The sequence below is a fragment of the Streptomyces sp. NEAU-sy36 genome (genome assembly GCF_013423905.1).
GTDB lineage: Bacteria > Actinomycetota > Actinomycetes > Streptomycetales > Streptomycetaceae > Streptomyces > Streptomyces misionensis.
On the sequence record NZ_CP058977.1, the window covers coordinates 1,392,746 to 1,848,615 of the forward strand.

The 455,870-nt window shown below is 72.7% G+C and carries 420 protein-coding genes, 2 tRNA genes, 1 other RNA gene, 4 pseudogenes and 3 riboswitches (1 of these 430 cut by a window edge); of the genes and pseudogenes, 226 read left to right on the forward strand and 201 right to left on the reverse strand.

All coding sequences use genetic code 11. From position 1 onward, the window contains the following. Positions 1–18: 18 nt before the first annotated feature. The 3 genes from HZZ00_RS06270 to HZZ00_RS06280 form a co-directional block, all read right to left on the reverse strand. Entirely contained in the window at positions 19–630 is a 612-nt protein-coding gene (locus HZZ00_RS06270) for a DUF4383 domain-containing protein (protein ID WP_180331272.1), read from the reverse strand. Positions 631–737: 107 nt separating this feature from the next. Then, complete coding sequence (locus HZZ00_RS06275) at positions 738–2,168, reverse strand: hypothetical protein (protein WP_180331273.1); 1,431 nt, start codon at positions 2,166–2,168, stop codon at positions 738–740. 71 nt (positions 2,169–2,239) lie between these two features. Beyond that, positions 2,240–3,007, reverse strand: coding sequence for a DUF4097 family beta strand repeat-containing protein (locus tag HZZ00_RS06280; RefSeq protein ID WP_180331274.1), 768 nt, complete (start codon positions 3,005–3,007; stop codon positions 2,240–2,242). Positions 3,008–3,195: 188 nt separating this feature from the next. Here HZZ00_RS06280 and HZZ00_RS06285 point away from each other — a divergent pair. After that, a tRNA-Val gene (locus tag HZZ00_RS06285) sits at positions 3,196–3,267 on the forward strand. A gap of 47 nt (positions 3,268–3,314) precedes the next feature. Here the strand turns inward: HZZ00_RS06285 and HZZ00_RS06290 are convergent. The 3 genes from HZZ00_RS06290 to helR form a co-directional block, all read right to left on the reverse strand. Continuing rightward, positions 3,315–4,058: a lysoplasmalogenase family protein gene (locus HZZ00_RS06290; RefSeq protein WP_180331275.1), complete on the reverse strand. Its 744-nt coding sequence runs from the start codon at positions 4,056–4,058 to the stop codon at positions 3,315–3,317. A 54-nt stretch (positions 4,059–4,112) separates the two neighbouring features. Then, positions 4,113–4,457 carry a hypothetical protein gene (locus tag HZZ00_RS06295; RefSeq protein ID WP_070027607.1) on the reverse strand — a complete coding sequence of 115 codons (345 nt, stop codon included), beginning with the start codon at positions 4,455–4,457 and terminating at the stop codon, positions 4,113–4,115. Between the two features lie 68 nt (positions 4,458–4,525). Continuing rightward, entirely contained in the window at positions 4,526–6,670 is a 2,145-nt protein-coding gene (helR, locus tag HZZ00_RS06300) for an RNA polymerase recycling motor ATPase HelR (RefSeq protein ID WP_180331276.1), read from the reverse strand. Between the two features lie 487 nt (positions 6,671–7,157). Here helR and HZZ00_RS06305 point away from each other — a divergent pair, with 487 nt between their 5' ends. The 3 genes from HZZ00_RS06305 to HZZ00_RS06315 all read left to right on the forward strand — a co-directional run bounded on the left by HZZ00_RS06305 (position 7,158) and on the right by HZZ00_RS06315 (position 8,902). Beyond that, positions 7,158–7,412 (forward strand): DUF2277 domain-containing protein, encoded by a 255-nt coding sequence (locus HZZ00_RS06305; protein ID WP_180331277.1) that lies wholly within the window; start codon positions 7,158–7,160, stop codon positions 7,410–7,412. Positions 7,413–7,690: 278 nt separating this feature from the next. Beyond that, on the forward strand, positions 7,691–8,149 hold the full coding sequence (locus HZZ00_RS06310; protein ID WP_180331278.1) for a DoxX family protein: 459 nt from the start codon (positions 7,691–7,693) through the stop codon (positions 8,147–8,149). A gap of 138 nt (positions 8,150–8,287) precedes the next feature. Beyond that, a complete protein-coding gene (locus tag HZZ00_RS06315) occupies positions 8,288–8,902 on the forward strand; it encodes a DedA family protein (protein WP_070027603.1) in 615 nt (204 codons plus the stop codon). 67 nt (positions 8,903–8,969) lie between these two features. Here the strand turns inward: HZZ00_RS06315 and HZZ00_RS06320 are convergent, their stop codons facing one another. Next, positions 8,970–9,614 (reverse strand): HNH endonuclease family protein, encoded by a 645-nt coding sequence (locus tag HZZ00_RS06320; protein WP_180331279.1) that lies wholly within the window; start codon positions 9,612–9,614, stop codon positions 8,970–8,972. A gap of 378 nt (positions 9,615–9,992) precedes the next feature. Between HZZ00_RS06320 and HZZ00_RS06325 the strand changes: the two genes are divergently transcribed. Together HZZ00_RS06325 and HZZ00_RS06330 are read left to right on the forward strand one after the other, a co-directional pair. Next, a complete protein-coding gene (locus tag HZZ00_RS06325) occupies positions 9,993–10,574 on the forward strand; it encodes a TMEM165/GDT1 family protein (protein ID WP_180331280.1) in 582 nt (193 codons plus the stop codon). 172 nt (positions 10,575–10,746) lie between these two features. Continuing rightward, a complete protein-coding gene (locus HZZ00_RS06330) occupies positions 10,747–11,415 on the forward strand; it encodes an HAD-IA family hydrolase (protein ID WP_180331281.1) in 669 nt (222 codons plus the stop codon). Positions 11,416–11,432: 17 nt separating this feature from the next. Here the strand turns inward: HZZ00_RS06330 and HZZ00_RS06335 are convergent, their stop codons facing one another. Further along, positions 11,433–12,386, reverse strand: coding sequence for a peptidoglycan-binding domain-containing protein (locus HZZ00_RS06335; protein WP_257585681.1), 954 nt, complete (start codon positions 12,384–12,386; stop codon positions 11,433–11,435). Positions 12,387–12,570: 184 nt separating this feature from the next. On the opposite strand from HZZ00_RS06335, the gene HZZ00_RS06340 reads away from it, so the two are divergent. After that, positions 12,571–14,610, forward strand: a complete 2,040-nt coding sequence (locus HZZ00_RS06340) for an MDR family MFS transporter (RefSeq protein ID WP_180331283.1) — start codon at positions 12,571–12,573, stop codon at positions 14,608–14,610. Here HZZ00_RS06340 and HZZ00_RS06345 read toward each other — a convergent pair. Further along, entirely contained in the window at positions 14,603–15,100 is a 498-nt protein-coding gene (locus tag HZZ00_RS06345; protein WP_374028517.1) for a GNAT family N-acetyltransferase, read from the reverse strand. The two genes, HZZ00_RS06340 and HZZ00_RS06345, sit on opposite strands and share 8 nt — an antisense overlap. A gap of 138 nt (positions 15,101–15,238) precedes the next feature. Between HZZ00_RS06345 and HZZ00_RS06350 the strand changes: the two genes are divergently transcribed. Both HZZ00_RS06350 and HZZ00_RS38220 read left to right on the forward strand, forming a co-directional pair. Beyond that, complete coding sequence (locus tag HZZ00_RS06350) at positions 15,239–15,814, forward strand: hypothetical protein (RefSeq protein WP_257585682.1); 576 nt, start codon at positions 15,239–15,241, stop codon at positions 15,812–15,814. 22 nt (positions 15,815–15,836) lie between these two features. Beyond that, on the forward strand, positions 15,837–16,580 hold the full coding sequence (locus HZZ00_RS38220; protein ID WP_257585683.1) for a hypothetical protein: 744 nt from the start codon (positions 15,837–15,839) through the stop codon (positions 16,578–16,580). 97 nt (positions 16,581–16,677) lie between these two features. On the opposite strand, the gene HZZ00_RS06360 is transcribed toward HZZ00_RS38220, so the two are convergent. Then, positions 16,678–17,100, reverse strand: coding sequence for a DUF1992 domain-containing protein (locus HZZ00_RS06360; RefSeq protein ID WP_180331285.1), 423 nt, complete (start codon positions 17,098–17,100; stop codon positions 16,678–16,680). Between the two features lie 96 nt (positions 17,101–17,196). Between HZZ00_RS06360 and HZZ00_RS06365 the strand changes: the two genes are divergently transcribed. Continuing rightward, a complete protein-coding gene (locus HZZ00_RS06365) occupies positions 17,197–17,589 on the forward strand; it encodes an FHA domain-containing protein (protein ID WP_180331286.1) in 393 nt (130 codons plus the stop codon). Between the two features lie 10 nt (positions 17,590–17,599). On the opposite strand, the gene HZZ00_RS06370 is transcribed toward HZZ00_RS06365, so the two are convergent. Both HZZ00_RS06370 and HZZ00_RS06375 read right to left on the reverse strand, forming a co-directional pair. Further along, positions 17,600–18,271, reverse strand: coding sequence for an O-methyltransferase (locus HZZ00_RS06370; protein ID WP_180331287.1), 672 nt, complete (start codon positions 18,269–18,271; stop codon positions 17,600–17,602). 95 nt (positions 18,272–18,366) lie between these two features. Further along, positions 18,367–19,152, reverse strand: coding sequence for a TetR/AcrR family transcriptional regulator (locus HZZ00_RS06375; RefSeq protein ID WP_180331288.1), 786 nt, complete (start codon positions 19,150–19,152; stop codon positions 18,367–18,369). Between the two features lie 181 nt (positions 19,153–19,333). Here HZZ00_RS06375 and HZZ00_RS06380 point away from each other — a divergent pair, with 181 nt between their 5' ends. Further along, the gene (locus HZZ00_RS06380; RefSeq protein WP_180331289.1) at positions 19,334–21,046 is read left to right on the forward strand and encodes an MFS transporter; all 1,713 of its coding nucleotides are present in this window, start codon (positions 19,334–19,336) and stop codon (positions 21,044–21,046) included. A 95-nt stretch (positions 21,047–21,141) separates the two neighbouring features. Here HZZ00_RS06380 and proP read toward each other — a convergent pair whose 3' ends face one another. Continuing rightward, positions 21,142–22,515 (reverse strand): glycine betaine/L-proline transporter ProP, encoded by a 1,374-nt coding sequence (proP, locus tag HZZ00_RS06385; protein ID WP_180331290.1) that lies wholly within the window; start codon positions 22,513–22,515, stop codon positions 21,142–21,144. A gap of 393 nt (positions 22,516–22,908) precedes the next feature. Here proP and HZZ00_RS06390 point away from each other — a divergent pair, with 393 nt between their 5' ends. After that, on the forward strand, positions 22,909–24,948 hold the full coding sequence (locus HZZ00_RS06390; protein WP_180331291.1) for a bifunctional glycosyltransferase 87/phosphatase PAP2 family protein: 2,040 nt from the start codon (positions 22,909–22,911) through the stop codon (positions 24,946–24,948). A gap of 150 nt (positions 24,949–25,098) precedes the next feature. On the opposite strand, the gene HZZ00_RS06395 is transcribed toward HZZ00_RS06390, so the two are convergent. Beyond that, a complete protein-coding gene (locus HZZ00_RS06395; RefSeq protein ID WP_180331292.1) occupies positions 25,099–25,797 on the reverse strand; it encodes a YoaK family protein in 699 nt (232 codons plus the stop codon). A 45-nt stretch (positions 25,798–25,842) separates the two neighbouring features. Here HZZ00_RS06395 and HZZ00_RS06400 point away from each other — a divergent pair, with 45 nt between their 5' ends. Next, entirely contained in the window at positions 25,843–26,652 is an 810-nt protein-coding gene (locus HZZ00_RS06400; RefSeq protein ID WP_180331293.1) for a hypothetical protein, read from the forward strand. Here HZZ00_RS06400 and HZZ00_RS06405 read toward each other — a convergent pair. From HZZ00_RS06405 to HZZ00_RS06430, 6 genes are all read right to left on the reverse strand, one after another. Then, positions 26,598–27,011: a lytic transglycosylase domain-containing protein gene (locus HZZ00_RS06405; protein WP_180331294.1), complete on the reverse strand. Its 414-nt coding sequence runs from the start codon at positions 27,009–27,011 to the stop codon at positions 26,598–26,600. The two genes, HZZ00_RS06400 and HZZ00_RS06405, sit on opposite strands and share 55 nt — an antisense overlap. Positions 27,012–27,354: 343 nt before the next feature. Continuing rightward, positions 27,355–28,194: an ECF transporter S component gene (locus HZZ00_RS06410; protein ID WP_180331295.1), complete on the reverse strand. Its 840-nt coding sequence runs from the start codon at positions 28,192–28,194 to the stop codon at positions 27,355–27,357. Then, positions 28,191–29,900, reverse strand: coding sequence for an ABC transporter ATP-binding protein (locus HZZ00_RS06415; RefSeq protein WP_180331296.1), 1,710 nt, complete (start codon positions 29,898–29,900; stop codon positions 28,191–28,193). Before HZZ00_RS06415 ends, HZZ00_RS06410 begins: the two co-directional genes overlap by 4 nt. Then, positions 29,897–30,946 (reverse strand): CbiQ family ECF transporter T component, encoded by a 1,050-nt coding sequence (locus tag HZZ00_RS06420; RefSeq protein WP_374028518.1) that lies wholly within the window; start codon positions 30,944–30,946, stop codon positions 29,897–29,899. The genes HZZ00_RS06415 and HZZ00_RS06420 overlap by 4 nt, the downstream gene beginning before the upstream one ends. Positions 30,947–31,140: 194 nt before the next feature. Beyond that, positions 31,141–31,800: an SCO2322 family protein gene (locus HZZ00_RS06425; protein WP_180331297.1), complete on the reverse strand. Its 660-nt coding sequence runs from the start codon at positions 31,798–31,800 to the stop codon at positions 31,141–31,143. Further along, on the reverse strand, positions 31,797–33,008 hold the full coding sequence (locus HZZ00_RS06430) for a prenyltransferase/squalene oxidase repeat-containing protein (RefSeq protein WP_180331298.1): 1,212 nt from the start codon (positions 33,006–33,008) through the stop codon (positions 31,797–31,799). Before HZZ00_RS06430 ends, HZZ00_RS06425 begins: the two co-directional genes overlap by 4 nt. A gap of 116 nt (positions 33,009–33,124) precedes the next feature. Further along, positions 33,125–33,257: riboswitch (cobalamin riboswitch) on the reverse strand. Positions 33,258–33,316: 59 nt separating this feature from the next. Here HZZ00_RS06430 and HZZ00_RS06435 point away from each other — a divergent pair. From HZZ00_RS06435 to HZZ00_RS06455, 5 genes are all read left to right on the forward strand, one after another. After that, positions 33,317–33,988, forward strand: coding sequence for a phosphotransferase (locus tag HZZ00_RS06435; RefSeq protein WP_180331299.1), 672 nt, complete (start codon positions 33,317–33,319; stop codon positions 33,986–33,988). 199 nt (positions 33,989–34,187) lie between these two features. Continuing rightward, a complete protein-coding gene (locus HZZ00_RS06440; RefSeq protein ID WP_306856151.1) occupies positions 34,188–34,739 on the forward strand; it encodes a toxin in 552 nt (183 codons plus the stop codon). Then, complete coding sequence (locus HZZ00_RS06445; RefSeq protein ID WP_180331300.1) at positions 34,736–35,872, forward strand: MAB_1171c family putative transporter; 1,137 nt, start codon at positions 34,736–34,738, stop codon at positions 35,870–35,872. Before HZZ00_RS06440 ends, HZZ00_RS06445 begins: the two co-directional genes overlap by 4 nt. 16 nt (positions 35,873–35,888) lie before the next feature. Then, a complete protein-coding gene (locus HZZ00_RS06450) occupies positions 35,889–37,070 on the forward strand; it encodes an MAB_1171c family putative transporter (protein WP_180331301.1) in 1,182 nt (393 codons plus the stop codon). Positions 37,071–37,111: 41 nt separating this feature from the next. Beyond that, positions 37,112–38,509 carry an NAD(P)/FAD-dependent oxidoreductase gene (locus HZZ00_RS06455; protein ID WP_180331302.1) on the forward strand — a complete coding sequence of 466 codons (1,398 nt, stop codon included), beginning with the start codon at positions 37,112–37,114 and terminating at the stop codon, positions 38,507–38,509. A gap of 21 nt (positions 38,510–38,530) precedes the next feature. Here HZZ00_RS06455 and HZZ00_RS06460 read toward each other — a convergent pair whose 3' ends face one another. Continuing rightward, positions 38,531–38,980 (reverse strand): nuclear transport factor 2 family protein, encoded by a 450-nt coding sequence (locus tag HZZ00_RS06460; RefSeq protein ID WP_180331303.1) that lies wholly within the window; start codon positions 38,978–38,980, stop codon positions 38,531–38,533. Between the two features lie 227 nt (positions 38,981–39,207). After that, positions 39,208–39,639: a hypothetical protein gene (locus HZZ00_RS06465; RefSeq protein ID WP_180331304.1), complete on the reverse strand. Its 432-nt coding sequence runs from the start codon at positions 39,637–39,639 to the stop codon at positions 39,208–39,210. A gap of 156 nt (positions 39,640–39,795) precedes the next feature. On the opposite strand from HZZ00_RS06465, the pseudogene HZZ00_RS38225 reads away from it, so the two are divergent. Next, positions 39,796–40,023, forward strand: a pseudogene (locus HZZ00_RS38225) (aldehyde dehydrogenase); the annotation flags it as partial. Positions 40,024–40,116: 93 nt separating this feature from the next. On the opposite strand, the gene HZZ00_RS06470 reads toward HZZ00_RS38225, so the two are convergent. Beyond that, positions 40,117–40,740 (reverse strand): TetR family transcriptional regulator, encoded by a 624-nt coding sequence (locus tag HZZ00_RS06470; RefSeq protein ID WP_180331305.1) that lies wholly within the window; start codon positions 40,738–40,740, stop codon positions 40,117–40,119. Positions 40,741–40,961: 221 nt separating this feature from the next. Here HZZ00_RS06470 and HZZ00_RS06475 point away from each other — a divergent pair, with 221 nt between their 5' ends. The 4 genes from HZZ00_RS06475 (at position 40,962) to HZZ00_RS06490 (ending at position 44,969) form a co-directional block, all read left to right on the forward strand. After that, positions 40,962–42,473 (forward strand): glycosyltransferase family 4 protein, encoded by a 1,512-nt coding sequence (locus HZZ00_RS06475; RefSeq protein WP_180331306.1) that lies wholly within the window; start codon positions 40,962–40,964, stop codon positions 42,471–42,473. After that, positions 42,467–43,213 (forward strand): class I SAM-dependent methyltransferase, encoded by a 747-nt coding sequence (locus HZZ00_RS06480; protein WP_180331307.1) that lies wholly within the window; start codon positions 42,467–42,469, stop codon positions 43,211–43,213. Before HZZ00_RS06475 ends, HZZ00_RS06480 begins: the two co-directional genes overlap by 7 nt. Continuing rightward, positions 43,210–44,280: a prenyltransferase gene (locus tag HZZ00_RS06485; RefSeq protein WP_180331308.1), complete on the forward strand. Its 1,071-nt coding sequence runs from the start codon at positions 43,210–43,212 to the stop codon at positions 44,278–44,280. Before HZZ00_RS06480 ends, HZZ00_RS06485 begins: the two co-directional genes overlap by 4 nt. Before the next feature lie 107 nt (positions 44,281–44,387). Then, positions 44,388–44,969 carry a hypothetical protein gene (locus tag HZZ00_RS06490; protein ID WP_180331309.1) on the forward strand — a complete coding sequence of 194 codons (582 nt, stop codon included), beginning with the start codon at positions 44,388–44,390 and terminating at the stop codon, positions 44,967–44,969. An 85-nt stretch (positions 44,970–45,054) separates the two neighbouring features. On the opposite strand, the gene HZZ00_RS06495 is transcribed toward HZZ00_RS06490, so the two are convergent. The 4 genes from HZZ00_RS06495 to HZZ00_RS06510 all read right to left on the reverse strand — a co-directional run bounded on the left by HZZ00_RS06495 (position 45,055) and on the right by HZZ00_RS06510 (position 49,344). Further along, positions 45,055–45,846: a DUF5336 domain-containing protein gene (locus HZZ00_RS06495; RefSeq protein WP_180331310.1), complete on the reverse strand. Its 792-nt coding sequence runs from the start codon at positions 45,844–45,846 to the stop codon at positions 45,055–45,057. An 82-nt stretch (positions 45,847–45,928) separates the two neighbouring features. Next, positions 45,929–46,825: an N-acetylmuramoyl-L-alanine amidase gene (locus tag HZZ00_RS06500; protein WP_180331311.1), complete on the reverse strand. Its 897-nt coding sequence runs from the start codon at positions 46,823–46,825 to the stop codon at positions 45,929–45,931. 22 nt (positions 46,826–46,847) lie between these two features. Continuing rightward, positions 46,848–47,498, reverse strand: coding sequence for a class I SAM-dependent methyltransferase (locus HZZ00_RS06505; RefSeq protein WP_070027573.1), 651 nt, complete (start codon positions 47,496–47,498; stop codon positions 46,848–46,850). Positions 47,499–47,598: 100 nt separating this feature from the next. Continuing rightward, complete coding sequence (locus HZZ00_RS06510) at positions 47,599–49,344, reverse strand: MFS transporter (protein WP_180331312.1); 1,746 nt, start codon at positions 49,342–49,344, stop codon at positions 47,599–47,601. Positions 49,345–49,586: 242 nt separating this feature from the next. On the opposite strand from HZZ00_RS06510, the gene HZZ00_RS06515 reads away from it, so the two are divergent. Next, complete coding sequence (locus HZZ00_RS06515) at positions 49,587–51,017, forward strand: MFS transporter (protein WP_180331313.1); 1,431 nt, start codon at positions 49,587–49,589, stop codon at positions 51,015–51,017. A gap of 7 nt (positions 51,018–51,024) precedes the next feature. On the opposite strand, the gene HZZ00_RS06520 is transcribed toward HZZ00_RS06515, so the two are convergent. From HZZ00_RS06520 to HZZ00_RS06540, 5 genes are all read right to left on the reverse strand, one after another. Further along, complete coding sequence (locus HZZ00_RS06520) at positions 51,025–51,642, reverse strand: response regulator transcription factor (protein ID WP_180331314.1); 618 nt, start codon at positions 51,640–51,642, stop codon at positions 51,025–51,027. Between the two features lie 262 nt (positions 51,643–51,904). Continuing rightward, positions 51,905–52,306, reverse strand: coding sequence for a GNAT family N-acetyltransferase (locus tag HZZ00_RS06525; RefSeq protein ID WP_180331315.1), 402 nt, complete (start codon positions 52,304–52,306; stop codon positions 51,905–51,907). A gap of 11 nt (positions 52,307–52,317) precedes the next feature. Beyond that, positions 52,318–53,559 carry a sensor histidine kinase gene (locus HZZ00_RS06530; RefSeq protein ID WP_180331316.1) on the reverse strand — a complete coding sequence of 414 codons (1,242 nt, stop codon included), beginning with the start codon at positions 53,557–53,559 and terminating at the stop codon, positions 52,318–52,320. 17 nt (positions 53,560–53,576) lie between these two features. Then, positions 53,577–54,293: an ABC transporter permease gene (locus HZZ00_RS06535; protein WP_180331317.1), complete on the reverse strand. Its 717-nt coding sequence runs from the start codon at positions 54,291–54,293 to the stop codon at positions 53,577–53,579. Beyond that, positions 54,293–55,258, reverse strand: coding sequence for an ABC transporter ATP-binding protein (locus tag HZZ00_RS06540; RefSeq protein ID WP_180331318.1), 966 nt, complete (start codon positions 55,256–55,258; stop codon positions 54,293–54,295). The genes HZZ00_RS06535 and HZZ00_RS06540 overlap by 1 nt, the downstream gene beginning before the upstream one ends. A gap of 236 nt (positions 55,259–55,494) precedes the next feature. Here HZZ00_RS06540 and HZZ00_RS06545 point away from each other — a divergent pair, with 236 nt between their 5' ends. Next, positions 55,495–56,355 (forward strand): MaoC/PaaZ C-terminal domain-containing protein, encoded by an 861-nt coding sequence (locus tag HZZ00_RS06545; RefSeq protein ID WP_180331319.1) that lies wholly within the window; start codon positions 55,495–55,497, stop codon positions 56,353–56,355. 76 nt (positions 56,356–56,431) lie between these two features. Here the strand turns inward: HZZ00_RS06545 and HZZ00_RS06550 are convergent, their stop codons facing one another. Both HZZ00_RS06550 and HZZ00_RS06555 read right to left on the reverse strand, forming a co-directional pair. Continuing rightward, positions 56,432–56,587: a hypothetical protein gene (locus HZZ00_RS06550; RefSeq protein WP_180331320.1), complete on the reverse strand. Its 156-nt coding sequence runs from the start codon at positions 56,585–56,587 to the stop codon at positions 56,432–56,434. Between the two features lie 96 nt (positions 56,588–56,683). Beyond that, positions 56,684–57,958, reverse strand: a complete 1,275-nt coding sequence (locus HZZ00_RS06555; protein ID WP_180331321.1) for a hypothetical protein — start codon at positions 57,956–57,958, stop codon at positions 56,684–56,686. A gap of 186 nt (positions 57,959–58,144) precedes the next feature. Here HZZ00_RS06555 and HZZ00_RS06560 point away from each other — a divergent pair, with 186 nt between their 5' ends. Genes HZZ00_RS06560 through HZZ00_RS06570 form a run of 3 tightly spaced genes read left to right on the forward strand, consistent with a single transcriptional unit; the run spans position 58,145 to position 61,025 of the window. Beyond that, the gene (locus tag HZZ00_RS06560) at positions 58,145–58,984 is read left to right on the forward strand and encodes a Nif3-like dinuclear metal center hexameric protein (protein WP_070027567.1); all 840 of its coding nucleotides are present in this window, start codon (positions 58,145–58,147) and stop codon (positions 58,982–58,984) included. A 13-nt stretch (positions 58,985–58,997) separates the two neighbouring features. Continuing rightward, complete coding sequence (locus HZZ00_RS06565; RefSeq protein WP_180333408.1) at positions 58,998–59,741, forward strand: zinc ribbon domain-containing protein; 744 nt, start codon at positions 58,998–59,000, stop codon at positions 59,739–59,741. 12 nt (positions 59,742–59,753) lie between these two features. Beyond that, positions 59,754–61,025 (forward strand): bifunctional RNase H/acid phosphatase, encoded by a 1,272-nt coding sequence (locus HZZ00_RS06570; RefSeq protein WP_180331322.1) that lies wholly within the window; start codon positions 59,754–59,756, stop codon positions 61,023–61,025. Here the strand turns inward: HZZ00_RS06570 and eda are convergent. Beyond that, positions 61,000–61,632, reverse strand: a complete 633-nt coding sequence (eda, locus tag HZZ00_RS06575; RefSeq protein WP_180331323.1) for a bifunctional 4-hydroxy-2-oxoglutarate aldolase/2-dehydro-3-deoxy-phosphogluconate aldolase — start codon at positions 61,630–61,632, stop codon at positions 61,000–61,002. The genes HZZ00_RS06570 and eda overlap by 26 nt on opposite strands. Before the next feature lie 79 nt (positions 61,633–61,711). Beyond that, positions 61,712–62,494 carry a peroxide stress protein YaaA gene (gene yaaA, locus HZZ00_RS06580; protein ID WP_180333409.1) on the reverse strand — a complete coding sequence of 261 codons (783 nt, stop codon included), beginning with the start codon at positions 62,492–62,494 and terminating at the stop codon, positions 61,712–61,714. 259 nt (positions 62,495–62,753) lie between these two features. Here yaaA and HZZ00_RS06585 point away from each other — a divergent pair, with 259 nt between their 5' ends. Next, entirely contained in the window at positions 62,754–64,187 is a 1,434-nt protein-coding gene (locus HZZ00_RS06585; protein WP_180331324.1) for an RNB domain-containing ribonuclease, read from the forward strand. On the opposite strand, the gene HZZ00_RS06590 is transcribed toward HZZ00_RS06585, so the two are convergent. Further along, a complete protein-coding gene (locus HZZ00_RS06590) occupies positions 64,174–64,740 on the reverse strand; it encodes a hypothetical protein (protein ID WP_180331325.1) in 567 nt (188 codons plus the stop codon). The genes HZZ00_RS06585 and HZZ00_RS06590 overlap by 14 nt on opposite strands. A 184-nt stretch (positions 64,741–64,924) precedes the next feature. Between HZZ00_RS06590 and rnpB the strand changes: the two genes are divergently transcribed. Then, positions 64,925–65,326: RNase P RNA component class A (rnpB, locus tag HZZ00_RS06595), an RNA gene on the forward strand. 116 nt (positions 65,327–65,442) lie between these two features. Here rnpB and HZZ00_RS06600 read toward each other — a convergent pair. The 3 genes from HZZ00_RS06600 to HZZ00_RS38230 all read right to left on the reverse strand — a co-directional run bounded on the left by HZZ00_RS06600 (position 65,443) and on the right by HZZ00_RS38230 (position 69,713). Next, positions 65,443–67,332 (reverse strand): DUF2075 domain-containing protein, encoded by a 1,890-nt coding sequence (locus HZZ00_RS06600; RefSeq protein WP_180331326.1) that lies wholly within the window; start codon positions 67,330–67,332, stop codon positions 65,443–65,445. 111 nt (positions 67,333–67,443) lie between these two features. Beyond that, positions 67,444–69,414 carry a DUF2075 domain-containing protein gene (locus HZZ00_RS06605; RefSeq protein ID WP_180331327.1) on the reverse strand — a complete coding sequence of 657 codons (1,971 nt, stop codon included), beginning with the start codon at positions 69,412–69,414 and terminating at the stop codon, positions 67,444–67,446. 170 nt (positions 69,415–69,584) lie between these two features. Then, positions 69,585–69,713 carry a DUF6408 family protein gene (locus tag HZZ00_RS38230; protein WP_257585688.1) on the reverse strand — a complete coding sequence of 43 codons (129 nt, stop codon included), beginning with the start codon at positions 69,711–69,713 and terminating at the stop codon, positions 69,585–69,587. 469 nt (positions 69,714–70,182) lie between these two features. Between HZZ00_RS38230 and HZZ00_RS06610 the strand changes: the two genes are divergently transcribed. The 3 genes from HZZ00_RS06610 to HZZ00_RS06620 are packed head-to-tail and all read left to right on the forward strand — an operon-like array spanning position 70,183 to position 73,427. Then, positions 70,183–70,800: a toxin-antitoxin system, toxin component gene (locus tag HZZ00_RS06610; protein WP_180331328.1), complete on the forward strand. Its 618-nt coding sequence runs from the start codon at positions 70,183–70,185 to the stop codon at positions 70,798–70,800. A 40-nt stretch (positions 70,801–70,840) separates the two neighbouring features. After that, the gene (locus HZZ00_RS06615) at positions 70,841–72,031 is read left to right on the forward strand and encodes an MAB_1171c family putative transporter (RefSeq protein WP_180331329.1); all 1,191 of its coding nucleotides are present in this window, start codon (positions 70,841–70,843) and stop codon (positions 72,029–72,031) included. Between the two features lie 52 nt (positions 72,032–72,083). Further along, on the forward strand, positions 72,084–73,427 hold the full coding sequence (locus HZZ00_RS06620; RefSeq protein ID WP_180333410.1) for an NAD(P)/FAD-dependent oxidoreductase: 1,344 nt from the start codon (positions 72,084–72,086) through the stop codon (positions 73,425–73,427). Positions 73,428–73,432: 5 nt separating this feature from the next. On the opposite strand, the gene HZZ00_RS06625 is transcribed toward HZZ00_RS06620, so the two are convergent. Together HZZ00_RS06625 and HZZ00_RS06630 are read right to left on the reverse strand one after the other, a co-directional pair. Continuing rightward, positions 73,433–73,774: a MazG-like family protein gene (locus HZZ00_RS06625; protein ID WP_180331330.1), complete on the reverse strand. Its 342-nt coding sequence runs from the start codon at positions 73,772–73,774 to the stop codon at positions 73,433–73,435. A gap of 107 nt (positions 73,775–73,881) precedes the next feature. Further along, positions 73,882–74,445, reverse strand: coding sequence for a DoxX family membrane protein (locus tag HZZ00_RS06630; RefSeq protein WP_180331331.1), 564 nt, complete (start codon positions 74,443–74,445; stop codon positions 73,882–73,884). Between the two features lie 132 nt (positions 74,446–74,577). Between HZZ00_RS06630 and HZZ00_RS06635 the strand changes: the two genes are divergently transcribed. Both HZZ00_RS06635 and HZZ00_RS06640 read left to right on the forward strand, forming a co-directional pair. Then, positions 74,578–74,904 carry a nuclear transport factor 2 family protein gene (locus HZZ00_RS06635; RefSeq protein WP_180331332.1) on the forward strand — a complete coding sequence of 109 codons (327 nt, stop codon included), beginning with the start codon at positions 74,578–74,580 and terminating at the stop codon, positions 74,902–74,904. Between the two features lie 77 nt (positions 74,905–74,981). Further along, on the forward strand, positions 74,982–76,280 hold the full coding sequence (locus HZZ00_RS06640; RefSeq protein ID WP_180331333.1) for a D-alanyl-D-alanine carboxypeptidase family protein: 1,299 nt from the start codon (positions 74,982–74,984) through the stop codon (positions 76,278–76,280). A 170-nt stretch (positions 76,281–76,450) separates the two neighbouring features. On the opposite strand, the gene HZZ00_RS06645 is transcribed toward HZZ00_RS06640, so the two are convergent. Then, complete coding sequence (locus HZZ00_RS06645; RefSeq protein ID WP_180331334.1) at positions 76,451–77,209, reverse strand: SDR family oxidoreductase; 759 nt, start codon at positions 77,207–77,209, stop codon at positions 76,451–76,453. A 157-nt stretch (positions 77,210–77,366) separates the two neighbouring features. Between HZZ00_RS06645 and HZZ00_RS06650 the strand changes: the two genes are divergently transcribed. From HZZ00_RS06650 to HZZ00_RS06665, 4 genes are all read left to right on the forward strand, one after another. Beyond that, a complete protein-coding gene (locus tag HZZ00_RS06650; RefSeq protein WP_180331335.1) occupies positions 77,367–78,668 on the forward strand; it encodes a multidrug effflux MFS transporter in 1,302 nt (433 codons plus the stop codon). Then, complete coding sequence (locus tag HZZ00_RS06655) at positions 78,608–79,789, forward strand: serine hydrolase (RefSeq protein ID WP_265536718.1); 1,182 nt, start codon at positions 78,608–78,610, stop codon at positions 79,787–79,789. Before HZZ00_RS06650 ends, HZZ00_RS06655 begins: the two co-directional genes overlap by 61 nt. 49 nt (positions 79,790–79,838) lie before the next feature. Further along, positions 79,839–80,822, forward strand: coding sequence for a small ribosomal subunit Rsm22 family protein (locus HZZ00_RS06660; RefSeq protein WP_180331336.1), 984 nt, complete (start codon positions 79,839–79,841; stop codon positions 80,820–80,822). A gap of 202 nt (positions 80,823–81,024) precedes the next feature. After that, on the forward strand, positions 81,025–81,759 hold the full coding sequence (locus HZZ00_RS06665; protein ID WP_180331337.1) for a bifunctional DNA primase/polymerase: 735 nt from the start codon (positions 81,025–81,027) through the stop codon (positions 81,757–81,759). 5 nt (positions 81,760–81,764) lie between these two features. On the opposite strand, the gene HZZ00_RS06670 is transcribed toward HZZ00_RS06665, so the two are convergent. Genes HZZ00_RS06670 through efeO form a run of 4 tightly spaced genes read right to left on the reverse strand, consistent with a single transcriptional unit; the run spans position 81,765 to position 85,989 of the window. Then, entirely contained in the window at positions 81,765–82,757 is a 993-nt protein-coding gene (locus HZZ00_RS06670) for a hypothetical protein (protein ID WP_180331338.1), read from the reverse strand. Beyond that, positions 82,711–83,589: an iron uptake transporter permease EfeU gene (gene efeU / locus HZZ00_RS06675; protein WP_180331339.1), complete on the reverse strand. Its 879-nt coding sequence runs from the start codon at positions 83,587–83,589 to the stop codon at positions 82,711–82,713. The genes HZZ00_RS06670 and efeU overlap by 47 nt, the downstream gene beginning before the upstream one ends. Before the next feature lie 3 nt (positions 83,590–83,592). Further along, positions 83,593–84,840 (reverse strand): iron uptake transporter deferrochelatase/peroxidase subunit, encoded by a 1,248-nt coding sequence (gene efeB / locus HZZ00_RS06680; RefSeq protein ID WP_180331340.1) that lies wholly within the window; start codon positions 84,838–84,840, stop codon positions 83,593–83,595. Between the two features lie 12 nt (positions 84,841–84,852). Then, complete coding sequence (efeO, locus tag HZZ00_RS06685; protein ID WP_180331341.1) at positions 84,853–85,989, reverse strand: iron uptake system protein EfeO; 1,137 nt, start codon at positions 85,987–85,989, stop codon at positions 84,853–84,855. 111 nt (positions 85,990–86,100) lie between these two features. Between efeO and HZZ00_RS06690 the strand changes: the two genes are divergently transcribed. Both HZZ00_RS06690 and HZZ00_RS06695 read left to right on the forward strand, forming a co-directional pair. Continuing rightward, a complete protein-coding gene (locus HZZ00_RS06690; RefSeq protein ID WP_257585690.1) occupies positions 86,101–86,967 on the forward strand; it encodes a hypothetical protein in 867 nt (288 codons plus the stop codon). Further along, positions 86,960–87,604, forward strand: coding sequence for a PhzF family phenazine biosynthesis protein (locus HZZ00_RS06695; RefSeq protein WP_180331342.1), 645 nt, complete (start codon positions 86,960–86,962; stop codon positions 87,602–87,604). Before HZZ00_RS06690 ends, HZZ00_RS06695 begins: the two co-directional genes overlap by 8 nt. Positions 87,605–87,706: 102 nt before the next feature. Here the strand turns inward: HZZ00_RS06695 and HZZ00_RS06700 are convergent, their stop codons facing one another. Then, a complete protein-coding gene (locus HZZ00_RS06700; RefSeq protein WP_180331343.1) occupies positions 87,707–88,354 on the reverse strand; it encodes a heme oxygenase (biliverdin-producing) in 648 nt (215 codons plus the stop codon). Positions 88,355–88,501: 147 nt separating this feature from the next. Then, positions 88,502–89,359 (reverse strand): type I methionyl aminopeptidase, encoded by an 858-nt coding sequence (gene map / locus HZZ00_RS06705; RefSeq protein ID WP_180331344.1) that lies wholly within the window; start codon positions 89,357–89,359, stop codon positions 88,502–88,504. Between the two features lie 60 nt (positions 89,360–89,419). Between map and HZZ00_RS06710 the strand changes: the two genes are divergently transcribed. Continuing rightward, positions 89,420–89,650: a hypothetical protein gene (locus HZZ00_RS06710; protein WP_180331345.1), complete on the forward strand. Its 231-nt coding sequence runs from the start codon at positions 89,420–89,422 to the stop codon at positions 89,648–89,650. Here the strand turns inward: HZZ00_RS06710 and HZZ00_RS06715 are convergent, their stop codons facing one another. Next, a complete protein-coding gene (locus HZZ00_RS06715) occupies positions 89,651–90,928 on the reverse strand; it encodes an MFS transporter (protein WP_180331346.1) in 1,278 nt (425 codons plus the stop codon). A 116-nt stretch (positions 90,929–91,044) separates the two neighbouring features. On the opposite strand from HZZ00_RS06715, the gene npdG reads away from it, so the two are divergent. Further along, the gene (npdG, locus tag HZZ00_RS06720; RefSeq protein WP_180331347.1) at positions 91,045–91,749 is read left to right on the forward strand and encodes an NADPH-dependent F420 reductase; all 705 of its coding nucleotides are present in this window, start codon (positions 91,045–91,047) and stop codon (positions 91,747–91,749) included. Between the two features lie 48 nt (positions 91,750–91,797). Continuing rightward, positions 91,798–92,037, forward strand: a complete 240-nt coding sequence (locus HZZ00_RS06725; RefSeq protein WP_180331348.1) for a hypothetical protein — start codon at positions 91,798–91,800, stop codon at positions 92,035–92,037. Here HZZ00_RS06725 and HZZ00_RS06730 read toward each other — a convergent pair. Continuing rightward, a complete protein-coding gene (locus tag HZZ00_RS06730; RefSeq protein WP_180331349.1) occupies positions 92,027–92,827 on the reverse strand; it encodes a site-2 protease family protein in 801 nt (266 codons plus the stop codon). The two genes, HZZ00_RS06725 and HZZ00_RS06730, sit on opposite strands and share 11 nt — an antisense overlap. Before the next feature lie 103 nt (positions 92,828–92,930). Here HZZ00_RS06730 and HZZ00_RS06735 point away from each other — a divergent pair, with 103 nt between their 5' ends. Both HZZ00_RS06735 and HZZ00_RS06740 read left to right on the forward strand, forming a co-directional pair. Next, positions 92,931–93,377 carry a DUF6578 domain-containing protein gene (locus HZZ00_RS06735; protein WP_180331350.1) on the forward strand — a complete coding sequence of 149 codons (447 nt, stop codon included), beginning with the start codon at positions 92,931–92,933 and terminating at the stop codon, positions 93,375–93,377. A 34-nt stretch (positions 93,378–93,411) separates the two neighbouring features. Then, positions 93,412–97,653 carry a BTAD domain-containing putative transcriptional regulator gene (locus HZZ00_RS06740; protein WP_180331351.1) on the forward strand — a complete coding sequence of 1,414 codons (4,242 nt, stop codon included), beginning with the start codon at positions 93,412–93,414 and terminating at the stop codon, positions 97,651–97,653. A 13-nt stretch (positions 97,654–97,666) separates the two neighbouring features. On the opposite strand, the gene HZZ00_RS06745 is transcribed toward HZZ00_RS06740, so the two are convergent. The 3 genes from HZZ00_RS06745 to panB form a co-directional block, all read right to left on the reverse strand. Further along, on the reverse strand, positions 97,667–98,488 hold the full coding sequence (locus HZZ00_RS06745; RefSeq protein WP_180331352.1) for an ABC transporter permease: 822 nt from the start codon (positions 98,486–98,488) through the stop codon (positions 97,667–97,669). After that, positions 98,485–99,510 (reverse strand): ATP-binding cassette domain-containing protein, encoded by a 1,026-nt coding sequence (locus tag HZZ00_RS06750; RefSeq protein WP_180331353.1) that lies wholly within the window; start codon positions 99,508–99,510, stop codon positions 98,485–98,487. Before HZZ00_RS06750 ends, HZZ00_RS06745 begins: the two co-directional genes overlap by 4 nt. Before the next feature lie 152 nt (positions 99,511–99,662). Further along, positions 99,663–100,529: a 3-methyl-2-oxobutanoate hydroxymethyltransferase gene (gene panB, locus HZZ00_RS06755; RefSeq protein ID WP_180331354.1), complete on the reverse strand. Its 867-nt coding sequence runs from the start codon at positions 100,527–100,529 to the stop codon at positions 99,663–99,665. Between the two features lie 227 nt (positions 100,530–100,756). Here panB and HZZ00_RS06760 point away from each other — a divergent pair, with 227 nt between their 5' ends. The 4 genes from HZZ00_RS06760 (at position 100,757) to HZZ00_RS06775 (ending at position 105,615) form a co-directional block, all read left to right on the forward strand. After that, positions 100,757–102,343 carry an MFS transporter gene (locus tag HZZ00_RS06760; protein ID WP_180331355.1) on the forward strand — a complete coding sequence of 529 codons (1,587 nt, stop codon included), beginning with the start codon at positions 100,757–100,759 and terminating at the stop codon, positions 102,341–102,343. Positions 102,344–102,446: 103 nt separating this feature from the next. Further along, on the forward strand, positions 102,447–103,082 hold the full coding sequence (locus HZZ00_RS06765; RefSeq protein WP_070027530.1) for a TetR/AcrR family transcriptional regulator: 636 nt from the start codon (positions 102,447–102,449) through the stop codon (positions 103,080–103,082). Positions 103,083–103,341: 259 nt separating this feature from the next. After that, positions 103,342–104,310 carry an endonuclease/exonuclease/phosphatase family protein gene (locus HZZ00_RS06770; protein WP_374028545.1) on the forward strand — a complete coding sequence of 323 codons (969 nt, stop codon included), beginning with the start codon at positions 103,342–103,344 and terminating at the stop codon, positions 104,308–104,310. A gap of 90 nt (positions 104,311–104,400) precedes the next feature. After that, complete coding sequence (locus HZZ00_RS06775; protein ID WP_180331357.1) at positions 104,401–105,615, forward strand: MFS transporter; 1,215 nt, start codon at positions 104,401–104,403, stop codon at positions 105,613–105,615. A gap of 67 nt (positions 105,616–105,682) precedes the next feature. On the opposite strand, the gene HZZ00_RS06780 is transcribed toward HZZ00_RS06775, so the two are convergent. The 3 genes from HZZ00_RS06780 to HZZ00_RS06790 all read right to left on the reverse strand — a co-directional run bounded on the left by HZZ00_RS06780 (position 105,683) and on the right by HZZ00_RS06790 (position 107,041). Further along, positions 105,683–106,162, reverse strand: a complete 480-nt coding sequence (locus HZZ00_RS06780; RefSeq protein ID WP_180331358.1) for an RICIN domain-containing protein — start codon at positions 106,160–106,162, stop codon at positions 105,683–105,685. 175 nt (positions 106,163–106,337) lie between these two features. Then, positions 106,338–106,823 carry an ATP-binding protein gene (locus tag HZZ00_RS06785; protein WP_219013996.1) on the reverse strand — a complete coding sequence of 162 codons (486 nt, stop codon included), beginning with the start codon at positions 106,821–106,823 and terminating at the stop codon, positions 106,338–106,340. Continuing rightward, positions 106,820–107,041, reverse strand: coding sequence for a hypothetical protein (locus HZZ00_RS06790; protein WP_180331359.1), 222 nt, complete (start codon positions 107,039–107,041; stop codon positions 106,820–106,822). The genes HZZ00_RS06785 and HZZ00_RS06790 overlap by 4 nt, the downstream gene beginning before the upstream one ends. A gap of 133 nt (positions 107,042–107,174) precedes the next feature. Between HZZ00_RS06790 and HZZ00_RS06795 the strand changes: the two genes are divergently transcribed. From HZZ00_RS06795 to HZZ00_RS06825, 7 genes are all read left to right on the forward strand, one after another. After that, complete coding sequence (locus HZZ00_RS06795) at positions 107,175–108,038, forward strand: helix-turn-helix transcriptional regulator (RefSeq protein WP_257585691.1); 864 nt, start codon at positions 107,175–107,177, stop codon at positions 108,036–108,038. Then, on the forward strand, positions 108,010–108,291 hold the full coding sequence (locus tag HZZ00_RS06800; RefSeq protein ID WP_180331360.1) for a DUF397 domain-containing protein: 282 nt from the start codon (positions 108,010–108,012) through the stop codon (positions 108,289–108,291). The genes HZZ00_RS06795 and HZZ00_RS06800 overlap by 29 nt, the downstream gene beginning before the upstream one ends. After that, the gene (locus HZZ00_RS06805) at positions 108,291–108,782 is read left to right on the forward strand and encodes a hypothetical protein (RefSeq protein ID WP_180331361.1); all 492 of its coding nucleotides are present in this window, start codon (positions 108,291–108,293) and stop codon (positions 108,780–108,782) included. Before HZZ00_RS06800 ends, HZZ00_RS06805 begins: the two co-directional genes overlap by 1 nt. A 33-nt stretch (positions 108,783–108,815) precedes the next feature. Then, the gene (locus HZZ00_RS06810) at positions 108,816–109,310 is read left to right on the forward strand and encodes an anthrone oxygenase family protein (protein WP_180331362.1); all 495 of its coding nucleotides are present in this window, start codon (positions 108,816–108,818) and stop codon (positions 109,308–109,310) included. 124 nt (positions 109,311–109,434) lie between these two features. Next, on the forward strand, positions 109,435–109,857 hold the full coding sequence (locus tag HZZ00_RS06815; protein ID WP_180331363.1) for a hypothetical protein: 423 nt from the start codon (positions 109,435–109,437) through the stop codon (positions 109,855–109,857). A 102-nt stretch (positions 109,858–109,959) separates the two neighbouring features. Continuing rightward, entirely contained in the window at positions 109,960–110,715 is a 756-nt protein-coding gene (locus HZZ00_RS06820) for a hypothetical protein (protein WP_180331364.1), read from the forward strand. Positions 110,716–110,742: 27 nt separating this feature from the next. Beyond that, positions 110,743–111,231: a hypothetical protein gene (locus HZZ00_RS06825; RefSeq protein ID WP_180331365.1), complete on the forward strand. Its 489-nt coding sequence runs from the start codon at positions 110,743–110,745 to the stop codon at positions 111,229–111,231. Positions 111,232–111,401: 170 nt separating this feature from the next. On the opposite strand, the gene HZZ00_RS06830 is transcribed toward HZZ00_RS06825, so the two are convergent. The 3 genes from HZZ00_RS06830 to HZZ00_RS06840 form a co-directional block, all read right to left on the reverse strand. Beyond that, positions 111,402–113,357: a protease pro-enzyme activation domain-containing protein gene (locus tag HZZ00_RS06830; RefSeq protein ID WP_180331366.1), complete on the reverse strand. Its 1,956-nt coding sequence runs from the start codon at positions 113,355–113,357 to the stop codon at positions 111,402–111,404. A 238-nt stretch (positions 113,358–113,595) separates the two neighbouring features. Further along, positions 113,596–114,231, reverse strand: a complete 636-nt coding sequence (locus tag HZZ00_RS06835) for a DUF305 domain-containing protein (RefSeq protein ID WP_180331367.1) — start codon at positions 114,229–114,231, stop codon at positions 113,596–113,598. Next, positions 114,228–114,932: a DUF3105 domain-containing protein gene (locus HZZ00_RS06840; protein ID WP_180331368.1), complete on the reverse strand. Its 705-nt coding sequence runs from the start codon at positions 114,930–114,932 to the stop codon at positions 114,228–114,230. Before HZZ00_RS06840 ends, HZZ00_RS06835 begins: the two co-directional genes overlap by 4 nt. Positions 114,933–115,075: 143 nt before the next feature. On the opposite strand from HZZ00_RS06840, the gene HZZ00_RS06845 reads away from it, so the two are divergent. Beyond that, the gene (locus HZZ00_RS06845; protein WP_180331369.1) at positions 115,076–115,528 is read left to right on the forward strand and encodes an Rrf2 family transcriptional regulator; all 453 of its coding nucleotides are present in this window, start codon (positions 115,076–115,078) and stop codon (positions 115,526–115,528) included. Between the two features lie 81 nt (positions 115,529–115,609). Here the strand turns inward: HZZ00_RS06845 and HZZ00_RS06850 are convergent, their stop codons facing one another. Then, a complete protein-coding gene (locus HZZ00_RS06850) occupies positions 115,610–116,797 on the reverse strand; it encodes a globin domain-containing protein (RefSeq protein WP_180331370.1) in 1,188 nt (395 codons plus the stop codon). A 267-nt stretch (positions 116,798–117,064) separates the two neighbouring features. Between HZZ00_RS06850 and HZZ00_RS06855 the strand changes: the two genes are divergently transcribed. Next, on the forward strand, positions 117,065–118,426 hold the full coding sequence (locus HZZ00_RS06855; RefSeq protein WP_180331371.1) for a glutamine synthetase family protein: 1,362 nt from the start codon (positions 117,065–117,067) through the stop codon (positions 118,424–118,426). Positions 118,427–118,501: 75 nt separating this feature from the next. Here the strand turns inward: HZZ00_RS06855 and HZZ00_RS06860 are convergent, their stop codons facing one another. The 3 genes from HZZ00_RS06860 to HZZ00_RS06870 form a co-directional block, all read right to left on the reverse strand. Further along, positions 118,502–118,777 carry a tyrosine-type recombinase/integrase gene (locus tag HZZ00_RS06860; protein ID WP_257585694.1) on the reverse strand — a complete coding sequence of 92 codons (276 nt, stop codon included), beginning with the start codon at positions 118,775–118,777 and terminating at the stop codon, positions 118,502–118,504. A gap of 65 nt (positions 118,778–118,842) precedes the next feature. After that, complete coding sequence (locus tag HZZ00_RS06865; protein ID WP_180331372.1) at positions 118,843–119,289, reverse strand: GntR family transcriptional regulator; 447 nt, start codon at positions 119,287–119,289, stop codon at positions 118,843–118,845. Between the two features lie 332 nt (positions 119,290–119,621). Further along, positions 119,622–119,984, reverse strand: coding sequence for a hypothetical protein (locus HZZ00_RS06870; protein WP_180331373.1), 363 nt, complete (start codon positions 119,982–119,984; stop codon positions 119,622–119,624). A 329-nt stretch (positions 119,985–120,313) separates the two neighbouring features. Between HZZ00_RS06870 and HZZ00_RS06875 the strand changes: the two genes are divergently transcribed. Together HZZ00_RS06875 and HZZ00_RS39155 are read left to right on the forward strand one after the other, a co-directional pair. Continuing rightward, complete coding sequence (locus tag HZZ00_RS06875) at positions 120,314–120,946, forward strand: hypothetical protein (RefSeq protein WP_180331374.1); 633 nt, start codon at positions 120,314–120,316, stop codon at positions 120,944–120,946. A gap of 715 nt (positions 120,947–121,661) precedes the next feature. Beyond that, positions 121,662–121,748: pseudogene (locus tag HZZ00_RS39155) on the forward strand (glutamine synthetase); the annotation flags it as partial. 311 nt (positions 121,749–122,059) lie between these two features. On the opposite strand, the gene HZZ00_RS06880 reads toward HZZ00_RS39155, so the two are convergent. Beyond that, positions 122,060–123,439 (reverse strand): serine/threonine-protein kinase, encoded by a 1,380-nt coding sequence (locus HZZ00_RS06880; protein ID WP_257585696.1) that lies wholly within the window; start codon positions 123,437–123,439, stop codon positions 122,060–122,062. Positions 123,440–123,941: 502 nt separating this feature from the next. After that, positions 123,942–124,313: a hypothetical protein gene (locus HZZ00_RS39020; protein WP_306856152.1), complete on the reverse strand. Its 372-nt coding sequence runs from the start codon at positions 124,311–124,313 to the stop codon at positions 123,942–123,944. 343 nt (positions 124,314–124,656) lie between these two features. Here HZZ00_RS39020 and HZZ00_RS06890 point away from each other — a divergent pair, with 343 nt between their 5' ends. Next, complete coding sequence (locus HZZ00_RS06890; protein ID WP_180331375.1) at positions 124,657–125,286, forward strand: response regulator; 630 nt, start codon at positions 124,657–124,659, stop codon at positions 125,284–125,286. Between the two features lie 56 nt (positions 125,287–125,342). Here the strand turns inward: HZZ00_RS06890 and HZZ00_RS06895 are convergent, their stop codons facing one another. Beyond that, positions 125,343–126,272 carry an alkaline phosphatase family protein gene (locus HZZ00_RS06895; RefSeq protein ID WP_180331376.1) on the reverse strand — a complete coding sequence of 310 codons (930 nt, stop codon included), beginning with the start codon at positions 126,270–126,272 and terminating at the stop codon, positions 125,343–125,345. 81 nt (positions 126,273–126,353) lie between these two features. Here HZZ00_RS06895 and HZZ00_RS06900 point away from each other — a divergent pair, with 81 nt between their 5' ends. The 3 genes from HZZ00_RS06900 to HZZ00_RS06910 all read left to right on the forward strand — a co-directional run bounded on the left by HZZ00_RS06900 (position 126,354) and on the right by HZZ00_RS06910 (position 131,864). After that, positions 126,354–127,256, forward strand: a complete 903-nt coding sequence (locus HZZ00_RS06900; protein WP_180331377.1) for a DUF72 domain-containing protein — start codon at positions 126,354–126,356, stop codon at positions 127,254–127,256. A 136-nt stretch (positions 127,257–127,392) separates the two neighbouring features. Beyond that, positions 127,393–128,157 (forward strand): hypothetical protein, encoded by a 765-nt coding sequence (locus HZZ00_RS06905; RefSeq protein WP_180331378.1) that lies wholly within the window; start codon positions 127,393–127,395, stop codon positions 128,155–128,157. A 707-nt stretch (positions 128,158–128,864) separates the two neighbouring features. Beyond that, positions 128,865–131,864 carry a bifunctional [glutamine synthetase] adenylyltransferase/[glutamine synthetase]-adenylyl-L-tyrosine phosphorylase gene (locus tag HZZ00_RS06910; RefSeq protein WP_180331379.1) on the forward strand — a complete coding sequence of 1,000 codons (3,000 nt, stop codon included), beginning with the start codon at positions 128,865–128,867 and terminating at the stop codon, positions 131,862–131,864. Positions 131,865–131,878: 14 nt separating this feature from the next. Here the strand turns inward: HZZ00_RS06910 and HZZ00_RS06915 are convergent, their stop codons facing one another. Both HZZ00_RS06915 and HZZ00_RS06920 read right to left on the reverse strand, forming a co-directional pair. Then, positions 131,879–132,733, reverse strand: coding sequence for a phosphatase PAP2 family protein (locus tag HZZ00_RS06915; protein WP_180331380.1), 855 nt, complete (start codon positions 132,731–132,733; stop codon positions 131,879–131,881). A 106-nt stretch (positions 132,734–132,839) separates the two neighbouring features. After that, a complete protein-coding gene (locus HZZ00_RS06920; protein ID WP_070027499.1) occupies positions 132,840–133,874 on the reverse strand; it encodes a LacI family DNA-binding transcriptional regulator in 1,035 nt (344 codons plus the stop codon). Positions 133,875–134,251: 377 nt separating this feature from the next. Between HZZ00_RS06920 and HZZ00_RS06925 the strand changes: the two genes are divergently transcribed. The 6 genes from HZZ00_RS06925 (at position 134,252) to pulA (ending at position 146,545) form a co-directional block, all read left to right on the forward strand. Then, positions 134,252–135,523, forward strand: a complete 1,272-nt coding sequence (locus HZZ00_RS06925; protein ID WP_180331382.1) for an extracellular solute-binding protein — start codon at positions 134,252–134,254, stop codon at positions 135,521–135,523. A gap of 101 nt (positions 135,524–135,624) precedes the next feature. Beyond that, positions 135,625–136,629 carry a carbohydrate ABC transporter permease gene (locus HZZ00_RS06930; RefSeq protein ID WP_146468601.1) on the forward strand — a complete coding sequence of 335 codons (1,005 nt, stop codon included), beginning with the start codon at positions 135,625–135,627 and terminating at the stop codon, positions 136,627–136,629. 19 nt (positions 136,630–136,648) lie between these two features. Next, positions 136,649–137,554 carry a sugar ABC transporter permease gene (locus tag HZZ00_RS06935; RefSeq protein WP_180331383.1) on the forward strand — a complete coding sequence of 302 codons (906 nt, stop codon included), beginning with the start codon at positions 136,649–136,651 and terminating at the stop codon, positions 137,552–137,554. A 198-nt stretch (positions 137,555–137,752) separates the two neighbouring features. Further along, the gene (locus HZZ00_RS06940; protein WP_180331384.1) at positions 137,753–139,435 is read left to right on the forward strand and encodes a glycoside hydrolase family 13 protein; all 1,683 of its coding nucleotides are present in this window, start codon (positions 137,753–137,755) and stop codon (positions 139,433–139,435) included. Positions 139,436–139,569: 134 nt separating this feature from the next. Next, complete coding sequence (locus tag HZZ00_RS06945; protein ID WP_180331385.1) at positions 139,570–140,943, forward strand: alpha-amylase family protein; 1,374 nt, start codon at positions 139,570–139,572, stop codon at positions 140,941–140,943. A 193-nt stretch (positions 140,944–141,136) separates the two neighbouring features. Beyond that, positions 141,137–146,545 carry a pullulanase-type alpha-1,6-glucosidase gene (gene pulA, locus HZZ00_RS06950; protein WP_180331386.1) on the forward strand — a complete coding sequence of 1,803 codons (5,409 nt, stop codon included), beginning with the start codon at positions 141,137–141,139 and terminating at the stop codon, positions 146,543–146,545. On the opposite strand, the gene HZZ00_RS06955 is transcribed toward pulA, so the two are convergent. The 11 genes from HZZ00_RS06955 to glnII form a co-directional block, all read right to left on the reverse strand. After that, positions 146,542–147,240 carry a TetR/AcrR family transcriptional regulator gene (locus HZZ00_RS06955; RefSeq protein WP_180331387.1) on the reverse strand — a complete coding sequence of 233 codons (699 nt, stop codon included), beginning with the start codon at positions 147,238–147,240 and terminating at the stop codon, positions 146,542–146,544. The two genes, pulA and HZZ00_RS06955, sit on opposite strands and share 4 nt — an antisense overlap. Positions 147,241–147,308: 68 nt before the next feature. Next, positions 147,309–148,358, reverse strand: a complete 1,050-nt coding sequence (locus HZZ00_RS06960; protein WP_180331388.1) for a PDR/VanB family oxidoreductase — start codon at positions 148,356–148,358, stop codon at positions 147,309–147,311. Beyond that, entirely contained in the window at positions 148,358–149,272 is a 915-nt protein-coding gene (locus tag HZZ00_RS06965; RefSeq protein WP_180331389.1) for a metal-dependent hydrolase, read from the reverse strand. Before HZZ00_RS06965 ends, HZZ00_RS06960 begins: the two co-directional genes overlap by 1 nt. A gap of 78 nt (positions 149,273–149,350) precedes the next feature. After that, positions 149,351–151,267, reverse strand: coding sequence for a hypothetical protein (locus HZZ00_RS06970; protein ID WP_180331390.1), 1,917 nt, complete (start codon positions 151,265–151,267; stop codon positions 149,351–149,353). A gap of 49 nt (positions 151,268–151,316) precedes the next feature. Then, positions 151,317–151,823 (reverse strand): tetratricopeptide repeat protein, encoded by a 507-nt coding sequence (locus HZZ00_RS06975; RefSeq protein WP_257585697.1) that lies wholly within the window; start codon positions 151,821–151,823, stop codon positions 151,317–151,319. A 48-nt stretch (positions 151,824–151,871) separates the two neighbouring features. Continuing rightward, positions 151,872–152,531: a response regulator transcription factor gene (locus HZZ00_RS06980; protein WP_074992116.1), complete on the reverse strand. Its 660-nt coding sequence runs from the start codon at positions 152,529–152,531 to the stop codon at positions 151,872–151,874. Further along, a complete protein-coding gene (locus HZZ00_RS06985; RefSeq protein ID WP_180331392.1) occupies positions 152,516–153,775 on the reverse strand; it encodes a sensor domain-containing protein in 1,260 nt (419 codons plus the stop codon). Before HZZ00_RS06985 ends, HZZ00_RS06980 begins: the two co-directional genes overlap by 16 nt. 31 nt (positions 153,776–153,806) lie before the next feature. Further along, positions 153,807–154,847: an NAD-dependent epimerase/dehydratase family protein gene (locus tag HZZ00_RS06990; RefSeq protein WP_180331393.1), complete on the reverse strand. Its 1,041-nt coding sequence runs from the start codon at positions 154,845–154,847 to the stop codon at positions 153,807–153,809. A gap of 62 nt (positions 154,848–154,909) precedes the next feature. Beyond that, positions 154,910–155,485: a winged helix-turn-helix domain-containing protein gene (locus HZZ00_RS06995; protein ID WP_180331394.1), complete on the reverse strand. Its 576-nt coding sequence runs from the start codon at positions 155,483–155,485 to the stop codon at positions 154,910–154,912. 119 nt (positions 155,486–155,604) lie between these two features. Then, the gene (locus HZZ00_RS38235) at positions 155,605–155,727 is read right to left on the reverse strand and encodes a hypothetical protein (protein ID WP_257585698.1); all 123 of its coding nucleotides are present in this window, start codon (positions 155,725–155,727) and stop codon (positions 155,605–155,607) included. 321 nt (positions 155,728–156,048) lie between these two features. Then, on the reverse strand, positions 156,049–157,080 hold the full coding sequence (gene glnII, locus HZZ00_RS07000) for a glutamine synthetase (RefSeq protein ID WP_180331395.1): 1,032 nt from the start codon (positions 157,078–157,080) through the stop codon (positions 156,049–156,051). Positions 157,081–157,273: 193 nt separating this feature from the next. Here glnII and HZZ00_RS07005 point away from each other — a divergent pair, with 193 nt between their 5' ends. Further along, positions 157,274–158,134, forward strand: coding sequence for an alpha/beta fold hydrolase (locus HZZ00_RS07005; RefSeq protein ID WP_180331396.1), 861 nt, complete (start codon positions 157,274–157,276; stop codon positions 158,132–158,134). 48 nt (positions 158,135–158,182) lie between these two features. On the opposite strand, the gene HZZ00_RS07010 is transcribed toward HZZ00_RS07005, so the two are convergent. After that, on the reverse strand, positions 158,183–158,557 hold the full coding sequence (locus HZZ00_RS07010; protein WP_074992110.1) for an arsenate reductase family protein: 375 nt from the start codon (positions 158,555–158,557) through the stop codon (positions 158,183–158,185). A 164-nt stretch (positions 158,558–158,721) separates the two neighbouring features. Between HZZ00_RS07010 and HZZ00_RS07015 the strand changes: the two genes are divergently transcribed. Then, a complete protein-coding gene (locus tag HZZ00_RS07015; RefSeq protein WP_070027640.1) occupies positions 158,722–159,036 on the forward strand; it encodes a hypothetical protein in 315 nt (104 codons plus the stop codon). Here the strand turns inward: HZZ00_RS07015 and HZZ00_RS07020 are convergent. The 4 genes from HZZ00_RS07020 to HZZ00_RS07035 all read right to left on the reverse strand — a co-directional run bounded on the left by HZZ00_RS07020 (position 159,024) and on the right by HZZ00_RS07035 (position 161,852). Beyond that, complete coding sequence (locus HZZ00_RS07020) at positions 159,024–159,785, reverse strand: alpha/beta hydrolase (protein ID WP_257585701.1); 762 nt, start codon at positions 159,783–159,785, stop codon at positions 159,024–159,026. The two genes, HZZ00_RS07015 and HZZ00_RS07020, sit on opposite strands and share 13 nt — an antisense overlap. Before the next feature lie 71 nt (positions 159,786–159,856). Beyond that, positions 159,857–160,441 carry a hypothetical protein gene (locus HZZ00_RS07025; protein ID WP_180331398.1) on the reverse strand — a complete coding sequence of 195 codons (585 nt, stop codon included), beginning with the start codon at positions 160,439–160,441 and terminating at the stop codon, positions 159,857–159,859. A gap of 56 nt (positions 160,442–160,497) precedes the next feature. Continuing rightward, positions 160,498–161,424, reverse strand: coding sequence for a zinc metalloprotease HtpX (gene htpX, locus HZZ00_RS07030; RefSeq protein WP_180331399.1), 927 nt, complete (start codon positions 161,422–161,424; stop codon positions 160,498–160,500). A 170-nt stretch (positions 161,425–161,594) separates the two neighbouring features. Then, positions 161,595–161,852, reverse strand: a complete 258-nt coding sequence (locus tag HZZ00_RS07035; RefSeq protein ID WP_070022013.1) for a hypothetical protein — start codon at positions 161,850–161,852, stop codon at positions 161,595–161,597. 328 nt (positions 161,853–162,180) lie between these two features. Here HZZ00_RS07035 and HZZ00_RS07040 point away from each other — a divergent pair, with 328 nt between their 5' ends. Then, the gene (locus tag HZZ00_RS07040; protein WP_180331400.1) at positions 162,181–162,435 is read left to right on the forward strand and encodes a hypothetical protein; all 255 of its coding nucleotides are present in this window, start codon (positions 162,181–162,183) and stop codon (positions 162,433–162,435) included. A gap of 76 nt (positions 162,436–162,511) precedes the next feature. On the opposite strand, the gene glnA is transcribed toward HZZ00_RS07040, so the two are convergent. Continuing rightward, on the reverse strand, positions 162,512–163,921 hold the full coding sequence (gene glnA / locus HZZ00_RS07045; RefSeq protein WP_070022015.1) for a type I glutamate--ammonia ligase: 1,410 nt from the start codon (positions 163,919–163,921) through the stop codon (positions 162,512–162,514). A 211-nt stretch (positions 163,922–164,132) separates the two neighbouring features. Here glnA and HZZ00_RS07050 point away from each other — a divergent pair, with 211 nt between their 5' ends. Next, positions 164,133–164,600: an RDD family protein gene (locus HZZ00_RS07050; protein WP_070022017.1), complete on the forward strand. Its 468-nt coding sequence runs from the start codon at positions 164,133–164,135 to the stop codon at positions 164,598–164,600. 85 nt (positions 164,601–164,685) lie between these two features. Here the strand turns inward: HZZ00_RS07050 and HZZ00_RS07055 are convergent, their stop codons facing one another. The 4 genes from HZZ00_RS07055 to lipB form a co-directional block, all read right to left on the reverse strand. After that, positions 164,686–165,387, reverse strand: coding sequence for a DUF4191 domain-containing protein (locus tag HZZ00_RS07055; RefSeq protein WP_180331401.1), 702 nt, complete (start codon positions 165,385–165,387; stop codon positions 164,686–164,688). A gap of 74 nt (positions 165,388–165,461) precedes the next feature. Further along, positions 165,462–165,659, reverse strand: coding sequence for a hypothetical protein (locus HZZ00_RS07060; protein WP_070022020.1), 198 nt, complete (start codon positions 165,657–165,659; stop codon positions 165,462–165,464). A gap of 242 nt (positions 165,660–165,901) precedes the next feature. After that, on the reverse strand, positions 165,902–166,867 hold the full coding sequence (gene lipA, locus HZZ00_RS07065; protein WP_180331402.1) for a lipoyl synthase: 966 nt from the start codon (positions 166,865–166,867) through the stop codon (positions 165,902–165,904). Between the two features lie 116 nt (positions 166,868–166,983). Continuing rightward, entirely contained in the window at positions 166,984–167,781 is a 798-nt protein-coding gene (gene lipB / locus HZZ00_RS07070) for a lipoyl(octanoyl) transferase LipB (RefSeq protein WP_180331403.1), read from the reverse strand. 229 nt (positions 167,782–168,010) lie between these two features. Between lipB and HZZ00_RS07075 the strand changes: the two genes are divergently transcribed. Further along, on the forward strand, positions 168,011–169,486 hold the full coding sequence (locus HZZ00_RS07075; RefSeq protein WP_180331404.1) for a regulator: 1,476 nt from the start codon (positions 168,011–168,013) through the stop codon (positions 169,484–169,486). 12 nt (positions 169,487–169,498) lie between these two features. On the opposite strand, the gene HZZ00_RS07080 is transcribed toward HZZ00_RS07075, so the two are convergent. After that, positions 169,499–170,863: an NAD(P)/FAD-dependent oxidoreductase gene (locus HZZ00_RS07080; RefSeq protein WP_180331405.1), complete on the reverse strand. Its 1,365-nt coding sequence runs from the start codon at positions 170,861–170,863 to the stop codon at positions 169,499–169,501. A 277-nt stretch (positions 170,864–171,140) separates the two neighbouring features. On the opposite strand from HZZ00_RS07080, the gene HZZ00_RS07085 reads away from it, so the two are divergent. Then, a complete protein-coding gene (locus tag HZZ00_RS07085) occupies positions 171,141–171,629 on the forward strand; it encodes a GNAT family N-acetyltransferase (protein WP_180331406.1) in 489 nt (162 codons plus the stop codon). Positions 171,630–171,645: 16 nt separating this feature from the next. On the opposite strand, the gene HZZ00_RS07090 is transcribed toward HZZ00_RS07085, so the two are convergent. Beyond that, positions 171,646–172,827 carry a MarP family serine protease gene (locus HZZ00_RS07090; RefSeq protein WP_180331407.1) on the reverse strand — a complete coding sequence of 394 codons (1,182 nt, stop codon included), beginning with the start codon at positions 172,825–172,827 and terminating at the stop codon, positions 171,646–171,648. A 364-nt stretch (positions 172,828–173,191) separates the two neighbouring features. On the opposite strand from HZZ00_RS07090, the gene HZZ00_RS07095 reads away from it, so the two are divergent. Then, entirely contained in the window at positions 173,192–173,926 is a 735-nt protein-coding gene (locus HZZ00_RS07095) for a peptidoglycan recognition protein (RefSeq protein WP_180333416.1), read from the forward strand. Here the strand turns inward: HZZ00_RS07095 and HZZ00_RS07100 are convergent. From HZZ00_RS07100 to HZZ00_RS07135, 8 genes are all read right to left on the reverse strand, one after another. Then, a complete protein-coding gene (locus HZZ00_RS07100; protein WP_180331408.1) occupies positions 173,916–174,434 on the reverse strand; it encodes a DUF4240 domain-containing protein in 519 nt (172 codons plus the stop codon). The genes HZZ00_RS07095 and HZZ00_RS07100 overlap by 11 nt on opposite strands. A gap of 54 nt (positions 174,435–174,488) precedes the next feature. Then, positions 174,489–175,472, reverse strand: a complete 984-nt coding sequence (locus tag HZZ00_RS07105) for a YafY family protein (RefSeq protein ID WP_180331409.1) — start codon at positions 175,470–175,472, stop codon at positions 174,489–174,491. A gap of 83 nt (positions 175,473–175,555) precedes the next feature. Further along, the gene (gene aceE, locus HZZ00_RS07110) at positions 175,556–178,258 is read right to left on the reverse strand and encodes a pyruvate dehydrogenase (acetyl-transferring), homodimeric type (RefSeq protein ID WP_180331410.1); all 2,703 of its coding nucleotides are present in this window, start codon (positions 178,256–178,258) and stop codon (positions 175,556–175,558) included. Between the two features lie 303 nt (positions 178,259–178,561). Further along, on the reverse strand, positions 178,562–179,185 hold the full coding sequence (locus HZZ00_RS07115; RefSeq protein WP_180331411.1) for a GntR family transcriptional regulator: 624 nt from the start codon (positions 179,183–179,185) through the stop codon (positions 178,562–178,564). A gap of 209 nt (positions 179,186–179,394) precedes the next feature. Further along, positions 179,395–181,206, reverse strand: coding sequence for a 2-oxoglutarate dehydrogenase, E2 component, dihydrolipoamide succinyltransferase (sucB, locus tag HZZ00_RS07120; protein WP_180331412.1), 1,812 nt, complete (start codon positions 181,204–181,206; stop codon positions 179,395–179,397). 60 nt (positions 181,207–181,266) lie between these two features. Then, positions 181,267–182,655 carry a dihydrolipoyl dehydrogenase gene (lpdA, locus tag HZZ00_RS07125; protein ID WP_180331413.1) on the reverse strand — a complete coding sequence of 463 codons (1,389 nt, stop codon included), beginning with the start codon at positions 182,653–182,655 and terminating at the stop codon, positions 181,267–181,269. A gap of 313 nt (positions 182,656–182,968) precedes the next feature. Further along, on the reverse strand, positions 182,969–184,510 hold the full coding sequence (locus HZZ00_RS07130; protein ID WP_180331414.1) for a leucyl aminopeptidase: 1,542 nt from the start codon (positions 184,508–184,510) through the stop codon (positions 182,969–182,971). A gap of 215 nt (positions 184,511–184,725) precedes the next feature. Then, the gene (locus HZZ00_RS07135) at positions 184,726–185,511 is read right to left on the reverse strand and encodes an adenosylcobinamide-GDP ribazoletransferase (protein ID WP_074992100.1); all 786 of its coding nucleotides are present in this window, start codon (positions 185,509–185,511) and stop codon (positions 184,726–184,728) included. A 63-nt stretch (positions 185,512–185,574) separates the two neighbouring features. Between HZZ00_RS07135 and HZZ00_RS07140 the strand changes: the two genes are divergently transcribed. Further along, the gene (locus HZZ00_RS07140; protein ID WP_180331415.1) at positions 185,575–186,342 is read left to right on the forward strand and encodes a hypothetical protein; all 768 of its coding nucleotides are present in this window, start codon (positions 185,575–185,577) and stop codon (positions 186,340–186,342) included. A gap of 44 nt (positions 186,343–186,386) precedes the next feature. Here the strand turns inward: HZZ00_RS07140 and HZZ00_RS07145 are convergent, their stop codons facing one another. The 3 genes from HZZ00_RS07145 to cobT all read right to left on the reverse strand — a co-directional run bounded on the left by HZZ00_RS07145 (position 186,387) and on the right by cobT (position 190,161). Then, positions 186,387–187,115: a hypothetical protein gene (locus HZZ00_RS07145; RefSeq protein WP_257585703.1), complete on the reverse strand. Its 729-nt coding sequence runs from the start codon at positions 187,113–187,115 to the stop codon at positions 186,387–186,389. Positions 187,116–187,139: 24 nt separating this feature from the next. Then, a complete protein-coding gene (locus HZZ00_RS07150; RefSeq protein WP_257585705.1) occupies positions 187,140–188,936 on the reverse strand; it encodes a phosphatidylglycerol lysyltransferase domain-containing protein in 1,797 nt (598 codons plus the stop codon). 91 nt (positions 188,937–189,027) lie between these two features. Next, on the reverse strand, positions 189,028–190,161 hold the full coding sequence (cobT, locus tag HZZ00_RS07155; protein ID WP_180331416.1) for a nicotinate-nucleotide--dimethylbenzimidazole phosphoribosyltransferase: 1,134 nt from the start codon (positions 190,159–190,161) through the stop codon (positions 189,028–189,030). 125 nt (positions 190,162–190,286) lie between these two features. Between cobT and HZZ00_RS07160 the strand changes: the two genes are divergently transcribed. Beyond that, on the forward strand, positions 190,287–190,868 hold the full coding sequence (locus HZZ00_RS07160) for a class I SAM-dependent methyltransferase (protein ID WP_180331417.1): 582 nt from the start codon (positions 190,287–190,289) through the stop codon (positions 190,866–190,868). Here HZZ00_RS07160 and HZZ00_RS07165 read toward each other — a convergent pair. After that, positions 190,769–191,971, reverse strand: a complete 1,203-nt coding sequence (locus tag HZZ00_RS07165) for a bifunctional adenosylcobinamide kinase/adenosylcobinamide-phosphate guanylyltransferase (protein WP_180331418.1) — start codon at positions 191,969–191,971, stop codon at positions 190,769–190,771. The genes HZZ00_RS07160 and HZZ00_RS07165 overlap by 100 nt on opposite strands. A gap of 80 nt (positions 191,972–192,051) precedes the next feature. Between HZZ00_RS07165 and HZZ00_RS07170 the strand changes: the two genes are divergently transcribed. Next, positions 192,052–192,264 carry a hypothetical protein gene (locus tag HZZ00_RS07170; RefSeq protein ID WP_070028659.1) on the forward strand — a complete coding sequence of 71 codons (213 nt, stop codon included), beginning with the start codon at positions 192,052–192,054 and terminating at the stop codon, positions 192,262–192,264. 55 nt (positions 192,265–192,319) lie between these two features. Here the strand turns inward: HZZ00_RS07170 and HZZ00_RS07175 are convergent, their stop codons facing one another. The 3 genes from HZZ00_RS07175 to HZZ00_RS07185 form a co-directional block, all read right to left on the reverse strand. Then, positions 192,320–193,390 (reverse strand): S1C family serine protease, encoded by a 1,071-nt coding sequence (locus HZZ00_RS07175; RefSeq protein WP_180331419.1) that lies wholly within the window; start codon positions 193,388–193,390, stop codon positions 192,320–192,322. A gap of 56 nt (positions 193,391–193,446) precedes the next feature. After that, positions 193,447–194,148, reverse strand: a complete 702-nt coding sequence (locus HZZ00_RS07180) for a bifunctional 2-polyprenyl-6-hydroxyphenol methylase/3-demethylubiquinol 3-O-methyltransferase UbiG (RefSeq protein ID WP_180333418.1) — start codon at positions 194,146–194,148, stop codon at positions 193,447–193,449. An 83-nt stretch (positions 194,149–194,231) separates the two neighbouring features. Further along, on the reverse strand, positions 194,232–194,855 hold the full coding sequence (locus HZZ00_RS07185; protein ID WP_180331420.1) for a DUF3043 domain-containing protein: 624 nt from the start codon (positions 194,853–194,855) through the stop codon (positions 194,232–194,234). A gap of 278 nt (positions 194,856–195,133) precedes the next feature. Between HZZ00_RS07185 and HZZ00_RS07190 the strand changes: the two genes are divergently transcribed. The 5 genes from HZZ00_RS07190 to HZZ00_RS07210 all read left to right on the forward strand — a co-directional run bounded on the left by HZZ00_RS07190 (position 195,134) and on the right by HZZ00_RS07210 (position 201,570). Then, positions 195,134–195,931 (forward strand): PspA/IM30 family protein, encoded by a 798-nt coding sequence (locus HZZ00_RS07190; RefSeq protein WP_180331421.1) that lies wholly within the window; start codon positions 195,134–195,136, stop codon positions 195,929–195,931. A gap of 50 nt (positions 195,932–195,981) precedes the next feature. Beyond that, positions 195,982–196,260 (forward strand): hypothetical protein, encoded by a 279-nt coding sequence (locus HZZ00_RS07195; protein WP_070028655.1) that lies wholly within the window; start codon positions 195,982–195,984, stop codon positions 196,258–196,260. 75 nt (positions 196,261–196,335) lie between these two features. Continuing rightward, a complete protein-coding gene (locus HZZ00_RS07200) occupies positions 196,336–197,604 on the forward strand; it encodes a sensor histidine kinase (protein ID WP_180331422.1) in 1,269 nt (422 codons plus the stop codon). Continuing rightward, positions 197,601–198,281, forward strand: coding sequence for a response regulator transcription factor (locus tag HZZ00_RS07205; protein WP_180331423.1), 681 nt, complete (start codon positions 197,601–197,603; stop codon positions 198,279–198,281). The genes HZZ00_RS07200 and HZZ00_RS07205 overlap by 4 nt, the downstream gene beginning before the upstream one ends. A 187-nt stretch (positions 198,282–198,468) precedes the next feature. Beyond that, entirely contained in the window at positions 198,469–201,570 is a 3,102-nt protein-coding gene (locus tag HZZ00_RS07210) for an efflux RND transporter permease subunit (protein WP_180331424.1), read from the forward strand. Positions 201,571–201,661: 91 nt separating this feature from the next. Here HZZ00_RS07210 and nadA read toward each other — a convergent pair whose 3' ends face one another. Beyond that, positions 201,662–202,846 (reverse strand): quinolinate synthase NadA, encoded by a 1,185-nt coding sequence (nadA, locus tag HZZ00_RS07215; RefSeq protein ID WP_180331425.1) that lies wholly within the window; start codon positions 202,844–202,846, stop codon positions 201,662–201,664. A gap of 287 nt (positions 202,847–203,133) precedes the next feature. On the opposite strand from nadA, the gene HZZ00_RS07220 reads away from it, so the two are divergent. Next, positions 203,134–203,490: an iron-sulfur cluster assembly accessory protein gene (locus HZZ00_RS07220; protein WP_046421274.1), complete on the forward strand. Its 357-nt coding sequence runs from the start codon at positions 203,134–203,136 to the stop codon at positions 203,488–203,490. Positions 203,491–203,557: 67 nt separating this feature from the next. Here HZZ00_RS07220 and HZZ00_RS07225 read toward each other — a convergent pair whose 3' ends face one another. Both HZZ00_RS07225 and HZZ00_RS07230 read right to left on the reverse strand, forming a co-directional pair. After that, positions 203,558–204,961: a hypothetical protein gene (locus HZZ00_RS07225; protein WP_257585708.1), complete on the reverse strand. Its 1,404-nt coding sequence runs from the start codon at positions 204,959–204,961 to the stop codon at positions 203,558–203,560. Positions 204,962–205,073: 112 nt separating this feature from the next. After that, positions 205,074–205,295: a hypothetical protein gene (locus HZZ00_RS07230; protein ID WP_180331426.1), complete on the reverse strand. Its 222-nt coding sequence runs from the start codon at positions 205,293–205,295 to the stop codon at positions 205,074–205,076. Positions 205,296–205,435: 140 nt separating this feature from the next. Between HZZ00_RS07230 and HZZ00_RS07235 the strand changes: the two genes are divergently transcribed. Then, positions 205,436–206,410 carry a carbohydrate kinase family protein gene (locus HZZ00_RS07235; RefSeq protein WP_180331427.1) on the forward strand — a complete coding sequence of 325 codons (975 nt, stop codon included), beginning with the start codon at positions 205,436–205,438 and terminating at the stop codon, positions 206,408–206,410. Between the two features lie 54 nt (positions 206,411–206,464). Here HZZ00_RS07235 and HZZ00_RS07240 read toward each other — a convergent pair whose 3' ends face one another. Further along, on the reverse strand, positions 206,465–207,841 hold the full coding sequence (locus HZZ00_RS07240) for a cysteine desulfurase/sulfurtransferase TusA family protein (protein ID WP_180331428.1): 1,377 nt from the start codon (positions 207,839–207,841) through the stop codon (positions 206,465–206,467). Between the two features lie 320 nt (positions 207,842–208,161). On the opposite strand from HZZ00_RS07240, the gene coxB reads away from it, so the two are divergent. The 4 genes from coxB (at position 208,162) to HZZ00_RS07260 (ending at position 212,696) form a co-directional block, all read left to right on the forward strand. Then, positions 208,162–209,121 carry a cytochrome c oxidase subunit II gene (gene coxB / locus HZZ00_RS07245; protein ID WP_070028645.1) on the forward strand — a complete coding sequence of 320 codons (960 nt, stop codon included), beginning with the start codon at positions 208,162–208,164 and terminating at the stop codon, positions 209,119–209,121. Then, the gene (gene ctaD, locus HZZ00_RS07250; protein WP_070028644.1) at positions 209,118–210,854 is read left to right on the forward strand and encodes a cytochrome c oxidase subunit I; all 1,737 of its coding nucleotides are present in this window, start codon (positions 209,118–209,120) and stop codon (positions 210,852–210,854) included. The genes coxB and ctaD overlap by 4 nt, the downstream gene beginning before the upstream one ends. Next, on the forward strand, positions 210,851–211,249 hold the full coding sequence (locus HZZ00_RS07255) for a cytochrome c oxidase subunit 4 (RefSeq protein ID WP_046421283.1): 399 nt from the start codon (positions 210,851–210,853) through the stop codon (positions 211,247–211,249). The genes ctaD and HZZ00_RS07255 overlap by 4 nt, the downstream gene beginning before the upstream one ends. Positions 211,250–211,439: 190 nt before the next feature. After that, positions 211,440–212,696 carry an Ig-like domain-containing protein gene (locus HZZ00_RS07260; protein WP_180331429.1) on the forward strand — a complete coding sequence of 419 codons (1,257 nt, stop codon included), beginning with the start codon at positions 211,440–211,442 and terminating at the stop codon, positions 212,694–212,696. 80 nt (positions 212,697–212,776) lie between these two features. Here the strand turns inward: HZZ00_RS07260 and HZZ00_RS07265 are convergent, their stop codons facing one another. Continuing rightward, positions 212,777–213,178: a response regulator transcription factor gene (locus HZZ00_RS07265; protein ID WP_180331430.1), complete on the reverse strand. Its 402-nt coding sequence runs from the start codon at positions 213,176–213,178 to the stop codon at positions 212,777–212,779. Positions 213,179–213,341: 163 nt separating this feature from the next. Here HZZ00_RS07265 and HZZ00_RS07270 point away from each other — a divergent pair, with 163 nt between their 5' ends. The 6 genes from HZZ00_RS07270 to HZZ00_RS07295 all read left to right on the forward strand — a co-directional run bounded on the left by HZZ00_RS07270 (position 213,342) and on the right by HZZ00_RS07295 (position 220,407). Beyond that, positions 213,342–213,962: a heme-copper oxidase subunit III gene (locus HZZ00_RS07270; protein WP_070028641.1), complete on the forward strand. Its 621-nt coding sequence runs from the start codon at positions 213,342–213,344 to the stop codon at positions 213,960–213,962. A gap of 63 nt (positions 213,963–214,025) precedes the next feature. After that, positions 214,026–214,838 carry a c-type cytochrome gene (locus HZZ00_RS07275; protein WP_070028640.1) on the forward strand — a complete coding sequence of 271 codons (813 nt, stop codon included), beginning with the start codon at positions 214,026–214,028 and terminating at the stop codon, positions 214,836–214,838. Beyond that, positions 214,835–215,893 carry a ubiquinol-cytochrome c reductase iron-sulfur subunit gene (locus tag HZZ00_RS07280; protein WP_180331431.1) on the forward strand — a complete coding sequence of 353 codons (1,059 nt, stop codon included), beginning with the start codon at positions 214,835–214,837 and terminating at the stop codon, positions 215,891–215,893. The genes HZZ00_RS07275 and HZZ00_RS07280 overlap by 4 nt, the downstream gene beginning before the upstream one ends. Further along, positions 215,890–217,527: a cytochrome bc complex cytochrome b subunit gene (locus tag HZZ00_RS07285; protein ID WP_180331432.1), complete on the forward strand. Its 1,638-nt coding sequence runs from the start codon at positions 215,890–215,892 to the stop codon at positions 217,525–217,527. The genes HZZ00_RS07280 and HZZ00_RS07285 overlap by 4 nt, the downstream gene beginning before the upstream one ends. Positions 217,528–217,645: 118 nt before the next feature. Then, complete coding sequence (gene trpD, locus HZZ00_RS07290) at positions 217,646–218,710, forward strand: anthranilate phosphoribosyltransferase (protein ID WP_180331433.1); 1,065 nt, start codon at positions 217,646–217,648, stop codon at positions 218,708–218,710. A 74-nt stretch (positions 218,711–218,784) separates the two neighbouring features. Beyond that, positions 218,785–218,901, forward strand: a riboswitch (SAM riboswitch). A gap of 144 nt (positions 218,902–219,045) precedes the next feature. Then, complete coding sequence (locus HZZ00_RS07295; protein WP_180331434.1) at positions 219,046–220,407, forward strand: aminotransferase class V-fold PLP-dependent enzyme; 1,362 nt, start codon at positions 219,046–219,048, stop codon at positions 220,405–220,407. Positions 220,408–220,436: 29 nt separating this feature from the next. Here the strand turns inward: HZZ00_RS07295 and HZZ00_RS07300 are convergent, their stop codons facing one another. Then, entirely contained in the window at positions 220,437–220,718 is a 282-nt protein-coding gene (locus HZZ00_RS07300; RefSeq protein WP_070028636.1) for an Lrp/AsnC family transcriptional regulator, read from the reverse strand. Continuing rightward, on the reverse strand, positions 220,715–221,500 hold the full coding sequence (locus HZZ00_RS07305; protein ID WP_180331435.1) for a rhomboid family intramembrane serine protease: 786 nt from the start codon (positions 221,498–221,500) through the stop codon (positions 220,715–220,717). The genes HZZ00_RS07300 and HZZ00_RS07305 overlap by 4 nt, the downstream gene beginning before the upstream one ends. 152 nt (positions 221,501–221,652) lie before the next feature. On the opposite strand from HZZ00_RS07305, the gene HZZ00_RS07310 reads away from it, so the two are divergent. The 5 genes from HZZ00_RS07310 (at position 221,653) to HZZ00_RS07330 (ending at position 227,053) form a co-directional block, all read left to right on the forward strand. Next, positions 221,653–221,892, forward strand: coding sequence for a hypothetical protein (locus HZZ00_RS07310; protein WP_070028634.1), 240 nt, complete (start codon positions 221,653–221,655; stop codon positions 221,890–221,892). A 50-nt stretch (positions 221,893–221,942) separates the two neighbouring features. Continuing rightward, entirely contained in the window at positions 221,943–223,286 is a 1,344-nt protein-coding gene (locus tag HZZ00_RS07315) for an NYN domain-containing protein (protein ID WP_180331436.1), read from the forward strand. Positions 223,287–223,498: 212 nt separating this feature from the next. Beyond that, a complete protein-coding gene (locus HZZ00_RS07320; RefSeq protein WP_180331437.1) occupies positions 223,499–224,533 on the forward strand; it encodes a C40 family peptidase in 1,035 nt (344 codons plus the stop codon). Between the two features lie 240 nt (positions 224,534–224,773). Next, a complete protein-coding gene (locus HZZ00_RS07325; protein WP_180331438.1) occupies positions 224,774–225,835 on the forward strand; it encodes a C40 family peptidase in 1,062 nt (353 codons plus the stop codon). A 30-nt stretch (positions 225,836–225,865) separates the two neighbouring features. Then, positions 225,866–227,053 carry a hypothetical protein gene (locus tag HZZ00_RS07330; RefSeq protein WP_180331439.1) on the forward strand — a complete coding sequence of 396 codons (1,188 nt, stop codon included), beginning with the start codon at positions 225,866–225,868 and terminating at the stop codon, positions 227,051–227,053. Here the strand turns inward: HZZ00_RS07330 and HZZ00_RS07335 are convergent. Continuing rightward, on the reverse strand, positions 227,010–227,567 hold the full coding sequence (locus tag HZZ00_RS07335; RefSeq protein WP_180331440.1) for a PadR family transcriptional regulator: 558 nt from the start codon (positions 227,565–227,567) through the stop codon (positions 227,010–227,012). The genes HZZ00_RS07330 and HZZ00_RS07335 overlap by 44 nt on opposite strands. 96 nt (positions 227,568–227,663) lie before the next feature. Between HZZ00_RS07335 and HZZ00_RS07340 the strand changes: the two genes are divergently transcribed. Then, positions 227,664–228,977 (forward strand): MATE family efflux transporter, encoded by a 1,314-nt coding sequence (locus HZZ00_RS07340; protein ID WP_180331441.1) that lies wholly within the window; start codon positions 227,664–227,666, stop codon positions 228,975–228,977. 6 nt (positions 228,978–228,983) lie between these two features. Here HZZ00_RS07340 and HZZ00_RS07345 read toward each other — a convergent pair whose 3' ends face one another. Further along, positions 228,984–230,210, reverse strand: a complete 1,227-nt coding sequence (locus HZZ00_RS07345; protein ID WP_180331442.1) for a glycosyltransferase family 87 protein — start codon at positions 230,208–230,210, stop codon at positions 228,984–228,986. 131 nt (positions 230,211–230,341) lie between these two features. On the opposite strand from HZZ00_RS07345, the gene HZZ00_RS07350 reads away from it, so the two are divergent. Next, complete coding sequence (locus HZZ00_RS07350; protein ID WP_180331443.1) at positions 230,342–231,484, forward strand: glycosyltransferase family 4 protein; 1,143 nt, start codon at positions 230,342–230,344, stop codon at positions 231,482–231,484. 31 nt (positions 231,485–231,515) lie between these two features. On the opposite strand, the gene HZZ00_RS07355 is transcribed toward HZZ00_RS07350, so the two are convergent. After that, entirely contained in the window at positions 231,516–233,312 is a 1,797-nt protein-coding gene (locus HZZ00_RS07355) for a long-chain fatty acid--CoA ligase (RefSeq protein WP_180331444.1), read from the reverse strand. Positions 233,313–233,609: 297 nt separating this feature from the next. Between HZZ00_RS07355 and HZZ00_RS07360 the strand changes: the two genes are divergently transcribed. The 6 genes from HZZ00_RS07360 to HZZ00_RS07385 all read left to right on the forward strand — a co-directional run bounded on the left by HZZ00_RS07360 (position 233,610) and on the right by HZZ00_RS07385 (position 238,670). Further along, the gene (locus HZZ00_RS07360; RefSeq protein WP_180331445.1) at positions 233,610–234,407 is read left to right on the forward strand and encodes a metallophosphoesterase; all 798 of its coding nucleotides are present in this window, start codon (positions 233,610–233,612) and stop codon (positions 234,405–234,407) included. 125 nt (positions 234,408–234,532) lie between these two features. Then, the gene (locus tag HZZ00_RS07365) at positions 234,533–234,970 is read left to right on the forward strand and encodes an SRPBCC family protein (protein ID WP_070028626.1); all 438 of its coding nucleotides are present in this window, start codon (positions 234,533–234,535) and stop codon (positions 234,968–234,970) included. A gap of 106 nt (positions 234,971–235,076) precedes the next feature. Next, the gene (locus tag HZZ00_RS07370; RefSeq protein WP_180331446.1) at positions 235,077–236,249 is read left to right on the forward strand and encodes an ArsA family ATPase; all 1,173 of its coding nucleotides are present in this window, start codon (positions 235,077–235,079) and stop codon (positions 236,247–236,249) included. A gap of 57 nt (positions 236,250–236,306) precedes the next feature. Beyond that, entirely contained in the window at positions 236,307–236,798 is a 492-nt protein-coding gene (locus HZZ00_RS07375) for a DUF5304 domain-containing protein (RefSeq protein ID WP_180331447.1), read from the forward strand. A gap of 67 nt (positions 236,799–236,865) precedes the next feature. Next, the gene (locus tag HZZ00_RS07380; RefSeq protein WP_070028623.1) at positions 236,866–237,819 is read left to right on the forward strand and encodes an ROK family glucokinase; all 954 of its coding nucleotides are present in this window, start codon (positions 236,866–236,868) and stop codon (positions 237,817–237,819) included. Between the two features lie 107 nt (positions 237,820–237,926). Then, on the forward strand, positions 237,927–238,670 hold the full coding sequence (locus tag HZZ00_RS07385; RefSeq protein WP_180331448.1) for an endonuclease/exonuclease/phosphatase family protein: 744 nt from the start codon (positions 237,927–237,929) through the stop codon (positions 238,668–238,670). Positions 238,671–238,685: 15 nt separating this feature from the next. On the opposite strand, the gene HZZ00_RS07390 is transcribed toward HZZ00_RS07385, so the two are convergent. Next, a complete protein-coding gene (locus HZZ00_RS07390) occupies positions 238,686–239,285 on the reverse strand; it encodes a hypothetical protein (protein ID WP_180331449.1) in 600 nt (199 codons plus the stop codon). After that, positions 239,278–240,057, reverse strand: coding sequence for a carboxylesterase (locus HZZ00_RS07395; protein ID WP_180331450.1), 780 nt, complete (start codon positions 240,055–240,057; stop codon positions 239,278–239,280). Before HZZ00_RS07395 ends, HZZ00_RS07390 begins: the two co-directional genes overlap by 8 nt. A gap of 184 nt (positions 240,058–240,241) precedes the next feature. Between HZZ00_RS07395 and HZZ00_RS07400 the strand changes: the two genes are divergently transcribed. From HZZ00_RS07400 to HZZ00_RS07415, 4 genes are all read left to right on the forward strand, one after another. After that, the gene (locus HZZ00_RS07400) at positions 240,242–240,988 is read left to right on the forward strand and encodes a 1-acyl-sn-glycerol-3-phosphate acyltransferase (protein WP_180333420.1); all 747 of its coding nucleotides are present in this window, start codon (positions 240,242–240,244) and stop codon (positions 240,986–240,988) included. Between the two features lie 46 nt (positions 240,989–241,034). Continuing rightward, positions 241,035–242,249 (forward strand): MacS family sensor histidine kinase, encoded by a 1,215-nt coding sequence (macS, locus tag HZZ00_RS07405; RefSeq protein WP_180331451.1) that lies wholly within the window; start codon positions 241,035–241,037, stop codon positions 242,247–242,249. Beyond that, positions 242,246–242,923, forward strand: coding sequence for a response regulator transcription factor (locus HZZ00_RS07410; RefSeq protein WP_180331452.1), 678 nt, complete (start codon positions 242,246–242,248; stop codon positions 242,921–242,923). Before macS ends, HZZ00_RS07410 begins: the two co-directional genes overlap by 4 nt. Before the next feature lie 111 nt (positions 242,924–243,034). Beyond that, positions 243,035–244,063 (forward strand): 6-phosphofructokinase, encoded by a 1,029-nt coding sequence (locus HZZ00_RS07415; RefSeq protein WP_070028617.1) that lies wholly within the window; start codon positions 243,035–243,037, stop codon positions 244,061–244,063. 63 nt (positions 244,064–244,126) lie between these two features. On the opposite strand, the gene HZZ00_RS07420 is transcribed toward HZZ00_RS07415, so the two are convergent. Continuing rightward, positions 244,127–245,986: an anthranilate synthase family protein gene (locus tag HZZ00_RS07420; protein ID WP_180331453.1), complete on the reverse strand. Its 1,860-nt coding sequence runs from the start codon at positions 245,984–245,986 to the stop codon at positions 244,127–244,129. Between the two features lie 99 nt (positions 245,987–246,085). Next, a complete protein-coding gene (locus HZZ00_RS39160) occupies positions 246,086–246,142 on the reverse strand; it encodes a trp operon leader peptide (RefSeq protein ID WP_146468532.1) in 57 nt (18 codons plus the stop codon). Between the two features lie 105 nt (positions 246,143–246,247). Here HZZ00_RS39160 and HZZ00_RS07430 point away from each other — a divergent pair, with 105 nt between their 5' ends. Together HZZ00_RS07430 and HZZ00_RS07435 are read left to right on the forward strand one after the other, a co-directional pair. Next, positions 246,248–247,603, forward strand: a complete 1,356-nt coding sequence (locus HZZ00_RS07430; RefSeq protein ID WP_070028615.1) for a class II 3-deoxy-7-phosphoheptulonate synthase — start codon at positions 246,248–246,250, stop codon at positions 247,601–247,603. A 152-nt stretch (positions 247,604–247,755) separates the two neighbouring features. Further along, complete coding sequence (locus HZZ00_RS07435; protein ID WP_180331454.1) at positions 247,756–247,983, forward strand: bacterioferritin-associated ferredoxin; 228 nt, start codon at positions 247,756–247,758, stop codon at positions 247,981–247,983. 2 nt (positions 247,984–247,985) lie between these two features. Here the strand turns inward: HZZ00_RS07435 and bfr are convergent, their stop codons facing one another. Beyond that, positions 247,986–248,501 carry a bacterioferritin gene (bfr, locus tag HZZ00_RS07440; protein ID WP_180331455.1) on the reverse strand — a complete coding sequence of 172 codons (516 nt, stop codon included), beginning with the start codon at positions 248,499–248,501 and terminating at the stop codon, positions 247,986–247,988. Between the two features lie 176 nt (positions 248,502–248,677). Here bfr and HZZ00_RS07445 point away from each other — a divergent pair, with 176 nt between their 5' ends. Then, the gene (locus HZZ00_RS07445) at positions 248,678–249,310 is read left to right on the forward strand and encodes a sulfite oxidase-like oxidoreductase (protein ID WP_074992076.1); all 633 of its coding nucleotides are present in this window, start codon (positions 248,678–248,680) and stop codon (positions 249,308–249,310) included. Between the two features lie 15 nt (positions 249,311–249,325). Here HZZ00_RS07445 and HZZ00_RS07450 read toward each other — a convergent pair whose 3' ends face one another. From HZZ00_RS07450 to thiO, 5 genes are all read right to left on the reverse strand, one after another. Further along, positions 249,326–250,204: a deoxyribonuclease IV gene (locus HZZ00_RS07450; RefSeq protein ID WP_180331456.1), complete on the reverse strand. Its 879-nt coding sequence runs from the start codon at positions 250,202–250,204 to the stop codon at positions 249,326–249,328. A gap of 57 nt (positions 250,205–250,261) precedes the next feature. Continuing rightward, on the reverse strand, positions 250,262–252,175 hold the full coding sequence (pknB, locus tag HZZ00_RS07455; RefSeq protein ID WP_180331457.1) for a Stk1 family PASTA domain-containing Ser/Thr kinase: 1,914 nt from the start codon (positions 252,173–252,175) through the stop codon (positions 250,262–250,264). Between the two features lie 135 nt (positions 252,176–252,310). Further along, a complete protein-coding gene (locus HZZ00_RS07460; protein ID WP_180331458.1) occupies positions 252,311–253,105 on the reverse strand; it encodes a thiazole synthase in 795 nt (264 codons plus the stop codon). 3 nt (positions 253,106–253,108) lie between these two features. Continuing rightward, entirely contained in the window at positions 253,109–253,324 is a 216-nt protein-coding gene (gene thiS / locus HZZ00_RS07465; RefSeq protein ID WP_180331459.1) for a sulfur carrier protein ThiS, read from the reverse strand. Beyond that, entirely contained in the window at positions 253,321–254,490 is a 1,170-nt protein-coding gene (gene thiO, locus HZZ00_RS07470) for a glycine oxidase ThiO (protein WP_180331460.1), read from the reverse strand. The genes thiS and thiO overlap by 4 nt, the downstream gene beginning before the upstream one ends. Beyond that, a riboswitch (TPP riboswitch) is annotated at positions 254,488–254,599 on the reverse strand. It overlaps the preceding gene by 3 nt. A 53-nt stretch (positions 254,600–254,652) precedes the next feature. Between thiO and HZZ00_RS07475 the strand changes: the two genes are divergently transcribed. The 6 genes from HZZ00_RS07475 to HZZ00_RS07500 all read left to right on the forward strand — a co-directional run bounded on the left by HZZ00_RS07475 (position 254,653) and on the right by HZZ00_RS07500 (position 259,502). Then, complete coding sequence (locus HZZ00_RS07475; protein WP_180331461.1) at positions 254,653–255,003, forward strand: hypothetical protein; 351 nt, start codon at positions 254,653–254,655, stop codon at positions 255,001–255,003. A gap of 32 nt (positions 255,004–255,035) precedes the next feature. After that, positions 255,036–256,268, forward strand: coding sequence for an NAD(P)/FAD-dependent oxidoreductase (locus HZZ00_RS07480; RefSeq protein ID WP_180331462.1), 1,233 nt, complete (start codon positions 255,036–255,038; stop codon positions 256,266–256,268). A 120-nt stretch (positions 256,269–256,388) separates the two neighbouring features. Beyond that, the gene (locus HZZ00_RS07485) at positions 256,389–256,754 is read left to right on the forward strand and encodes a helix-turn-helix domain-containing protein (protein WP_180331463.1); all 366 of its coding nucleotides are present in this window, start codon (positions 256,389–256,391) and stop codon (positions 256,752–256,754) included. A gap of 92 nt (positions 256,755–256,846) precedes the next feature. Next, positions 256,847–257,494 (forward strand): thiamine phosphate synthase, encoded by a 648-nt coding sequence (gene thiE / locus HZZ00_RS07490; RefSeq protein ID WP_074992073.1) that lies wholly within the window; start codon positions 256,847–256,849, stop codon positions 257,492–257,494. 119 nt (positions 257,495–257,613) lie between these two features. Next, complete coding sequence (gene metF, locus HZZ00_RS07495) at positions 257,614–258,537, forward strand: methylenetetrahydrofolate reductase [NAD(P)H] (RefSeq protein WP_070028604.1); 924 nt, start codon at positions 257,614–257,616, stop codon at positions 258,535–258,537. A gap of 56 nt (positions 258,538–258,593) precedes the next feature. Beyond that, positions 258,594–259,502 (forward strand): hypothetical protein, encoded by a 909-nt coding sequence (locus HZZ00_RS07500; RefSeq protein ID WP_180331464.1) that lies wholly within the window; start codon positions 258,594–258,596, stop codon positions 259,500–259,502. An 86-nt stretch (positions 259,503–259,588) separates the two neighbouring features. On the opposite strand, the gene HZZ00_RS07505 is transcribed toward HZZ00_RS07500, so the two are convergent. The 5 genes from HZZ00_RS07505 to HZZ00_RS07525 all read right to left on the reverse strand — a co-directional run bounded on the left by HZZ00_RS07505 (position 259,589) and on the right by HZZ00_RS07525 (position 265,957). Next, positions 259,589–261,124 carry an NAD(P)/FAD-dependent oxidoreductase gene (locus HZZ00_RS07505; protein WP_180331465.1) on the reverse strand — a complete coding sequence of 512 codons (1,536 nt, stop codon included), beginning with the start codon at positions 261,122–261,124 and terminating at the stop codon, positions 259,589–259,591. Between the two features lie 428 nt (positions 261,125–261,552). Beyond that, positions 261,553–262,155 carry a DUF4126 domain-containing protein gene (locus HZZ00_RS07510; RefSeq protein WP_180331466.1) on the reverse strand — a complete coding sequence of 201 codons (603 nt, stop codon included), beginning with the start codon at positions 262,153–262,155 and terminating at the stop codon, positions 261,553–261,555. Positions 262,156–262,441: 286 nt separating this feature from the next. Continuing rightward, complete coding sequence (locus tag HZZ00_RS07515; RefSeq protein WP_180331467.1) at positions 262,442–263,071, reverse strand: TetR/AcrR family transcriptional regulator; 630 nt, start codon at positions 263,069–263,071, stop codon at positions 262,442–262,444. Between the two features lie 47 nt (positions 263,072–263,118). Then, entirely contained in the window at positions 263,119–265,203 is a 2,085-nt protein-coding gene (locus HZZ00_RS07520) for a YhgE/Pip domain-containing protein (RefSeq protein WP_180331468.1), read from the reverse strand. Further along, positions 265,190–265,957, reverse strand: coding sequence for an ATP-binding cassette domain-containing protein (locus HZZ00_RS07525; RefSeq protein ID WP_180331469.1), 768 nt, complete (start codon positions 265,955–265,957; stop codon positions 265,190–265,192). The genes HZZ00_RS07520 and HZZ00_RS07525 overlap by 14 nt, the downstream gene beginning before the upstream one ends. A 166-nt stretch (positions 265,958–266,123) precedes the next feature. Here HZZ00_RS07525 and HZZ00_RS07530 point away from each other — a divergent pair, with 166 nt between their 5' ends. From HZZ00_RS07530 to HZZ00_RS07540, 3 genes are all read left to right on the forward strand, one after another. Continuing rightward, positions 266,124–266,687: an SAV_6107 family HEPN domain-containing protein gene (locus tag HZZ00_RS07530; RefSeq protein WP_180331470.1), complete on the forward strand. Its 564-nt coding sequence runs from the start codon at positions 266,124–266,126 to the stop codon at positions 266,685–266,687. A 134-nt stretch (positions 266,688–266,821) separates the two neighbouring features. Next, positions 266,822–267,649 carry a bifunctional 2-polyprenyl-6-hydroxyphenol methylase/3-demethylubiquinol 3-O-methyltransferase UbiG gene (locus HZZ00_RS07535; RefSeq protein WP_180331471.1) on the forward strand — a complete coding sequence of 276 codons (828 nt, stop codon included), beginning with the start codon at positions 266,822–266,824 and terminating at the stop codon, positions 267,647–267,649. A 289-nt stretch (positions 267,650–267,938) separates the two neighbouring features. Beyond that, on the forward strand, positions 267,939–268,325 hold the full coding sequence (locus HZZ00_RS07540) for a DUF3040 domain-containing protein (RefSeq protein WP_070028597.1): 387 nt from the start codon (positions 267,939–267,941) through the stop codon (positions 268,323–268,325). A gap of 509 nt (positions 268,326–268,834) precedes the next feature. On the opposite strand, the gene HZZ00_RS07545 is transcribed toward HZZ00_RS07540, so the two are convergent. From HZZ00_RS07545 to HZZ00_RS07560, 4 genes are all read right to left on the reverse strand, one after another. Next, positions 268,835–271,204, reverse strand: coding sequence for a DUF3488 and transglutaminase-like domain-containing protein (locus HZZ00_RS07545; protein WP_180331472.1), 2,370 nt, complete (start codon positions 271,202–271,204; stop codon positions 268,835–268,837). Between the two features lie 247 nt (positions 271,205–271,451). Beyond that, a complete protein-coding gene (locus HZZ00_RS07550; protein ID WP_180331473.1) occupies positions 271,452–272,810 on the reverse strand; it encodes a DUF58 domain-containing protein in 1,359 nt (452 codons plus the stop codon). Then, the gene (locus tag HZZ00_RS07555) at positions 272,810–273,841 is read right to left on the reverse strand and encodes a MoxR family ATPase (protein ID WP_180331474.1); all 1,032 of its coding nucleotides are present in this window, start codon (positions 273,839–273,841) and stop codon (positions 272,810–272,812) included. The genes HZZ00_RS07550 and HZZ00_RS07555 overlap by 1 nt, the downstream gene beginning before the upstream one ends. 242 nt (positions 273,842–274,083) lie before the next feature. Continuing rightward, positions 274,084–274,632 (reverse strand): carbonic anhydrase, encoded by a 549-nt coding sequence (locus HZZ00_RS07560; RefSeq protein WP_180331475.1) that lies wholly within the window; start codon positions 274,630–274,632, stop codon positions 274,084–274,086. A 416-nt stretch (positions 274,633–275,048) separates the two neighbouring features. Here HZZ00_RS07560 and rsmH point away from each other — a divergent pair, with 416 nt between their 5' ends. The 16 genes from rsmH to HZZ00_RS07640 all read left to right on the forward strand — a co-directional run bounded on the left by rsmH (position 275,049) and on the right by HZZ00_RS07640 (position 292,744). Continuing rightward, positions 275,049–276,005, forward strand: a complete 957-nt coding sequence (gene rsmH / locus HZZ00_RS07565; RefSeq protein WP_180331476.1) for a 16S rRNA (cytosine(1402)-N(4))-methyltransferase RsmH — start codon at positions 275,049–275,051, stop codon at positions 276,003–276,005. A 42-nt stretch (positions 276,006–276,047) separates the two neighbouring features. Beyond that, positions 276,048–276,602 carry a septum formation initiator family protein gene (locus HZZ00_RS07570; protein WP_180331477.1) on the forward strand — a complete coding sequence of 185 codons (555 nt, stop codon included), beginning with the start codon at positions 276,048–276,050 and terminating at the stop codon, positions 276,600–276,602. A 5-nt stretch (positions 276,603–276,607) separates the two neighbouring features. Further along, complete coding sequence (locus HZZ00_RS07575; RefSeq protein WP_306856153.1) at positions 276,608–278,560, forward strand: penicillin-binding protein 2; 1,953 nt, start codon at positions 276,608–276,610, stop codon at positions 278,558–278,560. Positions 278,561–278,722: 162 nt separating this feature from the next. Further along, complete coding sequence (locus HZZ00_RS07580; protein ID WP_180331479.1) at positions 278,723–280,243, forward strand: UDP-N-acetylmuramoyl-L-alanyl-D-glutamate--2,6-diaminopimelate ligase; 1,521 nt, start codon at positions 278,723–278,725, stop codon at positions 280,241–280,243. A 4-nt stretch (positions 280,244–280,247) separates the two neighbouring features. Beyond that, complete coding sequence (gene murF, locus HZZ00_RS07585) at positions 280,248–281,654, forward strand: UDP-N-acetylmuramoyl-tripeptide--D-alanyl-D-alanine ligase (RefSeq protein ID WP_180331480.1); 1,407 nt, start codon at positions 280,248–280,250, stop codon at positions 281,652–281,654. After that, a complete protein-coding gene (gene mraY / locus HZZ00_RS07590; protein WP_146468455.1) occupies positions 281,651–282,724 on the forward strand; it encodes a phospho-N-acetylmuramoyl-pentapeptide-transferase in 1,074 nt (357 codons plus the stop codon). Before murF ends, mraY begins: the two co-directional genes overlap by 4 nt. Then, complete coding sequence (murD, locus tag HZZ00_RS07595) at positions 282,706–284,142, forward strand: UDP-N-acetylmuramoyl-L-alanine--D-glutamate ligase (protein ID WP_180331481.1); 1,437 nt, start codon at positions 282,706–282,708, stop codon at positions 284,140–284,142. Before mraY ends, murD begins: the two co-directional genes overlap by 19 nt. 69 nt (positions 284,143–284,211) lie before the next feature. Then, the gene (ftsW, locus tag HZZ00_RS07600; RefSeq protein WP_180331482.1) at positions 284,212–285,573 is read left to right on the forward strand and encodes a putative lipid II flippase FtsW; all 1,362 of its coding nucleotides are present in this window, start codon (positions 284,212–284,214) and stop codon (positions 285,571–285,573) included. A gap of 6 nt (positions 285,574–285,579) precedes the next feature. After that, positions 285,580–286,668, forward strand: a complete 1,089-nt coding sequence (gene murG / locus HZZ00_RS07605; RefSeq protein ID WP_070028585.1) for an undecaprenyldiphospho-muramoylpentapeptide beta-N-acetylglucosaminyltransferase — start codon at positions 285,580–285,582, stop codon at positions 286,666–286,668. 26 nt (positions 286,669–286,694) lie between these two features. Beyond that, positions 286,695–287,489: a cell division protein FtsQ/DivIB gene (locus HZZ00_RS07610; protein WP_180331483.1), complete on the forward strand. Its 795-nt coding sequence runs from the start codon at positions 286,695–286,697 to the stop codon at positions 287,487–287,489. Positions 287,490–287,768: 279 nt separating this feature from the next. Continuing rightward, a complete protein-coding gene (gene ftsZ, locus HZZ00_RS07615) occupies positions 287,769–288,977 on the forward strand; it encodes a cell division protein FtsZ (RefSeq protein ID WP_180331484.1) in 1,209 nt (402 codons plus the stop codon). Next, entirely contained in the window at positions 288,974–289,705 is a 732-nt protein-coding gene (pgeF, locus tag HZZ00_RS07620; protein ID WP_180331485.1) for a peptidoglycan editing factor PgeF, read from the forward strand. Before ftsZ ends, pgeF begins: the two co-directional genes overlap by 4 nt. A 6-nt stretch (positions 289,706–289,711) precedes the next feature. Next, positions 289,712–290,431, forward strand: coding sequence for a YggS family pyridoxal phosphate-dependent enzyme (locus tag HZZ00_RS07625; RefSeq protein ID WP_180331486.1), 720 nt, complete (start codon positions 289,712–289,714; stop codon positions 290,429–290,431). Between the two features lie 127 nt (positions 290,432–290,558). Beyond that, positions 290,559–291,200, forward strand: a complete 642-nt coding sequence (locus HZZ00_RS07630; RefSeq protein ID WP_070028581.1) for a cell division protein SepF — start codon at positions 290,559–290,561, stop codon at positions 291,198–291,200. Positions 291,201–291,259: 59 nt separating this feature from the next. Next, positions 291,260–291,550: a YggT family protein gene (locus HZZ00_RS07635; RefSeq protein ID WP_180331487.1), complete on the forward strand. Its 291-nt coding sequence runs from the start codon at positions 291,260–291,262 to the stop codon at positions 291,548–291,550. 54 nt (positions 291,551–291,604) lie between these two features. Continuing rightward, a complete protein-coding gene (locus tag HZZ00_RS07640; RefSeq protein ID WP_167381401.1) occupies positions 291,605–292,744 on the forward strand; it encodes a DivIVA domain-containing protein in 1,140 nt (379 codons plus the stop codon). Positions 292,745–292,924: 180 nt separating this feature from the next. Here HZZ00_RS07640 and ileS read toward each other — a convergent pair whose 3' ends face one another. Further along, positions 292,925–296,068: an isoleucine--tRNA ligase gene (ileS, locus tag HZZ00_RS07645; protein ID WP_180331488.1), complete on the reverse strand. Its 3,144-nt coding sequence runs from the start codon at positions 296,066–296,068 to the stop codon at positions 292,925–292,927. A 603-nt stretch (positions 296,069–296,671) separates the two neighbouring features. On the opposite strand from ileS, the gene HZZ00_RS07650 reads away from it, so the two are divergent. The 6 genes from HZZ00_RS07650 (at position 296,672) to HZZ00_RS07675 (ending at position 302,555) form a co-directional block, all read left to right on the forward strand. Beyond that, positions 296,672–297,766, forward strand: a complete 1,095-nt coding sequence (locus HZZ00_RS07650) for a TraR/DksA family transcriptional regulator (protein WP_180331489.1) — start codon at positions 296,672–296,674, stop codon at positions 297,764–297,766. Between the two features lie 67 nt (positions 297,767–297,833). Next, complete coding sequence (lspA, locus tag HZZ00_RS07655; protein ID WP_070028577.1) at positions 297,834–298,403, forward strand: signal peptidase II; 570 nt, start codon at positions 297,834–297,836, stop codon at positions 298,401–298,403. A gap of 85 nt (positions 298,404–298,488) precedes the next feature. Further along, positions 298,489–299,433 (forward strand): RluA family pseudouridine synthase, encoded by a 945-nt coding sequence (locus HZZ00_RS07660; RefSeq protein WP_180331490.1) that lies wholly within the window; start codon positions 298,489–298,491, stop codon positions 299,431–299,433. After that, on the forward strand, positions 299,430–299,909 hold the full coding sequence (locus tag HZZ00_RS07665) for a GNAT family N-acetyltransferase (RefSeq protein WP_180331491.1): 480 nt from the start codon (positions 299,430–299,432) through the stop codon (positions 299,907–299,909). Before HZZ00_RS07660 ends, HZZ00_RS07665 begins: the two co-directional genes overlap by 4 nt. A gap of 142 nt (positions 299,910–300,051) precedes the next feature. Continuing rightward, the gene (locus HZZ00_RS07670; protein ID WP_180331492.1) at positions 300,052–301,638 is read left to right on the forward strand and encodes a Na+/H+ antiporter; all 1,587 of its coding nucleotides are present in this window, start codon (positions 300,052–300,054) and stop codon (positions 301,636–301,638) included. Between the two features lie 176 nt (positions 301,639–301,814). Beyond that, positions 301,815–302,555, forward strand: a complete 741-nt coding sequence (locus HZZ00_RS07675) for an SDR family NAD(P)-dependent oxidoreductase (protein ID WP_180331493.1) — start codon at positions 301,815–301,817, stop codon at positions 302,553–302,555. A gap of 12 nt (positions 302,556–302,567) precedes the next feature. Here HZZ00_RS07675 and HZZ00_RS07680 read toward each other — a convergent pair whose 3' ends face one another. Continuing rightward, on the reverse strand, positions 302,568–303,674 hold the full coding sequence (locus tag HZZ00_RS07680) for a mechanosensitive ion channel family protein (RefSeq protein WP_180331494.1): 1,107 nt from the start codon (positions 303,672–303,674) through the stop codon (positions 302,568–302,570). Positions 303,675–303,795: 121 nt separating this feature from the next. Here HZZ00_RS07680 and HZZ00_RS07685 point away from each other — a divergent pair, with 121 nt between their 5' ends. Beyond that, positions 303,796–304,374: a dienelactone hydrolase family protein gene (locus tag HZZ00_RS07685; protein WP_180331495.1), complete on the forward strand. Its 579-nt coding sequence runs from the start codon at positions 303,796–303,798 to the stop codon at positions 304,372–304,374. 18 nt (positions 304,375–304,392) lie between these two features. On the opposite strand, the gene HZZ00_RS07690 is transcribed toward HZZ00_RS07685, so the two are convergent. From HZZ00_RS07690 to HZZ00_RS07705, 4 genes are all read right to left on the reverse strand, one after another. Continuing rightward, positions 304,393–306,063, reverse strand: a complete 1,671-nt coding sequence (locus HZZ00_RS07690; RefSeq protein ID WP_180331496.1) for an alkaline phosphatase — start codon at positions 306,061–306,063, stop codon at positions 304,393–304,395. Positions 306,064–306,156: 93 nt separating this feature from the next. Next, on the reverse strand, positions 306,157–306,966 hold the full coding sequence (locus HZZ00_RS07695) for a thioredoxin domain-containing protein (RefSeq protein WP_180331497.1): 810 nt from the start codon (positions 306,964–306,966) through the stop codon (positions 306,157–306,159). A 76-nt stretch (positions 306,967–307,042) separates the two neighbouring features. Then, positions 307,043–307,726, reverse strand: coding sequence for a hypothetical protein (locus tag HZZ00_RS07700; RefSeq protein WP_180331498.1), 684 nt, complete (start codon positions 307,724–307,726; stop codon positions 307,043–307,045). Positions 307,727–307,815: 89 nt separating this feature from the next. Further along, positions 307,816–309,141, reverse strand: coding sequence for a DUF2252 domain-containing protein (locus HZZ00_RS07705; protein WP_180331499.1), 1,326 nt, complete (start codon positions 309,139–309,141; stop codon positions 307,816–307,818). A 223-nt stretch (positions 309,142–309,364) separates the two neighbouring features. On the opposite strand from HZZ00_RS07705, the gene dnaE reads away from it, so the two are divergent. After that, a complete protein-coding gene (dnaE, locus tag HZZ00_RS07710) occupies positions 309,365–312,904 on the forward strand; it encodes a DNA polymerase III subunit alpha (RefSeq protein ID WP_180331500.1) in 3,540 nt (1,179 codons plus the stop codon). Positions 312,905–312,982: 78 nt separating this feature from the next. On the opposite strand, the gene HZZ00_RS07715 is transcribed toward dnaE, so the two are convergent. Then, positions 312,983–313,165, reverse strand: a complete 183-nt coding sequence (locus HZZ00_RS07715; RefSeq protein WP_070028566.1) for a hypothetical protein — start codon at positions 313,163–313,165, stop codon at positions 312,983–312,985. Between the two features lie 225 nt (positions 313,166–313,390). Here HZZ00_RS07715 and HZZ00_RS07720 point away from each other — a divergent pair, with 225 nt between their 5' ends. From HZZ00_RS07720 to HZZ00_RS07735, 4 genes are all read left to right on the forward strand, one after another. Beyond that, entirely contained in the window at positions 313,391–314,608 is a 1,218-nt protein-coding gene (locus HZZ00_RS07720; protein WP_180331501.1) for an NYN domain-containing protein, read from the forward strand. 73 nt (positions 314,609–314,681) lie between these two features. Continuing rightward, positions 314,682–315,695: an ABC transporter ATP-binding protein gene (locus HZZ00_RS07725; protein WP_180331502.1), complete on the forward strand. Its 1,014-nt coding sequence runs from the start codon at positions 314,682–314,684 to the stop codon at positions 315,693–315,695. Positions 315,696–315,768: 73 nt separating this feature from the next. After that, positions 315,769–316,590 (forward strand): ABC transporter permease, encoded by an 822-nt coding sequence (locus HZZ00_RS07730; RefSeq protein ID WP_180331503.1) that lies wholly within the window; start codon positions 315,769–315,771, stop codon positions 316,588–316,590. Positions 316,591–316,624: 34 nt separating this feature from the next. After that, positions 316,625–317,287 carry an AAA family ATPase gene (locus HZZ00_RS07735; protein WP_180331504.1) on the forward strand — a complete coding sequence of 221 codons (663 nt, stop codon included), beginning with the start codon at positions 316,625–316,627 and terminating at the stop codon, positions 317,285–317,287. Here HZZ00_RS07735 and ybaK read toward each other — a convergent pair. From ybaK to HZZ00_RS07755, 4 genes are all read right to left on the reverse strand, one after another. After that, on the reverse strand, positions 317,271–317,774 hold the full coding sequence (gene ybaK / locus HZZ00_RS07740; RefSeq protein ID WP_180331505.1) for a Cys-tRNA(Pro) deacylase: 504 nt from the start codon (positions 317,772–317,774) through the stop codon (positions 317,271–317,273). The two genes, HZZ00_RS07735 and ybaK, sit on opposite strands and share 17 nt — an antisense overlap. Positions 317,775–317,802: 28 nt before the next feature. Beyond that, complete coding sequence (locus HZZ00_RS07745) at positions 317,803–318,543, reverse strand: LON peptidase substrate-binding domain-containing protein (protein WP_180331506.1); 741 nt, start codon at positions 318,541–318,543, stop codon at positions 317,803–317,805. A gap of 11 nt (positions 318,544–318,554) precedes the next feature. After that, a complete protein-coding gene (locus tag HZZ00_RS07750) occupies positions 318,555–319,640 on the reverse strand; it encodes a hypothetical protein (protein ID WP_257585712.1) in 1,086 nt (361 codons plus the stop codon). Positions 319,641–319,816: 176 nt separating this feature from the next. Beyond that, positions 319,817–321,394, reverse strand: coding sequence for an oxidoreductase (locus tag HZZ00_RS07755; protein ID WP_180331508.1), 1,578 nt, complete (start codon positions 321,392–321,394; stop codon positions 319,817–319,819). A 231-nt stretch (positions 321,395–321,625) separates the two neighbouring features. Here HZZ00_RS07755 and hisD point away from each other — a divergent pair, with 231 nt between their 5' ends. The 10 genes from hisD (at position 321,626) to HZZ00_RS07805 (ending at position 329,343) form a co-directional block, all read left to right on the forward strand. Next, a complete protein-coding gene (gene hisD, locus HZZ00_RS07760) occupies positions 321,626–322,951 on the forward strand; it encodes a histidinol dehydrogenase (RefSeq protein ID WP_180331509.1) in 1,326 nt (441 codons plus the stop codon). Continuing rightward, entirely contained in the window at positions 322,948–324,060 is a 1,113-nt protein-coding gene (locus HZZ00_RS07765; RefSeq protein WP_180331510.1) for a histidinol-phosphate transaminase, read from the forward strand. Before hisD ends, HZZ00_RS07765 begins: the two co-directional genes overlap by 4 nt. Then, positions 324,057–324,650, forward strand: coding sequence for an imidazoleglycerol-phosphate dehydratase HisB (gene hisB / locus HZZ00_RS07770; protein ID WP_146468424.1), 594 nt, complete (start codon positions 324,057–324,059; stop codon positions 324,648–324,650). Before HZZ00_RS07765 ends, hisB begins: the two co-directional genes overlap by 4 nt. Positions 324,651–324,653: 3 nt before the next feature. Beyond that, positions 324,654–324,818, forward strand: coding sequence for a hypothetical protein (locus tag HZZ00_RS07775; RefSeq protein ID WP_167381400.1), 165 nt, complete (start codon positions 324,654–324,656; stop codon positions 324,816–324,818). Further along, the gene (gene hisH, locus HZZ00_RS07780) at positions 324,809–325,459 is read left to right on the forward strand and encodes an imidazole glycerol phosphate synthase subunit HisH (protein ID WP_180331511.1); all 651 of its coding nucleotides are present in this window, start codon (positions 324,809–324,811) and stop codon (positions 325,457–325,459) included. Before HZZ00_RS07775 ends, hisH begins: the two co-directional genes overlap by 10 nt. A 3-nt stretch (positions 325,460–325,462) precedes the next feature. Further along, complete coding sequence (gene priA, locus HZZ00_RS07785; RefSeq protein ID WP_070028554.1) at positions 325,463–326,188, forward strand: bifunctional 1-(5-phosphoribosyl)-5-((5-phosphoribosylamino)methylideneamino)imidazole-4-carboxamide isomerase/phosphoribosylanthranilate isomerase PriA; 726 nt, start codon at positions 325,463–325,465, stop codon at positions 326,186–326,188. After that, positions 326,185–326,580 carry a RidA family protein gene (locus HZZ00_RS07790; protein ID WP_180331512.1) on the forward strand — a complete coding sequence of 132 codons (396 nt, stop codon included), beginning with the start codon at positions 326,185–326,187 and terminating at the stop codon, positions 326,578–326,580. The genes priA and HZZ00_RS07790 overlap by 4 nt, the downstream gene beginning before the upstream one ends. Positions 326,581–326,586: 6 nt before the next feature. After that, positions 326,587–327,342: an imidazole glycerol phosphate synthase subunit HisF gene (gene hisF, locus HZZ00_RS07795; protein ID WP_180331513.1), complete on the forward strand. Its 756-nt coding sequence runs from the start codon at positions 326,587–326,589 to the stop codon at positions 327,340–327,342. 122 nt (positions 327,343–327,464) lie between these two features. Beyond that, on the forward strand, positions 327,465–328,055 hold the full coding sequence (locus tag HZZ00_RS07800; RefSeq protein WP_180331514.1) for a transcriptional regulator: 591 nt from the start codon (positions 327,465–327,467) through the stop codon (positions 328,053–328,055). A gap of 79 nt (positions 328,056–328,134) precedes the next feature. Continuing rightward, entirely contained in the window at positions 328,135–329,343 is a 1,209-nt protein-coding gene (locus HZZ00_RS07805) for an MFS transporter (protein ID WP_257585928.1), read from the forward strand. 3 nt (positions 329,344–329,346) lie between these two features. Here HZZ00_RS07805 and HZZ00_RS07810 read toward each other — a convergent pair whose 3' ends face one another. After that, entirely contained in the window at positions 329,347–329,745 is a 399-nt protein-coding gene (locus tag HZZ00_RS07810; RefSeq protein ID WP_180331516.1) for a VOC family protein, read from the reverse strand. Positions 329,746–329,759: 14 nt separating this feature from the next. Further along, complete coding sequence (locus tag HZZ00_RS07815) at positions 329,760–330,395, reverse strand: TIGR03085 family metal-binding protein (RefSeq protein ID WP_180331517.1); 636 nt, start codon at positions 330,393–330,395, stop codon at positions 329,760–329,762. 82 nt (positions 330,396–330,477) lie between these two features. Between HZZ00_RS07815 and hisI the strand changes: the two genes are divergently transcribed. Beyond that, positions 330,478–330,876, forward strand: coding sequence for a phosphoribosyl-AMP cyclohydrolase (gene hisI / locus HZZ00_RS07820; protein WP_180331518.1), 399 nt, complete (start codon positions 330,478–330,480; stop codon positions 330,874–330,876). A gap of 11 nt (positions 330,877–330,887) precedes the next feature. Further along, positions 330,888–332,360, forward strand: coding sequence for an anthranilate synthase component I (locus HZZ00_RS07825; RefSeq protein WP_180331519.1), 1,473 nt, complete (start codon positions 330,888–330,890; stop codon positions 332,358–332,360). 79 nt (positions 332,361–332,439) lie between these two features. Here HZZ00_RS07825 and HZZ00_RS07830 read toward each other — a convergent pair whose 3' ends face one another. Further along, the gene (locus HZZ00_RS07830; RefSeq protein ID WP_180331520.1) at positions 332,440–333,651 is read right to left on the reverse strand and encodes a peptidase S8; all 1,212 of its coding nucleotides are present in this window, start codon (positions 333,649–333,651) and stop codon (positions 332,440–332,442) included. A gap of 247 nt (positions 333,652–333,898) precedes the next feature. On the opposite strand from HZZ00_RS07830, the gene HZZ00_RS07835 reads away from it, so the two are divergent. From HZZ00_RS07835 to lgt, 9 genes and pseudogenes are all read left to right on the forward strand, one after another. Next, a complete protein-coding gene (locus tag HZZ00_RS07835) occupies positions 333,899–334,537 on the forward strand; it encodes a TIGR02234 family membrane protein (protein ID WP_180331521.1) in 639 nt (212 codons plus the stop codon). Positions 334,538–334,703: 166 nt separating this feature from the next. Further along, positions 334,704–334,967 (forward strand): HGxxPAAW family protein, encoded by a 264-nt coding sequence (locus tag HZZ00_RS07840; protein WP_180331522.1) that lies wholly within the window; start codon positions 334,704–334,706, stop codon positions 334,965–334,967. A 319-nt stretch (positions 334,968–335,286) separates the two neighbouring features. Continuing rightward, a complete protein-coding gene (locus HZZ00_RS07845; RefSeq protein ID WP_257585929.1) occupies positions 335,287–335,682 on the forward strand; it encodes a DUF2752 domain-containing protein in 396 nt (131 codons plus the stop codon). A gap of 137 nt (positions 335,683–335,819) precedes the next feature. Continuing rightward, positions 335,820–336,629 (forward strand): indole-3-glycerol phosphate synthase TrpC, encoded by an 810-nt coding sequence (gene trpC, locus HZZ00_RS07850; protein WP_180331524.1) that lies wholly within the window; start codon positions 335,820–335,822, stop codon positions 336,627–336,629. A 21-nt stretch (positions 336,630–336,650) separates the two neighbouring features. After that, positions 336,651–336,887 carry a tryptophan biosynthesis modulator TrpM gene (gene trpM, locus HZZ00_RS39165; RefSeq protein WP_374028519.1) on the forward strand — a complete coding sequence of 79 codons (237 nt, stop codon included), beginning with the start codon at positions 336,651–336,653 and terminating at the stop codon, positions 336,885–336,887. 71 nt (positions 336,888–336,958) lie between these two features. Next, positions 336,959–338,242, forward strand: a complete 1,284-nt coding sequence (trpB, locus tag HZZ00_RS07855; protein WP_074992048.1) for a tryptophan synthase subunit beta — start codon at positions 336,959–336,961, stop codon at positions 338,240–338,242. Then, entirely contained in the window at positions 338,239–339,057 is an 819-nt protein-coding gene (gene trpA / locus HZZ00_RS07860) for a tryptophan synthase subunit alpha (protein ID WP_180331525.1), read from the forward strand. Before trpB ends, trpA begins: the two co-directional genes overlap by 4 nt. Positions 339,058–339,155: 98 nt before the next feature. After that, the gene (locus tag HZZ00_RS07865; protein ID WP_180331526.1) at positions 339,156–339,932 is read left to right on the forward strand and encodes a thioredoxin domain-containing protein; all 777 of its coding nucleotides are present in this window, start codon (positions 339,156–339,158) and stop codon (positions 339,930–339,932) included. 82 nt (positions 339,933–340,014) lie between these two features. Then, positions 340,015–340,731: pseudogene (gene lgt, locus HZZ00_RS07870) on the forward strand (prolipoprotein diacylglyceryl transferase); the annotation flags it as partial. Between the two features lie 38 nt (positions 340,732–340,769). On the opposite strand, the gene HZZ00_RS39170 reads toward lgt, so the two are convergent. Genes HZZ00_RS39170 through HZZ00_RS39175 form a run of 8 tightly spaced genes read right to left on the reverse strand, consistent with a single transcriptional unit; the run spans position 340,770 to position 349,223 of the window. After that, positions 340,770–341,036, reverse strand: a complete 267-nt coding sequence (locus HZZ00_RS39170; protein ID WP_374028546.1) for a pentapeptide repeat-containing protein — start codon at positions 341,034–341,036, stop codon at positions 340,770–340,772. 52 nt (positions 341,037–341,088) lie between these two features. Beyond that, the gene (locus tag HZZ00_RS07875; protein ID WP_180331528.1) at positions 341,089–341,898 is read right to left on the reverse strand and encodes a CoA ester lyase; all 810 of its coding nucleotides are present in this window, start codon (positions 341,896–341,898) and stop codon (positions 341,089–341,091) included. Then, the gene (locus HZZ00_RS07880) at positions 341,895–343,124 is read right to left on the reverse strand and encodes a CaiB/BaiF CoA-transferase family protein (protein ID WP_180331529.1); all 1,230 of its coding nucleotides are present in this window, start codon (positions 343,122–343,124) and stop codon (positions 341,895–341,897) included. Before HZZ00_RS07880 ends, HZZ00_RS07875 begins: the two co-directional genes overlap by 4 nt. Next, positions 343,121–344,014, reverse strand: a complete 894-nt coding sequence (locus HZZ00_RS07885; protein ID WP_180331530.1) for a ribokinase — start codon at positions 344,012–344,014, stop codon at positions 343,121–343,123. The genes HZZ00_RS07880 and HZZ00_RS07885 overlap by 4 nt, the downstream gene beginning before the upstream one ends. After that, complete coding sequence (locus tag HZZ00_RS07890) at positions 344,011–345,372, reverse strand: ADP-ribosylglycohydrolase family protein (RefSeq protein WP_180331531.1); 1,362 nt, start codon at positions 345,370–345,372, stop codon at positions 344,011–344,013. Before HZZ00_RS07890 ends, HZZ00_RS07885 begins: the two co-directional genes overlap by 4 nt. Next, positions 345,360–346,559 (reverse strand): ADP-ribosylglycohydrolase family protein, encoded by a 1,200-nt coding sequence (locus HZZ00_RS07895; RefSeq protein ID WP_180331532.1) that lies wholly within the window; start codon positions 346,557–346,559, stop codon positions 345,360–345,362. Before HZZ00_RS07895 ends, HZZ00_RS07890 begins: the two co-directional genes overlap by 13 nt. A 7-nt stretch (positions 346,560–346,566) precedes the next feature. Further along, a complete protein-coding gene (locus tag HZZ00_RS07900) occupies positions 346,567–347,661 on the reverse strand; it encodes an ADP-ribosylglycohydrolase family protein (RefSeq protein ID WP_180333421.1) in 1,095 nt (364 codons plus the stop codon). Between the two features lie 20 nt (positions 347,662–347,681). After that, complete coding sequence (locus tag HZZ00_RS39175; RefSeq protein ID WP_180331533.1) at positions 347,682–349,223, reverse strand: ADP-ribosylglycohydrolase family protein; 1,542 nt, start codon at positions 349,221–349,223, stop codon at positions 347,682–347,684. A gap of 273 nt (positions 349,224–349,496) precedes the next feature. Here HZZ00_RS39175 and HZZ00_RS07910 point away from each other — a divergent pair, with 273 nt between their 5' ends. The 3 genes from HZZ00_RS07910 (at position 349,497) to HZZ00_RS07920 (ending at position 356,723) form a co-directional block, all read left to right on the forward strand. Further along, complete coding sequence (locus HZZ00_RS07910) at positions 349,497–350,228, forward strand: VIT1/CCC1 transporter family protein (RefSeq protein WP_070028535.1); 732 nt, start codon at positions 349,497–349,499, stop codon at positions 350,226–350,228. A 527-nt stretch (positions 350,229–350,755) separates the two neighbouring features. Next, positions 350,756–355,267 (forward strand): glutamate synthase large subunit, encoded by a 4,512-nt coding sequence (gene gltB / locus HZZ00_RS07915; protein ID WP_180333422.1) that lies wholly within the window; start codon positions 350,756–350,758, stop codon positions 355,265–355,267. Continuing rightward, positions 355,260–356,723, forward strand: coding sequence for a glutamate synthase subunit beta (locus tag HZZ00_RS07920; protein ID WP_180331534.1), 1,464 nt, complete (start codon positions 355,260–355,262; stop codon positions 356,721–356,723). Before gltB ends, HZZ00_RS07920 begins: the two co-directional genes overlap by 8 nt. A 115-nt stretch (positions 356,724–356,838) precedes the next feature. Here the strand turns inward: HZZ00_RS07920 and HZZ00_RS07925 are convergent, their stop codons facing one another. From HZZ00_RS07925 to HZZ00_RS07935, 3 genes are all read right to left on the reverse strand, one after another. Then, entirely contained in the window at positions 356,839–357,705 is an 867-nt protein-coding gene (locus tag HZZ00_RS07925) for a rhomboid family intramembrane serine protease (RefSeq protein ID WP_180331535.1), read from the reverse strand. Between the two features lie 161 nt (positions 357,706–357,866). Then, positions 357,867–358,748, reverse strand: a complete 882-nt coding sequence (locus HZZ00_RS07930) for a hypothetical protein (protein WP_180331536.1) — start codon at positions 358,746–358,748, stop codon at positions 357,867–357,869. 71 nt (positions 358,749–358,819) lie between these two features. Continuing rightward, the gene (locus tag HZZ00_RS07935; protein ID WP_180331537.1) at positions 358,820–360,583 is read right to left on the reverse strand and encodes a beta-galactosidase family protein; all 1,764 of its coding nucleotides are present in this window, start codon (positions 360,581–360,583) and stop codon (positions 358,820–358,822) included. Positions 360,584–360,680: 97 nt separating this feature from the next. Here HZZ00_RS07935 and HZZ00_RS07940 point away from each other — a divergent pair, with 97 nt between their 5' ends. From HZZ00_RS07940 to HZZ00_RS07955, 4 genes are all read left to right on the forward strand, one after another. Beyond that, on the forward strand, positions 360,681–361,562 hold the full coding sequence (locus HZZ00_RS07940) for an AraC family transcriptional regulator (protein ID WP_180331538.1): 882 nt from the start codon (positions 360,681–360,683) through the stop codon (positions 361,560–361,562). A gap of 124 nt (positions 361,563–361,686) precedes the next feature. After that, positions 361,687–362,019: a chorismate mutase gene (locus HZZ00_RS07945; RefSeq protein ID WP_070028528.1), complete on the forward strand. Its 333-nt coding sequence runs from the start codon at positions 361,687–361,689 to the stop codon at positions 362,017–362,019. 96 nt (positions 362,020–362,115) lie between these two features. After that, the gene (gene pepN / locus HZZ00_RS07950; RefSeq protein ID WP_180331539.1) at positions 362,116–364,608 is read left to right on the forward strand and encodes an aminopeptidase N; all 2,493 of its coding nucleotides are present in this window, start codon (positions 362,116–362,118) and stop codon (positions 364,606–364,608) included. A 107-nt stretch (positions 364,609–364,715) separates the two neighbouring features. Beyond that, positions 364,716–365,540: an NAD(P)H-binding protein gene (locus HZZ00_RS07955; protein ID WP_180331540.1), complete on the forward strand. Its 825-nt coding sequence runs from the start codon at positions 364,716–364,718 to the stop codon at positions 365,538–365,540. Here HZZ00_RS07955 and HZZ00_RS07960 read toward each other — a convergent pair. Next, complete coding sequence (locus HZZ00_RS07960) at positions 365,497–366,078, reverse strand: GNAT family N-acetyltransferase (RefSeq protein WP_180331541.1); 582 nt, start codon at positions 366,076–366,078, stop codon at positions 365,497–365,499. The genes HZZ00_RS07955 and HZZ00_RS07960 overlap by 44 nt on opposite strands. 181 nt (positions 366,079–366,259) lie before the next feature. On the opposite strand from HZZ00_RS07960, the gene HZZ00_RS07965 reads away from it, so the two are divergent. The 3 genes from HZZ00_RS07965 (at position 366,260) to pyk (ending at position 370,645) form a co-directional block, all read left to right on the forward strand. Beyond that, positions 366,260–367,618, forward strand: a complete 1,359-nt coding sequence (locus tag HZZ00_RS07965) for a pyridoxal-dependent decarboxylase (protein ID WP_180331542.1) — start codon at positions 366,260–366,262, stop codon at positions 367,616–367,618. Further along, positions 367,615–369,051, forward strand: a complete 1,437-nt coding sequence (locus tag HZZ00_RS07970; protein ID WP_180331543.1) for a lysine N(6)-hydroxylase/L-ornithine N(5)-oxygenase family protein — start codon at positions 367,615–367,617, stop codon at positions 369,049–369,051. Before HZZ00_RS07965 ends, HZZ00_RS07970 begins: the two co-directional genes overlap by 4 nt. A 154-nt stretch (positions 369,052–369,205) precedes the next feature. Then, a complete protein-coding gene (gene pyk, locus HZZ00_RS07975; protein WP_180331544.1) occupies positions 369,206–370,645 on the forward strand; it encodes a pyruvate kinase in 1,440 nt (479 codons plus the stop codon). A gap of 92 nt (positions 370,646–370,737) precedes the next feature. Here the strand turns inward: pyk and HZZ00_RS07980 are convergent. Continuing rightward, a tRNA-Leu gene (locus tag HZZ00_RS07980) sits at positions 370,738–370,812 on the reverse strand. A 100-nt stretch (positions 370,813–370,912) separates the two neighbouring features. On the opposite strand from HZZ00_RS07980, the gene HZZ00_RS07985 reads away from it, so the two are divergent. Then, positions 370,913–371,569 (forward strand): ANTAR domain-containing response regulator, encoded by a 657-nt coding sequence (locus HZZ00_RS07985; RefSeq protein WP_070028521.1) that lies wholly within the window; start codon positions 370,913–370,915, stop codon positions 371,567–371,569. Positions 371,570–371,641: 72 nt separating this feature from the next. On the opposite strand, the gene HZZ00_RS07990 is transcribed toward HZZ00_RS07985, so the two are convergent. The 7 genes from HZZ00_RS07990 to HZZ00_RS08020 all read right to left on the reverse strand — a co-directional run bounded on the left by HZZ00_RS07990 (position 371,642) and on the right by HZZ00_RS08020 (position 380,659). After that, positions 371,642–372,358, reverse strand: coding sequence for an ABC transporter ATP-binding protein (locus HZZ00_RS07990; RefSeq protein WP_070028520.1), 717 nt, complete (start codon positions 372,356–372,358; stop codon positions 371,642–371,644). Then, positions 372,355–373,197, reverse strand: a complete 843-nt coding sequence (locus HZZ00_RS07995; protein WP_180331545.1) for an ABC transporter ATP-binding protein — start codon at positions 373,195–373,197, stop codon at positions 372,355–372,357. Before HZZ00_RS07995 ends, HZZ00_RS07990 begins: the two co-directional genes overlap by 4 nt. Before the next feature lie 6 nt (positions 373,198–373,203). Then, on the reverse strand, positions 373,204–374,979 hold the full coding sequence (locus HZZ00_RS08000) for a branched-chain amino acid ABC transporter permease (RefSeq protein WP_180333423.1): 1,776 nt from the start codon (positions 374,977–374,979) through the stop codon (positions 373,204–373,206). Positions 374,980–374,984: 5 nt separating this feature from the next. Next, entirely contained in the window at positions 374,985–375,914 is a 930-nt protein-coding gene (locus HZZ00_RS08005; protein WP_070028518.1) for a branched-chain amino acid ABC transporter permease, read from the reverse strand. Positions 375,915–376,021: 107 nt separating this feature from the next. Then, the gene (locus HZZ00_RS08010; RefSeq protein ID WP_180331546.1) at positions 376,022–377,245 is read right to left on the reverse strand and encodes a branched-chain amino acid ABC transporter substrate-binding protein; all 1,224 of its coding nucleotides are present in this window, start codon (positions 377,243–377,245) and stop codon (positions 376,022–376,024) included. A gap of 575 nt (positions 377,246–377,820) precedes the next feature. After that, complete coding sequence (locus HZZ00_RS08015) at positions 377,821–378,309, reverse strand: PaaI family thioesterase (protein ID WP_180331547.1); 489 nt, start codon at positions 378,307–378,309, stop codon at positions 377,821–377,823. 46 nt (positions 378,310–378,355) lie between these two features. Beyond that, on the reverse strand, positions 378,356–380,659 hold the full coding sequence (locus tag HZZ00_RS08020; protein ID WP_180331548.1) for an FdhF/YdeP family oxidoreductase: 2,304 nt from the start codon (positions 380,657–380,659) through the stop codon (positions 378,356–378,358). Between the two features lie 196 nt (positions 380,660–380,855). Here HZZ00_RS08020 and polA point away from each other — a divergent pair, with 196 nt between their 5' ends. From polA to HZZ00_RS08035, 3 genes are all read left to right on the forward strand, one after another. Next, positions 380,856–383,582 carry a DNA polymerase I gene (gene polA / locus HZZ00_RS08025; RefSeq protein ID WP_180331549.1) on the forward strand — a complete coding sequence of 909 codons (2,727 nt, stop codon included), beginning with the start codon at positions 380,856–380,858 and terminating at the stop codon, positions 383,580–383,582. 267 nt (positions 383,583–383,849) lie between these two features. Further along, on the forward strand, positions 383,850–384,248 hold the full coding sequence (locus tag HZZ00_RS08030; RefSeq protein WP_180331550.1) for a hypothetical protein: 399 nt from the start codon (positions 383,850–383,852) through the stop codon (positions 384,246–384,248). 282 nt (positions 384,249–384,530) lie between these two features. Continuing rightward, complete coding sequence (locus tag HZZ00_RS08035) at positions 384,531–386,309, forward strand: lytic transglycosylase domain-containing protein (RefSeq protein ID WP_180331551.1); 1,779 nt, start codon at positions 384,531–384,533, stop codon at positions 386,307–386,309. A 142-nt stretch (positions 386,310–386,451) separates the two neighbouring features. On the opposite strand, the gene hrpB is transcribed toward HZZ00_RS08035, so the two are convergent. Further along, positions 386,452–388,971, reverse strand: coding sequence for an ATP-dependent helicase HrpB (gene hrpB / locus HZZ00_RS08040; RefSeq protein WP_180331552.1), 2,520 nt, complete (start codon positions 388,969–388,971; stop codon positions 386,452–386,454). Positions 388,972–389,031: 60 nt separating this feature from the next. Continuing rightward, positions 389,032–389,877: a class I SAM-dependent methyltransferase gene (locus HZZ00_RS08045; RefSeq protein ID WP_180333424.1), complete on the reverse strand. Its 846-nt coding sequence runs from the start codon at positions 389,875–389,877 to the stop codon at positions 389,032–389,034. Between the two features lie 362 nt (positions 389,878–390,239). Between HZZ00_RS08045 and rpsA the strand changes: the two genes are divergently transcribed. Then, complete coding sequence (gene rpsA / locus HZZ00_RS08050) at positions 390,240–391,730, forward strand: 30S ribosomal protein S1 (protein WP_180331553.1); 1,491 nt, start codon at positions 390,240–390,242, stop codon at positions 391,728–391,730. Positions 391,731–391,848: 118 nt separating this feature from the next. Here rpsA and HZZ00_RS08055 read toward each other — a convergent pair whose 3' ends face one another. After that, positions 391,849–392,811 carry a nitrous oxide reductase family maturation protein NosD gene (locus tag HZZ00_RS08055; RefSeq protein WP_180331554.1) on the reverse strand — a complete coding sequence of 321 codons (963 nt, stop codon included), beginning with the start codon at positions 392,809–392,811 and terminating at the stop codon, positions 391,849–391,851. A gap of 229 nt (positions 392,812–393,040) precedes the next feature. Here HZZ00_RS08055 and HZZ00_RS08060 point away from each other — a divergent pair, with 229 nt between their 5' ends. The 3 genes from HZZ00_RS08060 to HZZ00_RS08070 are packed head-to-tail and all read left to right on the forward strand — an operon-like array spanning position 393,041 to position 395,085. Then, positions 393,041–393,979 carry a proteasome assembly chaperone family protein gene (locus tag HZZ00_RS08060; RefSeq protein WP_070028509.1) on the forward strand — a complete coding sequence of 313 codons (939 nt, stop codon included), beginning with the start codon at positions 393,041–393,043 and terminating at the stop codon, positions 393,977–393,979. A 49-nt stretch (positions 393,980–394,028) separates the two neighbouring features. Continuing rightward, complete coding sequence (coaE, locus tag HZZ00_RS08065; protein WP_180331555.1) at positions 394,029–394,655, forward strand: dephospho-CoA kinase; 627 nt, start codon at positions 394,029–394,031, stop codon at positions 394,653–394,655. Between the two features lie 49 nt (positions 394,656–394,704). Next, the gene (locus tag HZZ00_RS08070) at positions 394,705–395,085 is read left to right on the forward strand and encodes a M48 family metallopeptidase (protein ID WP_180331556.1); all 381 of its coding nucleotides are present in this window, start codon (positions 394,705–394,707) and stop codon (positions 395,083–395,085) included. Positions 395,086–395,101: 16 nt separating this feature from the next. Here the strand turns inward: HZZ00_RS08070 and HZZ00_RS08075 are convergent, their stop codons facing one another. Then, positions 395,102–395,425, reverse strand: a complete 324-nt coding sequence (locus tag HZZ00_RS08075) for a DUF6343 family protein (RefSeq protein ID WP_180331557.1) — start codon at positions 395,423–395,425, stop codon at positions 395,102–395,104. Positions 395,426–395,610: 185 nt separating this feature from the next. On the opposite strand from HZZ00_RS08075, the gene HZZ00_RS08080 reads away from it, so the two are divergent. Continuing rightward, positions 395,611–396,294, forward strand: a complete 684-nt coding sequence (locus HZZ00_RS08080) for a bifunctional 2-polyprenyl-6-hydroxyphenol methylase/3-demethylubiquinol 3-O-methyltransferase UbiG (RefSeq protein WP_180331558.1) — start codon at positions 395,611–395,613, stop codon at positions 396,292–396,294. A gap of 76 nt (positions 396,295–396,370) precedes the next feature. On the opposite strand, the gene HZZ00_RS08085 is transcribed toward HZZ00_RS08080, so the two are convergent. Further along, positions 396,371–396,943 (reverse strand): RNA-binding S4 domain-containing protein, encoded by a 573-nt coding sequence (locus tag HZZ00_RS08085; protein ID WP_257585714.1) that lies wholly within the window; start codon positions 396,941–396,943, stop codon positions 396,371–396,373. Positions 396,944–397,106: 163 nt separating this feature from the next. Here HZZ00_RS08085 and HZZ00_RS08090 point away from each other — a divergent pair, with 163 nt between their 5' ends. Beyond that, positions 397,107–397,808, forward strand: a complete 702-nt coding sequence (locus tag HZZ00_RS08090) for a uracil-DNA glycosylase (protein WP_180331559.1) — start codon at positions 397,107–397,109, stop codon at positions 397,806–397,808. A gap of 75 nt (positions 397,809–397,883) precedes the next feature. On the opposite strand, the gene HZZ00_RS08095 is transcribed toward HZZ00_RS08090, so the two are convergent. Both HZZ00_RS08095 and HZZ00_RS08100 read right to left on the reverse strand, forming a co-directional pair. Next, positions 397,884–398,336 (reverse strand): GNAT family N-acetyltransferase, encoded by a 453-nt coding sequence (locus tag HZZ00_RS08095; RefSeq protein WP_180331560.1) that lies wholly within the window; start codon positions 398,334–398,336, stop codon positions 397,884–397,886. After that, entirely contained in the window at positions 398,333–398,761 is a 429-nt protein-coding gene (locus HZZ00_RS08100) for a RidA family protein (protein WP_180331561.1), read from the reverse strand. Before HZZ00_RS08100 ends, HZZ00_RS08095 begins: the two co-directional genes overlap by 4 nt. 141 nt (positions 398,762–398,902) lie before the next feature. Here HZZ00_RS08100 and HZZ00_RS08105 point away from each other — a divergent pair, with 141 nt between their 5' ends. From HZZ00_RS08105 to HZZ00_RS08115, 3 genes are all read left to right on the forward strand, one after another. Beyond that, positions 398,903–399,676: a nucleotidyltransferase domain-containing protein gene (locus HZZ00_RS08105; protein ID WP_180331562.1), complete on the forward strand. Its 774-nt coding sequence runs from the start codon at positions 398,903–398,905 to the stop codon at positions 399,674–399,676. Between the two features lie 92 nt (positions 399,677–399,768). Continuing rightward, positions 399,769–400,413 (forward strand): DUF899 domain-containing protein, encoded by a 645-nt coding sequence (locus HZZ00_RS08110; protein ID WP_180331563.1) that lies wholly within the window; start codon positions 399,769–399,771, stop codon positions 400,411–400,413. A 179-nt stretch (positions 400,414–400,592) separates the two neighbouring features. After that, on the forward strand, positions 400,593–400,775 hold the full coding sequence (locus HZZ00_RS08115) for a hypothetical protein (protein WP_180331564.1): 183 nt from the start codon (positions 400,593–400,595) through the stop codon (positions 400,773–400,775). Here the strand turns inward: HZZ00_RS08115 and HZZ00_RS08120 are convergent. Beyond that, a complete protein-coding gene (locus HZZ00_RS08120; protein WP_180333426.1) occupies positions 400,765–401,157 on the reverse strand; it encodes a hypothetical protein in 393 nt (130 codons plus the stop codon). The genes HZZ00_RS08115 and HZZ00_RS08120 overlap by 11 nt on opposite strands. 314 nt (positions 401,158–401,471) lie before the next feature. Continuing rightward, positions 401,472–402,059, reverse strand: a pseudogene (locus tag HZZ00_RS08125) (ATP-binding protein); the annotation flags it as partial. Between the two features lie 217 nt (positions 402,060–402,276). On the opposite strand from HZZ00_RS08125, the gene HZZ00_RS08130 reads away from it, so the two are divergent. The 3 genes from HZZ00_RS08130 to HZZ00_RS08140 all read left to right on the forward strand — a co-directional run bounded on the left by HZZ00_RS08130 (position 402,277) and on the right by HZZ00_RS08140 (position 404,292). Beyond that, positions 402,277–403,137 (forward strand): helix-turn-helix transcriptional regulator, encoded by an 861-nt coding sequence (locus tag HZZ00_RS08130; RefSeq protein ID WP_180331566.1) that lies wholly within the window; start codon positions 402,277–402,279, stop codon positions 403,135–403,137. Further along, entirely contained in the window at positions 403,138–403,392 is a 255-nt protein-coding gene (locus HZZ00_RS08135) for a DUF397 domain-containing protein (protein WP_070028498.1), read from the forward strand. It begins immediately after the preceding gene. Positions 403,393–403,482: 90 nt separating this feature from the next. Continuing rightward, positions 403,483–404,292: an SAM-dependent methyltransferase gene (locus tag HZZ00_RS08140; protein WP_180331567.1), complete on the forward strand. Its 810-nt coding sequence runs from the start codon at positions 403,483–403,485 to the stop codon at positions 404,290–404,292. 126 nt (positions 404,293–404,418) lie between these two features. On the opposite strand, the gene HZZ00_RS08145 is transcribed toward HZZ00_RS08140, so the two are convergent. Both HZZ00_RS08145 and HZZ00_RS08150 read right to left on the reverse strand, forming a co-directional pair. After that, positions 404,419–405,906, reverse strand: a complete 1,488-nt coding sequence (locus tag HZZ00_RS08145) for a glutamate synthase subunit beta (RefSeq protein WP_180331568.1) — start codon at positions 405,904–405,906, stop codon at positions 404,419–404,421. Between the two features lie 185 nt (positions 405,907–406,091). Further along, complete coding sequence (locus tag HZZ00_RS08150; RefSeq protein ID WP_180331569.1) at positions 406,092–406,838, reverse strand: DUF2293 domain-containing protein; 747 nt, start codon at positions 406,836–406,838, stop codon at positions 406,092–406,094. A gap of 67 nt (positions 406,839–406,905) precedes the next feature. On the opposite strand from HZZ00_RS08150, the gene HZZ00_RS08155 reads away from it, so the two are divergent. After that, positions 406,906–407,538, forward strand: a complete 633-nt coding sequence (locus HZZ00_RS08155) for a uridine kinase (RefSeq protein WP_180331570.1) — start codon at positions 406,906–406,908, stop codon at positions 407,536–407,538. Between the two features lie 49 nt (positions 407,539–407,587). Here HZZ00_RS08155 and corA read toward each other — a convergent pair whose 3' ends face one another. Continuing rightward, positions 407,588–408,715 carry a magnesium/cobalt transporter CorA gene (gene corA, locus HZZ00_RS08160; RefSeq protein ID WP_180331571.1) on the reverse strand — a complete coding sequence of 376 codons (1,128 nt, stop codon included), beginning with the start codon at positions 408,713–408,715 and terminating at the stop codon, positions 407,588–407,590. Positions 408,716–408,917: 202 nt separating this feature from the next. On the opposite strand from corA, the gene HZZ00_RS08165 reads away from it, so the two are divergent. Then, positions 408,918–409,712 carry a class I SAM-dependent methyltransferase gene (locus HZZ00_RS08165; RefSeq protein ID WP_180331572.1) on the forward strand — a complete coding sequence of 265 codons (795 nt, stop codon included), beginning with the start codon at positions 408,918–408,920 and terminating at the stop codon, positions 409,710–409,712. Between the two features lie 298 nt (positions 409,713–410,010). Here the strand turns inward: HZZ00_RS08165 and HZZ00_RS08170 are convergent, their stop codons facing one another. The 4 genes from HZZ00_RS08170 to HZZ00_RS08185 form a co-directional block, all read right to left on the reverse strand. Then, positions 410,011–411,009 (reverse strand): carbohydrate kinase family protein, encoded by a 999-nt coding sequence (locus HZZ00_RS08170; protein WP_180331573.1) that lies wholly within the window; start codon positions 411,007–411,009, stop codon positions 410,011–410,013. Continuing rightward, a complete protein-coding gene (locus HZZ00_RS08175) occupies positions 410,994–411,902 on the reverse strand; it encodes a pseudouridine-5'-phosphate glycosidase (RefSeq protein WP_180331574.1) in 909 nt (302 codons plus the stop codon). The genes HZZ00_RS08170 and HZZ00_RS08175 overlap by 16 nt, the downstream gene beginning before the upstream one ends. Before the next feature lie 154 nt (positions 411,903–412,056). Then, positions 412,057–412,611 carry a methylated-DNA--[protein]-cysteine S-methyltransferase gene (locus tag HZZ00_RS08180; protein WP_180331575.1) on the reverse strand — a complete coding sequence of 185 codons (555 nt, stop codon included), beginning with the start codon at positions 412,609–412,611 and terminating at the stop codon, positions 412,057–412,059. A gap of 45 nt (positions 412,612–412,656) precedes the next feature. Continuing rightward, positions 412,657–413,526, reverse strand: a complete 870-nt coding sequence (locus HZZ00_RS08185; RefSeq protein WP_180331576.1) for a glycerophosphodiester phosphodiesterase family protein — start codon at positions 413,524–413,526, stop codon at positions 412,657–412,659. Positions 413,527–413,803: 277 nt separating this feature from the next. Here HZZ00_RS08185 and HZZ00_RS08190 point away from each other — a divergent pair, with 277 nt between their 5' ends. The 6 genes from HZZ00_RS08190 to HZZ00_RS08215 all read left to right on the forward strand — a co-directional run bounded on the left by HZZ00_RS08190 (position 413,804) and on the right by HZZ00_RS08215 (position 421,948). Then, the gene (locus HZZ00_RS08190; RefSeq protein ID WP_180331577.1) at positions 413,804–414,670 is read left to right on the forward strand and encodes an MHYT domain-containing protein; all 867 of its coding nucleotides are present in this window, start codon (positions 413,804–413,806) and stop codon (positions 414,668–414,670) included. A gap of 40 nt (positions 414,671–414,710) precedes the next feature. After that, positions 414,711–416,852 (forward strand): excinuclease ABC subunit UvrB, encoded by a 2,142-nt coding sequence (gene uvrB / locus HZZ00_RS08195; RefSeq protein ID WP_180331578.1) that lies wholly within the window; start codon positions 414,711–414,713, stop codon positions 416,850–416,852. A gap of 154 nt (positions 416,853–417,006) precedes the next feature. Beyond that, positions 417,007–417,585 (forward strand): TerD family protein, encoded by a 579-nt coding sequence (locus tag HZZ00_RS08200; protein WP_180331579.1) that lies wholly within the window; start codon positions 417,007–417,009, stop codon positions 417,583–417,585. Between the two features lie 55 nt (positions 417,586–417,640). Continuing rightward, positions 417,641–419,485 (forward strand): TerD family protein, encoded by a 1,845-nt coding sequence (locus HZZ00_RS08205; RefSeq protein ID WP_180331580.1) that lies wholly within the window; start codon positions 417,641–417,643, stop codon positions 419,483–419,485. A 224-nt stretch (positions 419,486–419,709) separates the two neighbouring features. Continuing rightward, positions 419,710–420,711: a TerC family protein gene (locus tag HZZ00_RS08210; RefSeq protein WP_180331581.1), complete on the forward strand. Its 1,002-nt coding sequence runs from the start codon at positions 419,710–419,712 to the stop codon at positions 420,709–420,711. 136 nt (positions 420,712–420,847) lie between these two features. Continuing rightward, a complete protein-coding gene (locus tag HZZ00_RS08215; protein ID WP_180331582.1) occupies positions 420,848–421,948 on the forward strand; it encodes a calcium:proton antiporter in 1,101 nt (366 codons plus the stop codon). Between the two features lie 82 nt (positions 421,949–422,030). Here HZZ00_RS08215 and HZZ00_RS08220 read toward each other — a convergent pair whose 3' ends face one another. Beyond that, positions 422,031–423,335 (reverse strand): MFS transporter, encoded by a 1,305-nt coding sequence (locus HZZ00_RS08220; RefSeq protein ID WP_257585715.1) that lies wholly within the window; start codon positions 423,333–423,335, stop codon positions 422,031–422,033. A 174-nt stretch (positions 423,336–423,509) separates the two neighbouring features. On the opposite strand from HZZ00_RS08220, the gene aroQ reads away from it, so the two are divergent. Beyond that, positions 423,510–423,971 carry a type II 3-dehydroquinate dehydratase gene (aroQ, locus tag HZZ00_RS08225; RefSeq protein WP_180331583.1) on the forward strand — a complete coding sequence of 154 codons (462 nt, stop codon included), beginning with the start codon at positions 423,510–423,512 and terminating at the stop codon, positions 423,969–423,971. 12 nt (positions 423,972–423,983) lie between these two features. Here the strand turns inward: aroQ and HZZ00_RS08230 are convergent, their stop codons facing one another. The 4 genes from HZZ00_RS08230 to HZZ00_RS08245 form a co-directional block, all read right to left on the reverse strand. Then, positions 423,984–424,712 (reverse strand): amino acid ABC transporter ATP-binding protein, encoded by a 729-nt coding sequence (locus HZZ00_RS08230; protein WP_219014077.1) that lies wholly within the window; start codon positions 424,710–424,712, stop codon positions 423,984–423,986. 20 nt (positions 424,713–424,732) lie between these two features. Beyond that, a complete protein-coding gene (locus HZZ00_RS08235) occupies positions 424,733–425,644 on the reverse strand; it encodes an amino acid ABC transporter permease (RefSeq protein ID WP_070028481.1) in 912 nt (303 codons plus the stop codon). Then, positions 425,641–426,525, reverse strand: coding sequence for an ABC transporter substrate-binding protein (locus HZZ00_RS08240; RefSeq protein ID WP_180331584.1), 885 nt, complete (start codon positions 426,523–426,525; stop codon positions 425,641–425,643). Before HZZ00_RS08240 ends, HZZ00_RS08235 begins: the two co-directional genes overlap by 4 nt. A gap of 456 nt (positions 426,526–426,981) precedes the next feature. Then, complete coding sequence (locus HZZ00_RS08245; protein WP_180331585.1) at positions 426,982–427,362, reverse strand: helix-turn-helix domain-containing protein; 381 nt, start codon at positions 427,360–427,362, stop codon at positions 426,982–426,984. A 90-nt stretch (positions 427,363–427,452) separates the two neighbouring features. Here HZZ00_RS08245 and HZZ00_RS08250 point away from each other — a divergent pair, with 90 nt between their 5' ends. Further along, the gene (locus HZZ00_RS08250; RefSeq protein ID WP_180331586.1) at positions 427,453–428,382 is read left to right on the forward strand and encodes an NADP-dependent oxidoreductase; all 930 of its coding nucleotides are present in this window, start codon (positions 427,453–427,455) and stop codon (positions 428,380–428,382) included. On the opposite strand, the gene HZZ00_RS08255 is transcribed toward HZZ00_RS08250, so the two are convergent. Continuing rightward, a complete protein-coding gene (locus tag HZZ00_RS08255) occupies positions 428,372–429,334 on the reverse strand; it encodes a DMT family transporter (RefSeq protein ID WP_180331587.1) in 963 nt (320 codons plus the stop codon). The two genes, HZZ00_RS08250 and HZZ00_RS08255, sit on opposite strands and share 11 nt — an antisense overlap. An 80-nt stretch (positions 429,335–429,414) precedes the next feature. Here HZZ00_RS08255 and HZZ00_RS08260 point away from each other — a divergent pair, with 80 nt between their 5' ends. Next, the gene (locus tag HZZ00_RS08260) at positions 429,415–430,320 is read left to right on the forward strand and encodes a LysR family transcriptional regulator (RefSeq protein ID WP_180331588.1); all 906 of its coding nucleotides are present in this window, start codon (positions 429,415–429,417) and stop codon (positions 430,318–430,320) included. A 99-nt stretch (positions 430,321–430,419) separates the two neighbouring features. On the opposite strand, the gene HZZ00_RS08265 is transcribed toward HZZ00_RS08260, so the two are convergent. Both HZZ00_RS08265 and HZZ00_RS08270 read right to left on the reverse strand, forming a co-directional pair. Next, entirely contained in the window at positions 430,420–431,076 is a 657-nt protein-coding gene (locus HZZ00_RS08265; RefSeq protein WP_180331589.1) for an MBL fold metallo-hydrolase, read from the reverse strand. Positions 431,077–431,136: 60 nt separating this feature from the next. Next, a complete protein-coding gene (locus HZZ00_RS08270) occupies positions 431,137–431,823 on the reverse strand; it encodes a maleylpyruvate isomerase family mycothiol-dependent enzyme (RefSeq protein ID WP_180331590.1) in 687 nt (228 codons plus the stop codon). Between the two features lie 222 nt (positions 431,824–432,045). Between HZZ00_RS08270 and uvrA the strand changes: the two genes are divergently transcribed. After that, positions 432,046–435,081, forward strand: coding sequence for an excinuclease ABC subunit UvrA (gene uvrA, locus HZZ00_RS08275; protein WP_180331591.1), 3,036 nt, complete (start codon positions 432,046–432,048; stop codon positions 435,079–435,081). A 159-nt stretch (positions 435,082–435,240) separates the two neighbouring features. Here the strand turns inward: uvrA and HZZ00_RS08280 are convergent, their stop codons facing one another. After that, positions 435,241–436,149 (reverse strand): carbohydrate kinase, encoded by a 909-nt coding sequence (locus HZZ00_RS08280; protein ID WP_180331592.1) that lies wholly within the window; start codon positions 436,147–436,149, stop codon positions 435,241–435,243. Continuing rightward, entirely contained in the window at positions 436,146–437,267 is a 1,122-nt protein-coding gene (locus tag HZZ00_RS08285; RefSeq protein ID WP_180331593.1) for a LacI family DNA-binding transcriptional regulator, read from the reverse strand. The genes HZZ00_RS08280 and HZZ00_RS08285 overlap by 4 nt, the downstream gene beginning before the upstream one ends. Before the next feature lie 259 nt (positions 437,268–437,526). Here HZZ00_RS08285 and HZZ00_RS08290 point away from each other — a divergent pair, with 259 nt between their 5' ends. Next, positions 437,527–437,955 (forward strand): Rieske (2Fe-2S) protein, encoded by a 429-nt coding sequence (locus tag HZZ00_RS08290; RefSeq protein ID WP_180331594.1) that lies wholly within the window; start codon positions 437,527–437,529, stop codon positions 437,953–437,955. Positions 437,956–438,009: 54 nt separating this feature from the next. Here the strand turns inward: HZZ00_RS08290 and HZZ00_RS08295 are convergent, their stop codons facing one another. Next, positions 438,010–438,960 (reverse strand): hypothetical protein, encoded by a 951-nt coding sequence (locus HZZ00_RS08295; RefSeq protein ID WP_180331595.1) that lies wholly within the window; start codon positions 438,958–438,960, stop codon positions 438,010–438,012. Between the two features lie 347 nt (positions 438,961–439,307). Here HZZ00_RS08295 and uvrC point away from each other — a divergent pair, with 347 nt between their 5' ends. From uvrC to HZZ00_RS08350, 11 genes are all read left to right on the forward strand, one after another. Next, positions 439,308–441,536 (forward strand): excinuclease ABC subunit UvrC, encoded by a 2,229-nt coding sequence (gene uvrC / locus HZZ00_RS08300; protein WP_180331596.1) that lies wholly within the window; start codon positions 439,308–439,310, stop codon positions 441,534–441,536. Continuing rightward, positions 441,533–442,576 carry an RNase adapter RapZ gene (gene rapZ / locus HZZ00_RS08305; protein WP_180331597.1) on the forward strand — a complete coding sequence of 348 codons (1,044 nt, stop codon included), beginning with the start codon at positions 441,533–441,535 and terminating at the stop codon, positions 442,574–442,576. Before uvrC ends, rapZ begins: the two co-directional genes overlap by 4 nt. Beyond that, positions 442,573–443,664 carry a uridine diphosphate-N-acetylglucosamine-binding protein YvcK gene (gene yvcK, locus HZZ00_RS08310; RefSeq protein WP_070028467.1) on the forward strand — a complete coding sequence of 364 codons (1,092 nt, stop codon included), beginning with the start codon at positions 442,573–442,575 and terminating at the stop codon, positions 443,662–443,664. The genes rapZ and yvcK overlap by 4 nt, the downstream gene beginning before the upstream one ends. Then, on the forward strand, positions 443,655–444,644 hold the full coding sequence (whiA, locus tag HZZ00_RS08315; RefSeq protein WP_014672011.1) for a DNA-binding protein WhiA: 990 nt from the start codon (positions 443,655–443,657) through the stop codon (positions 444,642–444,644). The genes yvcK and whiA overlap by 10 nt, the downstream gene beginning before the upstream one ends. Before the next feature lie 404 nt (positions 444,645–445,048). Beyond that, positions 445,049–446,056 carry a type I glyceraldehyde-3-phosphate dehydrogenase gene (gene gap / locus HZZ00_RS08320; protein WP_180331598.1) on the forward strand — a complete coding sequence of 336 codons (1,008 nt, stop codon included), beginning with the start codon at positions 445,049–445,051 and terminating at the stop codon, positions 446,054–446,056. Between the two features lie 144 nt (positions 446,057–446,200). Then, positions 446,201–447,412 carry a phosphoglycerate kinase gene (gene pgk, locus HZZ00_RS08325; protein ID WP_074991998.1) on the forward strand — a complete coding sequence of 404 codons (1,212 nt, stop codon included), beginning with the start codon at positions 446,201–446,203 and terminating at the stop codon, positions 447,410–447,412. A 6-nt stretch (positions 447,413–447,418) separates the two neighbouring features. Then, positions 447,419–448,195: a triose-phosphate isomerase gene (gene tpiA, locus HZZ00_RS08330; protein WP_180331599.1), complete on the forward strand. Its 777-nt coding sequence runs from the start codon at positions 447,419–447,421 to the stop codon at positions 448,193–448,195. Between the two features lie 119 nt (positions 448,196–448,314). Next, positions 448,315–448,551 carry a preprotein translocase subunit SecG gene (gene secG, locus HZZ00_RS08335; RefSeq protein ID WP_071828679.1) on the forward strand — a complete coding sequence of 79 codons (237 nt, stop codon included), beginning with the start codon at positions 448,315–448,317 and terminating at the stop codon, positions 448,549–448,551. Positions 448,552–448,810: 259 nt separating this feature from the next. Beyond that, complete coding sequence (locus tag HZZ00_RS08340; protein ID WP_004002138.1) at positions 448,811–449,098, forward strand: RNA polymerase-binding protein RbpA; 288 nt, start codon at positions 448,811–448,813, stop codon at positions 449,096–449,098. Positions 449,099–449,591: 493 nt separating this feature from the next. Then, on the forward strand, positions 449,592–451,247 hold the full coding sequence (gene pgi, locus HZZ00_RS08345) for a glucose-6-phosphate isomerase (protein WP_180331600.1): 1,656 nt from the start codon (positions 449,592–449,594) through the stop codon (positions 451,245–451,247). Positions 451,248–451,370: 123 nt separating this feature from the next. Next, entirely contained in the window at positions 451,371–452,150 is a 780-nt protein-coding gene (locus HZZ00_RS08350) for a hypothetical protein (RefSeq protein ID WP_180331601.1), read from the forward strand. 67 nt (positions 452,151–452,217) lie between these two features. On the opposite strand, the gene pgl is transcribed toward HZZ00_RS08350, so the two are convergent. The 4 genes in view from pgl to tal are tightly spaced (at most 1 nt apart) and all read right to left on the reverse strand, a layout consistent with a single transcriptional unit that may run on beyond the window. Beyond that, positions 452,218–453,000, reverse strand: a complete 783-nt coding sequence (gene pgl / locus HZZ00_RS08355) for a 6-phosphogluconolactonase (protein ID WP_180331602.1) — start codon at positions 452,998–453,000, stop codon at positions 452,218–452,220. Continuing rightward, a complete protein-coding gene (gene opcA, locus HZZ00_RS08360) occupies positions 452,997–454,136 on the reverse strand; it encodes a glucose-6-phosphate dehydrogenase assembly protein OpcA (RefSeq protein WP_180331603.1) in 1,140 nt (379 codons plus the stop codon). Before opcA ends, pgl begins: the two co-directional genes overlap by 4 nt. Beyond that, positions 454,133–455,671 carry a glucose-6-phosphate dehydrogenase gene (zwf, locus tag HZZ00_RS08365; RefSeq protein WP_180331604.1) on the reverse strand — a complete coding sequence of 513 codons (1,539 nt, stop codon included), beginning with the start codon at positions 455,669–455,671 and terminating at the stop codon, positions 454,133–454,135. Before zwf ends, opcA begins: the two co-directional genes overlap by 4 nt. A 1-nt stretch (position 455,672) precedes the next feature. Then, a protein-coding gene (gene tal / locus HZZ00_RS08370; RefSeq protein WP_180331605.1) for a transaldolase crosses the window boundary here: on the reverse strand, positions 455,673–455,870 show its 3' end. Its footprint extends 921 nt past the window's final position; 198 of the gene's 1,119 nt are visible here — the last part of the coding sequence; its start codon lies off the right edge, out of view; its stop codon occupies positions 455,673–455,675.

The following is a 455,870-nucleotide window of genomic DNA, read 5'->3' on the forward strand; positions in this document are numbered from 1 at the left end:
CACGCGCCGCGGCGCGGGCTACACCGACCCGCGCGGATCGTTCCCCGTGTCCCGCGCGTCCTTCGCGCCGGGCCACGGCATGGTCACCGGCGGCGTACCGGTCTCGTGCTCCCGCCCCGGGGGCTCACCGCCCTCCGAGTGCCGGGCCCGCCAGTACGGATTGTCGTGCGGCAGCGCGTGACCGACCCGGCCGTACATGCCGAAGGTCATCAGCAGCAGCCCCACCACGAAGCTGAACAGCACGTTCGGGATCCGGAACGCGAGGAAGTTCTGCGGCGTGTCCAGCAGGGCCAGGAACAGGAACCCGTTCAGCAGGAACAGGATGCCCAGCACCATGTTCAGCGTGGACGCGATGTTCCCGCCGATCACCATGCCGACCAGCAGCAGCGCCCCGATGCAGATCGACAGCACGCTCAGGGTGCCGTTGGTGTTCAGCCCGGCGACCGTGGCGCCGCCGATGTCGAAGAAGCCGATGTGGTTGATCAGGCCCAGAATGCCGAAGACGACGAGGAACGCGCCGATCAGCCCCGCGCCGATCCGGTACACCAGGTTCAGCCGGTGATCGGTCGGCAGATGCTGGTCGAACTGGATCCGCCGCTTCGGCCTCGTGTGCACTGCGTGTGTGGCCATATCCGCCCCCTTAGGCGCTAGCGGAGGCCATCCATCCCAAAACGGTCCATATCAATATCCGCCCGATCCGGGTACCCCGGCAACACGTCGCCCCACCGCCGGCCCCCTCAGTGCGCGAGACCCCCGCGCTCTTCGCGGATCCGGGCCACCACCGAGGCGACCGCCTGCCGCACCGCGTCCGCCTCGGTGAGGAAGTGCCAGTAGTCCGGATGCCGGCCGCCCTCCAGCGTGCCGATCGCCCGCTCCAGCCGGGCCACCGCCTCGTCCAGCGGCCGGGCATGACGCGGATCCGGCGTCGTACGGCCCGACATCGCCAGCCGCTGCGCGTCCCGGATCGCGAACCGGGTCTTCTCGATCTCCGCCTGCGGATCCTTCTGCACCGCGTTCAGCCTGGTCAGCCGGTCACCGGCGGCCGAGACGGCGTCATCGGTCGCATTCAGCAGCGCCCGCACTGTCGACAGCAGCGAGGTGGCGTCCGCCCAGCGCTGGGCGTCCCGCGCCGACTGCGCCTCCCGCAGCTTCCGCTCCGCCTGCCCCACGTTCTCCACCGCCTGCGCCGGCACCTGCTGGAGGTCCTGCCAGCACGCGGCCGAGAACCGCCGGCGCAACTCGCTGAGCACCGGCTCGACCTGCCCCGCACGCGTGGTCAGCGCCTGGGCCCGGGTCCGCAGCGACACCAGCCGGTGATCGATCTCGGCCGCCTGCTCCGGCAGCCGCTCCGCCTCGGCCCGGATCGCCCCGGCCTCCCGCTGCACCCGCTCGGCCCGCTCCACCGTCTGCCGCACCCCGTGCCGGCCCGCGCCCTCGTTCAGCTTGGTCAGCTCCGGCGCCAGCGCGGCCAGCCGCCCCGCCAGGTCGTCGGCGCGCAGCCCCTGCTCCCGGACGCCGTCCAACGCGTTGCTCGCCGCCAGCAGCGCCTGCCGCGCCCGCTCCACGGCCGGCGCCACCCGCGCCAGCTGCGTCTCCGCCGACCCCAGCAGCGGACCGAGCGAGGCACCGAACCGGTCCAGCTCCTGCTTGACCCGCACCAGCTCGTCCCGCGCCGCCGTCAGCTCACCGCGCGCCCGCGCCGCCGCCCCGGCCTCCAGATCCGCCCGGTCCAGGTCATGCGCGTCCACCGCCTGGATGTACCGCCGGCTGGCCTCGTCGATCCGCGCGCCCAGCGACTCGAAGTCCGAGACCGCACGCCGCGCCGCGGGCGTGTCGTCCACCGCCGTGATGGTCTCGACGGAGATCCGCAGGTCCCGCTGCGCGGTGTCCAGCTCGTAGAACGCGGCCGCCGCCGCGTCCTTCGCCGCCTGCGCCTCGGCCCGCTGACTCTCCGCCCGGCCGCCGAACCAGCGCCGGGTACCGCCCCCGGCGAACGCCCCCGGCAACGCGAGCGCGACCAGCACCGGCAGACCCATCAGTGCGAGCGTGTCCCGCAGGGCCGCGGCCCCGCGCGCACCCGCCCCGCCCGGCCGCCGTGTGCGCCGGGTCCGTGCGAGGGACGACGGAGGGTACGGCTGTGTCACTGGCGTGCCCGGTCTCGCCGTCACATCCCTCTCCCGTGCTGTGGTCCGCTGGGGGTGCCATTCTCCCACCCGGTACGGACGAAAACACGGGCCGGTCAGTTCGCGGTGCGCACCGTGACCTTCCCGTTGGCGGAGCCCGCGGTCACCCGGTGCGCGCTGGCGGAGTCCCGGGGCACGGACACATGCACGCCCCCGTTGTGGGACGTCGCCTTGACGTGGTAGGCGGCGCGGGGCAGCACGACCGTCAGACTCCCGTTGTCGCTGCCGGTGTCCACGCTGTCCGGTACGCGGCTGAGCCTGAGGTCCACCGAGCCGTTGTCCACGCGGGCCCGCACCCGGGTGGAGGCGACGTCCGCGTGCACCGGGCCGTTGCCGGAGCTCAGGTCCAGCGGGCCGGTCGTGTCGGTGATGCGCACGCCGCCGTTGGCGGTACGGACGGCGAGCGGGTCGGCGAACCCGCGCGCCCGCACGTCCCCGTTGCCGTCCACCACCCGGACCCCGATGCCCGCGGGCACCTCGACCCGGTACCGGGCGGAGCAGTCGGCGACGAGCCCCGAGCAGTGCATCCGCAGCACCAGCCGGTCGTCCTTGAACGCCCAGCTCACCCTCGGCTTGCCGCCGACGAGCACGGACCCGTCGAACCACCGCGTCACCGCGACGTTCCGCCCCTCGCCCCGGCCGCCGACGATCTCCAGCCCCGAGTCGTCCGAATCGACGGTGAGCGTGTGGCCCCGCACGGCGAAGGACCGGTGCTCCGGATGCCTGTCCTTCCCGGCCGACGCCCCGCACCCGCTCACCGCCAGCACCACTGCCCCGGCCAGCGCACCCCCGGCCACGGCCCGCATCCGCACCCTGCGACTCATCACGAACTCCCCCCGAATCAGGTCTCCCACGACCGTAGAACCCCCCACCGCCCCGGCCCATCCGGGACGCTCCCGGAGACGGGGTGGGGATAACCCCCGGTCGCCCCTGGTTTCCGTTCGTTCGGGTTTGCCGTGCACCGCCCGCGGCAAGGTAGGCTGTCGACTCGACCTGGGCGACGCCCGGGCGCGGGTGCGTAGCTCAGTGGTAGAGCGCCTGCCTTACAAGCAGGATGTCGGCGGTTCGAAACCGTCCGCGCCCACCGCGGAAGCAGAGCCCCCGGCCGTATACGGCCGGGGGCTTTTCTGTTCAGGCGGGTCGGGGGGCCGGTCGCCGGGGGGTGAAGGCGGTGGCCAGGAGGGCCAGCGCCGAGGTGTAGGTCAGCATGACCAGGACGCCTCGGCCGGGGAAGTCGAGGCCGGCGGCGCCGAGGCCCACCAGGGAGTCGGAGGCGACGAAGACGAGGCCGCCCCACAGGGCCCGCGGGCCGAGGACCCGGGCGGTCAGGGCCATGGTGAGCAGGGCCAGGGCGTAGACGGCGACCGCGCAGCCCAGGGCCGGGCCGAGCGCGGGGGCGAGGGCGGCGACGGCGCCGACCCAGACGGCGAGGTGCGCGGCGCAGACGAGGCGGCGGGGCCGCAGGTGGCCGAGGGCGCCGGCCCGGAGGAACGCCGAGATCCAGCAGAGCTGGGCGCCCAGGAAGAACGCGAGGCCGGCGGCGAAGGCGGCGGTGCCGGGCAGCAGCAGGGCCACGTCCCCGGCGGTGGCGAGGAGGAGGCCGGCCAGGACCGGGGCGTGCCGGGTGCCGGTGCGGCGCCACAGGTGCAGGGCGAGGACGGGGGCCAGCAGGGGTTTCGCGATCCACTCCAGGACCGGCCACCCCGCCGCCACGCCGGCGATGTCCGAGGCGGCCAGGGCGGCGAAGAGCAGGATCAGCGGCGGTACCGCCGCTCCCGCGGGCCGCCCGCCCGGCGCCACCGGTGCCGGCCCGGTGGAACTCCCCTGGTCCGGCGGGGTGTCGACCGCCTCGCTCGATATCCGTCCCTCGGTCATGGCGATCAGGGTGGGGCTGTCGGGGGCAGTGGTCAACTGGTTGGACCAGATCGGTTACGACTGTTCCCCGGCCGGTTCCTCGTGGGCGTGCTTCAGTTCGCTGCGGGCCTGCATGCGCTGGTCGGCCGCGACCTCGGCCCAGAAGCGGTGGGTGCTGATGAAGACGGCGAGTTCGTGCTCGCGGCGGCGGAGCTTCTCCACCTCGGCCTGTTCGTCGGCCGTCCAGCCCGGGGAGGCGGGGCGCTCCACCTTGCGCCAGCCGTTGTCGTCGCTGAAGCCGTCCATCGGCTCGACCGACCAGGGAAGCCGCCTGAGCAGGGCCGACAGCTCGGCCCGGACCTGATGCAGCTCCTCCTGACCGGCGAGGAGGTCACTGGGGAATTCATAGGTCGTAGCCACACGGCAATGCTACGCCTGTTCGATTTACCGTCGCGAGTTCGGCCGTGAGGTTCAGCCGAACGGGCGTTTCAGGCTGTGGTGAGGACGACCAGTTGCCGGGTCGCCCGGGTCATGGCCACATAGCGGTCCACCGCGCCCTCGATTCCCTCGCCGAACCGCTGCGGGTCGACCACGACGACCAGGTCGAACTCCAGCCCCTTCGCGAGTCCGGGGGAGAGGGAGCGGACCCGGGACGTCCGGGGGCGGAAGGCGGGGGCGCCGATCACGCAGGCGGTGCCCTCCGGGTGGCCGGCCTGCCAGGTGTCGAGGATCGTGGCCAGGTCCGAGGCGGGGCCGCGGAGCACCGGCAGCCCGTTGCCGCGGATCGAGGTCGGCACGTTGGCGTCCGGGAGCGCGGCCCGGACGACCGGCTCGGCCTCCGCCATGATCTCCCGTGGCGTGCGGTAGTTGACCGTCAGGGCGGTCAGCTCGATCCGGTCGAAGCCGACCCGCTCCAGCCGTTCCCGCCAGGACTCCGTGAACCCGTGCCGGGCCTGCGCGCGGTCCCCGACGATGGTGAAGCTGCGCGACGGGCACCTCGACAGCAGCATCTGCCACTCCGCGTCGGTCAGCTCCTGCGCCTCGTCCACCACGATGTGCGCGAACGGCCCCGCCAGCGCGTCCGGTTCGAGGGCGGGCACGGCCGACTCGTCGACCAGCGCGTCCCGCAGGTCCTGTCCGCGCAGCATGGTCACCGCGCCCTCGCCGTCGTCGTCCGCCGCCAGCACGTTGTCGATCACGGCGGCCATGCGGGCGCGCTGCGCGGCGACGGCCGCCTTGCGCCGCCGTTCGCGCACCGCCGCCCGGGGGTCGCCGAGCCGTTGCCGCGCCGCGTCCAGGAACGGCAGGTCGGACACCGTCCACGCCCGGGGGTCCGTGCGCCGCAGCCGTCGTACCTCCTCGGGGGTGAGCCAGGGCGCGCACAGCCGCAGGTACGCGGGCACCGTCCACAGGTCTCCGACCAGGTCGGCCGCCTCCAGCAGGGGCCAGGCGCGGTCGAAGGCGGCGCGTAGTTCCCGGTCGCCTTCCAGCGACCGGCGCAGCGTCTGCGCGGGGACCTCGCCGTCGTGTCCGCCGGCCAGGACGTCGAGCAGTTCCTCCCAGACCTGCTCGCGCGCCTCGTTGTGCGGGGTGCCCGGTTCCGCCGCGTCGAACGCCGTCTCCCAGTCGGCGGCGGTCACGTCGAGGTCGCCCCAGTCGGTGGTGAGCGTCAGCGGCTCGGTGGGCGGCTCCTCGTAGAAGCGCACGGCCCGCTCGATCGCCCCGACCAGCCGCGCGGACGACTTCAGCCGGGCCGTCTCCGGGTCGGGTTCGGGCCGTGCCGTGGCGCCCTCGGCGACGAGGTCGCGCAGGACGCAGGTGCGCACGCCGTCCTCGCCGAGGCTCGGCAGGACGTCGGAGACGTAGGCGAGGTAGGGGCGGTGCGGGCCGACGAACAGCACCCCGCCGCGCCGGTGGCCGAGGCGCGGGTCGGAGTGGAGGAGGTAGGCGGAGCGGTGCAGGGCGACGACCGTCTTGCCGGTGCCGGGGCCGCCGTCGACGACGAGCGCGCCGCGCGAGCCGGCCCGGATGATGGCGTCCTGGTCGGCCTGGATGGTGCCGAGCACGTCGCGCATCCGGGGCGAGCGGTTGCCGCCGAGGCTCGCGATGAACGCGGACTGGTCGTCCAGCGCGGCGTGCCCGGCGAGGGCGTCCGGGACGAAGACCTCGTCCCAGTAGTCGGCGACGCGGCCCTGCGTCCAGCGGTACCGGCGGCGGCTGGCCAGCCCCATGGGGTTGCCGTGGGTGGCGCCGAAGAACGGCCGCGCGGCCGGGGTGCGCCAGTCGAGCAGCAGCCGGCGGCCGGTGCTGTCCGTGAGTCCGAGCCGGCCGATGTACACCGGCTCGTCGGGGTGGTCCGCGTCGACCATGCGGCCCAGGCAGAGGTCGAGGCCGAAGCGGCGCAGGGTGCGCAGCCGGGCGGTCAGGCGGTGGATCTCGGCGTCGCGGTCCAGTGCCTGGCGGCCCAGGCCGCCGGGGGACCTGCGTTCCTTGTCGAGCTGGTCCTCGACCTCGGCGATCGTCTGCTCCAGGCACTCGGCGATCGCCGTGAAGTGGTGCTCGTCGGCGCTGATCAGGGCGGGGTCGGCTTTGGCGGAGAGGCGGGCGGGGAGGGCGAAGGCGGAGGTGGGCAAGGGGCTCCGATCGGGAGGGCGCGGGTGGTGGGTGGTGGGTGGTCGGGGGAGGGGGTGGGGTCGCCGGTCGAGGGGCGGGTCGTGGGGTGGGGGCCCGCCCCGTGCGGTGGGGCGGGCGTGTTCGGGTGGCGGGGCGCCCGGTGCGGCGGGGCGGGTGGCGGCGCGGGGCCGGGTTCGTTCGCGGGGCCGGTCACCCGGCGGGCGCGCGGACCCCGGCGCCGTCCTCGCGCGGCCGCACCGCGGGGCGCGCCGGTGGCCGGACGTCTCCGCGTGATCCGTACGCCGACGGCACGACGCGCACTCTCAGGGCCCCCGTTCCGGCGGATTTCCAGGTCAGACGGGCGATTCTGCGGCATGTGGGGGGCCTTGCCGCAAGGCCCCCCGTGCGCTATACGTTGAGAGTGGCAAGGAGTCCTTGGGGCTTCCTTGCCTTTGCTTTTGTCTCCCACCTCTCTCGCCCCGCGCGTCTGCGCGTGACACTGAGGGCATGTGCCGGAGCATCAAGACCCTGCGTCCGCCCGTGCTGCCCGGCGAGGCCACGGAGGAGGACATCCGCGCCGCCGCGTTGCAGTACGTGCGCAAGATCTCGGGTTTCCGCACGCCCGCCGCCCACAACCGCGAGGTCTTCGACGCCGCCGTGGACGCCGTCGCGCGCGCCACGGCCGAACTGTTGGACGGGCTTGAGGTGCGGGGGCGGGGCGCCCGCAAGGAATCGTTCACACGGACGGGGGGCCGCTCGTAACGCGGCGCCCGTAACGTCCGGCACGCGGTGCCACGCGCCCACGCGCCAAGGGCGAATCCGGCCACGTTCCGGAGGGCCGGCGCGAGGGCGCGGGTGGCCCTGCGTGCAGTCGGGCCAGGGACGGGGCTCGCTACCTGGAGTGGAACTTTGGCCAGAACTTGAAGTTGCAAGTATTACTTAAGGACACCTAACCTAGGCCTCTCGTTCGGTACCGCCGCCCCCACCGGCCCGTCCGTCCCCGACGGGCTCGCTCGACACCGAAAGGGAGTAACTCCCCCATGCTCTCCGCTCGCCTCCATTCCGCGCAGCCCTATGCCCTCGGGCTCTTCCGCGTCGTCGTCGGCCTGCTCTTCACCACGCACGGCGCCGCCTCGCTCTTCGGCGTCCTCGGTGGCGCCATGGGCACCCACGGCGGCACCATCGCGGCCGGCACCTGGCCGGGCTGGTACGCGGCCGTGATCCAGCTGGTCGCCGGCGCCCTGGTGCTGATCGGCCTCGGCACCAGAGGGGCCGCGCTCGTCGCCTCCGGCTCGATGGCCTTCGCGTACTTCGACATCCACCAGCAGCACGCGCTGTGGCCCATCCAGAACGGCGGCGAGCCCGCGGTCATGTTCTGCTGGGCGTTCCTGCTGCTGGTCTTCACCGGTTCCGGCGCCTTCGGCGTCGACCGGCTCCTGGTCCGGCGCACGGCGGACCGGGGCGAGGCCGTCGCGGAGCAGGCTCCGATGGCCGCCTGATCACCGCACCCGCACGGCACCCCGCCCGCCTGGGCACGGGGTGCCGTGCGACCTGTTCGACGCGGCCCCCCGCGCACCTCCTGTCACACCCGCGGCGTACGCTGTACGGCTGTTATCGGGGGAGTGTCAGGAGACGACGTGTTCGAGAGTGTGGGGTCGCTGGCGGCCGGGCCCTGGATCTATACCGCGGTGGCCGTGTCCGTGCTGCTGGACGTGTTCCTGCCGGTGCTGCCGAGCGGTGTGCTCGTCATCACGGCGGGCACCGCGGCGGCCGCGGGCTCGGGCGCGGCGACCGGTCAGGTCCCGCACGGCGTGCCGGGCATACCGGCCCTCATACTCTGCGCCGCCACCGCCTCGCTCCTCGGCGACCTGGTGGCCTACCGGCTGGCCTGGCGGGGCGGGGAACGCCTCGACCGGGCGATAGCCCGCTCCCGGCGGCTGACCACCGCGCAGGAGCGTCTCGGCGACGCGCTGGCCCGGGGCGGCGGCGCGCTGGTCGTGCTCGCCCGCTTCGCCCCCGCGGGGCGCTCGGTCGTCTCCTTCTGCGCCGGCGCCGCACACCGCCGGGCCCGTGACTTCCTGCCCTGGTCCGCGCTGGCCGGCCTGTCCTGGGCCGCCTACAGCGTGGCCCTCGGCTACTACGGCGCCCGCTGGCTCGGCGCCACCTGGCTGGCGACCGGGGTGTCCCTGGCCGCGCTGTTCGGGGCGGGCGCGGCGGCGGGCTTCCTGATGCGGCGGCGCCCCGCCTCCTGAGGACGCGACGACCGGGCGGGGCCCGGCCGGAACACCCCGGCCGGGCCCCGCCGTCTGCCCGCGTCGCTCAGCAGCTCGACAGGTAGTTCTGCAGCGCGCTCTTCTCGGCCGGGTCGACCGAGAGGTCGTAGTAGTACTTCACCTGGACCCAGGCGCGCACGTAGGTGCAGACGTAGGCGGAGCGGGACGGGACCCAGGTGGCCGGGTCCTGGTCGCCCTTGGACTGGTTGACGTTGTCGGTGACGGCGAGCAGCTGGGGGCGGGTGACGTCGTTGGCGAACGCCTGCCGCTGGGCCGTCGTCCACTTGCCCGCGCCCGAGTCCCAGGCCTCGGCGAGCGGCACGAGGTGGTCGATGTCGACGTCGGAGGCGGCGGTCCAGGTCGCGCCGTCGTACGGCGAGTACCAGCTGCCGCTGGTGGACTTGCAGGCGGAGTCGGTGACGACGTTGGTGCCGTCCCGCTTGAGGATCCACTCGCGGGTGTCGCAGGTGCCCTCGATGGTGATCCAGGTCGGGAACTTGTCGCGGCTGTAGCCGGTGCGGTCCTCGGTGGCGACGGTCAGCTGGGAGAGGTAGCCGCGGGCGGTGGAGGCGCTCACCGGGGTGGGCAGGGCGGCGGAGGCGGTGGGGGAGTTGAACAGCGCGGCGGTGGCGATCAGGCCGGTGAGCCCGGCGAGCAGGCTAAGGCGTCGACGCGCGTAGAACCTGGGCATGAAAGAACTCCCTTGTGGGGGTGGGGTGTTGGGCCACGAGTCAGGGAATGCTCGCGGTGTGGTCTTGCCGGAGGGTGAGCGCCCGGTAAGAAGTTAGTGACGTGATCATGTCAACGCAAGGTTCAACGGCGGACTTTGCCGTCCCGTATCATCGGAGGCGCAGAAGGGGAGTAGCTCTTCGCCGGACCGTCGACATACTGCTCAGCCAGCCTGAGCCGGCGCCCGGAGGCGGCCCTTCGGGGTGCCGCCCAGCGAGACCTTCGGCAAGCAGTGCATGCCCGCGTCCACCGGCGCGGGCGCCGAGTGTGCTGCCGTGCCGAGGTGCCTCGTGTGACGTACCGCACTCTCGGCGGGGTGGCCCCGACCGATTGAGGAACCTTGATCAGCATCACCGTGACGGCGCTCGTCTTCGGCGTCATCTTCCTCGCCGAACTGCCGGACAAGACCGCGCTCGCAGGTCTCGTCCTCGGCACCCGCTACCGGGCGAGCTACGTCTTCGCGGGCGTCGCCGCCGCCTTCCTGGTCCATGTGGTGCTCGCCGTCGCCGCCGGCAGCGTGCTCACCCTGCTGCCCCAGCGCCTCGTGCACGCGATCACCGGGCTGCTCTTCCTCGGCGGCGCCGCGATGCTGCTGCTGAGCAAGGGCGAGGAGGAGGAAGAGGTCAAGAAGCCCGCCGACCAGACCTTCTGGAAGGTCGCGGGCACCGGCTTCATGCTCATCCTGGTCGCCGAGTTCGGCGACCTCACCCAGATCATGACCGCCAACCTCGCCGCCCGCTACGACGACCCGATCTCCGTCGGGCTCGGCGCGGTGCTCGGCCTGTGGGCCGTCGCCGGACTCGGCATCGTGGGCGGAAAGGCCCTGATGAGGAAGGTTCCGCTGCGGCTGATCACGCAGATCGCGGCGCTGCTGATGCTGGCCCTCGGTGCCTGGAGCCTGTACGAGGCGGTCGCGGGCTGAGCCGAACGCCCGGTGAACGCCCGCCGTGGGGTGGTGGCGGGAAGGGCCCCGGTTTTGTACCGTGGAGGAACAAAGTGGCTCCCGCCCGTTTTCCCTGACCGGCGGGCGGGGCCGCCTTGTCCTCCCCCGCGGCCCCCGCGCAGGGGGTCTTTCGTCCCTGGAGTCACCGCCGATGACGGCCACCGCAAAGCCCACCGTCCTGACCGCCCGCGCCCTGCTGCTCGACATGGACGGCACCCTCGTCGACTCGGACGCCGTCGTGGAGCGCATCTGGCGGCGCTGGGCCGCACGGCACGGGCTGGACGGCGACGAGGTGCTGAGCGTCGTGCACGGCAGGCAGGGGCACGCCTCCATGGCCGTACTGCTGCCCGACCGGCCGCGGGAGGAGAACCTCGCGGACAACGCGCGCATGCTCGCGGAGGAGACCGCCGACATGGACGGCGTGGTCGAGATCCCCGGTGCCTCCGCCTTCCTGGCCGCGCTGCGGGACCTCCCGCACGCGCTGGTGACCTCGGCGGACGTCGCCCTGTCCACCGCCCGGATGAACGCCGCCGGGCTGCCGCTGCCCGAGGTCCGGATCACCGCCGAGTCGGTCGGCGCGAGCAAGCCCGACCCCGAGGGTTTCCTCAAGGGCGCCGCCGAGCTGGGCGTCGCGGCGGCCGACTGCGTCGTCTTCGAGGACTCCGGCGCGGGCATCGCGGCGGGACGCGCGGCCGGCATGACCGTGGTCGGCGTCGGCCCCCGCGCGGGCGCCCACGGTCCCGACGCGGTCGTCCCCGACCTCACCCGGGTCCGGGTGGAGGGCCTGCCGGACGGCACGATCCGGCTGCACCTGGGCTGATCCGCCTCTGACCCGCCTCAGCGCCCCGACGTCTCCCCTTCCAGGGCGGCCCGGGTCGCCGGCCCGTACACGCCCGCGGGATCGCCCTGGACGCCCCGGGCCAGCTGGTAAGTGCGCACGCCGTTCTCCACGGAGCGGGTGAAGACGCCGTCGAAGGCGCCCTCGTAGAGGTTCAACTGCCACAGCCGGAACTGGAGGTCCGCGACCTGGGGCCCGACGTCCCCGCGCCGCAGCGCCGGGGCACCGGCCGGGGTGGTGGGCGGGGCGGTCGGCGCCGAGGGGGTGGGGGAGGCCGCCCCGGACGGCGTACGGCGCGCGGTCGGCGTCGGTGACGGCGCGGAGGGCGACGTCGGCGAGGACGTGGTACTCGGCGGGGCCGGCGGCAGCGGCGAGCGCGCGGCCGACCGGGAGGGCGCGGGAGCGCCGTGGACCGGTGCGCCCGACGGGTCCGGCGGGGGGAGGCCCGGGACGCTCTCCCTGATGTCCGGGGCCGCGTCGTCCCGGGACGGCGAGTGGTACGAGAACAGCGCGAGACCCACCGCCGCGACGGCCACCGCCCCCGCGCCCGCGGCGGCGACCAGCGCCGTACGGCGCAGCCGGTGCCGCCCGCCCGCCGGCCCCGGCGGCCCGGGCCGCTCGGGCGCCGGGGGCTCCGCCCCGTCCGGAGCCGCCGGGGACGCGAAGAGCCGCACCTCCGGCCCGGCCGGTCCGGCCGCCGGGCGCGGCGGTAGCGCGGCCTCGACGGGCGGCACCGGCCGGGCCGCGTCCGGGGCGTCCGGCCCCACCTCCACGTACGGGCGTATCCGCAGCAGGTCGAAGTCCTCCGCCGCGGCCGCCTCCGCCTCGCGCGTCTCGCGCAGCGCCTCGGCCGCGCGCTCGGCGCAGTCGCAGGACGGGACGCCCGCCGCGCTCCTCGGCCCGCCGCACTCCGGGCAGGGCGTGCCCCGCTCCCCCCTCGCGTCCCCGGTCACGTTCGCCCCCTCCCCTCGGAACCCCCGGTGTCCCCCCAGCCCCGTGAGCCCCGCCTTCCTCCGAAGCTTCAGAGCGTATGCCCATCTTCTCCACAACCCCAGGAGTCGACAGGCCATAAATGGTGACACCGACCAGGATGGAAGAGGCGCACTCCAGCCTCAGGCCCGGCTCCGGGAGGTCTCCATGGCCCTGGACACGCACGATGCGGTGAAGGACGTGAGCGGTGACGACCACGTGGCGCGGGGCGTGTTCGTCTCGATCGGCGCCCTGCTGCTCGGGCTGCTGCTCGCCGCCCTCGACCAGACCATCGTGTCGACCGCACTGCCCACCATCGTCAGCGACCTCGGCGGCCTCGAACACCTGTCCTGGGTAGTGACCGCCTATCTGCTGGCCTCCACCGCCGCGACCCCGCTGTGGGGCAAGCTCGGGGACCAGTACGGGCGCAAGAAGCTGTTCCAGACCGCCATCGTGATCTTCCTGGTCGGCTCGGCCCTGTGCGGCATGGCGCGGAACATGCCCCAGCTGATCGGCTTCCGGGCGCTGCAGGGCCTGGGCGGCGGCGGGCTGATGGTGCTGTCGATGGCGATCGTCGGCGACATCGTGCCGCCTCGCGACCGGGGCCGCTACCAGGGCCTGTTCGGCGCCGTGTTCGGCGCGACCAGCGTGCTCGGCCCGTTGCTGGGCGGGCTGTTCACCGAGCATCTGAGCTGGCGCTGGGTGTTCTACGTCAACCTGCCCGTCGGCGTCGTCGCGCTCGCCGTGATCGCCGGTGCCCTGCGCATCCCGGCGCGCAGCTCCCGCCACGTCATCGACTACCTGGGCACCTTCCTGATCGCCGCGGTCGCCACCTGCCTCGTCCTCGTGGCCTCCCTCGGCGGCAGCACCTGGGCCTGGGGCTCGCCGCAGATCATCGGCCTCGCGGTGCTCGGTGTGCTGCTCGCGCTCGCGTTCGTGGCCGTGGAGCGCCGGGCCGCCGAACCGGTGCTGCCGCTCGACCTGTTCCGCATCCGCACCTTCACCCTCGCCGCCGTCATCAGCTTCATCGTCGGCTTCGCCATGTTCGGCGCCATGACCTATCTGCCGACCTTCCTCCAGGTGGTGCACGGCGTCTCCCCGACCATGTCCGGGGTGTACATGCTGCCGATGGTCGCCGGCCTGCTGCTGTCCTCCACCGTCTCCGGGCAGATCGTCAGCCGCACCGGCCGCTGGAAGGTGTTCCCGGTCGCCGGCACCGCCGTCACCACCCTCGGCCTGCTCCTGCTGCACCGCCTCGACGAGCACAGCCCGACCGCCGAGATGAGCGCCTACTTCTTCGTCTTCGGCCTCGGACTCGGCCTCGTGATGCAGGTCCTGGTGCTCATCGTGCAGAACGCCGTCTCCTACGAGGACCTGGGCGTCGCCACCTCCGGCGCCACCTTCTTCCGCTCCATCGGCGCCTCCTTCGGCGTCGCCATCTTCGGCACGGTCTTCGCGAGCCGGCTCGGCGACCAGCTCGCCGCCGCCTTCCGGGGCGTCCACCTGCCGCCCGGGGTGAACGCCGACGCGCTCAAGGCCGACCCGCGCGGCATCGTCGCCCTGCCGCCCGCCCTGCGCCCCGCCGCACTCGGCGCCTACGCCTCGTCCATCACCGACGTCTTCCTCTACGCCGCCCCCGTCGCCCTCCTCGGCTTCCTGCTGGCCTGGTTCCTGAAGGAGGACCGGCTGCGCGGCTCGGTCACCGCGCCGGACGCCTCCGAGACCCTCGCGCCCAACCCCGTCGAGCGGTCCTCCTACGACGAGGTCTGCCGCGCCCTGTCCGCGCTGGGCACCCGCGAGGGCCGCCGCGAGGTCTACCGGGACATCACCGAGCGGGCCGGGTACGACCTGCTGCCCGCCGCCAGCTGGCTGCTGCTGCGCATCCGCAGGCACGGCTCCGTGGAGCCGGGCGTGCTCGCCGAGCGCAGCCCCGTCCCGCTGGAGGCCGTGCTCGACGCCGCCCGGCAGGTCGAGGAGCGGCGGCTCGCCGAACGCCGGGGCCTGGACCTGTATCTGACCGCGTCCGGGCGCGAGGCCGCCGAGCGGCTCGCCGTCGCCCGCGAGGAGTCGCTGGCCGAACTGCTCGGCGACTGGTGGCAGCCCGGCCGCAGCACCGATCTGACGAGACTGGTCAAGGAGCTGTCCGCCGAACTGTGCGGCGCGGACAGCGAACGCCCGCACACGGCCGAGCGGACCGGGCTCAGCTGACCAGCTCCTTGCGGAACCAGTGCTCCGCGTACCGGTCCTGGTTGTGCGGGCCGGTCTCGGTGTAGCCGAGACGGGCGTACAGGGCGCGGGCCTCGACCAGATCGTCGCGGGTGTCCAGGATCAGCCGCCGGGCGCCGAGCGCGCGGGCGGCCTCCTCGGCGGCCGCCACCAGCAGCGGGGCCCCGCCCCGGCCGCGCAGGTCCGCGCGCACGAACACCCGGGTCAGCTCCGCGGTCTCGGCGTCGAGCAGCCGTACGCCCGCGGACCCGGCCGCGGTGCCGCCGTACCAGCCCACCAGCAACCGCCCCGTGGGCGGCGCGAGTTCGGCGCCGGTGGCGGCCGCGATCTCCCGCTCCAGCTCGGCCGGATCGGTGCGGCGGCCCTCGTACCGCAGATACCAGCGGTCGCTGACCTCGGTGTAGTACGCGCGCCAGAGCGCGGCCGCGACCGGCGAACCGGGCTCCTGCGGGCTGATCGTCCACGTCGTCATGCGGGTCATTGTGGGGCGCCGGGCCCGGCCGGTCCGAGCGGTTTTCCGGGCCGGGCCGCACGGCCGCCGTTTGTCGGCGGGGTTCCGGGTGACCCGGGAGGAGAGCCGGCCGGCGGGGCCGGTCCGACGGAGGAACCAATGTCCACAGGCTTGATCATCTTGCTGGTCGTGATCGTGGCGCTGGTGGTCGTTGCCGCGCTCGTCACCGTGCTGCTCGGCCACCGCAAGGGCGGCGGAGCCGGCCTGAAGCGGCGCTTCGGGCCCGAGTACGAGCGGGCCGTGGCCGCCCACGGCGGGGACACCAAGGCCGCCGAACAGGAGCTGAACGAACGCGTCGAGCGCCACGGCGACCTGCGTGAACGGCCGCTCGCCCCGGACGAGCGGGAGCAGTACGAGGCCCGCTGGACCAGCGTCCAGGAGCACTTCGTGGAGTCGCCGCGGCAGGCGGTGGCCGAGGCCGACCGGCTGCTCGGCGAGGTCGCCGCCGTGCGCGGCTACCCCGACGGCGGCCGCTACGACGAACAGCTGGCCGCGCTGTCCGTACACCACGCGGACCATGTCGACGGCTACCGCCGGATCCACCGGATGGCCCGCGCGCAGACGGGCGGCGCCGACACCGAGGAGATGCGCTCCGCCCTGGTCGGGGCCCACGCCCTCTTCGACGACCTGACCCGCGCCGGCAGCGGCGCAACGCCCGGCCGCCACCGGGCCTGACCCAGCAGAAGGGACGAGCACCATGCCGGACAGGATGCGAGGACCGGGCGACGAGCGGCAGCCCACCGGCCGCTACGCCCGCCCGCCGGACGACGAGTGGATGCCGGAGGCCGAGAACACCGAGCGGCCCGAGACGGGCGAGCGCCCGCTCAGAAGGCCCGGCCCGGCCGAACGGCTGCCCGGGGAGCCGGGCGGCGCGACGCCGCCCCCGCCCGGACCGGCGGCGGCCCGGGGACACGGCACGGAAGGGCTGCGCCCCGGCACCGAGGACCTGGGCACGGAGCGGGACCGCTCCCTGCGGGCGGGCGGCGAGTCCGACCTCGGCACGTCCGCGCCGAACGCGGCCCCGATGCCCGACGACGGGCTCGGCGCGCCCGCTCCCGGGGGCCTCAGCGGCCGGGAGGCGCGCACCAGCGAGGGCACCGCGCCGGACGCCTGGCCGGCCGCGCCGGGGGCCGCCGAGTCACCCTCGGGGACGGGCGCCCCGCTGCTGCCGCACGAGGAGCACGAACACTGGGAGCAGCGGATACGGGAGGTCACGGCCGCGTTCGTGGACCGGCCCCGGGCGGCCGTGGAGGAGGCTGACCGGGCCGTGGAGGAGATCGCCGCCCGGTTCACCGAGGCCGTCACCCGGCGCCGCCGTACCCTGCGCATGTCCTGGGAGGACTCCGACGAGCGCGGCTCGGCCGCCGAGACCGACACGGAGCAGCTGCGGCTGGCCCTGCGCGACTACCGCGACCTGGCCGAACGGCTGCTGCGCGGCTGACGACGGGAGCGGGCCGGGCCGGTGTCCCGGCCCGCCCCGGAGCGTTCCGGACGGGCGGACCGGTCGCGGCCGGCCGGCCGGTCGGTGCCGCGCCGGGTCACGCCTCCGGCTCCCGCACGTCCGTCCGCAGCCGCCGCCACTCGCGTACGACCTCCTCGACGTCGTACGGCTTCCTGCCCAGCGGGGGACCCGGCGGCGGCTTGAACATCATGTCGCGGATCTTGACGTTGACGTCCTCGATGATCTTCCGGGCGATCCGCTCCGAGGGCGCCGCGTACGCCGCCGCCAGCGCGTCCTCCGCCTCCTTGCGCAGGGCCAGCGCGGGCGGCAGCACCGCCAGCCCCTCGCGCGCCATCTTCCGCTTGACCCACCACAGTTCGTCGTAGGTGGAGTCGACCTCGGCGGGCAGCGGCTCACCCGCTCCGGGCAGCCTCTCGAACTCGCCGCGCGCCTGTGCGTCCCGGATCTGCTTGTCGACCCAGGACTCGAACGGCACGCCGGGCGGCTTGCGCTCCGTCATGGCCCCATTGTGCCGGACGGGGCCCGGCGGGGCGTTTTATCATGCGGCGGCGCCCGGTGACCGCCGGGCGCGCGACGATGTTCAGGGGGAACGCAGGTGCTCGAACTCACCATGGCCACCGTCTCGGCGGCCGACGCGGGGGCCACCGCCGGGATGACGATGGCACAGGCGCCGAGCGAGCCGGGCGCCGTGCTGCGGGTCGGCCGGGACGCGGCCGTGTGCCGGCTGGTCGTGCCCGAGGACTGGCTGTTCGTCTCCCGCGTCCACCTGGAGTTCTCCTGCGGACCCGACGGCACCTGGCGGCTGACCTGGCTGCGCGGCTCGCAGCCCGACCCGGCCGCCGAGGTCCGGCTGACCACCGGGGGGACCACCCGGCCCCTGGGCTACGGCGCGACCGTGCCGCTGCCGCGCGGTGCGTCCGGCGAGGTCGTCGTGCAGGACCGCGCCGCCGCGCGCAGCGTCGACGTCGGCTTCCACCACGAGGCGTGAGCCGGCCGGCTCAGCCCAGCACCCGGGCGAGCGCGAAGCCGTCGTAACCCTTGGCGCCGACCGTCTGAATCGCGGTCCCGCTGAGCCGCGGGTGGGAGGCGATCAGCTCGATCGCGGTCCGGGTGCCGACCACGTCCGGCTCGGTGCTGTCCGCGTTCGCGACCCGGCCGCCGCGCACCACGTTGTCCAGCACGATCAGGCTGCCCGCGCGGGTGAGCCGCAGCGCCCACTCCACGTAGTGGCCGTTGTTGACCTTGTCGGCGTCGATGAAGACCAGGTCGAAGGGGGCCGGGTTCTCGTCGGCGAGCTTGGGCAGAGACTCCAGGGCCGGGCCCACCCGTACCTCGGCGATCCGCTCCAGGCCCGCGCGGGCGATGTTGCGGGTGGCCACCTCGGCGTGCCTGGCGTTGTACTCCAGCGAGACCAGCCTGCCGTCCTCGGGCAGGGCGCGGGCCAGCCAGATCGTGCTGTAGCCGCCCAGCGTGCCGATCTCCAGCACCGTGCGCGCGCCCTGCACCTGGGCGAGCAGCTGGAGCAGCTTGCCCTGGGCGGCGGTGACCGCGATGGCGGGCAGCCCGGCGGACTCGCTCTCCCGCAGGGCGGCCCGCAGCGCCTCGTCGTCGGGCGAGAGGTTGCTGATGAAGTAGTCGTCGACGTCGTCCCAGAGCTGCTGACCGCTCATCGCCTGCCGCCTTTCCCGGATGCCTGCTGCCCCTCCGATCATCTCAGCCGAGGGGCGGGGAGGGGGAGACCGGCCGGGAACACGCCCGGCCGCGGTCAGCGGGCGTCGTCAGCGGGTGGCGCGTCCGGCAGATAGCTCGCCAGACCGCGCAGGATGATCTCCAGACCGGTGTCGAACCTCTCGTCGGAGGAGCCGGACACCATCAGCCCGGACAGGGCGCGCAGGTTCGGGAAGTCCTCCGCGGGCAGGGACGCGAAGTAGTCCCGCATCCGGTCGGCCATCTCGTGCCAGTCGGGGCGGGCCAGGGAGGCGTCCTCGCCGTCCTCGCGGGCGGCCCGGTCCTGCCACATGCCCTCCTCCAGGACGAACCCGTCGATGTAGGTGGAGATGAGGTCGCCGGCCTCCGCCGCGATGCGGTCGGGCAGCCCGGCGGCGCGGAAGATCGCGAGCAACCCCTCGACGTGCGGAAGCAGTTCGGCGGTGAAGGGGACGTGGGCCATGGAGATCCGGGCCATGTCCCGGTGCGACAGCAGGCGCCGGCGCCCGGCGTGCGCGAAGTCCCGCAGCTGCTCCCGCCACCGCTCCGGGTCCGGCTCCGGCAGCTCGAAGCCGTCGAAGAGCCGGGTGTACATCAGCTCCAGCAGGTCGTCCTTGGAGCTGACGTGGGCGTACAGGGCGGAGACGGTCACGCCCAGTTCGGCCGCGACCCGGCGCATCGACAGCCCGTCGAGCCCCTGGTCGTCCAGGACGGTGAAGGCGGCCTCGACGACCCGCTCGCGGGACAGCGGGAGGCGCGCGGGGGCGGCCGGGGTGCGAGCGGGGCGCCTGCGGTCCCAGGGGGACGGAGGGGGTGCGGGGGTGTCCGGGGCCGCGTTGCTCATGGTCCCGAGTCTAGGCGCGGGGAGAACGGTGTTCTCCGGTGAGGCGCGGCGCCTGCCCGCCGGGCGCAGACGCGATATAGCTTGTCCGTCGACCGAGCTTGCGCTATATCTTGATGAACAGCGTTCATCAGATGAACGGCGTTCTGTACGATGAACGTCGTTCTCTCACCGAGGAGTCCCCATGTCCGTCACAGGTGTCGCGTCCGACGAGACGCCCACCCAAGCGCAGGCGCCCTACCGGTGGCGCTGGGCCGCGCTCTTCGTGATCCTCGCGGCGGAGGTGATGGATCTCCTCGACGCCGTCGTCACGAACATCGCCGGCCCCGCCATGCGGGCCGACCTGGGCGGCGGCGCCTCCACGCTCCAGTGGCTCGCCGCCGCGTACACCCTCTCGATGGCCGTCGGGCTCGTCACCGGCGGCCGGCTCGGCGACATCCACGGGCGCCGCCGGATGTTCCTGGTGGGCGCCGCCGGCTTCACCCTGGGCTCACTGCTGTGCGCGGTGTCCGTGTCGCCGGGGATGCTGATCACCGCGCGCGTCGCCCAGGGACTGTTCGGCGCGGTGATGCTTCCCCAGGGCCTCGGCATGATCAAGGAGATGTTCCCGCCGAAGGAGTCGCAGAAGGCCTTCGGCATGTTCGGCCCGGTCATGGGGCTGTCCGCGGTGGGCGGACCGATCCTCGCGGGCTGGCTCGTCGACGCCGACTACTTCGGCACCGGCTGGCGCATGATCTTCCTGATCAACCTGCCGCTGGGCGCCGCCGCCCTCCTCGGCGCCCTGCGCTACCTGCCCCGGGGCAGGTCCGGCAGCCGGCCGGACCTGGACATCCCCGGCATGCTCCTGGTCTCGGTGGCCGCGCTGCTCCTCATCTTCCCGCTGGTCCAGGGCCGCGAGTACGGCTGGCCCGTGTGGACCTTCGTGATGATGGCCGCCTCGCTGGCCGTCTTCGCCGCCTTCGCCGCGCACGAGTCGCGCCGCAGCAGGGCCGGCCTCGACCCGCTGGTCGTCCCGAGCCTGTTCCGCAAGCGCGGCTTCAGCGGCGGCATGGCCCTCGGGCTGGTCTTCTTCTCGACCATGCAGGGCTTCATGCTGGTCTTCAACCTCTACACGCAGATCGGCCTCGGCTACTCGCCGCTCAAGGCCGGCATGGTGATGGTGCCCTGGTCGGGCGGCATGATCGTCGGCTTCGGGCTCGCCCAGGGCGTCGCCCGGTTCGGACGCGCCGTGCTCCAGGCGGGCGCGCTGGTGATGGCGCTCGGCGTGTTCGGGGTGTGGCTGACCCTCGACCGGGCGGGCAGTGGCGTCGGCCCCTGGCAGCCGCTGCCCGCCCTGCTGGTCACCGGCATCGGGATGGGCCTGCTCATGGCGCCGTTCTTCGACATCGTGCTCGCGGGTGTCGAGCAGCACGAGACGGGCTCGGCGTCCGGCACGATGACCGCGATGCAGCAGCTCGGCGGCGCCTTCGGCGTGGCCCTGCTCGGCACCGTCTTCTTCGGCCTGCTGGGCGGCGGCATCGCCACCGCCGTCGACCACCAGTCGGACGGCCTGCGGCACCGGCTCGCCGCGGTGCGGGTGGCGCCCGCAGCCCGGGACCGGGTCGTCGCCGACCTGCGCGCCTGCGCCTCGGACCGCGCCGTGGCCAAGGACCCGGCCGCGACCCCCGCGTCCTGTGCGCGCCTGGAGAAGGACGCACGGGCCGCCGCGGCCTCGCCCGAGGCCGGCGCCGAGGTCCCCGCCGCCCTGGCGGCCACCACGACCTCGGCCTTCCACAGCGGGTTCGGCACGGTCATGAAGACAGTGCTGTGGATCGTCGACGGCATGCTCGCGCTGACCTTCCTGCTCGCCTTCCTGCTGCCACGCCACGCACGTCCGCAGGAGGCCGCGGGCCACTGAGCCCGGCCGCGCAGGCACCGGAGGACGGGAACGGCCGGACAGCCCCCAAGGAGGCTGCCCGGCCGTTCCCGGTCCCCGGCAGGAGGCGCCGGCGGCTACCGCTTCTCGACCGCGGGGGCGGAGCCCGGCAGCGGGCGGCCCGCCGACTCCGACATCCGCCACACCGCGAAGCCGCCCACGACGGCCGCGGCCATCATGTAGTAGGCGGGCATCATCATGTTGCCCGTCGCCCCGATCAGCGCCGTCACCACCAGCGGCGTCGTCCCGCCGAACAGCGACACGGACACGTTGAAGCCGATGGACAGGGACCCGTAGCGCACCCGCGTCGGGAAGAGCGCGGGCAGCGCGGCCGGCATGGCGGCCGTGAAGCAGACCAGCAGCAGGCCCAGCGCGCCCATGCCGAGCGCGACGGCGAGCAGGCTGCCCTGGCGGATCAGGAGCAGGGCGGGGACGGACAGGAAGAGGAAGCCCGCGCACCCGGCGGCGATCACCGGCCGGCGGCCCACCCGGTCGGTCAGCGCACCGGCGAACGGCTGCACGATCATCATCAGCGCCATCACGCCGAGCACCACCAGCAGCCCGTGCGTCTCGTCGTACTTCAGCTCACTGGTCAGATAGCTCGGCATGTACGACAGCAGCATGTAGTCGGTGACGTTGAAGACCAGCACCAGGCCCATGCAGAGCACCAGCGTCTTCCACTGGCCCGTCACCATCTGCCGCAGCGGCACCTTCGGCCGGGACTTCTCCGCCTTCTCGACCTCCGCCGCGAACGCCGGGGTCTCCTCCAGGCGCATCCGCAGGTACAGGCCGATGATGCCCATCGGGCCCGCGATCAGGAACGGGACGCGCCAGCCCCAGGAGAGCAGGTCGCCGGACGACAGCAGCGCCGTCATCAGCGTGACCAGGCCCGCGCCGCCGATGTAGCCCGCCAGCGTGCCGAACTCCAGCCAGCTGCCGAAGAAGCCGCGCTTCTTGTCGGGGGCGTACTCGGCGATGAAGGTGGACGCGCCCGCGTACTCGCCGCCGGTGGAGAAGCCCTGCACCAGGCGGGCGGCCAGAAGCAGCAGCGGTGCGCCGACCCCGATCGAGGCGTACGAGGGGATCAGACCGATCGCGAACGTGCCGGCCGCCATCATGATCATGGTGAGCGCGAGGACCTTCTGCCGGCCCACGCGGTCGCCGAGCGGGCCGAAGACCATGCCGCCGAGCGGGCGGACCAGGAACGCCGCCGCGAAGGCGCCGAACGTCGACAGCAGCTGCGCGGTCGGGTTGCCGGACGGGAAGAAGACCTTGCCCAGGGTGACGGCGATGTAGCTGTAGACACCGAAGTCGAACCATTCCATGGCGTTGCCCAGCGCGGCCGCCTTGACGGCACGCTTGACCAGCGCGGGATCGGTGACGGTGACATCGCGCAAGGCGGCGGTCTCGCGGCCCTTGACGTGCGGGGTGACGGCTGTGACGGTCGCCAAAACGGGGCTCGCCTACCTTTCGACGGGGACAGGGACCCGACCCGGACGGCGGCGGTGACGTGCGACGGGCCGAAAATCGACCATAGGCACTGATTCGGCTGTTACGTCCCGTACGCGCCCGTGCGCACAGGGCAGCCAAAGGGTGCCTGTACAGGCACGTCTGCCCGCTCGCGCTCCGGCGTACCGGCCGCCGGCTGTGATGCTTATCGCGCCCCGGCGGCGGAACCGGAGGCCCCGGGGACTATCGTCATCCGGACAAAAGGGCGGGGAACGCCAGGTGACCCGGGGGTTGCCTGCGTCCCTGTTCAGGGGGTCCGCGAGCCTCGTAGAGTTTCGCGGAGTGATCCGGCGTGCACGGCGCCGGGGACGAACGGGGCGGGAGGCCGACGAGGCGTGGCGAACGTGGAGCACAGCGGGGGACCGGGGGACGGTCTCGGCACGGCTGACGCGGAGGGACGGCTGCGCGCGGCGCGGTTCGCGCTGTGGGCGGTGGCCGCGGTCCTCGCGGTCCGGCAGGTGGCCACCGTCCTGACCAGCCCGAGCGGCAAACGCCTCACCGACCTGGAGACCTGGGTCGGCCCGAACGGCGTCCTGCACGTCAAGGGCTCCCTCTACGACTCCACGCAGTTCACCGGCACCCCCTTCGCCGGGCTCGTGCTCAAGCCGCTCACCCGCGCCGCCGAGGCCGCGCTCGGCTGGGGCTGGACCTTCGGCAGTCTGCTGCTGGTCGTCGCGCTCGGTCTGATCGCCGCCCGCGCCCTGCCCCGGCCGGTCGGCCGGCGCACCTCCCTGCTGGCCGCGCCGGTCGCGATCAGCCTGCTCATGGTCTCGCTGCCGGTCCGCAACGCCCTGTGGCTCGGCCAGACCAGCATCCTGCCGGTGCTGCTGGTGCTGGCCGGCTGCTTCGCCGTGCGCGGGCAGCGGGCCGGCGGGGTGTGCATAGGCCTGGCTGCGGCCCTCCAGCCCACCGTGCTGCTCTTCGTCCCCCTGCTCTGGTTCACCGACCGCCGCCGGGCCGCGCTGACCGGCACCGGCACCTTCGCCGCGCTGACCGCGCTCGCCTGGGCGGCGCTGCCGCACGACTCGGTCACCTACTGGCTGCGCCACCCGGCCGGGGTGGGCCTCGGCGGCAAGGCCGACGCCCTCGGCAACCAGTCCCTGCACGGCGCCCTGCTCCGCCTCGGCCTCACCGGCCCCCTGGAGATCACGCTCTTCCTGCTGCTCGGCGCGGCCGTCGCGGTCCTCGCCCTGCGCCGCGCGGTGCGCTACGCGCACGACGGGCAGCTGCTGCTCGCCGTGGCCGTCACCGGCTGCGCCGCCGTGGCCGTGTCGCCCACCACCTGGCAGCACCAGCTGCTGTGGCTGCTGCTCGCGGTGGTCGGACGGGTCGGGCGCCGGGCCTCCGACCGCACCGTCTGGCCGGTGGCGGTGGTGCTGGTGACCACCCTGCCGGCGAAGATGATGCTGCCGAACACCCCGGCGCTGTACGCCCTGCGCGACGACCTGGTGCTGGTCGCGGCACTGGCCGCCGCCGTCGCCGTACCGTTCCTGTCCCGCACCTCGCCGTACTACCAGACCCCGGTGCCCACCGAGTACGCGCCCGCGGTTTCCGCCCGCTGGAAGCATGTGCCGCTGGTGCCGTTCCTGCGCCGGGTCCTGACCCGCCCCAACCTGCTCCTGGAACTGCTGCTGATCCGGGTCGTGTACGCCGCCTACGCGAAGGTCCGGCTGGCCGCGGGCGCCGGCGGGGACGACCGGGGCCGGGACGCCGCCGAGCACCACGGCCGGATCGTCGTCGACATCGAGCGGTTCCTGCACATAGACATCGAGCACTGGCTCAACCACACGGTCGCGGGGATCGGCTGGCTGCGGGGCTTCTTCGACTTCTACTACGAGTCGTTCCACTTCGTGCTGCCGCTCGCCGTGCTCGCGGTCCTCTACTGGCGCCGCCCGGTGGACTACCGCTGGGCCCGCACCTCCCTCGGCTTCGCCACCTTCCTCGCCCTGATCGGCTTCTGGCTCTTCCCGCTGGCCCCGCCGCGGCTGATGCCGGGGCTCGGCTTCATCGACACCGTGCACGGCACCCAGGACCTCGCCCACCCCGACTACGGGGCGATGACCGCGCTCACCAACCAGTACGCGGCGATGCCGTCCCTGCACTTCGGCTGGTCCCTGTGGTGCGGCGTGGTGATCGTGATCCTGGCGCCCAAGTGGTGGATGAAGGCCCTCGGCCTCCTGCACCCCTTCTTCACCGTCTCGGCCATCCTCGCCACCGCCAACCACTGGGTGCTGGACGCGGTGGGCGGCGCGGTGGTGGTCACCGCCGGCTTCGGGCTGTCGTACCTGGTACAGGGGCCGCGGGTGCGCACCGTACTCCAGGCCGCCCGCGCCGGGGAGCCGAAGAGGGGAGCGGTGGCCGTCGCCGAGGGCTGACGGCCGGGCCAGACGGCGCGCGGATGCGCCAGGGCGACCGGGTGGGCCTCTTCCACGCCTCCGCTTCTACGCCTCCGCCAACCACGACCCGGCCCTCCGGCGTGGCTCAACGGGGTCGAGGAGCTGCGGCCGGCCGACGGCCGGGCGGCGCTACTCGCGGCCGGAGGCGGTCATCGCCGGCACCGCCGACCCCACGGCCGCGAGCAGCAGCGGCAGGCCCAGGCCGTGATGCAGCACCAGCCAGGCGCCCAGGACGGCGCCGGCGAGCATGGCGAGCACCGAGGCGGTGCGGCGCGGGGAGCGGTGCCCGGTGCCGTTGCCGAGGCGGGAGTCGGCAGCCAGCCCGGTCAGGGTCCCGGTCAGTACCGTGGTGGTCAGATCGGCGATCCCGAGCCTGCGGACGGTGGCGTTGCGCAGGCCCATCGCGAGGGCGGTGAGGGCGATGAGCGCGTAGGCGGCGCCCGCGTCGCGCGGCCAGGCGAAGGCCACCGCCGCGGACAGTCCCACCAGGGTCGCCTCGGCCGCCAGGCTCAGCCGCGCCCAGCGGCGCCGGGACCCGCTTTCGAACCGGGCCGCCACCCGGCCGCCCACCACCGCGCCGAGCAGGAAACAGCCCAGCGAGGTCGCGGTGTGCGGCACCGAGAACCCGGGTGCCCCCGCCGCCGCGAACCCCAGCACCACCACGTTGCCGGTCATGTTCGCCGTGAAGACCCGGCCGAGCCCCAGATAGCCGACGGCGTCGATCAGACCGCTCACCACCGTCAGCGCGAGCAGGACGACGACCAGCCGCACCCCGCGCGCCTCCGGGTCCGGCTCGGCCCCCGGCCCCGCGGTCTTCGGCGTCGTCATCGTTCCTCCGGTTCGCCGGACGGACAGGGTGAGGACCACTCCACCATGGGAGCGGGGGCGAACGGCATGGGCGCGGAGGGCGTGTCCGCCTGGCGTGCGGGACATGGCACGGGGAACGCACGGAACAGGAACGCGACGGACGAGCCGGCGCGCCGCGGGGGTCCGGCGGGCGGCGGCCGGACTCGCCGCACTGCTGTTCGCGAGTGCCGGACCGCGGCGGCACCCGCCGCCCTCGCGGCCGGCGCACCCGGCGGGGCCGGCAAGGGGCGGCTGCTCTCCGTCGTCCCGGTCGCCGCGCGCGACCGGGCGGAGGTCGTCCGCGAACTCGCTGACCAGCACATCGGCACCGGCCCGGTCCGCCACGGCGTGCGCGCCTACCGGCTGGCACCGGCCCGGGCGGTGCAGGCGGGGGACGTGCCGGGCTTCCGGCTGAAGGCGCTCGCCCCGGTCTCCGGGCCCTACTACCTGCTCGGCACCCAGGTGCCCGCCATGACCGACGGCCGGGTCAACGACATCAGCGCGGTGTTCTACCAAGGAGCTGGTGACGGCGACTTCCACCGCGGCCTCGGCCATCCCGCGGGCGGCTTCGCCGACGTGCTGCGGGCCGACGACGGCGCCTGTGCCTGGAAGCTCGGCAATGCCCGGGCATGCGAACGCACCCTCGCCGCGCGGGGGGCGAGGGTGCGGTTGCTCGACCTGGGCGCCGTCGACCGCCAGGGTCGGGACGGGCCGCGCCGGCCGGGGTGGCGCGCGGTTCGGTGCCGGAGCGCGGTGAGCGGTCCGGTGGCCGTGGGACCGGCTCAGTACCAGCCGTTCGCCTGCCAGAAGGACCAGGCCTTGACCGGGCTGCCGTAGCGGGAGTTCATGTAGTCCAGGCCCCACTTGATCTGGGTGGCCGGGTTGGTCTTCCAGTCGGGGCCCGCGGAGGCCATCTTCGACCCCGGCAGGGCCTGGACCAGGCCGTAGGCGCCGGAGGAGCTGTTGGTGGCGGTCGGGTTCCAGCCGCTCTCCCGCTCGACGATCTTGCTGAACGCGTTGAACTGCGCGGCGTCCGGGATCATCTTGTGCGCGATCGCCTGGGCGGAGGAGGCGGAGGCAGGGGCGGCCTGGGCGGGAGCCGCGGACAGCGCCATGCCGGTGGTGGCGGCGGCCACGGCGGCGACGGTGAGGGCCTTCTTCGGGGAGGCGATGCGACGGATCACGGAAACGGACACGGAGAACCTCTTGCGTCGGGGACAAGGAATCGCCGCGCACGAGCCCCGGGGGGCGGGCCGCGTTTTCGCGACCGGCATGCGTCGGCGCCGCGACCCGAGGGCCCGTGGCGCCTGGCGACGCCGACCAGATAAGCAGCCCGGACAACCGCCCGCAATCACCGCATTTACTAGTTGAGGCCGGATGGGTGCGCCCTGTCCGCTATGTGGCGCATGCCGCAAACCGCAGGTCAGAGGGGGTGCGGTCCGATGTCCCTGCGCCGAACGGAGGTACGGCCGTCATTCGTAGGTGAACTGCGTCATGTGGGGTGCTTCACCGACCCGTTCACCGTACGCACGCGACCCATCACCCCCCGGAGCCGTCGAAGGTGACCGGGGTCTCGAAGGCGGCCCGGCGCGTGGCCCGGCGCAGCGCGCGCAGCACCGCCGGGCCGAGCGCGAAGGTCAGCACCACCGTGCACAGGGCCCGGCCCAGGTCCCAGCCGAGGGAGGTGGCCAGGCAGTAGGCGACGAAGCGGGCCAGATTGGCGGCGACCGAGTCGCCCGGGTGGAAGGAGATGCCCGACGCGGTGGCGCCCATGAAGGGCCAGCCGGCCAGGTTCATGACGGTGCCGTAGGCGAGGGAGGCGAGGAAGCCGTATCCGGCCAGGAGCAGCAGTTCGCCCCTGCCGCGCAGCCGTACCGGGCCCGGCAGCAGGCCCGCGCCCAGCGCGAACCAGCCCATCGACAGCATCTGGAACGGCAGCCAGGGGCCGACCCCGCCGGTCAGCAGCGCGGACGCGAACATCGTCACCGAGCCCAGCGCGAACCCGAAGCCGGGGCCGAGGACACGGCCGCTGAGCACCAGCAGGAAGAACATCGGCTCGATCCCGGCCGTGCCCGCGCCGATCGGCCGCAGCGCGGCACCGGTCGCAGCCAGCACGCCGAGCGTCGCGACCGCCTTGGGGCCGAGGTCCGACTCCGAGATGGTCGCCGCGACCACCGCCACCAGCAGGATCAGCAGGCCAGCGAAGAGCCAGGGTGCGTCCTGGGCGTGCGCGCTGAGCCGGGAGGCGGGCGGGGCGAGGAAGGGCCAGCCGAAGGCGATCACACCGACCGCGGTGACCAGGACCAGGGCGGCGACGGACCGGGGGCCGAGGCGGACGGCGCGGACCCGGGGGACCCGGGCCTCGGGGGAGGGGCTCATCCCAGCGCCTCCCGCACCTCGGCCACGGTCAGCCACCGCTGGGGGGCCAGGATCTTCGTCACCTGCGGGGCGAAGGACGGCGACGACACCACGATCTCCGCCGTGGGGCCGTCCGCGATCACCTCGCCCTCGGCCAGCAGCACCACCCGGTGCGCGACCTCCGCGGCCAGTTCCACGTCGTGCGTGGCCAGCACGATCGCGTGCCCCTCGGCGGCGAGGCCGCGCAGCGTGGTCACCAGCCGGGCCTTCGCCGCGTAGTCCAGCCCGCGGGTGGGCTCGTCCAGCAGGAGCAGCGGCGGACGGGCGGCCAGCACGACGGCCAGCGCCAGCGCGAGGCACTGTCCCTCGGAGAGGTCGCGGGGGTGGGTGTCGTCGGCGATGCCCGGCAGCAGCCGGGACAGCAGGGCGCGGCAGGTGCCGGGGTCCGCGCCCGCGTCCTGGTCGGCGGCGGCGCATTCGGCCGCCACCGTGTCGGCGTACAGCAGGTCCCGCGGTTCCTGCGGGACCAGGCCGACGTGCCGGATCAGCTCGCGGGGCGCGGTGCGGTGCGGGGCGGCGCCGCCGACGGTGACCGTGCCGGAGGTGGGTTCGAGCAGGCCGACGAGGGTGTTGAGGAGGGTGGACTTGCCGGCGCCGTTGCGGCCCATGAGGGCGATGGTCTCGCCGGGGGAGACGGTGAGCGAGAGCCGGTCGAGGGCGGTGACATGGGCGCGGCGGACGGTGAGGGAGGCGGCCGACGCCATCGGGGCGGGCCCGGCCGCGGGGGTGGCCTTGGTGCGGCGGCCGAACAGGCGGCCCGCGCCCCGGCCGGGCCGGGCGGACACCGCCCGCGCGGGCGGGCGGGGTGCCGCCGTGCTCGCCGCCGGCCCGGCGGTACGGCCGTCCGCGGCCGTGGACAGCCGCTCCCGCAGCTCCCCCGCCCTGCGGCGGGCGTCCCGGACGGTCAGCGGGAGGGGGGACCAGCCGGCCAGCCGGCCGAGGGCCACCACCGGGGGGTGGACCGGCGAGACGGACATGACGTCGGCCGGGGTACCGGTGACGGGGGGCCGGCCGGGAGCGGGGAGGAGGACGACCCGGTCGGCGTAGTGGACGACGCGTTCGAGGCGGTGTTCGGCCATGAGGACCGTGGTGCCCAGGTCGTGCACCAGGCGCTGGAGCACGGCGAGCACCTCCTCCGCGGCGGCCGGGTCCAGCGCGGACGTCGGCTCGTCCAGGACGAGCACCCGGGGGTGCGGGGTGAGGACGGAGCCGATGGCGACGCGCTGGCGCTGACCGCCGGAGAGGGTGGCGATCGGGCGGTCCCGCAGGCCGGCCAGGCCCAGCAGGTCGAGGGTCTCCTCCACCCGGCGCCGCATCACCTCGGGCGCGAGGCCCAACGACTCCATGCCGTAGGCGAGTTCGTCCTCCACGGTGTCCGTGACGAAGTGGGCGAGCGGGTCCTGGCCCACCGTGCCGACGACATCGGCGAGTTCGCGCGGTTTGTGGGCGCGGGTGTCGCGGCCGGCGACGGTGACCCGGCCGCGCAGGGTGCCGCCGGTGAAGTGCGGGACCAGGCCGCTGACCGCGCCGAGCACCGTCGACTTGCCGACCCCGGACGGGCCGACGAGCAGCACGAGTTCGCCCTCCGGCACCTCGAAGTCGACGCCCCGGACGGTGGGTTCGGCGGCGCCGTCGTACGTCACGCTGACATCCTCGAAGCGGATCACGAGTGCTCCCTGGGGACGGCGAAGGCGGGCAGCAGGGCGAGGAGGACCGCGGCGGCGGGCCACAGGGGCAGGGTCGGCGCGGACAGCGGGACCACGCCCGGGTGCAGCGCCTCCGGGGCGCGGGCCGAGGCGAGGGTGAGCAGCGCGGCGACGGCGACGCCGGAGCCGGTGACCAGCCAGGCGCGGGCGTCCCAGCGGTCGGGGCGGTACCGGGTGCGCAGCGAGCGGCGGCCGCCCAGGCGCAGTCCCGCCAGGGCGGCGGCGACCCCGGCGAGCAGCAGCGGGATGCCGTACCCGCCGCCCTCGGCGGTGAGCAGCCCGTAGGTGCCGGCGCAGACGCCGAGCAGCCCGCCGAGGGTGAGCGCGGCGGTGGTGCGGCGCACCCGGGCGGGGACCTCGGCGGCGCGGCCGTAGCCGCGCGCCTCCATCGCGGCGGCGAGGGCGACCGAGCGCTCCAACGCGCCCTCCAGGACCGGGAGTCCGACCTGGAGCAGGCCCCGGATGCCGCGGTCCGGGCGGCCGCGCAGCCGGCGGGCGGCGCGCAGCCGCTGCACGTCGGCGATCAGATGCGGGGCGAAGGTGAGCGCGACGACGACGGCGACGCCGGTCTCGTACAGGGCGCCGGGGAGGGACTTCAGCAGGCGCGAAGGGCTCGCGAGGGCGTTCGCGGCGCCCACGCAGATCAGCAGGGTGGCCAGTTTCAGGCCGTCGTAGGTCGCGAAGACGAGGGCCTCCGCGGTGACCTCGCCGCCCAGGCGGATGCCCTGCGCCCAGTGCGGGAGGGGGATCTCCGGGAGGGTGAGCAGGGTGTGGGTGCCGGGGATCGGGGAGCCGAGCGCCGCCGCGAAGAGGAGGCGGATGAGGAGGACGGCGAGGGCGAGCCGGGCGAACGCGGTGTAGGAGCGGGCCCAGGGGGCCGCGGAGCGGTGCGTGGCGACGACGTACGCCGACGCGGCGATGAGCAGGGCGAGGAGCAGGGGGTTGGTGGTGCGGGTGGCGGCGGTGCCCAGGGATATGGCCCAGAGCCACCAGGCGCCGGGGTGCACGGTGGCACCGCCGGGCCGCCGGGACCGCGAGGGCCCCGGAGCGGGCGGAACCGCGCGAGCGGCCGCGGACGGTCCGGACCCGGACCCGGCCGGGCCCCGGCCGGACGCGGCGGCCGGGGCGAGGCGGTCGCCGTCGCCCGGCGTCCGCCCGCGGGGAACCGCGCGGCCGGCCGGGGCCCGGCCCTTCGGCGGAGTCATCCGCGTCGCCGTCGCGACTGCCACACCGCCGCGCCCGCGAGCAGCACGACGACACCCGCGCCGATCGGCAGCCCCAGGGACGGGCCGCCGGACGGGGAGGCCGGCTTCTCGGCGGCGGCCGAACCGGCGGAGCCCGCGGAGCCGTTCGCGGTGACCTGCTCGCCGCACCCCTTGCGGGGATACCCGGAGATCGCGCACAGCAGCGCGTTGGTGTCGTACCGCAGCGGCTCGGCCACGGCGGCCAGCGCCTGCGCGGCGGACGCCGACGGCGCCACGCGGGCGCAGGCCGTGCGGCGGGCCGGCGGGGTCTCGCCGGAAGGCGCGTCGGCCTCGACGCCGAAGTCGATGACCAGCGCCACCCGCTTCGTGCCCGCCTTCGCGGGCGTGGCGGCGCAGATGGTGCCGAAGTCCGCCGTGCCGCGCGGCTCGCTCGCGTCCGCGGAGTCCGCGCTCACGGAGAACCGGAAGCCCTCCACGGCGCCGTCGTCGGGGCGGGCGAGCGAGGGGCCCTGGGTGGCGTACGTCCAGTGGTCGCCGGAGCGCTCCCAGAAGGACCAGTAGCGGTAGCCGGCGGCCTGGGCCTGCCCGGCCCCCGCGCCCAGCAGCAGCGCCAGGGCGGCCAGCAGCACCGGCACGGCACGGCGGACGGCGGTCACGACCGCTGCTTCTTCCGGGTGCTGAGCAGGAAGCCGATGCCGATGCCCGCGACGAGGCAGATGCCGACGCTCCACCAGACGCCCGCGTGCGAGGTGCCGTCGGCGGCCTTGGTCCGGTTCTCGGTGTGGCCCGCCACCACCGGGACCGGTCCGAGGGCGGCGAGGGAGGTCACCAGACTGGTGCCGCCGAAGTCGCCGGGCTGGGCGCCGACCGCGTGCGCGGCGAGGATCAGCTGGGCGTACGCGGCCGGGCCGGTCTGCGTGGCCCAGGGGCCCGCGTTCTTCTCCAGCCAGGCGTACGCCTTCTTGGCCGGCTCCGTCCGCCCGTCCGCGGCGAGCGCCACGACGGTGTCGGCGGTGTTGCCGTAGTCGGGCTGGTCCTCGGCGCCGGGCAGCGTGGACGTGAGGTGACCGCTGCCGGCGACGGCCGCGGACAGGTACGCGCCGCCGTTGTCGGCGACCTGGGCCGGGGCGGGGTGGCCGGACCCGGCACAGGCGTCCTGCGCGGGGGGCTTGCCCTCCTCGGCCACGAAACCCTTGCCGAGCGCGCCGAGCACACCGGCCGCGGTGGCGTCCGCGTTGGCGGCCAGCCTGCCCTTCTTGTCGGGCTGGTAGGCGAGCGCGCCGCCGCCGTCCTGGTCGCACGGGATGGACCAGCCGGCCAGCGCGTCGTAGGGCGACTTGCCGGACTTCTCGACGTGCGCGGGGTCGGTGCCGGTCGCGGCCAGCGCGCCGATGACGACGGAGGTGGAGTTGGCGTCGCTGGGGCTGCCGGGGTTGTAGCCCCAGCCGCCGTCCTCGTTCTGCGCGGACTTCAGCCAGCCGACCGCCTTGGTGACGGCCGCGTCGTGGCCGCCGACGGCGTGCAGCGCCTGTACGGCGGCGGCCGTGCTGTTGGTGTCCACCGTGGTCTTGGCGTCACAGGCCTTGGCGGGGTCGGCGCGGAACGCGGCGAAGGCGCCGTTCGCGCACTGCTGGCCGGTGAGCCAGTCGACGGCGCCGGCGGCCGGCCGGTAGCCGAGCGTGTGCAGGGCGGTCAGGGCCAGGGACTGGCGCCAGACGCCGTCGTAGGTGGGGTCCGACTTGCCGTAGAGCCCGGCGGGGACCGAGACCTTCGGGGAAGGGGACGGGCCGGCGGCCACGGCGGGTGCGGCGGCTGCCAGCACGCCTATGGCGGCGAGAGCCGCGGCGTTGCGGCGGACGTTCATGGTCGGCGACTGCCTCTCCCTGCGGGGAGCCGGGCAGCGCACGGGAGGGCCCCGGGCGGCTCGACTCCGTAAACCTCGACGGTGCTGTGCGCGGCGGCGGCCGGCGCACACGAGCCGGTCAACGTGCCCCCCGGGGCGTTCCGGCTCGCCGCTCCGCGGGGAAACGGCTCACGGTTGCGGGTCAGCGCCGGAATTGCACCGGCTTTCCCCCGTACGGGTGTGATGACGACCCCGCCACTTTACCGGCAGCCCCACGGCCCCCGGGGAGCGGCCGCCGGCACGAGGCCCCGGTGATTAGGGTCACGGTCATGACAACCACCGGAAGACTGCTGGGCTCCGGCCGCTCGGCGGACGTCTACGAGATCGACGCCGACTGGGTGCTGCGCCGTGACCGCGAGGGCCGGGGGGACGCGGCGGCCGAGGGCGCCGTGATGACGTACGTACGGCGGCACGGCTATCCGGCACCCCGCGTCCGGCCCACCGGCTCGTGCACCGACCTGGTCCTGGAGCGGCTGTCCGACCCCACCCTGCTCGGTGCCCTGACGCGGGGCCGGGCGGAGCCGGCGGAGGCGGGGGCGCTGCTCGCCCGGCTGCTGCGCCGGCTGCACGCCGTGCCGGGCCGGGACCCGCGCGACCCGGACGCGCGGGTGCTGCACCTGGACCTGCACCCCGACAACGTGATGCTCACCCCGGACGGGCCCCGGGTCATCGACTGGTCCAACGCCGAGGACGGGCACCCGGGACTGGACTGGGGCATGTCCGCGGTGATCCTCGCCCAGGTCGCCGTGGCCCCCGGCGCCCTCGCGGCGCCCGCCCGCGCGATGCTGACCGCCCTGCTGGCCGACCCCTCCGGACTGACGGAGGAGGGGTTGGCGCAGGCGCTGCGGCGGCGCGCGGACAACCCGACGATGAGCGCGGCGGAGACCGGGCTGCTGGGGGAGGCGGGGAGGCTGGTGCGCGAGGTCGGGCGACTGGCCTGATCGTACTTTCCGGTTGGCTGAAAAAACCGAGGGCCGCGACGCCCGAGGCGTTCGTTTCGGCCAGTCGGCAGCGTGGGCGGCAGCCCGTTTCTGACGTACATCCCTTTCGTGACGTACGTGCCCGATCGGTGAAGCTGGCTGAAGCGGCGCGGAGTTGGCATATTGCGGTCAGACGTGACCGCTTGCAGCCTCCGGGGGAATGGTGCGAACAACCAGGAAGATGCGCCGGTTCGCCAACGAGCTGATCGATCCCCTCCGAGTGCCGATCCCCGCCGACCCCGGCGACCTGCTGGACGCGCTGGTCGAGTCCGCCACCCGCTGGCGCGGCCGGCCCATCGCCGTCCACTTGGCCAACTTCCCGCCGCAGACCTCCGCGACCGGGCTGTGGATCGACCGCGGCACCCGCGACGACATCGTCATCGAGGCCGACGCCCCGCCCTGGATGAAGCTGGTGATCCTGGGCCACGAGCTGTGGCACATGGCCGACGACGACCCGGCGCACCGCGCCGCGCACACCGACGGCGCCCTCGCACCGGCGGGCGCCGACGACGCGCCGCCCACCGCCGCCCGCACCCGCTTCCTGGAGGCCGCCGAGCAGCGGGCCGACCTGTTCGGCATGCTGATCGGCGACCGGCTGCGCCCCTGGCTGAAAGCCTCCCCCGATTCCGTCTACGCGGCGCACACCTCCGGCCACGACGACCTCGCCGGACGCATCGGCGCGGCCCTCAACTACCGCGGGGCCGGAAGGTGAGCGACCTGATCAACTACGTCAGCTGCGGGCTGCTGTGGCTGGGCCTGCTGACCAAGGCGCCCGACCTGGCGCGGCGCTGGCGGGACCCCTTCCTGCTCACCCTCAGCACCGTGCTGGCCCTCTCCTCGCTGTGCTTCCTGCTCGGCGCCCCCGACACGGTCGGCTTCGTCAACGACGTCAGCGGCGTGCCCAACCTGGCCGCCCCGCTGACGTACGGCACCATCACCGCCTACGGCGCCGCCTCCCTCGCGCTCGTCACGCGCTGGCGCGGCGGCCCCGGCACCGCCCGTGCGATCCGCCGCTGGACCCTCGGCTACACCGCCGTACTCGCGGGCATCGCCGCCCTGTTCGTCCTCGGTGACGCCGCCGTGGAGCGCCGCACGGACTTCGACACGTACTACGCCACCACGCCCTACATCGGCGAGATGATCGTCCTGTATCTCGCCGCGCACCTGACCGCCGCCCTGGTCACCGCCCACCGTTCGCTGTCCTGGGCCCGGCGGCTGCGCGGTTCGCTGCGGGCCGGTCTGGTGACCATGGGGACGGGCACGGTGGCGGGGTGCGGCTACAGCGCCGCCAAACTCGTGGCCGTGGGCGGCCGCTGGAGCGGACACGACTGGTCCGCGCTCGGCACGACCTTCGCGTCGGCCTGCGCCGGGCTCAGCGCGGCGCTCACCGTCGTCGGCATCGTGATCCCGCTCCTCGCGCCCTTCCTGGCCGAGCGGGTGTGCTGCTGGCGGACGTACGCGCGGCTCGGCCCGCTGGAGCGGGCGCTCACCGGACTGCTCACCCGCGAGGCCCTGCGCGTGCCGCGCCCCCGGTGGCCCTCCGCCACCCGCTGGCTGACCTGGCGGCAGAGCTCCATCTACAACGGGCTGCACTATCTGGGGCGTCACCTGGACGAGGGGCTGTACCGGCAGACCTACGCCGACCGGCTGCGCGCGGGCGGCGACCCGGACGAGGCCCAGGCCGCCGCATGGGCCGCGGCCATCGCCGCCGCCACCCGGGCGCCGCACGAGCGGCCGGCGCAAGCGGCCGTACCGCTCGCCGACCGCCCCGACCTCCCGGCGCTGCTGCGCATCTCCGACGCGCTCGCCGACGGCACGGGCGACCGCGCCCTGGCCGTGGCCTGAAGGGAGCCGTCGCGCCATGAGCCTGATCGTCTACACGGTGGCGAGCCTGTTCACCGCGACCGCCCTGCTGGTCTTCCGCAGGCCGCGGCTCGCCCTGCGGGACCCGCTGACCGCCTCCACCTGCGTGTCGATCTTCCTCGGCGGGCTGTGCTTCTTCTGCTCGGCCCCCGTCACCCTCGGCGCGGTGAACCACCTCACCCGCATCCCCAACTTCGGCGCCCCGATGACCTACAGCGTCATCTCCGCCTACAGCGCCTCGCTGCTGATCCTGCTGATCAACTGGCGCGGCGGACCGGCCGAGCGGGTACGGCGCCAGGCGGTGCGGGTGATCACCGTGTACAGCCTGGTGATCGCCGCCGTGATCACCCTGTTCGCGCTGGCCGACGCGCCGGCCGAGCGGCTGCGGGACCTGGACACCTACTACGCGAACACCCCGTACATGCGCGAGATGATCGTGCTGTACCTCCTCGGACACGGTGCCTGCGCGCTGATCACCATCTATGTGTGCCTGCGCTGGTCGCGGGAGGTCACCGGCATCCTCCGGGTCGGGCTGCGGCTGATCATGGCGGGCCTGGCCGTGGACGTCACCGGCTTCGAGGGCGCCAAGCTGACGGCGGTGGCGGCCCGGTGGGCCGGACACGACCTGGACCGGCTGTCCACCGGTCTCGCCCCGCGCGCCGCCGCCCTGGGCGCCCTGCTGTGCGCCGCCGGCTTCGTGCTGCCCCGGCTGCTGCCCGCGGCCCTCGCCCAGTGGCACAGCGTCTGGGACTACCGGGCGCTCGGCCCCCTGTGGGCGGAGCTGCGCAGCGTGCCGACCGCCCCCAAACCCGCGCCGCCGCGCTGGCTGCTGCCCCGCGGCCGGCTGTACTACCGCGAGCTGCGCATCCTCGACGCGCTGCTCGCCCTCCAGTCCCGCTGCGACGGCCGGGTGCGCGAGACGGCGTACCGGCGGGCCCGGGCCCAGGGCAGCCCGCCCGGCGAGGCGCACTTCATCGCCGCCGCCGCCATGGTGGTGGACGCCGCCCGGCAGGCCCGGCGGCCCCGCCCGGCCGAGAGCGCCGGACCGGAGGGCACCGACCGGCTGCACACGGCCCTCTTCTCGGACACCCGGGAACTCGTGCGGCTCGCCCGGGCGTTGGCCGGATCATCCGTCGTCGAGGCGGCTCGGCAGGGCGCGGCACGGACCGCGGGCGGCTGAGGCCGCCCGGAGCGGACGTCCGAGCGGAGGGAAGAGGAAGCGTGAACGCACGAAGAGCCGTTGTCATCGGGGCCGGACCGGCCGGTCTGCTGGCCGCCGCGGCGCTGTCGCCGGCCGTGGAGGAGGTCGTGGTACTCGACCGCGACGAGCTGCCCGACGGGCCCGAGCACCGCACCGGGGTGCCGCAGTCCCGGCACGCCCATCTGCTGATGCCCGGCGGCATGGACGCGATGGAGGAGCTGCTGCCCCGGGCCGGCCTGCGCGCCGAGCTGCTGGCGGCGGGCGCCCGGGAGACGGCGCTGAGCCGCGACATGGTGGCGCTCACCCCGGTGGGCTGGTTCCGGCGCTGGCGGCACCGTTCGCACGTCACGATCACCTCCAGCCGGCCGCTGCTGGAGTGGGTGGTGCGCCGGGCGGTGCTGCGCTGCGGCGAGAACGTGCGGGTGCGGCACGCGCGGGTGACCGGGCTGCGCGGCAGCGCCCGCCGGGTGACCGGGGTGCGGCTGGCCGGCCCGGACGGCGGGCCCACGCAGGACCTGGACGCGGACTGGGTGGTGGAGGCCGGCGGCCGCGGCACCCGCCTGCTGACCTGGCTCGACACCCTCGGCGTGCACGGCATCCGCGAGCGCGGCGTCGACAGCGGCCTGGCCAACGCCACTCGGGTCTACCGCGTCCCGGACGGGGCCCGCGACTGGCCGATGACCCTGATCCAGGCCGACCCGTGGAGCGGGCGGCCCGGCCGCAGCGCCATGATCGTGCCCATCGAGGACGACCGGTGGATGGTGAGCCTCGGCGGGATGCGGGGCAGCGAGCCCCCGAAGGACCCCGAGGGCTTCGTCGGGTACGCGCTCGACCTTCCGAGCCCCCTGGTGGGCCGGCTGATCCGGGCCGCCGAGCCCCTCGGCCCGGTGCACGTCAGCCGCAGCACCAGCAACGCCCGCCGGTACCTGGAGGACGCGCCCGTGTGGCCGGAGGGCTTCGTGGCGCTCGGGGACGCGGCGGCCACGTTCAACCCGATCTACGGGCAGGGCATGTCGGTCGCGGCGCACGGCGCCCTGGCCCTCGCCCGGGCACTGCGCGAGGACGGCATCGGCACGCCCGGACTGGCCCGCAGGGTCCAGCGCGCGGTGGGCCGGGCCGCCGACGGCGCCTGGACGATGGCCGTCAGCACCGACGTCCTCTACCCCGGCGTGGAGGGCGGCCGGGCGACCCCGGGGGACCGGGTGGCCGCCGCCTACTCCCAGCGGCTGACGCGGGCGGCCACCGGGTCCTACGCCGCGGCCGCCGCGCTGTGGGACGTCACCACCCTGCGCACCCCGCCGTCCCGCCTGTTCCGCCCGGACGCCCTGCTGCACAGCCTCGCGGGGCCGCCGCTGCCCGCCCTCGCCGGGCCGCCGCTGACCGCCGCCGAACGGGCCTTCCTGGCCGGCATCGGCTGACCCGGGCCGTCCCGCGCGGCCTCAGCGGAGCGCGGGGGTGGGGCCGCCGAAGGGCAGGCGCAGCACCCGGGAGGCCAGCAGCCAGCCGTCGCCGGTTCGCCGGAAGGTGTCCTCGTAGTGCCCGACCTGGACCGGCGGCCCGGCGGGCACGAGGCCGCCGGCGTAGCCGTCGACGCGGTGCGTCGAGAAGTACGAGACCGCCGTCGCCGTGTCCTCCGTGACCACCGTGACCAGGATGTTGGACATCAGACGGCGCGAGAGCCGGTCGGCGGGGCGGGCGCCGAAGTACTCCCCGAGCGCCGCCCGTCCCCGCACCCGGCGCCCGTCCCCGGGCGGCGGCCACTCCCAGCTGCCGTCCTCGGTGAACAGCTCGGCCACCGAGGCGGGTTCGCCGAGGTCGAGGCGGTGCACGAAATCGACGATCAGGCGCTCGCAGGCGCGTTCGGCGAGCAGCCGCCGCAGGGGGTCCATGGGGCTGTTGTGTACCAGCCCGAGGCCCGTCGCGGCCACCCGCGGTGCACACCGCCGCGCACGTCACCGGATCGCTCTCCGGCACCGGCTCCGCCACCATGTGCTCGGCCGGCTGCCAGGAGGCGAGCGGATTGGCGAGCAGGGCGAGGAGACCGGCTAGGCGTTGTCACCCATTGAAATACTGGTGGCCCCTCAAGCCAGCCAGAGGCAACGGTTGGGACAGTGGGTCAGGTGTTGAGGCAGCCGGTCTTTATAAAGGAGACCTGGTTCCGATGCTGGGGGAATACGATCGTCAGGTTCCCCTTGTAGCACTGCGTACCAGGCTTGTCGTCCGTGGTCGTGCTGTACTTGAATTCCTTTGTGCCGACGATTCGGGGGCCAGGGCTGACGTTCTTGGGAAGGATGTAGTCCTTCCCTCGGTAGAACGCCACGTAGGGCGTGAGGATGGCCTGGCCTGTGCACTTCAGGTAGACAGTGCCACGCACCTTGTTCTTGACGTTGTCATCGACGGTAATCTTCGCCTGGCAATTGGGTGCCCACTTCGTGAGCTTCACGTAGCCGGAAGACTTTGTTGCGGCCTGCGCGTTGGGGATGGTGGACACCAGGATGCCGATGGCGGCAGCTCCGGTGACGATCGAAGTGATGAGTTTGCGACCCATTTGAAACCCCCCAAATTGGTTCGTGATCTCATTCGAATGGTTCCACGGTTGCCGGGAGTGAGCAAGCGAAATAAATCTTATTTGAGGATTATCTGAGGTTTCGTGGTATGTCTTCCGTAGGGGTGATTCCGGTCGGGTGGCCCTTTGGGTCTGGTCGAGTCAGCTCCGCGGATATCCGCCGAGAACGGCTCGCCGTACTCCTGGAACGTTCTCGCCCAGGAACCCGCCGCCATGACGGTGCGGGACGCGGCGCTGCGGGGGCGGGCGGGAGCACGTGTACGAGGAGCGGCGGGCCGGGGTCCTCGGTCCGCCGCTGGTACGCCGGGAGCCGGTCGGCGTGGTGGCCGCCGTGGTGCGTGGAACGTCCCACAGTTCGTCGCCGCCACGCTCACCCGGACACCGACGCCGTCGAACCCGCGCTCACGGCGACCGAGACCCGTCGGTGGAGGCCGTCCCGATCACCTCCGGGCCCCGTCGTCAGCGGTCCGCCGCGGCCGGCTCCGGCAGGTCGATCAGCCGGCAGACCGTCTCGATGTCGAGCCGCACCTGGGCGATGGAGGCCCGCCCGGACAGCCAGGTGATCAGGGCCGAGTGCCAGGTGTGCTCGATGACACGGACCACCGAGAGCTGCCGGTCGGTGGGGTTTTCGAGCCCCATGGCCTCCAGGATGATCGCCGTCGTCTGGCGGGAGACCTGGTCCACCTCCGGGCTGACGCTGCGGTCCGCGAAGGTCAGGGCGCGGACCATGGCGTCGGCCAGCTGCGGCTCGCGCTGGAGCGCGCGGAAGGCCCGCATCAGCGTCCGGGCCACCCGCTCGGCGGGCGCCTCGCCCGCGGGCGGCCTGCGGCGCAGGGTGCCGTGCATGCGCTCCAGCTGGTCCTGCATGGTGGCCACCAGGAGGTGCACCTTGGACGGGAAGTAGCGGTACAGCGTGCCGAGGGCCACCTGGGAGCACTCGGCCACCTCGCGCATCTGCACCGCGTCGAAGCCGCCCCGGCCGGCCAGCCGCGCGCTCGCGCGCAGGATGCGGCGGCGGCGGTCCTCCTGCCGTGCGGTGAGGGGTGGCGAGGCGGGACGCGAGGTACTGGCTTGCGCAGGCATGGGTCCCCGTTCCGTGACAATCGGTGAGGGCGCCGACAGGGCATGTGATCAGGCAGCATGGCGGAGCCGCGCGCCGTGGCGCGAATCACCTGATCCACTGCTCACAGCACCCCTACCTGCCGGTAGATTCAGAGCCTCTTGAACGATCAAGTCTGAAACTTGTTCTAGATTAGCGTCCCGTCGTAGTCTCGCGGGACAGTGCTGGCAGAAGGGGGCACGGAGTGACCGCTGAGGCCCGGGAAGCGGGTGCCCGCGAGGACTCGGCCGCCGACGGCGGGAAACCGCTCGACATCGCGCTCCTCACCTACAAGGGGAACCCGTTCTGCGGCGGGCAGGGCGTCTATGTACGGCACCTCTCGCGCGAACTGGCCCGCCTCGGACACCGCGTCGAGGTCATCGGCTCCCAGCCCTATCCGGTGCTCGACGAGGGATACCCGGCGCTCACCCTGACCGAGCTGCCCAGCCTCGACCTCTACCGCCAGCCCGACCCCTTCCGCACCCCGGGCCGCGACGAGTACCGGGACTGGATCGACGCCCTCGAAGTCGGCACGATGTGGACCGGCGGTTTCCCCGAACCGCTGACCTTCTCGCTGCGCGCCCGCCGCCATCTGCGGGCCCGGCGCGGCGAGTTCGACGTCGTCCACGACAACCAGACCCTCGGCTACGGCCTGCTCGGCGACATCGGCGCGCCCCTGGTCACCACGATCCACCACCCCATCACCGTCGACCGGCAGCTGGAGCTGGACGCGGCCGAGGGCTGGCAGCGCCGGTACTCGGTGCGCCGCTGGTACGCCTTCACCCGGATGCAGAAGCGCGTCGCCCGCCGGCTGCCCTCGGTGCTCACCGTCTCCGGCAGTTCCCGGCAGGAGATCGTGGACCACCTCGGGGTGCGGCAAGACCGCGTGCACGTGGTCCACATCGGCGCCGACACCGACCTGTTCGCGCCGGATCCGGCCGTCCCGCAGGTGCCCGGACGCATTGTCACCACCTCCAGCGCCGACGTCCCGCTCAAGGGGCTGGTGTTCCTGGTCGAGGCGCTGGCCAAGGTGCGCACCGAGCATCCGGCCGCCCACCTCGTCGTCGTCGGCAAGCGCCCCACCGAGGGCCCGGTCGCCCAAGCGGTCGAGCGGTACGGCCTCGACGGCGCCGTGGAGTTCGTCAAGGGCATCTCCGACGCCGAACTGGTCGACCTGATCCGGTCCGCCGAGGTCGCCTGCGTGCCCTCGCTGTACGAGGGGTTCTCGCTGCCCGCCGCCGAGGCGATGGCGACCGGCACACCGCTGGTCGCGACCACCGGGGGCGCGATCCCCGAGGTGGCGGGACGGGACGGCGAGACGTGCCTGGCCGTGCCGCCCGGCGACGCGGGGGCGCTGGCCGCCGCGCTCGGCCGGCTGCTCGGCGACCGCGAGCTGCGGCTGCGGCTCGGCGACGCGGGCCGCGAACGGGTGCTGGCCAACTTCACGTGGGCGCGCGCGGCCCAGGGCACGGTCGCCCGGTACCGGGAGGCCATCGCCCGCTCCGCGCACCGGGCGCGCGCCGACCGCCCCGCGCGCTCCCCGGGCGCTGCCGGGCGCCCCGGGCCCGTGCAGGACCGTTCCGCGCCCGGCGCACCCGCCGTGGCCCCCGGGCCCCCCGCGTCCGGTGGCGACGGCTCCGCGACCCAGACTCCCGGCCGCTCCGCGGCCCCGGCAAACCCCGCAGGCGTCTCTTCCGAAAGCAGGGCCACGTGCTGACCGTCGACTTCTCCCGGTTCCCGCTCGCCCCCGGCGACCGTGTCCTGGACCTCGGCTGCGGGGCCGGCCGGCACGCGTTCGAGTGCTACCGGCGCGGCGCCCGGGTCGTGGCCCTGGACCGCAGCGCCGAGGAGATCCGCGAGGTCGCCAAGTGGTTCGCGGCGATGGAGCAGGAGGGCGAGGCCCCCGAGGGCGCCACCGCCACCGCCATGGAGGGCGACGCGCTCGCACTGCCCTTCCCCGACGAGTCCTTCGACGTCGTGATCATCTCCGAGGTGATGGAGCACATCCCCGACGACAAGGGCGTGCTCGCCGAGATGGTGCGCGTGCTCAAACCGGGCGGCCGGATCGCGATCACCGTGCCCCGCTACGGCCCGGAGAAGGTCTGCTGGGCGCTGTCCGACGCCTACCACGAGGTCGAGGGCGGCCACATCCGCATCTACAAGGCCGACGAACTGGTGGCCAAGGTCCGCGAGGCCGGCCTCAAGCCCTACGGCAGCCACCACGCGCACGCCCTGCACGCCCCCTACTGGTGGCTGAAGTGCGCCTTCGGCGTCGACAACGACAAGGCGCTGCCGGTGCGCGCGTACCACAAGCTCCTGGTCTGGGACATCATGAAGAAGCCGCTGGCCACCCGGCTGGCCGAGCGGACGCTCAACCCGGTGATGGGCAAGAGCTTCGTGGTCTACGCGACCAAGCCGCACCTGCCCCGGCTCGCCGAGGAGGCGGCCGCCCAGTGACCACCCCCCGGACAGAACACCTCGTCCTGCCCGGGGTCCTCACCGCCGAGCAGGCCGCCGTGACCGTACGCGGCATCCTGGCCGGTCAGCGGGAGGACGGCGCGATCCCGTGGTTCCGGGGTCACCACCTGGACCCGTGGGACCACACCGAGGCCGCCATGGCCCTGGACGCGGCCGGCGAGCACGAGGCCGCCGAGCGTGCCTACCTCTGGCTCGCCCGGCACCAGAACCAGGACGGCTCCTGGTACGCGGCCTACGCCGACGGCGCCCACGACGAGGTCACCGACCGCGCCCGCGAGTCCAACTTCGTGGCGTACATAGCCGTCGGGGTCTGGCACCACTACCTCTCCACCGGCGACGACACCTTCCTGGACCGCATGTGGCCGTGCGTGTACGCGGCCGTGGAGTGGGTGCTCGCCCTCCAGCAGCCCGGCGGGCAGATCGGCTGGCGGCGCGAGGACGACGGCACGCCGACCGCCGACGCCCTGCTGACCGGCAGCTCCTCCGTGCACCACGCGCTGCGCTGCGCCCTCGCCATCGCCGAGCAGCGCGAAGAGGCGCAGCCCGACTGGGAGTTGGCGGTGGGCGCGCTGCGGCACGCGATCCGCCGGCATCCGGAGCGCTTCCTGGACAAGGACCGCTACTCGATGGACTGGTACTACCCGGTCCTCGGCGGCGCCCTGACCGGAGCGGAGGCCGAGGCGCGGATAGCCCGGGACTGGGACCGGTTCGTCGTGCCCGGCCTCGGCGTGCGCTGTGTCGTGCCCAACCCGTGGGTGACCGGCGGCGAGTCCAGCGAACTGGCGCTCGCGCTCTGGGCGGTGGGCGAGTCCGACCGGGCGCTGGAGATCCTGAAGTCCATCCAGCACCTGCGGGACCCGGAGTCCGGCCTGTACTGGACCGGCTACGTCTTCGAGGACGACGTCGTCTGGCCGCGGGAACTGACCACCTGGACGGCGGGTTCCCTGCTGCTCGCGGTCGCCGCGCTGGGCGGACACGAGGCCACCTGCGCGGTGTTCGGCGGCGACCGCCTCCCGTCCGGCCTGGACCCGGACTGCTGCCGCTGACCGCGGCGGCGGCCCGGGGCCGCGTCCCCCGAGTGGCGTAACCGCCCGCGCGGAGTGACGCTGGCGTAGGAAGCCCCCTACTCGGAAAGACACGCCGGGAGGACCCCGTGCCTGTACCGATACGGCGCCTCTGCGTGGCGCTGACCCTGTGCTGTGCGCTGGTAGCCGGCGCCACGGCCTGCGGAAACACCAACGCCGGCTCCCATGCCGGCACCAAGACCGTCACCGCCGCGGCGCTCGACCAGCGGGCGGCCGAGCCCAGTCCCACCACGCCCGCCGAGCGGCAGAAGTTCGCCAAGACCCGGTTCGTGGCCAACGCGGGTCTCGCGGCCGGAGCCACCTACCAGTGGATCGTGAAGCCGTGGAAGGCCGGCAAGTTCAAGAAGGGCGCGCACGGCCGCAAGACGGCCCTGGTGAAGGCCGGTGTCGCCGGTCTGTTCGCCTACAACCGGCTCAAGGCCGCCGAGCACAACGCCAAGGGCGACCCCACGCTGTCCAAGGCGCTCGCCCCGCTGAGCAAGAGCATCGAGAACCTGCGCGACCTGCCGGCCAAGCTGCGCGGTGGCGACACCAACGCGGCGAACAGCTTCAACGACGTCATCAACAACGTGAAGGACGCGGGCAAGAGCGCGGGCGCCCCGGTCCAGAACAAGGTGCCGAGCGCGAGCCAGCTCCGCAGCGGTTCCTGAGTGGCCCGCGTGGCCGAGGAGTTGAACCGTCTGTACGACAACGGCCCCCCGCCTGCAAGGGCGGGGGGCCGTCACGCTTCGGGGCTCAGCCGCGCTGGATGCCCGAGGTGTCCTGGAGCACGCCGCGGCGGCCGTCCTGGGTCTGCGCGACCAGCGCGGCACCGCGCTGCTCGACCGCCAAGTACCAGGTGCCCGGCGCCAGTTCGGCGACGGGTGTGGGCGAGCCGTCCTCCGCGAACAGCGGCCGGGTCACCGGCACCGCGAACCAGAACGGCGAGAAGTCCGCCGGCGCGGGCTGCGGTGCGGCAGCCTGCGCGGCGGCCGGCTGCGGCTGCCCGAACGGCTGCCCCTGCTGCTGCGGCTGGGCGCCGTACGGCTGCTGCTGGGCGCCCGGGTACCCGTAACCCGCGGGCGGCTGCGCGCCGTACGGCTGCGGGGCGACCGGCTTGGGGGCCGGGATCAGCGCGCCCTGGAGGGGCGGGAGCAGCGGGGTGGCGACGGCGGCGGCGGCGAGGACCAGGGCCGCGACGAAGCCGAGCACCAGGCCGGCGCCCGCGTCGATGTGGTCCGGCACGTCCACCAGCGTCCAGAACAGGGTCCACGCGGCGAGAACCGTGAATCCCGTGCCCACCATGCCGAGGTCGAGGCCCAGCACCTTGCGCTGCTGCGGCATGCAGCGGTTGAGGACGATCAGCGCGGCACCGATGACGGCCCCCATGTACGTGCCGAGGCCCGTCCCCAGGTTGTCCCACACGCTCTGGCTGTCCGAGAAGCCGGAGGCCGAGTAGGAGTAGAGATTGAGGAACGACGCGATGAACAGCAACACCGCTGCTCCGATCACCACGCCGTCGCCTCTAGTGAGGGAGCGGATGTTCACTTCAGGTCCTTCGTGAGTCGTCTCGTCGTCGCTAGACACTACCGTCCGCGAGATCCGGCTGTCCGGCTGGTCACGGCCCTGGTCAGGACTCGCCCAGGAAACTCACGATTCCCTCAGAGATCCCCTGCGCGGCCTTCTGTCGCCAGCTGCCGCTGGTCAGCAGTGCCGCGTCCTTGGTATCGCGCATGTTGCCGCATTCGATGAACACCTTGGGAACCGTTGACAGATTGAGACCGCCGAGATCGGTGCGGGTGTCCAGCGCGGTGCCGTGGCCGATGTAGTTGGACGGCGGCTCGCCGGTCACCCGCAGGAAGCTCCCCGCGATCCGCTTGCCGAGATCGCGGGAGGGCGCCACGATCGGCCGGGTGTCGGCGGCGCCCGCGTGCACCGCCCCCGGCAGGATCACGTGGAAGCCCCGGTCGCCCGCCGGCGCCCCGTCCGCGTGGATCGAGATCGCCGCGTCCGCGTGCGCCTTGTTGCCGATCGCGGCCCGCTCGGTCACGCACGGCCCCCAGTCCGGGCCCTTGTCGTCATGGGTCAGCCGCACGGTGGCACCCTGCCGCTCCAGCAGCGCCCGCAGCCGGTGCGCCACGTCGAGCGTGAACGACGCCTCGGCGTAACCGTCGTCGGTGGCGGTCCCGGTGGTGTCGCACTCCTTGCGGTTGCTGCCGATGTCCACCTGGCGGTTGATCTCGGCCGGGTGCCGGAAGTTGTCCGGGTTGTGCCCCGGGTCGATGACGACGACCTTGCCCTCAAGCGGTGCGGCGGCCTTGCCGTCGGCGCCGGACGACGCGGACGCGGAGGGGGAGGGCGAGGGCGAGGGGGCGGCGTCGGCGTGCCCGCCACCGCCGCCCGCCGTCTCGTACGCCAGCCAGCCGGCCAGCGCGCCGGCCGCCAGCGCGGCGAGCGTCACGACGAGCGGACCGCGCCGGCGGCGGCGCTGCTGCGGGGGTTCGAACTCCGGGCCTGTGTATGACACGTCAGCGACTCTAACCGGGGCCTCAGATCCCCGCCCCCGTGCGCCGCAGCACCCGCAGCGAGCCGTTCACCGCCACCTCGGTGAACGCGCCGGAGCCGAGCGCCCGCAGGTACACCCGGTAGGGCGCCTGCCCGGTGAACTCGTCCGCGGGCTCGGGGAACACGTCGTGGATGGCCAGCAGGCCGCCCTCGGCCACGTGCGGCGCCCATCCCTCGTAGTCGGCGCCCGCGTGCTCGTCGGTGTGCCCGCCGTCGATGAACACGAACCCCAGCGGGGTGCCCCACACGCTCGCGACCTGCGGCGACCGTCCCACCAGGGCGATCACGTGGTCCTCCAGGCCCGCCTTGAACAGCGTCCGCCGGAAGGTGGGCAGCGTGTCCATCAGACCGACCTCGGGGTCCACGGTCTGCGGGTCGTGGTACTCCCACCCCGGCTGCTGCTCCTCGCTGCCCCGGTGGTGGTCCACGGTCAGCGCGGTCACCCCCGCCGACCGGGCCGCGTCCGCGAGCAGCACGGTGGACCGCCCGCAGTACGTGCCCACCTCCAGCAACGGCAGTCCCAGCGCGCCGGCCTCGACCGCCGCCGCGTACAGGGCGAGCCCTTCGTCCACGGGCATGAACCCCTTGGCCGCCTCGAACGCGGCGAGGATCTCGGGCTTGGGGACGGTGGCCATGGGGACGCCTTCCAGTTCAGGGACACGGCAGCATGCGGGCCCCCATGCTGCCGCACCCGGTCGCGCTGGGGCGCACGGGGGCGCCCCCACACGGCGCGTGCTACACGCTCACCGCCTCACCCGGCAGGGAGAGGTCCACCTCGACGGCCCGCTCCTCGCCGGAGTGCGTGGCGGCGGAGGCCAGCGGCCCGTATCCGGCCGCCCGCGCGGCGAGGACGTACGCCCCCTGCCCGGGCACGGCCAGCTCGTAGGCGCCGTCGTCGGCGGAGACCGCCGAACCCGCCTGCCGGCCGCGCCGGTCGATGAGCGTCACCTTGGCCCGGGCCACCGGGACCCCGGCCGGGTCCAGCACCCGCCCCCGGAAGCCCCGCAGCGCTTCCTCGGCCCGCTCCAGCGCGGCGTCCTCCTCGCTGCTCGCGCGCAGCTGCACGTGCTGCTGCGCCGCGCGGCCGGTCCTCGGCAGGCACAGCGCCATCACCAGGCCGACCGCCACCGCGCCCGTGGCGATGAGGAAGGACACCCGGAACCCGCGCATCGTGGGGATGGCGACGCCCCCGACCGTGTGCGCCGTGTTGGCCAGCACCATCCCGATGACGGCGCTGGACACGGAGGTGCCGATGGACCGCATCAGCGTGTTGAGGCCGTTGGCCGCGCCGGTCTCCGACGCGGGAACCGCGCCGACGATCAGGGCGGGCAGGGAGGAGTAGGCGAGGCCGATGCCCGCGCCGAGGATCACGGAGGTGAGGATCGTCTCCCAGGGCGCCTTCATCAGGCCGAGCCCGCCGCCGTAGCCGACGGCGATGACCACCAGGCCGATGATGAGGGTGGTCCGGGGCCCGTAGCGGGCGGAGAGGCGGGCGTAGACCGGCGCGGTGAACATCATCGTCAGGCCCAGCGGGGCCACGCACAGACCGGCGACGACCATGGACCGGCCGAGGCCGTAGCCGGTGGCCTCGGGGAGCTGGAGCAGCTGGGGCAGGACCAGCGAGACGACGTAGAACGCGACCCCGACCATGATCGACGCCAGGTTGGTGAAGAGCACGGCGGGCCGGGCGGTGGTGCGCAGATCGACCAGCGGCGCCGCGGCACGCAGCTCGTACAGGCCCCACAGGACGAGCACGACGACCGCGGCGAGGAACAGGCCGAGGGTGGTGCCGGAGGCCCAGCCCCAGTCGCTGCCCTTGGTGATGGGCAGCAGGAACAGCACCAGACCGGCGGACAGGCCGAGCGCGCCGGGCAGGTCGAAGGAGCCCCGTGCGCGCATCGGGGACTCGGGCACGACGAGCAGGGTCAGGGCGATGGCGAGCACGCCGAGGCCGGCGGCGCCGTAGAACAGCGCGTGCCAGTCGGTGTGCTGGGCGACCAGGGCGGCGGCGGGCAGGGCGAGGCCGCCGCCCACGCCTATGGAGGAGCTCATCAGGGCCATGGCGGAGCCGAGCCGTTCGCGCGGCAGCATGTCCCGCATGAGGCCGATGCCGAGGGGGATCGCGCCCATCGCGAAGCCCTGGAGGGTACGGCCCACGATCATGGTGAGCAGCTGGCTGGTGAGCGCGCTGACCAGGGCGCCGATCACCATCACGGCGAGGCTGGCGATCAGCATGCGCCGCTTGCCGTACAGGTCGCCGAGCCGGCCCATGATCGGGGTGGCGACGGCGCCGGACAGCAGGGTCGAGGTGAGCACCCAGGTGGCGTTGCTGGGCGCGGTGTGCAGCAGTTGCGGCAGGTCTTTGATGACCGGCACGAGCAGGGTCTGCATCACCGCGACCACGATGCCCGCGAAGGCGAGCACCGGGACGACGGCCCCGCTCGCCTTGCCCCGCGGTTCCTCGGTCGTCGTGTGGGTCATTGAGTGCGGCCTCCCGTAGACATAAGTGCCGGGTAAACCTCGTATGCACGCGCAACTATTCCGTTGCTTCGGGCTTCTAATGTTTATTTGACCATCCTATTGGTTTCTGACGTTGCGTCAGGCGCGGTTCGAGCCGGTCCGGCAGCCGCGGGGGCCGGTCGGGGTGGTCCGCGGCGTAGTCCGCGCGGAGTAGGTCCCGTGGTCCGAAATGCCGATGCAAGGACCGCAAGCGGCCTGAGACCATGACACCCATGCTGGAGACCGCCGACACCCCACCCCTCATATCCCGCCGTACGACATCCCCCACCTGGCTGGTGGTGGCGCTGGCCTGCGCCGGACAGTTCCTGGTGGTGCTGGACGTCTCCGTGGTGAACGTCGCCCTGCCGTCGATGCGCGCGGACCTCGGCCTCAGCCCGTCCGGACTGCAATGGGTGGTGAACGCGTACGCGATCGCCTTCGCCGGTTTCATGCTGCTCGGCGGCCGGGCCGGCGACCTCTACGGCCGCAAGCGGATGTTCCTCGTCGGCCTCGGCCTGTTCACCCTCGCCTCGCTGGGCGGCGGCCTCGCCCAGGAGGGCTGGCAGCTGCTGCTCGCCCGCGCCGCGCAGGGCCTCGGCGCGGCGGTCCTCGCGCCCTCCACGCTCACCCTGCTGACGGCCGCGGTGCCGGAGGGCGCCGCCCGGGCACGGGCCATCGCGACCTGGGCCGCGGTCGGAGCGGGCGGCGGCGCCGCGGGCGGACTCGTCGGCGGGGTGCTGGTGGACGCGCTGTCTTGGCGCTGGGTGCTGCTGATCAACGTGCCGGTGGGCGCGGTGGTGCTGGCCGGCTCGGCGCGCTGGCTCACCGAGAGCCGGGCCGGGGACGGACGGCGCCTGGACCTGCCGGGCGCGCTGCTGGTCACGGCGGGCCTCGGCACGCTGGCGTACGGCATCTCGCGCACCCAGGAGGCGGGCTGGACGTCCGCGGCCACCCTCGTTCCGCTGGCCGCCGGGGTGCTGCTGATCGCGCTGTTCCTGCTGACCGAGGCGCGCACCGCGGCCCCGCTGATGCCGCTCGGACTGCTGCGGCGGCGCGCGGTGGCGTCGGCGAACGCGGCGATGCTGGTGTCCGGTTCGGCGATGTTCTGCATGTGGTACTTCATGACCCTGTACGCGCAGAACGTGCTCGGCTACTCCCCGCTGGAGGCAGGCGCCGCGCTGGTGCCCAGCTCGCTCGCGGTGGTCGTCGGCTCCAAGCTGGCGCCGCGCCTGATGCGGACGGCGGGCCCCCGCGGCGTGGCGGTGCTGGGCACGCTGGTGGCGGTGGCCGGGTTCGGCTGGCAGTCGACGATGAGCGCCCACGAGCCGTACGTCACCGCCATCATGTGCCCCGGCATCCTGATGATGTTCGGCGGCGGCCTGGCGACGACACCGCTGGCCGCGCTGGCCACCTCGGGCGCGGCGAGCGGCGAGGCGGGCGTCGTCTCCGGACTGATCAACACCTCCCGGACCATGGGCGGTTCGCTGGGCCTCGCGGTGATGTCGACGGTCGCCGCGACCGGCACCGGGGCGGGCACCGACCCACAGTCCCTGACCGAGGGCTACGCCCTGGCCTTCCGCGCCTGTGCGGCCGTCCTGCTGGCCGGGGCGCTGCTGATGCTGCTGTGGCTGCCGCGCCGCCTCGCGCACACGTGACGGCGGCTCACAACCACCCCTGCTGCCGGGCCTCCCGCACCGCTTCCGCGCGGTTGCGGGTGCCGGTCTTGCCGATGGCGGACGACAGGTAGTTGCGCACGGTCGACTCGGACAACCGCAGCCGGCCGGCGATGTCCGCGACGGTCGCCCCGTCCACGGACGCGGTCAGCACCTCCCGCTCCCGGGCCGTGAGCGGATTGGGCCCGGCGCTGAGCGCCGCCGCGGCCAGTGCCGGATCCACCACGGTCTCCCCGGCGAGCACCCGCCGGATGGCCGCGGCCAGCTCCTCCACCGGCCCGTCCTTGACCAGGAACCCCGCCGCTCCGGCCTCCATGGCCCGGCGCAGGTACCCCGGCCGCCCGAACGTCGTCAGGATCAGCACCCGGCACCACGGCGCCCGCTCCCGCAGCTCCTGTGCCGCGTCCAGCCCGCTCCTGCCCGGCAGTTCGATGTCGAGCAGCGCCACATCGGGCCGCCGGTCGAGCACACAGGGGACGATCGCGTCCCCGGCGGCCACCTGGGCGACGACCTCGATGTCCTCCTCCATCCCGAGCAGCAGCGCGAGCGCGCCGCGCATCATCCCCTGGTCCTCGGCAAGCAGAACCCGAACGGGCACCTGGTCCATGCGCCCAGCGTACGGGGGCCTCGGTTCCGGTCCGCCGGGCCGGCCGGGGGAAGGCCCGCAGACCGGGCGGCAGAGCGTGCAGGGACGGCTCGGCCGCCGGCCGCGCGGCCCGCGACTGCACCAGCACCCGCCGCAGCGGCACCGGGTACGGCGGCTGCGGCGCCCCGTTCCCGCTCCACGAGCCGTCCGTCCGCGAGCGGCTCGTCCGTCGCGTCGTTGTGCGCCCAGCAGCGGAACACAGCGGGTGCCCCCGCCGAAGCGCTCACCTCGGGGAGCCCGGCGCGTGCCTCATCACGCGGTCCGGGTCCGCGACGAAGCCGAGGGGCTCGTAGAAGGGGACGACGTCGGGGGCGGCGACGAGCACCGTGGTGCGGATCTCCCGTGCGGTGGCCCAGGCCATCAGGGCGTCGACCATGCGGCGGCCCAGACCCGCGCCCTGGTGGTCCGGGTGGACGGCGACATCGACGACGACGCCGTACACGGCCCCGTCGCCGATCAGCCGCGCCATGCCCACGGCGCGGCCCGCGTGCCGGGCGACGACCCCGAAGCCGGTGGCGTCGAGGGCCCGCCGGCAGACCGCCTCGTCGGGGGACGCCCAGCCCACCGCCGTGCGGAGCGCGCGGTACTCCGCCACACTCGGCAATGCCGCCTCCACCTGGTACATGGCCGCGCATGCTACCCCGCGGCCGGTCGGCCCGTGACGGTCGTCGGCCGTGACTCCGCGGCGGCAGCCGGGAGTTCGGCGGTCACGGTGAAGCCCCCGCGTGGGGACGCGCCCGAGGTCAGGGTGCCGCCGGCCGTGGCGAGGCGTTCGGACAGCCCCTTCAGGCCGGTTCCGGTACCGGGGGCGGAGGGCCTCGCGGGGCCGTCGTCCGCGACGGTGAGGCGGGCGTGTCCGGCGGCGCCGCTCACCGTGATCTCGCAGCGGCTCGCGGCGCTGTGGCGGACGACGTTGGTGACCGCCTCCCGCACCACCCAGCCCAGCAGCGCCTCGGTCCCCGGGGCGAGCGGCGCGCCGGTCCGGCGCACCACCGGCTCCACCCCGGCCGCGGACAACGCCGAGCGCGCCCGGTCGAGTTCCGTCGTCAGACCGCCCTCGCGGTAACCGGTCACCGCCTCACGGATCTCGGTCAGCGCCTGCCGGCCCACCGACTCGATGTCCGTGATCTGGCCCAGCGCCGCGTCCAGGTCGCGGGGGGCCAGCCGGCGGGCCGCCTCCGACTTCACGACGATCACCGACAGCGTGTGGCCCAGCAGATCGTGCAGGTCGCGGGAGAAGCGCAGCCGCTCCTCCTCCACCGCGCGCCGCGCCAGTTCCTCCCGGGCGGCCCGCAACTCCCGTACCGCCTCGGAGAGTCCGAGGATCGCCGCGGTCACCATGACGGAGATGAACGTGGCGTACCCGATGGTCGACGCATCGCCCCAGCCGCCCCGGACGTAGGCGACCGCCCCGGCGTACACCGCGAGCAGCACCCCCGCACGGCCCAGCAGGGGGCCGCGCAGCGCGGCGCCCGCGGCCAGGCCGAGCAGCGGGAAGAACGACAGCCAGTCACCGCCGTACCCGAGCGCCAGCCCCGTGGTGAGGACGGCCATCAGCAGCAGGGCCAGCCGGGTGCGCGGCGCCTCGCGGCGGGCGCGGTCGAAGGAACGGAACGTCACGTAGATGTAGAGGGAGTTGAAGGCGACCAGGCCGAGGCCGCCGACCAGGGGGTTCGGCGTGGTGCCCTGGAGGAGGTTGGAGAGGGCCCCCAGTCCCAAGAGGAGCCAGGGCAGGAGGGTGAAGCCCGTCGCCGGCGGACCCGCGGGTTCCGTGTCCGCCCGCGCGCAGTCCTTGCGGGCCGCCCGGCGCGCGGCCCCGGCGGACGCGCGCCCCTCCCGCGGCCGTCTCCGCTCCGCCGCTTCCCGCCACCACGTCATCCCTCGTCCCCCCCCGATCAGATCGTGCCCGCCGTACGGCGGTACGACAGCACGGCGTACGTGCCGAACAGCAGCAGCCAGGCCGTCAGCACGATGATGGCAGCGGCCCCCGGGGCGTGGCCCCGCGCGACCGCGTCGCCCAGCTCGGCGAACCGGTTGGTGGGGGTGTACGCCGACACCGCGCGCAGCCAGCCGGGGAACAGCGCGACCGGGAACCACAGGCCGCCCAGCACCGCGAGCCCCAGATTGCACACCATGTTGGCCACCCCGGTCGCGGGCCCGGTCAGCCGGTAGCCGTTGCCGAGACCCAGCAGCGTGAACGGGATCGAACCCGCCCACAGCAGCAGCGCGATCAGCACCCACTGCCAGAGCGCCAGCCGCACCCCATTGACCAGACCGCCCGCCGCGAGGACGGCCACGATCGCGGGCAGCACCGTCACCACACCGGTCAGCGCGCGCCCGCACACCACCTCGCGCGGGGTCATCGGCGTCACCCGCAGCTGGCGCAGCCAGCCCACCGCGCGGTCCTCGGCGACCGCGCCGCCCGTGTTCAGCGCGGAGCCGACGGCGCCGTACGCCGCCATGCCGACCATCGCGGCGGTGCGCCAGGCCCGGTCGGCGGCGCCGACGTTGGTGAACAGCAGGTACATCATGACCGGCATCCCGATGCCGCCGATGACGAAGCCGAGGTCGCGCAGGGTGCGGCGGATCTCCAGACGGACGTAGGCGAGCATCACGAAGCCTTCGCGGTGGGGGAGTGGTCGAGGGGTGCGGACGTGCCGTGCCCGGCGGTGCGGTCGTCGCGGGCCGGCGAGGTGAGCGCCAGGAACGCGTCGTCCAGCGACGCGGGCGCGACCTCCAGCCCCCGTATCGCCCCCAGTTCCGCGAGCGCGACCACCGTCGCGTCGGAGTCGTCGGTGCGCAGCCGGGCCCGGTCGCCGTGCACCTCCAGGGAGCGGACGCCGGGCAGCAGGGCGAGCCCGTCCGGGTCGCGGCCCGCGAGGGACACCGTGACCAGGCCCCCGCCCGCCGCGCGCCGCAGCTCCTCGCCCGTGCCGTCGGCGACGATCCGGCCCCGGTCCATGACCACGATCCGGTCGGCGAAGTCGTCCGCCTCCTCCAGGTAGTGGGTGGAGAAGACGACGGTGTGGCCGCGCCGGGCGTAGCCGCGCATCGCCTCCCAGAACACGTGCCGCGCCTCCACGTCCAGCGCCGCCGTCGGCTCGTCCAGCACCAGCAGCGACGGATCGCCGGCCAGCGCCACCGCGAACCGCACCCGCTGCACCTGCCCGCCCGACAGCCGGTCCACCCGGCGCCCGGCCAGCGCGGCGATCCCGGCCAGCTCCAGCGCCCGGGGCACCGGCATCGGCGCCGGATAGCGGGAGGCCACGAAGCCGACCAGCTCCCCCACGGTGACCCGGGGCACCGGCCGGGCGTCCTGGAGCATCGCGCCCACCCGTCCGGCCCGCACCGCCCGCTCCGGCTCGGTGCCGAACAGCTCCACCCGGCCGGCGTCCGGCGGGTACAGCCCCAGCAGCAGGCCGATCGTGGTCGACTTGCCGGCCCCGTTGCGGCCCAGCAGGGCCACGGTCTCGCCGCGCCCGATCCGCAGGTCCACCCCGTCCACGGCGCGCACGGACCCGTATGCCCGGACCGCCCCCGTGAAGGACACGGCGGTGTCCTCGTCCTTCTCCGTCATGGCTATGACGGTACGAGCAGGACCCGGCCGCCCGGCAGATGCGGATGTACGGACCCGGGCAGTACGAATGTCACGGCCCGGCGCGACTGGCGCACCGTCAGCGGCCTTCTCGGGTACGGAGGGCTCGGCTATACAGGGGGCGCCGGACCGGAACGCGTTCCCCGTCCCGTGGACGACCCCGGTGCGGCCGACGGTGCGGACGGCCGTGCCGACGTCCCGACACCCCCAGGAGCCCCATGCCCATCGACGCGGCCAAGGCCCTCGCCGCCGAACCCCGCTCCGAACCGATCACCTGGACCGCCAAGGACGTGCTGCTCTACCACCTGGGCATCGGCGCCGGCACCCCCGCCACCGACCCGGACGAGCTGCGCTACACCCTGGAGTCCCGGCTGCACGTGCTGCCGAGCTTCGCCACCGTGGCGGGCGCCGGGGCGCCCGGGGTGATCGGCGGGCTGTCCATGCCGGGCGTCAACGTCGACCTGGCCAAGGTCCTGCACGGCGGGCAGACCCTGCGCCTGCACCGGCCCGTCCCGGTGGCCGGCACCGCCACCGCCACCTCCCGCATCGTCGCCGTGTACGACAAGGGCAAGGCCGCCGTCCTCGTCCTGCGCACCGAAGTGACCGACGAGCAGGGGCCGTTGTGGACGAGCGACGCCCGGATCTTCGTGCGCGGGGAGGGCGGCTGGGGCGGCGAGCGGGGCCCCTCGGCCCGCACCCGGGAGCCGGCCGGACCGCCGGACCGGGTGGTCGAGCGACCCGTCCGCCCGGACCAGGCCCTGCTCTACCGCCTGTCCGGCGACTGCAACCCGCTGCACGCCGACCCCGAGTTCGCACGGCTCGCCGGGTTCGACCGGCCCATCCTGCACGGTCTGTGCACCTACGGCATGACGCTCAAGGCCGTGGTCGACACGCTGCTCGACGGCGACGTGGGGCGGGTGCGGTCGTACGCCGCCCGGTTCGCCGGCGTGGTCTTCCCCGGCGAGACGCTGCGCATCCGCATGTGGCGCGAGGAGGCGGGCCGGGTGCGGGTCGCGGTGGGCGTCGCCGGGCGGGGCGACGCGCCCGTGCTCGCCGACACCGTCGTGGAGCACTCCTGACGCCGGACCGACGAGGGGAGCGACGGAAAGAGGGGGCACCGGCCGGTGCCCCCTCTTCCCTTCCCGCTGTCCGGCCTCAGGCGGCCGCCTCGGTGGTCGCCTCGGCGGTCCTGCGGTGCCGGCCGTGGGGAGCCGTGTCGCTCTCCCTGGCCGCGACCTCACCGCGATGCCGGCCGTGGCCGGCGTTCTCAGAGTCGGCAGACAGCTGCTTGGTCGTGCTGGTGTCGCTCATCGGACGTATTCACCCCGTCAACATCATCTTTCGTACAGCCGGGCGAGTTTAACCGGCCCACCGCCGGGCGAATCCAGGCGTACACGCCAACCGGCACTAGTTCGTTACAAGACGTTCCAGAGGCGCTTGCTGCAACGGCACCGGGCGGGGTGAAGCGGGCTCCCCGGAAGCCGCCACCGGTTCCGAAGAGCCCGGTTCCGCCGCCCGCCGGGACACCGCGCCGGGCGTTCGGGCGACCGCGTCGTCCGGGTCCGGGCCGGTCCGCCCCGGGCCCGCCGGCTGGCCCGCCTCCCCCGGCCGCTCGGCCGCCGCGCCCGCCGCGCCCGCCGGTCGTTCCGCGCGCGGCTCGCGCTCGGGCATCCGCAGCTCCGCCACCCCGCACGGCGTCTCCCGGGTGGCGTACGGCAGCCGCAGCACCCCGTCCGGGGTCCACAGCCCGGCCCCGGTCAGCCACCCCTTGGGCGCGGGCAGGTGCCGCACCCGGCGCTCGGCCGGCCGCCACAGGCCCACCCAGGTGCCCACCGGGCCGTCGATGCGCAGCGCCACCGCACAGCCCTCCGGCTCCAGCACCTGCCCCGGCTGGATCGCGAACGGCACCGCCGTACACTCCGGCAACCGCAGCGACGTGGGGAAACGCACCGGCAGGGTGGAGCCGAGGATGCCCCAGCCCAATCGTTCCTGCCCCGGCGAGGGGGCGTCCGAGGAGATCAGCAGCAGCCCGCTGTCGAGGTCGGCCAGCAGCAGCCGGTCGTCGCTGTCCGGCGCGATCTGGAGCAGCGGCGAGACCTCGCCCCGCTCCAGGTCCACCACGACCGTCTTGGTGCGGCCCTCCAGCTCCCGGTCCAGCGCCAGCAGCCGCCCGGCGCGGTCCAGCCAGACCCCGCCCGAGCAGCGACCCGGCACCTCGGCGAGCCGCGCCGGACCGGACGACCCGCCCGCCACCTGCCACACCGCGCTGGAGCGCGCGCCGACCGAGACGGCGTACGCCCGCGCCCCGCCCGGCGCCGGGGGCAGCAGGGTGAGCCGGGTGCCGGGCACCGCGCACTCCATCGCGCCCAGCGGCAGCTCCCCGGTGCCGGGCCCGGTCGGGTACAGCAGCGCGAAGAGGTGCCGCCGCGCCGCCCGCCGGTGGATCAGGACCCGGCCGTCGCCCAGCGGCTGCAACTCGGTGCCGGGCTCCTCCGGCTGGTTCCCGGGCAGCGGCACCGCGTACGGCTCCGGGCCGTCCAGCGTCCAGCGCTCCGGGAACCAGGAGTCACCGCTGCGCGCGAGCCGGGCGGCGTACGCACCGTCCGCCGTGAGCACGCAACCGCGACCCGGCGAGCGGTCGTCCTCGCCGACGGACCGGGATTCGATGGCACAGACCGTCATTCTTCGGTCACCTCCGGCGACGAAGCTAGTTTTCCGCGCACGGTCGTGCGGGGGGCCGCCCGCCGCTTCACACATACGGGTGGCGCAAAAGCGATTCCTCCGAGGAAGCGGCGGCGTCTGTGCTGCGCGGGGCCGGGACCGGCGGATGCGGTTCAGCCCCGCCGAACAGCCAGGTAGCCTTTTCCCGTGCCCCGTCTGTCTGAAGTCATCGCCGCGCTGGAGAACCTGTGGCCCGCCGAGCGGGCCGAGTCCTGGGACGCGGTCGGCACGGTCGTGGGCGACCCCGACCAGGAGGTCACCCGGGTCCTGTTCGCCGTCGACCCCGTGCGGGAGATCGTCGACGAGGCGGTACGGCTCGGCGCCGACCTGCTCGTCACCCACCACCCGCTCTATCTGCGGGGCACGACCACGGTCGCGGCCTCGCACTTCAAGGGTCGGGTCGTCCACACGCTGATCAAGAACGACATCGCGCTGCACGTCGCCCACACCAACGCCGACACCGCCGACCCGGGCGTCTCCGACGCCCTCGCGGGCGCGCTCGACCTGCGGGTCGTGCGCCCCCTGGTCCCGGACCCCACCGATCCGAACGGCCGTCGGGGCCTCGGCCGGGTGTGCGCCCTCGACCACCCGCTCACCCTGCGGGAGCTGGCCGCACGCGCCGCCGAGCGGCTGCCCGCCACCGCGCAGGGCATCCGGGTGGCCGGCGACCCCGACGCCGTCATCCGCACCGTCGCCGTCAGCGGCGGCTCGGGCGACAGCCTCTTCGACCAGGTCAGGGCGGCCGAAGTGGACGCCTTCCTCACCGCCGACCTGCGCCACCACCCGGCCTCCGAGGCCGTCGCGCACAGTCCGCTCGCGCTGCTCGACGCCGCGCACTGGGCCACCGAGTGGCCCTGGTGCGAACTGGCCGCGAGCCAGCTCGACGAGATCTCCGACCGCCACGGCTGGGACCTCCGCGTCCACGTCTCCAAGACGGTCACCGACCCCTGGACCGCCCACGCGGCGTCCTCCGTCACCACTAGCTAATGGGAGCCCCCAACTGAACGCCGCGCCCGCAGACCAGATCCGACTCCTCGACGTCCAGGCCCTCGACGTCCGCCTGCAGCAGCTCGCGCACAAGCGGAGGTCCCTGCCCGAGCACGCCGAGATCGAGTCGCTGACCAAGGACCTCACCCAGCTGCGCGACCTGCTCGTGGCCGCGCAGACCGAGGAGAGCGACTGCGCCCGCGAGCAGACCAAGGCCGAGCAGGACGTCGACCAGGTGCGCCAGCGCGCCACCCGCGACCAGCAGCGCCTCGACTCCGGCGCCGTCACCTCGCCCAAGGACCTCGCCAACCTCCAGCACGAGATCGCCTCGCTCGCCAAGCGGCAGGGCGACCTGGAGGACGTGGTCCTGGAGGTCATGGAGCGCCGCGAGTCCGCGCAGGAGCGGGTGAACGAGCTGACCGAGCGGGTCGCCTCCGTCCAGTCGAAGATCGACGACGCGAGCGGGCGCCGGGACGCCGCGTTCGAGGAGATCGACCGCGAGGCCGCGGCGGTGACCAAGGAGCGCGAGGTCGTGGCGGCCTCCGTCCCCGCGGACCTGCTGGCTCTGTACGACAAGCTGCGCGCGCAGCAGGGCGGCATCGGCGCGGCGAAGCTGTACGCGCGCACCTGCCAGGGCTGCCGCCAGGAGCTGGCCATCACCGAGCTGAACGAGGTCCGGGCGGCCGCCCCCGACACGGTGGTGCGCTGCGAGAACTGCCGCCGGATCCTGGTGCGCACGGCCGAGTCGGGTCTGTAAGGGGCGCACGGCGTGCGGGAGTTCATCGTCGAGGCGGACGGCGGTTCACGGGGCAACCCGGGGCCCGCGGGCTACGGCGCGGTGGTCCGCGACGCGGCGACGGGCCGGACGCTGTTGGAGGCGGCCGAGTACCTCGGCCTCGCCACCAACAACGTCGCCGAGTACCGGGGCCTGCTGGCCGGCCTGCGCGCCGCCCACACCCTGGACCCCACCGCGCGGGTGCACGTGCGGATGGACTCCAAGCTGGTCGTCGAGCAGATGACGGGCCGCTGGAAGATCAAGCACCCGGCGATGAAGCCACTGGCGACGCAGGCGCGCGGGGTGTTCCCGGCGGACCAGGTCACCTACGAGTGGATCCCGCGCGCCGAGAACAAGCACGCCGACCGCCTGGCCAACGAGGCGATGGACGCGGGCGCGCGCGGCGAGCAGTGGTCGGCGACGACGTCGACGGCGGAGCTGGACGCGGCTGACGTGGATGTACGCGCGGTGGAAAGAGGGGCGGCCGACGTGGCTGCGCATGCGGGTGCGGGTGCCGGTGCCGGTGCGGCGGGTGGGGCCGAGGTGTCGGGAGCCGTGCGTCCGGCGGAGCCGGCCGGGACCGCGGCGCAGGCCCGCACCCCCGGCGCCACCGCCCGCGGCTGGTCCGCCGCCCCCGACCTCGGCGCCCCCGCCACCCTCGTCCTGCTCCGGCACGGCGAGACCCCCCTCACCCCGCAGAAGCGCTTCTCCGGCAGCGGCGGCACCAACCCGCCCCTCTCGGACACCGGCCGGGAGCAGGCCCACCGGGCGGCCGAGGCGCTGGCCGCGCGCGGCACCATCGAGACCGTCCTCGCCTCTCCGCTCGCCCGCACCCGGGAGACCGCCGAGATCGTCGCCGCCCGGCTGAACCTGGACGTCCACATCGAGGACGGCCTGCGGGAAACGGACTTCGGTGCCTGGGAGGGCCTGACCTTCGGCGAGGTCCGCGACCGCTACCCGGACGACCTGAACGCCTGGCTCGCCGACACGGAGGCGCGCCCCACCGGCGGCGGCGAGAGCTTCGCCGAGACCGCCGCCCGTATCGAGGCCACCCGCGACCGGCTGGTCACCGCGCACGCGGGCCACACCGTCCTGCTGGTCACTCACGTCACCCCGATCAAGACCTTCGTCCGCCTCGCCCTCGGCGCCCCGCCCGAGTCCCTGTTCCGCATGGAGCTGTCGGCGGCCTCCCTGTCCGCGGTGGCGTACTACGCGGACGGCAACGCGAGCGTCCGCCTCTTCAACGACACGTCCCACCTGCGCTGAGCCCGGCCGCGCCGCGCGCCAGCGCCTCGATCCGGGCCCAGTCCCGCTCGGCCACCGCATCCGCCGGGACCATCCAACTCCCGCCCACACAGCCGACGTTGGGCAGCGCCAGATACTCCGGCGCGGTCGCCGGGCCGATCCCGCCCGTCGGGCAGAACCGGGCCTGCGGCAGCGGCCCCGCGAGCGACCTCAGATACTCCGTGCCGCCCGCCGCCCGCGCCGGGAAGAATTTCATGTCCCGCACCCCGCGCTCCAGCAGCGCGACCACCTCCGAGGCGGTCGACACCCCGGGCAGGAACGGCACCCCGGATCCCCGCATGGCGTCCAGCAGCGCCTGCGTCCACCCCGGACTCACCAGGAACCGCGCCCCGGCCGCGACACACGCGTCCACCTGCTCCGGTGTGATCACCGTGCCCGCGCCGACCACCGCCTGCGGCACCTCGTCGGCGATCGCCCGGATCGCGTCCAGCGCGGCGGGGGTACGCAGCGTCACCTCGATCGCGGGCAGCCCCCCGGCCACCAGGGCCCGGGCCAGCGGTACGGCGACGGAGGCGTCCGGCAGCACCACCACGGGCACGACCGGCGAGAGGTCCAGCACGGAGATCATGCCCTCATCGTGCCGAGCCGCTGCACCACCCGCAATCACCGTTGCGCATCGTGCAACGCCATCTCGGTCATGGCCGCCCCTAGTGGACCTCCTCCACCAGCACGTCCAGCGCCCACGCCTTCCCCGCCCGCTCCGGCGCCTGCGCCTCCACCGCGTACCCCAGCTCCCGCAGCGCCGTCACCAGCTCGGCGGGGTCCGCCGGCGTCACCCCGGACGACAGCAGCGCCCGCACGATCCGCCCCTTCGTCGCCTTGTTGAAGTGGCTGACCACCTTCCGCGTCGGCGCGTGCAGCACTCGTACCGTCGCCGTCCGCTCCGCGACCTCGCCCTTCGGCTTCCAGGCCGCCGCGTACGCCGCCGAGCGCAGGTCCAGCACCAGTCCGTCCCCGGCCGCCGCCGGCAGCACCTCGGCCATCGGCGCCCGCCAGTGCCCGGCCAGCGCCCCGAGCCCGGGCAGCTTGATCCCCATCGAGCAGCGGTAGGAGGGGATACGGTCGGTCACCCGCACCGCGCCCCACAGCCCGGAGAACACCAGCAGCGAGCGCGCCGCCCGCCGCTTCGCCGCCGCGTCCAGGGAAGCCAGGCCGAGGGCGTCGTACAGGACACCGGTGTAGATCTCCCCGGCGGGACGGGCGCCGGCCGTGCGCAGGGCCGCGTTCTTGGCGACCTCGCCGCGCAGCCCCTCACTGAGCCCCAGCACCTCGCGCGCCTTCTCCTCGTCGCCCGCGCACAACGCGACCAGCTCCCCGAGCACGGCCTCCCGCGCGGCGGTCAGCCCCGGCAGGGACAGCGACTCCAACCGCAACGGGGCACCCTTGCCCGAGTCGGCCTTACCTTCCGAGGGCGGCAGCAGGACCAGCAACACGTACTCCTTCTCTTGCGCTCGCGGCCAGCGTACGGGCTCGTCGGCGGGGTACGGCCGGGGAAGGGAGCGCGGGGCTCCCCGCCCGTGCACGGACGCTGCGTGCCCCGTAAGGGATGCTCTCCACCCCGTACGGGACGCCGCGTGCTTCCGTAAGGGATGCTCCCCGCCCCCGTACGGGACGCCGCGTGCCCCGCAAGGGATGCCGGCCGCCCCCGCACGGAGTGCCGCCCGCGTCCCCCCGCCCTACGCTCGACACATGCCCCCGCGCAAGATCCGCGTGACCGGCGCCCCCGAGGCACCCCTGAGGGCCGCGCTCGCCGCCCTGCGCACCGGCATGGGCATCCCCGAGGACTTCCCGCCGGAGGCCAGGGCCGAGGCCGAGCGCGCCGCGAAGGCCCCGCCCCCGCCGTCGTACGACGCCACGGACATCCCCTTCTTCACCCTCGACCCGCCCGGCTCCCCGGACCTCGACCAGGCCGCCCACCTGTCCCGGCAGGGCACCGGCTACCGGGTGCGGTACGCCATCGCCGACGTCGCCCACTTCGTCGCACCCGGCGGCGCCCTGGACGCGGAGGCGCACCGGCGGGTGAACACCCTGTACTTCCCGGACGAGCGGGTGCCGCTGCACCCCGCCGTGCTCAGCGAGGACGCGGCCGGCCTGCTGCCCGGCCGCACCCGGCCCGCCGTGCTGTGGACGCTCGACCTGGACGAGCTGGGCCGGACCATCGCCGTCGACGTGCGCCGGGCCCTGGTCCGCAGCCGCGCCCGGCTCGACTACGCGGCCGTGCAGCGGATGATCGACACGGGCACCGCCGAGGAGCCGGTCGCCCTGCTCGCGGAGATCGGCCGGGCCCGGGAGCGGCAGGAGGCCGAGCGCGGCGGCATCTCCCTGTCCGTGCCCGAGCAGCGGATCACCGAACGGGACCACACCTACGCGCTGTCGTACCGCGCGTCACTGCCCGCCGAGGGCTGGAACGCCCAGCTCTCCCTGCTCACCGGCATGGCCGCCGCCGATCTGATGCTCGCCCTGGGCACCGGCATCCTGCGCACCCTGCCCGCCGCCCCGGACGGCGCGGTCGCCCGGCTGCGCCGTACCGCGCGGGCCCTCGGCATCGACTGGCCGCACCATGTGCCGTACGCGGCCGTGATCAGCGCCCTCGACCCGCGCGAACCCCATCACGCGGCCTTCCTTCAGGAGTGCACCACCCTGCTGCGCGGCGCCGGCTACACGGTCTTCCGCGACGGCGCCCTGCCCGCGATCACCACGCACGCGGCCGTCGCCGCCCCCTACGCCCACTGCACCGCCCCCCTGCGGCGCCTCGCCGACCGCTACGCCCTGGAACTCTGCCTGAGCGCGGTGTCCGACCGGCCCACGCCCGACTGGGTCCTCGCCGCGCTCGACGCCCTGCCCCACCGGATGGCCGACGGCGCGCAGCGCGCGGCCACGGTGGAGCACGAGGCAATCGGCATCGTGGCGGCGGCCCTGCTGAAGGACCGGGTCGGCGAGGTCTTCGACGCCTGCGTGGTGGACGTGGACGAGCGCCGTCCGGGCACCGGCACCGTCCAGCTGGCCTCCCCGGCGGTCATCGGCCGGGTCGAGGGCCCTGGCCTGCCCCTCGGCGAACCCCTGCGGGTCCGCCTGGCCCAGGCCGCCCCCGGCAGGGCGAAACCCCTGTTCACGCCCGCGTGAGGGCCTGGACGAGCGCGCCGGGATCGTCGGCGTACAGCCGCACCACGCGCACTTCCTCGCGACGGCCGAGCAACGTCACGTACGGGACCGGTTCGGCGAGTTCGAGGGTGACCGAGGTCTGGGAGCCGACGGGCAGATCGAGTTCCCCCGCCGCGTACGCGTGGGTCATCCGGGTCTCCCGCCGCACGGCCCCGATCGCGCCCAGCGGTATCCGCACGTCCGCCCGGACCCCGTACCGCACCCGCAGCGCGTCCCCGGTCAGCACGTGCGGGCGCACCACACCGGCCGCGTGCAGGCCGAGGACGAGCAGCACGGTGTAGCTGTCCAGCACCAGCATCACGTGGTGCGCGGCGGGCCAGTCGCGCAGCATCGCGGCCACGCCGACCGTCTCGATCACGCACACGAACGCCAGCCCCAGCAGGGTCGAGCCCTGCCCCCGCGCGTATCCGAACGCCCGCCCGCCGGCGGTCCCCTGACTGCGCCGCCCCACCCACAGCGCGAGGCTCCCGAAGACCCGGGCCTCGTGCAGCACCAGCCGGTGCACCGTCCTCATCCGTCCTCCCCTCCGGTCCCCATACGTAGCGCACCCCGCACGGCCTCGGCCCGAGCCGGGGGGCGATTCGGCGCGAAGCGCACGAAGAACGGCGTGATCACCGACGCCCGGCCCCGGCCCGGCCCCGGCGCACCGCCGGTCCACGGCCCCGTGCGCGGACCGGTACCATGGTCGGCACGGCAGACGAGCCGGGCGGGCGGCCGCGTGAAGTCCCCCAGGGGGCTTCCCGAGGAACGTCCGGGCTCCACAGGGCAGGGTGGTGGCTAACGGCCACCCGGGGTGACCCGCGGGACAGTGCCACAGAAAGCAGACCGCCGGGGACCTCGGTCCTCGGTAAGGGTGAAACGGTGGTGTAAGAGACCACCAGTGCCCAGGGTGACCTGGGCAGCTAGGTAAACCCCACCCGGAGCAAGGTCAAAAGGAAACACCCCGGTGTTTCTGCGCGGACGACCGAGGGCTGCCCGCCCGAGTCCGCGGGTAGACCGCACGAGGCCGGTGGCAACACCGGCCCTAGATGGATGGCCGTCGCCCCGGGCCCCGCGAGGGACCCGGGGAACAGAACCCGGCGTACAGCCCGACTCGTCTGCCAGTAACCGTTATGCCAGTGATTCGGCTGCGGTATCCAAGTGGGGTCAGAGGGCGCGGACGAGTCGCGCCTCGGCCATGCGCATTCCCGTCCTGAAGCAGTGGCGGACGCGGATGTCAGCCGGACAGGGACAGCGGTGCGGACGTGGCCGACGCGACGAGTTCCCGCAGTTTCGCGCGCGTTTCAGGGTCTGTCGAGTAGATCACCGTGCCGGTCATGCCGCGCGTCAGGAGCACCTTGTACGTGTTGCGGATCAGTCGGGCGACATCCGCGTCCGGCGTGGACTTTTTGAATGCGGGGTCCTTCGAGGCAGAGCGGTCGATGATCCAGTGGTCGCCGCGCCACACCAGGTCGGGACCGATGATGACCCCGCTCCAGTCGTACTCGAAACCCTGGGCGGTGTAGACGCAACCGACCTGCCCGAAGCCCGCCGGGTCGGTGGCCCAGAGAGCCGACGGTGGAGCCCCCAGGACCGACCGCTCGCCGTACACGTTCCAGGGGCGCGCCCAGTCCCCGATCACAACGTCTGCGGGGAGCGACTGCCCCGGAGGCACCTTTGTCGTCCACTTCCAGCAGTACCCGGCGGACATCCGGGCCCCGTAGCCCTCGGCGCGGCGTGCGTCGAGGAAATCTTCCATTTCCTGCGGAGTTTCCGCGACCAGGAGCCTCACCTTTCCGTCAGGCTCCCATGGCACGGGCCCGTCACCCTCGAGGCCCAGCAGGCGGAGCACCCAGCGCAGGTAGGCGTCGCTGCCGCCGCAACGGAACTGGCTGTCCAGGGGTACCACCGTGCACCGTAGTGCCTTCGACTCGGCAGCTGCCTTTATTTCCTCGATCGTTCCCATCTCGCCGGGACGTACGACCTGGTGTTGGTCGAGCAGGAAGACCGGAACGCGGGCGGCGTCGATCAACTCGTCGATCTGCCGCTTGCCGGTACGGTGCTGGGCCCGGGTGTAACGATTCGCCGACGTCTCACGAATGCGGTGTGCCTCGTCGCAGATCAGGACATCGAGACCATTCCGTTCGGCTGTCATGAAGCTGTTGAAGTACTTGAAGAGGTCCTGGACTTCGCGTTTGCGGGCACCCGCCACCTTGCGCATGGTTTTTGTGAAGGACTGCGACCCGGTCGCGTGCAGTGCCGACACCCCGCGTCGATACAGCTCGCCCAAGAGCGACAGGGCGATGACGCTCTTGCCCGTCCCCGGACCGCCCGTGACGATCACCACTTCCTTGTGATCGGCTTGCTTGGCCTTGCGGACGGCCGTCAGGACGGTTTCATACGCGACTCGCTGATCGTCCAGCAGCACGAACTGCTCGCGTTCGCGCACCTCCTGCGCTGCCAGGGCGATCAACTGCCTGGACGGCTTCACCTTGCCCGAGAGCAGGGCGTCTGCCGCACCCGCACCGGAGACAGGAGCCAGCTTCGAACGTAGATGGTCGATGAAGGCCCCTCGCCGCTCCGCGGTGAAGAGCATTCCTCGTTCGCTCTGCCCGGCCTCGTACAGGCCACTGATGCCGAACTCGGTCGCGTTGTGGAGGAAGGCCGCGCCCGATATCCGGTCCGGGTTGTCGGCGAGCGCTCCATTGAACGCGACGAGGTAGTCGCAGTATCCGCGTACCTGCTCGATCGGATTCAGCACGGGTCGGGCGTACGCATCAACACGGCACCGCAGCGGGTCATCGTCTTCGGGCTGTGCCTGACTCCACTGCTTGAGTTCGACAACGACGTACGACGGCTCTCCCGTCCGCGGATGCACCCCCGCGAGTACAACGTCGGCTCGTTTACTGGTCAGGGGGAGGTCGTACTCCAGCAGCATCTCCACGTCGCCGAGCCCCGCGTCACGCAGCACGTTGGTGAGAGCGGGGATACTGCGTTCCCAGGCCCGCACTTCGGAGGGGCCCGGCCGGTAACCGTGGCGATGCACGAACTGCTCGGTCATGCGCAGAAACAGCGAACCGGCCAGAATCTCGGCAGCGACCGCGGTGGCGGAGTCGCGGAACAGCAAGGATTTCCCCCCAGGCAGCACGAAGTCACTCGCGCGGGTGGGGGCATGTCCTTCGGACTCCGCGGCTGCGGAGCGGAAGCCCGGCGGGCCGCAACGACACTCCGATCAAGTTTACTGGCGGGGTCTCCGGTAGGAAGGGGGTACGGCGGCCCCCTCGGCTGTGAGGGGCCTCGTGGGAGAGCCGAGGATCTGTTGCCGGCTGATGGTGCCCGGGATGAGACGACGCAACGCGCTCTGGGTACGGGCGTCCGGTGAGTACACCACGGTGCCGGCCACGCCTCGGGTGAGCAGGACGTGGTAGGCGTTCCGGATGCACCGTTTGACGATGTCTTCGGGGGCGCCTCGGAAGGCGGGGTCCTTCGAGGCCGACGGGTCCACGACGAAGCGGCCGCCCCGCCACAGGAGATCGGGGCCGATGATGACCGCATTCCAGTCGTACTCGAACGTCTGGGCGGTGTAGACGCAGCCGATTTGGTCGATACCGCGACGGTCTGTCGCCCACAGACTGGCCGGTGGAGCGTCCGGCACACGGTGCTGTGGCTTGACATTCCAGGGTCTGCGCCAGTCGTCGATCTGGACATCGGGTACCAGGGTGCCGTCTTCTGGATTGCTCCACGGCCAGCAATAGCCCGCGGTGATCCGTGCCGTAGCGCCCTCCAGGTGCCGTTCCCGAACGAACTCTTCCAGGTCGCTGGGGGAGTCGGCCACCAGTAGCTGCATCCGGCCGTCTGGTCTCCACGGCGCCGCATCCAGGTCGGTGAACCCTAGAAGCTGCTGCACCCATCCCTGGTAACGCTTACTGCCTCCCGCTCGGAAAGTCCGCTCGAGTTCCGTCACCGTGACCTCGCATCCCTGGCTCTCGGCATACTCACGTAGATACGCGGCGTTGCCGACCTCGTCGGGGCGTATGGATTGGTGATCGTCGAGAAGGAAGACCGGGATCCTGGCTGCGGTGAGCAGTTCGTCCACTTGAGGCCGGTCCTCCTCGCGGCTCTCCTGAGTCGTCCATCTGTCGGTGGAAGACCGGCGCATGCGATGTGCCTCATCGCAGATGATGACTTCCTCGCTGTCGGGCTCGACGTCCTGGAAGCTGTTGAAGTAGCGGTACATCTTCAAGCCTGCTGCACGCTTCCTGCTCACCTCGCCCCGGCGAGCGGTGTTCAGAAGAGTCTCACGCAGGGTTTCCGTGTACGCGTGTGAGCCGCTCGCCAGCACGGCGAGGTGGCATCGCAGGCCAAGTGCTCGTTGCATCTCCAGCGCCACGGCACTCTTTCCGCTCCCCGGGCCGCCTCGGAAGACGAAGACGCGCTTGCGTCCCGAGTTCCCGTTCAGGACTTCACGTTCCACGTGACGGAGGATGAGGTCGAAGGCCACCTGCTGCTCGTCGAGCAGGGTCAGTCCGCCACCCGTGACGGACCGTTGGCGTGCGATGTCGGTGACCTTTCGCAGCGGGTCCCGCTTCGCCTCGACCAGTATCCGGGCGGCCTCGCTTCCCGAGCCCTCGGTGAAACAGGAGGTGAGCATGCGACGGAAGAGATCGAGGTCGTCGAGGGTGTACAGAGTGCCATGTTGCGTCTCGGGCAGATCGAAGAGTGCGGATACGTGCTCATCCCTGGCGTTGTGCAGGAACGCGGCCCCCGTGAGGCAGTCGTCATTCTCCCGAAGCGGAGGGAGATAGCGCGTCATGTACTCGCAGTAGCGCTGTATCTGCCGTGTGGGATGCGGCTTGTACTCGCCGTAGCCGAGGTCGACAACGGTGGGGCACTCCGGGTGCACAGTCGCGTCGCGTACCTGTTTGAGTTCCAGAGCGACATAGGACGGTGTGCCTGTGCCCGGACGCTGACCGCAAAGGACCAGGTCAACCGCGCTGTCGGTGTGCGGTAGACCGAACTCGACGAGTACCTGGACCTCGCCTCGACCGCACTGCAGGAGTTCGTCGATGACGATGGGAATGCTGTTGTTCCACGATGCGATGTCCCCAGGGCTCGGGACCGTTCCTTTGACCTCGCGGTGCTCGGAGATGAGCCGGTCGGTCAGGGGAAGGTTTGGTACGCCAGGCTGCGGCGAGAGCAGATGACGCATTTCGGATGCCGAGCTGCCAAAAAGCACGGAGGGGTCCCCCAGGGCACGAAGCGAATCGTGCGGGTGGGGGCGTGTCCGAAACCGGAAGCCCGTCGGGCCGCGACAACAGGCAGGAAGGGTAACCCGATGAACGACGGCGGGTCTCCCCGGGACCCGCCGCTCTGCTCGTATCAGACGAGCAGATGCGCCGTCGCCGCCAAAGCCCTCAGCACAAGTTCCGAGAGAACTCCGGCGGTGACACCGATAAGTACCTCACGGAACCAGGTGCGGCGCGGGGGCTTGTACTCGACAGGGGTCATGCTGAGCATCTCCTTGGAGGAGTCGGGATCCCGGATTCGGTGGGGAAGCCCACCGGGCGTCCGTCCTCACCTAAGGGGTGAGACCACTGTCATCCGTTCATCCCGCGACCCGCGGTTCGTACACCCTCCGGGGAGGGGTATGCGGCGCACGGCCACGCTATCGCACAACCGGGCGTGGTCGCCGCTGGGTTATCGAGCCAGGCAGCGATTGGAGCGGTTGCATCCGTGCAGGCCGGCGCCCGCCTCGCCGGACAGCTTGCCGCGCCGGCCGACGAGGATTCAGCCGCCGCCGGCCCTGGCCGCAAACCGCCGTTGAGCCCGCACACCCCCTCCGGTAGGGTGCCGTGCGCACGCCAACTGGAGTCGTTGCACATTCTGGGAGTACGCCGGTGGAGTCCGTCCCGTCTCTTCCGACGGCGCTTCGGGGTCAGGGCGGGGGAGGGCTCCTCCGTCGTTGCCGAGGAGTGCGGTGAGCGCCGGGACCAGGGCGATGCGCAGGCTCGGTTCGCGGTTGTTCGCCGCGCTCGACGTGCCCGGCGGTGACGACACCCTCCTGCCCGCCGTCGGCAGGGCCGTCACACAGGTGCGGGGGCGGCCCGTGCGGCTGCACGCCGTGGCGTTTCCGCCCGAACTGGCCAGCGGACTGTGGATCGACCGCGCCGGCCAGGACGTGATCGCGTACGAGCGGAACACCGACCTCGACCACCAGCTGGTCATCATCGGGCACGAGGTCTGGCACATGTTCGAGGGGCACTGCGGGTCCCTGACGGCGCACGGCCCGGCCGCCTCCCGCGCGCTCGGCGACGGGATGCCGGACGCCCTGCGCGACCTGGTCGCCGGCGTCTGCGACGAAGGTGGCGACGGTTCGGCCGCGACGCCCGGGGAGCGGATGGACCTCGGGTTCCACATCGCCCTGCGGGCCGACGACCCGGCCGTGGTCCGCCAGGAGGAGGAGGCCGAGTTCTTCGGGTACCGGTTCGCCACCGGAGTGCGCGAGGCGCTGGCCGAGGCGCGGTCGCTCGCCGACCCCGAGCGGCTGGAGGGCCGTATCCGGGTGTCGCTGGTGCATCGCATCCGCGGCTGCTGACCCCGGACACGACCGAGCCGCCCGAGGAGCCCCCACCGCCGTGAGCCACGGACCGGACAACACCGTCTTCTACCTCTGCGGCACGCTGCTGCTGCTGATCTGTCTGCTGAAGGTGCCCGCGCTGCTGCGCCACCGCCGCGACCTGCTGCTCGGCTCCGTGGTCCTGCTGCTCTTCGACGGCGCGCTGGTCTTCTTCTTCGCCGCGCCGGACTCGATCGCCGAGATCAACCGGGTCACCGGCGTGCCCAACTTCGCGGCGCCGCTGGCCTATTCCGCGCTGGCCGTCTTCGGCGGCGCCAGCCTGCTGCTGATCATCAACTGGCGGCCGGCGCCCGCCGAGCGGACCCGGCGCGCCTCGCGGGTGTGCGTCCTCGTCTACGGCCTGGTCGTCGTCGCCATCAACGTCCTGTTCTGGGCGGGGCGTGCCCCGGTGGAGCAACTCACCCTGTTCGACGGCTACTACGCGAGCACCCCGTTCATCCGCGAGATGATCCTGACCTACCTCGTGGCCCAGGGCGTGGGCACGATGGCCACCAGCGTCCTGTGCTGGCGCTGGTCCAAGCAGGTCCACGGCTCGCTGCGGGCCGGACTGCGCATCCTGGCGCCCGGCTATCTGCTGCACGTGTGCTACGACGTCGTCAAGCTCGTGGCCATCGGCGGCCGTTGGGCCGGGCACCGGTGGGACTTCCTCATCGACCAAGTGGCCCCGCAGACCGCCGCCCCCTCCGCCGCCTTCGTGGTCTGCGGCTTCGGGCTGCCCCTCGCCGGGCCGCCGCTCGCGCAATCGGCGCGCTCGCTGCGGCAGTTGCGCCGGCTGACGCCCCTGTGGGAGGAACTGCGGGACGTGCCCACGCCCGGCGCGGTCCGCACCTCCCTGCCCTGGTGGTCCTCTCCCGCGGTACGGCTCACCCGCCGCAGGACCAGCATCTACGACGCGCTCCTCGCGCTCGCCCCGCACTACGACCCGGCCGTGCGCGAGCGGGCGCTGCGCGCCGCACTCGACCGCGGCGACGACGCGGCCACCGCCGAGGCGACGGCGGAGGCGGCCATGGTCATCGCGGCCCGCGCCCGCCGGTCCCGGGCGGGTGCCGTCCCCGAGCGGCCCGCGGACCCGCCGCCCCGGCAGCCGCGTGATCTGATCCCCCTGTCCCGGGCCCTGTCCTCGCCCGTCCTGTCCGCCCTCCGCGAGCGCTCCCGCGCCGCCCAGGCAGAAAGCAGCCACCGTGACTGAGCCCCGTCAGCAGCCCACCCGCGCCGTCGTCATCGGAGGCAGTCTCGCCGGCATGCTCGCCGCGGCCGCCGTGAAGGACGCCGTCGACGCCGTCGAGATCATCGAGGCGCACGAGCTGCCCGCCGGGCCCGAGCCCCGTACCGGTGTGCCGCAGGCCGCGCACGTCCACCCCCTGCTGTCCGGCGGCGCGGACGCCATCGACGCCCTGCTGCCCGGCACCGTCGAGCAGTTGGTGGCGGCGGGCGCCAACCGGGTGCCCATGACGACGAACATGGTCTACCTCTCGGCCGAGGGCTGGTACCGGCGGTGGCGCAGGACCACCCAGTACCTGATCGCCGCCGACCGCGATCTGACCGACCACGTGGTGCGCCGGCAGGTACTCGCGGACCCCCGGGTCGGGGCGCGTGCCGGCTGCCGGGTCGTCGGGCTGCTCGGCGGCCGCGGACGGGTCACCGGGGTGCGGCTGCGCGCCGCCGACGGCACCGAGACCGAACTCGCCGCGGACCTCGTCGTCGACGCCTCGGGCCGGTCCACCCGCACCCCGCGCTGGCTGGCCGGACTCGGCGTCACCGGGCTGGCCGAGGACCGCATCGAGTCCGGACTGGCGTACGCCAGCAGGATCTACCGCGCCCCGGTCGCCACCGACGGCTGGCCGGTGGTCAACGTGCTGGCCGACCCGCGGCGTCCGGGCGGCGCGGGATCCATCGTGCCCATCGAGGGCGACCGCTGGCACGTGAGCCTCTACGGGCCGCCGGGTGCCCGGCCCACCGCGGACGCCGACGCGTTCGAGGCGTACGCGCGCGGTCTGCGCCACCCCCTGATCGCGGAGTTGCTGGCCCGCGCCGAGCCGCTCACCGACGTCACCGTCACCCACACCACGACGAACCGGCGCCACTACTACGAGCGTCTGCGGGACTGGCCCGAGGGGCTGGTCGCGCTGGGCGACTCGGTGGCCGCGTTCAATCCGATCTACGGGCAGGGCATGTCGGTGGCGGCCCAAGGCGCCCTCGCGCTGCGGCGGTTGGCGGCCGGCGGACTCACGGACGGACTGGCCCGGCGGGCCCAGCGCGCCATCGCCCGGCCCGTCGACACCGCTTGGTCCCTCGCCGTCGGGCAGGACGTGCACTACCCCACCACCGAGGGCAAGCGGCCGAACCTCGGCGACCGGCTGCTGCACCGCTACGTGAGCCGGCTGTCGTACACGGCCATCGGCAGCTTCCGCGTCGCCACGGCCCTCACCGAGGTGCTCACCCTCCAGGCCCCGCCGACCGTCCTGGTCCGCCCGGACGTGCTCCTCGCGGCGGCCCTCGGGCCCCGGCGTCCGCCGACCGGCGGGCCGACGTTCACGCCCGACGAGCTGCGCCGGCTGGAAGGCGCGGGCGTGCCGCTGAGCTGACGGCCCTACGCCGACGGCTTCTGCGGCCGGTCCCGCACGCCCGCCAGATGCCGTTCGAACACCGTGGGGGCGTCCGGGGTCAGGGTGCGCAGGGCCATCAGGGCGGTGATGGCCACGTCGCACAGCTCCGCCTGGACGTCGTCCCAGGTGTGGGAGAAGCCCTTGCGGGGGTTCTGCCCGGTGGCCCCGATCACCGCCTGCGCGACCTCGCCGACCTCCTCGGACAGCTTGAGGATGCGCAGCAGCAGGTCCTCCTGGCCGGAGCGGACGCGGGTGGCCTCCATGCGGGAGAAGAGTTCGTCGACGGTGGGCCAGAGCGGGGCGGGGGCGGGAAGCTGGTCGGTCATGTCCCGCAGGGTGCCACGCCCCGGCGGCACGCCGCCTCCCCCGCCGCCGATCCGGCCTGATCCGGCGGCCGGGCCCCGCGAGCCCGGCCTGATCCAAACGAAAGACCCTAGTCCTCCTTGACGCTCTCCTCCTCGAACAGCGCCTCCTGTTCCCCCGCCGCCTTCGCCCGCACCCGCCTGGTGCGGGCCCCCACCACCAGGGCCGTGCCCGCCGCCGTGGCCGCGAGGGCGGCGGGGACCATCCAGCCGCGGTCGAGGACGTGGCCGAGGGCGTGGTCGAGGGAGAGCCGGCCCGGGCCGGTGACGGCGAGGCCGGCGGCGGCCAGGCCCAGGGTGGCCGCGTGCTCGTAGCCGCCCTCCTGGGCGAAGAAGCCGTTGGGCGCGTGCACCGCCGCCGCGCCGGCCATCGCGCCCGCGGCCGCCGCGCCCGCTCCCGGCGTGGCCAGGCCCAGGGCGAGCAGCGTGCCGCCGCCCGCCTCCGCGAGGCCCGCGGCCGTCGCGCTGGCCTTGCCGGGGGAGTAGCCGACGGACTCCATGAACTGGCCGGTGCCCTCCAGGCCGTGTCCGCCGAACCAGCCGAACAGCTTCTGCGCGCCGTGCGCCGCCAGTACCCCGCCCGTCCCCAGCCGGAGCAGCAGCAGGCCCAGATCACGTCGGTCGTAACAGGTCACGGTGACTCCCCAACGGGATGTGAAGTACAAGGCCCCTCCCCGTGTTACCACCGTCACGGCGGTCACACCATCGGACACGTCCCGCCGCCCGCTCCGGTGGCGGGGTCCGGGCGGCGGTGTGAGCCTGGCGCCATGACCATTCAGCCGGCCAAACTCAGCGATCCGGCCGTGCGGGCCTTCGTCAGCGCCGTCAACGCGCATGACCGTGACGGCTTCCTGGCCCTGCTCGCGCCGGACGCCACCATGTCCGACGACGGCTGTGACCGCGATCTCGACGACTGGATCGACCGGGAGATCTTCTCGTCCAACGGCCACCTGGACGTCGACCGCGAGGGCCGGGACGGCCGCTCGCTGGTGGCCCGCTACCGCAACGACGCGTGGGGCGAGATGCGCACCCGGTGGAGCTTCACCGTGGACGAGGAAGGGCGGATCTCGCGCTTCGAGACCGGCCAGGCGTGAGGTCGCTCACGTCGCGCAGCTCACGTTATCCGGTCAGATTTTCATAACGTGGCAAATTCCCTGCCGGTCACCGGCCGATGGTGCGGAATCCGCTGCTCGGCGCGGTGTACCGTCCCGGGGTGCGCGAATCCTCCCGGCTCAGCCGGCGTGCCGTCCTCGGGCTGACGGCCGCCGCCCTTCCCCTGTCCGCGGCCGCCCCGGCCTCCGCCGAACCCACCGCCGTCGGCGGCGCCCGGCTGGCCCGGCGCGGAGTCCAGGCGAACGGCGCCACCGGGCTCCCGAAGTCGCTCACGGCCCGCGCATGGCTCATCGCCGACGGTACGACGGGCGAGGTGCTCGCCTCCTATAACGCCCACCAGCGCCTCGCGCCCGCGTCCACGCTGAAGATGCTGTTCGCGGACACCGTGCTGAAGAAGTTCGACCGGGCCGAGAGGTACACCGTCAAGGACTCCGACATCTCGGACGTCCCGGCGGGCTCCAGCCTCGTCGGCATCAAGGCCGGCATCACCTACACCGTCGAGCAGTTGTGGCAGGGCGTGTTCCTGCGCTCCGGCAACGACGCCGTGCACGTCCTGTCGCACATGAACGGCGGCATCGCCAAGACCGTCGCCGAGATGCAGGCCAAGGCGCGGGACCTCCAGGCCCTCGACACCCATGTGGTCAGCCCCGACGGCTTCGACCACCCGGGTCAGCTGTCCTCGGCGTACGACCTCACGCTCTTCGCCCGGCACGGGCTGCAGGACCCCGACTTCCGGGGCTACTGCGGCACGCGCGTCGCGGACTTCCCGGCGGGCGGCAAGAAGACCTTCCAGATCCAGAACACCGACCGCCTGCTGACCGGCGCGTGGGGGCTGAAGACGTACGACGGCCTGATCGGCGTGAAGAACGGTTACACCAGCCACGCCGGCAACACCTTCACCGGCGCCGCCACCCGCGGCGGCCGCACCCTGCTGGTCACGGTCATGCACCCGGCCACCGGTAGCAACGCGGTGTACGAGCAGACCGCCGCCCTGCTCGACTGGGGCTTCACGCACGGCGGTTCGGTCCAGCCGGTGGGCACCCTGGTCAAGCCGCTCAGCGAGGGCGGCGCGCCCGCGACCCCGGCGCCCGGGCAGGCGGGCGGGCAGGCGGCGGCCGGCGCGTCGGGCGCGCCGGCCAAGGGTCCCTCCACCGGGCGCCTGGTGGAGGGCGCGGCGGGCACGGCGGCGCTGCTGGCCGTCGCGGGCGGCTTCCTGGTACGGCGCCGCCGGCAGGCCCTCGCGGTCCGCGGGGCGAGCGCGGCGGGCGGTGCGCCGCAGGTGCCGCACCAGGCGGACGCGGGCCCCGAGGAGCCCCCGGCCCCGACGGAGCCGCCCGGCGGCCGCCACCGGCGCTGAGCCGGACGGCGGCCGTTCCGCCTCGGATGCGGAACGGCCGCCGTCTCCCCCCTCGATGTGGCTCTGGAACCCACATGCTCCAACTGTGGAGCTTTCGTGGAGAAGAGTGGAACACGAAGGCTCGACCAGCCGCAATACCGCGGACGTCGGAATTCCGGTCAACCGGATCGTCAGCCGCGCCCGATGTACGGCATCCCCGTCGCCAGCACCGTCGCGAACTGCACGTTCGCCTCCAGCGGCAGCTCCGCCATGTGCCGTACGGTGCACGCCACATCGGCCACGTCCATCATCGGCTCGGGCGCCGTCTCCCCGTTCGCCTGGAGCACGCCGGACCGCATCCGCCGTGTCATGTCGGTGGCCGCGTTGCCGATGTCGATCTGCCCGACCGCGATCCGGTACGGACGCCCGTCCAGGGAAAGGGACTTGGTGAGGCCGGTCAGCGCGTGCTTGGTCGCGGTGTAGGCGACCGAGTGCGGGCGGGGCGTGTGCGCCGAGACCGAGCCGTTGTTGATGATCCGGCCGCCGCGCGGGTCCTGTTCCTTCATCGTCCGGTACGCCGTCTGCGCGCACAGGAACGCCCCGTTGAGGTTGGTGTCCACCACGTGTCGCCAGGCGTCGTAGGGCAGGTCCTCGACCGGGACCCCGCCCGGCCCGAACGTGCCCGCGTTGTTGAACAGCAGGTCCACCCGGCCGAAGCGGTCCACGGTCGCCGCGAACAGCGCCGCCACCTCCTCGGGCCGGGAGACGTCGGTGGGCACGACGAGCGAGGGCGCCCCGGCCGCGAGCGCCGCCGTCTCCCGGAGCGTCCCGGCGCGCCGGCCCGCCAGCGCCACCGACCAGCCTGCGCGCAGCAGTTCGACGGCGACGGCCCGGCCGATCCCGGAACCCGCGCCGGTCACCACCGCGATCTTCGATTGCGTATCGGTCATGCCACCGCAGGGTAGGGCTGATGTCCGTCATACGGAATCGTCTGTCCGCCATACGGTTGCGGGGCGCACCCCTGCCCCCCTCTCGCTCACGCGTTCCCCGAGGGGCCGTGCGAGCTGGGAACATGGTGGCCGGACGACAGACACGGGAGGGGACTTCATGCCCGAGCACGCGGCGGCACCGACACCGCAGACGCAGGACACCGCCACACCGCCCGCGACCCCCGCCGCCCGCCGCACCGGCCTCCTCGTGACCTTCGTCCTCGGCGGCCTCACCGCGACGCCCCCGCTCGCCATGGACATGTACCTGCCGTCGCTGCCGGAGGTCACCCGGTCCCTGCACGCGCCCGCGGCCACCGTCCAGCTCACCCTCACCGCCTGCCTGCTGGGCATGGCCCTCGGCCAGCTGGTCGTCGGCCCGATGAGCGACCGCTGGGGCCGCCGCCGGCCGCTGCTGGCCGGGCTCGCCGTCAACGTCGTCGCGACCGCGCTGTGCGCCGTCGCCCCCAACGTCGAGACCCTGGTCGCCTTCCGGCTGGCCCAGGGCCTCGCGGGCGCGGCCGGCATCGTCATCGCGCGGGCCGTCGTCCGCGACCTCTACGACGGCGTCGCCATGGCCCGCTTCTTCTCCACCCTGATGCTGATCTCCGGCGTCGCGCCGGTCGTGGCCCCGCTGATCGGCGGACAGATCCTGCGGGTGACCGACTGGCGCGGGGTGTTCATGGTGCTCACCGTGGTCGGGGTGCTGCTCGGCGCGCTGGTCTGGCTGCGGCTGCCCGAGACCCTGCCGCCGGGCGACCGGCACGGCGGGGGAGCGGTCCACGCGCTGCGCTCGATGCGGGCGCTCCTCGCCGACCTGCCCTTCACCGGCTACATGCTGGCCGGCGGTTTCGCCTTCGCCGCGCTGTTCGCCTACATATCGGCCTCGCCGTTCGTGATCCAGGAGATCTACGGCGCCTCCCCGCAGACCTTCAGCCTGCTGTTCGGCCTCAACTCGGTCGGCCTGGTGATCGCCGGGCAGGTCAACGGCAAGGTGCTGGTCGGCCGGGTCAGCCTCGACAAGGTGATGGCCACCGGGCTCGCCGTGATCGCGCTCGCCGCCACCGCGCTGCTGCTGATGGCCGGCGGCGTCTTCGGCGAGGCGGGACTCGTCCCCGTGGCCGCCGCGCTGTTCGTCCTGATGTCCGCCATGGGCATCACCCTGCCCAACGCCCAGTCCCTCGCCCTGCTGCGCACCAAGCACGCCGCCGGGTCCGCCTCCGCGCTGCTCGGCACCTCCTCCTTCCTCGTCGGCGCGGTCGCCTCACCGCTCGTCGGGATCGCCGGGGAACGCACCGCCGTCCCGATGGCCGTCGTCCAACTGGCGGGCGCACTGGTCGCGGGGGCCTGCTTCGTGGGAATGTGCCGTCCCTGGAACACGCGGGAGCACACCCGTGCGGGGTCGGAAGGAGACGAGAACTGAGCGCCCCGAGACTGCGCGCCGGCACACCGGAACGGGCCGGGCTCGACCCCGCCGCGCTCGGCCACCTGGTCGGCGAGGTGCACGCCCTCACCGAGGGGCCGCGCCCCTGGGCACCCGGCGCGGTCGTCATGGCCGGACGCGGACCCGTGATCGCCGTGGCGGAGGCCGCGGGCTGGGCCGTACGGTACTCCGCCAGTGACCCCGAGACCGGCGCCGGCGTCGAACTGCCGCCCGCCGACCGGGTCCCGGCCACCGTCGCCACCCCCTTCGACCTGGCCTCGCTGACCAAGCTGTTCACCTCGGTCGCCGCCGTGCAGCAGATCGAACGCGGCACCCTGGGGATGGACGCCCAGGTCGGCCACTACCTGCCCGAGTTCCGCGCCGCCGCCGAACACGGCATCACCATGCGGCAGTTGCTCACCCACACCTCCGGCCTGCGGCCCGAACTCCCGCTGTACGACTGCCCGGACCGCGCCGCCCGGCTGGCGATGCTGCGCGCCGAGGCGCCGACGAGCGCGCGGGGCAGCTACCGCTACTCGGACCTGAACATGCTGCTGCTCCAGTTCGTCCTGGAGCGCGTCACCGGACGTCCCCTCGACGTCCTCGTGCACCACGGCATCACCCGGCCGCTCGGCATGACCGCCACCCGGTTCGGACCCTGCCCGGGGGCCGCGGCCACCGAGGACCAGTGGCGGCCGTGGGCCAAGGCCGACCGCGGGATGCTGCGGGGCGTCGTCCACGACGAGAACGCCTGGGCGCTCGGCGGGGTCGCCGGCCACGCCGGGCTGTTCTCCACCGCGGGCGACCTCGCCGTCTTCTGCCGCACCCTGCTCGCGGGCGGCTCCTACGGGACCGCGCGCATCCTCGGCCCCGACTTCGTGGACCTCCTGCTCTCCCCGCCCGGGCTGGGCTTCGCCGTGGACCAGCCCTGGTTCATGGGCGAGCTGGCGGGCCCGGAGGCGGCGGGGCACACCGGGTTCACGGGCACCTCCCTGGTCGTCGACCGGGCGACGGACACCTTCCTCGTGCTGCTGGCCAACGCGGTGCACCCGCGCAGGCGGCCGGCGGACAGCCTGCCGCGGGCGCGGATGGCGACATGGCTGGCGAGAGCCGTCGTGTGAGCGGGGCACGGCGGACCGGCGCGCGCGGCGGGCGCCATAGAATCACCGGGTGAACGACCCCGTACCACCGGCCGAAGCCCTGCGCAGGAGTCTCGCCGAGCTGCTCGACGGGCTGCCGCCCACCCAGGCCGCGGGCGCCGTCGACCGGCTGATCGCGACCTACCGCGGCGACACCCCGACGCACGCGCCGATCCTCCGCGACCGCGCCGACGTCGCCGCCTACGCCGCCTACCGGATGCCGGCCACCTTCGAGGCGGTGCGCTCGGCCCTCGCGGCGTTCGCGGACGCGGTGCCCGGCTGGGTGCCCGGCAGCCACGTGGACGTCGGCGGCGGCACCGGGGCGGCCACCTGGGCGGTGACCGACACCTGGGCCGGAAAGCGGCCCGTGACCGTGCTCGACTGGGCCGAGCCCGCGCTCGCCCTCGGCCGGGAACTGGCCGCCGCCAATCCGGCCCTCGCCGGCGCCGACTGGCGGCGCGCCCGCATCGGAGCGGGGCTCGACCTGGAGCCGGTGGACCTGCTCACCGTGTCGTACGTGCTCAACGAACTGACCGAGGCCGACCGCGCGGCGCTCGTCGACGCCGCCGCGGGCGCCGCCCGGTCCGTCGTGATCGTGGAGGCCGGTACGCCCGCCGGGTACGCACGGGTCATCGAGGCCCGCGACCGGCTGGTCCGGGCCGGGTTCCGGGTCGCCGCGCCCTGCCCGCACAGCGCCGCGTGCCCGATCGTGCCCGGCAGCGACTGGTGCCACTTCGCCGCGCGGGTCGGCCGCTCCTCCCTGCACCGGCGGGTCAAGGGCGGCTCGCTGGCCTACGAGGACGAGAAGTTCTCCTACGTTGCCGCGACCCGGCTGCCGGCCGAGCCCGCCGACGCCCGGGTGGTACGGCGCCCCCAGATCCGCAAGGGCCAGGTGCTGCTGGACCTGTGCGAGCGGGACGAGGCCCTGCGCCGCACCACGGTCACCAAGCGCCACGGTGACCTGTACCGGGCGGCGCGGGACACGGACTGGGGCGCGGACTGGCCCCCGCGGTGACCCTCCCGGCCGGGCGCCCCGCCTGTGCGGTGGGCGGCGGCGCGCTTCCCCCCGGGGGGCGTGCGCCGGCGCGTCCGGGCCGTCACCCGGTGTGAGGTACGTCTCGTCGGAATCCCTCCCGTATCCGCCTGCGGCCCCCCGAAGGGCACGAAGGTGGGACCATGAGGCATGCTGTCCGCACACCAGCGAGGCGAGGGGATAGATGAGCGGCACGTTCGGCGGCCGGAGCGGCCGGCAGGGCAAACTCTCCCAGTGGCTGCGTGGACGCCGCCCGAAGGAAGCCGCCGACCACGGCGGCCGTGAGGCCCTGCTGCTCGCCGCCGCCGGCACGGGACTGCCGCTCGCGCCCGCCGCGCACCCCGCGCCCGGCTACGGGTGCTCCTGCGACCGGGTGGGCTGTCCCACCCCGGCCCGGCACCCGGTGTCGTTCGCCTGGCAGACCCAGTCCACGACCGACCGCGCCCAGATCGAGCGGTGGGCCCGGCACCAGCCGGAGGCCAACTTCATCACCGCCACCGGCATGGTCCACGACGTCCTGGACGTACCGCTCCAGGCCGGGCGGGAGGCGCTGGAGCGGCTGCTCGCGGAGGGCGTCGAGGTCGGGCCGGTGGCCGAGAGCGACGACGGCCGGATGCTGTTCTTCACCCTCACCCGGGGCACCCCCGAGGACGAGGACGAGTGGTGGCCCTGCGAGCTGGACTGCCACCCCGAGACGATGGCCGAGCACCCGGGGCTGCGCTGGCACTGCCGGGGCTCCTACGTCCTCGTCCCCCCGGCCCGCCTCCCCGGCGACGACCAGGGGGTCCGCTGGGTACGCGGCCCCGAGCACCCGCTCCCCGAGCCGCTGACCCTGCTGGAGGCGCTCACCGACGCCTGCGCCCGTCACGCCGGCGACGGCTCCCCGCACATGGACCCGGCCTGGCCGCTGCGCCACTGAGCCGCTTACTCCCCCTTGGCGGCGGTGAGCCCCTGCACCCGTCCCAGCATCGAGACCTTCCCCTTGCCCGCCGGGTCGAGGGCCACCTCGTCGGCTATCGACTCAAGGGTCAGCGACTGGTGGATGTCGCCGGTGGTCAGGGCCTGGACCGCCTTGCTCGGAGCGGGGACCGAGGTGCCCGCGGCGGCCGTCTGCTTCTCGTAGTGGTGGGTGGTGAAGAAGACCAGCGCGCCGCCGTCGGCCGTGCGCAGGGCGAGGGGGGCGTAGTCGCCGCGGGTCAGGGGCTGGTCGATGTACTGGCGGACCAGGCCCGGCTTGCGCGCCATGTTCCTGCGGTAGGCGCGCAGCGTGCTCGTGCTCGGCCCGTCGGCGAAGCCGTCGCCGCCCTTCTTCAGGTAGGAGACGTAGGCGCGGCTCAACTCGGCAGGTTCCGCGGCCAGTCCGGCCGATCGCGCCGGGACCGCCTCCGCCCAGCCGTCCGCGTCCTTCTTGAACTCCGGCACGTCGCGCGGCGCGACCAGCGTCAGGTACGCCACCCGCCAGCGCTCGCCCAGGTCCCCCCGGGTGAACACCAGCAGCCAGCGGTAGTCGTCCCCCTTGTTGCCGCGCGCGTCCGCCACGAACCAGCGGGGCCAGCCGGCCTTCCTGGGGATGGTGATCTTCACGTCCGTCAGCTTCAGCGGGACGTGACCGGCGTTGCCCGACGGGCTGTTGACGTGCCCCGCCTTCAGCCGGGCACCGTCGATGTCGGCGAACGGGCCGGTGACGTAGGGCGCGTCGAGGGAGCGGTCGTACGCCTTGTCGGCCTTGTTGTAGGCGTCGGTGAAGGCGGCCACCGCCTTCGTCGCCTCGGCCCGGGTGGCACCGGGCAGCACCTCGCGTTCCCCGTGCACCACCACGCACCCGCTCGCCGTGCAGGACATCGCGGCCAGCGTGACCGCCGTCAGTGCGTCACGGCCGCGCCGGCGAAGCCGTCGAGGACTGCGTTCCCTGGTCATCGGGCTCCTTCACCTTCCCCTTCCCGGAGGCGAACCCTACCGGGGCGAGGAACACCATGAGCACCGGGACCAAGTACAGCGCCCACACCGTGACCTGGACGACCGTCGGGTCCGGCTGGAAGTTGAACACGCCCTTGAGGAGCGTGCCGTACCAGCTGTCCGGCGGGACGGTGCCGCTGATGTCGAAGGCCAGCCGGTTGATGCCGGGGATCCAGTCGGCCTCCTGGAGGTCGTGCACGCCGTACGCCAGCACGCCCGCCGCGACCACGACCAGCATGCCGCCGGTCCAGGTGAAGAACTTCGCCAGGTTGATCCGCAGCGCGCCCCGGTAGAACAGCCAGCCCAGCAGGACGGCCGTGGCGATGCCGAGGGCGACGCCGATCAGCGGGCGCGGGGTGCCGTCGCTGGCCGCGTGCACCGAGGCCCACACGAACAGTGCCGTCTCCAGGCCTTCCCGGCCGACCGCGAGGAACGCCGTGGCGACCAGCGCGCCGGTGCCCATGGCGAGCGCCGCGTCCAGCTTGCCGTGCAGCTCCGACTTGAGGTGCCGGGCGGTGCGCCGCATCCAGAACACCATCCAGGTCACCAGGCCCACGGCGATGATCGACAGGGAGCCGCCCAGTGCCTCCTGCGCCTGGAACGTCAGCTCCTGCGAGCCGAATTCGAGCGCGCAGCCGAAGCCCATCGCCAGCGCGATCGCGATGCCGATGCCGGTCCAGATCGGCCGCAGGGCGTCCCGGCGGCCGGTCTTGACCAGGTAGGCGATCAGGATGCAGACGACGAGCGAGGCCTCCAGGCCCTCCCGCAGGCCGATCAGGTAGTTGGAGAACACGGGCTACGCCTCCTTCGAGAACAGTGAACGGCCCCACCAGTCGGCGGCGTCCCGGACCCCGGGCGGGATCGCGAAGACGGCCGAACCCACGTGCTGGATGTACTCGTTCAGCGCGTCGTGCGCCGCCAGCCTGCGTTGCAGCGGGATGAAGCCCTCGCGCACGTCGCGCTGGTAGGCGAGGAAGAACAGGCCCGCGTCGAGACGGCCGAGGCCGTCGGTGCCGTCGGTGAAGGAGTAGCCGCGGCGCAGGATGGTGATCCCGCCGTTGGCGTCCGGGTGCGCGAGGCGCACGTGCGCGGTGGGCTTCATCGCCTTCAGGAACGGCTCGTCGTGCTCGCCCGCCTTGCCGACCGGCGCGCCCTCGCGCTTGTCCCGCCCGAACACGTCCTCCTGCTCCTGGAGCGAGGTGCGGTCCCAGGTCTCGATGTTCATGCGGATGCGCCGGGCGACCAGGTACGACCCGCCGGTCATCCAGTCCGGGCCGTCCCCTTCGCCGACCCACACGAACTTCTTCAGCCGGTCGGTCTCGGTGCCCGCGATGTTGCGGGTGCCGTCCTTGAAGCCGAACAGGTTGCGGGGGGTCTGCGCGTCCGGGGTGGTGGAGGAGGTCTTGCCGAAGCCGAGCTGGGACCAGCGCACGGCGACCTTGCCGAAGCCGATGCGGGCCAGGTTGCGGATCGCGTGCACGGCGACCTGCGGGTCGTCCGCGCAGGCCTGGACGCACAGATCGCCGCCGGTGCGGGCCTTGTCCAGGTTGTCCCCGGGGAAGTGGGGCAGGTCGGCCAGGGCGGCGGGCCGCTGCTCGCGCAGCCCGAACCGGTCGAAGAGGGACGGCCCGAAGCCGATGGTCAGGGTCAGCCGGGACGGGCTGAGGCCCAGCGCCTCGCCGGTGTCGTCCGGCGGGGCCTCGGCGAGCCCGCCGTAGGCGCCCTCGCCGACCGACTTGCCCGCGGTCATCCGCCGGGCCGCGGCCGTCCAGTCCTTCAGCAGCTGGACGAACTCCGCGCGGTCGTCGGTCTTCACGTCGAACGCGGCGAAGTGCAGCCGGTCCTGCACGGGGGTGGCGATACCGGCCTGGTGGGCGCCGTGGAACTCCACCGCGCCGTCCGTCCCGGCCGCCTCCGCGGTGCCGGAACCGGCGTTGGTCAGTGCCACCGCGCCCCCGGCGGCCACGGCCCCGAGCGCGATCCCGGCCCCGCCCCAGCCGATCAGCGCCCGGCGCGAGGGCCTGGTCTCCTGAGTCTCGGTCATCGGCTCCCGCTCCTACTTCACGACCGCGGCGGCGAGCTTCGACAGCGGCTCGGCGAGCGCGTTCACCGCGTCCGACAGCTCCTTGCGCTGCTCGCCGGTGACCTTGTCGTAGGAGACGAAGTCGTACGAGGTCTTGTCCGCGCGGTACTTGTCCAGCACGCCGTCGAGCGCGGCGAACTGCTTGTCCAGCTCCTTGACGAGCGCCGGGTCGTTCTTCACGGCGACCGGCTTGAGCAGCTCGTACGCCTTCCGCGCGCCCTCGACGTTGCCCTTGAAGTCGACCAGGTCGGTGTGCGAGTAGCGGTCCTCCTCGCCGGTGACCTTGCCGGTGGCGACCTCGTCCAGCAGCTCCTTGGCGCCGTTGGCCATGGAGGTCGGGGTGATCTCGGCGGTGCCGACCCGCTTCTGCCAGTCCGTCAGGTCGGTCACCAGCTGCCCGGCGAGGGTCTTCTCCTCGGCGCCGATCTTCTTGTCGGCCCACAGGGCCTTCTCCAGCCGGTGCCAGCCCGTCCACTTCTGGCCCTTCTCCAGGCCGTCGGCGCGGGTGTCCGTCTTGGGGTCGATGTCACCGAAGGACTCGGCGACCGGCTCGGTGCGCTCCCAGCCGAGACGGGAGGGGGCGTAGGCCTTCTTCGCGGCGTCGAGGTCGCCGGCCTTGATCGCGTCGGCGAACTTCCGGGCGAGCGGCACGGTGGCGTCGGCCTGGTCCTGCGCGTACTGCCGGTACTCGGCGACGGCCTTGTCCAGCGCGGGGTCGCGCCGGGCGGCGCCGGCGCCGCCGGTGACGGTGAGCGGCTGCCGGACGCCGTGGCCCTTCATGCCGGGGCGGCAGGCTATCTCGTACGAGCCCGCCTTCACCTCGGCGGTCAGCGTGTACTTGGTGCCCGGGCCGATGTTCTCCTTCTCGGAGACGATCCGGTCGTCCGGGAACAGGATCTCGACCTCGGTGGCCTTCGAGCCCTTGTTCTCTATCTTCAGCGTGACCTGACCCGCGGGGACCGACTTCGCGGAGGTGTCACAGGCGGAGTCCGCGGCGGTGACCTGGATGGCCTTGCCGTCCTCGGCCTCGCTCTTGGCGGTGCAGGCCGACAGGGCGGTCAGTGCTGCCGCGGTGGCGGCTGCGGCGACGGTCAGACGGACGGCACGCATGCGGGCTCCCTGCGATCCAGTTTGGTGAGGCTGCCCTAACTTACCTGAGCCTTACCCTTCTCATACCCTTTGGGGTGCGTGATCCGGATCTCACGCCGGGAGGCTGTGGCCATGGGGAGGGCGCGCAGGGAACCGCTGGGGCGGGAGGGCGTGGTGCTGCGGGTGCGGGGCCGCGCGGATCCGCCGCCGCTGCGGTTCGAAGTGGCCGACGCGGGGCGCCTGCTGCTGCGCCAGGGCGCGCGCATCCTGCTGCTCGGGCGCGTGACGGAGGGGAACCAGGGCGTGCGCCTGCGCCGGTACGAGGGGTACCGCTCGCCGGTGCCGCCGGTGCGTTCGGCGCTGATGCGGGAGGCCGGCGACTGGGCGCACACCTACGCGCGCCGTCTTGAGGAGGCGCCGGAGGGCCCCCTGTACGAGGCGCGCTGGCACCTCGGCGTCCGCCGCCGGTTCCCGCCCTACGTCTGGCACGGGGAGGACTTCGTCCGGGAGTGGCCCGCCTGTCACCTCGACTGGTCGGCCGCGGGCTGGAACGGCGTCGTGCCCCTGCGCCGGCTGTCCCCGCCGGACGCGGCCCGTGTGAAGGCCTACCGCAAACACGCCCGTGCGGGCACCCTCGCGCCCGTGCTGCTGTGGTGGGTGAGCTGCCTGGACGGCTGGCTGCTGCTCGACGGGCACGACCGGGCGGTGGCCGCGCTCGCCGAGGGGCTGACCCCGCCCTGTGTGGTGCTCACCCGGCTGTCGGACGAGGAGGACTGGCGCCGGGAGGCCGACGGGGCCGCCGAGGCGTACCGGCTGCTGCTGGAGCGGCCCGTCGCCGGTGACGAGCGGCGACGGCAGGTCGTGCTGCGGGCCCCCGGCGATGCCATGGGGGCCCTGCCCCTCCAGGAGGCCCGCACGCGTTCCTGGCCCCTCGCGGGCGGCGTCCCCGCCTGGGACGCGCTCGCCGCGCGGGCGGTGTTTCAATGCCCGGGTGACTGACTACGACGTACTGCGCGTCTTCTGCGACCCGACCGGCGGCCACGGCAACGAGCTGGGTGTCGTCCGTGACGGCTCCGCGCTGCCCGAGCGTGCCGACCGGCAGGCGTTCGCCGCCAAACTCGGCTTCAGCGAGACCGTGTTCGTGGACGACCCCGAGCGCGGAGTGATCGACATCTACACGCCCTCCGTGCGGCTGCCGTTCGCCGGGCACCCCTGCGTCGGCACCGCCTGGCTGCTGGACGTCCCCGAACTCGTGGTCCCCGCGGGCGTGGTGGGCGCCCGGCAGGACGGCGAGTTCTGCTGGGTCGAGGCCCGCCCGGAGTGGCCCGAGCCGCGCACCCTGCGCCAGTACGCGAGCCCCGCCGAGGTCGACGCGCTCGACGTGCCGCCGCCCGGCGAGTGGGTGTACGCCTGGGCGTGGGAGGACGAGGCCGCGGGGCGGGTACGGGCCCGCGCCTTCCCCGGCCGGGGCGACGGCATCGAGGAGGACGAGGCGACGGGCGCGGCCGCGCTCCAGCTCACCGCCCGGCTGGGCCGCGCCCTCAACATCACCCAGGGCAAGGGCTCCCAGCTGCTCACCGCGCCCCAGCCGGAGGGCTGGGTGGAGGTCGGCGGCCGGGTCTTCCTCGAACGCTGAACGCTGAACGCCGGACGCCGGACGCCGGACGCCGGGCCCTGAACACCGGACACCGAGCCCTGAACACCGGGCACCGGGCCCCAGGCGCCTAACGCCCGGCGTTCAGGCGCTCAGCCGGAACTCCTCGCCCAGTGCCCCGAACACCGCCGTGTTCAGGGCGAACGCCTGCCCGCACTCCCCGGCGACCCGCTGCTTCTCCAGGTCGTCCATCGCGATTCCGTCCAGCAGCTCCCGGTAACCGCGCTTGAACGCGGCCGGGTTGGCGATCTCCTCGAAGACGTAGAACCGCACCCCGTCGCCCTTCCGGGCGAAGCCCCACGTCCGCTCCGCGCGGTCCCGGATGATCTGGCCGCCGGAGAGGTCGCCGAGGTAGCGGGTGTAGTGGTGGGCGACGTAACCGCCCGGCCACCGCTCGGCGCACTCGCGTATCCGCTCCGCGTACGCGCGCGTCTCGGGCAGCGGGTCGAGCCCCGCCCGCCACCCCGGCCCGCGCAGATGCGCCAGGTCCCGCTCCAGCGCGGGCAGCCGGTGCAGCTCCGGCCGGATGAAGGGCCCCGCCACCGGGTCAGCCGCCAGCCGCCCGGCCGCGCCCTCCAGTGCCTCGTAGACGAACCACAGCTGCTCCGTGTAGCGCGTGTACGCGTCCACCCCCAGCCGGCCGCCGAGCAGGTCGCTCATGAAGGTCGAGGTCTCCGCCGCCGCGTGCTGCTTCCGGGTGGCGGTGCGGATCAGCGTCGAAAACGACTCCATGGAACACTCCTCGGTTTGCCGACGTGGTGTCGGCAAGTTTACCGACAGCTTGTCGGAAAGACATCAGGAGAGGGTGCGGGCACGCGGAAAGGGCCCGCCCCCGGCCGGGAGCGGGCCCTTCTCGCGCCGGTACGGCGCCTGCGGCGGCTACGGCAGGGTCAGGATGTCGGCGCCGTCGTCCGTCACCACCAGCGTGTGCTCGAACTGCGCGGTCCGCTTGCGGTCCTTCGTCACCACCGTCCAGCCGTCCTCCCACAGGTCGTACTCGTGGGTGCCCAGCGTCAGCATCGGCTCGATGGTGAAGGTCATGCCGGGGCGCATCACGGTGGTGGCGTGCGGGCTGTCGTAGTGCGGGACGATCAGCCCGGAGTGGAACGAGGTGCTGATGCCGTGCCCGGTGAAGTCCCGGACCACGCCGTAGCCGAAGCGCTTGGCGTACGACTCGATGACGCGGCCGATGATGTTGATCTGCCGGCCCGGCTTGACCGCCTTGATCGCGCGGTCGAGGGCCTCGCGGGTGCGCTCGACCAGCAGCCGCGACTCCTCGTCCACGTCCCCGACCAGGTAGGTGGCGTTGTTGTCGCCGTGCACCCCGCCGATGTACGCGGTCACGTCCAGGTTGACGATGTCGCCGTCCCTGAGGACGGTCGAGTCCGGGATGCCGTGGCAGATGACCTCGTTGACCGACGTGCACAGCGACTTCGGGAAGCCGCGGTAGCCCAGCGTGGACGGGTAGGCGCCGTGGTCGCACATGTACTCGTGGGCGACCTTGTCAAGCTGGTCCGTGGTGACGCCGGGCGCGATGATCTTCGCGGCCTCCGCCATCGCCCGCGCGGCGATGCGGCCGGCGGTCCGCATCGCCTCGACGGTCTCCGGGGTCTGCACCTCCGGCCCGGTGTACGGCGCCGGCGCGGGCTTGCCGACGTACTCGGGGCGACGGATGTTGCCCGGGACGGAACGGATGGGGGACTGTTCCCCCGGTACGAGCAGCGACTGGCCAGACATGCCGGCGAGTCTATCGAGCGCACATGGGGGAACATGTCGTTGGCGAGAGGAGCTGATCCAATGCCCCTGTTCAAGAAGCGCACCGCGGGCAAGCCGGGTGAGTGGTACTACTGCCTGGAGCACAAGAAGGTCGAGGAGGGCCCGGACTGCCCGGGCAAGGACCGCTTCGGGCCGTACGCCTCCCCGCAGGAGGCCCAGCGGGCGATGGACCTCGCCGCCGAGCGCAACCTCCAGTGGGAGAACGACCCGCGCTGGCACGACGCGGCCGGGACGGACGCCGACGAGGAGTGATCACGCCTCCCCGGGCACGGCCGCGGCCCGCCGCTCCCGCATCCGCACCGCGTGGACGTTCGTCCGCGCGTCGTACGTCATGAGCCCCGGCAGGCACAGCGCGAGCAGGCCCACCGCGCCCGCGCAGGCCAGGCCGCCCCAGACGACGGAGGTACGCAGCCCGGTCAGGGCGGCGAGGCCGCCCGCGCGGACCTGGCCCAGCTGGGGCCCCACCGAGTAGGACAGCAGTTCGATCCCGGCGAGCCGGCCGCGCAGCTCGTCGGGGATCGTCTGGTTCCACATCGCGGACCGGAAGATGCCGCTGACCATGTCGAAGGCGCCGCCGACGGCCAGCAGGGACAGCACCAGCCAGACGTTCCGGGCCAGACCCGCCCCCGCGACCGCGAGGCCGAAACCGGCCGCCGACAGCACCACCATCAGACCGTGCCGGCGCACCCGCGAGGCCCAGCCGCTGGTCAGGCTCACCAGCAGGGAGCCCGCCGGGATGCTCGCGTACATCAGCCCGAGCGCCCAGTCGGCGCCCAGGTCGTCGGCGAGGAACGGCAGCACCGCGAGCGGCATGGCCAGCGACATCGCCGCGAGGTCCACGACGTAGGTGCCGAGCAGCTCCTTGCGGCTCCACGCGTACCGGGCGCCCTCCGCGACGGCCCGCAGCGACGGCTTCGCGGCCTCGTGGGCGGCGGGGGAGGCGGCGATCGGCACGATGTACGCCAGCGAGACGGCGAAGGTCAGCAGGTCCGCGGCGTACGCCCAGCCGAGGCCCGCGTAGGCCACGACCACCCCGGCGAGCGCCGGGCCCGCCACCCCGCCGACCGTCCAGCGCAGCGAGTTCAGCGAGGCCGCGGCGGGCATGTCCGCATGGGCGACGATCCGCGGCCACAGCGAGTCCAGGGCCGGGCGCTGCACGGCGCCGAGGGCGGAGGACAGGGCGGCGACCGCGTACAGCGGCCAGACCGCGGGGTCCGGCAGCAGGGCGTTGAGCAGCAGCGCCGCGCTGAGCAGGCCCTGACCGGCCTCCGTCCACAGGATCAGGCGCCGCTTGTCCAGCGCGTCGGCGAGCGCGCCGCCGTACAGCCCGCACACGATCAGCGGCAGCAGCTCGACGGCGCCGACGGCGCCCACGGCGGCGGTGGACTGCGTGAGGTCCTTCAACTGGACGGGCAGGGCCACGAAGGTGAGGAAACTGCCGAAGTTGCTGATCAGCCCGGATTTCCACAGCCGCCGGAAGTCCGCGGACGCCTTCCAGGGGGAGAGGTCGGGGAGCAGGGCGGAGGTCACCCGGGCATGCTCGGGCGGCGGCGGTGCGGCGGCAACTCCTTTTCCGCGCCCGGCCGTCCGCGCCCTCGCCTTCCGTCCCGGCCGCCCGCCCGCACCCGGCGACGTAGAGTCACACCATGACCTCTAGCGACAGCGCACAGAAGGCCCCCGCCAAGGACCCCTGGGACCTGCCCGACGTCTCCGGACACGTCGTCGGCGTGCTCGGCGGCACCGGGCCGCAGGGCAAGGGACTCGCCTACCGGCTCGCCAGGGCCGGGCAGAAGGTGATCATCGGCTCCCGGTCCGCCGACCGCGCCCGGTCCGCCGCCGAGGAACTCGGGCACGGCGTCGAGGGCGCCGACAACGCCGAGGCCGCGCGCCGCAGCGACATCGTGATCGTCGCCGTGCCGTGGGACGGCCACGGCGACACGCTGAAGTCGCTCGCCGCCGAGCTGGCCGGCAAGCTCGTCGTGGACTGCGTCAACCCGCTCGGCTTCGACAAGAAGGGCGCCTACGCGCTCAAGCCCGAGGAGGGCAGCGCCGCCGAGCAGGCCGCCGCGCTGCTGCCCGACTCCCGGGTCACCGCCGCCTTCCACCACCTGTCCGCCGTGCTGCTCCAGGACCCGGAGATCGAGCGGATCGACACCGACGTCATGGTGCTCGGCGAGCAGCGCGCCGACGTGGAGATCGTGCAGGCGCTCGCCGGGCGCATCCCGGGCATGCGGGGCGTCTTCGCGGGGCGGCTGCGCAACGCCCACCAGGTCGAGTCGCTGGTCGCCAACCTGATCTCGGTCAACCGCCGCTACAAGGCGCACGCGGGGCTCCGGCTCACCGACGTGTGACCTTCGTCCGGCGTGCCCGGCCGACCTTCCTGCGAGCCGTCCCCGGCCATGGGGGACACTGTTCGCCGTAGCAGTGTCCCCCGACAGGAGCCACCCGTCATGCCCCGCATCGCCCTCTACACCCTCGTCGTCTGCGTGCTCTCGGTGGCCGCGGCCGTCGTCTCCTTCGTCCAGGGCAGCTGGCTGGGGATCGTGTGGGTGCTGCTGGCGGGCCTGTCGTCCAACATGACCTGGTACTACGTCAAGCGGGCCCGCGCCGCCGCGCAGGACGGGCCGGTCACGGGCTGAACGTGCACACCTCGGGGGTGCCGTTCCAGAACCGGTACAGCCAGTAACCGCAGTCGGAGAACGCGGTGTCCACGCCCAGCCCGCGCAGGATCGTGTCGATCAGCGAGAAGAACGCGGTGTTCAGCGACGGCACCCACAGCAGCGCGAACACGAACAGCAGCCCGAACGGCGCGAACGGCTCCACCTGCCGCTTCACCCGGTACGACAGCCAGGGCTCCAGTACGCCGTAGCCGTCCAGACCCGGCACCGGCAGGAAGTTCAGCAGCGCCGCGGTCACCTGGAGCAGCGCGAGGAACGCCAGCGCATACCGGAAGTCGCGCGGCACGCCGTCCAGCGCGTGCAGCCAGAACGGCGCGGTGCACACGGCGGCGAACAGCGCGTTCGTCAGCGGGCCCGCCGCCGAGATCAGACTCAGCCGCACACGGCCGCGGACGCGGGACCGCTCGATGAACACCGCGCCGCCCGGCAGCCCGATCCCGCCCATGATCACGAACAGCACGGGCAGCACGATGCTGAGCAGCGCGTGCGTGTACTTCAGCGGGTTCAGCGTCAGATAGCCCTTGGCGCCGACGGTGATATCGCCGCCGTGCAGGGCGGTGCGCGCGTGCGCGTACTCGTGCAGGCACAGCGAGAGGACCCAGGCGGCCGTCACGAACAGGAACACCGCGACGCCCGGCCGCGCCGCGTAGCCGGTCCAGGTGGCCCAGCCGGCCACCGCCGTCACGGCCAGGATCCCGACGAACACCGGACTGATCCTCCGGTCGCCGGGTCGGATGGTGGCGGTGGTCATGGGCGGCTCCTGCTGCTGCGACGGGCGGACGGGTCCGGGAGGATCCCGGCGGACACGGGGAAAACGTCTCGCCCGCGCCGTCCGGTTCCTGGACAGTGGACGAATGCCACGCAAGAGGGTGTTCTACGAGGACTGGCAGCTGGAGTGCTGCGGCACGCCGTTCGCGGTGGGCGACGAGGTGACCTGGACGCTGGTCGCCTGCGCCGGGACGGACCGCCGGTACGGCGCCGAGGCCTGGGTGGAGAACCACGGCGGGACCGGCGGGCGGACCGCGGGGCGGGTCCGGGAGATCGAGCTGGTGCACCAGGAGTACACCTTCCGCGCCGCCGCCGTCGAGCCCCCGGCACCCGGGCGGGGACTCGTCCTGCGGGCCGCGGGACGCGGACTGGAACCGGTGCCCGGCTCGGTGACCCGGGAACCCGTCGACCACTGCCCGGAGTCCTTCCAGGAGCGGGACCTCGGCACGGCGGACGGCGTGGGCCGCGTCCGTCGTACCGTTGGCGTCCTCGTCACCCTCGACGTCGACGGGGCGGCCGGCCCCGGCCGGTGACCGCCCGCTGACCGCTTCCCGAGCCTCGGAGACAATGAACCCCGTGCGTTACCGCCTCCTCGGCCCCACCCAGGCGTTCCGCCCCGACGGCACGGCCGTTCCGGTCGGCGGGGCGCGGCTGCGCGCGCTGCTCAGCGTCCTGGCGCTGCGGGCCGGGCGGACCGTGCCGTCGGGTGTGCTGGTGGACGAGGTGTGGGGCGCGGACCCGCCCGCCGACGCCGCCGGGGCGCTCCAGGCGCTGGTGGGCCGGCTGCGCCGGGCGCTCGGCGCGGACGCGGTCGCCTCCGCCGAGGGCGGCTACCGGCTCGCCGCCGCCGCGGAGGACGTCGACCTCACCCGCTTCGACCGGCTCACCGGCGACGGCCTCGCCGCCCTGGCCGAGGGCGACGCGCCCAAGGCCGCCGCCCTCCTGGACGACGCCCTCGCGCTGTGGCACGGTCCGGCCCTCGCCGACCTGCCCGACCACACCGCGGAGGCCGCCCGCTGGGAGACCCGCCGCCTCGACGCCCGGCGCGCCCGGCTCACCGCCGCCCTCGCCCTCGGCCAGGCGGAGACGGCCCTGCCCGAGCTGACCGCCCTGTGCGACGCCCATCCGCTGGACGAACCGCTCCAGGCGCTGCGCCTGCGCGCCCTGCGCGACCTCGGCCGCCCGGCCCAGGCCCTCGCCGCCTACGAGGACGTCCGCCGGCTGATCGCCGACCGCCTGGGCTCCGACCCCGGCCCCGAACTGCGCGCCCTGCACGCCCGGTTGCTGGTCCCGGACGACGACGGACAGCCCGGCCCCCCGCGGACCGCCCGGGGCACGAACCCCGGCCGTGGCCGCGCGGGCGGCCGGAGAGGCATGGACGCCGGAAGCCACGTGAACGACCGGGACGCTTCGGGCGGCCGGTACGGCGGGGACGGCCCGGACGACGCCACCGGCCGGTACGGTCCCGGTGCTCCGGACGGCTCCGACGGCCGGTACGGCGCTGGTGGTCCGGGCGGCGCGGGGGGCCGGTACGGCGACGGTGGTCCGGACGGGTCCGCCGGCCGGTACGGGGGCGAGGACCGGGGCGGTCGCGGCGACTCCGGTGGTGACGGCGGTTTTGGCGGCTCGTCGGGACGGTATGGCCACGACGGCCGGCACGGCCCCGCTGGTCCGGACGGATCCACCGGCCGGTACGGGGACGAGGACCGGGGCGGTCGCGGCGACTCCGGTGGTGACGGCGGCTTCGGCGATTTCGACGGGTCGTCGGGACGGTACGGCCGCGACGGCCGGTACGGCGACGGTGGCCCGGCCGGGTCCACCGGCCGGTACGGGGACGAGGACCGGGGCGGTCGCGGCGACTTCGACGGTGACGGCGGTTTTGGCGGCTCGTCGGGACGGTACGGCCGCGATGGCCGGTACGGCGCTGGCGGTCCGGGCGGCCCGGGTGGCCGGTACGGCGAGGGAGTTGCGGCCGGTCATGGCGAGTCGGCAGGGCCCGACGGCCGCTACGGCGACGGTGGTCCGGACGGGCCCACCGGCCGGTACGGGGACGGCGACCGGGGCGGTCGCGGGGACTCCGGTGGTGACGGCGGCTTCGGTGATTTCGGCGGCTCGTCGGGACGGTACGGCCGCGATGGCCGGTACGGCGATGGTGGCCCGGACGGCCCGGGTGGCCGGTACGGCGAGGGAGTACCGGGCGGTCTGGACGGGTCGGGTGGCCCCGATGGCCGGTACGGGGACGGCGGCCCGGACGGTCGCGGTGGTTCCGGTGGGCCGAGCGGTCACGGCGGGCGGGCCGGTGGGTCCGGGCAGGGGAACATTCCCGCCCGGCTCACCTCCTTCGTCGGCCGGGAGGCCGACCTCGCGGCGATCGGGGCCGACCTCGGAACCGCCCGCCTGGTCACCCTGCTCGGGCCCGGCGGCGCCGGGAAGACCCGGCTGTCCCAGGAGGCCGCCGAGGCGGTGCGGGACTCCGTGCGCGACGGGGTCTGGCTGGCCGAACTCGCCCCCGTGGACGACCCGGACGCCGTACCGCAGGCCGTGCTCACCGCCATCGGTGCCCGCGAGACCGTGCTGCACGGCGTCGGCGCCGAGAGCATGCGCGCCGTGGTCGAAGGGCACGACCCGCTGGACCGGCTGGTGGAGCACTGCGCCCGGCGCCGGATGCTGATCGTCCTCGACAACTGCGAGCACGTCGTCGACGCCGCCGCCCGGCTGGCCGAGCGGCTGCTGGAGCGCTGCCCCGGGCTGACCGTCCTCGCCACCAGCCGCGAACCCCTCGGCGTGCCGGGCGAGTTGGTGCGCCCGGTGGAGCCGCTGCCCGAGCCCGTCGCGCTCCGGCTGTTCGCCGACCGGGGCGCCGCGGCCCGGCCCGGCTTCCGCGTCGAGGACGACCCGGAGGCCTGCGCCGAGATCTGCCGCCGCCTGGACGGACTGCCGCTCGCCATCGAACTGGCCGCCGCCCGGCTGCGGATGCTGTCGCCCCGGCAGATCGCGGACCGCCTCGACGACCGGTTCCGCCTGCTCACCTCGGGCAGCCGCACCGTGCTGCCCCGCCAGCAGACCCTGCGGGCCGTCGTGGACTGGTCCTGGGACCTGCTGGACGCCGACGAGCGCGACGTCCTCGCCGGGCTGTCCGTCTTCGCGGGCGGCTGCGACCTGGCCGCCGCCGAGGCCGTGTGCGGGCCCGTCGCCCTGGAAGCCGTGGGTTCCCTGGTCGACAAGTCCCTGGTGGTGGCCGCCCCCTCGGCCGACGGAACGATGCGCTACCGGCTGCTGGAGACCGTCGCCGAGTACGCCGCCGAACGGCTCGCCGAGTCCGGCCGGCGCACCGAGACGGAGCGCGCCCACCTGACGTACTACCGCGAACTCGCCCGCACCACCGACCCGTTGCTGCGCGGCCCGGAGCAGCGCGCCGCCATCGCCCGGATCCAGCTGGAGTACGAGAACCTGCGCACCGCCCTCAGACACGCCGTCGCCGCGCGCGACGAGCAGGAGGCGCTGTGCCTGGTGCTGTCCCTGGTGTGGTTCTGGCAGATGCGCGACCAGCGGATCGAGGCCCGCACCTGGTGCCGGGAGGTCATGACGCTCGGCCCGGACCCGTTCACCGAGCCGGTGCGCCGCGCGGAACCGGTGTGGCGGCGCTGCACCGAGACCCCGCCGCCGTACTCCGGGGAACTGCTCCACGAGGCCCGGCGCGGACTCCACCTCGCCCACATGGCCTGCATGGACACCGAGTTGGACGCCTGGCAGAGCCCCGAGGCGCTGGCCAAGCTGCGCACCGTCGCGAAGGTCTACAGCCCGGGGATGCCGCAGACCTGCCGGGCGCCCGGCATGGTGTGGTTCTTCGCGGTGATGCTCACCGGCGGGGCGGAGCGGATGCGGACGATCGTCGACGCCAACGTGCGGACCTGCCGGGAGACCCCCGGCTTCGAGTGGGAACTGGCCGGCGCCCTCCAGTGGCGGGCCAACCTCCTGGCCAACCGTTCCGCCTGGGCGGGTGACGCCGCCCGCGACGCGGACGAGGCACTCGCCCTCTACCGCCGCCTCGGCGACGACTGGGGCACCGCCGAGGCCCTGTCCGCGCGCGGCGAGGCCCGGGAGCGCAAGGGCGCCTATCAGGAGGCCGCCCTCGACTACCGGGCCGCCGTCGAACACGCCGAACGGCTCGGCGCCCGCGCCCAGACCGCCGTGCTCTCCGCCCGCCTCGGCAGCGTGCTCATGGAGTCGGGCGAGCTGGAGGAGGGCGAGCGGCTGCTGCGGGAGGTCGTCGCGAGCCAGGAGAACACGCACAGCGAGGCCATGCCCGCCGCCCGGCTCTTCCTCGCCTGCTGGCTGGGCCTGACCGGGCGGACCGGCGAGGCCCGGGAACAAATCAGGCTGCTGCGCGAGGAGTTCAGGGTCTCCAACTTCGTCGTCTTCGATGCCGTGATCCTCTGCCAGGAGGCCCTGCTGGACGCGCTGGACGGCCGGGAGGAAGAAGCGCTCGGCCGGGTCCGCACGGCGATCCGGCACGCCGAGGACCCGCTCGCCGAGGCCGTCACCCCGCAGCTGCCCTCCATCGCCCTCACCACCGGCGCCATGGCGCTGGCCCGGGCCGGCTCCGGTGCCCGCGCCGCCGACGCCGCCCGCGCGCTGGCCGCGGCCGACGCTCTGCTGCCGACCGGGCACATCCTGTCCGGCATGGAGCAGCGGGCCCGCGCCATGGCCGAGGAGCGCATCCGGGAGGCGCTGGACGAGCGGGCCTACCGGGCGGCGTACGCCGAGGGCGGTGGCCTCTCCCTCGCGGAGGCCACCGCCCTGCTCTGAGCCGCGGCGGACGTCAGCTCTTCGTACGGAACTTGTGGATCGCGACCGGCGCCATCACCGCGGTGATCGCCACCGACCAGCCCACGGTCACCCACAGGTCGTGCGCCACCGGGCCGCCCACCATCAGGCCGCGGGCCGCGTCGGCGAGCGTGGACAGCGGGTTGTAGTCGGTGAAGGCCTGGAGCCAGCCCGGCATCGACGCGGTCGGCGCGAAGATCGAGGAGCCGAACTGGAGCGGGAACAGCACCAGGAAGCCCACGCCCTGCACCGACTGCGCGCTCTTCAGGATCACGCCGAGGGTGAGGAACACCCACATGATCGAGGAGGCGAACAGCGCCGACAGGCCCACGGTCGCGAACAGTCCGGGCCAGCTCGTGATGTGGAAGCCGACCAGCACGGCGACGACCATCAGCACGGCCGTCGCGAACAGCATCCGGCCCAGCTCCACGGCGATCTTCGCGAAGAGCACCGAGCCGCGCCCGATCGGCAGCGACCGGAACCGGTCCATCACGCCGCTGTTGAAGTCCTGGCTGAAGCCGGTGCCGACGCCCTGGGACAGGGTCATGCTCATCATCGCCAGCATGCCCGGGATGACGTACTGGACGTACCGCTCCTGGCCGCCGCCGAGCGCCTGCCCGATGGAGCCGCCGAAGACGTACACGAACAGCAGGGTGAAGACGATCGGCATCAGCAGGGCGTCGAACATCGACTCCGGGTCCTGCCGGATCCACAGCAGGTTGCGGCGGATGAGCGCACCGGTGTGCCGCAGGTGCCCGCGCAGCGGGATGCGGACGTCGGCGGCGGCCGGTGTGGCGTGGGTGGTGACGGCGCTCATACGGCGGCCTCCTGGCGGGCGTCGGCGGGCGCGGTGTCCTGCGGGGCACCGGCACGGTGGCCGGTGAGGGACAGGAACACCTCGTCCAGGCTGGGCAGTTCGGTGGTGATGGAGGAGAGGGTGATGCCGCGCGCGGTGACCGCGCCGACCACGGCCGTCAGCTGCTCGTCGCTGAGGATCGGGACGAGCAGGGTGCCGGTCTCGTTGTCCACGGTGGTGGTGGCGAGGCCGGTGATGCCCAGCTCGTCCAGCATCGTGGCGAGCGGGCCCAGCTCCAGCGGGTCCACCGGGCGCACGCGCAGCGTACGGCCGCCGACGCGGGCCTTCAGTTCCTCGATGCCGCCGGTCGCGATCACCTTGCCGCGGTCCACCACGGTCAGCTCCGAGGCGAGCTGCTCGGCCTCCTCCATGTACTGGGTGGTGAGCAGCACGGTGACGCCGTCGCCGACCATCGCCTGCACCTCCTCCCACACCTCGTTGCGGGTGCGGGGGTCGAGGCCGGTGGTCGGCTCGTCCAGGTACAGCACCGCCGGGCGGCCGATCATCGAGGCGGCGAGGTCGAGACGGCGGCGCATGCCGCCGGAGTACGTGCTCGCCGGGCGCTTGGCGGCCTCCGTGAGGGAGAACCGCTCCAGCAGTTCGTCGGCGCGGGCACGGGCGTCCTTGCGGGACAGGTCCAGCAGCCGGCCGATCATGTACAGGTTCTCCCAGCCGGGAAGCTTCTCGTCGACCGAGGCGTACTGCCCGGTGAGACCTATCACCTTGCGCAGCTGCCGGGGCTGGCGCACGACGTCGTAGCCGGCCACGGTCGCCCGGCCGGCGTCCGGGGTGATCAGGGTGGACAGGATGCGGACGAGGGTCGTCTTGCCGGCGCCGTTCGGGCCCAGCACGCCCATCACGGTGCCCTCGCGCACGTCCAGGTCGACGCCGTCCAGCGCCTTGGTCTCGCCGTAGTGCTTGACCAGCCCCCGCACGCTCACGGCGTTCCGTCCGCCGCCGGGGTTCTCATCGATTCGCGTCATGGGAAGGACCATGTCAGCCGCCACCGACAAACCACCGACAACCGGCCGACAGCCCGCCGACAGACCGCCGGCGCAGGCCCCGCCGGGGGCGGACACGGGACAGCCCCGTCGACGGGGGAAGATCGACGGGGCTGCCGGTGGTGCCGTGGTGGCTAGTGGACGGAGTGCTCCTCCAGCGGGAACGCCCCGCCGACGACGTCCTCCGCGAAGGACTTCGCCGCGGACCCCATGACCTCACGCAGGTCCGCGTACTTCTTGACGAACTTCGGCACCCGGCCGGACGTCAGTCCCAGCATGTCCGTCCACACCAGGACCTGCGCGTCCGTCTCGGGACCGGCGCCGATGCCGACCGTGGGGATGTGCAGTGTCCGGGTCACCTCGGCCGCCAGCTCGGCGGGCACCAGTTCCAGGACCACCGCGAACGCCCCCGCGTCCTGGACGGCCTTCGCGTCGCGCAGCAGCTGCGCCGCCGCTTCCTCGCCGCGCCCCTGGACGCGGTAGCCCATCGCGTTGACGGACTGGGGGGTCAGGCCGATGTGCGCCATGACCGGGATGCCGGACTCCACCAGCAGCCGGATCTGCTCGTGCGAGCGCTCGCCGCCCTCCAGCTTGACCGCGCCGACGCCGGCCTCCTTGACCAGCCGGGTGGCCGAGCGCAGCGCCTGCACCGGGCCCTCCTGGTAGGAGCCGAAGGGCAGGTCGGCGACGATCAGGGAGCGGCTGGTGCCCCGGACGACGGCCGCCGAGAGCATCGTCATCTCGTCGAGGGTGACGGGCACGGTGGTGTCGTACCCGAGGTGACAGTTGCCCGCCGAGTCGCCGACCAGGAGGACCGGGATGCCGGCCTCGTCGAAGACGGACGCGGTCATCGCGTCGTAGGCGGTGAGCATGGGCCACTTCTCGCCCCGCTCCTTGGCGAGGGTGATGTCGCGGACCGTGATGCGGCGGGTGCCCTTCCCCCCGTACAGCGCCTTGCTGCCGTCGGAAGGCTTGTTCTGGGCAGCCGAAAGCTGCGTCATGGCAACGGCTCCTTCAGTCATCTCGAAGCGCCCGTACGGCGTCTCCGGATCGAGTCCATGGTGGCACCTCGTGCCATTCAGGGCCAGAGCACCCCCTGTGATCCTTGCCGTCGCCCGAAGCCACCCTTCCGTTTAGGGCAAAGTCAACCCTCCGGACGGGTAAGTTCTCGGTAAATTAATTAAGATACGAGACGGTTCCGTATCGGAATCCAACTAGGCTCGAACACATGACTACTGCCGTCCCTGCCTCCCGGATACCCGAGGCGGTGCACCGCCGCCGCTGGGCCATCCTCGGCGTGCTGATGTTGAGCCTGCTCATCGTGGTGCTCGACAACTCGATCCTGAACGTCGCCATCAAGACCATCTCCACCCCGGCCCCGACCGGCCTGGGTGCCACGCAGAGCCAGATCGAGTGGGCGATCAACGCCTACACCCTCGTCTTCGCGGGCCTGCTGTTCACCGCCGGACTCATCGGCGACCGCCTCGGCCGCAAGAAGGTGCTGCTCGGCGGCATCGCCCTGTTCGGCGTCGGCTCCGCCCTCGCCGCCGAGTCCGGCTCCCCGGGCCAGCTGATCGCCTACCGCGCCCTGATGGCCCTCGGTGCCGCCTTCGTCATGCCGGCCACGCTCGCCGTCCTGATGAACGTCTTCGAGCGCGACGAGCAGCCCAAGGCCATCGGCATCTGGGCCGGCGGCGTCGGCCTCGCCATCGCCATCGGCCCGATCACCGGCGGCGCCCTGCTCGACCACTTCTGGTGGGGCTCGGTCTTCTTCGTCAACGTGCCGATCGTGATCATCGCGCTCGGCCTGATGCTCTGGCTGGTCCCCGACTCGCGCGACCCCAACCCGGGCCGCCTCGACCCGATCGGCGTCGTCCTGTCGGTCGTCGGCCTGGTGCTGCTGGTCTACGGCATCATCAAGGGCGGCCAGCTGGCCGACTTCACCGACCCGACCGTGCTCGCCACCATCGCCGCCGGCGTCGTCGTGCTCGCCGCCTTCGTCGTCTTCGAGAAGCGCAGCGACCACCCGTCGCTGGACGTCAGCTACTTCAAGAACAAGGTGTTCTCGGCCGCCATGGCCGCCATCGCGCTGGTCTTCTTCGCGCTGATGGGCGTCACCTTCTTCTCGGTCTTCTACACCCAGAGCGTGCGCGGTTACTCGCCGCTCAAGTCGGGCGTGCTGATGCTGCCGCTGGCCGCCGCGCAGATGATCTTCGCGCCGCGCGCCCGCCTGGTGGTCCAGCGGTTCGGCAACAAGGCCACCACCACCGCCGGCCTGGTGGTGATCGCGGGCATGCTCGCGACCTTCGCCACCTTCGACGCCGACACCCCGATCTGGCTGCTGGAGGTCATCTTCTTCCTGATGGGCACCGGCATGGCGCACATCATGACGCCGACCTCGGTCGTCATCATGCAGGCGCTGCCGCGCGAGAAGGCCGGTTCCGCCTCCGCGCTGAGCAACACCTTCCGCCAGGTCGGCGGCGCCCTCGGCATCGCCGTCCTCGGCTCGGTGCTGGCCACCGCCTACCGCAACGGCATCGAGGACAAGCTCGGCCCGCTGCCCGCCGCCCTGCGCGACAAGGCCGGCGACTCCATCGAGGCCACCCTCGGCATCGCCGAGAAGCTCGGCCCCCAGGGCAAGCTCCTGGTCGGCCCGGCCGACGACGCCTTCCTGCACGCCATGCACGTCACCGCCCTGTGGGGCACCGGCGTCGCCCTGATCGGCGCCCTGGTCACGGCCATGTTCCTGCCGGGCAGGCCGAAGCAGGACGAGCGGCGCGACGAGGAAGCGGAACTGGTCGCCGCGATGGACTGAGGCGCCGGCCACCCGGCCGACGAACCGGTGTCCACCGAGGCTCAACGGGGGGAGGAGGCGGCTGCGGGAGAATTCCCGCAGCACACCGAGAGGACGGAATGACGTGAGCCTTGCCGACAACCAGCCGGGCGCGGCCGGCCCCGCCCGGGGCCGGCCCCGCAGCGAGGCCGTGGAACAGGCCATCCTGGAAGGCGTGATGCAGCTCCTGGAGGACGGCGTACCGCTCGCCGAGATCTCCATCGAGCGCATCGCCCGCACGGCAGGGGTCGGCAAGGCCACCATCTACCGCCGCTGGAGCGGCAAGGAAGAGCTGTTCGTCGACGTCCTGCGGGCCGCCGAACCGCCCGACCCCGAGCTCCCCGGCACCTCCATGCGCGACGACCTGATCGTCCTGCTGGAGTCCCTGCGCCGGCGCGGCCTGGTCAGCCGCGCCTCCGCGATCCTGCACAACGTCTACGTGCAGATGAAGTCCAGCCCCCGGATCTGGGCGGCCTACCACGCGAGCGTCGTCGCGCCCCGCCGCGTCCTGATGCTGGAGGTGCTCCGGCGCGGGCAGCGCGACGGCGAGCTGCGCACCGACATCGACCTCGAACTGGCCAACGACATGTTCGTCGGCGCCATGCTGGTGCGCACCACCATGCGTCCCCAGGGCGACCTCCCCGAGGACCTGGCGGAGCGGATCGTCGACGCGACCCTCGAAGGGCTACGGCCCGTCAGCTCCGGTACGAGATCGCACTAATGTGCCCGTTCTGTCACAGACGCCCGCCACCGGGCGCCTGACCGGAACTCCCCGCACCGCCTGTTCGTCCTCGTCTTGCGTACGGCCGTCATGGGACGGCGGAACGGAGCCGATCATCCCCTAGGGTCGGAACCCAGGGGGGCGAACGGTGTGCACGGCAGGCAGTGAGGCAGACGGTATGGCGCAGCAGGCGTACATGACGGAGACGGCTGACGGCGGTTCGGGGCCCGAACGCCCGGGGTCCCGGCTGCGGCGTCTGATGCACCGTCTGCTCGCCCCCTGGCGGGGCGACGCGGGCATCTGGCGCCGGGGCGCCGTCCTCGCCGGGGCCGCCCTGCTCCTCGCGCTGGTGATGCTGCTGCACGCGCACGTGCCCAACACCGTGGGCAACCTCGGCAGCCTCACCGAGACCTTCCTGCCCTGGCTCGGCGTGTTCGTGCCGGTCCTGCTGCTGCTCGGCCTGTGGCGGAAGTCGGCGATCACGCTCATCGCCGTACTCCTCCCGGCGATCGTCTGGCTCAACCTCTTCGGCGGGCTGCTCACCGACAAGTCGAACGGCGGCGGCGACCTGATGGTGGCCACGCACAACGTCAACGCCGACAACCCCGACCCGGCGGGCACCGCCCGCGAGGTGGCCTCCTCGGGCGCCGACGTCCTCGCGCTGGAGGAGGTCCCCGCCGGCAAGGTCCCGGTCTACACGCGGGCGCTCGCGCCGACGTACAAGTACCACGCGGTCGAGGGCACGGTCGGGCTGTGGAGCAAGTACCCGCTGAGCGGCGTGCGGGCCGTGGACATCAAGCTCGGCTGGAAGCGGGCGATGCGCGCCACGGTGGCCACGCCCGAGGGTCCGGTCGCCGTGTACGTCGCCCACATGCCCTCGGTCCGGGTGAAGCTCAAGGCCGGGTTCACCGCGCGGCAGCGGGACACCAGCGCCGACGCGCTCGGCGAGGCCGTCGCCGACGAGACCCTGCCGCGGGTCATTCTGCTCGGCGATCTCAACGGTACGATGAACGACCGCTCGCTCAACGGCGTCACCTCCCAGCTGCGCTCCACGCAGGGCGCGGCGGGCAGCGGCTTCGGGTTCAGCTGGCCGGCGTCGTTCCCGATGGCGCGGATCGACCAGATCATGGTCAAGGGCATGGCCCCGGAGAGCAGCTGGACGCTGCCGCGCACGGGCAGCGACCACCTTCCGGTGGCGGCCCGTGTGAACCTGGACACGCGCTCGTAACCTGCTGGAATAGCGGGCCTGGGAGACTTTGTTCATCAGCTGAACAATTCAGCTGCTCCCCCTTCGCTTTTGAAAGGCACAGGCCCCTCCATGCCCCTGGCCCTGCTCGCCCTGGCCGTCGGCGCTTTCGGTATCGGCACCACCGAGTTCGTGATGATGGGACTGCTCCCGGACGTCGCGGACGACCTGCACGTCTCCATCCCGGCCGCCGGCCATCTGGTCTCGGCGTACGCGCTGGGCGTCGTCGTCGGCGCCCCGCTGCTGGCCGCCGCCACGGCCCGGATGTCCCGGCGCACGGTCCTGATCGCGCTGATGGCGCTGTTCGTCGCGGGCAACGCACTGTCGGCGTGCGCCCCCGGCAACGGCTCCCTGCTGGCGGCCCGCTTCGTCAGCGGCCTGCCGCACGGGGCGTTCTTCGGGGTGGGCGCCGTCGTCGCGACGAACATGGTCCCGCCGGAGCGCAAGGCCCGCTCGGTGTCGCTGATGTTCCTCGGCCTGACGGTCGCCAACATCGCGGGCGTCCCGGCGGCCACGCTGATGGGCCAGCACCTGGGGTGGCGGGCGACGTTCCTGGGCGTGAGCGCGATCGGCCTGGTGGCGATAGCCTCCCTGGCCTTTCTGATCCCGCGCGACCACACGCACGCCCCCTCCGCGGGCCTGCGCGGAGAACTGGCCGCGCTGCGGTCCCTGCCGGTGTGGCTGGCCCTCGGTACGACGGTGGCGGGCTTCGGCGCGCTGTTCGCGGCGTACAGCTACGTGACGCCGATGCTGACCGGGGCGGCGGGGTACGCCGAGACCAGCGTGACCCTGCTGCTGGCGCTGTTCGGCGTGGGCGCGACGGCGGGCAATCTGCTGGGCGGCCGGCTGGCGGACCACTCGCTGCGCGGCACCCTCTTCGGCGGCCTGGTCTCCCTCGCCGCGGTCCTCGCCCTGTTCCCGCTGCTGATGCGGACGGAGTGGAGCGCGGCGCTGGCGGTGACGCTGCTGGGCACGGCGGCGTTCGTGACCGGCTCCCCCCTCCAGCTGATGGTGATGGAGAAGGCCTCGGCCGCCCCCTCCCTGGCCTCCTCCGCCAACCAGGCCGCCTTCAACCTGGCCAACGCGGGCGGCGCCTGGGTGGGCGGGCTCACCCTGGCGGCGGGCTGGGGTACGACCTCCCCGGCACTGGCCGGAGCGGCACTCGCGGTGCTCGGCCTGGGCGTGGCGGCCGCGGCGTACACGGTGGACCGCCGCCGGGCGACCCCGGCGACGGGACGCGTGGTCACCACGCACGTGCCGGAGGGGGCGACGGCGGTGCACCGCTGACGTCCCGCCTTTCCGGCCGGCCCGCCCGGACCTCGGCCGCGAGGTCCGGGCGGGCCGCTTTCCGCGATCAGGCGTAGGTCAGGCTGATCTGGGTGCCGTCGATGGTCCAGTGCTGGCCGCGGTCGAAGCCGTCGCAGGGCCGGGTGCGGACCTCGGGGGTGTTCCAGGTGTTGGCGAGGCAGTAGCCGGACGCGTGGGTCAGGCTGATCTGCCGGCCGCGGACGGTCCAGTGCTGGCCGCGGTCGAAGCCGTCGCAGGGCCGGGTGCGGACCTCGGGGGTGTTCCAGGTGTTGGCGAGGCAGTAGCCGGACGCGTAGGTGAGCCGGATCATGTCTCCGTCGATCGTCCAGTGCTGGCCGCGGTCGAAGCCGTCGCACTGCCGGGTGCGCACCTCCGGGGTGTTCCACGTGTTGGCGAGACAGTAGTTGCCCGCCGCGGCGCGGGCGCCCGCGCCCGGCTCGGCGGCCGTGGCGCCGGCGGACGGCAGGAACGAAGCCGTCACCGCGAGAATCGCCACAGCGACGGCCTTGCGAAGTCCGAGGGTCATGCAGCATCACCTTTCACACCGGCCAGGTCGAGCGGCCCACCCGTGTGGGCCGTGCCGTAGTTTTCCAACCCATCGGACGACAAACCGTGACACGCGCGCGGTCACCTGAACGGCCCAGCGGCGTCAGCCGGCCGTGTGACACCGGGCGCCCGCCCGCCTCACCGCACGGCGCCCGTCACCCGGACTCGTGCCGCACGCCCGGCCGCTCCGCGTCCCCGGCGGCCGCGGCCTGCCCGGTGAGAACCCGGCCCTGCTCACCGCCGAGATCGCCGAACACCTCGCCCGGGTCGGCCGTGTCCCGGTCCGGGGCCAGCTCGCACCAGACCGTCTTGCCGCCCGGCCCCTGCTCCACCCCCCACCGGTCCGCCAGCGCGGAGACCAGGACCAGCCCCCGCCCGCACTCCGCGGTCTCCACCGCCGACCGCACGGTGGGCACGGCGCCCGGGTCCGGGTCCGTCACCTCGACACGGACCCGGCCCGGCTCCCCGGCCCCGGCCACCCGGACCCCGACCGGCGCTCCCTCGCCCACGTGCCGGACGACGTTGGTCAGCAGTTCGGTGACGCACAGGCGGACGTCGTAGCCGTACTCCCGCAGCCGGTGCCGCACCTCCGGCACGGCCCCCGGTGTGGCCCGCACGCGCAGTTCGACGGGCCGCGTCACTCGCCCGCCGCCTTCCTGAGCACGGCGGCGAGTGCCCGCGCCGTGGTCGTGTTGCAGTTGCCCAGCGCGACGAGCCCCGTGTTCTCCCCGTACCTGGCCGCGAAGCTCGGCAGGTGGAGGCTGAGCGACGGCAGCGTGATGCCGTGCAGGGCGAGGGCGGCGCGCAGTTCCTCGACGCAGAGGGTGACGTCGTAGGTCGTGGGGGAGTGGTCCGACATGGGGTTGCTCTGCCTCCTGTGCGTTGCGTGACGAACACCTCACAGAGTGTCGCCCGGTTCGCTACCGTGGAAGCGGTTTCGCGTCCACGACGCGAACGGCGGAATCAGCACGGTGAGTTACGGCGGTGAGCGCGTGGTGCGGCGTAAGGACATCGACGGCTCGATGAGCGTCCCGACCTTCTACGGCAAGGAGCTGCGGTGGAAGCGGGAGGCGGCGGGCCTGTCGCTGGAGGCGTTCCTGGAGGGCAGCTTCTACGGCAAGTCCTACCTCAGCGACATCGAGCACGGCCAGCGCCGGATGCCACTCGACCTGGCCCGGCACGCGGACCGGGTGCTGGGGACGGACGGGTTCTTCGAGAGGCATTGCGAGGATGTGCAGCGGGCCAAGAGGTCCGGGCATGCCGCGTACTTCGAGAAGGTGCTGGAGGCGGAGAAGTTCGCCCTGACGATCGAGGAGTGGTGCCCGATCCTCATTCCCGGGCTGCTCCAGACACCCGCCTACGCACGGGCCGTCATCCTGGCGGAGCTTCCGCTGTCCCTTGAGGAAGAGGTGGCGCAGAAGGTCAACGCCCGGATGGCGCGCGCCGAACTCTTCGAGGTGGACCACCGGATCCCGGAGTACTGGGCGATCCTGCACGAGTCGCTGATCACCGATCCGATCCTGCCGTTCCCAAAGATGGCCGAACAGTTGGACCGCATCGTGGAGTTGACCGAGCGGCGCCGGATCACTCCGCAGCTCCTCCTGCGGAAGGTGGGCACACACCCGCTCATGATCGGCTCGGCGAAGATCATGACCTTCCCTGACGCACCACCACTGTTCTACACGGAGGCGCTGCACAGCGGAGACACCATCGACGATCCGTCCATCGTGAAGGAGTACCGCAGGTCGTACGATCGGCTCAGGGCCGTCGCGCTGTCTCCGGAGGCGTCCCTCGACCTGATCAAAGCCGCGGCAGAGGACTACCGAAATGGCAAGCAGCCGGATCGACTTGAGTGACGCGCTCTGGTTCAAGAGCAGCTACAGCAACGGGGGTGGCGGCGACTGCGTCGAGGTCGCCGGCGACTTCCCCGGCGCCGCCCTCTGGCGGAAGTCGAGCTACAGCAACGAAAGCGGCGGCAACTGCCTCGAAGTCGCCAACGGCATCCCCGGCCTCGTCCCCGTCCGGGACTCCAAGGTCCCCCACGGCCCCGCCCTCCTCCTCTCCGCCACCGCCTGGGCGCCCTTCGTCGCCTCGCTGAAGTCGGACTAGTGCGGTACGAGGACGCCTACCGGGACTGGCTGCGCCGTCTGCACGAGGAGTTGAACTACCCCGACCCAGACGACCCGCCCCCCTGGACCCGGGAGGTGTTCGAGGCGAACGGCGAACTCCCCGCGGAGCGCTTCGCGTGGCTGGCCTTCGACCGCAGGCTGAGGGACATCGGGGAGGCGTTCACCCGCGTCTCCGCGACGGCCCGCGCGCACACCGGGATCGACGTACCCGCACACCTCCACGTCGAGGAGCCGTGCGAGCAGTTCCCCGTGGGCGGCGTCTCCTTCGACGGCTCGGCGATCTGGTCCGCCGAGCCCCCGGAGGTCCATGTGGACGTGGCCGAGGCCGTCCAGACGTACCTGGCGGACCGCCACCGCACGGTCTGGCCGCTCTGCGCCACCCACCGCACCGGCACCCACCCGAGGGTGTCCGACGGCCGCCCGGTGTGGTGGTGTCACCCCGGCGGCCACGCCCCCGCGCCCATAACCTGAGGCGACGGCCGGAACCCGACGGGAGCGTGCACGGTGACGAACGACCAGCTTGTCAAGGCCACGCGGTACGTGAGCCTGCTGGGCGGCGGAGTGCTCACCGGAGGCGCCCTGACCACGTTCGTCCTCGAACTGGCCCTGCGCCGACTGGGCGCCCCGGCCTACATCCAGGTCCGGCAGGCCGAGCACGCCTACTTCCCCTGGTTCATCGGTGTCATCTTCGTGCCCACGTTCGCCGCCGTCGTGCTGCTGGTCCTCCTCGCGCGCAGGGCCGGCAGCCCGGCGCTGCGCCCCGCCGCCGCGGCACTCGTCCTGCTGGTGCTCTCCCTGGTGGTCACGTTCACGGTCAACGCGCCCATCAACCTCGACCAGTTCGCCTGGGACGCGCAGTCGCCCCCGGCGGACTGGGCGGGCGTCCGCGACCGCTGGCAGATCGCCCATGCCGTCCGGACCGCCTTCTGCGTGCTCGCGCTCGGCTGCCTCGGCGCCGCCGTAATCGACCGGCCGTTCGAACGCCGGTCCGCCCGCTGAGGCCCCGTATGTCATGGTTCCGTAACACCCCCGGGCGGGACACAACCGGACGAAGCGGCCCCTCATCTCAACGACCGGCGGGGCGCGATCCGGCGCCTTCGCGATCCACGGGAGGGGAAAACGCATGATCAGGACGGAGAAGTCCGGGACGAGGGCGCGGGGCGTCCGGGCGGCCGTGATCGGCGCGCTGGGTCTGGCCGCGGTGACGCTGGCCGCCGTGCCCGCGTTCGCCAAGGGAGACGTGGACATCACGGCACCTCGTACGGCGCACGTCGGCAAGACGTTCACGATCACCGCGCACGGTGACGACGACAGCGCCGGCTACCTGCACCAGCTGTGCCTGGAGGAGCGCGCCGGCAAGCAGCCGTGGCACCAGGAGAACTGCACCACCGCGGCCAAGGCCGGCGCGCGGCTCACCGCGCGCGGCTCGGCCGCGCACCGCGGCGACCTGCAATTCCGTGCGGTGCTCTACGGATTGAAGGACAAGCACGACCGCCACCCCGTGCGACTGCACGCCTCCGACGTCGTCACGGTCCACGTCCGCTAGCTCGGGCGCGCGGCGCGGAAACCGGCCACCGGCCGCGGCGAGCCCGCGCCGGTGGCCGTTCCGCGCGGACGGACTGTCACAGGCGGCTGGCACTCTGGACCCGTGCTGATACACGGTTTCGAGAACGCCCCCCTCGTCGGCGGGGAGGAGCTGTCGGCGCTGCCCGGGTTCTGGGCGGCGTACCTGCTGTGGCTGAGCCAGACGGAGGAGTACGACCCCGTTCCGGAGTGGTTCGGCGCGGACGGTGCCGACACCGACGCCGCGTGGCTCGCGCTGACCGACGAGGACCGGTGGCCGGTGTTCCGGATACCTTTCGGTGGCGGCCACACCGCGGTGGTGCTCTGCTGCAACCTCGCCGACGACCCGGGGACGGAGTACCTCGTCACCCACCCCGAATGGGACCGCGCCGGCCACCTGGCCTCCGTCGGCGGCCACCAGGCCGGGCCGGGCCTGTCCTGGCGGGAGCTGGTGCACATCGCCCGCACCCCGGACCCCGGCGCCCCGGGAATCCACGCGGAGTACGCGCGGCTGCTCCTGCTGCTGCCCGCCCTCGGCGACCAGGACCTGCCCGAGGAGGCCGCGGACGTCGTCGCCGACGCCCTGGTGCGGGCGGGCGTCCCCGCCGAACTGGCTCCGGGCCTCGCGGAGGCACTCCTCGCGGACCACCCGCTGTGGGAGCCCGCCGCGTGGACGCCCGCCGGCGCCTCGCCCCTCTCGGGCGGCCAGGAGCCCTTCCTCGGCATCCTGCACTGCGACGAACCGATGAGCCCGCGCTTCGGCGTCCGCCTCGCCCAGGGCATCACCCGCGAGCAGAACGACCGGCTGGCCCGCGCCCTCGGCACGTGGCCGACTCCCTGACCCCCGGCGCGGATGGGGAACCCGGCCATGGCTGAACAGACCGCGGACGACCTGCTCACCCTCGCCGACGCACTGGCGGACGCGGTGCGACTGCACGCACTCCAGCTGCACGCCGACGCGGACGACCCGGTAGCCGTCATGTCGGCGGTCGACGCGGTGACCGACGCGGTACGGAAATACGCGGACGCCTGCTTCACGGCGACCCGCTGGGGAAATCCGTTCGCGGTCCGCAGGGAGGAAGAAGATCCCGCCCCGGAGAAGACCCCGAAGGGCAGGAAGAGCACGACCGTCACCGTCGAGGCGAGATACCGCGTCGGTGTGCGGGACATGCGGGCCGCGAAGAACCTCCTCGCCCGTCGCGGGGCGCCAGGGGACCCGTGCCTGTCCGAGGTCTCGGACAGCCCGGTCGACGTGGTGACCGCACTGTTCCTCGACGACGGCTGGAACCCCTCGGCATACGATCAGTCCGTCATCGAGCTGATCGACGAGGAGTGGTCCTGCAAACCACAGCGGTAACCGCGCACCGGTAGGTGAAACCGGGTTCCCGCGTCGGCCGAACCGGCGGACGCGGGCGCCCGCGCCCCGACCCGCGACCGCGATCCCGGAACGAGAAGGGGGCGCGGGGTCACCAGGACCCCGCGCCCCTCTCCTTGCTCGGCCCGGCTCGGCCGGGCTCGGCGGCAGCGTCAGTGCTGCTTCTCGGCGCCCTTCGTGAACGACTTGACGTAGCCGTCCGCCGGGGAGCCCACGCCCGTCACGTCGTCGTAGCCCTTGGTCGCGGACAGCGAGCTGTCCTTGCCGAGGCTGCGGACGGAGTAGAGCAGGCCCTTGCTGTCGTCCACGCTGTTGGCGTAGTCGACGCGGATGACCGCGAGGCCGTGGCCCGTCGGGTTGTCCGTGACGTCGTGGTAGACGCCCTTCTCACCGAACTTGGCGTAGATCGACGGGTTGGCGAAGCCGATCGCCGCGCCGCCGCGCGCCTCCTGGGCCAGGGCCTGGACACCCGCGATGGTCGGCGCGGCCAGCGAGGTGCCGCCGATGCGGTACTCGCTGTACTGCTGCGACCCGTCGGGGAAGGTCTGGGTCTGGCCGACCAGGAAGCCGGTGTTCGGGTCGGCGATGGCCGCGATGTCCGGGACGACGCGGTTGCCGGAGGCGTTGTTCGCCTTGGCGAGCGCGTCCGGGACGACGCCCTTCTGGTAGTACGGCTCGGCGACCGTGCTGCTGGTGCCGCCGCCCGCACCCGAGTTGAAGGTGCCGGGGAAGTTCGTCCAGCTCGTGCCGTCCGCGGACAGGGTCGCCTTCTCGGTGCCCCAGCCGGTCTCCCACATGTACTTGTCGTTCTTGCCGACCGCGAGGGACGTACCGCCGACGGCGGTCACCCAGGCGGAGTTGGCCGGCGTGTCGACCTGCTTCACACCGGTGTTGGCGACCTGGTCGCCGTCGTCACCGGAGGAGAAGTAGAAGCCGATGCCCTGCACCGCGCCCAGCTGGAACACCTGGTCGTAGGCGGCCGCGAGGTCCGGCGTCTGGTTGGCCTCCACGTCGCCCCACGAGTTGGAGACGATGTCGGCCAGGTGGTTGTCGACCACCTTGCTCAGCGAGTCGAGCAGGTCGTCGTCGTAGCAGGACGCCGCACCGACGTAGGTCACGTCGGCGTCCGGCGCGACCGCGTGCACGGCCTCGACGTCGAGGGTCTCCTCGCCGTACCAGCCGGCGGCACCGCACTCGTCCGTCTTGGTGTACTCGTTCGGCAGCACCTGGTGCAGCTGGCTGGTCTTCCACGCCTTGTCGCCGTTGTTCGCCGCGTACTTGCCGGCGTCGTAGGCGATGGTCGGCGAGGCGTAGGCGTCGGTGATGGCGACGCGGACGCCCTTGCCGGTGTACTTGCCGGCACCGTAGGCGGCGCGCAGCTGCTTGCCGGTGTAACCCTTCACGGCGTACGGCTGCTTCTGGCCGTACGCGCTCGGCAGCGTGCTCGCGATGTTGGAGCCGTAGTACGTGGAGAACGGCCCGGCGTTCTTGAACACGGCGTCCGGCGGCGGCAGCGTGTCGTCGTGGTTCGCCTTGTGCGGCGCGCTGTCCAGACCGGTGACGGTCAGGACGGTGCCCTTCAGGGCGGCCGGGACGGAGGCCGTCTGCGCCGGGGCGCGGTAGGTCTTCGAGCCCTTGGCGAAGTTGTGCAGCTGGGTGCCGAACGCCTTCTCGGCGGCGGCCACGTCACCGGAGACGGCGACGTAGTGCTGGGTGACCTCGGTGACCTTCAGACCGGAGGCCGTCAGCCAGGACTTGACGGCGGCGACCTGGGCCTTGGTGGCGCCGAAGCGGGACTGGGCCTGCTTGGCGCTCAGGTACTTGCCGTACTGGGGCGAGCTGGGGTCGGACACGGCCTTCGCGTAGGCGGCGAGGCCCGACGCGTCCTTGCCGGCGAGGTAGACCCGGGCCTTGACCTGGGCGCCGTTCGAGGTGGCTCCCTTGTCCGCCTTGGCGGTGGCCCACAGCGGCTTGGTGCCCTTCAGTACGTCACGAGCGGGGCTGTCCGCGGCGTGGGCCGCGGGTATGCCCAGCGCCAGCGCACCGGCGATCATGGGCAGTGTCGCTGCCATGCTCACGGCGCGCGTCTTGGCGCGGTTGGATCTCATAGAACCCCCTGCGATGCGATACGCATGCACGTAGTAGGTAGGTGCATCGCGGCTCCGTGCGCCGGCCCGCGGCGGTGGTGTCGGCCGGCGAATGGATCACACGATGGGGGCAACTCTGGCCGATGAACCGTTCATGCCAGGGGAACGTAATGGTCAAGAGAAACTCAAGTAACCGTTACGCAGGGGGATTTGGGCAGTTTTTCCTTACGGCTGTGTTACGAAGTGACTTGTTCCCTGGTCACGGAAGCGGTTCGGCACCGCGCTCCTTGAGCATCCCGGCCATCACCTGGAGCTCCGACTGCTGCGCGTCGACCATGCCCTGGGCCAGCCGTTTCTCCACGCCCACGGTGCACTTGGCGACACAGCCCTCCGCCATGTGGATGCCGCCCTTGTGATGGTTCGTCATCAGCTGGAGGTAGAAGATCTCGGCCTGCTTCCCGCTGAGCGTGCGCAGCTTGTCCAGCTGGGTGTTGGTCGCCATGCCGGGCATCAGCGAACCGTCCTTCGCGGTGACCATGCCGCCCATGCCCATCCAGGTCATCGGCGGATCGGCCGACACCTTCGGCAGCCCCCACAGATCCAGCCAGCCCAGCAGCATCCCGCGCTGGTTGGCCTGCGTCTGCGCGATGTCGTAGGCGAGCCGCCGCACGTCCTCGTCCTTCGTGCGGTCCCGCACGATGTACGACATCTCGACGGCCTGCTGGTGGTGCACGGCCATGTCCCGCGCGAACCCGGCGTCCGCCGAGTCCGCGCCCGGCGTCTTCACCGCCGCCGGGCCGTCACCGGAATCGGCGACCGCGTACGTGATCCCGCCGGCCGCGACGAGCGCCGCCGCCGCGGCACCCGCCGCCCAGCCGATGACGCGCCGGCTCACTTCATCACTCCGCCGGTGCAGGAGGCGCCCGGCTCGGGCGTCTGCGGGCCCTGCACGAAGTCCGAGAAGAACTTGTTTACCTCTGGGTCCTTCGCGCTCTTGACGGCCACCTGGTGGCCCCACGCGGACAGGATCAGCGGCGCGGACTGGCTCTCGTACGGGCTCATCAGCGAGTACGGCGTCTGCTTCACCTTCGCCGCCAGCGCCTCGACGTCGGCCTTGCTCGCCTTGTCGGTGTACGTCACCCAGACCGCGCCGTGCTCCAGCGAGTGCACCGCGTTCTCGTCGTGCAGCTGCTGGGTGTAGACGTCGCCGTTGCAGTCGGCCCACACCGGGTTGTGGTTGCCGCCGACCGGCGGGTGCATGGGGTACGACACCTTGGTCGTCACATGGGTCCGCGCCAGCGTGCCCTTCCAGACGCGCACGCCGTCCTTGCCGGTGGTGAAGTGCCCGGAGTCCCCGGAGCTCTTGCTGTCGACGTTCTTGCCGCTGTCGCCGGCGGCCGTCGTGGAGTCCTTCTTGCCGGAGTCGGAGCCGGAGTCCACGAGGGCCACACCGCCGACCACGAGCCCGGCGACGACCACCACGGACGCGGCGACGATCAGCACCCGGTTGCGGCGCTCGCGGGAGCGCTCGGCGCGCCGCATCTCCTCGATGCGCGCCTTGCGCGCCGCGTTGCTGCTGTTGCTGGCGGAACCCATGAGGCGTTGTCCTTCTGGGGGAAAGGGGCGGACGGGGGTGGTGGGGCCCGCTGATCGTAATGGCGAGGTGGACGCCTGCCGTAGACCGCGTGCGGCAATCGGGAATATTTGCACCGTGGATGCGTATTATTTACGCTCGCGCTATGCGGCTGCTGCGCTCCACCGACCTCGCCCTGCGCATCCTCATGCGCCTCGCCGTCACCACCCATGACACGCCCGCGACCCGCAAGGTCGCCGAGGACATGGGCGTGCCCTACACGCACGCCGCGAAGGTGGTCGCCGAGCTCCAGCACATGGGTCTGGTCGACGCGCGCCGCGGCCGCGGCGGCGGCCTGGCGCTCACCGAGCGGGGCCGTACGGCCTCGGTCGGCGCGGTGGTCCGCAGCTTCGAGGGCGAGGACGAGGTGGTGGAGTGCGAGGGCCCCACCCCCTGCCCGCTGCGCTCGGACTGCCGCCTGCGCGGTGCCCTGCGCCGGGCGCAGGACGCCTTCTACTCCTACCTGGACCCGATCACCCTGGACCAGATCGTCAAGGACCCCACGGGGCCGGTCCTGCTGGGCATCTCGATGGGCCCCTCCGGCACCCCTCTCTCCTGAAACCCCGCCGTCGCCCGGCGCTCGGGCAAGGCGAAGGGCCGCCCACCGGTCGCACCGGTGGACGGCCCCCGCGCGGTGTGCTCAGTTGCCCGAGGCGAGCCACAGGTCGGGCCCGAAGACCTCGTAGTGGATGTCGGCCGGGGCCACACCCTTCTCGATCAGCTGGGCGCGCACGGCGCGCATGAAGGGCAGCGGGCCGCACAGGTAGGCGCGGGTGCCGGAGGCCACCGGGATGCCGGACAGGTCGACCAGACCGGTGCGGCTGCCGGGCTCGGCGTCACGCTCGTAGAAGAAGTGGGCGGCGCAGTCCGCGAGCTTGGCGGCGTAGGCCTGGTGGTCGTTGCGCAGCGCGTGGTCGGCGGGGGAGCGGTCGCCGTGCACCACGGTGACCGGGGCGTCGTGCCCGTCGGCCGCGAGCGCGGCCAGCATCGCGACCATGGGGGTCACGCCGATGCCGGCGGAGGCGAGCAGCAGGGGCCGCCCGGCGATGTCGTCGAGCACCAGGTCGCCGAACGGCTCCGAGAGTTCGAGCACGTCACCCACCCGGACGTTGGCGTGCAGGTGGTTGGAGACCTCGCCGTCGGGGGTCGCCCCGCCGTGCACCCGCTTGACGCTGAACTGCCGCACCGACTCGCCGGGGGCGCCGGACAGGCTGTACTGGCGTATCTGGCGGGCACCGTCGGCGAGCTTCACCCCGACGGAGACGTACTGCCCGGCCCGGAACTGCCGCACCGGGGCGCCGCCGACCGGGCGCACCCGGAAGGTGACCACGTCTGCGGTGTCCTCCTCGCGGCCCACGACCTCCCAGGCGTGCAGCTCCTTGGAGCCGCTCTCCTCGTAGAGGCGCTTCTCGATGGCGATGAGGGCGTTGGCCATCAGCCAGTAGACCTCGGTCCAGGCCTCGGCGACCTCGGGGGTGACGGCGTCGCCGAGGACCTCGGCGATCGCGGCGAAGAGGTGCTCGTGGACGACCGGGTACTGCTCGGGCACCACGCCCAGGGAGGCGTGCTTGTGGGCGATGCGGCTCAGCATCACGTCCGGACGCTCGTCCGGGTGCTGCACCAGGTGGCCGGCGAACGCCGCGATGGAGCCCGCGAGGGCCGACTTCTGGGCGCCGGAGGCCTGGTTGCCCCGGTTGAACAGGTCACGCAGCAGCTCCGGGTGCGCCGCGAAGAGGCGCGAGTAGAAGCGATCGGTGATCTGCTCGATGGCCGCGCCCACGGCGGGAAGGGTGGCGCGGACGGTGGCGGCGGACTGCTCGGACAGCATCGCGGACTCCTTGCGATCTCGACTGATCAAACGCTATGGAAATTTGCATCTTGGATGCAAATTAAATGGGCGTGTTCTGCCTCACTCCGTCACCGGGCCCGGCCATGACGTATCCCGGCCCCGGCAGGCAAGATGGGCGACAGGGCAGTACACCTGCCGTAGAGGAGGCGTTCAGAACGCGGACGCCGGGGCGATCAAGGTCCGCAACACGCACGAAACGCGGTTGTGGTGGGATGCTCCTGACCAGCAAGGATGGGGAATCGGAAGATGGACAAGCAGCAGGAGTTCGTGCTCCGGACCTTGGAGGAGCGCGACATCCGGTTCGTACGCCTGTGGTTCACGGACGTGCTGGGCTTCCTGAAGTCCGTGGCCGTGGCCCCCGCCGAGCTGGAGCAGGCCTTCGACGAGGGCATCGGCTTCGACGGCTCGGCCATCGAGGGCTTCGCCCGCGTCTACGAGTCCGACATGATCGCGAAGCCGGACCCGTCCACCTTCCAGATGCTGCCGTGGCGCGCGGAGACGCCCGGCACCGCCCGGATGTTCTGCGACATCCTGATGCCGGACGGCTCCCCCTCCTTCGCCGACCCGCGCTACGTCCTCAAGCGCGCCCTGGCCCGCACCTCCGACCTGGGCTTCACCTTCTACACCCACCCCGAGATCGAGTTCTTCCTGCTGAAGGACCGCCCGCTGGACGGCTCCCGCCCGACCCCGGCCGACAACTCGGGCTACTTCGACCACACGCCGACCAGCGTCGGCATGGACTTCCGCCGGCAGGCGATCACCATGCTGGAGTCGATGGGCATCTCGGTGGAGTTCTCCCACCACGAGGGCGCGCCGGGCCAGCAGGAGATCGACCTGCGCTACGCGGACGCCCTTTCCACGGCCGACAACATCATGACCTTCCGCCTGGTCATGAAGCAGGTCGCGCTGGAGCAGGGGGTCCAGGCCACCTTCATGCCCAAGCCGTTCTCCGAGCACCCGGGCAGCGGCATGCACACCCACCTCTCCCTCTTCGAGGGCGACCGCAACGCGTTCTACGAGTCGGGCGCGGAGTACCAGCTGTCCAAGGTCGGCCGCTCCTTCATCGCCGGCCTGCTCCGGCACGCGGCGGAGGCCTCCGCGGTCACCAACCAGTGGGTCAACTCCTACAAGCGCATCTGGGGCGGCTCCGAGCGCACGGCCGGCGCGGGCGGCGAGGCACCGTCGTACATCTGCTGGGGCCACAACAACCGCAGCGCCCTGGTCCGCGTCCCGATGTACAAGCCCGGCAAGACCGGCTCGGCCCGTGTCGAGGTCCGCTCCCTCGACTCCGGCGCCAACCCCTATCTGGCCTACGCCGTCCTGCTGGCCGCCGGCCTCAAGGGCATCGAGGAGGGCTACGAGCTGCCGCCGGGCGCCGAGGACGACGTCTGGGCCCTGTCCGACGCCGAGCGCCGGGCCATGGGCATCGAACCCCTCCCGCAGAACCTCGGCGAGGCCCTCACCCTCATGGAACGCAGCGACCTGGTGGCCGAGACCCTGGGCGAGCACGTCTTCGACTTCTTCCTGCGCAACAAGCGGCAGGAGTGGGAGGAGTACCGGTCCGAGGTGACGGCGTTCGAGCTGAGGAAGAATCTGCCGGTGCTGTAAGGGCAGGTCAGGGCGGGTTTCCCATCGATCCGATGGGCGGGGCCGATGGTCATGGACCATCGGCCCCGCCGCGCCTCACTGACCCTGGGCCGTCCCTGGGCCGTCCGGCGCCGGATCGGTGCCCTCGTACAGGTCGTCCACGGCCTTCCGGGCCCGTGCGTCGCTACTCGGCATGAGGTGTGTGTAGAACCGAAGCGTGAACCCCGGATCGTTGTGGCCGAGGTAGTGACTCAGCGCCTTGATGTTCTCGCCGGCGTCCAGCAGGACCGAGGCGTAGAAGTGCCTGAGCGCGTGCATGCCGTGTTCGCGGGCAGCCTGGTGACGCTCGCCCGGCTTCGGTGCGGGGATCACCCCGGCGGGACTCGGCCAGGGGATAGGCCCATTCCGTCAGCTTCGACAAGCTATGAACGCTCCTCTCACGTCGGCACGGCGCGGACTGTCCGCACCTTGCCTTGTCCGCTCCCCGCGAGCACGCCGGCGGCCTTCAACTTCTCCAGTGCCTTGGTTACCGTGGGGCGTGAGACCCCGAACCGCTCAGCCAGTGAGGAAGCACTTGGGAACGCTTCCCCCGCCTGGAGCCCGTCAGCCGCGATGACGTCCGCGATCCTCTCGTGGAGAGGACGACGGTCGATCTGTGCACCGGATCGGATGACACGCCAGCGCTCGCCTGGTGCGGGTTCTGCCAGGCCTTCCTGCCGAAGCACTCCGTAGGCACGGATGGCGACCCCGCGTGAGACCCCGTGCTCGCGCATGACCTCAGTCAGGGATGGCAGTTCTGTCATCTCCGGATTGCGCTCGATCAGTACCTTCACCGAGTCGGCAATCTTCAAGAAGGTTCCCCGAGGACTGGCCTGCTGCGACACCCGCCCCTCTCCGTTCGTCCGTCATCAACCTCAAGAGTTCCAGGCTTCCATGGTTTGCTGCAGTTGTAGAGGGTTGGGATGGTGACAGGGAACATGTGGGAGTGCAGGCACATCCCTACACCGAGCGCGTGCCTGGTCGGTCAGCGCACCCGCCATCGTGGTTGGCTGTCGTCGGCTGAGGTTCGTGCCACACCCGTGCCAGATGAAGGGGTCAGCCACGGTCAACACCGGTGTCCGCGGCCGGTAGCCGCTCGCCTCCTCAGCCAGCGAAGTCGCAGCTCAGCCCGCAGATCACCCAGCCTCTCTCCTAAAGCGGGTGTCGAGGGCCGACGTCATTCCTCGCGGTGCTGAGCGAACACCTGCTGCTGTTCGTCCCGCCAGCTCCAGTTGGCCGGCCGGGAGAAGGGCAGGCTTCGGGCGAGAGCGGAGAACTGATCGGACGGTTCCCGGGTGGCCTTGTTCACCACGATCGCCGAGAGCATCGGGGCTCGCCCGCCTTCGTTGCGGTGGAGGCAGACATCCCTGAGCAGGTAGGTCATGACTCCGCGGTGAGGAGGGATGGAGTCGAAGCCCTCTACCTTCAGCTCCGCGCTCAGCTCCCCGTATGTGATGGTCTGCCCCTGTCGGGCCCGCTTCCGCAGGATCTCTATGGCCGCTTCGACCGCTGCCGGATACTCCGGGTCCTTGATCCTCATTGCCCCTCCCCCATCGCATGAACACTGCCCAGCCTGCGCATCGTAGCGACCAGGTACCGCCCCGTACTGCTAAAAGCGGACGAAGAGGTCGTGCCAGAACGGTGCCAGGCCGAGCAGGGGATCACAGGGAATGGCCGGGACTAAGGCGACAGCCTGCCAGGTTCCGGGGCCGCTCCACTTCAGGTCAGCTCAGCGCCCTCTGGTAGGCAACCCAAGCTTCCCAAGCTGAGAGCGCCCGTCCATATGACAACCCAGTGACCTGGTTCAAGCTCGCCCCAGGCTCGGCGGCGAGGGTTTGATGGGCACGTAAGGCGCCCAGGATTGGGAGCATGAGCAACTGGGGGGATCTGGCAGGCCAGACTGTCAGTGCACTCATAGGAACGTTGGCCGGCGGAGCCATCACGGTGCACGTGGCACGCTGGCAAACCGCAAGGACGATCGAGGCCCAGGCTGAGCTCGCTGCTTCTCAAGAAGCTGCCACCAGCGCGTCAGCACGTCGGCAATGGACACAGCAGCGCTCCGCCGAGGCCGCACAACGGCTCCTGGAACGGCTCGCAGAGCTGTACGCATGGCTGCCCTCGCTGCCGGACCTTGCCCTGGACGAACCTCAGTTGAGCCCCCAGGCGCGTGAGCATTGCATAGCGGCCCTCAGCTCGGTCCGCCAAGGCATGCAAACCGACCTTCTCTCTATAGGCAACGATCGCGTTCGTGCCCGATACAGGACTCTCGTGCGGCTGGGCTACGACGTCGGGTGGCGAGGCATCGGCCAGAGCAACCGCGGGCGCCAGATTCGCGACGTACGCGGGTACCTGCGCTATGTCCAGTTCACCCTGGAGGCCGTGATCGACGGAAGCCCCTTACCTGATGACTGCGAGGCTCCGGCGCTTGACCGGAGCGACAGCGCTCCTTGGCTGCCTCCGACGGTGCCCTGGCACTGGCAAGACCCAGCCGACGGCAGTTGAGGACCGGCTATACGAGGTCGCAGGCTCACGCTTTCCGCTGTACGCGCGTCTGCCGTACAGCAGCAAAGCACAGCACAACACACCGGCCATGGCTTGCACAGCCTCTCGGGGATCTCCAGGTGGCCTCTATGACCCCAGTTGACCAATCTCTGCAGAGCTACGGATCAGAAGGGGGCTGACATCCACGGCTGACATCAACGACACCGGACGGGGGCGTACACCCGCGTCGCTGCCCGCCTGTCAGGCCAGCAGACGGCAGCGGCTTTAACGGGCAGTGATCGAACTTGTAAGGCGACGGTCACCGGTCCGGAGGCGCACTGCGGTCTCACAGGTCCGTCCGTGGGCACGACCACTTCTGAACAGGGACGTAGACGGCTCCACGGATGACTATGGACCCGCCTGGACCAAGATCGGACAACTCGTAATGCGTTGGCTGTGATCGCCTTCGGGAGCAAGTGGCCCTGAAGCGAAGCGGACCGGGACCGCAGCGGCGGTGGGCATCCTCGGATGCGAGCACGAGCCACTCGCAAGAGCAGGGATGGTGAGCCTGTCACAAGGATGGCTATCGCATAGGTCAGCGATGGCGCCGCCGGGCCGTCTGTGGGCCGTCGAAGGATGGCCTGCAGTGACCGACAAGGACCAACGATGGCCCTTCGATTGCAGGTCAGCCCTGCATTGATACTGATTCTGTGAGGTCGCTCGGGGGCGCCGTCACTTCCTGCGCAACAAGCGGCAGGAGTGGGAGGAGTACCGCTCCGAGGTGACGGCGTTCGAGCTGAGAAAGAACCTGCCGGTGCTGTAGCCGCGGGGCTTCCGCTGGGGCGTTCCCTGGGGCCGGCGGTCGTGGACCGCCGGTCCCATCGCGTCTCACCGCCCTTGGGCCGTCTGGACGGAGACCCTGGCCGGCCGTCGTCTGTGTGCCGCACTGCCGCGATGCCGTGGTGTTCCAGAAGCCGGGGCGGCCAAGGCGTCAAGGCGGGGACGGACGTCCAGCTTGGAGACGTGGTTGCCATCGCCAACGGAATAGGCCCTGGGGCAGCTGGCGGCATACGCCTTCTGCCTCTGTCCGGAAGGCGCCCAGCCCCGAAAGATGGCGCCGGCAGTCCTCGGCCTCTAACGCGTCGGGCTTGGGCTGGGCGGTGTGCTGGTAGCGCCGCCGTCCTGCGAGGGGCTTGGTGACGGGGACGCCGTGCCAGTGGTTGGCGCCGCAGGTGTCGTCCGGCTCGGCCCGCCGGCCCCGCCCGGGGCCGGTACGGATCGTGGCGGCGGTGACACCGATCCAGGCGGCATTACGTTCGAGGGCGGCGCATAGGCGCTGCGGCTCGGACTCGGGGCAGCCGCCGGATCAGAAGCGCCGAGTGTCCTGGAGACGGGCTGGGCATGAGATCCGGTTGCCGAAGCCGCACGCCCAGAGGTGGGCTGAGCGCCGTGAGATCGGGTGGGTGGGAGGGCACCGGTTCCGCTCTTGGCAGTCGTCGTACCGGAGGGCGGATGCGCGGAACTCTTGGCGGGCATCGCTGCTTCCCGGTCGTCGCTTCCGCTCGTGCTCGATGTGACGGCAAGAGTCGCGCCCAGGGCCACGGAGAGGGCCAGGGCCGTGCCTGCTGCCAGGCGACGGCTGTGGCGGGTGCCGCCGGGGAGGTTGCGCCGGGTGACGGCCGCGGCCTGAGAGCGTATGTGCTCCTTCGTTGCGGGGTGAGCGGCCCGCGGCGCCGGAAGGCGCGCCTCGGAGGGCGCCGAGAGCGGCAGGGGGTATGGATCAGGGCCGGCGTGCCGGGAGGTGAGGGCTTGCGCGCACTGCTCGGCGTCCGGGCGGGCCTCGGGGTCCTGGGCGGTCATGGCCCGCAGCAGGGCCGCGAGTTCCGAGGGGAGCCAGCCGGGGACTTCGGGTGGGCGGTGCAGGCGGGCGACTGTCGCTTCCAGCGGGGTGCCCTGGTACTCCAGTTCGCCTTTCAGGCACTCCAGCAGGACCAGGCCGAGCGCGTAGACGTCGGCGGCCGGCTCGATCTGCCTGCCCTCAACCTGCTCCGGTGCCAGATAGGCGGCGGTGCCTATCAGCACGTCCGGTGCCGTGTGGCGGGTGGCGTCGGCCAGGCGCGCGATGCCGAAATCAGCCAGGTGAGGGGCGCCGGCCGCGTCGAGGAGGATGTTCGACGGTTTGATGTCACGGTGCACGACGCCGGCCCGGTGGACATAGGCCAGCACCCGCGCCAGGGCGGCGCCCACTTCCGTCACACGCCGCACAGGCAGCGCTCCACACGCCAGAAGACCGCGCAGCGTGGGGCCTTTGACCAGTTGCATGACCAGGTAGGTGCGGTCGTCGTGGCGACCGGCGTCGTAGACGGTGACCAGTCCCGGGTGCTGCAGGCGGGCCAGAAGGACGGCCTCCGCGGTGAGACGGTCCTCCGTCTGCGGGTCCGGGCCGGGCCGGAACACCTTGACGGCCACGGGCCGCCGAAGGCGCGTGTCAACGCCCTCGTACACGTCGGCCATGCCTCCCGATCCGATTTTCGCGCCCAACCGGTAGCGGCCGGAGAGGACTTCGGTGGGCCGCTCCTCCGCTGGAACCGGCGCTGGCATCGGCGGGGCTGCTGATTGGCGGGCCTTCATCTGGTTCTCCGTTGCTGTCACCGCGTACCGGACTCGGGCAGGGGCCGTGCTGCGAGGCGGGTACCCTCAGCCCCTGTCGGATATCCGGAACAAGTCGGCGCGGTGACGGAACGGCCCCATTCCTGCGGTGCCGACCGAGTGTCTGACTGCGCGACAACGCCCCCGGACAACGGCGGACGAGCGCCGATGCCAGCGGACCGTCAACGCAAGTGAGAGGCGCCCTAGCGCAAGGTGGGGGCCTTCTCCGGGTTGCTTCGGGACGAAGAGGTCAGCGATGGCGCCACCGGGCCGTCTGCGGGCCGTCGAAGGGTGGCCCGCAGTGGCCGACGACGACCAACGACGGCCCTTCGATCGCAGGTCAGCCCCGCGTCGAACTCGGCGGTGCTCAGCGGCCGAGGTCGGGCCAGGTGTCCACCAGGGATCGCAGGTCCGGGAAGCGGGGGCCCGGGACCGGGTCGTCGGCCGGTTCGCCGTTCAGCCAGCACACCCGCTCGGGGCCGCCGTCCCCGGTGTCGAACAGGCAGCACGCTCCGCCGACGGCGGCGGTGAGGCCGGTGAAGACCTCCCGGACGGCGGCCGACCGTTCGAACATGCGGCTCATCGTCGACGTCGCCGCCCAGAACTCCATCGACGCGTAGTCGGGGTGCAGCGGGGACTCGAACTCGACCGTCAGATAGACGTACCCGATCGCGACCCGCCCGTCCGCCTCGGGCTCGTGGCCGCACCACTGCGCGTACTCGCGCACCACGTCGTCCACGGGGAACAGGAGGGACGTGTCCGCCCGCGGAGCAGTCGACCGGCTCGCTCTCGAACCCGGACGTGAACGGGAGGTCGAGCCGGTCGCCGCCGGGCAGCGTGAGCGCGAGCGGCGGCACGTCGCGGGACGGCGGCGCCAGCTCGGCCAGCGCGGTCAGCGCCCTCGGGACGTTCCGGGGTCGCAGATGGATGCCGTAGCCGTAGGTCAGTCCCATGCCTTCCCCCTCCGCCGGTGAGGACCGCACCTTCTCACGGCCGGCCACGGGCCGTCGCCCGAAAAACCGCAGGCTCCCGCCCGTCGCCCTGCGACAATCGCGGCACGCCACCGATCCCGAGGGAGTGCCGTGAAGGACGTGACGGAGCTGATCAGGGCCCTGACCGGACTGGCCTGGCCGCTCATGGCGGGCCTGGTGCTGTGGCGGCTCTTCCCGCTGATCAAGGAGATAGCCAGGTCCAGGGGCTTCACCATCAAGGTCGGGGAGGCGGAGCTGTCGGTCCAGGAGTACTCGGAGAGCCTGATCCGGACCACGGCCGACATCCAGGGCAGGCTGGCGGCCGTCAGCGCGCCGGCGGCCGCGCGCACCCTGGACTCGGTGCTCTGGGTGGACGATCGCCCCGAGAACAACGCCACCGAGGTGGCGCAGCTGCGCGCGCTCGGCGTCGAGGTCGCCTTGGCCCGGTCCACCGACGAGGGTCTGCGGGCCCTTTCCCGCGGCCACCGCTCCTTCGACGCCGTCATCTCGGACCTGAGCCGCAAGGAGCGCGGCCGCACCAACCGCACCGCCGGCCTCGAACTGATCCGGGAGCTGCGTGCCCAGGACGACACGGTCCCGGTCTTCGTCTACGCGTCCTCGCGCGCGCTCGCCCAGCGCGCGGAGATCATCGAGGCCGGCGGGAGCGGAGTGGCCGGATCGACCACGGAACTGTTCGAACTCCTGCGTGGTGTGGGCGAGTTCCCGGCCCAGCGGACCTGAACCGGCCCGGCGGAGCCGAACCGGGACGGCCACAGCCGGACCGGGACGGGGTCGCCTCAGGAGGCCCAGATGCCGCTGATGTCCTTGGCGGAGGCCGCGTTGCCCGCGTGCGTGCCCAGGCCCTGCGTGTCCTCCAGGGTGCGCAGCACGTCGTAGTGGTTGTAGGTGGTGGAGCTGGAGGACCCGGCGGTCACCGGCTGGCCGTAGAGCACGGTCGGGATGCGGTTGCCGCTCTTCGAGTCGTCCTCGTCGAAGGTGACCACGAGCAGACTGTTGTGGGTCTTGGCCCAACTCGCGTAGCCGCCCAGGTTGTTCTTCAGCCAGGTGTCACCCGTGGACACCGAGCAGTCGTGCATGTCGCTGCACAGGTTCGGGGTCACGAACGACAGCTGGGGCAGCGTCGAGTAGTCGGTCGGGAACTGGGCGAAGGTCTTCGCGCTGGACGTCGGTACGTTGGAGAACCCGAACCAGGGGTTGTGCTTGCGCGCGTACGAGCCGCTGCTGCACGTGGTCGAACCCTGGCTCGGCAGCGACTCGTTGTAGCTGGCCCAGCTGCGCCCGGCGGCGATCAGCTCCGAGGCCAGGTTCGGCGCGGAGGAGAAGCCGGGGGTGTAGCAGCTGTCGTCCGTGATGCCCTGCGTGGCCCCGGAGAACAGGTCGAAGTAGTTCGGCTGGCTCGGGTGCGTCAGCGCGTACGACTGGGTCAGATTGGCGCCGCCCGACTTCAGGGAGTTGATGTACGGCGCGCTGGAGGACCCGATGACCTGGCTGTACGAGTGGTTCTCGAAGACCACGACGACCACGTGGTCGGGGCTGGGCACGGCGCCCGCGGCCTGCGCGGCCGCGCCGCCGGGCCCGGCCCACAGGCCGGCCGCGGCGGCGAGGGCGAGGGCGGCCGTCACGACGGTGCGGGCGCGGCGGAACGGGGAACTGCCGGACACATCGACCTCCGAAGGGAAGCGGGACTGGCGGTACCGACTAAGCATGCACACGCCAATACTCCCTTCTCTGGCCGTGCCCGGCCCCGCGCGTGAAGACCGGGTGAACTACTGGGTACCCCCGCTCCCATGGCGAACATCCTCATCGGCACCTGCGGCTGGACCGACCGCGCCCTCCTCGCCTCCGGCTGGTACCCGCCGGGCCACCGTGACACCGAGGGCCGGCTGCGCCACTACGCCACCCGCTTTCCCGTGGTGGAGGCGGACTCCCCGTACTACGCCCTGCCCACGGCCTCCACCACCGCCCGCTGGGCCGAACGCACCCCCGACGGCTTCCGCTTCGACGTCAAGGCGCACGCCCTGCTCACCGGCCACCCGACCCGCCCCGCCGCGCTCCCCGCGGACCTGCGGGGCCGGGCCCGCGACGACGCCCTCCTGGCCGAGGTGTGGACCCGCTACGCCCAGGCACTGGACCCGCTGCGCCGCGCCGGCCGCCTCGGCACGCTCCTCTTCCAGTACCCGCCCTCCCTCGCCCCCGGCCCCCGCGCCGAGACCTTCGTCCGCGCGGCCCGCGAACGGGCCCGCGACTGGCCCTTCGCCGTGGAGTTCCGCAACCCCGCCTGGTGGCACAGCGACCGCACCGCCCCCTTCCTCGCCGACCTGGACGCCACCGCCGTCGCCGTGGACACCGTCCGGGACCTCCCCGGCTCGCTCCCCCCGGACGCGTCCGTGACCACGCCCCGGCTCGCCCTGGTCCGCTTCCACGGCCGCAGCCCGCACTGGGGCACCGGCAGCAAGGAGGACCGCTTCCGCCACGCCTATTCCGCAGCGGAACTGGCGGAATGGCTGCCGCGCATCCGCCGGCTGGCCGACCGCACCGACGAACTCCACCTGCTCTTCAACAACTGCTGCGGTGACGCGGCCGTCCGCGCGGCGGAGACGATGCACACCCTCCTCACAGGTGCGCTGCCGGGGCCCCGGACGGAGACCCGCTCTTCCGAGGTGCCGGGCCCGGCCCAGGGCCTGTGGTGAAAGCGGCTCCCGCGCGTCGACCGTCCGACGCCCGATCGTGATCCACGGGTGTACAACCCCGTGTGGATCACGGCTGTCGAAAAACGCGCCGGAGGATGGGTGTCCGGCGCCTTTCGGTACACAGATCGGGGACCAAGTGGGGAAGAAACTCTGGAGAGTTGTCGTGGCCGGTGGCGCGACCGCTGCGCTCACCGGCATGGCCGCGGTTCCGGCCGGCGCGGCCGAAGGCGGGGCCTCGTTCACCCGCGTCCAGGTGAACGGCGGCAAGCCGATCGTGATCGGCGTGTCGAACGAGGTCGCGGTACCCGCCTCCTTCCGGATGGCGACCACGCACAAGTGGAAGTGGCCGGCGGTGTTCCTGTACCGCGGCGGCGCGGATGACCGGCTGTGGCACGCCATCGAGACAAGCGACTGCATCAAGGTGAGTCCAGGCGTCTGCGACTTCGACGAGACGATGTACTTCGACCCGAGCGAGTGGGACATGCACAACAGCGAGGCCGGAGCCTGGAAGGTCGCGGCCGAGGTGTACTTCCAGGGCGGCGGAGGTGACACCGATGACGAGGGCCTCACGGTCTACGTGAAGCGCAACTCCCGCCTGACCGTGAACGCCTCACCCGAGCCGGTGACCAAGGGCGGCACCATCACCGTGACCGGAAAGGTCACCCGTGCCAACTGGGAGACCAGGAAGTACGCCTCCTACGGGGGCCGCCAGGTGAGCCTGCAGTTCAAGCCCAGTGGAGCCACCTCCTACACCACGGTGAAGAAGGTGTACGCGAACGGCTCGGGTGATCTCAAGACGACCGTGAAGGCGTCCAAGACGGGCACCTGGCGCTGGGCGTACTACGGCAACACCACCACCGGACCGTCGAGTTCGGCCGGGGACGCCGTCGTCGTGAAGTGATGTCCGGGGCGCTGCGCGGGTCCGGTCACGCCCGCAACCCGGCCGGCGCCGCGTCGACTGCCGCCAGGGCCGCCGTCCTGTCGAGCCCCGCCCTCGACACGAGCGACAGCCCCTGGACCGGGTAGAGCAGCATTCGGGCCCGGGCCTCGGACAGGGCGTCGTCCGTGACCTCGTCGGCGGCCCCCGGGCGCGGCGAGCGCGTCGCCGACGGTGTCGGTGAACCGGCGGTACGAGCGGGTGACGATCTCCGTGGCTTCGCCGTCGCGGGGGGACCGGACGAATTCGCCGACCGAGGCGCCCCCCGGGGGAGCCGCCTCCGCCCGCGCGGGCGCGGTACGGACGCCCGGCGTGATCCCGGGCCGCCGGCGCACGCGGAGCGCCCCGGACACGCACCCCCGCGCTCGTGGCTCCACCTCACGGGCGCCGGCCGCTCCAGGGAGTGGTACGTCCCGCTGCCGGCGGTCGTTCCCCGACCCGTGCCGCCCACGACGCCGAGGGCCGGGTGGCCGCGTGGGGGCGGACGCCGCGCGGCGGTCTGCGGCACGCGGTGCCCTCGCCGCGCCCATGGCCTCGGACCCGGGCCGACGGGGGCGAATCCGGGGGGCACGGCACCGGCCGTGATCACCACGCGCGGCACCTCCCCCGGCACGGCCCGGCGCGGGCGACTACGCTCCACCCAGGACCAGTGACCCGAGGGGAGCCCCAGAATGACGCCGGGCCGCAGAAGCAGCACCTTCACGCGCCTGCTCCGACACGGCTTCACCGACGCCACCGCCGCCGAGCGACTGCTGGACACCCCCGAACTGGCCCCCGTCCGCGACGACCCCTTCCTGCTGGAAGCCCTGGGCGCCACCGCCGACCCCGACCTCGCCCTGCACGGCCTGGTCCGCCTCCTGGAGGCCCAGCCCACCCCCGCCGCCCGCCGCGAACTCCTCGACACCCTGATCGCGGCCAAGCCCCTGCGGGACCGCCTCCTCGGAGTGCTGGGCGCCTCCGCCGCCCTCGCCGACCACCTCGCCCGCCACCCCGGCGACTGGCAGGCCCTGGTCACCTACGAGTCCCGGGACCTCCACCCCGGTCTCGGCGAGTTCGAACGCGGCCTGGCCGGGGCCGGCGACCCCGTCGCCCTGCGCATCGCCTACCGCCGCTGCCTGCTGTCCATCGCCGCACGGGACGTCTGCGGCACCACGGACGTGACCGAGACCGCCGCCGAACTCGCCGATCTCGCCACCGCCACCCTGCGCGCCGCGCTGGCCATGGCGCGGGCCGAGGCCCCGGCCGACGCCGCCGCCTGCCGCCTCGCCGTGATCGGCATGGGCAAGTGCGGCGGCCACGAACTGAACTACGTCTCCGACGTGGACGTGATCTTCGTGGCGGAAGCGGCGGAGGGCACCGAGGAGACCAAGGCCCTCTCCGCCGCCACCCGCCTCGCCTCCCACCTGATGCGCATCTGCTCGGAGACCACCGTCGAGGGCTCCATCTGGCCGGTGGACGCCAACCTCCGCCCCGAGGGCCGCAACGGCCCCCTGGTCCGCACCCTCTCCTCCCACCTCGCCTACTACCAGCGCTGGGCCAAGACCTGGGAGTTCCAGGCCCTGCTCAAGGCCCGCCCGGTGGCCGGCGACCAGGACCTCGGCCAGGCCTACCTGGACACCCTGCACCCCCTGGTCTGGCAGGCGGCGGACCGGGAGAACTTCGTCGCCGACGTGCAGCAGATGCGCCGCCGCGTCGTGGACAACATCCCGCCCACCGAGGTCGAACGGGAACTCAAGCTGGGCCCCGGCGGCCTCCGGGACGTCGAATTCGCCGTACAGCTCCTCCAGTTGGTGCACGGCCGCGCCGACGCAACGCTGCGCAGCGGCACCACCCTCAAGGCTCTCCAGGCGCTGGCCGCCGGCGGCTACGTCGGCCGGGAGGACGCCGCCCGCCTCGACGAGGCCTACCGCTTCCTGCGCGCCATGGAACACCGCATCCAGCTCTACCGCCTGCGCCGCACCCACCTCGTGCCCACGGCCGAGGAGGACCTGCGCCGCCTCGGCCGCTCCCTCGGCCTGCGCGCCAACCCGGTCACCGAGCTGACCCGGGAGTGGAAGCGGCACACCACCGTCGTCCGGCGACTGCACGAGAAGCTGTTCTACCGCCCGCTGCTGGACGCGGTCGCCCAACTCGCGCCCGGCGAGGCCCGGCTGAGGCCCGAGGCCGCCCGTGAACGCCTGGTCGCGCTCGGTTACGCCGACCCCGCCGCCGCCCTGCGCCACCTGGAGGCGCTGGCCTCCGGAGTGACCCGCAAGGCGGCCATCCAGCGCACCCTGCTGCCCGTCCTCCTCGGCTGGTTCGCCGACTCGGCCGACCCGGACGCGGGCCTGCTCAACTTCCGCAAGGTCTCCGACGCCCTCGGCAAGACCCCCTGGTACCTGCGTCTCCTGCGCGACGAAGGCGCCGCGGCGGAGAACCTGGCCCGGGTGCTGTCCGCGGGCCGCCTCGCCCCCGACCTGCTGATGCGCGCCCCCGAGGCCGTGGCGCTGCTCGGCGACGGCGACGGAGCGGGCCTCGCCCCCCGGGGCCGCGCGGCCCTGGAGCAGGAGATCCTCGCCGCCGTGGGCCGCGCCGAGAACGGCGAACAGGGCGTCACCGCCGCCCGCGGGGTGCGCCGCCGCGAGCTGTTCCGCACCGCCGCCGCGGACATCGTCGGCTCGTACGGCACCGAGGCCAGCCCGGTCGAGGCCGACCAGGGCGCCCTGGTGGACCTCGTCGGCGCGGCCGTCTCCGACCTCACCGCCGCCACCCTCGCCGGCACGCTGCGCGCCGTGGTCCGCTCCGGCTGGGGCGACACCCTGCCCACCCGGTTCGCGATCATCGGGATGGGCCGCTTCGGCGGGCACGAACTGGGCTACGGCTCCGACGCGGACGTCCTGTTCGTGCACGAGCCGCAGGAGGGCGTGGACGAGCACGAGGCCGCCGCGGCCGCCGGCAAGGTCGTCTCCGAGATGCGCCGACTGCTCCAGCTGCCCAGTGCCGACCCGCCGCTGCTGATCGACGCCGACCTGCGCCCGGAGGGCAAGTCGGGCCCGCTCGTGCGCACCCTGAAGGCGTACGAGGCGTACTACCGCCGCTGGTCCCTGGTCTGGGAGTCCCAGGCGCTGCTGCGGGCCGAGCCGGTGGCCGGCGACCCGGAACTGGGCCGGCGCTTCACCGAGCTGATCGACCCGCTGCGCTACCCGGCGCGGGGCCTGACCGAGGACGCCGTACGGGAGATCCGGCGGCTGAAGGCGCGGATGGAGTCCGAGCGGCTGCCGCGCGGCGCCGACCCGAGGCTGCACACCAAGCTGGGTCCCGGCGGCCTGTCGGACGTGGAGTGGACGGTCCAGCTGCTCCAGATGAGACACGGCCACGACATCGAGGGCCTGCGCACGACCCGGACGAGGGCGGCGCTGGCCGCGGCACGGGACGCGGGACTGCTGGGCGAGGAGGAGACCGCGATCCTGGACGAGGCCTGGGTGCTGGCCACCCGGGTCCGCAACGCGGTGATGCTGGTCCGGGGCCGCGCGGGGGACACCTTCCCCACCCAGCCCCGCGAACTGGCCGCGGTGGGCCGCTACCTCGGCTACGGCGAGGGCCACGTCGGCGACATGCTGGACGACTACGGCCGGACGACCCGCAGGGCCCGCGCCGTCATGGAGGAACTGTTCTACGGCGACCAGCCCTGAGCCGCGCCGGGACGTCAGGCCCGGGCCGGCTCGGGCGCGGGCCCGCCCGCCACCGCCCGCGGCAGCGCGTACGGCACGGCGCCGTACCAGGCGCGGGCCACCAGGAACCCGAACGACAGGCACAGCACGCCGCCCACCGCGTCCAGCCAGAAGTGGTTCGCGGTGGAGACGATCACCAGCAGCGTCAGCGCCGGGTAGAGCAGCCCCAGCACCCGCACCCACGGCACCGACGCCAGCGCGAAGACCGTCAGCCCGCACCACAGCGACCAGCCGATGTGCATGGACGGCATCGCCGCGTACTGGTTGGACATGTGCTTGAGGTCGCCGGAGGCCATCGAGCCCCAGGTGTGGTGCACCATCACGGTGTCCACGAAGTGCCCGCCCCGCATCAGCCGGGGCGGCGCGAGCGGGAACAGGTAGTAGCCCACCAGCGCGCCCCCCGTGGTCGCGAAGAGTGCCAGCCGGGCGGCCGCGTACCGGCCCGGATGCCACCGGTACAGCCACACCAGCACCCCGATGGTGATGATGAAGTGCAGTGTGGCGTAGTAGTAGTTCATGCCGACGATCAGCCAAGTCACCGAGTTCATGGCGTGGTTGACCGAGCGTTCGACGTCGATGCCGAGCGCGCCCTCCGCGGACCAGATCCAGTCCGCGTTGCGCAGCGCCTTGTCCTTCTGCTCCGGGACGGCGTTGCGGATCAGCGAGTACGTCCAGTAACTCACCGCGATCAGAAGGATCTCGAACCACAGCCGGGGTCTGCGCGGCCGTCGCAGCCTGCCCAGCGCACCGCGGCTGTTCCGGTCCGTGACGGCCTGCGGTCCGGCCTGTTCCTCGCGACCTTCCCACTGCGTCACGGTCGAGTCACTCATAGGCATCAAGTCTGCCAGAAAAGACTTCTTCGCCCGATCATCCCAAGGTCGGGTCCGCACCGCACCTTCTACGACGTACGGACGAGGGCGCGCGGCGCCCGCGCCGTCAGGAGGCCCGCAGCGCGTGCGGTGCCGAGGCCGTCGAGCCCCGCACCACCAGCTCCGGCATGAACACGAACTCGCTGTGCGGGGCGGGCGTACCGCCGATCTCCTCCAGGAGCGTGCGCACCGCGGCCTGGCCCATCGCCGGGACGGGCTTGCGGACGGTGGTCAGCGGCGGGTCGGTGAAGGCGATCAGCGGGGAGTCGTCGAAGCCGACCACCGAGAAGTCCGTGGGCACTTCCAGGCCCCGCTGGCGGGCGGCCCGTATGGCGCCCAGGGCCATCATGTCGCTGGCGCAGACGACCGCGGTGCAGTCCCGGTCGATCAGCGCCGAGGCGGCCGCCTGGCCGCCCTCCAGGGTGTACAGCGAGTGCTGCACCAGCTCCGACTCCACGACCTCCGCGGCGAGCCCCAACTGGTCCTGCACGGCCCGCACGAAGCCCTCGATCTTGCGCTGCACGGGCACGAACCGCTTCGGTCCGAGCGCGAGCCCGATCCGGGTGTGGCCGAGGGAGACCAGGTGGGTCACCGCGAGGGTCATCGCGGCCCGGTCGTCGGGGGAGATGAACGGCGCCTGCACCAACGGCGAGAACCCGTCCACCAGCACGAACGGCACGCCCTGGGCGCGCAGTCGCTCGTAGCGCTGCATGTCGGCGGTGGTGTCCGCGTGCAGCCCGGAGACGTAGATGATGCCCGCGACCCCGCGGTCCACCAGCATCTCCGTGAGTTCGTCCTCGGTGGAGCCGCCGGGGGTCTGGGTGGCGAGCACGGGAGTGTAGCCCTGGCGGGTCAGCGCCTGGCCGATGACCTGCGCCAGGGCCGGGAATATCGGGTTCTCCAGCTCCGGCGTGATCAGGCCCACCAGGCCCTCGCTGCGCTGCCGCAGCCGGACCGGGCGCTCGTAGCCCAGCACGTCGAGGGCGGCGAGCACGGACTGGCGGGTGGTGGCGGCGACGCCCGGTTTCCCGTTGAGGACCCGGCTGACGGTCGCTTCGCTCACCCCCGCCTGCGCAGCGATGTCGGCAAGCCGTGTGGTCACGCCACTGGACTGTACCGGTCGTCTCTCGCCTTGCCCACCGCCCGGACGCCGGGCGCGTCCGGTCGGACGTCCCGCTGCGGGTTGCTGCCTCATCGCACTCCCTTGTGTTGGTGGTGGCAAGAGCTTGCAGAGTCTTGCACAAGTCGGCTGCCGCCGCCTCACCGGCTTCATTGAGCGGTTGCGAGCCGGTCGAGGCCGGGTCACGGCGCGATAACCATCGTGTTCCCTTGCACTTTTTTTCTGCAAGGTCTTTCGCAGCGCTTACAACGCTGTTACGTTCCTGGTCGCCCGGCCGCGGCAACGGCGCAGTCGGCAAGTCGCAGGGGCGGGCGGGACCGCCCCCTGTACCACTCGGGCTTTACCCTCAAGGAGAACTCATGCGGCGTGGCATAGCGGCCTCCGCGCTGGTGGCGTCCCTCGCCCTGGCGGCGACGGCGTGCGGCGGCGGGAGCAGCGACGGCAAGTCGGACGGGCCGGTGACCATCACCTGGTGGGACACCTCCAACGCCACCAACGAGGCGCCGACGTACAAGACCTTGGTGCAGCAGTTCGAGGCTGCCAACAAGAACATCAAGGTCAAGTACGTCAACGTCCCGTTCGACCAGGCGCAGAACAAGTTCGACACGGCCGCCGGCGCCACCGGTGCCCCGGACGTGCTGCGCTCCGAGGTCGGCTGGACCCCTGCCTTCGCCAAGAAGGGCTACTTCCTGCCGCTGGACGGCACCGAGGCCCTCGCCGACCAGTCCAAGTTCGAGCCGAACCTGATCAAGCAGGCCCAGTACGAGGGCAAGACCTACGGCGTGCCGCTGGTCACCGACACCCTGGCCCTCGTCTACAACAAGGCCCTGTTCAAGAAGGCCGGCATTACCACGCCGCCCAAGACCTGGGACGAGCTGAAGTCGGACGCCGCCAAGGTGCAGGACAAGACCGGTGCCTACGGCTACTGGGGCTCCACCCAGGGTTACTACGGCCAGCCGTTCCTGTACGGCGAGGGCACCGACACCGTCGACGCCGCCGCCAAGAAGGTCACCATCGACACCCCGGCCGCCAAGAAGGCGTTCGGCACCTGGCTGAGCCTGTTCTCGGGCAAGGGCCTGCACAAGGCCGACACCACCCCGGACGCGTACGCCCACATCGAGGACGCGTTCATCAACGGCAAGGTCGCCTCGATCATCCAGGGTCCCTGGGAGGTCACGAACATCTACAAGGGCAGCGCCTTCAAGGACAAGTCCAACCTGGGCATCGCCGTCGTCCCGGCCGGCTCCACCGGCAAGGCGGGCGCCCCGACCGGCGGCCACAACCTCTCGGTCTACGCCGGCTCCGACAAGGCGCACCAGGCCGCGGCCCTGAAGTTCGTGAAGTTCATGACGTCGGCCTCCGCCCAGGAGACCATCGCCCTGAAGAACGCCACCCTGCCCACCCGCTCCGACGCCTACACCGCGAAGGTCACGGCCGACCCGGGTATCGCCGGCTTCCAGGGTGTGCTGTCCGCCGCCCAGCCCCGCCCGGCGCTGCCCGAGTACGGCTCGCTGTGGGCTCCGCTGGACACCGAGCTGCCGAAGATCGCCAGTGGCAAGGAGTCGCTGGACACGGGCCTGAACAACGCCGGTGTGGCCATCGGCAAGCTGGTCCCCGACTTCAGCAAGTGAGCCCGGCAGGCCGTCGGTCGCCCCCACCCACGAGGGGGGCGACCGACGGCCGCCGCCCTGTGCCCGGCCCCCCGTTCTTGAACCATTGAAGGTGTCGAACCATGACAGTCGCCATCGACCGCGCGACCGGCAAGCGCCGCGGTGACCGCGCGCCTCGGCCCGGGCTGGGGCAGCGCATCAGAAACGGCTACCAGAAGTACTGGTACGCCTACGCGATGATCGCCCCGGTGGTCGTCGTGCTCGCCGTCCTCGTCGGCTATCCGCTCGTGCGGGGCTTCTACCTCACCCTGACCGACGCCAACAGCCTCAACTCGGCGCGCACCATCGGCGTCAACCACATCGCGGCGACCTACAAGTTCGTCGGGCTGTCCAACTACAAGGAAATCCTGTTCGGCCCGCTGTCCTACGACCGGTTCTGGTCGCACTTCCTGTGGACGGTCGTCTGGACGGCCGCCTGCGTGACCCTGCACTACACCATCGGTCTCGGCCTCGCGATGATGCTCAACCAGAAGCTGCGCGGCCGCACCCTCTACCGGGTGCTGCTGGTGCTGCCCTGGGCCGTGCCGACCTTCGTCACCGTGTTCTCCTGGCGGATCATGCTCGCCGACTCCGGCGCGCTCAACCAGGTCCTGCACGCGCTGCACCTGCCGCAGCCGCAGTGGCTGGAGGACACCTTCTGGCAGCGCTTCGCCGCGATCATGGTCAACACCTGGTGCGGTGTGCCGTTCATGATGCTGTCGCTGCTCGGCGGGCTCCAGTCCATCGACTCCTCCCTGTACGAGGCGGCGAAGATGGACGGCGCGAACGCCTGGCAGCGCTTCCGGCACGTGACCCTGCCCGGTCTGCGCGCGGTCAGCTCCACCGTGGTCCTGCTCGGCGTCATCTGGACCTTCAACCAGTTCGCCATCATCTTCCTGCTGTTCGGGCCGACCAGCGCCCCGGACGCGCAGATCCTCGTCACCTGGTCCTACTACCTGGGCTTCGGCCAGCAGCCGCGCGACTTCGCCCAGTCCGCCGCCTACGGCGTGCTGCTGCTGTCCATCGTGACCGTCTTCACCTCCTTCTACTTCCGCTGGCTGAAGCGCAATGACCAGCTCGCCGTCTGACGCCGCAGGAGCCGCCGCCATGAGCACCACCACCCTCGACACGCCGGCCGACGCACCGGCCCCCGCCGCCGAGCCCGCCCCGCGGGGCCGCCGGCCGGGCGAGCGCGGCCCCCTCGGAACCGCCCTGCTGCACGCGGGCCTCGTCGTCGCGAGCCTGATCGCGCTGGCCCCGGTGGCCTGGCTGATCTACCTCTCGCTCGGCCCGGCCAAGGACGACTACCTGCACCCGGGCAAGATCGCCGGGAAGATGAGCTTCTCCAACTACAGCTTCGTGCTGCAGCACACCGAGTTCTTCGACTGGTTCAAGTCCACGATGATCGTGGCCCTCGGCACCACCGTGGTCGGCGTGCTGCTCGCCGCGACCACCGGCTACGCGGTCTCCCGGATGCGGTTCCCCGGCTACAAGCAGCTGATGTGGATCCTGCTGCTCACCCAGGCATTCCCGATCGCCGTGCTGATCGTGCCGATGTACCAGATCTTCAGCGACCTGGGGCTCATCGACTCCTACTGGGCGCTGATCCTCGTCAACTGCACCACCGCGGTGCCGTACAGCGCCTGGCTGCTCAAGGGCTACTTCGACACGATCCCCTTCGAGATCGACGAGGCCGGCCGGGTCGACGGGCTCACGCCGTTCGGCACCTTCTTCCGGCTGATCCTGCCGCTGGCCCGACCGGGCCTGGCCGTCGCCGCCTTCTACAACTTCATCACCGCGGTCGCCGAGGTCGCCTTCGCGACCACCTTCATGCTGGACGACTCCAAGTACACCTTCTCCGTCGGCCTGCAGACCTTCGTCAGCCAGCACGACGCCGAGTGGAACTACATGGCCGCCACCGCGGTGCTGATCGCGATACCCGTGGCGGTGTTCTTCTACCTCGTGCAGAAGAACCTGGTCACCGGTCTCACCTCCGGCGGCACCAAGGGCTGACGCCCTGCGCACACGAGGCTCCCGCGCGTTCCACCGCGCGGGCAGGCGGCCGCGGTGCCCATCCGACCCCGCCGACACCGCGGCCGCCTCCTTCCGCCTCCGGTCCGCCGGCACCGCCACACCCCACGGGCCCGCCACCGCGGGCGCCCGTGGCACCCACGCGTCCACGACCCGTTTCCCGTCACCACCAAGGAAGCCATGAGCCAGCAGCACTCTGCCGCCCCGGCCACCGACTCCGCCACCGCCACCGCGCGTCGCCGCGACTGGTGGCGGGAGGCGGTCATCTACCAGGTCTACCCGCGTAGCTTCGCCGACAGCAACGGCGACGGCATGGGCGACCTGGAGGGTGTGCGCTCCCGCCTGCCGTACCTGCGCGACCTCGGCGTCGACGCGGTGTGGCTGAGTCCCTTCTACGCCTCCCCGCAGGCCGACGCCGGCTACGACGTCGCCGACTACCGCGCGGTCGACCCGATGTTCGGCACCCTGCTGGACGCCGACGCGCTGATCCGCGACGCCCACGGGCACGGCCTGCGGATCATCGTGGACCTGGTGCCCAACCACTCCTCCGACCAGCACGAGTGGTTCAAGCGCGCCCTCGCCGAGGGCCCCGGCTCCCCGCTGCGGGAGCGCTACCACTTCCGCCCCGGCAAGGGCGCGAGCGGTGAACTGCCGCCCAACGACTGGGAGTCCATCTTCGGCGGTCCGGCCTGGACCCGGGTCACCGAGCCCGACGGCACGCCCGGCGAGTGGTACCTGCACCTCTTCGCCCCCGAGCAGCCCGACTTCAACTGGGAACACCCGGCCGTCGGCGACGAGTTCCGCTCCATCCTGCGCTTCTGGCTGGACATGGGCGTGGACGGCTTCCGCATCGACGTGGCCCACGGCCTGGTGAAGGCCGAGGGCCTGCCCGACCTCGGCTCCGGCGACCAGGTGAAGCTGCTGGGCAACGATGTCATGCCGTTCTTCGACCAGGACGGCGTGCACGCGATCTACCGGCAGTGGCGGACCATCCTCGACGAGTACGCCGGGGAGCGGATCTTCGTGGCGGAGGCGTGGACGCCGACCGTCGAGCGCACCGCCAACTACGTCCGCCCGGACGAGCTGCACCAGGCGTTCAACTTCCAGTACCTGTCGACGGCCTGGGACGCGGCCGAGCTGCGCGCGGTCATCGACACCACGCTGGAGGCGATGCGCCCGGTCGGCGCCCCGGCCACCTGGGTGCTGTCCAACCACGACGTCACCCGGCACGCCACCCGCTTCGCCAACCCGCCGGGGCTCGGCACCCAGATCCGCACGGCCGGCGACCGCGACCTCGGCCTGCGCCGGGCCCGCGCCGCCACCCTGCTGATGCTGGCGCTGCCCGGCTCGGCCTACCTCTACCAGGGCGAGGAACTGGGCCTGCCCGACGTGGTCGACCTGCCCGACGAGGTGCGCCAGGACCCCGCGTACTTCCGCGGCGCGGGCCAGGACGGCTTCCGCGACGGCTGCCGGGTGCCGATCCCGTGGACCCGCACCGGGCCGTCGTACGGCTTCGGGGACGGCGGCAGCTGGCTCCCGCAGCCGGAGGTCTGGGGCGAGCTGAGCGTGGCCGCGCAGACCGGGCGGCCCGGCTCCACCCTGGAGCTGTACCGCGCCGCGCTCGCCGCGCGCCGGGCGCAGCCGGACCTCGGCGCCGGGGACGCGGTGGAGTGGCTGCGCGCCCCCGAGGGCGTACTGGCCTTCCGCCGGGGCGAGTTCGTCTGCGTCACCAACACCACGGGGGAGTCGGTGACGACCCCGGCGTACGGCCGGGTGCTGCTCGCCAGCGACGAGGTGGCCCGGTCCGGCGACGAGGCGAAGACGCCCGCCGACACCACCGTCTGGTGGACGACGGCGGTCTGACGGCCGTGTGAGTTTTCTTGCAACAACTTCTCGGCGGCCCGCTGCCTTTTCCGGCAGCGGGCCTCTAACATCTGCGTCACCGCAAGGTTTCAGCAACCTTGCGCAATCCCCTTCAGCGACGAAGGAACCCCCACATGGTGCGCAGAATCCTTTCGGGAGCGGTCGCCCTCGCGGCCGCCGCCCTTGTCATGACCCCGACTACCGCCGACGCCTCCCCGCCCGGCACCAAGGACGTCACCGCCGTCCTCTTCGAGTGGAACTACGCCTCGGTGGCCCGCGAGTGCACCAGCACCCTGGGCCCCGCCGGCTACGGGTACGTGCAGGTCTCGCCGCCCGAGGAGCACATACAGGGCTCCCAGTGGTGGACCTCCTACCAGCCCGTGTCGTACAAGATCGCGGGCCGGCTCGGTGACCGGACCACCTTCAAGAACATGATCTCGACCTGCCACGCGGCCGGGGTGAAGGTCGTGGTGGACACCGTCATCAACCACATGACCTCGGGCAGCGGCACCGGCACCGGCGGCACGCAGTACACCAAGTACAACTACCCGGGCGTGTACTCGGACTCCGACTTCCACACGTGCCGGACGTCGATCGACAACTACCAGGACCGCTCCAACGTTCAGAACTGCGAACTCGTCGGCCTGGCCGACCTGGACACCGGCGCGGAGCACGTCCGCGCGACCATCGCCGGGTACATGAACGACCTGCTGTCGCTCGGCGCCGACGGCTTCCGGATCGACGCCGCCAAGCACATCGCGGCCGCCGACCTGGCGAACATCAAGAGCCGGCTGACCAACCCCAACGCCTACTGGAAGCAGGAGGTCATCTACGGCGCGGGCGAGGCCGTCCAGCCCACCGAGTACACGGGCAACGGAGACGTCCAGGAGTTCCGCTACGGCTACGACCTCAAGCGCGTCTTCAACAGCGAGAAGCTCGCCTACCTGAACAACTTCGGCGAGGGCTGGGGCTACCTGCCCGGCAACGTGGCCGGCGTCTTCGTGGACAACCACGACACCGAGCGCAACGGCGCCACCCTGAACTACAAGGACGGCGCCAACTACACGCTGGCCAACGTCTTCATGCTGGCCTGGCCCTACGGCGCGCCCGACATCAACTCCGGCTACGAGTGGAGCGACGCGGACGCCGGGCCGCCCAACAACGGCCAGGTCAACGCCTGCTGGCAGGACGGCTGGAAGTGCCAGCACGCCTGGCCGGAGATCAAGTCCATGGTCGCCTTCCGCAACGCCACCCGCGGCCAGGCGGTCGCCAACTGGTGGGACGACGGCAACAACCTGATCGCGTTCGGCCGCGGCAGCAAGGGCTACGTGGTGATCAACCACGAGGGCACGACGGCCAACCGCTCGTTCCAGACCTCACTGCCCGCCGGCACCTACTGCAACGTGCAGAACAACACCACGGTGACGGTCAACTCCACCGGCTGGTTCACGGCGTCGGTGGCCCCGAACACCGCGCTGGCGATCTACGCCGGCAAGTCCTCCTGCTGACCCCGAACCCGGCCCGCACCGCACCCCCATGGCGGTGCGGGCCGATCCCCCTGAAACCCCTTGCCGATGTTTTCAGGACTCTTGCTGCAACCCTTTCGCGGGCGGTACGGTCGCGCGGACGCCCGGCATCGATGCCGAGCCGCGGCGTGGGGTCGGACCCGAACTGAGCCGTCATCGCAAGGAGTTCCCACCTGTGATACCGAGATGGCCGGCGTCCCCCGGGCGCCGCACCACCCGCCGCAAGAGAGCCGCGGCCCTCGTCGTCGCCGCCCTCGCGGCCGCCCTCGTGCAGCCGCTCACGGCCCACGCCGACCAGGCCGCCGCCCCGCCCCCGCCCCCGTCGGACGCGGCCCTCGCCGCCCAGCCGGCCCGGCACGGCGACACCCGTGAGCAGTTCTACTTCGTCATGCCGGACCGCTTCGCCAACGGCGACAAGGCCAACGACAAGGGCGGCCTCACCGGTTCGCGCATGACGACCGGCTACGACCCCACCGACAAGGGCTTCTTCCAGGGCGGCGACCTCAAGGGCCTCACCCGGAAGCTGGACTACATCAAGGGGCTCGGCACCACCGCCCTGTGGCTGGCGCCGATCTTCAAGAACATCCCGGTGCAGGGCACCGGGGCCAACGCCTCGGCCGGCTACCACGGCTACTGGATCACCGACTTCACCCGGGTCGACCCGCACTTCGGCACCAACCAGGACCTGAAGCACCTCATCTCCACGGCGCACGCCAAGGGCATGAAGGTCTTCTTCGACGTCATCACCAACCACACCGCCGACGTGGTGAAGAACGAGGAGAACTCCTCCGACTACCGCACCAAGGGCGCCTACCCATACCTCACCGAGGACGGCAGGCCCTTCGACGACGCCGACTACGCCGACGGCGGCGGGACGTTCCCCGCCGTCTCCGCCGCCTCCTTCCCGTACACCCCCCGCGTCACCGCCCGGACCAAGGTCCCGGCCTGGCTCAACGACCCGACGATGTACCACAACCGGGGCGACTCGACCTTCGCCGGCGAGTCCGGCACCTACGGCGACTTCTCCGGCCTGGACGACCTGTGGACCGAGCGCCCCGAGGTCGTCCACGGCATGGAGCGGATCTACGAGCGGTGGGTGAAGGACTTCGCCGTCGACGGCTTCCGCATCGACACCGCCAAGAACGTCGACATGCCCTTCTGGACCCAGTGGGCCACCGCGCTCGACACCTACGCGGCGGCGCACGGCCGCAAGAACTTCTTCCTGTTCGGCGAGACCTACGACACCGACACCTCGGTCACCGCCCCGTACGTCACCCAGGGCCGGCTCGACGCCACCCTCGACTTCCCCTTCCAGGACGCGGCCCGCGGCTACGCCTCCCAGGGCGCGAGCGCGCGGAAGCTGGCGAACGTCCTCGGTGACGACTACAAGTACACGACCGACAAGGCCAACGCGTACGAGGAGGTCACCTTCCTCGGCAACCACGACATGGGCCGCATCGGACACTTCCTCAAGCAGGACAACCCCGGCGCCTCCGACGCCGAACTGCTGAGGAAGGACCGGCTCGCCAACGAGGTGATGTTCCTCAGCCGCGGCAACCCGGTCGTCTACTACGGCGACGAACAGGGCTTCACCGGCTCCGGCGGCGACAAGGACGCCCGCCAGACCATGTTCGCCTCCCGGGTGCCCGACTACCTCCGGGACGACGAGATCGGCACCGACCGCACGGCCGCGAGCGACTCCTACGACACGAGCGCCCCGCTCTACAAGGACATCGCCGCCCTGTCCGCGCTGCGCAAGGCCAACCCGGCCCTGACCGACGGCGTGCAGACCGAGCGGTACGCGGCCGACGGCGCCGGGATCTACGCCTTCACCCGCACCGACGCCCGCACCGGCCAAGAGTACGTCGTCGCGTTCAACAACGCGGCCGAGGCCGAGTCCGCGACCTTCGCCACCGGTTCGGCCCGGATGCCCTACCGGGGCGTCTACGGCGCCGGCGACACCCTGACCTCCGACGGCGACCACAAGGTCACCGTCACCGTCCCGGCCGAGTCCGCGGTCGTCTACAAGGCGTCCGGCCCCCTCGACAAGCCGGCCGTCAAGCCGTCCCTCACCCTGGACGCCCCGGCCGCCGGGGCCACCGGCACCGTGACGGTCCGTGCCGACGTGGAGGGCGGCGGCCTGAACCGGGTGGTCTTCGCCGCCCAGACCGGCAACGGCAAGTGGCAGGTCCTGGGCTCCGCCGACCACGCGCCCTACCAGGTCACCCAGACCCTGAACGCCAAGGTCCCGGCCGGTACCGCCCTGCGCTACAAGGCCGTCGTGATCGACGGCGCCGGGCACACCGCGAGCGCCCTGGCGAGCAGCGCCACCGGCACCCCGCCCACGCCCGCACCGCCCACCGCGTCCTCCCGCGACTACGCGATCGTCCACTACCGGCGCACCGACGGCGACTACGCCGACTGGAACCTGTACGCGTGGGGCGACATCGCCGACGGCGAGGCCACCACCTGGCCGGCCGGCCACCCCTTTATCGGCCGCGACGCCTGGGGCGCCTTCGCCTACGTCAAGCTCAAGCCGGGCGCCTCCAGCGTCGGCTTCCTGGTGGTCGACAAGAACGGGAACAAGGACGTCTCCGCCGACCGGACCATCGACGTCACCAAGACGGGTGAGGTCTGGGTCGAGCAGGGCAAGTCCGACACGCTGACCCAGCGGCCCGCGTATCCCGCGCCGGACACCACCAAGGCGGTCGTCCACTACCACCGCGCCGACGGGAACTACGACGGCTGGGGCCTGCACGTCTGGACGGGCGCCGCGAACCCCACCGACTGGTCGGCCCCGCTGAAGCCGGTGAAGACTGATGCCTATGGCGCGGTCTTCGAGGTCCCGCTCGCCGCGGGTGCCACCAGCCTCAGCTACATCATCCACAAGGGCGACGAGAAGGACCTCGCCGCCGACCAGTCCCTGGACCTCGGGGCGGACGGCTACGAGGTGTGGCTGTTGAACGGCCAGGACGAGCACCTGCTGCCGCAGCCCGCGGGCAGCGCGGCCGCCCTCGACCTGACCACCTCCAAGGCGGTCTGGATCGACCGGGACACGGTCGCCTGGGACGGCGTGGACGGCGCCGCCTCCACCCAGCTCCTGTCCTCCCGCGACGGCTCGATCACCGTCAAGGACGGGACGCTGACCAGCGACGACGAGCGCTGGCTGCGGCTGGAGAAGACCACCCTGACCGACGCGCAGAAGGCGAAGTTCCCGTATCTGAAGGACTACACCGCCTGGTCGGTGGACCCGCGTGACCGCGACCGGGTGCGCGCGGCGCTGACCGGTCAGCTGGTCGCCTCGCAGCGCGCCGCGAACGGGGCCGTGCTGGCCGCGACCGGGGTGCAGACCGCGGGCGTGCTGGACGACCTCTACCCGGCCGCCACCAAGGCCCGCCTCGGCCCGGTCTTCCACGACGGCAGGCCCACCCTCTCCGTGTGGGCGCCGACCGCCCAGAGCGTGTCCCTGGAGCTGGACGGCGCGCTCAGGGCCATGCACCGGGACGACACCACCGGCGTCTGGTCGGTCACCGGCCCCGCGTCCTGGAAGGGCGGTCGGTACCGGTACGTGGTCAAGGTCTGGGCGCCCGGCGTCGGCAGGGTGGTCACCAACAAGGTCACCGACCCCTACTCGGTCGCCCTCACGGCGAACTCCGAGCGCAGCGTCGTCGCCGACCTGGACGACACGTCCCTCGCCCCGGGCGGCTGGTCCGCGCTGCGCAAGCCCAAGGCCGTGCCGCTGAAGGACGCCCAGATCCAGGAGCTGCACGTCCGGGACTTCTCGGTCGCGGACAAGACCGTCCCGGCGAAGGACCGGGGCACCTACCTCGCCTTCACGGACAAGAACAGCGACGGCTCCCGGCACCTGAGGGAGCTGGCCAGGTCGGGCACGTCGTACGTGCACCTGCTGCCCGTCTTCGACTTCGCCACCGTGCCGGAGAAGAAGGCCGACCAGCTGAGCCCCGACTGCGATCTCGCCTCCTACCCGGCCGACTCCGACCGGCAGCAGGCGTGCGTGGCGAAGAGCGCCGCGCAGGACGCCTACAACTGGGGCTACGACCCGTACCACTTCACGGTGCCCGAGGGCTCGTACGCCACCGACCCGGACGGCACCGCGCGCACCCGGCAGTTCCGGCAGATGGTGCAGGGGATCAACCAGGACGGCCTGCGGGTCGTGATGGACGTCGTCTACAACCACACCTCGGCCAGCGGCCAGGCGGACACCTCCGTCCTGGACAAGATCGTGCCCGGCTACTACCAGCGGCTGCTCGCCGACGGCTCGGTGGCCAACTCCACCTGCTGCTCCAACACCGCGCCGGAGAACGCGATGATGGGCAAGCTGGTCGTGGACTCGATCGTCACCTGGGCCAAGGAGTACAAGGTCGACGGGTTCCGCTTCGACCTCATGGGCCACCACCCGAAGGCCAACATCCTCGCGGTCCGCAAGGCCCTCGACGCGCTCACCCTCAAGAAGGACGGCGTCGACGGCAAGAAGATCATCCTGTACGGCGAGGGCTGGAACTTCGGCGAGGTGGCCAACGACGCCCGCTTTGTGCAGGCCACGCAGGCCAACATGGCCGGCACCGGCATCGCCACCTTCTCCGACCGGGCCCGTGACGCGGTGCGCGGCGGCAGCCCCTTCGACGCCGACCCCGGCGTCCAGGGCTTCGCCTCCGGCCTGTACACCGACCCCAACGGCTCGGCGGCCAACGGCACCGCGGCCGAGCAGAAGGCCCGGCTGCTGCACTACCAGGACCTGATCAAGGTCGGGCTCACCGGCAACCTCGCCAAGTACCGCTTCACGGACACCGACGGCAAGGAGGTCACCGGCGCGGAGGTCGACTACGACGGAGCGCCCGCCGGATACGCGGCCGCGCCGGGCGACGCCCTCGCCTACGTGGACGCGCACGACAACGAGTCCCTGTTCGACGCGCTCGCCTACAAGCTGCCCCCGGGCACGTCCGCCGCGGACCGGGCCCGGATGCAGGTCCTGGCGATGGCCACGGCCACCCTCTCGCAGGGGCCGTCCCTCTCCCAGGCGGGCACCGACCTGCTGCGCTCGAAGTCGCTGGACCGCAACTCCTTCGACAGCGGGGACTGGTTCAACGCCATCCACTGGAACTGCGCCGACGGCAACGGCTTCGGCCGGGGCCTGCCCATGGCCGCCGACAACCAGGACAAGTGGCCGTACGCCAAGCCGCTGCTGACCTCCGTCAAGGTCGGCTGCCCGCAGATCACCGGCGCCTCGGCCGCCTACCAGGACCTGCTGCGCATCCGCACGACGGAGAAGGCGTTCTCGCTCGACACCGCCGGACAGGTCCAGGACCGGCTGTCCTTCCCGCTGTCCGGCAAGGACGAGACGCCGGGCGTGATCACCATGCAGCTCGGCGACCTGGTCGTCGTCTTCAACGCCACCCCGCAGCGCCAGGAGCAGAAGGTCGCCGCTCTGGCCGGGGCGCACTACCGGCTGCACCCGGTGCAGTCCTCCGGCGCCGACCCGGTGGTGAAGACCTCCGCCTACGCCGCCGGCAGCGGCACCTTCACCGTGCCGGCCCGGACCGTGGCGGTGTTCACCCGGTCCTAGAGAGGCGGGGAAGCCAGGGTGGACAGCCGGCCGACGAGTTCCGCGAAGGGGCCGTCGGCCGGCTCGTCCTTGAGCATGGCGCGCAGCACGTCCGCCATGCCCTCGTCCTGGACGGCGCTGACGGCGACCAGCGCGGCGAAGTCGTGCACCAGCTGGACCTCCAGCTCCGCACGCGGAATGCGCCGGCCGTCCAGCCAGATCAGCGCCGTCGACTCGGCCAGCGAGATCCAGGAGCGGATGACCAGTTCCAGCCGCGGCGGCGCGTCGGCGATCCCGAGATGGGCGAGCATCTGGTCGTACGCCGCCTGCCGCACGGAGTCGACCAGCGCGTTGGTGGTCGTGGAGCCCACCGCGGGGCCGCCGCGCATCAGGGCCGAGAAGCCGGGGCCGTGCTCGTCCACGTGCTCGAAGAAGCGGCCCATCACATGCAGCAGCCGCGTCCCGAGCGGACCCTCGTGGGGCTCGGTGAAGCGGGCCTTCAGCTCCTCCGAGGCACGCTGCAGCGCGGCCTCGTACAGGCTCATCTTGCCGGGGAAGTAGTGGTACACCAGCGGCCGCGAGATGCCCGCGGCCGCCGCTATGTCGTCGATGGAGACCTCGTCGGGCGAGCGGCGGCTGAACAGGTCGAGGGCGACACCGATCAGCTGCTGCCGCCGCTCCTCGACGCCCATCCTGCGGCGAACCCCGGTACTCATGCGAACACCTTACCGAGCGGATCCGGCCGCCAACGGTCCGGACCCGAACCGGTGTTCACATCGCCGGGTCACAGGTCCAGCACAAGACGTTCCCCCCGGGCCCTGGAGACACAGATCAGCATCGAGTCGGCACGCTCCGCATCCGTGAGCAGCTCGTCCCGGTGCTCCACCTCGCCCTCCAGCACCCGCTGCTGACAGGTCCCGCAGAAACCCTGCTCGCAGGAGTAGGCGAGGTCCGGCAGTTCCCGGCGCACGGCGTCCAGCACGGTGGTGCCGGCGGGCACGGCCACCGTCCGCCCGGTGCGCCGCAGTTCGACCTCGAACGCGGCATCGCCGTCCGCCGGGGCACGCGGCGCGAACCGCTCCAGGTGCAGCGCGGCGCCCTCGGGCACCCGCTCGGCGACCGCGTCCATCAGCCCCTCGGGGCCGCAGCAGTACACCGCCGTGCCCGCCGCCACGCCCTCGAACAGGGCGTCCAGGTCCGGCCGCCCCTCCTCGTCCTCGGCGACGACCGTCAGCCGGTCCCCGGCCAGTTCGCCCAGCTCCTCCAGGAAGGGCATCGAGGCCCGGGTCCGCCCGCAGTACAGCAGCCGCCATCCGGCGTGCTCCGGCAGCGCGCGCAGCATCGGCAGCACCGGAGTGATGCCGATGCCGCCCGCGACGAAGACGTACGACTCCGCCTCGGCCAGCGGGAAGCGGTTGCGCGGCCCGCGCACCTCCAGCTCCATGCCCTCGGCCAGCTGCTCGTGCACCTCCCGGGAGCCGCCCCGGCCGTCCTCGACCAGCCGGGTGGCGACGGTGTACGACGAGGTGTCCCCGGGGTCCCCGCACAGCGAGTACTGCCGCACCAGCCCGGAGGGCAGCACCAGGTCGAGATGCGCCCCGGGCGTCCAGCGGGGCAGGTCGTCGCCCTCCAGACGCAGCCGGACGACCCCGTCGGCGATCGTCTCGTGCGCGGTGAGCAGCAGCCGCAGGGCCCGGGACCGCTGCCGGCCGGACAGCGGCGGGTCCAGGGCGGGCAGCGGCCACAGCGGCGAGGCCCGGACCCGTCGGCGCAGGGCCCGGCGGGTGAGCAGGGCGGCGCCCGCGACCAGGGCGACGGCAGGCAGCCTCGGCATCACGCCGCCTCCCGCGCGGACGGCTCCGCCCGCTGTGCGGCGAGCGCGGCGGGGGATGCCTCCAGATAGGCCACGGCCTGGGCGGTGGAGAATTCGTGGGACGGGTGGTAACCGCGGGCGAGATAGCGCGGGATGGACCTCAGCATGGCGCCGGTGGCGGGCAGCACGCCCTGCCGGCCGCGGTCGTGGAAGTCCTTCACGGAGTACCTGGGGGCGGTCAGCGTCGGGTCGTTCTCCATAAAGAAGCGCACCCCGCGCTGCCAGAGGAAGACCAGGGCGGTGAAGGCGGCCGCCCAGGTGCGGGCCCTGCGCCGGTAGCTCCCGTCGAGGTGCTGGAAGAGGTCGAAGGCGACCGAGCGGTGCTCGACCTCCTCCGCGCCGTGCCAGCGCAGCAGGTCCAGCATGGTGGGATCGGCGCCGCGCCGGTCCAGCTCGGTCGCGCCCAGCACCCAGTCGCCGAGGAAGGCGGTGTAGTGCTCGATGGCCGCGATGAGCGCCACCCGCTCCAGCAGCCACCAGCGGCGCGCCCGGCCCGGCGGCAGGGTGCGGTCGCCGAGCAGCTTCTCGAAGAACCAGTCGACCTGCGCGGTGTACGGCGTCGGGTCCAGGCCCTGCTCGCGCAGGTGCGGCAGCACCTCGTCGTGGGACTGGGAGTGCACGGCCTCCTGGCCGATGAACCCGATGACGTCCGCGCGCAGCCGCTCGTCCTCGATCAGCGGCAGCGCCTGCTTGTACACGTGCACGAACCAGCGCTCCCCGGCGGGCAGCAGCAGGTGCAGCACGTTGATGGTGTGTGTGGCGAAGGGATCGCCGGGCACCCAGTGCAGCGGCGTGTCCTCCCACGAGAAGGACACGTTGCGGGCCTTGAGCGGCACGCGCTCGGACTCCACCGGTCGGGCCTGCGTATTAGACATGGCGTCAATGTACTGACGGGTACGGCGCGTGAGAACCCCCTCGGTGCCTCTTGTTGACGCGGATGTCACGCGAGTCGGTCAGTGCAGCCCGTCGATCTCCCGGCCGCCCGCCAGCGAGCCCTTCAGCTCCGCCCGCGCCCCCCGCGCGGCCTTGGCGATCAGCAACGAGCCCGGCGCGGACGCGGTGATGCCGCCGCTCGCGTGGATCGCCACCGTGTCCGGGCCGCCCGCGGCCAGCAGGTACCAGTGCCCGCCCCGGGACTTCCACAACACCCCGGCCAGCACATGCGGATCACGCGGACCGCAGGCGGTGACGTCCGTGCCCTTGGCGGTGACCGCCCCGTAGCGCGCGCCGGGCGTGCGGAACTGGGCCAGCGCCGCGGTGCCGTCGCCGCGCCAGGTCTCGGCCCGGGTGCACACCCACTGGCCCGCCCCGCTGCCGTCGGGCAGCGGCTGCTCCGCGAACTCCCAGGCGTTGACGCTGCGCACACCCGAGGAGCGCTCGGTCGCCAGCGAGCAGGCGAACGGCGCCCACGCCTGGAGCCCCTCCGGCCCGGTGGCCTCGCCCACCGCGCCCGGCCGGCCCGCGGTCAGATGCGCCGGGACCAGCTCGCCGAGGTCGGTGGAGAGCTGGGTGCCCGCGCCGTCGGACAGCTGGAGCACGGTCCACGAGGTGCAGTTGCCGGTGCTCAGGGCGGGGCTGGTCAGCGGGGCGGTGACGCCGTCGGTGACCTTCAGGGGGCTCGGCGCGGAGGCCGGCTTCATCAGGTCCCGGGTGGCCGCCGTCTTCACCCAGGGGGCCAGCAGGTACTGCACATTGCCGTCCGAGCGGCCCAGCACCAGTGCGCTCGCCTCGGCGCCGGTCGCGCCGTCCACCCGGGCGAAGTCCAGGGCCGCGCCCTCGGTGCCGTCCGCCGGTTCGGCGTAGCGGGCGATGCGCAGCCCGTCGTAGAAGACCACCACCCGGGCGGCGTCCACCCCGCCCGCGTACAGCAACTGGGGCGGGCCCGCCGGGCCGCCGGTCTGGGTGCCGGGGGTGGCCGACACCCGGACGTTCCCGCCGGGCCGCGCCCAGACGGCCAGCGCGCGGCGCAGCAGGCCCTGGTCGCCGGTGAGCGGGCCGCGCGCCGGCCAGGCCGAGAAGTCGGTACGGGCGGCGGAGCGCCAGGCGGTGGGGGAGACGCGGGCCAGCTTGGCCGGGTCGAGGGCGGCCTCGGCGGCCGGGTTGCCGGCGTAGACGGGCGCGGCGGCGCCGTCCGGACCCCAGCCGCCGCCCGGCAGCGCGACCAGCGCCCCGCACACCGCGAGGGCGGCCAGCGCGCCCAGCGCCGCCCTGGTGTGCTGGCGGCGGCGCATCAGATCGGTGGGCCGGGCCTGCAGGGCGCACGGGTCGAACTCGGGGGAGGCGAGCAGGCCCGGCTGCGCGGGCACGCTGTTCGCCGAGGCCAGCGCGCCGCCCGGGTCGGCCACCCCGGCGGCCTTGAGGGCTTTGTGGACGGCGGCGTCGGGCAGCCGCTCCAGGCCGCGCAGCACATAGGCCGCGCGGGCCGGCCCGGACAGCTTCGACAGCCGCTGCTCCAGGGCGCGTTCGTCCGCTCCGCCGGTGCGCGGGGTCAGCCGCAGACCCCACACCCGGGGGAGCGGCCGGGGCCGGCCCGTGCGCGGACGGGCCGCCGCCAGGGCCGCGCGCAGCACCCGCTCGCGGAGGTAGGCGTACCCGGGGTCGTCGTCCGGGGCCTCGCCGGCCGCGGGGGCCCGGCGCGGTGTCTGGGCCGGGATCAGGGACGCCTGCTTGCGGCCCCGGGGCAGGGCGCGCTGAGCGAGGGCGTGTGCGGTGAGCACCCGGCGCTCGCGGCCGAGGTCGGGCGGCAGCACCAGATAGGCGAGCCGGACCAGCCGTGGGTAGTGCTCCACGAGCGAGGCCTCGGCCTGCTCCAGGCCGGCCGGGCGGCCGGAGGCGGGGGCGTGACGCTGGGCTACATCCTGTGACTGCACGTCCGGGAAAACGAGCGAGCCCTTGGTAGGTCACCGTCAAGCGGCGCGCTCATGCCACCGGATCGACCAGGGCGCGGGCGTAGTTGGCCATCGACCGCTGGTAGCGCGGCAGATGGGGGGCCAGCGCGCCGAGCACGAGCGACAGCCCCTCGCGGTCCCGGCCGAGGCTGGACAGGCACAGCGCCAGACAGGCCCGCACGGCGTCGTCCAACTCGTCGCCCGGCGCGTCCAGTTCGGGGGTGAGCAGCTTGACGCCCTCCTCCGGCTGCCCGATGTTGCGCAGCGAACTCGCCAGCTGGATCCTGGCCCGCCGCCCCCGGTAGCCGTCCAGGCCGCGCGCCAGTGCCTCCCGGTACAGCGGCACGGCACGGTCGGAGTGCCCGGTCGAGTCGAAGGCGCAGGCCCGCTCGAAGGGCCCCAGCGGGCTGTCGTCGGGCAGTTCGGCCACGAGTCCGTCGATCAGCGCGCGGAACTCCGCGGCCCGCTCCTGCGGGTACTCGTCACGCGCGAAGGCGGCCCAGGCGGCGGCCGCACGGTCTTCCCAGTCCTGGTTCACCGCGTCACCTTCGCACACCCGTGCCGCCGAGCACAGCGGTTTCCCGTCTCAGCGGTGGCCGCCGTCGAGATACGCCAGCACCGCGAGGACGCGCCGGTTGTCGTCGTCCGACACCTCCAGGCCCAGCTTGCCGAAGATGTTGGAGGTGTGCTTGGCCACCGCTCGCTCGGTGACCACCAGTTGGGCGGCGATGCCCGCGTTCGACCGGCCCTGCGCCATCAGCTCCAGCACCTCCCGCTCGCGCGGGGTGAGCCGGTCGAGCGGCCGGTCGCCGGCCGGGCCGCCCCGGGCCAGCAGCTGCTGGATGACCTGCGGATCCATCGCCGTACCCCCTGCCGCCACCCGCCGTACGGCGTCCACGAACTGGTCCGCGTCGAAGACCCGGTCCTTGAGCAGATAGCCGATCGCCCCGTCCCCGTCGGCGAGCAGCTCGCGCGCGTACAGCTGCTCCACGTGCTGGGAGAGGACCAGCACCGGCAGCCCCGGCCGCGCCCGCCGGGCGGCCAGCGCGCACTGCAGGCCCTCGTCGGTGTGGGTGGGCGGCAGCCGTACGTCGACCACCGCCACGTCCGGCCGCAACTCGGCGAGCGCCCGGGACAGTTCGGGGCCGGACTCGACGGCCGCCGCGATCTCGAAGCCGTACGCCTCAAGCAGCCGGACCAGTCCGTCGCGCAGCAGGAAGAGGTCTTCGGCTAGGACAACACGCACGGGATCTCCATGGTCACCATGGTGGGGCCGCCCGGGGGACTGCTGACGGCCAGGACGCCGTCGAATGTACCGAGCCGCCGCTCCACCCCGGCGAGCCCGGTGCCCGCGCCGATCGCCGCGCCGCCCCCGCCGTTGTCGGTGACCGTGATCCGCAGCCGGCCCTCGCCGTGGTGCAGGTCCACCCAGATCCGGTCGGCCCCGGAGTGCTTGACCGCGTTGGTGAGCACCTCGCTGACCGCGAAGTAGGCGGCCGACTCCACCGGCGCGTCGGCGCGGCCCGTCTGCTCCACCGTGACCTCGGCGGGCAGCGGCAGCCGCAGCGCCAACGCCCGCACCGCGTCCCCGAGTCCGCGTTCGGCGAGGACCGGCGGATGGATGCCGCGCACCAGGTCGCGCAGCTCCTCCAGGGCGTCCGCCGAGTTGCGGCGGGCCTGTGCGAGCAGCGTCCGGGCCTGCGCCGGGTCCTTGTCGAGCAGCATCTCGATGGTGCCGAGGTCCATGCCCATGGCGACCAGCCGGGCCTGCGCCCCGTCGTGCAGGTCCCGTTCGATGCGGCGCAGCTCGGCGGCGGAGGTGTCCACCGCGTCCCGCCGGGTCTCGGTCAGCACCCGCACCCGTTCCGCGAGTTCGCCGTTCTCGTTGTCCAGCATCGCCCGGGTGAGCCGGAAGTGCGCGGTCAGCAGGCGTGGGGTGACGCGACAGGAGACGGCGAGCAGGACGAGGGCGAGCACGCCCGCGCCGAGGGCACTGGCCTCCCCGGTGACCGGGACGAACGCGTACCAGTAGGTGCCGCCGTGCGCGTACGCCCGCCACAGTCCGGCCGGCAGCAGCAGCCCCTCGACCGGGTAGAACAGCAGCACGGCCGGGAGCAGCGCGGTGACGAAGCCGGCCGTGATGTCCACCGGCAGCCAGCGCACGTCCCGCCAGGTCTGGGGGTCGCCCAGCATCGTGAAGGTGCGGGTCCACGGGTTGGTGCCGCGCGGGACGGGCCGGTAGGCCGCCCGGATGCGCACCCCGCACCACTCGGCCGCGAGCCTGCGGCGCGCGTCCGCCAGCGCCCGCAGGCCGGTGAGCACGGCCGGAGTCGTCACGAGCCCGATGCCGAGCGGTATCAGCGCGAGGGACAGCAGGGTCAGCACCAGGAAGGCCACGCCGAAGGGCAGCACGATGAGGGACAGCACCAGCCCCCGGACCGCGGCCAGCAGTACCCGCCGGGCGCGGCCGCTCTTGTCTTCGCTGTTCATGCGGCCAGTCTCGCCGACCCCCGGCCTGGGGTCACTGGCCCGAGACCCCCTCTCCGGGGGTGGTGCCAGGTACACCCCCGCGCAGGCCGGCCAGCACCTTCACCGCCACCTCGGGGGCGAGCCGCGGGGTCGTGCGGTCGGGCCTGTGGGGCGCCACACCGCCGATCGCGGTCAGCCACCGCCAGGTGTCCGAGACGGTCTCCGACACCGGCCGGCACACCAGTCCGGTCGCCAGCGCCCGCCCGACGTCGGCCCGGTGGACGGCGTCGTACGTCTCGCCGCCCGGCGGCACCCACACCGGCAGCTCGGTCCACGGCTCGATCCCGGCCTCCAGGATGCGCTCCGGCTCGGCCCAGCACAGCCGCGCGTCCGCGCCGGTCGCCGCGACGCACGCGTCGAGCAGCGCGCCCATGGTGGTGTGCCCGGGCGGGCTCACCATGTCGTACGGGCCGCTCAACCCCCGCTCCAGGGCGCCGAGCAGCCACTCGGCGAGGTCGCGGGCGTCGACGTACTGGATCGGCAGGTCGCGCGGGCCCGGGGCCAGGACGGGACCGCCGCGGGCGACCTGGTCCAGCCACCAGGGCAGCCGGCCGACGTTCTCGTACGGGCCGAGGATCAGCCCGGCCCGCACCAGCAGCGAGCGGTCGGCGCCGAAGGTCTCCAGGACGGCCAGTTCGCCGCCCCGCTTGTCCTGGGCGTACTCCGTCGCCCCGGCGTCCGCCGCGCCTTCGACCACGGGGGCGTCCTCACCGGCCCCGGGCGGGCAGGGCCAGGCGTACACCGACCGGCTGGAGACGTACGCGTACCGCCCGGCGCGGCCCCGCAGCAGCCGCGCCGCCTCCAGGACCGCGCGGGGCGCCGCCGACCAGGTGTCCACGACCGCGTCCCACTCGCCCTCGGCGAGCGCGGCGAGGCCGCCCTCGGCGGTGCGGTCACCGGTCGACACCCGTGCGCCCGAAGGCGCTTCGTGACGTCCGCGGTGGAAGACGGTCACCTCCCAGCCGCGCCCGAGCGCCGCCTCCACCACGGTCCGCCCCACGAACTCGGTTCCGCCCAGCACGAGAAGTCTCATGCCGGGCAGCCTGCCCGGCCCCGGCGCGGAGCGCACCACGGTCCGCCGAGGGCGGAAAGAGGTCAACCGCCGGTCGGCGGAATGTACTTGTAGCCGACCCGGCGCACGGTCTGGATCGTCCGGCGGTGCTCGGCGCCCAGCTTGCGGCGCAGCCGGGCGATGTGCACGTCCACGGTGCGGCCGTCGCCGACATGGCCGTACCCCCACACCGTGGTGACCAGCTGGTCGCGGGTGTGCACCCGGTGCGGGTGCGCCACCAGATGCGCGAGCAGTTCGAACTCCAGGTAGGTCAGGTCGAGTTCACGGCCGTCGACGGCGGCGGTGCGGCGCACCGGGTCGATCCGCACCAGCGGCACGGGGTCCCGGTCCGGGGCCGGTTCGGCATGGTCCGCCCGGTCGGGCACCGCGACCGGCGCGAACGGCGGCCGCTGGTCCGCCGGGACCAGCACCAGGTAGCCGACCATCGGCGGCCGGCCGGGCAGGACGGGCAGGGTGTGCTGGGGAGCCGGCAGCCAGGTGGCGCCTGGCGGCAGGAAGTCCGCGACGTCCACGACCTCGTCCCGGTCGACGGCGCGCAGCCGGTGCCGGGCGGGAGCGGCGGTCGGGGAGGCGGGGGTGACGGAACGAGTGGTCGCCATGAGAGGTCAGCTCTTTCGCGCGAGAGGTTCGTCGGGAGGGGCGACGGCCGCGATTCGTGGTCGGGGCGCGCCGGGGACGTACGTCGTTCCGCGCTGGCCGAAGGCCGGGGTGTACGGCTTCAGAGGGCCCGCGCGGTCATCGCGCGACAACACACCCGGTCGAAGTCGTGGTGCTGGCGTGAGGGCCAGAAGGGCTCGAGGTCATGGCGACCCGTCGCGGTGATCTTCTGGAAGCTGGCCATGCGCCCATTGAAGCAGAGGCGCGCGCCGGGCACGAGGGTTCTCTCACAAGGTGGACGTGACCGTGGCGTGAAGTCGGCGTCGCGGGAGCCGCCGAGGCCGTGGTGACGGCCCTGATCAGCGGGTTGCGGGCCCGAAAGAGGCCGGATCGCTGTCTCGGCATGCGGACACCGGGTGAGGGAGGGGCGCTCGCGGGCGTGCGACCGAGGCACCCGCGGTCCTGGGGGAACGGGCGCGCGTGGACCTGTGGAAGGGGTGCCTGCCGGGCATGCGGAAGGGGCGCCCGCCATGACGGCGGGCGCCCCTTCGCGAGCCGGGGCGGATCAGACCTGGCCGGCCTTCTCCAGCGCCGAGCAGCAGGTGTCCACCAGCAGGCGGGTCACCACGTAGGGGTCGACGTTGGCGTTCGGGCGGCGGTCCTCGATGTAGCCCTTGCCCTCCTGCTCGACCTGCCACGGGATGCGGACCGAGGCGCCGCGGTCGGAGACGCCGTAGGTGTACTTGTCCCAGGGGGCGGTCTCGTGCAGACCGGTCAGGCGCTCGTCGATGCCGGCACCGTAGTTCTTGACGTGGTCCAGCGGCTTGGAACCCTCGCCCAGCGACTCGCAGGCGGTGATGATCGCGTCGTAGCCCTCGCGCATCGCCCTGGTGGAGAAGTTGGTGTGCGCGCCCGCGCCGTTCCAGTCGCCCTTGACCGGCTTGGGGTCGAGGGTGGCGGAGACCTTGAAGTCCTCGGCGGTGCGGTACAGCAGCCAGCGGGCCACCCACAGCTGGTCGGAGACCTCCAGCGGGGCGAGCGGGCCGACCTGGAACTCCCACTGGCCCGGCATGACCTCGGCGTTGATGCCGGAGATGCCGAGACCGGCCTTCAGGCAGTTGTCGAGGTGCGCCTCGACGACGTCCCGGCCGAAGATCTCGTCGGCGCCGACACCGCAGTAGTAGCCGCCCTGCGGGGCCGGGAAGCCGCCCTCGGGGAAGCCCAGCGGGCGGGTGCCGTCGAAGAAGGTGTACTCCTGCTCGATGCCGAAGATCGGCTCCTGCGCGGCGAACCGCTCGGCGACCTCGGCCAGTTCGGCGCGGGTGTTGGAGGCGTGCGGGGTCATGTCCGTGTTCAGGACCTCGCACAGCACCAGGATGTCGTCGCCGCCGCGGATCGGGTCCGGGCAGCTGAAGACCGGCTTGAGCACGCGGTCCGAGGCGTGGCCCTCGGCCTGGTTGGTGGACGACCCGTCGAAGCCCCACAGCGGCAGCGCGTCGAGACCGGCCGGGGCACCCGTGATGATCTTCGTCTTGGAACGGAGCTTGGCCGTCGGCGCGGTGCCGTCGATCCAGATGTACTCGGCCTTGAAGGTCACGGGGGCACTTCCTTCGGGTGGTTCGGGCGCACTCGCGGGCGCTGCGGCGCGACGGCGCCGCCTCGATCTGCCCGGAAGACTGTCAACAGGCCGTTTCCCGGCCATTGCCCTTGTGTGAACCCCGTGTTACCTGGGCGTATTGTGCCGCGGATCACGAAGTGGTGGTACCGGCGAGACATCAGGGGGCCGTACGGTGACCGGTTACGACAGTGACGCCTTCCGCAGCGCGTACGAGGCGGTCCGGGCGAAGTGGCCCGCCGACCGCGAGGCGCTGAGCATACCCACACCCCACGGCACCACCCGCGTCAACGCCTGCGGCCCGCGCGACGCGCCCCCGCTGCTCCTGCTGCCGGGCGGCGGCGGGGCCACCTCCCTCACCTGGTACGCCCAGGCCGGGCCGCTGTCCGCCGCCCGCCGGGTCTACGCCGCCGACCTGCCCGGCGCCCCCGGCCTCAGCGTGCCGCCGCCGGGCCGGCACCCCCGCACGGTCGCCGACCTGACCGGCTGGCTGGACGCGGTCCTGGACGGCCTGGGCCTGGCCTCGGCCGACGTGGGCGGGCACTCGTACGGCGCCTGGATCGCCCTGCACCACGCCCTGCACGCCCCCGGCCGGGTCCGCCGCCTGTTCCTGCTGGACCCCACCCAGTGCTTCACCGGGTACCGGCCAGGCTATGTGCTGCACGCCCTGCCGATGCTGCTGCGGCCCACGCCGGGCCGGGTCCGCGCCTTCCTGGAGTGGGAGACCGGGGGAACGGCCCCCGACCCCGACTGGCTGCGCCTCCAGGAGGCCGCCGCCGGCTTCCCGGCCGCCAGGCCGGTCACCGGCCCGCGCCCGGCACCGGACGCGCTGCACACCCTGGAGGCGCCGGTGCTGGTGCTCGTGGCCGGGGGCGGCAAGGCCCACGATCCGCTCCGGGTGACGGCGGGCGCGAAGGCCCTGCTGCCGCACGTGACGACCGCCGTGCTCCCCGGCATCTCCCACCACGCCCTGCCCCAGTCGGCCCCACCCGCCCTGGCGGCCCGGCTCGCCGCCTTCCTGGACGCCCGCGACTGACCGGGACGAGGCCCCGGCGCGCCGGTTCCCCGGGCGGGGCCCGGTCGGTCAGGACGAGGTACGGCCGTGACCGATGGCCTCCTGGACGGCCTCGTCCGTGCGGGCCACCAGGGCGGTCCCGTCGTCCGCGGTGATGATGGGCCGCTGGATCAGCTTCGGGTGCTCGGCGAGCGCCTTGATCCAGCGGTCCCGGGACCCCTCGTCCCGCGCCCAGTCCTTGAGGCCCAGCTCCTTGGCGACCGCCTCCTGGGTCCGCGTGATGTCCCAGGGCTCCAGTCCCAGCCGCCCGAGCACGGCCTTGATCTCGTCCTCGCTCGGCACATCCTCCAGATAGCGCCGCACGGTGTACTCGACCCCCTCGGCGTCGAGCGTGCTGATCGCGCTGCGGCACTTCGAACAGGCCGGATTGATCCAGATCTCCATGCTCCCACGGTACGCGAGAAACCGTCCGTCACCCGCGTCCCGGGCGCCCCGAAAGCCCTTGTGGCCAGGGGCTTTTGTCAGTGGTCGGCCGTAGAATAGAAGCAGTGTTCGAGGGTGCCGCCGGGCTCGCCGGCCGGTGCCCTGATCGCGTCAGGAGGATGCCCGTGCCCGCTGCCGCCCTACAGCCGAAGCCCTCGCCGACCCAGTCCACCGCCAAGCGTCCCGTGCTGTTCGACTCGCCGTACGAGCCCCTGACGAAGCGGCCCCTGCCGGCCGGCCGCCCCCGGGAGTGGTACGTCACGCACAACCGGCGCCTGAAGGCCATGCGCCTGGCCATCGCCCTGCTCGACTCCGGGACCTACCTGCCGGACCAGGCGGGCAACGACACCATCCGCGCCACCGCCGAGACGATCGGCATGCGCCCGCCGTCCGACATCACGTGCCACATGGTGCGGGCGTTCATGCGCTACAACCGCTGATCCACGACGGCGCCGGGCACTTCGCCGGCCGGCCCGCCCGGCGCCGTCAGCAGCGCGCTCACCAGCCGCCGCCGGTCCCGCGCGTGCTCGCGGAACCACAGGCCCAGCCTGTGGTCGGCGTCCGGGAGTTCGAGCCGGGTGCAGTCGGCGCGCGTGGACAGCGCCTCGTGCAGCGCCCGGGTCACGGCCGCCGGGATCACCGTGTCGGTGCCGGGCACGGTCAGCACCGCCCGGCCCGCGTACGCCCCGTACACCCGCAGCGCGGGGGAGTCCCGCCAGCTGTCCGGGGTGCGCAGGATCTCGGTGAACCGGCCCCGGCCGTCCCCGAAGGGCAGATCCCAGGCGTCCGGCGCGTAGACGGCGGGCGCGCACAGGGCGAGCCCCGCCACCCGGCCGCCGTAGTGGCGCACCAGGTCGGCGACCGTCTGCCCGCTCATGCTGAAGCCGACCAGAAGCAGCGGATCGGCCGCCGGCGCGTGCGCGTCGATCACCGCCACCGCCTGCTCGAACCGGCGCCGCAGGCTCAACCGCGCGAGCGTGCCGCTGCTTTCGCCGTGACCCGAGAAGTCGAAGGCCAGCGCGTGACAGCCGGCGGCGGCGAACTCGCTTGCCAGCGGCAGCAGCCGCTCCTTGCTCCCGTTGCCCGCCCCGTGCAGCAGCACCACCGTGGCCCGCCCGCGGGGACCACCGCACACCCCGCTGAGCCGCTCGCCGTCGTACTGCCCCGTGAAGCCCGTGAGTTCGCCCATGGGGGCCATTCACTCACGGATCAGGCCCCCGATCCCGCGAACCCCGGCACCGGAGCCCGCGAGCCCCGGTGTCACAACCCGGGCGCGCCCCACACCGGGAACCAGCGGCCCAGGTCCTGCTCGATCCGCAGATCGCTCGCGAGCGTGGACTTCACCTGGAGCTCCAGCGCGTTGTCCCGCCGCTCACCGCTCCCGGCCAGCGGGGCGAACGGGTAGAAGGCGGCTCGCTTGTACAGGTACACCAGGGCCAGCCGGCGCCCCGAGTCGTCGGTGAAGCCGGCCAGCGAGCACAGCAGCTGCGGGCCGAAGCCGTTGATCTCCATGGAGCTGTTCACCGCGTGCAGATCGTTGACGAGCTGCGGCAGCTGGTCGGGGGAGCGCCGGGAGACCAGCCACGAGTAGCCGTAGTCGTCCCGGCGCAGCTCCACCGGCGAACCGGCGCGGTCGGCGTCCGCGTCCAGCAGCGCCTGCACCTCCCGGTGGGTCTGCTCGAAGGCCGCGCCCTCCACCGTGGCGAAGCACACCGCCCCGGTCCCGGTCGGGGTGAAGCCCATCGCGGCCTGGAGCGTGACGGCGGCCGAGGGCAGCGCGAAGAGCTGGTCGAGATCGGGGGCGACGGGTTTGGTCCGCCCCAGCAGGATGTCCAGCAGCCCCAACGCTCAGCCCGCCTTCCGCCGTACCGTGCCGTTTCCCGGCCTGTCCTGTGCCGTGCTCATGCCCGGTCGGCCTCCCCGGGCACGGCCGCCTCGCCCAGCTCGGCCGAGATCCGGCCCAGCTGCTCCAGCCGCTGCTCCAGGGTGGGGTGGGTGGAGAAGAACCGCTCGATGCCGGGCTCCTTGCCGGTGGCCGGGGTGAAGTAGAAGGCGTTGAACGCCTGGGCCGTGCGCAGGTCCTTGGTCGGGATGCGGGCGATGTCGCCGGTGACCTTGGTCAGCGCCGACGCCAGCACCGAGGGCCGGCCGGTCAGCAGCGCGGCGGCGCGGTCGGCGGCCAGCTCCCGGTACCGGGACAGGGCCCGGATCAGCAGGAAGCTGATCGCGTACACGGCCGCCGAGACACCCATCACGCCGGCGAAGACCAGGGCCGTGTTCTGGTCCCTGCGGCCCCCGCCGAACAGCTGCGAGTAGAAGGCGAAGCGGACGATCAGTCCCGCGATCACGCCCAGGAAGGAGGCGATGGTGATCACGGCGACGTCCTTGTGCGCCACATGGGACAGCTCGTGCGCGAGCACGCCCTCCAGCTCGGCGGGCTCCAGGCGGCGCAGCAGGCCGGTGGTCACGCACACCACGGCGTGATCGGGGTTGCGTCCCGTCGCGAAGGCGTTCGGCATGTCCATGTTGGATACGGCGACCACCGGTTTGGGCATGTCGGCCATGGCGCACAGCCGGTCCACCACCGCGTGCAGCTCCGGATACTCCTCGCGCTCGACGACCTGCCCGTGCATGGCGAACATCGCGATCCGGTCGGAGAACCAGAACTGGGCCACGAACATCGCGCCCATCACGACGACGACCAGCAGCCAGGACCTCAGCAGCACGAGCAGCGCGGCGATGAAGGCCACGTACAGCAGTCCGAGCAGGAACATCGTGACCGTCATCCGCACGGTCAGTCGCCGGTCGCTCCTAAAGCGGCTCCGCATCTCGCATCACCCCGCAGTCAGGCACTCGTCCCGCTGTCCAGTGTGCACCTGCCGCCTCCCATGAACAGGTCCCGTACGTCCCTGTTGCGGGCAAAGCTTCCCGGTGGGAGCGGTGGGAGCGGTGGGAGCGGTGGGAGCGGTCCCGGGCCCCCGCCGGGAAGCCGACGCGCTCAGTAGCCGTTGCGTATCCGGGCGTAACCCAGCAGCAGGATCACCGCGGCCACGCAGCCCAGCACCACCGCCGTCGACACCCAGGAGGGACGCTCCGGGCGGGCGCTGTCCGGGTCGGCGCGGAACGGGGCCGGGTCCGGAGGGTTCTCCTTCCAGCGGGCGGCGAGCATCCGGGCCCGGGCGGAGGGCTCCTTGTGCTCGGCGGAGTTCGCCCAGCGTTGATCGAACTCCCGCTCCCACTCGTCCTGTTCTGCCATTCCCCGGTCGACCTCTCTCGCTCGGCGCGTGCGGGGAGCATGATCCCCGGAAGTAGGAATCACGGGAAGGCCGAAAGGTTGCACAGCCTCCCCGGGCCTGGGCCGCCCCGCGTCCGGATGCCGGGTCCGCACCCGGCCGCTAGCATTTTCAGCAGAGCCGCGCCGCAGGGTGCGCCGGACGTGCGCCATCCCCGCCGACCAGGGGAACGTCAGCCCTGCTTCCTGAATCCAGGCGGCACCACCCAGACCGCGTCCCGCCCACGGCGGATGCCGCGGCCGTCTTTCCGTGCCCGAGGCGGCGCGGGAGGAATGGAAGGAGGGCAGTTCGATGAAAGCACAGCGCGCGAGGCGTCTCGCGGCGGTGTCCGCCGTCGGCGTTCTGCTGGCAGGCGGAGCCACCATAGCCACCGCCGGGTCCGCGTCGGCGGCCACCCCGACCCACGTGACGACCAACCGGGGCTGCTACGGCCACAACTGCTTCGGCTTCAACCGGGGCTTCAACCGCGGCGGCTTCTTCTTCAACAACGGCTTCAACCGCTTCGGCTACGGCAACACGCCGGTCGTGGTGGTCGTGGTGCCCTGACCGGCACCGAACCGTCGCACAGACACGGCCGGGGCCGCCTCCCACGGGAGGCGGCCCCGGTGTGCGTGGGGGTCTGTCACACGTCGAAGTACAGCTCGAACTCGTGCGGGTGCGGGCGCAGGGCCAGCGGGGCGATCTCCTGGGTGCGCTTGAGGTCGATCCAGGTCTCGATCAGGTCGGACGTGAAGACGTCGCCCTGGAGCAGGAACTCGTGGTCCGCCTCCAGCGCGTCGAGGACGGCGCCGAGGGAGGTCGGGACCTGGGCGACGCTCGCGTGCTCCTCGGGAGCCAGCTCGTAGAGGTCCTTGTCGATCGGCTCGGCCGGCTCGATCTTGTTCTTGATGCCGTCCAGGCCCGCGAGGAGGAGGGCCGAGAAGGCCAGGTACGGGTTGCCGGAGGAGTCGGGGGCGCGGAACTCGACGCGCTTGGCCTTCGGGTTGGAGCCGGTGATCGGGATGCGCATCGCGGCGGAGCGGTTGCGCTGCGAGTACACCAGGTTGATCGGCGCCTCGAAGCCCGGCACCAGGCGGTGGTAGGAGTTCACCGTCGGGTTGGTGAAGGCCAGCAGCGACGGGGCGTGCTTGAGGATGCCGCCGATGTAGTAGCGGGCCATGTCCGACAGGCCCGCGTAGCCGGCCTCGTCGTAGAACAGCGGGTCGCCGTTGCTCCACAGCGACTGGTGGACGTGCATGCCCGAGCCGTTGTCGCCGAAGATCGGCTTCGGCATGAAGGTCGCGGTCTTGCCGTTGCGCCAGGCGACGTTCTTCACGATGTACTTGAAGAGCTGGAGGTCGTCGGCGGCGGCGAGCAGCGTGTTGAACTTGTAGTTGATCTCCGCCTGGCCGGCCGTGCCCACCTCGTGGTGCTGGCGCTCCACCTTCAGGCCGGACTTCTCCAGCTCCAGGGAGATCTCCGCGCGCAGGTCCGCGAAGTGGTCCACCGGCGCGACCGGGAAGTAGCCGCCCTTGTAGCGGACCTTGTAGCCGCGGTTGTTCTCCACCGCACCGGTGTTCCAGGCGCCCGCCTCGGAGTCGATGTGGTAGAAGGACTCGTTGGCGCTGGTCTGGAAGCGCACCGAGTCGAAGACGTAGAACTCGGCCTCGGGACCGAAGAACGCGGTGTCCGCGATGCCGGTGGATGCGAGGTAGGCCTCGGCCTTGCGGGCCACGTTGCGCGGGTCACGGGAGTACTGCTCGCCCGTGATCGGGTCGTGGATGAAGAAGTTGATGTTGAGCGTCTTGTCCCGGCGGAACGGGTCGACACGGGACGTGGACAGGTCGGCACGCAGCGCCATGTCCGACTCGTGGATGGCCTGGAAACCGCGGATCGACGATCCGTCGAAGGCCAGCTCCTCGTCCGGGTCGAACGCCTCGACGGGCACCGTGAAGTGCTGCATGACGCCCGGCAGGTCGCAGAAACGGACGTCGACGAACTTGACGTCCTCGTCCGCGATGAACTTCTTGGCCTCGTCGGCGTTCTGGAACATCCAGCTCCTCCTACTCCCGACCGTCCTCGCCGGGGTGGTAGATCGTTCGTGCGGCCAGTGCGGTGGCGCACGTTCGTCCTGACCCTAGGGACGGGTGATTTCTCCGGCGTGACCCGATTGTTTCGCAGAAGTTAACCGGCCACGCTTCCCACCGTAGCCCCCGGATACCCCGGCGTCCCCCGGTCATATACGGACGCAGTACCGTGGTCGGGTGGACAACAGGCAGGCAATCGGATCGTGGCTCTCCGGCCCGCGCGCGGCCATGGAAGAGGCCGGCGCGGACTTCGGGTACCGGGGCGAACAGCTGGGTCTCCCCGAGGACGGGCCGAACTCCCTCGCCCGGCCCGGCAGGCGACTCGGCGCCATCGCGGTGGACTGGGGCCTCAGCGTCCTGATCGCATACAGCCTGATCACGCACGGCTACAGCCAGGCCACCAGCAACTGGGCGCTCGGCGTCTTCTTCGTGATGAGCGTCCTGACGGTCGGCACCATCGGCTTCACCCCCGGCAAGCGCCTGTTCGGCATCCGGGTCGTGGCCCTGGAGACCGGCACCGTCAACCCGCTGCGTTCGCTGCTGCGCACGGTCCTGCTCTGCCTCGCCATCCCCGCCCTGGTCTGGGACCGCGACGGCCGCGGCCTGCACGACCGGCTCGCGAAGACCGTGGAGGTCCGCGCCTGAGCCGCCGTACCGCGCGAGTACGACGAAGGGGGCGCCCGGTGTCACACCGGGCGCCCCCTTCGTCGTAGCGCGTCGTGGGCGGAGCCTAGCGGCCGCGCGGGCCGCCCTTCGGCAGCTTCATGCCCTTGGGCATCGGGCCCTTCGGCACCGGCATGTTGCTCATCAGGTCGCCCAGGGCGCGCAGCCGGTCGTTGGTGGCGGTGACCTGGGGGCCGGTGAGCACGCGCGGGTACTTGAGCATGGTGGTGCGCAGCTTCTTCAGCTCGACCTGGCCCTCGCCAGTGCCCACGATGATGTCGTGCACCGGGACGTCGGCGACGATGCGGTTCATCTTCTTCTTCTCGGCGGCCAGCAGGCTCTTCACCCGGTTCGGGTTGCCCTCGGCGACCAGCACGATGCCGGCCTTGCCGACCGCGCGGTGCACGACGTCCTGGCTGCGGTTCATCGCCACCGCCGGGGTGGTGGTCCAGCCCCGGCCGACGTTGTCCAGCACCGCCGCCGCGGCGCCCGGCTGGCCCTCCATCTGACCGAAGGCCGCCCGCTCGGCCCGGCGGCCGAACACGACCGCCGTCGCCAGCAGGCCGACCAGCAGACCGAAGATGCCCAGGTACACCGGGTGGCCGATCAAGAAGCCGATCACGAGGAACACCGCGAGCGTGCCGAGCCCGACGGCCGCGAGCACCAGGCCGATCTTGGTGTCGACCTTGCGGGTCATCCGGTACGTGAGGGCGATCTGCTTCAGTCGCCCGGCATTCGCGGCGTCCGCCGCGGTTTCCTTCCTCGCCATGCCACGAAGTCTACGTGGCCCCGGGAGCGCGGACGACGGCAGTGCCCGCGCGGGCGGCTCGGGCGCGCGGGGCGTTACCGGCGGTCCGCGGACCGCTCCAGGAAGCGCTGCGCCTCCACCCGGTCCCTGGCCCGGCGGCGGTCCTCCAGGACGGAGTTCCAGGCGTTGCGGCGGGCCGTGCGCTGGCCGCCGCTCATCAGCAGCGACTCGACGGCGCGCAGGGCGTCGGTGAGGGACGGGAGGGCGGTGGCGCGTACCGGCGGGGCCTGCATGACCGGGATACCCCCTGGGAGCGGGCGGTGTACGAATCGTGATAAGAGCGTCACTGAACGGTGTTACCAGGGCGTGTCCGACCGGTCAAACGCCGGTGAAACCCCGATGGGGCGGCCGCGAACGCCGACGCGGTCCTGACGGGCGCCCTCATCAGCGAGGACGGTCAGGACCGCGTCGAGTCGGCCACTACCGGCCGGTAATTACTTGTGCGCGAATTCACACGTCTGGAACCGGGCGCCGCTCACACCGCCTGGCTGGCGACGTAGCTGCCCCGCTTCTCGATCGCCATCTGGTACAGGCGGCCGGCGCGGTACGAGGAGCGCACCAGCGGGCCGGACATCACACCGGAGAAGCCGATCTGCTCGGCCTCCTCCTTCAGCTCCACGAACTCCTGCGGCTTGACCCAGCGCTCCACCGGGTGGTGGCGCACGGAGGGGCGCAGGTACTGGGTGATGGTGATCAGCTCGCAGCCGGCCTCGTGCAGCTGCTTCAGCGCCTCGCTGATCTCCTCGCGGGTCTCGCCCATGCCGAGGATCAGGTTGGACTTGGTGACCAGGCCGAAGTCGCGGGCCTCGGTGATCACCTTCAGGGAGCGCTCGTAGCGGAAGCCGGGGCGGATCCGCTTGAAGATCCGGGGCACGGTCTCCACGTTGTGCGCGAAGACCTCGGGGCGGGAGTCGAAGACCTCGGCCAGCTGCTCCGGGACCGCGTTGAAGTCCGGGGCCAGCAGCTCGACCTTGGTGCGGCCGCCCTCGCGCCCGGCCGTCTGCCGGTGGATCTGGCGCACCGTCTCGGCGTACAGCCAGGCGCCGCCGTCGTCGAGGTCGTCGCGGGCGACACCGGTGATGGTGGCGTAGTTGAGGTCCATGGTGACCACGGACTCGCCGACGCGGCGGGGCTCGTCGCGGTCCAGCGCCTCGGGCTTGCCGGTGTCGATCTGGCAGAAGTCACAGCGCCGGGTGCACTGGTCGCCGCCGATGAGGAAGGTCGCCTCGCGGTCCTCCCAGCACTCGTAGATGTTGGGGCAGCCGGCTTCCTGGCAGACCGTGTGCAGGCCCTCGCTCTTCACGAGGTTCTGCATCTTGGTGTACTCGGGGCCCATTTTCGCCCGGGTCTTGATCCACTCGGGCTTGCGCTCGATGGGGGTCTGGCTGTTGCGGACCTCCAGGCGCAGCAATTTGCGTCCGTCGGGTGCGACTGCGGACACGACCGGCTCCCTCAGCTTTGATTCTTCGGCGTTCCCCAGGGTACGCCCGTGTTCTGCACGCCCTGGCGATGAGACAACCTCATGACCGCAGGGCGCATTCCCCTCGGCGGGGTCGGTCAGGCCGACGCCTTCTCGATCGGCCTCGGCCGCAGGTCCGCGTTCTCCAGGACCTCGCGCAGGTGCTTCTCCACCACCGGCACGACCTCCTCGACGGTGACCTCGCGGCCCAGCTCCCCGGCGAGGGAGGCCACGCCCGCGTCGCGGATGCCGCACGGGATGATGCGGTCGAACCACTTCATGTCGGGGTTCACGTTGAACGAGAAGCCGTGCATGGTGACGCCCTTGGCGACGCGGATGCCGATCTGGGCGATCTTGCGGTCCTCGCGGCGCTGGCCCGCGTTGGACGGGGCGTACTCGGGGCCGTTCAGCCGGGGGTCGAACTCCTCGTCGGTCAGCCGCGGGTCGAAGTCGAGGGAGAGGCCGCCGAGCGAGGGCCGCTGTTCGACGGGGTCGCCGAGCACCCAGACGCCGCTGCGGCCCTCGACCCGGGTGGTCTCCAGGCCGAACTCGGCACAGGTGCGGATCAGGGCCTCTTCGAGGCGCCGCACATGCGCGACCACGTCCACCGGGCGCGGGAGCTGCTGGATGGGGTAGCCCACCAGCTGGCCCGGGCCGTGCCAGGTGATCTTGCCGCCGCGGTCCACGTCGATGACCGGGGTGCCGTCCAGCGGACGCTCGCTGTCCTCGGTGCGCCGCCCGGCCGTGTACACGGGCGGGTGCTCCAGGAGCAGCACGGTGTCCGGGATCTCGCCGGCGAACCGGGCCGCGTGCACGCGGCGCTGCTCGTCCCAGGCCTCCTGGTAGTCGACGGCATCCGCGCCGAACCCCATGCGGACGAACCGCAACTCACTCACGGCAAGCGCCTCCCTCGGTGTCAGGCATGTCACGCGCCCACGCCACTGTACGTCCGTCCGTGGCACGTCAGCCCTGCGGGCGGTCCTCACACGAACGGATGAATGAACGCTGAAGCATCCGAGCCGGTGTTCACTCTCCGCTACATTCGCGCCGTTCGTACGGCCAAATGGGCTGCTCACAGGCAATCCCGGCACTTCACTGGCCCGGAGGCAGGAGACCGCACCACAGATGACGGACCGACCCGCGCAGCGCACCCCCAACCGTCAGCTCGCCGCGCTCATCGCAGAGGCGGGGTTCTCCAACGCGGGTCTGGCCCGGCGCGTCGACCAGCTCGGCCTCGAACACGGCCTGGACCTGAGATACGACAAGACCTCCGTCACCCGCTGGCTGCGCGGTCAGCAGCCCCGGGGCACGACCCCGGCCCTGATCGCCGAGGTGTTCACCCGCCGGCTCGGACGCCGGCTCACGGCGCAGGATCTCGGCCTGGACGCGTGTGCGCCGGTGTACGCCGGGCTGGAGTTCGCGGCCACCCCGGAGGAGGCCGTGGACATCGTCAGCGGGCTGTGGCGCAAGGACTCCGGCAGCCATGCCGAGCTGCGCAAGATCGCGTTCACCCCGGCGGGGCTCGTCGTGCCCAGCCGGGACTGGCTGATCGGCCGGCCCGACGACCGGGTGGCCCGGGAGCCGGCGCCCCGGGTACCCGCGCAGGGCGGGCCGGCCGGCGTCAGGGCGCCGGTGCGGGGCCCGGCGGCGCCGGTGGCCCGGACGCGGGCGCGCGGACCGCTGGAGCGCGTCCCCGGCCACCGGGTCGGCGGCGGCGACATCGCGGCGCTGCGCTCGGTGGGCGAGCTGTTCCGCGCCCTGGACGACCGGTTCGGCGGCGGGCACGCCCGGCAGGCGCTGGTGCGCTACCTGGAGCACGAGTGCGAGCCGATGCTGCGCGGCAGCTACGACGAGCAGACCGGGCGGCGGCTGTTCGCGGCCGCCGCCGATCTGACCCGGCTCGCGGGCTGGACGTCGTACGACATCGCCGCGCACGGGCTGGCCCAGCGGTACTTCGTGCAGGCCCTGCGGCTGGCCCAGGCCGCGGGGGACCGGCCCTACGGCTCCTTCGTGCTGGTCACCATGAGCCGGCAGGCCGTCTACCTCGGGCACGGCAGGGAGGCGGTGCAGCTGGCGCGGGTCGCCCAGCAGGGGATCGGCACCGGCGGGCCGCCGGCGGTGCAGTCGCTGCTGCACGCGGCCGAGGCCCGGGCGCACGCGGTGCTCGGGGAGGTGCGGGCGTGCACCGCGGCGCTGGTGCGGGCCGAGCGCGCGCTGGAGGCGGCCCGGCCCGGTGACGACGTGCCGTACTGGGCGCGGTTCTTCGACGAGGCGCAGCTCGCGGACGAGCTGGGGCACTGCCACCGGGACCTCCAGCAGTACCGGGCGGCCGCCCAGCACGCCGAGCGGTCCCTCCAGTTGCGGTCCCCGGCGTACGCCCGCAGCCGGCTGTTCTGCCGGGTCGTGCTCGCCACGGCCCGGCTCGGCCTCGGCGAACTCGACCAGGCCTGCGCGCTGGCGGCCGAGGCCGCGGCCCAGGCGGCCGACATGCGCAGCGCCCGGGCCATCGAGTACATCCGCGACTTCGAACGCCGCCTGGAGCCCCACAAGGACGCCGCCCCGGTCAGGTCCTACCGGGAGAAGGCGGCGGTGCTGGGCTGAGGCACCGCCGGCTCAGGCCGCCTCGGGCAGCGTGGGCGCGGGGTCGGCCCGGTGGATGGAGCCGGCGGCGCCCAGATCGGTCAACAGGGCCCGCACGGCCCGGTGGGAGGAGTGCAGGGCGCCCTGGACGGTGCTGGTGTCGCGGTGGTCGCCGCAGACGTAGAGGCCGGCCAGGAGCCGTACCGGGCGCCGCAGGTCGTGCGGCGGGCGCATCACCGGTACCGCCTCCGGGGTGTGGTGCACGGCCAGCGTCTCCCAGCGGCGCGTGGAGGTGCCGTACAGCCGCGAGAGGTGGATGCGCACCGCGGTGTCCACGCCCTCCGGCGGCGTGCCGAGCACCGTCGAGGAGATCAGCACCCGCCCGGCCGGCGCCCGGCTCGGGTCCACGTTGCTGAGCACCGAGGTGTGCGCCACCGGCCCGCCACGGTCCGCGTCCAGCAGCAGCGACGACCCGGTGGCGAACGCCGCCGCGGGCTCGTCCGTGGTGTGGTGCACCACCGTCACCGGGTGGAACTCCGGCACCCTGAGCCCCGGCAGCAGTTCCGCCGCGGCGCGCGCGTCGGTCGCCAGCAGGACCGCCCGGCAGCGGATCTCCCCGTGCTCGGCGGTGGCCACCGAGGTCGTGGAGACCGAGGTGACCCGCACCCCGGTGTGCACGGTGCCCGGCGGCAGGGCCCGCGCGAGCAGCTCGGGCAGCATCTCCGCGCCGCCCTCGGGCACGCACAGCCGCCCGCTCGCGAAGGCGCGCAGCGCGAGGTCGGCGCACCTGCTGGAGGTGGTCAGCCCCGGGTCGCACAGCAGCGCGGCGAGCAGCGGTCGCAGGAAGCCGTCGACGGTGCGGGCCGGCACGCCGCGGGCCGCGAGCGCCTGGGCGGCGGGCAGTTCCGGACGGGCGAGGAGCCGTTCGACCGGCGTCGCGGCGAGCCGGCTCAGCGCCGCGCCCAGCCGCGCCTGGTCCATCGCCCCGCCCACCGGCGCCCCGCCCCGGCCGGGCGGCGCCGCGGCCCCCCTCGGGGCGCTCGCGAGGGCGCGCACCACATGCAGTGCGCCCCTTGCGCTCCCTCCGCCCGCCGGCGCGCCCGCGCGGTGCACGCGCCCGTCGCGGTGCAGCAGGACGCCCGGCGCGAAACGCCGCAGGACCAGGGAGTCCAGCCCCGGGGTCAGCCGGAGTGCGGGATACGACGTGGACAGCAGCTGTCCGATGCGGTCGAGCCGGAAACCGTCGACCTTCTCCGTCGACATACGGCCGCCCGCGTAAGGGGCGGCCTCCAGGACTGCGGTCGTTACTCCTGCGCTGGTGAGCCGGTGTGCCGCCGAGAGACCGGCGATTCCGGCTCCCACGATGACGACGTCCACCTGGTTCGCGGGCTCAAGCACGAGGCCCCTCCTGCTGTGGTTGCGCGGCCGGTGGAGGCGACACGCCCCGACCGGCCCCAGGGATACCCGAGTTCGCGTCGAGTATCGGTGCCGTGATCGGTCGTAAGGAGTCGCGCATCGACAGGGCACGGTCGCATAGAGGTCGCATTCAGTCACATCCGTTCCGCGGGCCGCAGAGCACCCCCGCGCGCCACGGCGGAGCCCTCGCAGAGTGCCCCCCGCCGTCGCCGCGGAAACCCGCTGGGCCGCCGGGAACCGCGGCCTTAAGGTGATCACCATGCCCGAGCCGCACATACGCCCCGCCGTGCCCGACGACGACGAGCACCTCGCCCTCCTCGACGGGACCCTGTGGTCCACCCTGCACGCGGTCACGCCCCGCCCCGAGCCGCCGTACCCGCCGTTCTTCGGCGAGCGCCACCCCGTCGGGGATTTCCTCGTCGCCGAGGTGGACGGGCGCGTGGCCGGCTACGTCCGCCTCGCCCAGACGATCCCGCTCGCCTCCCACGCCCACGTGCTCAGCATCCAGGGCTTCGCGGTCGCCGAGGAGGCCCGCGGCCGGGGAGTGGGCCGGGCGCTGATCCGGGCCGCCGTCACCGAGGCCCGCGCGCGCGGGGCGCGCCGCCTCACCCTGCGCGTGCTCGGCCACAACACCCCGGCCCGCAGGCTCTACGAGTCCGAGGGCTTCGCCGTGGAGGGCGTCCTGCCCGGCGAGTTCCTGCTCGACGGCGCCTACGTGGACGACGTCTGCATGGGCCGCTCCCTGTGACGCCCTGAGGGCCGCGTCAGCCCACCAGCGCGCCCGTGTCCACCGGTTCTGTCGCCGTGGCCGCCCGCCGGGCGTCCGGCGCCACCTCGGCCGCCGTCAGCACGTACCCCGTCTCGGCGTCCGAGGTGGAGCGGGCGAAGACCACCCCGAACACCCGCCCGTCCGTGGTCAGCAGCGGGCCGCCGGAGTTGCCCGGCCGGACCGTGGAACGGATCGAGTAGATCTCCCGGGTGACCGCGCCGTCGCTGTAGATGTTCTGCCCGGTCGCCCGCACCAGGTTCCCCACCGTCGCGGCCTGCAGGTTCAGGCTGCCGTCCTGCGGATAGCCCGCCACCACGGCCGAGTCCCCGCGCGAGGCACCGGTGTCGAAGCGCAGCACCGGCGCGCGCAGCCCCGGTACGTACAGCACCGCCACGTCCCGGTCGGGGTCGAAGAGCACCACCCGGGCCGGGTACGCCTCCCCGACCCCGCCCACCCGCACGCTCGGGTGCGCGATGCCCGCCACCACGTGCGCGTTGGTCATCACCCGCTCCGAGGCGAAGACGAAGCCGCTGCCCTCCCGGCCCTCGCTGCCCGAGACGCCCTCGATCTTCACCGTGCTCAGCTTGGCGGCGTTCGTCGCGGCGGGCGTCACGCTGTCGCCGGTGGGGCGCGGCACCCGGGCCGTCGACTCGTTCTCGAACGGGTTGAAGACCTGCGGGAAACCCGCGTCCGTCAGCGCCGAGGTGGCCCGGGAGAACCAGGCGGGGGTGGTGTCCGGCATCGTCCGCTGCACCGCGCCCAGCAGCGAGGAGTCCCGGATCGCCGTGGTCAGAGCGGGCGAGGGGGCCGCGCTGAGCACGCTCGCCGCCACCCAGGCCACGATCAGCACGGCCACCGCGTTGGCCGCCGCGCCCCCGATCCCGTCCACCACCCGCAGCGGCCCCCGGTCCAGACCGCCGCGCAGCCGCAGCGCGAGCCGGCCCGCCAGTTCGTGCCCCACCGCCGCGGGCACCAGCACGGTCAGCACCGCGAGCACGGTCGCCGCCGCCGAGCCCCGGGCCACGTGGCCCGTCACCCAGGGCAGCGCCCACACGCCGACGACCGCGCCGCCGACGAACCCGGCCAGCGACACACAGCCGGCCACCAGGCCACGCCGGTACCCCGACGCGGCGTACAGGAGGATCACCAGCACCAGCAGCAGGTCGAGCAGGTCCACGGAGCCGCCTTTCTCTCGGGCCCGGCACGCGCCGTCGGGCCCGTCGAACGGTCACAGGTACATGATCGGCCGCCGGTGGCGAACCGGCCACGCGTGCCGGTACCACCGGAAACGTCCCGGACCGGGACGATGGTTCCGCCAGGTGGCACAGCGCACATCGCGGGCGGGTGCGGGCGGGCCGAGAGTGGGGGCCATGTCCCTCGTCCGAAGAGCCCGAACGGCCCGAGGAACGGCCCGGGAAGACCGGAGAACCCGGAGGGCCAGCCGCCTCGGGAGGGCCCGGGGAATCCGGTCGGTGCGCGCCGCGCGGCTGCCGCGGTTCCCCGGCCCGCCGCTGGTGCTGCCGGGTTCCCTGCCCGGCCTCATGGCCCTCCTCGTGCTCGCCCTGCACGCGTGGGGCGGGACCGGTCCCGCACGGGTCCCGCCCGACCGGCCCGCCGCCCTCGACCTCGGGCGCCTCGCCGCCGCCCACCGCGCCGGCCGGCCGCTCGTCGTGCCCCGCTCCGTCTGGGCCGGCACCACCCTCGGGCACTCCCAGCCGCCGCCGCGCTACGACGACAAGGTGATCGCGGTCTTCGTGCACCACACCGACTCGCCCAACGGCTACCGGTGCGCCGACACCCCCGAGATCATCCGCCGCCTGTACGCCGGGCAGACCGGCCTGCGGCAGTGGGACGACATCGGCTACAACTTCCTCGTCGACCGCTGCGGCACCGTCTACGAGGGCCGCGCCGGGGGCGCCGACCGGCCCGTCGTCGGCGCCCACGCGCAGGGCTTCAACCACCGCACCGCCGGGATCGCCGCCATCGGCACCTTCACCGCGGGCGTGCCGGTGCCACACGCACTGACCGACGCCATCGCCACGCTGGCCGCCTGGAAGCTGGGCCTGTCCGACGTCGATCCGCGCACCCGGGTGCGCCTGGTCTCCAGCAACGGCCGCAGCCGCTTCCCCGCCGGCACCACCGCCACCCTGCCCGCCGTGTCGGGACACGACGACGGCTTCATGACCAGCTGCCCCGGCGCCGCCCTCACCGCCCGCCTGCCGGAGATCAGACAGACGGCCGCGCGCCTCCAGGGCCGGACCGGCCTCAGCCCCTGAACCGGTCCCACAGCCGCGGGTAGCGCGCCGCGAGGGCCGACTCGTCCTCGAAGTCGACCGGGGTGCCGGCCGGCTCCGCGGGCGCGGGCGGCAGACCCAGGTCGGCCGCCACGGTGCCGGTGAGCCGCTCGTACGCCTCGTCGGCCGCGTAGCCCAGCTCCTCGCCGTCGCCGTCGACCTCCTCGTCGAAGTCGTCCAGCAGCTCCGCCAGCGCGTCCGGGTCCTGCAAGGCGCCCTCGAACACCTCCCGGCCCTGGCCGATCAGCCAGCACCGGAAGAAGTCGAACGCGTCGTCGCCGGCCCCGTCCAGCAGCACCCAGGCGGCGCCCCACAGGTCCCATCGCCAGGCGCGGTTGTAGCGGGCCTCGAAGTGACGGGCGAAGTCCAGGACCTGCTCCGGGTCCAGCCGGACCAGCCGGTCCACCAGAAGTTCGGCCTGCTCCTCGGGATCGCCCCCGGCGGCCTCACGGGTGGTGTCGACCAGCGCCCAGAACTCCGTCTCGTCCATCACCGCTCCAGCATCGGGCCTCGGCCCCCGGGACGCACGCGGAGGTACCGCCGCTCACGCCCCCGCGCCCCGGTACAGCTCCGCGAGCCGGGCCGCGTCCCGCGCGAACCGCTCCCGCAGGCTCCGCGGCGCCAGCACCTCCGCCTCCGGCCCGAGCGCGGTCAGCTGGGCGTGCGCGACCTCCTCCGACTCCACGGGCAGCGTCACCGTCACCCACCCCGCCTCGTCGGGCTCCCCGGCACCGGCCAGCCCCTCCCGCGCCGACAGCGCCTCGACGGCGTACGGCAGCCTGCGCACGCCCTCCGGGGACAGCCGCACCACCGCCTCGGCGCGCAGGATCGACCGTGCGAACCGCTCCGCCTGCGCCACCCAGTAGCCGGGCAGGTCGAAGTCCTCGTCGCGCCGGAAGCCGGTGTCGGCCGGCACGACGGCGGTGAAGCGGTCGACGCGGTACGTACGGAAGGCGTCCGCGTCCGGCACCCGGGCGCACAGGTACCAGGCGCCCGCCTTCAGCACCAGCCCGTACGGCTCCAGCAGCCGCTCCACCTCGCCGTCGCCGCGCCGGTAGCGGGCCGTGACGCACAGGTCGTCCCACACCGCCTCGGCGACCGCCGGCAGCAGCGCGGGGGTCTCGGGCTCGCGGAACCAGCCGGGCGCGTCCAGGTGGAAGCGCTGGGCCGCCGTGCGCGGGGCGTCCCGCAGGGCGGGCACCAGCGCCGCCGACACCTTCAGCCGGGCCGCCGACGCCGCGTCCGCGAGCCCCATGTCCCGCAGCGCGCCCGGCACCCCGCTGAGGAACAGCGCCTCGGCCTCGCTGCGGCCAAGACCCGTCAGCCGCGTCCGGTACCCGCCGACCAGGCGGTACCCGCCGGCCCGCCCCCGGTCCGCGTACACCGGCACCCCCGCCTCGGACAGCGCCACCGCGTCCCGTGTCACCGTCCGCTCCGACACCTCCAGCTCCCGCGCCAGTTCACCGGCGGTCATGGACGCCCGCGCCTGGAGAAGCAGAACCATCTTGATGAGCCGCGCCGCACGCATGGGGACATCATGCCGGGCGGCACCGACAAGGAAGGGGCACGGCGAGCCGCCGTGCCCCTTCCCCGGATCCTGCCGACCGGTGACTACAGGCCGTACTTCTCCCGGGCCTCCTTCACCGCCGTCGCCTTGACCTCGCCGCGCCGGGCGAGCTGGGCGAGGGCGGCGGCGACGATGGACTCCGCGTCCACGCCGAAGTGGCGGCGGGCCGCCGGGCGGGTGTCGGAGAGGCCGAAGCCGTCCGCGCCCAGCGAGGACCAGTCCTGCTCCACCCACTGCGCGATCTGGTCCGGGACCTGGCGCATGTAGTCGGAGACCGCGAGGACCGGTCCCTCGGCACCCTGGAGCGCCCGGCGCACGAACGGCACGCGCTCCTCGCCGCGCAGCAGGGCGGCGTCCGCCTCCATCGCGTCACGGCGCAGCTCGGACCAGGAGGTCGCCGACCAGACGTCGGCCGCGACGCCCCACTCCTCGGCGAGGAGCTTCTGCGCCTGGAGCGCCCAGTGGATCGCCGTGCCGGAACCCAGCAGCTGGATGCGCGGGGCGTTGGCCGGGACGGTGACGCCCGCCGACTCCGCCGTGTTGAAGCGGTACAGGCCCTTGACGATGCCCTCGTCGATGCCCGCGACGCCCGGCTTCGCCGGCTGCGGCAGCGGCTCGTTGTAGACGGTCAGGTAGTAGAAGACGTTCTGGTCCTCGCCCGGCTGCGCCTCGCCGTACATCCGGCGCAGGCCCTCGCGCACGATCACCGCGATCTCGTAGGCGAACGCGGGGTCGTACGTCAGCGCCGCCGGGTTGGTCGCGGCGATCACCGGCGAGTGGCCGTCGGCGTGCTGCAGGCCCTCGCCCGTCAGCGTCGTCCGGCCCGCCGTCGCACCGACCAGGAAGCCGCGGCCGAGCTGGTCGCCGAGCTGCCACATCTGGTCGGCGGTGCGCTGCCAGCCGAACATCGAGTAGAAGATGTAGAACGGGATCATCGCCTCGCCGTGCGTCGCGTACGCGGTGGACGCGGCGATGAAGTCGGCCATCGACCCGGCCTCGGTGATCCCCTCGTTGAGGATCTGGCCGTTCTTGGCCTCCTTGTAGAACATCAGCTGGTCGCGGTCGACCGGCTCGTACGTCTGGCCCTTGGGGGAGTAGATCCCGAGCGACGGGAAGAGCGACTCCATACCGAAGGTGCGCGCCTCGTCGGGGACGATCGGCACCCAGCGCTTGCCGGTCTCCTTGTCGCGCACCAGGTCCTTGACCAGGCGGACGAAGGCCATGGTGGTGGCCACGTTCTGCGAGCCGGAGCCCTTGTCGAAGGAGGCGAACGCCTTCTCGGCGGGGGCCGGCAGCGGGGCCAGCGGGTGCGTGCGGCGGGCCGGGGCGGGACCGCCCAGGGCCGCGCGGCGCTCCTGGAGGTAGCGGACCTCGGGGGAGTCGGCGCCCGGGTGGCCGTAGGGCACCACGCCGTCGACGAAGTCGCTGTCCTTGATCGGCAGTTCGAGCAGGTCGCGCATCGCCTTGAACTCGTCCACCGTCAGCTTCTTCATCTGGTGGTTGGCGTTCTTGGACGCGAAGCCCTGGCCGAGGGTGTGGCCCTTGACCGTCTGGGCGAGGATCACGGTCGGCGCGCCCTTGTGCTCGACGGCCGCCTTGTACGCGGCGTAGACCTTGCGGGCCTCGTGACCACCGCGCGAGAGGTGGAAGCACTCCAGGATCTTGTCGTCCGACAGCAGCTTCGCCATCTCGACCAGCGCCGGGTCGGCGCCGAAGAAGTCCTGGCGGATGTAGGCGGCGTCGCGGGTCTGGTACGTCTGCACCTGCGCGTCCGGCACCTGGCGCAGCCGGCGGACCAGCGCGCCCGTGGTGTCGAGGGCGAACAGCTCGTCCCAGGCGGTGCCCCACAGCGTCTTGACGACGTTCCAGCCGGCGCCGCGGAACTGGGCCTCCAGCTCCTGCACGATCTTGAAGTTGGCGCGGACCGGGCCGTCCAGGCGCTGCAGGTTGCAGTTGATGACGAAGGTGAGGTTGTCCAGCTCCTCACGGGCGGCGAGCGCGAGGGCCGCCGTCGACTCCGGCTCGTCCATCTCGCCGTCGCCGAGGAACGCCCACACGTGCGAGGACGAGACGTCCTTGATGCCGCGGTTGGTCAGGTAGCGGTTGAAGCGCGCCTGGTAGATCGCGGACAGCGGGCCGAGGCCCATGGAGACCGTGGGGAACTCCCACAGCCAGGGCAGCCGGCGCGGGTGCGGGTAGGACGGCAGGCCGTTGCCGCCGGCCTCCTGGCGGAAGTTGTCCAGCTGCGCCTCGGACAGGCGGCCGTCCAGGAAGGCGCGGGCGTAGATGCCGGGGGAGGCGTGGCCCTGGATGTACAGCTGGTCGCCGGAGCCGTCGCCCTCCTTGCCCTTGAAGAAGTGGTTGAAGCCGGTCTCGTAGAGCCAGGCGGCGGAGGCGAAGGTGGCGATGTGGCCGCCGACGCCGTGCTTGCTGCCCCGGGTCACCATGGCGGCCGCGTTCCAGCGGTTCCAGGCGGTGATGCGGGCCTCCAGCTCCGGGTCACCGGGCACGGCCGGCTCGGCGGAGGTGGGGATGGTGTTGACGTAGTCCGTCTCCAGCAGCTTCGGCAGCGCGATGCCGCCCGCCTCGGCGCGCTCCAGCGTGCGGCGCATCAGGTACGCGGCGCGATGCGGGCCTGCCTCCCTGGCCACGGCGTCCAGGGAGGCCTGCCACTCGGCGGTCTCCTCGGGGTCGCGGTCCGGGAGCTGGTCCAGCTCGCTCGGCTGGATGGCGTTGGGGTCGGTCATGTCGCCGCCTTCCTCAGTCGAAGGGGGTTCCCTCACAGGCAAGGGTTCGGGGGTGCCCTAGGTCTTTGGCAGGACAGGGCAGAGGACTTCGGGTGGAAGTCCGTCCGTGACTGTAACTCCCTGATCGATGATCGATCAAAGGGTGGAGAGAGAAAATCTCTCGATTTCAAGAAAGTCGGCACCCGGTGCCTTGGAAGAGGGCACCCGGTGCCGGTTTTGATCAGGGAATTCGCAGGTGAGTGGGGCCGCGCTCGGGTACGCGGAGCGGCCGTCCCGGTATGCCCGCCGGTGCGCCGGGGTGCCTCAGGCGCGCGGGGCGCACCCCAGGACGTGCGCCTTCACCAGCTCCGCGATCCGCGGATCCCGGCGCTTGAAGGCCTGCACCAGTTCGTCGTGCTCCTCGGCGTACGACTGCTGCACCGTGCCCAGCCAGCGGATCGACAGCGCCGTGAAGACCTCGATGCCGAGCCCCTCCCAGGTGTGCAGCAGCACCGAGTTGTCGGCGGCGCGCACCAGTTCGCGGTGGAAGGCCACGGTGTGCCGGACCTGGGCGGTGCCGTCGGCCGCGCTGTCGGCCTCGTACAGGGCCAGCACATGGGGCTCCAGGGCCGAGCAGTCCCGGGCGAGGCGGTCCGCGGCCAGCTCCGCCGCGATGGCCTCCAGACCGGCCCTGACCGGGTAACTCTCCTCCAGGTCGGCCGCGCTCAGATTGCGCACCCGCACGCCCTTGTTCGGCGCGGACTCGATCAGCCGCAGCGACTCCAGCTCGCGCAGCGCCTCCCGCACCGGGGTCTGGCTGACCTCCAGCTCGGTGGCGATCCGCCGTTCCACGATCCGCTCGCCCGGCTGCCAGCGCCCGCTGACGATTCCCTCCACGATGTGCTCGCGGATCTGTTCGCGCAGCGAGTGGACTACGGGCGCGGTCATGAGGGCTCCTCCCGGGGGCAGACATTTAGACAATACGGCGGCTTCGCTGCGCGGGTAGGGCGCGCGGGGGTGCTTTTGCGCAGGTGAGACAAGGCTTACACGGGGTGCGGGGGCGCAAACGGCGCATACGCTCCCAGCCACGGAAAACGCCGGTGCCCCCGCCCGGAAGGTCCGGACGGGGGCACCGGCGTGTGCGCGGTGACCGGTGATTACAGGCCGAGCTCGACCTCGAACTCGCCGGCCTCCAGGATCGCCTTGACGGCCGTCAGGTAACGGGCCGCGTCGGCGCCGTCGACCAGGCGGTGGTCGTAGGAGAGGGTCAGGTACGTCATGTCGCGGACGCCGATGACCGTGCCCTCCTCGGTCTCGATGACGGCCGGACGCTTGACCGTGGCACCGATGCCGAGGATCGCGACCTGGTTCGGGGGCACGATGATCGTGTCGAACAGCGCGCCGCGCGAACCGGTGTTGGAGATGGTGAAGGTCGCGCCGGACAGCTCGTCCGGGGTGATCTTGTTGGCGCGGACCTTGCCCGCCAGCTCCGCCGTGGCCTTGGCGATGCCCGCGATGTTGAGGTCGCCGGCGTGCTTGATGACCGGGGTCATCAGGCCCTTCTCGGAGTCCACCGCGATACCGACGTTCTCGGTGTCGAAGTAGGTGATCGTGCCCTCGGCCTCGTTGATCCGGGCGTTGATGACCGGGTGGGCCTTCAGCGCCTGGGCGGCGGCCTTCACGAAGAACGGCATCGGGGAGAGCTTGACGCCCTCGCGGGCCGCGAACGAGTCCTTCGCCTGGGCGCGCAGCTTCATCAGGCGGGTGACGTCGACCTCGACGACCGACGACAGCTGGGCCTGCTCGTGCAGCGCCTTGACCATGTTGTCGCCGATGACCTTGCGGATGCGGGTCATCTTGACGGTCTGGCCGCGCAGCGGGGAGACCTCCAGCGCCGGGGCCTTCTTGGCGGCCGGGGCGGCCGCGGCGGCCGGGGCCGGAGCGGCGGCGGGGGCCTTCGCGGCCTCGGCGGCGGCGATGACGTCCTGCTTGCGGATGCGGCCGCCGACGCCGGTGCCCTTGACGGTGGCCAGGTCGACGCCGTTCTCGGCGGCGAGCTTGCGTACCAGCGGGGTCACGTACGCGCCCTCGTCGGTCGCCTGGGTGGCGGTCGGGGAGGTCGGCGCGGTCGCCGGGGTGACCGGGGCCGGGGCGGGAGCCGGGGCCGGGGCGGCGGGCTGCGCCGGGGCGGCGGGGGCCGGGGCCGGAGCCGCGGGGGCGGCCGGAGCCGGAGCCGGAGCGGCCGGAGCCGCCGGGGCGGCGGGGGCCGGAGCCGGGGCGGGCTCGGCGGCCGGGGCCGGGGCCGGGGCGGCCGGAGCCGGAGCGGCGGCCGGGGCGGCACCCGGGGCGCCGATGACGGCGAGCTTGGCGCCGACCTCGGCGGTCTCGTCCTCGCCGACCACGATCTCCAGCAGCACGCCGGAGGCGGGCGCCGGGATCTCGGTGTCGACCTTGTCCGTGGAGACCTCGAGCAGCGGCTCGTCGGCCTCGACGGAGTCGCCCACCGACTTCAGCCAGCGGGTGACGGTGCCCTCGGTGACGGACTCACCGAGCGCGGGCAGGACCACGTCCGTGCCCTCGGCGCCACCGGCCGGAGCGGCGGGGGCGGCCGGGGCCTCGGCGGCCGGGGCGGGGGCCGGGGCCTCCGCCACCGGAGCGGCGGCCGGGGCCGGAGCCTCGGCGGCCGGGGCCTCGGCGGCGGCCGGGGCCGGGGCGGCGGCGGGGGCACCGCTGCCGTCGTCGATCACGGCCAGCTCGGCGCCGACCTCGATCGTCTCGTCCTCGGCGACCTTGATGGAGGCCAGCACGCCGGAGGCAGGGGAGGGGATCTCGGTGTCGACCTTGTCGGTCGAGACCTCGAGCAGCGGCTCGTCGGCCTCGACGCGCTCGCCCTCGGCCTTCAGCCAGCGGGTGACAGTGCCCTCGGTGACGCTCTCACCGAGCGCCGGAAGGGTTACGGAAACCGCCATGGTTTCGGTTGCTCCTTACGAATTGCGGAAGTCTGTGTCGTCGCGCCCGTTGACCAAGGGTCAGTCGTGGGAGTGCAGCGGCTTGCCGGCCAGGGCCAGGTGGGCCTCGCCGAGCGCCTCGTTCTGCGTCGGGTGGGCGTGGATGAGCTGGGCGACCTCGGCCGGCAGCGCCTCCCAGTTGTAGATCAGCTGGGCTTCGCCGACCTGCTCGCCCATGCGGTCGCCGACCATGTGGACGCCGACCACGGCACCGTCCTTCACCTGGACGAGCTTGATCTCGCCCGCGGTGTTGAGGATCTTGCTCTTGCCGTTGCCCGCCAGGTTGTACTTCAGAGCGACGACCTTGTCCGCGCCGTAGATCTCCTTGGCCTTGGCCTCGGTGATGCCGACGGAGGCGACCTCCGGGTGGCAGTACGTCACCCGCGGGACACCGTCGTAGTCGATCGGAACGACCTTCAGACCGGCCAGACGCTCCGCCACCAGGATGCCCTCGGCGAAGCCGACGTGCGCGAGCTGGAGGGTCGGGACGAGGTCACCGACGGCGGAGATGGTCGGAACGTTGGTCCGCATGTACTCGTCGACCAGGACGTAGCCCCGGTCCATGGCGACACCCTGCTCCTCGTAGCCGAGGCCCTGGGAGACCGGGCCGCGGCCGACGGCGACGAGGAGGACCTCGGCCTCGAACTCCTTGCCGTCGGCCAGGGTGACCTTGACGCCGTCCTGCGTGTACTCGGCCTTCTGGAAGAAGGTGCCGAGGTTGAACTTGATGCCGCGCTTGCGGAACGCGCGCTCAAGAAGCTTGGAGCTGTTCTCGTCCTCGACCGGGACGAGGTGCTTCAGGCCCTCGATGACGGTGACGTCGGCACCGAAGGACTTCCACACGGAGGCGAACTCGACGCCGATGACACCGCCGCCCAGGATGATCGCGGACTTCGGCACGCGGTCCAGGACGAGGGCGTGGTCGGAGGAGATGATCCGGTTGCCGTCGATCTCCAGGCCCGGCAGCGACTTCGGCACCGAGCCGGTCGCCAGCAGGACGTGGCGGCCCTGGATGCGCTGGCCGTTCACGTCGACGGAGGTCGGGGAGGACAGCCGGCCCTCGCCCTCGATGTACGTCACCTTGCGGGACGCGATCAGACCCTGCAGACCCTTGTAGAGGCCGGCGACCACGCCGTCCTTGTACTTGTGGACGGCCGGGACGTCGATGCCGTCGAGGGTGGCCTTGACGCCGAACTGCTCGCTCTCGCGGGCCTGGTCGGCGATCTCGCCCGCGTGCAGCAGGGCCTTGGTGGGGATGCAACCCCGGTGCAGGCAGGTGCCGCCGACCTTGTCCTTCTCGATCAGGGCGACGTCCAGGCCCAGCTGCGCCCCGCGCAGGGCCGCGGCGTAACCACCGCTACCACCGCCGAGGATCACTAGGTCGAAAACGGTGCTGGCGTCGTTCGCCACGTCACGTCCTCCATGCATGTGCGCCTTGCGCCGATCTCCGATGACCGGCGGGCGGCTGGTGTCCGGCCGCTTGATGCTTCGGCCCTTCGGTGGGGGCCCTGTCCTGCCGGGCTCCATCTTTGCACTTGTTGGAGGTGTACGAGTCGCCGGGCCGGTGTGTGAGACGTCCCACGTTCCCGGGAAACGTACGGGAACGCGCGGACGGAACGCGCACGGAAAGCGGACGGAAAAGGGGCGCGGGCGACCGCGTGAGCGGTCTCCCGCGCCCCTTCGGCCGGGGCCGCGAACCGTGCGACGGGCCGGTGGGCTGGCGTCAGCCCAGGTCACCCTCGGCCGTCAGCTCCGCGAGGCGGACCAGGGTGCGCACCGCCGTGCCCGTGCCGCCCTTCGGCGTGTACCCGAAGGGGCCGCCCTCGTTGAACGCCGGGCCGGCGATGTCGAGGTGCGCCCAGGCGATGCCCTCGCCCACGAACTCGCGCAGGAAGACACCGGCGAGCAGTCCGCCGCCCCACCGCTCGCCGACGTTGGTCATGTCGGCGACCTGGGACTCCAGGCCCTTGGCCAGGTGCTCCGGCATCGGCATCGGCCACGCCGGCTCGCCGACCTCCTCGGCGGCCTCGTACACGGTGGTGCGGAACGCGTCGTCGTTGGCCATGACACCCAGCGTCCGGGTGCCCAGCGCCACCATCATCGCGCCGGTCAGCGTGGCGACGTCCACGATCGCGTCCGGCTCCTCCAGGGAGGCCGCCCACAGCGCGTCCGCGAGCACCAGCCGGCCCTCGGCGTCGGTGTTGAGCACCTCCACCGTCTTGCCGCTGTACATGCGCAGCACGTCACCGGGGCGCACCGCCGAGCCGGACGGCATGTTCTCGGCCAGCGCCAGCCAGCCGGTGACATTGGCCTCCAGGCCGAGCCGGGCCGCGGCGACGACGGCGGCGAAGACGGCGGCTGCGCCGGCCATGTCGCACTTCATCGTCTCGTTGTGACCGGCGGGCTTCAGGGAGATGCCGCCCGAGTCGTAGGTGATGCCCTTGCCGACGAAGGCGAGGTGCCGCTCCGCGTTCGGGTGCGTGTACGCCACCTTGACCAGGCGCGGAGCCGACGCGGAGCCGCCGCCGACGCCGAGGATGCCGCCGTAGCCGCCCTTGGTCAGCGCCTTCTCGTCGAGCACCTGCACCTTCAGGCCGTGCTCCTTGGCCGCGGCCTGCACGATCTGGGCGAACGCCTGCGGGTTGAGGTCGTTCGGCGGGGTGTTGACCAGGTCGCGGGCGCGGTTCAGCTCCTCGGAGACCGCGACGGCGCGGGCGACGGCACCCTTGTGGGCGGCGTCGCGCGGCTTGCCGCCGAGCAGCGCGGCCTCGGCCAGCGGGGCCTTGCCGTTCTTGGCGCGGGCGCCCTTGGCCCCGCCGTTCTCCTTGTACGCGTCGAAGGAGTACGCGCCGAGGAGCACGCCCTCGCCGATCGCCTCGATGGCGCCGGGGCCGTCGACGGGCAGCGCGAACGCGGCCTTCTTGCGGCCGGCGAGCGCACGGGCGGCCGTACCGGCGGCCCTGCGCAGGGTCTCGGCGTCGAAGCCGGGCTCGTCGTCCTCGGCGTCCGGCTCCGCGCCCAGGCCCACCGCCACCAGGAGCGGGGCCTTGAAGCCCGCCGGGGCGGGCAGCTTCGTCAGCTCGCCCTCGGCACCCGAGGCGCCCAGGGTCTCCAGGACGCCGGCCAGCTTGCCGTCGTACGCCTGGTCCACGGCTTCGGCGCCCGGCGCGACGACGGGTCCCTTGGCGCCCTTGGCGACACCGATCACGATCGCGTCGGCCCGCAGGCCGGGCGCCGCGGCGGTGCTGAGAGTCAGAGCAGTCACGGTGGTGAGTTCTCGCTTCCGATGTGAAGTTGCTGTGGCCGAAATGGTGTGGGTCGACCGGGCCCGAGAGCCGACCCTAGGTCCAGGCCTGGGGACACGTGGCATCCGGGGTCTTCACCCTGTCGGCGAACACCCGGCACGAGGTTACGCGTGTGCGCCCGATTGCTCACGCCTGAGGGTGTTTCGGATGTCCGGCCGATGGCGTCGCCGAGCGGTCAGGGCGCGAAGGCCAGCACCACCAGTGCCGTCGTCGCGGCCGTCTCCGCGAGGGCGCCGAACACGTCTCCGGTGAGCCCGCCGAAGCGCCGTACGCAGCGGCGCAGCAGGAGTTCGGCGGCGGCGAGCGCGAGCAGCACGGCGGCCGCGGCACGCCAGCCGCCGTGCGGGCCGAGGGCGGCCCCCCAGCCGGCCGCGGCGGCCGTGCACAGCGCCGTGAGCGCCAGCGCGCCCGGCACCGGCACCACCCCGGCGACCGCCGCGCCGAGTCCCTCCGGCCGGGCGGCCGGCACCCCGGTGCGGGCGGCCAGGGTGAGCGCGAGCCGGGCGGCCACCGCGGAGGTCACCGCGGCCGCCGCGCCCCGCGCCCACGAGTCGCCGAACAGCTGTGCCAGCACGGCGACTTGGGCGAGCAGCACCAGGACCAGGGTGAGTACGCCGAACGGGCCGATGTCCGACTGCTTCATGATGCGCAGCGCGTCCGCGGCGGGCTTGCCGCTGCCCAGCCCGTCGGCGGTGTCGGCGAGCCCGTCCAGGTGCAGGCCCCGGGTCAGCGCGGCGGGGACGGCGACCGAGCCGACGGCGGCGAGCAGCGGGCCCGCGCCGAGGAACAGCAGGACGAGTCCCAGGGCCGCCGCGAGGGCGCCCACGACCAGGCCGACGGCGGCGGCGGCGAGCATGCCCCCGCGTGCCGCCCCGCGGTCCCAGCGGTGCACCCGCACGGGGAGCACGGTCAGGGTGCCGAAGGCGAAACGGAGACCGTCGAACGGGGAGGACGTGCGCATCGGCGCAGGTTACCCGGCGCTCGCGGGCGCCCCGGGGCGAGGCACCGGGGATAAAGTGCGCACATGGGGCACTGGTGGGTGCGGAACATCGTCGAACCGGGCAAGCTCCCGCTGCTGCTCGCCCTCGCCGCCTTCGTCCTGACCTTCGCCGTCACCCGGGTGATCACCCGTCTGATCCGGGCGGGCAGGGGACCGTTCCGCAACGTCAGCGCGGGCGGCCTGCACATCCACCACGCCGTCTTCGGGGTGGTGCTCGTCGTCGTGGGCGGCTTCGGCGCGTTCGCCGGCGACCGGCACGGCGCGGGCGAGGCGATCGCCGCCGTGGTGTTCGGTGTCGGCGCGGGGCTGGTCCTGGACGAGTTCGCGCTGATCCTGCACCTGGACGACGTGTACTGGACCGAGGAGGGCCGCAAGAGCGTCGAGGCGGTGGTGCTCACCGCGGCCCTCGTGGCCCTGCTGCTCGCCGGGTTCGCGCCGTTCGGCGTCAACGACCTCACCGCGCGGGAACTCGCCGACCGGGGCACCGTCCTCGCCAACATCTGCGCCAACTTCGTGCTCTCGCTGATCGCCCTGAGCAAGGGCAAGGCCCGGCTCGCGGTGTTCGGCGCGATCGTCCCGCTGGTCGCGCTGTTCGGCGCGGTCCGGCTGGCCCGCCCGTACTCCCCGTGGGCCCGCCGCTGCTACGGCCGCCGCCCCCGCGCCCGTGCCCGTGCCACCCTGCGCGCCTACCGCCACGACCGCCGCTGGTCCGGTCCCAGCCGCGCCCTCCAGGACTGGATCGGCGGCCGCCCCGACCCGAAGACGCCCCGGCCGCCCGGGGAGCGCCGCTGAGGGTGGTGTCCTCGTGTGGCGGACCGCCGTCGTACCCGCGCCCCTCAGGACCCGACCGGCGGCGGCCCGGCGTCGGCGCGGGGCCGGCCGGGCGGGGGCTGCCGCCGCAGCAGGCCGGCCCCGGGCAAGGCGCGGCGGGCCGCCACCACCAGGCACAGCGAGCCCACGGCCATCAGGGCGGCCAGGTGCTCCTTGCCGGCCAGGTTCTCCTTCAGCAGCACCTCGGCGACCATCGCCACGGTCACCGCGCCCGCCGTGTGATAGGCGCCGTGGCGCCAGGCCACGAACACCGCGAGGCCCACCACGGCCGCCGACGGGCCGGTGTCCACCACCTGCGCGTCCGTCCACGGCAGCCCGAACGGGGCATGCGCGCCCAGCGCGATGCCGACGCGCGCGTACAGGGTCCCGGCGAGCGTGGCGAGGTAGGCGATGACCAGCGTCCGCCACCAGCCCAGGCACAGCTCGGCGATCCCGAACACCAGCAGGATCTGCGCCAGCGCGCCCCACACCGGCAGGTCGAGGGCGGGCACGAACAGCGACAGCGGGGTGCGCAGCAGCCCCAGCCACAGCGGGTCCTCGGCCCGCACCGCGCCGAGGTCCTGCACCAGCCGGAACCCCCACGGCCGGTTCTGCACGAACTGGAGCAGCGCCGTCAGCGACACCGCCGCGGCGGTCACCGGCATCGCCCGCGGGCGATGCCCCGGCAGGGGCCCGCGTACGGTGCCGTACAGCGGTCCCCACTCGGCGCGGGCCCAGCGGGCGAACGATCCCATGCGGTCTTCCCTACCCCGGTACGGTCATCGACGGCCGCCCAGCTGCCTGCGGTGCAGCCACTTGGGCAGCCCCGGCGCCTCCAGGAAGCCCTCCGCGCGGGCCGAGGCGAGGCCGATGCGCGGCAGGTCCGCGCTCTTCTCGAAGAGCAGGAACCGCGGCTCCCAGATGGGCCGGTACTTGGCGTTGGCGCGGTACAGCGACTCGATCTGCCACCAGCGGGAGAAGAAGCTGAGCAGCGACCGCCACAGCCTGAGCACCGGTCCGGCACCCAGGCGCGCCCCCCGTTCGAAGACCGAGCGGAACATCGCGAAGTTCAGCGAGACCTGTGTGATCCCGATCTCCGGGGCGCGCCGCAGCAGTTCGATGACCATGAACTCCATCAGCCCGTTCTCGGCGTCCCGGTCGCGCCGCATCAGGTCCAGCGACAGCCCGTTCGGTCCCCAGGGCACGAACGACAGCAGCGCCCGCGGCCGGCCCCGCGCGTCCGTGCACTCCAGCATCACGCAGCGCCCGTCCTCGGGGTCCCCGAGCCGGCCGAGCGCCATGCTGAACCCGCGCTCGGTCGCGCCGTCCCGCCAGTCGTCCGCGCGCTCGACGAGCAGCGCCATCTCGTGCGCCGGGATGTCCTCGTGGCGCCGGACGCGCACCTCGTACCCCGCGCGCTTCACCCGGTTGTAGGCCTGCCGCACGGTGCGCATCGCCCGCCCCTCCAAGGTGAAGTCGGCGACCTCCACGATCGCCTCGTCCCCGAGTTCCAGCGCGTCCAGGCCGTGCCGGGCGTACACGGTGCCCGCCTCCGCGCTCGCCCCCATCACCGCCGGGATCCAGCCGTGCGCCCGCGTCTTCGCGAGCCACGGCACGATCGCCCCGGGCCAGGCCTCCGGATCGCCCAGAGGGTCCCCGGAGGCGAGGCTCACCCCGCCGACGACCCGGTAGGCGACGGCCGCCTTGCCGGTCGGCGACCACACCACGCTCTTCTCCCGGCGCAGCGCGAAGTAGCCCAGCGAGTCCCGCTCGCCGTGCCGCTCCAGCAGCGCCCGCAGCCGTTTCTCGTCGTCCGCGGTGAGCGGGTCCACGGCCCGCCGGGAGCGGAAGGCGGCGTAGAAGACGGCGAGCACCAGAGCCGTACTGAGCACGTTGATCGCGACATTGGCCCAGTTCGGCGGGGCGATGCCGGGGAAGTGGTGCTCGTCGGCGGAGACCGAGACCAGCCGCAGGGCGCCGAAGTGCCAGCGCTCGAAGAAGGTCGAACGGGCCGCGTCCGGCGCCTCGTTGGTGACCGTCACCAGCAGCCCGGCCAGCAGGGAGGCGGCCGCCCCGCCGCAGACGGCGACCGTGGCCGCGAGCCGGGGGTTGGCGCGGTCGCCCTTGGCGTAGAACTCCCGCCGCCCCACGAGCAGCGCCCCGACGAACGCGGCCGTCAGCACCAGCGAGACCCAGTTCTGCGCGTACCGGTGGATCTCCGGGAACGCCATGGCGAACGCGAACAGCGCGAGGAAGGCGCCGCTGAGCACCAGGTTGAGGATCCACGCGGCGCGCTTGCGGCGCCGCATCGTGATCGCCAGGAACGTGGTGAACACCCCGGAGGCGAAACCGGCGGTCAGCAGGTACGGCGTGAAGAGGTCGTCCTGGTTGTGCCGGCGCACGTCCTGGTAGAGCGAGACCCACACCGCGGTGAGGAAGTTGACGAAGGCGACGGTGCGCAGGTACCAGACGGCGAAGGCGGCGGCCCGCCGGGAGGCCCCGCCGCCCCGCCGCTCCTCCTCGACCGAACCCCCCGCCTCCACGCGCTGCGACACGGCAATTCGGGCATCTCCCATAGCCAAGGATCTTATGGGGGCTGCCGCGGCGAACCGGACTTATCCGGTGAACCGCTTGTAAAACCGGCCAGTTGGGCGGGGGTGGCGCGCCCTACTCCGCGGACCCCTCCGGCCGCCCGCCGGCCTCCGGCTCCTCCTCGCCGCCGGCCTCCTTCCCGCCGTCGGCCTCCCGCTCGTCGTCCGGCTTCTCCGGCAGCTCCGCGGCCAGCGCCGCCGCGGCCTGGACCAGCGGCAGGGCCAGCAGCGCGCCCAGGCCCTCGCCGGTCTTCACGCCCTGCGCCAGCAGCGGCTCCAGCGCCATCCGGTCCAGGGCCTTCGCCTGCCCCGGCTCCCCGCTGTCGTGCCCGGCCAGCCACCAGTCCGGCGCCCGGAAGGCGACCCGCTGCGCGACCAGCGCGCACGCGGTGGTCACCACCCCGTCCAGGATCACCGGCAGCTTCCGCACCGCGCACTGGAGCAGGAACCCGGTCATCGCCGCGAGGTCCGCCCCGCCCACCGCCGCCAGCAGCTGCAACTGGTCCCCGAGCACCGGACGCGCCCGGCGCAGCGCGTCCCGGATCGCCGCGCACTTGCGCATCCACGTCAGGTCGTCGATCGCGTGCCCGCCCCGCCCGGTCACCACGGACGCGTCGGTCCCGCACAGCGCCGCGACCAGCACCGCGGCCGCCGTGGTCCCGCCCACGCTGACGTCGCCGAGCACCACCAGGTCCGTGCCGGAGTCCGCCTCCTCGTCGGCCACGGCCATGCCCGCCCGCACCGCGGCCTCCGCCTCGTCCAGGGTGAGCGCGTCCTCGATGTCGATACGGCCGCTGCCGCGCCGCACCCGGTGCCGGGTGACCTCCTCGGGGAAGGCGTCCGGGGCGCAGTCCAGGGCCATGTCCACGACCCGTACCGGCACCCCGAGCCGGCGCGCGAGCACCGCGGCGGGGCTCGCGCCCTCCAGTACGTCCCGCACCAGCCGCTCGGCGCCGCCCGCGGGCCGCGCCGAGACGTCCAGCGCGGCGATGCCGTGGTCACCCGCGAAGAGGATCAGCCGGGGCCGCTCGACGGGCCGTACCGGTACGGCGTTCTGCGCGGCGGAGAGCCACTCGCCCAGCTCGTCCAGGCGCCCCAGCGCCCCGGCCGGCACGATCTGGCGCTCCCGCCGGGCCTCGGCGTCGCGGCGCACGCCCCCGTCCGGGCGCTCGATCAGATCGGTGAAGTCGTCCAGATCAATCCTGCTCATTCGCCGAACAGTACCGCCCGGGGGCGAAGGTCCCGGCGCCACATCGGCACGATGTCATTGCGTCCTGGATCGGCATCCCATACGTTCCGTTTTGCCGCGAAATGTCGCACAGGGAGTCGCCGTCCATGCCGACCTTCCACCAACGCCGCACGGAACAGCTCCGGCACCGGCTCACCGCCCGCGCCCTGTCCTCGCTGCCGGAGCCGGAGAGCTGGCTGGACGTGGACACCGGCGACGGCCGCTTCCCCGAGGCGGCGAGGAGGCACTTCCCCTACACCAGCTTCGACGGGCTGGACCCGACGGACGGCCTGGAGCGGGCCCTGGCGGCGGACCGGATCGAGGAGGCGTACCGCGGCCGGCTCACGACCCCGGGACTGACGGACCGCCTGCGCTCCCGCTACGACGTCGTCACCATCCTGCGCCCCCCGTCCGACGCCCCCGACGCCGAACTGCGGGCCGCCCTCGCCGTCCTGCGCCCCGGCGGCCACGTCGTCCTGCACCGCGGCTGGGCCCGGATCGCCGCGGGCACCCCCTCGTGCACGGTCCTGCCGCCCACCTGGCGGCTGCCCTTCGGCGGTTTGAGACCCGTGCCCGGCGGTGCCGTCCCCTACCCGCGCAGCACCAACGCCTGTCCGGCGACCACCAGCAGCACCTGCTCGCACTCCGCGCCGAACGCCGCGTTCAGCCGGCCCAGTTCGTCGCGGTAGCGGCGGCCCGACGCCGTCGCCGGCACGATCCCCGAGCCGACCTCGTTCGACACCGCGACCACGGTACGGCGGGTGCGGCGGACCGCCTCCGTGAGCGAGCGCACCCGCTCCCGCAGCGCCTTCTCGCCCCCGCCCGCCCACTCCGCGTCGTCCCACGCCCCGACCTCGTCCATGACATCGGTCAGCCACAGCGACAGACAGTCGATCAGCACCGGCGGTCCGTCCTCGCGGAGCACCGGCTCCAGGTCCGTCGTCTCCGCCGTACGCCACGACCCCGGCCGCCGCTCCCGGTGCGCGGCCACCCGCGCCGCCCACTCGGTGTCCCCGCCCCGGGTGCCGCCGGTCGCCACGTACAGCACGTCCGGGAAGGACTCCAGCCGCCGCTCGGCCTCCACCGACTTGCCCGAGCGCGCCCCGCCGAGCACCAGCGTCCGCCGTGGCACGTCCGGCACCTCCTCGTACGCCCCGACCACCAGCGTCGTACCGTCGGGCACGGCGCGCGCCCCCGCCGCGGCCAGCCGCCGCCGCAACTCCGCCCCCGGCGGCACGTCGTGGTCCAGGTGGACCGCGACGACGTCCGTGGTCGGCCCCGCGGAGCCCACCGCGCGCAGCCGGGCCAGCGCGTCCGGGCGGCCCACCACGTCCGCGAGGACCAGGTGGTACGACTCCGCCGTCCCCGTCTCCAGGCCCGCCGGCGCCCCGCCGGGCGGCAGGTACAGCAGCCGCTGCCCGTCCGGACCGGTCACCGCGTACCCGGTGCCGCCCGCGTCCATCGCCACCGCCCGCACCCGGTGCCCCGTCAGCAGCGCCAGCTCCCGCCCGTCCGGCACCCGCCCCGGCTGCGGCAGCCCGGCTGGCACCTCCACCGGGGGCCCGTCGTGCGGATGGGACAGGAGCACCTGGCGCACACCGGCCAGCGAGTGCCCGGCCCGAGCCGCCGCGAAGGCCGCGCCCGGCGTGAGGTCGAGCAGCAGCGCGCCGTCCACCAGCAGCGCGGTGGCCGCCCGCGCGTCCGGCCCCAGCGCCGTCGCGCAGGCGGCACACGGACAGTCGGGGCGGGGCAGTCCGGCGGGGGCTCCGGTACCGAGCAGAGTCACTTCCACGGAACGATTTTCGCCTGTCCGATCGGGTATTGCGCTTCCGTCTACTCTTCCAGCACGCGTCGCAGCACAAGGAGGCCCACATGACGGCATGGACGTGGCGGTTCGAGAAGGCCGACGGGACGGAGGTCCAGCCCGCGGTCCAGCCCGAGGAGTTCGGCACCCAGGGGGACGCCGAGTCCTGGGTGGGGGAGCACTGGAAGGCGCTGCTGGAGGGCGGCGCGGACCAGGTGCGGCTGTTCGAGGACGGCACCGAGGTCTACGGCCCGATGAGCCTGCACGCCGACGCCGCCTGACCCGCGGTGAGGAGGGGCGCGCCCCCGGAGCCGTGCTCCGGCGCCGCACCCCTCCTCACTGCTCGCCCAGCGTCACCTGTGCCGTCCGCCGCGTCCCGTCCCGCAGGTAGGTCACCGGCGTGCGCCCGCCGGGCCGGCCCGCGGCCAGAGCCTCCTGGAGGGAGGTGATGGTGGTGACGGACCGGTCGCCGACCCGGGTGATGATGTCGCCGACCCGCAGCCCGGCCCGGTCCGCGGGACCGCCGCTCTGCACGGTGACGACGGCCACCCCGGCCGGCTGGAGCCGGTCGTCCACCACGGTCCGCCCGGTGATGCCGAGCGCGGCCCGCCCCGAGTCCACCACCCGGCCCTCGCGCACGATCTGCCCGGCGATGGTGCGGGCCATCGACGCCGGGATGGCGAAACCGATCCCGGCCGCCGCGCTGCCGAGGCCGGGGTCGGCGGCGGCGAGCGTCGGGATGCCGATGACCTGCCCGTCCAGGTTGACCAGGGCGCCGCCGCTGTTGCCCGGATTGATGGCCGCCGATGTCTGCACCATGTTGGCGATGGTGGCGCCGGTGCCCCCGCCGCCGCTGCCCTCGCTCACCGTCCGCCCGGTCGCCGAGACGATCCCCTGGGTCACGCTGGACGACAGCCCGAGCGGCGACCCCATGGCCAGCACGATCTGGCCGACCTCCACCTTCTCGCTGTCGCCGAACACCGCGGGCCGCAGCCCGTCCGGCACCCGGTCCAGCTTGATCACCGCCAGGTCCTGCTGGGGGTAGGAGTACACGAGGGTCGCCGTCAGCGGCTCCTCGCTGCCCGCCGTCGTCACCCGGAAGGTCTTCTCGTCGCCGACCACGTGCGCGTTGGTGACGATGTGCCCCCGGTCGTCGTACACGATCCCGGAACCGAGGTCACGGCTCGCCTCGATCTGCACGACCGACGGCAGCACCTGCCGGATGACCCGCTGGTACGCGCTCTGCAGATCGCCCGCCGCCATCGGCACGGCCGCCGGACTCCCCGTCGCCGCGTCGTGCCGCGCGCCCGGCGCGGCCGGGCCCTCGCAGCCGGTGAGCGCCGTGCAGCACACCAGCAGCAGAACCACGATCATCCGGCGCAGGACAGGAGTACGGGAAGCGTCCATGCCCCGAGTCTGGCCGCGCGGTGATCAGCGGGCCCGCCGTGTTGCCCCGAACGGGCTCAGCCCCGTACTCCGCACAGATGCAGCAGTGCCGCGACCCCCCGGTAGGGGTCCGTGCGGCCGGCCCGCTCCTCGACCGCGAGCAGCGTCTCCAGATCGGCCGGCAGGGCCGCGTCGTCCGCCGCCGTGTCCGTGAAGACCCGGACGCCGTACCAGGCGTGCAGCGGGGCGGCGATACCGGCGAGGGTGGCGGTCAGCTCGGCCAGCCGGTCCGCCCGCACGTCCAGGCCCAGGCGATTGGTGTAGGCGGTGGTGTCGAAGGCGGCCAGGGCACCCGCCCAGTCGCCCGTCAGGCCGGGCCGCATGGCGAGCCCGTCGCCGTTGCGCACCAGCAGCGAGAGCAGCCCGCCGGGCGCCAGCATCCGGGCCAGGCCGGCCACCAGCGGGTCGGGCTCCTCGACGTACATCAGCACACCGTGGCAGAGCACCAGGTCGAAGCTGCCCGGCAGGAAGTGCACCCCGGTGTCCCGGCCGTCGCCCTGCACCAGCCGGACCCGCTCCCGTATGCCCTCCGGCTCCCGGTCCAGCGCCTCGCGCGCGGCGGCGATCATCACCGGGTCCTGCTCGACGCCGGTCACCTGATGGCCGAGCCGGGCCAGCCGCAGGGCCTGCGTGCCCTGGCCGATCCCCACGTCGAGCACCCGCAGCCGCCGCCCGACCGGGAACCGCCCGGCTATCTGCTCGTCGAGCTGCCGCGCCACCAGTTCCTGGCGCACGACATCGCGCAGCCCGCCCACCTTGTCCAGCCAGGAGTGGGCCGCGCCCGAGGTGAAAGCGTCTGCGCTCAGGGCCGCTCTCCGCGCTTGACCTGCGGCTTCGGCAGCCGGAGCCGGCGCATCTGGAGGGAGCGCATCAGGGCGTACGCCACCGCGCCACGGGTGTTGCCGTCGGGGAAGCGCTCCTTGAGCCGCTTCTTCAGCCGGAAGCCGCTGACCGCCGCGTCCAGCACGATCAGGACGATCACCACGGCCCACAGCAGCAGCGCGATGTTCTGCAGCGCGGGCACCCGCACGACGCTGAGCACGAGGATCACGATGGCGAGCGGCAGGAAGAACTCGGCCACGTTGAACCGGGAGTCCACCCAGTCACGGGCGAACCTGCGCACGGGCCCCTTGTCCCGGGCCGGCAGATAGCGCTCGTCGCCGCTGGCCAGCGCCTGGCGCTGCCTCTCCAGCGCCTGCCGGCGCTCCTCGCGCGAACGCTTGGCGGCGTCCTTGCGGGTCGTCGGGGTGTGGGCGACGCTGCGGCGCTGGGACTGGGCCTCACTGCGCTTGGGAGTGGGCCTGCCCTTGGGGGCCTGCGGGTCGCGGGGCTGCTTGGAGAAGTTCACCGGCTTGTCGGCCTGGGGCTTCTCATCCTTGGCACGGCTACGGAACACAAAGACCAAGGGTAAGGGCTCCGGCGGCATGGACCGCAGCCCGAACGGGAACGATCCCGCAACACCGAGCGTCTGTACGACGCAGAGGGGACGTTCCCGTGGATGCGAGCAGCAGCCGGGCGGGGCCCGGTCCGGGCCCGGTTCGGGGGTCGTCTCCTCCCTGCGCCGGAGCGGCACTCTCCGCAGTCGTTCTTGGGGATGAGCGCATCACGCCCCGGACAGTGCGGTAATGGAGGCAGGGCCCGTACTGTGGGTCTTGTCGCAGGATCGGTGAGCTGGAGTCCGTCAGAAGGGGGCGCGCGAAGCCCATGAGCGGTGTCATGAAGCGTATGGGGATGATCTTCCGCGCGAAGGCGAACAAGGCCCTTGACCGGGCCGAGGACCCGCGCGAAACCCTCGATTACTCGTACCAGAAGCAGCTCGAACTGCTCCAGAAGGTGCGCCGCGGCGTCGCCGACGTGGCGACCAGCCGCAAGCGCCTGGAACTCCAGCTCAACCAGTTGCAGCAGCAGTCCGGCAAGCTGGAGGACCAGGGCCGCAAGGCGCTGGCGCTCGGCCGCGAGGACCTGGCCCGCGAGGCGCTGTCCCGGCGTGCCGCGCTCCAGCAGCAGGTGACCGACCTGGAGACGCAGCACGCCACCCTCCAGGGCGAGGAGGAGAAGCTCACCCTGGCGGCCCAGCGCCTCCAGGCCAAGGTGGACGCCTTCCGCACCAAGAAGGAGACCATCAAGGCCACCTACACCGCCGCCCAGGCCCAGACCCGGATCGGCGAGGCCTTCTCCGGCATCTCCGAGGAGATGGGCGACGTCGGCCTCGCGATCCAGCGCGCCGAGGACAAGACCCAGCAGCTCCAGGCCCGCGCCGGCGCCATCGACGAACTGCTCGCCTCCGGCGCCCTGGACGACCCGACCGGCATGGCCAAGGACGACATCGCCGCCGAGCTGGACCGGCTCTCCGGTGGTAGTGATGTAGAGCTGGAGCTTCAGCGCATGAAGGCCGAGCTGGCCGGAGGCACCCAGCAGCAGGCCATCGAGGGCGGCACCGGACAGGGGCAGTCCCAGGCCCAGCAGCAGCCGCAGGACACCCCGCGCTTCGACAAGCAGTAGGTCCTCCGACCAGCGGCAGGACGGCGCCGGGACGAGCCGAGGAGGCCGACGTGATCGTACGGATCATGGGGGAGGGCCAGGTCAGGCTGGACGACTCCCACTTCGCCGAGCTGAACGAGCTGGACGACGAACTGCTGGCCGAGATGGAGGGCGGCGACGAGGAGGGCTTCCGCCGTACCCTCGCCACCCTCCTCGACGCCGTGCGACGGCTCGGGGCGCCGCTCGGCGCCGACGAGCTGGAGCCCTCCGACCTGATCCTCCCGGCGCCGGACGCGTCGCTGGAGGAGGTCCGCACGATGCTCGGCGAGAACGGACTGATCCCGGACTGATCCCGGATCCCGGACCGCGGTGAGGGCACCCTGCACCTGCGCGGCACGGCCCCCGCCCGCCGTACTGTTCCTCACGTGACCCCTCTGGAACGCGCCCGCTGCGAGCTGAAGGCCCACCCCCTCGCCCTGGACGCGGGCCTGGCGGCGGGCGTCCTCGTGTGCATGGTCGCCGGTTCCTTCGCGCTGCCGCACGGCACCGACGGCGTCACCTGGGGCATCCGCACCCCCGCTCCGCTCAGCCTCCTGCTGATGCTGCTCGCCGCCGCCGCCCTCGTCCCGCGCCGCCGCGCCCCGCGCACGGTCCTGGCGCTCACCTGCACCCTCTCCGTCGTGGAGTGCGTCACCGGCGACCCCCGCGCCCCCGTCGCGATGTCCGCCGTCATCGCCCTGTACACCGTCGCCTCGACCACCGACCGCACCACCACCTTCCGCGTCGGCCTGCTCACCATGACCGTGCTGACCGCCGCCGCGATGCTCTTCGGCCCGCTGCCCTGGTACGCGCAGGAGAACCTGGGCGTGCTCGCCTGGACCGGCATCGGCGCCACCGCGGGCGACGCGGTCCGCAGCCGCCGAGCGGTCGTGCGGGCCATGCGGGAACGCGCCGAGCGCGCGGAGCGCACCCGCGAGGAGGAGGCCCGCCGCCGCGTCGCCGAGGAGCGGCTGCGCATCGCCCGCGACCTGCACGACGTCGTCGCCCACCACATCGCCCTGGTCAATGTGCAGGCCGGCGTCGCCGCGCACGTCATGGACAAGCGTCCCGACCAGGCCAAGGAGGCGCTCGCCCACGTCCGCGAGGCCAGCCGCAGCGCGCTCAGCGAACTGCGGGCGACCGTCGGACTGCTGCGCCAGTCCGGCGACCCGGAGGCCCCCACCGAACCCGCCCCCGGACTGAGCCTGCTGGAGGAGCTGGCCGGCACCTTCCGCAGCGCCGGGCTCCCGGTGGAGGTGGCCCGCGCGGACCAGGGCACCCGGCTGCCGGCGGCCGTGGACCTCGCCGCCTACCGGATCGTCCAGGAGGCGCTGACCAACGTGCGCAAGCACGCGGGCGCCGGTGCCAGGGCCGAGGTGAGCGTCGTCCGCGTCGGACCGCACATCGAGGTCACCGTGGTGGACGACGGTTCCGGCGAGAGTGCTCCCGGGAACACCGCTCCCGGGAACGCCGCCCCGGAGGCCGGCGGCGGCCACGGACTGCTCGGCATGCGCGAACGCGTCGGCGCCCTGGGCGGCACCCTCACCACCGGACCCCGCTACGGCGGCGGTTTCCGCGTGCATGCGATCCTGCCCGTCAGCACCACCGACAACCGCATCGAAGGCGGTACGACGGCACCGGGGGAGCCCGTATGACGATCCGTGTCCTGCTCGCCGACGACCAGGCACTGCTGCGCAGCGCGTTCCGGGTGCTGGTCGACTCCGAGCCCGACATGGAGGTTGTGGGGGAGGCGTCCGACGGCGCGCAGGCGGTCCGGCTCGCCAGGGAGCGGCGCCCCGACGTCGTCCTCATGGACATCCGGATGCCCGGCACCGACGGCCTCGCCGCCACCCGGCTGATCGGCGAGGACCCCGAGCTGGCCCAGGTCCGGGTGGTCATCCTGACCACCTTCGAGGTGGACGACTACGTGGTCCAGTCGCTGCGCGCGGGCGCCTCCGGCTTCCTCGGCAAGGGCAGCGAGCCCGAGGAGCTGCTCAACGCCATCCGGGTCGCCGCGGCCGGCGACGCCCTGCTGTCCCCGCCCGCCACGAAGGGTCTGATCGCCCGCTTCCTCGCCCAGGGCGGCCGGGACGACGGCCGCGCCCCGGCCGGCTGCGAGCGGCTCGACGCGCTCACCGGCCGTGAGCGCGAGGTGCTCGTGCAGGTCGCGGGCGGGCACTCCAACGACGAGATCGCCGAACGCCTCGCGGTCAGCCCGCTGACCGTGAAGACGCACGTCAACCGGGCCATGGCCAAGCTGGGCGCGCGCGACCGGGCGCAGCTCGTGGTGATCGCCTACGAGTCGGGGCTGGTCCGTCCGCGGATGGAGTGATCTCCACCCGCGTGTACTGCGCGCGGAGTAGGGGCCCGCCGGGGAAATGGAACCGGGGGCCTACGGTCCGGCCGTCCCGGATGGACCAGGGTGGTGTCGTGGACGCTCCTGTACGTCCCGTCGTCGCTTCCTGCGCGTCCTTTGTGAACGGAAGCGCCCTGCCGCTCACAGAAGAGAGACCCGACCCATGTCCTGGCTGTCCAGATTCAGCCTCGCCCAACGGGCCCTCATAGGGCTCGTGTCGATCGTCGCCCTGGTCTTCGGGCTGATCGCGATACCCCAGATCAAGCAGCAGCTGCTGCCCACCATCGACCTGCCCATGGTCTCGGTGATCGCGCCGTACCAGGGCGCCGCGCCCGACGCGGTCGAGAAGCAGGTGGTCGAGCCGATCGAGAACAGCCTCCAGGGCGTCGACGGCGTCACCTCGGTCACCTCCACCGCGGGCGAGGGCAACGCCGTGATCATGGCGTCCTTCGACTACGGCAACGACACCAAGCAGATCGTCGGCGATGTGCAGCAGGCCGTGAACCGGGCCCGCAACCAGCTGCCGTCCGAGGTCGACCCGCAGGTGATCTCCGGTTCCACCGACGACATGCCGACCGTGGTGCTCGCCGCCACCTCCGACAAGGACCAGCAGGCCCTCGCCGACCAGCTCGACAAGACGGTCGTACCGGCCCTGAAGGACATCGACGGCGTCGGCCGCGTCCAGGTCACCGGCGTCCGCGACCTCCAGGTCACCGTCACCCCCGACGAGGGCAGGCTGGCGAGGAACGGCCTGACCACGGCCGCCCTCGCCCAGGCCCTCCAGGCGGGCGGCGTCGGCGTCCCGGCCGGCTCCTTCGACGAGGACGGCGCCAACCGCAGCGTCCAGGTCGGCGCCGGCTTCACCACGCTGGAGCAGATCAGGGACCTCGGCCTCACCGGCGAGGGCGCCCGCAAGCCCGTACGCCTCGGTGACGTGGCCACCGTCAAGGAGCAGCCGGCCCCGGCCGACTCCCTCACCCGCACCGACGGCCGGCCGAGCCTCGCCGTCAACGTGACCATGGACCACGACGGCAGCGCGGTCACCATCTCCAACGCGGTCAAGGACAAGCTGCCCGACCTGCGCGAACAGCTCGGCTCCGGCGCCCGGCTGACGGTCGTCAGCGATCAGGGCCCGGCCGTCTCCAAGTCCATCAAGGGCCTGACCACCGAGGGCGCGCTCGGCCTGCTCTTCGCGGTGCTGGTCATCCTGCTCTTCCTCGGGTCGCTGCGCTCGACGCTGGTCACCGCCGTCTCCATCCCGCTGTCCGTGGTGCTCACGCTGATCGTGCTGTGGGTCGACGGACTGTCCCTGAACATGCTCACGCTGGGCGCGCTGACCATCGCCATCGGCCGGGTCGTGGACGACTCGATCGTGGTCCTGGAGAACATCAAGCGGCACCTCGGCTACGGCGAGGAGCGCCGGGCGGCGATCGTCGAGGCGGTGCGCGAGGTGGCCGGCGCGGTCACCTCCTCCACCCTCACCACGGTCGCGGTGTTCCTGCCGATCGGCCTGGTCGGCGGCATGGTGGGCGCCCTGTTCGGCTCGTTCAGCATCACGGTGACGGCGGCCCTGCTGGCCTCGCTGCTGGTCTCGCTGACGGTGGTGCCCGTCCTGTCGTACTGGTTCCTGCGCGCCCCCAAGGGCACCCCCGAGGACGCGGCGGAGGCCCGCCGCCGGGCCGAGGAGAAGGAGGCGGGCAGCCGCCTCCAGCGCGCCTACGTCCCCGTGCTCCGGTTCGCCACCCGCCGCCGCCTCACCAGCGTGCTGATCGCGATCGTCGTCCTGGTCGTCACCTTCGGGATGTCCGGCCTGCTCAAGACGAACTTCTTCGACCAGGGCGAGCAGGAGGTCCTCACGATCAAGCAGGAGCTGAAGCCCGGCACCAGCCTGGCGGCGACCGACGCGCAGGCGAAGAAGGTCGAGAAGCTGCTCGCCGCCACCGACGGTGTCAAGGACTACCAGGTCACCGTGGGCTCCTCCGGCTTCATGGCGGCCTTCGGCGGTGGCACCGACACCAACCAGGCGTCCTACCAGGTCATGCTCAAGGACTCGAAGTCCTCCGACGCGGTGCAGCGGCACCTGGCGGACGGTCTTGAGAAGCTCAAGGGCATCGGCACGACCCAGGTGTCCGCCGGCGGCGGCTTCGGCAGCCAGAACCTCAGCGTCGTGGTGAAGGCCGCCGACCCGGTGGCGCTGCGCACGGCCGCCGAGCAGGTCCGCTCCGCCGTGGCCGGCCTGGACGGCGTCACCGACGTCACCAGCGACCTCGCCACCAGCGTGCCCCGGATCTCGGTGACCGCCGGCGCCAAGGCGGCGGCGGCCGGTTTCGACAACCAGAAGCTGGGCGCCGCGGTGGCCCAGGCGGTGCGCGGTACGACGGCGGCGAAGGCGACGCTGGACGACACCGAGCGCGACGTTGTCATCAGGTCCGCCAAGCCGGCCACCACCCTGGCCCAGCTGAGGAACCTGCGCCTCGGCCCGGTGAGGCTCGGCGACATCGCCACGGTGAAGCTGGTGGACGGCCCGGTCTCGCTGACCCGCATCGACGGTCAGCGCGCCGCCACGATCACGGCCAAGCCGACCGGTGACAACACGGGCGCGGTCAGCACCGAGCTCCAGTCGAAGATCAAGGCCCTGAAGCTCCCCGCGGGCGCCACGGCCCGGATCGGCGGCGTCACCTCCGACCAGAACGACGCGTTCAAGAACCTCGGCCTGGCCATGCTGGCGGCCATCGCGATCGTCTTCATGCTGCTGGTCGCGACCTTCCGCTCGCTGGTCCAGCCGCTGATCCTGCTGGTCTCGATCCCGTTCGCGGCCACCGGTGCCATCGGTCTGCTGATCCTCACCGGCACCCCGATGGGCGTTCCGGCGATGATCGGCATGCTGATGCTGATCGGCATCGTGGTCACCAACGCGATCGTCCTGATCGACCTGATCAACCAGTACCGGTCCCAGGGGTACGGCGTCGTCGAAGCCGTGGTCGAGGGCGGCCGGCACCGGCTCCGCCCCATCCTGATGACCGCCCTGGCCACGGTCTTCGCCCTGCTGCCGATGGCCCTGGGCGTCACCGGCGAGGGCGGCTTCATCGCCCAGCCGCTGGCGGTCGTGGTGATCGGCGGTCTGATCACGTCCACTCTGCTGACCCTGCTGCTGGTCCCGACGCTCTACGCGATGCTGGAACTCCGCAAGGAGCGCCGGGCCGGGAAGAAGGCGGCCAAGGGGCAGCGGACGGCCGCGGCCGAGCCGGACCTGGCCCGGGTCTGAGCACCGGCCCGGCACGGAGCCGCGACGGCGCGACGCCCCGCACCCGGTGAGGAACCGGGTGCGGGGCATCGTCGTACGGGGACGCCGGCGGCTACGGAAGCGCCAGCATCCGCTCCAGCGCCAGCTTGGCGAACGCCTCGGTCTCCTTGTCGACCTGGATGTGGTTGACCAGGTTGCCCTCCGCGAGGGACTCCAGGGTCCACACCAGGTGGGGGAGGTCGATGCGGTTCATGGTGGAGCAGAAGCAGACCGTGCGGTCGAGGAAGACGATCTCCTTGCCCTCCGGAGCGAAACGGTTCGCCAGGCGGCGGACCAGGTTCAGCTCCGTGCCGATGGCCCACTTGGAGCCGGCCGGGGCGGCCTCCAGGGCCTTGATGATGTACTCGGTCGAGCCGACGTGGTCCGCCGCGGCGACGACCTCGTGCTTGCACTCCGGGTGGACCAGGACGTTCACGCCGGGGATGCGGGCGCGCACGTCGTTCACCGAGTCGAGGCTGAAGCGGCCGTGCACCGAGCAGTGGCCGCGCCACAGGATCATCTTCGCGGCGCGCAGCTCGTCCGCGGTCAGCCCGCCGTTGGGCTTGTGCGGGTTGTAGACCACGCAGTCGTCCAGGGACATCCCCATGTCACGGACGGCGGTGTTGCGGCCGAGGTGCTGGTCCGGCAGGAAGAGCACCTTCTCGCCCTGCTCGAACGCCCAGTCCAGCGCGCGCTTGGCGTTGGAGGAGGTGCAGATCGTGCCGCCGTGCTTGCCGGTGAAGGCCTTGATGTCGGCGGAGGAGTTCATGTACGAGACGGGGACCACCTGCTCGGCCACCCCGGCCTCGGTCAGCACGTCCCAGCACTCCGCGACCTGCTCCGCCGTCGCCATGTCGGCCATGGAGCAGCCGGCCGCGAGGTCCGGCAGGACGACCTTCTGGTCGTCGGAGGTGAGGATGTCCGCCGACTCGGCCATGAAGTGCACACCGCAGAAGACGATGTACTCGGCCTCCGGGCGCGCGGCCGCGTCCCGGGCGAGCTTGAAGGAGTCGCCCGTGACGTCGGCGAACTGGATCACCTCGTCGCGCTGGTAGTGGTGACCGAGCACGAACACCTTGTCGCCGAGCTTCTCCTTGGCGGCACGGGCGCGCTCCACCAGGGCGGGGTCGGACGGCGAGGGCAGATCGCCGGGACACTCGACACCCCGCTCGCTCTTCGGGTCGGCCTCACGGCCGAGCAGGAGCAGGGCGAGCGGAGTCGGCTGCACGTCGAGCTCCGGGGTCTGGGCGGTGGTCACGGCACGCACCCTTTCTACTTTTCGTCTATCTGACGTTATCTATCATAACCGCTTCACGTCAGTTTGACGATGGCCATCGCGTCCATGTGACGTGAATCCCGGAGGGGGCGTCCCGGAGGTGTCCCGGATCCCTCGTCGGGCCGCTGTCCGCGCGGGCGGGCATGTGCGAGCATGAAGAGTCAGAAGGCAAAATCGCGACCACGTGACGCCCGGCCCGGAATGAATCCTCGGAAGCGCCGGTTGCACTCGTCGGCAAGCAGTCTCCGTACAACCCGGGAGAGATGTAGATGTCCGTATCGGACGAGACCACAACCGTCAGCGACGGCATCATCCTGACCGACGCCGCCGCGGCCAAGGTCAAGGCCCTGCTCGACCAGGAAGGCCGCGACGACCTCGCGCTGCGTGTCGCCGTCCAGCCCGGCGGCTGCTCCGGTCTGCGGTACCAGCTGTTCTTCGACGAGCGCTCGCTCGACGGCGACGTGGAGAAGGACTTCGGCGGGGTCAAGGTCGTCACCGACCGGATGAGCGCTCCGTACCTGGGCGGCGCCACCGTCGACTTCGTGGACACGATCGAGAAGCAGGGCTTCACGATCGACAACCCGAACGCGACCGGCTCCTGCGCCTGCGGCGACTCCTTCAGCTGAGCCGGCCCGACGGCCTGATGCACAAGGCGGCGGCCCCCATGCCGGGGGCCGCCGCCTTCGTCGTCGGCTAGCGCGTTTGCGCCTGCGGCCGCAGCGCGCCCGGCTTGGCGCGGGGGATCGGCCGCCCGTCCGCGCCGACCACCGTGCGGCCGTCCAGCGGCGCCCCGAGCCGCACGGTGCGCACCAGCTCCTTGGCGATCATCGGGCACACCCTGCCCTCCTGCCGGTGCTCGGTGACCGTGACCTCCACCCGGTCACCGCTCTCCCGGGCCGCCGCCGTGTAGTCGGCGCACACTCCGCCGTAGAAGCCGACGGTGAGGGACCGGCCGTCGGCCGTGTAGCCGTTCACCTTCACCGAGCCGGCGGGCGAGGACGCCAGAGAGCGGGGGTCGACCGCCGGGTACGACACCGTCCCCGAACCGCGGGTCTCGAACAGCCAGGACGGTACGAGGGTCTGGCGGCCGCCGACCGGGTACGCGGCCAGGCCGAACACCGCCTTCTCCACCGTGACCGTCCCGGACGTCCCGGAATCCGCGCCGCACGGCTGCTCCAGCCGCGTCGCGAACCGCCCCGGGCTCGCACAGCCGCCGGGGCCCATCCGGTGGTCGCCCTTCGGCGCCGCGTTCATCCGGGCCAGGGTCTTCTCCGCGCTCAGCACGGGGTACGTCGCCCCCTTCACCGGCGTCGCCAGCAGGCCGTGCCCGCCGACCACGTCGCCCCCCTTGCCGATCGTCAGCCCGGTGGACCAGCCGGTCGTGGGCAGCCCGCCCACCACCGGATCGGCGTTCACCACCCGCTGGAGCCCCATGACCTGGCTCGCGTCGGTCCGCGCGCCGTCCAGGCCGGCCGCCCTCAGCACCGGCGCCGCAGCCTTCCGGGCCACCGCCGCGCTCACCGGCGCCCCCGTGGGACCGACCGGGCCGGGGTTGCACCGCGGGCCCTTGCGGCAGTCGTCGGTGCCGGGCGCGTACCGGCTGAACGTCCAGCCGCCCGGCGCGTCCCGGCTCACCCGGAGGCTCGGCCCCGAGCCGTCCTTGCCGCCGACCCGCCAGGACCGCCCCTCGGCCACGGGCGTCCCGGTCACCCCGAGCGCCTTCGCCAGCCGGACCACCCGGTCCGCGCCGACCCCGGTCCCCGGCCCGTACACCGGCGCCGCGGCGGGCCCGTCCGGCAGGGCGCCCCGCGCCACGTAGTGGGCGCCGTACGGGTCCGGCTGCTCGTCCAGGGCGAGCGGCGGGGGAGGGGTGGCGTCCCGCCCGGACGCCGCCGGGGCGCCGCGGTGGTCCGGTCCGTCGCTCGCCGCCACGTACGCGCCACCGCCACCGACCAGCAGCACCGCGGCCGCCACGGACAGGACGACGGCGCGCGGGCCGCGCCGCCCGGTTCGTCCCGCCTCGTCCCGCGCCGCCTGCTCGTGCGCCACCTCGGGGTCGTCCCCGCTCCCGCAGTTCCCCGGCCGCTCCGTGTTCACCGCATCGCTCCTCGCCGTGTCCTGTCCCGTGTCCCCCGCCGGGGGACGACCATGGGACGAAGCGGGGGAGCGCCGGGTTCCCGGACTGGGCCGTACGGGTGAGCCGAACCGGTCAGTCGCCGTAGTCGGACATGCCGTCCAGCAGTCGCGCGGACCGCTCCGGCACCGCGACCCGGTGGATGCGGGAGGGGGACACCGGCCGGGACTCGGCGCGCGCGGGGGCGGGCCAGCGCCGGGCCATCCGGGCGCAGTCGCCGCGCAGCGAGTCGAGGCCGCCCTCCAGGTCGCCGGGGGCGGGCGGTTCGGTGGTGGCAGGGCCCTTGAGGTTCGTCATGACGGAACCGTAGGCACGCCGGTCCCTGCGAAGAAAGATCTACTATCGGGTAGTTTCGCCAGCTTCAGTGGGCGCCCCCGACCGGGTAGCGTGAACTGTCAACCTGCCCTCCCGTCTCAGTCCGCAGGAGATTCCCCGTCGTGCGCATCGCAGTCACCGGCTCCATCGCCACCGACCACCTCATGACCTTCCCGGGTCGGTTCGCCGACCAGCTCGTCGCGGACCAGCTGCACACGGTTTCGCTCTCCTTCCTCGTCGACAACCTCGACGTGCGCCGCGGCGGCGTCGCCGCGAACATCGCCTTCGGCATGGGCCAGCTCGGCACCCGGCCGATCCTGGCCGGCGCGGCCGGCTTCGACTTCGACGAGTACCGGGCCTGGCTCGACCGGCACGGCGTCGACACCGAGTCCGTCCGGATCTCCGACACCCTGCACACCGCCCGCTTCGTGTGCACCACCGACGCCGACCACAACCAGATCGGCTCCTTCTACACCGGCGCCATGAGCGAGGCCCGGCTGATCGAGCTGAAGACGGTCGCCGACCGGGTGGGCGGCCTCGACCTGGTGCTGATCGGCGCCGACGACCCGGAGGCGATGCTCCGCCACACCGAGGAGTGCCGCTCCCGCTCGATCCCGTTCGCGGCCGACTTCTCCCAGCAGATCGCCCGCATGGAGGGCGAGGAGATCCGCATACTGCTGGACGGCGCGACGTACCTGTTCTCCAACGAGTACGAGAAGGGCCTCATCCAGACCAAGACCGGTCTGACCGACGAGGAGATCCTCGCCATGGTCGGCCACCGCGTCACCACGCTCGGCTCGCGGGGCGTGCGGATCGAGCGGGCCGGCGAGGACCCGATCGAGGTCGGCTGCCCGGAGGAGGAGCGCAAGGCCGACCCCACCGGCGTCGGCGACGCCTTCCGCGCGGGCTTCCTGTCCGGTCTGGCCTGGGGCGTCTCGCTGGAGCGGGCCGCGCAGGTGGGCTGCATGCTGGCGACCCTGGTCATCGAGACCGTGGGCACGCAGGAGTACCAGCTGCGGCGCGCGCACTTCATGGAGCGGTTCACCAAGGCGTACGGGGACGAGGCGGCCGAGGAGGTCCGGTCCCACCTGCGCTGACGGCCCCGCCGTCCGGGGAGCGCCCGGGGCCGCCGCGCCGGCGGCCCGGACGCCTCAGCCGAGCCGGCGCACCAGGTACGCCGTACCGCCGTCCGCCGGCTCCTCGCCCAGGTACTCCTGGCCCCGCATCTCGCACCACGCCGGAATGTCCAGGCGGGCCGCCTCGTCGTCCGAGAGGACGCGGACGGTGCCGCCCACCGGCACCCCGGGGAACGCCTTCGCCAGTTCGATGACCGGGATGGGGCAGCGCCTGCCGAGGGCGTCCACCACCAGGACCTCCTCCTCGGCGACCGCCGCGGAGGAGGGCGCCCCCAGCTTCTCCCGCACCCCCGCCACCACGCCCGGCAGCACCTCCAGGAACCGTTCCACGTCCTGCCCGGCCGTGCCCGGCGGCAGCGACACGCGCACATTGCCCTCGCTGAGCACGCCCATCGCCTTCAGCACATGGCTGGGCGTCAGCGTGCTGCTGGTGCACGAGGAGCCGGAGGACACCGCGAAGCCCTCCCGGTCCAGCTCGTGCAGCAGGGTCTCCCCGTCGACATAGAGACACGAGAAGGTGACGATGCCCGGCAGCCGCCGCCGCGGATCGCCCACCACCTCCACGTCCGGCACCAGCCGCGGCACCCGTGTCCTGATCCGCTCCGTCAGCTCCCGCAGCCGCGACGCCTCCTGGTCCGCCTCGGCCCGCACCGCGCGCAGGGACGCCACGGCCGCCACGACGGCCGGAATGTTCTCGAAGCCCGGTGCCCGCCCCGACTCCCGCTCGTCCGCCGGGCCTTGGGGCGCGAACCGCACGCCCTTGCGCACGACGAGCAGCCCGACCCCCGAGGGCCCGCCCCACTTGTGCGCGCTGGCCGCGAGCAGCGACCAGCCGCCCTCGACCGGCCCCCAGCCCAGCGACTGCGCCGCGTCCACCAGCAGCGGCACCCCGGCCGCCCGGCACACCTCCGCCACCTCGGCCACCGGCTGCACGGTGCCGACCTCGTGGTTGGCCGACTGGAGCACGGCCAGCGCGGTGTCCGCGCGCAGGGCGGCCTCGTAACCCGAGGGGGCCACGGCGCCCGTCCGGTCCACCGGCACCTGTGTCACCTCGCCCCCCTCGGCCTCGAACACCTCCGCCGAATGGAGGACAGAGGAGTGTTCGACCGCTGACACGATCAGGTGGCGTCCGACCCGGCGCCTTCCGGCCAACGCCCCCGCGACGCCCGTATGTACGGCACGGGTCCCCGACGGTGTGAACACCAGCTCGTCCGCCCGGCACCCGACCGCCTCGGCCGCCGCCTCCCGCGCCGCGTCCAGCAGCATCCGCGCCTTGCGTCCCTCCCGGTACAGCCGCGCGGGATCGGCCCACCCGTCGTCCAGGGAGGCCAACAGGGCCTGGCGGGCCACCGGATGGAGAGGTGCGGCCGATGCGGCGTCGAAGTAGGGCACAGGTCAACGGTAGAACCCCCGGCGGCGCGGGACACGGGGGGCGGGGCCGTTCCGTCCGAGGTCGCGAGGGGTGGGCGCGACCAGCGAAGAGTCACCCGTGACGGCCCCCAAAACGCCACAACCCGAGCTAATAGGCGCCCGTTCCCACCCCAACCGAGTGACAGGCAACGCGTATGCCCCCCTCCCCGCGAACCCCCGGAGGGCGTCGGCTAGGGTTTGGTCCGCATAAACATCCAAACCCCTGCCCGACGCAGGGCGGCGACCGACCAGCGAGAAGGCCGCAGCCGACCGCGCGGGCGAGACTCTCGGGAAGGCGCTACGTGAGTCCCAACGGCTCCGACCGCTCGCCGCGGCGCCCGATGCGGCGGAAGCTGCTGCAGGCACTGACCGCGGGCCTGGTCCTGGCGACCGCAACCGGTTGCACATACAAGGACTTCCCCCGCCTTGGCATGCCCACCCCGACCACGGAAGAGGCTCCGCGGATCCTCTCCCTGTGGCAGGGTTCCTGGGCTGCCGCGCTCGCCGTCGGCGTGCTGGTGTGGGGCCTGATCCTGTGGAGCGCCATGTTCCACCGGCGCAGCCGCACCAAGGTCGAGGTACCTCCGCAGACCCGGTACAACATGCCGATCGAGGCCCTGTACACGGTGGTCCCGATCATCATCATCTCGGTGCTGTTCTACTTCACGGCCCGGGACGAGACGAAGCTCATGAGCCTCGACAAGAAGCCCGACGTCACGGTCAACGTGGTCGGCTTCCAGTGGAGCTGGGGCTTCAACTACATCGAGAACGTCCCCGGAGTCTCCGGCGACGCCAAGACGGACACCAACCTGTCCGCGATTCCGGACCGGTTCAAGGCCGCCTTCCCGGCGAACGCCGGCGGCGTCTACGACGTCGGCACCCCGGGTACGCGCAACCCGCAGACCGGTAACCCTGGTCCGACGCTCTGGCTCCCCAAGGGCAAGACGGTCCGTTTCGTTCTGACCTCGCGTGACGTCATCCACTCCTTCTGGGTGGTGCCGTTCCTGATGAAGCAGGACGTCATCCCGGGCCACACCAACGCCTTCCAGGTGACCCCCAACAAGGAGGGCACCTTCCTCGGCAAGTGCGCCGAGCTCTGCGGCGTCGACCACTCGCGGATGCTGTTCAACGTGAAGGTCGTCTCCCCGGCGGCGTACGAGCAGCACCTCAAGGACCTCGCCAAGAAGGGGCAGACCGGTTACATTCCCGCCGGCATCGCGCAGACGAGCCACGAGAAGAACCGGGAGACGAACAACCTGTGAGCATCCTCAACGAACCCCAGGGTGCCGCGGCCGCTGAAGGCTCGTACGTGGACGAGCTGCCGGTTCGGCGTAAGCAGCCCGGCAATGCCGTGGTGAAGTGGCTGACGACCACCGACCACAAGACGATCGGGACGATGTACCTCGTCACGTCGTTCGCGTTCTTCCTGATCGGCGGCGTGATGGCGCTGCTCATGCGCGCCGAGCTGGCCCGTCCGGGCCTGCAGATCATGTCGAACGAGCAGTTCAACCAGGCGTTCACGATGCACGGCACGATCATGCTGCTGATGTTCGCGACGCCGCTGTTCGCGGGCTTCGCGAACTGGATCATGCCGCTGCAGATCGGCGCGCCGGACGTCGCGTTCCCGCGGCTGAACATGTTCGCCTACTGGCTGTACCTGTTCGGCTCGCTCATCGCGGTGGGCGGCTTCCTCACCCCCGAGGGCGCGGCCGACTTCGGCTGGTTCGCCTACTCCCCGCTGTCGGACGCGGTCCGCTCGCCGGGCGCCGGCGCCGACATGTGGATCATGGGTCTGGCCATGTCCGGCTTCGGCACCATCCTCGGCTCGGTCAACTTCATCACCACGATCATCTGCATGCGCGCTCCGGGCATGACGATGTTCCGCATGCCGATCTTCGTGTGGAACGTGCTGCTGACCGGTGTGCTCGTCCTGCTGGCCTTCCCGGTGCTGGCCGCCGCGCTGTTCGCCCTGGAGGCGGACCGCAAATTCGGTGCGCATGTGTTCGACGCGGCCAATGGCGGCGCATTGCTCTGGCAACACCTCTTCTGGTTCTTCGGCCATCCAGAGGTGTACATCATCGCCCTGCCGTTCTTCGGCATCATCTCGGAGATCATTCCGGTCTTCTCCCGTAAGCCGATGTTCGGTTACATGGGCCTGATCGCCGCGACCATCGCGATCGCCGGTCTGTCCGTGACGGTGTGGGCGCACCACATGTACGTCACCGGCGGTGTGCTGCTGCCGTTCTTCTCCTTCATGACCTTCCTGATCGCGGTACCGACCGGTGTGAAGTTCTTCAACTGGATCGGCACCATGTGGAAGGGCTCACTGTCCTTCGAGACGCCGATGCTCTGGGCGACCGGCTTCCTGATCACCTTCACGTTCGGTGGTCTGACAGGTGTCATCCTGGCCTCGCCGCCCATGGACTTCCACATCTCCGACTCGTACTTCGTGGTGGCCCACTTCCACTACGTGGTCTTCGGTACGGTCGTGTTCGCCATGTTCGCCGGCTTCCACTTCTGGTGGCCGAAGTTCACCGGCAAGATGCTGGACGAGCGCCTCGGCAAGATCACCTTCTGGACGCTGTTCATCGGCTTCCACACCACCTTCCTGGTGCAGCACTGGCTGGGCGCCGAGGGCATGCCGCGCCGGTACGCCGACTACCTGGCGGCCGACGGCTTCACCGCGCTGAACACGGTGTCCACCATCGGTTCGTTCGTCCTCGGCCTCTCCTTCCTGCCGTTCCTCTACAACGTCTGGAAGACCGCCAAGTACGGCAAGAAGGTCGAGGTGGACGACCCGTGGGGCTACGGCCGCTCCCTGGAGTGGGCGACCTCCTGCCCGCCGCCGCGGCACAACTTCACCACCCTGCCGCGGATCCGCAGCGAATCCCCGGCGTTCGACCTGCACCACCCCGAGATCGCCGCGCTCGAGCAGCTTGAGCACGCCGGTCACGCGACCGCCGTCGCGGGCAGCAGCAAGGAGGCCGGCAAGTGAAGATCCAGGGCCGGATGTTCATCTGGCTGAGCTTCTTCATCCTGATCATGGCCGTCGTGTACGGCGTGTGGTCGAAGGAGCCGGCCGGTACCACGGCACTCTTCCTGGCCTTCGGCCTGTCGATCATGATCGGCTTCTACCTGGGCTTCACCGCCCGCCGGGTGGACGCCGGTGCGCAGGACGACAAGGAGGCCGACGTCGCGGACGACGCGGGCGAGCTGGGCTTCTTCAGCCCGCACAGCTGGCAGCCGCTCATGCTGGGCTTCGGCGGTGCGATCGCCTTCCTCAGCATCGCGGTCGGCTGGTGGCTGATCTACTTCTCCGCGCCGTTCATCGTGATCGGTCTGTTCGGCTGGGTGTTCGAGTACTACCACGGTGAGAACCGCACCCAGTAAGCAGGACGTAAAGCACCACCGGGAGCCCGGGCCCTCCGTCAGGAGAGTCCGGGCTCCCGGCTTTCCGCGTTCCGGCGTTTTTCAGGGTGTTTTCGAGATCCGCGCGGCGAGACGGTCGTCTGCCGGTGTGTCGTCCCTCGTATGGGTTACGTACCGCGCCAGTAATGGGTTCATCTCATAGCGTGATCGTATGAATTACTCTCCGCGGACCCGTACCGTCGTCAGCTGCGCTGTGCTGGTGACCGCCCTGGGCGCGGGCACCAGCGCCTGCGGTTCGGACGGCGACCCCCTGTCGGCCAAGCCGTATGACGCGGCGGGCCTGATCTCCTTCAACGCCCCCACCGACGTGGGCAAGCGGGCCGACCCCGACAAGCCCCTGGAGGTCACCGTCAAGGACGAGGGGCGCATCACCGACGTCACCGCCCAGGACTCCACAGGCCGCTATGTGGCGGGCGAACTCACCGCCGACGGCAGCCGCTGGCACAGCACCTCCCCGCTGGCCGCGAGCGCCCATTACACGGTCACCGTGAGCACCGAGGACGACGAAGGGGCACCCGGCCGCAAGGTCCTCGCCTTCGACACCACCAAGCCCGCCGACCAGAAGCGGCTGGGCGTCACCTTCGGGCCCGACGCGGGCGAGTACGGCGTCGGACAGGTCATCACCGCCCAACTCAGCCAGGCGGTCGACGACAAGGCCCAGCGGGCCGTCGTGGAACGCGGCCTGCGGGTGGACTCCGTGCCCGCCGTGACCGGCTCCTGGTACTGGGTGAGCGGCAAGGAACTCCACTACCGCCCCAAGGACTACTGGCCGGCCCACACGACGATCCAGGTGCACAGCAACCTGGACGGCGTCAAGATCAGCGACCGGCTGCGGGGCGACAAGTCGAAGGCGCTCAAGCTCACCACGGGCGACCGCATCGAGGCCGTCACGGACGCCGCGGCGCACGAGATGACGGTGTACAAGGACGGCGCCGTGATCAATTCCATTCCGGTCACCACCGGCAAGCCGGGCTACGAGACCCGCAACGGCGTCAAGGTGGTCCTGGAGAAGCAGTACTTCGTACGCATGCGCGGGATCACCGTCGGCATCGCCGAGGGCAGCCGGGACTCGTACGACCTGCCGGTCTACTACGCCACCCGGGTGACCTGGTCCGGCGAGTACGTGCACGCGGCGCCCTGGTCGGTGGGCTCGCAGGGCTACGCCAACGTCAGCCACGGCTGCACCGGGATGAGCACGGCCAACGCCCGCTGGTTCTTCGAGAACGTCCACGAGGGCGACGTGGTGAAGGTCGTCAACTCCAACGGCCAGGCGATGGAACCCTTCGGCAACGGGTTCGGCGACTGGAACGTCGACTGGAAGAAGTGGCGTACCGGCTCCGCCCTCAACGGCCTGCCCAACGGCGGCCAGACCTCGGACACGGTCCGCCTCCAGCCGGCAGCCGTGTGAGCAGCGCTCCGACGGGGCGCGGGGAATCCTGCGACGGGCCGCCCGCCGGCGGCCGCCCGGGAACCCCGCGCCCCGGGCCGCTAGGCGCTCACCAGGCTCCTGCGGCGCAGCAGGGCGGCCAGCGAGGAGGCGAACTCCACGGGGTCCACCGGCAGCGTCACCGCGGCGTCGGCCCGGCTCCACGTGGCCAGCCAGGCGTCCTGGGGGCGGCCGATGAGCAGCAGCACGGGCGGGCAGCGGAACACCTCGTCCTTGATCTGCCGGCACATCCCCATGCCCCCCATGGGCACGGCCTCGCCGTCGAGCACGCACACGTCGATGCCCCCACGGTCCAGCTCCCGCAGCACCGCCGCGGGTGTCGCGCACTCCACGAACTCCACCTCGGGCACGTCCGGGGCGGGCCGGCGCCCTGCGGCCAGCCGTACCTGCTCACGGGTGTTGGAGTCGTCGCTGTAGACCAGCACGGTGGCGGTCGGCTGCATTGTTCCTCCGGATCGTCGGCGTCGTACGGACTGGACGGACAGGACGGACGGGGCCGTTTGGGCGGATGTTACTCCCATGAACACCACGTCAACACCGGTTCGCAGGGCTGCAACACTCCGAACGGCACCCCCCGGAGTGAGGGCGAGATAAGCGACCGACATAATGTCGGTCGTGGCGACAGCAACGACAGTAGAAACCGGGCACGCGCACCCGTCGGTCAACCGGCCGAACCTCACCAGCGTCGGAACCATCATCTGGCTGAGTTCCGAGCTGATGTTCTTCGCGGCCCTCTTCGCGATGTACTTCACCCTCCGGTCGGTGACCGGACCGGCTCACTGGAAGCACATGGCCTCAGCGCTCAATGTGCCTTTCTCCGCGACGAACACCACGATCCTGGTGCTCTCGTCCCTCACCTGCCAGCTCGGCGTCTTCGCTGCCGAGCGCGGCGACGTGAAGAAGCTCCGTGGCTGGTTCATCCTCACCTTCATCATGGGTGCGATCTTCATCGGCGGTCAGATCTACGAGTACACGAGCCTGGTGAAGGAAGAGGGCCTCTCGCTCTCCTCCGACCCGTACGGCTCGGTGTTCTACCTGACCACCGGCTTCCACGGCCTGCACGTGACGGGCGGTCTCATCGCCTTCCTGCTGGTCCTCGGCCGCACCTACATGGCCAAGAGGTTCACCCACGAGCAGGCGACCGCCGCCATCGTCGTGTCCTACTACTGGCACTTCGTCGATGTCGTCTGGATCGGCCTCTTCGCCACGATCTATTTGATCAAGTAGCCGGGACCGCTCCCGCTAAGTCCAGAAGCACCGACGCAGAAGATCCTGACACCGGGGTAATCCGTGAAAAAGCTCTCCGCACGACGACGCCATCCGCTGGCGGCGGTCGTCGTCCTACTCCTCGCGCTGGCGGCCACTGGGGGGCTGTACGCCGCGTTCGCGCCCGCGGGCAAGGCGCAGGCCGATGAAACCTCCCAGTCCCTGACCATCAAGGAGGGTAGGAAGCTCTACGAGGTCGGCTGCGCCAGCTGCCACGGCACCGGTGGGCAGGGCTCCTCCGACGGGCCGAGCCTGGTCGGCGTGGGCTCCGCGGCCGTCGACTTCCAGGTCGGCACCGGCCGTATGCCGGCCGCGACCTCGCAGGGCGCCCAGGTCCCGCGCAAGAAGCCTGTGTACACGCAGACTCAGATCGACCAGCTCGCCGCGTACATCGCGTCGCTGGGCGCCGGTCCCGTCGTGCCGACCAAGCAGCAGTACGGTCCGGCCGGCGCGGACATCGCCAAGGGTGGCGAGCTGTTCCGCACCAACTGCGCGCAGTGCCACAACTTCACCGGCAAGGGCGGTGCCCTGACCAAGGGCAAGTTCGCGCCCACGCTGGAGGGCGTCGACCCGAAGCACATCTACGAGGCCATGCAGACGGGCCCGCAGAACATGCCGTCCTTCCCGGACACGACGCTGTCCTCGAAGAACAAGAAGGACATCATCGCGTACCTGCACGCGGTCGACAGCAGCGAGACGACGAACCCGGGCGGTCTGGAGCTGGGCGGCCTCGGGCCGGTCAGTGAGGGCCTGTTCGCCTGGATCTTCGGTCTCGGCGCGCTGATCGCCGTCGCCGTCTGGGTCGCCGCTCGGACCGCAAAGGCCAAGAAGTCATGAGTAGCCAAGACATTCCTGAAGAGAACCTGCCCGCAGAGCAGGACCACGCGCACGGCGCGGTAGGGGTCGCGGACGAGGAGAACCCGTTCGCCGACCCGGGGCTGCCGCCCCACGAGCACCGGATCCAGGACATCGACGAGCGGGCCGCCAAGCGGTCCGAGCGTGTCGTCGCCCTGCTGTTCACGGTGTCGATGCTGGCCACCGTCGGCTTCATCGTCTCGTACGTGACCATCCCGCACGACAAGAACATCTTCGTCTTCCCGATCGGGCACATCAGCGCGCTGAACTTCGCGCTGGGCCTGACCCTGGGCGTGGCGCTGTTCTGCATCGGCGCGGGCGCGGTCCACTGGGCCCGCACCCTGATGTCCGACGTCGAGGTCGCCGACGAGCGTCACCCGATCGAGGCCGCTCCCGAGGTCCGGGCCAAGGTCCACGCGGACTTCCGCCAGGGCGCCAAGGAGTCGGCGCTCGGCCGCCGCAAGCTGATCCGCAACACGATGTTCGGCGCGCTGGCCCTGGTGCCGCTCTCCGGTGTCATGCTGCTGCGCGACCTCGGTCCGCTGCCCGGTACGTCCCTGCGCCACACCCTGTGGGCCAAGGGCAAGCGTCTGGTCAACATGAACACCAACCAGCCGCTGCGTCCCGAGGACGTCGCCGTCGGCTCCCTGACCTTCGCCAAGCCGGACGGCCTGGAGGAGACGGACGAGGAGTTCCAGACGGAGCTCGCCAAGGCGGCTCTGATGATCGTCCGGCTCCAGCCGGACAACATCAAGGACAAGCGCGAGCTGGACTGGTCGCACGACGGCATCGTCGCGTTCTCCAAGATCTGCACCCACGTCGGCTGCCCGATCTCGCTGTACGAGCAGCAGACGCACCACGTGCTGTGCCCGTGCCACCAGTCCACCTTCGACCTCTCCGACGGTGCCCGAGTGATCTTCGGTCCCGCCGGCCACGCCCTGCCGCAGCTGCGCATCGGTGTGGACAGTGAGGGTTACCTCCAGGCGCTCGGCGACTTCGAGGAGCCCGTCGGTCCTGCATTCTGGGAGCGCGGATGAGTACTGCAGCGAACGAGACCGCCCGCTCTCGCGGGAAGGCTCCGGCCGGCGAGCGCATCGCCGACTGGGCCGACGGCCGGCTCGGGATCTACTCCCTGGCCAAGGCCAACATGCGCAAGATCTTCCCCGACCACTGGTCGTTCATGTTGGGCGAAGTGTGCATGTACAGCTTCATCATCATCATCCTGACGGGTGTCTATCTGACGCTGTTCTTCCACCCGTCGATGAACGAGGTCGTCTACCACGGCAGCTATGTCCCGCTCCAGGGGCAGATGATGTCGGAGGCATTCAACTCGACCCTGCACATCTCCTTCGACGTGCGCGGTGGTCTGCTCGTCCGGCAGATCCACCACTGGGCCGCGCTGATCTTCCTCGCGGGCATGTTCGTGCACATGATGCGCGTGTTCTTCACCGGCGCGTTCCGCAAGCCGCGTGAGATCAACTGGCTGTTCGGCTTCCTGCTGTTCGTCCTCGGCATGTTCACCGGCTTCACCGGTTACTCGCTCCCGGACGACCTGCTCTCCGGCACCGGTGTCCGCTTCATGGAGGGCGCGATCCTGTCCGTGCCGATCATCGGCACGTACCTGTCGTACTTCCTCTTCGGCGGGCAGTTCCCCGGCCACGACTTCGTCGCCCGGTTCTACTCGATCCACATCCTGCTGCTGCCGGGCATCATGCTCGGCCTGATGGTGGCGCACCTGATCCTGGTCTTCTACCACAAGCACACGCAGTTCGCGGGTCCGGGCAAGTCGAACAACAACGTCGTCGGCATGCCGCTGCTGCCGGTCTACATGGCCAAGGCCGGAGGCTTCTTCTTCCTGGTCTTCGGTGTCATCGCGGCCATCGCCGCGGTCGCGCAGATCAACCCGATCTGGGCCATGGGTCCCTACCGTCCGGACCAGGTCTCCACCGGCGCCCAGCCCGACTGGTACATGGGCTTCGCCGAGGGTCTGATCCGCTTCATGCCGGGCTGGGAGATCAACTTCTGGGGTCACACGCTCGTCCTGGGCGTGTTCATCCCGCTGGTGCTCTTCCCGCTGGTCCTGGCGGCCATCGCGGTCTACCCGTTCATCGAGTCCTGGGTCACCGGCGACAAGCGCGAGCACCACATCCTGGACCGCCCGCGCAACGCCCCGACCCGTACCGCGTTCGGTGTCGCCTGGGTGACGATCTACATGGTCACCCTGGTCGGCGGTGGCAACGACCTGTGGGCCACCCACTTCCACCTGTCGATCAACGCCGTGACCTGGTTCGTCCGGATCTTCTTCTTCGTCGGCCCGGTCATCGCGTTCCTGGTCACCAAGCGGATCTGCCTCGGCCTCCAGCGCCGCGACCGCGACAAGGTGCTGCACGGTCGCGAGACCGGCATCATCAAGCGGCTGCCGCACGGTGAGTTCATCGAGGTGCACGAGCCGCTCAGCCAGGAGCAGCTGCACACGCTCACCGCGCACGAGCAGTACCAGCCGGCCGAGATCGGCCCGACGGTCGACGAGAACGGTGTCGAGCGCAAGGTGAAGGCCTCGGACCGACTCCGGGTCAAGCTGTCCAACGCCTACTACGGCGAGGACAACCAGATCCCGAAGCCGTCCGTCGAGGAGTACAGGGAGATCACGAGCGGCCACGGCCACCACTGATCCCCGCGTCGCCACGCCACCGAAGGGCCCCGTCCGCACCGCGGACGGGGCCCTTCCCCGTGTCCCGGCTCGATAGGGTGGGGTGCGAAGGACCACCACTGTGTACGAGGAGCGGCTGATGAGCGCTGTGACCCCCGCTGGAGGCGACACCGCGGCGGGCCGCTCCTGGCCCGCCCTGCTGAACGGCCTGCTGACCGGCCAGGACCTGTCCGCCGACGACACGGCCTGGGCGATGGACCTGATCATGCGCGGCGAGGCGACCGACGCCCAGATCGCCGGGTTCATGGTCGCGCTGCGCGCCAAGGGCGAGACGGTGGCGGAGATCTCCGGCCTGGTGCGCACCATGTACGAGCACGCCAACGTGATCGAGGTGCCGGGGCCCGCCGTCGACATCGTCGGCACCGGCGGCGACGGCGCGAAGACCGTCAACATCTCCACCATGTCCTCGATCGTCGTCGCGGGCACCGGCGCCAAGGTCGTCAAGCACGGCAACCGCGCCGCCTCCTCCGCCTCCGGCTCCTCCGACGTGCTGGAGAAGCTGGGCATCAACCTGCAGCTGACCCCGAAGCGGGTGGCCGAGGTCGCCGAGGAGGCCGGCATCACCATCTGCTTCGCGGTGAAGTTCCACCCCTCGCTGCGTCATGTCGCCGCCGCGCGCGGTCAGTTGGGAATCCGCACCACCTTCAACGTGCTCGGCCCGCTGACCAACCCGGCCAAGGTGCGCGCGCAGGCGGTGGGCGTCGCCGATCCGCGCATGGCGCCCGTGGTGGCCGGAGTCTTCGCCGAACGGGGCAACTCCGCGCTGGTCTTCCGGGGCGACGACGGCCTGGACGAGCTGACGGTCACCGACACCTCCCGGGTGTGGGTGGTGCGGGACGGCAAGGTCACCGAGGAGGTATTCGACCCCCGGGACGTCGGCATCGACCTCGTCCCCGTGGACGCCCTGCGCGGCGCGGACGCCTCCTACAACGCGGAGGTCGCCCGCCGGGTGCTCGACGGCGAGCGGGGCGCGGTGCGCGACGCGGTGCTGCTGAACTCGGCGGCGGCCCTGGTGGCCCTGGAGCCGTCCGACGCCTCGCTCACCGAGCAGCTGCGCGCCCAGATGGACCGGGCGGCCCAGTCCATCGACTCGGGCGCGGCCAAGCGGACGCTGGAGCGCTGGGTGGCGGCCAGCAACGCCTGAGACGCGGGGGTGATCGTCCCGCGATCCGGACACGGGTTGCGGGGCGATCACCCCTTCGCGTAATTTCCGTACCAGGTCATGAGTGACAGTCATGAGGCCCCGGCCGACTGTCCGGCAACCCTCCGTCCGTGGCGGGGTGCCCCGGGTGAGGACCAGGTCGTAGGCAGCGAGGTCTACGGCAAGCGCGGACCCCTCGAACCCAGGGGTCCTGGTCGTACGAGGGAGCCTTCCGTGAGCAAGCGAATGCGCTAGGGCCGCAGAGCCCCGCCTCCGCGTACCCCTTTCACCTTTTTCCCGTACGTCCCTTCGGCGTACGGTCTCACGGGAGTCACCCCATGTCTCACTCCAGCGTTGTCGCCGACCCGTCGATCTGCTCCCCGCTGCCCGTTCTGGGGCGGGATGTCACCGTCCCGCTCGTCACGGGCGGCGAAGTCACCTACGCGGCCCTCGACTACGCGGCCAGCGCCCCCGCCCTCCAGCGCGTCTGGGACGACGTCGCCGCCTACGCGCCCTACTACGGCAGCGTCCACCGGGGCGCCGGCTACCTCTCCCAGCTCTCCACCGACCTGTTCGAGACCGCCCGCCGCACGGTCGCCGGCTTCCTCGGCTGCCGGGCCGACGACCAGGTGGTCTTCACCCGCTCGACCACCGACTCGCTGAACCTGCTGGCCCGGGCGGTCCCGGCCGACTGCCGCGTCTTCGTCTTCGAGACCGAGCACCACGCCTCCCTGCTGCCCTGGCAGGACTCCCGGGTCACCTACCTCGACGCACCGCGCACCCCGCAGCAGGCGGTGCGGACCCTGGAGCGGGCCCTGGCCGACCGCGACCCGTACGGTCCGGCCCTGGTCTGCGTCACCGGCGCCTCCAACGTCACCGGCGAGCTGTGGCCGGTGCGCGAGCTGGCCGCCGCCGCGCACGCGCACGGCGCCCGGATCGTCCTGGACGCCGCCCAGCTGGCCCCGCACCACCCCGTGGACATCGCCGACCTGGACGTCGACTGGGTCGCCCTGTCCGGGCACAAGCTGTACGCCCCCTTCGGCGCCGGCGTGCTGGCCGGCCGCGCCGACTGGCTGCGGGCCGCCGAGCCGTACCTCGCGGGCGGCGGCGCCAGCCGCAGGGTCACCCGGCGCGCCGACGGGGGAGTGGACGTGGAGTGGCACGAGAGTGCGGCCCGGCACGAGGCGGGCTCCCCGAACGTCATCGGCGCCTACGCCGTCGCCTCGGCCTGCAAGGCGCTCACCGAGGCCGGCTGGGCGGACCTGGTCGCGCGCGAGCAGCGGCTGATCGAGCGGGTCCGCACGGGCCTCGCCGGGATTCCGCAGGTCAGGGTGTTGTCCCTGTTCGGGGACGACGCCCCGCGGGTCGGCGTGATCTCCTTCGTGGTGGAGGGCTGGAACAGCTCCCACTTCGCGGCCGCCCTGTCCGCCGAGTACGGCATCGGCGTCCGCGACGGCCTCTTCTGCGCCCACCCGCTGGTGCGCACCCTGCTCGGCACCGATCCCCAGACCCAGGGCGAGTGCGGCGCCCCCGAGGCCGCCCCCGGCGAGAAGTCCCTCAACGCCATCCGCGTGAGCTTCGGCGCGGGCACCCCCGACGAGCACGTCGAGCGCTTCCTGACGGCGGTGCGGGAGCTGGTGACCGAGGGTGCCAAGTGGACGTACCGCACCGAGGACGGCCGCTGCGTCCCCGCGGTGTGAAGACCTGGCGGGGGGCGGCTTTCAGACGGTCAGGAGTCCAGCCCGATCGCGAAGGCCGCCTCCAGGTCGTGCTGGGAGTACGTACGGAACGCCACGTGCGTGTCGGTCCCCTCGACACCGGGGATCTTGCTGATCCGGCCCGGGATCACCTCGGCCAGGTCGTCGTGCCGCCGCACCCGGACCATGGCGATCAGGTCGTACGTGCCGGTCACGGAGAACACCTCGCTCACCGACTCCAGCGCGGCGATCTGCTCGGCGATCTCGGGGATCCGGTCCACGCTGGTCTTGATGAGGACGATCGCGGTGATCACGGCTGGTTCTCTCCCTCGGGTGCCGGAGCGGGTGCGGTTTTCACTCTAGCCCGCCCGTCTCCCGCCGCCGCCCTCCCGAGACCGCCCTCGCGGTCCCGCCGCCCTCCGTACCGCACCCACGCGTAGCCGAACCCCACGCCGAACCCCACCAGGTGCGCCAGGTACGCCACCCCCGGCCCCTGCACCGACCGTCCCGCCGCCACCCACTGCAACGCCACCCAGAACGGCAGTACGACCCACGCCGGGAACCGCAGCGGCAGGAAGAACAGGAACGGCAGGAGACTGGTGACACGGGCGCGCGGGAACAGGAAGAGAAACGCACCGAGCACCGCCGAGATCGCCCCCGACGCGCCCACCAGCGACTGCTCGGAGGTGGCGTTGGCCGCCGCGTACCCCAGCAGCGCGAGGTAGCCGCAGCCGACGTAGAAGAGGGTGAACTCCACGCGGCCCATCCGCTCCTCGGTCAGCACGCCGAAGACGAGGAGGAAGAGCATGTTGCCCAGCAGATGCACCCAGTTGCCGTGCAGGAACAGGGCGGTGACCGGGGAGAGCGCGTGTGCCGCGGGGGCGGCGAACAGCTCCGCCGGGACCACCCCCCAGTGGCGGAAGTACACCCGCTCCGTGTCGAGCAGCGCATACCCGGTGCCGTATCCGGGGACGATCCCGGACGCCGGGCCCAGTGCGAAGATCAGACAGCACAGGGCGATGAGGCCGTACGTCGTCGGCGCGGCCCTGAGTGCCCTGAAGGTCCTGCCGGCGGCCGTGCTCCACTCGCTGATCATGAATACAGAGCATGACGTAACGGACGCAAGCTGACATACCGCCTCGCCGCCGTGAACGGACGGGCGGCGAGCACCCGCCAGGCCGTAGGGTTACGAGCCACACGCGTCGGCCGCCGGCGCGGTCCGACCCGAGAAGGAAGCGAACAGGCACGATGACGGTTCCCCTGCCGACCGCCACGACGCGATGGCGCTGCACCCTCTGCGGAAACCTCACCCGCTTCGACGTCACCCGCTCGTCCAAGGTCGTGGAGTACGTCCACCTCGACCTGGCCGGCGAGCCGACGGTGGAGGAGCGCCAGGTGGTCAGTGAGACCATCGAGTCGGTGCGCTGCCGCTGGTGCAACGCGGTGGACCAGGTGGAACTCGTGGACAGGCCGGGCACCGGCTCCTGACGGAGCGGGCCCGCCAGGGGATGTCGGCAATCGGTAGTGGGGTGTGACGGATGGTGGAGAGCGCAGGCGGGGGGCCGGGCGACGGCACCGCTGAGGTGCTTGACCGTCCGCTGCCCGACGGGGTGCGCCGCAGGGTCGTGGGGATCGTCTCGGACGGCTTCGGCCAGTTGACGGTGGCCGAACTGCCCGCCCAGTTGCGGCAGTACGCCCGGTTCGCCCCGAACCGCCGGGTGAAGTTCGCCGGGAACGCGATGGCGTCGGCGCTGGAGACCGACGCGCTGTTCAGACAGCGGATCGGCGAGAAGTTCCGGGAGGCCCAGCCGGAGCTGGCCGGCGCCCTCGACTCCGGGTCGGCGCCCCCGGCCGCCGACCCGCTGGACGTGGCGGCGGCGGCCTATGTGCTGCGCCCGGCGGGCTGGGTGAAGCTGGTCACCGCGGCCGGCGAGGAGGCCCAGCGCGCCGACGCCGAGCGGGCCGGCGAGGAGAGCCGGGCCGAGCTGGACCGGCTGCGCGTCGAACTGGACCACGCCCGCGAGCACACCCGGTCGGAGACCGAACGGCTGCGCGCGGAGCTGGAGTCGGCGAAGCGGGAGGCGGAGTCGCTGCACCGCAAGCTGCGCTCGGCGCTGAGCGACGTGCGCCGCGGCGAGGCCGCGCTGCGCAAGGCGCAGGCCGAGATGGACACCGTCCGTGCCGAGGCGCAGCTCCAGGTGTCGGCCGCGGAGAGCGAGTCCCGGCGGCTCAAGGCACGCCTCGGCGAGGCGGAGGCGGCCCTGGAGGCCACCCGCAAGGCCGCCCGCGAGGGCCGCAGCGTGGAGGACATGCGGGTACGGCTGCTGCTGGACACCCTGCTGGACGCCACCCAGGGCCTGCGGCGGGAGCTGGCGCTGCCGCCGGTGTCCGTGCGCCCGGCCGAGACGGTCGACGCGGTGGAGCCGGGCCGGATGACCCCGAAGGACATCGCGGCGCGCGCCCTGTCCGAGCACGACCCCGCGATCCTCGACCAGTTGCTCGCGCTGCCGCAGGCGCATCTGGTGGTCGACGGCTACAACGTCACCAAGACCGGCTATCCGCAGATGCCGCTGGAGAAGCAGCGGCTGCGGCTGCTCGGGCAGTTGTCCGCGCTCGCCGCGCAGACCGGCGCCGAGGTGACCTGCGTCTTCGACGGCGCGGAACTGGCCGCGCCGGTGCTGCTCGCACCGCCGCGCGGGGTGCGGGTGCTGTTCTCCAAGCCGGGCGTCACCGCGGACGAGCTGATCCGTCAGCTGGTACGCGCGGAACCGCCGGGCCGTCCGGTCATCGTGGCGTCCACCGACCGCGAGGTGGCCGACGGGGTGGCGCGGGCGGGTGCCCGGCCGGTGGCGTCTGCGGTGCTTCTGAAGCGACTGTCCTGAAAGGCCCGACAGGCGTACGCAATGCCCGGATTGGGCGCCCTGTTACGCGACATAGGGTCAATCGCGCATCACTGCTCGTGTGTTGTGTGCAAAAAATACATTGCGTCACGGCATTTTTTGTCGTGAGGATTTGAATGATCACAACTGTGTCACTAGGGTCTGGGCTCGAACCTCCGAACGGGTGAACACTCACAAGAAGGAGTTCGTCCTCCGTGGCGTCCCACCGTCGACCCAAACAGCAGAGCCGCGCACGCGTGACCGTGCTGACCACCGCAGCCGCCGCTGCCGTCGTGCTCAGCGCCAACGCCGCGAACGCCGCGCCGAGTCCGAAGCTCAGCAAGGACCAGGTCAAGTCCAAGGTCGACAAGCTGTACGAGGAGGCCGAGCAGGCCACCGAGAAGTACAACGGCGCCAAGGAGAAGCAGCAGAAGCTGCAGAAGGAGATATCCACGATCCAGGACAACGTCGCGCGGGGTCAGGAAGACCTCAACAAGCTGCGCGACGGCCTGGGTTCGCTGGCGACCGCGCAGTACCGCGACGGCGGTATCGACCCCTCGGTCCAGCTCTTCCTCTCCTCCAACCCGGACGACTACCTCGACAAGGCGTCCACCCTCGACCAGCTGAGCGGCCAGCAGGTCGACGCGCTGCGCAAGATCCAGGACAAGCAGCGCGAACTCGCCCAGGAGCGTTCCGAGGCCACCGAGAAGCTCAAGGACCTCTCGGCCACCCGGACCGAACTGGGCAACAAGAAGAAGGAAGTCCAGGCCAAGCTGGCCGAGGCCCAGAAGATCCTCAACAGCCTCACCGCCAAGGAGAAGGCGGACCTGGCCGCGCAGCAGCAGCGCGCCGACCGCTCCTCCAGCCAGCGCGTGAACCTCGGTGACGCCCCGCCCGCCTCCGGCCGGGCCGCGGCCGCCTTCGCCGCCGCCCAGGCCCAGATCGGCAAGCCGTACGTCTACGGCGCCACCGGCCCCTCCTCCTTCGACTGCTCGGGTCTGACCTCCTACGCCTACGCGCAGGCCGGCGTCTCCATCCCGCGTACCTCCGAGGAGCAGGCCACCATCGGCACCCGGATCTACAACCAGAGCGACCTCAAGGTCGGCGACCTGGTGTTCTTCTACGGCGACATCCACCACGTCGGCCTGTACGCGGGCAACGGCCAGGTGCTGCACGCCCCGCACACCGGTGCCGTGGTGCGCTACGAGGCGATGTCCGACATGCCGTTCCAGTTCGGCGTGCGGGTCTGAGACCCGCCGCAAACCTCACGAGGGCGCCCGAACGGGCGAACCCGTGGGACGAGAGTTGACTCCACGCCCCGCCGGTGACCTGCGTCAGCGGCGGGGCGTCACTCTTTGTCGCCGTCGAGGTCTTTGGCCGCGACCCTTCCGCACGGCTACTGTCTGCCGCGTTTCCCCGGCGCCCGGGCCTCCCCGTCCCTGGCGCCGGGGGACGTCCTCCGTCAGCCAGTGGAAGGGGTTCGGCAACCCGTGGGGTCCCATCGCCGCCTTGCACCGTCCGGCCGTGACCGTGCACCGTCCGGTCACCGCCGTGCACCGTCCGGACTCGCCCTGGGCGCCGCCGCCCTGTGCGCGCTGTCGGCCGCCGCCGCGCTCGGCGCCGTACCCGCGCACGCCGCGCCGCACGCCGACGCCCGCGCCGAGGTGGACCGGCTCTACACGGAGGCCGAGCAGGCGACCCAGGCCTACGACGAGGCCGAGGAGCGCGCGGACGGCCTGCGCCGCGAGGTCCGGTACGCCCAGGACCGGATCGCCCGCCGCCAGCAGGAGGTCAACACCCTGCGCGAGGAGCTGGGTTCGCTGGCCGGGGCGCAGTACCGCACGGGCGGCATCGACCCGGCCGTCGCCCTGCTGTTCTCCGCCGACCCCGACGACTACCTCGACAAGGCCGCCACCCTCGACCGCATCGGCGCCGAGCAGTCCGGGCGGCTGCGGGAGCTGCGGTCCGCGCTGCGCGAACTCGACCAGGAGCGCGCGGAGACGGCCGGGAAACTCGCCGAACTGGACCGCAGCCGCCGGGCCGTCGCCGCGCACAAGCGGACGGTGGAACGCAAGCTCGCCCGGGCGCGGCAGTTGCTGGACTCCCTGTCCGCGGCCGACCGCGCCGCCTACGAGCGCTCCTCCCGCTCGGCCGGCCCGGACCGCCTCGGGCTGCCGGAACCGGCCGGTGCGGCGACCGCCCCCGACGGGCGGGCCGCCGCCGCCCTGGCCGCCGCCCGCTCCGCCCTCGGCCGCCCCTATGTGTGGGGCGCCAACGGACCCGCGGGCTTCGACTGTTCGGGCCTGATGCAGTGGTCGTACGCGCACGCCGGCGTCCATCTGCCCCGCACCTCCCAGGAGCAGCGCTTCGCCGGCCGGCACGTCCCGCTCTCCCAGGCCCGCCCCGGTGACCTGGTCGTCTACCGTTCCGACGCCAGCCATGTGGCGATGTACGTCGGCGGCGGCCGGGTCATCCACGCGCCCCACCCGGGGGCGGCGGTGCGCTACGACCCGGTCGGGATGATGCCCATCTCCTCGGTCACCCGGCCCTGACGCCCGCGCGACGCGCCGTACGATCGTCGGATGGCCGGTGACGGGAGGGTGAGACGGGTCGGGGCGCTGGCCCTGTGCCTGCTGCTGCCGCTGGCCGGCTGTGCCGGACGGACGGCGGCCGACTCCGCCCGGAGCGAGGTGCAGCGCCTGCTGGACATGCGCTCGGCGGCGCTGCTGCGGCACGACGAGGGGGCGTACGACGCGACCGGCGCCCGCGCCGAGTACACCAGGCTGCGCGCCCTGCCGCTGGCCTCCTGGGCCTACCGGGTCACCGGGCTGCGCCGCACCGCCGCGGGGGCCACCGCCGACGCCGAGCTGACGTACCGGGTCGCCGGCTACGACCGGGCCCCCGTCGACACCCGGCGCACCGTCACCCTGTCCCGGACGGCCCAGGGCACCTGGTACGTCACCGCCGACCGGCCCGCCGGGGGGTCCGGGCAGCAGCTGTGGGACCAGGGCACGGTGACCGCCGTGCCGGGCGCGCACAGCCTGGTCCTGGGCACCGGGCAGTCCCCGGCCGACCTGGGGGCCTACGCCCGGATGGCCGACCGGGCGGTCCCCGCGGTCTCGGCGGAGTGGGGCACGGACTGGACCCGCAAGGTGGTGGTCGTGGTGCCGAAGTCCCTGGACGGCATGGCGGGCCTGCTCGGCTCACCGGCCGCCGACTACCGGGGCATCGCCGCCGTCACCACCGGCGAGGCGGGCGGCGCGGGCCGGACCCCGGCCGACCGGGTGGTGATCAACCCCGACGCCTACGCCGCCTTGGGCACCCTGGGCAGACAGGTCGTCCTCACCCACGAGACGACCCACGTGGCCACCCGCGCCCGCACCACCTCCGCCACCCCCCTGTGGCTCTCCGAGGGGTACGCGGACTGGATCGGCTACCTGGGCACCGACCGCACCCCCACCGAGGCCGCCCCGGAACTGGCCCGCGCCGTCCAGGCCGGCCGGGTCCCCGCCGCCCTGCCCACCGACAAGGACTTCGGCTTCACCAGCGACCCCACCGAACTGGCCCAGGCCTACGAGGGCGGCTGGCTGGCCTGCCGCATGATCGCCGACCGCTGGGGCCCCGCCCGCCTCACCGCCTTCTACCGCTCGCTCGGCGCCCGCCCCGCCCGCCCCACCGCCCTCACCGACGCCCTGCGCACCGTCCTCGGCACCACCCCGCGGGCCTTCACCGCCGCGTGGCGGCAGTACCTGGTCGACCAACTGCGCTGAGCACCCCGACGGCCTCCCGCAACCACTCCCGCTCGGCGGCGCCGGTGGCTCGCGCGACCCGCAGCATCCCCGCCCGGAACAGATCCCCGGCCTCCTCGGCCCGCACCGGCTCCCCGTCCCGGTAGAAGAAGCTCGACGGCGTCTCGAGGAACTCCAGTCGGCGGCGCAGCACTTCGGCCTGTGCGGCGGGCTCGGGCAGGTGGCGCAGGAAGGACAGCACGGTGTTGAACCGGACCTGGTCGGTGATCTCCACCTGCTTCGGACGGCGCAGCCGCGCCAGCAGCTCGGCGCGGCCCGCATCGGTCAGGGAGAGCACCCGGCGCGGCGCGGCGCTCGCGCCCTGCTCGGTGTGCCGGTCGATCAGTCCGGCGGCGAGCAGCCGGTTGATGGCGGGGTAGAGCGCGCCGTCGCTGACCGGACGGACGTGCCCGGTGAGCGCCTTGATGCGGTCCTTCAGCTCGTATCCGTGCAGTGGTCCCTCGGCGAGGAAGCCGAGGATCGACAACTCCAGCACGCCAACTCCTCCTTGCGACGGGCCCGTTCGCCATGCTAGCTCTTTTCGAGCTACATCGAATCGAGGTAGCTCGTTTCGAGATACCCGGGAGCCCTGGTGAACGCCCACCGTGCCCAGCTCGTCTCGCTCGCCCGCCCCGTCTACTTCTCCCTGCTGACCTCGGTCGCCTCCGGGATCGTCAACACCGTCTGGGTCTCCCGGCTCGGCGGTGCAGCCGTCGCCGCCGTGGCCGTGGCCACCAACACCGAGAACGTGCTGCTCGGCGTCGCCCTGGTCTTCGCCTCCGGCGCGACCGTGCTGGTGGCGCACGCACGGGGCGCCCGCGACCCGGCCGCCGTACGGGCCGCGGCGCGCGGCGGCACCGTGCTGTGGGCGCTGGTGACCCCGCCGGTCGCGGTGGGCGGCCTGCTGCTGCGCGAGCCACTGGCCCGCCTGGTGCTGGGCGGCTCCGACCCCGCGGCCCTGCGCCTGGCCGCCGCCTACTTCGCGATCTCCCTGCCCGGCATGGCCGTCTTCTTCGCCCAGCAACTCGTCGACGGCCTCCTCAAGGGCGCCGGCGACACCCGGACCCCCATGCGCCTCGCGCTGCTCGCCAACGGGCTGATCCTGGTCTGCGACCCGCTTCTCATCCACCTCCACGGCGTCCGGGGCGCCGCCGTCTCCACCGTGCTGTGCCGGGGCGCCGCCCTGGTGGTGGGCCTCGCCGTCGTCCGCCGCGACACGCTGCTGCGCGAGGCCGCCCGGGTACGTCCGGCCGAACGGCTGCGGACCTCCGTGCGGCGTACCCTCACCACCGGAATGCCCATGTCCGCCGACTTCACCGTCCGGCAGAGCGGGGCGCTGGTGCTGGTCGCGATCGTCGGCCGGCTCGGTGTCGTCGAGGTGGCCGCCTACGCGACCGCCTACAAGGTGCTCTACCTCGCCACCATGGCCTTCTACGCGGTACGGCAGGCCGCCGCGATCCACACCGCGCACACCCGGGGTGCGGGGACGGACGCCCGCCGGGACATAGCCCGGCAGGCGGTGCTGGTCTCCGGGGTGGCCGGCCTCGCGGCGGCCGTCCTGTTCGCACTCACCGCCCCGTGGCTCATGGCCGCGTTCGGCGCTGGGCCCGCCGTCGCCCACCAGGGCGTGTTCTTCCTCCGCTGGGCCGGCCCGTACCTGCTGCTGATGGCCGGGTTCATCGCGCTCGGCGGGGTCTTCGAGGGCAGCGGGGGAGCGCACGCGCTGCTGCGGATCACCCTGCTCGGCACCGCCGTGCAACTCCCGCTCGCCGCCGCCCTGTCGGGCCTCGGGCTGCCCGGTGTCGTGCTCGCGCTCGGGTGTTCCATGGCCGTGCAGTGCGGGGCCGTGGCGGTGCTGCTGCGGCGGGTGCGGGGGCCGCGGGCCCTGTCGGCCGAGGCCGGCTGAGTCCGCCTAGGAGGGCACCGAGGTCCTGGTCGGGTGCAGTGGGTGCAGGGGGGTGGGGGCCGGGGCGGCGGTGGCGCGCCACAGGCGGTGGGCGCTCAGGAGGGCGGCCGCGGCGAGGAGGGCGTTGCGGAGCAGGAGGAGGGTGGTGCCGTACCAGTCGCTCGCGACGACGTGGGCGAAGCCGACGGGGAACTCCAGGACGGTGAGGAGCGAGGCCGCGAGGACGAGCAGGGCCGGGGACGTCATCCGGGAGGCGCGGTGGGCCAGGCAGACGGCGGCCGTGCCGATCAGCCAGACCAGGTACTGGGGGCTGATCACCCGGCTGGTGACGGTGAACAGGAGGACCGCGGTGAACGCCGCGTCCGCCAGGGTGCGGGGGGTGAAGCGGCGGGCCCGCAGGCGCCACAGGAGGAGCCAGCCGAACGCGGCCGCGGTCAGGGCCAGCGCCGCCGTGCTCACCTCAACCACGTACGGGCCGAGGAATTCGATCGAGCCGTAGTTCAAGAGCACCTCGCCCCGCCAGCCGAAGTGCCGGGCCACATGGAAGACCAGGCCGCCCAGCGACTCCACCTCCGTGCCCCGCTCCCGCTGGAAGGTGAGGAACGCGAACGCGCCCGGCATCGACACCGCGAACACCGCCGCGAGCCCCGCCCCCGTCACCGCCGCCGACACCCACGCCCGCCGCCGGACCGCCCCGGCGAGCAGCAGGGCCGGCCACACCTTCAGCAGCGCCCCGAACGCCGTCAGCGCGCCCATCAGCCGCGGGTGCCGCGCCCCCGCCACCAGCGCCGCCACCGCCACCGCGGTCACCATCACGTCGTAGCGGGCGTACACCGTGGGGCCGAGCAGCGGGACGCCCGCCACCCACACCCATGCCCCGCGCCGCGACCCGCCCGGACGCCCCGAGTGCCACAGCAGCAACGCCAGCACCACCAGGTCCGCGAGGAACGCCAGGACGAAGAAGGCGTGCGCGTACGACAGGAAGGGCAGCAGAGCCGGGGAGAGGATCGCCAGCGCGGCGGCCGGGGGGTACTGCCAGGTGACGTCGTCCAGCGGGAACGTCCCGCCGCGCAGCACCTCGTACCACCCCCGGTAGATCACCGACACGTCCGAGGTGACGTCCGGGCCCGGGAAGACGTACACCCCGAAGACGAAGAGCAGCAGCACCGCACGGGTGACGCCCCAGGTCGCGAGCAGGTACGCCGGCGACCGCCGGGCGTCCTTGGTCTCCACGTGATCCCCTGCCGTTCGATTGCGCTTCGAGTCCCGCCGTCGCGGCACCATGATGTCCCGACCGCCCGCGGCCGTGCCAACGCGGCCGCCCGTATCCGGGCCGTACGGCCGATTCGGTAGGGTCGGCCACGATGCACAAGACCCTGATCGTGACCAACGACTTCCCGCCCCGGCCGGGCGGCATCCAGGCCTTCCTGCACAACATGGCCCTCCGGCTGGACCCCGGGCAGCTGGTCGTCTACGCCTCCACCTGGAAGCGGAGCCGGGAGGGCGTCGAGGCCACCGCCGCCTTCGACGCCGAGCAGCCCTTCACCGTCGTACGCGACCGCACGACGATGCTGCTGCCCACCCCCGGGGCGACCGGGCGGGCCACCGCGCTGCTGCGCGAGCACGGCTGCACCTCGGTGTGGTTCGGGGCCGCGGCGCCGCTCGGACTGATGGCGCCCGCGCTGCGCCGCGCCGGGGCCGAGCGGCTGGTGGCCACCACCCACGGGCACGAGGCCGGCTGGGCCCAGCTGCCCGCGGCCCGGCAGCTGCTGCGCCGGATCGGCGAAGCCACGGACACGATCACCTATCTGGGCGAGTACACCCGCTCCCGCATCGCCGCCGCGCTCACCCCCGAGGCGGCCGGCCGGATGGTGCAACTGCCGCCCGGCGTCGACGAGAAGACCTTCCACCCGGACTCCGGCGGGGACGAGGTCCGCGCCCGCCTCGGCCTCGCCGACCGTCCGGTCGTCGTCTGCGTCTCCCGGCTGGTGCCGCGCAAGGGCCAGGACACGCTGATCCGGGCCCTGCCCAGGATCCTCGCCGCCGAGCCGGACACCGTGCTGCTGATCGTCGGTGGCGGTCCCTACGAGCAGGACCTGCGCCGGCTCGCCCGGGAGACCGGTGTCGCCGCCTCGGTCCGCTTCACCGGTGCCGTCCCCTGGTCCGAGCTGCCCGCCCACTACGGCGCCGGCGACGTCTTCGCCATGCCCTGCCGCACCCGGCGCGGCGGCCTCGACGTCGAGGGCCTCGGCATCGTCTACCTGGAGGCCTCCGCGACGGGCCTGCCGGTCGTCGCCGGCGACTCCGGCGGCGCGCCCGACGCCGTGCTCGACGGCGAGACGGGCTGGGTGGTCCGGGGCGGCGCCCCGCAGGAGGCCGCCGACCGCATCACCGCGCTGCTCCAGGACGCCGCCCTGCGGCGGCGGATGGGGGAGCGGGGCCGCCGGTGGGTGGAGGAGAAGTGGCGGTGGGACCTGCTGGCGGAGCGCCTGCGGACACTGCTCTGACGCGTGTTCCCCAAGAGCCCCGCCGCGCAGGTCACTTGGCGTAGATCGCCTCGATGTCGTCCGCGAAGTCCTTCGCGACCACGTTCCGCTTCAGCTTCAGCGACGGCGTCAGATGACCGGAGTCCTCCGTGAACTGCCCCGGCAGGACACGGAACTTGCGCACCGACTCCGCCTTGGACACCGCCGCGTTGCCGTCGTCCACGGCCTCCTGGATCGCGGCGTTCAGCTCGGGGTCGTCCCGCAGCGAGGCCACCGTGGAGCCGGCCGGCTTGCCGTGCTCCGCGGCCCAGCGCCCCAGGAACTCCTCGTCCAGGGTGATGAGGGCGCCCACGAACGGCCGCCCGTCGCCGACCACCATGCACTCCGCGACCAGCGCGTGCGCCCGGATACGGTCCTCGATCACGGCCGGCGCCACGTTCTTGCCGCCCGCGGTGACGATGATCTCCTTCTTGCGGCCGGTGATCCGGAGGTACCCGTCCTCGTCCAGGGTGCCGATGTCCCCGGTGTGGAACCAGCCGTCGGCCAGCGCCTCGGCCGTCGCGGCCGGGTTGTTCCAGTACTCCTTGAACAGGTGCTCGCCGTGCAGCAGCACCTCGCCGTCGTCCGCTATCCGCACCACCGAGCCCGGCAGCGGCTGCCCCACCGTGCCGATCTTCTGCCGGTCCCACGGGTTGAACGCGGTCGCCGCGCAGGACTCGGTCAGGCCGTAGCCCTCCAGCACCGAGAAGCCGATGCCCCGGAAGAAGTGGCCGAGCCGCTCGCCCAGCGGGGCGCCGCCGGAGATGGCGTACTCGCCCCGGCCGCCGAGGACCGCGCGCAGCTTGCCGTAGACCAGCTTGTCGAAGACCTTGTGCCTGAGCTTCAGCCCGAACGACGGCCCGGACGGCGAGTCCAGGGCCTTGCTGTAGGCGATCGCGGTGGCCGCCGCCTTGTCGAAGACGGCGCCCTTGCCGTCCGCCTGCGCCTTGGCGCGCGCCGCGTTGTAGACCTTCTCGAAGACGCGCGGTACACCGAGGATCAACGTCGGCCGGAACGCGGCGAGTTCGTCGGTCAGGTGCTTGATGTCGGGGACGCAGCCCAGCTTGATGGGCGCCATCATCGGCGCGATCTGCACCAGGCGCCCGAAGACGTGCGCCAGCGGGAGGAAGAGCAGCACCGAGCACTCGCCGGTGCGGAACAGCGGACGCAGCCGCTCCACGATGTTGCCGCACTCGGCGAAGAAGCTGCGGTGGGTGAGGACACAGCCCTTGGGGCGGCCCGTGGTGCCGCTGGTGTAGACGATGGTCGCCGGGTCGTCGGCGCGGGCGAGCGAGGAGCGCTCCTCCACCGTCGCGTCCGACACGTCCTGCCCCAGCCGGCCCAGTTCCTCGACGGCGCCGGCCTCGATCTGCCAGACGTTCTTCAGCGCGGGCAGCGTGTCGCGCACCGTCTCCACGGCCGCCGCGTGCGTGTCCAGCTCCACCACGCACGCCGTCGCGCCCGAGTCGGACAGGATCCACTGCACCTGCTCCGGGGAGCTGGTCTCGTACACCGGCACGGTGACCGCGCCCGCGCTCCAGATCGCGAAGTCGAGGAGCGTCCACTCGTAGCGCGTCCGGGACATCAGGCCCACGCGGTCGCCCGGCTGCACCCCGGCGGCGATCAGGCCCTTGGCGGCCTTGTGCACCTCGGCGAGGAACTCCCGGGCCGTCACGTCCTGCCACACCCCGCCCACCTTGCGGGCGATGACGGCGACGTCGGGATGCTGCGCGGCGTTTCTGCGGACGATGTCGGTCAGATTTCCGTCCGCAGGGACCTCGTACAAAGCCGGAAGGCTGAACTCGCGCAAGACTGCTGCTCCTCATAGGGCGCCGGCGCCACGACGTTGTGTGATGCGACGGTGCGGTCCAAGGCTCGGGCTGGTGCTCGGGTTCGCGGTGGCCGAAACCCTGAGCACGACTGGACTGCCCGGACGTTACCCGCCGGTATGGCGTTCCCGACAGGGGGTTCCGGGGAGATGTTCCTTGTGTCACACAGGTGGGCGTTCCTTCGCGCACAGTAGTCCACGGCCGCTCCGACCGGCGAGTAACCGCAGGCCAAGACCTGCACTGTTCACGTGCACCGCACACGCCTACGCTTGATCGCCATGGCATCCACACCACCTCGAAGCGCCCGGACCCGCGTCCACGTGGTCAGCGATGTGCACGGCAACGCCCGGGACCTGGCGCGGGCCGGCGAGGGTGCCGACGCCCTGATCTGCCTCGGTGACCTCGTCCTCTTCCTCGACTACGCCGATCACTCGCGCGGCATCTTCCCCGACCTCTTCGGCGAGCGGAACGCGGACCGCATCGTGGAACTGCGCACCGCCCGGCGCTTCGAGGAGGCCCGCGCGTTCGGGGCCCGGCTGTGGTCCGGCATCGACGGGGACCGGTACGCGGCCATCGAGAAGGCGGTGCGCAAGCAGTACGCCGAACTGTTCGCCGCGTTCCCCACGCCGACGTACGCCACCTACGGCAATGTCGACATGCCGCCGTTGTGGCGGGAGTACGCCCGCGCGGGCACCACCGTGCTGGACGGGGAGCGGGTGGAGATCGGCGGCCGGACCTTCGGCTTCGTCGGCGGAGGGCTGCGCACACCGATGCGGACGCCGTACGAGATCGACGACGAGGAGTACGCCGCGAAGATCGAGGCGGTCGGGGAGGTCGACGTGCTGTGCACGCACATCCCCCCGGAAGTGCCGGAACTGGTCTACGACACGGTCGCGCGCCGCTTCGAACGGGGGAGCCGGGCCCTGCTGGACGCCATTCGCCGCACCCGGCCCCGCTACGCGCTTTTCGGCCATGTTCACCAGCCGCTGGCACGGCGGATGCGGGTCGGCTCCACCGAGTGCGTGAACGTGGGCCACTTCGCGGCGACGGGGAGGCCCTGGGTCCTGGAGTGGTGACGGGCGGCGAGCGGAGACGGGGTGAAGGGGGCAGGTCGGGCGCACGGTAGCCTTCACGCTGCACACACGTGCGCAGCGAGCGCACGCAAGAGTCTCTTCGGTCCGCATCTGGAGGAGCCACGGCGATGGCGGAACACACCAGTTCGAGCATCACGATCGAGGCGGCTCCGGCCGACGTCATGGCGGTGATCGCCGACTTCGCGCGCTACCCGGACTGGACCGGCGAGGTCAAGGAGGCGGAGGTCCTCAAGACCGACGAGCGCGGGCGTGCCGAGCAGGTGCGGCTCGTCATGGACGCGGGCGCGATCAAGGACGACCAGACGCTGGCGTACACCTGGAGCGGGGAGAACGAGGTCTCCTGGACGCTGGTGAAGTCCCAGATGCTGCGCTCCCTCGACGGGTCCTACCTGCTGAAGCCGGCGGGCGCGGGCGCCACGGAGGTCACCTACCGGCTCACCGTCGACGTCAAGATCCCCATGCTCGGCATGATCAAGCGCAAGGCCGAGAAGGTCGTCATCGACCGCGCCCTGGCGGGCCTGAAGAAGCGCGTCGAGTCGGCCTGACCCGCCCCGTCCGCGCACGGGACGCACGGGGCCGCGCAGCGCCCCCGTGCTCCCGGGCGGCCGGACCGAACCGCCGCGCGGGGGCTTTCCGTTACGGTTCAGCCTCATGCGTACCATCCTGATCACCGGGCCGGGCGGCAGCGGCCGTACGACCGTCGCCGCCGGGACCGCGCTGCGGGCCGCCCGGGAGGGCGGCCGGACGTTGCTGCTGAGCGCCGACCGCACCGACACCCCGGGCGCGGTGCTGGGCACGGAGACGGGTGCCGCGCCCGTCGAGGTCCGGCCGGGCCTCACCGTCTGGCGTCCGGACGCCGCCGCCGGTTTCCGGCAGGACCTCGCCGACTTCCAGGCCCGCGCCGCGAGCGTCCTCGACCTGCTCGGTGCGTCACGGCTGGACGCCGAGGAGGTCACCCCGCTGCCCGGTGCCGAGGAGCTGACCTTCCTGCGCGCGCTGCGGGACGCCGCGCTGTCCGAGGACCACGACCTCCTCGTCGTCGACCTGCCGGCCCTGCCCGAGGCCCTCGCGCTGCTCGCCCTCCCCGAGGAACTGCGCCGCTACCTGCGCCGCCTGCTGCCGCCCGAGCGCCAGGCCGCCCGCGCGCTGCGCCCCGTCCTCGGCCGGCTGGCCGGCGTGCCCATGCCCGCCGACTGGCTGTACGAGACGGCCGCCCGCTGGGACACGGAACTCGCCGCCGTCGAGGCCGTGCTCAACGACCGGCACACCGCCGTGCGGCTCGTCGCCGAGCCCGGCCCGGCCGGAGCCGCCGCGCTGCGCACCGCCCGCCTCGGCCTCGCCCTGCGCGGACTGCGCACCGAGGCGCTGATCGCCAACCGCACCCTGCCCGACGCCGCCGCCGGCTCCTGGCTCGCCGGACTCCTCGCCCAGCAGCGCGAGGCGTTCGAGGAGTGGCGGGGCACGTACGACGTCCACCCCGTGCCGCACCTCGGCCGCGACCCGCGGGGCACCGAAGACCTCACCGCCCTCGCGGTCCCCGCCGCCGAGCCCGCCTCCGCACCCGTCGAGTGGACCGTCGCCGACCGGATCGCCGAGGACGGGGTGCTGGTCTGGCACATCCCGCTGCCCGGCGCCATACGCGAGGAACTCGACCTGATCCGGCGCGGCGACGAACTGGTGATCACCACCGGCCCCTTCCGCCGGATCGTTCCGCTGCCCTCCGCCCTGCGCCGCTGCACCGTCTCCGGGGCCGGGCTGCGCGAGGGCGAGCTGCGGGTGCGCTTCGCCCCCGACCCCGGTCTGTGGCCCGCCGCGGCACGGTGAACCGGGGCCGCCCGTTCGGGTAACGTCGTAAGGGCGAACCGCAGTCAGGAGGCCGCCATGAGCGAAGAGCGCCCCGCAGAACCGCACGAGGAGCCGCGGGTGAGCGACGCCGACGCCTGGGCCACGGCCTGCGCCGAAGACCTGGAGGCCGAGAAGGCCCGCCGGCGTACCACGTACGGCCCGCCGCCCGGCTCCGCCGCCGAGGAGCTGAAGAGGCTCGTGGACACGGTGGCCGACAAGCTGTCCGGCCTCCAGTCCCCCCTGCTCGGCCTCGCCGGCCCGGCCGCCCAGCAGATGGTCAGGCAGGCCGTCCAGCAGGCGAAGGCGGCCGTCGAGCCCGTCATGGAGCGCAATCCCGACGTCTTCGACCACCTAGCGGCCGCGGGCGGCGAGCTGCTGGCCGCCTACCGCTCCGCCGTCCGGTCCCAGGAGCACCGCTGGACGTCGGGCACGTCCGGCCTCGCGGACGAATGGCGCGCGGACCGGCAGGGCGACGGCGGCGACGGGGGCGAGGGCACCGGGTCCTCGGAGCGCATCGACCTGGACTGAAGCCCTCGTCGGCAAGGGCCTCGGGTACGGTTGGCCGTAGCGGGGCTCGACCGAAACTGAGGGATTCATGGGACTCACCATCGGCGTCGACATCGGCGGCACAAAGATCGCGGCCGGCGTGGTCGACGAGGAAGGCAACATCCTCTCGACCTTCAAGGTGCCGACCCCCACCACGCCCGAGGCCATCGTGGACGCCATCGCCTCCGCGGTGGAGGGCGCGCGTGCCGGGCACGAGATCGTCGGCGTGGGCATCGGTGCGGCCGGTTATGTCGACCGGCAGCGCTCCACCGTCTACTTCGCGCCCAACATCGACTGGCGCAACGAGCCGCTGAAGGAAAAGGTCGAGGCGCGCACCGGCCTCCCCGTCGTGGTCGAGAACGACGCCAACGCCGCCGCCTGGGGCGAGTACAGGTTCGGCGCCGGCAAGGGCCACCGCAACGTCATCTGCATCACGCTCGGCACCGGCCTCGGCGGCGGCATCATCATCGGCAACAAGCTGCGCCGCGGTCACTTCGGCGTGGCCGCCGAATTCGGCCACATCCGGATGGTGCCGGACGGCCTGCTGTGCGGCTGCGGCTCGCAGGGCTGCTGGGAGCAGTACGCCTCCGGCCGCGCCCTGGTCCGCTACGCCAAGCAGCGCGCCAACGCCACCCCCGAGCGGGCCGAACTGCTGCTCTCGCTCGGCGACGGCACCCCGGACGGCATCGAGGGCAAGCACATCTCCATGGCCGCCCGCCAGGGCGACAAGGTCGCGGTGGACTCCTACCGCGAGCTGGCCCGCTGGGCCGGCGCCGGCCTCGCCGACCTCGCCTCCCTCTTCGACCCCTCCGCCTTCATCGTCGGCGGCGGGCTCTCCGACGAGGGCGACCTGGTGCTCGACCCGATCCGCAAGTCGTACAAGCGGTGGCTGGTCGGCGGGAACTGGCGGCCGGTCGCCGATGTGATCGCCGCGCAGCTGGGCAACAAGGCGGGCATGGTCGGCGCGGCCGACCTGGCCCGTGAGCCCGACCCGGTCATGTAAGGAGCCACCCGGCTCGGCGGCGGGGCCGTATCCCGGTACGGCCCCCCGCCCTGGGGTGAGGTGGGCTCGGTCGCCCGCGCCCGAGGGCGCGGCGTACATTGATCCACATGGCGCCGCTCCCCAACTCCCACACCGAACCCGACGGTTCAGCCGTCATCCGCGTCCTGAGCTACAACATCCGCTCACTGCGCGACGACACCGACGCCCTCGCGAGGGTGATCACCGCCTGCGCCCCCGACCTGGTCCTGATCCAGGAGGCGCCCCGCTTCTTCCGCTGGCGCAAGAAGCTCACCCGGCTGGCCGCGGCCTCCGGACTGGTCCTCCTCACCGGCGGCGGCACCGCGGCCGGACCCGCGGTCCTGTGCTCGCTGCGGGCCACCGTGGAGCGGACCGAGGATGTGCTGCTGCCGCTCACCCCCGGTCTGCACCGGCGCGGTCTGGCCACCGCGGTGGTCCGCTTCGGCGGCGCCCGCCTCGGCGTGATCAGCTGCCACCTCAGCCTCGACGGCCGTGAGCGCTACGCCCAGGGCGGGCTGCTCCTGGACCGGCTCGACCAGCTCGGCGTGGAGCACGCCGTCGCGGGCGGCGATCTGAACGAGGGCCCCGAGGGCCGCACCTTCCGGCTGCTCGCCGGCGCCCTCCAGGACTGCCGGGCCGTGGCCCCCTGGGGCGGCGAGGAGACCTGGACGCACGGCGAGCCCCACCGCCGTATCGACGCGGTGTTCGCCACCAAGGGCGTCGAGGTGCTCGGCTGCGGGGTCCCGCTGGACCAGCCCGGTGTCACCCGCGCCGATCTGTCCGCCGCCACCGACCACCTCCCGGTCCTGACCGCCCTGCGCATCCCGGCCTGACCAGCACGGTTGGCCCTAGACGACGGCCCCGCGCCCCGGGTCGTCGTCCTCGTCGTCGTCCGTCCGCATCCGGGCCACCAGCGTGGCGAAGCCGCCGAGGAAACCGCCGATGCCGGCGGTCGCCAGCCACCAGGTCATGTCCCAGCCGAGCAGCACCGCCAGCAGGAGCAGGACGGGTCCGCCGACCACACCGAGCCACGCGAACTTCGCGGTGGTGTCGGCGTTGGGCAGCGGGGGCGGCTCGGGCGGTACGAAGTGGCCCTCGTCGTCCTCGTCGAAGTCGCGCTCGGACGGCTCGGCCGGACGGTGGTCGCGGGGGCCGACACCGGGCGCGAAGGAGACGGAGCTGCCCAGCGGCCGGGCGGGCCGCTGCTCCCCGGAGCCCTCGCTCCCGGGCTGCGTCTCCTTCTCCGCGGGCGCGTCCTTCTCCAGCAGCGCCAGGTCCTCCACCGGCTTGAAGGGCTTGGCCCCCGGCGGGTCCGGCGGTTCCTCGCCGTACCCGGCGACGATGGCCCGCCAGGCGGCGTCCTCGTCGAAGGGCATGCCCTTCCCGTCGGGCTCGCTCCGGCCCTCGTGGTCCTCGCGGCCCTCGGGACCGGGCTCGTGCTCAGCCAACTGCGGCCGTCCCTTCCTCGCCGAGACTCGGTGCGAGCCGGCCGATGAAACCGAGGCTCTCCTCGAAGATCCGGTCCGCGTCCACATCCAACGTCGCGACGTGGTAGCTGTGTTCCAGCACGATCTCGCGGACGTCCGTGGACGAGATCCGGCCGAGCACCCGGGCGGAGTCGGCCGGCGGGACCACGTGGTCCTGGGCGCTGCGCAACAGCAGCAACGGCTGGGTGACCCGGGGCAGCTCACCGTCCAGCCGGAGCAGGAACCGGCGCAGCGAGTGCGCCGCGTGCAGCGGCACCCGGTCGTAGCCGGTCTCCGCCGCGCCCCCCAGGGCGATGTCGCTGGCGATGCCCTTGGTGGTGCGCACCAGGTGCCGGGCGACGGGCAGGGCGTACGCGGACAGCCCGTGGATCTTGTTGGCCGGGTTGACGACGACCACGCCGTCGATCCGCTCGCCGTGCAGCGCGGCCAGCCGCAGCGCGAGCGCCCCGCCCATCGACAGGCCCGCCACGAACACCCGGGAGCAGCGCTCGGCGAGCAGCCGCAGCTCGCGGTCCACCTCCGCGTACCAGTCCTGCCAGCCGGTGAGCTGCATGTCCTCCCAGCGCGTGCCGTGGCCGGGCAGCAGGGGCAGCGAGACGGTCAGACCGTGCGCCGCGTGGTGCTCCGCCCAGGGGCGCAGCGACTGGGGCGAACCGGTGAAGCCGTGACAGAAGAGGACGCCCACCTCCCCGCCTGCGTGGCGGTACGGCTCGGCTCCAGGGAGAACCGGCACCTTCGACGCTCCTGTTCCGGGGAAGGGCCCCGCCGTCGGCCGGCCGGGGCGTGGAGAACTCGCGGATGTGCTTCACCGTACGCGACCGCACGGACACCGACCAGGGCCGTCGGGTCCATCGGGCGCCCCGGGGGTTAAGGTCTGTTCGACGGAAACGGGAGGCACACGGGTGTTGTACGGCACGATGAAGGTCGCCATCGGGGGGCCGTTGAAGCTCGCCTTCAGGCCCTGGGTCGAGGGCTTGGAGAACATTCCGGCCGAGGGCCCCGCCATCCTGGCCAGCAATCACCTGTCCTTCTCGGACTCGTTCTTCCTGCCGACGATGCTGGACCGCAAGGTCACCTTCATCGCGAAGGCCGAGTACTTCACCACGCCCGGGGTGAAGGGGCGGTTGACCGCCGCCTTCTTCAAGGGCGTCGGCCAGCTCCCGGTGGACCGCTCGGGTGCCCGCGGCGCCGGCGAGGCCGCGATCAAGAGCGGTATAGAGGTGCTGGAACGGGGTGAGCTGTTCGGCATCTACCCGGAGGGCACCCGCTCGCCCGACGGCCGGCTCTACCGGGGCAAGCCCGGCGGCCTGGCCCGCGTGGCGCTCGCGACCGGCGCACCGGTGATCCCGGTGGCCATGATCGACACCGAGAAGATCCAGCCGCCCGGGAAGGTGATGCCGAAGCTGATGCGCCCCGGCATCCGCATCGGCAAGCCCCTCGACTTCAGCCGCTACCAGGGGATGGAACACGACCGCTTCGTCCTGCGCGCGCTGACCGACGAGGTCATGTACGAGATCATGAAGCTCTCCGGCCAGGAGTACGTCGACATGTACGCCACCGCCGCCAAGCGGCAGATCGCGGAGGCGGCCAAGGCGGCCAAGGAAGCGGAGAAGAACGCCAGGGAAGCGGAGAAGGAAGCCGGGAAGGAAGCGGAGGGCAGGTAGCCGCGGGGGCCCGGCGGGGGCCGGGGGACAGGGGAAAAGGGGGGACATGGCCGGGCGCGAGCGTGTGCTGAGGATGTCGGTGGAGCTGCCGCTGTGGCGGGCGCTCGCCGGGTACCGCGTGCTGACCATGCTGTACGCGGCCGGCCTGTGCGTCACCTCGTACGAGGACTACACCCGCCCCTGGATCGCGGTCGGTTACGACGCCGTGCTGGCCGTGTGGACGCTGGCCACCCTGCCCCGGGTGCGCAACGCGGCGAGCTGCACCAAGGCGTTCCTCTGCGCCGATCTGGCCATCGCGCTCGCCGGCATCCTGCTCACCGCGTTCGCCGACACCCACCAGCGGACCGCGGGCGGCCCGACGCTGCCGACGATATGGACCGGCGGCGCGGTGCTCGGCTTCGCCGTCAAGGGCGGCTGGCGCTGGGCCGCCGCCGTCTCCGTCGTGGTGGCGGCCGCCAACCTGGCCGAGCGCGGCCAGGTCGCCAAGGACACCCTGCACAGCCTGATCCTCGTCTGCATCGCCTCCGTCGGCATCGGCTACGTCGTGGAGGTGGCCCGCGCCTCCGAGCGCACCCTCGCCCGCGCCCTGGAGATCCAGGCGGCGACCCGGGAGCGGGAGCGGCTGGCCCGGGACATCCACGACAGCGTGCTCCAGGTCCTGGCGATGGTGAAGCGGCGCGGCACCGCCCTCGGCGGCGAGGCGGCCGAGCTGGGCCGGCTGGCCGGGGAGCAGGAGGTGGCCCTGCGCACCCTGGTCTCCGGCGGACTGCCGCCCGTCGCCCGGATCGCCGCGGACGGCGCCGTACCGGCCCGCGAAGAGCCGGCGGAGCCGGGCCCGGTCGATCTGCGCACCCTCCTCGCGCCCTTCGCGCGCGACGGGGTGACCCTGGCCGAGCCCGGCGCCCCGGTGCCCCTGCCGCCGTCCGCTGCACGGGAGTTGGCCGCGGCGGTCGGCGCCGCCCTGGACAATGTGGAGCGGCACGCGGGCGAGGGGGCGCGGGCCTGGATCCTGCTGGAGGACGAGCCGGAGGACATCGTGGTCACCGTCCGGGACGACGGACCCGGCATCCCCGAGGGCCGGCTCGCCGAGGCCGAGGACGAGGGGCGGCTCGGCGTCGCCCAGTCCATCCGGGGCAGACTGCGCGACCTCGGCGGCAGCGCCGAGCTGATCTCGGTGCCCGGGCAGGGCACCGAGGTCGAACTGAAGGTACCGAAGGGCGCCCTGGCGGCGCGGGGGAAGAAGAAGGCGGAGCGGCGATGACACGGCAGCAGGACCCGATCAGGGTGATGGTGGTGGACGATCACCCCATGTGGCGCGACGCGGTCGCCCGGGACCTGACCGAGTCCGGCTTCGAGGTGGTCGCCACCGCGGGCGACGGCGAGCAGGCCGTGCGCCGCGCCAAGGCCGCCGACCCCGACGTCCTGGTCCTCGACCTCAATCTGCCCGCCAAGCCCGGCGTCCAGGTGTGCAAGGAACTGGTCGCCCACAACCCGGCGTTGCGCGTCCTGGTGCTGTCCGCGAGCGGGGAGCACGCCGATGTGCTGGAGGCGGTGAAGTCCGGCGCCACCGGTTATCTGCTGAAGTCCGCCTCCACCGGGGAACTGCTGGACGCGGTGCGCCGCACGGCCGCCGGCGACGCGGTGTTCACCCCGGGCCTGGCGGGACTGGTGCTCGGCGAGTACCGGCGCCTGGCCGCCGAACCGGCGCCCGCGCCCGACACCGACGAGCCGGGCGCGCCCCGGCTGACCGAGCGGGAGACGGAGGTGCTGCGGCTGGTCGCCAAGGGACTGAGCTACAAGCAGATCGCCGAACGCCTCGTCATCTCCCACCGCACGGTGCAGAACCACGTCCAGAACACCCTCGGCAAGCTGCAACTCCACAACCGGGTCGAACTGGTGAGGTACGCGATCGAACGCGGCCTGGACGCGGGGTAGTCCGGATCGGGGCGCAATGCTCCCGATTCACCCGTCCCGCCTCTCCCGATGTGACGCGCATCACCATTAGCGTGACAAAGCGTCAGGCAATGCGGGCGAAGGGACATTTCCATGCGGGTCGGAGTACTCACCGGAGGCGGCGACTGCCCCGGGCTGAACGCCGTCATCCGGGGCGTCGTACGCAAGGGCGTACAGGAGTACGGCTACGAGTTCGTGGGCTTCCGGGACGGCTGGCGGGGCCCCCTCGAAGGCCGCAGCGTCCGTCTCGACATCCCCGCCGTGCGCGGCATCCTGCCCCGCGGCGGCACCATCCTCGGCTCCTCGCGGACCAACCCCCTCAAGCAGGAGGACGGCATCCGCCGGATCAAGGACAACCTGGCCAAGCAGGAGGTCGAGGCGCTGATCGCGATCGGCGGCGAGGACACCCTCGGGGTCGCCGCCCGGCTGTCCGGCGAGTACGGCGTGCCCTGCGTCGGCGTGCCCAAGACCATCGACAACGACCTGTCCGCCACCGACTACACCTTCGGCTTCGACACCGCAGTCAACATCGCCACCGAGGCCATCGACCGGCTGCACACCACCGCCGAGTCCCATATGCGGGTCCTGGTCTGCGAGGTGATGGGCCGGCACGCCGGCTGGATCGCCCTGCACTCCGGCCTGGCCGGCGGCGCCAACGTCATCCTCATCCCCGAGCAGCGCTTCGACCTCGACCAGGTGTGCGCCTGGATCACCTCCCGCTTCAAGGCGTCGTACGCCCCGATCGTGGTGGTCGCCGAGGGCGCCATGCCGAAGGACGGCGAGATGGTGCTCAAGGACGAGACGCTGGACTCCTTCGGGCACGTCCGGTTGTCCGGGGTCGGGGAGTGGCTGGCCAAGGAGATCGAGAAGCGCACCGGCAAGGAGGCCCGCACCACCGTCCTCGGGCACATCCAGCGCGGCGGCACCCCCAGCGCCTTCGACCGCTGGCTCGCCACCCGCTTCGGGCTGCACGCCGTGGACTGCGTGCGCGACGGCGACTTCGGCAAGATGGTCGCCCTGCGCGGCACCGACGTCGTGCGCGTGCCCCTCTCCGAGGCGACCGCCAAGCTGAAGACCGTCGACCCGAAGCTGTACGCCGAGGTCGGGGTGTTCTTCGGCTGAGCCCGGTCGGACGCCCCGGGGCCGCGGGCCGGCATCCGGTCCGCGGCCCCGGGAGCGGCCGCCTCACACCGCGCTCGCGCCGCGCAGCCGGCCCAGCAACTCCCCGACGATCGCCGCCCCGTCGAGCGTGAGCACCGACTCCGGGTGGAACTGCACACCGGCGAACCCGGGCCCGCGCAGGGCGTGCACCTCGCCGTTCGCCGCCCGGCTCACCTCGATGCCATGCGCGGCCAGCTCCCGCGCCGTCTCCTCGTCGCAGCGGGCCGTGAAGCTGTTGTAGAAGCCGACCGTCTGCGGGCGTCCGAACAGCTCGATCCGCGTCTGCGCGCCCTGGAACGGCACCTCCTTGCGGACGATGTCCAGGCCCAGTTCTGCCGCGATCAGCTCGTGGCCCAGGCACACGCCAAGCACTCCGTGCCGGTGCTCGCGCAGCACCGCCGCCGTCAGCTCCCCGAGGAACCGCATCTTCGGGTCGGCCGGGTCGCCGGGGTCGCCGGGGCCCGGGCCCAGCACCACCGGGCCCTCGTGCGCGAGCACCGCCGCCCGCAGCCCCGGCTCGTCATACCGCCGCACCGACACCTCCAGCCCCGCCGAGCGCAGCAGATGCGCCAGCATCGCCGTGAAGGTGTCCTCGGCGTCGACCACCAGCGCGTGCCCGGTCACCTCGGCGGGCGGCTGCTGCATCCGCAGCCAGAACGGGGCGAGCGAGGCCCGCCGCCCGTCCAGCGCGGCCCGCACCCGGGGGTCGTCGGCCAGCCGGGGCAGCTCCCGCTCCGCGCGCGGCCGGCCGGGGCGCACCCCGAGGGCCGCCAGCACACCCGCCGCCTTCGCGTGGGTCTCGGCCACCTCGCCCGCCGGATCGGAACCGCGCACCAGTGTGGCACCCACCCCCACCCGCAGCCGTCCGGCCGCGTCGATGTCGGCGGTACGGATCAGGATGGGGGAGTCCAGGGTCTGCGCCCCGCCCGCGTCCCGGCCGAGCAGGGCCAGCGCACCGGCGTAGTACCCCCGGCCCCCGGCCTCGTGGCGCTCGATCACCCGGCACGCGTTCTGCACCGGCGACCCGGTGACCGTCGCCGCGAACATGGTCTCGCGCAGCACCTCCCGCGCGTCCAGCGACGACCTGCCGCGCAGCTCGTACTCGGTGTGCGCGAGGTGTGCCATCTCCTTCAGCCGGGGCCCGACGACGACCCCGCCCATGTCGCCGACGGTGCACATCATCTTCAGCTCCTCGTCGACGACCATCGACAGCTCCTCGGTCTCCTTGCCGTCGGCGAGGAAGTCCAGCAGCCGCTCCGGGGTCGGCCCCTCGGCGGGATAGCGGTAGGTCCCGCTGATCGGGTTCATCACGACCGTCCCGCCCGACATCCGCACGTGCACCTCGGGGCTCGCCCCGACCAGCGTCCGGTCCCCGGTGTGCACCACGAACGTCCAGTACGCGCCCCGCTCGCCCGCCAGCAGCCGCCGGAACAGCGCCAGCGCGTCGGCGCGGCCGAAGCCGGGCACCGTGCCCTCGTACGTGCGCCGGATCACGAAGTTCGCGCCCTCGCCCCGGCCGATCTCGTCCGCGAGCACCCGTGCGACGATCCCGGCGTACTCCTCGTCGCCGACGTCGAAGCCGCCGCCCTCGACCCGCACCGCGTGCCCGGGCAGCTGGGCGAGCGCCTCGTCCAGCGGGATCTCGCAGGTCTCCTCGGGGGTCAGCACCAGCAGCGGGGTGCCGTCGTCACGGACGTCGAAGCCGCGCTCGCGGATCTGCCGGAACGGCACCAGGGCGAGCCCCTCGTCCGGCAGCTCGGCGAGCCGCTCCCGGCCGCTCACCGGGCCGATCAGCACCTCCACCGGGTGCTCGGCGCGGCCGGGGACGCGGCGGCGCAGCAGGGCGAAGGGGCGGGGGTCGGACAACAGGTCCATCAGGTCCACGGGTCGGTCTCCTACTCGGTCGGATGAGGAGAGGAACGACCCGACGAACGCCGAAGGCCGCCCCTCGGGCGGCCTTCGCGAAGTCTGGGTACGCGCGATCTAGCGGGCCGCCGGGTGAGCGGTCCACCACCAGTTCTGGTTGGAAAGCGCGAACATGCCAGAGACCCTACCGCACCCGGCGGCCGTCCACGGTGCAGTCGTCGCGTCTCACTTTTCGGGCGACTCGTGGAACTCGGGACATGACCCCGTAATGTTTACGAGGTGACCGTGAACGCTGATTCCCATGCCGTCGCCGCCGAGGCGACCTGGCGAGACCTGCCCGCGGCGCAGCAGCCCGAGTACCCCGACGCCGAGGCTCTGCGCGCAGTGATCGCGGACCTCGAGTCGTATCCGCCGCTCGTCTTCGCCGGCGAGTGCGACCAACTGCGCGCCCGGATGGCGGCCGTCGCCAAGGGCGAGGCGTTCCTGCTCCAGGGCGGCGACTGCGCCGAGTCGTTCGACGGCGTGGGCGCCGAGCAGATCCGCGCCAAGCTCAAGACGCTGCTCCAGATGGGCGCCGTCCTCACCTACGCGGCCTCGGTGCCCGTGGTGAAGGTCGGCCGGATCGCCGGGCAGTACTCCAAGCCGCGCTCCAAGCCGACCGAGACCCGCGACGGCGTGACCCTCCCGGTGTACCGGGGCGACTCCGTGAACGGCTTCGACTTCACCGAGGCCAGCCGCATCCCGGACCCGGAGCGGCTCAAGCGGATGTACCACGCCTCGGCGTCCACGCTGAACCTGGTGCGCGCCTTCACCACCGGCGGCTACGCCGACCTGCGCCAGGTGCACGCCTGGAACCAGGACTTCGTGAAGACCTCGCCCTCCGGCCAGCGCTACGAGCAGCTGGCCCGCGAGATCGACAACGCGCTGAACTTCATGCGGGCCTGCGGCACCGACCCGGAGGAGTTCAAGACCGTCGAGTTCTTCTCCTCGCACGAGGCGCTGCTGCTGGACTACGAGTCCGCCCTGACCCGGGTCGACTCCCGCACCGGCAAGCTGTACGACGTCTCCGCGCACATGGTGTGGATCGGCGAGCGCACCCGGCAGCTGGACCACGCGCACATCGAGTTCGCCTCGAAGATCCGCAACCCGATCGGCATCAAGCTCGGCCCGAACACCACGGCCGAGGAGGCGCTGACCTACATCGACCGCCTCGACCCCGAGCGGGAGCCGGGCCGGCTGACGTTCATCGTCCGCATGGGGGCCGACAAGATCCGCGACCGGCTGCCCGAGCTGGTGGAGAAGGTGACGGCGTCCGGCGCGACGGTGGCCTGGGTGACCGACCCGATGCACGGCAACACCTTCGAGGCGGCCTCCGGGCACAAGACCCGCCGCTTCGACGACGTGCTCGACGAGGTCAAGGGCTTCTTCGAGGTGCACAAGGCGCTCGGCACCCACCCGGGCGGCATCCACGTCGAGCTGACCGGCGACGACGTCACCGAGTGCGTGGGCGGCGGCGACGAGATCTTCGTCGACGATCTGCACCAGCGCTACGAGACGGCCTGCGACCCGCGGCTCAACCGCAGCCAGTCGCTGGACCTGGCGTTCCTGGTCGCGGAGATGTACCGGGACCAGTAGCAGGGCGGCTCGCGGAACTGTGCTGGGGCGCGGATCACATGCGATCCGCGCCCCTCGCTCTTTTGCGGTCGCGAAGCGACGGGTAAGGTTAGGTTTGCCTCACCGGGAACGGGACGGCAGAGATACGACGATCCCGTCGGGAGGTGGGCCGCGTGTACGTCTGCAGCTGCTTCGGCATCACCGACGCCGAGGTCAGGCGGCATGCGGAGGACGGCGCCTGCACACCGCGTCAGATCGCCTCCGCGTGCAAGGCCGGCACGGACTGCGGCCGCTGTGTACGGCGCATCCAGGCCCTGCTCGGCCGGGGCGCCTGCCCCCGCCGTGAGCTGATCGAACAGCGCGCTCCGGCGACGCTCGACCGGTTGGACGACGCCGCGTAGCGTCAGGCCGAGAAGCCGCCGGTGCCCGGCCCCGAGGGGTCCGGCTGGCTCTGTTCGATCACCGTCGAGAGGTACAGCGCCTCGCCCAGCTTGTCCACGAGCTCCAGCTGCGTGTCCAGGTAGTCGATGTGGTGCTCCTCGTCGGCCAGGATCGCCTCGAAGATGTTCGCGGATGTGATGTCGTCCTTGTCGCGCATGATCTGCACGCCCCGGCGCAGCCGGTCGATCGCCTCGACCTCGATCTGCCGGTCGGCCCGGAACATCTCGGTCACCGTCTGCCCCACCTCGATGTGGGAGAGCCGCTGGTAGTTCGGCAGCCCGTCGAGCAGCAGGATGCGGTCGGTCAGGATCTCCGCGTGCCGCATCTCGTCGAACGACTCCCGCCGGGTGTACTCGGCGAGCTTCGACCACCCCTTGTGGTCCTGGATCTTGGAGTGCAGGAAGTACTGGTTGATCGCCGTCAGCTCGGCGGTCAGCTGTTCGTTGAGCAGTTCGATGACCTCGGGGTCGCCCTGCATCGCAGCGGCTCCTTCCACACGGGGAGAACGGGGGAGGTGTGCGCCGCATGATTGCATCGGCGACGAAGATCGTCCAGTAAGTGTGGACTTAGTAAATCTGCCCGAAAATGATGCTGTTTGCCCGTTTCCGAGAGGGTGGGGCGAGGGCATCGTCCGAGGTCTGTCAGGATGGATACATGGGTCATCCGGTGGAACGAGAGTCTGGAGCAGCGGCAGGGTCCGGGCTTCCGCCGGGGCAGCGACTCCAGCGCGGCTGGCCCGTCACGCACTACGGGCCCGTGCCCAAGTTCCGGCCCGAGCGCTGGGACTTCCGGGTCTTCGGCGCCACCGCCGACGGCGACAAGCACGGCTGGACTCACGAGGAGTTCACCGCCCTGCCGTACACCACCGTGGTGGCCGACCTGCACTGCGTGACCAAGTTCAGCATGCTCGGCGCGGAGTGGGGCGGCGTGCCGGCCGGCGCCGTCGTGGACCTGGCCCCGCCCGCTCCGGACGTCACCCATGTGATGGTCTGGGCGGAGTACGGCTTCAGCTCCAACCTGCGCCTGACGGACTTCCTGGCCGAGGGCACCCTCTTCGCCACCCACAAGGACGGCGAGCTGCTCACCGCCGAGCACGGCTTCCCGGTCCGGCTGATCGTGCCCCATCTCTACGCCTGGAAGGGCCCCAAGTGGGTGCGGGGCGTGGAGTACATGACCGCCGACCGCCGCGGCTTCTGGGAGGAGCGCGGCTACCACAACATCGGCGACCCCTGGAAGGAACAGCGCTACTCCTACCAGGAGGAACCCGGCGACGGCCCGGAGCTGTGAGGCGCCGCCGGCCCCTCAGCCGTCCCTGAGGCGCTTGAGCCGGGCCACGTCCGCCGCATGGCCCTCCTTGCCGCCCGGGGTCTCGATGACCAGCGGGACGCCCGCGGTCGCCGGGTGGCTCATCAGGGCGCGGAAGGGCTCCTCGCCGATGTGGCCGGAGCCGATGTTCTCGTGCCGGTCCTTGTGCGCGCCCACCACGTCCTTGGAGTCGTTGGCGTGGATCAGCTTCAGCCGGCCCTCGCCGACGGTCTCCACCAGCAGGTCCAGCGTCTGGTGCATGCCCGCCGGGCCGGTCAGGTCGTGGCCCGCCGCGAAGATGTGGCAGGTGTCCAGGCAGACGCCCAGCTTGGGGTGGGCGTCCAGTGCCTCGAAGTACGGCCCGAAGTCCCAGGTCCGCGAGCACAGCGACGCGCCCTGGCCGGCGGTGGACTCCAGCAGCAGGAACGGGTCGTCGTCATGGGTCAGCTCGTCCAGCAGCGGCAGCAGGTGCGCGCGCACCTGCTTCAGCGCCACCTCCCGGGGCCGCCCGCCGGTCGCGCTGCCGGTGTGCACCACCACGCCCAGCGCGCCGATCTCCCGCCCGCGCCGCAGCGAGTGCCGCAGCGACTCCACGGACCGTTCCACGGTCGCCTCGGTGTGCGAGCCGAAGTTGATCAGGTAGGGGGCGTGCACGTACGCCGGGACGGACTCCTCGGCGCAGGCCGCGCGGAACGCCTCGTCCTGCTTCGGGTTCCCGGCCGGGGTGGCCCAGCCGCGCGGATTGGCCACGAAGACCTGCACGGTCTCCGCCTCCAGCGCACGGGCGTACGACAGCCCCACGGAGTGCAGGCCACCGGCCACCGGAACGTGGCCGCCGACGGGATTGCGGGGCGGGGAGGACTGAACGGGACTCACCCGTTCAGGGTGTCATGTCCGCCGGTGCCCCCGGACCGCGGTCCCGGGTGAACCCGGTCACCGGATGGTGATGGTGATGGTGGACCCCTTGGGCGCGGTCCGGCCGCCCTCGACCGACTGCTTCTTCACGGTGTCGCCGAACAGCCCGAGCAGCCCGCGGTCCTCGTTCACCTTGAACCCGGCGTCCTCCAGGGCTCGGTGCGCGTCGTCCACGCTGTCGCCGGTCACGTCCGGGACCTCGATCATCTGCGGGCCCTTGGACAGGGTGAGCGTCACCGTGTCGCCCCTGGCCGCCTGCCCGCCGTCGCCGGGGCTCTGCCGGGCGACCTTGCCCTTGTCGTACTCGGAGTTGACCTGCGTGCCCGCGATCCTCACCTTCAGCCCGGCGTCGGTCAGCTCCTGCCGGGCGTCGGCCGGGTCGTCGCCGGTGACGTCCGGTACGTCGACGGGGCTGCCCTTGCTGACGGTCAGCGCGATCGCGGAGCCCGCGTGCCGCTCGGTGCCCGTGCGGGGGGCGGTCGCGATCACGGCGCCCTGGTCGACCTCGTCGCTGAACCGCCGGGTGACCATGCCCGGCTCCAGACCGGCCGCCTTCAGCCGCGCCCGCGCCTTGGCCAGCGGCAGATCGGCGAGGTCGGGCACCTTCACCGTCTCCGGTCCCAGCGAGACGGTCAGCGTCACCGCGTCGTGGTCGCGGATACGGGCCCCGGGCTTCGGATCGGTGCCGATCACGGCACCGCGCGCGACGGTGTCGTCGTAGGCCCGCTCGACCTTCCCGACGTGCAGCCCGGCCTGCTCCAGCCGGTCCCTGGCCTGTGCCTCGGTCTTCGTCAGCAGCGGCGGGACCTTGGTGAACTGGCCCGAGTTGATGTACCAGACCCCGGTGCCGGCGCCGAGCACCAGCAGCACGGCGACCGCGACGGTGAGGATCAGCCGCCGGGGACGGCGCCGCGGCGGTACCGGGGTGCCCTGGAACCGAGCGGTGTGGCCGACACCGTCGCCGGGGTCCCCGTCGACGGGCAGCGGCCGGGGCACGGTCAGCGCGCGCGGGATCACGCTCGTACGGTCGTCCGCGTTGTCGTGCTCCACGGATTTCGCCTGCGGCGGTACGGCGTCCAGCTGCTCCTCGGTCAGCGCGGCGCGGGCCTCGCGGGCCTGGGCGAGCAGCGCGACGGCGTCGCCGGGGCGCGCCTCGGGGGCGCGGGCGGTGGCCGACGCGACCAGCGCGTCCAGCTGCGGCGGCAGCCCCGGCACCAGCGCCGACGGCGGCGGCACGTCCTCGTTGACGTGCCGGTAGAGCACCTGGGCGGGGGTGTCCCCGGAGTGCGGCTTGGCGCCGGTCAGCATCTCGTAGAGGACGACACCGCACGCGTAGACGTCCACGCGGGGGTCGGCGGTGCCCTGGTCGAGCTGCTCGGGCGCGAGATAGGCCACGGTGCCGAGCACGGAACCGGTCGTGCTGGTCACCGTGTCCACCGAGCGCACCAGCCCGAAGTCGGCGACCTTGACCCGGCCGTCGTCGCCTATCAGCACGTTCTCGGGCTTCATGTCGCGGTGCACGAACCCGGCCCGGTGCGCGGCGCCGAGCGCGGCGAGGACCGGCTCCAGGATGTCCAGCGCGGCGCGCGGGCGCAGCGCACCGCGCTCGCGCAGCACGTCCCGCAGGGTGCAGCCGGGGACGTACTCCATCGCCATGTACACATAGGACCGGTCGGTCCCCTGGTCGAAGACCTGCACCACGTTGGGGTGGTCGAGCCGGGCCGCGGACTTGGCCTCCCGGATGAACCGCTCCACGAACGAACCGTCGGCCGCGAGCGCCGGATGCATCACCTTCAGCGCGAGCACCCGGTCCAGGCGGGTGTCCAGGGCCCGGTACACCGTGGCCATCCCGCCGGCCGCGATCCGCGCGTCCACGCGATAACGACCGTCGAGCACCTGCCCGACGAGAGCGTCCTGAAGGGTCGTATCCACATCGGCGAGTCTACGAGCCCGCACGGCCCGCACCGTCCCGCCGACGGCCCCCGCCCCGGTATTGCAGCGGGGCTGTGACGCTTCCCACCACGGGCCCACCGCTGCGTGACGGGCCGGTCACGCCGTCCGCGGGCTTCAGAACGCGGGACGCTCGGGGTCCAGCGCGGCCAGGCCCTCCTCGGGGGAGGACGCCCGCGCCCAGTACCGCCGCGGGATGCGCCCCGCCAGCCGCGCCAGCCGGCCCGCCGACACCGCGTGCCGCATCGCCGCCGCCATCAGCTCCGGCTCCTGCGCGCGCGTCACCGCGGACGCCAGCATCACCCCGGCGCAGCCCAGCTCCATCGCCAGCGCCACGTCCGACGCCGTGCCGGCCCCCGCGTCCAGGATCACCGGCACCCCGGCCCGCTCCACGATCAGCTGGAAGTTGTGCGGGTTGCGGATGCCGAGCCCGGACCCGATCGGCGAGCCCAGCGGCATCACCGCGGCGCACCCCACGTCCTCCAGCTTCCGCGCCAGCACCGGGTCGTCGTTGGTGTACGGCAGCACCGTGAAGCCGTCGTCCACCAGGGTCTCCGCCGCGTCCAGCAGTTCCACCGGGTCGGGCAGCAGGGTCCGCTCGTCGGCGATGACCTCCAGCTTCACCAGGTCCGTGCCCAGTGCCTCCCGTGCCAGCCGCGCGGTCAGCACCGCCTCCCCGGCGGTGAAGCACCCCGCCGTGTTCGGCAGCACCCGGATGCCGAGCTTGTCCAGCACCGACAGCACCGAGCCGTGCACGGAGGGGTCCACCCGCCGCATCGCGACGGTCGTCAGCTCCGTCCCGGAGGCGACCAGCGCCCGTTCCAGCACGTCCAGGCTGGGCGCCCCGCCGGTGCCCATGATCAGCCGCGACCCGAAGGCCGTACCGCCGATGACCAGGGAATCGTCCGCCATGGCTCAGCCCCCCTGCACCGCGGTGAGGACCTCGACCCGGTCACCCTCGGCGAGCGCGGTGCTCGCCCACCGGGTGCGCGGGACGACGGTCTCGTTGACGGCGGCCGCCACCCCGGAGGGGGACCGGACCAGGGACCGTACGACGGCGTCGAGAGCGGTGCCGGGGGAGACCTCCCGGCGCTCCCCGTTGACGGAGATGGTGAACGGCAGGGCGGTCATGCGGGCTGCTCCATGAGGACGGCGCCGAAGCGCTGCGGTGTGAACGGACGGGCTTCCTGCGGCAGCTCGCCGTCGGCCAGCAGCTGCCCCATCACATCCCCGGTGACCGGCGTGAGCAGCACCCCGTTGCGGTGGTGCCCGGTGGCGAGCAGCAGCCCGTCGAGGCAGGACGGGCCGAGCAGCGGCGCGTTGTCCGGGGAGCCGGGACGCAGCCCGGCGCGGGTCTCGGTGAGCGGCAGTTCGGTGATGCCGGGCACCAGCTCGTGGGCGTCGCGCAGCAGCTCGTAGACCCCGCCCGCGGTGACCGTCGTGTCCCAGCCCAGCTCCTCGCTGGTGGCGCCGACGACCAGCTCGCCGTTCTCCCGGGGCACGAGGTACACCTGGCCGCCGCGGACCACGGCCCGCACGGTACGGCTGAGGAAGGGCGCCGACCGCCGCGGCACCGTCAGCCGCAGCACCTGCCCCTTCACCGGCCGCACCGGCGGCAGCACCTCCCGGGGCACCCCCGCGAGCCGGCCGCTGAGGCTGCCGCCGGCGAGCACCACCCGCCCGGCGGTGAGCGCCGTGCCGTCCGCCGTGGTGACCCCGGCGGCCCGGCCGCCCGCCACGTCGAGCCGCTCGGCCCACACCCGGTGGAACACCACGCCGGCCCGCTCGCACGCGGTCAGCAGGGCCGCGGCCAGCCGGCGCGGGTCGATCTGGTGGTCGCCGTCGACCCGCAGCCCGCCGCGCACCCCGGGCGCCAGCATCGGCTCCAGGCGGCGGCACTCCCGTCCGGACAGCCACTGCGACTCCAGGCCGCAGCGCTGCTGCAGGGCGTGCAGTTCCCGCAGATGGGCGCGGTCGTCGGCGTCCAGCGCGACCGCGAGCGTGCCGCACCGGCGGTAGCCGAGGTCCCGGCCGCTCGCCTCGGTCAGCTCGGCCGCGAACTCCGGGTAGCGGCGCGCCGAGCGCAGGTTCAGGGCGAGCAGGGTCTCCTCGCCGTAGTGCAGTTCGGTGACCGCGGCCAGCATCCCGGCCGCGACCTGGGCGGCCCCGCCCCCGGGCGCGGGGTCCACCACGGCGGTGGCGAGCCCGCGCTGCGCGGCGCGCCAGGCCGTGACCAGGCCGATGATCCCGCCTCCGACGACAAGGACGTCGGATGTGTCGGACGTACGTGACGGCATGGGCGTCCAGCCCCTCCCTTCGCCGGCATGACCCGGATCAGGTTCGTACGGTCGGAGGCCGCCAGCCTCCCTCTCAGCCCGGTGCGTCCGGGCTCCCGCGAGTGCTTGTACGGTGGCCACCCTAGCCCGACCCCCTCCTCACCCGTAAGGGAGCCCTCGCCCATGGCCGTGTCGCTGGACGGACTCCTTCTCGCCCCCGTCGCGGACCAGTCCGCGGGTCAGGTGGGCACCCGCACCCGGTTCGCGTACCACGAGGAGGACGGCGCCGTCTGGGCGGAGTACCGGGGCGGCGACATCGTCCGCGGCCATCTGGTCGGCACCCGCGAGGGCGACCGGCTGGACTTCCGGTACGTGCAGCTGCGGACCGACGGGACGACGGCCTCGGGGCACTGCGTCTCCACGGTCGTGGAACTGCCCGACGGCCGGGTGCGCCTGGAGGAGACCTGGGAGTGGGAGTCCGGACCCGGCTCCGGCACGAGCGTTGTGGAACAGCTCACCGAGGACGCACGCTGACTGACTGATCGTCACGTGTCTATGGTGGGCGGGTGAGCGAGCAGACAGCGCAAGAGGGCACGGCACGGACGCGGCGCGTGGTCGTCGTCGGCGCGGGCATGGCCGGGGTGCAGACCGCGGTCGCCCTGCGGGAACAGGGCTTCACGGGCGATGTGACCGTCATCGGCGCCGAGCCGCACCAGCCGTACGACCGGCCCCCGCTGTCCAAGGCCGTGCTGCTCGGCAAGGCCGAGGACTCCGCCTTCGACCTCGACTTCGACTCGCTCGGCGTCGACCTCAGGCTCGGCTGCGAGGCCCGCGGGGTCCGCCCCGGCGACCGGGAGCTGGACACCGAGGCGGGCCCGGTGCCGTACGACGTCCTGGTCCTCGCCACCGGCGCGGAACCGGTCACCCTGCCCGGCACCGAGGGCGTGCCCGGTGTGCATCTGCTGCGCACCCTGGACGACGCCGAACGGCTGCGGCCCGTGCTCCACCGGCAGCACGACGTCGTGGTCGTCGGCGCGGGCTGGATCGGCGCCGAGTTCGCCACGGCGGCCCGCGAGGCGGGCTGCGCGGTGACCGTCGTCGAGGCCGCCGACCGGCCGCTCGCCGGGGTGCTGCCCGCCGAGGTCGCCGCGCCCATGGCCGGCTGGTACGCCGACAGCGGCGCCGAACTGCGCACCGGCGCCCGCGTGGAGCGCGTCGAGCCCGGCGCGGTGGTGCTCGCCGACGGCACCCGGCTGCCCGCGGGCGCGGTCGTCGTCGGCATCGGCGCCCGCCCCGCCACCGGCTGGCTGGCCGGCTCCGGCATCGAGCTGGGCGCGTTCGGCGAGGTCGTCACCGACGCCCGGCTGCGCGCCTCCGCACCCGGGGTGTACGCCGTCGGCGACTGCGCCTCCTTCCCCTCGGCCCGCTACGGCGAGCGGCTGCTCGTCCACCACTGGGACAACGCCCTCCAGGGGCCGCGCACGGTCGCCGCGAACATCCTCGGCGAGACCGACGCCGTCTACGACCCGGTGCCGTACTTCTGGTCCGAGCAGTTCGGCCGCTTCGTCCAGTACGCCGGCCACCACGCCGCCGCCGACCGCCTGGTCTGGCGCGGCGACCCCGCGAGCCCCGCCTGGACGGTCTGCTGGCTGCGCGAGGACCGCCTGGTCGCGCTCCTGGCGGTGGGCCGCCCGAGGGACCTGGCCCAGGGCCGACGGCTGATCGAGGCGGGCCGCGCGATGGACCCGCGGGCGCTGGCGGACCCGGGCAGGCCGCTGAAGGACGCCACGGCCGGCTGACCGGCCCCGGCGGGGGCACGGCCCCGGTCCGGGCGGCGCGGGCGCGACCGGCCCCGACGGAACCGCGGGCGAACCACCACATAAGGCACCACCCCCGGCCGAACGCCTACGCTAGTACCCGTGACCGAGATTGACGCAAAGATCGATGCTCTCGTCCCCGCCTGGCTCACCCTCCCCGACATCGCCGAACAGCTCGGCGTCGAGGTGACGCGCGTGCGGCAGCTGGTCAAGGATGGCCAGCTGATCGCCGTACGCCGAGGTGAGAACCGCGCGCTGCACGTCCCCGCCGCCTTCATCGACGGGGACAAGGTCGTCAAGGGCCTGTCCGGGACCCTGACGCTCCTGCGGGACGACGGCTTCACGGTCGAAGAGATGATCGAATGGCTCTTCACCCCCGACCCGACCCTGCCCGGCACCCCCGCGCAGGCCCTCAGCGAGAATCGCGGCACGGAGGTGAAGCGCCGCGCCCAGGCGCTGGCCGTCTGAGCCCGACCGCCTGAGGGGGTGGCGTACGACGCCCCGCGCCCGTACGCCACCCGCCGACCCAGCGAACACACCGACCCCCGGGGGGACCACCCATGTCCGACACCGCCCGCGCCGCGCTCGCCGACGCCCGCCTCTACCTGTGCACGGACGCCCGCAAGCGCCAGGGCGACCTGCCCGAGTTCCTGGACGCGGTGCTGGCCGGCGGTGTCGACATCGTGCAGCTGCGCGACAAGGGCATGGAGGCCGCCGAGGAGCTGGCGCACCTGGAGGTCCTCGCCGACGCCTGCGCCCGCCACGGCAAGCTGCTCGCGGTCAACGACCGGGCCGACGTGGCGCACGCCGCCCGCGCCGGCGTGCTGCACCTCGGGCAGGGCGACCTGCCGGTCCCGGCGGCCCGCGCCATCCTCGGCGACGACGTGCTGATCGGCCGCTCCACGCACGCCGAGGAGGAGGCCGCCGCGGCCGCCGTCCAGGAAGGCGTGGACTACTTCTGCACGGGCCCCTGCTGGCCCACCCCGACCAAGCCCGGCCGCCCCGCCCCCGGTCTCGGCCTGGTCCGGTACACCGCCGCGCTCGGCACCGACCGCCCCTGGTTCGCCATCGGCGGTATCGACCTCGGCAATCTGGACGAGGTGCTGGACGCCGGGGCCCGCCGGGTGGTCGTGGTCCGCGCGCTCACCGAGGCCGAGGACCCGGGCGCCGCGGCGGCCGAGTTCGCCAAGCGGCTGCGGCAGGTCTGAGCGGGCTCCCGCGGCCCGTTTCGGACGGTCCGTCCCAAGGGATGGACGGCAAATCGACAAATCGGGCAATTTCCCCTGGTTTGGTTGGGGGACCGCCACCACCTGGCTAACCTGCGGGTATGGCCCTCGGAACCGCATCCACCAGGACTGATCGCGCACGCACCGTGCGCGAGATCCTCGCCGGCGGCAAGAAGACGTACTCGTTCGAGTTCTCGGCGCCGAAGACCCCCAAGGGCGAGCGGAACCTGTGGAGCGCGCTGCGCAGGGTCGAGGCGGTCGCGCCCGACTTCGTCTCCGTGACCTACGGTGCCGGCGGGTCCACCCGCGCGGGCACCGTCAAGGAGACCCAGCAGATCGTCGCCGACACCACGCTCACCCCGGTCGCCCACCTCACCGCGGTCGACCACTCCGTCGCCGAACTGCGCAACATCATCGGCCAGTACGCGGACGCCGGTATCCGCAACATGCTCGCCGTGCGCGGCGACCCGCCCGGCGACCCCATGGGCGAGTGGGTGCCGCATCCCCGGGGCCTGACCTACGCGGCCGAACTCGTGCGCCTCATCAAGGAGTCGGGCGACTTCTGCGTGGGCGTCGCCGCCTTCCCGGAGATGCACCCCCGCTCCTCGGACTGGGACACCGACGTCGCCCACTTCGTGGACAAGTGCCGCGCGGGCGCCGACTACGCCATCACCCAGATGTTCTTCCGGCCGGAGTCCTACCTGCGGCTGCGCGACCGGGTCGCGGACGCGGGCTGCGACACCCCGGTGATCCCCGAGGTCCTGCCGGTCACCAGTGTGAAGATGCTGGAACGACTGCCGAAACTCAGCAACGCCGATGTCCCCGACGCCCTGAAAGAGCGGATCCTCGCGGCGAAGGACGATCCGGCGGCGGTACGCTCCATCGGTATCGACTTCGCCACGGAGTTCTGCGCGCGGCTGCTGTCCGAAGGCGTGCCCGGACTGCACTTCATCACGCTCAACAACTCCACGGCGACCCTGGAGATCTACGAGAACCTGGGCCTGCACCACCCCCCGCAGGCCTAGACCTGCCGCACCGTGATGCGACACACTGCGTAACGGCCACTGGGAGAGGGGCGTACATGGGCTGGACGGTCCTCTACATCGCGTTCGGCGTCGTCGCGCTGTGGTTGCTCGGCGAGGTGCTGCTGCAGTACAAGGCGCGGCTGCGCTGGCGACTGCTGGCCTTCGCCGGGTTCCTCGGCGTGGTGGTCGGCGTCATGATGCCGTCCGTCCTCGTGATCGGGGCGGGCGCGATCGCCTTCACGGTCGGCCAGACCCTGGTCACCCTCTCCTTCCGCCGCGGTTTCGTGGCCGGTTGGGCGGTCCGGCGTCCCGGCGCCGACGCGGCCGCCGCGCCCGGGGGCAGCAAGCGCCGCCGCGGCCGGGCGGGCCGGCCCGGACCGGTGACGGAGCCCCCCGCCGGACCCGGCGACGAACAGTCCCCGGCCCAGGCCGGCTTGGGTCAGGACTCGGGTGCCACCGCCCCGGCCGACGACGTCTACGACGACTACGACGACGTCTTCTCCCCGGCGCGCCCCACGGCCGCCGAGACCACCGCCGTCTACGAGCCGCAGCCGCTGCCCGACGACACCGGCAACTACGGCGTGTACGGCGACACCGCCGGCCACCCCGTCCCGCAGCAGGGCCAGGAGGCCTACGACTACTCCGGGTACGCACAGCAGGGGTACGGCTACGACGCCGCCCCGCAGCAGGGCTACGCCAACTACTCGGACCCCTACATCGGCAACCAGTCCTACGGCGGCGCGGGCTACGACCCCGGCTACGCCCAGCAGCAGTACGACCAGCAGGGTTACGCCCAGGACCCGTACACCGCCGGTTACGGGGAGACGCCGCCCGGCGGGGTGTGGGTCCCGCAGCAGCGCACCGACGAGGGGCACGGCGGCGAACTCCCGCAGGAGCAGCCGTACCCGTACCAGGGACACGGCCGGCAGCCGGACGCCGGGTACGACGAGCAGTACCGCTACTGAGGCTCAGGCGGCCCCGCTCACCGCGAGCCCGGACTCACCGCGAGCCCGGAGTCACCGCGAGCCCGGAGTCACTGCGAGCCCCGGAGTCACTGCGAGCCCCGGAAGTCCGGGCCCTCCACGACCAGTCCCGCCACCAGCGCGCCCGACATCCCCGCGTGCGGCAGCCCGCCGCCCGGGTGGGACCAGCCGCCGACGCCGAACAGGCCCGTGATCGCCGTGCCGTTGGCCGGGTGCAGCACGCCCTGCGGCGCGGCCAGCGCGGGCGGCGGCACCGCACCGCCGGTGGCCCCCGTCTCCCGCGCGGTGTCCAGGGGGGTGCGCACCTCCCGCCACAGCGTCCGCTCCCGCAGGTCGGGCACCGCGCGCTCGGCGGCGGTGATCATGCGCTCGGCGAACGCGTCGGCGACCCCCGGCGCTCCCCAGTCGCAGCGCGTCGCCGCCGGTACCGTCGCCGTCAGCACCATCGACTCGTGGGCGTCGTCCGGGCGCAGCGCCGCGTCGTCCGGCCGGTCGATCCGGACCGTCGGCAGCTTCGGCGGGGTGCCGTGCCGGAACAGGTCCAACTCGCCCTCGGGGTCGGCCGAGTGCACCACCGTGCGGTGCGCGGCGCCGGGCTCGCGGGCGCCGCGCAGCGCCAGGCACACCACCATCCGCCCCGGGAACCGGTCCTCGGGCCGCGGAGCGACCGTCCCGGCCCCGTACGGCGTGCCCTCCACCTGGCCGCCGAGCCGCCAGGGCTCCGCGCCGACCACGAACTCCGCCTCCGCCACCGTCGCCCCGGCGGAACCGGAAGCCCCGGACGCGCCCCCGCGCAGCTCGACGCCGGTGACCCGGCCGTCCTCGGTCAGGACCCGGGTGATCTCGGTGCCGAAGACGAACTCCACCCGCCGGGCCAGGCAGCGTTCGTACACCGCGCGCGCCAGCTCCCGTATCCCGCCGCGCACGTACCAGGTGCCGAAGGCGTGCTCCATGTACGGCAGCACGGCAGCGCTCGCCGGGGCCGAGGCGGGATCGACGCCGTGGGCCAGCGCGTACCCGGCGAGCAGCGCGGCCAGCCGGGGATCGCGCAGCTCCCAGGCGCCGATCTCGGCCAGCGTGGCGGCCCGGCGGGTGCGCAGCAGACGCTTGTGCGGGACGGCCGGGTAGGGCTCCTTGTCCGCCAGCACCTGCCAGTCGGACCACAGGGGTTCCTCCAGCAGCGGGCGGCGGGTGCGGTCCCAGGCCTCGCGGGCCCGCACCAGGAAGTCACCCCAGCGCGCGCCCGCGCCGCCGCCCAGCGCCTCGTCCAGCGCCGCGACGACGCCCGCGCGCGAGGCGTTCGGCAGCGCGACCTCGGTGCCGTCCGCGAACACATGCCGGGCGGAGGGGTCGACCTGGACCAGCTCGACGCACTCCTCCAGGGGTTCCTTGCCGGTCTTGACGAACAGGTCGCGGTAGACGGCGGGCAGCGTCAGCAGCCCCGGGCCGGTGTCGAAGCCGAAGCCGTCCCGTTCCAGCCGGCGCACCGCACCGCCGTAGGTGTCCGTGCGCTCGTACACCACCACCCGGTGGCCCGCGACGGCCAGCCGGGCGGCGGCCGCCATCGCGCCCATACCGGCGCCCATCACCGCGATCCGTGCCATGCCTGCGACTTTATCGACCGCCACCGACAGTCCGCCGCGCGGGCGGCCGGCGGCCCGCCGCTCGCCGGCGTCCCGGCCGTGCCCGAGCGGTCGGCCGGCCCGGCGACGCCGGCCGCGCGGGTGCCGGGGCGTCATGCCCGCCCGCCGGGAGCGGGCCACCGTCGGCTACCGGGCGCGAGTCGGGAGCCGGCCTTCATGCGCCTGGGGCCGGGGCCGGGTTCCGTGCCGCCGCTGCGGCGCCCGCGGGTGGTCATGGCCCTCGGCGCGGCGCGGAACGGGGCAGGGAGCCGGTGCGCGGCCGTCGGGAGTGGGCCGCTGAGGTCGGGCGCGTGTTGTCGGCGACGCGCCGCGGGTCGGGAGTCGGCGTTCATGTGCCCGCCAAGGTGGGTGCCGCCGCCGCGGCGCCGGGCCGCCACGGCCCCGGCGGCTCAGAACGGGCGGGCAGCCGGTCCGCGGGCCTCCCGGCGGCGGGCGCGGCGGCGCAGGAAGCGCCGGATGCGGGAGACCAGGAAGTACAGCGCGACCAGGCCCGCGGCCAGCAGCGCGGCCGCGACGACCGCCGCCGCCCAGGGATGGAACAGCGCGAAGGAGACCAGCCCGGCGACGCCCAGGTCCTCACCGATGCTCAGCGCGATGTTGCTGAACGGCTCCGGCGAGGCGTTGACCGCCATCCGCGTCCCCGCCTTGACCGAGTGGCTGGCCAGCGCGGTCGCACCGCCGACCGCCGCGGCGGCCACGTCCGGGAGGGAACCGCCGTGCCCGGCGAGCAGCGCGCCCACCCAGGCGCCCGCGGCCGGCCGGACGACCGTGTGCACCGAGTCCCACACCGAGTCGACGTACGGGATCTTGTCGGCGACCGCCTCGCACAGGAACAGCACGCCCGCGACGACCAGCACCTCGGGACGCTGCAACGCCTGGGGCACCTCGTCGCTCACCCCCGTCACGCCGAACAGGCCGAGCAGCAGCACCACCGCGTAGGCGTTGACGCCGCTGGCCCAGCCACTGGTGAAGACGAGGGGAAGCACGGACACCCGGCCGATCGTAGCCAGGCCGCGGCCCACGTGTCCTGGGTCCGCGCACGCAGACGTGAGTATCCGTACCTAGCCCCCCGGATGAGTAGCCGCACGGATGGGCCGGGACCGGCGCGGACGAGACAGTGGAGGCACGGCAAGGGGGCGCGGCCCGGCACCGCCGGCACGGGGCGGCGGAACGGCGCCCGCCGCCCGGCCGTACCAGGGGGAACACGGGGGAGCACGGGGGAACGCCGAAGGCGCCGGTCCGGCAGCGGACCGGCGCCTTCCGCGTCTCGCGCCGGGTTCAGACCCTCCCGCTGACCCGGCCCTGGAGCAGCCGGGACAGGGCCGCGTGCACGTCGTCCAGGGAACGCTCGGGCTGGAAGGACTTCCAGTCCAGCGCGGCCACCAGCACCATGCCCACCAGCGCGGCCGCCGTCAGCTGGACGTCGATCTCGTCGCTGAACTCGCCGGCCGCCACGCCCTCGCGCAGCACCCCCTCGACCACCGCGACGGCCTGCCGGCGCACCACCATCAGCGTGGACTGCCAGGCGCGGTTGGTGCGCCACAACTCGGCCACGTAGAGCTGGGTGAAGGCGGGGTAGCGGTCGATGAACACCAGGCCGGCGCGGATCATCGCGTCCAGCGCGTCCACCTTGCCGCCGCCCGCGCGCGCGGTCCGTTCCGCGGCCTCCCGCAGGGAGGCGGTGAGCAGGCCGACCCCGTGCCGCAGCAGCTCCTCGAAGAGGACCGACTTGCTCGCGAAGTTGTAGTAGACCGTCCCCTTGGCCACTCCCGCCCGCTCGGCGATCTCGTCCACCGTGGTCGCGGAGAAGCCCTGCTCGGCGATGAGCGTGACGGCCGCCTCGTAGAGCTTCTGCCGGGTGGCCTCCCGGCGCGTGCTGCCGCCGGACCTGGCGCTGCTGCTTTCCATGGCACCGATTCTCACAGGTCCGAGGCCCTGCCGGGCCCGTCCGCGGGTCACAGGCTCAGCTCCGGGTGCAGCCGGTCCAGGGTCCACACCTGCCGGCGCCGGGCCGCGAGCGCCGTCAGCGCGAGGGCGCCCGCGGTGAACGCGGCCAGCACCGCGCACGCCTGCCACACCGGGCCGAGCCCGCCGCCCGTGATCAGCCGGCGCAGCGCCGCCACGATGTAACTCATCGGCAGGTACGGGTGGATGGCGTTGAAGAAGCCCGGGCTGGTCTGCACCGGATAGGTGCCGCCCGCCGAGGTCAGCTGGAGCATCAGCAGGGCGAGGACCAGGATCCGGCCGGCCGCGCCGAAGCGGGCGTTGAGCCACTGCACGATCGCCGCGAAGCACGCGGTGACCAGGAACAGGAAGCCGACCGTGCCGGCCGCCCGCAGCATCCGCAGCCCGATCGCCCAGTGCAGTACGGCCATCAGCGCGCCCACCTGGAGGACGCCGACGGCGACCACCGGCAGCCAGCCCGCGAACGCGATCCGCCAGGCCGGCGAACCGGCCGCCAGCGCACGCCGGTTGAGCGGCGGGATCAGCATGTAGGCCACCATCGCGCCCACCCACAGGGACAGCGGGATGAAGTAAGGGGCGAACCCGGTGCCGTAGTTGGGCGCCTTGTGCAGATCGTGGGAGGCCAGCTGGACCGGGTCGGCCATCACGCCGGTGCGCTCGTCGCGGTCGTGCTTGTCGTAGTCGGGGATTTTCTTGGCGCCGTCGTGCAGTCCGCCGGCGAGCCGGTCGGAACCGTCGGCCAGCTTGTACAGGCCGCCGTCGAGGCTCCGCGCGCCGGTCTCGGCGGTGCCGATGCCCTTGTCGAGGGCGGTCGCACCGGTCCGGGCGGTGCCGATCCCGGTGTGCAGCTTCTTGGCGCCGGTGGCGACCTTCTGCGCGCCGTCGTTCAGTTCGTTGATCTTCTTGACCGCGTCATCGACGTCCTCGGAGAGGTGGGGCGCGGTCCGCTGGAGGGAACGGGCCTGCTTGCGGAGGGTGCCCAGGTCGGCCCGCATGGCGGTCAGGTCGCCGTTCTGGTCGGCGATCAGGGTGTTGAGGTCGTCGGCGACACCGGCCACGTCCTCGGCGGCCTGCTCGGCCTTCTTCAGCTGGGGGCAGAAGGGGTCGGGGACGGTGGCGGTCTCGCAGCGAGCCTGGTAGAGGTCGGCGAGGACGGTGGCGGACAGCCGGGCGTTCTTCGCGGCCTGCGGCGCGTGGGCCACCAGCACGTCGAGGTTGTCCTGGACGGCCTTGGCCGAGTCGGCGACCAGGCCGGCGGTGTCGCCGATGGTCTTCTCGTTGTCCTTGAGGAACGGACCGGCCTCGGCGTAGACGCCGTTGACCTTGTCGGCGAGCGCCTGGGTGCCGTCGGCGACCTGGCGGGAGCCGCTCTGCAGGTCACCGGCGCCCTTGTTCAGCTTCTTCAGGCCCTTGGCCAGCTTGTCGCTGCCGCTCTTGGCGTCGCCGAGCCCGTCGGCGAGGTCCTTGGAGCCCTTTTCCGCCTTCCCCAGGCCGGAGTTGAGCTTGTCGGCCCCCTCGGCGGCCGTGACGGTCTTGTCGTGGATGCCGGAGAAGGAGATGAAGATCTTGTCCAGGAAGCTCCGCGACGCCTTGGTGGACGCGGCGGTGCGCACCTCGTTGAAGACGGTGCGGGAGATCTGCCCGACGATGTAGTTGTTGGCGTCGTTGGTGCGCACCTGGAGGGCGCCGGTCTCCGGGGAGTCGCCGGAACTGGAGGCGACGCGCCGGCTGAAGTCGGCCGGCATGGTCAGCGACAGGTAGTACGTGCCGTTCTCGACGCCCTCGCGGGCCTCGGCGTCGCTCACCTCGTGCCAGTCGAAGCTCCGGCTGTCGCGCAGCCCGGCGACGATGTCGTCGCCCGCGGTGATCTTCCTGCCGTCCGCCGTGGCCCCTTTGTCGTCGTTGACCAGGGCCACCGGGATGCGGTCCAGGCGGCCGTAGGGGTCCCAGAAGGACCACAGGTACAGGGCGCCGTAGAGCAGCGGGAGCACGAGCAGGGCGACGAGGGCGGCGCGGGGCAGCTTCCCGCGTCCGAAGCGCCGCAGTTCGAGGGCGGCCAGCCTAGGCGAGCGCATCGGCGTCCTCCTTGGGGTCGTCCGGCCGCGCGGCCGTCTCGTGGGGGTCCTCGGCGCCCTGGCCGGCGCCGTGGTCCGTGCGGACGGTGACGCAGTCCCCGGGGGCGGTGCGGCACACGGCCAGGACCGTCGTCCCGGCGCGCGCGAGGGCGCGCAGCATGTCCCACACCTCGGTGCGTTCGGCGTCCGACAGCTTCATGTCGAGGTCGTCCACGCCCAGCAGCCGGGGCCTGCCGACGAGGGCCAGCGCGACCGACAGGCGCACCTCCTGCACCCGCTCCAGGTCGCGCACGGCCGTCCGGGAGCCCTTGGGCAGCGACTCCAGGTCGAGCCCGGCGGCGGCGAGCGCCGCGTCCACCCGCAGCCGCGCCTCGTGCGAGCGCCCGGCCCGGGGGTGCAGCACCTCGCGCAGCGAGTCGCCGAACCGGCGCTGGAGCAGGGCCCGTTCGCGCAGATGCTCGCCGACGGTCAGGGCCGGCTCCAGGTCCGTCACCCCGGTCACGTTGGCCGGCGCGCTGACGCGGCGCACGGCCGCCATGTGCCGGGGGAGTTTGGAACCGGCGACGGTGGCCACTCCCTCGGTGGGCTTCATCCGTCCGGTGAGCGCGAGCAGCAGACACGTACGGCCGGAGCCGGACGGTCCCTCGATCGCGATCAGCGAGCCGGGCTCCGCGTCCAGGGTGATGCCGCGGAAGGCCCACCCCCGGGGTCCTTTCAGCCCGAGTCCCTCGGCCGTGACGCGCGCGCCGTCCACAAGCCCCCCTGCGTGACGTGTCCATTTTTTGCACTGACTGGTCAGTTCAAAACTATGCCCCAACTCCGGCCATGGCAAAAGCCCAGGTCGGAACGGATTGTCAGTGGCATACCTCACGATGGGCACATACGGCACCCGTGCCGTCACCGACGACAGGAGGTTCGTCATGGCCCACTCGTCCGCAGCCGCCGCCCGCCGGCGCCGCGCCCTCGGCCCTGCCCCCTCACTGACCGGCCCGGCGAGCGACGTGCACCCCGTCCCGCGCAAGGCCGCGGCCCCGCCCGCCGCCCTCGACCTGCTGGCCCGGGCCCGCGCCGCCCTCGACGAGGCCACCGCCCTGGACGCGCCGAACGAGCGCTATGCGACGGCCCACCTCGCCGCCCTGCGCACCGCCGCCGCCGTGCTCGCCGCCCGCGGCCGCGCCGAGACCTCCCCGCGCCGCCGGGCCCGGATCCGCAGCGCCTGGGAAGTGCTCCCCGAGATCGCCCCCGAACTGACCGAGTGGAGCGCCCTGTTCGCCTCCGGCGCCGACCGCCGCGCCCGCGCCGAGGCCGGCATCCGGGACGCCGCGAGCCGGCGGGACGCCGACGACCTGATACGGGACGCGGGGATGTTCCTGCGCCTCGTGGAGCGGATGCTCGTCCTCCAGCCGGTCCTGCCCCAGCCCCGCCGGGACCCCGGCGACCGGGACGGCCCGCGCGGCCGCGGTGACCTACCGGACGCGGGCTGACCACGGGCGGTGCGCCCCGCGTCCGCCGTACGAGACGGACACGGCCGCGGCCCCCACGATGACCAGGCGGAGCGCCTGAGGCAATAGGGTGGAGAGGCCTGAAGCCGTCCAGCCCTGCCGAGGAGCCAACTGCCGTGTCGGACCCGATGCGCCCGCCCGTCTCCCCCGACCGCCCGCGTACGGCGTCGCTGCGCACCGACCCCTCCCGGTCCCGTGCCTCGCTGCGCACCGCGGTCGTCTCGGAGGTGCTCCAGGACGCCCTCGACCGGCGGATGAAGGCCACGGGACGGGACGCGCTGGACGTCCTCGACACCGGCGGCGGCAGCGGCAACTTCGCGGTGCCCCTCGCCGGCCTCGGCCACCGCGTCACCGTGGTCGACCCGAGCCCCAACGCGCTGTTCGCGCTGGAGCGCCGCGCCGCCGAGGCCGGCGTCGCCGAGCGGGTCAAGGGCGTCCAGGGCGACGCGCACGGACTGTTCGACGTGGTGGAGCGCGGCGGCTATGACGCCGTGCTGTGCCACGGCGTCCTGGAGTACGTGGACGACCCGGCCGAGAGCATGCGCAACGCGGTCGCCGCGCTGCGCTCCGGGGGCGTCGTCAGCCTGCTGGCCGCTGGACTCGGCGGCGCCGTGTTCGCCCGGGCCCTCGCGGGTCACTTCACCGAGGCCCGGCAGGCCCTGACCGACCCCGACGGCCGCTGGGGCGCCGGCGACCCGATGCCGCGCCGCTTCACCGCCGACCAGCTGACCGCGCTGGCCGAGGGAGCGGGCCTCAGGGTGAGCGCGGTGCACGGCGTGCGCGTCTTCGCCGACCTCGTGCCCGGCGTGCTGGTCGACACCGAGCCCGCCGCCCTGGACGCGCTGCTGAGACTGGAGGCCGCGGCGGCCGAGCTGCCCGCGTTCCACTCCGTCGCCACCCAGCTGCACGTGCTGGGCGAGTCGCCGGGCGCGGCCGAGCTCTGAGCGCGCTCCTCGGTGCGCGGCCCGAGGCGCCGCTGATCAGGGCGTCGACGGCGGATGGAGTACACCACAAGACCCCCGATCGTGGGGTTTGCGCCGTATGATCGAGGTACACCACCCGGCATGACGGGTCGGCCACCGGGGAATGGAAGCATCGGGCGAGCCGGGACGGCCAGCACGGAATCCGGTTGGTCAATTGGCGTAGAGGGGCGGGTTTCACGGGGGCGATTCCCTGCCTATCCTGAAGGGACCCCCCGGGTCGCCCCGGCGACCGCACGATGAGGAGGACTCCGTGCCGCTCTCGGAGCACGAGCAGCGCATGCTCGAGCAGATGGAGCGAGCGCTGTACGCCGAAGATCCCAAGTTCGCGTCGGCGCTTGAGGGAAGCGGGCTGCGTACGTACACCCGGCGGCGGGTCTACCAGGCGGTCGCGGGCTTCCTCGTGGGTATCGCGCTCCTCATGGCCGGAATGGTCGCCCAGCTGATCTGGGTCAGCGTCGTCGGTTTCCTCGTCATGCTCGGCTGCGCCGTACTCGCCGTGACGGGCTGGCGCAAGGCGCCGAAGCCGGGGGAGCACCCGACGGGCGCCGTACGGCGCCCGGTGCGTGCCAAGCGCTCGATGATGGACCGTATCGAGGAGCGCTGGCAGCGCCGACGAGACGAACAACAGGGCCGTTAGCTCCCGCGGCTCCGACAGATCCTCCCGAGGGGGGTGACCACCGGTGGTCACCCCCCTCGGGCATGCTCCACACTGCCGGCCAGGGGCGTCGCGCGCCTCGGCCACGACCGGGCGCCCGAGGACACGATGCGCTCGGCCGTGGCCTGGAGGCCGAGGGACGCGTCGCGCCCGGCCGCCGGCTTGCCGAACCGCCGCGCCCCGCCACGTGCCTGAGCCCCCAGGGGCGTGCAGTGCTCGGCCACGCCCGGGTCAGAGGGCGCCGTGCTCGCCCAGGCCCGGGAAGCCCGGGGCGCGGCGCGTCTCGGCTGTGGCCGGGAAGCCCAGAGGCGCGATGTCCTCGGCCCCCGGCCCGGAAACCGCCACCCCGGCTACGCCCGGGAAGCACAGGGCACGCCGTGCCCGGCCCCGGACCGGAGACCACCGCGCCCGGCCCCCACGCCGAAGACCGGCTTGCCCGGGGACGAACGGGAGGCCGGGGTGGCGGTGGCCCGGGGGAGGGCCACCGCGGGTCACCGATCCGCCGCCCGCCGTACCACGGGCCGCATCCCGGCCGCCCTGGCCCGCAGCGCGGACCAGTGGGCCGACGCCGCCCACAGCACCCGGACCGCCGACCGAGGCAGCAGGCGCGCCCTGAGGCGGGCGCCCCGGCCGGCCGCGGCGTGGAGGGCCCCCGTCGCCCGGCGGACGTCCTCGGCCACGCCCCCGGCCGGCCGCGGCCGTGGGGCGTACAGCACCTGCTCCAGCGCGTCCGCGACGCGGTGCACCGCCGCCTCGGCCGGCCGGTCGAGGCGGCCCAGGCGGACGATCCGCTCGGCGGCGCCGCGCGGGGTCAGCGAATCGTCCGGCGCGATGCCCAGGTCCCAGGCGCTGTCCGTCAGCTCCTGCCAGGCGGCCAGCGTGTGCGCCGCCGCGCCCTGCGCCCCGCGGGCGTGCCCGCCGAGCCGCACCGTACGCGTCCGGGCCCGCCACAGCAGCGGTGCCAACGGGACCGCGAGCACCACCAGCACGGCCAGGGCGACCAGCGCGAACCACCACGGCCCGGGGCCGCTGCCGCCGCCCGCCGGGACCGCCGCGGCCGACGGCGCGTCGCAGTTCTCCGGCCGGCCCGCGCACTGCCCGTCGGCCGAGGGAGCCGCCGAGGGCGCCGCGGAGCCGTGCTTGGACGGCAGGGACTGGTCCGGCTGCGAGGTGCCGGGCGTGACCGACTGGGTGTACGACGGCACCACGCCCCGGGACGGGGTCGGTTCGAAGCGGGTCCAGCCCACGCCCTGGAAGTACAGCTCGGGCCAGGCGTGCGCGTCCTTCAGGCTCACCGCCACCGAGCCGTCGGCCTGCGCGGTGCCGGGCGCGAAGCCCACCGCCACCCGGGCCGGGATGCCGAGGGTGCGGGCCATCGCCGCCATCGCGAAGGAGAAGTGGACGCAGAAACCCTCCTTCTTCTTCAGGAAGTTCGCTATGGCGTCCGGACCGCCGCCGACCTCCACCTGGGTGTCGTACTGGAAGCCCCCGTCGACGGAGAACCAGTCCTGGAGCCGCACCGCCTCCTCGTAGTGGTTGGCCGCGCCCGCCGTGACCTCGCGGGCGGTCCGCGCCACCACCCCGGGCAGCGTGGACGGCACCCGGGTGAACTCGCGCAGCAGCGCCTTCGGCGGCTCGGGCGCGGCCGCCAGCTGCTGCGCCGTGGGCCGCACGTCCAGGCTGGTCACCTGGTACGTCTTGCCGCGCGTGGTCTGGCCGTGGTCGCCGACCAGCGTCATGCCCGCCGGTTCGTACCGCCAGCTGCCGTCGATCCGCACCCCGCTCGGCGGATAGGGCATCGGCAGCCAGTCCTGCGCGTACCAGTCCGCCGCCCTGACGGTGGTGCGCACGGTGTCCCGCCGGACGTCCGGACCCAGTCCGAGCGGCGTCGGGAGCGTGTTCGGCACGTCGACCACGTGCCGCTGGGCCGGTTTCCAGGTGGTGCCGTCGAAGTCGTCCAGGGAGACGATCCGCAGATACAGGTCGGAGATGTCGGTGCTGGTGGTGCGCAGGGACAGCACCGTGCGGTCGTCACTGGTGTTCAGGCTGTCGCGCAGCGAGACCAGCGGGTTGACGGCGGAGATCGTGCCCCCGCGGCCGGATCCCGCGCCGACTCCGGTCCCCGTCTTGCTCAGCAGGCCGCCCTGCATCGCGGGCAGCACGAGCGGCACCAGCAGCGCCACCCCGAGGGCGACCGCGCCGATCCGGCGGCCGGTGCGCACCGGGGCCACCACGCCGTCCCGGCCGCCCTCGGCGGGGCGCGACCCGCTGCCGAAGACCCGCCCCCACTGGGCGAGCCGGTCCCGGCCCTCCGCGAGCAGCAGCATCAGATAGCCGCCCGCCGCCACCAGGAACCACAGCCAGTCGGCGCTGCCCTGGGAGAGGCCCGCCGCCACCGAGTACAGCGCGAGCAGCGGCAGCCCGGCCGGGGCGGCACTGCGGTAGGTCACCGCGAGCGCGTCCACCAGCAGGCCGATCAGCAGCGCTCCGCCGATCAGCATCAGCCGGATGCCGTCGGTCAGCGGGGCCGGTATCGCGTACTGGCCGACGTCCTGGGAGCCCTGCCGCAGCAGCTCGGCGAAGTACCGGAAGGTGTCCGGTCCGGGGATCAGCCCGGCGAGCGCGTGCCCGCGGGCGAAGACCAGGGTGAGCAGCAGCAGGGTGACCACGGCCTGCGCCGCCACGGTCAGCGGCCGGGCGAGCGGCACCCGCCGGGCCGCCGCGCCCACCCCGGTCTGCACGGCCACCAGCGGGATCAGCTCCAGCAGCCAGGACGGCCCGTTCACCAGCGGCAACAGCGCGCACGAGGCCATCAGCGTGGCCGCGGCCGCGCACAGGGACAACCGCGCCCGCCCGCTCATCCCCGTGCCTTTCCGACGACCCGCGCCCGCACCCGCCCGTTCACGCCCCCGCATCCCCGCTCGCCACGGCCGACGCCGCCCGCGTCTCCCCGGCCGGGCGGCAGGACGGCCGGGCCCGCGCTCTTCCGGCCGGGCGCGGGCAAGGCGGCCCGCACCCGGCCGGCCCCGCACCGGGACGGCCCCGCCGACGCGCTCCGTGCCGTGGCGCCCGGGGCCGCCCCCGGCCGCCGCACTCCTGTCCGGCCGCTCATCCGCGCGCCTCCCCCGTCATGGCCGCCAGCCCCGCGCGGTCCCGGTCCGCCCGGCGCCACAGCTCGTCCAGCGGAGCGCCGCGGGGAACGTCCAGGGCCGTCCAGCCCGCCTCGCGCAGCAGTCTCAGCCGGGCGGTGTGCGGGTCGTCCGGCGGCGGTGCCGCGGCGGGCTCGCGGGTCCAGGTGCCCGGGTCGAGGACGAAGGCGACCGCGCCGCCGCGCCGGTTCAGCCGGGCGACCGTACCGGCCTGTTCCTCGTCCAGGTCGCCGAGGAAGGCGATCAGCATGCCCTCGCCGCCGTCGCGCAGCGCCTCACCGGCGCGGGACAGGTCCTCGCCGTCGGAGTGGTCGATCACCGCGAGGGCGTCCAGCATCAGCCCCGCCGTGTCCGCCGCCTCCTGGCCGCCGCCCGAGAAGCCCTCCGCGCTCTCGCCGGGCACCACGCTGCCGGTGTCCGTCAGCAGCCGTACCGCGAAGCCGCGTTCGAGCATGTGCACCAGCACCGAGGCCGCGCCGGCGACGGCCCACTCGAAGGCCGAGTCGGGGCCCGCGCCCTCGTAGGCGCCGCCCCGGGTGTCCAGCAGCACGGTGCAGCGGGCCCGGCGGGGCTGCTCCTCGCGGCGCACCATCAGCTCGCCGTAGCGCGCGGTGGACCGCCAGTGCACCCGGCGCAGATCGTCGCCGTAGCGGTAGCCGCGCGGGATCACGTCGTCCTCGCCCGCGAGCGCGAGCGCGCGCTGCCGGCCCTCGCCGTAGCCCCTGGCCTCGCCGCCGAACCGGGCCGCGTCCAGCGGGGTCACCCGCGGGATGACGGTGAGGGTGTCGAACGCCGAGAAGGAGCGGGTGAGTTCGCACATCCCGAAGGGGTCGGTGAGCCGCAGCTGGAGCGGGCCCAGCGGATAGCGGCCGCGCAGGTCCGAGCGGACCCGGTAGGACACCTCGCGGCGGCCGCCCGGCTCCATTCGGTCCAGCACGAACCGGGGCCGCGGTCCGAGCACATAGGGCACCCGGTCCTGGAGCATCAGCAGCCCGGTGGGCAGCCGGGAGACGTTGTCCATGCGCAGCAGGACCCGGGCCTCGCCGCCGGCCGGGACGCGCGCGGGGGAGAGCCGCCGGGTGCCGGAGACCCGGTAGCGGGTGCGGTGGAGCACGGCCGCGCAGATCAGCGGCAGCGCGGCCAGCAGCAGCCCGACCCGCAGCAGATCGCTCTGGCCCAGCACGTAGGCGCAGATCGCGGCGGCGATCCCGGCCGCGAGGAAGGAGCGGCCGCGGGTGGTCAGACCGGCCAGCGCGGTGCGGACCCCGCCCGCCTCCCCCTGCTCGGCCGCCGCCCGCTCCGTCCCCCCGGCGCTCATCACAGACTCCGCGGGGGCTGCTGGTGGGGATAGGCCGGGACGCCGTCGAGGCCGCCGTGCCGGGCCGGGGCCGTGGGCACCGGGGTGCGCTGGAGGATCTCCTGCACCACCTGTTCCGCGCCGCGGCGGTTGAGCTGGGCCTGGGCGGTGGGCAGCAGCCGGTGCGCGAGGACGGCCACGGCGAGTTCCCGTACGTCGTCGGGCAGCGCGTACTCCCGGCCCGCCAGGGCGGCGGACGCCTTCGCGGCGCGCAGCAGGTGCAGCGTGGCGCGCGGCGAGGCGCCGAGTCTGAGGTCGGGGTGGGCGCGGGTGGCGGCGACCAGTTCCACCGCGTACCGGCGCACCGGCTCGGCGACGTGCACCCCGCGCACCGCCTCGATCAGCTTCACGATCTCGTGCGCGTGCGCCACCGGCTGGAGGTCCTCCAGGGGGCTGATGCCGCCGTGCACGTCGAGCATGCGCAGTTCGGCGTCCACGCTCGGGTAGCCGACGGAGACGCGGGCCATGAAACGGTCGCGCTGGGCCTCGGGCAGCGGGTAGGTGCCCTCCATCTCGACCGGGTTCTGCGTGGCCACCACCATGAAGGGGCTGGGCAGTTCGTAGGTCTGCCCGTCGATGGTGACCTGGCGCTCCTCCATGGATTCGAGCAGCGCCGACTGCGTCTTGGGCGAGGCGCGGTTGATCTCGTCGCCGATCACGATCTGCGCGAAGACCGCGCCGGGCTTGAACTCGAAGTCCCGGCGCTGCTGGTCCCAGATGGAGACGCCGGTGATGTCCGAGGGCAGCAGGTCGGGCGTGAACTGGATGCGCCGCACCGAGCAGTCGATGGACCGCGCCAGCGCCTTGGCGAGCATCGTCTTGCCCACGCCCGGGACGTCCTCGATGAGCAGGTGTCCCTCGGCGAGCAGCACGGTCAGGGCGAGCCGTACGACCTCGGGCTTGCCCTCGATCACGCCCTCCACCGAACCGCGCACCCGCTCCACCGTGGCGCTCAGCTCACTGAGGTTCGCACGATCGTCATAGGTCGTCACCCGGCCCTCCTCGGCCCGTTCTGCCAGGGCCGGCCCGCACGTCGCGTGGCCGGCCCGCCCGGAACACGGGACACCACGCGGGAACGTTCCGCGTGATGCCTCACCCCGCATTCTTGCCGCCGTTACCGATTCGTGTCACTCGCCTGTGGACAACTGCCCGCACGATGTCGGTCGTACGGGGTTTTCGCCCACGTTTTCGAGTGATGTCGGTACCGAAAGGGCCGGGCCGGCCGGGACCGCGGTCAGGCGGGGTCGACCTCGCGCAGCAGACCGGTGCGCACGTCGAAGACGAAGCCGCGCACGTCGTCGGTGTGCAGCAGGAACGGCGAGGTGCGCACCCGCTGCATCGACTGCCGCACGTCCTGGTCGACGTCGCGGAAGGCCTCCACCGCCCAGGCCGGGCGCTGGCCGACCTCCATCTCCAGGTCGTGCCGGAAGTCCTCGGTGATGGTCTCCATGCCACAGCCGGTGTGGTGGATGAGGACGACGCTGCGGGTGCCCAGCGCCCGCTGGCTGACGGTCAGCGACCGGATCACGTCGTCGGTGACCACGCCGCCCGCGTTGCGGATGGTGTGGCAGTCGCCCAGCTGGAGGCCGAGCGCGGCGTGCAGGTCGAGACGGGCGTCCATGCAGGCCACGACCGCGACCTTGAGGACCGGGCGGGCGTCCATGCCGGGGTCGGTGAACTCGGCGGCGTAGCGCCGGTTGGCGTCGACCAGGCGGTCCGTCACGGTGCCGTCACCGGTTATGGCGCCTTCGGTTCCAGTGGAAGCTGCTGCGGAAGTCGTCATACGCATGACGTTACTGGTCACCCCCGGCATGGCCCGCTGTGAGAGCGGACAAAGAACGTCATCGCCGCTTGTTGTGAGCTACCCCATAGGGGCGGCAAACGTGGCCCGGACGGGTGAATCCGCTCGAAAGACGGCGCCCGCCGCGAGTCGCTGCGCGACGCGCAGGCCGGTTGATTGACCGCGAGACACCGTGGACTAAAGTGACGCGAAGCGGGAGGCGTGGCTCTCCCCGCTGGTGACAACCCCGGAGACCCGGCACCCGCCCGGACCGTCTCCCCGCGTGCGCGGCGCGTACGTACGGCTCGGCCTCCTCCGCTCCCCGGTCGGCAGACGCTTCCGGCGCCGGCCGCCTCCCCCTTCACGAGCCGGCGGGGGCCCGCGGTGCGCACGGCGCCTCGCCGGAATGAGAGGCCCCCTTGAGCGAGAGTCGACACGTCCCGGTGATGCTCCAGCGGTGCCTGGACCTGCTGGCACCCGCCCTGGAGCACCCGGGAGCGGTGGTCGTCGACTGCACCCTGGGCCTCGGCGGCCACAGCGAGGCGCTGCTGGCCCGCTTCCCCGAGGCCCGGCTGATCGGCCTCGACCGGGACAAGGAGGCGCTGCGCCTGTCCGGCGAGCGCCTCGCGCCCTTCGGCGAGCGGGCCACCCTGGTGCACGCGGTCTACGACGAGCTGCCCGACGTCCTCGGCCGCCTCGGCGTCCCGCGCGTCCAGGGCGTGCTGTTCGACCTCGGCGTCTCCTCCATGCAGCTGGACGAGGCCGACCGCGGCTTCGCCTACGCCCAGGACGCGCCGCTCGACATGCGCATGGACCAGACGACGGGCATCAGCGCCGCCGAGGTCCTCAACACCTACCCGGCCGGCGAACTGGTGCGCATCCTGCGCGCCTACGGCGAGGAGAAGCAGGCCAAGCGGATCGTCTCGGCGATCGTGCGCGAGCGCGAGAAGGAGCCGTTCAACAACAGCGCCCGGCTCGTGGAGCTGATCCGCGACGCGCTGCCGCAGGCCGCCAAGCGCACCGGCGGCAACCCGGCCAAGCGCACCTTCCAGGCGCTGCGCATCGAGGTCAACGGCGAGCTGTCCGTCCTGGAGCGGGCGATCCCGGCCGCCGTGAAGTCCCTCGCGGTCGGCGGGCGGATCGCCGTGCTGTCGTACCACTCGCTGGAGGACCGGCTGGTCAAGCAGGTCTTCGCGGCCGGAGCGGCGAACACCGCGCCGCCCGGGCTGCCGGTGGTGCCCGAGCGCTACCAGCCGCGGCTCAAGCTGCTCACCCGTGGTGCCGAACTTCCCACCGAGGAAGAGATCGCCGAGAACCGCCGGGCCGCCCCCGCCAGGCTGCGGGGCGCCGAGCGCATCAGGGAGGACGCCGAGTGAGCCAGACGGGTGGGTTGGTTTCCCGGACTCACTGGGGGAGCGGTGCCTAGGAAACCCGAACTGAGGGGGAGGGCCGCCCGGCTCGCCCGGCTCTTCCCGGCCGGCCGGGCCCGTGCGGCCCGCACCCCGTTCGTGCTCCTCGTCGTGCTGCTCCTCGGCGGCGGCCTCATCGGGCTGCTGGTGCTGAACTCCGCGCTGAGCGAGGGCTCCTTCAAACTGGCCGACCTCCAGAAGCGGACCAAGAACCTCACCGACGAGGAACAGGCCCTGCAACGGGACATCGACGCCTACTCGTCCCCCGACGCCCTCCAGCGCCGGGCCCGCGAACTCGGCATGGTGCCCGGCGGCGACCCGGCCTTCCTCGCCCCCGACGGCACGGTCAAGGGCGTCCCCGGCGTCGCCGCCCCCGAGTCGGCCGCCCTCACCGGCCCGCCCGCGCCCGAGTCCCTCGTCCTGACCCCGCCGCCCGGCCTGCCCGCCACCCCGGACGGCCCGCAGGACCCGGCCCGCTCCCAGGACCCCGCCGCCCAGGACGGCGCCGCCCCGAACCTCACCACCCCCCAGTCCGCTCCCACTCCGACGACCCCCGGCAGGTGACGGAAGTGTCCGACAGGGAACCGCCGCGGCGCCGCGTGCCCGCGCCCGCGAAGCCGCCGCGGCCGCGCGGCGCCGCGCAGCGGCAGCCCGGGCCCGGCGCCCGACCGGTCCGGCGGCCCGGCGCGGGCCGGGTGCCCGCCCAGCGCCCGCTCCGGCTCGGCAGCCCACGGCCCCGGCTGCGCCTGGTCGGCCTCGCCCTCGGCCTGGTGCTGCTCACCTTCGTGGTGCGGCTGCTCCAGGTACAGGCCGTGCAGGCCGGCACGTACACCGCCAAGGCCGAGCAGAACCGGTATGTCGTCCACACGCTGACCGCCGAGCGCGGCGGCATCACCGACCGCAACGGCGTCTCCCTCGCCGTCAGCGAGGACGCCTACGACATCACGGCCGACCCGACGATGTTCGGCCCCGGCCAGCTGAAGATCACCGACGGTCCCGAGCGCGCCGCGGCCCTGCTCGCGCCGATCCTCGGCCAGGACCAGGCCACCCTGGTGAAGAAGCTGCGGCCCGCCGACAGGAACTCCCGCTACGCCCGCCTCGCCACCCGGCAGACGCCCCAGGTCTGGAAGCAGATCAAGGACCTGAAGTCGGCGCTCGCGCAGAAGACGGGCACCGTCAACGTGCTGGCCGGCGTCTTCGCGGACCCCAGCAGCCAGCGCGTGTACCCCAACGGCGACCTGGCCGCCGGGATACTGGGCTGGGTCAACGCCGCCGGCCAGGGCGGCGGCGGCATCGAGCAGATGCTGGACAAGCAGCTCGCCGGGAAGAACGGCAAGATCCGCTACGCCCAGTCCGGCGGCCGCGAGGTGCCCACCGCCGGCTCCGCCGAGACGCCCGCCGTGCCGGGCTCCGACGTCGAGCTGACCATCGACCGCGACATCCAGTGGGCGGCCCAGAACGCGATCACCGAGCAGGTGAAGAAGTCCAAGGCCGACCGCGGCTACGTCGTCGTCCAGGACACCCGCACCGGGCAGATCCTGGCCCTGGCCAACTCGCCCGGCTTCGACCCCAACGACCTGTCCAAGGCCGACCCCGGCGCCCTCGGCAACGCGGCCGTCCAGGACGCCTACGAACCCGGCTCCACCGCCAAGGTGATGTCCATGGCGGCCGTCCTCCAGGAGAACGCGGCGACCCCGCTCACCCATGTCGTCGTGCCCAACCGGCTGCACCGCGGCGACCGGCTCTTCCAGGACGACATCGACCACCGCACCTGGAACCTCACGCTCAACGGCGTGCTCGCCAAGTCCAGCAACATCGGCACCATCCTCGCCACCGGCCAGCTCGGCAAGACCCAGCCGGAGGCCAACAAGGTGCTCTACTCCTACCTGCGCAAGTTCGGCATCGGCAGCTACACCGGGCTGCACTTCCCCGGGGAGACCCCGGGCATCCTCGCGCCGCCGCAGAAGTGGTCCACCTCGCAGCAGTACACGATCCCTTTCGGCCAGGGCTTCTCCATCAACGCCCTCCAGGCCGCCTCCGTGTACTCGACCATCGCCAACGACGGCGTACGGATCGAGCCGACCCTGGTCCGCGGCACCAAGGGGGCCGACGGACGGTTCACACCCGCGCCGAAGCCCAAGGAGACAAGGGTGGTGAGCGCGAAGACCGCCAGGTCGGTCGCCGAGATGCTGGAGTCCGTGGTGGACGACGAGCAGGGCACCGGCATCTCGGCCCGCATCCCCGGCTACAACGTGGCCGGCAAGACCGGCACCGCCAACCGAGTGGATCCGGCCACCGGCAGGTACCGCGGCTACACCTCGTCGTTCGCCGGGTTCGCCCCCGCGGACAAGCCCCGCATCACGGTCTACTGCGCCATCCAGAACGCCACCTCGGGAGGCTACTTCGGCGGCCAGATCTGCGGACCGATCTACAAGAAGGTCATGGAGTTCGCCCTGAAGACGCTCCAGGTCCCGCCCACCGGGGCGCCGCCCGCCAACCTGCCCGTCGACTACAAGCCCTGATCGGCACCGAACACCAGGAACCAGCCAGTGACAACGATCACCCCCGGACCCGGGAACCAGAACGGCCCCGAGCCCTCGCTTCGCTCCGAAGGTGGTGCGCCCGGTACGCTCACCGCCGTGCCACACGCTGATCAGTCCCAAACCACCCAGAAGGGCGCTTCCGTGACCTATCCGGGACCGCCGCGACCGGTCCACGTCTCCGCCACACCCCTCGCGGAGCTGGCCGATCAGCTGGGTGCCGCGGCCCCGGACGCCGCCGCCGAGATCACCGGGATCACCCACGACTCGCGCGCCGTCCGCCCCGGCGACCTGTACGCCGCCCTCCCGGGCGCCCGCCTGCACGGCGCCGACTTCGTCACCCAGGCCGCCGGTCTCGGCGCGGCCGCCGTGCTCACCGACCCGACCGGCGCCGAGCGCGCCGCCGCGACCGGACTGCCGGTCCTGGTGGTGCCCGACCCGCGGGCCCGGATGGGCGAACTGGCGGCCACCATCTACGGCCACCCCGGCCGCGGGCTGCTCCAGATCGGCATCACCGGCACCTCCGGCAAGACCACCACCGCGTACCTGGTCGAGGGCGGCCTGCGGACCGCGAAGTCCACCGGGCTCATCGGCACCGTCGAGATGCGCATCGGCGACGAGCGCATCAAGTCCGAGCGCACCACCCCCGAAGCCACCGACCTCCAGGCCCTGTTCGCCGTCATGCGCGAACGCGGCGTCGAGGCCGTCGCGATGGAGGTCTCCAGCCACGCCCTGGTCCTCGGCCGGGTCGACGGCTGCGTCTTCGACATCGCGGTCTTCACCAACCTCAGCCCGGAACACATGGAGTTCCACTCCGACATGGAGGACTACTTCCGGGCCAAGGCGCAGCTGTTCACGCCGAAACGCAGCAAACTCGGCGTCGTCAACGTGGACGACGAGTGGGGCCGCCGGCTCGCCGCCGAGGCCACCGTCCCCGTCATCACCTACTCCGCCGAGGGCCACCCGGACGCCGACTGGCGCGCCGAGCACGTCGAGGTCGGTCCGCTGGACTCGGCGTTCACCGTCCTCGGACCGCGCGGCGAACGGGTGCGGGCCAAGTCGCCGCTGGCCGGCCCCTTCAACGTGGCGAACACCCTCGCCGCCATCGTCGCCCTGGCCGCGGCCGGACTGGACCCGCAGACCGCCGCCGACGGCATCGCCGCCGTCCCGGGCGTCCCCGGCCGCCTGGAGCGCGTGGACGCCGGGCAGCCCTACCTCGCGGTCGTGGACTACGCCCACAAGACCGACGCGGTCGAGTCGGTGCTCAAGGCGCTGCGCAAGGTCACCAAGGGCCGGCTGCACATCGTCCTGGGCTGCGGCGGCGACCGCGACCAGACCAAGCGCGCCCCGATGGGCGCCGCCGCGGCCCGGCTCGCCGACACGGCCGTGCTCACCTCCGACAACCCCCGTTCCGAGGACCCGCTCGCGATCCTCGCGACCATGCTCCAGGGCGCGGCCTCCGTGCCCGCGCACGAGCGCGGCGAAGTGCTCCTCTTCGAGGAGCGGGCCGCCGCCATCGCCGCCGCCGTGGGCCGCGCCCAGGCCGGCGACACCGTGCTGGTCGCGGGCAAGGGCCACGAGCAGGGCCAGGACATCGCCGGCGTGGTCCGTCCCTTCGACGACCGCCAGGTGCTTCGCGAAGCTATCCAGAAGACTCAGGGATGAACTTGTGATCGCCCTCTCCCTCGCCGAGATCGCAGCTGTCGTCGGCGGGCAGACGCACGACATACCGGATCCGTCCGTGCGGGTCACCGGACCGGTCGTCCGGGACTCCCGGGAGGTGGTGCCCGGCAGCCTGTTCGCCGCCTTCGTCGGCGAGCGCGTGGACGGCCACGACTTCGCACCGCAGGTCGTCGAGGCGGGCGCGGTCGCCGTACTGGCGTCGCGTCCGGTCGGCGTGCCCGCGATCGTGGTCGAGGACGTGCAGAGCGCCCTCGGCGCCCTCGCCCGGCACGTCGTGGCCCGGCTCGGCGCGACCCTCGTCGCCCTGACCGGCTCGGCGGGCAAGACCAGCACCAAGGACCTCATCGCCCAGGTGCTGAGCACCAAGGCGCCGACGGTGTTCACGCCGGGCTCGTTCAACAACGAGATCGGGCTGCCGCTGACCGCCCTGACCGCGACCGAGGAAACCCGTTTCCTGGTCCTGGAGATGGGCGCCCGCGGCATCGGCCACATCCGCTACCTCACCGGCCTCACCCCGCCGAGGATCGGCGTCGTCCTCAACGTCGGCAGCGCGCACATCGGCGAGTTCGGCGGCCGCGAGCAGATCGCGCAGGCCAAGGGCGAGATCATCGAGGGGCTGCCGGAGGACGGCGCCGCGATCCTCAACGCCGACGACCCGCTGGTACGGGCCATGGCACCGCGTACCAAGGCGAAGGTGGTCCTTTTCGGAGAGTCGGCCGAAGCGGACGTACGCGCCGAGAATGTGCGACTCACGGACACCGGACAGCCTTCCTTCAGGCTTCACACACCCTCCGGTGCAGCTGATGTGACGATGCGCCTGTACGGTGAGCATCACGTGTCGAACGCGCTCGCCGCGGCCGCCGTCGCCCATGAGCTGGGCATGTCCGCGGAAGAGATCGCCACCGCGCTCTCCGGGGCGGGCTCCCTCTCCCGCTGGCGCATGGAGGTCACCGAGCGCCCGGACGGCGTGACCATCGTCAACGACGCCTACAACGCCAACCCCGAGTCCATGCGGGCCGCCCTTCGGGCGCTCGCGGCCATGGGCCAGGGGCGGCGCACGTGGGCCGTGCTCGGCAAGATGGCCGAGCTGGGGGACGAGGCGCTCGCCGAGCACGACGCCGTCGGACGGCTCGCCGTCCGGCTCAACGTCAGCAAGCTCGTCGCCGTCGGGGGGATTGAGGCCTCCTGGCTGCAACTGGGCGCATATAACGAGGGTTCGTGGGGTGAGGAGTCGGTGCACGTGTCCGACGCACAGGCGGCGATCGACCTGTTGCGCAGCGAGTTGCGCCCGGGGGACGTCGTCCTCGTGAAGGCGTCACGGTCGGTGGGGCTCGAAGGCGTCGCCGCGGCGCTGCTCGAGACCGGTGCCGAGGGTGAGGTTGCCGCCCGATGATGAACCAGATCCTGTTCTCGGGAGTCATTGGCCTCTTCCTCACCCTGGTCGGCACCCCGTTGCTGATCAAGCTGCTGGCCCGCAAGGGCTACGGCCAGTACATCCGTGACGACGGCCCGCGCGAGCACGCCAGCAAGCGCGGTACGCCGACCATGGGTGGTATCGCCTTCATCCTGGCGACGGTCGCCGCGTACTTCCTGTCCAAGGTGATCACCGGCAAGCCGCCGACGTTCTCCGGTCTGCTGGTGCTCGGCCTGATGGTCGGCATGGGCCTGGTCGGCTTCCTGGACGACTACATCAAGATCGTCAAGCGGCGTTCGCTGGGCCTGCGGGCCAAGGCGAAGATGGCGGGACAGCTGATCGTCGGCATCGCCTTCGCCGTGCTGGCGCTGATGTTCCCCGACGCCCGCGGCAACACGCCGGCCTCCACCAAGCTGTCGTTCATCACGGACTTCGGCTGGTCCATCGGCCCGGTGCTGTTCGTGATCTGGGCGCTGTTCATGATCCTCGCGATGTCGAACGGCGTGAACCTCACCGACGGTCTGGACGGTCTCGCCACCGGCGCCTCCGTCCTCGTCTTCGGCGCCTACACCTTCATCGGCGTCTGGCAGTACCAGGAGTCCTGCGCCAACGCGACGACCCTGACCAACCCGGCCGCCTGTTACGAGGTGCGCGATCCGCTCGACCTCGCCGTGGTCGCCTCCGCGCTGATGGGCGCCTGCCTCGGCTTCCTGTGGTGGAACACCTCGCCGGCGAAGATCTTCATGGGCGACACCGGCTCGCTCGCCCTCGGCGGTGTCCTCACCGGTCTGGCCATCCTCTCCCGCACGGAGCTGCTGGTGGCCATCATGGGCGGCCTGTTCGTCCTCATCACCATGTCGGTCGTCATCCAGGTCGGCTCCTTCCGGCTCACCGGCAAGCGCGTCTTCCGGATGGCACCACTCCAGCACCACTTCGAACTCAAGGGCTGGTCCGAGGTCCTGGTCGTGGTCCGCTTCTGGATCATCCAGGGCATCTGCGTGATCGTCGGACTCGGCCTCTTCTACGCGGGATGGGCAGCGGAAAAGTGACCACCGGCTCGGCGCCCTTCGACTTCCAGGGCAAGCACGTCACCGTCGCGGGACTCGGCGTCTCCGGCGTCCCCGCGGCGAAAGCACTGCACGCGCGCGGCGCGCTCGTCACCGTCGTCAACGACGGCGACGACGACCGCGCCCGCGAGCAGGCCGCCGGCCTGGAGGCGCTCGGCATCACCGTGCGCCTGGGCGACGGGGCGACCCTCCCGGAGGGCACCGAGCTGATCGTCACCGCCCCCGGCTGGAAGCCCGACAAGCCGCTGTTCCTGGCGGCGGCCGAGGCGGGCGTCCCGGTCTGGGGCGACGTGGAGCTGGCCTGGCGGCTGCGGGGGCCCGACGCGGCCCCCTGGCTGGCCGTGACCGGCACCAACGGCAAGACCACCACCGTGCAGATGCTCGCCGCCATTCTGAAGGCGGCGGGCCTGCGCACGGCGGCCGTCGGCAACATCGGCGTCTCCCTGCTGGACGCCGTCCTCGGCGAGGAGGAGTACGACGTCCTCGCCGTGGAGCTGTCCAGCTACCAGCTGCACTGGGCGCCCTCGCTGCGCGCCCACTCCGCCGCCGTCCTCAACCTCGCGCCCGACCACCTCGACTGGCACGGCTCCATGGAGGCCTACGCCGCCGACAAGGGCCGCATCTACGAGGGCAACAAGGTCGCCTGCGTCTACAACGTGGCCGACAAGGCCACCGAGGACCTGGTGCGCGAGGCCGACGTCGAAGAGGGCTGCCGCGCCGTCGGGTTCACCCTGGGCACCCCGGGCCCCTCCCAACTCGGCGTCGTGGAAGGCATCCTGGTCGACCGCGCCTTCGTCGAGAACCGGCAGAAGAACGCGCAGGAGCTGGCCGAGGTCTCCGACGTCCGCCCGCCGGCCCCGCACAACATCGCCAACGCCCTCGCGGCGGCGGCCCTCGCGCGCGCCTTCGGGGTGCCCGCCACGGCCGTACGGGACGGACTGCGCTCCTTCCGGCCGGACGCCCACCGCATCGAGCACGTCGCCGACATCGACGGCGTGGCCTACGTGGACGACTCCAAGGCCACCAACACCCATGCCGCGGCGGCCTCGTTGGCGGCCTACGACTCCATCGTGTGGATCGCGGGCGGGCTGGCCAAGGGCGCGACCTTCGACGAGCTGGTCGCCACCGCGGCCGGGCGGCTGCGCGCGGTCGTGCTGATCGGCGCCGACCGGGCCCTGATCCGCGAGGCCCTCGCGCGACACGCGCCGGAAGTACCCGTCGTCGACCTCGACCGGACCGACACTGGGGCGATGCTCCAGGCGGTCACGGAGGCCGGGCGGCTCGCGGTCGCCGGCGACACGGTGCTCCTCGCTCCGGCCTGCGCCTCCATGGACATGTTCACCAACTACAACCAGCGCGGTGACGCGTTCGCGGCCGCGGTCCGCGAACTCCGCGCCTGACCCCGGCCCGCCCGCCGGGCGGATCCTGGGAGGGACGCGTGGGGCGGCCGACGTTCAGTGGAGGCGCCGATGCCCAGTAGCCGTACCGGAAAGCCCCCCGTGCAGCGGGCGTCCCGGCGTCCCGTCGTGTCCCGGTCCGTGCGCGAGAACCCCGTACAGCGGGCCGTCACACGCGCGCGGCGGGCCTGGGACCGGCCGCTGACCGCCTACTACCTGATCGCCGGCGGCAGCACGCTGATCACGGTGCTGGGCCTGGTGATGGTCTACTCGGCCTCCCAGGTCACCGCGCTCCAGATGGCGCTGCCGGGCTCCTACTTCTTCCGCAAGCAGCTGCTGGCCGCCGTGATCGGCGGGGTGCTGCTGCTGGCGGCCTCCCGGATGCCGGTGAAGCTGCACCGGGCGCTGGCCTATCCGATCCTCGCCGCCGCCGTCTTCCTGATGGCCCTGGTGCAGGTGCCCGGGATCGGCATGTCGGTCAACGGCAACCAGAACTGGATCTCCCTGGGCGGCTCCTTCCAGATCCAGCCCAGCGAGTTCGGCAAGCTCGCCCTGGTGCTGTGGGGCGCGGACCTGATCGCCCGCAAGCAGGAGCGGAAACTGCTGACCCAGTGGAAGCACATGCTGGTGCCGCTGGTGCCGGCCGCCTTCCTGCTGCTCGGACTGATCATGCTCGGCGGCGACATGGGAACCGCGATCATTCTCACAGCGATCCTGTTCGGCCTGCTGTGGCTCGCGGGCGCCCCGACCCGGCTGTTCGCGGGCGTGCTGTCGGTCGCGGCGGTGATCGGGGTGATCCTCATCGAGACCAGCCCCAACCGGATGGCCCGCCTCGCCTGCATCGGCGCCACCGAGCCCCGCGCCCAGGGCGCCGACTGCTGGCAGGCCGTGCACGGCATCTACGCGCTCGCCTCCGGCGGACTCTTCGGCTCGGGCCTCGGCGCGAGTGTGGAAAAATGGGGTCAACTCCCGGAAGCGCACACCGACTTCATCTTCGCGGTCACCGGTGAGGAACTGGGTCTGGCGGGGACGCTGTCGGTGCTCGCCCTGTTCGCGGCTCTAGGCTATGCGGGTATCCGCGTGGCCGGACGCACGAAGGACCCCTTCGTGAGGTACGCCGCGGGAGGCGTGACCACCTGGATCATCGCCCAGGCGGTGATCAACATCGGGGCGGTGCTCGGCCTGCTGCCGATCGCCGGCGTCCCGCTCCCGCTGTTCTCCTACGGAGGGTCCGCCCTGCTGCCGACCATGTTCGCCGTCGGGCTGCTGATCGCCTTCGCGCGTGACGAGCCCGCCGCGCGGACGGCGCTTGCGAGGCGGCAACCTCGCTTTGGTAGAAAGCGGGCGGGAGGCTCCGGTGCGGAGCGGGGGCCTCGGAGATGGAACACGATGCGACGGCGTGCCTCGGCGGCGCGTTCGTCCGGAGAGCGGTGAATTTCGGTGCATGTCGTACTCGCCGGTGGAGGGACCGCCGGCCACATCGAGCCCGCGCTCGCCCTCGCGGACGCCCTGCGCAGGCAGGACCCGACCGTGGGGATCACGGCCCTGGGCACGGAGCGCGGCCTGGAGACCCGGCTCGTACCGGAGCGCGGCTACGAGCTGGCGCTGATCCCGGCGGTGCCGCTGCCGCGCAAGCCCACTCCCGAGCTGATCACCGTCCCGGGCCGGCTGCGCGGCACCATCAAGGCCGCCGAGCAGATCCTGGAGCGCACCAAGGCGGACGCCGTGGTCGGCTTCGGCGGCTACGTCGCCCTGCCCGGCTACCTGGCCGCCAAGCGGCTCGGCGTGCCGATCGTGATCCACGAGGCCAACGCGCGCCCGGGCCTGGCCAACAAGATCGGCTCCCGGTACGCGGCCCAGGTCGCCGTCTCCACGCCGGACAGCAAGCTGCGGGGCGCCCGGTACATCGGCATCCCGCTGCGCCGCTCCATCGCCACGCTGGACCGCGCCGCCGTCCGCCCCGAGGCCCGGCACCGCTTCGGCCTCGACCCCAACCTGCCCACGCTGCTGGTCTCCGGCGGCTCGCAGGGCGCCCGCCGGCTCAACGAGGTGACGCAGGCGGTCGCCCCGTGGCTCCAGCAGGCCGGAATCCAGATCCTGCACGCGGTCGGCCCGAAGAACGAACTGCCGCGCGTGCAGCAGATGCCGGGGATGCCCCCCTACATCCCGGTAAGTTACCTGGACCGGATGGACCTCGCGTACGCCGCGGCCGACATGATGCTCTGCCGCGCGGGCGCGATGACCGTCGCCGAACTCTCCGCCGTCGGACTCCCGGCCGCCTACGTCCCGCTGCCCATCGGCAACGGCGAACAGCGGCTGAACGCCCAGCCGGTGGTCAAAGCGGGCGGCGGACTCCTCGTGGACGACGCGGAACTGACGCCGGAGTGGGTGCAGCAGAACGTGCTGCCCGTGCTCGCCGATCCGCACCGCCTCTACGAGATGTCCCGCTCCGCAAGCGAGTTCGGCCGCCGGGACGCCGACGACCTGCTCGTCGGCATGGTGTACGAGGCCATCGCCTCGCGCCGTTAGGACCGTATGACGAAAGGGCAGTGAGCGTGGCCGGACCGACGACCCGTCAGCGCGGGGAACGCCAGCAGGAGTCGTCCGGCCCGCCGCCCGCCCGCAGGCCCGGACGACCACCACTTCGTACGATCGTCATCCTGGCCGTGGCCGTGGTGCTCGTGGGAGCCGGTTCCGTATGGGTGTTGTACGGCTCCTCCTGGCTGCGGGTCACCCGGGTTCCGGTCTCCGGTACCCGGGTCCTGACCCCCGCCGAGGTGCGCGCGGCCGCGGCCGTTCCGGTCGGGGCGCCGATGGTCTCGGTGGACACCGGCGGCATCGAGGCCCGGCTGCGCCGGGAACTGCCCCGGATCGACACCGTCGAGGTGACGCGTTCCTGGCCGCACGGCATCGAGTTGAAGGTGGCCGAGCGCACTCCGGTCCTGCTGATCCGCAAGGGCCGGGGCTTCGTCGAAGTCGACCGCGAGGGCGTCCGGTTCGCCACGGTCTCCCAGCCGCCCAAGGGAGTTCCGCTGCTGCGGATCTCCACGTCCGCGACCGGTCCGGCCGCGGCGAGCCTGCGCCGCTTCGGCCCCGACCGGCTGACGCGGGAGGCGGTCCGGATCGCCGGCGATCTGCCGCGCTCCGTGGGAAGTCTCACCCGGACCGTCCTGGTCCGTTCCTACGACGACGTCGAACTGGAGTTGGCGGACGGCCGTACCGTCGCCTGGGGCAGCGCCGAGAACGGCCGCGCCAAGGCACGGAGCCTCACCGCACTCATGAAAGCAGCTTCCGGCGCACGGCACTTCGACGTCAGTGTCCCCACCGCCCCCGCGTCATCGGGGAGTTGACGCGCATCAGTGCAGGCCAGCACCCTGGTTGGGCACCGCTATGCCTGATCACATAGGGTGAAAAGAAAAACGGGAGGTTCGGCGTGTTCGTTGAACGGGCGCCACTTGTCGACTTAGTGTCCTGTTCAGAAGACTCCAGGGAACAGACACACTGGTAACCCTAAACTTCAGGCTTAGGGTTCGGGTCGGCGCTACGGACCGTCCCATTCGGCATCTGTCGTCCCGGCGCGGGGCACCGCCCGGCGGCGACGACGTAATTCGAGGCGAGAGGCCTTCGACGTGGCAGCACCGCAGAACTACCTCGCAGTCATCAAGGTCATCGGTGTCGGCGGCGGTGGTGTCAATGCCATCAACCGGATGATCGAGGTCGGTCTCAAGGGTGTCGAGTTCATCGCCATCAACACCGACGCACAGGCGCTGTTGATGAGCGACGCCGACGTCAAGCTGGACGTCGGCCGGGAACTCACCCGCGGACTCGGCGCCGGCGCCAACCCGGCCGTCGGCCGCAAGGCCGCCGAGGACCACCGTGAGGAGATCGAGGAGGTCCTCAAGGGGGCCGACATGGTCTTCGTGACGGCCGGTGAAGGCGGCGGCACCGGCACCGGCGGCGCGCCCGTCGTGGCCAACATCGCGCGCTCCCTGGGCGCCCTCACCATCGGCGTGGTCACGCGCCCGTTCACCTTCGAGGGACGGCGCCGCGCGAACCAGGCCGAGGACGGCATCGCGGAACTGCGCGAAGAGGTCGACACCCTCATCGTCATCCCGAACGACCGACTGCTGTCCATCTCGGACCGCCAGGTCTCGGTCCTGGACGCCTTCAAGTCCGCGGACCAGGTCCTGCTCTCCGGCGTCCAGGGCATCACCGACCTCATCACCACCCCGGGCCTGATCAACCTGGACTTCGCCGATGTGAAGTCGGTCATGTCCGAGGCCGGTTCGGCCCTCATGGGCATCGGCTCGGCCCGCGGCGACGACCGCGCGGTGGCCGCGGCCGAGATGGCGATCTCCTCGCCGCTCCTGGAGGCGTCCATCGACGGCGCCCGGGGCGTGCTGCTGTCCATCTCCGGCGGCTCCGACCTCGGTCTGTTCGAGATCAACGAGGCCGCCCAGCTGGTCAGCGAGGCCGCCCACCCCGAGGCCAACATCATCTTCGGCGCGGTCATCGACGACGCCCTCGGCGACGAGGTCCGGGTCACCGTGATCGCGGCCGGCTTCGACGGCGGCCAGCCGCCGGCCCGCCGGGAAAACGCCCTTGGCCAGACCTCCGGTTCGGCCCCCGCCCGCCGCGAGGAGCCGGCCCCGGCCCGGCAGCCGGAGAGCCGTCCGTCCTTCGGCTCCCTCGGCAGCGTCAAGCCCAAGGAGGAGCCGGAGCCGGCCCCCGAGCCGGTCGCCGACATCCCGGTCGCCCCGCCGGTGCCGCCGGTGCCGCGCCCCGCCTACTCGGACAGCGCGGCCGAGGAACTGGACGTCCCGGACTTCCTGAAGTGATAGGACAGCGCGAGAGCGTGAGCGGCGCGCACTTCGCCTTCACCGACCGGTGGGGCGGGGTGAGCGCCGCTCCGTATGAGGAGCTGAACCTCGGCGGCGCGGTCGGCGACACGCCCGAGGCCGTATTGGCCAACCGCGAACTCGCCGCCAAGACGCTCGGCCTGGACCCCGCCCGCGTGGTGTGGATGAACCAGGTGCACGGCGCCGAGGTGGCCGTGGTGGACGAGCCCTGGGGGAGCGGGAACCCGGTGCCGGAGGTCGACGCCCTCGTCACCGCCCGGCGCGGGCTCGCCCTCGCGGTCCTCACCGCCGACTGTGTGCCGGTGCTCCTCGCCGACCCCGTCGCCGGGGTCGCCGCCGCGGCGCACGCGGGCCGGCCCGGCATGGTCAAGGGGGTCGTCCCCGCCGCCGTACGGGCCATGGTCGAACTCGGCGCCGCACCCGAGCGGATCGTCGCCCGCACCGGACCGGCCGTCTGCGGCCGGTGTTACGAGGTGCCGGAGCGGATGCGCGCCGAGGTGGCAGCCGTGGAGCCGACGGCGCACGCCGAGACCAGCTGGGGCACTCCGGCGGTCGACGTGAGCGCCGGGGTGCACGCGCAGCTCGACCGGCTCGGGGTGCGCGACCGGGCGCATTCGCCGGTGTGCACGCTGGAGTCGGGCGACCACTTCTCATACCGCCGCGACCGCACCACCGGGCGGCTCGCGGGCTATGTCTGGCTGGACTGATGGGGAATGACGGACCGTAGGACCGAACTCGCCGGGAACCTGGCGACAGTGGAGGAGCGCATCGCCCGCGCCTGCGCGGCGGCGGGGCGCGCCCGTGACGAGGTGACCCTGATCGTGGTCACCAAGACCTACCCGGCGAGCGATGTGCGCATCCTGTCGGAACTCGGTGTGCGCCACGTCGCCGAGAACCGCGACCAGGACGCCGCCCCGAAGGCCGCGGAGTGCGCGGATCTGCCGCTGGAATGGCACTTTGTCGGTCAGTTGCAGACCAACAAGGTGCGTTCCGTGGTCGGTTACGCCGATGTCGTGCAGTCGATCGACCGCGACCGGCTGGTCACCGCACTCTCCAAGGAGGCGGTGCGCGCCGGGCGCGAGGTGGGCTGCCTGGTCCAGGTGGCGCTCGACGCCGGCGCGAGCGGGCGGGGTGAGCGCGGGGGCGTCGCCCCCGAGGGAATCGAAGAGTTGGCCGACCTCGTCGCCCGATCGCCGGGACTGCGGCTCGACGGACTGATGACCGTCGCCCCGCTCACCGGGGAGTACGCGGGGCGCGAACAGGCGGCGTTCGAGCGCCTCATGGATTTGTCGACCGACCTGCGCCGAGCTCATCCGGCTGCAACCATGGTGTCGGCAGGGATGAGTGCGGACCTTGAACAGGCCGTGGCGGCCGGGGCGACACATGTGCGCGTCGGCACTGCGGTACTCGGTGTCCGTCCCCGGCTCGGGTAACGTCGCCAGGAAGTCGGACCACAGCAGAAAATATGGTCAGTGTTCGCGAAACGGACACAACGACCGCGTGGATCGCGGGCACTTGGCAGTCGTCAGCCGATCCACCACAGAGCGGAGGACTCAGAGCATGGCCGGCGCGATGCGCAAGATGGCGGTCTACCTCGGCCTCGTGGAGGACGATGGGTACGACGGCCGCGGATTCGACCCCGATGACGATTTCGAGCCCGAGTTGGACCCGGAGCCCGAGCGGGACCACCGGCGACACGAGGTGTCACATCAGTCGCACGGGGTACATCAACCCCAAAGGGATGAATCGGTGCGAGTGGTGCAGCCTCCGGCGCCGCGCGAGCCGGTCTCCCAATCGGCTTCGCTACCCGCGGAATCGGGGCGCCCGGCGCGTATCGCGCCCGTGGCGTCCATCACACAAGAACGTCAGTCCCTGGAGAAGAACGCGCCGGTGATCATGCCCAAGGTCGTGTCGGAACGAGAGCCTTACCGGATCACCACGTTGCACCCACGGACCTACAACGAGGCCCGTACCATCGGGGAACACTTCCGTGAAGGCACTCCGGTGATCATGAATCTGACTGAGATGGACGACACAGACGCGAAGCGACTTGTCGACTTTGCGGCCGGATTGGTGTTTGGTCTTCACGGCAGTATCGAGCGGGTGACGCAGAAGGTGTTCCTGTTGTCTCCTGCTAACGTCGATGTCACGGCGGAGGACAAGGCCCGCATCGCAGAGGGCGGGTTCTTCAACCAGAGCTGAGACGCAGACCGGACCGAAGCACGGAAGAGCACGGAACAGGGGAGAGGGAACCGCAGGCCATGGGCGTGTTCGCGCAGGTGATCTACATCGCGCTGATGGTGTTTCTCGTCATCCTCATCTTCCGGCTGGTCATGGACTACGTCTTCCAGTTCGCCCGCTCATGGCAACCCGGCAAGGCGATGGTGGTCGTACTGGAGGCCACCTACACTGTCACCGATCCACCGCTGAAGCTTCTGCGGCGGTTCATTCCGCCGCTGCGTCTCGGGGGCGTGGCGCTCGACCTGTCCTTCTTCGTACTGATGATCATCGTCTACATTCTCATCGCCATCGTGCAGAACTTCGTGAGATGAGCGTGTGGACGACCCGGTCTTGCCGACTGCCGATGACTACGTTGAGGTGAAGAGATGCCGTTGACCCCCGAGGACGTGCGGAACAAGCAGTTCACGACCGTCCGCCTCCGAGAAGGCTATGACGAGGACGAGGTCGATGCCTTCCTCGACGAGGTCGAAGCCGAACTGACCCGTCTGCTCCGGGAGAACGAGGACCTGCGCGCGAAGCTGGCCGCCGCCACGCGTGCCGCCGCGCAGAACCAGCAGAACGCTCGCAAGCCTCCGGAGCAGCAGGAACAGCAGCAGCAACAGCAGCAGCAGGGCATGCGAGGTCCCGGCGCGCCGGTGCCCGCCGGGATATCGGGCCCGCCGCAGCAGCAGATGGGCGGCCCCATGGGAGGCCCGCCCCAGCTGCCCAGCGGTGCTCCGCAGCTGCCCGCCGGCCCCGGCGGTCAGGGTGGTCCGCAGGGCCCCGGCCCGATGGGCCAGGGTCCGATGGGACAGGGCCCGATGGGCGGTCAGCCGCCCATGCAGCAGCAGATGGGCGGCCCCATGGGCGGTCCGATGGGCGGCCCCATGGGTGGTCCCATGGGCGGTCCCGGTCAGGGTCCCGGTGGCGACAGCGCCGCGCGTGTCCTCTCGCTGGCCCAGCAGACCGCCGACCAGGCGATCGCCGAGGCCCGCTCCGAGGCCAACAAGATCGTCGGCGAGGCCCGCAGCCGCGCCGAGGGTCTGGAGCGTGACGCCCGCGCCAAGGCCGACGCGCTGGAGCGGGACGCGCAGGAGAAGCACCGTGTCGCGATGGGCTCCCTGGAGTCCGCCCGCGCCACGCTGGAGCGCAAGGTCGAGGACCTGCGCGGCTTCGAACGCGAGTACCGCACGCGCCTGAAGTCGTACCTGGAGTCGCAGCTGCGTCAGCTGGAGACCCAGGCCGACGACTCGCTGGCCCCGCCGCGCACCCCGGCCGCCGCGTCCCTGCCGCCGTCCCCGGCGCCTTCCATGGCACCGGCCGGCGCGAGCGCCCCGTCCTACGGCGGCAACCAGACGATGGGCGGCTCGCCCGCGCAGTCGTCCGGCCCGTCCTACGGCGGTCAGCAGCAGATGACGCCCGCCATGACCCAGCCGATGGCTCCGGTCCGTCCGCAGGGTCCGTCCCCGATGGGCCAGGCCCCCTCGCCGATGCGCGGTTTCCTGATCGACGAGGACGACAACTGAGCACCGGCGACGGTGAGTAGTACGCCGTAGGCGTCGGCAGCGCGAAGGAAGCGGCCCCGGACATCCGTCCGGGGCCGCTTCCTTTCGGGTGTCCGGGCCGCGAGTTCACGCTCGTCCCTCGTGCGGAAGGGCCCGGCCTCCGAACCGGAGGCCGGGCCCTTCCGCACGGGCCGTGGGCGCTTACGCCTTCCGCAGCCGGAACGTCAGGCTCAGGCCCTCGTCGGTGAAGGTCTCGCCGTAGCCGTCGTCGCCCTCACCCTGCCCGAAGTCGGTCGCCAGGACCTCCTCGGCGATGAGTTCGGCGTGCTCGCCGAGCGCCGCGATCACCGCCGGGTCCGTGGACGTCCAGCGCAGGGCGATCCGGTCGGCCACGTCCAGGCCGCTGTTCTTGCGCGCCTCCTGGATCAGCCGGATCGCGTCCCGGGCGAGCCCGGCCTGCCGCAGCTCCTCGGTGATCTCCAGGTCCAGCGCCACCGTCGCACCGGAGTCGGACGCCACCGACCAGCCCTCGCGCGGGGTCTCGGTGATGATCACCTCGTCCGGCGCCAGCGTGATCGTCTCGCCGTCCACCTCCACCGACGCGGTGCCCTGGCGCAGCGCCAGCGACAGCGCGGCGGCGTCCGCGGCGGCGATGGCCTTGGCGACCTCCTGCACCCGCTTGCCGAACCGCTTGCCCAGCGCGCGGAAGTTGGCCTTCGCGGTGGTGTCCACCAGGGAGCCGCCCACCTCGGACAGCGACGCCAGCGAGGAGACGTTCAGCTCCTCGGTGATCTGCGCGTGCAGTTCGGGGTGGAGGGTGTCGAAGCCGCTCGCGGCGATCAGCGCGCGGGACAGCGGCTGACGCGTCTTGACACCCGACTCCGCGCGCGTGGCCCGGCCCAGCTCCACCAGCCGGCGCACCAGGACCATCTGCTTCGACAGCTCCGGGTCGATGGCGTCGAGATCCGCCTCGGGCCAGGACGCGAGGTGCACCGACTCCGGCGCGCCCGGGGTGACCGGCACGATCAGGTCCTGCCACACCCGCTCGGTGATGAACGGGGTGAGCGGCGCCATCAGCTTGGTGACCGTCTCCAGCACCTCGTGCAGCGTGCGCAGCGCGGCCTTGTCGCCCTGCCAGAAGCGGCGGCGCGAGCGGCGGACGTACCAGTTGGACAGGTCGTCCACGAACGCGGACAGCAGCTTGCCGGCGCGCTGGGTGTCGTACCCCTCCAGGGCCTGCGTCACCTGGTCGGTGAGCGCGTGCAGTTCGGACAGCAGCCAGCGGTCGATCAGCGGGCGCTCGGCCGGGGCCGGGTCGGCCGCGCTCGGCGCCCAGTTCGACGTACGCGCGTACAGCGCCTGGAAGGCGACCGTGTTCCAGTACGTCAGCAGGGTCTTGCGGACGACCTCCTGGATGGTGCCGTGGCCGACCCGGCGGGCCGCCCACGGGGAACCGCCGGCGGCCATGAACCAGCGCACCGCGTCCGCGCCGTGCTGGTCCATGAGCGGGATCGGCTGGAGGATGTTGCCCAGGTGCTTGGACATCTTGCGGCCGTCCTCGGCGAGGATGTGGCCGAGGCACACGACGTTCTCGTACGAGGACTTGTCGAACACCAGGGTGCCGACCGCCATCAGCGTGTAGAACCAGCCGCGGGTCTGGTCGATCGCCTCGGAGATGAACTGCGCCGGGTAACGGCTCTCGAACAGCTCCTTGTTCTTGTACGGGTAGCCCCACTGCGCGAACGGCATGGAGCCCGAGTCGTACCAGGCGTCGATGACCTCCGGCACGCGCGTGGCCGTCTTGCCGCAGCCCTCCTGCGGGCAGGCGAAGGTGATCGCGTCGATGTACGGGCGGTGCGGGTCGAGCTCCGACTGGTCGGTGCCGGACAGCTCGGACAGCTCCGCGCGGGAGCCGACGCAGGTGAGGTGGTCGTCCTCGCAGCGCCAGATGGGCAGCGGGGTGCCCCAGTAGCGGTTGCGGGACAGCGCCCAGTCGATGTTGTTGTTCAGCCAGTCGCCGAACCGGCCGTGCTTGACCGTGTCGGGGAACCAGTTGGTCTTCTCGTTCTCCTGGATGAGACGGTCCTTGACGGCCGTCGTACGGATGTACCAGGAGGGCTGGGCGTAGTACAGCAGCGCGGTGTGACAGCGCCAGCAGTGCGGGTAGCTGTGCTCGTAGGGCAGGTGCCGGAAGAGCAGGCCGCGCTGCTTGAGGTCCTCGGTGAGCTTCTCGTCCGCCTTCTTGAAGAAGACGCCGCCGACCAGCGGCACGTCCTCCTCGAAGGTGCCGTCGGGGCGCACCGGGTTGACCACGGGCAGACCGTAGGAGCGGCAGACCTTGAGGTCGTCCTCACCGAAGGCGGGGGACTGGTGGACCAGACCCGTACCGTCCTCGGTGGTCACGTACTCGGCGTTCACCACGTAGTGCGCCGGCTCGGGGAACTCGACCAGCTCGAAGGGGCGCTGGTAGGTCCAGCGCTCCATCTCGGCACCGGTGAAGGTCTGCCCGGTGGGCTCCCAGCCCTCGCCGAGCGCCTTGCCGAGCAGCGGCTCGGCGACGACGACCTTCTCCTCGCCGTCGGTGGCGACGACGTAGGTGACCTCGGGGTGCGCGGCGACCGCCGTGTTGGAGACCAGGGTCCACGGGGTCGTCGTCCACACCAGGAGCGCGGCCTCGCCGGCGAGCGGTCCGGAGGTGAGCGGGAAGCGGACGTAGACCGAGGGGTCCACGACCGTCTCGTAGCCCTGCGCCAGCTCGTGGTCGGACAGGCCGGTGCCGCAGCGCGGGCACCAGGGGGCGACGCGGTGGTCCTGGACCAGCAGGCCCTTGCCGAAGATCTCCTTCAGCGACCACCAGACCGACTCCACGTACTCCGGGTCCATGGTCCGGTAGGCGTCGTCCAGGTCGACCCAGTAGCCCATGCGGGTCGTCAGCTCGGCGAAGGCGTCGGTGTGCCGGGTCACGGACTCGCGGCACTTGGCGTTGAACTCGGCGATGCCGTACGCCTCGATGTCCTGCTTGCCGGAGAAGCCCAGCTCCTTCTCGACGGCCAGCTCCACGGGCAGGCCGTGGCAGTCCCAGCCGGCCTTGCGGGCCACGTGGTAACCGCGCATGGTGCGGAAGCGGGGGAAGACGTCCTTGAAGACGCGCGCCTCGATGTGGTGGGCGCCGGGCATGCCGTTGGCGGTGGGCGGGCCCTCGTAGAACACCCACTCCGGGCGGCCCTCGGACTGCTCCAGGGTCTTGGCGAAGATCTTCTGCTCGCGCCAGAAGTCGAGCACGGCGTGCTCAAGCGCGGGCAGGTCGACCTGTGCGGGCACCTGGCGGTACGTCGGCGCTGTCATCTGCGAGCATCCTCCAACGGACTTGCTGCCTTCCGTCGGAGGGACGAGAGCTTCGATCCTTCACGCCGTGTGCGGCGCGCTCCCGCGGTACCACCCTCCTTGGCCCGCCGCCGCGCCCTGTGCGCCGGTGAGCCCCCTCATTGGGTTCGCGAAACCGGTTCTACTGACCCGGCCCCTCGGGCCGCGGCGTTCTTCCGGTGGCTCCGGGGTGATCTTCACGTCGCGCTCGCCCCCGGGCTTCCACCGTCCCCGGGTCGCTCTGGGCTGCGTACGCCGCTACTCGTCCCCATCCACGCTTCTCGCTCCGCCCAGTGTACGGCGCCGCACGGACAGCGGCCGACCGCTTTTCGGGGCGGCGGGGCCGGGCGGGCCGGTGACGGGGCCGGATGCCCCGAATGGCGAGGGTGCGGGGGCGGGCCTTCCGGTCCGCCCCGCCCGGCGGATTACCCGGCGGGGAGCTGGGCACAACGGATGCAGGCCCGCAGCGCGGGGGGTGCGGGCGGGCGAATCGGGCGGTGTGCCCCGTTGCCGCGGGACTCAAGTCGATTTATCGTCCCAGCACGATTCGCGCGCAAGATCACAATATGTGAAGGGGCCGCGGCCATGGTGGCGAAGAAGACCGCGGACAAGGCCGTGGCCGGGAAGACGGCGGCGAAGAAGGGCACGGCCGGGAAGAAGGCCACGCCTGCCAGGAAGAGCACGGCCGCGAAGCCCGCGGGGAAGGCCGTCGCGGAGAAGGGAGCCACCGTGAAGCCGTTCGTGGAGCAGCCGGGCGTGGCCGAGGAGGCCGCCGGGCATCCGGTGGCGAAGAAGGCCGCGGCGAAGAAGGCCGCGGCCAAGAAGGCGGTGGCCGGGAAGACGGCGGCCAGGAAGGCGGTGGCGAAGAAGACGGCGGCCGGGAAGGCGGAGACCGGGAAAGCGGTGGCCGGGAAGGCCACCGCGGAGAAGGCCGCCGGGAAGGGACCGGGGAAGAAGACGGCCGCCGGGAAGGTCGCGGCCAAGGACGTTCCGGCCGAGGACGTCCCCGCGAAGGGCTCCCCGGCGAAGGACGAAGAGGCCGCCGCGGTCGGCGAGGCCGCCGCGGTCGGCAGCACCCCGGCGGAGAAGGCCACCGCCGGGAGAACCGCGAAGGCCGTGGCCCAGGAGGCGGCGCCGGACGAGCGGAGCACGGCCAAGAAGGCGGGCGCGGCGCGGGCCGCGGAACAGACGGGAGCCACGACGGTGGTTGCGAAGAAGACCCCTGGCACGGCCATGGCGGAGGACGGCGCCGTACCCAAGGCACGCGCCGCCGCGGCGGAGCCGGGCGAACTGGCGGTGCGCCCCGGCGAGGACCCCTGGAGCGGGGAGGAGGTCGCCGAGGCGCGCGCGGAGCTCCAGTCGGAGATGGAGCGGCTGCGGGCGGAGATCAGCTCGTCCGAGGCGTCCCTCGTCGGCCTGATGCGCGACTCCGGGGACGGCGCGGGCGACGACCAGGCCGACACCGGCACCAAGAACATCACCCGCGAGCACGAGCTGGCGCTGGCCGCCAACGCGCGCGAGATGCTGGTCCAGACCGAACGGGCACTGGAACGGCTGGACGCGGGCACCTACGGACTGTGCGAGAACTGCGGCAAACCCATCGGCAAGGCCCGGATGCAGGCCTTCCCGCGGGCCACCCTGTGCGTGGAGTGCAAGCAGAAGCAGGAACGCCGCTCCTGAACGTGTGGCGGCGCAGGGGCGTGCCGTAGTCTCGTCCTCACTCGGGCATCTAGGTTGAGGGACTCACGTGGCAGAGGCGGAGAGCGTCATCGGAACGCCGGACACTTCGGACGACAGCGAGCGGCGGACGCCGGAGCAGACGCGCAGCGGCCGTGGACGACGGATCGCCGTGCTGTTCTCCGTGGCGGCGTTCGCCTACGCGCTCGACCTGATCAGCAAGATGCTGGTGGTGGCCAAGCTGGAGGGCCGGGCGCCGGTCGAGGTCGTGGGGGACCTGCTGGAGCTGCACGCCACCCGCAACCCCGGCGCCGCCTTCGGTTTCGCCCCCGCCTTCACCGTGATCTTCACGGTGATCGCCGCCGCCGTGATCGTGGTGATCATCCGGCTGGCCCGCAAGCTCTACAGCTTCCCCTGGGCGGTCGCGCTCGGCCTGCTGCTCGGCGGTGCGCTCGGCAACCTCACCGACCGGATCTTCCGGGCGCCCGGCCTCTTCAAGGGCGAGGTGGTGGACTTCATCGCGCCCAAGGGCTTCGCGATCTTCAACCTCGCGGACTCGGCGATCGTGTGCGGCGGCATCCTGATCGTGCTGCTGTCCTTCCTCGGCCGGGACCCGGACGGCACCATCCACACCAACTGACGGCCCGGCCCGGAACGCGGCGGGCCGGAACCGGTTTTCCACAGGCTCGTGCGGGGGCCGTCCGCCCGTCCGGCATACTCGACGGGTGAGCACGATTCCCGAGATCCGTACCCTGCCCGTGCCCGACGGCCTGGAGGGCGAGCGCGTCGACGCCGCCATCTCCCGCATGTTCGGCTTCTCCCGCACGAAGGCGGCCGAGCTGGCCGCGGCCGGCAAGGTGCAGGTCGACGGCGCGGTGGTCGGCAAGTCCGAGCGGGTGCGCGGCGGCGCCTGGCTGGAGGTCGAGATGCCGCAGGCGCCCGCCCCGGTGCAGGTGGTCGCCGAGCCGGTCGAGGGCATGGAGATCGTGCACGACGACGACGACGTGGTCGTGATCGTCAAGCCGGTCGGTGTGGCCGCGCACCCCTCACCGGGCTGGTCCGGCCCCACCGTCATCGGCGGTCTCGCCGCCGCCGGCTACCGGATCTCCACCTCCGGCGCGGCCGAGCGCCAGGGCATCGTGCACCGCCTCGACGTGGGCACCTCCGGCCTGATGGTGGTCGCCAAGTCGGAGTACGCGTACACCTCGCTCAAGCGCCAGTTCAAGGAGCGCACGGTCGACAAGCGCTACCACACCCTGGTCCAGGGCCACCCGGACCCGACGAGCGGCACCATCGACGCCCCCATCGGCCGCCACCCGAACCACGACTACAAGTGGGCGGTCACCGCCGACGGCAAGCCCTCGGTGACGCACTACGACCTCATCGAGGCGTTCCGCGCCGCCTCCCTGCTCGACGTGAAGCTGGAGACCGGCCGCACCCACCAGATCCGCGTCCACATGGCCGCGCACCGCCACCCGTGCGTCGGCGACCTGACCTACGGCGCCGATCCCACCCTGGCCAAGCGGCTGGGCCTGACCCGCCAGTGGCTGCACGCCGTGCGGCTCGGTTTCGAGCACCCGGGGGACGGCCGCTGGGTGGAGTTCGGGTCCGACTACCCGGAGGACCTCCAGCGGGCCCTCGACCAGGTCCGCGAGGAGACGTACGGATGAGCGCGGACCACGCGGCGCGGCACACCCTGCGGATCGCCGAGGACCCCGCCGACCTGGAGGCCTGTTTCGCGGTCCGCAAGGAGGTCTTCGTCCGCGAACAGGGCGTCGACGAAGCCATCGAGTACGACGAGTACGACGCCGTCGCCGTACATGTGCTGGCGGTCCGCGCGGACGGCGTGCCGCTGGGCACGGGCCGGCTGCTGACCGGAGAGGCGGCCGTCGCCAAGACCGGCGCGGACCCGTCCGTCGGCTCGCTCGGGCGGCTCGCCGTCGCCCGGGAGGCCCGCGGGCTCGGCATCGGCGCCGCCCTGGTGCGGGCCATCGAGGACGCGGCCCGCGCGCGCGGCCTCGCCGCGGTGGACCTGCACGCGCAGACCCAGGCGCTGGGCTTCTACGAGCGGTTGGGTTACGAGGCGTACGGTCCGGAGTTCCCGGACGCGGGCATACCGCACCGCTCGATGCGCCGCGCCCTGTAGCCGTTCCCCGGGGCGGCCGGCGAGAGCGCCGGTGACCGAGGGTGCGGCGGGCCCCCGGGGCGATGTGCCGGGACGGCCGGTGCCCGGGTCGCGTGGCAGGCTTGAAGCCTCTCGTGTGATCGTCGACCCAGGAGCGCCGGCCTTGAATCAGTTGGCTCTGTTGTTCGTCCTGCTGCTCGGGGCCCTGGTGAGCGTTCCGGTGGGGGACCGGCTCAAGCTGCCCGCCCCGGTGCTGATGACGCTGTTCGGCGGGGTCCTCGCGGTCGCCGACTTCGTGCCCAACGTGAACATCCCGCCCGAGCTGATCCTGCCCGGGCTGCTGCCGCCGCTGCTGTACGCGGCCGTACGCCGCACCTCTTGGCGGCAGTTCGCGGCCAACAAGCGCCCGATCCTGATGCTGGCCGTCGCCCTGGTGTTCGTGACCATGGTGTGCGTCGCCTTCGTCGCCCACGCGATCGTGCCCGGCCTGTCGGTCGCCGCCGCCGTGGCGCTCGGCGCGCTGATCGCCCCGCCCGACCCGGTCGCCGCGACCAGCGTCGCCGGGCAACTCGGGCTGCCGCGCCGCCTGGTCTCCATCCTGGAGGGCGAGGGGCTGTTCAACGACGTCACGGCGATCGTGCTCTACCACGTGGCGATCGCCGCCGCGGTGAGCGGCACGTTCTCGCCGTGGCACGCCGGTCTGGAGCTGGTGCTGTCCGCGGTGGTCGCGGTGGTCGTGGGACTGGCGCTGGGCTGGGGCGCCAACCGGCTGATGGACCTGCTGGGCGACCCGACCCTCCAGATCGGCATGACCCTGCTGGTGCCGTACGCCTCCTATGTACTCGCCGAGAAGCTGCACGGCTCCGGCGTGCTCGCGGTGCTCACCACCGCCCTGTACCTCTCCGAGTACGCCACCGGAGCCGACGACGTGATGACCCGGCTGGCCGGACACACCTTCTGGGACATCATCGACACCCTGGTCACGGGCGTCGCCTTCGGGCTGATCGGTCTGGAGCTGCACAACGCCATCCGCACGGCCAGCGGCCGCTGGGGCGAGCTGATCGGCTGGGCGGCCGCCGTCGCCGGTGTGGTGATCGTCGTCCGGCTGCTGTGGCTGCTGCCGGCGACCTGGCTGACCAAACGGCTGCACGCCCGCCGCGACCTGGACGAGGAGATCCCGACCAGCTGGCGGGAGACGGTGGTGATGTGGTGGTCCGGGATGCGCGGGGTGGCCTCGGTGGCCCTGGCGCTGGCCATTCCGCTGGAGACCGACGCCGGACGGCCCTTCCCGGACCGGGACGAGATCGTCTTCATCGCCTTCGGGGTGATCGTCGCCACCCTGGTGGTCCAGGGGCTGACCCTGCCGTGGCTGGTCGACCGGCTCAGGGTGCAGGCCGACTCCGAGCGGGAGAAGGAGTACGAGAAGGAGCTGGCGGTGCGCGCGGCGAAGGCGGCCAAGCGCCGGCTGCGGGAGATCGAGCAGGTGGAGGACCTGCCCGAGGAACTGTCCGAGCAGATGTTGCGGCAGGCCTTCGACATCGGCATCCGGATCAGCCCGGACATGGGCGAGGAGGAGCGGCGCGAGGCACAGCACCAGCGGGCCAAGCGGCTGAAGCGGATCCGGCGCATCCAGGGCGAGATGCTCAGCGCGGCCCGGCACGAGGTGCTGGCGGCGCGCAGCGAGCCGGGCGTGGACCCGGAGATCGTGGACCGCGTCCTGCGCCACCTCGACGTGCGCAGCCTGCGCTGAGGCCTCCGGGGACGCGGTCGCACCGCGGTTCCCGGGCTCTGTCCGGCTCCCGGGCTCGTCGCGCCGCGGTCGGCCGGGCGTCTGTCCACAGCCGGCGCCGTTGTGCGGTCATACGAACACACCGTGATTGTGGACGAACGGGAGCGCGGGCGGCGGCACGCTCCTACGCTCGGATCATGACTCGCAACATCGTGATCAGCGGAGGCGGTACGGGCATCGGGCTGGCGACGGCCCGGGCCTTCGCCGAGGACGGGGACCGGGTGCTGCTCCTCGGGCGCCGTGCGGAGGTACTGGAGAAGGCCGGGGTGCCGGGGGCGCTCACCCACGCGGCGGACCTCACCGACCCCGCCGACGTGCGGGGCGTCGCCCGCCTCGTCGCCAAGGAGTTCGGCACCGTCGACGTGCTCGTGCACAGCGCGGGCGGCTCCGGGCAGCTGGAGCCCCCGGCCGCCGGCGACGACCCCCTCGACCGGGTGGCCCACGCGTGGACGGTCGCCTTCAAGCTCAACACCCTGACCGCGGCCCTCCTGACCGAGGCCCTGGAGGAGCGGCTGGCCGAACCCGGCGGGCGGGTGCTCTTCCTCAGCTCCATCGCCGCCTACCGGGGTTCCGGCAGCGGCGCCTACGCGGCGTCCAAGGCGGGGCTGCACCCCTACGCCCACGACCTGGCCAGCCGGCTGGGCCACCGCGGCATCACCGTGAACGTGGTGGCGCCCGGCTACATCGAGGACACCGACTTCTTCGGTGACGCCATGGCCGAGGAGCGGCGGGCACAGCTCATCGCCGAGACCTCCAACGGCCGGGCGGGCCGGCCCGGCGACGTGGCGGCCACCCTGCACTGGCTGGCCTCGCCCGCCGCGGCGCACATCACCTCACAGGTGATCCAGGTGAACGGAGGCGCCGAGCGCGGACACTGAACCGGCCCCCGCTCAGCCCCGGCCGGTGCGCGGGTACTCGTAGGCCTTGCGCAGGGTGCCGCGGTCCGGGGAGGGGACGCGGTAGGGCGGGAGCACCGCGTCCGAGGTGTTGACCCGGGGCAGCGCGTAGGGGTGCTCGGCGGACAGCCAGCTGATCATCTGCTCGCGGACCGCGACCCGCACCGTCCAGATGTCGTCGGCGTCCTTCGCGGTCACCAGCGCGCGCACCTGGATGGTGTTCGGGGTCGAGTCGGTCACCACCAGGCCGTAGGCGCGGCCGTCCCAGGCCGGGCACTCGCGCAGGATGTCGCGCAGCTTCTCGCGCATCGCGTCCATCGGCGCGCTGTGGTCGAGGTGCCAGTACACGATCCCGGTCATCTGCGGGGTGCCCCGCGACCAGTTCTCGAAGGGCTTGGAGGTGAAGTACGACACCGGCATGGTGATCCGGCGCTCGTCCCAGGTCCGTACCGTCAGAAACGTCAGGGTGATCTCCTCGACCGTGCCCCACTCGCCGTCCACGACGACCGTGTCGCCGAGCCGGACCATGTCGCCGAAGGCGATCTGCAGCCCGGCGAACATGTTCGCCAGCGTCGACTGGGCGGCGACACCGGCCACGATGCCGAGGACACCGGCCGAGGCAAGCAGGGAGGCGCCCGCCGTGCGCATCGCCGGGAAGGTCAGCAGCATCGCGGCCACCGCGACCACCCCGACGATCGCCGAGACCACGCGCATGATCAGCGTGACCTGGGTGCGCACGCGCCGCACCCGCGCCGGATCGTGGTGGGCGCGCGCGTAGCGGGTGTACGTCGTCTCGACCACGGCCGCCGCGATCCGGATCACCAGCCAGGCCGCCGCCCCGATCAGTACCAGGGTCAGCGTCCGTCCGATGCCGACCCGGTGCTCCTGGAACAGCTTCGCCTGGTCGTAGGAGCCTCTGAGCAGGGCGGCGCAGAGCACCAGCTGGTAGGGCACGCGGGCACGCCGCAGCCGTCCCCACAGCGGGGTCTCGGGGTGGCCTTCGTCGGCCTTGCGCAGCAGGACGTCCGTGGACCAGCCGATCAGTACGGTCAGGAATACGGACGCGCCGACCACGATCACCGGTCGCAGTACGGTCTCCATGCATTCGAACGTAACCGGCTGCGCCGATCGTGAACCTGTGACTTGGACCGCTGCCGGGCCGGGGCGCCGGCGGCCGGGGCCGCGCTGGGGCCGGCACGGGCGCTGCTGGCACCATGGCCTCATGAACATCATGCTCTTTCACTCGACCTACGGGCTGCGGCCCGCGGTGCGCGACGCCGCGGACCGGCTGCGCACGGCCGGCCACCAGGTGTGGACGCCGGACCTCTTCGCGGGCCGGACGTTCGACACCGTCGAGGAGGGCATGGAGTACAGCGACGGGATCGGCAAGGAGGAGCTGCTGAAGCGGGCCGTGCTGGCGGCGGCGCCGTACTCGGAGCGGGGACTGGTGTACGCCGGGTTCTCGCTGGGCGCCTCGATCGCGCAGACCCTGGCGCTCGGCGACGCCAAGGCGCGCGGGCTGCTGCTTCTGCACGGCACGTCGGACATCGCGGCGAACGCGTACGTGGACGAGCTGCCGGTGCAGCTGCACGTCGCCGAGCCGGACCCGTTCGAGACGGACGACTGGCTCAGCGCCTGGTACCTCCAGATGGGCCGGGCGGGGGCCGACGTGGAGGTCTACCGGTACGCGGGGGCCGGGCACCTGTACACCGACCCCGGGCTGCCGGACTACGACGCGGAGGCCGCCGAGGCCACCTGGCGCGTGGCGCTCGGCTTCCTCGACGGCCTGCGGTCCGCGTAGCGGCCCGCGCTGGGTGCGCTACACCGGGTCGTAGGTCCGCTCGACCTTCTGCGTGCCGCTGCGGGTGCGGTAGGAGCGCTGCCAGGCGGCGGTGGCGTTCGGGTCGGTGCGGTCGGACAGGACGTAGTAGTCCATCTGGGCGCGGTCGGCGGTGATGTCGAGCACGCCGAAGCCGTGGCGGTCGGTGTCCACCCAGTGGACGTGCCGGTTGGCGGCCTCGATGAGCGGCGCGGCGACCGCGGAGACCGTGCCCTCGGGAACCTTGACGATGTCGTCGAGGTTGTCGGAGGTCACCGAGGTGATGACGAACTCGGTGGCGGCCGACCTCGACAGCGGGTAGGTGCCCGCGTCCACCGGCACGTCGTTGGCCCAGGACATGTGGATGTCGCCGGTCAGGAAGACGGTGTTGCCGATGTTGTTCGAGGTCAGGTGGTCGAGCAGCTCGCGGCGGTCGTGGGTGTAGCCGTCCCACTGGTCGGTGTTGACGCCGATGCCGCCCTGCGGCAGGTCGAGCAGCTGGGCGAGCGGCCCCAGCAGGTCGGCGGTGAGCGAGCCGACGACGAACGGCGCGATCATCACCGAGTTGCCGACCAGCCGCCACTTGGTGTCGGAGGCCTTCAGACCCGCCTTCAGCCAGTCCAGCTGGGCCCGCCCGGTGATGGTGCGGTCGGCGCCGTCCACCGAACCGCTGGTGCCGGACACCTGCTGGGAGCGGAACGAGCGCAGGTCCAGCAGGGACAGGTCGGCGAGCTTGCCGAAGCGCAGCCGCCGGTAGGTGGTGCCCTCGATCGCCGGGCGCACCGGCATCCACTCGAAGTAGGCCTGCTTGGCGGCCGCCTTGCGGGCGGTCCAGGTGCCCTCGGCGCCCTCGGTGTGGTTGACCGCGCCGCCCGACCAGGCGTTGTCGGCGAACTCGTGGTCGTCCCAGATGGCGATGACCGGTGCCTTCAGGTGCAGGGCCTGGAGGTCGGGGTCGGTCTTGTACCTGCCGTGCCGGGTGCGGTAGTCGGCGAGCGTGATGATCTCGTTGGCGGGGGCGTGCGGGCGCACCACCTTGCCGCGGGCCGCGTACTCGCCGGACTTGTACTCGTAGATGTAGTCGCCGAGGTGCAGCCAGGCGTCCAGGTCGCCGCGGGCGGCGAGGTGGCGGTAGGCGGAGAAGTAGCCGGCCTCCCAGTTGGCGCAGGTGACCACGCCGAAGCGGAGCCCCGCGACGTCGGCGGTCGAGGCCGGGGCGGTGCGGGTGCGGGCCACCGGGGAGTCGGTGCCGCCGCTGGAGAAGCGGAACCAGTAGTCGGTGGCCGGCTCCAGACCTCGGATGTCGGCCTTCACGGTGTGGTCCGAGGCGGCCGTCGCGGTGGTGGAGCCCTTGGCGACGACCTGGGTGAGGGCCTTGTCCTTGGCGACGACCCAGCCGACCTCGGTGTCCGGGCCGACGCCCGAGCCGGGGGTCGCCTCCGGCACGGGGGTCACCCGGGTCCACAGCAGGATGCCGTCGGGCAGCGGGTCGCCGGAGGCGACGCCGTGCAGGAAGGCCGGGGCCTGGTCGGCGGCGCGGGCCGGCAGCGCGGCGGTGAGCGGCCCGGCCAGCACAGCGGTGGCCGCCGCGGCCTTGACGACCGTACGGCGGCTCGGGGAAAGGGAGTTGGGGCCCTGGGAGGCCGGCAGTGATCTGTCTCGACTGGTCACGGCCGAACAGGTTACCGGGCAGTAGAACAAAAGAGCGGGCGAACCTGGAAAGTTCGCCCGCTCTTCACCGTGCGGTCGGTCCCGGTACGGCCGTCAGCCCTTCATGGCCGCGTCCACCGCCTTGTTGAAGTCGGCCACCGTGGAGATCATGTTGCCGCCGTTGAGCTGCTTGCCGTCCATGACGAAGCCCGGCGTGCCGGTCACCCCGTCCTTGTTGTCGTCGAAGGTCTTCGACATGGCCATCGCCCAGGCGTCGTAGGTGCCCTTCTTGACGGCGTCCTGGAACGCGGCGTTGTTCTTCAGCGCCGGGACGGTGTCGGCGACCTTGATCAGGTAGCTGTCGTCCTTGAACTTGTCGTCGTTCTCGTCCGGGTGCCACTTCGCGGAGTACAGCGCCGTCTTGTAGTCCAGGAACGCCTCGGGGCTGACGTTCAGCGCGGCACCGAGCGCGCTCAGCGCGTTCTTGGAGCCCTCGCCGTTGTCGTGTGCGTCGAGGAACGTGGCGCCCACGTACTGGTACTTGAACTTGCCGTCGTCGATGTCCTTGTGCAGGGTCGGGCCGACGGTCTGCTCGAACTGGGCGCACACCGGGCAGCGCGGGTCCTCGTACATCTTGAGCGTCTTCTTGGCGCTCGCCTTGCCGATGACGACCGTGGTGCCCTTCGTGCCCGTCGTGTGGGCGGGCGCGACGACCTTCGCGCTCTTCATCTGCTCCCAGTAGCCGGGCTTGTTGGCCTGGACCACGGCGTAGCCGATGCCGCCGGCCGCGGCCAGCACGACCACGACCGAACCGGCCACGATCGCCTGCCGCCTGGCCTTGTCGCGCTTGGCCTGGCGCTCGCGTTCCTGGCGCAGCCGCTCCCGGGCCGCCGTCTTCGCCGCCTGGCTGTTCCGCTTGCTCATCTCGGTGATCTCCCTGAGGGGGCGCGCGGTCGTGCCGCGCGCGGGTACGGGTGGAGGGTGCTCGGGCCGCCGCCGCTCAGTGAGCGGCGAGCGGGGCGGAGCACGGCGGTCCACGCCGTCCCAGGGAGTGCGTGAGGAGCCGGTCGCGGGCGGCCGAGGGGCGCGGGGCCGGGCGTGGCAGCCGGCGGACCGGGGCAGGCCGGACGGCGACCGCGGCCGCCGCGAGCAGCAGCGGCCGGAAGGAGACGGCGGCCACCGCGCGCAGCAGCTGCACCAGCGCCCGCTCGCCCCGGCGCAGCCAGGCGGCGGCCAGCAGGCCCACGCACAGGTGCGCGGCCAGCAGCAGCCAGGCGGTGGCCGGACCGGCGTCGGCGAACAGGGTGCCCGCGTGGCCGCGGCCGACCTGGGCGAGCGGGGTGCCCACGGCGCCGCCCCGGCACAGCAGGTCGAAGCCGAAGGCGTGCAGGGGACCGGCGACCGGGCCTTCCGCCCGGCCGTAACAGGTCTGCTGGCCGGTGGTGAAGACGGTGTCGGCGGCCAGCTCCAGCGGGATCAGCAGGGCCGCGATCCGGCCGAAGCCGCGTTCGCGGCCCGCCAGCGCGTACGCGCCCGCGAAGATCCCGGCGGCGACCGCGGCCACGGTCTCCGCCGGCAGCGGGGCCCGGGACAGCAGCACGTGCGACGCGGTGCCGAGGGTCACGACGAACGCCGTGAACAGCGCCGCGCGCACGGCTCTGAGGTGGGTCCCGGATATGTCCATAGCGAAAGGAGAGTCTGTCACGAAGCGGAGTAAGAGACCTCTAAAGAGGGGCTGTGAGTGCCCGCAGGCTACCGCCTGCGCCCCCGGCGCTACAGCCCCGGGATCCGGCCGTCGCGCAGCAGCTCCACGAAGAGGTGGTGATCCGCGCGGACCCGGGCGCCGTAGCCGAGCGCGAAGTCCGCCAGGAGGGGCGCGAAGCCCTCCTCGTCGGCGGCGATCGCCGCGTCGACGGCCCGCTCGGTGGAGAACGGCACCAGGGACTCGCCGGAGGCGTCGTGTGCCGCCGCGTGCATTGCCGCGGTGGCCCGGCCCAGGTCGGCCACGACCGGTTCCAGCTCCTCCGGGTCGTCCAGGTCGGTCCAGTCCAGGGCGACCGTGTACGGCGAGACCTCGGTGACCAGCCGGCCCGTGCCGTCCAGCTCGGTCCAGCCCAGCCAGGGGTCGGGGTGCGGCTGCAGGGCGCACCGGGAGACCACCGTGCGGTGGCCCTCGTGCTGGAAGTGACCGGCGATAACCGGATCCGTGATGTGCCGGGCGACGGCCGGGGTGCGGGCCGGTGCGACGCGGATCACGACGTCGTTCTCCAGGGCGTCGCTGTGGCCCTCCAGGAGGATGTCGTAGGACGGCAGCCTCGCGGGGCCGATGCCGGTGCCGCGGCGGCCCATGACGTCCTTGACCCGGTAGGACTCCGGGCGGGCCAGGGAGGAGTCCGGCAGGCTCTCCAGATAGCCGTCGAAGGCCGCCAGGACCTTGTAGCGGTCGGCCGCGTCCAGTTCCACCGAGCCGGCGCCCGCCGTGAACCGGCGCTCGAAGTCGCGGACCTCGGTCATCGGCTCCAGCAGCCCGGAGCGGGTGCGCGCGCGGGCCGCCCGCAGCGTGTCGAGCAGCGGACCCCGCGCGGTGTCCAGGGTGAACGGCGGCACCTCGTCGCTCTTGGCGCCCGTGGCCAGCGCGTGGATCCGCTCGCGGTAGGCGCTCGCGTAGGCGGTCACCAGAGCGGCGATCTGCGCGTCGCCCAGCGCCTTGGCGTGGCCGAGGAGCGCGAGCGAGACCGCGAAGCGCTTCAGGTCCCACAGGAAGGGGCCGACGTAGGCCTCCTCGAAGCCGTCCGCGCCGAAGACCAGGCGGCCTTCTGCGTCCAGGCGGGCACCGAAGCGGTCCGTGTGCAGGTCGCCGTGGATCCACACCCGCGAGGTGCGGTCGTCCAGGTACGGGCCGCCCCGCTTGCCGGCGGCCAGGTCGTGGTAGAAGAGGCACGCCGCGCCCCGGTGGAACGCGAGGGCCGAGGCCGCCATCCTCCGGAACGCCGTCCGGCACGCGGCCGGGTCGGCGGCCAGGAACCTGCCGAAGGCGGTGTCGAGAACGGCGAGGATCTCCTCGCCGCGCTGCTCGGCGCTGAGCTGGGGGACCGACATCGCGGGATGCCTCCTGGTGCGGGAGTGGTGCGTCACTGTGCGCTCGTCCGTACGACAGCGCCTCCGCCGTGTCCAACGGCCGACGCCACGCGGGAGTGCCCGGTTCCCGCACGGGGTCCGCCGGGACGGCCCACGGCGCCCGGCGGCGGGGCATAGACTTCGACGCTGTCCCCCCAGAACCGTCCGTCACTCGTCACCCAGCGTTCCCCGTGGAGGCCATACCGTGTCAAAGCCGCCGTTCACGCACCTGCACGTCCACACCCAGTACTCGCTGCTGGACGGTGCCGCGCGGCTGAAGGACATGTTCAACGCCTGCAACGAGATGGGCATGACGCACATCGCCATGTCCGACCACGGCAACCTGCACGGCGCGTACGACTTCTTCCATTCCGCGAAGAAGGCCGGGATCACCCCGATCATCGGGATCGAGGCGTATGTCGCCCCCGAGTCCCGGCGCAACAAGCGCAAGATCCAGTGGGGCCAGCCGCACCAGAAGCGCGACGACGTCTCCGGTTCCGGCGGTTACACCCACAAGACGATGTGGGCGGTGAACAAGACCGGTCTGCACAACCTCTTCCGGCTCTCCTCCGACGCCTACGCCGAGGGCTGGCTCCAGAAGTGGCCGCGGATGGACAAGGAGACCATCGCGCAGTGGTCCGAGGGCATCGTCGCCTCCACCGGCTGCCCCTCCGGCGAGGTGCAGACCCGGCTGCGCCTCGGCCAGTTCGACGAGGCCCTCAAGGCGGCCAGCGAGTACCAGGACATCTTCGGCAAGGACAAGTACTTCCTGGAGCTGATGGACCACGGCATCGACATCGAGCACCGGGTCCGCGACGGACTGCTGGAGATCGGCCGGAAGCTCGGCATCCCCCCGCTGGTCACCAACGACTCGCACTACACCTACGCCCACGAGGCGGGCGCCCACGACGCGCTGCTGTGCATCCAGACCGGCAAGAACCTCTCCGACCCCGACCGCTTCAAGTTCGACGGCACCGGCTACTACCTGAAGTCCACGGACGAGATGTACGCCATCGACTCCTCGGACGCCTGGCAGCAGGGCTGCGCCAACACGCTCCTCGTGGCCGAGATGGTGGACACCACCGGCATGTTCGAGAAGCGCGACCTCATGCCCAAGTTCGACATCCCCGAGGGCTACACCGAGGTCACCTGGTTCAAGGAGGAGGTCCGCCGCGGCATGGAGCGCCGCTTCCCGGGCGGCATCCCCGAGGACCGCCAGAAGCAGGCGGACTACGAGATGGACGTCATCATCTCGATGGGCTTCCCCGGCTACTTCCTCGTGGTCGCCGACTTCATCATGTGGGCCAAGAACAACGGCATCGCGGTCGGCCCCGGCCGAGGCTCCGCGGCCGGTTCGATCGTCGCCTACGCCATGGGCATCACCGACCTCGACCCGATCCCGCACGGCCTGATCTTCGAGCGGTTCCTCAACCCCGAGCGCATCTCGATGCCCGACGTCGACATCGACTTCGACGAGCGCAGGCGCGCCGAGGTGATCCGGTACGTCACCGAGAAGTACGGCGCCGACAAGGTCGCGCAGATCGGCACCTACGGCACCATCAAGGCCAAGAACGCGATCAAGGACTCGGCGCGCGTGCTGGGCTACCCGTACGCGATGGGCGACCGCATCACCAAGGCCATGCCCGCCGACGTCCTGGGCAAGGGCATCCCGCTGTCCGGCATCACCGACCCCAGCCACCCCCGCTACTCGGAGGCGGGCGAGGTCCGGGCGATGTACGAGAACGAGCCGGACGTGAAGAAGGTCATCGACACCGCGCGCGGCGTGGAGGGCCTGGTCCGGCAGATGGGCGTGCACGCGGCCGGCGTGATCATGTCCAGCGAGCCCATCGTCGACCACGTCCCGGTCTGGGTGCGCCACACCGACCAGGTCACCATCACCCAGTGGGACTACCCGAGCTGTGAGTCGCTCGGCCTGCTGAAGATGGACTTCCTGGGCCTGCGCAACCTCACGATCATGGACGACGCGGTCAAGATGGTGAAGGCCAACAAGGGCCTCGACATCGACCTGCTGTCGCTGCCGCTGGACGACCCCACGACCTTCGACCTGCTCCAGCGCGGCGACACCCTCGGCGTCTTCCAGTTCGACGGCGGCCCCATGCGCTCGCTGCTGCGGCTGATGAAGCCCGACAACTTCGAGGACATCTCCGCCGTGTCGGCCCTGTACCGGCCGGGCCCGATGGGCATGAACTCCCACACGAACTACGCCCTGCGCAAGAACGGGCAGCAGGAGATCACGCCGATCCACCCCGAGCTGGAGGAGCCGCTCAAGGAGGTCCTGGACGTCACCTACGGCCTGATCGTCTACCAGGAGCAGGTGCAGAAGGCCGCCCAGATCATCGCCGGCTACTCGCTCGGCGAGGCCGACATCCTCCGCCGTGTGATGGGCAAGAAGAAGCCCGAGGAGCTGGCGAAGAACTTCGTCCTCTTCCAGGAGGGCGCGCGCAAGAAGGGCTTCAGCGACGAGGCCATCCAGGCGCTGTGGGACGTCCTGGTCCCGTTCGCCGGCTACGCGTTCAACAAGGCGCACTCGGCCGCGTACGGCCTGGTGTCGTACTGGACCGCCTACCTCAAGGCCAACCACCCGGCCGAGTACATGGCGGCCCTGCTGACCTCCGTCAAGGACGACAAGGACAAGTCGGCGGTCTACCTCAACGAGTGCCGCCGCATGGGCATCCGGGTGCTCCCGCCGAACGTCAACGAGTCCGAGTCCAACTTCGCCGCCCAGGGCGACGACGTGATCCTCTTCGGCCTCTCCGCGGTGCGCAACGTCGGCACCAACGTGGTCGAGTCGATCATCAAGTGCCGCAAGTCGAAGGGGAAGTACTCCTCCTTCCCCGACTACCTGGACAAGGTCGAGGCGGTGGTCTGCAACAAGCGCACCACCGAGTCGCTGATCAAGGCCGGCGCCTTCGACACCATGGGCCACACCCGCAAGGGCCTCATGGCGCAGTACGAGCCGATGATCGACAACGTGGTCGCGGTCAAGCGCAAGGAGGCCGAGGGCCAGTTCGACCTCTTCGGCGGCATGGGCGACGACGCCGGCGACGAACCCGGCTTCGGGCTCGACGTGCAGTTCGGCGAGGACGAGTGGGACAAGACCTACCTCCTCGCCCAGGAGCGGGAGATGCTCGGTCTCTACGTCTCCGACCACCCGCTGTTCGGCCTCGAACACGTACTGTCCGACAAGGCCGACGCGGGCATCTCCCAGCTCACCGGCGGCGAGCACGCCGACGGCGCGGTGGTCACCATCGGCGGCATCATCTCGGGCCTGCAGCGCAAGATGACCAAGCAGGGCAACGCGTGGGCGATCGCCACCGTCGAGGACCTGGCGGGCTCGATCGAGTGCATGTTCTTCCCCGCCACCTACCAGCTGGTCTCGACCCAACTGGTCGAGGACGCCGTGGTGTTCGTCAAGGGCCGCCTCGACAAGCGCGAGGACGTGCCCCGGCTCGTCGCCATGGAGCTGATGGTCCCGGACCTGTCCAACGCGGGTGCCAACGCGCCGGTGGTCCTCACCATCCCGGCCACCCGGGTCACCCCGCCGATGGTCAGCCGGCTCGGCGAGATCCTCAGCCACCACAAGGGCGACAGCGAGGTCCGCATCAAGCTCCAGGGCCCGCGCAAGACCACCGTGCTGCGCCTGGACCGGCACCGGGTCAAGCCCGATCCGGCGCTCTTCGGCGACCTGAAGGTGCTGCTGGGCCCCTCCTGTCTGGCGGGCTGAGCGGGGCCGTGTCCGCGCGAGAGGGGCGCACCCGTGGCGGGTGCGCCCCTCTTTCACACAACGGGCGTCAACAGCCCTTTAGTTGTGGCCGAAGCTCTTCTGCTTCCGGCCGCGCCCGGTATCACCGGAGCTGCCCTGGATGTGCGACACCGGGGACTCGTGGGACTCCGCGGTGTGCTGCGTCTGCTCCTGGGCGTGACCGGCCTGCTGCGCCGCGCGGTTCTGCGAGCCACCCTGCTTGCGGTTCTTGTTCTTGGCCATGGTGATCTGCCTCCTGTGGGGGATCTCGGGGCCAGGACCGCGTTCAGATTCACATACGCTGACATCAATCGCATGTCGGACAATTACCCTGTGTGACAGGGTAGGTTGGCGAGTAACAGCCGCAAACGCCACGCCGAAGATCGAGTTCGGGCCGTTAACCCCCGCGCGGTCGGGCAGACTCGAAGGAAGTCCGAAGCAAAACCTCCCGGGAAGAGGGTGAGTCGCGTGGACCGCTGCATCGTCCTGGTGGACGCCGGGTATCTGCTGGGCGCAGCCGCCAGCCTCCTCGCGGGCGAGCCCTCGCGGTCCCGGATCACCGTCGACCACACCGCACTGATCCAGGCGCTGCGCGACCGCGCGGAGTCCGACACCGAACGGCCCCTGCTGCGCATCTACTGGTTCGACGGCGCCCCCGACCGGGTCCCCCAGCCGGAGCACCGCCGGTTGCGCGTCATGCCCCGTGTCACCGTCCGGCTCGGCGCCCTCACCCGCAGCGACGGGCGCTGGGCGCAGAAGGGCGTGGACGCCGCCATGCACGCCGAGCTGACCGAGCTGGCCCGCAACCGGGCCTGCTCCGACGTCGTCCTCGTCACCGGCGACGGCGATCTGCTGCCCGGCATGATGGCCGCCAAGGAACACGGTGTCGCCGTCCACCTGTGGGCCGTCCAGGCCGCGGACGGCGACTACAACCAGTCCGAGGACCTGGTCGCCGAGGCCGACGAGCGCCGCGTCCTGGACCGGGCCTGGATCACCCAGGCCGTCCGCGCCAAGGAACTGACCGGCGTGTGCGCGCCGCCGCCCGTGCCGCGCCCCGAGATCGCCGCGATCCTCTCCGCCCCGCTGCCCGAGTCCGCGCTCTCGGCGGCCGGCGAGCGCACCGCCGCCCGGGAGCCGCGACCGGCCGCCGCGGCCACCGAGAACGGCACCCAGGAGCGGGTGCCCGCCGCCAAGGGCGTGCCCACCCCCAAGGACCTCGCCGCGCTGCGCGCCCCCGGCACCCCGCCCGCCGCGCAGCCCGCCACCGCGACCCTGCGCTGGTCCTCCGACAAGGGCTGGGTGGACCGGCCGGGCACCGTCTCGGAGCCCGCCGAGGCCGCCGCCATGCCCACCCTGGCCCAGCTCACCACCGCCGAGCAGCGGTGGGCCGACCGCGAGGAGGACATCACCACCGTCGGCGGCGACCCCTACGAGGTCGGGCAGGTCTTCGCCCGCCGCTGGATGTCCCGGCTCGGCGACCAGAGCCACCTCCAGCGGCTCTCCCAGATGTACCCGCGCATCCCGCACCGCATCGACGGCGAGCTGCTGCGCTACGCCGCCCGCTTCGGCCTGCTCGCGCACAAGGACGACCAGATCGACGAGCACGACCGTTACGCCATCCGGGCGGGGTTCTGGCGCGAGTTCGACGTCCCGGCCGCCGCCGAGCAGGCGGCCACGGGGGAGTGAGCCCCGCGTCCGGCACCGGTACGGGCGGCCCCAAAGACGAGTAAAGGGCCCCGACCCCGTACCCTCTCCCCTTGTGAGTACGCGCGTGGGGCAGGCACTTCGGCAGGACGAGGTCGTCCGTGTGCGCGGGCTCGGCAAGACCTACCCGGCCGTCAAGGGGCGGCGCGGTGCCCCCGGCACGCCCGAGGTGCGGGCGACCGACGGCCTGGAACTCACCGTACGGCGCGGCGAGATCTTCGGGCTGCTCGGACCCAACGGCGCCGGCAAATCCACCCTGGTGCGCCAGCTCACCGGCCTGCTGCGACCGGACACCGGCAGCGTCGAGATCCTCGGCCACGACATCGTGCGCCACCCCGAACGCGCCGCGCGCCTCCTCGCCTACCTGGGCCAGGAGTCCACCGCCCTGGACGAGCTGACCGTCTCCCTCGCCGCCGAGACCACCGGCCGGCTGCGCGGCCTGGACGCGACGCGGGCACGGGCCGAGCGGGACGCCGTGCTGGAGGAGCTGGGGCTCACCCCGATCGCCGGGCGCGCGCTGAAGAAGCTGTCCGGCGGACAGCGGCGGCTCGCCTGTTTCGCGGCCGCCCTCGTCGGCGAGCGCCCACTGCTGGTCCTGGACGAGCCGACCACCGGCATGGACCCGGTGGCCCGGCGCGCGGTCTGGGCGGCCGTGGACCGGCGCCGCGCCGAGCACGGCACCACCGTGCTGCTGGTCACCCACAACGTCATCGAGGCCGAGACCGTGCTCGACCGGGTCGCCGTGCTCGACCGGGGCCGGGTCATCGCCTGCGACACCCCCGCCGGCCTGAAGGAACAGGTCGCCGGCGAGGTGCGGGTGGAGCTGGTGTGGCGGGAGCGCGCACCGCTGGACGTGCCCGAGGTCGCCGTGCTGCGCGAGCGGGCGGTGGAGTCCGGCCGGCGCTGGACGCTGCGGCTCGCGCCCGAGGAGGCCCGGGCCGCCGTCGCCACGGTCACCGGCGGTGCCGCCTTCGCCGCCCTGGACGACTTCACCCTCGCCACGCCCAGCCTGGAGGACGTCTACCTCGCGCTCGGCGGCGCCGCGCGGCAGGGACTGGTGAAGGCGTGAGCGCACGGGCCGCCGTACGCACCGGGGTCGGTACGACCACCGCAGACGCCGCAGGGAAGAGGAGCAGCACGTCGTGAGTGTCGTACCCGCGCAGGTTCTGCCGGACGGGGCCCGGACCGTGCCGGAGGCGGTGCCGGCCGCGGCGCCGCTCGCCCCGGCCGCGCGGCTGTGGCCGTCCCTGGTGGCCGTGTACCGGGCGCAGCTGTCCCGGGCCCGGGTGTCCAGGATCCCGCTGCTGTTCGTGGCCACCTTCCAGTCCGTCGGCATCACCGTGATGATGCGCGGGGTCGTCGACAACGGGTTCGAGGCGCGGTCCGTGGTGGCCGGCTCGTCCGTGCTGGTCGTCGCGTACGTCGCGCTGAACCTGCTGGCCCAGTACTTCGGGCAGCTGCGGGCCGGCGGCGGGCTCGACCACTACGCCACCCTGCCGGTGCCGCCGGCCGCGGTGGTGCTGGGCGCGGCGGCGGCGTACGCCTCCTTCACCGTGCCGGGGACGCTGGTGACCGCCGTCTTCGGCTGTGTGCTGTTCGGTCTGCCGCTGTCCAACCTGTGGGTGCTGCTCGCGGTCGTCCCGCTCGCCGGGGCCGCGCTGTCCGGGCTCGGCGCGGCGCTGGGGCTGCTCGCGCCCCGGCCCGAGCTGGCCACGCTGCTCGGGCAGCTGGGCATGTCGGCCGCGCTGCTGCTGGGCGTGCTGCCCGCCGACCGGATGCCGGAGATCATCCGGCTGGCGCGGGACCTGCTGCCCTCGACCTACGGCGTGGAGGCGTACGCCCGCACGTTCGGGGAACACCCGGACTGGGCGGTCGTCCTCGCTGACCTGGGGGTGTGCGCGGGCGTCGGGGTGGTCTCGCTGGCCGTCGCGGCGTGGGCGTACCGCAGGGCCGCCGTCCGATGACGCGACGCACAGGCCGACCTGGCACGATGTCAGGGTGACCGCACCGCTGAATCCGCCACCGCCGCCGCACGACGACTCCGCGCACCAGGTCTGGCAGACGCCGCCCGCCGGGGCGCCGGTCGCGGGCGCTTACCAAGAGGACGGCCCCGGGATGAAGACCGAAGCACGCGAGGCCGCAGTGATCACCCTGGTGGTGACCGTGGCCGGGGCGCTGCTCGGACTGCTGTGGTGGTGGCTGACGCCGCACGTGCCGCTGGTCGGCGAGGTGTCCGGCCGGACCTGGACGGTCTACCTCAAGGACAGCGAGGGCGAGCAGGCGATCGGGGTGGACGGCACGTTCACCCTGCTGGCGCTGGCGTTCGGCGCGGTCAGCGGGCTGGCGGTGTTCCTGTGGCGGCGCCGGGGCGGCGTACCGCTCGTCGTGGGCCTGGCGCTCGGCGGGCTGCTCGGCTCGGTGCTGGCGTGGCGGCTCGGCGTCTGGCTCGGCCCCACCTCCGACGTGATCGCGCATGCGCGGGCCGTCGGCAAGGGGGTCACGTTCCCGGCGCCGCTGCGGCTCGGCGCGAAGGCGGCGCTGCTGTCCTGGCCGTTCGCCGCCGTCCTGGTCCATCTGGGGCTGACGGCGTTGTTCGGCCCCCGCGACCCCGAACCGCAGCAGCCGGGCGAGGGGCCGGAGCCCTTCAGCCCCGCCCGATAGGCGCGAGCACCGCCCCCGTCAGCTCGGCCAGATCGCCCGGCGCCAGCTCGACCTCCAGGCCGCGCCGCCCCGCGGACACGCACACGGTGGCGTGGTCGCGGGCCGAGGAGTCCAGGACGGTGCGCAGCTTCTTGCGCTGGCCGAGGGGGGAGATGCCGCCCCGGACGTAGCCCGTGGTGCGTTCGGCCAGGGCGGGGTCGGCCATGGTCGCGCGCTTGCCGCCCACCGCCGAGGCCAGCGCCTTCAGGTCGAGGGTGCCGGCCACCGGGACCACGCCGACGACCAGCGTCCCGTCGACGTAGGCCACCAGGGTCTTGAAGACCCGGTCGGGGGAGACGCCCATCGCCTCGGCCGCCTCCTCGCCGTAGGACGGGTGGGAGGGATCGTGCTCGTAGGCGTGGACGGTGAACTCCACGCCCGCCGCGGTCAGCGCCACCGTCGCCGGCGTCCCCCCGGACTGCTGCTGCTTCTTCGACTTCTTCGCCATCGCTGTCTGCGGATCCCTCGGTTCGTACTCAGTTCAGGCTGGTCGGCGCCCGCGTCAGCTCGAACGCGGGCAACGACGGCAGGGTACGGATGATGGCGGTCTCCCCGCGCAGCAGTTTCAGCTCGTCCCGCAGCCGGGACGCGGTGTCCGGCGCCTGGAGCAGCCGCTGCTTGGTCGGCGTGTCGTGCACCATCGCGGCGGCCACCAGGTACGACACCACGCTCGGGTCGTCCGGCAGCTCCGCGCTCGTCGCGAGCGAACGCTCCCGCGCGCCCGCCAGCCGCTTCTGGTACTGCCGGAACGCCCGCAGCACGCCCTCGGCGAGCGCCCCCGCCTCGTCGCCCGGCTCCTCCGCCAGCTCCTCCAGCTCGGCCGTCAGGAAGGGGCCCGAGGCGTCCACGGACAGCAGCCGCACCCGGGTCGTCCCGGTCGCCAGCACCTCGAAGCCGCCGCCGGTGCGCTCCCGGATGGTCGCCGCGTCGGCCACGCAGCCCAGTCCGTGGAAGGCCTTGAGCGGGTCCGGGCCGAAGCCCGCGGCCGGGCCCCGCTCGGGCTGCGCCGTGGGGTCGGGCATGCCGGGGGCGCTCGGCGCCACCTCGTACCCGTCGCGGATGGCCACGACGGCGAACCGCCGCGGCTCGTCCTCCGGGGTCTTCAGCAGCTCGCGCATCATGGCGCGATAACGCTCCTCGAAGACGTTCAGCGGCAGCACGAGTCCTGGGAAGAGGACCGTGTTCAGCGGGAACAGGGGCAGACGGACGGTGGTCACGGCGCCCCAGCCTAGTGGTCGGCGGCGCGGCCGTGTCCGCGGTGGGCGGGCAGAAGGTCCTCGGGACCCGGCGGCAGACCTGCCGGGACAGGCGCCCCGGCCCCCGTCAGCAGGTGCCGGCGCAGCCCCAGGAAGTACCCGAGCGGGTCGTCCGAGAACCGGTCCCACGGGCAGGAGGTGACGTACGGGCCGATCAGCCGCAGCTGGCCGAGGGCGTCCTGCGGGCGGTCCAGGCGCAGCAGGACGTACAGCAGCGTGTTGCGCACGCCGGCGGGCCAGGGGTCGGCCGGGGCGAAGCACGCCGACAGGGCGATCGCACGGTCGGCCGCCGCGTCGAGCCGGTCCCGGGCGACCCCGGGGCCGCCGCCGTCGAGCAGACAGGCCAGGGCGGCCCGCACGGGCAGCGCCTGGACGAGCGAGCCGGCCGGGGCGTCCTGCGCGGCGAGTTCGGCGAAGTCGAAGCACTCGCGGTGCGCGGCGCTGGGCGCGTGCGGCGTGTCGCCGAACCGGACGCAGCAGTAGGCGGCCAGGTAGCGCAGGGCGGCCACATGGCAGCCGTAGTGGTGCGGGGCGCGGCGCAGCGCCGCCGCCCACAGCTCCTCGAAGTAGCGGTGCCCGGCCCGCGAGCCGCGCGCGTGGTCCAGCGCGATCCGCCAGGGCACCGGATCGCGGTCGTCGGCCCGCGCGGCGGCGGTGATCAGCGGGCTCACCTCGCGCAGCAGCTCGGCGCGGGCCGGCGACGACCACACCCGGTCCACCGCCAGCTGGGCCGCGACCAGCAGGGCGTTCGGGTCGTCCCGGTCGGCCGCGCGCCAGTTCTCGAACCACTCGGGGCGCAGCCGGGCGAAGGCGGCCAGCCGCCGGGCGTAGCGGTCGTGGTTCTCCCACTGGGCGGCGGCGCGGGTGGCGGCCAGCAGCTCGGCCGCGGCCCGGTACTCGCCCCGGCCGGCCGCGACCAGAGCGGGCGAGAGCCGGTCGTCGGGCGCGTCGAGCACCGCCTCGTCCCCGTCCGGGATCCGGCCGGCCGGGCGCGCGGGGCGCTTGGGCATCCAGGTGCGGCGGAGGAACGAGGGCAACGGAACCATGGTGCGGACCATTGAAAGTCCGCAGGTCGGGCCAGCGCCAGAGGCTTGGGGGAAGTTGTCGAAGGTTGTGCGACCGAGGGTCAAGGAGCAGTAAAGGGTATGTGTTCTATTTTTGTACGACTGGTGGGGGTCTTGCGGACACCCGCCGCACGTCGGCCGGGCCCTCTGCCGCGCCTCGGCGAGGCGGCTCAGCTGCGCCGCAGCAGCCGGGTCGCCCCCGCCGCCACAGTCGTCGCCAGGACCCAGCCCAGCATGATCATCGCGGCCGACAGCCACTGCCAGCCGCCGCGCAGCTGCCACTCGCCGGCCTGGCCCAGGTCGATCACCGGGAGCAGCAGGTCCAGCGTGAACAGGGCCGGACTCCAGTAGGGGTGCTGGTCGTGGTTGGTCGGGGGATGGTCGGCGTGCGAGAAGGCGAGGGTGCCCGCCGCCCACAGCACCGCCATCCACACCGCGGCCCGGCCGGGCCGGTAGCCGTAGGCGACCGTCCAGTCCTGGGCGTACCCCCACAGCTTCCCGGCCGGCGGCAGCGTCTCGCGGCGGCGGCGCTGCTTGGCGAGCAGCACCTCGCGCGCGTCCTCGTCCTCGCCGGCCTCCCGCAGCACCGCGGCCAGCCGCTCGTACGGCTCCGGGGCGTACTCGGCGGTGGCCGCCGCCACCCAGTCCAGCCGCCGGGTCAGCGGGAAGGGGCCCTGCGGCACCAGGTTCTCGTAGGTGAAGCCGCCCATGTGCAGCCGCCCGGCGCCCGGCCAGGCACCCGCGCGGTCCACCAGGTTGACGATCCGGGCCCCCGACAGCACCACCTTGCCGCGCTGCGGGCCGTCCCCGAGGAAGCGCAGCTCGGGGGCGTGCACCCGGCGCAGCGACAGCTCCTGGTCGTCGGTGAGGGTGAACCTGGCCCGCTCCAGGTCGACCGCGTCCCCGAACCGCCCGTCGTCCAGGCGGAGGCCGCCCTGGCACTCGAACCGCTGGATCCGGGTGCCGCGGGCCGGTGTGGTGCCGCTGAGCAGCGGATTGCCCACTCCGGCCGGGGTCAGGTACAGGGTGCGCTCCACGCTGAGCTGGGGCGCGTTCAGGGCCAGCCGCGAGTACGGGTTGTACAGCCGCGCGCCGCGCAGGCTCAGCGAGACCCCGATCTGGGCGCCGCGCAGCCGCAGCTCGCCGTGCGACTCCAGCAGCTCCGCCTGGAGGTCCTGGCCGACGCTGAGGCCGTCCGCCGCGATCGACCGCCCGCCCCGGTCCCGGTACACGACCGCCTGGTTGAGCAGCAGGTCGGTGCCGATGTGCGCGTCGGTCAGCCGGACCCCGTTCTGGAACCGGCAGCGGGGCAGATGGAGATCGCCCTCGGTCTGCAGCCGGGCCGCCTCCAGGCGCGGCACCGAGCAGTTCACCAGGCGCAGCGTGGTGAACCGGGCCTCCGGCAGCAGCACCTGCTCGTCGAAGCGGCAGTCGCGAAGCTCCGTGTACGGCCGCACGGTGCCGCCCGCCAGGTCCAGGCTGCCGGTGACCCGCACCCCGGCGAGCTTCAGCGCGGACACCCGGCCGGCCAGCGCCGGCGGGCCGTCCAGCAGCAGCCAGGCGATGATGCGCGCCCGCACGGACCGCTCGGGCCCCCAGGGATGGCCGCCGTGCGGATCGTCCACGACGCCGTCGCCGCTGCTCAGGTCGTACACACTGCCGTTGCGGAAGGCCTGCCACATGCCCGCCTCGGCCGCGGTCAGGTCGTCCGGCAGGTCCCCGGCGCTCAGGCCGGCCACCTCGGTCACCGCTGTTCCTCTTTCGTCGCCGGCCAGGACCCCTGCGCGGTCCGGGCCTTCTTCGCCGTTCGGGAGGTTTCGTCCAGCCGTTGATGCCCGCTGAGTGACGCCCGGAACACCAGGGGTGAACGGGATCTTCCGGGTTCCGGCCAGCGTATGTACCACCGATTGGTCCACGTTCTGTATCAGCCACTGATACGCGCGGACGACCGAGGACGGCGGTCTGAGAGAATTGGAACCGTGATTTCCCGAATCGATCTGCGCGGCGACGCCCTCCCCGAGGGCCCCGCCCTGCGTGACCTGCTGCCCCGAGCCGACTTCGACGTTCAGGCCGCCCTGGAGAAGGTGCGTCCGATCTGCGAGGACGTGCATCATCGTGGCGACGCGGCGCTGATCGACTTCGCGGAGAAGTTCGACGGAGTACGGCTGGAATCCGTCCGTGTGCCGGCCCAGGCGCTCGCCGACGCGCTGGCCGCCCTCGACCCGGCCGTGCGCGCGGCCCTGGAGGAGTCCATCCGGCGCGCCCGTCTCGTCCACCGCGAGCAGCGCCGCGCCACCCACACCACCCAGGTCGTCCCCGGCGGGTCCGTGACCGAGAAGTGGGTTCCGGTCGAGCGCGTCGGGCTGTACGCGCCCGGCGGCCGCTCGGTCTACCCCTCCTCCGTGATCATGAACGCGGTCCCGGCCCAGGAGGCCGGTGTCGAGTCGATCGCGCTGGCCTCGCCGCCGCAGGCCGAGTTCGGGGGGCTGCCGCACCCGACGATCCTGGCCGCCTGCGCGCTGCTCGGCGTGGACGAGGTGTACGCGGCCGGTGGCGCCACGGCCGTCGCGATGTTCGCGTACGGCACCGAGTCCTGCCCGCCCGCGAACATGGTCACCGGCCCCGGCAACATCTGGGTCGCCGCCGCCAAGCGCTACTTCACCGGCCGGATCGGCATCGACACCGAGGCCGGCCCCACCGAGATCGCGATCCTCGCGGACGAGACCGCCGACCCGGTGCACGTGGCCGCCGACCTGATCAGCCAGGCCGAGCACGACCCGCTCGCGGCGGCCGTGCTCGTCACCGACTCCGCGGACCTGGCGGCGGCGGTGGAGAAGGAGCTGGAGCCGCAGGTCGCGGCCACCCGGCACACCGACGACCGGATCCGTCCGGCCCTCGCGGGCAAGCAGTCCGCGATCGTCCTGGTGGACGGCGTCGAGGAGGGCCTGAAGGTGGTCGACGCGTACGGCGCCGAGCACCTGGAGATCCAGACCGCCGACGCCGCCGCCGTGGCCGACCGGGTGCGCAACGCGGGCGCGATCTTCATCGGCCCCTGGGCGCCGGTCTCGCTCGGCGACTACGCGGCCGGTTCCAACCACGTCCTGCCCACCGGCGGCTGCGCCTGCCACTCCTCGGGCCTGTCCGTGCAGTCCTTCCTGCGCGGCATCCACATCGTCGACTACACCAAGGACGCGCTGGCCGAGGTCGCGCACCACGTGGTGACGCTGGCCGAGGCGGAGGACCTGCCGGCGCACGGCGCGGCGATCAAGGCGCGGTTCGGGTGGAAGGTACCGGAGAGCAAGTGAGCGACGTGCGGATCGACGACCTCCCCATCCGGGACGAGCTGCGTGGCAAGTCCCCCTACGGCGCGCCCCAGCTGGACGTGCCCGTACGGCTGAACACCAACGAGAACCCGTACCCGCTGCCCGAGGCGCTGGTGGAGCGGATCGCCGAGCGGGTCCGCGAGGCGGCCCGCGAGCTGAACCGCTACCCCGACCGGGACGCGGTCCAGCTGCGCACCGAGCTGGCCAAGTACCTGGAGCGGACCGGCAGGTACCCGCTCGGCGTCGAGAACGTGTGGGCGGCCAACGGCTCCAACGAGGTCATCCAGCAGCTGCTGCAGACCTTCGGCGGCCCCGGCCGCACCGCCATCGGCTTCGAGCCGTCGTACTCGATGCACGCGCTGATCGCCCGCGGCACCGGCACCGGCTGGATCTCCGGCCCGCGCAACGAGGACTTCACCATCGACCTCGCCGCCGCCGAGAAGGCCATCGCCGAGCACCGGCCCGACGTCGTCTTCGTCACCACCCCCAACAACCCCACCGGCAACGCGGTGCCGCCCGAGACGGTGCTCGCGCTGTACGAGGCGGCGCAGGCGGCCAAGCCGTCGATGGTGATCGTGGACGAGGCGTACATCGAGTTCAGCCACGGCGACTCGCTGCTGCCGCTGCTCGACGGCCGCCCGCACCTGGTGATCTCGCGCACCATGTCCAAGGCGTTCGGCGCGGCCGGCCTGCGGCTCGGCTACCTGGCCGCCGACCCGGCCGTGGTGGACGCCGTCCAGCTGGTCCGGCTGCCCTACCACCTGTCGGCGATCACCCAGGCGACCGCGCTGGCCGCCCTGGAACACACCGACACCCTGCTCGGCTATGTCGAGCAGCTGAAGTCCGAGCGGGACCGGCTGGTCGCCGAGCTGCGCGCGGCCGGCTACGACGTCATCGAGTCCGACGCCAACTTCGTGCAGTTCGGCCGGTTCGCCGACGCGCACGAGGCCTGGCGGAAGATCCTCGACCGGGGCGTCCTGGTCCGGGACAACGGCGTACCGGGATGGCTGCGGGTCTCCGCGGGCACGCCCGAGGAGAACGACGCGTTCCTCGACGCCGTACGTGAAGTCAAGAAGGAGCTTGAGGCATGAGCCGCGTAGGGCGCGTCGAGCGCACCACCAAGGAGACCTCGGTCCTGGTCGAGATAGACCTCGACGGAACCGGGCGGACCGACATCGCCACCGGCGTCGGCTTCTACGACCACATGCTCGACCAGCTCGGCCGGCACGGACTGTTCGACCTGACCGTTAAGACCGACGGCGACCTGCACATCGACTCCCACCACACCATCGAGGACACCGCCCTCGCGCTCGGCGCCGCCTTCAAGCAGGCGCTCGGCGACAAGGTGGGCATCTACCGCTTCGGCAACTGCACGGTCCCGCTGGACGAGTCGCTCGCCCAGGTCACCGTCGACCTCTCCGGCCGGCCCTACCTGGTGCACACCGAGCCCGAGAACATGGCGCCGATGATCGGCGCGTACGACACCACGATGACCCGGCACATCCTGGAGTCCTTCGTGGCCCAGGCGCAGATCGCGCTGCACGTGCACGTACCGTATGGACGCAACGCCCACCACATCGTGGAGTGCCAGTTCAAGGCGCTGGCCCGGGCGCTGCGCTACGCCTCCGAGCGCGACCCGCGCGCGGCCGGCATCCTCCCGTCGACGAAGGGCGCGCTGTAACCCATGACCGGTCTGTCGACCATCCTGATCGTCGTCGGCCTCTTCCTGGTCGGTGGCATCGTCTCCTTCGTCAAGCAGAAGATGCCCACCAGCCTGATCGTGCTGCTCTCCCTGGCGGCCGGGATGTGCCTGGTCGCGGGCGTCATGCGGCTGGAGGTGTGGAATTGAGCGCGGCCGCGAAGAAGGTCGTGGTCTTCGACTACGGCTTCGGCAACGTCCGCTCCGCCGAGCGCGCCCTCGCACGGGTCGGCGCCGAGGTGGAGATCACCCGCGACTTCGACAAGGCGATGAACGCCGACGGCCTGCTGGTGCCGGGCGTCGGCGCCTTCGCCGCCTGCATGCAGGGCCTGCGCGCCGCCCGCGGTGACTGGATCGTGGACCGCCGGCTGTCCGGCGGACGCCCGGTGATGGGCATCTGCGTCGGCATGCAGATCCTGTTCACGCGCGGCATCGAGCACGGCGTGGAGGCCGAGGGCCTGGAGGAATGGCCCGGCACCGTCGCGCCCCTGGAGGCCGACGTCGTGCCCCACATGGGCTGGAACACCGTCGACGCCCCCGCCGACTCGGAGCTGTTCGCGCATCTCGACGCCGACGCCCGCTTCTACTTCGTGCACTCCTACGCCGTCCACGACTGGACGCAGGAGGCGAACAACCCGGTGATCGCCGCGCCCAAGGTGACCTGGGCCACGCACGGCCGGCCGTTCGTCGCCGCGGTGGAGAACGGTGCCCTGTGGGCCACCCAGTTCCACCCCGAGAAGTCCGGCGACGCCGGTGCCCAGCTCCTCACCAACTGGATCGGAACCCTGTAGACCATGGCCAAGCTCGAACTCCTCCCCGCCGTCGACGTCCGCGACGGCCAGGCCGTACGCCTCGTCCACGGCGAGTCCGGGACCGAGACCTCCTACGGCTCCCCGCTGGAGGCCGCCCTCGCCTGGCAGCGGTCCGGCGCCGAGTGGCTGCACCTGGTCGACTTGGACGCGGCCTTCGGCACCGGCGACAACCGGGCCCTGATCGCCGAGGTCGCGGGGGCGATGGACATCAAGGTGGAGCTGTCCGGCGGCATCCGCGACGACGACACCCTGGCGGCCGCCCTCGCCACCGGCTGCACCCGCGTCAACCTCGGCACGGCCGCCCTGGAGAGCCCCGAGTGGGTCGCCAAGGTGATCGCCGAGCACGGCGACAAGATCGCGGTGGGCCTGGACGTGCGCGGCACCACCCTGCGCGGCCGCGGCTGGACCCGCGACGGCGGCGACCTCTACGAGACGCTGGAGCGCCTGAACAAGGAGGGCTGCGCCCGCTACGTCGTCACCGACATCGCCAAGGACGGCACCCTCCAGGGCCCCAACCTGGAGCTGCTGCGGAACGTGTGCGCGGCGACGGACCGGCCGGTCGTGGCCTCCGGCGGCGTGTCGTCCCTGGACGACCTGCGCGCCATCGCCGAACTGGTGCCCCTCGGTGTCGAGGGCTCCATCGTCGGGAAGGCCCTGTACGCGAAGGCGTTCACCCTTGAAGAGGCCCTGGAGGCTGTGTCGTCATGACGTCCGAAGCCGTGCGGCGTGTGCAGAGCGGAAGTCCCTGGGAAGAGAGCTTCGGTTTCGCGCGCGCCGTCGCGGCCGGGGACCGGGTGTCCGTGGGCGGCACCACGCCCTTCAAGGGCACGGTCCTCTACGGCGAGGGCGATCCGTACGAGCAGACCCGGGTCGCCTTCGGCAACGCCCTCGACGCGCTGAAGGAGTTCGGGCTCGGCGTCGAGTCCGTGATCCGCACCCGTATGTACCTGAGCCATGTGCGCGACGTCGACGAGGCGGGGCGGGCCCACAAGGAGTTGTTCGACTCCGTGCGCCCCGCGTCGACCCTGCTGGTGGTCGCGGGCTTCGTGGACCCGCGCATCCTGGTCGAAGTAGAGCTTGAAGCATTCAGAGGAGCCTGAGCAGTCATGACCCTGGCGGTCCGAGTCATCCCCTGCCTGGACGTGGACAACGGCCGGGTCGTCAAGGGCGTCAACTTCCAGAACCTGCGCGACGCGGGCGACCCCGTCGAGATGGCCAAGGTGTACGACGCCGAGGGCGCCGACGAGCTGACGTTCCTGGACATCACCGCGTCCTCGGGCAACCGGGAGACGACGTACGACGTGGTGCGCCGCACCGCCGAGCAGGTCTTCATCCCGCTCACCGTCGGCGGCGGCGTGCGCACCGCCGAGGACGTGGACAAGCTGCTGCGGGCGGGCGCCGACAAGGTGGGCGTGAACACCGCGGCCATCGCCCGTCCCGAGCTGATCCGCGAGATCGCCGAGCGCTTCGGCCGCCAGGTGCTGGTGCTGTCGGTGGACGCCCGGCGCGGCGAGTCCGGTTCCTTCGAGGTCACCACGCACGGCGGCCGCCGGGGCACCGGCATCGACGCCGTCGAGTGGGCGCACCGCGCGGCCGAACTGGGCGCGGGCGAGATCCTGCTGAACTCGATGGACGCGGACGGCACCAAGGACGGCTACGACCTGGAGATGATCGCCGCCGTCCGCAAGCACGTCTCCGTGCCGGTGATCGCGTCCGGCGGCGCGGGCAAGCTGGCCGACTTCCCGCCGGCCGTCGCCGCGGGCGCGGACGCGGTCCTGGCCGCCTCCGTCTTCCACTTCGGCGATCTGCGCATCGGCGAGGTGAAGGAGACGCTGCGGGGGGCGGGGCACCCGGTGCGCTGACCCCCAGCTGTTTCCGGCCCCGGCGGCCGCACGCCACCGGGGCCTTTTCACGAGGAGGTGCAAAAGAAAAGTTGCGCAATATGCATTGCGCAATATTTCTTTCCTGATCTAGGATCCGGGACATGCCAGAGAAGGAAAGAGACCGCCGGATCACCGACCTCGGCACCCTCAAGGCGCTCGCCCACCCCCTGCGGATGCGGCTGTACCGGGCCCTGACACTGGCCCGGACGGCGACCGCCTCCCAGCTCGCCGAGCAGGTCGACGAGGCCGTCTCGCTGGTCAGCTACCACCTGCGCAAGCTGGCCGAGCACGGGCTGATCGAGGAGGCCGCACAGCAGAGCGGGGACGGCCGGGAACGCTGGTGGCAGCCCGCGTCCGACGGCGTGCGCATCAGCGACGAGGACTTCCGCGACGCCCCCGAGAAGGCCGCCGCGCACACCGCCGCGAGCAGGCTGTTCTTCGCCCAGCGGACCGAGATGTACCAGCGCTTCCTGGACGAGCGCGCGCACTGGGGCGAGGAGTGGAACGACGCCGCCGAGTCCTCCGAGGCCATGCTGCGGCTCACCGCCGCCGAACTCGCCGAGCTGACCCGGGACATGCTCGCCCTCGTGCGGCGCTATGAGGAGCGCGGCCGGGCGGCGCAGGCCGCCGGCGAGACCGGGGGCCGCGAGAACGTCGCGGTCCACACCTACGCGTTCCCGTTCCGTGGCTGAGCCCCGCCGCGCCCCGGCCGCCCCGCCCCGACCGCCCGAGGAGCCCGACCCGACCTCGTCGCCCGCACCCGCCGTCACCGTGCAGGCCCACCGGGACCCCAACGTGCGGCGCTGGCTGACCGCCTACACCTGCTCCATGCTCGGGGACAGCGTCTACTACCTGGCGCTGTCCTGGGCGGCCGTGCGGGCCGGGACCGCGGCGCAGGCCGGCCTGGTGATGTCGGCGAGCGCGCTGCCCAGGGCCGTGCTGATGCTCGGCGGGGGAGTGATCGCCGACCGGCTCGGGCCCCGCCGGGTCGTCGTCGGCAGCGACGCCATGCGCTGCGCCGCCGTCCTCGCGGTGGCCGCCCTGCTGTACCTCACCAGCCCCGGACTGTGGCCGCTCGCCCTGCTGGCGCTGGTCTTCGGCACCGTGGACGCCGTGTTCGTGCCCGCCGTGGGCGCCCTGCCCGCCCGGGTCACCGGCAAGGACCAGCTGGCCCGGGTGCAGGGCATGCGCGGCCTGGCCATCCGGTTCGCGAGCGTCGTCGGCGCCCCGCTCGGCGGCCTCGGCGTGGCCGTCGGCGGCGCCCCGGCCGCCTTCGCCCTCGCCGGGCTGCTGATCGCCGCCTCCGTGCCGCTGCTGCTGTCCGTGCGGATACGGGAGCTGCCGGGCGACGGGGCGGACGGCCCCCGCGGCACCGCCTGGGCCGACCTCGCCGCCGGACTGCGGCACATCCGCCGGCACCCCGTCCTCGCCCCGCTGATGCTCTCCATCGCCCTCGGCGACCTGGGCTTCGTCGGCCCGCTGAACGTCGGCCTCACCCTGCTCGCGGACCAGCGCGGCTGGGGTGCCACCGGGATGGGCTGGGTGCTCGCCGGGTTCGGCGTGGGCGCCGGGGCCGCCTCGCTGCTGCTCACCCTCCGGGGGCGGCTGCCGCGCGCCGGACTGTTCTCCGGCGTCACCCTGCTCGCCGGTTCCCTCGCCGTCGGTGCCCTCGCCTTCGCGCCCGTCCTGTGGGCGGCCGTCGGCACCGCCCTGCTCGTCGGCCTGCTGACCGGGCTCAGCGGCGCCCTGTGCGGCGCCGTGCTGCAGACCCACTCCGACCCCGCCTACCTCGGCCGGGTCACCGCCGTCTCCAGCCTGATCAGCCTCGGCCTCACCCCGCTGAGCATGCCGGTGGCCGCCGCCGCGATCGGTCTGTGGGGAACCGGTCCGGTCTACCTGGTCAGCGCCTGCGTCTGCGGCCTCGGCGGGGTGGTCCCGCTGGTCGTACCGGCCCTGCGCCGCGCCGAACTACCGGGCTGACCCTCACCCGTCGGGCTGCACCAGCTGCACCAGATTGCCGCACGTGTCGTCGAGCACCGCCGCCAGCACCGGCCCCTGCCGCCGCGGCCCGTGCGGGAAGCGGACGCCCAGCGCGGACAGCCGGCGGTGTTCGGCCGGGAGGTCGTCCACCGAGAAGACGATGCAGGGGATGCCCGCCTCGTACAGCGCCCGGCGGTAGGGCTCGGCGACGGGCCCCTGGCCCGGTTCCAGCAGGAGCTGGAGGTCCGGCTGGGCGCCCTCGGGCGCGCCGACCGTCACGAAGAGCGTGCCGTTGCCGAGATCCATGTGCGTACGGGTCTCGAAACCGAGGACGTCCGTGTAGAAGGCGTGGGCCCGCGCCACGTCGTCCACGTACACCCCGGTCATCGCGACCTTGATCACCAGGCGGCTCCCGGTCAGAAGCCCAGCTGCTTGGACGAGTGCAGGGTGTCGATCGCCTCCGCGTCGCCCTCCAGCTCCACCTGCGCCGCCCGGTCCCGGCCGAACGCGAACAGCAGCAGCTCCGAGGGCTCCCCGGTGGCCGTGACAACCGGCGCGCCCTTGTGGGCCACCACGGTCTGCCCGTCCGGGCGGCGCAGCACCAGCCCCGTCGGCACACCGCGGCCCAGCAGCCGGGCCGTCCGCTCCAGGCGGGACCACAGGGTGTCCTGGAACACCGGGTCCAGCTCCCGCCGGCTCCAGCCCGGCTGCGCCCGGCGCACGTCCTCGGTGTGGATGTAGAACTCGACCGTGTTCGCCGCCTCGTCCACCTGCTTGACCTGGAACGGCGAGAACCGCGGCGGACCGGTGCGGATGAGCTGGATCAGCTCCTCGTACGGCTTCGCGGTGTACTCGGCCATCACCTTCTCCAGGCGGGACGCGAGCTGCTTGATCAGCGCGCCCCCGGCCGCGTCCGGACGGCGCTCGCGCACGATCACGTGCGCGGCCAGGTCCCGGGTCCGCCACCCCTCGCACAGGGTCGGCGCCTCCGGGCCCACGGTTTCCAAGAGGTCGGCGAGCAGGAGCCGTTCACGCTTGGCGAAGGTCGACATGGGGTCAGCCTACGATGAGCCGCCGGTCCGCGCAGTGGACACCCGGCCGGGGCTGTCGGTGGCGCGCGGCACAATGGCACCCATGACGAGTACGCCCGGCACGCCCCGGCCCAGCAGCCTCGACCCGGAGATCGCCGCCCGCCTCAAGCGCAGCGCCGACGGCCTCCTGCCCGCGATCGCCCAGCAGTACGACACCGGGGAGGTGCTCATGCTCGGCTGGATGGACGACGAGGCACTGCATCGGACCCTGACCACCGGCCGTTGCACCTACTGGTCGCGCAGCCGCCAGGAGTACTGGGTCAAGGGCGACACCTCCGGGCACGTCCAGTGGGTGAAGTCGGTCGCGCTCGACTGCGACGCCGACACCGTGCTGGTCCGGGTGGACCAGGAGGGCGCCGCCTGCCACACCGGCGCGCGCACCTGCTTCGACGAGGACGTCCTCCTCGACGGGGACGCCGCCGTGTCCGGCGCGGACCGGTGAGGGCCGCCGCCATGGACCTGGAGACCTTCCGCAAACTCGCCGCCGACCGCCGCGTCGTCCCGGTCACCCGCAAGCTCCTCGCCGACGGCGACACCCCCGTCGCCCTCTACCGCAAGCTGGCCGGGGAGCGCCCCGGCACGTTCCTGCTGGAGTCCGCCGAGAACGGCCGCTCCTGGTCCCGCTACTCCTTCGTCGGCGTCCGCAGCGCGGCCACTCTCACCGTTCGGGACGGCGAGGCCCACTGGCTGGGCACCCCGCCCGTCGGCGTCCCGGTGACCGGCGACCCGCTCAAGGCCCTGCGCGCCACCCTCCAGACCCTGCACACGCCCCGCGAGGAGGGCCTGCCGCCCTTCACCGGCGGCATGGTCGGCTACCTCGGCTACGACATCGTCCGCCGCCTGGAGAAGATCGGCCCCGGCGAGCGCGACGACCTGCGGCTGCCCGAGCTGACCATGCTCCTGACCAGCGACCTCGCCGTCATGGACCACTGGGAGGGCTCGGTCCTCCTGATCGCCAACGCGATCAACCACAACGACCTCGACACCGGCGTGGACGAGGCGTACCACGACGCGGTGGCCCGGCTCGACGCCATGGAGGCCGACCTCACCCGCTCGGTGGCCCAGCCCCCGGCCGTGCTGCCGCCCTCCGAACTGCCCGAGTACACCGCGCTGTGGGGCGGTCCCGACTTCCGGCGGGCCGTGGAGGACGTCAAGGAGCGCATCCGCGCGGGCGAGGCCTTCCAGGTCGTGCCCTCCCAGCGCTTCGAGACCCCGTGCACGGCGAGCGCCCTCGACGTCTACCGGGTGCTGCGGGCCACCAACCCCTCGCCGTACATGTACCTGTTCCGGTTCGACGGCTTCGACGTCGTCGGCTCCTCCCCGGAGGCCCTGGTCAAGGTCGAGGACGGGCGGGCGATGGTGCACCCCATCGCGGGCACCCGGCCGCGCGGTGCCACGCCGCAGGAGGACCAGGGGCTCGCCGAGGAACTGCTCGCCGACCCCAAGGAGCGCGCCGAGCACCTGATGCTGGTCGACCTCGGGCGCAACGACCTCGGGCGGGTCTGCGAGCCCGGCTCCGTCGAGGTGGTCGACTTCATGTCGATCGAGCGCTACTCGCACGTGATGCACATCGTCTCGACCGTGACCGGCCGGGTCGCCGGCGGCCGCACCGCCTTCGACGTGCTCACCGCCTGCTTCCCGGCCGGCACGCTCTCCGGCGCCCCCAAGCCCCGGGCGATGCAGATCATCGACGAACTGGAGCCGTCCCGGCGCGGCCTGTACGGCGGCTGCGTCGGCTACCTGGACTTCGCGGGCGACTCCGACACGGCCATCGCCATCCGCACCGCCCTGCTGCGCGACGGCACGGCGTACGTCCAGGCCGGAGCCGGCGTCGTCGCCGACTCCGACCCGGTCGCGGAGGACCAGGAGTGCCGCAACAAGGCCGCCGCGGTGCTCAGGGCGGTGCACACCGCCAACCGGCTCTAGGGTCTTCCTTCCGGAACGGACCGGTCCGGGCCGACGGCGTTTCGCCGCCGGCCCGAACCGGCCCCGGCCGTCAGGGAGTTCAGCCGGTGAACGCGGCGGTGCCGTTCGGGACGCCGAGCCCGGACGGACCGTCGTAGCCGCTGCCCGCGGTGCACAGGTACGAGCCGCCGCAGCTGCCGTTGGAGCCGCTGGTCACGTCGTAGAGCGCCGAGGTGTGCGCGTACGGGAAGGACGCCGGGGTGGACCCGGCCGACGGGGCTCCGGCCAGCGCGTAGGTCGCCGCGATCAGCGGGGAGGAGGCGCTGGTGCCGCCGAAGACCATCCAGCCGCTTGCCGAGCGGTAGCTGTCGTACACCGCGACACCGGTGTTCGGGTCGGCGACCGCCGAGACGTCCGCGACGGTGCGCGCGGCACAGCCGGTGTCCTTCTGCCAGCCCGGCTTGGCGCCGTACTTGGAGCAGCCGGAGCCCGCGCCGCTCCACACGCTGTCGTTCCAGCCGCGGGAGTTCGAGGCCGTGCTCAGCGAGGTGCCGCCCACCGCGGTCACGTACGGGGAGGCCGCCGGGTACTCGGTGCCGTAGCCGTTGTCGCCGGAGGAGACGGTGATGGCGACGCCCGGGTGGTTGAAGTACGCGGAGTCGTAACTCGCGTCACTGGAGGACTCGGAGCCGCCGTAGCTGTTGGAGACGAACTTCGCGCCCAGCTTCACCGCGGTGTTCACGGCCGTGCCGAGGTTGGTCATGCCGGCCGAACTGGCCTCCACCAGCAGGATCTTGCAGTTCGGGCAGGCCGCGCTGACCATGTCGAGGTCGAGGGAGATCTCCTCGGCCCAGCCCGAGTCCCCGCGCGGGTAGCTGGTGCCGCCGCTCTGGTCCACCTTCTTGAAGCAGCCGTTGGCGGTGGTGCAGGCCGGCAGGCCGTACTGGGCGCGGTAGACGGCGAGGTCGGATTCGGCGTTCGGATCGTCGTAGGCGTCGACGATCGCCACCGTCTGGCCCGAACCACCGGTGGCGGAGGGCAGGTTGTAGGCCGCCTGGAGCGAGGCGGGCCCGTAGCCGGCGGGCGCGGCGGCCGCGGTCAGGTCGCTTTCGGCGTGCGCCGACCGGGGGGTGCCCGCGGTGACCTGGAGGGCGTTGCAGGCCATCTGGCCCTTCGCCGGGGCGGCACACGCATGGGCGACGGTGACGCCGTGCGAGGTGGTCGCCTGGGCAGCCTGGCCGACGGGGGCGGCCAGGGCGAGGGCGGCCGTGGCGAGGGTGGCCACGGCGGTGAGGGAAACGGTTCTGCGCAACGTACGTCCTTCGCGAGAGGGATGGGCGGGAAGGGCTGTGGGGGGTGCGCGATACCGCCCGGTCGCACGGGGTGCGCCCGGGTCGCGCAGAACGTACGGAGGCCGGGGCCGTGTCAACAAGATCGACGTTGGGCGGGGAGCGTTCCTTTGCCGTTTCTGTAATGTCCATGTCGCATTCATGGTCGAAAGGCGGTCCGACCATGGGTTGACGGACCCGGGTGACGGTTCCGCCGGGGTTCAGGCGATAGTGGAGTACGTGACTGCTGCTCCTGACCCCCGTTCCGAAGCCGCCGCGCCCGTCCGGTCCGGGCGCCGCAGCCTCGCCGTGGCCCTGCTGTTCGGCGCGCTCGGCGCGGCCGTGGCGCTGCTCGCCAGCCGGCAGCGCTGGGCGGAGGGCACCGCGACGGTGGCCGGCGGCACCTTCCCGCTGACCGCCAAGGGCAGCGACGTCACGGGCGTGCCCGCGGCCCTCGCCATAGTGGGCCTCGCCGCGCTCGTAGCCGTCTTCGCCGTGCGCCGGGCGGGCCGCGTCGCCGTCGCCGCGCTGCTCGCGCTGTCCGGGGCCGGCATCGTCCTCGCCGCCCTGGTGTCCGCCTCCGACAGCACCGCGCTGGACGAGAAGGCGGCCCAGGCCAGCGGCGACACCTCCGCCACGGTCGCGTCGCTGAGCCACACCGGCTGGCCGTACGCGGCGGCCGTCGGCGGACTGCTGATCCTGCTCGCCGGGCTGCTCGCACTGCGCTTCGGCGGCCGCTGGCCCGCCATGTCCGGCCGGTACGAACGCGGCACGGACCGCCCGCGCCGGAGCGCGCGCCCGGTCGATCCCGAGCGCCCCGAGGAGATCTGGAAGGCCCTGGACCGGGGCGAGGACCCCACCGGCGCCTGACTCCCGGCGGGTGTGGCGAACCAGACTCCACCCCCGCGTCCGGCGCCCGCCGGCGTACGGGACAATGGACGGCGAGCGTCCGGCTCGGACAGTGTGACGGGCGGGCTCGGAGCCGTACGAACGTACGCTCCCCTGGGACACGTACACAGCAACGAGGAGCACAGACATGGCGGGCAGCAGCCACGGCCACGGTCACACCCCGGCCGCCTGGACCGGCGTCATCATTTCCTTCATCGGTTTCCTGGTCGCGGGCGCCCTCATGGTGATGGGCTCGGTCGTCGGCTTCTGGGTCGGCATCGCGCTGATCCTCCTCGGCGCCGTCGTGGGCGGGATCATGCGTGCCATGGGCCTCGGCCAGAACCAGAAGCCGCTCAAGATGGTCGGTGCCGCCCCCCTCGTCGCCCGCGAGCCGGCCGCGGCGGAGAGCTGATCCGCCGAACACCGCTTCCCGAGGGGTGGCCCGCGTCCATGACGGACGCCGGCCACCCCTCGTGGCGTACCGGGGGCCGGGCACCCGGCGCCTTTCCCGCGCGCGCCCCCCTCTCCTCGGCGAGAATGCTCCCGTGACCGCCGCCGATCCCGCCGCCCCCACACCGCCGCCGAGCGCGGCCCCGCCTGCCCCGGCCGCCGCCCGCGCGCCGGGCGCCTCTGCCGGACCCCTCGTGAAGGGGGGCGTGCCCGGGAGCCGGGCGGACGCCGCGGCGCCGCGGTGGGCGGCGCCCGGGCGCCCGGGAGCACCCGCCGCGCCCCTGTGGCGGCGGCTGGCCGTGCCCGCCGGGGTGTTCGCCGCGGTGGCGGGCGCGTTCGCCTACGTCGGGGCCGTCGACCCCGACCACCCCGGCCACTACCCGGTCTGCCCGCTCTACCGGTTCACCGGCCTGTACTGCCCCGGCTGCGGCGGACTGCGCAGCGCGCACGCGTTCGTGCACGGGGACCTGCCGGCCGCGCTGCACGACAACGCGCCCGCCGTCGCCGGCTACGCCGTCTTCGCGGTGCTGTGGTTCGTCTGGGCGGTCCGCTCCTGGCGCGGCCGGCCCGCGCCCCGAATCGCCCTGCGGCCGGTCCAGGTGTGGTCGATCGCCGCGCTGCTGCTGGTGTTCAGCGTCGTTCGCAACCTGCCGTTCGGGGCCTGGCTGCACCCCTGACCGGCGGCTCGGGTGTCCACGACGTGAAACCGGCGTCCACCGGATGCGAGGGCTCCGCCCTGCTCCGGATACCATCGAGTGACCGAGGGTTTTCACAACCTGAAGGAATTCCGACCCGCTGAAAGGGGGCCGCTCGCGTGAGTGTGCTCGACGAGATCATCGACGGCGTCCGTGCCGACCTCGCGGAGCGGCAGGCACGCGTCAGCCTCGACGAGCTCAAGGAGCGCGCGGCCAAGGCCCCCGCCGCCAAGGACGGGGTGGCCGCGCTCAAGGGCGACGGCGTCAAGGTCATCTGCGAGGTCAAGCGCTCCAGCCCCTCCAAGGGCGCGCTGGCCGCGATCGCCGACCCGGCCGGGCTCGCCGCGGACTACGAGGCGGGCGGCGCGTCCGTCATCTCCGTCCTCACCGAACAGCGCCGCTTCGGCGGCTCCCTCGCCGACCTGGAGGCCGTCCGCGCCCGCGTGGACATCCCGGTGCTGCGCAAGGACTTCATCGTCACGTCGTACCAGCTGTGGGAGGCCCGCGCCTACGGTGCCGACCTCGCGCTGCTGATCGTGGCCGCCCTGGAGCAGTCGGCCCTGGAGTCGCTGATCGAGCGCGCCGTGTCCATCGGCCTCACCCCGCTGGTCGAGGTGCACGACGAGGACGAGGTCGAGCGGGCCGTGGCCGCGGGCGCCAAGGTCATCGGCGTCAACGCGCGCAACCTCAAGACCCTCCAGGTGGACCGCGGCACCTTCGAGCGGGTCGCCCCGGAGATCCCGGACCACCTGGTCAAGGTCGCCGAGTCCGGCGTGCGCGGCCCGCACGACCTGATCGCCTACGCCAACGCCGGCGCCGACGCGGTCCTGGTCGGCGAGTCCCTGGTCACCGGCCGTGACCCGAAGACCGCCGTCTCCGACCTGGTCGCCGCGGGCGAACACCCCGCGCTCCGGCACGGCCGGGACTGATCACCCGCTAGGCTGACCCCGATGACTTCCTCCACCGTGACGACCGTGGACCGGTACGCCCGCCTGGCGCGCGGCTGCCGCCCCAGGGGCTGCCGAGCCCCTGCCCGGCGTGTCCACGGCCGCAGGGTGCGGTACGTCATCGGTGACGAGCCGGGGCAGGTGAACGGACGCCGATGGCAGCGCGCCCCACGGGGGCGCGGGGCAGGATCGGCTCCCGCGGCTTCGCCGCGCGAGCGCGACCGGCCGTACACGGCCTGAGGTCACCCCATCGGCTCCGCCCCCACGGCGAACAGTGTCTTTTCCGCACACACTCACCGTGAGGTACTGGCATGCCCAGCAACTACTTCTTCCCCGACCCGGAGGGGCAGGTGCCCAGCGCCGAGGGCTACTTCGGCGCGTTCGGCGGCAAGTTCATCCCGGAGGCCCTCGTCGCCGCCGTGGACGAGGTCGCCGTCGAGTACGACAAGGCGAAGGCCGACCCCGAGTTCGCGCGCGAGCTCGACGACCTGCTCGTCAACTACACCGGGCGGCCCAGCGCACTGACCGAGGTGCCCCGGTTCGCCGAACACGCCGGTGGGGCCCGGGTGTTCCTCAAGCGCGAGGACCTGAACCACACGGGCTCGCACAAGATCAACAACGTGCTCGGCCAGGCGCTGCTCACCAAGCGCATGGGCAAGACCCGGGTCATCGCCGAGACCGGCGCCGGTCAGCACGGCGTCGCCACCGCCACCGCCTGCGCCCTGTTCGGCCTCGACTGCACCATCTACATGGGCGAGATCGACACCCGCCGGCAGGCCCTGAACGTGGCCCGGATGCGGATGCTCGGCGCCGAGGTGGTCGCCGTGAAGTCCGGCAGCCGCACCCTCAAGGACGCCATCAACGAGGCGTTCCGCGACTGGGTCGCCAACGTCGACAGCACCCACTACCTGTTCGGCACGGTCGCCGGGCCGCACCCCTTCCCGGCCATGGTCCGCGACTTCCACCGGGTGATCGGCGTCGAGGCCCGCCGCCAGCTCCTGGAGCGCGCGGGACGCCTCCCGGACGCGGCCGTCGCCTGCGTCGGCGGCGGCTCCAACGCCATCGGCCTCTTCCACGCCTTCATCCCCGACGCGGACGTCCGCCTGATCGGCTGCGAACCGGCGGGCCACGGCATCGAGACCGGAGAGCACGCGGCGACCCTGACCGCGGGCGAGCCCGGCATCCTGCACGGCTCCCGCTCCTACGTCCTGCAGGACGAGGAGGGCCAGATCACCGAGCCGTACTCGATCTCGGCCGGTCTGGACTACCCCGGCATCGGGCCCGAGCACTCCTACCTCAAGGACTCCGGGCGCGGCGAGTACCGCGCGATCACCGACGACGCGGCCATGCGGGCGCTGCGCCTGCTGTCGCGCACCGAGGGCATCATCCCGGCCATCGAGAGCGCCCACGCCCTCGCCGGCGCCCTCGACGTCGGCAGGGAACTGGGCCCCGACGGGCTGATCGTCGTCAACCTCTCCGGCCGCGGCGACAAGGACATGGACACCGCGGCCCGTTACTTCGGGCTGTACGACACCGACGCCGAGGTGGCCGCGGACGCCGCCGACACCGCCGAGATCGAGGGGGACGCCAAGTGAGCGGGAACATCCGGCTGTTGACCGACACCCTCGCCGGCGCCAAGGCCGAGGGCCGGGCCGCGCTGATCGCGTACCTGCCGGCCGGGTTCCCCACCGTGGACGGCGGCATCGAGGCGATCAAGGCCGTCTTCGACGGCGGCGCCGACGTGGTCGAGGTGGGCCTGCCGCACAGCGACCCGGTGCTGGACGGCCCGGTCATCCAGACCGCCGACGACATCGCCCTGCGCGGCGGCGTCAGGATCGCGGACGTGATGCGAACCGTCCGGGAGGCCCACGCGGCCACCGGCAAGCCCGTGCTGGTGATGACGTACTGGAACCCCATCGACCGCTACGGTGTCGAGCGGTTCACCGCCGAGCTGGCCGAGGCGGGCGGCGCGGGCTGCATCCTGCCCGACCTGCCGGTGCAGGAGTCCGCGCTGTGGCGCGAGCACGCCGACAAGCACGGCCTGGCCACGGTCTTCGTGGTGGCGCCGAGCAGCAAGGACGCGCGGCTCGCCGAGATCACCGCGGCGGGCAGCGGGTTCGTCTACGCGGCCTCGCTGATGGGCGTCACCGGCACCCGCGAGTCCGTCGGCACGCAGGCCCAGGAGCTGGTGGAGCGCACCCGCGCCACCGGTACCGAGCTGGCCGTCTGCGTGGGCCTCGGCGTCTCCAACGCGCGGCAGGCCGCCGAGGTCGGCGCCTTCGCGGACGGCGTGATCGTGGGGTCGGCCTTCGTGAAGCGCATGCTGGACGCCCCCGACCACGCCTCGGGTATCGAGGCGGTCCGGGAGCTCGCCGGCGACCTGGCGAAGGGCGTGCGCGGCCAGGCGTAACCGCACGGGACCTCCCGTAACGACCCATTCCGGTCACTCGAACGGGTGGACCTCGGGCCGGGGAGGCGCGCTGCGCCTCCCCGGTTCGTTCTGGGGGTGTGAGCGAGAAGAACCGTGACGGAAAGCGCACCGCCCGGGAGCGGCTGGCGGTCGAGCGCGAGAAGCAGAAGGCCGCGGAGAAGCGGCGGCGCACGCTGATCGTGGGCGCCGCCGTCGTCTGCGTCCTGGGCCTCGCGGCGGTGATCGGCGTGGTCGCCGCGAACTCGGGCAAGAACAAGAGCAGCAGCAGCGCGGGGCCGGTCGTGGCGCCCTCCGGCGCCCAGGGCAAGGACGGCCTCGCGATCCCGGTCGGCAAGGACGGCGCCAGATCCACGCTCACGATCTGGGAGGACTTCCGCTGCCCCGCCTGCCAGGCCTTCGAGGCGGCGTACCGGCCCACGCTCCACGAACTGACCGACGCGGGCAAGCTCAGGATCGAGTACCACCTGGTCCGGCTGATCGACGGCAATCTCGGCGGCACCGGCTCCCTGCGCGCGGCCAACGCCGCCGCCTGCGCCCAGGACGCCGGGAAGTTCCGCGACTACCACGACACGCTGTACGCGAACCAGCCCAAGGAGACCGACGACGCCTTCGCGAGCAACGCCAAGCTGATCACCCTGGCCGGCAAGGTGAGCGGCCTGGACACGCCCGCCTACCGCGCGTGCGTGAACGGCGGTACGCACGACAGCTGGGTGAACCGCTCCCAGAAGGCCTTCCAGGGCGGCGGCTTCACCGGCACGCCCACGGTGCTGCTGGGCGGCAAGAACATTTACGAGGACCAGTCGATGACACCGGCCAAGCTCAAGCAGATGGTCGAGGCGGCCGACCGCGGGTAAGCGATTCTCACGCCCCCGTTACGCACCCGTGGCCAGGCGGCTTGGTGTCCCGGGGGCCTGGCACGGTAGCGTCGGACCTGCCATGGAACTTGCCTACATTCCCAGCCCGTCGCGCGGGGTGCTGTACCTCGGCCCCATCCCGCTGCGCGGCTACGCCTTCTGCATCATCATCGGCGTCTTCATCGCCGTCTGGCTCGGCAACAGGCGCTGGGTCGCCCGCGGCGGGCAGTCCGGCACGGTCGCCGACATCGCGGTGTGGGCCGTACCGTTCGGTCTGGTCGGTGGCCGGCTGTACCACGTGATCACGGACTACGAGCTGTACTTCAGCCCCGGCCGTGACTGGGTGGACGCCTTCAAGGTGTGGCAGGGCGGCCTGGGCATCTGGGGCGCGATCGCGCTGGGCGCGCTGGGCGCCTGGATCGGGGCGCGGCGCCGGGGCATCCCGATGCCCGCGTACGCCGACGCCGTCGCGCCCGGCATCGCCCTCGCGCAGGCCATGGGCCGCTGGGGCAACTGGTTCAACCAGGAGCTGTACGGCCGGGAGACCCATGTCCCCTGGGCGCTGCACATCACCTCCTCCGAGGGCGGCCGGGTGCCGGGGTACTACCACCCGACGTTCCTCTACGAGTCCCTGTGGTGCATCGGCGTCGCGTTCCTGGTGATCTGGGCCGACCGCCGCTTCAAGCTGGGCCATGGCCGGGCGTTCGCGCTGTACGTCGCCGCGTACTGCGTGGGCCGGGGCTGGATCGAGTACATGCGGGTGGACGACGCCCACCACATCCTCGGCCTGCGCCTCAACGACTGGACCGCCCTGATCGTCTTCCTGCTGGCGGTCACCTACATGATCGTCTCGGCGAAGCGCCGTCCCGGCCGCGAGGAGATCGTGGAGCCCCTCGCGGTCACGGCATCGGCGGACGGCAGGGACACGGACAACGAGACGGACGCCGCCCCCGAGAAGTCCGACTCCGAGAAGTCCGACTCCGAGAGGTCCGCCCCCGAGAAGGTCGCACCCGGGAAGTCCGCCGAGCCGGCGGACGAGCCGGGCACGGCCGCCGGGGCAGCCGAGTCGGCGACGAAGCAGAGCTGACACACGCGGCACGGCATCGAGGGCGCCCGGAGGGTTCTTCCGGGCGCCCTCGATCCGTGTGGGCCGTCGTCAGCTCCCTCTGCGGGCGAGGGACAGCGTGCGGCGGGCCTCGGCCACCACGGCCGCGTCGACGAAGCGGCCGTCGGGCAGGGCCTGGGCGCCCTCCTGTGCGGTGGCGGCCTTGAGAACCGTCTCGGCGTGCTCGACCTCCGCCGGGGTGGGCAGATAGGCGCGCTCGATCACCGGCAGCTGGCGGGGGTGGATCGCGGCGCGGCCGAGGAAGCCCAGGGCGCGGCCGTGGGCGCAGGAGGCGGCCAGCCCCTCCAGATCGCGGATGTCGGGGTGGACCGTCTGGGGCGGTGGCGGCAGCCCCGCGGCGCGGGCCGCGACGACCACGCGGGAGCGCGGCCAGTCCAGCCCCGCGTCCGCCCGCATCCCCAGGTCGGCCCGGAGGTCGGTCTCGCCCAGGGAGATGCCCCGCAGGGCCGGGTGCGCGCGGGCGATGGCGTACGCGTGCTCGATGGCGAGGGCCGACTCCAGCAGCGCGTGGAGGGGGAGCGGAGTGCGGGCGGCGACCTGGCGTACCTCGGCCGGGGCCGTCACCTTCGGCAGCCGGAGCGCGGACGGGCCCCGCAGTCCGGCCAGCGCTGCGAGGTCGGCGCTGGCCCACGGGGTGCCCAGGGCGTTGACGCGGACGTGCACCGGCACCGGCGGCGGCTCCGTGAGGAGGTCGGCCGTGGCGTCCCGCGCGTACTCCTTGCGGTCGGGGGGCACCGCGTCCTCCAGGTCGATCACCACCACGTCGGCGCCCGCGGACAGCGCCTTGGCGATCACCCGGGGCCGGTCGCCGGGGACGTACAGCCAGGTCAGCAGGGTCACAGCGCGCCCTCCTCGCGCAGCGCGGCGATCTCGTCCGGGCTGAGGCCCAGCTCGGTGAGGACCGCGTCGGTGTCCGCGCCGTGCGGCCGGCCGGCCCAGCGGATCGCGCCGGGGGTCTCGGACAGCCGGAACAGCACGTTCTGCAACCGCAGCGGGCCCAGCTCCGGGTCCGGCACGGTGGTCACCGTGTCCAGGGCCCGGTACTGGGGGTCCGCCAGCACGTCCCGGACGTCCTGCACCGGGGCCACCGCGGCCTGTGCCGCCTCGAACGCGGCCAGGACCTCCGCGCGGGTGCGGGCGGCGATCCAGGTGCCGACGGCCTCGTCCAGCACATCGGCGCGCGCGGCCCGGCCGGCGCCGGTGGCGAACCACGGCTGCTCGGTCAGCTCCGGGCGCCCCACCAGGCGCAGCACCCGTTCCGCCACCGACTGCGCGGAGGTGGAGACGGCGACCCAGGTGCCGTCGGCGGTGCGGTACGTGTTGCGCGGGGCGTTGTTCGCCGACCGGTTGCCGGTGCGTTCCTGGACGTAGCCGAGCTGGTCGTACCAGGTGGGGTGCGGGCCGAGCACGGACAGGATCGGCTCGATGATCGCCATGTCCACGACCTGCCCGGCGCCGGTGCGCTCGCGCGCGGCCAGCGCGGTCAGCACGCCGTACGCGGTGGTCAGGCCCGCGATCGAGTCGGCGAGTCCGAAGGGCGGCAGCACCGGGGGCGCCTCCGGCTCCCCGGTGAGCGCGGCGAAGCCGCTCATCGCCTCGGCCAGGGTGCCGAAGCCGGGGCGGTGCGCGTACGGCCCGAACTGGCCGAACGCGGTGACCCGGGCGAGCACCAGCCGGGGGCTGGCCGCGGACAGCGCGTCCCAGCCCAGGCCCCACCTCTCCAGGGTGCCGGGGCGGAAGTTCTCGATCACCACGTCGGCGGTGGCGGCGAGCCGCAGCAGCGTCGCCCGGCCGCCCGGCCGGGACAGGTCGAGGGTGATGGCGCGCTTGTTGCGGCCGAGCACCTTCCACCACAGGCCCACCCCGTCCTTGGCCGGTCCGTGCCCCCGGGACGGGTCCGGCCGCCGCGGATGCTCGACCTTGATCACCTCGGCGCCGAAGTCGCCGAGCAGCGACGCGGCCATGGGGCCGGCGAAGAGCGTCGCCAGGTCCAGGACCCGCAGCCCGCCCAGCGCCGGGACCCCGGGGAGCGCCGGGTCCCCGGGGGGCGTCGGCTCCCCGCTCATGAGGTGAACCGCGCGTCGATCTCCGGGCGGTACGGCATCGAGGCGGACGCCCCCGCCCGCTCGACCGACAGCGAGGCCGCGGCGGCGGCCCAGGACAGGGCCTCGCGCACGGGCTTCTCCTCGGCGAGGGCCACCGCGAGGGCCCCGGCGAAGGTGTCGCCCGCGCCCGTGGGGTCCACGGCCTCGACCCGCGGCGCGGGCACCACCAGCGGCTCCGCGTCGCGGGTCACGTACAGACAGCCGGTCGCGCCCAGCGTGACCACCGCGCACGGCACCACCTCCAGCAGCGCGGTGGCGGCCGCCCGCGGGTCGGGATGTCCGGTGAGGGTGATCGCCTCCTCCGCGTTGGGCAGCAACAGGTCGGTGGCCGCGAGGAGTTCGGGTGGCAGCGGCCGGGCGGGCGACGGCGTCAGGACGGTCCGGACCCCGTGCCGGCGGGCGGCCTCGGCGCCCGCGACCACCGCCGCCAGGGGGATCTCCAGCTGGAGCAGCAGCGCGTCGGCGGAGGCGATCACCCCCTCGTCGCCGGGCGAGAGGTGGTCGACGGTGCCGTTCGCGCCCGGGACGACGACGATCGAGCTGCCGCCCTCGTCGTCCACCACGATGTGCGCGGTGCCGGACGGGCCCTCGACCGTGCGCAGGAAGTCGGTGTCCACACCGGAGTGTTCGAGGGTCTCCCGCAGCCGCGCCCCGAACGCGTCGGTCCCGACGGCGCCGATCATCGACACGGTGGCCCCGGCCCGCGCGGCGGCGATCGCCTGTCCCGCGCCCTTGCCGCCGGGGATCGTGCGGAACTCCCGGCCGGTCACGGTCTCCCCGGGCTGCGGGGCCTTGGCGGCACGGGTGACGAGGTCCATGGTGGTGCTGCCGAGGACGGCGATGTGGGTCACGGGCGGATCGCCTCCAGGTGCGTGAGGTGGGCCAGGGCGTCGAAGCCGCTGCCGTCGAAGTCGGCGACGCCGGTGGTGAGCCGGTTCTTCAGCGGAACCCGCCAGTGCTCGGGGAGCGCGGTGGGGGAGCCCGCGAGGAGCCCGGCGACACTGCCCGCCGTCGCGCCGACCGAGTCGGTGTCCAGACCGCCCGCCACCGCGCGGCGCACGGAGCCGGTGAAGTCGCCGCCGGCGTGGGCGAGTGCGGCGACCAGCAGGGCGGTGTTGGGGATGGCGTGCACCCAGTGGTGGGTGGGGGCGTAGCGGGCGTGGAGTTCGTCCACCACGTCGTCGAAGTCCTCGTGCGCGGCCGCGAGGCGCAGCGCGTGCCCGATGGCCTCGGCCAGCCGCGAGCGGGGCGGGACCACCGTCCGGCCCGCCCGCAGACAGGCGTGCACGTCGTGTTCGCCGGTGGCGGCCGTGGCGAGGGTGGCGGCGGTGAACATGGCCGCGTAGACGCCGTTGGCGGTGTGCGTCAACACCGCGTCCCGGTACGCCTGTTCGGCGGCGCCGGCCGGGTCGCCGGGGTTGGTCCAGCCGTGCACGTCGGCGCGGATCAGGGCGCCGATCCACTCCCGGAACGGGTTGCGGTGCCGGGCGGTGTGCGGTGGTTCGACGCCGGTGAGCAGGTTGCGGTAGGCGAGGCGTTCCGCGGTGAACGTCCGGCCGGGCGGCAGCTCTTCGAGCCACAGCCGGGCCACGTCCTCGGTGGTGAAGTTCCTGCCGTGGCGCTGGAGCAGCAGCAAGTTGAGCAGGGGGTAGTCGAGGTCGTCGTCCGCGGGCATGCCGTCGATGTTCTCGGCGAGGGAGGTGGCGGCCGAGCGGCGGTTCCAGGGGTGGGCGGCGAGCAGCTCCCCGGGGACGCCCCGGGCGGTGAAGTAGCCGTTGAGCGGCCAGTTCCCGGCCGCCCTGGCCAGGGCGCGGATACCGTCCAGGGGCAGCTTCTCCACCGGTTTGCCCAGCAGGCAGCCGATGGCCCGGCCCAGCCAGGACGCCTCCAGCGCGAGCGGTCCCGGCGACGGGGCGGGCCGCGGTGCGGGCCAGTCGGGGCACGCCGCCCGGATCGCGGCCAGCTCGGTCGGCTCGTCGTCGGCCAGCCGGCTGGGCAGGTCGGCCAGTTCGTCCAGCAGGTCCTCGGCCAGCAGCCGCAGATAGCGGGAGACACGGTGCGCGGAGGCGCCCGCGCGCTCCGGGGCGTCCGGACCGCCCGCCGCCCGCCAGCGCTCCTCGATCCGCGACGGCTCCCGGCCGTCCAGGCGGGCCTGGCGCAGTTCGTGGCCGAGCAGGTCCTCGGGCTGGACCCAGGTCAGTCGGAGCACGGCGTACCTCCCAGGGCGGCGAAGGCCCGTTCGTGGGCGCGGCGCCGCTCGACGTCGCGGGCGAAGATCTCGCGGGTGACCCGGGCGAGGGTGCGTGCCGGCCGCCACAGGTCCAGGCGGCTCGCCTGCGCCACGGCCCGCGCCCAGTCCTCGGGCACCGGGGAGCCGAGGGCGCCCGCGAGGGCCCCGGCCATCGTGGCGATCGAGTCGCAGTCGCGGCCGTAGTTGACCGAACCGAGCACCGCCTGCCGGTAGTCGCCGCCGCAGACCACCAACATGCCGAGCGCGACCGGCAGTTCCTCGATGGAGTGCAGCCGGGAGGGGCGGCGGGCGGCGAGGGAGGGAGCGCGGTAGTCCGGACCGACCGTGTCGTACGGGGCGACGGCCGCGCGCAGCGGCCCGAGCGCCGGTTCGAACTCGTCGTATCCGCAGGCCACTTCGCAGACCTTTTCGATCGCCGTCCGGGTGCCGTCCTTGGCCGTCGCCAGGCAGGCGGCCACCACCGAGTCCGGGGTCGCGCCCGGTGAGGTGGCGGCGGCGACGGCCGCGGCGAAGACACCGGCCGCCTCCCTGCCGTACGACGACTGGTGGGCACCGGCGACGTCCAGCGCCTCCGCGTACGCGGCCCGCGGGTCGGCCGCGTTGACCAGGCCGACGGGGGCCATGTACATCGCCGCACCGCAGTTGACGATGTTGCCGACGCCCGCCTCCCGGGGGTCCGCGTGCCCGTAGGCGAGCCGGGCCACCAGCCACTTCTCGGCGAGGAACAGCCGGTGCAGCGGCAGTGCCTCCGCCTCCAGTTCGGGGATCCAGCGGGGCTCGGTCATCAGGTCCGGCACCAGGTGCTCGGCCAGCGCGTAGGCGTCGAGGTGGTCCCGGACCCGGTCGTAGACCCGGATCAGCGCGTGGGTCATCAGGGTGTCGTCCGTGACGTGGCCGTCGCCCTTGTGGTAGGGCGCCAAGGGGCGGGCGGTCCGCCAGGCGTCGCCGTGCCAGGGGCCGACGATGCCGCGCACCCGGCCGCCGTGCCGTTCGGCGATCTGCTCGGGGGAGTACCCCTCGACGGGTCCGCCGAGGGCGTCACCGACGGCGGCGCCGACGAGGGCGCCGGTGATCCGGTCGTCCAGACCGGGCGAGCGGAGCCCGGCGCGCTCCTCTTCGGGGCCTTTGAGTTGCATGGGCGTCATGCCCGAATCATCCCCCTGGGCGGGCCGGTTGTGCGGCTTCCAGGAGTCCGGCGAGTTCCACCAGGTCGGTGCCGGTGAGCCTCGGCAGGGCACAGCCCGGCAGGATGCGGCAGGCGTCGCGCCAGGTCTCCGGGATCGCCGCGCCGCCGCCGAGGGCGCCGGTGAGGGCGCCCGTGAGCGCGGGGGCCGAGTCGGCGACCCGGGACAGACAGGCGGCGGCGGGTACGGCCTCGGCGATCCGGCCGCGGGCGGCGATGGCCAGCGCCAGGGCTACGGGGACGGTCTCGGCGGCCGCGACGCCGTAGCTGTAGACGTGGTCCACGATCTGGTGCTCCAGCACGGGGACGAGGGCGAAGGCGGGCGCGCCGTCCTCGGCGAGGGCGAGCGCGTGCCGGGCGTTGCGGCCGATCTCGGTGTCGGGCGGGAGTTCGGCGAGGGCGGCCGTGACGCAGGCGCCGGGGTCCGCGCCGGCCAGGGCGAGCGCCACGGCGGCCGCCATGGCCCGGGCGCCGTGCACACCGTCGCCGTCCTGGGTGTAGCGGGCGTCGAACTCGGCGAGGGCGGCGGCGCGTTCGGGATCGCCGGGGTGGGCCACCGCCAGGGCGCAGGCGCGGACGCAGGCCGCGTCGTCGAAGTAGTGCGGGTTGTCGTGACCGGTGGCGGGCGGGCGCAGGCCGGTGGCGAGGTTGCCGAGACCGGCCCGCACCGAGATCCGGGCGCGCAGCGGGAGCACGGCGGACTCGATCTCCGGCGCGCGGTCCGCGGCGGCGGCGACCTCGCAGGCGACGGCGGTCCAGGTGAGGTCGATGGCGGCGCGCATCCGGCGGTCCCGGCTGAGGTCGCCGAGGGCGTCGTCGGTGCCGGCCCGCAGGACCGCCTCCGCGGCGAAGGCCGCCCATTCGGCGTCGTCGGAGGGGCCGAGGCGGAGCGGGCCGGGCGGCTGGTTCAGGGCGATCGGCACCGGGAGGGTGGTGGTCGCGTTCTGTTCCGCGAAGGTGTCCAGCTCCCGGGTGAGACGGCGGGTCCACTCGGGCATGCGGGCGGCGCGGTGCCGGGCGGCGGGCCAGCCGGCGGCGTCACCCGCGGCGAGCCCCAGCAGCATCCCCTCGACCCGTCGCGGCCTCACGACCGGCCCTCGCGGTCCGCGCCGCCGAGGGGGCTGAGCACCCTGGACCACCGGACCTTCGCCCGCCTGCCACCCGGCTCCGCGGACCGGAGCGAGGGCGCCGGGGCCGTGGCCGGGGACGGGGGCAGCTCGGCGGGCGCGGGGGCGGGGGGCAGGGAGGGCGCGGGTGGCTCGGCGGGCTGGGCCGGGGGGAACGAGGGTGCGGGTGGCGCGGGGGGCTGAAGGGCTGCGGGGGGAGGAGACGCGGGTGGTTCGGTGGGTTGGAGGGCCGCGGGGAGCGACGGTGTGGGTGGCTCGGCGGGCTGGAGGGCTGCGGGGAGAGGTGACGCGGGCGGGTCGGCGGGCTGGAGGACCGCGGCAAGAGGCGACACGGGGGGCTCGGTGGGTTGCAGGGCCGCGGGGAGCGACGGTGTGGGTGGCTCGGCGGGCTGGAGGGCTGCGGGGAGAGGTGACGCGGGCGGCTCGGTGGGTTGGAGGGCCGGGGCAAGAGGTGACACGAGCGGCTGGGTGGGCCGGGGCGGCGCGGGTGGTTCCGTGGGTGGCGGTACCAGCAGGTCCGCCACCTCCTCCACCCGCCGTCCCGCCATCGACGGCAGGCACCGCCCCCGCACCGGGCCGATCGCCTCGGCCCAGTGCGGCGGGATCGCGGCCGCGCCCCGGGTCGCGCCGGCCAGGGCGCCCGCCACCGCCGCCGTGGTGTCGGCGTCGCGGCCCATGTTGACGGCCGTGAGGACCGCCTCGCGGAAGTCGCCGTCGGCCGTGGCGTAGGCGCCGAAGGCGAGGGCGACGGCCTCGGGGGCGAGGTCGGTCCAGGGATAGCCGCCGATGACGACGGCGGAACGGACGGCGCGCTCGCCGCGGTGGGCGACGGCCACCGCGCGGCGCAGCGAACGGGCGGTCCAGGAGTCGTCCGGGATCACCGCGAGCGCGGCGGCGATCACCACCGGGACCGGGGCGCCCGCCATGGCCGCGGCCACCCCGGCCGCGACCGCCTGTCCGCCGTGGATGCCCTCGCCCTCGTGGCTGACCGCGCCGTCGATCGCGACCAGGCGGGCCGCCTCCCCGGGGCGCCCGGCCGCGAACACCCCGAAGGGGGCCGCCCGCATCGCCAGGCCGTCGCTCCAGGCGTGCCGGTGCTGGGCGGAGACCGGCGCGGCCAGGCCCCGGCGCAGGTTCTCCAGCGTGCCCCGCTCGCTGAAGCCCGCGCCGCGGAAGGTGCCCTCGGCCCGGTCGGCGATCCACTCGTGCCAGGCCGCCTCCACGTGCGCCGGGGTGAGCGCCGAGCCGTGCCGGGCCAGCAGCAGGCCGGAGAAGAGGGCGTACTCGGTGTCGTCCGTGCCCTGCGGCCGGTCGGTCACGAAATCCGTGATGCGGCCCCAGCGGGCGCGGATCTCGGAGGGCTTCAGGTTCTCCGCGGGGGCGCCGAGCGCGTCGCCGACGGCCAGGCCGAGCAGGGCGCCCCGGGCCCGGTCGCGAAGCCCGGGGGCCGCTTCGGGCGAGGGGTGCGGGGGTGGGGGAGTGCAGGCGGTCGATGCCATGGGCGGTCTCCTTCGGCGGGGCCCACCTGGGCCCGCGGACCCTTTGCGGATGTGTCCCACCACGGACCGGTGCGCGTGCCTCGGACGAGGGCCTGTCACCCGCTCGGCCACCTGAGCGGAAAGGGGCGCGGATGAGCGCAAAAAGCGTAAAGCCGCAGGTTAGCCCAGCCTTCCCTTGCTGGCGGCGCGGGCCGGAACGACGTAGATTGCCTGTAGTCGAAAAGTAGAACTCGTCCAAAGTTAGCTTTGGCTAAGCTTAATTCGGGGAACCTGATGGCCATCATCGAAACCGAGGCCGCGCTGCACGAAGCGCACCGCGACAACCACACGCACCGCGATGTGAACGGCGGCTGGCTGCGCCCCGCCGTCTTCGGCGCGATGGACGGCCTGGTCTCCAACCTCGCCCTGATGACCGGCGTGGCCGGCGGCTCCGTCAGCCACCAGACCATCGTCATCACCGGACTCGCCGGACTCGCCGCGGGCGCCTTCTCCATGGCGGCCGGCGAGTACACCTCCGTCGCCTCCCAGCGCGAGCTGGTCCAGGCGGAGCTGGACGTCGAGCGCCGTGAGCTGCGCCGGCACCCGCAGGACGAGGAGGACGAGCTGGCGGCGCTCTACGTCGCCCGGGGCGTGGCCCCCGAGCTGGCCCGTGAGGTGGCCCGGCAGCTGTCCAAGGACCCCGAGCAGGCCCTGGAGATACACGCCCGCGAGGAGCTGGGCATCGACCCCGGCGACCTGCCGTCGCCGCTGGTCGCGGCCGTCTCCTCGTTCGGCTCCTTCGCCCTGGGCGCGCTGCTGCCGGTGCTGCCGTACCTGCTCGGCGCCACCGCGCTGTGGCCCGCCCTGGTGCTCGCGCTGATCGGGCTCTTCGGCTGCGGCGCCGTCGTGGCGAAGGTGACCGCGCGCAGCTGGTGGTTCAGCGGACTGCGGCAACTCGCGCTGGGCGGCGCGGCCGCCGGTGTGACGTACGCCCTGGGCGTGCTGTTCGGAACGGCCGTAGGATGACCGCATCCGCTACCTATGCGATGGGCCGCATAAGTAGCCGTTACCCGCTGGTTTCGGATGTGTGACCACGGGGCATGAGCCGTAAGCGCTGTGGGCAATGACGCCTGCCGCACCCCGCGGGGTGGGCCGACGACGATCCCCCCGCTTCTTCGGGCCGACGGGCACCGGCAGGACCGATGGTCCGGCGGTGACCCAGCGGCCCCCGCACGCGTTCGCCGCCATGAGCGGCACCCGGCCGCTTCGTGCGGTTGCCTCCGCCGTCCCCGCGCGGCACTCTGGCACCCCCGCCACCCACCCCGTGGTGTCCGCATTTTGGAACGGAGCTTCCGCTTTCCGAGATCCGGTCCATCATGTAACCTGCACGAAATTTCGCCACCCCCGCAGAGGGCCAACGTCGTCCCTCGGCACACGCCACATGCCACATGACGACGACGGGAGAGCCGATGCGTACGCCGCGCCAGCCGTCCCAGCATTCCGAGAACGGCCAGAACTGGTCGTTCATGGATGCTCGCCCTGCTGCGCAGGGTATGTACGACCCCCGCAACGAACACGACGCCTGCGGCGTCGGTTTCGTCGCCACCCTCACCGGCGAGGCCTCCCACACCCTGGTCGAGCAGGCGCTCACCGTGCTCCGCAATCTGGAGCACCGCGGCGCCACCGGCTCCGAGCCGGACTCGGGCGACGGCGCGGGCCTGCTCTCGCAGGTGCCGGACGCCTTCCTCCGCGAGGTGGCCGGATTCGAACTGCCCGCCGCCGGCTCCTACGCCGTCGGCATCGCCTTCCTGCCCGAGGACGGCACCGAGGAGATCGTCTCGGCCATCGAGACGATCGCCGGCGAGGAGGGCCTGACCGTCCTCGGCTGGCGCGAGGTCCCGGTCGCCCCCGAGCTGCTGGGCGCGACGGCCCGCTCCACCATGCCGGTCTTCCGGCAGATCTTCGTGGCCGACGGGGAGAGCGCGGGCATCGCGCTGGACCGCAAGGCGTTCGTGCTGCGCAAGCGCGCCGAGCGCGAGGCGGGCGTCTACTTCCCGTCCCTGTCCGCGCGCACCATCGTCTACAAGGGCATGCTGACCACCGGCCAGCTGGAGCCCTTCTTCCCGGACCTGTCCGACCGCCGCTTCGCCTCCGCGATCGCGCTGGTGCACTCCCGGTTCTCCACCAACACCTTCCCCTCGTGGCCGCTCGCGCACCCGTACCGGTTCATCGCCCACAACGGCGAGATCAACACCGTCCAGGGCAACCGCAACTGGATGCGCGCCCGCGAGTCCCGGCTCGCCTCCGACCTGTTCGGCCCCGCGGAGAAGCTGGAGCGCATCTTCCCGGTGTGCACCCCCGGCGCCTCCGACTCCGCCTCCTTCGACGAGGTCCTGGAACTGCTGCACCTCGGCGGCCGTTCGCTGCCGCACTCCGTGCTGATGATGATCCCGGAGGCCTGGGAGAACCACGCCTCGATGGACCAGGCCCGGCGCGCCTTCTACGGCTACCACGCCACGATGATGGAGCCCTGGGACGGCCCCGCCTGCGTCACCTTCACCGACGGCACCCAGGTCGGCGCCGTGCTCGACCGCAACGGTCTGCGCCCCGGTCGCTACTGGGTCACCGACGACGGCCTCGTGGTGCTCGGCTCCGAAGTCGGCGTCCTCGACATCGACCCGGCCCGGGTCGTCCGCAAGGGCCGCCTCCAGCCCGGCCGGATGTTCCTCGTGGACACCGCCGAGCACCGCATCATCGAGGACGACGAGATCAAGTCGTCCCTCGCCGGCGCACAGCCCTACGCCGAGTGGCTGGAGGCCGGCGAGATCGAGCTGGGCGACCTGCCCGAGCGCGAGCACATCGTGCACACCCACGCCTCGGTCACCCGCCGCCAGCAGACCTTCGGGTACACCGAGGAGGAGCTGCGCGTCATCCTCGCCCCGATGGCCCGCACCGGCGCCGAGCCGATCGGCTCCATGGGCACCGACTCGCCCATCGCGGCCCTGTCCGAGCGCCCGCGCCTGCTGTTCGACTACTTCACCCAGCTGTTCGCCCAGGTCACCAACCCGCCGCTGGACGCCATCCGCGAGGAGCTGGTCACCTCGCTGCGCAGCGCCCTCGGCCCGCAGGGCAACCTGCTGGAGCCGACCGCCGCCTCCTGCCGGTCCGTCATGCTGCCCTTCCCGGTGATCGACAACGACGAGCTGGCCAAGCTCATCCACATCAACGCCGACGGCGACATGCCCGGCTTCAAGGCCGCCACCCTCTCCGGCCTGTACCGGGTGAGCGGCGGCGGCGAGGCGCTGGCCGCCCGCATCGAGGAGATCTGCGCCGAGGCCGACGCGGCCATCGAGAACGGCGCCCGGCTGATCGTCCTGTCCGACCGGCACTCCGACGCCGAACACGCGCCGATCCCCTCGCTGCTGCTCACCGCCGCCGTCCACCACCACCTGATCCGCACCAAGCAGCGCACCCACGTGGGCCTGCTGGTCGAGGCCGGTGACGTCCGCGAGGTCCACCACGTCGCCCTGCTGATCGGCTACGGCGCCGCCGCCGTCAACCCCTACCTCGCGATGGAGTCGGTGGAGGACCTGCTGCGCGCGGGCACCTTCCTCGACGGCATCGACACCGAGAAGGCCATCAAGAACCTCATCTACGCCCTCGGCAAGGGCGTGCTGAAGGTCATGTCCAAGATGGGCATCTCCACCGTCGCCTCCTACCGGGGCGCCCAGGTGTTCGAGGCCGTCGGCCTGGACGAGTCCTTCGTGGAGAAGTACTTCAACGGCACCACCACCAAGATCGGCGGCGTCGGCATCGACGTCATCGCCGCCGAGGTCGCCGCCCGCCACGCCAAGGCCTACCCGGCCTCCGGCATCGCGCCCGCGCACCGCACCCTGGAGATCGGCGGCGAGTACCAGTGGCGCCGCGAGGGCGAGCCGCACCTGTTCGACCCGGAGACGGTCTTCCGCCTCCAGCACTCCACCCGCACCGGCCGGTTCGACATCTTCAAGAAGTACACCGCCCGGGTGAACGAGCAGTCCGAGCGCCTGATGACGCTGCGCGGCCTGTTCGGCTTCACCTCGGACCGGGCGCCGATCCCGGTCGAGGAGGTCGAGCCGGTCAGCGAGATCGTCAAGCGCTTCTCCACCGGCGCCATGTCGTACGGCTCCATCTCCAAGGAGGCGCACGAGACCCTCGCCATCGCCATGAACCAGCTGGGCGGCAAGTCCAACACCGGTGAGGGCGGCGAGGACCCGGAGCGGCTGTACGACCCCGCGCGCCGCTCGGCGATCAAGCAGGTCGCCTCCGGCCGCTTCGGCGTGACCTCCGAGTACCTGGTCAACGCGGACGACATCCAGATCAAGATGGCCCAGGGCGCCAAGCCCGGCGAGGGCGGCCAGCTGCCCGGCCACAAGGTCTACCCGTGGGTCGCCAGGACCCGGCACTCGACGCCGGGCGTGGGCCTGATCTCCCCGCCGCCGCACCACGACATCTACTCCATCGAGGACCTCGCCCAGCTGATCCACGACCTGAAGAACGCCAACCCCCAGGCGCGGATCCACGTCAAGCTGGTCTCCGAGGTCGGCGTCGGCACCGTCGCGGCGGGCGTCTCCAAGGCGCACGCGGACGTCGTGCTGATCTCCGGTCACGACGGCGGCACCGGTGCCTCCCCGCTGACCTCCCTCAAGCACGCGGGCGGCCCCTGGGAGCTGGGCCTCGCCGAGACCCAGCAGACGCTGCTGCTCAACGGCCTGCGCGACCGGATCGTCGTACAGACCGACGGCCAGCTCAAGACCGGCCGTGACGTGGTCATCGCCGCGCTGCTCGGCGCCGAGGAGTTCGGTTTCGCGACCGCGCCGCTCGTCGTCTCCGGCTGCGTCATGATGCGCGTCTGCCACCTGGACACCTGTCCGGTCGGCATCGCCACCCAGAACCCGGTGCTGCGCGAGCGCTTCGCCGGCAAGGCCGAGCACATCGTGAACTTCTTCCGGTTCATCGCCGAGGAGGTCCGCGAACTCCTGGCCGAGCTGGGCTTCCGCTCCATCGAGGAGGCCGTCGGCCACGCCGAGGTGCTGGACGTGCGGCGCGCCGTCGACCACTGGAAGGCGCAGGGCCTGGACCTGGAGCCGCTGTTCCACGTGCCCGACCTGCCCGAGGGCGCCGTCCGCCACCAGCAGATCGCCCAGGACCACGGCCTCCAGAAGGCCCTGGACAACGAGCTGATCAAGCTCGCCGCCGACGCCCTGGCCGCGAACGAGGCCACCGAGGCCCAGCCGGTGCGCGCCCAGGTCGCCATCCGCAACATCAACCGCACGGTCGGCACCATGCTCGGCCACGAGGTGACCAAGAAGTTCGGCGGTGCGGGCCTGCCCGACGACACCATCGACATCACCTTCACCGGCTCCGCCGGCCAGTCCTTCGGCGCGTTCCTGCCGCGCGGCATCACGCTGCGCCTGGAGGGCGACGCCAACGACTACGTCGGCAAGGGCCTCTCCGGCGGCCGGATCATCGTCCGCCCCGACCGCGCGGCCGACCACCTCGCCGAGTACTCGACGATCGCGGGCAACACCATCGGCTACGGCGCCACCAAGGGCGAGCTGTTCCTGCGCGGCCGGACCGGTGAGCGGTTCTGCGTGCGCAACTCGGGCGCGCTGGTCGTCTCCGAGGGCGTGGGCGACCACGGCTGCGAGTACATGACCGGCGGCCACGCCGTCGTCCTCGGCCCGACCGGCCGCAACTTCGCGGCGGGCATGTCCGGCGGTATCGCCTACGTCATCGACCTGGACCCGGCCAACGTCAACGCGGGCAACGCGGACGCCGTCCGGGAACTGGACGAGACGGACAAGCGGTGGCTGCACGACGTGGTGCGCCGCCACGCCGAGGAGACCGGCTCGACCGTCGCCGAGAAGCTGCTCGCCGACTGGGACGCGGCCGCGGCCCGGTTCAGCAAGATCATCCCCAGCACGTACCAGGCAGTGCTCGCCGCCAAGGACGCCGCCGAGCGAGCCGGTCTCTCCGAGACCGAGATCACCGAGAAGATGATGGAGGCGGCGACCAATGGCTGATCCGAAGGGCTTCCTCAACCACGGCCGCGAGGTCGCCAGGACCCGTCCCGTCGCCGAGCGCGTCAAGGACTGGAACGAGGTCTACGTCCCCGGCTCCCTGCTGCCGATCGTCGGCAAGCAGGCCAGCCGGTGCATGGACTGCGGCATCCCGTTCTGCCACAACGGCTGCCCGCTCGGGAACCTGATCCCCGAGTGGAACGACTACGCCTACCGCGACGACTGGGCCGCCGCCTACGAGCGGCTGCACGCCACCAACAACTTCCCGGAGTTCACCGGGCGGCTGTGCCCGGCGCCCTGCGAGTCGGCGTGTGTGCTGGGCATCAACCAGCAGCCGGTCACCATCAAGAACGTCGAGGTCTCGATCATCGACAAGGCGTGGGACAGCGGGTACGTCACCCCGCGCATCCCCGAGCGCCTGTCCGGCAAGACCGTCGCGGTGATCGGCTCGGGCCCCTCCGGTCTGGCCGCGGCCCAGCAGCTGACCCGGGCCGGCCACACGGTCGCCGTCTACGAGCGCGCGGACCGCATCGGCGGTCTGCTGCGGTACGGCATCCCCGAGTTCAAGATGGAGAAGCGGCACATCAACCGCCGCATCGAGCAGATGCGCGCGGAGGGCACCCGCTTCCGCACCGGCGTCGAGATCGGCCGGGACCTGAGCGCGCGCGACCTGAAGAAGCGCTACGACGCGATCGTGATCGCCGCCGGCGCCACCACCGCCCGCGACCTCCCGGTCCCCGGCCGGGAACTCAAGGGCATCTACCAGGCCATGGAGTACCTGCCGCTGGCCAACAAGGTCCAGGAGGGCGACTACGTGGTGTCGCCCGTGTCGGCCGAGGGCAAGCACGTGGTGGTCATCGGCGGTGGCGACACCGGCGCGGACTGCGTGGGCACCGCCCACCGGCAGGGCGCCGCCTCGGTCACCCAGCTGGAGATCATGCCCCGGCCGAACGAGGAGCGGCACCCCACCGGCCAGCCCTGGCCGACCTTCCCGATCCTCTACAAGGTCACCTCGGCCCACGAGGAGGGCGGCGAGCGGATCTACTCCGCCTCCACCACCCGCTTCGAGGGCGACGAGGACGGCAACGTGCAGTGGCTGCACCTGGCCGAGGTCGAGTTCGTGGACGGCAAGCTGACCCAGAAGCCGGGCACCGAGCGCCGTATCCCGGCCCAGCTGGTCACACTGGCCATGGGCTTCACGGGCACCGACCGCGAGAACGGTCTGGTGGAGCAGTTCGGCCTGGAGCTGGACGAGCGGGGTAACATCGCCCGCGACGCCGACTTCCAGACCAACGTTCCGGGGGTGTTCGTCGCCGGTGACGCCGGCCGCGGGCAGTCCCTGATCGTCTGGGCGATCGCGGAGGGCCGCTCGGCCGCCCGCGGAGTCGACCGCTACCTGACCGGGGCCAGCGACCTGCCGGCCCCGATCCGCCCGACGGACCGCGCCCTCGCGGTCTGACGGCACCACGAGACGTTTCCGCACAAAGGCGTGCGGAACACCTGACGGCGCCTGCCCACTGTCCCCGACCGGACGACCGGGCAGGCGCCGTTGCCTTGCCCCGGCGCGGGCCCGCTCAGCCGGTCAGCGAGGTCGCCTTCAGCCAGGCGAGGACCAGCAGCAGCGCCGTCAGGGCCACGCACACCCCCGCCTGGACCAGGGTGCGCCGCTCGTCGCGGGGCGCGTAGGCGAAGGCCGCCGTCACGACGCCGCCCGCCAGCAGTCCGCCGAGGTGGCCCTGCCAGGAGGTCAGCCCCGCGGAGATCACCAGCCACAGCAGCAGGCCCGCCATGGAGCGGTTGACCGCCCGCATGTCCTGGCCGAGGCGGCGGCCCATGACCCAGTAGGCGGCGCCGAGCCCGAAGATCGCGCCGGACGCGCCGACCGAGTACGACCCGGGGTCGAGCAGCAGCTCCAGCACCGAACCGCCGAGCGCGGACAGCAGATACAGGGCGGTGTAGCGGATGCGGCCCAGCTGGGTCTCCACGACCCGGCCGACGTTCCACAGCGCCACCATGTTGAGCAGGATGTGGGTGATCCCGAACGTGCCCTCGCCGGGCGTCAGATGCAGGAACGCGCCGGTCAGCAGCCGGTACCACTCGCCGTGCGCCACTCCCTCGGGGACATAGCCGGCGGGCGAGGCGCCCAGCATGGCGAAGCGGTACTCGAACTCCGGCCGGGCCAGCTCCACCAGGTAGGCGACCACGTTCAGCCCGATCAGCACGTACGTCACCAGCGGGACCGTGCCGACCGGGGCCCCGAACACGGTCCGCGCCTGCCGGACCGAACGGGCGCCCTCCTTCACGCACTCCACGCACTGGTGGCCGACGGCGGCCTCCCGCATGCACGACGGGCAGATGTGACGGTCGCAGCGGGTGCAGCGGACGTACGACTCCACCTGCGGATGACGGAAACAGGTGGTCACAGCGGACTCGGCGGCCACGGGCCGGCTCCTCGGATAAGGGAGGGAAAAGGGGGACGACAACGGGCCGGTGGGGCGGCAGCGATCAAAATAGCGAACCGGTGTGACCGGCGCGAAACAGTCGTCGTCCGTGGTGGTCCGTGGTCCCGGCTGCCGGCCCGCGCCGCCGGCGCCCGGCGGGATCAGGTGTCGCACTCCAGCACGGTGCGGCACAACCCGCACCGGGCCCGGACCCGCCCCCGCACCGGCAGCCTGATCCGCTGGTGGCAGGTCGGGCAGGGGAAGGAGACGCGCAGGTCGCCGGACGGGCCGGGGGCGAAGGAGTAGGGGCTGTCCGGCGGTGACGGCACGGCGTGGCGCCGGTCGTGGGCGTACCGGCGGCGGCCCGCCCAGCCCGCTCCCGTCAGCGGCGGCTGCTGCTCGTCCCGGCGCGCACGGGCCAGGCCCTTGGTGTACGCGGTGTAGGCCTGCGCGCTGGTGAACCACACCGAGGGGTCTTCCCGGAAGAGCAGGGACCGCTTGGCCAGCACGTAGCCGAACTCCTCCGGGGTGAGATAGCCCAGCTTCTGCGAGGAGACCCCGTCCTCCCGGTAGGCGTCCAGCAGCAGCCACCCCGCGCCCAGGTACGTCGTCACCGTGTCCGTGAGGATCTCGTTCTCCGCCGTCGTCGGGAAGGCGAGGTCGAGCCGGTGCAGATAGACGTGCGCCACCTCGTGGGCGAGCGCGGCCCCGATGTCCTCCCGGTGGGTGCGGAAACGGTCGTTGAGCTCCACGAAGTACTCGGGGCCCGCCGTCAGTTCGATGTTCGCCGCATGGGTCATCTCCCGGAAGCAGACGATCAGCCGCGCGTCCGGCAGCCGGAAGTGCCGCACGATCTCGTGGGCCACCCGCTGCGCCCCCAGATGGAGGTCGTCGGTGTCGCAGAACGCCACGTCGGCGGGGACCACGCTGGCCGAGAACGTCTGCACGGTGGTCGGCGACAGCCGCCGGTACAGCGCGTTGATCGCGGCCCGCACCGTCTCCAGGTGCGGGAACCCGTGCTCCACCGGCCCGCCGTTCGCCACGTCGGCACCCCCAGAATGGCCCCCTGTGGGCCCCTTCCCAGGGTATGCGCCCGTGGGCCCGGCGCCCCCGCTCACACCGGCAGCAGCCGCACCGCCCCCGCGTCCCCGTCCCGCGCGCCCTCCAGCTCCAGCACCCACACCTCGTTGGCCCCTTCGCGCAGCACCGGTCCGGGCACGTACAGCGACCGCTGCGGGCCCACCGACCAGTAACGTCCCAGGCAGAAGCCGTTGACCCAGGCGAAGCCGCGCGTCAGGCCGGGCAGTTCCAGGCGCGCGTCCCCGGCCGTACCGGACACCGTGGCCGTGCCCCGGTACAGGCCGGGGCCGCCGACCGCCGGGGGCGGCGCGCCGAACGGCACCGCCGACACACCGTCCTCGAACGCGTCCAGGTCCAGTCCCCGCGCGCGCACCCCGTGCAGGTACTGCCGCTCGTGCAGCACGCCCCCGGTGATCCCCTTGGCCTCGCCGACCAGCGGTCCGTAGTTCACCCGGCCCAGGGACTCCACCCACAGCTCCACCCGCGCCGGACCCGCGACGGGGTCCTTCAGCCGCGGCTCCTCCCCGGTGAGCACCCCGGCCCGCTCGCCGTCGACGTACACCACGGCCAGGTCGCGCAGCCCCCGCACCCGCAGCGGATACGGCCGGCGCGGCCCGGGCACGTCCACCTGGTAGCGCACCAGGCCCCGGGTGACGCCCAGTTCCTCGAAGGAGGGCGGCCGGGGGGAGCACGTCTCGGCACCGCCCAGCGCCTCCAGGACGGCGTCGAGGGGAGCCCAGCCGGTGAGGAGGACATCGGCCGGGCGGTCCAGGGCGGCGGGGGGCGGCGGGAGTTCGGGCAGCGGGCCCGCCCGGTGCCCGGCCAGCACCTCGCGGAAGCGCCAGAACTTCTCGGTGGGGCGGCCGTACTCGTCCACGGGGGCGTCGTAGTCGTACGACGTCACATCCGGCAGCAGCGCGCCCTCGTGCAGTTCGCCGTCGCGGTTGGCGCCCGCCCAGCCGCCGAAACTGGTGCCGCCGTGCGCCATGTAGAGGTTCACCGAGGCGCCGCACTCCAGGATCTCGCGCAGCGCCCGCGCGGCCTCGTCCGGGTCGCGCACGGCACTCCCGCCGGACCAGTGGTCGAACCAGCCGCACCAGAACTCCATGCACATCAGCGGCCCTTGGGGGCGGTGCCGGCGCAGCGCGGCGAACGCCTCGCGCGCGTGGGAGCCGAAGTTCGCCGTGGCGAGCACCCCGGGCAGCGAACCGCCGGTCAGCATGTGGTCCTCGGGGCCGTCCGAGGTGACCAGCGCGGCGGTGACGCCCTCGGCGCGCAGCAGCCCAGCCAGTTCGGCGAGGTAGCCGGCGTCCGAGCCGTAGCTGCCGTACTCGTTCTCGACCTGCACCAGGATCACCGGGCCGCCGCGGTCGGCCTGCCGGGAGACGATCTCGGGCAGCAGCCGGCGGAACCAGTCGCGGACCGGGGCGAGGTACCGCTCGTCCCGGGTGCGCACGCGCGTGCCCAGCCCGGCCGTCAGCCACGCCGGCAGCCCGCCGTTCTCCCACTCGGCGCAGATGTAGGGACCCGGCCGCACGATCGCCCACAGGCCCGCCTCGCGCACCGCGTCCAGGAACCGGCCGACCGTCGCCACGTCCCGGTACCTCCCCGGAGCCGGCTCGTGCAGATTCCACGGGACGTACGTCTCCACGCAGTTCAGGCCCATCGCCCGCAGCATCGCCAGGCGGTGCCGCCACTGCTCCTCGTGCACCCGGAAGTAGTGCAGCGCGCCGGACAGTAGCCGCACCGGCCGCCCGTCCAGCAGGAAGTCGGTCTCGCCCACCGTGAACTCGCTCATGCCGCACAGCCTCACCCCTTCCGGTGCCCCGCGCCATGGACGAAGATCGGCACCGCTTGGACAAAACCGGCCGCCGCCGACGCCGGGAGGAGCAGCGGTGTACCAGACCTGGATGCGGTTCTTCAGCCCCGGCCCGGCGCACCACCGCCTCGGCCTGGTCTGCCTCGGGGTGGGGCTCCAGCACGGCGCGCTGCCCACGGTCGGCCCGCGCACCCTCGACCACCACGTGGCTGTCGTGATCGGCTCCGGCGCCGGCTGGTACCGGGGCGCCGACGGCCGCCGTACGACGGTCACCGCGCCCGCGCTGCTCTGGCTCACCCCCGGGGTGCCCCACCACTACGCCCCCGACCCGGACACCGGCTGGGACGAGGGCTTCGTGGACTTCGCCGGGCCCGCCACCGCCACCTACACCGAACTCGGCTACATCGAGTCCGGGCGGCCCGTGGTGCCGCTGTCCGACGCCGCAGGGCCGCGCGCGGTCGTCGCCCGCATCGCCCGCGCCGCCCGCCGCGGCAACCCGCTGCTGGAGGTGGAGACCGGCGCCGCCGTGCACGAACTCCTCGTCGCGCTGCGCCGCGCCCGCGCCGACCTCGCCCCCGACGGCGACCACGTCCTCGAAGCCCTCGCCCGGGACGCCTGCAGCCCGCTCAGCGTCGCCGACCACGCCGCCCGGCACGGCATGACCACCGCCGAACTGCGCGGCGCGGTCCGCCGGGCGGCCGGCTGCACTCCCAAGGACTATCTGCTCGGCATCCGGCTCGGCCGCGCCAAGGAACTGCTCGCCGCCACCGAACTGCCCGTCGCCGCCGTCGCCCGCCGGGTCGGTTACGACGATCCCGCGTACTTCTCCCGGCTGTTCACCCGCCGTGTCGGTCTCGCCCCGGTCCGCTTCCGTGCCCAGCAGGGGCGCAGCGTCCCCGGCGGCTGGAGCGACCGGGTCCCCGACCCCGACGATCCGCCCATGGTCGGCCCCGCGTGACCGGCGCCGCCCGACCCCCGGTGACCAGCCGTGACGCGCCCGCCCCCGCCCGGTGGCCCGCTGCGCGATCCACTCCTCGGACACCAGGTGAAACCGCCCCGCCGACCACATACAGTGGGCGCCCATGACCACCAGCAACACGGGTACCGGTGCCGTGGACCCCGAGGTCCGTCAGGAACTGGAGCGGCTGCGCGACAGCATCGACAACATCGACGCGGCCGTCGTCCACATGCTCGCGGAGCGCTTCAAGGCCACGCAGCAGGTCGGCCGGCTCAAGGCGGTGCACCAGCTGCCGCCCGCCGACCCGGCCCGCGAGGCCCGGCAGATCGAACGGCTGCGCAGGCTCGCCGAGAGCGCGAAGCTCGACCCCGCGTTCGCCGAGAAGTTCCTCAATTTCATCATCGCCGAGGTGATCAGGCACCACGAGCGCATCGCCGAGGACACCAACGGCAACTGAAACCGGTGCAACGGTGAGCAAAACGGCGGTCCGGGCAATAGCCGTGTAACGCTCCCCCTCTGTGCGCTGTCGGTCCCATCAGGCAGCATGGCGTGCATGTCCGTACTCACGCGCGACGAAGCGCAGCTCCGAGCACAGTTCCTCGACGTCCACCGCTACACGGTCGAACTGGACCTCACCACCGGGGACGAGACCTTCGGCTCCCGCACGGTGATCCGGTTCACCGCACGGTCCGCCGGGGACACGTTCGTCGAGGTGAAGCCCGCCGAGCTGCGCTCCGTCACGCTCGACGGACAGCCCCTGGACCCGGGGTCGCTGCACGAGGACCGGCTGCCGCTGGAGAACCTCACCGAGGGCGAGCACGAACTGCGCCTCGACGCGGTCATGCGCTACTCGCGCACCGGTGAGGGCATGCACCGCTTCACCGACCCGAGCGACGGCGAGACGTACCTCTACACGCAGTTGTTCATGGACGACGTCCAGCGCATCTTCGCCGCCTTCGACCAGCCCGACCTGAAGGCCGTCTTCGAGGTGCGGGTCAAGGCGCCCGAGGGCTGGAGCGTGCTCGCCAACGGTGTCACAGAGCAGCGCGCCGACGGCGTCTGGGAGGCCGCGCCCACCCCGCCGATCTCCACCTACCTGGTCGCCGTCGCGGCCGGCCCCTGGCACTCGGTGCGCACCGAGCACCGCGGGCTGCCCTTCGGCATCCACTGCCGCCGCTCCCTCGCGCCTTACCTGGACGCCGACGCCGAGGAGATCTTCGAGGTCACCCGCGCCTGCTACGACCGCTACCACGAGAAGTTCGAGGAGCCGTACCCCTTCGACTCCTACGACCAGGCGTTCGTCCCCGAGTTCAACGCGGGCGCCATGGAGAACCCGGGCCTGGTCACCTTCCGCGACGAGTTCGTCTACCGTTCCGCCGTGACTGACACCGAGCGCCAGACCCGCGCCATGGTCATCGCGCACGAGATGGCCCACATGTGGTTCGGCGACCTGGTCACCCTCAAGTGGTGGGACGACATCTGGCTGAACGAGTCCTTCGCCGAGTACATGGGCTACCAGACCACGGCCGAGGCCACCCGCTTCACCGACCCCTGGACCGAGTTCGGCGTCACCCGCAAGGCCTGGGGCTACGAGGCCGACCAGCGCCCCACCACCCACCCGGTCGCCCCCGAGAACGTGGACGACACCGCCTCCGCCCTGCTCAACTTCGACGGCATCTCCTACGCCAAGGGCGCCTCCGCGCTGCGCCAGCTGGCCGCCTGGCTCGGCGAGAAGGACTTCCTCGCCGGCATCAACACCCACTTCGCCCGGCACAAGTTCGGCAACGCCACCCTCGCCGACTTCATCGACTCCCTGGCCTCCGCCACCGAACGCGACGTGCGCGCCTGGGCCGACAGCTGGCTGCGCACCACCGGCGTCGACACCCTCACGCCCGTGGTCGAGACCGCCGACGGCGCCTGCACGCTGAGTGTCGAGCGCAAGGGCGGCCGCCCGCACCACCTCGTCGCCGGGCTGTACGACCACGACGTCGCCGACGAGGGCCGGCTGGTGCTGCGCGAGCGCGTCGGCCTCGACGTCCCGCAGGACGCCCCGCGGCCCATCGGCAAGCGCCCCGCGCTGCTCCTGCTCAACGACGAGGACCTCACCTACGCCAAGGTCCGCTTCGACGCCGGGTCCGCCGAGACACTGCGCACCAGCCTGTCCGGGCTGCCCGACCCGCTCACCCGCGCGATCGTGTGGAACGCCCTGCGGGACGCGGTGCGCGACGGCGAACTGGCGCCCACCGCCTACCTGGAGACCGCCCGCGCCCACCTGCCGCGCGAGACCGACCTGGCCGTCGTGCAGGGCGTGCTCGCCTTCGCCACCGGCCAGATCGCCGACCGGTACCTGCCGGCCGAGGAGCGCCCGGCCGCCCTGGCCACCCTCACCGCCCTCTGCCGCGACCTGCTGCGGCGCACCGAGGACGGCGACCACCCCGGCCTGCGGCTGATCGCCGTGCGCCACCTGATCAGCGTGGCCGCGCACCCGGACACCATCGCCGCCTGGCTCGCCGACGGCACGGTGCCCGGCGGCCCGGAACTCGACCCCGAGCTGCGCTGGCGCATCCTCGCCCGGCTCGCCGTGCTCGGCGCCACCGACGAGGCCGCCATCGCCGCCGAACTGGCCCACGACCCCAGCGCCACCGGTCAGGAGGGCGCCGCCCGCTGCCGTGCCGCGCTGCCCGACGCGGAGGCCAAGCGCGCCGCCTGGGCCGCGATGTTCACCGGCGACGAGCTGTCCAACTACCTGTTCACGGCCACCGCGCAGGGCTTCTGGCAGCCCGAACAGGCCGAGCTGGTGCGGGAGTACGTGCCGCGCTTCTACGAGGACGCGGTCCCGCTCGCCGCCCGCCGCGGCCCCGCCATCGCGGCCGCCGCCGGCCGCTACTGCTTCCCGGCCCACTTCGTCGACGCCGGGCATCTGCGGCTGGGCGAGGCCTGCCTGGAGGGCGCCGACCTCACCCCGGCCCTGCGCCGGGGCATCGCCGACCAGCTGGACGACCTGGCCCGCGCCCTGCGGGTGCGCGAGGGCGGGAAGCGGCAGTAGGCCGCGGGGCGTAGGGCGCGGCTCGTCCTCGGTGACGATGCGGCGCCCCTTCCCCCTCCCTAGGCTCGGTGGACCACAACGATCGACCGAGCCCTGGAGGCGACATCGTGATCGCAGTGACCGGCGCGACCGGAAACGTCGGCCGTGCCCTGGTGGACCGGCTCCTCGCCGCGGGGGAGCCGGTACGGGCGCTCACCCGCGACCCGGAGCGGGCCGCCCTGCCCGAGGGGGCCGAGGTGGTGCGGTTCCGCACGGAGGAGCCCGCCGCGCTGTTCGACGGGGTGACGAAGCTCTTCCTCTACGCCCAGGCCGTCACCCCGCAGCTGCTGGCGGCGGCCCGCGCGCACGGCGTCCGGCACGCCGTCCTGCTGTCCAGCGGCATCATCGCGGACGGCGCCGACGAGACCCACCCGATCCACGTGCTGCACGCCACCGCCGAGCGGCAGATCCGCGAGAGCGGGCTGGCGTGGACCTTCCTGCGGCCCAACGCGTTCGCCACCAACGCCCTCCAGTGGGCGCCGCAGATCCGCGCCGGCGACACCGTGCGGGGCGTCTACGCGGGCGCGCGGTCGGCGCCGATCCACGAGGACGACATCGCGGCCGTCGCCGAGCGCGTCCTGCTGGACGACGGCCACGAGGACGCCGTGCACCGCATCACCGGCCCGGCGGCGACGACCAACGCGGACCAGGTCGAGGCGATCGGCGCCGCCGTGGGCCGGGACCTGACCTTCGTGGAGGTCGACCCGGAGCAGGCGGGCCCCGAGCTGTTCCCGCACGTGCCCCCGCAGATGCTCGGGCGGCTGCTCGCGACCTTCCGGGAGTCCGTGGGCGTGCCCCCGGAGATCACCTCCGCCGTCGAGCGGATCACCGGCACCCCGGCCCGCCCCTTCAGCCGGTGGGCCCAGGACCACGCGAAGGACTTCGGCGCGTAGCGGCGTCCCGCCGCAGCACCGCCCGCCGTACGCCGCCCTCCCGTGGTCCGGTCCGGCGGTTCGCGCCGGCCGGGCGGGGCTCCGGGTCGAGGGCGAACCCGAGCCGTTCGAGGAAGCGTTCGCCGGGCCGCCAGCCGGGCGGGACCGTCGCCGTCACCTCTGTGGCGTCCCCGGCCCGGGACAGCAGGGCCTCGGCCAGGGCGCGGCCGAGGCCCCGCCCGCGCGCCCAGGGGGCCAGCAGGAACAGACCGACGGCGACGGCGCCCGGCCGCGGATGGCCGCGCACCGCGTCCACCACGCCCGCGACCACCCCGTCCCGCTCCAGGACCAGCAGCACCTTGTCGTCCGGGTGCGCGCCCTCGGGCAGGGCGTAGAACAGGCTCTGCACGTCACCCGGCGCCGACGGCAGGCCCGTGGCCGCCGTGAACCAGTCCTCGCACTCCTCGAACAACCGCAGCAGCGGCGCCTCGTCCGCGGGGCCCAGCTCGCGCACCAGCACCCGCTCGCCGGGCACGTCGATCATCCACGTGTCCACCATCCGGCCGACGGTAGCGACGCGCGTCCCGGTCCGCATCCCCGTTCCGACAGGTTTTCCCCGTACGGCAGTACCCACTTCCGGGTTCCGCTCGTTGAGCATTCGGGACACACGCCCCTCTTCCCGTACCACCCGGAGTCCACGCGGCGCGCCGCCCGGCGGCCCCGCGAGCGGAGGCCAGCCCATGCCGATCGAGCCCCTCGCCTCGGGTCCCCACGGCCCCGACGCCCTCCGGCCGCTCCTCGACACCGTGTTGGAGGCGCTCGCGCAGGGCCGGCGGGCCCGCGGCGGCCCGCTGCCCGCGGGCGGGCCCCGGGCCGTCGCCCGCCGGGTCGCCGACGCGCTCGGCGAGGTACTGCCCGAGGAGGGCGACCCGGACGGCCTGCGCCTGCTGGTGGCGGCCCTCGCCGAGGGGGCCGCCGACCCCGCCGACCCGCTGTGCGCCGGCCATCTGCACTGCCCGCCGCTCGCCGTGGCCACCGCCGCCGACCTCGCCGTCAGCGCCCTCAACCCCTCCCTCGACTCCTGGGACCAGGCCCCCGGCGCCGCCACCCTGGAAGCCGTCGTCGCCGGGACCCTCGCGCGGGCGGCCGGCCTGGCCGACGCGCTGGTCACCACCGGCGGCACCGAGTCCAACCAACTCGCCCTGCTGCTCGCCCGCGAGGCGTACGGCGGCAGCGTCCGCCCCGTCTGCGCCGCGTCCGCCCACCACTCGCTGGCCCGCGGCGCCTGGCTGCTCGGCCTGCCCGACCCGGTCGTCCTCCCGGCGCCCGGCGGCACCCTCGACCCGGCCGCCCTCGACGCCGCCCTCACCGACCTCTCCGGCCCCCTGCTGGTCGCGGCCACCGCCGGCACCACCGACGCCGGCCTGATCGACCCGCTGCCCGAGATCGCCGCCCTGTGCGCCGCCCACGGTGCCCGGCTGCACATCGACGCCGCCTACGGGGGCGCTCTGCTCTTCAGCGACCGGCACCGGGCCCGGCTCGCCGGGCTCGACGCCGCCCACACCGTCACCCTCGACCTGCACAAACTCGGCTGGCAGCCGGTCGCCGCCGGCCTGCTCGCCGTCGCCGACCCGGGCGAGCTGGCCGTGCTCCACCACCACGCCGACTACCTGAACGCCGACGACGACACCGAGGCCGGCTTCCCCGACCTGCTCGGCCGCTCCCTGCGCACCACCCGCCGCCCCGACATCCTCAAGGCCGCCGTCACCCTCAGGACCCTCGGCCGCCGCGGACTCGGCGCCCTGGTCGACCAGGTCTGCGACCGGGCACACGAGTTCGCCGCGCTGGTACGCGCCCACCCCGGCTTCGAGCTGTACGACACCCCCGTCGTCAGCACGGTCCTGTTCCGCCCCGCCGACGCCGACGACGCCACCGTGGCCGCCGCCCGCCGGAACCTGCTGCACGAGGGCCGGGCCGTCCTCGGCCGCGCCCGGCTCGACGGCCGCCTCTGGCTCAAGGCCACCCTCCTCAACCCCCACACCCGCCCGGACGACCTGGCCCACCTGTTGAAACTCGTCGAAGGAAGCACCCCCGGATGATCCCCACCACCGCTCCCCGGACCGCCCTCGCCCCGCGCCGCGACCCCGACGCCCCCCGCGACCTGGTCGGCATCGGCATCGGCCCCTGCAACCTCTCCCTCGCCGCCCTCGCCCAGCCCCTGCCCGAACTCGACGCCGTCTTCTACGAACAGCGGCCCGGCTTCAGCTGGCACCCCGGCCTGCTCATCGAGGGCTCCACCATCCAGGTGCCCTTCCTCGCCGACCTGGTCACCCTCGCCGACCCCACCAGCCGCTGGAGCTTCCTCAACTACCTCAGAACCCGTGAGCGGCTGTTCCCCTTCTACTTCTCGGAGCGCTTCCACATCCAGCGCGCCGAGTACGACGCCTACTGCCGCTGGGTCGCCGAAAGCCTGCCCGGACTGCGCTTCGGCCACCAGGTGGACTCGGTGCGCTGGAACGCCGGACGGGGCCTGTTCGAGGTCGACTTCACCCAGCTGGACGCCGACGGCGAGGCCGACGCCCTCGGCCGCGCCTACACCCGCAACATCGTCCTCGGCGTCGGCACCGTCCCCCATGTGCCCGCGCCCCTCAAGCCCATGGTCGACGCCGCCGGCCTGCCCGTCGTGCACGCCGCCGACTACCTCGACCACCGCGACGCCGTGCTCGCCGCGGGCCACATCACCGTCGTCGGCTCCGGGCAGTCCGGCGCCGAGATCTTCCTCGACCTGCTGCGCCACCGCCCGGTCGGCGAGGAGCGGCTGCACTGGATCGGCCGCAGCGCCGCGTTCGCGCCGATGGAGTACTCCAAGCTCGGCCTGGAACACTTCACCCCCGACTACACGCGCTACTTCCACGCCCTCGCCGAACCGGTGCGCGACCGGCTCGTCACCGACCAGTGGCAGCTGCACAAGGCCGTCGACGCCGGCACCCTCGCCGCCATCCACGACGAGCTGTACCGGCGCACCCTGAGCGGCGGCTGGCCCGACGCCGTGCTCACCCCCGGGGTGCGGGTGCGCACCGCGGGCCGGATCGCCAACAACAAGGTCGAACTCCATCTGGAGCATCTCCAGGAGGGCAGCCGCTCCCGGCTCGCCACCGACGCCGTCGTCCTCGCCACCGGCTACCGCCAGCGCCCCCTCGACCGTCTGCTGGCCGCCCTCGACCCGTATCTCCGCCGCGACGGCGGCGACCGCCCGCGCGTCGACGCGGACTTCCGCCTCGACCTGGACCCCGCGGTGACGGGCTCCGTCTACGTCCAGAACGCCGAACTGCACACCCATGGCGTCGGCGCCCCCGACCTCGGCCTGGCCGCCTGGCGGGGCGCCACCATTCTCAACTCACTGACCGGAAAGGACCCCTATCCGCTGCCGTCCCGGACGGCTTTCACCACCTTCGGCCTGCGTGAATCGCATTCCGCCGTCCCGCAAGCCCGGCATGCGCCCCAACTCACCCCGCTGGCCGAGGAGGGATAAGGCATCGGCCCGCCGGTTTCGAGCCACCCGGAAATTGCTCATAGGAGCGGCCGTCCGCACAATTCAACACTTGTCAATAAGGTTTCACGTAAAGGTTGTTGAGTGGTCATGCGGCCCGGAATCTCTACCGGCGGGTAAGTCATAGGCTCGAACCATGCGCCGAGCAAAGATCGTTTGTACATTGGGGCCCGCCACCGACTCGTACGCCCAGATCAAGGCACTGGTCGAGGCCGGAATGGACGTCGCCCGCTTCAACCTCAGCCACGGCACTCGCGCCGAACACGAGGAGCGTTACCAGCGCGTGCGCAAGGCTGCCGACGAAACCGGCCGCAGCGTCGGAATCCTCGCCGACCTTCAAGGCCCGAAGATCCGCCTCGGCCGTTTCGACGAGGGCCCGGTACTGCTTGAACGCGGTGACACCTTCACCATCACCGTCGAGGACGGCGTGGCCGGCGACCGCCACGGGTGCGGCACCACCTACGCCGGCCTCGCCGGCGACGTCGCCCCCGGTGAGCGCGTCCTGGTGGACGACGGCCGGGTCTGTCTGGAGGTCACCTCCGTCGACGGCCCCCGGGTGCGCACCCGGGTCGTGGAGGGCGGCATGGTCTCCGACCACAAGGGCCTGAACCTGCCCGGCGTCGCCGTCTCCGTGCCGGCCCTCTCCGAGAAGGACGAGGAGGACCTGCGCTGGGCGCTGCACACCGGCTTCGACATCGTCGCCCTCTCCTTCGTGCGCAGTGGTGACGACGCCCGTGTGGTGCGGCGCATCATGGCCGAGGAGGGCCGCCGCCTCCCGGTGATCGCTAAGATCGAGAAGCCGCAGGCGGTGGCGAACCTGGACGACATCGTGGCCGCGTTCGACGGGCTGATGGTCGCGCGCGGCGACCTCGGCGTGGAGATGCCGCTGGAGCAGGTGCCGATCGTCCAGAAGCGCGCCATCAAGCTCGCCCGGCGCAACGCCAAGCCGGTCATCGTCGCCACCCAGATGCTCGACTCCATGGTGGACAACTCCCGCCCGACCCGCGCCGAGGCCTCCGACGTGGCCAACGCGGTCCTCGACGGCACCGACGCGGTGATGCTGTCCGGCGAGACCAGCGTCGGCAAGTACCCGGTCGAGACCGTCCGCACCATGGCGAAGATCGTCACGGCGGCGGAGGAGGACATGCTCGCCAAGGGGCTGCCGCCGCTGACCGAGCGGAACAAGCCCCGCACCCAGGGCGGCGCGGTCGCCCGGGCCGCCGCCGAGATGGGCGACTTCCTCGGCGCCAAGTTCCTGGTGGCCTTCACCCAGTCCGGGGACACCGCCCGCCGGCTGTCCCGTTACCGGCCCCCGATCCCGCTGCTGGCCTTCACCCCCGACCCGGCCACCCGCTCCCAGCTCAGCCTCACCTGGGGCGCCGAGACCTTCCTCGGCCCGCACGTCGACTCCACCGACGCCATGGTCGACCAGGTGGACGAACTGCTGCTGAAGTACGGCCGTTGCGCGAAGGGCGACGTCGTGGTGATCACGGCCGGCTCCCCGCCCGGGGTCTCCGGCTCCACCAACATGGTCCGGGTCCACCACATCGGCGAGGACGACAGCCCGGGGGAATGAACCGGGCCCGGAACGCGAAAAGGGCCCCTTCCCGAAGGGGCCCGCAGAAATCGGTGATCACCGAACCGGTGACCTTGGAACACAAGGAAAAGTGCCCCGGGTCGGACTCGAACCGACACTGTACGGGTTTTGAATCCGTTGCCTGCTGCCAATTGGGCTACCGGGGCTCGCAGAATCCAAGGTTTCCCCCGACCCTCCGCGCGTCCACCATACCGTAGCTAGGTAGGCTCTTGTCAGCAGTACCCCTGCCCTGAACGAGGAGCCCCCGTGACCGCCGAGTCGCCCCAGCCCGTAGACGCGCCCGACGACGACAAGTCGCACGTGCCTCCGCTGACGACCCGTGTCGTCATCGCCGAGGACGAGGCCCTGATCCGTCTCGACCTCAAGGAGATGCTGGAGGAGGAGGGCTACAGCGTCGTCGGCGAGGCCGGCGACGGCGAGCAGGCCGTCGAGCTGGCCCGTGAGCACCGTCCCGATCTGGTCATCCTCGATGTGAAGATGCCCAAGCTGGACGGTATCTCCGCGGCCGAGAAGATCGCCGAGGAGTCGATCGCGCCGGTCCTGATGCTCACCGCCTTCTCCCAGCGCGACCTGGTCGAGCGGGCCCGGGACGCCGGTGCGATGGCCTACCTGGTCAAGCCCTTCAGCAAGAGCGACGTGGTGCCGGCGATCGAGATGGCCGTCTCCCGCTTCACCGAGCTGAAGCAGCTGGAGCAGGAGGTCGCCGACCTCACCCAGCGCCTGGAGACCCGCAAGCTGGTCGACCGCGCCAAGTCGGTCCTGCAGACCGAGTACGGCCTGACCGAGCCGGCCGCCTTCCGCTGGATCCAGAAGACCTCCATGGACCGCCGCATGTCGATGCAGCAGGTCGCCGAGGCCGTGATCGCGGACAACGAGGAGAAGAAGGCCGCGAAGAAGGACTGAGCGGCCCGCACGCGACGGCGATGCCCGCGCCCCCCTTGCCGGGGGCGCGGGCATCGTCGTGGAGCGGCGGTGTCAGTCCTCGCCGAGGTAGGCCTTGCGGACCGACTCGTCGTGCAGCAGCTCCTGTCCGCTGCCCGACAGCACGATCGAGCCGACCTCCATCACATGGCCCTGGTCGGCGAGCGAGAGCGCGGCCTGCGCGTTCTGCTCGACCAGCAGGATCGTGGTGCCCTGGGACTTCAGCTCGGCGATCGTCGCCATGATCTTCTGCATCATGATCGGCGACAGACCCATGGACGGCTCGTCCAGCATCAGCAGCTTGGGACGGGACATCAGCGCCCTGCCCATCGCCAGCATCTGCTGCTCGCCGCCCGAGAGGGTGCCCGCGGCCTGCTTGCGCCGCTCGCCCAGGATGGGGAAGAGGTCGTAGGCCCGCTGGATGTCCTGCTCGATGCCGTCCTTGTCCTTGCGCAGGAACGCCCCGAGCTGGAGGTTCTCGGCGATGCTCAGCCGCGGGAAGATGTGCCGGCCCTCGGGGGAGTGGGCGAGCCCGAGGGCGACGATCTTGTGCGCGGGGACGCCGGCGAGCGGCTTGCCGTCGAAGAGGATCTGCCCGCCGACCGGCTTGAGCAGTCCCGACAGGGTGCGCAGGGTGGTCGTCTTGCCGGCGCCGTTGGTGCCGATGAGGGTCACGACCTGGCCGGCCTCGACGCTGAACGAGATGCCCTTGACGGCTTCGATCTTGCCGTAGGCGACCCTGAGGTCCTCGACCTGGAGCAGTGCGGTCACCGGGCCTCTCCCTCCGTGCTGTCGGCGGTCCCGGCCGCCTCGACCTCCGCGGCCTCCGCCGCGCCCGGCTCGCCCTCGAAGGGCTCGCCCAGATAGGCGGCCACGACCCGCTCGTCGGCCTGGACGACGTCGGAGGTGCCCTCGATCAGCTTCTCGCCCTGCACGAGTACGGCGACCCGGTCGCACAGGTTGAAGATGAACCGCATGTCGTGCTCGATGACGAGGACGGCGATGCCCTTGTCCCGGATGGCGAAGACCAGTTCCTCGGTGGTCCGGGTCTCCTGCGGGTTCATGCCGGCCGTCGGCTCGTCCAGGAGCAGCAGCCCCGGCTCGCTGGCCAGGGCCCGCGCGATCTCCAGCTTGCGCTGCTCGCCGTAGGGCAGGTTGCGCGCCAGGTGGTCGCGCTTGCCGGCGAGGCCGACGAAGTCGAGCAGTTCCATCGCCCGCGCCTCGGACTCCCGTTCGGCCTTGCGGAAGCCGGGGCCGCGCAGCAGCGCCGACCACAGGCCCTCCTTGGTCCGCGTGTGGCGGCCCACGAGGACGTTCTCCAGCACGGTCATGTTGGCGAAGAGCCGGATGTTCTGGAAGGTGCGGGCGATGCCCGCCTGCGTCACCAGGTGCGGCTTGGGCGGCAGCACCTTGCCCTGGTAGGCGACCGTGCCCTCGGTGGGGACGTACAGGCCGGTGAGGCAGTTGAAGAAGGTGGTCTTGCCGGCGCCGTTCGGCCCGATCAGGCCGACGATCTCGCCGCTGTTCACCGTGAAGTCCACGGACCGTACGGCGGTCAGGCCGCCGAACCGCATGGTGACGTCACGGGCTTCGAGTACAGGTGTCGTCATGGTTCCTTACGCCCCTGCCTTGGTGACGGTCGCCCCGTCGGACAGCGTCGTCTGTGCCGGTACGTCGAGCTGGCCGGTCTCGTGGAACTCCAGCTTCTGGCGGCGGTTGGCGATGATGCCCTCCGGCCGGAACCGCATGAGCAGGATCAACGCGACGCCGAAGGCGAGCAGTTCGTAGTTCTGCAGGAACTGGAGCTTCTCCGGGACCAGGTACAGGACGCTCGCGCCGAGCAGCGGGCCGCTGACGGTGCCCATGCCGCCGAGGACGACGGCGGCCAGCAGGAAGGCCGAGTTGGGCGGGGCGGCGCCGGCGAACTGGTAGGGCTGCGGGTTGACGCTGTAGTTCACGTGCGCCATCACGGTGCCGGCCAGGCCCGCGAGGGAGGCGCCGAGCGCGAACGCGATCAGCTTCACCCGGAAGCCGTTGATGCCCATGGCGGTCGCGGCGGTCTCGTCCTCGCGGATGGCGATCCAGGAGCGGCCGATGCGGGAGTCGGCGGCGCGGGTGAAGACGAGCACCACGATGGCCGTCACGATCAGCATCAGGAACAGGTAGTTCGCGAACCGGCCCAGGGTGAACCCGGCGATCTGGTGCTGGTCGCCGAGGTGGAACCCGAAGATGCTCAGGTCCGGGATCTGCGTGATGCCGTTGGGACCGCGGGTGATGTCCGGACCGGAGTCGCCGTCCAGGTTGTTGACGGCGATGCGGAAGATCTCACCGAAGCCGAGGGTGACGATGGCCAGGTAGTCGCCGCGCAGCCGCAGCGTCGGGGCGCCGATGAGCACACCGAAGACCAGTGAGGCGGCCATGCCGGTGAGGGCGGCGGCCCAGAACGGGAAGTGCACCCCGGAGAAGCGGGAGTACTCCGAGCCGGAGACCAGGGCGGCCGCGTAGGCGCCGACGCCGAGGAAGGCGACGTAGCCGAGGTCGAGCAGGCCGGTCAGGCCGACCACGATGTTCAGGCCCAGGGCGACCGTGGCGAAGATCAGGATGTTGACGCCGATGTTGGCGTTGTGGTCGTCGCTCTGGGTGAAGGGGAAGATCACGGCGGCGACGAAGGCGAGCGTGGCCGCGAAGCCCTTGTGTCGCGCGGAGAGGGCGGAGTAGCGGTCGACGAGTCCGGCGTGGATGAGACCCCAGGAGGCGAAGACGATCACCAGCAGGAAGCCGATGAAGGTCTCGCTGTCGTCGTCGTTGATGCCGATGCCGTAGGTGAAGACCACCAGCGCCAGGGCGGTGCCGATGGTGATCACGGCGCGCTCGACGAGCCCGGAGCGCGTGCCCGCGCGCGGCTGGTCCGGCTTGGTGAAGTAGCCGCGCGGACCGGTGCCGGGGGCCGGGTGGGGCAGGGCGAGGGCGCCGATGACGGGCAGGGCCGAGGCGGCCATGGCCACCCAGGCGCCGGGGTCGAGGTTGACCAGGCCGCCGAGGTCGACCGCGATGGCGATGCCGGTGAACCAGCAGACGGTGAACGCGGACAGGGTGATCAGGAAGACGGGACTGGTGGCGCCCGCGGGGTTCAGCCGGTCGAGCCCCTTCACCCGCCACAGGCTCAGCCCGTACAGCAGGGTGAGGGCGCCGGCCACCAGGGCGAGGATCTGGAGTCCGGCCGGGTAGCCGTAGATCGTCAGGTTGCCGGGGAAGTCCGGGGTCCAGGTCCAGCTCATGAAGGCGCTGGCGATGGTGCCGACGGCGCCGATCACGACGAGCAGCCGGGCGGCGGCCGGCGGGAGGGGTATCGGGCCGCGGTCGGCCCGGCTCGGGGTGGTGGTGTCGGTCATGCTGCTCACGCCCTGTCCGCGACGCGTTCGCCGAGCAGGCCCTGTGGCCTGAAGAGGAGTACGAGGATGAGGAGGACGAAGGCCCACACCGCGGCCCAGCCCTGGCCGCCGAGCTGCTGCATGCCGGGGATGTCCGCGATGTAGGCGGTGGCCATGGCCTCGGCGAGACCGAGGACGAGACCGCCGAGCATGGCGCCGTAGATGTTGCCGATGCCGCCGAGGACGGCCGCGGTGAACGCCTTCAGACCGGCGATGAAGCCCATGTCGTAGGAGACCGAGCCGTACTTGAGGCCGTACGCCGTGCCCGCGACCGCCGCGAACAGGCCGCCGATGGCGAACGCGACGACGATGATGCGGTTGGTGTCGATGCCCATCAGCTGGGCGGTGTCCGGGTCCTGCGCGGTGGCCTGCATGGCGCGGCCGGTGCGCGACAGCCGCACGAAGAAGGCCAGGACCGCCATGCACACGGGGGCGGCGACGATCAGGAAGACGTCGCCGCTCTGGATGGTGATCGAGCCCAGGTGGTAGGGCCCGAAGGGGAGCTGGGGGAAGACCCGGGCGGTCTTGGCGTTCGGGTACAGGTTGAAGACGAGCTGCTGGAGCGCGAGCGAGAGGCCGATGGCCGTGATCAGCGGCGCGAGGCGTGGCGCGCCGCGCAGTGGCCGGTAGGCGAAGCGTTCGGCGCCGACGGCGATGAGGACGGCGACCAGGGCGCCGCCGACGAGCATCGCCGGCAGGGCTATCCACATGGATATGCCGTCCGGGAGGGCGAGGTAGACCGTGAGGGCGCCGAAGCCTCCCGTCATGAAGATCTCGCCGTGAGCGAAGTTGATGAGCTGGACGATGCCGTACACCATCGTGTACCCGATGGCGATCAGGCCGTACATCGAGCCGAGGAACAGCCCGTTGGCCAGCTGCTGCGGCAGGGTGTTCACCGCATGGCCTCCATGTGGTGGGGAGAGTCAAGGTGGCGGTAGAGGGCGGGCCGCGCGGTGACGGTGGTCGGTGCCGCGCGGCCCTGGTGCTGCGGTGTGTTCCGGGACTACTTCGGGTTGGCCGTACCGCTCTTGACGGACTTCCACACGCCGTTGACCACCTGGTAGACGGTCAGCTGCTTGTTGGTGGTGTCGCCGTACTCGTCGAACGAGATCTTGCCGGAGATGCCGTCGAAGCTGTTGTGCTGGACGGCGTCGACGACCTTGGCACGGGCGTCGTCCGGGATCTTGCCGTCCTTCACGACCTGGCCGACGGCCTTGATGATCGCGGTGGTGGCGTCGTAGGAGTACGAGCCGTACGTGCCGTAGTCGCCCGGGTACTTCTTGGCCTTGTAGGTGGCCACGAAGTCCTTGGCGGCGGGCAGGGTGTCGACGGGGACGCCGATGGAGGTCACCAGGTCGCCCTCGGCGGCCTTGCCGGCGGTCTTGATGTAGGTCGGGGTGAACATGCCGTCGCCGCCGAACAGCGGGATCTTGGCGCCGGCGTCCTTGAGCTGCTTGGTCAGCACCTGGGACTCGTCGTACTGGCCGCCGTAGTAGAGCAGGTCGGCGCCGGAGTTCTTGATCTTGGTGACGAGCGTGGAGAAGTCGCGGTCGCCCACGCTGACGTGGTCGGTGCCGATGACCTGGCCGCCCTGCTTGACGAACTGCTCCTTGAAGAGCTTGGAGAGGCCCGCGCCGTAGGTCTGCTTGTCGTCGACGACGAACGCCTTCTTCTTGTGCAGGCCGTTGTAGGCGTAGTCCGCGGCGAACGCGCCCTGGAGGGCGTCGGTGGTCGCGGTGCGGAAGTAGGTCTTGAACGGACGGACCTTCTTGGTCTGCCAGTTCTTGCCCTGGGTCAGCTCCGGGGCGGTGTTGGACGGGGAGATCTCCACCAGGTTGGCGGTGTCGAGCACCTGCTGCATCTGCGTGGCCACACCGGAGTTGAGCGGGCCGACCACACCGAGGACGTCCTTCTCGGCGACCAGCTGGGTGGCGTTCTGCTGGCCGGTGGCGGGGATCGCCTTGTCGTCCAGCGCCTTGACCTTGAAGGTGACGCCCGGGACCGTCTTGTTCTTGTTCGCGTCGTCCACCGCGATCTGGGCGCCGTACTGGATGCCGAGGCCCGTCGCGGAGTTCTGGCCGGTCAGCGGCGCGTCCACGCCGATGGTGACCGTCACGTTGCCACTGTCGCCGCCCTTGCCGTCATTGTTGCGGGAGCCGCAGGCGGTGAGAGTCAGAGCTCCGGTCGTCAGCACGGAGGTAAGAATCACCAGAGAACGCTGTCGCACAATCGATCCTTTCCGCGGGCATGGGCGGTCCCTTCGAGGGACGGCGAAGTGCCGCGTCGGTACCGAACTCCCGTTGGAGCGGTGACTGGCCGTGACTCTAAGCCCGCTATGGAGACCTGAGCATCGCCGTGCGCGCGCTTGTGACTTTCTTGTTATGACGGGATGGACGGATGAGTTCCGGCGGGGATACTCTCGGCCGGTTTGGCGGAATTTCCGTGAGGTCCACATTTTGAGAATGCGCACTTCCGGTTGGCCGTGGGCCTGCGGGCCCGGCACGGTGGGCCCGCAGGGCCGGAAGCCGCCCGGAAAGATCACCCAAAGGCCTGCCCGCGCGAGGGAAACAAGGGTGCTTATTGCATCCGTGTTACGCAGTGTTACAGGCGGAAAGAAAGGTGTGTCATACAGGAATTACGGGTGGCCGGACACCGATATATCCGCACTGATCCGATGTGCCCACCAGGCCCGGACGGTGGAATTCCGTTTCTCTGCCGCACGGGAAGAAAAGGCGGCAAAAAACGAGAAAGGCCCGGTCAGCCCCCTGTCGGGGGCGGACCGGGCCTTTGTCCGGCGGGCCGTCAGGCGGAGGCGGGCTCCTGCGCGCCGTCCTGCGGCCGGACGTCGCGCAGCATGCAGGTCAGCCGGGCGCTGCACACCCGGCGGCCCTGCTCGTCGCTGATCACGATCTCGTACGTCGCCGTCGACCGGCCCCGGTGGACGGGCGTGGCCACGCCGGTCACCAGGCCCGAGCGGATCCCGCGGTGGTGGGTGCAGTTGAGGTCGACGCCGACCGCGACCTTGGTGCTGCCGCCGTGCAGCATGGCGCCGACCGAGCCGAGGGTCTCCGCCAGCACCGCCGAGGCGCCGCCGTGCAGCAGGCCGTACGGCTGGGTGTTGCCCTCCACCGGCATGGTCCCGACGACCTTGTCCGCGGAGGCCTCGACGATCTGCACGCCCATCCGCGTACCGAGGTCCCCGGCCGAGAACAGGGCGGGCAGGTCCACGCCGAGCGCCGCGTACTCGTCTATGACCTCCTGCGGGAATCTCACCTGCTGCTGCTCGCCCATGGGCCGGCTCCGTTCGTCATACACCTGTCTCTGGCTGAGCGAACGCTCAGTCGGTCGCCGATTGTTCCAGACCGCCTTCCGCGTGCGCCTCCAGGCGTACGATCACCGACTTGCTGGCCGGGGTGTTGCTGGTGTCCGCGGTCGCGTCCAGCGGCACCAGCACGTTCGTCTCCGGGTAGTACGCCGCCGCGCAGCCCCGGGCCGTCGGGTAGAGCACCACCCGGAACCCGGGCGCCCGCCGCTCCACGCCGTCCCGCCACTCCCCGACCAGGTCCACGTACGCGCCCTCGGCGAACCCGAGCGCGCGCGCGTCCTCCGGGTGCACCAGCACCACCCGGCGGCCGCCCTTGATGCCCCGGTAGCGGTCGTCCAGGCCGTAGATCGTGGTGTTGTACTGGTCGTGCGAGCGCAGCGTCTGCAACAGCAGCCGCCCGGCGGGCAGTTCGGGGAACTCCACCGGTGCCGCGGTGAAGTTCGCCTTGCCGGTGGCGGTCGGGAAGCGGCGCTCGTCGCGCGGCGCGTGCGGCAGCGCGAAGCCGCCGGGCCGGGCCACCCGCGCGTTGAAGTCGGCGAACCCGGGGACCACCCGCCCGATCCGGTCGCGGATCGCCGCGTAGTCCTTCTCGAACTCCTCCCACGGCACCACGCTGCGCTCCCCGAGCACCGCGCGCGCCATCCGGCACACGATCGCCGGCTCGGACAGCAGATGGGCGCTCGCGGGCGCCAGCCGGCCGCGCGAGGCGTGCACCATGCCCATCGAGTCCTCGACGGTCACGAACTGCTCGCCGCCCGCCTGCACATCGCGCTCGGTGCGGCCGAGGGTGGGCAGGATCAGCGCCCGCGCGCCCGTGACGGTGTGCGAACGGTTCAGCTTGGTCGACACGTGCACGGTCAGCCGCGCCCGCCGCATCGCCGCCTCGGTCACCTCGGTGTCCGGGGAGGCGGAGACGAAGTTGCCGCCCATGGCGAAGAACACCTTCGCCTCGCCGTCGCGCAGCGCGCGGATCGCCCGTACGACGTCGTACCCGTGCTCCCGGGGCGGCGCGAAGCCGAACTCCTTCTCCAGGGCGTCCAGGAACTCCGGGGCGGGGCGCTCGAAGATGCCCATGGTGCGGTCGCCCTGCACGTTCGAATGGCCGCGCACCGGGCACACGCCCGCCCCCGGCCGGCCGATGTTGCCGCGCAGCAGCAGGAAGTTGACCACCTCGCGGATGGTCGGCACGGAGTGCTTGTGCTGGGTGAGGCCCATGGCCCAGCAGACGATGGTCCGCCGCGAGGCGAGCACCATCTCCAGCGCCCGCTCGATCTCCGCGCGGCTCAGACCGGTCGCGGTGAGCGTCTCCTCCCAGTCGGCGGACCGGGCGGCTTCGGCGAACTCCTCGAAGCCATGCGTGTGTTCGCGGACGAACTCCTCGTCGACCGCGCCCTCGGTCTCCAGGATCAGCTTGTTGAGGAGCCGGAAGAGCGCCTGGTCGCCGCCGATGCGGATCTGGAGGAACAGATCGGTGAGCGCGGCGCCCTTGACCAGGCCCTGCGGGGTCTGCGGGTTCTTGAACCGCTCCAGACCCGCCTCGGGCAGCGGGTTGACGCTGACGATCTTCGCGCCGTTGGCCTTGGCCTTCTCCAGCGCGGAGAGCATGCGCGGGTGGTTGGTGCCCGGGTTCTGGCCCGCGACGATGATCAGGTCGGCCTTGTACAGGTCCTCCAGCAGGACGCTGCCCTTGCCGATGCCGATGGTCTCCGACAGCGCCGAGCCCGAGGACTCGTGGCACATGTTCGAGCAGTCCGGCAGGTTGTTCGTGCCCAGCTCGCGCGCGAAGAGCTGGTACAGGAACGCCGCCTCGTTGCTGGTGCGGCCCGAGGTGTAGAAGACCGCCTCGTCCGGGGAGCCGAGCGCGGCGATCTCCTCGGCGATGATGCCGAAGGCGCGCTCCCAGGTGACCGGCTCGTAGTGCGCCGCCCCCTCGGGCAGGTACATGGGGTGGGTGAGCCGCCCCTGCTGTCCGAGCCAGTACCCGCTGCGGGTCGCCAGCTCGGCGACGGGGTGCGCGGCGAAGAACTCCGGGGTGACCCGGCGCTTGGTGGCCTCCTCGGCCACCGCCTTCGCGCCGTTCTCGCAGAACTCCGCGGTGTGCCGGTGGTCCGGCTCCGGCCAGGCGCAGCCCGGGCAGTCGAAGCCGCCCTTCTGGTTCACCCGCAGCAGCGTCAGCGCGGTGCGCCGCACGCCCATCTGCTGCTGGGCGATGCGCAGGGTGTGTTTGATGGCCGGCAGCCCCGCCGCCGCGTGCTCCGGCTCCGCGACCTGCGGCGCGTCCTGCACCGGATCGCCCTTGGGCGGCTTCGTCGCCATCGCAACGCTCCCCTTCGACTGCGTGTGCCGTGTACGCAGGGATCCTCCCACGAGGGGGTGACGGCGGGTACGGCTGCCTCGGCCCTCCTTCCGCCCGGTCGTCCCGCCGTGCCGTGACGCCGGTCACCGCGCGCGGGGCCCGCCCGGCGATGGCGGACGGTCCGGACTGTCGGTGGGGCGTGGCAGGATCGGTGGCGTGGCAGAGAAAGCATCGAAGAAGACCGACCAGACCCCCGGCGGTACCCGTCCCCGGCTGATGCTCATGGACGGGCACTCGCTGGCCTACCGCGCGTTCTTCGCGCTGCCCGCGGAGAACTTCACGACCGCGACGGGCCAGCCGACGAACGCGATCTACGGCTTCGCGTCGATGCTGGCCAACACCCTGCGCGACGAGGCGCCCACCCACTTCGCGGTGGCCTTCGACGTCTCCCGCAAGACCTGGCGCTCGGAGCGCTTCACGGAGTACAAGGCGAACCGCTCCAAGAGCCCCGACGAGTTCAAGGGCCAGGTCGAGCTGATCGGCGAGCTGCTGGACGCGATGAACGCCCCGCGTTTCGCCGTCGAGGGCTTCGAGGCGGACGACGTCATCGCCACCCTCGCCACCCAGGCCGAGGCCGAGGGCTTCGAGGTGCTGATCGTCACCGGCGACCGCGACTCCTTCCAGCTGGTCAGCGAGCACACCACCGTGCTGTACCCGACCAAGGGCGTCTCGGAGCTGACCCGGTTCACCCCGGAGAAGGTCCAGGAGAAGTACGGGCTGACGCCCGCCCAGTACCCGGACTTCGCCGCCCTGCGCGGCGACCCGTCGGACAACCTTCCCGGCATCCCCGGCGTCGGCGAGAAGACCGCCGCCAAGTGGATCAACCAGTTCGGCTCCTTCGCCGAGCTGGTCGAGCGCGTCGACGAGGTCAAGGGCAAGGCGGGCCAGAACCTCCGCGACCACCTGGAGTCGGTCAAGCTCAACCGCGTCCTGACCGAGCTGGAGCGCCAGGTGGAGCTGCCCAAGGCGGTCACCGACCTGGAGCGCCTGCCGTACGACCGCAAGGGCGTCGCGATGATCCTGGACACCCTGGAGATCCGCAACCCGTCGCTGCGCGAGCGCCTGTTCGCGGTGGACCCCGGTGCCGCCGAGTCCGAGACCACGCCGGTCGCCGCCGAGGGCGTGGAGATCGACGGGACCGTGCTGCGCACCGGCGAGCTGGCCCCCTGGCTCGGCGAGCACGGCACGCGGCCCCTGGGCGTCGCCACCGTCGACACCTGGGCGCTGGGCACCGGCTCGGTCGCCGAGGTCGCCCTGGCGGCGGCCGGGGGAGCGGCCGCCTGGTTCGACCCCGCCGAGCTGGACGAGGCCGACGAGAACGCGTTCGCGGCCTGGCTGGCGGACGCGGAGCGCCCCAAGGTGTTCCACGACGCCAAGGGCGCCATGCGGGTCTTCGCCGAGCACGGCTGGCGCGTCGAGGGCGTGCGCATGGACACCGCGCTCGCCGCCTACCTGGTCAAGCCGGGCCGCCGCTCCTTCGACCTGGACGCGCTGTCGCTGGAGTACCTGCACCGCGAGCTGGCGCCGGCCGCCGCGGCCGACGGCCAGCTGGCCTTCGGCACCGACGAGGCCGCCGAGGCCGAGGCCCTGATGATCCAGGCCCGCGCCGTCCTGGACCTGGGCGAGGCCTTCGCGAGCCGCCTGGACGAGGTCGGCGCCGCCGACCTGCTGCGCGACATGGAGCTGCCCACCTCCGCGCTGCTCGCCCGCATGGAGCGGCACGGCATCGCCGCCGACCGCGCCCACCTGGAAGCGATGGAGCAGATGTTCGCCGGCGCGGTGCAGCAGGCCGTGAAGGAGGCGCACGCGGCCGCGGGCCACGAGTTCAACCTGGGCTCGCCCAAGCAGCTTCAGGAGGTCCTCTTCGGCGAGCTGGCCCTGCCCAAGACCAAGAAGACCAAGACCGGCTTCACCACGGACGCCGACGCGCTGGCCTGGCTCGCCACCCAGACCGACAACGAGCTGCCGGTGATCATGCTCCGCCACCGCGAGCAGGCCAAGCTCCGCGTCACCGTCGAGGGCCTGATCAAGACCATCGCGGGCGACGGCCGTATCCACACCACCTTCAACCAGACGGTGGCCGCGACCGGCCGGCTGTCCTCCACGGACCCGAACCTCCAGAACATCCCGGTGCGCACCGACGAGGGCCGGGCCATCCGGCGCGGCTTCGTCGTCGGCGAGGGCTTCGAGTCCCTGATGACCGCCGACTACAGCCAGATCGAGCTGCGGGTGATGGCCCACCTCTCCGAGGACGAGGGCCTGATCAGGGCGTTCACCTCCGGTGAGGACCTGCACACCACCGCCGCCTCCCAGGTCTTCGGCGTCCCGCAGTCCGCCGTGGACGCGGAGATGCGCCGCAAGATCAAGGCGATGTCGTACGGCCTGGCGTACGGCCTGTCCGCCTTCGGCCTCTCCCAGCAGCTGAACATCGAGGCGGCCGAGGCCCGTGCCCTGATGGACGCCTACTTTGAGCGGTTCGGCGGCGTCCGCGACTATCTGCGCCGCGCGGTGGACGAGGCCCGGGCCACGGGCTACACGGCGACCCTCTTCGGCCGCCGCCGCTATCTGCCCGACCTCAACAGCGACAACCGCCAGCGCCGCGAGGCCGCCGAGCGCATGGCCCTCAACGCGCCGATCCAGGGCACGGCCGCCGACATCGTCAAGATCGCCATGCTCAAGGTGGACGACGCGCTGCGGGCCGCGGAGCTGAAGTCCCGGATGCTGCTCCAGGTCCACGACGAAATCGTCCTGGAGATCGCCCCCGGCGAGCGCACCGCCGTCGAGGAGATCGTCCGCCACGAGATGGCCCACGCCGTGGACCTGCGCGCCCCCCTCGACGTCTCGGTCGGTGTGGGCCCGGACTGGGAGTCGGCGGCGCACTAGCCCGCCGCGCACCCGCCCCCGGCGCCGCGGTGCCTCGCGCCGCGGTGCGGGGCGGAGGCGCGGACCGCGTCCGGCGAGAGGGCCGCACTCCGGGGGAGTGCGGCCCTCTCGCCGGTCCCGGGGAACGCGGCGGTGCCCGCCCGCCGCAACCCGGGATCGCCCATTTTGTGCCCGCACCACAAAGACGGCCCAACCCCCGGCGGGACCGTCACTCACGTGGCCCCCGCCAAAACGCCCCCCGGCCCCCGCAGCCGCAAAACTGCGGGCATGGGTATACGCATGCTTCACCGCCGGACGCCCGAGGCAGTCACCCGGGTCTGGGCGGACACCGCCTCGGCGCAGGCACCGACCGCCTCGCCGGTCCCGGCCCTCGCGGCCGACGCAAGCACCGCCCGCATCCCGGCCGACCCGGCCACGACCGTCCGCAGGGCCGCCGAGCACGTCCGGCGCGGACTCGCCGACCGGACCAGGGCGGTCAGGACCGGCCACGCCCCCGACTGGCGCCAGTGGGCCGATCTGGCCCGCGGCTATCTCGCCCTCGCGCTCACCCTGATCCCCCGCACGCGCCCCCGGCCCACCCTCACGGTCTTCGTCGCGTCCCCCGCCGAACGACCGGCCCCCCGCCACCGCGACCCCCGCGATCCCGGCCCGAGCGCCGCCTTCTGAACGACCGGCCCCTCCCGCGCCGTTGTCACCGTCCTGGCGGACCGCCGGGCGCGCCATGGCAACGACAGTTGGCCAACCGGTGAAAATCGGGCATGAACGGGTGCCCGCACAAAGCAAGTTGTCGTAGGGTCGCCTGCGGCGCCGTGCCTGGCGCACGGTCGCACAGCCATCACCACGTGGAAGGCGGCACAGGGGCAACCGGAACACCGGGTCAACCGTCACACCAGGGCGAGACACACAGACGGAAACGGACGCACGACGTCCACGGGAGGGGTTCACTCTATGGCGGCGCATTTCGGCAGGCGGCTCCGCAAGGGAGCGGCGACCACGGCCGTGGCCGCGGCAGCGGTCGCGGCACTCTCCGCTTCCCAGGCTCCGGGAGTGACCGGCGACGACCACGGCAGACAGACGGCGGCCGGTGCCTCCGCCCCGGTACCCGACGCCGCCGGCGGCGACGCCACGGGCAACTCGCCCTACTACACGGACCTGCCGCCGCTGACCAGTCCCAAGCCCAGTCCCTCGCCGACCACCGGCACCCCGGTCGTGCAGGGCGAGGCCGAGGCCGGCATACCGGCCACGGTGCTCGACGCGTACAAGAGGGCCGAGGCCGAACTGCGCACCTCCAAGCCCGGCTGCAACCTGCCCTGGCAACTCCTCGCCGCCATCGGCAAGGTGGAGTCCGGCCAGGCCCGCGGCGGCCAGGTCGGCGCCGACGGCACCACGCTGAGCCCGATCCTCGGCCCGGTGCTCGACGGCAACGGCTTCGCGCTCATCAAGGACACCGACCACGGCGAGTACGACGGCAACAGCCGGTACGACCAGGCCGTCGGGCCCATGCAGTTCATCCCGTCCACCTGGGCCTGGGCCGGCCGCGACGGCAACGGCGACGGCAAGAAGGACCCCAACAACATCTACGACGCCGCCCTCGCCGCCGGCCACTACCTGTGCCGCGGCGACCGGGACCTGTCCCGCGAGGCCGACCTGCACGCCGCGATCCTCGGCTACAACGCCTCGCAGGACTACCTGAACACCGTCCTGTCGTGGATGGAGTACTACCGCAAGGGCACCTACACCGTGCCCGACGGCAGCGGCGGCCTGCCCGGCCACCGCAGCGACGACGGCACCCCGCACGGCAGCACCTCCCCGAAGCCCTCGGACCCGCACACGCCGGGGCGGCAGGACCCGAAGGGCCCCACCGCACCGGCGAGTCCGTCGCCCACGAACCCGGGCGACGGCAAGGACGGCGGCCCGAGCACCGAGCCGCCCACGACGCCCGGCACGCCGCCGACCACGCAGCCGGCCACGCCGCCCACCGCCACCGACACCGTGGACCACCTCCGGAACACGGGCACCACCCGGCTCACCGCGATGGCCGGACACGCCTTCCCGGGGGCGATCGGCGCCCGCGCCGAGACCAAGGCCGGCGCGCCGGTGGCGAAGGTCCGCGTCCGGTTCACCATCACCGGGGACACCGACGCCACCTTCACCGGCGGCGAGAACGTGGCCACGGTCGCCACCGACGCCCAGGGCGTGGCCAAGGCCCCGGCACTCCAAGCGGGCGAGAGGACCGGTGACTTCAAGGTCACCGCCACCGTCGTGGGCCGCTCGCTCAAGGGCGTCGACTACCAGGCGACCGTCACCGAGCGCGCCGCCGACGCCCTCACCGCCACCGCGACCGGCGACACACCGCCCACCTGCACCCCGGGCGGCGAGTTCGCGGACCGGATCCAGGTGAAGGCGACCTACAAGGGCGCCGTCGCGGACAAGGTCGCGGCCACCGCCACCCTGGTCACCTCCGCGACCGACCCCACGGAGAACACCAAGGGCCCCTACTTCAAGGACGCCGACGGCAAGGCCGTACGCACCCTCACCGGCCTGAAGACCGACGCCAAGGGCCTGTTGACGCTGCCGAAGCTGTACGCCGACGACACCACCGGCACCTTCCTGCTCCGCATCACCACCCCCGGCGGCGGCACCCTCACCGTCCAGCTGAAGGTCGCCGCGGACGACACCGCCACGACGAGCCCGTCCCCGTCCCCGAGCCCGTCCGCCTCCTCCTGACGGACCGGCCCCTTCCGGACCGGCACGGCGCCCTCCCCGCTTCCAGCGGGGAGGCGCCGTCGTCCGCGCGCCGCCTTTCGCGCCCGGACCTGACGCACCGCCAGCAGCCGTCCGGGCGCCACCGCCGCCGACGCTCTCCCGGTCAGCGCCTGAGCCGCGCGTTGGTGTGCCGGGTGGGCTCGGCACCCGCCGGATCCTCGGGCCACGGGTGCTTCGGATAACGGCCGCGCAGCTCCGCCCGTACGTTCCGGTAGCCGTCCCGCCAGAACGACGCCAGGTCGGCCGTCACGGCGGCGGGCCGGCCCGCGGGGGAGAGCAGGTGCACCAGCAGCGGGACGCCCGCCACCGACGGCGTCCGCGCCAGCCCGAACATCTCCTGGAGCTTGACCGCGAGCACCGGCCGCTCCGGGTCCCGGTAGTCGATCCGGATCCTGGACCCGCTCGGCACGGTGATCCGCTCGGGCGCCAGCTCGTCCAGCCGGGCCGCCTCCCCGCTCGCCCAGGGCAGCAGCCGCGCCAGCGCCTGCCCGGCGTCGATCCGCGCCAGGTCCGCCCGGCGCCGGGCCCGGCCCAGCTCCGGCTCCAGCCACTGCGCCCAGCCGGCCAGCAGCGCCTCGTCCGACACGTCCGGCCACGGCTCCCCGAGGCGGGCGCGCAGGAACGCCAGCCGCTGCCGCAGCACCTCCGCGTCCGGCGTCCAGCGCAACAGGCCGAGCCCCTCCTGGCGCAGCCCGTCCAGCAGCGCCGCCCGCACCAGCTCCGGCGCCGGGTCCCGCAACGGCCGCACGGCCGACTCCACCGCCCCCAGCCGCTCGACACGCCGCGCCACGACGTCCCCCTCGGCCCAGCGCACCTCGTCCCGCTCCGCCAGCACCGCCCCGGCCGCGGCCCGCGCCACCTCCTCCGGCACGGCGGCCCCCAGCCGCACCCGGGCATGCCCCTTGCCGCCCGGCCGGTCGGCGACCGCCACGACGATCCACGGCGCGCCCCGCAACGCCGAACCCTCCGCCACCTCGGCCCGCGTCCCGGACACCATGAGGTACGACCCGCCGTCCCACTTCGCGATCCGCTCGGGAAAGGCGAGCGCGGCGACCAGCCCGGCGAGGTGCTCGTCACCGGTGCCCGGCCCGGCGCCGAGGGCGCCCTCCGACGGGCCGGCGGACGGCCCGGGCGACTGCGCCGACACCGCCCGCAGCCGCCGCACCTCCGCGGCCCAGCGCCCCGCGTAGGCGTCACCCCCGCGCCGCGCGCGCCGCAACGCGGCGGCGAGATCGTCGCCGTACTCCCGCGGCACCTCCTCCGACAGCAGCGCGACCACCTCGGCCCCCGCGCCCGCCGTGTCGAGCAGGGCCCGCCCCAGCCGGGGATGGACCCCGAGGCGGGACAGCCGCACCCCCCGGTCGACGGCCCGGCCCGCGGAGTCCACCGCGCCCACCGCCGCCAGCGCGGAGCGCGCCGCCGCCATCGCGCCGGGCGGCGGCGGATCCAGCAGCGCGAGCCCCGAGGCGTCCGGATCGCCCCAGCAGGCCGTCTGGAGGGCGAACGCGGTCAGATCGGCCACCTTGATCTCCGGTGCCGGGAACGCCGGCAGACGGCCGTCCTCGGCCTCCGCCCAGCACCGGTACACCGTCCCCGGCGCCTCACGCCCGGCCCGGCCCGCCCGCTGCCGCCCGGCCGCCCGTGAGGCCCGTACCGTCGTCAGACCGCCGATCCCGCGCGCATGGTCCACCCGCGGCTCCCGGGCGAGCCCCGAGTCCACCACCACCCGCACCCCGGGCACCGTCAGCGAGGACTCCGCGACCGACGTCGCCAGCACCACCCGGCGCCGCGCCCCGGGCGCCAGCACCGCCTCCTGCACGGCCGCCGGCGCCCGCCCGTGCACCTGGAGGACGTCCACCGCGCCCAGCTCCCCCAGCTGTCCGGCCACCCGCGCGATCTCGCCGACCCCCGGCAGGAAACACAGCACGTCACCGTCCCGCTCGGCCAGCGCCCGCCGCACCACCGACGCCACGTGCGCCAGCAGCGCGGGGTCCACCCGCATCCCGTGCGGCGGCCGGACCGGGCGCACGGGCGGCGCCCACACCACCTCCACGGGATGGCTCACGCCCGTCGCCTCCACCACCGGCGCCCCGCCCAGCAGCCGCGCCCACCCCTCGGCGTCCGTGGTCGCCGACGCCGCCACCAGCCGCAGCTCCGGCCGCAGGGTCTGCCGCACGTCCCACAGGAAGGCCGCCGCCGTGTCGGCGTCCAGATGCCGCTCATGACACTCGTCGAGCACCACGACGTCGGCCCCGGCCAGTTCCTGGTCGCGCTGGAGCCGCTGCAACAGCACGCCGGTGGTCACGACCTCCACCCGGGTGCCGCGGCCCACGGCCCGCTCGCCGCGCACCGTGAAGCCCACGCTCTCGCCGGGCCGCTCGCCCAGCAGCCACGCCATCCGCCGGGCCGCCGCTCGCGCCGCGATCCGCCGCGGCTCGGCCACCACGACCCGCCGCGCGGGACCGTCCCCGACCAGCCCCGCCAGCACCAGCGGCACCAGAGTCGTCTTGCCGGTGCCGGGCGGCGCCACCAGGACGGCGGTGCCGCCGTCCGCGAGCGCGTCGGTCAGGGCGGGCAGGGCGGAGCGCACGGGCAGCGCGTCCAGGGCGTCGTCACGGATCACGCCCCCAGTGTCGTACGACGTCCGGGAGGCCCCGCACGCCCGGTGCGCTGCCCGGTCCCGTCAGTCCCGCTCGCACACGAAGATGGCCGTGCCCGGGATCAGGCCGCCCCGCAGCGGGGACCAGCCGCCCCACTCGGAGCTGTTCCAGGCCGGCCACTCCGGCTCGACCAGGTCCACCAGGCGCAGACCCGAGGCCACGATGTCCCGCACCCGGTCGCCGAGCGTCCTGTGGTGCTCCACGTAGACCGCCCGGCCCTCCTCGTCCTGCTCCACGTAGGGCGTGCGGTCGAAGTAGGAGGCGGACACCGACAGGCCCTCGGGACCCGGCTCGTCCGGGAACGCCCAGCGGATCGGGTGGGTCACCGAGAAGACGAACCGCCCGCCCGGCCGCAGCACCCGCCGCACCTCGCGCAGCACAAGGCGCGGATCCGCGACGAACGGCAGCGCGCCGTACGCCGAGCACGCCAGGTCGAAGGAGCCGTCCGCGAACGGCAGCGCGCCCGCGTCCGCGCACACCAGCGGAAACGATCCGCCGATGCGCAGCGCGTGCTGGAGCTGGCGGTGCGAGAGGTCCAGGGCCACCGGGCGCGCCCCCTGGGCGGCCAGCCAGCGCGCGCACTGGGCCGCGCCGGCGCCGATCTCCAGGACGTCCTTGCCCTTCAGGTCCTCCGGCGGGCCGAGCAGCTCGGCCTCCACCTCGTCCAGGCCCTCCGGGCCCCACACGAACCGGTCGTCGCCGAGGAACGTGCCGTGCTCGACCTGGTACTCGTCCGCGTTGCGGTCCCACCAGCCGCGGTTGGCCCGGCTGCTCTCCGCGACCCCGGCGTCACGGCGGGTGGCTTCGGGCTCGAACCCCTCGGGCTCGGGCCGTTCCGGCTCTTGGATGATCGGCTCCCTCGTCGTAATCTTCCGTCCGACCCCCGGACGGAGGTATGCCGGAGAAGGGGTCGCACGGCCCCGTCACGCGGTCCTGTGGGACATTCTTGCGCCGGGTATGCGGCCGTCTGTCCCGGGTGTCCGCCTTCGCGCATTGACCCTGTCCGGCTGCCCCCGTATGCTACAAGTTGCGCTGCGGGCCTGCGCACCTCAGACGTAGCAGGCTGCGCTCGCATCTGTATGTATGTCCCCTCGGTTGTCGAGGCGCCACCGGGCACCCAGTGTCCTTATGGTTGGCGCTTCCTTGGCTGTCCGGCTTCTGCAGAGCGAAACGGGCTCCCGGCGTAAGCAGTACCTACGACTTCAATGTCCGTACCGGAGCCCTTTCCCACATGACGAGCAGCACCGAGACCACCGCCACCACCCCGCAGGTAGCGGTCAACGACATCGGTAACGAGGAAGCCTTCCTCGCAGCGATCGACGAGACGATCAAGTACTTCAACGACGGCGACATCGTCGACGGCGTCATCGTGAAGGTCGACCGGGACGAGGTCCTGCTCGACATCGGTTACAAGACCGAAGGTGTCATCCCGAGCCGCGAGCTCTCGATCAAGCACGACGTCGACCCGAACGAGGTCGTCGCCGTCGGCGACGAGATCGAGGCCCTGGTCCTCCAGAAGGAGGACAAGGAAGGCCGCCTGATCCTCTCGAAGAAGCGCGCCCAGTACGAGCGTGCCTGGGGCACCATCGAGAAGATCAAGGAAGAGGACGGCATCGTCACCGGTACCGTCATCGAGGTCGTCAAGGGTGGTCTCATCCTCGACATCGGCCTCCGCGGCTTCCTCCCGGCCTCCCTGGTCGAGATGCGCCGCGTCCGCGACCTCCAGCCGTACGTCGGCAAGGAGCTCGAGGCGAAGATCATCGAGCTGGACAAGAACCGCAACAACGTGGTCCTGTCCCGCCGTGCCTGGCTGGAGCAGACCCAGTCCGAGGTCCGCCAGACGTTCCTCACGACCCTCCAGAAGGGTCAGGTCCGCTCCGGTGTGGTCTCCTCGATCGTCAACTTCGGTGCCTTCGTGGACCTGGGTGGCGTCGACGGTCTGGTCCACGTCTCCGAGCTGTCCTGGAAGCACATCGACCACCCGTCCGAGGTCGTCGAGGTCGGCCAGGAGGTCACCGTCGAGGTCCTCGACGTCGACATGGACCGCGAGCGCGTCTCCCTGTCGCTGAAGGCGACCCAGGAAGACCCGTGGCAGCAGTTCGCCCGCACCCACCAGATCGGCCAGGTCGTGCCCGGCAAGGTCACGAAGCTGGTTCCGTTCGGTGCGTTCGTCCGCGTGGACGAGGGCATCGAGGGTCTGGTCCACATCTCCGAGCTGGCCGAGCGCCACGTGGAGATCCCGGAGCAGGTCGTCCAGGTCAACGACGAGATCTTCGTCAAGGTCATCGACATCGACCTCGAGCGTCGTCGCATCAGCCTGTCGCTGAAGCAGGCCAACGAGTCCTTCGGCGCCGACCCGTCGGCCGTCGAGTTCGACCCGACCCTGTACGGCATGGCCGCGTCCTACGACGACCAGGGCAACTACATCTACCCCGAGGGCTTCGACCCCGAGACCAACGACTGGCTCGAGGGCTACGAGAAGCAGCGCGAGGAGTGGGAGCGCCAGTACGCCGAGGCGCAGTCCCGCTTCGAGCAGCACCAGCAGCAGGTCATCAAGTCCCGCGAGGCCGACGCCGCTGCCGCGGCCGAGGGCGGCGAGGCTGCGGCTCCGGCCGCGACCGGCGGCTCGTACTCCTCCGAGGGCGCGGACAACTCCGGCGCGCTGGCCTCGGACGAGGCGCTGGCCGCGCTGCGCGAGAAGCTCGCCGGCGGCCAGAGCTGATCTCAGGCCGCTGAGGCTTGGCAGTTAGCTGCTGAGGGGCCCCACCTTTCGAGGTGGGGCCCCTCAGGGTTTTCCCGGGCGGTCCGGCCGTGGGCTGCCGCACGGTTCCCCGTGCCCCTCAGCCGGTCACCTGGATGTTGGTCAGGCCCTTGCCGTCCGTCACCGTGTTCGAGCTGTAGACCGTCGTCCGGCAGTCGGCGCCGTAGTTGGTGACGTCGATGGCCAGCCGGGTGGAGCCCGTGGCCCCCGTCAGGTTCGACTTGTTGCCCTTGAAGACCGTGCCGCAGCCCCAGCCGGGCTGCTGGCTGTGGGTCTGGTAGCCGTCGTTGCTGGTGCGGGTGCCGGTGTTGTCCTGGACCAGGACGTCGTTGCCCTTCACGTCGACCCAGGAGTCGTCGTAGTTGGCGCCGGTCAGGCCGCTGCCGTCGAAGGTGTTCCCGATGATCCGGGTGCCGGTCGTGCCCTCCTTGACGTCGACGTTCTCGCCGCCCACGTCCGGGCCGATGGTGTTGTCCAGGATCTGGATGCGGTCGCTGTTGTCGGACAGGGTGCTGGCGGTGCCCACGTACACGCCTTCGCCCATGCCGTCGCCGTCCCTCCCGGTGTCGTAGATCCGCGAGTTCCTGATCACGCCGTCCGTGCTGGAGTTGCGGAAGTGCACCCCCTCCATCGCCAGTCCGTGCACCGTGACGCCGTCGACGGTCACGCCCTTGGAGGCGTCGATCACGATGCCCTTCTGGCCGCCGGCCACCGTGAGCCCGCTGACCGTCCAGTAGGAGGCGCCGTTCAGATGGAGGCCGTAGCCGCCGCCGGCGGTGAGCACGGCCTCGGCGGAGCCGGTGAGGGTGATGCGGGCGGACGCGGTGGCCGGCGTGGTCGCGTTGAAGTTCCCGCTGTAGGTGCCGTCGGCGAGATGGATCGTGTCGCCGGGCCGCGCGTTCGCGAGGGCGGTCTTCAGCTGGGCCGCGGTCGTCACCTCGACGGTGGAGGCGGCGACGGACGGACTCGGCGCGACGAGGAGCAGACCGCCGGTGACGGCGGCCGTGCCGAGCAGGACGGTGAGCGGCGTGCGTGGACGCATGGGGGGCTGCCTTCCTGGCGTACGGGCGCTTGGTCTCATACTTCGGGGCGGCGCGAATCTCATACATGAACCACGGCCGTCATCGTGAACGACGGTCTCCGAGAAGGTACGGACCAGGTGACGGGGCGTCAAGATGCCCGGAGAGGGACCGCCGATCCACGGCGTGTCGCGGGAATGGTCCCGTGCCGGGGCACGTTGTAGGAGTGGAACAGGAGGAGGAGCGGTCATAGTGCTTGATCCGCAGGGTTTGTACGCATGGGAGCCGAAGGGCCTCGCCGTGGTCGACATGGCGCTCGCCCAGGAATCGGCCGGCCTTGTCATGCTCTACCACTTCGACGGATACATCGACGCGGGCGAGACCGGTGACCAGATCGTCGACCGGCTGCTCGACTCGCTGCCCCACCAGGTCGTGGCGCGCTTCGACCACGACCGCCTCGTGGACTACCGGGCCCGCCGGCCCCTGCTCACCTTCAAGCGCGACCGCTGGACCGACTACGAGACCCCGGCCATAGAGGTCCACATCGTCCAGGACGCCACCGGCGCCCCCTTCCTGCTGCTGTCCGGGCCCGAGCCGGACGTGGAGTGGGAGCGTTTCTCGACGGCCGTACGGCAGATCGCCGACCGGCTCGGCGTCCGTCTGGCCGTGAACTTCAGCGGCCTGCCCATGGGCGTGCCCCACACCCGCCCCGTGGGCCTGACCCCGCACGGCAACCGCGCGGACCTCGTCCCCGGCCACCGCAGCCCCTTCGAGGAGGCCCAGGTGCCGGGCAGCGTGGAGCAGCTGGTGGAGTACCGCCTCATGCAGGCGGGGCACGACGTGCTGGGAGTCGCCGCACACGTGCCGCACTACGTCGCGCGCTCCCCGTACCCGGACGCCGCCCTGACCGTCCTGGAGGCGATCACCGCGGCCACCGGACTGGTCCTGCCCGGCATCGCGCACTCCCTGCGCACCGAGGCCCGCCGCACCCAGACCGAGATCGACCGGCAGATCCAGGAGGGCGACGAGGAACTGACCTCGCTCGTCCAGGGACTTGAGCACCAGTACGACGCGGCGGCCGGCGCCGAGACCCGGGGCAACATGCTCGCCGAGCCGGTGGAGATCCCCTCCGCGGACGAGATCGGGCGCGAGTTCGAGCGGTTCCTGGCGGAGCGGGAGGGCGAGGCCTGACCACCGGCCGGCCCTGCCGCCGTCCGTGGCAGGGCCTAAGCTTCCGCTCATGCTGAAAGTTGGCCTGACCGGCGGCATCGGTGCCGGCAAGAGCGAGGTGTCGCGGCTGCTCGTCAAGCACGGTGCCGTGCTGATCGACGCGGACCGCATCGCCCGTGAGGTCGTCGCGCCCGGCACGCCCGGCCTGCGGGCCGTGGTCGAGGCCTTCGGCGCGGACGTCCTGGCCCCGGACGGAAGCCTCGACCGGCCCCGGCTCGGCTCGATCGTCTTCGCCGACCCGGACAAGCTCGCCGTCCTCAACTCGATCGTGCACCCCCTGGTCGGCGCCCGCTCCCGTGAGCTGGAGGAGGCCGCGGCCCCGGACGCCGTGGTGATCCACGACGTGCCCCTGCTGACCGAGAACGGCCTCGCGCCGCTGTACGACCTGGTGGTCGTCGTGGACGCGCGCCCCGAGACCCAGCTCGACCGGCTGACACGGCTGCGGGGGATGACCGAGGAGGACGCCCGCGCCCGGATGGCCGCGCAGGCCACCCGCGAGCAGCGGCGCGCGATCGCCGACATCGTGATCGACAACGACGTGCCGTTGGACGCGCTGCGCGAGCGCGTCGACGCGGTCTGGGACGACCTGGTCCGTCGCGCCCGTGGCACCTTCGCCGCGGACGGGTCCACGGAATAGCGGTCCGCGCGGGGGCGTTGAACTTCCGGAACAAGGGAAGGACTGTGCCGTGCCCGAGACCAGCGGTTCGCCCGGACCCACTCCGGAGACCCATGTCATCGACTTCCGCGCCGCCGAGCAGCTGCTCAACGCGCGGGATCCCCGGGGTGCGGTGAAGCTGCTCGACGGGGTCATCGCCGCGCACCCCGAGAACACCGCGGCCCGCCTGCTGCGCGCGCGTGCCTTCTTCGCCGCCGCGCAACTGCGCCCCGCGGAGCTGGAGTTCACCATCGTGCTGGAACGGGAGCCGGACAACGCGTTCGCGCACTTCGCTCTCGCCCGCACCTATGAACGCCAGGGCCGCCCCGACCAGGCCAAACGCCACTTCCGGCTGGCGGCGGCGCTCGACCCCAACCCCGAGTACCTGAAGGCGGCGCGCTTCGACGGCTGACGGACCGGGGCTCCTGTCAGGGGTGCCCGTGTCCGTGCCGGCGCGGGCGCCAGTGGCGCGTCGGCGGCCGAGGGTACGGCTGCCCGTCGCGCGGCGGCTGGTACGGCGGCACATCGCGGCCCGGCTGGTAGTGCGGGCCCTGCCGGATGTGCCGGACGATCACCGTCATGTCGGCGACGATCACCAGCAGCAGCACTCCGCAGGCCGCCGCCCAGCCGGGTAGCCCGACCAGCGCGAACAACGCCGTGCCGAAGACCGCCCAGACCAGCCCCCACACGCTCAGCCACAGCCGCGCCCGCAGCGCACTGCGCGCGGTCGCCGGTTCACTGCCCGTACGCATGGGAACTCATCACTCCTCCTTGCAACGTACTCTTCGGCGGCAAGGCGCACCAACGGCGTCCGCCGGACGCGGGCCGAGGGCGCCGCGGAGTTCCCGCTCGGCGGCGCTTAGCTCGAACGAGTGAACTACGGTCGAACGGGAACGGGCGGTCGGAAGCGGGCCGTTGTCCGGGCATGACGGTCGACATGCGTGAGGGATACGAGGGCACGGGAAGCGGCGCGATCACCCCGGACGGCTGCGCGGTGGAGGTCTACTCGCGGCTGCCCGCGGGGCCGGAGCCGGACATCATCGCCGCGGCGGTACCGGCCGGGGCGCACATCCTGGAACTGGGCAGCGGGGTGGGCCGGATGACCCATCCGCTGCTGGAGCGGGGGTTCACGGTCACCGCGGTGGACGAGTCCGCGGAGATGCTGGCCCGGATCCACGGGGCGCGCACGATATGCCGCCCCATCGAGGAACTGGACCTCGGGGACGAGAAGTTCGACGTGGTGCTGCTCGCGTCGTTCCTGGTCCACGCCGGTGACGAGGCGGTGCGCCGGGGCCTGCTGCGCACCTGCGCCCGCCATGTGGCCGAGGGGGGCAGCGTCCTCATCCAGCGGGAGGGCGAGAACTACCACACCGATGTGCCCAGAGAGCGGGTCGACCCCGGCGGCTTCACGGTCCGGATCGCCTCGGTGCGGCCCGTGGGGGACGGGGTCAACTCCGTCCACGTCGAGTACACGTTCCCGGACGGCACCTGGACCCAGACCTTCCTCGCCCGGCCCCTGACCCAGGAGCAGTTCGAAGCGGCGCTCGCGGAGGCGGGACTGGAGGTGGACGAGTACCTGACCGCGGACGGGACATGGGTACGGGCCGTGCCGGTGGCGTAGGCGCGCGGTGACGGCGGCCGGCCCTGCGGAGGTCCGTCCGCCGGGGCACCGGCCGGCGTTGCGGCGGCGCCGCCCGTCAGCGTCCCTTGGGCCGCCCGCCAGGACCGGCGAAGCCGGCGGCGGGGCCCGGGGCGGCGAGGCCGCGCAGGCGCTCCATCTCCCGGCGGTCACGCTTGGTGGGGCGGCCGGCGCCCCGGTCGCGCAGGCCGGCGGGGGCGACGGCCTCGCGGGGCGGGGGCGGAGGGGAGTTGTCGATGTAGCACTGCACGGCCACGGGCGCGCCGACCCGCTTGCGGATGAGGCGCTTGACGATCACCACCCGCTCCCGGCCCTCATGCCGCAGCCGCACCTCGTCGCCCACCCGGACGGAGTACGCCGGCTTCACCCGCTCACCGTTCACATGCACATGCCCACCACGACAGGCGGCGGCGCCCAGGGAACGCGTCTTGATCAGCCGTACGGCCCAGATCCAGCTGTCGATCCGGACCGTCTCGCCGTTGCCCGGCCCCGCGGCCTCGGCGGCGGCCACCTTGGGGTCGAGCGGTTGGCCGGCACGGGCACCGGAGTCCTCGGCGGGCCGGTCGGGGCCCGTCCCGGCGGGCCCGACGGTGCCAGGGTTCACGTTCTCGTCCGTGTCCTCGGAAGCCATGTTCCGACCCTAACGCCCCGGGCCGGATGAGCCGGACCTGTTTTCCCGGGGCGGCCCGGGGCCCGGGCGGGAGCCGCCGGGAGAAGAGAGAGAAGGAAGGAGGAGAGGCGTCACCCGAAGATCACGGACATGGGTCGCGGTGCCCTGGGCATACGGTGGCCGTATGGACTACAGCGGTGCTCTCGCCCGGCTGGACCGGCGCCTCACGGGCTGCCGGGCCTGCCCCCGGCTGGTGGAGTGGCGCGAGGAGGTCGCGCGCACCAAACGGGCCGCGTTCGCCGACTGGACGTACTGGGGCCGGCCGGTGCCCGGCTTCGGTCCCGCGGACGCCCGGCTGCTGATCATCGGTCTGGCCCCGGCGGCGCACGGCGGCAACCGCACCGGGCGCATGTTCACCGGCGACCGCTCCGGGGACGTGCTCTACCAGGCGCTGTACGACGTGGGCCTCGCCAACCGCCCCACCTCGGTCAGCGCCGACGACGGACTGGAGCTGCACGGAGTCCGGGTCACCGCTCCCGTGCACTGCGCGCCGCCCGCCAACAAGCCGACCCCCGGCGAGCGCGACACCTGCCGGTCCTGGCTGGTCCAGGAGCTGCATCTGCTGCGCCCGACGGTGCGGGCCGCGGTGGTCCTCGGCGCCTTCGGCTGGCAGGCGGCGCTGCCCGCGTTCGCCGAGGCGGGCTGGACCGTCCCCCGGCCCCGTCCGGCCTTCGCGCACGGCGCCCGGGTCGCCCTCGACGACCTGGACCTCTTCGGCTGTTTCCACGTCAGCCAGCGCAACACCTTCACCGGCCGGCTGACCCCGGAGATGCTGCGCGAGGTCCTGCGCACGGCCGCGGAGACGGCGGGACTGCCGGTGTCCTGACGCCCCGGCCCGGCCGCGGTGCCCGGCGCGGGCAAGCCCCGGAGAGGGGCGTACCCGCCTTTCCGCAAGGCACCTTCAGGGCTGCCACACGTACCGTACGTCCGGCTCCCGCTCCTCGTTGCCGTGGCCGTCCGTGGTCTCGACGGCGACGAAGCCGTGGCGTTCGTAGAAGCGCCGGGCGGGTCCGTTGACCTGGAAGGTCCACAGGCTCAGCCGGTCCGGGCAGCGCTCCTTGGCCACCGCCATGAACCGGTCGCCGAGCCCCCGCCCCCGCCATCGCGGGTCCAGGTACAGCTGGGACAGCAGTTCCCCGTCGAGCACCATCACCCCGACGATCCGCTCCTCGTCCGCCTCCGCCACCCAGGTCTCGCGCAGCGGCACGACCACGTCCCGGAAGTAGTCCTGGACCTCCTCGTCGGTGCGCGGCCGTACGACCGTGGGCAGCGCGGCGCCGAACGACCGCAGCCAGACATCGGCGGCGGCCCGGGCGTCCGCCGCCACGGCCCGCCGCAGGACCACCCCGGTCACCGTTGTTCCCCGGCGTCCGCAGGTCCGTCGGGCACCACCGCGGTCGCCGTGATCTCCACCAGCTGTCCGGTGTACCCGAGGCAGGCGACGCCGAGCAGGGTGGACGAGTGCGGGCCCTTGCTCAGCCCGGAGTCCTCCACGACCCGCCAGACCGCCGACAGGGTCGCGGGCTCATCGCCCACGACGTACACCTCCGTCCGCAGAACGTGCGCCAAGTCGCTGCCCACAGCGTGCAGTTGTGCGCTCAGATTGGCGATCACCTGCTCGGCCTGGCGCACGGGATCGCCGGGTCCGACGAGTTCGCCCCGCTCGTCGAGCGGTACGGTCCCGGCGAGGAACGCCAGTCGGGTGCCCGCCTCGACCACGGAGGCGTGGGAGTAGGTGGGCGGCGGGAAGAGGGTCGGAACGGTGACGCGCTGGATCACGGATCAGCTCCTGGGACGGTCAGCGGACAACCTCCCGATCATCGGCCCCCGTCGGGCGCGCGCGCATCCCAATTTCCCGGCGGGGAGGACACGGGGGTAATCCGCGCGCGGACCCGGCCCTCCATGGCCCAGGCTGGCCCCATGCCTCGTCTCTCCGACCCCGGATTCCTCTCCGCCACCGCCGACCGGCTCGCCGCCCTGCCCACCGTCCGCGCCGTGGCCCTCGGCGGCTCCCGGGCCCAGGGCACCCACCGCCCCGACAGCGACTGGGACCTGGCCGTCTATTACCGGGGCCCCTTCGACCCGGCCGACCTGCGCGCCGTCGGCTGGCAGGGCGAGGTCTGCGGAGTCGGCGACTGGGGCGGCGGCGTCTTCAACGGCGGGGCCTGGCTGACCATCGACGGACGCCGGGTCGATGTGCACTACCGCGACCTGGACGTGGTCGAGCACGAACTGGCCGAGGCGGAGCAGGGCCGGTTCCGGGTGGAGCCGCTGCTGTTCCACCTCGCCGGCATCCCCACCTATCTGATCGTGGCCGAGCTCGCCGTCAACCGGGTGCTGCGCGGCGAACTGCCCCGTCCCGCCGGCTACCCGGACAAGCTGCGCCGGAGCGCCGCCGACCGCTGGCACGGCACCGCCCGCGCCACCCTCGGCTACGCCAAGGCGAACCACGCGCCGCGGGGGCGCCTCACCGAGACCGCGGGCGCCCTCGCCACCGCCGCGACCCAGGCGGCCCACGCCGTCCTCGCCGCCCGCGGGGAGTGGGTGACCAACGAGAAACGGCTGCTGGAACGGGCCGGACTGCGGGAGTTCGACGCGCTGCTGGGTGCGCTGAGCCCCGCTCCCGACGCCCTGGTCACCGCCGTCGTCAGGGCGGAGGAGATCGTCGCGGCGGCACTGCCACCGGCGCCGTGACCGCGGCCGGATGAGAAAACCCCGCGCACGGCGATGAGTTCCGGGCCCGGCGCCGGTCAGCACTCTCGACCGACCGTCGGACAGGAGGGCCCATGTCGCTTCCGGAGATCGTCTCGCGCGAGCAATGGCGCATCGCGCGCGAGGAGTTACGACACAGGGAGGAAGCGGTCAGCCGGGCGCGCCGGGCGCTCGGCGCCGAGCGGCGCCGGCTGCCCATGGTCGAGGTCGACCCCGACTACCTCTTCGAGGGCGGCGACGGCAAGGCGACCCTGCTGGACCTCTTCGAGGGGCGCTCCCAGCTGGTCGTCCACCACTTCATGTTCGCCCCCGAGTGGGAGACCGGCTGTCCCTGCTGCGCCGCCTTCCTGGACCAGGTCGGCCACCTCGCGCATCTGCGCGCCCGGAACACCTCGTTCGCCGCCGTCTCCCGGGCCCCGTTCACCCGCATCCTGCCGTTCAAGGCGCGCATGGGCTGGGCGGTGCCCTGGTACTCCTCGGCGCCCGGCGACTTCAACACCGACTTCGGGGCGACCGTGCGCGACGGCGGCGAGCTGGTCGAGCGGCCGGGCCTGAGCTGCTTCCTGCGCGAGCACGACCGGGTGTTCCACACCTACTCGGTCCACGACGCGGACCTGGCCGAACTGGGCGGCACCACCGCCCTCCTCGACCTGACCGCCCTCGGCCGGCACCCCGCCGGAAGCGAGGGGCTGCGTCTCCACGACGAGTACGACTCCTGACCGGAAGGTACGGTTTCCTTTCACTGTGTGACCGGATCATCGCGATCCGCGCCGAATCCGTGCCGGACACGTCTCAGTCCGGTCACCGGCCGAGGCGTTCACCTCCTGCCGGGCGTTCTCTCTCGCAGAACGACCCAGGACCACGCAGGACGACGCTCTTCCGGAGGTGCGTGATGGTGATGGTGACCGGACGAACGGTGCTCGGACGCTTCCCGGCGGGGGGTCCGCGCGGATCGCGGCCCGCGGAGGAGTTCGCGCACGCGCGACGCCTGGAGGGCCGGCCCGCCGAGGTCGTCATGGACCTGGCGACGGACACCTTCCTGGTGATCGTCCGGGGGAGCGAAGCGGCCGTCAGGCGGTGATCGTGCGCGACCAGTCCGGAGTCGTCCCCGTCGCCCGGCACAGCGCCAGGTAGAGCGGGATCGGCGGGGTGTACGGCACCGTGCCCCGCGGCCGGTGGATCAGCCGCGCGGCGCCCCCGACCAGCGCGCCCGGGGCATACTCGGCGGGCGCCGGCCAGGGCAGCGCGTAGTCGGAGTCGGACGGCACGATCCACCACCAGCGCGCCCCGTCGGCGTACACACACCCCAGTCGCGGCAGCCGTGCCACGACCGGCGGCCCGAGGCGATCGGGCACGGCCACGGCGTCACAGCCCAGCGGCACGGTCATGCCGTCCGGCACCTGCAGCCGGTGGCCCGGATCCGCACCCGGACGCCGGCGTTGCAGCCGCACCAGGGTGTTCATCCCGATCGCCCGTTCCGCACCCGTGGCCTCGGGGCCGGGAGCCGGGCGCCCGCCGGAGCCCCGCCCCGCCGCGCCGTGCCGTCCCGGGCTCGCCGCGCCGGTCACGGCCGCTCCCAGTCGCGGCGCTGCTCCGGCGCCCGGTGCGGAGGCTGCTCCACGCCCCGGTGCCGGTGCGGCTCGGCGGCGCCGTGCGGACGGCGGTCCGGGGTGCCGTGCCGGCGGTGGTGTCCTTCGGGCGCTCGGTGCGGTGGGTGCGGCTGTCCCGGCACCCGGTGCGCGGGCTGCCCGGCACCCGCACCGGAGGCGAGGTCGTGGGCCTCGGCCGGTTCGTCCTCGCCGGAGTCGCCGGGCCGGGCCGGCTTGGGGCGCGAGCCCCAGCCGAGATCCTCGCGCGGCGCGGCGGGCTCGGCGGCCGGCTCCTCCCGGCGGGCCAGCTCCGCCCAGACCAGCAGCCCGGAGCCGTGCTCCTGCGCACCCCAGGCCCGGCACAGCGCGTCGACGAGGAGCAACCCCCTCCCGTGCTCCTCGTCGGGCCGCCGCGCGGCCGGGTGGGGCTCGCCGGGAGCGCACCCCTCGTCGCGCACGGCGATGCGGACCATGTCGTCGTGGTCGTGCAACTCGCACACCACCCGGTCGCTCGCGGTGTGCACGATCGCGTTGGTGACCAGCTCGGATATGACCAGGGCCGCGCTGTCACAGGTGTCCGCGCACACCGACCAGCCGGTCAGCCGGGCGTGCGCCAGGCGCCTCGCCCGGGCGACGGAACCCGGATGCGCGACCAGCTCGAAACGGAACCGGCGCTCGGCGGCGCCGCCCCGCGGGGCAGCCACTGCGGCGCCGAGACCGGGGCGGTCGGCGGCGGCGTCTGTTCCTAAAGGCGCGGACGGAATCACGCCTGCCACTATCGCCCTGCCGCGGACACTTGGCAAGAGTCACTCTGAAAATTGCAGAGTGCGCTGTGACTCGGTCAGGCGCCGTGGCACACTGCTCGCAACAGCACGTCCCGCGGCGCCAATTGGGTCCACCGGAGGTCCGACCCGGTCTTCGAATGAGCCTTCGAACGGCGCCGCAGGGCTGTCAGGGTTCCTTTGAGTGAAGGCTTTCGGTGGAGGTGGGAGCGTGAGCGAGCCGCGGTCCGCGCCGACGGTGGGACAGGTTGTCCTCGGGCGGCGCCTGCTGGACCTGCGGGAACGCGCCGGGCTCAAGCGCGAGGACGCCGCGCGGGTACTGCGCGTCGCCCCCGCCACCGTCCGCCGCATGGAGATGGCCGAGGTCGCCTTCAAGATCCCGTACCTCCAGCTGCTGCTGAAGGCCTACGGTGTGCCCGAGGACGAGGCCGAGGCCTTCGTCCAGCTGGCCGAGGAGGCCAACCGCCCCGGCTGGTGGCAGCGGTTCCACGACATCCTGCCCGGCTGGTTCTCCATGTACGTCAGCCTGGAGGGCGCGGCGAGCCTCATCCGCTCCTACGAACCCCACTTCGTCCCCGGACTCCTCCAGACCGAGGACTACGCCCGCGGAGTACTCAGATCCGGCGCCATCGGCCAGACCAGCCCGGACGACATCGAGCGCCATGTCGCGCTGCGCATGCAGCGCCAGCAGTTGCTCACCCGCTCCGACGCCCCCCGGTTCTGGGCCGTGATGGACGAGACCGCCCTGCGCCGCCCGGTCGGCGGGCCCGAGGTGATGCGCGCCCAGGTCGACAGGCTCCTGGAGGCGGCGAACCTGCCGAACGTGACGCTCCAGGTCGCCCCGTTCGAGAACGGGCCCCACCCGGGGACCTACGGGCCCTTCGTGCTGTTCCGATTTGCCATGTCAGAACTGCCGGACATGGTCTACAGCGAGTACCTGACCGGCGCCGTCTACCTCGACGCGCGCACCGAGGTGGCGACCCACCTGGAGGTCATGGACCGCATGGCGGCGCAGGCCGCCACGGCACAACGCACGAAAGAGATCCTCCGGGATCTCCGCAAGGAGCTCTGAATGGAACGCATCAAGCCGCGCGCACGCGTCTACAACGGCATGCCCGCACGGGAGTTGGGCAGCGAGGGCTGGCACAAGCCCTGGAGCGGCGGCAACGGAGGAAACTGCCTGGAGGCGATGAAACTGGCCGACGGCCGGATCGCCGTACGCCAGTCCACCGACCCGGACGGGCCGGCGCTGATCTACACCATGGACGAGATGACCGCCTTCATAGAAGGCGCCAAGGCGGGGGAGGCCGACTTCCTGCTCACCTGACACGTGTCGCCTGTGTTGATTACTTGCTCGACTTCACGCATTGACAACAGACTTGACAACCCTTCACATTAGACGTTTACGGAGTGCCGCATGGCAGGGCAGGACCCGACGGCCGTCGAGATCGACACCAGCAAGCCGCATCCCGCGCGGATGTACGACTGGTACCTCGGCGGCAAGGACAACTACCCGGTCGACGAGGAGATGGGCCGGCAGATGCTGGCCCTCGAACCCCGCGTGCCGGTGATGGCCCGGGTCAACCGCGCCTTCATGCACCGCGCCACCAGGTGGCTGGCCCAGCAGGGGGTGCGGCAGTTCCTCGACATCGGCACCGGCATACCGACCGAGCCCAACCTGCACCAGGTCGCCCAGCAGGTCGCGCCCGACAGCCGGGTCGTCTACTGCGACAACGACCCGATCGTGCTGGCCCACGCGGCCGCCCTGCTGCGCAGCACCCCGCAGGGCGCCACCGAGTACCTCCAGGCCGACGTGCGCGACCCGGACGCGATCATCGCCGGTGCCCGGGAGGTCCTGGACCTGGGGCAGCCGGTGGCCCTCTCGCTGATCGCGCTGCTGCACTTCGTGCCGGACACGGACGGCGCCCATGAGCTGGTCGCCCGGCTGCTGTCCGAACTGCCGTCCGGCAGCTACCTGGTGATGACCCACGCCACGGCCGACTTCACCCCGAAGGACGCCGCGACCGCCACCGGCAAGCTCAAGGGCGCGGGCATCACCCTCGCCCTGCGCACCCGGGAGGAGTTCACCCGCTTCTTCGACGGCCTCGACCTCGTCGACCCGGGCGTCGAGGTCGTCCACAAGTGGCACCCCGAGCTGGGCGAACCCGTGCCGGGGCAGGAAGACGGAGTGATCCCGGGGTACGGCGCGGTGGCGCGGAAGGCGTAGCGGCGCCCGGCAGGGGCGGTGGTGTGCGCCCGCGCACCACCGCCCCTGACCGGCCTGTCCGCCCGCCCCTCCAACCAGCCTGTCCGCCGGCCCGTCGACCGGCTCGTCCCGGGGGAGTCCGGGGGCTCACACCCGCATCGGCTTGTCCCCCGGGGAGATCGGCGCGTGCAGTCGCGACGTGCCGGTCAGATAGCGGTCGACGGCCGCCGCCACGGCCCGGCCCTCCGCGATGGCCCAGACGATGAGCGACTGCCCGCGCGCCGCGTCCCCGGCGGCGAACACACCGGGCACATTGGTCGCGAACCCGTCGTCGCGGGCGATCGTGCCCCGCTCGTCCAGCGCCAGCCCCAGCTGGTCGATCAGCCCGTCCTCCCGGTCCGGCCCGGAGAAACCGAGCGCGAGCAGCACCAGATCGGCCGGGATCGTCCGCTCGCTGCCGGGCAACGGCCGCCGCCGCTCGTCGACCTCCACCAGCTCCAGCGCCCGCACGTGCCCGTCTCCGTCCCCGGTGAAACGGAGCGTCGACGCCGCGAACATGCGCGCGTCCGCGTCGGCCGCCGGGGCCGTCCGCAGATGCCCCGCCTCCTCGTGTGCCGGCGACAGCCGGTAGACCTTCGGGTACGTCGGCCACGGCTCCGCGTACTCGTCCCGCTCCGCGCCCGGCTGCGCGTAGATGTCCAGCTGGGTCACCGACGCGGCCCCCTCCCGCACCGCCGTCCCCAGACAGTCCGCCCCGGTGTCCCCGCCGCCGACGATCACGACATGCCGCCCGGCCGCCGACAGCGGCGAGACCGCGAGGTCCCCCTCGCACACCCGGTTGGCCAGCGGCAGATAGCGCATCGCCTGGTGCACCCCCGCCAACTCCCGTCCTGGCACCGGCAGTTCCCGCCACGCCGTGGCACCCGTCGCGAGGACGACGGCGTCGTACCGCGCCCGCAGCTCCGCCGCCCCCACGTCCCGTCCGACCGCCGTCGAGGTACGGAACCGCGTGCCCTCCGCCCGCATCTGCCCGAGCCGCCGCTCCAGCTGCCGCTTCTCCATCTTGAACGCCGGGATGCCGTACCGCATCAGCCCGCCGATCCGGTCGTCCTTCTCGTACACCGCGACCGTGTGCCCGGCCCGCGTCAGCTGCTGCGCGGCGGCGAGCCCCGTGGGGCCGGAGCCGATCACCGCGACCGTCCTCCCCGACAGCCGCTCCGGCGGCCGCGGCGCCACGAACCCCTCCTCCCAGGCCCGGTCGGCGATCGCGCACTCGACGTTCTTGATGGTGACCGCAGGCTGGTTGATCGCCAGCACACAGCCCGCCTCACAGGGGGCCGGGCACAACCGCCCGGTGAACTCGGGGAAGTTGTTGGTGGCGTGCAGCCGGTCGCTCGCCGCCCGCCAGTCACCCCGGGCCACCAGGCCGTTCCACTCGGGGATGAGATTGCCCAGCGGGCACGCGTTGTGGCAGAACGGAACCCCGCAGTCCATGCACCGGTCCGCCTGCCCGCCGATGATGGGCAGCAGCGCCCCGGGAACGTACACCTCGTCCCAGTCCCGCACCCGCTCGTCGACGGGGCGCCGCGCCCACTCCTGACGCGGCGTGGTCATGAACCCCTTGGGATCGGCCATGATGATCCTCGTCCTCGCGTACGGGCACCGGGGCGCCGGGTGTACGACGGGCCATACGCCACAAGGCAGCACATACCGCACATACCGCCACTCTTCCGGCCACGATACGTCCGCGCCGACGCCCCCGCAGTACGGACGCCGGCGCCCGTCGCACCGCTCCTGACCAGGCGCGGTGCCGACCGCCCTCAGCGGGGGAGGGACGTTCGCGCGCCCGGGGCCCGGCCGCGGCCGCACCCCCGGTCCTCGCCCTCCCCGGCTCCCCGCCACGCCCGCAGCACGGCCTCCACGGCCGGGGCGATCCGGCGCCGGGCCTCGTACCGCGGCACCCCTTCCATCAGCAGCCGGTCGTACGGCGTGTCCACGTGCCGCACCCCGGCCACGACCGCCGACACCACCGCGGTCTCGGACAGTGCCCGCCCGGCCGCGCTGCGCCCCACCCGCCCGCTGCCCCGTACGGAGGCGTGCGCCGCGATGGCCCGGGCCCGCTCCGCCGGGCAGCCCGGGAACAGGCGGAGGATCTCGGCCGCGAACGCCGCCGTGAACCGCTCGTCCGCCACCCCCCGGCGCCGCGCGTCCCGCGCCCGCCGCCGGCGCCGGGCCTCCGCGTCCGCCAGGCAGCGCTCCTCCGCACGGGCCAGCGCCGCCTCCTCCACGAGGACGCCCTGCCGCTCGTAACGGCTCTTGCGCCGGTTGAACCGCACCACCACGACCGACAGCGCGCTCTCCTCCCGCGACCTGCGGGTCAGCGCCGTGTCACCGCGCGGCAGGAACACCAGATGCCCGAGATCGGCGCAGTCCAGGCAGCGCGGCGCACCGTCCTCCAGCACCAGCAGCGACAGCGGGCCACGCCGGCAGGCGGCACAACGCTTGTGCCGCAGTGGCTGGACGGCGACAAGTCGGCCCGGAGAGTGCGGAGTTACGGGCTGGCCCATATGCCTTTCCTTCCCCGTCCGGCAGGGCTCCGCACCGCCGCCGCACCGCACCCGGCATCATGGGCCCGTGCGACTCGAAGCGATCACCTGGGAACGGCTCGCCGAGCGGCTCGCCGACCGGCTGGCCGGGCTGGAGACGGCCGACGGCGGAGCCTGGGCCCGCGTCGGCTTCGACGGTGCCCCGGCCGCCCGCCCGGGAGACCTGGCCGAGCTGGTCGGTCAGGCGCTGCGGGTGCGCGGCCGGCCGTCGCTGGTCGTCGGCACCGAGGGTTTTCTGCGCCCCGCCTCACTGCGACTGGAGCACGGCCGGCGCGACGCGGAGTCGTACTACGGCGGCTGGTTCGACACCGGTGCCCTGTGGCGCGAGGTGTTCGGCCCGCTCGACCCCGGCGGCGACGGGCGCGTCCTGCCCGACCTGTGGGACCCGGCCACCGACCGCGCCACCCGCAGCCCCTATGTCCAACTCCCGCCCGGCGGCGTCCTGTTGATGCACGGCCCCCTTCTGCTGCGGCACTGGTTCCCCTTCGATCTGACCGTCCACGTCCTCCTCTCCCCGGGCGCCCTGCGCCGCCGTACTCCGGAATCCGACCACTGGACGCTCCCCGCCTTCGAGCGCTACGAGGCGGAGACCGACCCGGCCGGCACGGCGGATGTGGTGGTGCGCGCCGACGACCCGCGCCATCCCGCCTGGAACGGCTGACCCGCACGGACCGCAGGGGGCCGTCGCGCCGCCTCGGCGGGCTCGGCGGTCAGAACCAGCCGTTGCGTCTGAAGCCCCGGTACAGCGCCAGGCACGCCAGCGCCATCGCCCCCATGGCCAGCGGATACCCGAACCGCCAGTGCAGCTCCGGCATGTGGTCGAAGTTCATGCCGTACACACCGCACACCATGGTCGGAACGGCGATCACGGCAGCCCACGCCGTGATCTTCCGCATGTCCTCGTTCTGCGCGACCGTCACCTGCGCGAGGTGCGCCTGGAGGATGGAGTTGAGCAACTCGTCGAAGGCGGCTATCTGCTCCGTGGCCCGGATCAGATGGTCGAGCACGTCCCGGAAGTAGGCCTGTATCTCGGGGGCGACGACCCGTATGGGCCGGGTGGCCAGGTCCTCCACGGGGCGGGCCAGCGGCATCACCGCTCGCTTCAGCTCAAGCAGTTCGCGCTTCATCTGGTAGATGCGCCCGGGATCGAGCCGCGCGCCCTCTTCCGAGAACACCTCGCTCTCGACCTGGTCGATGTCGGCCTGCACCGCGTCCGTCACACCGAGGTAGTCGTCCACCACATGGTCGGCGATGGCGTGGAGCACCGCCGCGGGGCCCTTCGAGAGCTGGTGCGGGTGGGCCTCCAGCTCTTCGCGCAGCGGGCCCAGCGAGCCGTGTCTGCCGTGCCGGACCGTGATGACGAAGTCCTCGCCGACGAAGACCATGATCTCGCCGGTGTTCACCACCTCGCTGGTCGCCGTCAGCCGTTCGTGCTCGACGTAGCAGACCGTCTTGAACACCGCGAACAGCGTGTTGCCGTAGTGCTCCAGCTTCGGCCGCTGATGGGCCTCGACCGCGTCCTCCACCGCCAGCGGGTGCAGGTCGAACAGCTCCGCGACGCCCGCGAACTCGTGGTCCGTCGGTTCGTGCAGCCCCAGCCAGACGAAGCCCTCGCCGGTCTTGCGGACCATCCGCACCGATTCCAGCAGATCGGTGCACTGCGGCACGCGCACGCCGTCCTGGTACGTCACGCAGTTGACCACCGAGGAGCCGAGGGGGGAGCGGGCCGGATGACTCAGGTCCACGCGCGGCCGCCGCCGGGCCAGCCGCGCGACCTTGCGCAGGCCGTCCACCGGGCTCAGCCCCGTGACCTTCCGCAGATTTCCTGCCATGGACATCTGGATCTCCTCGGGTGGATCTCCTCGTGCGACGCTTCCGCGCCGTGATCCGAGAGTGTGCCAGGCCAGGGCAAAGCGCGGGTAAGCCTGTGGGAACGCGGCGTTCCGCTTGGTTCCCGCCTGTGGACGACACGCGGGGCGGCCCCGTGCGCGAGGAGGAGCCGACCGGCCGTACAGGCCGTCCAACCGGGATGATCGCCGTATGACACCATCCGACGGGTACCTTCTGGACAACCGGCAGCGCGAGGCGGGGGAGCGCTTCGACGCCTTCGCCGTCCTCTTCGACCCCACGACCTTCCGGCACATCGAGGCGCTCGGCATCGAGCCCGGCTGGCGCTGCTGGGAGGTGGGGGCCGGCGGTACCTCCGTGGTGTCCTGGCTCGCGGAGAAGGCGGGCCCGGCCGGTCGGGTCGTCGCCACCGACATCGACACCTCGCGGCTCGCCCCCGCGGGCCGGCCGCCGGTGGAGATCCGTGTCCACGACGTGGGCGCGCAGGAGCCGCCGGGGGAGGGCTTCGACCTGGTCCACGCCCGGCTGGTGCTCGTGCACGTCCCGGACCGGGACCGGGCGCTGCGGTCCATGATCCAGGCGCTGCGGCCCGGCGGATGGCTGCTGGTCGAGGACGCCGACCCCGCCCTCCAGCCGCTGACCTGCCCCGACGAGTCCGGCCCCGAGCAGCGGCTCGCCAACCGGCTGCGCCAGGGTTTCAGGAAGCTGCTCGCCGAGCGCGGCGCCGACCTCGCCTACGGGCGCCGGCTGCCGCGGCTGCTCCGGGAGGCCGGTCTCCACGAGGTCGAGGCCGACGGTTTCTTCCCCATGACCTCGCCCGCCTGCACCGCCCTGGAGACCGCGACGGTCCGCCAGATCCGGGGCCGGCTCATCGACGCGGGCCTGGCCACCGCCGAGGAGATCGAACAGCACCTGGCCAACGTCGAGGCCGGCGGCATGGACCTGACCACCGCACCGATGATCTCGGCGTGGGGACGCAAGGCGTGACACCGGTCCGCGATGCGTGACACCGGCTCGCGTGCGCGCCGCGATGCGTGATACCGGCTCAACGTGCACGCCGCGATGCGTGATCCGGTGCGTGAAACCGGCTCGCGTGCGCGCCACCGGTCCGCACCCATGCCGCGATGCGCGCCACCGGCCCTGCGCCGCAATGTGTGCCACCAGCCGTGCCGCAAGGCGTGACACCCGCCCCCGCCCGGCCGCACCGTCTCGCACGTGACGCGTCTCCAGGCCGGCCGACCCCTTGCGGGGTCCGTGGTCGGCCGGCGGGCCGAGGATGTGGTGGTCAGTCCGCGGGCTCCGGTTGCGATGGCCGCGATGGCCTGTCGGCGGGCCCCGAGGGCGGCGGTCCGCCGACAGGCCCTGGATGCGGTGGTCTGGCGCCGACCAGGCCCACCGCCTCCGCGCCCGCCCGGCACCCGCGCACCGCCGCTTCCTCCGGGTCCATGCCCGCCAGGAGGGCGGCGAGGAAGGCACCGGTGAAGGCGTCGCCGGCGCCCGTGGTGTCCCGAGGGGTCGCCGGTACGGCGGGGACCCGGACGGGTGCGCCGCCCGCCCCGGCCACCAGCGCCCCCTCCGCCCCCGCCTTGACCACCACCAGCGGGACGATCTCGCTCAATCTGGCCGCCGCGTCCGCCGGTTCCGGCAGCCCTGTCAGCAGGCACGCCTCGTCCCGGCTGGGCAGCAGGGCGTCCAGCCCCCGCGCGAAGGCGAGGAAACGCTCGGTCCCCAGCCTCGCCAGAAAGCCCGCCGAAGCCGGGTCCATGCTGACCGGGACGCCCCGTGCGCGTGCCGCCGCCAGCGCGGTCCGCGCGAGCGCCCGGCTCGACTCGGTGAACAGCAGATAGCCCGACAGATGCAACCGGCCCACCCCGTCGAGCAACGCGTCCGACCAGTCGGCGGGCTCCAGCCGCAGTGAGGCACCGCTGTCCGTGAGGAACGTACGCTCGGCCGCCGCCCCGGCGTCGACCAGGCAGACCACCGTCCCCGTCGCCGCCCGCGGATCGGTCACCAGCAGGGGACGGACCCCGGCCGCGAGCAGCTCGCGTTCGTGCCACACCGCCGAGTCCGCGCCCACCCGGCCCAGCAGCCGAACGTCCGGACAGCCCGAACGAGACGCCCAGCAGGCCACGTTGGCGCCCGCGCCGCCCGGCAGCGTGCGGATCACCGCCGCGGTGTCGGTGCCGGCCGCGAGCGGGCCCCGGTGCCGGGCCACCACATCCGTGACCACGTCCCCGACGACCAGCAACGCTCCCGCGCGCCCCGAGTTCACCCCCGCGCCCACGCGACGGCGATCCGCGCCCCCAGCCGCACATTGCCCCGCACCGCCGCCAGGTTGGCGTTCAGCGACGCGCCGTCCGTGTGCCGGACCAGGTGGTCCAGGAGGAACGGCGTCACCGCCTGACCCGTGACACCTCGTTCCGCGCAGGCGGCGAGCGCCTCGTCGAGCACGCGCGCGTGCAGCTCCGGGTCGAGCTGGTCCGCCTCCGGCACCGGATTGGCCACGATCAGCGCCGACCCCGCGGCGTCCAGCGCGTCCTGCGCCCGCATCACCGCGGCGACCTCTTCCGGACTGCGCAGCGTCCAGTCCACCGGATGCCCCGAGTCGGACAGATAGAAGCCGGGGAACCGGTCGGTGCCGTACCCGGCGACGGCCACACCCAGCGTCTCCAGTCGTTGCAGGGTCGCGGGCACGTCCAGGATCGACTTCACGCCCGCGCACACCACGGTGATCCCGGTCCGCGCCAGCAACCCCAGGTCGGCCGACTCGTCCTGGGTCACCGTCCACTCCCGGTGCACCCCGCCCAGCCCGCCCGTGGCGAAGACCCTGATGCCCGCCAGCGCGGCCAGCCGCGCGGTCGCCGACACCGTGGTCGCCCCACTGGCCCGCGCCGCCACGGCGAGCGGCAGGTCGCGGTGGCCCAGCTTGCGGATGCCGTCCTCGTTGGCGACCCGCTCCAGCTGCGCCTTGTCCAGGCCGATCAGCGGCCGCCCGTCGAGCACGGCGACCGTCGCCGGTACCGCGCCCTCGCCGCGCACCGCCTCCTCCAGCTCCAGGGCCACCCGCAGGTTGCGCGGGCGGGGCAGGCCATGGGCGATGATCGTGGACTCCAGGGCCACCACCGGCCGCCCCGAACCGAGCGCTTCCCGGACCTCTTCCGACACCACCAGCACCATGTGCCCGCCTCCTGTCCGTCGGTCCCTGCCCGTCCTCCCTCATCCCTGGCGGGCGCCGGCCACGGCTAAACGCCGGGCGGCCCGGCCGGTCCGCGCGGTGGCCGAAGACGGCCGAACGAGGCGGCGACCCCGGCCGGATCCGCGCGCCGACCGGTCAGAACAGCGGTTCCGGGAGCACCCCTTCGAGCGCGAGCAGCTTCCGCTTGGTCTCCAGACCGCCCCCGAAGCCCCCGATCCCGCCGTCGCTTTCGACCACCCGGTGACACGGCACGACCACCGGCAGCGGATTGGCGCCCATCGCCGCGCCGACCGCCTGCGCCCCGCCGGGCTGCCCGACGCGCCCGGCGAGGTCGCCGTACCCCACCACGCTGCCGTACGGCACACCGGAGGCCAGCTCCCGCAGCACCTGCCGGTTGAACCCGGAGATCAGCGACCAGTCCAGCGGCAGCTCGAAGTCCTGCCGCTCACCCGCGAAGTACGCCCGCAGCTGACGTATCGCCTCGGCCAGCGGCGGAGCGTCCGGATCCGCGACGGGCGCACCGCCGAACCGGGCCGCCAGCCGCTCCAGCGCCCGCCCGCGCACGGCTTCGGTGGCGTGGAAGACGACGTTGACCAGCCCGTTCGCGGTCGCCGCCAGCATCAGCGGGCCGATGTCCGTCTCCACGACGGTCCACACGACCCGCTGCCCGTCCTGCCCATGGCTGTCCATGCGCCCACGGTACGACCCACCACTGACAACGCCCGCCCGACCGGCTCACCGCCCGCGCAGCGCCGCCCGGACCACGTCGGCCTTGCTGCTGATGATCCCGTCGACGCCGTACCCCGCCACCTTCAGCGCGGTCGCCTTGTCGTCCACCGTCCACGCGTACACCCCGAGCGGCCGGCCGTGCGCCCCGCGGACGCCGTGCACCGCCGAGACGTAGGCCTTCGACAGCGATCCGTGGGACGGATTGATCAGATCGGCGAAACGCGCGTACTGCTTCAGCTGCGACACCGGGGGCGCGCCGAGGTAGGCCGTGGTCAGCGCGGGCTTCAGCTCGTGGACGGTCCGTACGCTGCCCGCGCTGAAGCTCTGCACGACCAGCCGCTTGAGGTGCGGGCGGTCCAGCCAGCCGTCGTTGCCGAGGGTCTTCAGGATCTGCCGCTCGATGCCGGGGTACAGCTCGGGGTTCTTGACCTCCAGGAGCAGGCTCTGGTGGTTGTGCTCGACCCGGCGCATGTACTGGTCCAGTGTCGGTACGCGCGTGCCCTTGTAGGCGGGCGAGAACCAGCTCCCCGCGTCCAGGCGGGCGATCTCCGCGGCGGTGAAGTCCTTCACCTTCCAGGGCGCCCGGCCGGGGAAGACCTTCTGCACGTCCGTGGTGCGTTGCAGGCTGTCGTCGTGCACGACCACCAGCTCGCCGTCCTTGGTGCGCTGGACGTCGTTCTCCACCCAGGCGGAGCCCACCCGGGCCGCCTCGTCGATCGAGGGCAGCGTGTTCTCCGGGGCGTAGGCGGGGGCACCCCGGTGGCCGATCACCAGGGGCGTGCGCACTTCGCCCGCCCGGGCGTCGGAGGTGGGGTTCACCAGGACCACCGCCGCCAGGACGGCGACGGCCGAAGCGGCGACCACGCGCGCGTGCATGCGTACTCCTCACGTCGAGCGAAAACCGACAGCACCAGACTGACAGCACCGTGGCCACGGCACGCGGACGCGCGAAGGCCACACCTCACGTGAAGACGTCCCCGCGTGCTCACCGGTGCCTCACAACTGGGGCAAGGGCGTGTTTCTTTGTCGGAAAGTCGTTCGACCATTCCGGTGCGGGTCATACTCTCTGCGACACCCCGGCCGCCGGAGCGGTCCCGGGACGGCGCGCATTTCCCGGAATTCCGGGACAGACGAGGGCGAAGGGCAGCCGCGGATGCAGGGCACGGTCGACGGTTTCGGCTACGGGGCCGTCACCCCGTTGGTGGCCTTTCTGATGGCCTGCCTCGGCGGCGCCCTGGGACTGCGCTGCATCACCCGGTCCCTGCTGCTCCCGCACTCCCGGCGGGCCGTCTGGCTGGCCCTGGGCGCCGCCGCGCTCGGCTGCGGCATCTGGACCATGCACTTCATCGCCATGCTGGGTTTCAGCATCGAGCGGACACCGGTCCACTACGACCAGCCGGTCACCTACGCGAGCCTCGGGCTCGCCGTCGTCATGGTCGGCATCGGCGTCTTCATCGTCGGCTACCGGGGCCCCAGCGGGGGGCCGCTGTTCACCGGCGGCACGATCACCGGTCTGGGCGTCGCCTCGATGCACTACCTCGGCATGGCCGGAATGCGCTTCCACGGTCAGTTCGTCTACAGCATCCCCACGGTCGTCGTCTCCGTCGTCATAGGGGTCGCCGCCGCCGTGGCCGCCCTGTGGGCCGCCGGCCGCGCCCGCGGGCTGCTGCCGACCGTCGGCGCCAGCCTCCTGATGGGGGCGGCCGTCAGCGGCATGCACTACACGGCGATGGCCGCCCTCAGCGTCCACCTCGACGGCACCGCCGAGACCACCGCCGACGCCCAGACGACCTCCGCGCTCGTGCCCATGCTGATCGGCCCGCTCGTCATGCTCGTCCTCGTGGGCGTCGTCGTGGTCCTCGACCCGATGCTCGTGGTGCGCCGCCCCGCACCGGTGCCCGTCGAGCGCCGGCCGGGCGTCCCGGCCGCCGCCCGGATCCCGCGCACCGCCCCCCACCAGGGAGACCACCCGGTCCGCCGCCCCGTGCGGCAGGGCGCCCGCACCCCGCAGAACCGCTGACCGGGACCCGTTGTCAGTGCGGGGTCGTACGGTTGATGACATGCGGCCCGTTTCCCACATCGAACGCACGGTGGCGCCCATCGAGGTCGTCAGCCCCTACCAGCCCAGCGGCGACCAGCCGGCGGCCATCGCCGACCTGGCCAAGCGCATCAAGGCCGGTGAGAAGGACGTCGTCCTGCTGGGCGCGACCGGCACCGGCAAGTCCGCCACCACCGCGTGGATGATCGAGAAGCTCCAGCGCCCCACCCTGGTGATGGCGCCGAACAAGACCCTGGCCGCGCAGCTGGCCAACGAGTTCCGCGAGCTCCTGCCGAACAACGCGGTCGAATACTTCGTCTCGTACTACGACTACTACCAGCCCGAGGCGTACGTCCCGCAGTCGGACACCTACATCGAGAAGGACTCCTCGATCAACGAGGAGGTCGAGCGGCTGCGCCACTCGGCGACGAACTCGCTGCTCACCCGCCGTGACGTCGTCGTGGTGGCCTCGGTGTCCTGCATCTACGGCCTCGGCACTCCCCAGGAGTACGTGGACCGGATGGTCCCCCTCCGCGTCGGCGACGAGATCGACCGGGACGAGCTGCTGCGCCGCTTCGTCGACATCCAGTACACGCGCAACGACCTGGCCTTCACCCGCGGCACCTTCCGCGTACGCGGCGACACCATCGAGATCTTCCCGGTCTACGAGGAGCTGGCCGTCCGCATCGAGATGTTCGGTGACGAGATCGAGGCGCTGTCCACGCTGCACCCGCTCACCGGCGAGATCATCAGCGACGACCAGCAGCTGTACGTCTTTCCCGCCTCCCACTACGTCGCCGGCCCCGAACGCATGGAGCGGGCCGTCAACGACATCGAGAAGGAGCTGGGCGAGCGCCTGGCCGAGCTGGAGAAGCAGGGCAAGCTGCTGGAGGCCCAGCGGCTGCGCATGCGCACCACCTACGACATCGAGATGCTCCGCCAGATCGGCACCTGCTCCGGCGTGGAGAACTACTCGATGCACTTCGACGGCCGCTCGCCCGGCTCCCCGCCCAACACCCTGCTCGACTACTTCCCGGACGACTTCCTGCTCGTCATCGACGAGTCGCACGTCACCGTTCCGCAGATCGGCGCGATGTACGAGGGCGACGCCTCCCGCAAGCGCACCCTCGTCGAGCACGGCTTCCGTCTGCCCTCCGCCCTGGACAACCGGCCCCTGAAGTGGGAGGAGTTCCAGGAGCGCATCGGGCAGACCGTCTATCTGTCGGCCACCCCGGGCGCCTACGAGCTGTCGCGCTCCGACGGCGTGGTGGAGCAGATCATCCGCCCGACCGGCCTGGTCGACCCGGAGGTCGTGGTCAAGCCCACCGAGGGCCAGATCGACGACCTGGTGCACGAGATCCGCAAGCGCACCGAGAAGGACGAGCGCGTCCTGGTCACCACGCTCACCAAGAAGATGGCCGAGGACCTCACCGACTACTTCCTGGAACTCGGCATCCAGGTGCGCTACCTGCACAGCGACGTCGACACCCTGCGCCGGGTGGAGCTGCTGCGCGAACTGCGCTCCGGCGAATACGACGTGCTGGTCGGCATCAACCTGCTGCGTGAGGGCCTCGACCTGCCCGAGGTGTCCCTGGTGGCCATTCTCGACGCGGACAAGGAGGGCTTCCTGCGCTCCGGCACCTCGCTGATCCAGACCATCGGCCGCGCGGCGCGCAACGTCTCCGGCCAGGTCCATATGTACGCTGACAAGATCACCCCGGCGATGGAGAAGGCCATCGAGGAGACCAACCGCCGCCGGGAGAAGCAGATCGCCTACAACAAGGCCAAGGGCATCGACCCGCAGCCGCTGCGCAAGAAGATCAACGACATCGTCGCGCAGATCGCCCGCGAGGAGGTCGACACCGAGCAGCTCCTCGGCAGCGGCTACCGCAAGTCGAAGGACGGCAAGGGCGCCAAGACGCCCGTTCCGACGGCGGACAAGCCCGGCAAGGGCAAGGCGGCCAAGGGCGCGAAGGGCAAGGCCGCGGCCACGGTGCCCACCGACCGTCCGGCGGCCGAGCTGGCCGAGCAGATCGAGGAGATGACCGAGCGGATGCGCGCCGCCGCCGCGGAGCTCCAGTTCGAGATCGCGGCCCGGCTGCGCGACGAGGTCTCCGAGATGAAGAAGGAGCTGCGGCAGATGCGGGAGGCGGGCCTCGCCTGACCCGGGCTGCCGCCGGACCCCGGCGTACGCGCAGTGTTGCAACACCGACACAAAGCGCGGGCCGGGGCTCGGCGCCCTCGGCGCCCCTGCGTAGGGTTTTGATCAGCCGCGCGGTACGGCGGCCAACAGGGGACCTTCGAGAGGGGATTCAGCCGTGTCCGTCAACTTGAGCAAGGGTCAGGCCATCAGCCTGGAGAAGAACGACGGGGGCACCCTCTCCGCGGTCCGCATGGGCCTGGGCTGGCAGGCGGCGAAGCGGCGCGGCCTGTTCGGCTCGCGCACCAAGGAGATCGACCTGGACGCCTCGGCGGTGCTCTTCGCCGAGAAGCAGCCGGTCGACGTCGTCTTCTTCCGGCACCTGGTGAGCGACGACGGCTCGGTGCGCCACACCGGCGACAACCTGGTGGGCGGCGCCGGCCAGGGCGGCGACGACGAGGCGATCCTCGTGGACCTGGAGCGCGTCCCGGTCCACATCGACCAGATCGTCTTCACCGTGAACTCCTTCACCGGCCAGACCTTCCAGGAGGTGCAGAACGCTTTCTGCCGTCTGGTGGACGAGAGCAACGGCCAGGAACTCGCCCGCTACACGCTCGCCGGAGGCGGCGAGTACACCGCCCAGATCATGGCCAAGGTGCACCGGGCCGGCTCGGGGTGGACGATGACCGCCCTCGGCACCTCCGCCAACGGGCGCACCTTCCAGGACCTGATGCCGGCGATCCTGCCGCACCTGTAACCCCGGTACGCCGGGGCGGGGCACGGACGACAGCACGACACGGGGGGCGACGGGGATGACGGCCGAGCTGGTGCGGGGACAGAACCACCCGCTGGCCCACCTCCGGCTGGAGATCCAGATCTCGGCCGGGACGCCGGTCCTGGCCGGGGCCACCCTGGGCGACGAGCACGGCACGGTGCACGGCTCCCAGTGGGTCGCCCACCCCGGCGCGCCCGCGCCCCCCGGCATCCAGGTCTCCCGGCGGGCCGCCGACGGACACCGTCTGGCCGTCGACCTGTCCGCCGTGCCCGAGGCCGTGCACCGGGTCGACGTCTTCCTCGCGCTGCCCACCGCGACCGCGGGTCCGGACACCTTCGGCGCCGCCGCCGCACCGCACACCGTGGTGCACGGCCCCGACGGCACCGCACTCGCCTCCTACACCCTCACCGGGCTGGACACGGAGACGGCCGTGGTCGCCCTTGAGCTGTACCGCAGACGGGGTGCCTGGAAGATACGCGCGAGGGGCCAGGGGTACGCCGACGGGCTTGTGGCCCTCTTCGCGGACCAGGGCCTGCGCGAGGCGGCCGCCCTCGCCGCCATCGCCCAGGAGACGGCGGCCGCCCACGAACGCCTGCGGCCCTCCCCGGAGGGCGAGGCCCTGGGGGACGCACCCGGCGGCTCGCTCGACACCCGCCCCGGCCGCCCGATCGACTACACCCATCCCGCCCGCCCACGGCACACGACGCCGCGGGAACCGGCCGCCGTCGGCCCGGCCCACGACGGGACGCCCGCCGGGCCGGTCGCGGGCGACGCCGTCGGATGGTCGCCGGAGGAGCGGCTGTACAACCAGGTCCAGGGCATGTTCGAGGACCTGGCACGGGCCACGGCCGCCTACCGCGGCGCCGTCGACTTCGCCGACGCACGCCTGGAGAAGGAACTCGACCAGGTCCTCGCCGACCCGCGCACCCGCCTCGGTGGCACGGGAGAGGCCGCCCGGGAGGCCGCCCGCGCCCGCCGGGACCAGCTGGCCGCCCAGGCGCGTGCCGCCCTCGATCGTGAGCTCGCCCAGCTCACCGCCGAGTCCCAGGTGGTCGAACCCGCGCTCCCGCCCGCCTGCGCCCGCTGGGACCATCCCGTCTGGCACGGCTACCGAGTGCCCGCCGAACCGCCGATGGCCCTGCGGCTCGGCGACCTGCACCTGCCCGAGAGCCTGCCGCTGCGCATCCCCATGCTGGTCAGACTGCCGCTGGAGCAGGGCCTGTGGATCGACAGCGGAACGATGGGCAGGCCCGGCGCGCTCGGCGCGGACCCGGCCTCGACGCGGCAGGCCGCCATGGAGGCGGCGGTGGCGCTCGCGGCCCGGCTGCTCGCCGTGCACCCGGCGGGGGAGTTCGCCGTGCGGGTCATCGACCCGGCAGGCGCGGGCGCCCGCGCGCTGCTGCCGCTGACCGGTGCCGGACTGCCGGCGGAGCCGCCCGCGCGCGGGGCGGCGGGCGTCACCGCGATGCTGGAGCGGCTCACCCGGCGGGTGGACCTGGTGCAGATGGCGGTGCGGGGCGGCGCCGCCGAGTCGCTGCCGGACGACGTGGACCTGGCGCGGCAGCTGCTGATCGTCAACGACTTCCCGCACGGTTTCGACGACCGTTCCCTCGCCCGGCTGCGCTATCTGGCGGACGAGGGCCCGGCCGTCGGCGTCCACCTCCTGTTGGTCGCCGACCGCGCGGACGCCGCCTGCCACGGCCCCGTGCTGAACCCGCTGTGGCGCTCGCTCACGCGGCTCACCCCGGTTCCCGACGACCACGGCGCCGATCCCTGGGTGGGCCATGCCCGGACCTACGAGCCCGCGCTGCTCCCGGCGGGCAGCCGGATCCTCGGCCGCGTGCTCGGCGAGGTGGCCACCGCTCGGACCAAGAAAAAGTAAAGCCATCATGATCAGGTATTTTGAACTCTCCTTTGCCTTTCTCTTTACCATTGCTTGGTGATTGGGGTACTGTCTTCCGTACGGAGGGGAGTACTCCCTGACTGCGGCGCACCCGTCAGTACGGACCGTTTCCGGTCCCGGGGCGCCGGCCCCGCGCGGGTGGAAGAGACCTCCGGCAGTGACAACGCATATGTGCTTGCCATCTCGACATGCCGGAGGTTGCCGTGGAAGTCTCCACGACCCTGTGGGTCCTGACCGTCCTGGGTCTGGCCGCCCTGATCGGAATCGACTTCCTCGTCGGGCGAAAGCCCCATGAGGTGTCGATCAAAGAAGCCGGGGTCTGGACCGTCGTCTGGATCGTCCTGGCCGCACTCTTCGGTGCCGGCCTCCTCGTCTTCGGCGGCGGGCGCCCGGCCGGCGAGTTCTTCGCGGGCTATATCACCGAGAAGTCGCTCAGCGTCGACAACCTCTTCGTCTTCGTCCTGATCATGACGAAGTTCGCGGTGCCCGCCCTGTACCAGCGGCGCGTGCTGCTCATCGGCGTCCTCATAGCCCTGGTGCTGCGCGCCGTGTTCATCGCGGCCGGAGCCGCCATCGTCACCAGCTTCTCCTGGGTGTTCTTCCTCTTCGGCGCCTTCCTGATGTGGACCGCCTGGAAGCTCGTCCAGGAGGCCCGCGCCGACGACGCGGACGAGGAGGAGTTCGAGGAGAACAGGCTGCTGAAGGCCGCGGAGCGCAGGTTCGGCGTGGCCGACCGCTACCACGGCACCAAGCTGTGGGTCCGGCGGAACGGCAAGCGGATCATGACCCCGATGCTGGTCGTGATGCTCGCCATCGGCACCACGGACGTCCTGTTCGCCCTGGACTCGATCCCCGCGATCTTCGGCCTGACCCAGGACCCGTACATCGTCTTCACCGCCAACGCCTTCGCGTTGATGGGCCTGCGCCAGCTGTACTTCCTCCTCGGCGGCCTGCTGAAGAAGCTGGTCCACCTCTCCTACGGCCTGTCGGTCATCCTCGGCTTCATCGGCGTGAAGCTGGTGCTCCACGCGCTGCACGAGTCGGGTGTCCCGGTTCCCCAGATCAGCATCCCGGTGTCGCTCGGGGTGATCTGCGCCGTCCTGGCCGTCACCACGTTCACCAGCCTCATGGCCTCCCGGAAGCAGACCGCCGCGGCGGCCGGCGCGGACGCCGAGGGCGAGCGGAAGGAGGCCGTGGACGCCTGACCGCGGCGCCGCGCACGAGATCCGGAACGAACACGCGGGGGCCGGCCGAAACGACGCCGGGCCCCGCAGGGAAAGGTACGGAAGCATCCAGAAGGAACGGAATGCGAATCATGTAGCCGTCTGCGACGATCGCGACATGATCAGTTGGCTGAGATCACTCGCCCGGCGATGGACCATCCCCGTGCCGGTGATCGCGATCGTCCTGCTGGTCCTCACGTGGCACCGGGCCATGCCCGCCCCGGTCATCGCCCTGGTGACGGTCGTGCTCGCCGGGGCCGTCCTCGCGGCGGTGCACCACGCGGAGGTGGTCGCCCACCGGATCGGCGAACCCTTCGGCTCCCTGGTGCTGGCCATCGCCGTCACCGTCATCGAAGTGGCCCTCATCGTCACACTGATGGCCGACGGCGGCGACAAGAGTTCCACCCTGGCCCGGGACACCGTCTTCGCCGCGGTGATGATCACCTGCAACGGCATCGTCGGCATCTGCCTGCTCGTCGGCTCGCTGCGGCACGGCACGGCGGTCTTCAATCCCGAGGGCACCGGCGCCGCCCTGGCGACGGTGGCGACCCTGGCCACGCTGAGCCTGGTGCTGCCCACCTTCACCACCAGCAAGCCCGGACCTCAGTTCTCCTCCCTGCAACTGACGTTCGCCGCGCTGTCCTCGCTGATCCTCTACGGCCTGTTCGTGACCACCCAGACGGTGCGCCACCGGGACTACTTCCTGCCCATCACCCGGCAGGGCGAGGTCATCAGCACCGAGGACCACGCGAGCCCCCCGTCCAGACGCACCGCCCTGATCAGCCTCGGCCTGCTCGGCCTGGCGCTGATCGGCGTCGTCGGCCTGGCCAAGGGCGTGTCGCCCGCGATCGAGGCGGGGGTGGCGGCGGTGGGCCTGCGTCAGGCCGTCGTCGGCGTGATCATCGCCCTGCTCGTGCTGCTCCCCGAGACGATCGCCGCACTGCGCGCCGCCCGCCGCGACCGTGTGCAGACCAGCATGAACCTCGCGCTGGGATCGTCGATGGCCAGCATCGGCCTGACCATACCGGCGGTGGCGCTCGCCTCGCTGTGGCTGCCGGGACCGCTCATCCTCGGCCTCGAACCCGTCCACATGCTGCTGCTCGCGCTGACGGTGGTGGTCGCCTCCCTCACCGTCGTACCGGGGCGGGCCACCCCCTTGCAGGGCGGCGTCCACCTCGTGCTCTTCGCGGCCTATCTGGAACTGGCGATCAATCCTTAGGGGCACGGCTCCGGCCGGTCCGGGACGCCCTCGGCCGCGACGGCGGGCAGACCCGGCCCGGCGACGCCGCACGCGCCCCGGCTCAGCCCGTGGTGGCCGGCTCCACCGCGGGCACGCGCGAGGGGCGGGTCTCCGGCAGCAGCGCGAAACACCCCAGGCTGAACAGGGCCATGGCGGTCAGATACACGCCCACGCCCCAGGGGACGCGCCCGCTGCCCTGGGCCAGCGCGGTGGCCACGACCGGGGTGAGCGCGCCGCCGATGATCCCGCCCAGGTTGTAGCCCACCGAGGCGCCCGTGCAGCGCACCCGTGCCTCGAACAGCTCTGGCAGATAGGCGGAGATCACCGCGAACACGGTGACGAAGGCGAGCAGCGCGCCCAGGATGCCGAAGAACATCAGCAGCGGCTCGCCGGTCGCCAGCAGCGCCACCATGGGCAGCATCCACAGCGCGCAGAGCGCGCACCCGGTCAGGCACATCGGCCGGCGTCCGCAGCGGTCGCCGAGCAGCGCCGCCGCCGGAACGAGGGGGGCCTGCACGACGACCGCGGCCATGACACAGGTCAGCATGACCGTGCGGCTCACTCCGAGCCGCTCCGTGGCGTACGACAGCGACCAGGTCGTCACCGTGTAGAACACCGCGTACCCGACGGCCATCGCCCCGGCCGCCAGCAGCACCAGCCGCCCATGGCGCCGTACGACCTCCACGAGCGGCATGCGCACGGGGTCGTCGATCTCCAGGAACCGGGGGCTCTCGGCCAGCGACGAGCGCAGCCACAGCCCCGCCAGCGCGGGCACGGCGGCCACCCAGAACGGCACCCGCCAGCCCCACTGCGCGAACTGCGCGTCCGACAGCCCGGCCGACAGCGCCACCATGACGCCGTTGGCGAGCAGAAAGCCGATCGCCGGGCCCGCCTGCGGAAGGCTCGCCCACAGGGTGCGCCGCTCGGCCGGCGCGTGCTCCACGGTCAGCAGCACGGCCCCCAACTCGCCGCCGAGCCCCAGCCCCTGCAGGAACCGCAGCAGGAGCAGCAGCACGGGCGCGGCCACGCCGATCGACGCGTACGAGGGCACGCAGCCCACCGCGACCGTGGAACCGCCGGTGAGCAGCAGCGAGGCGACGAGCACCGGCCGTCGGCCGCGCCGGTCGCCCAGGTGCCCGAACAGCACCGAGCCCAGCGGTCTGGCCACGAAGCCCACACCGAAGGTGGCGAACGCCGCGAGCGTCCCGGCGAGCGGCGAGAAGGACGGGAAGAACAGCCGCCCCAGGACCAGCGCCGCCGCGGTCCCGTAGGCGAAGAAGTCGTAGAACTCGACCGCGGCCCCGGCGAGGGAGGCGGCGGCGAGGCGGGGCAGGGAGGCGGAGGTGACAGGACGTACATCGTGCATGGTGCGTCAACTACCCACCGTGATCACGGGTTACGGGGGCGTGTGGGGGTGACCGAGTGACCGCAGCGCGCGCCCGGGGCGAGGGGGCACAGGGCCGGGGTGCGCGCCGGGGCCGTGATAGACCGGGGGCGAGCGGCGGTCGCCGTCGTACCGCCTCGAACGACCGGAGGAACCGTGCCCCGCACCCTGGCCAACGCCCCGATCATGATCCTCAACGGGCCCAACCTGAACCTGCTCGGCCAGCGCCAGCCCGAGATCTACGGCAGGGAGACCCTCGCGGACGTCGAGGCGCTGTGCGCCAAGGCGGCGGCCGCGCACGGCGGTTCGGTCGATCTGAGGCAGTCCAACCACGAGGGCGAACTGGTCGACTGGATCCACGAGGCACGCCTGGACCACTGCGGGATCGTCATCAACCCCGGCGCCTACTCCCACACCTCGGTCGCGATCCTGGACGCGCTCAACACCTGCGACGGGATGCCCGTCATCGAGGTGCACATCTCCAACATCCACCAGCGCGAGACCTTCCGGCACCACTCGTACGTCTCCCTGCGCGCGGACGGCGTGATCGCCGGGTGCGGCGTGCAGGGCTACGCGTTCGGCGTCGAGCGCGTCGCGGCGCTGCTGGCCACCGCGTAGCCCGCGCGCCGCCTACAGGCGGCCCGCCTCGACGATCCGCCGCAGAAAGCGCCGGGTGCGCTCCTGGCGCGGCTCCCCGAACACCTGCTCGGCGGTGCCGCGCTCCAGCACCACCCCGCCGTCCAGGAAGCAGACCTGGTCCGCGACATCGCGCGCGAAGCCCATCTCGTGGGTGGCCAGCACCATGGTCATGCCCTCGTCCTTCAGGCCCCGGACCACCTCCAGCACCTCGCCCACCAGTTCGGGGTCGAGGGCGGCCGTGATCTCGTCCAGCAGCAACAGCCGGGGCCGCACGGCGAGCGCCCTGACGATCGCCACCCGCTGCTGCTGGCCGCCGCTGAGCCGGTCCGGGTAGGCGTCCGCCTTGCCGGCGAGCCCCAGACGCTCCAGCAGTTCCCTGGCCCGCTCCTCGGCCGCCGCGCGGGAGACGCCGTGCACCCGGCGCGGGGCGAGCGTGATGTTGTCCAGCACGCTCATGTGCGGAAAGAGGTTGTACGCCTGGAAGACCACACCGATCCGGCGCCGGACCGCGTCCTGGTCGGTGCGGGGATCGGTGATCTCCTCGCCGTCCAGCCAGATCGCGCCGTCGTCGATCTCCTCCAGGAGGTTGGCGCACCGCAGCAGCGTGGACTTGCCGGACCCGGAGGCGCCGATCAGCGCGGTCACCGTGTGCGGGGCCACCTCCAGGTCGACGTCCCGCAGTACCACCGAACCGCCGAACGTCTTGCGCACCGACTCCATGCGCAGCACGGGCGCGTCGCTCACAGGGTTCCTCCCTGGTCCCGCCGCCGGTCCAGCCGGGCGGTCACCCAGTCCGTGAAGCGCGTCATCGGAATGGTCAGCGCCACGAACACCAGTCCCGCCACGATGTACGGCGTGTAGTTCAGACTGCGGCCCACGATGATGTCGGCCGCCCGTACGGCGTCCACCGCACCGCCGATCGACACCAGGCCGGTGTCCTTCTGCAACGACACCAGGTCGTTGAGCAGCGGCGGCACCTGCCGGCGCACCGCCTGGGGCAGCACGACGTACCGCAGCGCCTGGCGGTTGGTCAGGCCCAGCGAGCGTGCCGCCGCGCGCTGCGAGGGGTGGACCGACTCGATGCCGGCCCGGAACACCTCCGCGACGTACGCGGAGTACGTCAGCGTCAGCGCCGTGCCCCCGAGCAGCACCGGGTCGACCGTCACCCCCTGAAGCCGCAGCGCGGGCACGCCGAGGACAACGATCATCAGGTTGATGATCAGCGGCAGTCCGCGGAAGAAGTCGGTATACGCCGCGGCCAGCACCCGCAGCGGGAAGAACACCGGGCCGCGCAGGGTGCGCGCGATCGCGATCAGCATGCCGAGGACCAGCACGGCGACGCCGCAGACCACCAGCAGCCGGACGTTCAGCCACAGCCCTTCGAGCACCTTGGGCAGCGCCTCGCGCGCGTAACCGGCGCTGAAGAACGTCTCCTTGGTGCGCGGCCAGCCCGGCGCGTGGACCACGACCAGGTAGAGCACGGCGGCCGTGACGAGGGTCGACAGCGCGGCCACGGCCGTCGCGCGACGGGCCCGCGCCCGCTTGTGGCGCTCGCGCTCCAGGCGCCGCTCGGAGGGTACGTAGCCGTCGCCGGGCACGGCCGCGGCGCCGTCCGCTCCCTCCGGGACCGACTCGCCCTTGGTGACGGTCACTTGAGCACCGGGGCGCCGACGGCGTCGGACAGCCACCGCTGGTCGAGCCGCGCCAGCGTGCCGTCCTCGCGCAGCGCGTCGACGGCACGGCTCACGCAGGGGGTCAGCGCGCTGCCCTTGTCGAGCACCAGCCCGAACTGCTCGGGAGCGCGGCCCCGGTTCTCGAACTGGCCGACGATCTTCGCGTTCGTCACCTCGGCCGACGTGATGTAGAACGCGGTCGGCAGGTCGGTGACGACGGCGTCGACCTGGCCGTTGCGCAGCGCCGACTTGGCCTGGTCGTTCTTGGCGTAGACGGCGGGCTGCCGGTCGGGCTTCACCACGTCGGTGATGTAGTCGAGGCTCGTGCTGCCCACCTGGGCGCCCAGGCGCAGGCCGCGCAGGTCCGCGATGCCGGTCGCCTCGGCGGCCCTGCCGCCCTTGAGCGCGATGACGGCCTGGCGCACGTCGTAGTAACCGGAGGAGAAGTCGACGGCCTTCTTGCGCTCGGCGCTGACGGAGACCTGGTTGATGTCGAAGTCGAAGGTCTTCGCGCCGGGCGCGAACGCCTTGTTGAAGGGCACCCGCTGCCAGACCACCGCGTCCTTGCCGTACCCGAGTCGCTTCGCCACGGCGTACGCGACCGCCGATTCGAAGCCCTTGCCGTTCGCGGGATCGTCGTTCTGGAACCAGGGCTCGTAGGCGGGTTGGTCCGTCGCGATGGTCAGCTTCCCGGGCGTCCTGGTGGCCGCCTTGCCCTTGGCGCAGACGGCGCCGGCCGACCCGGTCCTGGCGGCCGACGGCTGCACCTCGGGCTGCGGGGCACAGCCGACGGCGGTGGTGAGCAGGGCGAGGGTGACGGCCGCTGCCGCGCGGCGCACTGTGCGAGGGGCGAGATGCATGGCGGGAGAGTGGCAGTGAACCCGGCTTTTGTCGAGGTCACGACCACGTGTGTCCGCATGGTGGGAGCGGGTGTTGCCGCCGTGTGAACGGGGACCACGGGGCCCGTGGGCGCCCTGGCCCGGGCCGCCGGCCGAGGGCGGGATGGGAAGACCGGCGGCCCTTCCGCTCAGGAGCCGTCATCCTGTGCGGCTGCCACCAGTTGACCGCGCGGGACCGCCCCGGGGGAGCGCGCGCGTGCGCCGGGCGCGCGCGAAACGTTCACACGGGGCGCGCGCAACGGCATTCACGCCGAGCGTGTGTGCCGGTCGTACGCCGGGCGTGCGGTACGCACCGTGTCGTCGCGCTCCCTCGGTATGCCAGGGCGGGGGAGGCCGCCCCGGCAAGCGCCGGGCCGGACACCGCACGGACCGGCGAGGACGCCCCGCCGGTACCGGCACCGTCCTGGACCCAGCCGGTCAGTCGCCGTGGGCGACCGGCTCGGGGGCGACGTCGAGCGCGTCGAGCACCGCCTCGCCGTTCTCCCTCGCCCACTCGGTCAGCGTGTGGATCGGAGCGATCAGCGTCTCACCGAGCGGGGTCAGCTCGTACTCGACGCGGCGCGGCGCCTCGGCGTGGACGTGGCGGCGGACGAGTCCGTGCGCCGCGAGCCGCCGGAGCGTCTGGGTGAGCATCTTGCGGGAGATGCCGCCGATCAGCTCGATCAGTTCGCCATGGCGCACCGGGCCCTTGCTGAGGCCGTAGAGCACGACCACCGTCCACTTGTCGGCGATCAGATCGACCGCCAGACGCGCGGGGCAGTCGGCGAGAAAGGAATCACCGGGACGGAAACCGCTCATGCGCCCAAGGTACCCGCGCCGGAGTTACCTGCTGGTTCCCAGCGGATCCATAGCCTGGCTTCTCCCCCTGCGCCACAAACGAGGAGAGTCATGCGCGTCATCACCCAGTACACGCTCGGCGGTCCCGAGGTCCTCACCATCGTGGACGCGCCCGAACCCCGCCCCCTCCCGACCGAGGTCCTCGTCCGCGTCAAGGCGATCGGGCTGAACCCGCTGGAGGCGCGCCTGCGCGCCGGCGAGTTCCCGCTGCTCGGCCGGCCGTCGTTCGTTCTGGGCTGGGACATCAGCGGTGTGGTCGAGGAGGCACCGGCGACGGGGCGGTGGAGGCCGGGTGACGAGGTGTTCGGAATGCCGCTGTTCCCGCGGGCGGCGAGGGCGTACGCCGAGGTCGTGTCGGCGCCGGCCCTGCACCTGGCACGCAAGCCGGCATCGCTCTCGCACGTCGAGGCGTCGGCGCTGCCGGTCGTCGGGCTGACGGCGTGGCAGGGCCTCGTCGACCTCGGCGGTGTGACCGAGGGCGATCGCGTCCTGGTGCACGGCGGTGGCGGCGGGGTCGGCCATGTGGCGATCCAGATCGCGAAGGCGCTGGGCGCGCACGTGACCGCGACCGCCGGCGGGCGGAAGCGCGAGTTCGTCGAGGAGTTGGGCGCCGACGAGGTCATCGACCACACCGCGGTCGACTTCGCCGAGGCGGTCCGCGACATCGACGTCGTGCTCGACACGGTCGGCGGCGACACGGTCGAACGGTCGCTCCACGTGCTCCGCCCGGGCGGTCACCTGGTGACGGCGGTCGCCGAGGAGGACGCCGCGCTCGCCGCCAGGTACGAGGCGGCCGGCATGCGCTTCAGCGGCATCGCGGTCGACCCCGATCCGGTGGCCCTGCGGGGTCTCGTCGATCTCGTCGAACAAGGCCGGCTCCGGGTCCATGTGCAGGAGACGTTCCCGTTCGAGCGCGTCGCCGACGCACACCGGCGGCTCGACGCCGGTCACCTCCAGGGCAAGCTCGTCCTCACTGTCTGATCCCGTCGGCGGGCCGCGCACGAGCGGGGACCAGCGCGGCGCCTGCCGCGCCTGCCGCTTTCCCGGTTCTCGCCGTGCCGGTGCGATGGGTGCGTTCGATGGCCTGGCCCCAGTAGGTTCCGGCGACCATGAGCACGGCGCCCAGAGCGGCCCAGAGGGTGAGCCGTTCGCCGCCGACGCCGATCCCGATGGCGGCGGCCCAGACCGGTTCGGTGCCCAGCAGCAGGCTGGCCCGGCTGGCGGAGGTCCCTTGCACGGCCCAGGTCTGGGCGAGGAAGGCGAACACGCTGCAGAACAGGGCGAGATGGATCAGCTGCGCCCAGGTGGTGGCACCGCTGTGCGCCAGGCCGGGCAGGCCGGTGACGGCGGGCGGCAGGAACAGCGCCGAGCCGACGACGGTCTGGGCGGTCGTCAGGTGCAGCGGGTCCATGGGGCGGCCCGCGGTGAGCCGTCCGACGAGGGCGAGATGCCCGGCCCGGACGACCGCGGCGGCGAGCACCAGCACGTCTCCGAGCCGTGGGGCGTGCAGCCCGGTGCCGGAGGCGAGCAGGCCGACGGCCACCGCGCAGACTCCGGCGGCGACGAAGAACGTCCACGGCAGCCGGCGGTTTCCGGTGCGGTCCAGCAGCGGGGTCAGCACGATGGTCAGGCTGATGATCAGCCCGGCGTTCGCGGCACTGGTGTGCGCCACCCCGTAGGTCTCCAGCACGAGCACGGCCGCCTGGGTCACTCCGAGCAGCGAGCCGGAGCGGATCTCCGCACGGGTCCAGCGGTGCCTTCGGCGGCGGAACGCGGCCAGGGCCCCGCACCCGAGCGCGGAGATCGCATAACGGGCGAACAGGACCGTCAGGACCGGGAGCGCGCCGGTGGCGGTCTTGGCCGCGAGGTAGCTGGAGCCCCAGACCAGCGCGACCAGGAGGAGTACCGCATCCGTGCGGCGGGCGATGTGCATACCCACACGCTGCCCGAGCACCACATTGAAGGCCAGAACGAACTTCTAAAGCAAAGGTGTAGCCGCCCTACACTGTCGGCGTGGACGAACGGCAGCTGCGCATCCTGCGCGAACTGGGAGACCTGGGCAGCGTCAGCGCGGTCGCCGAGGCGTTGCACGTGACGCCTTCCGCGATCTCGCAGCAGTTGCGGCTGCTGCAGCGTTCGAGTCCCGTCCCGCTCACCGAACGCGCCGGACGCCGCGTGGTCCTGACCGACGCCGGGCAGGCCCTGGCCGCGGCGGCCGTCAAGGTCGAGACCGCCCTGGCCCAGGCCCGGAACACGATCGCTGACTTCGCCGGGCAGCCCGACGGCGAGGTGTCGGTGGCCGCGTTCCACAGCGCGGCGTCCGCGTTCTTCCCGGTCCTGCTGCGGGGCCTCGCCGGCCCCGGCCTGCCACGCCTGGCGCTCGGGGACGAGGACGTCGCCCAGGACCGCTTCCCGGCCCTCACCCGCCACTACGACCTCGTCATCGCCCACCGCCTCGACCACGGTCCGCCGTGGCCGCGCGGCGTGACCTCCACGACGTTGCTGCGCGAGCCCCTCGACGTCGCCCTGCCGGCCGGCCACCCGCTGGCGTCCAAGGCGCTGCTGACGCCGCGGGACGTGGCGGACCAGCCGTGGATCACGGTGCACGACGGCTTCCCGCTGATGTCCACCATCGAGGCCATCGCGAGCGTCGCCAACCGCCGACCCGAGATCGTCCATCGCATCAACGACTTCGCCGTGGCCGCCGAGGTCGTCGCCGCCGGCGGCGGCCTCGCGCTGATGCCCCGGTGGACCGCCCGGCCGCACCCCGACGTCGTCCTCAGACCGCTCGGCGGAGTACATGCCCGACGTCACATCGACGTCCTGCACCGGCCCGAACGCACCGCCCGAAGGGCCGTCCGGACGGTCCTCGCCGAGTTGCACCGCGCCGCCGCACGGATCCAGGTCCGGGACCACTGAACCACCCGCCACCGGTGCGCACGCCCGCCTCTCGCCGGCAAGGGCCCCCGGCTCCGGCCGCGGGCCCTCTCGAAAGCGGTTCGGTGCCGCCGCCGGACGTCACCAGCCTCGCGCGCGCCACTCCGCGAGGTGCGGCCGCTCGTCGCCGAGCGTGGTGTCGTTGCCGTGCCCGGGGTAGACCCAGGTCTCGTCCGGCAGGATGTCGAAGATCTTCGTCTGCACGTCGTGGATCAGGCTGGCGAACGCCTCCGGGTCCTTGAACGTGTTGCCGACGCCGCCGGGGAAGAGGCAGTCGCCGGTGAAGACGTGCGGGTGGCCGTGCGGGTCGTCGTAGACCAGGGCGATGGAACCCGGCGTGTGCCCCACGAGGTGGCGCGCGGTGAGTTCCACCCGGCCCACCCGGATCACGTCCCCGTCGTCCACGAGCACATCGGTGGGGACGGGGATGCCGGGCGCGTCCTCGCGGCCGGCGTGGGTGCGCGCGCCGGTCGCGGCGACGACCTCGGCGAGCGCCTGCCAGTGGTCGCCGTGCCGGTGCGTGGTGACGACGGACGCGATGCCGTCGTCACCGATCATGCCCAGGAGCGTGTGCGCCTCGTTCGCGGCGTCGATCAGGAGCTGCTCGTCGGTGGCCCGGCAGCGCAGCAGATAGGCGTTGTTGTCCATCGGGCCGACCGCGATCTTGGTGATCATCAGGTCCTTGAGCTCGTGAACGTCAGCCGGTCCGCCGACCCTGACCTCTCCCGTGTACGTCATGTCGATCAGCCTATAGCGGGGCGGCGCCCGGCGGGCCGTCCATGTCGCGCGGGACGGGTCCTACAGCGGCGGCAGCTTCGGCAGCGCGCCGCCCTCCGCGGTCAGACCCGAGCCGTCGCGCCGTCCGGCGAGCCAGCCGACCAGCTCCGCCGCCGGGCCCGAGACGGTCACCTCGGGCTCGTCCGCGGCCCTGCCGGTGTCCCAGGTGTGCGTGCCGTCCGTGATCCGGGTGGCGGGGACGTCCGGGTTCCCCGAGAACCGCTGGGCGAGGAAGCCGGTCTCCCGCTCCAGGAACTCGGCGGGGACGTCCGCCAGCTCGTACCCGACCCCGAGGTCCACGTGGTGCAGCTCCACCTCGCCCCACCGCCGGAACGGCAGCCGGGCCGCGGCGTCGGTGACCCCGTTGCGCAGCTCCACCGTGCGCGTCCAGTCCGCGGGCGCGTCCCCCGCCGCCCGGAACCGCTCCGCGCTTTCCCGCAGGTCGGCGAGCTGGACGTCCAGGGGACGCGTCGCGCCCTCCTCGATGTCGGCGTCCCGCCCCGCGGCGCTCGCGTACATGGGACGGCCCTCCAGGGCGTTCACGAGCGCGTCCGCGTTGCGGGCGAGGTGGGCGAGGACGTGTCCGCGGGTCCAGCCGGGAAGCCGTGACGGCTCGGCGAGCGAGGCGTTGTCCAGTCGGGCGACCGCGCGCAGCAGCCGGTCGGTCGCGTCACGTACACATGCCAGGTCATGAGCGTGATCAATCATGGGCCCGACCCTAGCGGTGCCACACGTTCGGGTGAAGCTCGTGAAGCTCGTCCGCAAATCGAATGCACGTGCTATATCGTCGAGGGCGGCGTCGGGCATGCTGGAAGGCCGGGGATTGTTATGCAACCGGGCAATCCGACCGGCGTTGTCAGTGGCTCCCCCTAGTCTGGAGAAGACGGGGGCCCGCCCCTGTCACTTCTCCCAAGAAAGGTGCGGACCGGCGTGGCCGACCGTCTCATCGTCCGTGGCGCGCGCGAGCACAACCTGAAGAATGTCTCGCTCGACCTGCCTCGCGACTCGCTCATCGTCTTCACGGGCCTGTCCGGGTCGGGCAAGTCCTCCCTGGCCTTCGACACGATCTTCGCCGAGGGCCAGCGGCGCTACGTGGAATCCCTCTCCTCGTACGCACGGCAGTTCCTCGGCCAGATGGACAAGCCGGACGTCGACTTCATCGAGGGCCTGTCCCCGGCGGTCTCCATCGACCAGAAGTCGACCTCGCGCAACCCCCGCTCGACCGTCGGCACCATCACCGAGGTCTACGACTACCTCCGGCTGCTCTTCGCGCGCATCGGCAAGCCGCACTGCCCCGAGTGCGGCCGCCCGATCTCGCGCCAGTCGCCGCAGGCCATCGTGGACAAGGTGCTGGAGCTGCCGGAGGGGAGCCGCTTCCAGGTGCTGTCGCCGCTGGTGCGCGAGCGCAAGGGCGAGTTCGTGGACCTCTTCGCCGACCTCCAGACGAAGGGCTACTCCCGCGCGCGCGTGGACGGCACGACCGTCCAGCTGTCCGAGCCGCCGGCGCTGAAGAAGCAGGAGAAGCACACCATCGAGGTGGTCGTGGACCGCCTCACGGTGAAGGACTCCGCCAAGCGCCGCCTCACCGACTCCGTGGAGACCGCCCTCGGCCTGTCCGGCGGCATGGTCGTGCTCGACTTCGTGGACCTCCCCGAGGACGACCCCGAGCGCGAGCGCATGTACTCGGAGCACCTGTACTGCCCGTACGACGACCTGTCCTTCGAGGAGCTGGAGCCGCGCTCCTTCTCCTTCAACTCGCCCTTCGGCGCCTGCCCCGAGTGCACCGGCATCGGCACCCGCATGGAGGTCGACCCCGAGCTGATCGTCCCGGACCCCGACAAGTCCCTGGACGAAGGCGCCATCCACCCCTGGTCGCACGGACACACCAAGGACTACTTCGGCCGCCTGATCGGCGCCCTCGCGGACGCGCTCGGCTTCCGCACGGACATCCCCTTCGCGGGCCTGCCGCAGCGCGCGAGGAAGGCCCTGCTGTACGGCCACAAGACCCAGATCGAGGTGCGCTACCGCAACCGGTACGGCCGCGAGCGCGTGTACACCACGCCGTTCGAGGGCGCGGTGCCCTTCGTCAAGCGCCGGCACAGCGAGGCCGAGAGCGACGCCAGCCGGGAGCGCTTCGAGGGCTATATGCGCGAGGTGCCCTGCCCCTCCTGCCAGGGCACCCGCCTCAAGCCGATCGTGCTCGCCGTGACCATCATGGAGAAGTCGATCGCCGAGGTCTCCGCCATGTCGATCAGCGACTGCGCGGAGTTCCTGGGCCAGCTGAGGCTGAGCGCGCGGGACAAGAAGATCGCCGAGCGGGTGCTCAAGGAGGTCAACGAGCGGCTGCGCTTCCTGGTCGACGTCGGCCTGGACTACCTCTCGCTCAACCGCGCCGCCGGCACCCTCTCCGGCGGCGAGGCCCAGCGCATCCGCCTGGCCACCCAGATCGGCTCCGGCCTGGTCGGCGTGCTGTACGTGCTGGACGAGCCCTCCATCGGTCTGCACCAGCGCGACAACCACCGGCTGATCGAGACCCTGGTGCGGCTGCGCGACATGGGCAACACGCTCATCGTGGTGGAGCACGACGAGGACACCATCAAGGTCGCCGACTGGGTGGTGGACATCGGCCCCGGCGCCGGTGAGCACGGCGGCAAGGTGGTGCACAGCGGTTCGCTGAAGGAACTGCTCGCCAACACCGAGTCGGAGACCGGCGCCTACCTCTCCGGCCGCAAGGCGATCCCGCTCCCGGACGTCCGGCGCCCGCGCGACCCCTCCCGCCAGCTCACCGTGCACGGCGCCCGCGAGAACAACCTCCGGGACATCGACGTGTCCTTCCCCCTCGGTGTCTTCACGGCGGTCACGGGCGTGTCGGGATCCGGCAAGTCCACCCTGGTCAACGACATCCTCTACACCCACCTGGCGCGCGAGCTGAACGGCGCCCGGACCGTCCCCGGCCGCCACACCCGCGTCGCGGGCGACGACCTGGTGGACAAGGTCGTGCACGTCGACCAGTCGCCCATCGGCCGCACCCCGCGGTCCAACCCGGCGACCTACACCGGCGTCTTCGACCACATCCGCAGGCTGTTCGCCGAGACCACCGAGGCGAAGGTCCGCGGCTACCAGCCGGGCCGCTTCTCCTTCAACGTCAAGGGCGGCCGCTGCGAGAACTGCGCCGGCGACGGCACCATCAAGATCGAGATGAACTTCCTCCCGGACGTCTACGTCCCGTGCGAGGTCTGCCACGGCGCCCGGTACAACCGGGAGACCCTGGAGGTCCACTACAAGGGCAAGTCCATCGCCGAGGTGCTGAACATGCCGATCGAGGAGGCCATGCACTTCTTCGAGGCGGTCCCGGCGATCTCCCGCCACCTGAAGACGCTGAACGACGTCGGCCTCGGCTACGTCCGCCTCGGCCAGTCCGCCACCACCCTCTCCGGTGGCGAGGCCCAGCGCGTCAAGCTCGCCAGCGAGCTCCAGAAGCGCTCCACCGGACGCACGGTCTACGTCCTGGACGAGCCGACCACCGGTCTGCACTTCGAGGACATCAGCAAGCTGCTGACCGTCCTCGGCGGCCTGGTCGACAAGGGCAACACGGTCATCGTCATCGAGCACAACCTCGACGTGATCAAGACCGCCGACTGGCTCGTGGACATGGGCCCGGAGGGCGGCGCCGGCGGTGGCCTGGTGGTCGCCGAGGGCACGCCCGAGGAGGTCGCCGCGGTCCCGGCCAGCCACACCGGCAAGTTCCTGCGCGAGATCCTCGGCGCCGAGCGCATCAGCGACGCGGAACCCGTCAAGGCGCCGCGCGCCACCCGGAAGACGGCCGCGGCCAAGTCGGCGGCGAAGAAGACGGTGACGGTCAAGGCCGACAGCACGGCGACCAAGAAGGCCGCCGCGACCACCAAGAAGACGGCCGCGAAGAAGGCGACACCGGCGAAGAAGACGACGCGCGCCCGCAAGGACTGACGCCGGATCAGACCCCGGCGGCTCGACCGGGACGAGACCTGACACCGAATCAGGAAAACGGCGCCCCGCGGGAACTCCCCGCGGGGCGCCGCTCGTTCCCTCGTCCGTCGCACCGGCCGGCGGCCGCTCCTCGACAAGAGCAGAGAGGAACCAGACGGTTCACAGATCACCCAGCTCGGCCGCGTACGGCGGCTCCGCGCCCGCCCGCGAGCAGGTGACCGCCGCCGCGCGCGCCGCGAAGCGCAGCAGCCGGGTCCAGCCCTCCCCGCCGAGGGCGGCCAGCGCCCCCGGCGACAGCGCGTCCTGGGCGGCCAGACCGTGCAGCAGGGCGGCGTTCACCGTGTCCCCGGCACCGATGGTGTCCACGACGTCCACCTTCTCGCCGGGCACGGAGTACTCGCCGCCCTCGGTGAACACGGTCAGACCGTCGCCGCCCCGGGTCACCACCACCGCCGACGGCCCCTCGGCCAGCCACTCGCGCGGCGTGCCGCCCAGCCACGCCGCGTCCTCCTCGGACACCTTCAGCAGCGCCACCGACGGCAGCCAGCTCGCGAAGCGCGCCCGGTAGGCGTCCGCGTCCGGGATCAGTCCCGTCCGGATGTTCGGGTCGAGCGCGGTGAAGAGACCCTGCCCGGCCGCCCGCCGCAGCAGCTCCTCATAGGCGCTCGCCCCCGGTTCCAGGACGAGCGAAAGAGTGCCGAAGGACACCGCCCGCGTGCCCGCCGGGAGCGAGGGGGGAGCGGTGAAGAGACGGTCGGCGGTGCCGTCGACGTAGAAGGAGTACGCGGCCGAGCCGCCGTCGTCGATCGTGGCCACCGCGAGGGTCGTCGGCTCCGGCCCGCGCTGCACGCCGGACACCTCGACGCCCGACCGCCGCAGCCCGTCGAGCAGCGCCTCGCCGAAGGCGTCGCAGGACGTCCGGGAGCAGAAGGCGGTGGGCGAGCCGAGCCGGCCGAGGGCGACCGCGGTGTTGTAGGGGCCGCCGCCGGGCGCCGGCTTCAGGGCCGCCAGGGCGCCGGGGCCCTGCGGTACCAGGTCGATCAGTGCCTCACCGGCGACGACGATCACGAGGAGGTTCCCTTCTCGGACGGGGACTCGGGCAGCGGTTCGGGCAGGGCGGACGACGCGGTGCGCGACGCCGCTTCGGGAAGCTCGGGTCCCTCCGGGCAGCCGCAGGAGCCGCGGTGCACGAACGTGCAGGGCAGGCGGACCGTGCGGGGCGGCCGGTCCGGCTCGGCGAGGCGTTCCAGGAGCAGCCGCACGGCCTCGGCGCCCAGTTCCCTGCTCGGCTGGGCGACGGCGGTGAGCCGGGGCGAGAACAGGTCGGCCCAGGGGAAGTCGTCGAAGCAGCACAGGGCGATGTCGCCGGGCACGGACAGGCCGCGCCCGGCGAGGGCGCGCAGGGTGCCGAGCGTCATCGCGTTGTTGGCGGTGACGAGCGCGGTGGGCGGATCGGGCAGGGCGAGCAGGGCGGCCGCGGCCCGTTCCGCACCGGCCGACTCGGAGTCGCCGGACACCAGGAGGCGGTCGTCGACGGCCAGGCCCGCGGCGGCGAGGCCGTCCCGGTAGCCGGCGACGCGCTCACGGGTCGTGCTGAGCCCCGGCAGGCCCGCGACCAGGCCGATCCGGCGGTGTCCCAGCCCGGCGAGATGGGCCACGAGCCGGGCCGTCGGACCGGCACTCTCGGCGCAGACCTGGTCGAAGTGCGGGGAACCCGCGCCGGGAGCCGCGTCCACGTCGTCGACCAGCCGGTCCAGGAACACGGTCGGTACGGCGTGCCGGCGCAGATAGCCGACCAGCTCGCCCGGCTGTGCGGACGGAGCGACGATCATGCCGTCCACCCGCCGCTCGTGGAGGAGCCGCGCGACCTTCTGCTCGTGTGCGGGATCGTCGTGCGGGTCCGCCAGGAGCAGGCCGTACCCGGCCTCCAGGGCGGCGGCCTCGACGCCCTGGAGGATCTCGGTGAAGTACGGGTTGCTGATCGCCGACACCGCGAGCCCGATGGACCGGGTGCGGGCGGTCACCAGGGAGCGGGCCAGGGTGTTGGGCGTGTACCCGAGGGCGTCCACGGCGTCCAGGACGGCCTGCCGGGTGCCCGGCAGCACCGGGCGTGTGCCGTTGAGCACGTGGGAGACGGTCGCCACGGAGACCCCGGCGCTCCGCGCGACGTCCGCCATGGTGGGCATCGCGTTCCCCTCCCCGCCCGTCCGCCGACCGTTCCCGCCCGGCCCCCACCAGGCGGTCCCCGGCGGGTGCGGTCTTCAGGCCGGGAAGGTATCCCATCGACCGGCCCCGCGTAAACGCTTGCGCAAGCGTTTACGCGCTCCCGTTCGCCCTGCCGCACACCTCCCCGGCTCCCGTCGCACGCACCGCACCCCGCCCCCGGAGCGGCCCTTCTGCCCCGGTATCGTCGCCCCGTACACCCCTTGACCAGTGGAGTTCGAGATGCCCACGCGACCGTCCGCGAGCCGTCGTACCGTCCTTCGAGGGGCCGCCGTGGTCCCGGTCGCCGGGCTCGGCCTGGCAGCGTGCTCCGCACCGGGAGGCAACGGCGCCTCCGCGTCCACCCCGACCGCTCCGGTGGACCTGGGCGCCGAGAACGAGGTCGCCAAGGGCGGCGCCAAGCTCTACCGGGACCACAACGTGGTGGTCAGCAGGGACGACAGCGGGGCGCTCAAGGCGTACAGCACGATCTGCACGCACGCCGGTTGCGCCATCAACAAGCTCCAGGGGACGACCCTGATCTGCCCCTGCCACGGCAGCCAGTTCGACGCCCTGACCGGCAAGGTGGTCCAGTCGCCGGCCACCGTGCCCCTGACCGAGCTGTCGGTGAACACCAAGGACGGCAAGATCGTCGCGGGCCCGGCGGCCTGACCCCGGCGGCGACCCGGCCGGTCCCGGGCCGACCGGCGGGCGCCGCGCTCCCGTTCACCGTTGCCAGTCCCATGCGATGCCTACGATGCCCGGCCGGATGCGCGGCTCGACCACATGGACGCAGTGGTGCGGAGCGGTCACGGGCAGTTCGTGCCGCCCGCCGCGCGGGGCCGCCGGGGAGTGCTGGGTGAAACGGTGGCAGCGAACCGGCAGCGCCGCCGCGTCGAAGCGCACCTGGAGCGCGTACTGACCGCCGGGCGCGTCGAAACCGCGCAGGTACTCGCGGGCCGTCTCGGCCGTGCCGTCCTCGACGGCGTACCGGAAGAGGAACGTGTCCCCGGCGCGCAGCCGGGTGCCGAAGAGCAGCTCGGCCACCAGCACGCCGGTCTCCTGGTCGAAGCGGACACGCCCGGTGCGGCAGTTCTCCAGGGCCCGCACCCGCATGTCGCGCGGCGCGCAGCCCGGGTCGCCCTGGTGCACCACGAGGAAGCCGTCGACGCCGTCGCGGTGGGCGCGCACGATGTGATGGGCCTCGCGGGCCGCCAGCTCGCGCCGGGCGCCGATCCGGACGCACTCGTGGTGGCCCAGGGTGTGCAGCCCGCCGTCCGCCGGGCGGCCCAGCTCGGCCCGGAGCCGGCCCAGCACGGCCGACGCCTCGACCAGGGAGCGGTACGAGCGGGCCGACCGGCGGCCGGACCCCGGATGCCGGTCGGGCTCGGCGAGCAGCCGGATCAGGGACTCGTCCGGCAGCTGGAGGATCTCCTCCAGGGCGCGTACCGCGCGCAGCGACTCCGGGCGCTGCGGGCGGCGGGCGCCCTGCTGCCAGTAACTCAGGCTGGTCACCCCTACCTTGACCCCGTGGCGCGAGAGATGGTGCTGCACGCGCTGGAGCGGCAGGCCGCGCGCGGCGATCGCGGCCCGCAGCGCCACGTGGAAGGGGCCGCCCCGCAGGGCCGAGTCCAGTTCCCCGCCGGGAAGGTCCGCGTGCTGTGTGGCGTGCAGCATGCCGAGGGGCCTTTCTGTGAAGTGTCGCGACGGCTGGTCGGACCGTCTGCGCGGGTGTGCGGGGCCACCCCCGTGGCGTCATGGACGCCCATGGCTGCGCACGCCGCGCCCCTTCGCACGTGCCGGCCCCGAGTTCCCCCGCATTGAAGCGTGTTGATCAGCACCCGACAACACCTGGGGACCGGTCGCACCGTACGACTGGCCGGAGCCCGCCCCTCGTCGGCCGGCGGGCGCCGACGGGCGGCCCTTTCGCGCCCCGGAGCCGAACGGACCGGTCCGCGCGCCGCGGCGCCGGCGTCGTCCACAGGCCGGACGCGGTGTCGGCGCTCGCCAGTAGGGTGTGAGACATGGCCGATCCCTCCAGCTACCGCCCCAGGCCGGGAGACATCCCGGACACCCCCGGGGTGTACAGGTTCCGTGACGAGCACCGCCGGGTGATCTACGTCGGAAAGGCGAAAAGCCTGCGCCAGCGCCTGGCGAACTATTTCCAGGACCTGGCGAACCTGCACCCGCGCACCCGGACCATGGTGACCACCGCCGCGTCCGTGGAGTGGACCGTGGTGTCCACCGAGGTCGAGGCGCTGCAGCTGGAGTACTCCTGGATCAAGGAGTTCGACCCCCGGTTCAACGTCAAGTACCGCGACGACAAGAGCTACCCGTACCTCGCGGTGACGATGAACGAGGAGTTCCCGCGCGTCCAGGTGATGCGGGGTCACAAGAAGAAGGGCGTGCGGTACTTCGGGCCGTACGGACACGCCTGGGCCATCCGGGACACCGTCGACCTGCTGCTGCGGGTCTTCCCGGTGCGCACGTGCTCGGCGGGCGTGTTCAAGAACGCCGCCCGCACCGGCCGGCCCTGCCTGCTCGGCTACATCGGCAAGTGCTCCGCCCCCTGCGTCGGCCGCATCAGCCCCGAGGACCACCGGGACCTGGCCGACGAGTTCTGCGACTTCATGGCAGGCCGCACCGGCACCTACCTCCGCCGTCTGGAGAAGCAGATGATGGAGGCGGCGGAGGAGATGGAGTACGAGCGCGCCGCCCGGCTGCGCGACGACATCGGGGCCCTGAGGAAGGCCATGGAGAAGAGCGCGGTCGTGCTCGCGGACGCGACCGACGCGGACCTCATCGCCGTCGCCGAGGACGAGCTGGAGGCGGCCGTGCAGATCTTCCACGTGCGCGGTGGCCGGGTGCGCGGTCAGCGCGGCTGGGTGACCGACAAGGTCGAGGAGGTCACCACCGGCGCCCTGGTCGAGCACGCCCTGCAGCAGCTGTACGGCGAGGAGACCGGGGACGCCGTGCCCAAGGAGGTCCTGGTCCCGGCGCTGCCCGAGCCGGTCGAGCCCGTCCAGGAGTGGCTGACCGGCCGCCGCGGTTCACATGTGTCGCTGCGCATACCGCAGCGCGGCGACAAGAAGGCGCTCATGGAGACCGTGCAGCGCAACGCCCAGCAGGCGCTCGCCCTGCACAAGACCAGGCGCGCCTCCGACCTCACCACCCGCTCCCGCGCCCTGGAGGAGATCGCCGACGCCCTCGACCTGGACAGCGCCCCGCTGCGCATCGAGTGCTACGACATCTCGCACCTCCAGGGGGACGACGTGGTCGCGTCCATGGTGGTGTTCGAGGACGGCCTGCAGCGCAAGAGCGAGTACCGCCGCTTCCAGATCAAGGGCTTCGCCGGCCAGGACGACGTCCGCTCCATGCACGAGGTGATCACCCGCCGCTTCAAGCGGTACCTCGCCGAGAAGGAGCGGACGGGGGAGTGGGCCGACGGCGAGGACACCGACGGCGCCGCCACCCCCGTCGGCACGGCCCCCGTCGACACCCTGGCCACGCCCTCCGCCGCCGTCCCCCCGCACACCGGCACCGACGCGGACACGCGCCCCGAAGCCGGTGCGATCACCGGTACGCGACCCGCCCCGGCCGAGCCGGCCCCGACCGCCCCCGAACCCGGCGTCGGCCCGGTGGACGGCGCCCTCAAGGACGACGACGGCCGCCCGCGGAAGTTCGCCTACCCGCCCCAGCTCGTCGTGGTCGACGGCGGTCAGCCGCAGGTCGCGGCGGCCCAGCGGGCGCTGGACGAGCTGGGCATCGACGACATCGCGGTGTGCGGCCTCGCCAAGCGGCTGGAGGAGGTCTGGCTGCCCGGTGAGGACGACCCCGTCGTGCTGCCCCGCACCAGCGAGGGCCTGTACCTGCTCCAGCGCGTCCGGGACGAGGCCCACCGGTTCGCGATCACCTACCAGCGCACCAAGCGCGCCAAGCGCTTCCGCGCCGGCCCCCTGGACGACGTCCCCGGCCTCGGCGACACCAGGAAACAGGCGCTCATCAAGCATTTCGGCTCGGTGAAGCGGCTGCGGTCCGCCACAATCGAACAGATCCAGGAAGTGCCCGGGATAGGCCGCAAGACGGCCGAGACCATCGCCGCGGCCCTCGCCCAGGCGGCCCCGGCCGCACCCGCCGTGAACACGGCGACCGGAGAGATCATGGAAGACGAGGAACCCGAGACGACGGCGGGTTCCTCGGGGGCGCCCGTGACCACGGGTCCCCCGGACGAACGACGGGGGCAGGAGACATGACCGAGCACGACGCAGACCCCACGCCGCGCCGAGATCAGGCGCGCGGCGGCCCGGGCGACGACACGGCCCGGCAGCACACGGGCCGGTCCGACGCCCGGCGGCACACGGGCCAGGACACGGCCGACGACAACGGAGCACAGGTGAGTACGGGCAGCGAGACACCCGGGGTACCCGAAGCGGCCATCCCCGAGCTGGTGATCATCTCCGGCATGTCCGGAGCGGGCCGTTCGACGGCCGCGAAGTGTCTGGAGGACCTCGGCTGGTTCGTCGTGGACAACCTCCCGCCCGCCCTCATCCCCACCATGGTGGAGCTGGGCGCCCGCTCCCAGGGCAACGTGGCGCGGATCGCGGTGGTCGTGGACGTCCGCGGCCGCCGCTTCTTCGACAACCTGCGCGAGTCCCTGGCGGACCTGGAGGCCAAGCACGTCACCCGGCGGATCGTCTTCCTGGAGTCCTCCGACGAGGCCCTGGTGCGCCGCTTCGAGTCGGTGCGCCGCCCGCACCCCCTCCAGGGCGACGGCCGCATCGTGGACGGCATCGCCGCCGAGCGGGAGCTGCTGCGCGAACTGCGCGGCGACGCCGACCTGGTGATCGACACCTCCAGCCTCAACGTGCACGAGCTGCGCGCCAAGATGGACGCCCAGTTCGCCGGCGAGGAGGAGCCCGAACTGCGGGCCACCGTGATGTCCTTCGGGTTCAAGTACGGCCTGCCGGTCGACGCCGATCTCGTCGCGGACATGCGGTTCCTGCCGAACCCGCACTGGGTCCCGGAGCTGCGCCCGTTCACCGGCCTCAACGAGGAGGTCGCCGCCTACGTCTTCAACCAGCCCGGCGCCAAGGAGTTCCTGGACCGCTACGCCGAGCTGCTCCGGCTCATCGCGGCAGGGTACCGGCGCGAGGGCAAGCGCTACGTGACCATCGCCATCGGCTGCACCGGGGGCAAGCACCGCTCGGTCGCGATGTCGGAGAAGCTCGCCGCGCGCCTCGCGGCCGAGGGGGTCGAGACGGTGGTCGTGCACCGGGACATGGGACGGGAATGACGGAACGTACACCGCGGCTGGGCCGGCTGCGCCGGATGGTGCCGGACGCGCGCTCCGGCCGCACCGCCGGCACCGGGGCCGGCCGCCCCGCCGAGGCCCGCGGGGGCCGGCCCCGCCGCCGGGGCGCCCAGCCCAAGGTGGTCGCGCTCGGCGGCGGCATGGGCCTGTCGGCCTCGCTCGCCGCACTGCGCCGGATCACCGGCGACCTCACCGCCGTGGTCACCGTGGCCGACGACGGCGGCTCCAGCGGCCGGCTGCGCGACGAGCTGGGCGTGCTGCCGCCCGGCGACCTGCGCAAGGCGCTGGCCGCGCTCTGCGGCGACGACGACTGGGGCCAGACGTGGGCCCGGGTCATCCAGCACCGCTTCACCTCCCAGGGCGACCTGCACGACCACGCGGTGGGCAACCTGCTGATCGTCGCCCTGTGGGAGCAGCTCGGCGACCACGTCCAGGCCCTTGACCTGGTGGGCAAACTGCTCGGCGCACACGGGCGTGTGCTGCCCATGTCCGCCGTGCCGCTGGAACTCCAGGCCCTGGTCAAGGGGCACGACCCGGAGCGCCCGGAGGACGTGGACACGGTGCGCGGGCAGGCCACGGTCGCGCTGACCCCCGGTGAGGTGCAGTCCGTGCACCTGGTGCCGAACGACCCGCCGGCCGTCCCCGAGGCCCTGGCGGCGGTCCTGGACGCGGACTGGGTGGTGCTCGGCCCCGGCTCCTGGTTCTCCTCGGTGATCCCGCACCTGCTCGTGCCCGAGCTGCTGGACGCACTGACCGAGACCAAGGCGCGCAAGGTCCTGTCCCTGAACCTCGCCCCGCAGCCGGGAGAAACCGACGGCTTCTCCCCGCAGCGTCATTTGGAGGTTTTGGGGCGACACGCCCCTAAACTCGCCCTGGACGTGGTGCTGGCCGACGAGGCCGCCGTGCCCGACCGCGACTCGCTCACCGAGGCCGCCAAGCGGCTGGGCGCCGCGGTCGAGCTGGCCACGGTGGCCCGGACCGACGGAACACCCCGGCACGACCCGGAGCTGTTGGCCGCCGCGTACGACCGTATTTTTCGGATGCATGGAAGGATCGGCCCATGGCGATGACGGCAGCGGTGAAGGACGAGATCTCCCGGCTCCCCGTCACCCGGACCTGCTGCAGGAAGGCGGAGGTCTCCGCCATTCTGCGGTTCGCCGGCGGCCTGCATCTGGTGAGCGGGCGCATCGTGATCGAGGCGGAGCTGGACACGGCGATGGCGGCGCGCCGCCTCAAGCGGGACATCCTGGAGATCTTCGGGCACAGTTCCGAACTGATCGTGATGGCTCCCGGCGGGCTGCGGCGCGGCTCGCGCTACGTCGTCAGAGTCGTCGCGGGCGGCGACCAGCTCGCCCGGCAGACGGGCCTGGTCGACGGCCGGGGCCGGCCGATCCGCGGGCTGCCCCCGCAGGTGGTCTCGGGGGCCACCTGCGACGCGGAGGCGGCCTGGCGCGGGGCCTTCCTCGCGCACGGCTCGCTGACCGAGCCCGGCCGCTCCTCCTCCCTGGAGGTGACCTGCCCGGGCCCGGAGGCCGCGCTGGCGCTGGTCGGCGCCGCCCGCCGGCTGTCGATCGCCGCGAAGGCCCGCGAGGTGCGCGGGGTGGACCGGGTGGTCGTCCGTGACGGCGACGCGATCGGCGCGCTGCTGACCCGGCTGGGCGCGCACGAGTCGGTGCTGGCCTGGGAGGAGCGCCGGATGCGCCGCGAGGTGCGGGCCACGGCCAACCGGCTCGCCAACTTCGACGACGCCAACCTGCGGCGCTCGGCGCGCGCGGCGGTGGCCGCCGGGGCCCGGGTGCAGCGCGCGCTGGAGATCCTCGGGGACGAGGTGCCCGAGCACCTCGCCGCGGCCGGGCGGCTGCGCATGGAGCACAAGCAGGCCTCGCTGGAGGAGCTGGGCGCGCTCGCCGACCCGCCGCTGACCAAGGACGCGGTCGCGGGCCGCATCCGCCGGCTGCTGGCCATGGCCGACAAGCGGGCGGCCGATCTCGGCATCCCGGGCACCGAGGCCAACCTGACCGAGGAACTGGCGGACAACCTGGCCGGCTGACCGCCCCGCGCGCCGACACGCCGGTGCCGCATCCCCGTCCGAGGGATTCGGCACCGGCTTTTCGTGTGCCCTCGCCCGTCGAACTCCCCGGCTCCATACCACAGGTGAGCGGAGCCCTCATCAAGGGTGCGGAAACGGGGTACTCAACAGGTGAGCCGACCCGCTCACGAACGAGTGACAACGTCGTCAGCAAGGGGGGACATCGGATAGCAAATCCGGGTGAATCGACCGCCGATCCAGGGGGGTCCGTACCCCTACTGACGTGTACGGAAGACCTGCCCATGTATGCGCCATCTCGATGTCACCGAGGGCCCCTCGGAGAGGTAGGGTCGGTGGTGGTCGGGGACATCCCAAACAGAGCTCGCCGGCTCGCATGGCCGGCGTACCAACGAGGAGATCGGTTCGTGACGATCCGCGTAGGCATCAACGGCTTCGGCCGCATCGGCCGTAACTACTTCCGCGCGCTGCTGGAGCAGGGTGCGGACATCGAGGTTGTGGCTGTCAACGACCTGGGTGACACGGCCACCACGGCCCACCTGCTCAAGTACGACACGATCCTGGGTCGCCTCAAGCAGGAGGTCTCCCACACCGCCGACACGATCACCGTCGACGGCCACACCATCAAGGTGCTCTCCGAGCGCAACCCGGCGGACATCCCCTGGGGCGAGCTGGGCGTCGACATCGTCATCGAGTCGACCGGCATCTTCACCAAGCGCGAGGACGCCGCCAAGCACCTGGCCGGCGGCGCCAAGAAGGTCCTCATCTCGGCTCCGGCCAAGGAAGAGGACATCACCATCGTGATGGGCGTCAACCAGGACAAGTACGACCCGGCGAACCACCACGTCATCTCCAACGCGTCGTGCACCACCAACTGTGTGGCCCCGATGGCGAAGGTCCTGGACGAGAACTTCGGCATCGTCAAGGGTCTGATGACCACGGTGCACGCGTACACCAACGACCAGCGCATCCTGGACTTCCCGCACAAGGACCTGCGCCGCGCCCGCGCCGCCGCCGAGAACATCATCCCGACCACGACCGGTGCCGCCAAGGCCACCGCCCTGGTCCTGCCGCAGCTCAAGGGCAAGCTGGACGGCCTGGCCATGCGCGTCCCGGTCCCGACCGGCTCCGTCACCGACCTCGTCGTCGAACTCAGCCGCGAGGTCACCAAGGAAGAGGTCAACGCCGCCTTCCAGAAGGCCGCCGAGGGCGAGCTGAAGGGCCTCCTCGACTACACCGAGGACCCGATCGTCTCCTCGGACATCGTCAACGCCCCGGCGTCCTGCACCTTCGACTCCTCCCTGACCATGGTCCAGGAGGGCAAGAACGTGAAGGTCATCGGCTGGTACGACAACGAGTGGGGCTACTCCAACCGTCTCGTGGACCTCACGGTCTTCGTCGGCAACCAGCTCTGATCGCCGAAGACCACAGCAGCACGATCGTGACATGAGAGCAGGGCTCGGCAGGCGCAGCGCGGCGCCCGCCGGGCCCTGTCTCGCGCACGGACCACGTCCTCATACGATCAGGTGCACCACGAGCCCTCCTCAGGAGTCCACTCAATGAAGACGATCGACGAACTTCTCGCCGACGGCGTAAGCGGCAAGCGGGTCTTCGTCCGCGCCGACCTCAACGTGCCGCTGGCCGACGGGACGATCACCGACGACGGCCGCATCCGCGCCGTGCTGCCCACCGTCAAGGCCCTCGCCGACGCGGGCGCCAAGGTGATCGTCGCCTCGCACCTGGGCCGCCCCAAGGGCGCCCCGGACCCCGCCTTCTCGCTGCTGCCCGCCGCCGAGCGCCTCGGTGAACTGCTCGGCGCCCCGGTCGCCTTCGCCCAGGACACGGTCGGCCCCGCCGCCCACGACGCCGTCGACGGCCTTGAGCCCGGCCAGGTCGCGGTCATCGAGAACCTGCGCTTCAACCCGGGCGAGACGGCCAAGGACGACACCGAGCGCGGCGAGTTCGCCGACCGGCTCGCCGCCCTCGCCGACGTGTACGTGGGCGACGGCTTCGGCGCCGTGCACCGCAAGCACGCCTCCGTGTACGACCTCCCGGCCCGGCTGCCGCACTACGCCGGCCACCTCATCGCCACCGAGGTCGGCGTCCTGAAGAAGCTCACCGAGGACGTCAAGCGCCCCTACGTCGTCGCGCTCGGCGGCGCCAAGGTCTCCGACAAGCTCGCCGTCATCGACCAGCTGCTCGGCAAGGCCGACCGGCTGCTCATCGGCGGCGGCATGGCCTACACCTTCCTCAAGGCCAAGGGCTACGAGGTCGGCATCTCCCTCCTCCAGGAGGACCAGATCCCGGCCGTCACCGAGTACATGCAGCGCGCCGAGAAGCAGGGCGTGGAACTGGTCCTGCCCGTCGACGTCCTCGTGGCCCGGGACTTCCCGGACCTCAAGACCAAGGCGCCGAGCCAGTTCACCACCGTCGACGCGGACAAGATCCCCGCCGACCAGGAGGGCCTGGACATCGGCCCCAAGACCCGAGAGCTGTACGCCTCGAAGCTCGCCGACGCCGAGACCGTCTTCTGGAACGGTCCCATGGGCGTCTTCGAGCACCCCGACTACGCCGAGGGCACCAAGGCGGTCGCCCAGGCCCTCGTCGACTCGGACGGGTTCACCGTCGTCGGCGGCGGTGACTCCGCCGCGGCCGTGCGCACGCTCGGCTTCGACGAGAACGCATTCGGCCACATCTCGACCGGTGGCGGCGCCTCCCTCGAATACCTCGAGGGCAAGACGCTCCCCGGCCTCGCCGCACTGGAGGACTGACCCCGTATGACCACCCGCACGCCGCTGATGGCGGGCAACTGGAAGATGAACCTCAACCACCTTGAGGCCATCGCCCACGTCCAGAAGCTCGCCTTCGCCCTGGCCGACAAGGACTACGAGGCCGTCGAGGTCGCCGTCCTGCCGCCCTTCACCGACCTGCGCTCCGTGCAGACCCTGGTCGACGGCGACAAGCTGAAGATCAAGTACGGCGCCCAGGACATCTCGCAGCACGACTCCGGCGCCTACACCGGCGAGATCTCCGGCCCGATGCTGGCCAAGCTGAAGTGCACGTACGTGGTCATCGGCCACTCCGAGCGCCGCCAGTACCACCACGAGACCGACGACATCGTCAACGCCAAGGTCAAGGCCGCCTACAAGCACGGCCTGACCCCGATCCTGTGCGTCGGCGAGGAGCTGGACGTCCGCGAGGCGGGCAACCACGTCACCCACACCCTCGCCCAGGTCGAGGGCGGCCTGAAGGACCTCCCGGCCGAGCAGGCCGAGACGATCGTGATCGCGTACGAGCCGGTGTGGGCCATCGGCACCGGCAAGGTCTGCGGCTCCGACGACGCCCAGGAGGTCTGCGCCGCCATCCGCGCCAAGATCGCCGAGCTGTACTCGCAGGACGTCGCCGACAAGGTCCGCATCCAGTACGGCGGCTCCGTGAAGTCCGGCAACGTCGCCGAGATCATGGCCAAGGCCGACATCGACGGCGCCCTGGTCGGCGGCGCGTCGCTGGACACCGACGAGTTCGTCAAGATCGTGCGTTTCCGCGATCAGTGACGGTGCGGTGACGCCGCTCATGAGTAGGCGGTAGCCGCGATACGTCGTACTCTTGCGGGGGCACGGCCCAGGTGCTGTGCCCCCGTCGTCCATCCGATTCCGAGGAAGTTGGTCCAGCCGTGGTTTTGGGGTTCTCGATCGCCCTGATCGTCTTCAGCCTGCTGCTGATGCTGCTGGTGCTGATGCACAAGGGAAAGGGCGGCGGCCTCTCCGACATGTTCGGTGGCGGCATGCAGTCCTCCGTCGGCGGCTCCTCGGTCGCCGAGCGCAACCTCGACCGGATCACCGTCGTGATCGGCGTGCTGTGGCTCGCGTGCATCGTGGTCCTCGGCATCCTGATGAAGACGAACAGCTGATCCCGGGCCGCACGGCCCACACATTCCGTACGTTGAGCCCCATGTTCGGTACGCGCTCCCATGCGCGGCCTATCATGGGGCTTGCGTCTGGATGTGGGGGGCGGTAACTCCAATCACTGGACGCGCGTTGGGCCTTACGTAGACTGAGGCGCTCGCGGCGAAGCGGAACGCCGACTCGCTTCGCGGCACCATCACGCAGGGAGTTACGACCGTGGCAAGTGGCAACGCGATCCGAGGAAGCCGGGTCGGGGCGGGGCCGATGGGCGAGGCCGAGCGCGGCGAGTCCGCACCGCGGCTGCGCATCTCCTTCTGGTGCTCCAACGGGCACGAGACGCAGCCGAGCTTCGCCAGCGACGCGCAGGTTCCCGACACCTGGGACTGCCCGCGCTGCGGCTTTCCGGCCGGCCAGGACCGGGACAACCCCCCGGACCCGCCGCGCACCGAGCCGTACAAGACCCACCTCGCCTATGTGCGGGAGCGGCGCAGCGACGCGGACGGCGAGGCGATCCTCGCCGAGGCGCTCGCCAAACTCCGCGGCGAGATCTAGGAACTGACGACCGGCCGGGCCCCTCGGGTGCCTGGCCGGAGCGGTATCCACCCGCTCGCCCGCGGCCCGTTGTCAGTGGCACCCCCTACGGTTCTCGTGAAGACGACGACCGCGAGGGGGAGTTGTGGCGACGGCGACGGGGCGGGTGCGCGCGCCCGCAGGGCGCGGTGGCTTGCGGCGGACGTGGAGCGCCGCCGTGCCGTCCCGCTCCGACGCCGCGCCGCGTACCCTCGCGCCGCGCCGCGCACCGTCGCGACCGACCACCGCCCTGACCGCCTGCGGCCATCGCCACGACGCCTCCGCCGCCCTGCTGCCCGCCCTGTCGCCCCTCGGCCGCCTTGTCCGTGCCGTCCGTCAGCCTGCCGCGGCCGGCCCGCGCCCCCGGCCGGCCCCTTGTCCCGCCCGAGGACGGCGCGACCGCGGCCCGTACCCGGCAGTGATCAATTAGGTTGGAACCCACTGGGACAGGCACGAAAGAAGGCGGAAGTCGGAAATGAACGCAGACGGCCGTACCAGGCTCGACCAGTCGCCCGAGTGGACCGCTCTCGCCAAGCACCGGGAGGAGCTGGCCGACACTCATCTGAGGGACCTGTTCGCCGCCGACCCCGAGCGCGGCGCCGGGTACACGCTGCGGGTCGGCGACCTCTCCATCGACTACAGCAAGCACCTGATCACGGACGAGACCCTGCGGCTGCTGCGCGAGCTGGCCGCGGCGCGGGACGTGTCCGGGCTGCGGGACGCCATGTTCCGGGGCGAGAAGATCAACATCACCGAGGGCCGGGCGGTGCTGCACACCGCGCTGCGCGCCCCGCGGGACGCGGTGATCGAGGTCGACGGCGAGAACGTGGTGCCCAAGGTGCACGCGGTGCTCGACAAGATGGCCGACTTCGCCGAGCGGGTCCGCTCCGGCGCCTGGACCGGGCACACCGGCAGGCGCATCAGGAACGTGGTCAACATCGGCATCGGCGGCTCCGACCTCGGCCCCGCCATGGCCTACGAGGCGCTGCGCCCGTACACCGCGCGGGAGTTGACGTTCCGGTTCGTGTCCAACGTGGACGGCGCCGACCTGCACGAGGCGACCCGCGACCTGGACCCGGCGGAGACCCTGTTCATCGTCGCGTCCAAGACCTTCACCACGATCGAGACGATCACCAACGCCACCTCGGCCCGCTCCTGGCTGCTGAGGGCCTTCGACGGCGACCAGAAGGCGGTCGCGAAGCACTTCGTGGCGCTGTCCACCAACGCGGGCAAGGTCACCGAGTTCGGCATCGACCCGGACAACATGTTCGAGTTCTGGGACTGGGTCGGCGGCCGCTACTCGTACGACTCCGCGATCGGCCTCTCCCTGATGATCGCCATCGGACCGGACCGGTTCCGGGAGATGCTGGACGGCTTCCACCTGGTCGACGAGCACTTCCGCACCGCGCCCCCGGAGGCCAACGCCCCGCTGCTGCTCGGCCTGCTGGGCATCTGGTACGGCAACTTCCACGACGCCCAGTCGCACGCGGTGCTGCCGTACAGCCACTACCTGTCCAAGTTCACCGCCTACCTCCAGCAGCTGGACATGGAGTCCAACGGCAAGTCGGTGCAGCGCGACGGCAACCCGGTGGAGTGGCAGACCGGGCCGGTGGTGTGGGGCACTCCCGGCACCAACGGGCAGCACGCGTACTACCAGTTGATCCACCAGGGCACCAAGCTGATCCCGGCCGACTTCATCGGCTTCGCCCGCCCCGTCGGCGACCTGAGCGGCGAACTGGAGGCGCAGCACGACCTGTTGATGGCCAACTTCTTCGCCCAGACGCAGGCGCTCGCCTTCGGCAAGAGCGCCGAGGAGGTCCGCGCGGAGGGCGTGCCCGAGGAACTGGTGCCCCACAAGACCTTCCCGGGCAACCGGCCCACGACCACCATCCTGGCGAGGGAACTCAGCCCCTCCGTGCTCGGCCAGCTGATCGCCCTCTACGAGCACAAGGTGTTCGTGCAGGGCGCGGTGTGGGACATCGACTCCTTCGACCAGTGGGGCGTGGAGCTGGGCAAGGTCCTCGCCAAGCGCGTCGAACCCGCCCTCACCGAGGGCGCCGAGGTCCCCGGCCTCGATGCCTCGACCAAGGCGCTGGTCGCCCGCTACCGGGAACTGCGCGGCCGGAGCTGAGGCCGTGCGCCGAGGCCGGCGCGAAGGCCCCCTCCGGGCCGGGCTGCGGCCCGGCCCGGAGGCGTCCCCCGTGTCCCGTAAACTCCCGATGATCATGAACAACGCGACTCGGGGGAGTGTGCCGTGGCACGGGGGATCCGCAGGCCGGGAGAACAGCACGAGCGGAACTGGCTGAAGGCCCATCACGCGGCACGGGCGGTGTTCCACCCGGCCTGGATACCCGAGCCGCTCGACCCGTCCGTGGAGCAGCTGAAGCGGATCCGGGTGGCCGGGGGCACGGTCGCCGCCATCGGCGTCTACACCTTCGTGCAGGGCGGCTTCGCCGTCACGGAGATGCTGGAGAACCTGCTCGTCGCCTGCGGGGTGCTGCTGGTGATCGCCCCGCTGACGGTCGGGGTGATGCTGTGGATCTGGCGGCGCACCGGCAGCCTGCGCGCCCTTCGCCCGGCGCTGCTGAGGGCACTGGGACTGCTGCTCACCTTCATCGCCTCGGCGGTGGTGGCCCTGCTGCTGCTCCAGCACAACAGCGAGCTGGGCGCGGGGCTGCTGATCCTCCCGGTGAGCCTGGTGACGCTGTGGCTGATCTGGTTCGTCGGTGCCGGGGCCCTGCGCGTCACCGGGAACTTCTTCGGCACGGCGGCCGTGCACCGCGCCCTGCCACCCCTGCTCGCCATCGTCACCAGCTGGCTGATGGCCCTGCCGGACCTGTTCACCGGCGATCTGCACGGCCTCGGACTCACCCTCGGCATCGTGTTCGTCCTCGGCGCCCCGGTGACGGTCACCGGCATCGCCCTGTACGAGCTGGCCCTCCTGAAGCGGCGCTACGGCATCCGGCTGGCCGACCATCCGGCGCTGCACGACCGCCGGGCACCGGCCGGCGCGCCGTACTCCTACGGCCGTTGATCCCGGACACGCGAGACGGCGGGGATGGTGGCCATCCCCGCCGTCTCGTCGTTCCGGGTGTCGCGCGTCAGGGGGACGCCGGCGGATACAGCGACCGGGGCAGCTGGGAGGCCGCCGCCGCGTCCAGCAGCCACAGGGTGCGGCTGCGGCCGCGGGCACCCGCCGCCGGTGCCTGGATCTCGCCCGCGCCGGACAGGGCGATGGCCGCGGCCTCCGCCTTGTCCTCACCGGCCGCGAGCAGCCAGACCTCGCGGGCCGAGCGGATCGCGGGCAGGGTGAGCGAGATCCGGGTGGGCGGCGGCTTGGGCGCGCCGTGCACGCCCACCACCGTGCGCTCGGTCTCCCGTACGGCCGGCAGCTCCGGGAAGAGCGAGGCCACATGGGTGTCCGGGCCGACGCCCAGCATCAGCACGTCGAAGGTGGGCACCGAGCCGCGGTTCTCCGGACCGGCCGCCTTCGCCAGCTCCGCCGCGTAGGCCTCGGCCGCCGCCTCGACGTCCGTGCCGTACGGCCCGTCGGAGGCGGGCATGGCGTGCACGCGCTCCGGGTCCAGCGGGACGGAGTCCAGCAGGGCCTCGCGGGCCTGGGTGACATTGCGCTCGGGGTCGCCCTCGGGCAGATAGCGCTCGTCGCCCCACCACAGGTCGAGCCGGGTCCAGTCGACGGCGTCCCGGGCCGGTGCGGCCGCCAGCGCGGCCAGCAGGCCGTTGCCGTTGCGGCCGCCGGTGAGGACCACGGACGCGGTGCCCCGGGAGGCCTGCGCGTCCACGATCTTCGTGATCAGCCGGGCCGCGGCGGCCTGGGCCATCAGTTCCTTGTCGCGGTGGACGACCAGCTGCGGGGTGTTCACTTCGCCGTCGCCTTCCTCGCGGGGGCCTTCTTCGCGGTCCTGGCCGCCGCCTTCTTCGCGGGCGCCTTGGCCGCCTGCTCGACGGGCTCCGGCTCGGCGACCGCCGCCCCCTCCGCGGTGGCCTCGGCCTCCGCCGGCCCCTCGGAGGCCTCGGCGTCCGGGGTTTCCTTACCGGAGGCGTCGGAGGCGTCGCCGGCCGTCTGCCGCGGAACCGTCACCAGCCGGTCCACCCCGTAGCGCAGCGCCGACGCATAGGTGTCGTCCGGGTCCAGCCGGCGCAGCTCCTCCGCGATCAGCTCGGCGGTGTCCCGCCGCTTCAGCGCCACCGCACGGGCCGGCTGGCCCTCGATGGTCAGCGTGGCGAGCGAGCCGTCCGCCCGGTCCAGGGTGATCGGGCCGCAGGTGGTGTCCATGCGGACGGCCGTCAGGCCCGGCCCCGCGGACGGGGACAGGCGCACCGGCACGTCCAGCCGGTCCGCGAGCCACATCGCCAGCAGCTCGCAGCTCGGGTTGAACTCCTCGCCCTCCACCTCGACCGCCTGCACCGTGCAGGTGACCTGGTCCAGGGCGGCCGCCAGCATCGAGCGCCAGGGCGTGATCCGGGTCCAGGACAGATCGGTGTCGCCGGGGGTGTAGGCCGCGGCGCGGGCGGTCAGCTCGCGCACCGGCTCCTCGGCGGCGTAGGTGTCGGTGACCCGGCGCTGGGCGAGCGCGCCCAGCGGGTCCTTGGCGGGGTCCAGCGGCGCGTTCACCGGCCACCACACGACCACCGGGGCGTCCGGCAGCAGCAGCGGCAGCACGACGGAGTCGGCTTGGCCGACGACCTCGCCGTACAGCCGCAGCACGACCGTCTCGCCGGTGCCCGCGTCCGCGCCCACCCGTACTTCGGCGTCCAGACGCGAGGAGGTGCGGTCGCGCGGGGTGCGCGAGACCCGCTTGACGACCACGAGCGTGCGCGAGGGGTGCTCGCGCGAGGCGTCGTTGGCGGCCTTCAGCGCGTCGTAGGCGTTCTCCTCGTCGGTGACGATGACGAGGGTGAGGACCATGCCGACGGCGGGGGTGCCGATGGCCCGGCGGCCCTGTACGAGCGCCTTGTTGATCTCGCCGGCGGTGGTGTCGGTCAGGTCTATCTTCATGGCCGGCGCCAGCTCCGTCCGTCTCGTGCGAGCATCTCGTCCGCCTCGGCGGGGCCCCAGGTGCCCGACTTGTACTGCGCGGGCCTGCCGTGCTTGTCCCAGTACTCCTCGATCGGGTCGAGGATCTTCCAGGACAGCTCGACCTCCTCCGTGCGCGGGAAGAGGTTGGCGTCGCCGAGCAGCACGTCCAGGATCAGCCGCTCGTACGCCTCCGGGCTGGACTCGGTGAACGACTCGCCGTAGGCGAAGTCCATCGACACGTCCCGGATCTCCATCGAGGTGCCGGGCACCTTGGAGCCGAAGCGGACCGTGATGCCCTCGTCCGGCTGGACGCGGATCACGATCGCGTTCTGGCCCAGCTCCTCCGTCGCCGTGTGGTCGAAGGGGGAGTGCGGGGCCCGCTGGAAGACGACGGCGATCTCCGTCACCCGGCGGCCCAGGCGCTTGCCGGTGCGCAGGTAGAAGGGGACGCCCGCCCAGCGGCGGTTGTCGATGCCCACCTTGATCGCGGCGAAGGTGTCGGTCTTCGACTTCGGGTCGATGCCGTCCTCTTCGAGGTAGCCGATGACCTTCTCGCCGCCCTGCCAGCCCGCCGCGTACTGACCGCGCACGGTGCTCTTGCCCAGGTCCTTCGGCAGCCGCACGGCGCCGAGCACCTTGGTCTTCTCCGCGGCCAGCGCCTGCGCGTCGAAGGAGGCGGGCTCCTCCATCGCGGTCAGTGCCAGCAGCTGGAGCAGGTGGTTCTGGATGACGTCACGGGCGGCGCCGATGCCGTCGTAGTAGCCGGCCCGGCCGCCGATGCCGATGTCCTCGGCCATGGTGATCTGCACGTGGTCCACGAAGGACCGGTTCCAGATCGGCTCGAACATCGTGTTGGCGAAGCGCAGCGCCAGGATGTTCTGGACGGTCTCCTTGCCGAGGTAGTGGTCGATCCGGAACACCTGGTCCGGCTCGAACACCTCGTGCACGACCTTGTTCAGTTCCTCGGCCGACTTCAGGTCGTGCCCGAACGGCTTCTCGATGACCGCGCGCCGCCAGGAACCGCCGGACTGGTCGGCGAGACCGTGCTTCTTCAGCTGCTGGATGACCACCGGGAAGGAACGCGGCGGCACCGACAGGTAGAAGGCGAAGTTGCCGCCCGTGCCCTGCGCCTTGTCCAGCTCCTCGATGGTGGAGCGCAGCCGCTCGAACGCCTCGTCGTCGTCGAAGGTGCCCTGCACGAAGCGCATCCCCTGGATGAGCTGCTGCCAGACCTCCTCGCGGAACGGCGTACGGGAGTGCGCCTTGACGGCGTCGTGGACCTCCTGGGCGAAGTCCTCGTTCGCCCACTCGCGGCGGGCGAAGCCCACCAGCGAGAAGCCCGGCGGCAGCAGACCCCGGTTGGCGAGGTCGTACACCGCGGGCATCAGTTTCTTGCGCGACAGATCGCCCGTGACCCCGAAGATGACCAGACCCGACGGCCCCGCGATACGCGGGAGCCGTCGGTCGGCCGGGTCACGGAGCGGGTTCGCCCCGGAACCGGAAACGGATGACAACTCAGTCCTCCGAGGGGGCGAGGCGTTCCAGCTCCGCCTGAGTGGACTTCAGCAGGTCGTTCCAGGACGTCTCGAACTTCTCGACGCCCTCGTCCTCCAGCACCTGGACGACCTCGTCGTACGAGATGCCGAGGCGCTCCAGCGCGTCCAGGTCGGCGCGGGCCTGCTCGTAGGTGCCGGTCACCGCGTCGCCACGGAT

Coding starts and splice junctions, on each gene's coding strand:
- HZZ00_RS07715 (WP_070028566.1), bottom strand. CDS start 313,165: ATGGCCAAGAACAAGAACCGCAAGCAGGGTGGCTCGCAGAACCGCGCG.
- panB (WP_180331354.1), bottom strand. CDS start 100,529: ATGACGCAGCTTTCGGCTGCCCAGAACAAGCCTTCCGACGGCAGCAAG.
- pgk (WP_074991998.1), top strand. CDS start 446,201: ATGAAGACGATCGACGAACTTCTCGCCGACGGCGTAAGCGGCAAGCGG.
- HZZ00_RS06550 (WP_180331320.1), bottom strand. CDS start 56,587: ATGAGCGACACCAGCACGACCAAGCAGCTGTCTGCCGACTCTGAGAAC.
- HZZ00_RS07415 (WP_070028617.1), top strand. CDS start 243,035: ATGCGGGTCGGAGTACTCACCGGAGGCGGCGACTGCCCCGGGCTGAAC.
- HZZ00_RS07965 (WP_180331542.1), top strand. CDS start 366,260: ATGCCGATCGAGCCCCTCGCCTCGGGTCCCCACGGCCCCGACGCCCTC.
- HZZ00_RS08245 (WP_180331585.1), bottom strand. CDS start 427,362: ATGAGCGGTTTCCGTCCCGGTGATTCCTTTCTCGCCGACTGCCCCGCG.
- HZZ00_RS06775 (WP_180331357.1), top strand. CDS start 104,401: ATGCCCCTGGCCCTGCTCGCCCTGGCCGTCGGCGCTTTCGGTATCGGC.
- HZZ00_RS07185 (WP_180331420.1), bottom strand. CDS start 194,855: ATGCCGCCGGAGCCCTTACCCTTGGTCTTTGTGTTCCGTAGCCGTGCC.
- HZZ00_RS08020 (WP_180331548.1), bottom strand. CDS start 380,659: ATGGCGACGAAGCCGCCCAAGGGCGATCCGGTGCAGGACGCGCCGCAG.
- HZZ00_RS07175 (WP_180331419.1), bottom strand. CDS start 193,390: ATGGACGCTTCCCGTACTCCTGTCCTGCGCCGGATGATCGTGGTTCTG.
- HZZ00_RS08220 (WP_257585715.1), bottom strand. CDS start 423,335: ATGCACGATGTACGTCCTGTCACCTCCGCCTCCCTGCCCCGCCTCGCC.
- HZZ00_RS06955 (WP_180331387.1), bottom strand. CDS start 147,240: ATGAGTACCGGGGTTCGCCGCAGGATGGGCGTCGAGGAGCGGCGGCAG.
- HZZ00_RS06990 (WP_180331393.1), bottom strand. CDS start 154,847: ATGAGACTTCTCGTGCTGGGCGGAACCGAGTTCGTGGGGCGGACCGTG.
- HZZ00_RS06395 (WP_180331292.1), bottom strand. CDS start 25,797: ATGACGACGCCGAAGACCGCGGGGCCGGGGGCCGAGCCGGACCCGGAG.
- HZZ00_RS07775 (WP_167381400.1), top strand. CDS start 324,654: ATGACCGGTCTGTCGACCATCCTGATCGTCGTCGGCCTCTTCCTGGTC.
- HZZ00_RS07560 (WP_180331475.1), bottom strand. CDS start 274,632: ATGACGACTTCCGCAGCAGCTTCCACTGGAACCGAAGGCGCCATAACC.
- HZZ00_RS06450 (WP_180331301.1), top strand. CDS start 35,889: ATGAGCCTGATCGTCTACACGGTGGCGAGCCTGTTCACCGCGACCGCC.
- HZZ00_RS06460 (WP_180331303.1), bottom strand. CDS start 38,980: ATGGACCCCCTGCGGCGGCTGCTCGCCGAACGCGCCTGCGAGCGCCTG.
- HZZ00_RS06340 (WP_180331283.1), top strand. CDS start 12,571: ATGGCCCTGGACACGCACGATGCGGTGAAGGACGTGAGCGGTGACGAC.
- HZZ00_RS07035 (WP_070022013.1), bottom strand. CDS start 161,852: ATGGCAGAACAGGACGAGTGGGAGCGGGAGTTCGATCAACGCTGGGCG.
- HZZ00_RS07750 (WP_257585712.1), bottom strand. CDS start 319,640: ATGGTCCGCACCATGGTTCCGTTGCCCTCGTTCCTCCGCCGCACCTGG.
- HZZ00_RS06410 (WP_180331295.1), bottom strand. CDS start 28,194: ATGAGCCCCTCCCCCGAGGCCCGGGTCCCCCGGGTCCGCGCCGTCCGC.
- bfr (WP_180331455.1), bottom strand. CDS start 248,501: ATGCAGGGCGACCCCGAGGTCATCGAACTGCTCAACGAACAGCTGACC.
- thiO (WP_180331460.1), bottom strand. CDS start 254,490: ATGCCGTCACGTACGTCCGACACATCCGACGTCCTTGTCGTCGGAGGC.
- HZZ00_RS06840 (WP_180331368.1), bottom strand. CDS start 114,932: ATGGGTTCCGCCAGCAACAGCAGCAACGCGGCGCGCAAGGCGCGCATC.
- HZZ00_RS06750 (WP_180331353.1), bottom strand. CDS start 99,510: ATGACGCGAATCGATGAGAACCCCGGCGGCGGACGGAACGCCGTGAGC.
- macS (WP_180331451.1), top strand. CDS start 241,035: ATGGCCGGGCGCGAGCGTGTGCTGAGGATGTCGGTGGAGCTGCCGCTG.
- HZZ00_RS06505 (WP_070027573.1), bottom strand. CDS start 47,498: ATGGCCACCGTCCCCAAGCCCGAGATCCTCGCCGCGTTCGAGGCGGCC.
- HZZ00_RS07675 (WP_180331493.1), top strand. CDS start 301,815: ATGACTCGCAACATCGTGATCAGCGGAGGCGGTACGGGCATCGGGCTG.
- ftsW (WP_180331482.1), top strand. CDS start 284,212: ATGCCCAGTAGCCGTACCGGAAAGCCCCCCGTGCAGCGGGCGTCCCGG.
- coaE (WP_180331555.1), top strand. CDS start 394,029: ATGCTGAAAGTTGGCCTGACCGGCGGCATCGGTGCCGGCAAGAGCGAG.
- HZZ00_RS07135 (WP_074992100.1), bottom strand. CDS start 185,511: ATGCGCACGTCCTCCCCGTTCGACGGTCTCCGTTTCGCCTTCGGCACC.
- HZZ00_RS07055 (WP_180331401.1), bottom strand. CDS start 165,387: ATGGCGAGGAAGGAAACCGCGGCGGACGCCGCGAATGCCGGGCGACTG.
- HZZ00_RS07680 (WP_180331494.1), bottom strand. CDS start 303,674: ATGGAGACCGTACTGCGACCGGTGATCGTGGTCGGCGCGTCCGTATTC.
- HZZ00_RS07365 (WP_070028626.1), top strand. CDS start 234,533: ATGGCGGAACACACCAGTTCGAGCATCACGATCGAGGCGGCTCCGGCC.
- HZZ00_RS07350 (WP_180331443.1), top strand. CDS start 230,342: ATGCACAAGACCCTGATCGTGACCAACGACTTCCCGCCCCGGCCGGGC.
- HZZ00_RS06900 (WP_180331377.1), top strand. CDS start 126,354: ATGGCGAACATCCTCATCGGCACCTGCGGCTGGACCGACCGCGCCCTC.
- HZZ00_RS06375 (WP_180331288.1), bottom strand. CDS start 19,152: ATGAGCAACGCGGCCCCGGACACCCCCGCACCCCCTCCGTCCCCCTGG.
- HZZ00_RS06605 (WP_180331327.1), bottom strand. CDS start 69,414: ATGCGTCATCTGCTCTCGCCGCAGCCTGGCGTACCAAACCTTCCCCTG.
- HZZ00_RS07400 (WP_180333420.1), top strand. CDS start 240,242: ATGAAGGTCGCCATCGGGGGGCCGTTGAAGCTCGCCTTCAGGCCCTGG.
- HZZ00_RS08015 (WP_180331547.1), bottom strand. CDS start 378,309: ATGGGCGAGCAGCAGCAGGTGAGATTCCCGCAGGAGGTCATAGACGAG.
- HZZ00_RS08145 (WP_180331568.1), bottom strand. CDS start 405,906: ATGGCCGATCCCAAGGGGTTCATGACCACGCCGCGTCAGGAGTGGGCG.
- pyk (WP_180331544.1), top strand. CDS start 369,206: ATGCGCCGAGCAAAGATCGTTTGTACATTGGGGCCCGCCACCGACTCG.
- map (WP_180331344.1), bottom strand. CDS start 89,359: ATGTCTGGCCAGTCGCTGCTCGTACCGGGGGAACAGTCCCCCATCCGT.
- HZZ00_RS08230 (WP_219014077.1), bottom strand. CDS start 424,712: ATGGAGTCGGTGCGCAAGACGTTCGGCGGTTCGGTGGTACTGCGGGAC.
- HZZ00_RS07995 (WP_180331545.1), bottom strand. CDS start 373,197: ATGACGACACCTGTACTCGAAGCCCGTGACGTCACCATGCGGTTCGGC.
- HZZ00_RS08295 (WP_180331595.1), bottom strand. CDS start 438,960: ATGCTGCACGCCACACAGCACGCGGACCTTCCCGGCGGGGAACTGGAC.
- HZZ00_RS06525 (WP_180331315.1), bottom strand. CDS start 52,306: ATGTACCAGGTGGAGGCGGCATTGCCGAGTGTGGCGGAGTACCGCGCG.
- HZZ00_RS08165 (WP_180331572.1), top strand. CDS start 408,918: ATGACACCATCCGACGGGTACCTTCTGGACAACCGGCAGCGCGAGGCG.
- HZZ00_RS06585 (WP_180331324.1), top strand. CDS start 62,754: ATGCCCCCGCGCAAGATCCGCGTGACCGGCGCCCCCGAGGCACCCCTG.
- HZZ00_RS07460 (WP_180331458.1), bottom strand. CDS start 253,105: ATGGCGGACGATTCCCTGGTCATCGGCGGTACGGCCTTCGGGTCGCGG.
- HZZ00_RS07375 (WP_180331447.1), top strand. CDS start 236,307: ATGAGCGAAGAGCGCCCCGCAGAACCGCACGAGGAGCCGCGGGTGAGC.
- HZZ00_RS07705 (WP_180331499.1), bottom strand. CDS start 309,141: ATGTCGGTCCCCCAGCTCAGCGCCGAGCAGCGCGGCGAGGAGATCCTC.
- HZZ00_RS06730 (WP_180331349.1), bottom strand. CDS start 92,827: ATGACCACCGCCACCATCCGACCCGGCGACCGGAGGATCAGTCCGGTG.
- HZZ00_RS07900 (WP_180333421.1), bottom strand. CDS start 347,661: ATGCTGCTGGGGCTCGCCGCGGGTGACGCCGCCGGCTGGCCCGCCGCC.
- ybaK (WP_180331505.1), bottom strand. CDS start 317,774: ATGGCGAAGAAGTCGAAGAAGCAGCAGCAGTCCGGGGGGACGCCGGCG.
- HZZ00_RS06800 (WP_180331360.1), top strand. CDS start 108,010: ATGGCAAGCAGCCGGATCGACTTGAGTGACGCGCTCTGGTTCAAGAGC.
- HZZ00_RS07625 (WP_180331486.1), top strand. CDS start 289,712: ATGACGGACCGTAGGACCGAACTCGCCGGGAACCTGGCGACAGTGGAG.
- rpsA (WP_180331553.1), top strand. CDS start 390,240: ATGACGAGCAGCACCGAGACCACCGCCACCACCCCGCAGGTAGCGGTC.
- HZZ00_RS07010 (WP_074992110.1), bottom strand. CDS start 158,557: ATGGAGATCTGGATCAATCCGGCCTGTTCGAAGTGCCGCAGCGCGATC.
- aceE (WP_180331410.1), bottom strand. CDS start 178,258: ATGACCGACCCCAACGCCATCCAGCCGAGCGAGCTGGACCAGCTCCCG.
- HZZ00_RS07170 (WP_070028659.1), top strand. CDS start 192,052: ATGACGGCATGGACGTGGCGGTTCGAGAAGGCCGACGGGACGGAGGTC.
- whiA (WP_014672011.1), top strand. CDS start 443,655: ATGGCGATGACGGCAGCGGTGAAGGACGAGATCTCCCGGCTCCCCGTC.
- HZZ00_RS08115 (WP_180331564.1), top strand. CDS start 400,593: ATGGTGACCGGACGAACGGTGCTCGGACGCTTCCCGGCGGGGGGTCCG.
- HZZ00_RS07270 (WP_070028641.1), top strand. CDS start 213,342: ATGTCGGTCGTGGCGACAGCAACGACAGTAGAAACCGGGCACGCGCAC.
- HZZ00_RS06945 (WP_180331385.1), top strand. CDS start 139,570: ATGGTGCGCAGAATCCTTTCGGGAGCGGTCGCCCTCGCGGCCGCCGCC.
- HZZ00_RS08035 (WP_180331551.1), top strand. CDS start 384,531: ATGGCGGCGCATTTCGGCAGGCGGCTCCGCAAGGGAGCGGCGACCACG.
- HZZ00_RS06690 (WP_257585690.1), top strand. CDS start 86,101: ATGGGGAGGGCGCGCAGGGAACCGCTGGGGCGGGAGGGCGTGGTGCTG.
- efeO (WP_180331341.1), bottom strand. CDS start 85,989: ATGCGTGCCGTCCGTCTGACCGTCGCCGCAGCCGCCACCGCGGCAGCA.
- HZZ00_RS06780 (WP_180331358.1), bottom strand. CDS start 106,162: ATGACCCTCGGACTTCGCAAGGCCGTCGCTGTGGCGATTCTCGCGGTG.
- HZZ00_RS06530 (WP_180331316.1), bottom strand. CDS start 53,559: ATGACGTGGTGGCGGGAAGCGGCGGAGCGGAGACGGCCGCGGGAGGGG.
- HZZ00_RS06520 (WP_180331314.1), bottom strand. CDS start 51,642: ATGGACCAGGTGCCCGTTCGGGTTCTGCTTGCCGAGGACCAGGGGATG.
- HZZ00_RS06895 (WP_180331376.1), bottom strand. CDS start 126,272: ATGCTTAGTCGGTACCGCCAGTCCCGCTTCCCTTCGGAGGTCGATGTG.
- HZZ00_RS08030 (WP_180331550.1), top strand. CDS start 383,850: ATGGGTATACGCATGCTTCACCGCCGGACGCCCGAGGCAGTCACCCGG.
- HZZ00_RS08140 (WP_180331567.1), top strand. CDS start 403,483: ATGGCAGGGCAGGACCCGACGGCCGTCGAGATCGACACCAGCAAGCCG.
- HZZ00_RS08085 (WP_257585714.1), bottom strand. CDS start 396,943: ATGGCTTCCGAGGACACGGACGAGAACGTGAACCCTGGCACCGTCGGG.
- tpiA (WP_180331599.1), top strand. CDS start 447,419: ATGACCACCCGCACGCCGCTGATGGCGGGCAACTGGAAGATGAACCTC.
- HZZ00_RS08240 (WP_180331584.1), bottom strand. CDS start 426,525: ATGCATCTCGCCCCTCGCACAGTGCGCCGCGCGGCAGCGGCCGTCACC.
- HZZ00_RS07095 (WP_180333416.1), top strand. CDS start 173,192: ATGGCCCTCCTCGTGCTCGCCCTGCACGCGTGGGGCGGGACCGGTCCC.
- corA (WP_180331571.1), bottom strand. CDS start 408,715: ATGTCCATGGCAGGAAATCTGCGGAAGGTCACGGGGCTGAGCCCGGTG.
- HZZ00_RS07370 (WP_180331446.1), top strand. CDS start 235,077: ATGCGTACCATCCTGATCACCGGGCCGGGCGGCAGCGGCCGTACGACC.
- HZZ00_RS06435 (WP_180331299.1), top strand. CDS start 33,317: ATGACAACCACCGGAAGACTGCTGGGCTCCGGCCGCTCGGCGGACGTC.
- mraY (WP_146468455.1), top strand. CDS start 281,651: ATGATGAACCAGATCCTGTTCTCGGGAGTCATTGGCCTCTTCCTCACC.
- HZZ00_RS06925 (WP_180331382.1), top strand. CDS start 134,252: ATGCGGCGTGGCATAGCGGCCTCCGCGCTGGTGGCGTCCCTCGCCCTG.
- HZZ00_RS06280 (WP_180331274.1), bottom strand. CDS start 3,007: ATGAGTCGCAGGGTGCGGATGCGGGCCGTGGCCGGGGGTGCGCTGGCC.
- HZZ00_RS06815 (WP_180331363.1), top strand. CDS start 109,435: ATGATCAGGACGGAGAAGTCCGGGACGAGGGCGCGGGGCGTCCGGGCG.
- hisF (WP_180331513.1), top strand. CDS start 326,587: ATGACCCTGGCGGTCCGAGTCATCCCCTGCCTGGACGTGGACAACGGC.
- HZZ00_RS06745 (WP_180331352.1), bottom strand. CDS start 98,488: ATGAGCGCCGTCACCACCCACGCCACACCGGCCGCCGCCGACGTCCGC.
- HZZ00_RS06545 (WP_180331319.1), top strand. CDS start 55,495: ATGCCCATCGACGCGGCCAAGGCCCTCGCCGCCGAACCCCGCTCCGAA.
- HZZ00_RS08000 (WP_180333423.1), bottom strand. CDS start 374,979: ATGACCGACACCACCACCCCGAGCCGGGCCGACCGCGGCCCGATACCC.
- HZZ00_RS06470 (WP_180331305.1), bottom strand. CDS start 40,740: ATGCCTGCGCAAGCCAGTACCTCGCGTCCCGCCTCGCCACCCCTCACC.
- HZZ00_RS07150 (WP_257585705.1), bottom strand. CDS start 188,936: ATGGGAGATGCCCGAATTGCCGTGTCGCAGCGCGTGGAGGCGGGGGGT.
- HZZ00_RS07840 (WP_180331522.1), top strand. CDS start 334,704: ATGGCGGGCAGCAGCCACGGCCACGGTCACACCCCGGCCGCCTGGACC.
- HZZ00_RS06510 (WP_180331312.1), bottom strand. CDS start 49,344: ATGACCCACACGACGACCGAGGAACCGCGGGGCAAGGCGAGCGGGGCC.
- HZZ00_RS07825 (WP_180331519.1), top strand. CDS start 330,888: ATGGACCTGGAGACCTTCCGCAAACTCGCCGCCGACCGCCGCGTCGTC.
- HZZ00_RS06790 (WP_180331359.1), bottom strand. CDS start 107,041: ATGTCGGACCACTCCCCCACGACCTACGACGTCACCCTCTGCGTCGAG.
- HZZ00_RS39175 (WP_180331533.1), bottom strand. CDS start 349,223: ATGGCATCGACCGCCTGCACTCCCCCACCCCCGCACCCCTCGCCCGAA.
- HZZ00_RS08080 (WP_180331558.1), top strand. CDS start 395,611: ATGCGTGAGGGATACGAGGGCACGGGAAGCGGCGCGATCACCCCGGAC.
- HZZ00_RS06370 (WP_180331287.1), bottom strand. CDS start 18,271: ATGAGCGGTCAGCAGCTCTGGGACGACGTCGACGACTACTTCATCAGC.
- HZZ00_RS07505 (WP_180331465.1), bottom strand. CDS start 261,124: ATGGCACGGATCGCGGTGATGGGCGCCGGTATGGGCGCGATGGCGGCC.
- HZZ00_RS07230 (WP_180331426.1), bottom strand. CDS start 205,295: ATGACGAACCTCAAGGGCCCTGCCACCACCGAACCGCCCGCCCCCGGC.
- HZZ00_RS06515 (WP_180331313.1), top strand. CDS start 49,587: ATGACACCCATGCTGGAGACCGCCGACACCCCACCCCTCATATCCCGC.
- HZZ00_RS06360 (WP_180331285.1), bottom strand. CDS start 17,100: ATGACGGAGCGCAAGCCGCCCGGCGTGCCGTTCGAGTCCTGGGTCGAC.
- opcA (WP_180331603.1), bottom strand. CDS start 454,136: ATGAAGATAGACCTGACCGACACCACCGCCGGCGAGATCAACAAGGCG.
- pepN (WP_180331539.1), top strand. CDS start 362,116: ATGTCCGTACTCACGCGCGACGAAGCGCAGCTCCGAGCACAGTTCCTC.
- uvrC (WP_180331596.1), top strand. CDS start 439,308: ATGGCCGATCCCTCCAGCTACCGCCCCAGGCCGGGAGACATCCCGGAC.
- HZZ00_RS07310 (WP_070028634.1), top strand. CDS start 221,653: ATGACGGTTCCCCTGCCGACCGCCACGACGCGATGGCGCTGCACCCTC.
- HZZ00_RS07935 (WP_180331537.1), bottom strand. CDS start 360,583: ATGAGCGAGTTCACGGTGGGCGAGACCGACTTCCTGCTGGACGGGCGG.
- HZZ00_RS07380 (WP_070028623.1), top strand. CDS start 236,866: ATGGGACTCACCATCGGCGTCGACATCGGCGGCACAAAGATCGCGGCC.
- trpM (WP_374028519.1), top strand. CDS start 336,651: ATGACTTCCTCCACCGTGACGACCGTGGACCGGTACGCCCGCCTGGCG.
- HZZ00_RS07520 (WP_180331468.1), bottom strand. CDS start 265,203: ATGCGCTCGCCTAGGCTGGCCGCCCTCGAACTGCGGCGCTTCGGACGC.
- HZZ00_RS08265 (WP_180331589.1), bottom strand. CDS start 431,076: ATGACGTACACGGGAGAGGTCAGGGTCGGCGGACCGGCTGACGTTCAC.
- HZZ00_RS06740 (WP_180331351.1), top strand. CDS start 93,412: ATGAACCCCGTGCGTTACCGCCTCCTCGGCCCCACCCAGGCGTTCCGC.
- HZZ00_RS06650 (WP_180331335.1), top strand. CDS start 77,367: ATGCCCGAGCACGCGGCGGCACCGACACCGCAGACGCAGGACACCGCC.
- HZZ00_RS06825 (WP_180331365.1), top strand. CDS start 110,743: ATGGCTGAACAGACCGCGGACGACCTGCTCACCCTCGCCGACGCACTG.
- glnA (WP_070022015.1), bottom strand. CDS start 163,921: ATGTTCCAGAACGCCGACGAGGCCAAGAAGTTCATCGCGGACGAGGAC.
- HZZ00_RS07545 (WP_180331472.1), bottom strand. CDS start 271,204: ATGAGCGGGCGGGCGCGGTTGTCCCTGTGCGCGGCCGCGGCCACGCTG.
- HZZ00_RS07895 (WP_180331532.1), bottom strand. CDS start 346,559: ATGACGCCCATGCAACTCAAAGGCCCCGAAGAGGAGCGCGCCGGGCTC.
- HZZ00_RS07790 (WP_180331512.1), top strand. CDS start 326,185: ATGACGTCCGAAGCCGTGCGGCGTGTGCAGAGCGGAAGTCCCTGGGAA.
- HZZ00_RS06855 (WP_180331371.1), top strand. CDS start 117,065: ATGGACAAGCAGCAGGAGTTCGTGCTCCGGACCTTGGAGGAGCGCGAC.
- murD (WP_180331481.1), top strand. CDS start 282,706: ATGGGCAGCGGAAAAGTGACCACCGGCTCGGCGCCCTTCGACTTCCAG.
- HZZ00_RS08215 (WP_180331582.1), top strand. CDS start 420,848: ATGATCAGTTGGCTGAGATCACTCGCCCGGCGATGGACCATCCCCGTG.
- HZZ00_RS06960 (WP_180331388.1), bottom strand. CDS start 148,358: ATGCCGAGGCTGCCTGCCGTCGCCCTGGTCGCGGGCGCCGCCCTGCTC.
- HZZ00_RS06735 (WP_180331350.1), top strand. CDS start 92,931: ATGCCACGCAAGAGGGTGTTCTACGAGGACTGGCAGCTGGAGTGCTGC.
- HZZ00_RS08090 (WP_180331559.1), top strand. CDS start 397,107: ATGGACTACAGCGGTGCTCTCGCCCGGCTGGACCGGCGCCTCACGGGC.
- HZZ00_RS07970 (WP_180331543.1), top strand. CDS start 367,615: ATGATCCCCACCACCGCTCCCCGGACCGCCCTCGCCCCGCGCCGCGAC.
- HZZ00_RS07515 (WP_180331467.1), bottom strand. CDS start 263,071: ATGGAAAGCAGCAGCGCCAGGTCCGGCGGCAGCACGCGCCGGGAGGCC.
- HZZ00_RS06935 (WP_180331383.1), top strand. CDS start 136,649: ATGAGCACCACCACCCTCGACACGCCGGCCGACGCACCGGCCCCCGCC.
- HZZ00_RS08135 (WP_070028498.1), top strand. CDS start 403,138: ATGGAACGCATCAAGCCGCGCGCACGCGTCTACAACGGCATGCCCGCA.
- HZZ00_RS06540 (WP_180331318.1), bottom strand. CDS start 55,258: ATGACGGAGAAGGACGAGGACACCGCCGTGTCCTTCACGGGGGCGGTC.
- gltB (WP_180333422.1), top strand. CDS start 350,756: ATGTACGACCCCCGCAACGAACACGACGCCTGCGGCGTCGGTTTCGTC.
- HZZ00_RS06635 (WP_180331332.1), top strand. CDS start 74,578: ATGACCATTCAGCCGGCCAAACTCAGCGATCCGGCCGTGCGGGCCTTC.
- HZZ00_RS06880 (WP_257585696.1), bottom strand. CDS start 123,439: ATGGCCGACGTGTACGAGGGCGTTGACACGCGCCTTCGGCGGCCCGTG.
- HZZ00_RS07085 (WP_180331406.1), top strand. CDS start 171,141: ATGCCCGAGCCGCACATACGCCCCGCCGTGCCCGACGACGACGAGCAC.
- HZZ00_RS07190 (WP_180331421.1), top strand. CDS start 195,134: ATGAGCGGTGTCATGAAGCGTATGGGGATGATCTTCCGCGCGAAGGCG.
- HZZ00_RS07530 (WP_180331470.1), top strand. CDS start 266,124: ATGGCCCACTCGTCCGCAGCCGCCGCCCGCCGGCGCCGCGCCCTCGGC.
- htpX (WP_180331399.1), bottom strand. CDS start 161,424: ATGCGGAGCCGCTTTAGGAGCGACCGGCGACTGACCGTGCGGATGACG.
- HZZ00_RS07445 (WP_074992076.1), top strand. CDS start 248,678: ATGGGTCATCCGGTGGAACGAGAGTCTGGAGCAGCGGCAGGGTCCGGG.
- HZZ00_RS07475 (WP_180331461.1), top strand. CDS start 254,653: ATGGCCGTGTCGCTGGACGGACTCCTTCTCGCCCCCGTCGCGGACCAG.
- thiS (WP_180331459.1), bottom strand. CDS start 253,324: ATGACCGCCCTGCCGTTCACCATCTCCGTCAACGGGGAGCGCCGGGAG.
- HZZ00_RS08110 (WP_180331563.1), top strand. CDS start 399,769: ATGTCGCTTCCGGAGATCGTCTCGCGCGAGCAATGGCGCATCGCGCGC.
- HZZ00_RS06725 (WP_180331348.1), top strand. CDS start 91,798: ATGGGGGACACTGTTCGCCGTAGCAGTGTCCCCCGACAGGAGCCACCC.
- HZZ00_RS08290 (WP_180331594.1), top strand. CDS start 437,527: ATGCCCACGCGACCGTCCGCGAGCCGTCGTACCGTCCTTCGAGGGGCC.
- HZZ00_RS07695 (WP_180331497.1), bottom strand. CDS start 306,966: ATGAGCAAGCGGAACAGCCAGGCGGCGAAGACGGCGGCCCGGGAGCGG.
- HZZ00_RS08285 (WP_180331593.1), bottom strand. CDS start 437,267: ATGCCCACCATGGCGGACGTCGCGCGGAGCGCCGGGGTCTCCGTGGCG.
- HZZ00_RS07960 (WP_180331541.1), bottom strand. CDS start 366,078: ATGGTGGACACGTGGATGATCGACGTGCCCGGCGAGCGGGTGCTGGTG.
- npdG (WP_180331347.1), top strand. CDS start 91,045: ATGACCTCTAGCGACAGCGCACAGAAGGCCCCCGCCAAGGACCCCTGG.
- HZZ00_RS08150 (WP_180331569.1), bottom strand. CDS start 406,838: ATGGGCCAGCCCGTAACTCCGCACTCTCCGGGCCGACTTGTCGCCGTC.
- HZZ00_RS06330 (WP_180331281.1), top strand. CDS start 10,747: ATGACGGCCACCGCAAAGCCCACCGTCCTGACCGCCCGCGCCCTGCTG.
- uvrB (WP_180331578.1), top strand. CDS start 414,711: ATGCGGCCCGTTTCCCACATCGAACGCACGGTGGCGCCCATCGAGGTC.
- HZZ00_RS06940 (WP_180331384.1), top strand. CDS start 137,753: ATGAGCCAGCAGCACTCTGCCGCCCCGGCCACCGACTCCGCCACCGCC.
- HZZ00_RS06760 (WP_180331355.1), top strand. CDS start 100,757: ATGACTACTGCCGTCCCTGCCTCCCGGATACCCGAGGCGGTGCACCGC.
- HZZ00_RS07640 (WP_167381401.1), top strand. CDS start 291,605: ATGCCGTTGACCCCCGAGGACGTGCGGAACAAGCAGTTCACGACCGTC.
- HZZ00_RS07945 (WP_070028528.1), top strand. CDS start 361,687: ATGACCACCAGCAACACGGGTACCGGTGCCGTGGACCCCGAGGTCCGT.
- trpD (WP_180331433.1), top strand. CDS start 217,646: ATGAGCGCTGTGACCCCCGCTGGAGGCGACACCGCGGCGGGCCGCTCC.
- thiE (WP_074992073.1), top strand. CDS start 256,847: ATGTCCGACACCGCCCGCGCCGCGCTCGCCGACGCCCGCCTCTACCTG.
- HZZ00_RS07880 (WP_180331529.1), bottom strand. CDS start 343,124: ATGAGCGGGGAGCCGACGCCCCCCGGGGACCCGGCGCTCCCCGGGGTC.
- HZZ00_RS07550 (WP_180331473.1), bottom strand. CDS start 272,810: ATGAGCGCCGGGGGGACGGAGCGGGCGGCGGCCGAGCAGGGGGAGGCG.
- HZZ00_RS07315 (WP_180331436.1), top strand. CDS start 221,943: ATGGTGGAGAGCGCAGGCGGGGGGCCGGGCGACGGCACCGCTGAGGTG.
- HZZ00_RS07800 (WP_180331514.1), top strand. CDS start 327,465: ATGCCAGAGAAGGAAAGAGACCGCCGGATCACCGACCTCGGCACCCTC.
- HZZ00_RS06870 (WP_180331373.1), bottom strand. CDS start 119,984: ATGAGGATCAAGGACCCGGAGTATCCGGCAGCGGTCGAAGCGGCCATA.
- HZZ00_RS06845 (WP_180331369.1), top strand. CDS start 115,076: ATGCGGCTGCTGCGCTCCACCGACCTCGCCCTGCGCATCCTCATGCGC.
- HZZ00_RS08175 (WP_180331574.1), bottom strand. CDS start 411,902: ATGGTGCTGGTGGTGTCGGAAGAGGTCCGGGAAGCGCTCGGTTCGGGG.
- HZZ00_RS06535 (WP_180331317.1), bottom strand. CDS start 54,293: ATGCTCGCCTACGTCCGTCTGGAGATCCGCCGCACCCTGCGCGACCTC.
- HZZ00_RS07285 (WP_180331432.1), top strand. CDS start 215,890: ATGAGTACTGCAGCGAACGAGACCGCCCGCTCTCGCGGGAAGGCTCCG.
- HZZ00_RS06430 (WP_180331298.1), bottom strand. CDS start 33,008: ATGAACGTCCGCCGCAACGCCGCGGCTCTCGCCGCCATAGGCGTGCTG.
- HZZ00_RS06665 (WP_180331337.1), top strand. CDS start 81,025: ATGAGCGGCACGTTCGGCGGCCGGAGCGGCCGGCAGGGCAAACTCTCC.
- HZZ00_RS08120 (WP_180333426.1), bottom strand. CDS start 401,157: ATGAACACCCTGGTGCGGCTGCAACGCCGGCGTCCGGGTGCGGATCCG.
- trpB (WP_074992048.1), top strand. CDS start 336,959: ATGCCCAGCAACTACTTCTTCCCCGACCCGGAGGGGCAGGTGCCCAGC.
- HZZ00_RS38235 (WP_257585698.1), bottom strand. CDS start 155,727: ATGGCCAGCTTCCAGAAGATCACCGCGACGGGTCGCCATGACCTCGAG.
- HZZ00_RS06625 (WP_180331330.1), bottom strand. CDS start 73,774: ATGACCGACCAGCTTCCCGCCCCCGCCCCGCTCTGGCCCACCGTCGAC.
- HZZ00_RS08250 (WP_180331586.1), top strand. CDS start 427,453: ATGCGCGTCATCACCCAGTACACGCTCGGCGGTCCCGAGGTCCTCACC.
- HZZ00_RS06590 (WP_180331325.1), bottom strand. CDS start 64,740: ATGAGGACGGTGCACCGGCTGGTGCTGCACGAGGCCCGGGTCTTCGGG.
- HZZ00_RS07665 (WP_180331491.1), top strand. CDS start 299,430: ATGAGCGCGGACCACGCGGCGCGGCACACCCTGCGGATCGCCGAGGAC.
- HZZ00_RS06700 (WP_180331343.1), bottom strand. CDS start 88,354: ATGGAGTCGTTTTCGACGCTGATCCGCACCGCCACCCGGAAGCAGCAC.
- HZZ00_RS06670 (WP_180331338.1), bottom strand. CDS start 82,757: ATGACCAGGGAACGCAGTCCTCGACGGCTTCGCCGGCGCGGCCGTGAC.
- HZZ00_RS06915 (WP_180331380.1), bottom strand. CDS start 132,733: ATGAGTGACTCGACCGTGACGCAGTGGGAAGGTCGCGAGGAACAGGCC.
- HZZ00_RS07500 (WP_180331464.1), top strand. CDS start 258,594: ATGGGCTGGACGGTCCTCTACATCGCGTTCGGCGTCGTCGCGCTGTGG.
- HZZ00_RS06985 (WP_180331392.1), bottom strand. CDS start 153,775: ATGAACAGCGAAGACAAGAGCGGCCGCGCCCGGCGGGTACTGCTGGCC.
- HZZ00_RS07650 (WP_180331489.1), top strand. CDS start 296,672: ATGGTGGCGAAGAAGACCGCGGACAAGGCCGTGGCCGGGAAGACGGCG.
- eda (WP_180331323.1), bottom strand. CDS start 61,632: ATGATCTCCGTGCTGGACCTCTCGCCGGTCGTGCCCGTGGTGGTGCTG.
- HZZ00_RS06305 (WP_180331277.1), top strand. CDS start 7,158: ATGTGCCGGAGCATCAAGACCCTGCGTCCGCCCGTGCTGCCCGGCGAG.
- HZZ00_RS07410 (WP_180331452.1), top strand. CDS start 242,246: ATGACACGGCAGCAGGACCCGATCAGGGTGATGGTGGTGGACGATCAC.
- HZZ00_RS07060 (WP_070022020.1), bottom strand. CDS start 165,659: ATGCAGGCCCCGCCGGTACGCGCCACCGCCCTCCCGTCCCTCACCGAC.
- HZZ00_RS06440 (WP_306856151.1), top strand. CDS start 34,188: ATGGTGCGAACAACCAGGAAGATGCGCCGGTTCGCCAACGAGCTGATC.
- HZZ00_RS08180 (WP_180331575.1), bottom strand. CDS start 412,611: ATGGACAGCCATGGGCAGGACGGGCAGCGGGTCGTGTGGACCGTCGTG.
- pgi (WP_180331600.1), top strand. CDS start 449,592: ATGAACGCAGACGGCCGTACCAGGCTCGACCAGTCGCCCGAGTGGACC.
- HZZ00_RS07685 (WP_180331495.1), top strand. CDS start 303,796: ATGAACATCATGCTCTTTCACTCGACCTACGGGCTGCGGCCCGCGGTG.
- HZZ00_RS07205 (WP_180331423.1), top strand. CDS start 197,601: ATGACGATCCGTGTCCTGCTCGCCGACGACCAGGCACTGCTGCGCAGC.
- metF (WP_070028604.1), top strand. CDS start 257,614: ATGGCCCTCGGAACCGCATCCACCAGGACTGATCGCGCACGCACCGTG.
- HZZ00_RS06320 (WP_180331279.1), bottom strand. CDS start 9,614: ATGCCCAGGTTCTACGCGCGTCGACGCCTTAGCCTGCTCGCCGGGCTC.
- efeB (WP_180331340.1), bottom strand. CDS start 84,840: ATGACCGAGACTCAGGAGACCAGGCCCTCGCGCCGGGCGCTGATCGGC.
- HZZ00_RS07100 (WP_180331408.1), bottom strand. CDS start 174,434: ATGGACGAGACGGAGTTCTGGGCGCTGGTCGACACCACCCGTGAGGCC.
- HZZ00_RS07360 (WP_180331445.1), top strand. CDS start 233,610: ATGGCATCCACACCACCTCGAAGCGCCCGGACCCGCGTCCACGTGGTC.
- HZZ00_RS08270 (WP_180331590.1), bottom strand. CDS start 431,823: ATGATTGATCACGCTCATGACCTGGCATGTGTACGTGACGCGACCGAC.
- rapZ (WP_180331597.1), top strand. CDS start 441,533: ATGACCGAGCACGACGCAGACCCCACGCCGCGCCGAGATCAGGCGCGC.
- HZZ00_RS07635 (WP_180331487.1), top strand. CDS start 291,260: ATGGGCGTGTTCGCGCAGGTGATCTACATCGCGCTGATGGTGTTTCTC.
- sucB (WP_180331412.1), bottom strand. CDS start 181,206: ATGGCGGTTTCCGTAACCCTTCCGGCGCTCGGTGAGAGCGTCACCGAG.
- HZZ00_RS06345 (WP_374028517.1), bottom strand. CDS start 15,100: ATGACGACGTGGACGATCAGCCCGCAGGAGCCCGGTTCGCCGGTCGCG.
- HZZ00_RS07210 (WP_180331424.1), top strand. CDS start 198,469: ATGTCCTGGCTGTCCAGATTCAGCCTCGCCCAACGGGCCCTCATAGGG.
- HZZ00_RS08055 (WP_180331554.1), bottom strand. CDS start 392,811: ATGCGTCCACGCACGCCGCTCACCGTCCTGCTCGGCACGGCCGCCGTC.
- HZZ00_RS06270 (WP_180331272.1), bottom strand. CDS start 630: ATGGCCACACACGCAGTGCACACGAGGCCGAAGCGGCGGATCCAGTTC.
- HZZ00_RS06710 (WP_180331345.1), top strand. CDS start 89,420: ATGCCCCTGTTCAAGAAGCGCACCGCGGGCAAGCCGGGTGAGTGGTAC.
- HZZ00_RS07260 (WP_180331429.1), top strand. CDS start 211,440: ATGAATTACTCTCCGCGGACCCGTACCGTCGTCAGCTGCGCTGTGCTG.
- HZZ00_RS07330 (WP_180331439.1), top strand. CDS start 225,866: ATGGCCGGTGACGGGAGGGTGAGACGGGTCGGGGCGCTGGCCCTGTGC.
- HZZ00_RS06965 (WP_180331389.1), bottom strand. CDS start 149,272: ATGTCTAATACGCAGGCCCGACCGGTGGAGTCCGAGCGCGTGCCGCTC.
- HZZ00_RS06770 (WP_374028545.1), top strand. CDS start 103,342: ATGCACCGTCTGCTCGCCCCCTGGCGGGGCGACGCGGGCATCTGGCGC.
- HZZ00_RS06830 (WP_180331366.1), bottom strand. CDS start 113,357: ATGAGATCCAACCGCGCCAAGACGCGCGCCGTGAGCATGGCAGCGACA.
- cobT (WP_180331416.1), bottom strand. CDS start 190,161: ATGAGCAGGATTGATCTGGACGACTTCACCGATCTGATCGAGCGCCCG.
- HZZ00_RS07385 (WP_180331448.1), top strand. CDS start 237,927: ATGGCGCCGCTCCCCAACTCCCACACCGAACCCGACGGTTCAGCCGTC.
- HZZ00_RS38220 (WP_257585683.1), top strand. CDS start 15,837: ATGCCGGACAGGATGCGAGGACCGGGCGACGAGCGGCAGCCCACCGGC.
- HZZ00_RS08075 (WP_180331557.1), bottom strand. CDS start 395,425: ATGCGTACGGGCAGTGAACCGGCGACCGCGCGCAGTGCGCTGCGGGCG.
- HZZ00_RS07910 (WP_070028535.1), top strand. CDS start 349,497: ATGGCCATCATCGAAACCGAGGCCGCGCTGCACGAAGCGCACCGCGAC.
- HZZ00_RS06310 (WP_180331278.1), top strand. CDS start 7,691: ATGCTCTCCGCTCGCCTCCATTCCGCGCAGCCCTATGCCCTCGGGCTC.
- HZZ00_RS06620 (WP_180333410.1), top strand. CDS start 72,084: ATGCTCGCCGCGGCCGCCGTGAAGGACGCCGTCGACGCCGTCGAGATC.
- HZZ00_RS07220 (WP_046421274.1), top strand. CDS start 203,134: ATGTCCGTATCGGACGAGACCACAACCGTCAGCGACGGCATCATCCTG.
- HZZ00_RS08190 (WP_180331577.1), top strand. CDS start 413,804: ATGCAGGGCACGGTCGACGGTTTCGGCTACGGGGCCGTCACCCCGTTG.
- HZZ00_RS07700 (WP_180331498.1), bottom strand. CDS start 307,726: ATGGACATATCCGGGACCCACCTCAGAGCCGTGCGCGCGGCGCTGTTC.
- HZZ00_RS06930 (WP_146468601.1), top strand. CDS start 135,625: ATGACAGTCGCCATCGACCGCGCGACCGGCAAGCGCCGCGGTGACCGC.
- HZZ00_RS08340 (WP_004002138.1), top strand. CDS start 448,811: ATGGGCGAGGCCGAGCGCGGCGAGTCCGCACCGCGGCTGCGCATCTCC.
- HZZ00_RS07140 (WP_180331415.1), top strand. CDS start 185,575: ATGGGGCACTGGTGGGTGCGGAACATCGTCGAACCGGGCAAGCTCCCG.
- HZZ00_RS39170 (WP_374028546.1), bottom strand. CDS start 341,036: ATGCCGTGCCGCGTGTGTCAGCTCTGCTTCGTCGCCGACTCGGCTGCC.
- HZZ00_RS07920 (WP_180331534.1), top strand. CDS start 355,260: ATGGCTGATCCGAAGGGCTTCCTCAACCACGGCCGCGAGGTCGCCAGG.
- ileS (WP_180331488.1), bottom strand. CDS start 296,068: ATGACAGCGCCGACGTACCGCCAGGTGCCCGCACAGGTCGACCTGCCC.
- HZZ00_RS07020 (WP_257585701.1), bottom strand. CDS start 159,785: ATGGGCGAACTCACGGGCTTCACGGGGCAGTACGACGGCGAGCGGCTC.
- HZZ00_RS06555 (WP_180331321.1), bottom strand. CDS start 57,958: ATGACGGTCTGTGCCATCGAATCCCGGTCCGTCGGCGAGGACGACCGC.
- HZZ00_RS07630 (WP_070028581.1), top strand. CDS start 290,559: ATGGCCGGCGCGATGCGCAAGATGGCGGTCTACCTCGGCCTCGTGGAG.
- HZZ00_RS08185 (WP_180331576.1), bottom strand. CDS start 413,526: ATGCACGCGCGCGTGGTCGCCGCTTCGGCCGTCGCCGTCCTGGCGGCG.
- HZZ00_RS06645 (WP_180331334.1), bottom strand. CDS start 77,209: ATGACCGATACGCAATCGAAGATCGCGGTGGTGACCGGCGCGGGTTCC.
- HZZ00_RS06640 (WP_180331333.1), top strand. CDS start 74,982: ATGGTGCGGAATCCGCTGCTCGGCGCGGTGTACCGTCCCGGGGTGCGC.
- HZZ00_RS07160 (WP_180331417.1), top strand. CDS start 190,287: ATGCCGACCTTCCACCAACGCCGCACGGAACAGCTCCGGCACCGGCTC.
- HZZ00_RS08205 (WP_180331580.1), top strand. CDS start 417,641: ATGACGGCCGAGCTGGTGCGGGGACAGAACCACCCGCTGGCCCACCTC.
- HZZ00_RS07265 (WP_180331430.1), bottom strand. CDS start 213,178: ATGCAGCCGACCGCCACCGTGCTGGTCTACAGCGACGACTCCAACACC.
- HZZ00_RS06290 (WP_180331275.1), bottom strand. CDS start 4,058: ATGACCGAGGGACGGATATCGAGCGAGGCGGTCGACACCCCGCCGGAC.
- HZZ00_RS06910 (WP_180331379.1), top strand. CDS start 128,865: ATGACGCCGGGCCGCAGAAGCAGCACCTTCACGCGCCTGCTCCGACAC.
- HZZ00_RS08255 (WP_180331587.1), bottom strand. CDS start 429,334: ATGCACATCGCCCGCCGCACGGATGCGGTACTCCTCCTGGTCGCGCTG.
- HZZ00_RS06380 (WP_180331289.1), top strand. CDS start 19,334: ATGTCCGTCACAGGTGTCGCGTCCGACGAGACGCCCACCCAAGCGCAG.
- hisB (WP_146468424.1), top strand. CDS start 324,057: ATGAGCCGCGTAGGGCGCGTCGAGCGCACCACCAAGGAGACCTCGGTC.
- HZZ00_RS06350 (WP_257585682.1), top strand. CDS start 15,239: ATGTCCACAGGCTTGATCATCTTGCTGGTCGTGATCGTGGCGCTGGTG.
- HZZ00_RS07075 (WP_180331404.1), top strand. CDS start 168,011: ATGACGGACCGACCCGCGCAGCGCACCCCCAACCGTCAGCTCGCCGCG.
- HZZ00_RS06465 (WP_180331304.1), bottom strand. CDS start 39,639: ATGGGTCGCAAACTCATCACTTCGATCGTCACCGGAGCTGCCGCCATC.
- HZZ00_RS07105 (WP_180331409.1), bottom strand. CDS start 175,472: ATGCGTGCGGCGCGGCTCATCAAGATGGTTCTGCTTCTCCAGGCGCGG.
- yvcK (WP_070028467.1), top strand. CDS start 442,573: ATGACGGAACGTACACCGCGGCTGGGCCGGCTGCGCCGGATGGTGCCG.
- HZZ00_RS07040 (WP_180331400.1), top strand. CDS start 162,181: ATGAAAGCACAGCGCGCGAGGCGTCTCGCGGCGGTGTCCGCCGTCGGC.
- HZZ00_RS07115 (WP_180331411.1), bottom strand. CDS start 179,185: ATGACCGCGCCCGTAGTCCACTCGCTGCGCGAACAGATCCGCGAGCAC.
- HZZ00_RS07280 (WP_180331431.1), top strand. CDS start 214,835: ATGAGTAGCCAAGACATTCCTGAAGAGAACCTGCCCGCAGAGCAGGAC.
- HZZ00_RS06875 (WP_180331374.1), top strand. CDS start 120,314: ATGAGCAACTGGGGGGATCTGGCAGGCCAGACTGTCAGTGCACTCATA.
- HZZ00_RS06850 (WP_180331370.1), bottom strand. CDS start 116,797: ATGCTGTCCGAGCAGTCCGCCGCCACCGTCCGCGCCACCCTTCCCGCC.
- HZZ00_RS08105 (WP_180331562.1), top strand. CDS start 398,903: ATGCCTCGTCTCTCCGACCCCGGATTCCTCTCCGCCACCGCCGACCGG.
- HZZ00_RS06400 (WP_180331293.1), top strand. CDS start 25,843: ATGGGAGCGGGGGCGAACGGCATGGGCGCGGAGGGCGTGTCCGCCTGG.
- HZZ00_RS07145 (WP_257585703.1), bottom strand. CDS start 187,115: ATGGGATCGTTCGCCCGCTGGGCCCGCGCCGAGTGGGGACCGCTGTAC.
- hisI (WP_180331518.1), top strand. CDS start 330,478: ATGACGAGTACGCCCGGCACGCCCCGGCCCAGCAGCCTCGACCCGGAG.
- HZZ00_RS07815 (WP_180331517.1), bottom strand. CDS start 330,395: ATGTCGACCTTCGCCAAGCGTGAACGGCTCCTGCTCGCCGACCTCTTG.
- priA (WP_070028554.1), top strand. CDS start 325,463: ATGGCCAAGCTCGAACTCCTCCCCGCCGTCGACGTCCGCGACGGCCAG.
- HZZ00_RS07305 (WP_180331435.1), bottom strand. CDS start 221,500: ATGATCAGCGAGTGGAGCACGGCCGCCGGCAGGACCTTCAGGGCACTC.
- HZZ00_RS06995 (WP_180331394.1), bottom strand. CDS start 155,485: ATGGCGACCACTCGTTCCGTCACCCCCGCCTCCCCGACCGCCGCTCCC.
- HZZ00_RS38230 (WP_257585688.1), bottom strand. CDS start 69,713: ATGACCCCTGTCGAGTACAAGCCCCCGCGCCGCACCTGGTTCCGTGAG.
- HZZ00_RS07295 (WP_180331434.1), top strand. CDS start 219,046: ATGTCTCACTCCAGCGTTGTCGCCGACCCGTCGATCTGCTCCCCGCTG.